A 461,373-nucleotide genomic window follows, 5' to 3' on the forward strand; every position below is an offset into this window, starting at 1 on the left:
CGAAGGTGGAAACGAAAACCAAGGTGGAAACAATAACGAAGGTGGAAACGAAAACCAAGGTGGAAACAATAACGAAGGTGGAAACGAAAACCAAGGTGGAAACAATAACGAAGGCGGAAACGGAAACCAAGGTGGAAACGGAAACCAAGGTGGAAACGGAAACCAAGGTGGAAACAATAACGAAGGCGGAAACAATAACCAAGGTAATAACACAGCCATTGATCCAAAAGCTCTTAAAGATGGTGAATACAGCATTGGCTTTAAAGTTTTAAAAGATAAAACAGAAGAAATTTCAATCATGAACACATATACAAAGAGTCCAGCTGTACTAAAAGTGAAAGATGGCAAGAAGTATGTATCGTTTACATTAACGAATAGTGCATGGATTACAAAATTTGAGTTTGAGAAGAATGGTTCTTTTGTTAACGCAAAAGTGTTAAGTGAGAATAAAGAGCAAAATACAAAAGTAGTCGAGTTAGAAGTAGATGATTTATCGAAAAAATTAAATGCAAAAGTAAAAGTAGATATTGATGCAATGAATTATCACCATTTCTACGATGTTCAATTTGTATTTGATGAAAATAGTATTAAAGCTTTAGGTAACCAAGGCGGAACTGATAACGAAGGCGGAAACGAAAACCAAGGTGGGAACAATAATCAAGGTGGAAACAACAACGAAGGCGGAAACAATAACCAAGGTGGAAATGACAATCAAGGCGGAAATAATCAACCAAAAGTAATAGTTGATCCGAAAAATTTAGTAGATGGTCAATATGATATTCCATTTAAAGTGTTAAAAGATAAAACAAATGAGCTTTCAAAGATGCATGATTATACTGTACATCCAGCAAAATTAATCGTTAAAGATGGTAAAAAGTATATTGAGATGACACTGAAAAATAGTGCGTGGATTACGAAATTCCAAACAGAAATAGATGGTTTATTTGCTGATGCAAAGCTAGTGAGTGAAGATAAAAATGCAAATACGAGAGTAGTGCAATTTGAAGTAAGTGATTTATTTGCAAAATTAAATGCAAAAGTAAAAGTTGATATTAACGAAATGAACTACCATCATTTCTACGATGTCCAAATTCAATTTGATACAAATAATATTGGCGCGTTAGGAACGATTAAAGAGGATCCCAAAAAAGATCCGAAAAATGATCCGAACAATCCAGTGATTACACCAAAAGTAGATAATGTAAAAAAAGTAGATAATCCTGATTTTAACCGAAATGCAGATGATAAGAAGAAAAAAGAAGGTCAAAAAAATGATCTGAAAAAAGAGAAAAACTCAAAAACGGCAGATACAGCACAACTAGGTTTATACATGGTGCTACTGCTTGGATCACTTGCTTTACTAGTTCGTAAATATAGAGCAGGTAGATTGTAATTTTTGGAGTCTTGATGCATGTTTGCATGCATCAAGACTTGTTTCATATTGTTTGGAAAGGAGTGGTGATTGAGAGTGAAGAAAATTGCTAGTGTACTAATGGCTATCATTTTATTAGTGAGTATAGCTGGATGCTCGGCGCCCAAAAAAGAAGCAGCAAAACAGGTAAAGAGTGAGAGTAAAGAGAGAGTTGTTGCCACGACAGTCGCTATTACTGAAATTATGGATGCGTTAGAAGTAGATTTAATTGGTGTTCCAACAAGTACGAAAGATTTACCAAAGAGATATAAAGGTTTACCTGAAGTTGGGAATCCGATGAGTCCTGATATGGAAAAGGTAAAATCATTAAAGCCGTCAGAAGTATTATCCGTGACAACACTTGAATATGAATTAAAGCCAGTTTTTGATGGTGTGGGCATGAAAGCAAACTTTGTAGACTTAACTAGTTTAAAAAACATGCAAAATACCATTAGTAATTTAGGTAAGCAATATGGACGTGAAAAGCAGGCGGAAGCAGTTGTAATGAAGTTAGATAACAAAGTTACAGAGATTCAAAAAGCAGTAAAGGGAAAGAAAGAACCGACAGTACTTATTTTATTAGGTGTACCGGGGAGTTATTTAGTAGCAACAGAGCATTCTTACATTGGGGATTTAGTGAAACAACTAGGTGGTAAAAATATTGTGCAAGGTGAACAAGTAGAATATTTAGCTTCTAATACAGAGTATTTAAAGAAAGCTGATCCAGATATTATTTTACGAGCAGCTCATGGTATGCCTGATGAAGTTGTAAAAATGTTTGATAAAGAATTTAAAACAAATGACATTTGGAAGCACTTCGCTGCAGTTAAAAATAACCGTGTTTACGATTTAGAAGAGCGTTTATTTGGGACGACAGGCAATTTAGCAGCAATTGAAGCGTTAGATGAATTGAAAAAAATGATGTATCCGTGATGCATTTTAATATAAAGGAAGAGTGGAATGAATAAAAAAACTTGGAGTTTCCTCATTGTTACTGCATTACTTATTGTTATGACGTCATTGTCAGCGACGAAAGGAAGTTTAGAAATAGGGATAGTGGACCTTGTACAAGGGATATTTACAGGGGCCAATGAAGATGTGGAAGTAATTAAAGATTTACGTTTTCCGCGTATTATTATTGCGCTGTTCACCGGGGCGGCTCTTGCTGTTTCAGGTGTGCTTTTTCAAGCTGTTATGAAAAATCCACTCGCTGATGCTGGAGTGATCGGTATATCTTCAGGAGCAAGTTTTATGACACTTGTTATTATTACGCTATTCCCGCAATTCTTTTTCTGGACACCAGTATTCGCCTTTTTAGGTGGTGCGTTTGCATGTTATCTCGTTTATGCATTTTCATGGAAGTCAGGGTTAAGTCCACTTCGCATTATTTTAGTTGGTATAGCGATTAATGCGATGTTCACTGGATTAAATGAATCGTTCATTACGATTTGTGGATATTTCATTAAGAGTATTAAGCAAACGACGACTTCTAACATAACGATGAAGACGTGGGGCGATGTAGAAATCATGGTTACGTATGGAACAATTGGTCTTATTCTTGCTCTGTTTGTAGGAGCTTGGTGTAACTTATTATCGCTACAAGATAAGACTGCGAAAAACTTAGGTTTGCACGTGACGAGAGTTCGTCTTATTATTTCTGCTATTGCAGTACTTTTAGCAGCAGTATCAACAGCGATTGCAGGGGTTATTGCTTTCGTAGGATTACTTGTTCCGCACATTTCAAGACAACTAGTCGGTTCAGATCATAAAGTATTAATTCCATTTTCTGCTCTTGCAGGAGCGTTATTAATTTTGACGGCGGATACGATTGGAAGGTTAATCGTGCCACCTAATGAAATTCCAGCGGCGACGATCATGGCAGTTATTGGTGGCCCATTCTTAATATTCTTGCTTAGAAAGAGTGATAAAGTTCATGGAAATTAAAAACGTAACCTTTTCTTATGATAATATAACGGATCGATTAAAGTCGGTTAGTAGTGAAATAGAAATTGGTAAGATTACAACAATTATTGGTCCAAACGGTTGCGGGAAATCGACATTACTTGGCGTAATGTCAAGAAATCACGATCCTCGTAGCGGAGAGGTAATACTGGATGGAAAGGCGATTAGCCAATATAAACCGAAAGAGTTTGCTAGAAAGTTAGCCGTTGTTCATCAACAAAATGAAGCACCGGCAGATATGACGGTAGAGAAATTAACAAGTTTTGGTCGTATGCCTCATAAAAATATTTTTTCTTCGCAAACTGATGAAGATAGAGAAGCAATCGAAAGAGCTTTAGCATGTACAAATTTGCTAAGTAAACGTGATAAAGAAATTCACGCTTTATCTGGTGGAGAAAGACAACGTGTTTGGATTGCCATGACGCTAGCTCAGAAAACACCAATGCTCTTTTTAGATGAACCGACAACCTATTTAGATATTTATTATCAACTTGAAATATTAGAGCTAGTAAAAGAGTTAAATGAAGTACATGGATTGACGATTGTTATGGTATTACACGATATTAATCAGGCGATTCGCTATAGTGATCATATCATCGTTATGAAAGATGGCGAGATTGTTACGAAAGGTAAGCCAAATGATGTTGTGACAGAAAGTATGATAAAGACGATATACGGTGTAGATGTCGTTGTAAAGCAAGATGAAGATACAGGGTTGTATATGGTCCCAATGGGTATTTAAATATGTGAACAATCCGTTTTGAGGTGATAATTTGAGTAGTAAAAAAGAACGGAAGAAGAATTCTTTTTTTCAACGAATACTTACAGTTGTTTTTTTAGGTACCTTTTTCTATTCAGTATATGAATTAGGTGATATTTTCATGGATTACTATGAAAATCGTAAAGTAATGGCCGAAGCACAAAACATTTATGAAAAAAGTCCGATGGAAGAGCAATCACAAGACGGGGAAGTGCGTAAACAGTTCAAAGCTCTGCAACAAATTAACCAAGAAATAGTTGGATGGATTACGATGGATGATACACAAATTAATTATCCAATCGTTCAAGCGAAAGACAATGATTACTATTTATTTCGTAATTATAAAGGTGAAGATATGAGAGCAGGAAGCATCTTTATGGACTATCGTAATGATGTGAAATCTCAAAATCGAAATACTATTTTATATGGTCACCGTATGAAAGATGGTTCTATGTTTGGAAGTTTAAAGAAAATGTTAGATGAAGAGTTCTTCATGTCACATCGTAAATTATATTACGATACATTATTTGAAGGATATGATCTTGAAGTGTTCTCGGTGTATACAACAACAACTGAATTTTATTACATTGAAACGGATTTTAGCAGTGATACGGAATACACATCATTTTTGGAGAAAATTCAAGAAAAATCGCTGTACAAAACAGATACAAAATTGATAGTAAGCGATCAAATCGTAACACTTTCGACGTGTGACTATGCACTTGATCCGGAAGCAGGAAGGTTAGTTGTGCATGCGAAACTAGTAAAAAGACAGTAAATAAAAAAGTATAGAATATGAGAAGTGGTAACTCTTCTCATATTCTATACTTTAAAAAGAGATATGTTTACTGTGCTGCAGCCAGTGGCATACGTACAACTTTCACATCATAGTAAGAGATTTTATTATCAAGAATATAATCTGGCATTCCACCTTGATGTGAGTGAGCAGCTTTAAATGCTGGGCTCTTCGTCCAACCTTGGAAATCTTCTTTTGCATTCCAGCGTGTGCTAATTGTTACTTCATCGTAATCAACTGTATTTTGCGTTAGAAGAACTTCTAATCCTAAAAAGCCTGGCATTGTTTCGACTTGACCTATCTTATTAAAACGATCAATTAATTTATGTCCATTTCCCTTTGTAATTTTAGCTGTATTTGTAACAATAATCATGTTTTATTCCTCCTATAAATGTACCCTGTATTTTCGAGAACTCATATACATTAAATGATAATGAAAATCATTATCATTGTCAATGGTTATCTTACATTATGATAATATTTTTTTATTGCAATTGGTGTAGGCTAATAATTAGTTGAGATGACAAAAAAACCTACGGATTAAAGTTTCAATTTATGTAAGTGCAGTATCCCTCTGTTGAAGGTGTTGACTATATATTTAACTTGCTTATATATTATGTAAATAGAATTAATTGAACATATGTAGAAGCAAAGTATGGTTTATACTTTGCTGTCGCAATACTATGAACAAGGAGGGCACTATGGTCGAATCACTTTTACTTAGTATCGTTATTATTATTACGTTAGGTATTGCTTCGCAATGGACTGCATGGCGCTTCCAGCTTCCAGCTATTGTTGTTATGGCAGTTGCTGGATTATTAATTGGTCCAGTTTTCGGTATTATTAATCCGAAAGAGGTGCTTGGAGAGGTTTTTAGTCCACTCGTATCACTTTCTGTTGCGATTATATTGTTTGAGGGTAGTTTAAGTTTGGATATACGTGAACTGAGGGGGCTATCAAAACCAGTATTTCGTATCGTTACGTTTGGTGCGTTTATTGCTTGGATTGCTGGCTCGCTTGCAGCTCACTACGTCGCTGGATTAGATTGGGCAGTTGCATTTATTATCGGAGGACTTTTTATTGTGACAGGTCCAACGGTAATTATTCCGTTGTTACGTCAAGCACGATTAAAACCAAGGACAGCTGCAATTTTAAAATGGGAAGGAATTATCGTTGATCCATTTGGAGCTTTGCTTGCTGTATTTGCTTTTCAAATTGTAAATTTCTTAACGAAAGAAAATGTACAATTACATACGTTGCTATATTTCTTTGCAGGTTCGTTATTTGCAATGGTGCTTGGGTATGTGTTTAGTATTTTTATGAGTTATATGATTTTAAAGGGAAAAGTACCAGAATATTTAAAGGCACCGATTTTGCTTGTTACGGTACTATTATGCTTCGGTATTGCAGATGAAGTGATGCATGAAACAGGTATGCTAGCTGTAACAGTAATGGGGATTACGCTTGCGAGGATGAAGAAATATATTTCCTCTATCGGTGATATTCGTCATTTTAACGAAAATATTTCAGTGCTATTAACGTCAACAGTTTTTATTATATTAACAGCATCGCTTCCAAGGACAACTATTATGGAGATTTTTAGCTGGCCTATTATAAGCTTTGTACTTATGATGCTATTTGTTGTACGTCCTTTATCAATCTGGATATCGACAATCGGAACAGAATTAACAAAATCAGAACGAGCGCTAGTTGGCTGGATTGCGCCGCGAGGTATTGTTGCATTAACTGTCTCTAGTTATTTTGCGACGGAGTTATTACAAGAAGGTTATAAAGATGCTTCTATATTAACAGCACTTACATTTGCACTCGTTATTACGACCGTTTGCGCTCACGGATTTTCAATTGGATTTTTAGCGAAGAAATTAGGATTGGCGAATACGGAGCCACCGGGAATTTTAATTTCAGGTGCAAGTACATTCTCATCTGCTTTTGCATTGCATTGTAAAGAGATGGGTGTTCCGAGCTTAATTGTAGATGTATCTGAAGAACATTTACAATATGCAAAGGTAAAAGGGCTTAATACATATAATGGCCAAGTACTATCAGAACAGTTGCAATTTGAAGTGGATATGAACCAGTATGAATACTTGATCGCTGTAACAGATACGGATTCATATAATGTCTTAGTTGCAAATACGTATGTTCCGCAGTTCGGACATCATAATACATTTTTACTTCCAATCCATGATGTGGGGAAAATTGAGCAAGAGCGTATTTCTCTTTCGAAAAAAGCGCATTTACTGTTTGGTCAAAATGAAATTTATGAAGAGTTAAATAGAAAGATTGAAGAAGGTTATACTTTTAAAACGATACAAGTTGTGGAAGAACAAAAAATTAATAAAGAAGAGAGCAATTCTGAGGAAGTAATATTATTTGTTCGTCATAGTGACGGTAGTCTTACCTTTTCCACATTGTATAAATATATAGCAGTTGTGCCAGGCGATGAGCTAGTTGTACTAGCAAAGCAATAATATGGTATAGTGAAACGAGGCTGTGTTTTCAGTCTCGTTTTTTAAATGCTTCCTAAAGAGAAAGCATGCAAATGGAAAGGAAGTTATTATATGCGATCAGAAGTAACTGTAAAAATAAAACCGAAATTTATAAAAGAAATTAAAAGTGGATATCCGCTTATTTTAAAAGATGCGATTCAAAATTTAAATGATGTTCAGGAAGAAGGAACAATCATTAAAGTAGTAGATGAGAAGAACCAATTCATCGGAAAAGGCTATTATGGAAAACAAAATAAAGGATACGGCTGGATTTTGACGAGAAAAGAGAGTGAACAAATTAATCAAACTTTCTTTGAAAGTAAAATAAAATCTGCCTTACATAAACGAAAGCAATTTTACAAATCAAGTGATACAACAGCATTCCGCGTCCTGAACGGTGAAGGTGATGGTCTTGGAGGCTTAATCATTGATTATTATGATGGCTATTATGTAGTAAGTTGGTATAGTGAAGGGATTTATACTTTCAGAGATGAGGTTATCGCAGCTCTTCAAAAAGTAGCAAATTTTAAAGGGATTTATGAGAAAAAGCGTTTTGATACAAAAGGGAAATACATTGAAGGCGATGATTTTGTAGCAGGAGAGCGTGGCGAGTTCCCGCTTATCGTAAAAGAAAATGGTGTGAACTTTGCGGTGTATTTAAACGACGGAGCGATGGTTGGTGTATTTTTAGATCAGCGTAACGTCCGAAAACAAATTCGTGATACATATGCAAAGGGAAGAACCGTATTAAATATGTTCTCTTATACAGGTGCTTTTTCTGTATTTGCAGCGCTTGGCGGAGCGAGCAAAACGACGAGTGTTGACCTTGCAAATCGTAGTTTAAGTAAAACGATTGAGCAGTTTAGTGTAAATGAAGTTGATTATGAAGCGCAAGATATTATTGTAGAAGATGTCTTTCTGTACTTCAAATATGCAGCGAAGAAAAAGATGAAATTTGATATGGTAGTACTTGATCCTCCAAGCTTTGCACGCTCAAAGAAATATACATTTAGTGCAGCGAAAGATTATAAAAACTTATTAAAAGAAACAATTGCGATTACAGAAAATAACGGGATTATCGTTGCTTCTACAAATTGTAGTGCGTTCGATATGAAAAAGTTTAAAGGCTTTATCGATACGGCATTTAAAGAAATGAATGGCAAATATAAAATATTAGAAGAACATTCATTACCAGAAGATTTCCGTACCATTGATCAATTTAAAGAAGGAGACTATTTAAAAGTAGTTTTCATCGAGAAAATTAAAGGTTAATAAAGAAAAAGGAGCTCGAGTTTACTTGAGCTCCTTTTCTTATTGAACGATATTTTGTACTCTACCGACTTGCCCGTCCTGCAATCGCACTTTAATGCCATGCGGATGGGATGGGGAGTTTGTTAAAATATCTTTTACAATTCCACGTGTTAATTTGCCTGTTCGTTGATCTTGTTTTAATACAATATCAACTTCAAGACCGGGTGCGATATTAGAACGTTTTTGTCCGTTCATTTATACACCTGTACGTCTACGTTGGTTGTTTGTTTTCTTCGTTTGTTGGTTTTGTAATTTTTTTGTTTCTTGGCTTTGGTTTTTTGCATTTTGACCATTACCGTTGCCTTGCTTTTTCTTTGCAAGTTGTTCACGCATTAAATCAGCTAAGCTTACTTTTTTATTTTCTGACATGATAAGTCTCCTTTATATAAAGTTAATTATGAACTATCGTAGTAAATTTCATCATATCATTGTTAGGGAAGGAAGGGAAGTTGGTTTGAAAATTCATATAATTCTTCACAGTATTCATTCGTTACGATACAATTAAAATGCTAATGTTTGTAAAAAAGGGGATAGACATATGTCACATCATATTTTATTAGTTGAAGATGATATTTCAATTCAAGAGATGGTGGAAAAGTATTTAATAAAAGAAGGTTTTCAAGTAACAATTGCGTCTGATGGAGAAGAAGGCGTGAACACATATTTAAAAGGTTCATTTGATTTGATTATTCTCGATATTATGATGCCAAAGTTAGATGGCTTAGAGGTTGTGCGAATCATTCGAGAAAAAAGTGCTGTCCCGATTTTAATGATGTCGGCAAAAGATACAGATGTTGATAAAGCTGTTGGATTAGGACTTGGAGCAGATGATTACATTTGTAAGCCGTTTTCTATGATTGAATTAGCTGCACGTGTAAAGGCAGGTATTCGGAGATCTACGAAATACTCGGCTACAGAATCAACAAAAGAAAAGCTGATTCAAATTGGCGATTTAACAATCGATCCAATTAATTTTACCGTAGAAAAAAACGGGAAATCTCTCAAACTTACTTTAAAAGAATTTGAGATTTTAAAGCTATTCGTAAAGAATCAAAATCGTGTATTTACAAAAGCACAAATATACACGTTAGTTTGGAATGAAGAGTATTACGGTGATGATAATGTTATTAATGTTCATATGAGAAGATTGCGTGAGAAAATTGAAAGTGATCCATCTAATCCAGAATATATTAAAACGTTATGGGGCATTGGCTATAAGTTGGAAGTGATGTAATATGGTCAATTTGTTAATAGGTATTATTTTTATATTGTTATGTATCATTTACATACAATATAAAATGAGAAAAAATAGTAGTAAAAATTTACGATACACATATGAAAAGTTAGAAAGTATTGTAAATGAACAAACAGGCGAGAAGTTACTTGTTATGACAGATGATCTAGAATTGCAAAAATTATTAGTGGCAATTAATCAATTATTAGATGCAAAACAGAAAACGAATGCAGATCATGCAAAAGTAGAAATTTCGATGAGAAAAATGCTTTCAAATATTTCACATGATTTAAAGACGCCACTAACAGTTATTCTTGGATATACAGAAATGTTAAATAAGGATAAAACGATAAATAAAGAAGAACAACAAATATTACTTGAAAAAGTACATACGAAAACACTAGAAGTAATGGAACTGATTCATAAGTTTTTTGATTTAGCAAAATTGGAATCTGGTGACAAAGCAATCGAGATGACAAAAGTAAATATGAATGAGGTTTGCCGTGAGAAAGTTTTATCTTTTTATGATTTAGTGACGACGAAAGGGTTTCAAGTTCATATTAATATACCAGAAAGAAATATATATGCACTTGGAAATGTAGAAGTATTAGGTAGAGTATTGAATAATTTAATATCAAATGCAATTACATATGGAGAAGATGGAAAGACACTTGGTATGACGTTAAGAGATGATGAAACGAGTGTGTATATAGATGTATGGGATACAGGAAAAGGAATTGATGAATCTCATGTTGATAAAGTGTTTGAGCGTATGTACACACTTGAAGATTCCAGAAATAGATTGTACCAAGGAAGCGGTCTAGGGTTAACGATTACGAAAAGGCTTGTGGAAGCGATGGATGGAAAAATACATCTTTCTAGTAAGCCATATGAAAAAACGATTTTTATAGTTGTATTAAAAAAGATGCTGTTTTAGCTTGTAGAGAAGTAAATTCTACAAGCTTTTTTTCAGCGTAAGGAATTTGTAAGGAACGGGTAAGAAAAAAGAGATTTCCATTGTCTATTATAGAAATATAAAGTATTGCGAAAGGGGAAAATGACATGACATATATATTAAAAACGAATCAGTTAACGAAAGTGTTTAAAGGAAAAGAAGTTATTTCTAGCGTTAACATGCATGTGAAAAAAGGAGAGATATACGGTTTCTTAGGACCAAATGGTGCAGGTAAAACAACGATTATGAAAATGATCACAAATTTAATAAAACCGACGAGCGGTGATATTGAAATTTTTGGTGAGAAGTTAACGGATACATCTTATGAATTGTTAAAGCGTATGGGGACCATTATCGAATATCCAATCTTTTATGATAAATTAACGGCGAAGGAAAACTTAGAATTACATTGTGAATATATGGGGTATTACGACAAGAACGCAATTGATCATGCTTTACATTTAGTAAAACTGCACGGTATAGATGATAAAAAAGTAAAAGATTTTTCATTAGGGATGAAGCAACGACTTGGTATTGCAAGGGCGATCATGACAAAGCCAGAACTACTCATTTTAGATGAGCCAATTAACGGTTTAGATCCAATAGGTATTAAAGAATTACGAGACTTATTTAAAATGCTCTGCAAAGAGTATGGTATTACATTATTAGTTTCTAGTCATATTTTAGGTGAGATGGAACTAATGGCAGATACAATCGGTGTAATTCAAAATGGAAAACTAATAAAAGAAGTTTCGATGAAGAGTATTAACGGAAAACAAACAGAGTACATTGAAATTACTGTTCCTGATGTGAAGCGTGCAGCTTATATTTTAGAAGATAAACTCGGTATAAAAAATTACAAAATAATGAGTGGAAACATGATTCGTGTGTATGAATTGAAGGCGACGCAGCAAGCTATTTCAAAAGCGCTTATTATGAACGATGTAGAAATTGAAAGTATTAATAAGAAACATAGTTCCTTAGAAGAATATTTCTTAAATGTAATGGATGGAGAGGGCATTCATGCTTAATGGATTGTTAGTGAATCTACTAAGTGGATTGATCGTAATGTTCATAAGTGGGATTTTATATTATAGAAAACCTGAGCGGAAATGGCCGTTAATTTTACTAGTGGTAGGAATAGTAAGCGTAGTTACGGCTGGAATTAGAATGTTAGCAGCGTAGAGATAGTTATATAAAGAATGGAGGAGTGGTTTGTATGCTTAGATTAATGAAGCTTGAGTGGAAAAAGCATCGATTATCTAGTTACTTTAAAAGTGTAGCAATTTGTATTATAGCAATTTTCGCTGTAGTAAGCCTTATGGCATTAGGAATTAAAGCCGAGGGAGACGTGCTCTTCTCTGACTTCACACAGAACATGGCTTTAGCAAATGTTTTTATTAGGATAACATTCATTATTTTTAGTTCAGTCATTTTATCACGTTTAGTAATTGATGAGTATAAGAACAAAACAATACAACTATCATTTATGTACCCACTGCAAAGGAAAATGTTAATGAGAGCGAAATTAACAATTGTTTTTTGTTTTTGTTTTGTGAGCACGATTATCGCTACTTTTATTATTAGTTTGCTCGTATATTTTGTGAGTCCAATGATGGGACTGATTGAAACACCAGCTACGATAGGTGAAATAATAGCTATCGTTCCAACTACTATTATAAGTGCATTTATGATATCTGGTATAAGTTTAATTCCTTTATTTTTTGGGATGAGAAAGAAATCAACACCGACAACGATTACTTCGGCAGTAATAATTGGTATGCTGATTAGTGGTAACGTTGGGGCTGGAAGCGATCAAGTAAGTATGTTTGATTTTATAGCTATCCCAATAGTGCTCTGTTTATTAGGGATTTTCATTAGTTATCTATCCTATCGTAAAATCGACAAGATTGATGTGGCGTGAAGCAAGCCTAAAACAACAACGAACTGGGGTATGAATGGTGAAAAAAATAATAGTAATTGCAATTTTATTTTTGACAATTGCTAGTGCGGTTTTTGGTTTTAAGGTATTTCAGGGGAAAGATTTTAAGAAAGAACAGTCTTTTGAGATAAATCATATAAAAGAAATAGAAGTAGATAATGGAAACTGGGATGTTGAATTTAAAGGTACAGACGCTAAAAAAATAGTCATTTTGGCTCAAGGTAAACGAGTAGATAAAGAGATAGATCCCGTCGAAATAGAACAGGCAGGGAATAAAGTTATAGTTAAGCAAAAACAAAAGGAGACCAGATTTTTTAATGGTTTTTCGTTTCGGAAGAAAAGTAGTATATCTATAGCTGTTCCGAAGAAAGAAATAGATAAAATTATATTAAATAATAAATCGGGTGACGTGAAAATAAGGGATATAGAAGTGAAAAATATCGTGACAAAAAGTGAGTCTGGAGATGAAATGGTTGTAGGACTATCAGCGGAGAAAGGTGAATTCATATCGCAAAGTGGAGAGTTAGCTGTAAAAGATAGTGCGGTACAAGAGCTAAACATAAAGTCTACGACTGGTGATAACTATATAACAAATGTAAAGAACTTAAATATGAACATCACTTCAACATCCGGTGAAGTATTACTGAAAGATATGAAAGAAGGAAAATCATTATTTGTAGAAACAAAATCAGGAGATATTGGCGTACGGTATAAAGGTATTCCGACATCTTTAAAACTTACGGCTAAAAGTAATTCGTCTGACGTAATGGTGAATGTAAAAGGACTTAAGAAAGATAAAAATACAGAAAAGATAAAAGAAGGAACGATTGGTGATGCAAAAAACGAAGTGAAGATTTTAAGTAAAACAGGAGCGATTTATATCGATTAAAATATAAAGGAAAGGAGGACTATTATGCTACGTCTTATGAAGCTAGAAATGAAGAAGTTTAAGCTTGGATGGTATGTAAGGGGAGCGATTATTGCAAATATCGCTATACTGGCATTATTGATCTCTATGAGCATCATTTCTCAAATAGAAGGAGATCCAGAAATAAGAGATCCGCAGATGATTTTGTTAGCGGCTAGTACGTTAGTAAGAGCAACATTTATTATTTTTGGTAGTGTATTAATCGCAAGGTTAATAATTAGTGAATATAAAAATAAAACAATACTACTTATGTTTTCTTATCCAATTAACCGAAAGAAAATGATGGTAAGTAAGTTGGCTATTACAGCAATATTAACATTTATAACAGTCATTTTATCTAACATTTTAGTAGTAGGAGTGTTCTTTGGGATAGATACCTATTTTTCAATTCTTCCTAATTCATTCACAGTAGATCAATTGACGCGAGAAGGGATAAACCTTGTTCCGTTAGCTATTGCCACTGCTGGAATAAGCTTAATACCTCTATACTTCGGAATGCGTAAACGTTCAGTGCCAACTACAATTGTTTCATCTCTTATCGTTGTATCAATTGCAATTAATAATAATCCAATGTTTTCTACAGCAACTTTTCTTCCCCTTCAACTAGCACTTGCAGCAATTGGAGTTGTGATTGCATATTACGGAATTAAAAATATAGAGAAGGAAGATATAACTGTATGACAAGAATAAGAAAAAAGAGTTGGCGTTACACCAACTCTTTTTTGTATATGTATGCTTCGTTACTACTCTGCAAATTTGGAGTGTTTGCTTAAATACTCTTGCACTCCTGGAGAAATATTAAAGTTATTGGGACTTTTATATTCGATAGTAAATTCTCCATCTTTACTTGTTTCAAAGGAGATTGCATAGCTATTCATTTTAGCATCATAAGAAGTATTTTTGACTTCCGCATCTAGATTAAAGTATTTTGTAATATATTCTTTTGATTCCGTAACTGCTGTTTGTTTTCCCCAAGGGGTACCATAATTTGTGAAATAAAGAGTTGCGCTAATAACTCCAATAATAGAAGTTAGTAAAATAGTTCCCATAACTATTTTTTTATTTTTTGTATTCAATTTGGTTACTCCTCTTCATAATATGTATTCATTTTAACGTATTTTTTCCATAAAACAACCATTTAGCAAAAAATAGTTTCACATGAAACAAGTTACAGAAAAAGACAAGATGTGTAAACACCTTGTCTTTTTCTGTAGTTACATTTTAGGAGCTTCCATTCCAGCCGCAGCCCATTCTTCTTTTGCTGGGCCATATACGCCAGGGACTGTTAAGCCGGATTGGCGCATTAAAACCGTCATTTGTCCGCGATGGTGATTTTGATGATTAATAAGTGTCATTAAAAATATAGAATTCGGCATAGGACGACCAAAGAAGTCATTAATAGTAGTTAAATCCTTATCAGTCCATTCGCTTTGAAGTGCTGCAACAAAAGCTGCATTCACTTTACGATACCCATCTGCAATTGTTGTTGCAGAAGTTGGAACAGGATAATCTTTCGTTTCTCCTTCAAACTTAAGCCCTGTGCCAGATAGTATAACTGGAATTGCCGTAACGATATGCCAAGCAACTCTGCCTAACGTCCAGTGCCCCGGTGCAATTTCTTGTGATAAAGACTCATCTGTTAATACATCGAGCATCTTTTGCGTAGACTCAGCCTCGTATGTCCATGATTGCAAGAAACCTTCAATTGTTTGGTACATATTTATCCCTCCTAGTTATGTTCATAGGTTACATTCGTGAAAAAAAGATAGTTTCCTTTTGAACTATAAGAACGAATAAAAAATAAAAAAAGAGACTTCTAACAAGAAGCCTCTTTTTTAACTTACCTTCTTCCCACTCTTCCTCATCAACCATAAGAAATAAGGTGCTCCAAGTACAGCAACGACAAGACCAGAAGGAATTTCTTTCGGGTATGCAATTGTTCGTCCGAGTAAGTCAGCAATGGAAAGAAGGATTGCTCCAAACAGGGCGGAGCAAACGAATAATCTTTTATGATTCATACCAACGACGATTCGTGCTAAATGAGGTGCAACAAGACCTAGAAAGGCAATCGTACCGACAGCTGCGATATTTACAGATGCAAGTAGTGTTGCTAACACAATGAGAGCTAGGCGTGTTTTATTTACTGGTTGCCCGAGTCCTGTTGCTAAATCGTCTCCAAGTACGAGAACATCAAGTTGTTTTATTAAGAAAAAGATAATAAGCACGAGAATAAGTGATGGATATAGAATAATATTTTCTAAGTGATTCCATCCTCTTGCATACGTACTACCTGATAGCCAAGTTAAAGCAGCGGCAACGTTCAAATTTGCTCTAACGATAAAGATTTGAATAATCGCTGAGCCGAGAGCTGAAATACCGATCCCTATTAAAGCAAGGGCTGTTGGGCTAAATCCCGATTTCCATGAGAAGAAGAGGACAATGCCAACTGCAAGTAGTCCGCCGATAAATGCACCAATGGGTAGGAAGAAACCAGGAAGTGCAGGGAAGACGTACATAACGGTTAAGGCACCAACACCTGCTCCCGATGAAATACCAATAATAGAAGGATCAGCAAGTGGATTTCTTAATATACCTTGGAAAACAAGCCCGCTTATTGCAAGGCATGCGCCAGCAATAGCGGCAACGAGCATTCTTGGTAAACGAAGGTTCATCATCATGTTTTTATCAAATTGTGTTAATTGTCCTGTTATAGCATTTGTAATGCTTTCGATATAAGCGTTACTACCGATTGTAACACCTAGAGCAATCGTCACAATACAAAGTACGATAGAGATAATGATTACCTTTTTATAAGAGTAATAGCGGGAACTAGCTCCAGCAGCATTCGCTCCGTTATCATTCATATATTGTTTCGATTTCATCATTCGATACACTAAATAAATAAGCCAAGGTGATCCAATCATTGCCGTGACTGCTCCGACAGGAAGTTCTGCACCGGTTGGATCTATTAATCTACCAACAACATCTGCTCCAAGTAATAATACTGCTCCCCATAAGAAAGAAGAGAGAAGAAGAGTAAAGTGTTGACGGTAGCCAATAAGGCGCATTAAATGTGGTGCAACTAAGCCGACAAATCCAATTGGTCCAACGACAGTAACAATTACTGCTGTTAAAAAGATTGCGGCAATGAAGGCGATAAGACGTGTTACTGCTGTTTTTTCACCAAGAGAAACAGCAACATCATCACCAAGTAAGAGAATGTTGAGTTTACGAGATATAACTAGTAAAACTAGGAAAGAAATAATGATAAATGGAAAAGCAAATTGAACGCCATCCCAGTTATTTTGAATAAGAGATCCAGCTCCCCATAAAAATAAACCAGCTGTTTCATTTTCATAGAAAAGCTGCATCGTTCCAGTAAAGGCAGAAAGCATTAATGTAACGACCATACCAGCTAGTGCCATTCTAAGTGGAGTTCCCTTTTTCCCGCCAGAAATACGGTATACAAATAAAGCAGTAATAGCACCGCCGATAAATGTGAAAAGAAGTGAATTAATTTGCAGACCTTTCGGTAAGAAAATTGTAGCCGCTACTAGAAAGAAATATGCACCAGAGTGAATACCCATTGTACTGGATTCAGCAAGTGGATTTTTCGTTAATGTTTGTAAAATGACCCCAGATGCAGCAAGAGCACCGCCAGCTAAAATGGCAATTACAGCTCTAGGTAATCGAAGCATAATTAAAGTTTGATGCTCTAGTGATTGGTTCGGTGAGATAAGAGCATCAATAATCATACTATAGGAAATGTTTGCTTGACCTTGTCCGATATGAATAAAGAAAAGGAGGAGCAAGAGAGATGCTCCTCCTCCGAATACAAGACTTGCTCGAAGTGTATGTTGTAAGCTATTCATCGTGTAATCACTTCTTCGCTGTCATTACATCTGCTACTTGTGTTGCTAAAGATTTTGCAGATTCAGGACCACCGAAAATCCAAGTGTCGCCTTTTAACTTATACATTTTGTCTTCTTTTTTGAAATTCAATCCTTCCCAAGCAGGGTTCCCTTTTAGTTGCGTGTCAAAAATGTTATCATCATCCGCTACAATGTAAATGAAGTTAGAATCTTGTACACTTTGTAATGATTCTACAGTTGTTTGTTTGAAACCATCTGGCTCAGATTTTCCAGCTTCAAATGTATTTGTTAAACCTAATTTTTTTGTAACTTGTAAAGCTGTAGAATTGTCAGTTAAGATACGGAATGTTGGTACGTTTTTAGCTGTAAATGCTTGTACCATCGCGATATTTTTATCTTTTAAGTTTGCTTTTTCAATTTTTGCTTTTGCATCAGCGAATGCTTTATCCATATCAGCTAATACTTTTTTACCTTCTTCTTCTTTTCCAACTGCTTTTGCGATTTGTTTAAATGTTTCTGTCATCTCAGCAAAGTGATCGTTATTGCTTGTTGATGGATCAAACATAACTGTTGGTGCAATTTGCTCTAATTCGTTTTTTATAGCTTTACTACGGAATGAAGCTGTGATAATTAAATCTGGTTTTAGACGGCTAATTTCTTCTAAGTTTGGTTGTTGACGTGTCCCTACATCTACAACATCTTTACCTGGTTTTGTTGCTGTATTTACCCATTTATTATAATTCTTAATGTCTGCCATCCCTACTGGCTGAACACCAAGCGCTAATAAGTCTTCTGAATATACCCACTCAAGTACAACAACTTTTTTCGCTGGTTTATCTAACTTTGTTTCCCCTTCAGCGTGTTTAATTGTTATAGCTTGTTTCTTATCGTCTGTCTTTGTTTCTTTTTTCTCCTCTTTTTGCTGTCCGCATCCAACAGCGAATAGAAGAATTACTATGAAAATACTGAGAATTTTCTTCATCTTCTGCCCCCAAATAAAGTATTTTTTGTAATTAGTACCATAAGTGAAAATCGTTATCAATTACAACAACCAAATCATACTATGAGGATATTTTAAGTGTCAATATTTTTTTAAAATTTTGACGAAAAACAACAAATTATACAGATTTTTATATAATGTAGTCGTTATTTATCCTGCTATTCGCCGGGCGGTAAGACTCCCACCTAAAAATTCGGCTGTAGAAAAGAAGTTTGGTGAAAGTCGGGTTGCTCGTAAACGCCCGATTGATTCAACTAATAATCAGTGGAGATGGGGCGAAAGTACAAGCGAAAAGAGAGCAAATCGCATGTAATAATTACTAGAATGTATGGAATAAATCTGTGTTTACCCCCACTAGGTAAAGTGTTTCTCTGTTATTCAGATAGGTGTTTTCTAACTCGGTGATTGTACTTACAAGATTGAACGTAAAGGAAGTGATCAACATGTCTTTATGGAGCAATAATATAAATGGATATTGTGGGTGTAATAATCAAAATGGTGTACATGTTGATTCATGCTGTTTTAGTTGTGATGGGACAGTTCCTAAGCTGGGCCCAACAGGTCCGACGGGAGCAACAGGAATAACAGGAGCAACGGGGGCAACAGGTGACACAGGCCCAACGGGAGCGACGGGAATAACAGGAGCAACAGGTCCAACGGGAGCGACGGGAATAACAGGAGCAACAGGTCCAACGGGAGCGACGGGAATAACAGGGGCAACAGGTCCGACGGGAGCAACAGGAATAACAGGTTCAACGGGACCAACGGGAGCAACAGGAGCAACAGGAATAACAGGTTCAACGGGTCCAACAGGTGAAACCGGAGCAACGGGAGCAACTGGCACAAGTATAACGGCAACCTACGCGTTTGCAAATAATACGTCTGGTTCAGCAATATCGGTACTTCTTGGTGGAACGAATGTCCCGCTTCCAAACAATCAGAATATCGGTCCAGGAATTACTGTATCTGGGGGAAACACGGTATTTACGGTTGCAAATGCAGGGAATTATTATATTTCATATACGATTAATATAACGGCTTCGTTATTAGTCAGTTCGAGAATTACAATTAATGGTGCACCGCTTGCTGGAACGATCAATTCTCCCGCATTAGCAACTACATCATTTAGTGCAACAATTATTACGACTCTTGCGGCTGGAAGTGCCATTAGTTTGCAACTATTTGGTTTGTTAGCTGTTGCAACATTATCAACGACTACACCAGGAGCTGTGTTAACGATAATAAGGTTAAGTTAAATAATAACTCTCTCATTCTTTTAAGATTAGGAGAGTTTGTACATATAATAAGAAGTTAATGGAGTGAAGCATAGTTATATAAAAGTCAGAATATTATGATTGTAACGTTATGGAGACTATAATATAATGAAAACAACCATCATGAATGAACATTCATTTATTTTTTATGTATTTGAAGGGGGAATGAAGGTGGAAAAACCATGGTTGAAAAGTTATCCAGAGGAAATTCCAGGTACGATTTCTTATGATATTCAGCCGCTTCATGGATATGTAGAACAGATGGCTTCTCGCTATCCACAAAAGAAAGCGCTTCACTTTTTAGGGAAGGATATTACATTTTCAGACTTCCATGATAAGGTGAAGAGGTTTGCAAATTATCTTCAAAAGCTAGGTGTGGAAAAGGGTGATCGAGTTGCTATTATGTTGCCGAACTGTCCGCAATCTGTAATTGGTTATTACGGTACATTACTTGCAGGAGGTATCGTAGTACAAACAAATCCACTATATACAGAAAGAGAATTAGAATACCAGCTTCATGATTCGGGAGCAAAAGTAATTCTTTGCCTCGATTTAGTGTTTCCAAGAGTAACGAATGTTCAATCCGCTACAAAAATTGAACATATTATCGTAACTCGTATTGCGGACTTTTTACCCTTCCCTAAAAATCTATTGTATCCATTTGTGCAGAAAAAACAGTCGAATTTAGTTGTGAAAGTATCAGAAAGTGAAACGATTCACCTTTGGAATTCAGTAGAAAAAGAAGTGAATACGGATGTTGAAGTGCCTTGTGATCCTGAAAATGATCTAGCTCTTTTACAATACACAGGCGGAACAACAGGATTTCCGAAAGGAGTTATGTTAACGCATAAAAACCTCGTTTCTAACACGTTGATGGGGGTTCATTGGTTATATAATTGCAACGAAGGTGAAGAAGTCGTTCTTGGGGTTCTTCCATTTTTCCATGTTTATGGTATGACAGCTGTTATGAATTTAAGTATTATGCAAGGATACAAAATGGTGCTCATTCCAAAGTTTGATATGAAAATGGTTTTTGAAGCGATTAAGAAGCATAAAGTGACATTGTTTCCAGGGGCACCAACTATTTATATCGCTCTTTTAAATAGCCCCCTATTAAAAGGATACGATATTTCTTCTATTCGTGCTTGTATTAGTGGTTCAGCGCCGCTCCCAGTCGAAGTACAGGAAAAATTTGAAACAGTTACAGGTGGTAAACTAGTAGAGGGATACGGTTTAACGGAATCATCCCCGGTTACACATAGTAACTTTTTATGGGAAAAGCGAGTACCAGGTAGCATTGGAGTTCCATGGCCAGATACAGAAGCAATAATTATGTCGCTTGAAACTGGTGAGGCATTACCACCGGGAGAAATCGGTGAAATTGTAGTAAAAGGTCCTCAAATTATGAAAGGGTATTGGAATAAGCCTGAAGAAACAGCAGCTGTATTACAAGACGGATGGCTCCATACAGGGGATGTTGGTTACATGGATGAAGATGGATTTTTCTATGTGAAAGATCGTAAGAAAGATATGATTGTTGCGAGTGGATTTAATGTGTATCCTCGTGAAGTAGAAGAAGTATTATATGAGCATGAAAAAGTGCAAGAAGTAGTGACGATTGGAGTTCCCGATCCGTACCGGGGAGAGACAGTTAAAGCATTTGTTGTGTTAAAAGAAGGTATGGAGTGTTCTGAGGAAGAATTAAACCAGTTTGCGCGTAAATATTTAGCAGCTTATAAAGTGCCGAAAGTATATGAGTTTAGAGATGAACTGCCGAAAACGACAGTCGGAAAAATTTTACGCCGTGTCCTAATAGATGAAGAGAAAAGAAAGAATGAGGATGAGCAAACGGGCTAAGGCCCTTTCTTTTTGAAAAAATAGGATTGACACTTTTCTAAATAGTCAGTATTATAAGAATATGAATGACTATTCATTCATTCAGTCATCTTCTTGAAGGGGACAGTAAAGTGAAGAAAAATAGACCGAAATACAATCAAATTATTGATGCGGCAGTCATTGTGATTGCGGAGAATGGGTACCACCAAGCGCAAGTTTCTAAAATAGCAAAGCAAGCTGGGGTAGCTGATGGCACGATTTACTTATATTTTAAAAATAAAGAAGATATATTAATATCCTTATTCCAAGAGAAGATGGGAGAATTTGTCGAAACAATTCGTCAAAAAACAGCAGGAATTGAAAGCGCTGTATCGAAATTGTTCATGTTGGTAGAAACGCACTTCTTGCTGTTGTCACAAAATGATCCTCTTGCTATCGTTACGCAATTAGAGCTAAGACAGTCCAATCAAGACTTACGCCTGAAAATAAACGAAGTATTAAAAGGCTACTTACAAGTTATGGATGAGATTTTAGAGACAGGTATAAAGCAAGGTGAATTCCAAGCGGATTTAAATGTCCGCGTGGCAAGACAAATGATCTTTGGAACAGTAGATGAAGTTGTGACCAATTGGGTAATGAGCGATCATAAGTATGATCTGGTCGCACTTTCAAAAACGGTACATGGGCTACTTATTGCAGCTTGTGGTTATCGTCAATAATGGGAGGGATCATGTTGAAATTCCTATCTGTAAGAGTTGAAGATCATATCGCGGTGGCGACGTTAAATCATGCGCCGGCTAACGCGATGTCTTCACAAGTTATGCATGACGTTACTGAATTAATTGATCAAGTGGAGAAAGATGATAACATTCGTGTTGTTGTAATTCACGGTGAAGGGCGCTTCTTCTCAGCAGGAGCAGATATTAAAGAATTTACATCTGTTACTGAAGCGAAGCAAGCGACTGAATTAGCGCAGCTTGGACAAGTTACGTTTGAGCGTGTTGAAAAATGTTCAAAACCAGTTATCGCGGCAATTCATGGAGCGGCACTTGGCGGCGGCCTTGAGTTTGCTATGTCTTGCCACATGCGCTTTGCAACTGAAAGTGCAAAACTTGGTTTACCTGAATTAACACTTGGATTAATTCCTGGATTTGCAGGTACACAGCGATTACCACGTTATGTTGGGAAAGCGAAAGCTTGTGAAATGATGTTAACAAGTACACCGATTACTGGTGCAGAAGCATTAAAATGGGGACTTGTTAACGGAGTTTTTGCTGAAGAAACATTGTTAGATGATACGCTTAAAGTTGCAAAACAGATTGCTGGAAAAAGCCCAGCGACGACTCGTGCTGTACTAGAGTTATTGCAAACGACGAAATCGTCTCATTATTATGAAGGTGTACAACGCGAAGCTCAAATCTTTGGTGAAGTATTTACGGGTGAAGATGGAAGAGAAGGTGTAGCAGCGTTTTTAGAAAAGCGTAAACCTTCATTTAGTGGCAGGTAGTTCAATTATTTTTTTAATATAAATTAACAGAAAATTAAAATTGATAGAATCTTTCTGAAAAACAAGGGGGTAAATGGAATGAACATCTACGTACTCATGAAACGAACATTTGATACAGAAGAAAAAATCGTAATTAAAAACGGTGCAATTTACGATGGCGAAGCGGAATTCATCATCAACCCTTACGACGAATATGCGATTGAAGAAGCAATTCAAGTAAGAGACGCACAAGGTGGAGAAGTTACTGTTGTAACAGTCGGTGGCGAAGATAGTGAGAAAGAACTTCGTACAGCATTAGCGATGGGCTGCGATAAAGCGGTATTAATTAATATTGAAGATGATGTGGAAAATGGTGACCAGTTCACGACAGCAAAAGTACTTGCTGAATATTTAAAAGATAAAGATGCAGATTTAATTTTAGGCGGGAACGTTGCAATTGATGGTGCATCTGGACAAGTTGGTCCGCGTGTAGCAGAAGCGTTAAATATTCCATACGTAACGACAATTACAAAACTTGAAATTGACGGTACAAACGTGAAGATTGAGCGTGATGTTGAAGGTGATACGGAAGTGATTGAAACTTCATTACCAGTTTTAGTAACAGCACAACAAGGTTTAAATGAACCTCGTTATCCATCGCTTCCAGGTATTATGAAAGCGAAGAAAAAGCCACTAGAAGAAGTAGAATTAGATGATTTAGATTTAGAAGAAGATGATGTGGAAGCAAAGACAAAAACAATTGAAATCTATTTGCCTCCTAAGAAAGATGCAGGAAAAGTGTTACAAGGCGAGCTGCAAGATCAAGTAAAAGAACTTGTATCGTTGCTCCATACAGAAGCGAAAGTAATCTAATAAAATACGAAATTATATATGCAGGAGGGAAAATCTATGGCTCGTAAAGTATTGGTAATGGGTGAAGTTCGTGATGGATCGCTACGTAACGTTTCGTTTGAAGCGGTAGCAGCAGCAAAAACAATTGCAGAAGGCGGTGAAGTAGTAGGTCTTCTAGTTGGAGACAGCGTTGCCTCTTTTGCAAATGAATTGATTCATTACGGTGCAGATCGCGTTGTGACAGTTGAAAATGATAAATTAAAGTCATATACATCTGACGGTTATGCACAAGCGTTTTTAGCTGTATATGCTGAAGAAAATCCAGAAGGTATTGTATTTGGACATACAGCACTTGGTAAAGATTTATCACCAAAATTAGCAGCGAAGCTTGAAGCTGGTCTAGTTTCTGACGTAACTGCTTTAGAAGTTGAAGGTGGAAATGTTATCTTCACTCGTCCAATTTACTCTGGTAAAGCGTTTGAGAAGAAGATTGTAACAGACGGCATCTTATTTGCGACAGTGCGTCCAAATAACATTGCAACGCTTGAAAAAGATGAATCTCGCAGTGGTGACGTGTCTTCTATTACAGTAGATGTAAAAGACCTACGTACAATCATTCAAGATGTCGTCCGTAAAACTGCAGAAGGTGTTGATCTTTCTGAAGCAAAAGTTATTATCGCTGGCGGACGCGGTGTGAAGAGTGAAGAAGGATTCAAGCCATTAAAAGAGTTAGCGGACGTATTAGGCGGCGCTGTTGGAGCATCTCGTGGTGCTTGTGACGCTGAGTATTGCGATTACTCATTACAAATTGGTCAAACTGGTAAAGTTGTTACGCCAGACTTATACATTGCATGCGGTATTTCGGGTGCGATTCAGCATTTAGCTGGTATGTCTAACTCAAAAATAATCGTTGCGATTAATAAAGACCCAGAAGCAAGTATCTTCAAAGTAGCTGATTATGGTATTGTTGGCGATTTATTTGAAGTCTTACCTCTTTTAACAGAAGAGTTTAAAAAGTTAAAAGTACATTCATGATTTGAGTACCCTTGAGTTCCAAGTGAAGTACCCCTATATATAGAAAAAGGTGAGAGATCCCCTGTCTCTCATCTTTTTAGTATTTAATCCGTATTTTTATATAGTATAAAGGAACACTTTTTTGTTACAATACATAACGATACATATTATTCGCCACGTATATAAGTTAATGATATACTCTTGGTAGAATATACTTGAAGGAGGAAATAAAATGGCAATTGTAAACGCAAATGACCAAAGCTTCGCAGCTGAAACTAGCGAAGGTGTTGTATTATTAGATTTCTGGGCACCTTGGTGTGGACCTTGTAAAATGATCGCTCCTGTATTAGAGGAAATTGATGCAGAACTAGGCGAAAAAGTAAAAGTAGTAAAAGTAGACGTGGATGAAAACCAAGAAACTGCTCGTCAATTCGAAGTAATGAGCATTCCAGCTCTTTTCGTATTAAAAGATGGTAAAGTAGTTGATCAAGCGTTAGGTTACAAACCGAAAGAAGCGTTAGTAGAATTAGTTTCTAAACACTTCTAAAATAAAGGGGCTACCATTTGGTAGCTTTTTTTATTTTCCTTTTTTACACCTTTCCGTTACAATAAAGGAACGTATGTTAGGTGTTTTGGCATAGTATGTTTTCATGTGAAAATAAAAATGCTAAGCATGTAGAAATGGAGGGTAACGAGTGCACGAACATTTAAAAGAAAAATTGGCTATTTTACCGGATCAACCTGGTTGTTATTTAATGAAAGATAAGCAAGGAACGGTTATATATGTCGGAAAAGCAAAAGTGCTTAAAAATCGTGTGCGCTCGTACTTTACTGGTTCACATGATGGAAAAACACTGCGGCTTGTAGGGGAAATTGTAGATTTTGAATATATTGTAACCTCCTCGAATCTAGAGGCTCTCATTTTAGAGTTAAACTTAATAAAAAAACATGATCCAAAATATAATATTCAATTAAAAGATGATAAAACATATCCTTTTATTAAAATTACAGCTGAGAAACAGCCACGATTACTCATTACGCGAAACGTAAAAAAGGATAGAGGAAAGTATTTTGGCCCTTATCCGAATGCGCAATCAGCTCATGAAACGAAAAAATTGCTAGATCGTATGTATCCGCTTCGTAAGTGCTCAAATATGCCTGATAAAGTTTGTTTATATTATCATATGGGTCAATGTTTAGCACCTTGTGTGAAAGAAGTGACGGAAGAACAAAACAAAGAAATTGTAGATGAAATTATTAAATTTTTAAATGGTGGACATAAAGAAGTTCGTTCAGAATTAGAAACAAAGATGTATGAAGCTTCAGAGAAACTAGAATTTGAACGTGCAAAAGAGTTACGTGATCAAATTGCTCATATCGATGCGATTATGGAAAAACAAAAGATGATCATGAGTGACTTAGTGGATCGTGATGTGTTTGGGTATGCAGTTGATAAAGGATGGATGTGTGTTCAAGTTTTCTTCGTTCGAAAAGGAAAGCTAATTGAACGTGATGTTTCTATGTTTCCAATTTACGATGAACCAGAAGAGGGATTTTTAACGTTTATCGGTCAATTTTATGAGAACAGCAGTCATTTTAAGCCGAAGGAAATTGTCGTTCCAGGAAGTATAGACTCAGAGTTAGTAGAGCGCTTTTTAGAAGTGGAAGCGACCCAGCCGAAACGTGGTAAGAAAAAAGATCTTGTAGAATTAGCAAATAAAAATGCGAAGATTGCTCTTGAAGAGAAATTCTACTTAATTGAGCGTGATGAAGAGCGAACGATTAAAGCTGTAGAGAATTTAGGGAAGCAGCTCGGAATTGAAACGCCATATCGTATTGAAGCGTTTGATAACTCAAATATTCAAGGGACAAATCCTGTTTCTGCAATGATTGCTTTTATTGATGGGAAACCAGCTAAGAAAGAATACAGGAAATATAAAATTAAAACGGTTCAAGGACCAGATGATTATGAGTCTATGAGAGAAGTTGTGAGACGTCGGTATACAAGGGCACTGAAAGAGAGTTTGCCTTTACCAGATTTAATCATTATTGATGGTGGAAAAGGTCATCTGGCAGCTGTAAGTGATGTTCTAGAAAATGAACTTGGTTTATATATTCCGATGGCAGGTCTTGTAAAAGATGACAAACATAAAACCTCCCATTTAATTATTGGGGATCCACCTGAACCTGTGATGCTTGAGAGAAATAGCCAAGAATTTTATTTATTGCAGCGCATTCAAGATGAAGTGCATCGATTTGCGATTACATTTCATCGTCAATTACACGGGAAATCTGTTATTCAATCAGCACTGGATGATATTCCAGGAATCGGTGATAAACGGAAAAAGGTATTGTTAAAACATTTTGGTTCATTAAAGAAGATGAAGGAAGCTTCTGTAGCTGAATTTGTCGAAGCTGGTATGCCGAAAAATGTCGCAGAGACGATTTATACTTATTTAGCGGATAAGAAGACGTTGTAGTTTACAACGTCTTCTATTTCCTGGTATAATTTCTGAAGATTTAAAATAAACCTAACTGAATGAAAATACAAAAAAGTCAACTAAACTTATAGGTCTAGTTGACTGCAGGTAATGCTACACTTCAATGAGATCTTTTATATCCCATTTCACAAGAAATGTAATAGAGTCTGAACGTTTTTTCTTTTCTTCGTAGGACTCTGCAACGACGTTTCGTTGCTTTTGAATTTGTTCAGCGATGAATCCAGCTTCTAATTGATAAGAAGAATGTCTGTTTTGTTTTTGACGTTCAGCAATGAGTGTGCCTTTAAGTTGGAACTGCATTTCACGACGCTTATGTTCAATAATGCTTAAAGTGCCCCAGCCAGCTTTTTCGAAGAACTGAATGACTTCTTCAATTGTTTCTAGTGGATATTTTCTTGCAAGGTTTCTACCGGACCAGTATAAAATACCATCTAAATCGTTCCCAATTAAATCAGGTAGTAATTCTTCACGTAGCAATTCATAAGCGAAGGCGTTCAATGAAACATCGTCTAAAGATGTTGTATCGATTGTATTTTTACTCACAATATTCCCCTCTTTCTATAGGGATTATTATATAACATTTCTCATTTATAAAAACAGATTTTTCTTAGGGAAAATCTGAATATATAAGAAGAAAAAAAGAATTGGCAAATTATATGCAAATTATGTATACGTTTTCTTGACGCTTCGACAAAAATAGGAGTAAAATGAACTTGGTATCAAATTATGCTGAAATATTTCGAATAATTTTTTCAGTTTTTCTTATGCCAATAGTGAAAAAACATTATTGTTGTAAACTAATCTGAAAACAGCAGTCAAACATTCAAGGGGGGTAATGGGGACATGAAAGGCCGCGAGTATACGTTTCGTAAGTGGCACTCATTAATGGGGGTCATCCCGGTTGGTGTCTTTTTGACGCAACATTTAATTGTAAACAACTTTGCAACACGAGGAGCAGAGGCTTTTAACAAAGCTGCAGGCTTTATGGAGCTCCTTCCATTCCGGTACGCGCTAGAGATTTTCATCATCTTTTTACCGATACTGTACCATGCTATATATGGCTTATATATTGCATTTACAGCTAAGAACAATGCGGTTTCTTACGGCTATTTCCGTAACTGGATGTTCGTCTTCCAAAGAATTTCAGGTATCGTTACGCTGATCTTCATTTCTTGGCACGTCTGGGAAACTCGTATTCAAGCAATGTTAGGTAAAGAGGTAAACTATGATATGATGGCAGATATTTTAAACAATCCAGCTATGTTTGCATTCTACTTAGTCGGTGTTGTTTCAACAATTTTCCACTTTGCAAATGGACTATGGACATTCTGCATCAGCTGGGGAATTACAGTATCTCCACGTTCACAAAGAATCTCTACTTATGTAACATTAGCTATTTTCTTAGGTCTATCTTATGTAGGTGTGAGTGCATTATTAGCGTTCATCGATCCACAGCTAGCAAACCAGTAAGGAGTGGGAGAGCATGAAAGGGAAACTTATAGTAGTCGGCGGTGGCTTGGCTGGCTTAATGGCAACGATTAAAGCGGCGGAAGCAGGAGTAAATGTTGAACTGTTCTCTTTAGTACCAGTAAAACGTTCGCATTCTGTATGTGCCCAAGGTGGAATTAACGGTGCCGTAAATACGAAAGGTGAAGGGGATTCTCCATGGATCCACTTTGACGATACAATTTATGGTGGGGACTTCTTAGCGAACCAACCACCAGTTAAAGCAATGTGTGAAGCAGCACCTGGTATCATTCATTTAATGGACCGTATGGGTGTTATGTTTAACCGTACGGAAGAAGGACTTCTTGATTTCCGTCGTTTTGGTGGAACGCAACATCACCGTACAGCATTTGCTGGTGCAACAACTGGACAGCAATTACTATATGCATTAGATGAGCAAGTACGTCGTCACGAAGTAGCGGGACTTGTAACGAAATATGAGGGTTGGGATTTCTTACGAGCTGTTGTGGATGACGAAGGTGTGTGCCGAGGAATCGTTGCACAAGACTTACAAACTATGGAGATTAAAAGTTTCCAAGCTGATGCCGTGATTATGGCAACAGGGGGCCCTGGTATCATCTTTGGAAAATCAACTAACTCTATTATTAATACAGGTACAGCAGCTTCTGCTGTATATCAACAAGGCGCATATTATGCAAACGGTGAGTTCATTCAAATTCATCCAACGGCAATTCCTGGAGACGATAAATTACGTCTTATGAGTGAATCAGCACGTGGTGAAGGTGGACGTGTTTGGACATATAAAGATGGTAAACCATGGTACTTCTTAGAAGAAAAATATCCGGCTTACGGAAACCTTGTACCTCGTGATATTGCAACGCGTGAAATCTTTGATGTTTGCGTAGAGCAAAAACTAGGTATTAACGGTGAAAACATGGTGTACTTAGATCTTTCGCATAAAGATCCGAAAGAACTAGATATTAAACTTGGTGGAATTATTGAAATCTATGAGAAGTTTACAGGTGATGATCCTCGTAAACTACCAATGAAAATCTTCCCAGCTGTTCACTATTCAATGGGCGGACTATGGGTTGATTATAAGCAGATGACAAGCATTCCAGGTTTATTTGCAGCAGGTGAGTGTGATTATTCTATGCACGGTGGTAACCGCCTTGGTGCGAACTCACTATTATCAGCAATTTATGGTGGTATGGTAGCAGGACCAAATGCAATTGAATATATGAAAGGTCTTACTAAATCATCAGATGCTGTTTCATCTACTGTGTATGAACAAAATGAATTGATCGAAACAGAGAAATTTAACAATATTTTAACGCTCGATGGTAACGAAAATGCGTATGTTCTTCATAAAGAGCTTGGAGAATGGATGACAGATAACGTTACAGTAGTTCGTGAAAATAAAAAGTTATTAGAAACAGATGCAAAAATTGAAGAGTTAATGGCTCGTTACAAACGTATTAACATTAACGATACAGCAAGATGGAGTAACCAAGGTGCTTCATTTACACGCCAACTTGCAAATATGTTTGAGTTAGCACGTGTTATTACAATTGGAGCATATAACCGTAATGAGAGCCGTGGGGCACATTACAAACCTGAATTCCCAAATCGTGATGATGCAAACTTCTTAAAAACTACGATGGCAAAATTTGAAGGAGAAGGAAATGCACCAGCATTCCATTACGAAGACGTGGATGTTTCATTAATTAAACCACGTAAACGTGACTATTCTTCAAAACATGATGTAGCTGCTAAGGGTGAAGAGAAGGGGGATAAACAACATGTCTGAGAAAACAATCCGCCTCATCATTACGAGACAAGATGGACCAGATGCACAAGAATTTGACCAAGAGTTTGAAATTCCGTATCGTCCAAATATGAATATTATTTCGGCGCTTATGGAAATTCGTCGTAATCCTGTTGATTCAAAAGGAAACCAAACGACTCCGATTGCGTGGGATATGAACTGCTTAGAGGAAGTATGTGGTGCATGTTCGATGGTAATTAACGGAAAACCACGTCAATCATGTACAGCTCTTATTGATCAGTTAGAACAACCAATCCGCTTAAAGCCGATGAAGACATTCCCAGTTGTACGTGACTTACAAGTTGACCGTAGTCGCATGTTTAATGCTTTAAAACGCGTTAAAGCTTGGATTCCGATTGATGGTACGTATGACTTAGGACCAGGACCAAGAATGCCTGAGAAGAAACGTCAGTGGGCTTATGAGCTTTCAAAATGTATGACATGTGGTGTTTGCTTAGAATCATGTCCAAACGTAAATAGTAAATCTGACTTTATTGGACCAGCACCGTTATCACAAGCTCGTTTATTTAACTCACATCCAACGGGTGAAATGCATAAAGCAGATCGCCTACGTGCAATTATGGGAGATGGCGGACTTGCAAACTGTGGTAACTCTCAAAACTGTGTGCAATCATGTCCAAAGGGTATTCCATTAACAACTTCAATTGCGGCATTAAACCGTGATACAACAATTCAATCGTTCAAAGATTTCTTTGGTAGCGACAATAACTATTAATAAATATTGCCTCTTCATGTTGAAGAGGCAATATTTATAACTTTATTTTTCTGTTTATTCTGTTTATTTTGAAGGTGAAAAGGAGAGAGAACAATGAAGAGGATTTCTTATATTGAAGACTTTGAGCAATGGGAAAGTGGTTTTTCATTTTACAATCCTGTAAAAGTTCGTTTTGGTGAAGTAGATATGTTTGGGCATGTAAATAATGTTGTTGCCTTTACCTATTTTGAAGAGGCGCGTATCGCATTGTTTAAAGAACTTGGATTTATGCAAGAATGGACGCATGAATCTTCAGAAACGATGATCGTTGTTGCAGATTTACAATGTAATTTTATTAAACAAATATATTTTGATGAACAGTTGAAGGTGTATGTAAAAGCGGGATCGGTTGGGAATTCTTCTTTAGATTTGCATTATATGGTGAAGAACGCAGAAGGGGAGGTTTGCTTAGTTGGTCGTGGAATGATGGTTCAAGCATCGAAAAAAACGGGAAGAGGCGAACCGTGGCCTGAAGAGTGGAAGAAAAAATTACTACAATGATAGAGTGAAAGAAAAATAAGAGAGCAAATGGCTCTCTTATTTTTTGTCTTTCATTGCTTCTTCTAATGTTAAATGATGTTTATATATGTATGTAGCGTATGGGTTACCAACGTAGCGTAAATGCCACGGTTCATATGCATATTCTGTTGTTTCTGTTTTATCTTCTAAATAACGAATGACAAAGCCAAATTCATGAGCATGTTCTGCAACCCATTTTCCTTCGGCTGTCTCTCCGAAAATAGGCTCTAATTGGAATTTAGCAGATTTTGAACTAATATCCATTGCTAAACCAGTTTGATGTTCACTTGTACCAGGAATGGCACTTACTGAATCAGCTTCAGCTTTTCCTTGACGTCTAACGTATGTATCATGTAATGATTTTTGGCGTTTGTAGGAACGATAACCAGATACAGCTGTAAGTTCAAGCCCTTCCTTCTTTGCCGCTTCAAACATATTTTCAAGCGCATCTGCAGCATCTTTGCGCAGTAATGTTTTTTCTTTATCTTTTGGACTAGTAAATGGTACGTTTGGTCTTGTTAAGTCTTCAGGTGTGTATCCGTCTGGTAGTTTTCGATGTTTATTAACTAAGACAAGATTAGACTCTGGATTTGTTACAACGGAAAAATCATTGTCTAGTTTCTTTGCATTATGATCAGCTTTTGGAAAAGCAGGAATCTCTTCTTTTTGGTGGTTACTATGCTGTTGACTTTCGACAGCTTTCGCCTCATTTTGCAGTAGTGATTTAGAACCAAAGTAAGCGAAAGAAGCGATACCGATTACAATAGTAGTGGCAGAAATAATGATTATTTTTTTCATGATGCCTTGTAATCACAGTCCTTTCTTAATAAAATATGTATCGTTTTTTATTATAAGTCTAGTTTACTGAAAAAGAAATATAAGAGTCGTAACGTAATAGAAATGCAAAGAAAATGTCAGAAAATGTGTGAAATTGTAGTATTTTTTCATATAATTCATTTCTTATCTTTCATGAAATTCATTTTTTATGTAATATATATACATAAGAAGATGTAGCGATTATCGAGAATGAAGAACTTCTTGTATAGACTAGGAGTGAATGGGAATGGATTTTGCAACAATTATTGGACTCATTTTAGGATTTGTAGCAGTGGTAGTAGGGATGGTCGTCAAGGGCGCTGACGTAACAGCCTTATTGAATCCTGCCGCAGCATTAATTATTTTTATCGGTACATTAGCTGCAGTATGTATAGCATTTCCGATGAATCAACTAAAAAGGGTTCCGAAATTATTTAAAGTTCTTTTTGGTTCAAATAAAAAGGATTTAAGTTATGAACAGTTGCTAGAATTGTTTGTTCATTGGACATCAGAAAGTAGAAAATACGGTATTTTGTCTTTAGAGCAACAATTAGACAAAATTCAAGATGAATTTCTTTTGCGTGGTATGAAATTTGTGATTGATGGCGTATCCGCAGAAGATTTAGAGCAGATTTTAGAAGCAGAATTAGAAGCAATTGAAGAAAGGCATGCAAAAGGAGCGGCAATTTTTTCACAAGCTGGTACATATGCACCGACATTAGGGGTTTTAGGTGCTGTTATCGGTCTTGTAGCTGCACTTGGTAATTTAACTGATATTGAAAAGTTAGGACATGCTATTTCAGGTGCATTTATTGCAACGATTTTTGGTATTTTTTCAGGTTATGTATTATGGCATCCATTTGCAAATAAGTTAAAACAAAAATCTGCAGCTGAAATCGAGAAAAAACGTTTAATTATTGATTGTTTATTAATGTTACAAGAGGGTACATATCCGTTTATTATGAAGAACCGCATTTTAGGTGCACTTTCTGCAACTGAGCGTAAAAAGCTTGAAAAAGGGGCAGAAAAAAATGCGGAGTAAAAAAAATAGAAGAAGTAAGAAGAAAAAGCATGATGAACATATCGATGAAACTTGGTTAATCCCTTATTCTGATATGTTAACGTTGTTATTTGCATTGTTCATCGTTTTATTTGCGATGAGTAGTATAGATGCTGCAAAGTTCAAACAGATGGCAGTAGCGTTTCGAAGTGAACTAGCAGGTGGAACAGGAAATAAAGAGTTTTTAAGTGATCAAAAGCCGAATGAAGAGAAAGAGTTATCAGCAAGTAGTTTAGAGTCTGAGAAGATTAAAAAGAGTGCGGAAGCTGAAGTAAAGCAGCAAGAAATGAACGAATTAAAAGCGGTACAAAAAGGTATCGATAAGTATATTGAGGAAAATAGATTATCTTCTTCTTTTAAAACTGATTTAACAGAAAAAGGATTAAAGGTAACGATATTAGAAAATGTACTATTTGATTCTGGGAAAGCGGACGTGAAATTAGAGTCGCTAAGTATTGCGAAAGAAATGTCTAATTTACTTGTTTCAGCATCACCTCGGGAAATTACGGTATCTGGACATACAGATAATGTTCCTATTGCAAATGCGCAATTTGCATCGAATTGGGAATTAAGTACGCAGCGGGCAGTTAATTTTATGCAAGTATTACTGCAAAATAAAGAATTACAGCCAGGGAAATTTAGTGCAGTAGGTTACGGAGAATACCGTTCAATTGCCCAAAATGATACGCAAGAAGGAAAGGCGAAAAATAGACGTGTAGAAGTGTTTATTTTGCCTTTAACGAGAAATATGCAATAAAGAGGATGGCGCATGCCATCCTCTTTATTTTGTATCAAATGATTTTAAGTTGTCATGGCGGATTTTATCTTTTTCTGCATCTGATTTTTTGAAATCATAATCATATAAAGCGCCTTCCCAATCGCCATACATTGGATTCGGGAAAATAATAAATTTCTCACCAAATTGTGCTTTTGAATCTGCGACTGCTTGATTGCGATCTTTTACAGATTTTCCATCAAAACCAGTGAAATCAGATAAGTTATCGCCGAAGAATAAGACAATATCATGTGTTTGAGAAACGAGCTCACGGCGTTTTTCTTTTCCTTTTTCTTTCGGATCTTGTAGTAATATATGTTCTTTCGTTGCTTGAGGAGCACCTACACGCTCAAGATTTTTAATTGTTGCATCTAGTTGGTTCGTTTTACGATTTGAGATGTAGTAAATATCTACACCTTTAGACTCCGTATATTTTAAGAAATCAATTGAGCCTGGAAGGGCTTCAGCTTCAGCCTTATTAATCCAGTCATCCCATTTATACGGATAGCCTTTTCCTGTTTTTACGCTCATTGCTTGATGAGGACTGTTGTCTAAAACCGTTTCATCTAAATCAAGTACGATAGCAGGTTTTTTTTCTGTCCCTTTTGCAAGAGCTGCATCAAGCTTCAATTGACCCATATTGTACCCTTGGTAATAAAGTGCTTTCGTTTCGCCAGCTGTTTGATACCATAAATCAGCCATTAGTTGCTGTTCTGTTAATTTTACTTTCTCTTCCTTCGCCACTGTTTTCTCTTGTGTTCCTGAACATGCTACAAGTGATGTAGATAGAACCGCTACAGATAATAAAGTGGTAATGCCCCTCTTCATCTTCATATGTATCCTCCTTGGTGTTAGAAAATCAGTTAATATTATATATCGAAAAATAATAATTTTTGTATGAACATTTGCATATTGTCTTTTGTATATATAGTAGTATGTCCTATATTAGAAAGATGAGAAAAAATGATGGGAATTATTTTGACAAGTTTAATTGTCGAAATGACAATTATAATTGACAAATAATGAGATGTTATTTACAATTTTAACTAAATAGAACAAATGATGGATTGAGGCGATGTTACATATTAAGAGGATGAAGCGTAGTGCTATATTTTATCCTGCATAAACATAGTCTTTGAAAGAGAGTATGAATGATACTAAAGGGGAGGCTTTATACTTTGAGTTTACAAATTCAAAACTTAACGAAACTATTTGGGGAATCAAAAGCGGTTAACGGCTTGCAAATTTCGTTACCAAAAGGTGAAGTGCTAGGATTACTTGGACGAAATGGTGCAGGGAAAACAACGACAATCAAAATGCTTCTCGGATTATTAACGCCTAATGAAGGCTCTATTACATGGGATGGAAAATCATTTGGGACTAGTGGGGTAACAATTGGTTATTTACCAGAAGAAAGAGGTTTATATACAAAAAGTAGAGTAGTAGACCAGCTGCGATATTTTGGTAGATTAGAAGGAATGACGAAAAAAGAGGTAGATCTTGCTATTGATCACTGGTTAGAGCGATTAGCAATACCAGAATATAAATTTAAAACGGCAGGAGAGCTTTCGAAAGGGAACCAGCAAAAAATCCAATTAATTGCTGCCCTTCTTCATAATCCTGAACTTCTCATTTTAGATGAACCGTTTAGCGGACTAGACCCAGTTAATGCTGGAATGTTAGCTAGCATTATTGAAGAACAAGTACAGAGCGGAAAGACGATTATTTTATCTAGTCATCGTATGGAACAAGTAGAGGCTTTTTGCCAACATGTATGTATTTTGAAAAAAGGCGAAGCGGTCGTAAAAGGCCAGTTAAGTGATATTAAAAAAGAATATGGTTTCCGTAATTTAACGATTGAAGATACAGAAGAGAATGAGAAGGGATTAGAAGCTATTCATGTATCATATGAAAAACAACAAGGCCTTCTTTATATGCAAGTGCAAGATGATGCAGAAGCTCTAAAGATTTTACAACAGTTGCAAGAACAAGGTGTTACTTTACGACAATTTAAAATGTTAGAGCCGACGTTAAACGAAATCTTTGTAGAGAGGGCGAAATAACGATGCGTAAATTTTCTCACGTATTTTCATTTTATTTTAGAGAAGCATTTTTATCTAAAAAATCATTAATTACGAGTGCGATTTTATTTTTAGTTGTGTTTGGGATTTTTGCATTTAATCATTTTACTTCAGATGATGATAAAAATAAGGATAAAGATAAAATTGCAGTTGTAGTAGAGAGTGCCACATATAAAGTACAAAAAGAAGAGCTAAATAAGCTATTGCCATCAGCAAAAATAACAGTTGGTTCAAAGGATAATTTTGATAAACTGCATAAGCAAGTAGAAGAAGGTGATTTAGATGGTCTATTCCATGTGACGGAAAAGAATGGGGCTCCATCGATTACATATGTGTATAATGGATTTCCAAGCCAAGCAACTTCTGCAATTATGGCAGGCTATTTAAAGCAACAATATACGATGGTGACGATTGCCCAAAATAATGTTTCAACAGAAATTGCACAGCAATTGCAAACCGAAATTTCTGTGAAACAAGAAGCAATAAAAGATCGTTCTGCTTCCGCAGGAATTGCATATTTCTTTATATTTGCTTTGTATATGTTTATTGTCATGTTCGGAAGTACAATTGCGATGAATATTGCTTCTGAGAAAGCTTCTCGCGTTATGGAAGTTATGATTCCGAAAGTAAAACCACTTACGATGATGTATGCCAAAATTTTAGCGGTTGTTTCAACGGCGTTATTACAACTTGCTATATTGGCATGTGGTTACTTGGTTCCTTGTTTACTAGGATGGGTAGATTTAGAAAATGGTTCATTATTTGGAGCGCCAATTGATTTTACAAAGATAGATGCACAAGTTATCGGTATGTTCCTTATTTATTTTGTTACAGGATATTTCCTTTATGCGATGATGTATGCAGCTGCTGGAGCGGTTGTTTCTAGGACTGAGGATTTACAAGGTGTTATATTGCCAGTATCGATTTTAATAATGGCAGCGTTCTTTATAAGTATTAAATCGCTAGGTGATCCAAACAGTACTGTTGTTGTGGTAAGTTCTTATGTTCCATTCTTCAGCCCGATGATCACATTCTCACGTTTTGTAGCTGGTGAAGCTGGTATGTTAGAAATTACGATAACAATGGTGATTCTTTTAGTGACAATCGGCATATTAAGTGCTGTTACAAGCCGCATTTATGTAAACGGCGTAATGAATTACTCAGACAAAGTGAAATTTAAAGACTTAGCGAAATTTATAAAGCGTCAATAATGAGAGAAAAGTATGATTTCCTATTGAAATCATGCTTTTTCTTTATGTATAAATTAAAAATAGTATATAATAATAAGAGTCGTCTTTTAATAGAATGAATACAAAGGAGGGTGTGCAGATGGGGATTAGTAGTCGTTTTACAGTAGGTGTTCATATGTTGACGTTACTTGCGATAGATCGAAACTCTCGCTGTACCTCTGAATGGATTGCTGGTAGTGTGAATACAAATCCAGTTGTGATTCGTCGCATTACAGGAATGTTGAAGAGAGCAGGACTTGTTGATGTACAAGCTGGTAAAGGTGGTACGACACTTGCTCGTGATTTAGAAGAAATTACATTACTTGATGTATATAAAGCAGTGGAAGTCGTAGAAGAAGGACAGCTATTTTCCTTCCATGAAAATCCCAACATTGAATGTCCAGTAGGAGCTAATATTCAATCAGTATTAGAAATTATTTTAATGCAAGCGCAAGAAGCGATGGAAAACGTACTTGCAAATGTAACGGTAGATCAATTAGTTACAAATTTAAAGTCTAAAATGAAAGAGTAAAAAAGCGAGCATCCTCATAATGAGGGCTCGCCTTTTTTTATTCAGAAATATTGAAAATTCTATTTTTCAGTATTTAAAATGAATTTACCTACGATAGCTGCTACGATACCACCAAGAATTGGTGCAACGATGAATACCCATAGTTGAGAAAGTGCTTCTCCGCCAGCGAATAAAGCTGGTGCGATACTACGAGCTGGGTTAACAGAAGTTCCAGTTAACGGAATACCTAATAAGTGAACTAAAACTAATGTGAAACCAATTACTAATCCTGCTAGAGAAGAACTTCCTTTTTTACCTGTTACAGCAACGATAACTAATACGAATACGAAAGTTAAAATAAATTCAAATAGAAATGCTCCAGATAAACCAAGAGTTCCAAAACCATTTTGACCTAAATTATCTAAAGGTGTTTTAGCAGATTGTAAAATTGTCACCAATGTTGCAGTTCCTAATAAACCACCTAAAACTTGAGCTAATACATAATAACAAAGTTCCATAGCGTTCATTCTTTTGTTGATGAACATAGCTACTGATACTGCTGGGTTGATGTGACATCCAGAAATTGTTCCGATGCTATATGCCATAGCCACAATAGATAGACCGAAAGCCATAGCGATTCCTAATGTTCCAATTCCTTCAATTCCGCCGCCAATGACAGCTACTCCAGTTCCGAATAATACAAGTACAAATGTACCAATAAATTCAGCGATTGCTTTTTTTAACATAATTTACCTCCTAATATTGCACATGAAACGTATTATAACATAGGTTTTAGTATAAACAGCTAATGAAATACTATTCTGATAAGGCGAAATAGGGGGACAATAAAAAAAGAGTATGGTTCTTTATTATAGAACCATACTCTTTTTTACGCTGTTTTTTTCTGTTTAACTACTGGAACAGAACGGTTTAAGATGCTATTTGCAACCATTCCTAACATAATAATAATCATTCCAAGTAGGGAAAGACCACCAGGGAATGAACCATTTAAGAAAACAATTTCGCCAAGCACGGTAAAGACCATCGTTCCAGCTTGCGTTGCTTCAACAGCTCCCAGTAGAGCGAGGTTATCTTTTGCTAAGTCAGTAGCAAAGAAAAATGTCATCGTTGCAATTACGCCAGAACATAATGCTAACAAAAAACCTTGCAACATTTGACTTGATGTTGGAATACCAGTAGTAGAAAATCCGTATATACCAAGTAAAATTGTTATAGGAAGACTTCCGATTGCCATTCCTAATACACGTTGAAACGTATCGAGACGCCCGCCAACAAGTTCCATCATTTTTCTGTTGCCGAATGGATATAAGAAGGCTGCTACTACGACAGGTAAAAATCCTGAAATAAACTGAGTCATTGTAATATGACCTGCAGCAGTTGCTTGCATGCAAATTACACCAAGTAAAATAAATAATGCAACATATAAACTGCGAAGTGGAATTTTTCCACGTACAAGTTTTGTGCCTGATTTCGTTTCTATTTTAATGAAGAATAATGGGGATAAAAGTAACCCTGCTAATATAGTAACTTGCCAAGTTCCAGCGACGAGCCAAGCTGGAGAAAAGACAGCTGCAAAACTTAATAAAGAATAGAAACCAATACCAGCAACAGACCCCCATCCAATCCACGCTAATGGATGTTTCTTTAATTCTTCCCATAACCCCCTTAAGTTTTTGCGAAATAAAACGATAAGGAATAAAATAGGGAGAGCAAATAAAAAACGGAAGGAAGCTGTCCAAGCCCAGCTTGTTCCAGATACATTCATCGCTCGATTAATAATAAAGGTTGCGGAAAAAAAGGCTGATGATAAAAGGCCTAATAAAATTGCGCGCATAAAGTATAGCACTCCTTTCGGAATTTGATGATTATGTATAGTATAATATACTTTAAAAAGATAAAAGTAAACTATTTTATACTTTAAGGTGGTTTTATAGATGAAAGAACATGAAGATATGCAGACGAAAGAAGTCATTCAGCAAGTAGGTCAGCTATTAAGACAAATTCGAAATGAACAAAAATTAAGTTTAGAAGAATTAGCCCAAAAAACAGGGGTTAGTAAATTAACATTAGGAAAGATTGAAAGAGGCGAAACGAATCCGACATTAGCTGTTATTTGGAAAATAACGAAAGGGTTATCGATTCCTTTATCGAGATTGATGGTTGTTGGAGAACCTGTAGCTGTTGCGCGCTGCGGAGAAGGATTTGCAGTAGATGCAGGACAAGCGTGGCACTTAGAAACGATGTTCCGTTATACGAAAGAAACGGGAATGGAAATGCACCGTGCTTGTTTAAGATCGAATAGTATATATGAACCAGAAGCTCATCATGAAGGTGCGATTGAGCTTGTAACAGTAATGAAAGGGAAAGTATCGATTCAAGTAGAAAGCGATGTATACGAATTAAATGAGTTTGACTCTATTCAATTTGAAGCGAATAAGAAACATAGTTATAGAAATGAAGAAGATGAAGTAGCAGTATTACATTTAACGATGAAATATTCTTCATGAAAAAATCCCCTATAGAAAAACCTATAGGGGGATTTTTATACGCTGTGCTCAAACAGATGAAAGAATGTTATTAGTAAGAGCGTGGCATAAGTAATAAACAAATAAAATAAACTAAAAACCCCGTCCCAAAACATAAAATAGCAATGACCCAAAGTATGCGAATAAGGGTAGAGCTAATATCAAAATATTCTCCTAAACCACCGCATATACCAAATAGCATTTTATCAGTTTCAGATTTATATAATCTTTTTGACATCTTCCAATCCACTCCTTTTTATAGCAAACTATATACTTCTATTCTATATAGAAATTTATGAGAAGACTATGAGGTTGTATTACATTTTTTTAGGGAACAGTCGTATTAATTGTCTTAATTTTCAGTTGATATTAAACTTATAGTTATGAGGTGATTTCTAATAAAGGGTGGGAAATAGAGATGACAGTATATTGGTTAACTAATGTAATGCTTGAATCAGGATATACATATGAAGAGGGGAGAATTTCCCAAACAGAAACAGAGTTATGTAGTTTACTCATTGAAGATGGACGAATTAAAAAAATGATAGCGGGGGCTGTTCAAGAGGAGGGGGTATTAATTTTTGATGCCAAGCGCTTATTAATGTTGCCAGCTTTCGAAGAGATGCATATTCATATTGATAAGACGTATTATAGTGGTCCTTGGAAAGCCTGTATGCCAGCAGAGAGTATTTTCACACGTTTTAATGAAGAAGAAAAAATTTTGCCGAAGCAATTAGCAACTGCTCAAGATAGGGCGGAAAATATGCTAGCGTTATTGCTTCGAAATGGTGCAACGAATATAAGAACGCATTGTAATGTTGATCCGATTATTGGACTTGGTAATTTGGAGGCGACGTTAGCGGCGCTGGAAACATATAAAAATCAGGTTTCTGGTAGAATCGTTGCTTTTCCGCAACATGGATTATTGCGCAGTAATTCTGTACAACTTGTGAAAGATGCGATGCGTATGGGTGCGCATCTAGTAGGTGGTGTGGACCCGGCTACAGTGGATAACGATATTGAAAAATCATTACATACCATTATGGATATTGCAGTAGAGTTTAATGCGGATGTTGATATTCACCTGCATGATGCGAATAATCTTGGAACTTTTACGATGAAGAGATTGGCAAGTCTAACAGAAGAAGCGGGATGGCAAGGTCGCGTAACAATTAGTCATGCACTTGGACTTGGTGGTGTTACGGATAAAGAAGCGGAAGAAGTGGCAGAAAGATTAGCTGCTTTAAACATTGATATTACTTCAACCGTTCCCATTGGGAAACAAGTAATCCCGATTCCGTTATTAGATAAAAAAGGTGTGAAAGTCTCGTTAGGAAATGATAGTATTACGGATCATTGGTCACCGTTTGGAACTGGCGATATGCTACAAAAGGCAAATCGATTAGCGGAACGTTTTGGGTGGAGTGATGAACGGTCTTTAGGGAAAGCCCTTCGCTTTATTACGGGAGGAAAAGAAACGTTAAATAATGAAGGAAAGCGAGCATGGCCGAATGTAGGAGATGAAGCGAGTTTTGTTTTGACGAATGCATCATGTACTGCCGAAGCGGTAGCGCGCCAAACAGAGAAGTGTTTAGTCGTACATAAAGGGAATATTGTTGTTGGAAGTTTAAATGAGGTGGAATTAAATAATCTTGTATAAAAGAATCGTTTAAATGTTTTGAGGAGGGTTCTAATTGTGAGTGTAGAATCCTTCTTTTTTATGCTTACTATATATTTCTTATAGGGAAGCTAGAAAGGATGAAAAATTTGGACAATCAACATAATCAAAATCATATTATGGGAACTTTGCAATGGTTTATATTTTTATTAGCGAATTCAATCGCATTACCAATTGTCGTTGGCGGATTATTTCATCTTACGACGGAAGAAATATTTTATTTAATGCAGCGTACATTTTTTGTAGTTGGTATATCTTCTTTTTTACAAGGATGGCTTGGACATAGACTACCAATTGCGGATGGGCCAGCGGGATCTTGGGTTGGAGTATTTACCGTGCTTGCTTACGCAACGGTCGGACAAGATCAATTACATAGTACGTTGCAAATTTTAGAATTAGGAATGATAATTTCCGGTGTTATTTTAATTGGATTAGGGGTAACTGGTTTTATCGGACGCATTTTATTTTTATTTACGCCGCTTGTGACAGGGACGTTTTTACTTTTATTATGTTTACAATTGAGTGGCGTATTTTTAAAAGGAATGCTAGGAATTACCGCTACTGCTTCTCAAATCGATGGATTTACAGCGATAATTGCGTTTAGCATATTTCTTTTCGTTATTATACTATCTAATTTTGGAAAAGGTTTTGTCAAAAGTTATGCGGTTTTAATAGGATTAATTAGTGGGTGGATTCTTTTTCTAATTGCAGGAAAAGTGACGATTCCATCTCAAGTAACTCATTTTGTGCAACTTCCACAAATATTTGCTTGGGGACTTCCGAAATGGAATACAGGTATGGCTGTATCAAGTTTCGTTATGGTATGTATTTTAGTTTCTAATACAGTGGCAGCTATTATAGCAATTAATCAAGCTACCATTCAAAAAGGGACTATTGAACAGAAACAGTTGAAGGATGGTACATGGGTTGGAGGCATTTCGCATATCATTTCTTCTGTATTTTCAACTGTAGGTGTCGTGCCGCTACCCGCGACAGCAGGATTTATACGTTTAACGAAACAAAAGTATATACGATCGTTCTTACTAGCATGTATGTTACTAGTCGTAATGTCGCTGTTTCCGAGTGTTATTCGTTACTTAGCATCGTTGCCATCCGCTGTCGCATCTGCAGTTTTAATGGCTTCGTTCGTACAGCTAATTGGAATTGGATTTCATAATATAAAACAAGTGCCAATGAGTGAAAGGAATGTAACGATTTTAGGAGTTGCTGTATTATTTGGAAGCGGTGTTATGTTTTTGCCATCTGGAGCACTCCAATCCTTACCGTCTGTTATGCAATATATATTCGGAAATGGGTTGTTCGTAGGTACCGTTGTCAGCATATTACTAGAACAAATATGGCGTACTGAAAAGTGAGTGGATACAAAGATTGAACGCACTGTATAAAAGTCTAAAATAACATGTGAAATAAAGCCCATTTTCATTCACCACCCGCACATTTCGTTCATACAATATCTTGACTAAATAAACACCCAACTTACACATACACGGCTCTGGCTTAAGCAAGGAGGGTTATACCAGTTGAAGGAAAAAGCGTATCAATCTAAACCGTTACTCACAAAGAGAGAGAGAGAAGTATTTGAATTGCTGGTTCAAGATAAAACAACGAAGGAAATTGCAGGTGAACTTTTTATCAGCGAAAAAACAGTACGCAACCACATCTCAAATGTAATGTGTAGTCATTGCAAACAAAGACAAAATGTTTTTATATAAGTTAGAGGGCAGTCCCTCAATGTTAGCTGCATATAGTGACATTGAGGTGATACATCATGAGTAAATTGGACTCCCCGTTAAAATTAGGAAAAGAGACATATGGAGCGATGAAAATAGAGGAAGCTTTTCTGAAAGTTTTGGAGTTGTATTTTAAAAAGTAAAAAGCATTGAATAGTGTAATAATCCAGAGTTACTTCTTTCACATTTGATGGGAAAGGAGTTTTTATTTTGTGGAATTCTAGAATAATTATGTTTGTTAGAATTAAAAAAGACATGGTGAATATTCTGGTTTTGCTGATTTGTAATTTTGTCGACAAAATTATCCAAAAGTCCCTCTGTTTCATCTTAAATTTTGATAAAATTAAATAAAATAGAAGAAGAAGGAGAAGGAGAAGGATAATGATACTGAAAAGGGCTATTATTAAAAAATTTAGAAATCTAACTGATGTAGAAATTTCATTTAGTAAAAAAAGTTTAGTTATTGGAGCAAACGATGTAGGAAAAACCAATTTAATGGACGCTTTGCGCATTTTATTGGACAAAAATTTATCAGAAGCAGATTTAGTTCCAAAAGATGAAGATTTTTGTGCATTTAATGAATGTAATTCTTTTGAGATTACCCTTGAGTTCACTGATATCATAGAAGATTGTATCTACTCTAAATTAGCTGAGTATATTAATGAAGAAAGTCAAACAATGTTTCTGTCTTATGAAGCAATAAGAGATGGGATTGGTGGTAAGAAAGATTATAAATTTAAAGCTGGATATACTCTGGACTCTTTAGAAGAGATACCTGGAAGGCATTATCTTAAAGTATTGAATTTAAAATATGTAAGTGCTACAAGACAAGTAGATGCTTTTTTAAGAAATCAAAAAACAAAATTATTAGAGATGCTTATGAGTAATAGAAGCCCTGAAGAAGAAAGTGGCGATGATTCACAATGGTTACGTGTAAATTCATTAAGAGACGAAATCCAAGGTGAATTAGACAGCCTTTCTTACATACAAAGTGCTGGTAATAAGATTAATGAGGAACTAAAGCAACTAGCAGAGCATCATAATTTTCAGGAAATGAAGCTAGGCGTTGACGTGCCGAATGAGAGTGAACTATTTAGACGATTAAAACTTTTATCGTTTGTAAATGAAATCCCTATTCAAGTCGGAGGAGATGGTAGAAAGAATCAAGCCTTTATTGCCTTGTGGGCAGCAATGAATAAGATTCAAAAACAAGATGGACAGCCAGATGAGGTTTCTATTCTTTGTATAGAAGAGCCCGAATCTAATCTTCATCCTCATCAACAAAGAAAGCTGTCGGAATATCTAGTTCATAAATTTGATTCTCAGGTTATACTCACATCGCACTCTCCTTTTATTGCAACAGATTTTATGTCAGATTCTATTATTCGTTTGTATTCTCAAACTGATAAATCAACTGTTGTTGCAAGTAAAGGGGCTTCACGTGAGATTGCAGAGAGAGTAGATGAATTAGAGTTTCGTCTTAATGTCTTTTCCACAGAAGTATACTTTAGTGACTGTGTATTATTGGTAGAAGGTTCTTCGGAGGTTATATTTTATAAAGCGCTCGCAGGACAGATAGGTGTAGATTTAGATAAATTGAATATTAGTATCTTATCTGTTGAAGGTGTTGGTTTTGAACGCTATATTCGTTTATTTCAGGAGCTTGGAATTCCGTGTGTAATTCGTACAGATAATGATTATTTTAAAATCCCTCGAAATCCAACATATAGACTTGCTGGTGTGCAGCGATGTATAAAGGCGATTAAGGTTATTAATGAAATAAATAATTTTAGTAGAAATGAGATTGTAGAAAGATTGTGTTTAGCCTTGGAAGATAAACTAACAGCACTTCCTAATCCATGTGATGACCATAGAAAAACAGTATATGAATTAGTACATGATGATTTTCAGGAATTTAAGGTGTTTATAGCTCAGATAGGTTTGGAAGAAGATTTATTGTATCAATCTCATGGCGTTAAGCAATGTATTTATGAATACTTTAGTCTAACTGAAGAACATACATATCAAGATGCCCTCGAAGAAATGAAGGATAAAAAATCAACCTTTATGTATCATTTTGTAAAACAACATAGAGAATGTTTGAGTACACTTAGGGATTGTCCGATTGCTGAACCTTTATTAGAGTGTGAAAAAATTATAGGGGGACTACGGAGTGGTGAACCAGTTTAATATAGAGGAAGACAGCTCAATAAATGGTAATTTTAATCCTACAGACGAGCAAAGTGCAATCCTAAGACATGAAGGGAATTGTGTAATTGCAGCAGGACCTGGTAGTGGAAAAACAACCATACTGTCACATAAAATTAAACAGATTCTTGAGAGAGGTAAAATATATCAAGGTATTGCAGCTATATCTTTTACTAATAAAGCAAGTAGTGAACTAGCGAGTAAAACATATAAGCTTTGTAAAAATACTAAGCATTCTTTCTTTGGAACAATAGATTCTTTTTATATATCCAATATTATCATTCCATTTGGAAAGCGATACTTTGGATTTCCTAGTGAACATCTAGTCGTTACGAAAACTCCTTTGACAGATGAAACAAGACATGAAGTTGAAAATATTTCTCAAGCCGTTACATCACTTATTCAAAGATATGAGCACGTATCTTTGGAAGAGTTAAGTCAACAAACAATAAGTCCCATCTTAGAGTTAGAGGAAGAGCACATGATTTTCTTGAAAGAGAGGTATCAAGCTGGATTTCTTGATTTACGGCTTGTTCCTGGTATAGCGAATCTTATATTTCTTAGCTCTTCTGTATGTCGAAGATACATAAGTTCTCGTTATACACATTTATTAATTGATGAATTTCAAGATTCTGGATATGAGCAATATCAATTATTTAAACGTATAGCTGACGCGGGTGTGATAAGTTGGGCTGTGGGAGACCAGAATCAATTTTTATATAGATTCTTAGAAAGGAGTCCAATGTACTTAAGAGAGTTGTTCAATCATCCTAATTTTACGACCCTTCCGATGAGTGAGAATCATCGCTCTCACCCATCAATTAATTGCTATGCACAAAGATTATTAGGATATGAGATTGAAATCCCAGAAGAAAATAAGGTTTTTTATCATTTTGTGGAAGGTAATGAGGTTGATATTGGGAGATGGTTTAATGAGAATATTGATTTGATAAAGCAAACCTTTGGTATAGAAAATAATGTCGAGATAGGAATACTTGCCAGAAAAGACATTACTTTGGGCTTGTTTATGCAAGGGTTAGAGGTTCCATATAAATTTTATAGAAAGACACCCTTGGATGAGGACCACACACCAACTGGAAAGACACTATACCATTTGCTTTGTATGTCCTTCGACCAAAAACAATCTGTCACTTCTTTTGTAGAAAACCAGTTTGGAGCGGATTCTCTGAGAAACTTTGGTTTTATAAGGCAGTTAAAGAAAATGATTCAGGAGTTTAAAAGATTGGTGCAGGCATATCAAGAAGGTGAACATCAAGATATAGAAGGAATTGAGGGGACTTTTAGACAAATTTCAGAGTATCTACATCCTAATGCAGAAAGTTTAGAACAAACGATACAAAATATACAAGAGATTTTTTCTAATCCTCGTAATCTAGAAGGGTTTATCCCTGCAAAAAAAGATGAAATTCAGTTGATGAATATTCATAAATCAAAGGGGTTAGAATTCGATTTTGTACTACATTTGGATTTATACCAAACTATAATTCCTTCTGGCGGGTGGGTAATACAAGGAAACGATGAAGAACTTATGGATTCTTTGAATTTACACTATGTTGCAGTTACCCGTGCAAAAAAAGGAATTATTCTTGTTAGTAGCTCTCGTAGATTTCAAACAAGTTCTGGTGAATTTATTAGAGCACATGTCTCCGAGTTTATTACGGAAGAACATTTAGAAATATGGGAATCGTAATTTTTAGGAATAAGGAAAGTAGCAACAAAATAATACAGCATTTGCTGTATTATTTTATAAGAGATTTTATTTAAAATAGTTTTATTAACCACTATATGTTTTTTATTATATTAAAATGTATAATTAATTTAATACTATTAAAGTGGTGATAAATATGACTAGCAACTTTTCATTTTTTTGCGGGAAATGGGATGTACTTGCTAACTTGGGAGAGACAGCGGAGAGAAACGTATATCATGACCCACATACAACATTAATGAAGCTTCGTTTGTTTGGAGAGACACTGACGAAGTTTATTTTAGCATCTGAAAATATTCGAGAAGTATTTGGTACAACGCAAGTAGACCGTATTAATACTTTGCGTAGAGAAGGTTTATTAGAGCCTGAGTTAATTGATATGTTTGAGACGCTTCGTCGTAAAGGGAATCATGCTGTACATGAAGCGGGTTATGGTAAGACGGAAGAAGCAAAGCTATTGGTGCGTTTAGCATTTCGTTTGTCTGTTTGGTTTATGGAAGTGTATGGTGATTGGGATTTTCAAGAACCAGAGTATATAGAGCCAGAACAGGAAGAAGCGATTGATTCTATAAAACTCCAACAAGAATATGAAGAGAAATTCAAAAAGCTTGAAGAAGAGCTAGAAAAAGCTCGTAAACAAGCTGAAGATGAATCAACAGATGTAAAAGTCGAGCGTAAAAAGATATCTAAAAACTTTATTCGTCGTCATCAATTAACAGAAGCAGAAACGCGTACAATCATTGATGAAAAACTACGCTCTGCAGGGTGGGAAGCGGATACGACAACGCTTAACCATCATAAAAATGGTACGCTTCCAGAAAAAAATCGTAACAGGGCAATAGCTGAATGGAAGGTTGATGGTGGCAGAGTTGATTATGCACTGTTTATTGGATTAAAGCTTGTTGGCTTTATCGAAGCAAAAGCGGAGAAAAAAACCATTCCTGGCGCGCTAGAAAGTCAAACGAAAACATATGCAAAACATGTGATTCAGCATGAGGATGAGGTTATTATACCAACAACTGGTGAATACAAGGTTCCGTTTTTATATGCAACAAATGGACGTCCATATTTAAGACAGCTTCAAGAAGAATCAGGGATATGGTTTTGGGATTCACGAAAACCATTACAACATGCTCGTCCACTAGAAGGTTGGCATTCACCTGATGATTTACTACTTCTTCTTAGCCAGGATGACCAAGATGCAAACAAACGACTAGCGGAAGAGAAAATTACAAAGTTTGGTTTGCGTCACTATCAACAAAGTGCAGTTCTTGCGGCTGAAGCTGGATTGAAGGAAGGACAACGGCGAATGTTAATTGCAATGGCAACAGGTACTGGGAAAACTCGTACAGCTATTGCACTCATGTATCGCTTAATTAAATCGAAGAAGTGTCGTCGTATTCTGTTTTTAGTAGACCGTAGTTCTTTGGGGAGACAAACAGAAGATGCTTTAAAGGATACAAAAATTGAAGGGTATTCATTTGCTGATATATATGATGTAAAGTCATTGGAAGATATGGCACCAGAAATTGAAACAAAAGTACATATTGCAACCGTGCAAGGAATGGTTAGAAGGTTGTTCTATAATGATAACGAACAGCTTCCGTCTGTTGGGCAATATGACTTTATTATCGTGGATGAAGCTCACCGTGGATATACGAGTGACCGTGAAATGTCAGAAGACGAGTTGCAGTTCCGTGACCAAAACGATTATATTAGCCAATATCGTCGTGTTATCGATTATTTTGATGCAGCATGTTTAGGGCTTACAGCAACACCAGCACTTCATACAACTGAAATCTTTGGGATGCCGATTTTTAAGTATTCCTATAGTGAAGCTGTTTTAGATGGATATTTAGTGGACCATGAACCGCCGTATTTATTTCAAACAGAGCTTTCAAAAGCAGGGATTACTTTTGAAAAAGATACGGAAGTAGAAGTGTATGACGTTGATAATGGTGAAGTTCAATTAGAAAAAATGGAAGATACCGTTCATTTTGAAGTTGAGCAATTTAATAGACGAGTGATTACAGAACCGTTTAACCGAGCTGTATTAACAAAGCTTGCAGAATACATTGACCCAACTGGGAAAGAAAAGACGCTTATCTTTGCAGCAACAGACCAACACGCGGATTTAATAGTACGTTTATTAAAAGAAGCATTCCAAGAGTTTGGGGATGAAGTAGAAGATGATGCGATTGTTAAAATTACAGGCTCTATTTACAAACCATTGGATGCAATTAAACGTTTTAAAAATGAACGATTGCCAAATGTAGTGGTAACAGTAGATTTATTAACAACAGGTATTGATGTTCCATCCATTACAAACTTAGTATTTTTACGACGTGTACAATCTCGTATTTTATATGACCAAATGCTTGGTCGTGCAACACGTCTTTGTCCTGATATTGGAAAAACACATTTTAACATTTATGATGTGGTTGGTATTTATGACAAGCTTCAAAGTTATACAGAAATGAAGCCCGTTGTAAAAAAACAAAATTACAGTATCGGAGAACTGCAGAATGCGTTGATAAACTCTGAGACAGAAGAAGAAGCAACTTTTTATCGAGACCAATTAGTTGCCAAAATTCAGCGTCGTAAGCAACGTCTAGATGAAGAAGGAAAACAAAAGTTTGAAGAACTTTCAAATGGAAAAAGTGTCGATGAGTGGGCAAAAGATATGCAATCTTACACACCGCAAGATGCAAAACAACAAACAATGTTGTTTGAATATATGGAAATGTATCGAACAAAGGGAGAAAAGCGATATATTTCTAGTGAAGAAGATGCGGTAACAGATGTTATTCGGGGCTACGGAGAAGGAAATAGTCGTCCTGAAGATTATTTAGATGGATTCGTGCGGTTTATCCAAGAAAACATAAATGAAATTCCTGCACTCCATCTTGTGTGTACAAGACCAAAAGATTTAACAAGACAAGATTTACGAGAGTTAATAACAATTTTAGAAACAAAAGGCTTTAAGCAATCTCACTTACAAACAGCGTGGAAACAAACAAAAAACGAAGAGATTGCAGCGGATATTATTAGCTTCATTCGTCAAGCAGCTTTAGGTGAGGCGCTTGTTGACCATGAATCTCGAATTAAGCAAGCTATGCAGAAAGTATATTCACTTCATAATTGGACGCCAAGGCAGAAGAAATGGCTAGAGCGTATTGAAAAACAGCTACTTCAGGTACCCGTTCTTGCACCGACACCAGAAGATGCATTTTCAGAAGAACCATTTCGCAGTCATGGTGGATACAATTTGTTGAAAAGGGAGTTTGGAGAGCTTATTGACAACATTGTCTATACAATAAACGAGAATTTGTATGTTAGTTGAGGAGAATATTTTAAGCCAATTACGTAAAATTAATTGATTAAAATGTTTGAATCCACACAAGAAGTGGTACAGTGAGGAAAGGGAGGTTTAGTAATTTGATAAAATGGGAAGAAGTAACAGGGAAGAACTTTGAACTTTTTATGTACTATACAATGGGGAGATATAATTTTAAGAACAGAGAATGGCATGGAGAAGGTGGAAGTGATAAGGGGAGAGATATAGTAGCATTTACTTATGAGGAACTTCCATTTAAATTAGGTTATGAACGGAAATGGATTGTTCAATGTAAAAAGAGAAAAAGCGCTCCTAACATAACAGAAATATCGAACGACTTAATCACTGCCTCCCAACATAAACCTGATTTTTGGGTTCTGGCGATTACTCTTAATCCAACATCAAATTTTATTGACAATATACATAATATTGCTAAGCAGTATTTACAGGGGGCTAAGCATCGTATCATTACATTAGCTGAAATTGAAGAGATGTGCCATGAAAACCCTGATTTAGTTAATGTGCTATATTACGGAACTCTTAAGAAAGAGGGGGATGAATAATGTTTAATATCAGATTTGATTCTAAAACTGAAACAGTACAATTAGTGTACCCAAACGAGAAAATAGAAATTTTAGCAGATAACGCACCTACCGAGCCAGTTTTATCACCTGACAATACAAAAGCCGTTTACATTTCTCCGCTGGAATGGGAAGTGTTTGGAAGTGTATATTTAGTAAATTTAGAGGATGGTACACAAGAAGTAATAGTTGAACCTGAAAATTCCTATATTCCTAAGAATGTAATTTGGTATGATAATGACCATATATTGGTTATTATTGGATATGGTCAAGGGACGGTTTCCGTAGGAGGTAATATATTTGCTGTAAATGTTAAGACGAAAGTAAAGACACAAATTACAAAATATGAAAACGATGTTCAAGTTACAGACTTATTTATTGAAGGTGAACACTTAAAATACATTGGTATTAAGTATATTGATGAAATGCTAAATGAATCTAGAATTTATGAAAATACTATGTCTTTAAAGAGTATAAAATTTAAAATGCTGTTTTAGTTAATTTTTTACTATTTATTATTTTCTTATTGAAGTAGTGTCTAAAAAATAGCACGTGAAACAGCGTGCTATTTTTTGATATGATGGGATAGCTACATTTTATAATTTGGTCGGAAGGTGAAAATAAAATGAACAACCAAGAAATCGTTCAAAAGTTATGGAATTTATGTAATGTACTACGTGATGACGGGATTACATATCAACAATACGTAACAGAGTTAACATATTTGCTGTTCTTAAAAATGATGAAGGAACAAGGAACTGAAGGGGTTATCCCAGAAGAATATCGCTGGGATGATTTATTAGAGCAAGAAGGTACAGATTTGAAAAAATTTTATCAGCGTTTATTACTTGACCTAGGAAATAGCTCCAATGAAAAACTTAGTCAAATTTATAGTGATGCTACAACGAGTATTGCGGAACCAAAAAATCTAGAAAAAATTATCAAATCTATTGATGCACTTGATTGGTACAATGCTAAAGAAGAAGGTTTAGGAAATCTATATGAGGGCTTATTAGAGAAAAACTCAAGTGAACAAAAATCAGGAGCAGGACAATACTTCACCCCTCGTGTACTAATTGATGTTATGGTTCAATTAATAGAACCGAGGCCTGGCGAGCGTTGTAGTGACCCTGCTGCAGGAACATTTGGTTTTATGATTGCAGCAGACCGATATTTAAAGAATAAAACAGATGATTATTTTGATTTAGACCCACAAGAGGTAGAGTTCCAGAAGAAAGAGGCTTTTACAGGAATGGAGCTCGTAAAAGAGACACATCGTCTTGCATTAATGAACGCTTTATTACATGATATGGAAGGGCGCCTAGAGCAAGGAGATAGTTTATCGAGCAACGGAAAATGGATGAAGAATTTTGATGTTATTTTAACAAATCCTCCGTTTGGTACAAAAAGAGGTGGAGAACGCGCAACTCGTGACGATTTAACATTTGAAACGTCAAACAAACAGTTAAACTTCTTACAGTTAATTTATAATGCATTGAAAGATAATGGAGAAGCACGTGCGGCGGCTGTTTTACCCGATAATGTTTTATCTGATGATGGTGTTGGTGTACAAATTCGTCGTGATTTGATGAATAAGTGTAATTTGCATACTATTTTACGTCTGCCGACGGGTATTTTCTATGCACCAGGTGTTAAAACGAATGTTTTATTCTTTACAAGAGAAAAAACAGACCAAGATAACACGAAGAAAGTATGGGTATATGACCTACGTACAAATATGCCTTCATTCGGTAAAAGGAATCCTTTAACAGAGGCACATTTTGAAGGTTTTATTAAAGCATATCAGGCAGAGGACCGTTCAAAAGTAGAAGATGAGCGTTGGAACGTATTTGCACGAGAAGAAATTGCAAAAAAAGATGACCGTTTAGATATAGGATTAATTGCAGATGAATCGTTATCTGTATATGAAAATTTACCAGACCCAATTGACTCCGCAGAAGAAGTGATTTCAAAACTTCAACAAGCGATGGACTTATTGAATGAAGTTGTGGAAGAGTTGCGAGCAGTGGAAGAGGATGAGGTGGTCACGCAATGAGTAAGAAAAAACAGACCATCGAGGAATTGGTAGAAGAAGCATTAATATCAGAAGAAGAACAACCGTATGTGGTGCCAGTGAATTGGATTTGGACGAAATTGGGTTCTGTATTTGAACCAGGAAAGGAACAGATACAACCTACGGGGAATGAAAAATACATTGGTTTAGAGCATTTAAATAAAGGAGGAGGGATTTTAGAGGTAGGTAATACAGAGGGTGTGAAAAGTAAAAAAGTCGTTTTTAAAACAAATGATGTATTGTACGGAAAATTACGTCCGTATCTAAATAAGCATGCTCACGTAGATTTTGAAGGTGTAGCATCAACTGATATACTTGTATATCGTAATAAAAATATACTGACTAATAAGTTGTTGAATATGTATCTTGATTTACCTCATGTTTTGCAGTATGCCAATGAAAATAGTAATGGAATAAATCTACCTAGGGTTTCACCAAAGAGTATGGATGTTTTGTCATTTCCTCTACCACCATTAAATGAACAAAAACGTATTGTTGAGAAGGCGGAGCGTCTTTTAAATAAAATTGAAGAAGCAAAGCAGTTAATTGAGGAAGCGAAGGAAACGTTTGAGCTTCGTCGAGCAGCTATTTTGGATAAGGCGTTTCGTGGGGAATTGACGAGGAAATGGAGAAGAGAGAACAGTAAAACAGATGGTGTATTTGATTATCTTTCATCTTTAAAAAATATTACCAACTTTAAGGGAGATGGTGACGTTTTAGAACCTTATAGTTTACCATTTGGATGGAAGTGGTCAAGAATAGGTGACTTGTTTCATGTTCAAGTTGGAACTACACCGAGTAGAAAGAATGAAGCATATTGGGAAGGTCAATATCCTTGGTTAAGTTCAGGAGAAGTACAATTCAACAATATAAATGAATCTAGGGAATGCGTTACGGATTTAGCAGTTAAAGAACGTAAATTAAAATTAGCCCCGAAAGGGTCAATATTATTTGGAATGATTGGGGAAGGGAAAACAAGAGGACAAGTTGCATTACTAAATATAGATGCTTTTCATAACCAAAACATTGCCTCTATTTGGGTTTCGGAAACGAAAATCAATAGTTTTTACGTGTATCATTGGCTAATGTCGCAATATATGAAGAATCGCCAAAATAGTGCTGGTAGTAATCAACCTGCCTATAATAAGTCTAGAGTACAAAATCTGTTAATTCCAATTCCTCCATTAGATGAAGTCGATGTTATTGTAAATGAACTAGAGAAATTATTGGGACTGGAAAAAGAAATTAATATTTTGTTATCTTTAGAAGGAAAAATTAGTGATATAAAACAATCCATTTTCTCCAAAGCCTTCCGAGGTGAACTTGGAACAAATGACCCAAGCGAAGAAAATGCAATTGAACTGTTAAAAGAAATTCTACAAGAACAAGTGAAATGATTTTATGAAGACATCCAATTCAATTTGGGTGTCTTTTCTTTTTCTTTTGTTTTCAAGCAAACGGTTTGCCGTTTTAATAATGTGGACTTCCAGTGTTGTCCTACAAGTGTAGCCTCATACATTGTATATATAGGAATTTCTTAATATTTGTTTTTATTTGTGAACGAAATATTTTTATTTAAGAATAAAATCCCTTTTTATGGTAAATAATGCTAATGGAGATGAAAGGGTGATTTTATTGAAAGAGCAAGAAGAGTTGCAGATTGAATCAATTCAATATGTGTACGATAAGGAATTTGAGGAGCAATGGAAAGCGTACTATTTTAGCTTGGTTAAGAAAGAGCTACATCAATTGATGGAGGATGTCGCGCAGCATGAAAAAAACGGTGATATATGTTCGTAGGTCACTAAGTGAAAAGAAGCAAAAGACTTCCATTTCTTATCAAATTAATACGTGTAAAGAATATGCAAGGAAGCAAGGATGGATGATTCATGAGGTATTTAATGAAGGAGAGGTGTCTGCGCGAAGTTCCGAGCTAGAGGAACGAAAAGAGATGTGGCGTTTAATGAACGAAATTAGAAGTGGTTTTATCGAACGAGTTATTGTTTTTAAGCGTGACCGTATTTCTAGGCGGGCAGACCAATATATAGAGTTTGTGGAGCTGTTAAGAATCCATGATGTTTCTATGTATTTTTCAAGTGATAATGAACCGCAAATGTTTGATGGGGTTGTTGGTGATTTTATTGAATTATTATTTGGAGCTATATCAGAACATGAAGGTAATAATATCACTCAAAGGCTTATTCAAGCTCGGATTGCAAAAGTTCACGTAGGGGAATGGTCAGGTGGACGTAAGCCTAAATTTTATCACTTTGAAGAAGTGCAAGTTGAGGTGGAGATAGGTCAAGAGAAAGAAAAGACAGAAAAGAAATTAGCAATTACGGAAAAAAGCAGAAAGGTAATCCATGACATATATGAGTATTTTGTGGAGGGAGATTTCGAAACGATTAAAGTGGCAAATCAAAGGCTTAGACAAAGAGGAGAAATATTTGAAGGTATCGATTTAGCTGAATTTATTCCGAAAGAGCTACACAAAGGTTGGGTGACAGCGAACTATGAAGGCGTGTTAATAAGAAGCAAAAAAGTGAACGAGCGATTAATAGCAGTAGATGATGCTCTTTGGAGCAAAGCGAATGAGAAGTTGAAACAAATGAAAGATGTATTCATTCAAAAAGAAGTAGTGACGGTGAAACCAAAATTAGAAGGTCTATTGTTTTGTAAAATATGTAGCAAACCAGTTCTGGTTAAGAATGGATATTATCATTGTTCTAAGCACAACCAATGTTTACGGATAAAAGTAGAATTGTTGGATAACGAGATTATAAAAACAGTTCATTCTCGAATGGTGACGCATGTAGCAGAGCGTAAGGATGAAATTACTGCTTATGTAACAAAAGAACTTATTATGCCGTTAACAGAGAGGGTCAGGCAGTATGAAATTGATTTAGAAAATTCTCAGAAGAAGTTGCAGCAAGTCACGAGTTTGCGAATAGAAAAACCTTCACAACATAGAACAAAAGAAGAAGAAATTCTTAAAACATATGTCGACGAATATAAGAAATGTTATGGTCAGTTAAAGGCAACAAGGGTGAAGTTAGAGATAAACTGTGAAAAAATTAAAATAGCATTAAATAAAATGTTACCAATTCCAACGCTACAATCATTGTCCAATTACAAACAGAAAGAATTGATACGTTTTTTTGTCAAACGAATCTTACTAAATAAGGATTACAAAATAGGAATTGAGTTTAAAAGTATGATAAAAAAATAAAGAGGAGGAAATTGAGTGTCTCAAAAAGAGATGAACATCGAGGAACGGCTACTTAATGCAAAAAAAATTGGGATATATCAGCGTGTCTCAAAAGAGCATCAAGAACACACACGTCAAAACGAAGTCATTTCACAGTATTTAAAAAATGTTGAGAACGTTGAGATACAGGATTTTAAAGATACTATGTCTGCCACAAAAAAGTCTTTTTCAAAACGCCCCCAGCTAAAGGAGTTACTACAAGCCGTAAAAGAAGAGGATATTGATGCTATTGTTGTATCGGATTATGACAGACTCTCTCGTCAACCTAAAGAACATGATGTTCTCCGTAAATTATTTCAACAATTAAATATTCCTGTTATTATTGCTTCAAAAAATCAACTGTATACTGCTGATGATATTATTCGAAATATTATTGAAGTAGGGTTAAGTAAACTTGAAACTGATAATATGTCGGCTCGTATTCGCCACTCGTTAAAAGAAAAAATGAAAAATGGGAGATGGCGAGGAGGTGTAGTTCCGTATGGTTTTGTTGTAGAAGAGTCAGGGGATGAGAAAATTTTGGTTGCTGTAGAACCAGAAATGAAAATTGTACAGGAAATTTTTGATTGGTACAGCACAAGTGGAACGTTTAATAGTGTCGCAAAGAAACTAAATAAAGTATATGGCGGATATGAATCTAAACATAAAGAAAAAAAGAAATGGACAGCGAACAAGGTAAAGTATATTGTGACGAACCCGATTTATATGGGGGTGTATGCTTACCATCGCTTTAATTCAGTAGGAGGGTATGCATTTAAGGAGAGAAAGGAATGGAAGGAAGTCGAGGAGACAAGTATTATCATGAATTCTCCCATTCCCAAAGAGCAATGGGAACGATGCTGGCATAAATACAATAAATTAAAGTCGAGTGCTCCAAAGTTTGTGAATACATCATTTTATTTTAAAGGGATTTTGAGATGTATGTGTTCTATATGCAATGGAGCATATTTTCGTACAAAAGACCAACGTAGCAAAGGAAGAGGCGATAGATGGTATATTAGTCAGTGTAAAAGAAAAGTGCGTGCTACTAAAGTGGATGAAGAATTTGATAAATATTGGGAATGGTTATGTGATAAAAGTCATAGGTTGTTTCAGGAGGAAATGAAGCAACTTTTGCTGAAGGAACTAGATACAATGCAGGTCGCAAAGAACGATAAAGATATTATGTATACTCAAAAACTGGAGTTGTTAAAAAAATTGAAGTTGGAACTTCAGAAAATCAATAAGGATATGGACATTGGAGAGAAAGAATTTATTGAATGTGAAAATGACCTATGGATAGCGTTGATTGTGACAAAACAGCAAATCGAAGAACAAATTTCACAATTAAAGGGAGAAATAAAACGGTTAACTTTTACGATTGAAAAGCTTGAAAATATTATGAATGAAGAAAATGGGAAAACATTTGATTCTACTTTGCTTTCAAAAAAGTTTGAAGACCATGCGGATAAACGTTCAATCGTATTAATGGTTGTGAAAGAATGTAAATATGTCATTGATGAGAACGATACGGCTAAATTTGAGTTTGTTTTTAACTTACCGTTTAATAATTATCTACAAATGTAACACACTACGTAAATGAAAAAAATGAAATGTTGAAATTAATATTGTTAAAATGATAATGTGCAATTAAAAACACACACATTCTTTATGGAGGTTGCAGAAAGAGTGTCTGCTTTGAGGAAGTAATGTAGAATTTTATCTACATACGGAAGTAAAAGGAAGTTAACCATCTATATATATAGTAGGTGATTAGCTTCCTTTTCTCTTTTAAATATTTACTTACAACTACCATCCACGACTTATATCGTGATGACCAATGTCGACTCTTATAGCTTCACTGCGACTTCCTTTTTTCCATACCACACAATAAATATCGAATTGGCTGCTTGGAGGAAAGCCTTGGAAGAAGCTACTTTCAACCACTAAAAATTTACTATCCAGTTCTTTATTAAAACCTCTGTTTTCTAAATCATGCATTTTTAATTTGCTACCTGATTCAGGAGATAGGGTATACATACCTGAATCCACAGTTTTACCATTTTTCGAATAGCGACCAACACGGTAACAGATTTCATCCGTATTCTCTTTTTCCCATTCTTTTTGTTTCTCCATTTGTTCCCATTCTGCTTTGCGTTTTTGTGCTTCCTCTTCTTCTTTCTTTTTTTCTAATTCTTCTGCTTCTCTTTCTTCTTGTGATAGTCTGTAAGAACTGTCATCGCTGCAACCAGTTAGAACAGTAAATAGACTCATAAAACCAATCAAAAGTAGTAACTTTTTCAATAGAATCGCCCCTTTTGTTTATCATTTGGAATGTGTTTATTGAAAAGCTTGAAAATATTATGAATGAAAAAATGGGAAAACGTTTGCTTCCACTTTGCTTCCAAATGAGTTTGTTTTTAACTTACCGTTTAATAATTATCTACGAATGTAACAAACTATGTAAATGAAAAAAGTAAAATGTTGAAATTAATATTGTTAAAATGATAATGTGAAATTTAAAGAAGAAAGATTCTGAAGGGGGGGAGAATCTTTCTTCTTTTTTGGCTGGATTTGCATAACATAAATAATGATTTTTCCTTTTTAATCAAAAATTTAAAGGGGAAAAAAGAAATAAAGTTAAATTAAATGAAATTAAAATTGGAAATGGTTTGTACATATAGAAAACAATTAATTTGAATATAGTTCGGTTGGGATTTTTTTATTATACGTAAATATTCTATTCGACAAAACGAAATAAATAGTAGTTTATTTCACTAGGGAAAATGGTATTTTATTTTTTAGATATCCTTATTGTGTCGGTGATTTGTACAAGTTCCTGTTTAGTGTCGGTTATTTGCTACAATCTCTATAGAGATTGTAGCAAATAACCGACTGATAAAGTCCTTGATACAGCTGAGACCTTACGTGGCATAAGGTCTCAGCTTATTGGTGTTAATTATGAATATTTAGACAATACGTGCACTTGCTTTTGTCGGTTTTTCGTTCCACTGTCGATAGTTTGTCGGTTATTTGTTCGTTAATTAATCAATATTGCTTCGTCAATGTTATATAAGGAATGTTGATTAATTAATGTTGTTATAGGATTTTTTTGAATTCAATGGCAGTCCAAAGTAATTTATCAAGGTTTGTTTCATATAATCACAGCAGGACTAACTTTCTAGGGAGGATAATGATGGGGCGAACATTTAATACGGAAGAAGCTTTGAAAATTCTTAAAGACTGCTATATTACGGATTCTGTTCAAACTTTGCGAAAATGGATACGAGAGGGGAAAATTATTGCAACAGGTTCCCCGTTTAAACAAGAGGGATACACTATTAAGGAAGAAGATTTAAAGTCGTTTATTGAAGAAGAGCGGCCAGGATTTTTAGATATTTTAAAGGTTTATCATCAAGTTAATGATAAGATTCCGCTGGGGATTACGTTAATAATCAACCGAAGTGAACCAGAGTTGGTTACTTTAATTGAGGCTCCTGAGGAAGAAATGGAAGAGAAAGCTTTATGGGAAACTAACTCTAATGAATTAGGGACAATCCTTGAGATGCTTTCGGAACTTGAGCTGCAGATGCAAGAATTAAAGGGGATTGTAGAGAAAGGGAAAAACGAAGTTAGTGAAGATAAGGAACTTAAAAAGTTGGTAGATATAAAAATCGAGCAGATAAAAAATGAAATAACTAATGATGTTATGGAGGAGTTAAACAGCCAAGTGAGTGTAGTGAGTTCTACAATAAATAAAGAGGGGAATTTAGGAAGGCATGGTAAGAAATCAGAAGAAGAGTTTATTGCGTTTTTAAGGAAAGATTGTTGGAATCCTCGTCCAGAACTTGGGAAGTTGAAAGGAAATATGAACAAAAGATTTAAAGAAGAAGCTAAAAAGTGTTATTCGCTCTTTTATAATGAGGCTGGTCTGTTCCGTGATGGAGAGTTGTTTAATGAAACTGAAAAGAAATTAGAGCATAAAATAGTAGTAAACAACCAAGAGATAGTGATTAAGGCGGAGAATAGGAAGGGATTAATGGAGCAATATTTTGAACTTGCTTTTTTACCTATGATGCAAAATGGAGAAGTGAAACTAGAGAATGATTTATTTCCGATATGGGATGATGAAGAAAATGATGGGGATATAGAAATTTTAGATTTAGCTGATAAAATCAAATTGGATGTAGACAAAAAAGCGGATGTTTCTTAATCCGCTTTTTTATCGTAGTTTTTTGTGCATAAACCAATCTATAGATGTTTCTAAATTATGTATAAGGAACTCGGCAGCTTCTGCATCGATTTCTTGGAGGAGTTTTATTTGTTGTATCGCTCGATTGAGGCGAGAAGAGGTTTCATCATTTGTCTCAAAGTTAAGTGGGAGTAAAGCAAGTTCTTCTTGTAACCTTTGAAGTAATGTAAAGTTAATATTCTCCGTTTTTCCTGTTTCTAATTGGCTTAAGTAGCTTGGTGATATATCTAAAACCTTAGCGAATTCGTTTAAACCAAATCCTTTTTGAATACGAAGCTCCCTTATTTTTTCACCTATGTTTCTTAATATATTATTTCCCTCCTTTTTGTTTGTGCTTAAAGCAGATATTTCGCTATGGGGTTGATAAATCCCTTCGGATTATTGATGAAATATTAGGAGTCATTCGTAGTTTATTCTAATAATTTGGTATTTAAAAATTATTCTATGTTATGATTATGGTAATAAATTACCAAGGGTGACTGGCTATGAATGATATTGTTAGTGAGAAATTAATTGAAGTTGTAGAACCGCAGTATAATAAAAAAGTTTCGAATCATCAATTATTAACGGGGGCCTATATTCCTCCGATTGATAGGTTGAAAATTATTTCTCCAAGTGAATTTGAAGAACTAGTAGAAGAATGGTTGTGGGGTTATCTCAATAAAAAGCATGAAAAAGTAGTACGTGTAGCAGGGGCTGGTGATAAGGGAAGAGATGTTATTGCTTATGAGAAGTATTCTAAAGATAAAGATGCAGTTTGGGATAATTATCAATGTAAGCATTATAATGCTCCTCTCACTCCTGCAGAAATGTGGGTTGAATTTGGAAAGCTTTGTTACTACACATATAAAGGAGTATATACCATTCCGAGAAGGTATTACTTCGTTTCCCCTCATGGAGTAGGAGGTAAATTGTTTGATTTTATAAGTAAGCCAGATACTTTGAGGACTGAACTAATTAAAGAATGGGATGACAAATGTTTAAAAAAAATTACAAAAGTAGAAGAGGTACCCTTAACAGGAGATTTCAAAATATATGTTGAAAACTTTGATTTTTCAATTGTTGATACCATTAATCCTGGCGAATTAATTTCCCAGTATCAGCAGACTATTTATTTCCCATTTAGATTTGGTGGAGGGCTTAAAAAATTGCCTAGCCGTCCAAGTAAAGCACCTGATGAAATTAAACAAGAAGAATTACTTTATGTTAAAAAATTATTTAATGCTTATGCGCATCATAAAAAAAAGAAAATAGATAGTATTGATGATTTAAAGCAATATAGGACTTTAATGGGTCATTTTAATAGACAAAGAATTTGTTTTTATCAGGCAGAAGCATTGAAAGTTTTTGAAAGAGATACCATTCCAGAAGGAATAAATGCGTTTGATGAGGTGAAAGACCAGGTTTATCATGGAATTATTGATACTGTGTATTCTAATCATGAAGATGGTTTTTCAAGGGTTAAAGCAGTAACGGATAAAGCAATGAGCATTGTTATTAGTTCAGATAATATTTTTAGCGATATTATTAATGTGAAGGATAAGAGTGGTATATGTCATCATTTAGCAAATGAAGAAAAATATTTAGAGGAAGAAATAACATGGGTGATAGATGATGAATAAATTTTATTCTAATAGAAATATAAAAATTTTTAACACTTCTATGGAAATGGGATTAAGGGCTTTAATAATACTAGATGAATTATCACAAGAACCGATTGATTTGAATAGATTAATTATTTATGACTATCTTATAACACATGGTAATGATTTTGATGAAAGGATTGAAAGTCTACATCCATCTGTCCCCCACCGTTCTGGTGAACTTGTTATTAAAAGGAAAGTTATGCAAGAGGGGATAGATTTAATGTATTCAAGAGAGCTCTTAGATGTAGAGTATACAAGTTGTGGTATCTTTTATAAATCTAATCCGTTGAGCTCGTTTTTTATTAATTATTTGGAATCTGAATATGCATTGGATTTGATTGAACTTACTAAAGTGGTGGTTCAAAGATTTAAACATCTTTCAGATGAGGAATTAAATTTATATATAAAAAGAAATATACCTAAATGGGGTAGTGAATTTACTAAAGAATCACTAGTAAGGGGGATTTTCAGTGAGTGAAATAGGCTTTTATATACGTAAGCTTATTGTGATTGGCAATGGTGTGGAAAGCGCTTCTGTAGATTTTAAGAAGGGATTAAATGTCATATCTGGACCATCTGATATAGGGAAATCCTATATTTTTGAATGTATCAATTACATGTTGGGTTCAACAGCTAAGCCTAAAAAAATAGCTGTAGGATATTCTTCTATTTTAATGGAGCTCATATTGTATACTGGAGAAATCTATACTCTTAAAAGAGATTTTGGAAAAGAAGAGGTTGAGGTTTACCAAGGCTCTAGTGAGTCAATACAAGAGAGTTCTGTAAGTATCTTGAGCTGTAAACATGATAAGGATAAGAAAGATAATTTATCTGCTTTTTTACTTGATAAATCCAGTTATAAGCATCCTAGTTATGTTAGAAAAAATCAAAAAGGTGAAACTCGTACTTTGAGCTTTAGAGATTTATCGATGTACATAGCTATAAGTGAAGATAAAATAATAAAAAAGCAATCCCCTATTTTATCTGGTCAATATACTTCGGCAACTGTAGAGAAATCTATATTCAAATTGCTTATATCTGAATTTGATGATAGTAAGGACAAGGATGCTTCAAATACCAGCGGCTTATCGATAAAGAAATTAGAGGGGCAAATAGAGCTGTTAGAACGATTGATAAATAAAGAAGAAATTGAACTGTTAGAGTTGGAGTTAACAAGAGAAGGGGGGGGCAATGAGTTTATAGTAGCTAATAAAATGGCAGATATTGAATTGGAGATTGAAAGGGTAAATGAGGAAATTAAAAATCAAACTAGTATTAGAAGAGAATTATGGAATGAAATAGAAAAAGATAAGTCGAAAAGTATTGCTGTTTTAGAATTAGTGAAGAGATTCAAGCTTTTAAAAGAACATTATGATGTTGATTTAAAAAGATTGAATTTTATTATTGAGGGAAATCATTACCTTTCTCAATTGAATGTTTCTTTATGTCCATATTGCGGTAGGAATTTGGACAGTGGCAAATGTCTTGACAGTCATTGTACATTCGATAATCCTGTAGAAGAGGTATTTGTTTCGATAGAAGCTGAAATAAATAAAATAAAACGACAATTATTAGATTTGAATTCAACAATTGAACAATCAAAAATTGAATACAGTGAATTACTTAGCACAATCGAAGAAAATCAAGTAGAGTATAATAAAATAAATAGTAGGATAAAAGAATTCTTAGAGCCTCAGGAAACAAATTTAAAGGAATTGTTGAATGTTTATATTCAAGAAAAAGAATTATTAACAAGGTATAATTTGATTCAGTTGAAAATAGAGGGATTAAATAATGAAAAATCATTAATAGAAACTAAACTTCACACAAAAACTACGCCTAAAGTAAAAGAAAAAGAAGAGAATGAAGGCACGATATTAAGTTTGTATAATGATTTTTGTGAATTTGTGTCAACTACTTTGAAGGATTGGAAATTTTCTGTGAATACCGATGTGACCTTTAAGGACGGTATTTTTTATGTTGATTCTAAAGCAACTGAGGACTATGGAAAAGGATATCGAGCTATTATTTACAGTGCTTTTGCAATTTCTTTAATGCGGTTCTGTAAAAGTAATGCTAAACCTCATCCAGGATTTGTTGTTCTTGATTCGCCGTTAACTACATATAAAGGTAAAAAGTCTGTAGAAGATGTCAAGGGAGATATTCAAAATGCGTTTTTCGAAGATTTAGTGTCTTTATCCGATAATATGCAAGTTATCGTTCTTGAAAATAAAGAACCTAGTGACGAAGTGAAAGAAAAAATTCATTATATAGAATTTACGAAAGATATTAATTATGGTAGATATGGCTTTTTTCCTGAAATTACGAGTGAATAAGCGGTCGTAAAAATAAAAAAGGCATCAGTATGATGTCCTTTTTATTTTTATGCTCAACTTTTTAAAAATAGGATTAAGAAGTATTAAATTCCTTGCATATAATTACAGAACAAAATTGCTTTTAAACTATGACGCAGTCTTGTACCATGAAGTTTCTTTCTTGATAGCAATATGGTGTATAAAGCATATCAATAGAAGTGCTATGGTTCCAATTGGAAAAGTAAGCGGATTTTGAAAAGCCATATGCCACATGTTGTTTTATATGCATCTGTACGTGCTCTTTTTCTTTACCAAATACCGAGTATGAACATAAATTTGTATTCTTACTACAAAATACAGGTTTTGGCATGCCCATTCCAAAGGGTTCTAGAGTGTGTAAATCATGAAACATGGTTATAGGAAAAGACTCAATAGGTATGGCTCCAACATACCAGTTAACGGGTATAGATACTTTTTGTTTCATGGCGGCTAATTGAATAGCATAACGAAATAGTTCAATTTGGTTGTCGTCTGGAGTGATGGAAAATCCAGCAGCCATTGTGTGTCCGCCGAATTTCTTTAAATACTCTCCGCATGCTGTAATACATTCAATAATAGAAAAACCACTACTTTGTAAACTCCTAGCCGAACCTGTTCCATCATTTGCGATAACGATTGCTGGCTTTTTGTAATGATTCACAATACGTGAAGCGAGAATTCCGATAATACCTTTATGAAAATCACCTTTTACAACAATAACAGGGGATAAATAAAGGCGTTCATTTTGAATAATTTCTATTGCGGACTTAAAGTGTTCGATTGTAATTGTTTTTCGTTTTTCATTTAAAGAGATAAGTTCTTTAATTTGCTGTGTGGTTGCTTCAGTACATTGAAGAATCGATGCGGCAAGGTTTGGGTCACCAATACGACCGCATGCATTAAAAATGGGCCCAATCAAAAATCCAATCGTCGAACTATCGATATTTTTTGTTTTTAGTGTATCCAGTAATATTCGAAAAGCTTTCCGCGGTTGTTGTTGTAGTTTTCGAAGTCCATAATAGCAAAAAACTCGATTTTCATCTTTTAATGGCATCATATCTGCGATAGTTCCTAGCGTAACAATATCTAAAAACTGTTCTGTTTCTTTAATCCAATCTCTATTCAAGGTGATATAGATTGCTTGTACTAGTTTTAAAGCAACCCCTGCTCCGCAAAGATTAGGAAACGGATAGGTGTTGTCCTTGCGTTTTGGATTTAGAAATGCTAAACAATCGGGTCGGTCATTTAATACTTCATGATGGTCAGTGACAATGACATCAACTCCTTTTTCTTTTGCAGCTCGTAATGCATCGTGAGCGCTTGAACCATTATCTACAGTGATGATTAAAGAGACGTTTTTAGGTAATTGCTCAACAGTATTCACTGATAGTCCGTAACCTTCCGAGCGAAGGGGAAGCTGAGTGGTAACATTTGCGCCGAGTTCTTGCAATGCCAAATAGAGAATAGTTGCAGCTGTAATGCCATCGCAATCATAGTCTCCAAAAATATGAATGCTTTCTTTTCGATAGATAGCTTGTAAGGTACGTGTCACAGCAGGCTTCATTTCATCCATAAGAAAAGGATTATACATGTTTGTTAGTTTTGGATAAATTAAAGCATCTAGTTTCTCAAAGTTAGAAAATCCTTGATTGTATAGGTGTTGTGTTAATAAAGGGTGTAATTGAAATTGAGCTGAAAGGTATCTAATATCAGCGTACTTTGGATGATGTTGTAATGGAATTCTTGAAACCCAGTGCATAAAAGAGCCTCCTTTGTTTGGTCATTATCTTTATTGTTGGTTATTTTTGTGATTTTATTCATGAATAAGAACAAAATGTTTTTATTTGAGAATAAAAGGTTAAATATTCCACATACTACACTCAAATGAAGAGAGTGAAAGGATGATGGATACGTAGAAAATGTTGCATGTAGCTAGCTTCATAGAAATACAGTTCAACAAAGAAGGTGATAGCATTGCAACTTTATGCAGTATATGTTCGGGTATCTACAGACCGAGATGAGCAAGTGTCTTCTGTTGAGAACCAAGTGGATATATGTAGAAATTGGTTAGAAAGAAACGGATTTATTTGGGATGAAAGTTGTGTATATAAAGACGAAGGGATTAGTGGAACGTTGTTTATTGACCGTCCTGCCATACAATTGATATTAGAAAAAGCAAAGCAAAAGAAAATTGATACGGTTATCTTTAAATCCATTTCTCGATTAGCTCGTGATTTAAAAGATTCACTTGAAATACGAGAAGTTTTTTTGGCGCATGGTGTTCGGATTATTTCAGTTGAAGAAGGATATGATTCGAATAAAGCAGGGAAAAATGACATGGCATTTGAGTTATGGTCATTGTTTTCCGCTCAATATAGTCGAACATTATCTTCTAGTATCAGTGCTGCCTTAGCAGCGAAGGTAAGGCGCGGAGAGCATATTGGAAAAGTACCGTATGGGTATGACCGTGTTGAGCAAAAATTGGTAATTAAAGATGAAGAAGCTCAGGTTGTTCGTCAAATTTATAAATGGTACAACGATGGATGGGGATTTAAGAAGATTTCAAATGAGCTAAATAATCTAGGTATTAAGCCGAAAAATAATAATGTGTGGCAGCTTACGTCCGTACAGAGGTTAATTCGTAATACGATTTATAAAGGGATGTTTATTTTAAATCAATATACGAATGTGAAAGTTGGAGGGAAAAAGAAGCAAATTAGAAATCCGCCAGAGAAGTGGTTAATTTTTGAGGACCATCATCCTGCTATTGTTGATAAAGAAATATGGGATGAAGCTAACAGGGAACAAGCTCAATCGAGAAAAGTACGCATTACACCTTGGAATGAATTTCGCTATTTGGCAAAATGTTCAGAATGTGGTTCGAATATGGTTATTGTTCAATCGCACCGAAAGAAGAAAAATGGAGAACGGACAGAGTGGAAATATTTGAAGTGTTCTCAATATCGACGTGCAGGACGGCATGGTTGTGTGAACCATATACCTATTCAGTATGGAGATTTTCGAGAGTTTATCCTTAACTTGCTAATGAAGAAGGGAGAATCTGTTTTGCTGAACCTTAGACCGAATGTGGAGAATGAACAAGTTAGGAAAGAGAAGAAGTTAAAGCAGATATTAAAGCAAAATGAACAACGTACAAAGAATCTATTGGAATTGTATTTAGATGGCTTAATTAAAAAGAACGAATTTGAAAAGAAACGAAAAGAGATTGAGGAAGTCGTGGTGAAAACAACAAACGAATTGTTTCTTATAAATAAAGCTGAAACCGTACAAACAAATATAAAAACGATTAAAGAAGCGTTTGAAGAATTGAAGAATCAAAATCAAGATTTGTTGGATGTTTTTCAAACGTTAATTGAAGAAATTGTAATTCATCCTGATGGAACAGTTGATATTGCATATACGTTTGAAGAACCTAGATGAAATATCTCACCTAGGCGCTATGGAATTATTTGATTAATTGTAATGGTTGAAAGCTAGTTGTAAACCCAATGAGGCTAGTGTTACAGTCTGTTATTAAAGAACTTTATAAGTTCTTCTTGAGAGTCCTTCTTCTTTAGCAATTTTAGCTATTGTAGATGGCGAAGTGTTAAATATTTGAGCAATTTCTTCGTATGTATATCTATACTTAGAGCTTCCTGAGAAATTTTTCTCTTTTAAATAATTAATAATATCTCTTCTTTCTACGTTTCCTAATCTTTCTTTTGTATTGCTTAATTCTGCTTTGAGGTCATTTACTGTCTGTTCTAATCTTGCTAATTTTTTGCTTAGTTGTTGGTCATTCGTTTGTAGTTGTTTCATTGTTGGTCTCTTTGCCATATTAATCCCTCCATATTTAAGTTTCTAAAAAATGTTTCCCTATTTTTAATTTGGTTATGCAATGAAAGTTGAAGGGGGGCGAGTGAAGCGACTAATAGTGTTTGCAAAAACTACGCATCTCAAACGCAATGCAAAAGCTAGGAGTTAAAGGACGTTCACAAGCAGTTGTTGAGCTTCTTCGCATGGGAGAGCTCGAACTATAAAAAGAAAGCCGACTTTTAAATAAAGAGTCGGCTATTTTTCTGTTTATATTTTGAACTTAAAAAAGGTATCTCAGACTTTGAGAGGGAAGATATGTTTAAGAAACGTTAAGAATAACTACTTTAGAACATGATGAGGTATTTAGGATAGGTATCTTTGTCATTCACAAATAAGAAGGTGCAAGTATGAAGTTGTATTTTAAGGATATGGAGATAGGTGAAATTAAAGATGTTTTTGGAGACATGCCATGGATGTATGGAACAATTCGTCTATTCGAGAATAGTAAACCGTTCCAAAAATATTTTCGTGAGATGGTAGACGAAGATAGTGTATTTGATTTTGAAAGCATAGACTCTGAATTTTCATATGAAGAAAATTGGTCTATTTTTGATGAAGATGATCAGCGGTATTTAGGGATTAATATACCTGCTATTCATATGGAGGAAAACACGATCGCGTGGCGCTGGAGATAAAGTTATCAGGTCGTGAACATCTTTGTATGAAAGAATTCAAACGAGAACAATAAGCAGACTTTTATAAAAAAGGTCAGCTAGTTGTTCTCGTTTTTTCGCTTGCTATATGAATGATAAGAACACTCCATACATAAATAGGTAGTAAGGAGGAGATATGTTGAAAAGGATATTGTTAGTTTCAACAAGCGCTCATGATATGAATGGACACCCGACTGGTTTGTGGCTGGAAGAGCTCGCAGCTCCTTATAATGTATTTAAAAAGGCTAAGTTTGATGTTGATATTGTGTCGATAAAGGGCGGTAAAGTACCTATTGATAGAGTGTCTATTCCGAACGGGATACCTCGTGAATTTAAGCATGTCACTTCTTTATTACAAAATACGAAGCCGATCTCAAAGGTTCATTTTTCGGATTATGATGCGGTTTTATTTGGTGGTGGGCACGGGGCAATTGTAGATTTTCCGGGTAATCCATATGTTGCAAATTTAATTGAGAATATGTACAACAATAACCGGGTTGTCGCGGCTGTTTGTCACGGAGTAAGTTCTTTAGTCGGTGTGAAAAATAAGGACGGATCGTTTTTTGTTGCCGGCAAGCGTATAACAGGTTATACAAATGATGAGGAAAAAGCTGTACATTTAGAAAAGCGAGTGCCGTTTTTATTAGAAAGTAAATTGAAAGAAGAAGGGGCTTTGTTTTATGTTGCTCCAAATTTCACGCCGCATGTTGTGGTAGATGGGCATTTAATTACAGGGCAAAACCCGCAGTCTAGTATGGAAATAGGAAAAGCTATAAGAAGAGCTGTTAATACATTATAGAAAAAGTGCTCGCTACTCATAAAGATAGCGGGCATTTTTTCTGTAGTGTAAATGCCCCTTAAACTAAAAAGATATATTGAGTATAGTGACTTCATTTATAATTAATCGTGAATTTGCTATACTATTTTGTATGGACAAAAGGGGAGGCTCTTTTTATGAGAAAAGTTGCGTGTGCAAATACTTATATTAATAAAATAAAGCCCGTTATTAGAAAAACGAGTTTTAGCCAATTGAAAATAGATGAAATTGCGAAATATATGGATATTAGTAAAGCTACTTTATATAAACGTTTTTCTTCAAAAGATGAGATTATTGAAGCAGTGGTAGAAGATTTTATGAACTACCTTCTTGAAGGAGATGCGGATAATCAAGATGAAAGTATGTCTTTTGCAGAACGTTTCCAAAAGACGTTTATCCACTCTTTGAAATGTGTGACATATATTTCTGATGTCTTTTTACAAGATTTAAAAGAGGCATATCCGCATTTATCTGATCAGCTAGTCGCTGCACAACAAAATCGTAATCATAATTTGCAAATGTTTTTTGAATCCGGTATGGAACAAGGCTACTTTAATAAAATGAACGCACAATTATTTATGGTGCAAGATGATGTGATGTTAAGACGTATTATAGACCATTCTTTTTGTATTCAGTATGATATTACATTAAAGAAAGCGATACTTGATTTTTATCAATTAAAGAAGTATCAACTTTTTAAACCAGAGTATATAGAAGCAATTGATGATTCGGAAATTGAAAAAGAAGTTATTGCTATTTTGCAAATGATTTCGTAAAAAAGCAGGTTTTCCTATGGTAATGGAAAACCTGCTTTTTTTATTACATGTTATTTTTTACGTGTTGTAAGACTAATTCAGCTACTGGACCACCTGAAGCTGGGTTTTGACCAGTGATAACACGATTATCTTCTACAGCGTAAGCTTCCCAAGGTTGCGCAGCTTTTTCATAAAGTCCTCCATTTTTAATGAGTTCATCTTCAGTTAAAAATGGAACAAATTGATCTAATTCCGCTAGTTTTTCTTCCTCGTTTGAGAATCCCGTTACTTTTTTACCGCTAATTAAACGTTCTCCATTACTTAATGTGATATGAAATAAACCAGCAGCTCCGTGACAAACAGAGGAAACAATTCCGCCATTTTCATAAATGTTGCGGCTAATCATTTGAAGTTCTTTATTTTCTGGGAAGTCCCAAATAACGCCGTGACCACCAGCATAATAAATCGCAGCGTAGTTTTCCGGATTCACTTCACTCGGTTTCATTGTAGAACCGAGACGATTCATAAATTCTTTCTTTTGATACCATTCCCAATCAATACTCTCCGCCATTGTTAAACTATGCGGATCAATCGGTGTATAGCCGCCTTGTGGGCTGACATAATCTACTTCGTAACCAGCCTCTTCTACTTTTTTAACGAAATGGACAGCTTCGCCAAGCCAAAGTCCAGTCGCTCTATTTAAATTTGGATATTTTTCTATGCTCGTTAATACAACTAACATTTTTTTCTTCATCATAATCCTCCTGTAATGTTTCTTCTATATAAAAGTTCTTTACTTACTTGATTTTATTAAGTTAGATATTGCAAATTTGAATAACCATGTCACAGTCCTCCTTATATCGGATTCGAAATTAGTGTATAATAATTTTTGAACAAAGTAAACTAAAAACACTAAATTAGTTTACTTTGTATATTTTTCATTGACAAACTGTAATGCTGAAACTATGATAGTTCCATGAATGTCGAACAACGTACATGTTTCGTTTTGAATTCAGTTTGTCGCGCGATAAATGTATACATTTGATGAAGTTGTTTAATAGTGATAGCAGGGCTAAACAACTTTTTTTTCATTTACAGTTACTACAATCAGGAGAGGTGTTACACATGGGGAAAGATATAAGTAACCATTCAAAATGGTTTGTTTTCACATTATGTTTTATCGTTTTATTAGGACCGATGAATGCGGTTTTATTTAACGTAGCGTTAGAGGATATGGCTCATGATTTATCTATTAGCCAATCGAAGGTAAGCTGGGTTGTAGTAGGTTATTCCTTAGTTGTCGGTATCGGTTCGATGATCTATGGGAAGTTGGCTGATCGTTATAGTGTAAAAAAACTATTAATTATTTCAATTATCATATTTGTAGCAGGTTCTATTATTGGATTTATGAATCAATCTTATGCGATTACCATTCTCGCAAGATTAGTGCAGGCGAGTGGGGGCGCGGCGTTTATTGCGCTTAGTATGATTGCAGTGGCAAAATTAGTTGCTCCTGCTAAGAAGCCTGGTGCGTTAGCAATGATTAGTTCTTCTATTGCATTAGCGATAGGTATTGGTCCTTTAGTTGGCGGAGCTATTACAAATACATTGGGGTGGCCATATTTATTTTTATTTATGGTTATTTCAGTAGTGGGGATTTTCTTACTTATAAAATTTATGCCAGAAGAAGCGCAGCATACGGATGAAGCTTTTCATTTTGATTACACCGGCGTGGTATTATTATTTGCATTCATTACGACGGTTTTATTAGGTGTAAATATTAATAGTTGGCTATTTGTGTTATCGGTTGTTTTCTTATTTTTATTCACAGTTCGTATGAAGAACGCGGAGCATCCACTTATTGATATTGAGTTGTTTACAAATAAACCATTTCTTCGTTTAATAGCGGTTGGATTTATAATGAATGTGGCGTTATGTGCTAGTTTATTATTATTACCATTACTGTTAGGAAGAGAACACGGATTGTCTCCATTCGTTATTGGAATTGCATTGTTTGTTGCGTCAATCTTTGGTATTGTATCTAGTTTTATTACTGGGAGGATTGTTCCTTCGTTTGGAAATGTGAACATGATTTATGTAGCGTCTGTCATTATGATCGTTGGCTTTTTAATTTTAGGGCTTATTCCCAATGGGAACTTAATGGTTATTTTAGTGGCGATTATTTTAACATTTATGAGTTATTCAGCTATTCAAGTATCAGTAAACACATTTATACCAAAAACATTACATCCAGCTAAAGTTGGGGTAGGTCTTGGCTTATATAATTTAATTAACTTTTTCGGTATGGCATTTGGACCAGCTGTTGCGAGCAAAATTATGGAATCTACAAATAGTTATCGTTTGAATTTTATTTTTAATCGTCATGTTAATTTCTGCTCATTTCTTCTTATTAATAGGAATGTCTTCTTTTCAAAAAAAGATGGAGCGATAAATACGCGCTTTATATAGAAGAAACCGACTTTCGTATAGAAGGTCGGTTATTTTTCTGTCTTGCAAATTATGAAAAAAAGGAGCAAAATAAAAAAGGTCCTAGTCTATACAGGTACAAATGAAAATTTTCATACAGAAGCAGTTTAAGTTAGCGAACTTAAAGTGTGTAAAATATAATGATAAAAAAAGATGATGAATGAGAAAACGGGTGATGAAGTTGAATAGAGCAATCGGTGTTATCGATTCAGGAGTTGGCGGTTTAACAGTAGCGAAGGAATTAATTCGTCAGTTGCCGAAAGAGCGTATTATATATTTAGGGGATACAGCACGTTGCCCTTATGGTCCGCGTTCTCGAGAAGAAGTGCGTCAATTTACGTGGGAAATGACGGAGCATTTACTAGATTTAAATATCAAAATGTTAGTTATTGCTTGTAATACAGCAACTGCGGTTGTATTAGAAGAGATGCAGAAACAATTACCAATTCCAGTGGTAGGAGTTATTCACCCAGGATCACGTACAGCTTTAAAAGTGACAAATACGTATCATGTTGGGATTATTGGAACAATTGGAACGGTGAAAAGTGGTGCATATGAAGAAGCGTTAAAGTCTATTAATAACCGTGTTATGGTAGAAAGCTTAGCTTGCCCGCCTTTCGTTGAGCTTGTAGAGAGTGGCAATTTTGAAAGTGAAATGGCGTATGAAGTTGTAAGAGAAACATTGCAACCGCTGAAAAATACTGATATTGATACACTTATTTTAGGCTGTACACATTATCCGATTTTAGGTCCTGTTATAAAAAAAGTAATGGGAGATAAAGTGCAACTCATTAGTTCAGGTGATGAAACAGCGCGCGAAGTAAGTACAATTTTATACCATAGTAAAATGTTGAATGAGGGAGAGGAACAAAGTGATCACCTCTTCTTAACAACAGGGAAAATAGGTCTATTTAAAGAAATTGCATCGAAATGGTTCGGTCAACCGATTGAAAATGTGAAACATATTTATTTAGAAAAAGAATAATAGTAGAATTTATATAAGTGAGCTCCTGAGAAATCAGGAGTTTTTTGTTTATCCCGCTATTTGCCGGACAGCTAGTTCTAAAACATGAAACAGCTCGTATACATAATAGTACAAACTTAGATTTTAGGGGGGAATGGCATGCCTAAATCCACTTTTAAATGGGTTGTTGGTGCTACTGTGAGCGCTGTTTTACTAACAGGGTGTGGCTTTATAAATCAGGAGAAAGCAACGGAACAAATTGATCCGCCAAAGCAAGTTACGTATACAGAGGGTGGAAAGAAAGAAGTGGCTAAGAAAGATAAGCAAGGACAAATGGTGAATAGAGAACTATACCTTGTTGATAAAAATGGCTATGTTGTACCGCAAACGTTAGCTGTACCTACTCCGAAAGCAAATGAGGTTATTCAGCAAACGTTAGAGTACCTTGTGAAAGATGGGCCGGTAACGAATTTATTACCGAATGGGTTCCGTGCAGTCATTCCAGCGAATACGTCGATGACCCTAAATTTGAAAAAAGATGGGACGGCAGTCGTTGATTTCTCACAAGAAATGAAAAACTATGCAAAAGAAGAAGAGCGTCAAATCGTTGAGTCCATAGCGTGGACGTTGACGCAATTTAAAGAAATAAAACAAGTGCAGTTCCAAATAAATGGTGAGAAGTTGGCGAAGATGCCTGTTGGTGGTACACCGCTTGGAGAAGGGGTGAGCCGTGCTAACGGTATTAACTTCGATGATGAGCAAGTAGCGGATGTAACAAATACAAAACCAGTAACGCTGTATTTTATGGCACAAAATAATAATAAACAGCAATACTACGTACCAGTAACACGCCGCGTTGTAGAAGGAAAAGAAAATGATTATGCAGCAATTGTAGATGAGCTCGTAAAAGGACCGATCCATCAATCGCTCCTGAATGATTTTAATCCAGGAGTTAAGCTTATTACGAATCCGAAATTACAAGATGGAAATCTTACATTAAACTTTAACGAAAATATATTTATAAACCCAGATAAAAATATGGTTTCAAATTACGTATTGAAGTCGTTAGTTTTATCTTTAACGGAAAAGAAAGGCGTGAAAAGTGTTTCTATTGAAGTAAATGGTAAAGCAAATCTTATAGATGAAAAAGGCGGAAAGTTAATAAAACCAGTAGATCGTCCAGAAAACGTGAATACAGGTAGTTTTTAATCGTCAATAATTTGATATACTTAAGTAAGAAAGGGGAATTGCTTTTTGGGTTCCTCTTCTTTTATTGTATACATATCATACATTTAAATTTGGCTATACTAACAAGTAGTTATGAGGAGGTTATTTTTATGCGAGTAGATGGTAGAGAGAAAACAGAATTACGCCATATACATATTCATACGAATTATTTAAAACATCCAGAGGGATCAGTATTAATTGAGGTTGGGGATACAAAGGTAATTTGCTCAGCGACAATTGAAGAGCGTGTCCCGCCGTTTATGCGTGGAGAAGGAAAGGGCTGGGTAACAGCTGAATACGCGATGATTCCACGTGCAACAGAACAACGTACAATTAGGGAGTCAAGTAAAGGGAAAGTAACAGGACGTACAATGGAAATCCAGCGCTTAATTGGACGAGCTTTACGTGCGGTAGTTGACCTAGAAGCACTTGGTGAAAGAACGGTTTGGATTGATTGTGATGTTATTCAAGCGGATGGTGGAACGAGAACTGCTTCTATTACAGGTGCATATGTAGCAATGGTATTAGCGTTTGAAAAGCTATTACAAGCAGAAAAAGTATCTAAAATTCCAGTAAAAGATTATTTAGCAGCAACGTCAGTAGGGATTGTTGAAGAACAAGGTGTTGTTTTAGATTTAAACTACGCAGAAGATTCTAAAGCAGACGTTGATATGAACGTAATTATGACTGGAAAAGGTCAATTTGTTGAAGTGCAAGGAACTGGAGAAGAAGCGACGTTTAGCAGAGCACAGTTAAATGAATTACTTGATGCTGCGGAACAAGGCATTTTCCAACTGATTGATATGCAAAAAGAAGCGTTAGGCGACATCGTATCTCATATAGAGTAGAGGTGGAAAGTATGAAACAAGTTGTTGTAGCGACAAAAAATATGGGGAAAGTACGTGAATTTGCTGAGTTATTTGAGCGATTTGATTTAGAAGTAAAATCATTACACGATTTTCCTCATATTGAAGAAGTTGAAGAAACTGGTGAAACATTTGAAGAAAATGCGATTTTAAAAGCGGATAGTTTGAGCAAACAGTTGAATGCAATCGTAATTGCAGATGATTCAGGTCTTATTGTAGATGCTTTAAATGGAAAACCAGGCGTGTATTCAGCTCGTTTTGCTGGAGAGCCGAAAGATGATCAAGCGAATATGGATAAAGTGTTACAAGAATTAAATGACGTAGCGTTTGATAAGCGTAAAGCTCGCTTCTACTGTGCATTAGCAGTAGCTTTCCCTGAAGGTGATAAAAAGCCTGTCATTGTAAACGGAACGTGCGAAGGATATATTTTAGAACAGCGCCGCGGGGAAAACGGTTTTGGATATGATCCGATTTTTTATGTGGAAGAATATAAAAAGGCGATGGCGGAATTAAGTTCAGATGAGAAAAATGCCATTAGTCACCGTGGGCGTGCTCTTCGTAAGCTAGAAGAAAAAATCCCTGAATGGTTTTTAGGAGAATAAGGGAGAGGGATTGATGAAAGCTTTAATCGTAAGCGATAGTCATAGCTCTGTGAAGGAATTACAGCAGTTAAAAGAGAAATATGAAGGGAAAGTAGATATCATGATTCATTGCGGTGATTCAGAGCTAACGCCTGCTCATGAAGAGCTGCAAGGTTTCCATGTTGTAAAAGGGAATTGTGATTATGCTAACTTTCAAGACGAAATTGTAACTGATGTAGATGGCATTCGTTTCGTAGTTGTGCACGGACATCGTCATAACGTAAAAATGACATTGCAAACATTAGCGTATCATGCAGAAGAGGTAGGAGCGCAAGTTGCATGCTTCGGACACTCTCACGTATTAGGTGCAGAATTAATCGATGGCGTTTTATTTATTAATCCAGGTAGTATTCTATTACCACGTCAACGTGTAGAAAAGACATTTGCTTTATTAGAAATGGATGAAAATCAAATGGAAGTTCGTTTTGAAACAGTAGACGGGCAGCTAGTTGAACAAGCAGTTTTTAAAAGAGGATAAGAAAAATTATCCTCTTTTAAAAAAGGTGTTGACTTTATGTATGGTTATACATATAATAAATATTGTCGATAGGGCAACAGCGCTAACGAATAAAAATAAAATAACATATGCGGGTGTAGTTTAGTGGTAAAACAAGAGCCTTCCAAGCTCTGGTCGAGAGTTCGATTCTCTTCACCCGCTCCATGTCCCAGTAGCTCAGCCGGATAGAGCATACGCCTTCTAAGCGTACGGTCGGGAGTTCGAATCTCTCCTGGGACGCTAAAAAAACCTTGTTATCTTTTGGTAACAAGGTTTTTTGTTTGTCTACAAATTGATGTATGTGCAAGAGGTGTAAAAATATTATAACGGGATATATGATAATGAGTATATGTAACAGATTAAAGTGCATTAAAAAGAGCGCATAAAAACGCTCTTTGCTAGTCAATTATATTATTTGTTTGTTCAGTCTCATCAAATGGTTTATGCACGTACTGAAACCCGTATCCCGCTTCTACAAGGACTTCGTCAACCTTTTCTAAAAACTCTTTGCCCCATTTAGTGCAACGATATTTACCGTAGATTTTAATAACAAAATTATACCCTTTTACTTCGGGATATCTTTCGTAAACTTCTTCACTTTCTATAAAGCCTAAATACAAATTAATCTTTTCTTCTAGTAAATCAATGTGTTTTTCTTCATCTTTCCAGTCTTCTTCGTCAACAATAATAAGATACGCTACTTTTTTATCTTCATCATACCCCATAAAGTCGACTGTATCTAAATCTCGTAAACTCATGCATACACCTACCTTTACTTGTTGTTTGGGGTCCTGTGATTAAATTGTAATCCATAACCTGCACCGTGTAATTGATCTCTTACTAAATCGTAAAATTGTGTACCATATTCATTGAGTTCATGTTTAGCAATTACTCTTACTACAAATTTGTTTTTTTTAGTTAATTCGGGAACGGTGTCATATATTTCACCATTCTCAATAAACGTTAAATAAGTATTAATTTTGTCTTGTAAAAGTAGGGCGTGTTCTTCTTCATCTTCCCAATCTAATGCGTCAAAAATAGTTAGATATACAATATCTTCATTGTTGTTATCCATTGAAACTAAATCGATTTTATCTGTATCATGTAAAGCCACGTAAACAGCCCCCTATTCTTTTCTTATTACTTTGACCTTTGTTGGTGGTATTACTTCTAAATAATCAAACGGCGGTTTGTTTCTACTCTTAATTATTGCACCGTGCTTTTCAATTTCAGGGAATGCAAGTTTTTGATTCTTTGTTAATGGTGCGGTTAAAGATGATTTCAACTCCGTTAGATGAACTTCACTTGTTTCTAAATTCTTAGAAGCTATATCTACGCGGGTACGAACACCAGAAGGAGTTTGTAATGTTACCTGTTTAGTGTAGACCTTTTCTGTACTGCCTTCATTTTTGAAAGTCTGTAACATTTCTCTTTCAAAGTCATCCCCTACTTTTTTATTAATCTCAATTTGTTTTTGTCTTTTAGCTTTTAATAATGCTTTTGCTTCTTTTACCTTATCGATATTTTTTACGGCATCAGCTACCTTTTTGGCACCTTTAACTACTTTTATTCCTTTACCTAGCGGAGTAAGTCCCGCAAAAACCATGACACCAGCACCAGTGCGTTCCCACCACGAAAGTTTTTCGCCAGTATCGGGATCAACACCTTCTATAACACGTCGTACATCGTATTCTCCCGATAACTCGCCCACTAGGTCTCTAGTAACTTTCTCTAAACTTTCACCATCTTTTTTCGAAGAAGATGCACTAGGTGATGTGTTGTTATTTTCTGAAGAAGGGGTATTAGCTATAATCTCACTTTCAACTAGATTGCCGTCGTACTCAGCATCTGCCGTGCGGAATTTTTCCGCAACTCTTTCTAATTCGTCAGCTATTTTATCGAATTCCGTTAAAACTGTGGACATTTTCGGTTTAGCTTCGTTAAACATTTGATAGAAATGTTGGCTAGTTGCTCCTGCCCAGTTTGCGGCAATATGTTCTGTTTGATTGTATAAACCATTATGTATTTGTTCTAAGGTGTACCGTACGTTCTTTACCGTCTTGGCTACTTGCTCTAGACGTTCAGGTGTTACTTTTATTTGTACCATACGATCCCTGCTTCTCCTATAATATTTTCACAAGAAAATTATACCATATCTATACATTAGCCAGTGTATGTTAAACAAGCGATGAAAGAATCGCTTATATATTGTAGATAATAGGTGGGCCGGAAGTTCGGATCTCTCCTGGGACGCTAAAAATTGATGTTTTGGTGTAAGAGATGGGGGTAGGAATGAAATAGCATAATTAATACGAGTGAAAGATTATCACAAGAAGTGATTACTTATAAGTTTCGCGTCTAGTTTGGGTTATAATTGTAGCTCATTCTTAATATCTGTAACCTTTCCTTCGATATTAAGCAGTTGTATATGTAATTCTTTTTTTAAATAAAAAGAGCGCCATTTATGCGCCCTATTCCTCTTATTCAATTTAAAGAATCAATAGGTTTATGATGGAACTCAAATCCATATCCAGATTCTCCTAATTGTTCACTTACAATATTATAAAACTTTTTCCCGTGAAAACTAGGTTCATTCTGCGAATACACTTGTATAATGAATTGTGTTCTTCCTATTGTACTTGGGACTTTTTCATAGATTTCATCACTTTCAATGAATCCTAAATATGTATTGATTTTGTCTTTTAAAAGTAAAATGTGTTCATCGTCAAGTTCTTCGCTTTTATTCCACTCTAAAGCATCAAAGATTGTTAAGTATACATTATCTTTATTATCCTCATCTATTAAAACTAAATCGACTTGATCCGTATCATGTAATGCCATATAAAAGCCTCCTTATTCTTCTTTTCTTATTACATTTATTTTCGTTGGTGGAATCTCTTCTAAATGTTCAAATGGTGGTTTGTTCCTACTTTTAACTATTGCACCTGATTGCGTAATTTCAGGGAAGGCTTTTTTCTGATTTTTAGTAAGAGGTGCAGTAGGTGAAGATTTTAACTCTACTAAGTCAATCTTACCATTTGCGTCCTTGCCTCCTATATCTATACGATTGAGCAGCCGTTATCGGAACTTATCCCCGGCAGTGTGTTACAATTAATAGATGCGGAAAACAAGAATCTCCAATTGACTGGACCTGTGATTGGTTAGACGGTTTAATAAGGTTTTAAAAAAAAGGGAGATGGCGCAAAGATGGCGAGATCAAATGAGAATGATTTAACGGAGAAATTGGCAGAAGGTCACCGAAAATATGGTGATGGCAACTTTACAGTACAGAACATCGGTGATGAAACTAACCCGAATTGGACTGTCGTAAAAAATGTGAGGAAGGGATCGGCAGGCATTCGCGAAGGAGAAGATATATTAAGACTGCGATCAAAATATATAAAATAGTACGGAAATGAGCGGGCCAAGAGTTCGAACCTCTCCTAGGACGCTAAAAAAACCTTGTTATCTTTTGATAACAAGGTTTTTTGTTTGTTTTAAATTAGTTATTAATAAACTTCTCGAAGACAAAACCATAATCTTTCACATTATATTGTTTCTTCGTATCAACGAGCCAGTTAAAGGCGATTTCGTTCATTTCTTTAAATTGTTCTGCTAAATTTACTTGTGCGTTTGAAATACGGCTGAAAGCGTTAGATGCCATATCTAGACTTTTATGTGCATACTGCAATGTAATATCGTTGTCGTATGAAATTTCTTCAATTTTAAGTAAAGCCTTATATAAATCTTTTAATTCTTCAATATGTTTTTTATGAACATCAATTGAGTAATGCTCATCGCCCATTTGGAACTTAATTTCTACATCTAAATCAATTGTTCCCGCAGTTTCAAGTGCTACGTTTTTAATTTGATATTTACTATAGCTAAAGCGGCGTAGTGTACGTTTTTTACTTGTTGCGCTTGTGCCATCTAGGTGGATTAATCCTTTGTTTGTGAAACAATATTCATCTGATTTTGATTTAATGAGAAAATAAATTTTCTCCCCATCTTCATGCATTACATAATCATCAGCATCTACTTTATCGTAATCCTTCGGCGTAATGACAGATCCTACATCACTTAGTCCTAATACATCTGCAGCCATTTTTTTAAACATACATATCCCCCTTTAAATTAAATTCTTAATTGTATAAAAATATATTAACATGATTTTCATCGGTTGTTTTCTTGTAATACGAAAATATATGGAGGTAAGTTAAGAAAAGTAACGAATAATTATTTCAACCCTAAGTTATTTTGTAAATCTATTAGTTTAAGAGTGGATTCTCCGAAAAATAATCAAGAGAAAAAAGTTAATTTTGCAAGTGATTATAGAGAAATTCCGTGAAAGCTCCTCAAGTGATATGAGGTGTTTTTCTATACACTTTGCAAATCTTACAATTCTGTAAGGTAACTGTAAGGAAGTTCGATGGTAACAAATTGCTAATCCTCTATAATGAAGGTAACAACGATAAAACGAGGAGGAAGAAATGATGAAGGGATTAATCGTAACGGGTTTAACAGTTGCTTTTGGATTTGTAGCGTATGAGAAATTAACGTATGTAGTTGATGTTGTAAAACATTTAATCGCTTAGTAAAAAACTGCCATGAGAGGGAAAGGGAATGAGTGAATGAATGGAATGGTTATTTGGAATTATAGGTACTTGTAGTGTAGCATTATTGTTTTTTGTCCCGAGTGGTATACTTAGTTCGACAACGAGTTTGTTCTTTTTAAGTTTGTTTGCTTGTACAATGCTTATTATTATGTTTTTAATGAAGCGAAGTAAACCAATCTTCTATTTTAGCATGATTGTTATGGCAATTATTGTTCTCCAAATTATTACCCTTGTTATATACCCCACTATTATAAAAGCTTTCCATTAATGATGAATCCTCTGCTTTAATTGCTGAGGATTTTTGTTTGCACATTTTTAATTTTTAGTAAGGATTTGTTTATATTGAAATGTAAAAATTGAATATTTCTATATTTCAAACAAAGCGTTTTGGGATGTTGTGTTCTCATTACTCATTTGATATATTTACTTTAAAGATAATTAAAATCTAGAAAAAGAGGCGAACGTATGGATAAAAAAGAAAATACGGTCGTATTGTTTCCGCAACTATCAGAGCGATATATTGATGAAGGTTTTTTAGCGCTGAAAGAGCGGAAATTCGAAGATGCATTGCGCTGCTTTGAAATATTACGTCAGTATAATGCAGAAACGGAACAAACGGAACTCGCTTCGGTTATTTGTTTGTTAGAGTTAAAGCATATGGAAGAAGCGAAAGACAAATGTGAACAGTTACTTGAAACGGGAGCTGTATTATTTGGTGATATTCTGGAAACATATGTGACGATTTTAGTTCAAACAAATGATTATGAAGGTGTTATTGAAACCGTTGAAAAAGTTTTGCAAACGAAAGATGTAATGCCTGAGCAAAAGGAAAAATTAGCGCAGCTCGCTTTATTTGCAGAAGGTATGTTAAATGAAGAAGATCCGTCACTAGTCGATTCAAATTTTGAAGTGGATGAGTTTACGAATGAAATGTTTGGAGAAAACTTTGGACAAAAGCTAAGAGCAATTCAGCAACTTTCGTTAAAAGATTTGGATCTTGCATTACCTATTTTAAAGAAATTTTTAATAGACGAAAAACAGCACCCTTATTTGAAAACTTCTATTTTGTATAAAATGATAGAAAATCAAATAGAAGAAGAGATAGAGGTAGAAAAGTTTGGGAATACGATCAAGGTGATTCCAGCATTTACGGGTCATAATGAGGAGCAATCCAATAACATTATACATACATTATCAAGTCGATTAGAGCAAAATTATCCCGATATATTTGATGCGATGGTTACATATTGGAAAGAATTGCAAATTAGCGTTTTCCCATTCGCTCTATTAATGGATAAAGTGGAGATTTGGGCTGCTGTTTTAGAGAGAATTGGAAGAAAGCGTTTTGGGTTGACTATTGATGAAGAAGAGCTTATGACAGCGTATAATATTGAATTAGAAGAGTTTCATATTGCCTATCAATGGTTATTACGTGTTGAAAGAGAAGGATATTTGCCCGTATAATTATGAAAAAGAATCGTTCGGTTCTTGAAACGAGCATATTCTATGTTATAATGTAAGGGTTGCAAAAGGCAGAAATCTGCCTGTTTGTAAGAGAAGAGAAGTGTAATTCTCTTACTTAATATGTTTCATATTATTCTCGAACAAAATATACCGTAGTTGTCTTTTAGGCAATTAGTAGATTGGAACATTATATCTGAAAGCTTTTGCTAGAGGATTATTTGTACTTTTGTTATTTCAAAAAAGAGATAATGAAGATTTTAATCTATAGAGGTATGTGCATACATTATTATAGTTGGAGGGAAAGAATAAATGGCTGCAAAATGGGAAAAATTAGAAGGTAACGTAGGCGTTTTAACAATCGAAGTTGATGCTAAAGAAGTAAACAACTCTATCGACGCTGCGTTCAAAAAAGTAGTAAAAACAATCAACGTACCAGGTTTCCGTAAAGGGAAAATGCCTCGTCCGTTATTCGAACAACGCTTTGGTATCGAATCTTTATACCAAGATGCTTTAGATATCATCTTACCAAAAGCATACGGTGAAGCAATCGATGAAGCTGGTATCTTCCCAGTTGATCATCCTGAAATCGACATCGAAAAGTTCGAAAAAAATGCTAACCTTATCTTCACTGCAAAAGTTACAGTGAAACCTGAAGTTAAATTAGGTGAGTACAAAGGTTTAGCAGTAGAAAAAGTTGAAACAACTGTAACTGACGAAGATGTAGAGAACGAATTAAAATCTTTACAAGAGCGTCAAGCTGAACTAGTTGTTAAAGAAGAAGGAACTGTTGAAAACGGTGATACAGCTGTAATCGACTTCGAAGGTTTCGTTGATGGCGAAGCATTTGAAGGCGGAAAAGGCGAAAACTACTCTCTAGCAATCGGTTCTGGTACATTCATCCCAGGTTTCGAAGAGCAAGTAATTGGTCTTAAATCTGGTGACTCTAAAGACGTTGAAGTATCATTCCCAGAAGAGTACCACGCTGCTGAATTAGCTGGCAAACCAGCAACATTCAAAGTAACAATTCACGAAATCAAAACAAAAGAACTTCCTGAGTTAAACGACGAGTTCGCTAAAGAAGCAGACGAAGCTGTTGCAACTCTTGATGAATTAAAAACAAAACTTCGTACAAACTTAGAAGAAGGCAAAAAGCACGAAGCTGAGCACAAAGTACGTGACGAAGTAGTAGAATTAGCTGCTGCTAACGCTGAAATCGAGATTCCAGAAGCTATGATCGACACTGAGTTAGATCGTATGGTTCGTGAATTCGAGCAACGTTTAAGCCAACAAGGTATGAACCTTGAGCTTTACTACCAATTCACAGGTACTGACGCTGACAAGTTAAAAGAGCAAATGAAAGAAGACGCTCAAAAACGCGTAAGAATCAACCTTGTTCTTGAAGCTATCATTGAAGCTGAAAACATCGAAGTTACTGAAGAAGAAGTAACTGCAGAAGTTGAAAAAATGGCTGAAATGTACGGTATGCCAGTAGACGCTATCAAGCAAGCTCTTGGAAGCGTAGACGCTTTAGCTGAAGATCTTAAAGTGCGTAAAGCTGTAGATTTCTTAGTAGAAAACGCTGCATAATAAAATAACAAGGCACGATTTTAATCGTGCCTTGTTTTATAAATATAGAAATATATTTATAAAACTTTTCGATGAAGAAGGAAAACTTCCTTTACAAGTCGAATATACATATTTCAAAAGTTTTAAAAACTTTTTATTTGTACATAACTAGTCATATTATTTGTATTTCTCGCCACGTAGTGACATAATATGTATTTACATACGATACATTTATCGTGTACATACGAAGGCAAGAGGTTAGCACTTTGTAAGGGGTGTGAAAATATGTTTAAATTTAATGATGAAAAAGGGCAATTAAAATGTTCTTTCTGTGGTAAAACACAAACGCAAGTTCGAAAATTAGTTGCAGGTCCAGGTGTTTACATTTGTGACGAGTGTATCGAACTTTGTACTGAAATTGTACAAGAGGAGCTTGCGAAGGACGAAGAAGTAGAATTCAAAGATGTACCGAAACCGGTAGAAATTCGTGAAATCTTAGATGAGTATGTCATCGGACAAGATAACGCGAAAAAAGCACTAGCGGTAGCGGTATATAACCATTACAAACGCATTAATTCTAACAGCAAAATTGATGATGTAGAATTAGCGAAGAGTAATATCGCACTTATCGGGCCAACAGGTAGTGGTAAAACATTACTGGCACAAACGTTAGCGCGTATTTTAAATGTTCCATTTGCAATCGCGGACGCAACATCTTTAACTGAAGCTGGATACGTTGGGGAAGATGTAGAAAACATCTTACTAAAATTAATCCAAGCAGCTGATTATGATGTGGAGAAAGCGGAAAAAGGAATCATTTATATTGATGAGATTGATAAAGTGGCACGTAAGTCCGAAAATCCATCAATTACACGTGATGTATCTGGTGAAGGTGTGCAACAGGCACTTCTGAAAATTTTAGAAGGTACTGTAGCAAGCGTTCCACCTCAAGGTGGTCGTAAGCATCCGCACCAAGAGTTTATTCAAATTGATACAACGAATATCTTATTCATCTGTGGTGGAGCGTTTGATGGCATCGAGCCAATTATTAAACGTCGTCTTGGTGAAAAAGTAATTGGATTTGGTTCTGAGAAGAAAAATGCTGATGTAAATGAGAAGCATGTTTTATCTCACGTATTACCAGAGGACCTTTTAAGATTTGGTTTAATTCCAGAGTTTATCGGTCGTCTTCCAGTTATTGCGAACCTAGAGCCGCTTGATGAAGATGCTCTTGTTGATATTTTAACGAAACCGAAAAATGCACTTGTTAAGCAATTCCAAAAACTATTGGAGCTTGACGATGTTGAGTTAGAGTTTGAAGAAGGCGCACTAATTGAAATTGCGAAAAAAGCAATTGAACGTAAAACAGGTGCTCGTGGACTTCGTTCTATTATTGAAGGCTTAATGCTGGATGTAATGTTCGAACTTCCATCTCGTAAAGATATCGAGAAGTGTGTTCTTACAAAAGAAACAGTAGCTGATAATGCCGCGCCAAAATTGGTGTTACAAGACGGTACTGTACTTGATACAAAAACATCTGCATAATGCGAAGGAGAAACAGCAATTTTTATAATTGCTGTTTTTCTTTATGTTTAGCTATGTTCCTCCGCGGAAATACTAAGAGATAAAACATTGCGGGAGGAAATAAATGATGAGCTGGACAAATATATTTTTACTTGTTCAACTTGTTTTTGGTGTAATTGTCGGATTGTATTTTTGGCATTTACTTCGAAATCAGCGAACACAAAAAGTTTCAATTGATCGAGAATCGAAAAAAGAATTAGAGCAGCTTCGTAAAATGCGCGAGATTTCTTTAACAGAGCCGCTTGCGGAAAAGGTGCGTCCTACATCCTTTTTAGATATTGTAGGGCAAGAGGACGGGATTAAGTCGTTAAAAGCGGCTCTTTGTGGCCCTAACCCGCAACATGTGATTATATATGGTCCACCAGGTGTCGGAAAGACAGCGGCAGCACGTCTTGTATTAGAAGAAGCGAAACGAAATCCAAAATCGCCATTTCGCACAAATGCAACATTTATTGAACTGGATGCGACAACAGCAAGGTTTGATGAACGTGGTATTGCAGACCCTTTAATCGGTTCGGTGCATGATCCGATTTATCAAGGGGCAGGTGCAATGGGGCAAGCGGGTATCCCCCAGCCGAAAAAAGGTGCGGTAACAGACGCACATGGTGGTATTTTGTTTATTGATGAGATTGGAGAACTACATCCGATTCAAATGAACAAAATGTTAAAGGTGCTAGAAGATCGGAAAGTGTTTTTGGAAAGTGCATACTATAGTGAAGAAAATACGATGATTCCAACATATATTCATGACATTTTTCAAAAAGGTTTACCAGCCGATTTTCGCTTAGTTGGGGCGACGACACGTTCGCCAGAGGAGATTCCTCCTGCTATTCGGTCACGCTGCTTAGAAGTGTTTTTCCGTGAGTTAGATACAGAAGAGATTCAAAAAGTAGCGAAGAATGCAGCCGACAAAGTGGAAATGCAAATAGGTGAAAATGGTATTGAAATGATCGGGATGTATGCAAGAAATGGACGAGAAGCGATTAATCTTGTACAAATTTCTGCTGGTATGGCAATAAATGAAGAACGTTCTTTCATTAAAGATGAAGATATAGAGTGGGTTGTTCACTCTAGTCAACTTACACCGAAATATGAAAAGCGTATTTATCCTATTCCAAGAATCGGTCTTGTAAATGGACTGGCTGTATACGGGCCAAATACAGGCGCGTTATTAGAAATTGAAGTAACAGCAATCAAGGCGAAAGACAAAGGATCGGTAAATGTTACTGGAATTGTTGAAGAGGAAAGTATTGGTAGTCAAACGAAATCAATTCGCCGTAAAAGTATGGCGAAAGGTTCTGTAGATAATGTATTAACAGTACTTCGTTCTCTAGATGTGTTGCCAGAAGGATACGATATACATATTAACTTTCCGGGTGGTATTCCAATTGATGGGCCTTCGGCAGGTATTGCTATGGCAACAGGTGTATATTCAGCAGTGCATCGTACGTATGTGAATAATGAAGTAGCGATGACTGGTGAGATAAGTATACACGGGGAAGTGAAGCCTATTGGTGGTGTGTACGCAAAAATAAAAGCCGCGAAAAAAGCAGGTGCTAAGAAAGTCATCATTCCTGCTGAAAATATGCAACCGTTTTTGTACACAATAAAAGGAATTGAAATCATCCCTGTTCGTAAGTTAAATGAGGTATTTGAGCTAACATTTATGCAGGAAAATATGCATCGAGAGCTTGATATACATACTGCTGTGGACGAGACAGATGCACAATCAATGTGAGAATGAACGATAATAAAATTTGCCAGACTTCGTTTAAGTTTGTATGCTTAATCGGAGTCTTTTTTCCTTTTTATAAGGGAGAAAAACGAGGGATTTACAATTGCGGAAAATCTCTGCAATTGCATCTAGATGTATTGTAATATAAAATAGTTGAACAGGAGTTTAATTTATTATGGAGGTGCTATGTCTAGTATGAATACGAATGAAAGAATCGTACCCCTCCTACCATTAAGAGGCGTTCTCGTATATCCAACGATGGTTCTGCATCTTGATGTAGGACGTGATAAATCGATACAAGCACTAGAGCAGGCGGCAATGGATGAAAATATCATCTTTTTAGCGATGCAAAAAGAAATGAATATCGATGATCCGAAAGAAGATGACATATATAGTGTAGGTACAGTGGCGAAAGTGAAGCAAATGTTAAAATTGCCGAACGGCACGCTTCGTGTCCTTGTAGAAGGTTTACATAGAGCTGAAGTAGTAGAGTTTATCGAAGAAGAAAATGTAGTGCAAGTTTCTATCAAAACGGTAACGGAAGAAGTGGAAGATGATCTAGAAGAGAAAGCTCTTATGCGTACATTACTCGAGCATTTCGAACAATATATTAAAGTTTCGAAAAAAGTTTCAAATGAAACATTTGCAACGGTAGCTGATGTAGAAGAGCCAGGAAGATTAGCTGATTTAATTGCTTCTCACTTGCCGATTAAAACGAAGCAGAAACAAGAAATCTTAGAGATTGTATCTGTGAAGGAACGATTACATACACTTATTTCAATTATTCAAGATGAACAAGAGTTACTTAGTTTAGAAAAGAAAATTGGACAAAAAGTGAAACGTTCAATGGAGCGCACGCAAAAAGAATATTTCTTACGTGAGCAAATGAAGGCGATTCAAACTGAACTTGGCGATAAAGAAGGTAAGGGCGGGGAAGTTGAAGAACTTCGTGAGAAAATTGAACAGTCAGGAATGCCTGAAGAAACAATGAAGGCTGCACTGAAAGAATTAGACCGTTATGAAAAGTTACCAGCAAGTTCTGCGGAGAGCGGTGTTATTCGCAATTATATGGACTGGTTATTAGCACTTCCGTGGACAGAAGCAACAGAAGATATGATTGATCTTGCTCATTCGGAAGAGATTTTAAACAAAGATCATTACGGTCTTGAGAAAGTGAAAGAGCGCGTACTTGAATATTTAGCTGTACAGAAGTTAACGAATTCATTAAAAGGACCTATCCTTTGCTTAGTAGGACCTCCTGGAGTCGGGAAAACTTCGTTAGCGCGTTCGATTGCAACATCATTAAATCGTAATTTTGTCCGTGTATCCCTTGGTGGTGTACGTGATGAATCTGAAATCCGTGGTCACCGTCGTACGTACGTTGGAGCAATGCCAGGACGCATTATTCAAGGTATGAAAAAGGCGAAAACTGTTAATCCAGTCTTTTTATTAGATGAGATTGATAAAATGTCTAACGATTTCCGTGGAGATCCATCAGCAGCATTACTTGAAGTGTTAGACCCAGAACAAAACCATAACTTCAGTGATCATTACATTGAAGAACCGTATGATCTATCGAAAGTTATGTTTGTAGCAACTGCGAATACACTTTCAAGTATTCCAGGTCCGTTGCTTGACCGTATGGAAATTATTTCGATTGCTGGCTATACAGAACTTGAAAAAGTTCACATTGCCCGTGAACATTTATTGCCGAAACAATTAAAAGAGCATGGCTTACGAAAAGGTAATTTACAAGTACGTGATGAAGCACTTCTTGAAATTATTCGTTATTATACACGTGAGGCTGGTGTTCGTACATTAGAGCGTCAAATTGCAAAAGTTTGTCGTAAAGCAGCAAAAATTATCGTTACAGCAGAACGCAAGCGTATTGTAGTAACAGAGAAAAACATTGTTGATTTACTTGGTAAGCACATATTCCGTTATGGGCAAGCCGAAAAAACAGACCAAGTTGGTATGGCGACAGGGTTAGCATATACAGCAGCAGGCGGCGATACACTTGCGATTGAAGTGTCTGTAGCGCCAGGTAAAGGGAAATTAATTTTAACAGGGAAACTTGGGGATGTTATGAAAGAATCCGCACAAGCAGCGTTTAGCTATATTCGTTCTCGTGCAGAAGAGCTTCAGATCGACCCGAATTTCCATGAGAAAAATGATATTCATATTCATGTTCCAGAAGGAGCAGTTCCAAAAGATGGACCGTCAGCAGGTATTACGATGGCAACGGCACTTATTTCTGCACTAACAGGTATTCCTGTAAGTAAAGAAGTGGGGATGACAGGTGAAATTACACTTCGTGGTCGTGTATTACCAATTGGTGGTTTAAAAGAAAAAACATTAAGTGCTCACCGCGCAGGCTTAACAAAAATTATTTTGCCAGCAGAAAACGAGAAAGATTTAGATGATATTCCAGAAAGCGTAAAAGAAAACCTTACGTTTGTGCTTGCATCTCATTTAGATGAAGTATTGGAGCACGCATTAGTAGGAGTGAAACAATGAAAGTAACAAAAGCAGATATTGTAATTAGTGCAGTTAAACCAGAACAATATCCAGACAGTGATTTACCAGAAATTGCATTAGCAGGTCGTTCAAATGTCGGGAAGTCTTCCTTTATTAATAAAATTTTAAATCGTAAAAAGTTAGTGCGTATTTCTTCTAAACCAGGAAAAACGCAAACGCTGAACTTTTTCTTAATCAATGAGATGATGCATTTTGTTGACGTTCCAGGTTATGGATATGCGAAAGTATCTAAATCAGAGCGCGCAGCATGGGGCAAGATGATTGAAACATACTTTACAACGCGTGAGCAATTAGACGCAGCTGTATTAGTAGTTGATTTACGTCACAAACCAACAAGCGATGACGTGATGATGTATGATTTCTTAAAGCATTATGAAATCCCAACAATTATTATTGCGACGAAAGCCGATAAAATTCCGAAAGGGAAATGGCAAAAGCATCTAAAAGTTGTAAAAGAAACGCTTGCTGTTGAAATTGGCGATGAAATTGTTCTATTCTCTTCTGAAACAGGACTTGGAAAAGAAGAAGCGTGGAAGGCGATTCATAGAATGACAAAAACAAAAAACGCGTGACGAATGTCGCGCGTTTTTTATTTACTAAATTTTTTATCTTACGTTTAATGTAACCTCAATATTACCTCTTGTTGCTTTCGAATAAGGACATACACCGTGAGCAGCTTCTACAAGTTCTTGTGCTTCAGCATGAGAAACGCCAGCAACGTGTACATCAAGTACAGCAGATAGACCAAAACCACCATCTGTATCTTTTCCGATAGAAACGTGAGCAGTTACTTCTGTACTTTCTACTTTCACACGTTTTGTACGAATGACAAGTTGTAATGCACTATCAAAACAAGCGGCATAACCAGCAGCAAATAGTTGTTCTGGATTTGTTGCCTCTCCGCCTGCACCACCTAGTGCTTTTGGCATTTTTACATCAAGATTTAATATGCCATCATCTGAAACGACTTTTCCGTTTCTTCCACCTGTAGCAGTTACTGAAGCAGTATATAATTTATCCATGTTTATTCCTCTTTTCTATCATTTATTGTTTTCATTGTTTCAATTAGTTTATTTAATTGAATTAATAAAGAACGATATTCTTGTTCTGTAATTCCTAAATTTGTTGCCATTGTTGTCGGTAATGAACAAGCCTTTTCTTTTAAATTTTTACCTTGTTCTGTTAATTCAATACAAACTTTGCGCTCATCTTCTTTGGAACGAACGCGTTTTACAAGATTTAATGATTCCATGCGTTTTAACATAGGTGTTAACGTACCGGAATCTAAAAATAGACGTTCTCCAATTTCTTTTACTGTTAGTCCATCTTGCTCCCATAGTACGAGTAAAGTAATGTACTGGGGATACGTAATACCCATTTCTTCTAAATATGGTCGATAAAAGCGGGTCACTTCTTTAGAACAGGCGTAAATAGAAAAACAAAGTTGGTTATCTAGATGTAAAGAATTCTCTGTCATACATAACTCCCTTCCAATTAAGTTGTGCACAATTTAATTTTGTAAAATCAATATAACGAAAAAGAAATACAATGTCAAATACATTGTATTGAGAAAGTTTGTGCTACAATTTGGAACAATCATACATATTTTCCTTCATGATGAAAGAAGATAGGAAAGATGATGTTATAATTCATATGGAATAGTTTCCATCACTTGATTATGAGGGCTTTTTTTGGTAACGTACAAATAGAGTTATTAATTTATAATCATTATAAAGTAGGAAGCCTTTATTAGTTTTACTGAATCTCCTTTATTACATACGGAGAATAAATAAAAAATAATCGGTTGTTCACACGATTGTCAGATTCATAAGAGGAAAGTTGTATTATGATAGTAGATAAAGTGATAAAACGGGTGAAGGGGGACATGCTGCGTGCATATTCTTGTTGTTAGTGTAAATTATCGAACAGCCCCTGTAGAATTTCGTGAGAAACTCACATTTCAGGCAGCAGAGCTAGAGCAAGCAATGACTACATTACAAAATCAAAAGAGCGTGTTAGAGAATGTCATTGTATCAACTTGTAATCGTACTGAGATTTACGCTGTTGTCGATCAATTACACACGGGACGGTATTATATTAAGAAGTTTTTAGCTGATTGGTTTCAGCTTGAAATAGAAGAAGTCGCACCATATTTAACTATTTTTGAACAAGATGGTGCAATAGATCATTTATTCCGCGTAACGTGCGGTTTAGATTCTATGGTAGTCGGAGAAACTCAGATTTTAGGTCAAATAAAAGATAGCTTTTTAGAAGCACAACAAGTAAAAGCAACAGGCACAATTTTTAATGAATTGTTTAAGCAAGTGGTTACGTTAGCGAAACGTGCGCACTCAGAAACGACAATTGGTGAAAGTGCGATGTCGGTTAGTTATGCTGCTGTCGAGCTTGGGAAGAAAATATTCGGCGAGCTAACAGATTGTCATGTACTTATTCTAGGTGCTGGCAAAATGGGTGAACTGGCACTGCAAAACTTATATGGAAGCGGTGCTCGTAAAGTAACAGTTATGAATAGGACGCTTACGAAAGCGGAAGTAATGGCTGAGAAATATATGGGACACGCAAAGCCTTTAAGTGAATTGCAATGTGCATTATTAGAAGCAGATATTTTAATTAGTTCAACTGGTGCATCGGAGTATGTCATTACGAAAGAGATGATGACAAAGGTAGAGAAAATGCGCTCTGGTCGTCCTTTATTTATGGTTGATATTGCAGTGCCACGTGATATTGATCCAGCGATTGATGAGCTAGAAGGTTCTTTCTTATATGACATTGATGATTTGCAAGGAGTAGTGGAAGCAAATCGTACTGAGCGTTTGAAAGAAGCAGAGAAAATTCAATTTATGATTGAAGAGGAAATTGTTTTATTTAAAACGTGGTTAAGTACACTTGGTGTTGTTCCGTTAATATCAGCTCTTCGTGATAAGGCACTTGCTATCCAAAGTGAAACGATGGAAAGTTTGGAACGAAAAATACCGCATCTTAGTGATCGTGAGAGAAAAGTAATTAGTAAGCATACGAAAAGTATTATTAATCAACTATTAAAAGACCCAATTTTAGTAGCAAAAGAAATAGCTGCTGAAGAGGGAGCAGACGAGAAATTAGCGTTATTTGCAAAGATTTTCGATTTAGAAATGGAAGACGTAGAGAGTAGTGCGGAAGAAGTAGAACATAAAAGAGCGTGGACACCATCCGTTCCATCTTTATAATTTGGAAGGATGATCGGATGAGTTTTTTAAATAACAGTATTATTTATCATATTGCAATTATTTTATATGCTTGTAGCATTAGTTTATATTTTATAGATTATTTCCAAAGTAACCGAAAGGCGAACCGATTTGCTTTTTGGTTACTTTCGATTGTGTGGGTTCTGCAGTCTATCTTCATGTTACTTCGGGCTACAGATTCAGAAACGAACCCTATATTAACTTTATTATCAGGGATTTATTTTTATGTTTGGTTATTGATTACGATGTCGTTAGTCATAAATCGATTTATGCGCGTTGATTTTTTAGTCTTCTTTACAAATGTTGTTGCATTTGGCGTAAGCGCTTTTTCTATTTTTACACCGCTCGGAAAGATGTCACCAGTACTTGCAGAGCAATTAGTTTCAGAACTTGTATATGTGCATGTTGGAATGGCGATTATTTCTTATGCAACGTTTACGGTATCGTTTATTTTTTCTATTATGTATTTACTGCAATATCGCCTATTAAAAAAGAAAAAGTGGAATGCGAGATTAAGAAGGTTAGGGAATTTGCCGAAGCTTGAATCCACGTCTTACGGATTAAATTTATTTTCTGTTCCATTTTTCTTACTAGCAATTTTATTAGGATGCATATGGGGATATACAAAATTAGACAATTTTCATTGGTATGATACGAAAGTAATCGGTTCGTTTGTCGTTCTATTTGTATATTGTACGGGATTGTATTTACGAGCGGCAGATGTGTTGCAAGGGAAGAAAATTGTACTGTGGAATGTAGGGGCCTTTCTCGTAATGCTAGTTAACATTTTTCTATTAAGTAGTTTATCTAATTTCCACTTTTGGTATTTATAATGAGGAGAGAGAATTATGCGCAAAATTATTGTAGGTTCACGAAAGAGTAAGCTAGCATTAACGCAAACAAACTGGTTTATTGATCAGTTAAAAGCGCTAGATTTACCATATGAATTTGAAGTGAAAGAAATTGTCACAAAAGGTGATGTGATTTTAGATGTTACTCTTTCAAAAGTAGGCGGAAAAGGTTTGTTCGTTAAAGAAATTGAACATGCGTTACTTACGAAAGAAATCGATATGGCTGTACATAGTATGAAAGATATGCCGGCCGTACTTCCAGAAGGATTAATGATTGGTTGTACACCAAAGCGTGTTGACCCTCGTGATGCTTTTATCTCAAAAAGCGGAGCGTCGTTTAAAGAGTTGGCAGAAGGTGCCATTTTAGGTACGAGTAGTTTAAGACGTAGTGCACAATTGTTAGCTGCGAGACCAGATTTACAAGTGAAGTGGATTCGCGGAAATATCGATACGCGTTTACGTAAATTAAAAGAAGAAGATTACGACGCTATCATTTTAGCTACAGCTGGATTACAAAGAATGGGCTGGGATAATGAAGTTATTACAGAACATTTAGATGAGACGTTATGTGTACCTGCTGTAGGACAAGGTGCATTAGCGATTGAGTGTCGTGAAGATGATAAGGATTTACTACAGTTGTTAGCGCATATGAATGATGCAGTAACAGAAAGAACAGTGTCGGCAGAACGAGTATTTCTTCATAAACTTGAAGGTGGATGCCAAGTTCCAATCGCTGGATATGCAACTCTTACAGAAAACGATGCAATCGAATTAACAGCTCTTGTCGGTTCTATGGACGGTTCTGTTTTATTGAAAGAGACAGTAGTAGGAACTAATCCAGAACAAGTAGGATTAGAGGCTGCGGACCGTTTAATTAAACAAGGCGCAAAAGAACTCATTCTTGCTGCAAATAAGGGGCAACAATAAATATGAACGCTCTCGCTGGCAAAACGGTATTGATTACACGTGCCCAGCATCAAGCAAAGCAAATGAGTGTAGCGGTGAAAGAAAAGAGCGGAATTCCATTGGAAATTCCGCTTTTGCGTATGGAAGGTATGTCTCATAGGCAAATTCGACATATAGCAGGGCAGCTGCATTCATATGACTGGGTTATTTTTACGAGTAAAAATGGGGTAGCTTTTTTTCTAGATTGTTTGAGAAAGAAGCTACCTGTAACGACTAAAATTGCTGCAGTAGGCGTGAAAACAAAGTTAGAATTAGAAAAGCGAGGCTATGAAGTGGACTTTGTTCCAACTTCATTTGTTGCAGAAGTATTTGCAGAAGAGTTTGTAAAAAAATTAAGTGGAAATGAATGCATTTTATTTCCGAAAGGGAATTTAGCAAGAGATGTAATTCCGGTTGCACTTCGCGAAATCGGTGTTTCTCTAGATGAGCTCGTCGTATATGGTACGAAAGAAAATGTAGAGAAAAAGCAAGAGCTTATAGAAGCATTAGAAGTAGGGAAAGTAGATGTTATTACATTTACGAGCCCTTCAACTGTTACTAGTTTTGTTCGTTTACTTGAGGGTGCAAACTGGAGAGAATGGACAAAAAAATGTACAATTGCTTGTATAGGGCCTATTACGGAAAAAGAAGCGAGCCTTTATTTTCCGCATATTATTATGCCGAAAGAGTACACTGTAGAAGCATTACTACAATGCATTTGCGAATCTATAAAGTGAAACTTTAATTAGTGGGGTCTTACTGCCCGTAAATAGCGGGATAAAATAAAAGAATGGGGATAGAAATCTATGAACTCTTTACAATTTAATCGTCATCGTCGCTTAAGACAAAGTGGTAATATGCGTGCGCTTGTGCGTGAAACGTTTTTACATACGGAAGATTTTATTTACCCTATTTTTGTATTAGAAGGAGAAAATGTTCGTAATGAAGTGCCTTCTATGCCAGGCGTATATCAAATGTCTTTAGATTTATTGCAAGCTGAAATGCAAGAAGTTGTTGATTTAGGTATTCGTTCTGTTATTGTATTCGGTTTACCTGCTGAAAAAGATGAAGTTGGATCATCAGCATATTGTGATCATGGAATTGTGCAACGTGCGATTCAGCAAATTAAAGGTGAATTCCCTGATCTAGTAGTAGTTGCGGATACATGTTTATGTCAATTCACAAGCCATGGTCATTGTGGTGTAATTGAAGATGGTATTATTTTAAATGACGAGTCTCTTGCAGTTCTGGCAAAAACAGCTGTAAGCCAAGCGCAAGCAGGAGCAGATATTATTGCACCATCAAACATGATGGACGGATTCGTAACAGCAATTCGCCATGCATTAGATGAAAATGGTTTTGGGCATGTACCGGTTATGTCATACGCTGTGAAATATTCATCAGCATTTTACGGGCCATTCCGTGATGCGGCACACGGTGCACCACAATTTGGTGATCGTAAAACATATCAAATGGACCCAGCGAACCGTATGGAAGCATTCCGTGAAGCAGAATCAGATGTAATGGAAGGGGCAGATTTCTTAATTGTAAAGCCAGCTCTTTCTTACTTAGATATCGTTCGTGATGTGAAAAATAACTTTAATTTACCAGTCGTTGCTTATAACGTAAGCGGTGAATATTCAATGATTAAAGCTGCAGCGCAAAATGGTTGGATTAATGAAAAAGAAGTTGTACTTGAAAAATTAATTAGTATGAAACGTGCAGGAGCAGATTTAATTATTACGTATCATGCAAAAGATGCAGCAAGATGGTTACAAGAAGGAGGCGCTAAATAATGAAAAAGTTTGATAAGTCAATTGCGGCGTTCGAAGAGGCACAAAATTTAATGCCTGGTGGCGTAAATAGCCCTGTTCGTGCCTTTAAGTCTGTCGGTATGAATCCGTTGTTTATGGAGCGTGGAAAAGGCTCTAAAGTATATGATATCGATGGAAATGAATACATCGATTACGTATTATCATGGGGTCCTTTAATTCATGGTCATGCGAATGATCGTGTTGTGGAAGCTTTAAAAACTGTTGCTGAAAGAGGGACAAGCTTCGGTGCTCCAACGGAAATTGAGAATGAATTAGCGAAACTTGTTATTGAGCGTGTACCATCAATTGAGATTGTACGTATGGTTAACTCAGGAACAGAAGCGACAATGAGTGCGCTACGTTTAGCTCGTGGTTATACAGGTCGTAACAAAATTTTGAAATTCATCGGTTGTTACCACGGTCATGGTGATTCGTTATTAATTAAAGCGGGTTCTGGTGTGGCGACGCTAGGTTTACCAGATAGCCCCGGTGTACCAGAAGGTGTAGCGAAAAATACAATTACAGTAGCGTATAACGATTTAGAAAGTGTGAAATACGCTTTCGAACAATTCGGTGATGATATTGCTTGTGTAATTGTAGAACCAGTAGCAGGGAATATGGGTGTTGTTCCTCCGCAACCAGGATTTTTAGAAGGTCTTCGCGAAGTAACAGAGCAAAACGGTGCATTGCTTATTTTTGATGAAGTCATGACAGGATTCCGAGTTGCTTATAATTGTGGACAAGGTTATTACGGTGTAACACCTGATTTAACTTGTTTAGGTAAAGTAATCGGAGGTGGCTTACCGGTAGGAGCATACGGTGGTAAAGCAGAAATTATGCGCCAAGTTGCACCGAGCGGACCGATTTACCAAGCAGGTACTTTATCAGGTAACCCACTTGCAATGGCAGCAGGTTATGAAACGTTAGTACAGTTAACGCCAGAATCATATGTAGAATTTGAGCGTAAAGCTGAGATGTTAGAAGCTGGCTTACGTAAAGCGGCTGAAAAACATGGCATTCCGCATCATATTAACCGTGCGGGTTCTATGATAGGTATCTTCTTTACAGATGAACCAGTTATTAATTACGATGCGGCAAAATCTTCAAACTTAGAATTCTTTGCGGCTTACTATCGTGAAATGGTAGAACAAGGTGTATTCTTACCGCCATCTCAATTCGAAGGTTTATTCTTATCGACAGCACATAGTGATGCAGATATTGAAGCGACAATTGCAGCGGCTGAAATTGCAATGTCAAAATTAAAAGCTTAATTGTTGAAAGAAAATCGCTCTCCATAAGGGGAGCGATTTTTTTTATTCATAAAGTCAGCTTTCCATACATAAATCTGTAATGACATATAGTTTGGGAGGGGGAAAAGAAGTGGCAACAGATCATTCATTACGTTTTTCATTAAAAGAATCTGTTTGGTTCCAAAAAGGACAGGAAGTCGAAGAACTTTTGTCAATTTCGTTAGATCCAGACGTTGAGATAGAAGAGCTTGATCATGAAGTTATCGTGAGAGGGCAATTAGATTTAACGGGAGAGTATGTCGCGCGGCAAGATGATTCGGCGTATTCATTAAGAGATCTATCGCCAGCGAAGTCAATTGATTATGTAGAAACAAGGGAAGATGGGGTTAATGAACTTGTTCATTCCTTTCCGCTTGAAATATCAATTCCGAGAAACCGTGTGAAAGTAATTGAAGAACTATATGTATCTATTGAGGAATTTGATTATGAATTAAAGGAAAATGGTTGCTTACAATTATTAGCGGATATATCTATTACAGGTTTATGTGATGAAGAAAGAATTGAGGATGAAGAGGAAGAAACGGCGTATGTTGAGTTAGAGGATGATTCAGCGCAAGAGTATGAAACTAGACCGACGCCACAAGTAGAAGAACCAGCTTATAAGGAATCAGATGAGTGGGAAGATTACGCATTTGAACCGTTCCAACTAGAAGAAAGAAAAGAGCAGGAAGTAGAGGAAGAGGAAATAGAAGAACATGAATTTGTAGAGCGTGAAGAAGAGAAAGAAACAACGCCCCAATTTGAATTGTTTGGACGAAAAGATTTCAAGAAAGAGAAAGCGAAAAAACAAGAAGAGCAAGAAGAAGAAACGTATTCACAGCGAGATGAAAATGCGCTGTATTTAACGAAATTATTTACGAAAGAACCGGAAGAAGAATTTACAAAGTTAAGAATGTATTTCGTGCAAGAAGGAGATACGATCGAATCTGTTGCAGATCGTTATGAAACGTCTGTACAAAACTTGTATCGTGTCAATCAAACAGAAGATATATATTTAACAGCAGGGCAAATTATTTATATTCCCGTTTCAAGGGCAAAAGCGAAATAAGTGAGTGTTTTTCACTCACTTATTTTCCTAAAGGCTATGTTTTGAATAGAAAGGGTTATTCGTATGGATATGGAATTACGAAATCGCTATGAACCCATTGTAAGGCAATATAAATTGGATACACAGCATATGGAAGAGCACGGAAGTGTAACGAAAATTTACACGAATCAAGGTCCATATGCGCTCAAGAAAATAGAAGGAAGAAAGTTAGAGCGGAATAACTTTCTGCACCATATTCAATATTTGAAAGAGAAAGGTTTCTCAAATTATGTACCTATATACCATGCGACGGATGGAAATTATATTTTAAATGATGGTACGTATAATTATTATTTAATGCCGTGGTTAGAACGTGCGGAAGGGAACGGCGAGGATAATGATCAATACCATAAAATGTTTCAGACTCTCGGAACGTTGCATCAAAAAACGGTAAAAGAAGAAACGTATACAGAAGAAGATTTAGAGAAACATTATACGAATATATCCGATCGCTGGGAAAATGATGGTGAGATGTTAGAAGAGTTTCTTGTAGAATCGGAAGCGAAGTGGTATATGTCACCATTTGAATTGCAATATTGTACGTACTACCATCATGTAATGAGGGCGCGTGAGTTTGCAACGAAGCAATTAAATGAGTGGAACGATGCGATGAAAGAAAAAGAAAAAACACGTATTACTTTTGTGCATGGTAACGTATCACTTAATCATTTTTTATTTGATTATGAACGGAACGGCTATTTTATTAGTTTAGAAAAATCAAAGTTTGCGACACCTGTGCAAGATATAGTAGGTTTTTATTCACGGTCTTTAAACACGTATCCAATTGCGCGAAGTGATCGGTTTGAATGGTATCAAATGTACCAAAAAAATTTCCCTTTTACGAAAGAAGAGCAACTACTCATGTTTGCGTATATGACGTATCCATCGCAATTTATTCGGCAAATCCAGTCTTATAAGAAAAGAAGAGAGAGTCGTAATGAGGAAAATGAACTTCTCGGAGTAAAGAGCTTGCAACAATCGCATTGGCTCGTTAGCAATATAGAATATTTCCTTTCGCAATTACAAGCTGCCCAGCAAGGGAACGGGTAAAGTGAAACTTTAATTAGTACGGGTCTGACTGCCTGCAAATAGCGGGATAGAAAAGATAAGTAGAGGATGCTACTTATCTTTTTTTGTGTGCCTGAAAATTCATAGACTTAAATTTATCTTGACGAATAAGGTTTCGTTTTTTACACTATTGTATATAATAATTAACAATCATATAAATGCCTTGAAGGGGAAGAGTATAACAAGAAACGTCTTCAGAGAGGAGAATCATTAGCTGGGAGATTCTCTAGATAGTTATGTTAGAAGGTAGCCCTGGAGCATCTTTTCTGAACGGAATAGTTCTCATTAGGAAAAGACGGATTTGTCCGTTATCAAATTAAGAGTATAAGCAAATCTTGAATTTGTTTGTAAATAAAGGTGGTACCGCGATGTCCCTCGTCCTTTTTTGGATGAGGGGCATTTTTTATTTTAAGGAGGGAAAATAATGTCAAACACGGAAAAGAATTTACCAACTAAATATGATCATATGTCCGTTGAAGAAGGCCGTTATCAATGGTGGCTTGAAGGCAAATATTTCGAAGCAACAGGAGACGAGAAGAAACAACCGTATACAATTGTAATTCCACCTCCGAACGTAACTGGTAAGTTACACTTAGGTCATGCTTGGGATACAACTCTTCAAGATATTTTAACTCGTACGAAGCGTATGCAAGGTTACGATGTATTATGGCTTCCAGGAATGGACCATGCGGGTATCGCAACACAAGCGAAAGTAGAAGGGAAACTTCGTGAAGAAGGTATTTCACGTTACGATCTTGGCCGTGAGAAGTTCCTTGAAAAAGCTTGGGAATGGAAAGAAGAATATGCGTCTCACATTCGTCAACAATGGGGGAAAGTTGGTTTAGGACTAGACTATTCTCGTGAACGTTTCACATTAGACGAAGGTTTATCTGATGCAGTTAATAAAGTATTCGTTCAATTATATGAAAAAGGCTTAATTTACCGTGGTGAATATATCATTAACTGGGACCCAGCAACACGCACAGCTCTTTCTGATATTGAAGTAATTCATAAAGAAGTTCAAGGTGCATTCTACCATATGAACTATCCGTTAACAGATGGTTCTGGTCATATTCGTCTTGCGACTACTCGTCCAGAAACGATGCTTGGTGATACAGCGGTAGCGGTTCATCCAGAAGACGACCGTTACAAGCATTTAATCGGAAAAACAGTTACACTTCCAATCGTAGGCCGTGAGATTCCAATTATTGCTGATGAGTACGTAGAAAAAGATTTCGGAACAGGCGTTGTAAAAATTACACCAGCTCATGACCCGAATGACTTTGAAGTAGGTAACCGTCATGACTTACCACGTATCTTAGTAATGAACGAAGATGGATCGATGAACGAAAAAGCTGGTAAGTATAACGGCATGGATCGTTTCGAATGCCGTAAAGCGTTAGTAAAAGATTTACAAGAAGCGGGCGTATTAGTAGAAATCGAGCCTCATATGCATTCAGTAGGTCACAGTGAGCGTAGTGGTGCAGTTGTTGAGCCTTACTTATCAACGCAATGGTTCGTAAAAATGGCTCCACTTGCTGAGAAGGCAGTAGAGCTTCAACAAAAAGAAGAAGAGAAAGTAACGTTCGTACCAGAGCGTTTCGAAAACACATATTTACGTTGGATGGAAAACATTCACGACTGGTGTATTTCTCGTCAATTATGGTGGGGACACCGCATTCCAGCTTGGTATCATAAAGAAACTGGTGAAGTATACGTAGGTACAGAAGCACCTGCAGATATTGAAAACTGGAATCAAGATAACGACGTACTTGATACATGGTTCAGTTCAGCACTATGGCCATTCTCAACACTTGGTTGGCCAAATGAAGATTCAGCAGACTTCAAGCGTTACTATTCAACAGATGCACTAGTAACGGGTTATGACATTATCTTCTTCTGGGTATCTCGTATGATTTTCCAAGGTTTAGAGTTTACAGGCGAGCGTCCATTTAAAGATGTATTAATTCACGGTTTAGTTCGTGATGAGCAAGGGCGTAAAATGAGTAAATCTCTTGGTAACGGTATTGATCCAATGGATGTTATCGAGAAGTATGGTGCAGATGCAATGCGCTATTTCTTATCAACAGGAAGCGCACCAGGTCAAGATTTACGTTTTAGCATGGAGAAAGTAGAATCTACTTGGAACTTCATTAATAAAATTTGGAATGCATCACGTTTCGTATTAATGAACATGGATGACATGAAGTATGAAGAAATCGATTTAACTGGTGAAAAATCAGTTGCAGATAAGTGGATTTTAACTCGCTTAAATGAAACAATCGAAAGCGTAACACGTAACATGGATAAATATGAGTTCGGTGAAGCTGGTCGTTCATTATACAACTTCATTTGGGACGATTTCTGTGACTGGTACATTGAGATGGCGAAACTTCCACTATACGGTGAAGATGAAGCAGCTAAGAAAACAACTCGTTCTATTTTAGCTTACGTATTAGACCAAACAATGCGTCTATTACACCCATTCATGCCATTCGTAACAGAGAAAATTTGGCAACATTTACCGCATGAAGGCGAGTCAATTACAGTAGCAGCTTGGCCAACAGTTCGCGAAGATTTACAAGATAAAGAAGCGGCAGCAGAAATGCACCTTCTAGTTGATATCATTCGCTCTGTTCGTAACATCCGTGCAGAAGTAAATACGCCAATGAGCAAAAAAGTTCAAATGCAAATCAAGGCAAAAGATGAGGCTGTACTTGCTCAACTTACGAAGAACAGCTCTTACATTGAGCGTTTCTGTAACCCAAGTGAATTAACAATTCAAACGGATTTACAAGCGCCAGAAAAAGCAATGACTGCAATCGTATCAGGTGCAGAGCTATTCTTACCGTTAGCTGATCTTATCAATCTTGATGAAGAGAGAGCGCGTCTTGAGAAAGAACTTGAGAAGTTCGACAAAGAAGTAGAACGTGTACAGAAGAAACTTTCAAACCAAGGTTTCGTAGCGAAAGCTCCTGCAGCAGTTATTGATGGAGAGCGTGCGAAAGAGCAAGATTACCTAGAAAAACGCGAAGCAGTTCGCCAACGTCTAGCAGATCTTGAAAAGTAAAATATTTTTTAGAGGCTCACTATATTGGTGAGTCTCTTTTCTTTGCGTATAATAGGAGTATGAAGGTTGTCTTTTGAAAGGGGAAAGCATACGTGATACATACATACGAAGAAGCGATAGGGTGGATTCATAGTCGATTGAAGTTTGGTATTAAACCAGGATTAGAAAGAATGAGATGGATGCTAGAAGAGCTAGGAAATCCAGAGCGTCACATAAAATGTGTTCATCTTGCTGGTACAAATGGAAAAGGTTCAACGTTAACATATATGCGCTACATGTTAGAAGATGCAAAATATAAGATAGGAACATTTACCTCTCCTTATATTGAAACGTTTAATGAACGTATTAGTGTGAACGGAACGCCAATTGCAGATGAAGAGATTGCGGAACTTGTAAAGATGGTAAAGCCAGTCGTTGAAAAACTAGATGAGACAGATTTAGGGGAAGCGACTGAGTTTGAAATTATTACTGTTATGGCAATTTGTTATTTCGGCAAAGTCAATTTCTGTGATGTTGTTTTATTTGAAACAGGGCTTGGAGGACGCTTTGATTCTACGAATGTTATTCATCCTGTTCTCACGATTATTACAAATATCGGCCATGATCATATGCATATTTTAGGTGATACACTAGGAGAAATTGCATATGAAAAGGCGGGGATTATTAAGTCTGGTGTTCCGGTTATTACTGGTGTACAAGATGAGGAAGCGTTGCAAGTCATTCAAAAGGTTGCAAAAGAAAAACATGCAAACTTATACGAGATAGGTAACCATTTTACAGCGTTACATAAACAGTCTAGCGAAGATGGAGAACAGTTTGATTTCACTTGTCCTTTCGCCATTTTTGAAGATGTGCGAATCTCAATGAAAGGTAGTCATCAAGTAGGAAACGCAGCACTTGCACTTATGGCAGTCATGTATGTCAAAACATACTTATCATTTTTAATTGAGGAAGAAGAAATAAGAACTGGATTACAGGAGGCGTATTGGATTGGGCGATTTGAAAAACTGCAAAGTAATCCAGATATTATTATAGATGGTGCCCATAACCCAGAAGGTATCGAAAGTCTTGTGAAAACAGTAGAATCACATTACAAAGATAAAAATGTAATAGTTTTATTTACTGCCCTTGGTGATAAACAGTTGCATAATATGGTAGGTCAATTAGAAACAATTGCAGATGAAATTATTTTTACAACATTCGCCTTTGATCGTGCTATTTCAGCAGGCGAGCTTGCATCGTATGCAAAGAAAGAATCAAAATTAGTTTTTGAAAATTGGAAAGAGGCAATTGATACGAAGGTTGAAGTGATTGGGGAAAATGATATTTTTATCATAACAGGTTCTCTTTATTTCATTTCGGAAGTTCGAAAATATATTCGCGAGAAAAACTAGATAGTCTTTGCTATCTAGTTTTTTTGTTCTACAAATGAAGTCAAATGCATACATATAAGATAAATATATAGGGTTATTTGGCGAATTCCTCTGACAAATATCTCGTTTTTTTGTGAAATGAATATGATATGATGCGGACAACGATAAGAGGTGAGGTGTGAGTGTATGGACAAGCAATCACGAACGATCTCAGTGAAAGTGAATGGAACAGAAGCGAAATATGAGGAGAAGAAGAAAGATGAATTTGAATGGATGGTAGTAGAAAGTGAAAGGCCAAAAAACGTTGTTCCGTTTCAAAAAGCGAAAGTAGCGTCTACGGAAAAAAAACGAAAGAAGTGGAGCAATACGTTAATTGCAATCGTTGCAACTGCGATTGTTATTGGTACGGCGTTTGGGATGGGAATGCTACAGTTACTTAAAGGGCAAGGTGCGACAGGGGGAAGTGGAGTAACAGCTTCGAAGCAGATGCAAAATGAAGAATCAAAGGTGGGCGGAACGTCAGAACAAACACCAGCACCAAAAGAGGAAAAACAAAAAGCGCAGACAGGAACATCATTGGATTCAATGAAATTATTTTTTGTTCAAGGGGGGATTTATTCTTCCGAAGAAAAGGGACAGGCCGCTCTTGAAGAGTGGAAAGGTAATGGGGGCGTAGCAGCTTTAAAACCGAGCGGTGATAAGTATGCATTAGTTGTTGGTATTGCAAGCGATGAACAAGGCATAAATCAATTAATGACGCAGTATAAAAATGATAATGTCTCTGTATTGAAAAAGAACTGGGATATAACAGATAAAGCGTTACTTAAAGATGATAAAGAAGTGGGTGCATTTTTAACAAAAGTACAGCCATTATATACTCATTTAGCAAAATATGCTTCTAGCGTACAAGCTAGTGGAAAAAGTAATGCAAAAGATTTAGGTGCGATTGAAAAAGAGTGGAAAGCAATTGAAAAAGAAGGGAAAAGTATGAAGCAGGAAGAAGCAAAGAAATTGTATATGTATACGTCAGTAGCTGTGCAAACAGTGAAGGATGGAAAAGGTGATAAGGAATCTTTGGCGAAATTAAATCAAGTTATTATTGATGGTATACTTTCATATGAAAAAATTGTTTCACAAAAGGTGAATTAATAGGATAATGAAATGACGAAGGAAGAAGTATAGGTACTTCTTTCTTTTCTTTTGAATTTAGAGTAAAGTGCTTTCTCAATGGCAGCAATATAATCGTATTTTAGTAAAAAAGTATTATTTTGTTTAGAGAAAATAATATTTCTTTCATTTGTGGACAAACTATTCCTTTGATACGATTGATGTAAATAATTCTGCTTCATATGAGAAAGGAAGGAGAAAATATGAGAAAAATTATTTTAGCATCAGGATCACCTCGCAGGAAGGAACTGCTTGAGTTAGCGGATGTACCATTTGAAATCATTGTAAGTGAAGTAGAAGAAACGATTGGTGCCTACTCATCACCTTCTGATATTGTTATGTCCCTTGCCCTGCAAAAAGCATCTGCAGTAGCAGAAAATAACAGTGATCATATTGTGTTAGGTGCAGACACAATTGTTACATATGAATCGCGTATTCTTGGAAAGCCTTCTAATGAGGCTGAGGCGAAAGAAATGTTGCAATTATTATCAGGGAAAACACATGAAGTGTATACTGGTGTTGCAATTATAGAAAAAGACAAAACAGTCACTTTTTACGAGCGTACAGAAGTTACGTTTTGGGAATTAACAGAAGAGGAAATTGACGTATACGTTGCATCGAAAGAGCCTCTTGATAAAGCAGGAAGTTATGGAATTCAAGGTAAAGGATCTATTTTTGTTCAACATATTCAAGGGGATTACTATAGTGTAGTCGGTTTACCAATTTCACGTCTTGTTCGGGAATTAAAACAATTCAATATTGATATAACCCATGCGTAAAATTGCATGGGATTTTCTTTGAGAGAACAAATAAAGGGGTGGAGAAATGAACGGTATTCGTGATGTTGTCAAAGAAGAACAGCCACGGGAGCGTTTATTGTTAGAAGGAGCTGGAAGTTTATCGAATCGGGAGCTTCTTGCAGTGTTACTCAGAACAGGTTCTAAAGAAGAAACAGTTTTAAAGTTATCAGATAAAATTTTACATCACTTTGATGGTTTACGCATGTTGAAAGATGCAACGTTAGAAGAGCTTGTTTGTATACATGGTGTTGGGATTGCAAAGGCAGCCCAGCTTATAGCTGCTTTTGAACTCGGTAGAAGAATGGTACGTTTAGAATATCAAAATAGATACAGTATTCGAAGTCCAGAAGATTGTGCGAGATATATGATGGAAGAAATGCGCTTCTTGCAGCAGGAGCATTTTGTATGTTTATATTTGAACACAAAAAATCAAGTTATACATAGGCAAACGATTTTCATTGGCAGTTTAAACACATCAATTGTACATCCCAGGGAAGTTTTTAAAGAAGCGTTCCGCCGTGCAGCAGCCTCTATCATATGTCTTCATAACCATCCTTCAGGAGACCCCACGCCGAGCCGAGAAGATATTGAAGTAACAAAACGGTTAGTAGAATGCGGCCAGATTATCGGAATTGAAGTGCTTGACCATATTATAATAGGCGACCATAAATTCGTGAGTTTAAAGGAAAAAGGTCATATTTAAGACTATGCTTTTTACTTATTTTGTTTTATAATGTGATTTATGAGTTTTTTGTAGAAATTTATCTACAAAAAGGATAAAGATATAAAAAACGTACTGTTTTTATAATATAAAGTAAGAAAAAATGAGTCCGTGAAAACAAGAAAGGAAGATAAATAATATGTTTGGATTTGGTGGCTTTACTCGCGATCTTGGAATAGATTTAGGAACTGCGAACACGCTTGTATATGTAAAAGGAAAAGGTGTAGTTTTACGTGAACCTTCAGTAGTAGCGTTACAAACTGATACGAAACAAATCGTTGCTGTAGGTAGCGATGCAAAACAAATGATTGGTCGTACACCAGGAAACGTTGTGGCACTTCGCCCGATGAAAGACGGTGTAATTGCTGATTACGAAACGACAGCAACAATGATGAAATACTACATTCAACAAGCTCAAAAATCAAATGGATTCTTCTCACGTAAACCATACGTAATGGTATGTGTACCGTCTGGTATTACAGCTGTAGAACGACGTGCAGTAATCGATGCGACTCGTCAAGCGGGTGCTCGTGATGCTTATCCAATCGAAGAACCATTTGCAGCAGCAATTGGTGCAAACTTACCTGTTTGGGAACCAACTGGTAGCATGGTTGTTGATATCGGTGGTGGTACAACAGAAGTTGCAATCATTTCTTTAGGTGGTATTGTAACAAGTCAATCAGTTCGTGTTGCTGGTGATGATATGGACGATTCAATCATTCAGTACATTAAGAAAAGCTACAACTTAATGATTGGTGAAAGAACAGCTGAAGCATTAAAATTAGAAATCGGTTCTGCAGGCGAGCCAGAAGGTATCGAGCCTATGGAAATTCGCGGTCGTGATTTAGTAAGTGGTTTACCAAAAACAGTACTAATTCAGCCAGAAGAAATTGCAGATGCATTAAAAGATACAGTAGATGCAATTGTAGAATCTGTTAAAAATACGTTAGAGAAAACTCCACCTGAATTAGCGGCAGATATTATGGACCGTGGTATCGTATTAACAGGCGGCGGAGCATTACTACGTAATTTAGATAAAGTGATTAGTGAAGAAACAAATATGCCAGTTCTTGTTGCGGAAGATCCATTAGATTGCGTAGCAATTGGAACAGGTAAAGCATTAGACAATATCGATCTTTTCAAAACTGCTGCTCGATAATATTGCAAAATAAAAATCAATGAAATTAAGAGGGTGTGAACGTGCCACAGTTTTTCTTAAACAAAAGATTAATTGTTTTGTTAGTTAGTATTATTCTTCTCGTGGCATTGATTGGAATCTCATTGAAAGAACGGAACAGTTTAACATGGCCAGAGCAGTTTGTTAAAGACACTGTCGGTGTTGTAGAACGTGTATTCCAAAAGCCAGCGAAATACGTAGCTGGATTCTTCGAAAATGTAGAGGATGTAAAGCGCACGTATGAAGAGAATAAAGAATTAAAAGCAAAATTAGATAATTATGCAGGGCTATCAGGGAAAGTAAAACAATTAGAAGATGATAACAAGAAGCTACAAGAGTTAACGGGTAAAAAAGAGTTGAATAGCCAATATACTGAAATTCCAGCTACTGTTGTTTCTCGTAATCCAGATAAATGGTACGATTTAATCGGAATCGATAAAGGAGCACAGCAAGGAATTAAAAAGGATATGGCTGTAATGACTTCACAAGGTCTAGTTGGACGAGTGAAAAGTGTATCTCAGTTTACATCATCAGTAGAATTGCTAAGCTCTATGAGCCGAACAAATCGTGTTTCTGCTATCGTACAAGGTGATGAGAAAATCTTTGGATTGATTGAAGGTTACGATAAAGAAAAACACTTACTTCTTTTCACAAAGATTGGCTCTGATGCAAAAGTAGAACCAAACCAACTAGTTGTAACATCTGGACTTGGTGATATTTTCCCGAAAGGTCTTGTAATTGGAACAATCGTTGATGTTCAGCCGGATCCATACGGCTTAACAAAAACAGCATATGTAAAACCGGCCGCTGATTTGAATGACGTAGAGCATATTATGGTTGCTAAACGTGCAACGCCTTCAGCGCCATTAGAATAGGAGGGGGAGAAGAGATGATGAAGATTTTAAAAAGAGCAGCTCTTCCTCTTTTGCTCCTTTTTGTTTTTCTATTTGAAAATATGTTTGCTACTATTGTGCCAACAGAGGTTTTTTGGAAAGACAGTATAGCAGCACCTCATTTCTTTATAATTGTGTTATGTTTTATTACTGTGTACTATAGTCCGGTCCAAGGGATTTATTACGGACTCTTATTTGGTTTCTTATTTGATACCGTATACACAGAACTTGTCGGTATATATATTTTTGCGTATCCGATTTTAGCTTATTTAGTTTATAGTGTGATGAAGATACTACAATTGAATTTATTTATTGTTGCTTCTATTGTACTAGCTAGCATTGTAGCACTAGAGTATTATGTGTATGGATTTTTAACTTTGTTAGGACGTACTCATATGTCAGCGTATGTCTTTTTCACAGATCGTCTCCTGTCTACTTTATTGCTAAATGCAATTTTCTTATTGATAGTTTGTTTCCCACTGAGACGATATTTAGTGCGTCTTTCAAAAGCGATGGAAGAAAAAGAAAAAAGGATTTTCTAATTTTATGTCGAATTGAATCGGTGGGGTGAACTTTAGTGGAAGAAAAAAAGCAACAAAATGTAACAATAAAAGGGACAAAAGACGGAATAACGCTTCATTTAGATGATTGTTGTTCATTCTCTGAATTACTGGAGGAATTGGATGAAAAGCTTTCTACACATTACTATGATGGTGATGGGCGCTCTTTAATTGAAGTGCATGTGAAAGTGGGAAATCGTTATTTAACAGAAGTCCAACAAGAAGAGATTCGTACGTTAATTCGTAATAAAAAGAATCTTGTTGTGGATTCAATTGAAAGTGATGTTATAACTAAAGCAGAAGCAATAGCTTGGAAAGAAGAAACAGAAATTGTCCCTATTTCCAAAATTGTTCGCTCTGGACAAGTTTTACATGTAAAAGGAAATTTATTGTTAATTGGAGATGTTAATCCAGGCGGAACGGTTATCGCTGGGGGGAATATTTTTGTCGTAGGATCATTAAGAGGAATTGCACATGCTGGGTATTATGGGGATTCGGATGCTGTAATCGCTGCATCTGTTATGAACCCGATGCAACTTCGAATTAGTGATGTGGCAATGCGGGCTCCGGAAGAGAAAGAAGACGGAGCGGAGGCGGCAGAATGTGCGTATATTAATGAGAACAATCACATTGTTGTCGATCGACTGCAACTTCTCACTCATCTTAGACCTAATTTAACAAAGTTAGAAAGGGGAATTGTATAGCTGTGGGAGAGGCAATAGTAATTACATCTGGAAAAGGCGGAGTAGGTAAAACTACAACGTCTGCGAACATTGGTACAGCCCTAGCGTTATCTGGAAAGAAAGTGTGCTTAATTGATACAGATATCGGTCTTCGAAACTTAGACGTAGTAATGGGGCTAGAAAATCGTATTGTATTTGATCTTGTTGATGTCGTTGAAGGGCGTTGCCGTTTACCTCAGGCGCTTATTAAAGATAAGCGTTTTGATGATCTTTATTTATTACCTGCAGCACAAACGAGTGATAAATCAGCGGTAACACCTGAACAAATGGATGAATTAATACAAGTATTACGTCAAGATTATGATTACATATTAATTGATTGTCCTGCGGGGATTGAGCAGGGATTTAAAAATGCGGTAGCTGGTGCGGATAAAGCAATCGTTGTTACGACGCCAGAAGTATCCTCAATGCGCGATGCGGATCGTATTATCGGGCTTTTAGAAAAAGAGGATATTGAACCACCAAAACTTGTTATTAATCGTGTGCGTAGTCATATGCTTCATGAGCAGGATATGTTAGATGTTGATGAAATCGTACGTACATTGTCAATCGAGCTTCTTGGTGTTGTCGAAGATGATGATGAAGTTATTCGTGCTACAAATACAGGTGAACCTGTAGCGTTGCAACCGAGCGGAAAAGCAGCGTTAGCTTATCGTAATATTGCAAGACGCTTGTTGGGTGAGAATGTACCATTGCAAGCATTTGAACAAGAAAAAGTATCGGTATTTACAAAGGTGAAAAACTTCTTTGGAATCCGTTAAAAGCACTTCGCATATATGCGAAGTGCTTTCTTTTTTCTTCACACGAATATCTTCCTTTCTTAGCTCATACATATGTACAAACTGTATACAACTGTTTCTATTTAAATTAGCTTAACGAAAGAAAGGAGACAGTATGAAGAATAGACGTGTAGAAGAAATTAAAAAACGGATTGCGAAAAGGAAGGCAGAGCAAGAAAGGATGGAGGAAGAGCAGTATTTTGCTGGAGGGAATTTTGATAGTGAAACAGTATTTATTGAAGATGGAGAAAAGGAAATTCATCCTTTATTTCGAAAAGAAGTATTTTTCTTCAAAGTTTTGTTATCAGCAATATTAGTTCTTTCTGTCGCTATTTTATATAAGAATGCACCTTCTTCTTTCGACGGTGCTAAAGCTGTTACAGAAAAAGTGATGAAAGAAGAATTTCAGTTTGCTACTGTAGCGAAATGGTACGAAAAGCAGTTTGGAAAACCGCTTGTATTTTATTCACCTACTGAGAAAAAAGAAGGAACCATTCAACAAAAAGATTATGCAATTCCTGCTTCCGGAAAGGTGATGCAAGGGTTTCAAAAAAATGGCCAAGGTGTATTTGTTCAAACCGCTACAAATGCAACTGTGGAGTCAGTGAATGAAGGGCTAGTTGTTTTTGCAGGCAAGAAAGAGGAACTTGGTAATACAGTTCAAATTCAGCATGCAGATGGAACGGAGTCATGGTATGCAAATTTAAATGACATGTCAGTGAAATTATATGATTACGTTTCAAAGAAACAAAAAATTGGAACGGTGAATAATGATGCAAATAATAAAAATGGTAAGTTTTATTTCGCGATAAAAAAGAATGAAAAATTTATTGATCCGATTCAGGTGATTTCATTTGATTAAATATAGAGAAGTTTTAACGAAGATTTCAGTGCATCCGTTGTTTTGGGTTATTATTGTCATTGGTATTTTTACGGCACGTTTTAAAGAGTTACTACTGTTATTTTGTATCGTTCTCATCCATGAACTTGGGCATGCGTTTGCGGCGGCACACTACAATTGGCGCATTAAAAAGATTCAACTTTTACCGTTTGGTGGTGTGGCTGAGCTTGAGGAACATGGGAATAAGTCATTAAAAGAGGAACTTGTTGTTGTAATTGCAGGACCTATTCAACATATTTGGATGATGGCGGTAGGCTATATATTGTTTGAAACTGGTTGGCTTCATGCGGATTTATATTATTTCTTTATGTGGAATAATATAATTATTTTAGCATTTAATTTATTACCTATTTGGCCACTTGATGGCGGGAAAGTATTGTTTAACGTATTATCATATCGTTTTCCTTATTTACAAGCACATGAAAAGATGATGAAATTATCATGTGTTTTTTTTAGTGTAATACTGGCGTGGCAGTTACTTTGGAATAGTAACAATATTATGATGTGGGTACTACTCCTATTTTTAGCGGTGTCGTTATATCAAGAATGGAAACAAAGACGGTATGCCTTTATGCGTTTTTTATTAGAACGTTATTATGGGAACAAAAGAGGAATTGAAAAGATTGCACCTATTGAAGTGCAATCAGAAGATCATTTATATAAGATATTCACAAAATTTCGTAGAGGGTATAAGCACTCTATTATTGTCCATGGAAAATATAAAGAACATTACACATTGGATGAAAATGAATTGCTTTATGCGTATTTTACTGAAAAACGAACAACTTCATCTGTTGAAGAATTAATCGGTTAGTGTTGACGATAGCACTAACCTTTTATTATTGTAAAAGCAAAGAAGATTATAAAGTGAGGAAAGAATTTTGAAAACGTTATATATGAACTACTCGGGATCGGAAAAACGCGTTGCAATTGAAGAGAAGAAAAAAATTGTTGAGTTTTTATGGAAACGAAATGAAGAACAAGAGATTGTTGGGCATATTTATGTTGGACGTATCGTAAGAACAATCGCTGGAATGAACGCTGCATTTGTAAACATCGGTTTAGAAAAGCATGCGTATCTTTCATATGATGATGTACCATCTTCATATCGTATACATGAAGGGCAAGCAGTACTCGTACAAGTTGTGAAAGAGGCAATTGATACGAAAGGGCCGAAATTGACAGCGAACATAGAATTTACCGGGAAATATGTCGTTTATATGCCATATGATGAAATGCGTGCCGTTTCTCGGAAAATAAAAAACAATAAAAGAAGGCAACAGCTACTCCAAATTGAGGTAGAAGGGACAGGAGGTTATATTTTCCGTTCTGCTTCTGAAAAAGGAGAAGTTGAAGAAATACAAGCTGAAATGCAAAGGTTACAGCAGTTATATGAAGAGTTAAAAAGAAAAGAGGAACAAGGAAAGGCACCGTTACTGCTTCATCGACCGGCCAGCTTTTTAGATCGTGTATTTCAAGAGAATCCAATTGAAACGATTGAAAAAGTAGTTGTAGATACAAGAAGTATAGTAAAAGAATTAGAAGAAAAAGTCGGAAAAGAAAAAGTATCTTTTTATAATGAAAAGTCTTCAATGTTTAACCATTTTGGAATAGAGCGTGAGATCGAGAAAGCACTTCAAAAAATAGTGTGGCTCCCAAATGGTGCGTATTTAATTGTGGAACAAATGGAGACGATGACTGTAATTGATGTGAATACGGGCAAGTTTACTGGAAAGCAGAATTTACAAGACACAGTCCTTCGTACAAATGAAGTGGCAGCTGAAGAGATTGCACGTCAATTAAGACTGCGTGACATTGGTGGTATGATATTAATTGACTTTATTAATATGAAAAGAAGAGAAGATAAAGAAAAGGTAAGAGAATGTCTCATGGCTGCCATGCAAAATGATCGCACATATGCAAGAGTGCTTGGGTTTACAGAGTTAGGGATTTTAGAGATGACACGTAAACGTAAGAAACATTCTTTACGCGACGTATTACTAGAAGAATGTGTACCCTGCAAAGCGACGGGGTACGTGATGTCATATGAGACAATTGCGTATGAGTTAGAGAGAGAGCTAATCACATATGGCAATATAGAGGATGAGGCGGTATTAATCGCTGCACCTAAAGAATTGCAAAAACAATTTTTGCAAAAAGAATTACAAAAAAATATTCCATTTGAAATTTATTTCAAAGATGATATGATCGAAAAGTATGCAATTGTCCGTTTTGGAAGTAAAACAGAAATTGTAGAACGGAAAAAATAGTTAGCAGAACATTTATTGACAACCGTCTATGATTCATGATAACATCTTTATGTTATAGTTTATAGCACCTAAACGGCTATATGCTACAACCGCACAAGACAGGTTCCCTAAAGGCATTTATGTCTACCTCGTTTTTGGCGAGTCTTAGTAATTAAGAGGAGGTGCAAGTATGTACGCAATTATCGAAACAGGTGGAAAACAAATTAAAGTTGAAGCTGGTCAAGCAATCTACATTGAAAAATTAGATGTTGAAGCTGGTGAAACTGTTACTTTTGACAAAGTTCTTTTCGTTGGTGGCGAAAACGTTAAAGTTGGTAGCCCAGTTGTAGAAGGTGCAACAGTTACTGCGAAAGTTGAAAAACAAGGTCGCGCTAAGAAAATTATCGTTTTCAAATACAAAGCGAAAAAGAACAATCGTAAGAAACAAGGTCATCGTCAACCTTACACTAAGCTAGTTGTTGAAGCTATCAACGCTTAATCCAGGTTAACATGATTAAAATTACGATAAGTCGCACGAAATTAGGAAGTATCCAATCATTTAAAATGACTGGACATGCCGATTATGCGCCACATGGACAAGATCTTGTCTGTGCTGGAACTACAGCGGTTGTGTTTGGTTCTATAAATGCAGTGGAAGAACTTTGTAATGTGCAGGCAACTATTGAACTCGGAAGTGATGGCGGATTCTTAACGTATGAATTGCCTAATGATTTAGACGTTCATGCAGCAGAAAAAGCACAAACGCTTTTAGAAGGATTGGTTGTTTCGCTTAAGACGATCGAACTTGATTACGGAAAGTATATCCGTTTAATAGAAAAAGTGCAGGAGGTGTAACGTATGTTAAGATTAGATCTTCAGTTTTTCGCATCTAAGAAAGGTGTAGGTAGTACAAAGAACGGTCGTGACTCTCAGTCAAAACGTCTTGGTGCTAAACGCGCAGATGGTCAAACGGTTTCAGGTGGTTCAATTCTTTACCGTCAACGCGGTACAAAAATTTATCCAGGTGTTAACGTTGGTCGTGGTGGCGATGACACTTTATACGCGAAAGTTGACGGCGTAGTACGCTTTGAGCGTCTTGGCCGTGACCGCAAACAAGTGAGCGTATATCCTGTTGCTCAAGAAGCATAAGAACTCACGGAAAACTCTAACCTGAGTGCAGGTTAGAGTTTTTCTATATTAAGGGGTATCTAAATGAATGAAAAATGGACAATTATAGATGCATTGCGCCATTCAAGACATGATTGGCTCAATCGTATGCAGATGGTGAAAGGAAACCTTTCCCTTGGAAAAGTGGAAGAGATTCATAGTCTCATCGATCGTTTTGTCCAAGAAGCGAGACAAGAATCCAATCTGATAGGGCTATCAATGCCTTTATTTTCAGAGTGGATTTTAACATATAATTGGAAACAGCAGCCGTGCTTATTGGAGTACGAAGTATTAGGGAAATTACATAACTTATCTCACTTAGATGAGACTTTATGTACATGGACGAATCAATTTTTCTCAATGCTTCAGCATAGTTTAGACGTATATGTTGAAAATTATGTTTGTATCACAATTGAATGTGACGCGGAGAATGCTCGTTTCTTTTTTGATTTTCGTGGTAAGCTAACGAGTGTAGAAGAACTACAGAATTGGCTTGCGAACCAAAACAATAAATGGTACTCCATTTCTTATACAGTACGAGACGAAGAAGTCTCAGTTATATTACAACCAATCGAAAAAAGTGTGGTGAAATAATGTTTGTAGATCAGGTCAAGATATATGTAAAAGGCGGCGACGGTGGTAACGGAATGGTTGCGTATCGTCGTGAGAAGTATGTACCTAAAGGTGGCCCAGCAGGTGGCGACGGGGGTAAAGGTGCAGATGTTGTTTTTGTTGTTGAGGAAGGCTTACGTACATTAATGGACTTCCGCTACCAACGTCATTTCAAAGCTGATCGTGGTCAGCACGGAATGAGTAAAGGACAGCACGGACGTAAATCTGAAGATTTAATCGTAAAGGTTCCACCAGGAACAGTAGTAAAAGATGAAAAAACAGGTCAAATCCTTGCTGATTTAGTAACGCATGAACAAACAGCTGTAATTGCAAGAGGTGGCCGCGGTGGCCGTGGTAACTCACGTTTCGCAACAGCTACGAACCCAGCGCCAGAAATCGCTGAAAACGGGGAACCAGGTCAAGAACGTGATGTTATTCTAGAACTTAAAGTACTAGCAGACGTTGGACTTGTTGGATTCCCAAGTGTAGGTAAATCTACATTATTATCTGTTGTATCATCAGCACGTCCGAAAATTGCAGAGTATCACTTCACAACAATCGTTCCAAATCTTGGTGTTGTTGAAACGGGTGATAACCGCAGCTTCGTTATGGCTGACCTTCCTGGACTAATTGAAGGCGCACATGCCGGCGTCGGACTTGGACACCAATTCTTACGTCATATTGAGCGTACACGTGTAATCGTACACGTTATTGATATGTCTGGTTTAGAAGGCCGTGAACCATATGAAGATTACGTAACAATCAATAATGAATTAAAAGAATACAATCTTCGCTTAACGGAGCGTCCACAAGTTGTTGTTGCAAACAAAATGGATATGCCAGATGCAGAAGAAAACTTACAAGCATTTAAAGAGAAAGTGGGAGACGAAGTAAAAATCTTCCCAATCTCAGCTGTAACGAAACAAGGTGTTCGTGACTTACTGTTTGAAGTAGCGAACTTAATCGAGACAACACCAGAATTCCCAATACATCAAGTTGCGGATGAGTCTGACACAAGTGTAATGTACAAATTTGAGACTGAAGGTGTTAAATTTGAAATTACACGTGAAAGTGATGGCACGTTTGTTATCTCTGGTTACGATATCGAGAAAACATTCAAAATGACAGACTTCTCACGTGATGAATCTATACGTCGTTTCGCTCGCCAAATGCGCGGAATGGGTATTGATGAAGCACTTCGTGCACGTGGTGCAAAAGATGGAGATATTGTAAAAATTCTTGAATATGAATTTGAATTTATCGACTAAGACTGCCGGAATATGGCAGTCTTTTTTTTATGTAAATGTCTGATTCGTATAGGAAAAAATACCCACTAATTAAATTTTCAATTTATAATAGAACAAGGAGTGGTTTTGGAAGAATTTTTTATAGGGAGAAAACGAACATGTATAAAATATTAATTGTAGAAGACGATGAAAAAATCGCGGGGATATTAGAAGAGCATTTAGAAAGGTATGGCTATCAGTCATTTAGAGCAAGTGATTTACGTCATATAAAAGATGAGTTCGTGAAAATAAATCCTCATCTCGTACTACTGGATATTAATTTACCATATTTTGATGGGTTTTATTGGTGTCGTCAAATACGTACTGTATCGAATGCACCAATTATTTTTGTTTCTGCAAGAACAGGGGAAATGGATCAAGTAATGGCAATTGAAAATGGCGGAGATGATTACATTACGAAGCCGTTCCATTTAGATATCGTAATGGCAAAGGTGAAAAGTGCACTTCGCCGTGGCTATGGTGAGTATGCCTCTGTTGCTGAGAGTGATTGTTTAGGTGTAAATGGATTGTTGTTATTTCCATCCCAGCACATTGTTGAGTGGCAGGGACAACAAACGGAGCTGACAAAAAATGAATTTTACTTATTAGAGTGTTTAATGAAACAAGCAAATCAATATGTAACGCGCGAAGAACTGTTAGAAGCCCTGTGGGATGAGGTAGCTTTTGTTGATGATAATACATTAACCGTTAATGTAAAACGCGTAAGGAAGAAACTAGAGGAGCTAGGCATTCAAAATGCAATTGTAACGAAACGTGGATATGGTTATGCGCTTCTTACAGAGTGGGGCGAAGGGCATGAAGGTTAAAAATTACCTCATGGACCGCTTTTCTTTACTTCTTTCTTATATTGTTAGCCTTTGTTTATTTGGGCTTGTAATGCAGTTGCAAAGCCTTTTAGAAAAGCGATCCATTGATTGGAGTACGTGGTTATATGGGCTTTTATTAGGAACAGTTGTATTTACTGTATACCTCATTTACGATTATCGAAAACGAAGTATATTTTTAAAAAGAATCGAAAAATATGTTGCTAGCGGAAATACATTGCATGACTCTTTACTTATCGATACTTCTTATACGTCAGAGCAAGAGATGGTCGTTGAATCGTTTACGCTATTAAGACAGCAATATATGAATGAAATTCATAAACAACATGCGAAAGAACAACAGCAAATGATATTTATGAACCAGTGGATTCATCAAATGAAAACCCCAGTATCGGTTATAGAATTACTATTACAGAAGTTTGGTAAAGAGCATCGTGAGGCAAGAGCGATAGTTGAAAGTATTCGTGAAGAAAATAATCGTATACTAAATGGTTTAGATTTAGCGTTACATATGGCAAGGTTAGAGCAGTTTGCGAAAGATTATAAAGTAGAAGTAGTAAATGTGATAGATATTATTAGAGGTATCATTAATGAAAATCGAAAATCCTTCATTCAATCTTCTGTATTTCCGAAAGTAATGTTTGAAGAAGATAGTTGTATGGTTGCATCTGATAGAAAATGGCTCAGCATTGCTTTAGGGCAAATTGTTGTGAATGCAATTAAGTATACGAAAATTTCAGAAGCAGAGAAAAAGGAAATTCAATTTCAAATTGAAGAGAAAGACCAAAAGGTGTTATTACATATTAAGGACAATGGAATCGGTATTCCAGAGCAAGATGTAAAGCGTATATTTGACCCATTCTTTACTGGAATAAATGGCCGGAAAACGAGAGAAGCAACTGGAATGGGCTTATATATTACGAAGGAAATTTGCGATAATTTACATCACGGTATTTATGTGCAATCGGCTGAGGGGGAAGGGACAACATTCACGTTCCAATTTGCAAAAGATGAAGAATATCATACATTAATGAGAAAAATGACAAAACTGTAAGATAACAAAACGTTTTGTAAGGGAAATCACTCGTTTCTTTTTCTTATTTTTCTTATAGTAAATGTAAGAAGAAAACACATAGGGGGATTAGAAATGAGTGTTCTTGAAGTAAAAGGATTAACGAAGGTATACCAATCAAAAGGTTCAGTAGCGACGACTGCTTTAAATGATATAAATTTTAAAATAGAAGAAGGCGAATTTGTAGGGATTATGGGTCCTTCAGGAAGCGGGAAAACAACGCTTTTAAATTTATTAGCAACAATCGATAAGCAAACTTCAGGTCATGTGCTTGTAAATGGCGAAGAAATTAATCAAATGCGTGCTGCAAAATTAGCGGAGTTTCGCCGTACACATTTAGGGTTCATTTTCCAAGATTTTAACTTACTGGATACGTTATCGATTAAAGAAAATATTATTTTACCACTTGTAATGGCGAAAAAATCTGTAAATGAAATCGATGCGAAAGTGCTTGAGATTGCAAAGTTCTTAAATATTGAAGAAATATTAAATAAAAAAGTATATGAAGTATCAGGCGGACAGCAACAACGTGCAGCAGCTGCGAGAGCGATCATTCATGAACCGACGTTAATTTTAGCGGATGAGCCAACTGGAAACTTAGATTCAAAGTCAGCAAAATCATTAATGAGTGCGTTGCAAGATTTGCATGAACAAAAGAAAGTGACGATTGCAATGGTAACGCATGATCCAGTAGCGGCGAGTTATTGCGAACGTATTCTTTTCATTCGTGATGGAGAAATTTTCTCAGAAATACATAAAGGAAGAACAAAGCAAGCCTTTTTCCAAGAAATTCTGGACGTACTTGCGATGCTAGGAGGAGAATATCATGAACTTTCGCCAGCTCGCGCTTAGTAATGTAAAAGGAAATTGGCGTAATTATAAAGCTTTTCTTATTAGTAGTTGTTTATCGATAGTCGTATTTTTCATGTATGCTTCTTTCATTTATCATCCAGATGTCGTAAGCGGTAATATTAGTATGAAGACGATGATTACAAAAGGATTAGAATCGATGAATTATATCGTAGTCATCTTCTCAGCACTCTTTATTTTATATGCAAATTCAACGTTTTTACGAGCAAGAAAAAAAGAGTTTGGCTTATTAACATTAATAGGCGGAACGAAGTCTCAACTTGGCAGAATGATTATATTAGAACAATTGATGTTAGGTAGCATTGCCATTGTAGCAGGTATTGGAATTGGAATGCTTTGTTCAAAATTGTTTTTCCAAGCACTGAGTGTATTACTAAAAATTGATAAAACACTTCCACTCGTATGGAATAGTAAAGCAGTTCTTATTACAGCTGGTGTGTACTTTATTCTATTTTTACTCCTATCATTGTTTAGCGTTTGGACAGTAGGACGCTTGCAAATTATTGATTTATTAAGAGAAGCAAGAAAACAAAAAGTAGAGCCCTTTGCATTTACATGGTTATGTGTAGCCGGTATAGGATGTATCATTGGTGCATATGTCCTTTGCTTCCAAGTAACAATTATGAATTTTATTATGTATTTCTTACCGATTGTAGGATTGACCATTGGTGGAACGTATTTACTATTTACACAAGGTAGTACAGTCGTATTAAAGGCGTTACAAAAACGAAAAACATCTTTTTATACATATCCAAATATGTTTGTACTTAGCAATCTTATTTATAAAATGAAAGATAATGCTCGTTTTCTATTTGTAATTTCTATCATTACGGCGGTTGTTTCTTCAGCAGTAGGTACGCTTTATGTATATTTTGAAGATATGAGCTATAAGACAGTAACTAGTACCCCGCATGCTATTTCGTATGAGGAAAAAGGAATACATACGCATAATGTCATCAAAGAAGGAAAAACAAAAGAATTAATAAAAAAACACGGATTTGAAGAAGCGCGAGAAGTAACGTACGTAAAACTTCCTGGAACTCAAAAAATCACGATGTTTAACAGTGAACATGAAGTACCGATGGCGATTGTTTCAGAAAAAGAATATAATGCTGAAGTACGTAAACAAAAAAGAGAGCAAGTTAGAGAGGTTCATAATGCACCAGGTAGTGCAACGATGGTCATAATGGATATGGCGAACGATATGATGAAGCTAGATCTTGCCAAACCGTATGAAATTAAAATTAACGGACAAACGCAGTCTGTTCAATTAAATGAGCCAACTACATTTTCTGTTTTTAATGATAGTGAATATCTCATTGTAAATGATCAAGATTTTGAGAAATATGCAAAGCTCGTACCAGATGAAGAAAAGACGAAATATTACGGTTATTATATAGAAGACTGGAAAAGTACGGAAGATCTTGTATTAGATTTGAAAAAGGAAGTTGCACCAGATAAGCAAGGGGAATTAAATAACTCGGTGCTCGCTTATAAAAATATAAGGGAATCAGGAGCAATTACGATGTTTATCGGTTTCTTTGTAGCTGTACTGTTCTTCTTCTTCGCTTGTAGTATGACATACTTTAAATGGTTTAACGATAAAGAACAAGATCGTATTCAATTTAAATCGTTAAAGAGAATCGGTATGACAGATAAAGAAATTCGTAAAATTGCAATTCGACAAATGGGCGTTATCTTCTTTATCCCAATTTTGATCGGTGCAATTCATAGTGGATTTGCTCTTCATACGTTAGGGAAAATGCTATATATTGATTTATGGAAATCAGGTGCGATTGTAATTGGAACATACGTTGTAGCTTCTGCGATTTACTTTATGATTGCACAAAGGGGATATTTGAAACACGTGCAAAGCTAGAGAAACCTCTAGCTTTTTGCCTATGTAGTAAGTTATAGGGGGACGATAGATGAACATTCGGCAACTAGCGCTGCAAAATATAAAAGGGAATTGGCGTAATTATAAAGTGTTTTTCTTAAGTAGTTGCTTTGCAATATTCGCGTCTTTTGCATACATGTCTGTCATTGTGCATCCGTATATGCAGGAGACGATGTGGTATCAAAACGTACGCTGGGGACTTATTATATGTAATGTTATAATCATTTCTTTTTTCGTCATATTTATTTTGTACTCTACTTCTATTTTCATAGAAGCGCGTAAGAAAGAATTAGGGTTATATATGTTAATGGGAGCAACGAAATCTAACGTAATAGGAGTGATTATGACCGAGCAAATATTGATTGGGATTTTTGCTAATATTTTCGGTATTGGGCTTGGTATGGTCTTTTTAAAGCTCTTCTTCATGGTGTTTAGTATGTTACTGGGGCTTCCGAAAGAACTGCCTGTCATATTTGACGTGAGAGCAATCGGGGAAACGTTTATTGCTTATATGGTCGTATTTTTTGTCTTATCATTTATAAGTGCTTTACGTATATGGAATATAAAAATCATTCGGTTATTGAAAGAATTTCGAGCAGATAAAAAAGAGAAGAAAACATCAATGTGGCTTTGTATATTCGGATTTATTTGTTTAGGTATAGGATATGTGTTAGCGTTACAAGCGACCATACGAACGATAGCGTTCTATTTTTTCCCTGTGTCTATACTTGTCTCTTTCGGAACGTATTTTTCTTTTACGCACGGCACTGCTCAAATATTAGAAATAATAAAACGAAATAAAAAGATTATGTATACATATCCGTATTTATTTATAGTGAATCAATTGTCACATCGAATGAAGGAAAATGGTCGCTTTTTCTTTATGCTTTCTATGGCAACGACGTTTGTAGTTACGGCAACAGGTACGGTGTTTTTATACTTTTCTAGTATGCAAGATATGTGGCGGGGCGGGGGCGTGCACTCATTTTCTTACATAGAAAAAGGTACTTCTTCTCATGAAGTCTTTGCAGAAGGCACGGTTGAACAATTATTGCACCAATATGGGTATGATGACTTTCAATCTATGAGTTTTACTGGAGTGTATGCATCTTTTCAGTCCAATAATGGAGAAACAGAAGTAGCGCCACTCATTAAACAAAGTGAATACAATCAAGAGGCAAGAAAACAAAAACAGAAAACGTATCATCCTAAAAAAGGTACAGTGACACTCGTTTATTATAATGAATACAATAATTCGAATGTATATAATCAAAAAGAGATTCAATTGCAAGTAATGAATCAACCATATCAATTCGTATTTAACGGCCAGAAAGAAGGGGTTCAATTTAACTATCATCCTTCGTACATTAATGGTCTGTTCTTCGTTATGAATGATGAAGATTTTGATAGTATAGCAAATCAGGTTCCGGATTCTGAAAAAATGATATATAGAGGCTACACATTACCAAATATCGAAAAGACGAAAAAATTAAATGAAGATTTACGGAAACATATGAAACAAGATAATAATGCATTTCGAAGCAATATGGAGTTATATGTAAATATGAAAGAAGGCGGCGATATTACTCTATTTGTAGGCTCATTTATTAGTATATTATTCTTTCTTACTTCATGTAGTATCGTGTATTTTAAATGGTTCCATAATATTGCATCGGATAGAAAGCAGTACGGGGCACTCTCTAAACTGGGAATGACGAAGGAAGAAGTTTGGAAGGTTTCTCGCTGGCAACTGTGTATGCTCTTTTTTGCGCCAATTATAGTAGGGAGTATGCATAGTGCAGTTGCGTTATATACGTTTCATAATACGATCTTTATGGATGGTTCATTACGAAAAGTAGCTTTGTTTATTCTGTTTTATATCGCTGCATGCATCGTTTATTTCTTTTTCGCTCAAAGAGAATATAGGAAACATTTAGACTAGCGAACGCTAGTCTTTTTTTAATATTCGAAATTTACATAGAAGAATATAAAAAAGTATGGTATAACAGTAAGAAAACGAAAAAGAGGGGAAAAGACGATGATTCGAGTAGGATATTTAGGACCAGAAGCAACATTTACAAATATGGCGGTGAGTCGTTTTTTTCCGGAAGCAGAGCATGTACCGTATCGAACGATTCCGGATTGTATAGATGCAGCTGCAAATGAAAATGTAGACTTCGCAGTTGTACCGTTAGAAAATGCAATAGAAGGTTCCGTGAATATAACAGTTGATTACCTCGTACATGAGCAACCGCTTTCTATTGTAGGAGAAATTACAGTACCCATTCAGCAGCACCTACTTGTACATCCGCAGTATGCAGAAATGTGGGAAGAGGTATATGCAGTGCATTCTCATCCGCACGCTATTGCGCAATGTCATAAGTTTTTAAATGAAGAATTAAAAGGGGTCACTGTCCGAGATATGACATCAACAAGTGCAGCTGCGCAATATGTGAAAGAACATCCTGAAGAAAAAATCGCCGCTATTGCAAATGAAGCAGCCGCAGAAAAATATGGATTAACGATCGTAAGACGTAGCATTCATACGCATAAAAATAATCATACACGCTTTCTCGTGCTTCATAAGAAAAAGAAAGCGATACTCCCAAATAACGGAGAAAACCGAGGAGAGAAAACGACGCTTATGATAACGTTACCTGCTGATTATGCAGGGGCACTATATCAAGTATTATCAGCTTTCGCATGGAGAAAATTAAACTTATCAAAAATCGAATCGCGTCCGATGAAAACAGGCCTTGGAAATTACTTTTTCTTAATCGATGTCGATAAAGCATACGATGATGTATTATTGCCAGGTGTAACGATGGAACTTGAAGCACTTGGTTTTTCTGTTACTGTGCTTGGGAGTTATTCTTCTTATTGGTTGTAAGGGGAGTTAGGTTATACCGCGTGATAGATAAATAAAATCCCACCTATAAATGGTGGGATTCTTTATTTTAACTTTGCAAGACGCTCTTCTAACTGACCACGCCAAATTTCGGCTAGTTCTGGAACAGCAAGAATTTTTTCAATGCCATCTTTATCTTTTCTATTATGAAAATAAATTTTGTTAGAGAACAAAACAGAAACATTGCTCGGTTGACGTTCTAGTAATGTAATTTTTGAATCTTTACGTACAGTACCTTCTTGAAGAACGCGGCATAGGTAGCCAGTAAATCCGGTTGCTACAATGCGCGGCAGTATGCCAGGAATACCGAGGCGTTTTGAAATCGTGCTACAAGGTACGCGCGCTTGTGTCACTTGAATAATCGCTTCACCTAATTTGTATGTATCTCCAATGCAAACATCATGCTCTAGCATATTTGTTACGGTAATGTTTTCGCCAAATGCGGAAGCTGGAAGTGTTGTTTGGAATTCTTTTTCCCATAGTGCGTAATGCTCGTGTGAGTACACACAAACTGCGCGATCAGGTCCACCGTGGTGTTTTAAATCTGCTACATCATCACCAAGGAAGCCATCTTTTGATAGGAAAGCTTCTTCGGTAAGTTCTTTACATATACCAGTAATCATTTCTTTATCTTCGCTATATTTCATTTGTTTCGGCTTGCCAATGCTAAAGTGAACGAGTTCAATTCCCATATTTGATCTCCTTTACGATTGATTACAATATTATAGCATTAAAAAAGCACAGAGAATGATAAAAACTCTGTGCTTTACATTAATAAACGAGAAATCCTGCTTTATCGAGCGCCTCACAAGCAGCGTCTAATTTTTCTTTTGAATCTGCCTCAATTGTATGTAAGTGAATACCATCTGTTAGTTGCGAGAGGTAGGAAGCGTTTGTATTTTCGATTTTTTGTAAATATTGCTCTACATCAAAGCGATTACTTACCATGATGGATGCTGTTAAGTCACCGTATACAGGATGCTCAACTTTTACATCTTTAATTGTAACGCCGTGGTCAACAAGCATTGTAAGTTCTTGACGTACTTCTGCTGGTTTATGTTGGCATACAATTACGCGTTCGAAAGCTTGTTGTTTCTCTTGTGGTTTTAAATATAGATACCCTTGAGCAGTTGCAATAATCGGTTCGTTTCGTGCTTTAAGTAAGGAAATATCTTGCACGATCACTTGTCGACTTACGTTTGTCTTTTTCGATAGTTCATTCCCAGATAACGGTTCACTTGCAGCAAGAAGCCACTGAAGGATAAGCTGTCGTCTTTCTTCGCCTAAAATCTTTTTTTGGTCATTTTGTTTCATTATGATTTAACACCTCTATAAAATTGATTTCCAATTGTGTGTAGTGCATGAATAGTAGTATCAATTTGATCTTTCGTTGTTTGTTGCCCGAAAGAGAAGCGGACATATTGTTTTGCCTCTTCATACGTTTTTCCAATTGCAAGCATTGTTTTCGAAGGTTCTTGTTTACCGACTTGGCAAGCACTTCCGGTGGAAATGGCAATACCATAGCGATTACATTCTAGCATTGTATATTGACCTTCTATTCCTTTTATTGTAACCCCAATAATATGTGGTAAACAAGAAGTAGAATGACCTTCTACTTCAATTTCTAGAGGAAGTGCTTGTAATCGCTCTAAAAAATAGGATCGTAACTCTTTAAAACGTAAGCTTTCTTCTTGTTGATTTTTTAATATATTCTCAGCAGCTGTTAAAAAAGATGCGATGCCAGGAACGTTTACTGTACCTGGGCGAAACCCTTTTTCGTGAGAAGTTCCCGGAAATATTTGTGCCCAGCGAACTTGCGGATTTATATAGCAAGCGCCAACACCCTTTGGTCCGTATATTTTATGTGCTGAAACAGAAAGACTATCAATCCCCATCTCAAAAACATTGATAGGAAGTTTACCAAATGTTTGCACACAATCTGAATGAAATAAAACGTTATATTTTTTTAAAAGTGCCCCGATGTCTGCGATGTTTTGAACGGTTCCAATTTCAGAGTTTCCGTGCTGTATGCTTGCTAGAACAGTATTTTCTGTAATAGCTGTTTCTAAATCATCTAAATGAATTATCCCGCCTTCATCAACAGGAATTTCAGTAATTGTATACCCTTCTGATTGTAAGAATTGAAAATAACTTCGAATGGATGCATGCTCCATAGGTGTTGTAATAATATGTTTCCCGCTTCTAGCCTTTAAAAGGGATTGAATCGCAAGGTAGTTGGATTCCGAGCCGCCGCTCGTGAAGAATACCCCTTGTTCCTTTCCACCAATCATTTTAGCAAATGTTTTTCGGCAAACTTGTAATAAAGAAGAGGCTGTCCCTCCAATGTCATGTAAACTTTGCTCGTTTCCGAAGTATTGCGATGCTGCTTTCATATATGTTTGTAATGCTTCCGCGCTCATAGGTGTAGTAGCTGCATAGTCAAGATATATCATCATGTAAGTTCCTCTCTCTAGTAAGAGTTACATTTCTCGTATTTTTTAAATGGTGATGAAAATAAGAATTATAAAAAAACTCTTGTCATTATTTTAAAACTATGTAAATATAGGTGTCAAGACAGTTGAAAAGTGTAAAGTAGGAGGCAACAATTATGCCAAGTGCAGATGTCTTAATTATTGGAAGTGGCGTTGCGGCACTTCGTGTTGCGAAAGAGATTTGCCACGAAAAGAATGTGATTATTATCACAAAGGAAACAAATCGTAATAATAATACATATTTAGCGCAAGGTGGAATTGCAGCAGCGGTTGCTACATATGACAATCCAAACGATCACTTTGAAGATACGTTAGTAGCAGGATGTCATTATAACAATGAAGATGTGGTCCGTTATTTAGTCGAGGAAGGGCCGAAAGAAATGAATACTCTCATTAAAAATGGAATGAAATTTGATGGAGATGAAACGGGTCCTCATCTTGGAAAAGAAGGCGCACATCGAAAGCGTCGTATTTTACATGCAGGTGGCGATGCAACAGGAAAGAATGTATTAGAGCATTTCATTCAAGACGTAGCTCCGCACGTTACGGTAGTGGAACAGGAAATGGTGCTCGATTTTATTATAGAAAATGAGAAATGTGTTGGAGTTTTAACAAGAACTAGTGAAGGGAAGTTAAAGCGTTACGTTGCAGATTGTACGGTGTTAGCAACAGGTGGGATTGGCGGTTTATACGCCTTTACTTCTAACGATAAGACAATTACGGGTGATGGACTCGCGATGGTGTACCGCGCAGGCGGGGAGCTCGTAGATTTAGAGTTTGTACAATTTCATCCAACAATGTTATACGCGAACGGGCGGTGCTGCGGCCTCGTCTCTGAAGCTGTCCGTGGTGAAGGAGCTGTCCTTATAAATGGAAAAGGGCAGCGTTTTATGATGGATATACACCCAAATCACGATCTCGCGCCGCGCGATGTAGTAGCAAGAGCGATTCATGAACAGCTTTTGTCGGGTGAACAAGTGTATGTAAATATCGAGTCTATCCGAAATTTCGAAGAACGTTTTCCGACTGTATCATCATTGTGTAAAAAGAATGGTGTCAATATAAATGAAAAACGTATTCCGGTCGTACCCGGTGCTCATTTTCATATGGGTGGCGTGAAAACGAACTGTGATGGAGAGACGTCCATTCCAAATTTATATGCGGTCGGTGAAGTAGCTTGTAACGGTGTTCATGGAGCAAATAGGCTAGCAAGTAATTCGTTATTAGAAGGTCTTGTGTTTGGAAAAAGAATAGGACAACATATTTTAACGAAAGCAGTAAAAGACAGATTGAACACACTAGCTGAGAAGGAAAAGAAGTTTATCGTTTTGAATCATTTGCCGGCGAAAGAAGAAATACAAGAATGCATGATGAAATATGTTGGGATTGTGCGAACAGAGCAAAGTTTATCTTATGCAAAGAGATGGCTTAGTAAGTACGGTGTTCGAAATATGATATTACAACATGACGCTCTTACAAATGAAGAGATAACGCTTATTAATATGTTAACAGTCTGTGAGCTTATAGTCGTATCAGCTTTGCAAAGAGAAGAAAGCATTGGTGGTCATTATCGAAGTGATTATCCAGATAGAAATAGCGAAAAAAAAGAGATCGTTCGGGTGAAAAGAAAACTACAACTTGTGTGATGAAGGGAAGAGGGGCTTTATGAACACGATAAAAGTTAAAGAAGCATTAAATCGATTTTTTCTAGAAGATATAGGAGAAAGAGATGTAACATCTCAGCTTATTTTTCCAGACAATTTACTTTCAAAAGGAACGTTTCTTGCGAAGGATACAGGTGTCTTTGCGGGGCGTTTAGTAATTGAAGAAGGCTTTAAATTAATTGATGAGAGAATTGAAGTGGAGCTTCATAAAAAAGATGGAGATCTTGTAGAAAAGGGCGAAATAATAGCAACTGCGCAAGGGCCAATTGCTTCGTTATTAATGGCAGAGCGCGTTATATTAAACGTTATTCAGCGTATGAGTGGGATAGCTACAATGACACATGAAGCTGTTCGTGCTTTAGATAGTAGCCATACACGTATTTGCGATACGCGAAAAACGATGCCAGGGCTACGTATGTTTGATAAGTATGCAGTCGTATGCGGAGGCGGGTTTAATCACCGTTTCGGTTTATATGACGGTGTCATGATTAAAGACAATCATATTGCTTTTGCTGGTTCTATTACGAAAGCTGTTACATCGGTGAAAGAAAAATTAGGACATATGGTGAAAGTAGAAGTGGAAACAGAAACAGAGGAACAAGTGAGAGAAGCAGTAGCTGCTGGTGCGGATATTATTATGTTTGATAACCGTAAGCCAGATGAGATTCGGGAGTTTTCAAAGATTGTACCAAGTGCCATCGTGACGGAAGCATCAGGAGGCATTACAATTGAAGATTTATCGAAATACGGAAACACAGGGGTAGATTATATTTCACTTGGAGCGTTAACACATTCAGTGAAAGCACTTGATATTAGTTTCAATATTGAGGCGTAAGGAAAGTGGCTTAGAGGGGGAGAAAGGAATATGAGTATTTTAGAAAACGTACAACCGATTGAAACAATGTTACCAGAGCGTTATTACACGATGACAACAGAAGATATGGAAAAGCGTGTTCGTGAGATTAAAGAAAAAATGGGGGAATCACTATTTATTCCAGGACATCATTACCAAAAAGATGAAGTGGTACAATTTTCTGATGCAGCAGGAGATTCACTTCAGCTTGCGCAAGTTGCAGCGAGCAATAAAGAAGCAAAATACATTGTATTTTGTGGTGTGCACTTTATGGCAGAAACAGCAGATATGTTAACGACAGACGATCAAATCGTTATTTTGCCAGATATGCGTGCAGGTTGTTCGATGGCAGATATGGCAGATATCGAACAAACAGAAAGAGCGTGGAAAGAGCTCACAAAATTATTTGGAGATACGATGATTCCGTTAACTTATGTTAACTCTACAGCTGCAATTAAAGCGTTTTGCGGTCGTAATGGGGGAGCAACAGTAACTTCTTCTAATGCAAAACAAATGGTATCTTGGGCGTTTAAACAAAAAGAGCGTCTTGTCTTTTTACCGGATCAACATTTAGGAAGAAATACAGCGTACGATTTAGGTATCCCGTTAGATAAAATGGCAGTATGGGACCCGCATACAGATTCATTAGAGTACGATGGAGATATAGAAGAAATTCAAGTGATTTTATGGAAAGGGCATTGTTCGGTTCATCAAAACTTTACAGTGAAAAATATTGAGAATGTACGGAAAAATCATCCTGATATGAATATTATTGTACATCCGGAATGTTGCTATGAAGTTGTGGCCGCTTCGGACTATGCAGGTTCAACGAAATATATTATTGATATGATCGAATCAGCTCCACCTGCCAGTAAATGGGCGATTGGTACAGAAATGAATTTAGTGAATCGGATTATTCAACAGCATCCAGATAAAGAAATTGTTTCACTTAATCCTTTTATGTGTCCGTGTTTAACGATGAACCGAATTGATCTGCCGCACTTATTATGGGTGCTTGAAACGGTAGAAAGAGGGGAAGAAATTAACGTTATTAGCGTAGATAAACAAGTGACCGAAGAAGCGGTTCTTGCATTAAATCGTATGTTAGAGCGTGTGTAAAGCAGCGGGATTTCCGTTGCTTTTTTTCGTACATATAATCATAACGAGAATGAAATGGGCATACATTGTTGTGAAGAAATCATTGCGATTTTTTTATACTTATTCCACTTCGAACTATATTGAAGATAGAAGAAGTGTTAAAAGTGAAAGGAAGTTAACGTTATTTAGAAGATGTTACTTCATGAGATTTGTTACTTATAGATAAGTTATACAGGAGGGGGAAAATTTGAAAATTCATATCGTGCAAAAAGGGGATACCCTTTGGAAAATTGCGAAAAAGTACGGAGTGGATTTTGATACGTTGAAACAAACAAATACACAACTTAGTAATCCAGATTTAATCATGCCAGGTATGAAAATTAAAGTGCCATCAAACAGCGTTCACGTAAAGCAACATGCTGGAGCAGGTTCAGCACCTCCAAAACAATACGTAAAAGAAGTGCAACAAAAAGAATTTGCAGCAACGCCAACTCCGCTTGGAATAGAAGATGAGGAAGAAGTTACGTATCAATCAGCGCCAATTACACAGCAACCTGCGATGCAACAAACACAAAAAGAAGTGCAAGTAAAACCACAGAAGGAAATGCAAGTGCAGCCGCAAAAAGAAGTACAGGTAAAACCACAGAAGGAAATGCAAGTGACACCGCAAAAGGAAATACAGGTAAAGCCACAAAAAGAAGTGCAAAAAGAAAAGCCAATTCAAATAGAAAAACCAGTTGAAAAACCGTCTGTTATTCAAAAACCACCGGTTATAGAAAAACAAAAACCAGCAGAAAAAGAAAACACAAAGTTCTCGGTAAATGTATTACCACAGCCACCGCAACCGCCAATAAAAGCGAAAAAAGAATATAAAATTTCAGATGTAATTAAAAAAGGAAGCGAGTTAATTGCTCCTCAAATTACTAAAATGAAACCTAATAATATCATTTCTCCGCAAACGAAAAAAGATAATATCGTGTCACCGCAAGTAAAGAAAGAAAATGTAGGAAATATCGTGTCACCGCAAGTGAAGAAAGAAAACGTAGGAAATATCGTGTCACCGCAAGTAAAGAAAGAAAATGTAGGGAATATCGTGTCACCGCAAGTGAAGAAAGAAAACGTAGGAAATATCGTGTCACCGCAAGTGAAGAAAGAAAACGTAGGAAATATCGTGTCACCGCAAGTGAAGAAAGAAAATGTAGGAAATATCGTATCGCCGCAAGTAAAGAAAGAAAATGTAGGGAATATCGTGTCACCGCAAGTAAAGAAAGAAAATGTAGGGAATATCGTATCACCGAATGTATCGAAAGAGAATGTAGTGATTCCACAAGTTATACCGCCAAATATTCAAGTACCAAATATCATGCCGATCATGGACAATATCCAACCACCAAATATGATGCCAATCATGGATAACAATCAACCACCAAATATGATGCCAATCATGGATAACAATCAACCACCGAATATGATGCCAATCATGGATAACAACCAAATGCCAAATATGATGCCAATTATGGATAACAACCAAATGCCAAATATGATGCCAATCATGGATAACAACCAAATGCCAAATATGATGCCGATAATGGATAACAATCAAATGCCAAATATGATGCCAATCATGGATAACAATCAAATGCCAAATATGATGCCAATCATGGATAACAACCAAATGCCAAATATGATGCCGATAATGGATAACAACCAAATGCCAAATATGATGCCGATAATGGATAACAATCAAATGCCAAATATGATGCCAATCATGGATAACAATCAAATGCCAAATATGATGCCGATAATGGATAACAATCAAATGCCAAATATGATGCCAATCATGGATAACAATCAAATGCCAAACATGATGCCGATAATGGATAATAATCAACCACCGAATATGATGCCATACCAACAGCCTATGATGCCACCGAATCCGTATTATCAACAACCCAATCCATATCAGATGCCGTATCAGCAAGGAGCACCGTTAGGACCGCAATATACGTTTATGCCAAATCCAAATATGATGCCAATGGATAATAATATGCCACCGCTCGTGCAAGGAGAAGAAGATTGTGGATGCGGAGGAGAGAGTAGGCTATATAGTCCACAACCTGGAGGACCACAATACGCGAATCCTTTATATTATCAACCAACTCAATCGGCATATGCACCACAGCCAGGAACGATGTATTATCAACCAGATCCACCAAATGTATTTGGGGAGCCAGTTTCAGAAGAAGAGGATGAAGAAGAAGTTTAAAAAAGGTGGGATTATTCCCACCTTTTTTGTATGTAGAGTCGTTCTGGAAATGGAAGATTTACATCAAATGTTAGAAAATCCCCAGTGAAATATTAACAGTGTAAAAACCGTCTCTGTTACTCATCATAAGAGGGAGCTTTTCAGAAGAGAAGCTCATTCTAACAGAGGGGGTTTTTGTATTGAATACGAAAGTAAAAGTGATTGCTGCTTCTTTGTTAGTTACCAGTGCATTAGCTGCATGTGGTACACCAAAAGATAACAATGCAATGGATGGACGTAACTACAATTACGAGCGTACATCGTATAATGATACACACCAGTATCGTGATAATGTAACGCGTAATGATCGTTATACAGATTATGTAACATATAGAAATGGTCGTAATGATACAGGATATAACAATTATTACCGCGATGTAAATTACAACGGTCAAATTGCTAATCCACATCCAACACGTAATATTACAATGAACAATTCATATATTAACAATGATGGTAAAACAGCAGAAAAAATAACAAATCGTGTGAAACGTATGAATAACGTAGACCGTGTGTCTACAGTTGTATATGGAAACGATGTGGCGATTGCGGTGAAACCACGTAATCCAGTATCGAATGAAACGGCACTTGCAAATGAAGTTCGTCAAGCTGTTGTAAATGAAGTTGGAAATAGAAACGTATATGTTTCTGTAAGAAACGACATGTTTACTCGTGTTGATGCAATGAGTACGCGTCTACGTAATGGTACAGTTACAAACGATTTTAATCGCGACATAACAAATATGTTCCGAGACATTCGTTACGGTTTAACAGGTACTATGCGATAGCAAAACAAAAGAGGAAGGGATAGCCCTTCCTCTTTATTCATCGTCGTCTTGTAAACGACGTTTTTTTATAAAATAACTAACGGAATAAGAACCTAAAAAGCATATGAAGAGAATACCACCTGTTAAAATAGCTTCAAAGATAGGTCTTTCTGGACTGAAAATAATATAAATAATAGCCATAACGATTCCTACAATAAGAGAACGTAAAACAATTTTGTAATAAGGAGTTAATTTTATTTCCTTTTCGCTTTCTTCTACATCGATAGAAACGCTTAACTGTAAATAAGAAAGCACAATACTCGTAAGTATAAATAATAGCCATAATGGAGATTTCGTAATTTGATCCATTCCTTCAGTTAATCCAATATAGCCTAAAATGCCAATTATACCGAGTGATTGAAAAAGAAAAGCGATGCGTATGTTTTTTAATGTTTGTAGAATGAGACGTTCATCCTTTATTTTTTTCACAATAGCCATCTCCTGTTTATTATGATTTCGCTGTCACATCAATTGTAACATATATATTACATTTATCAATTTATAATTTACATATAATTTGTTTGGATGAAAGAGGAAATAAAATATTTTTATAAACATGTTGCACTTATACGTTATTAATGTTATATTAGCAAAGCGATGAGCTAATTTACGTAAGACGAGAGATATGCTTAAATGCTAAACACGCGAATGTGGTCGCCTGGTCTCTCGCCGTAAACGCATCAAGACGCCTGCTTTGCAGGCGTCTTTCATTTTATATGAATGTAATGGGAAGAATGGAGAAATCCAAGCTTCCCTTTTTTGTTGGAATAAAAGTCGAGAAATAAAGTTATTTACAAGTGTATATGAAAGAGTTACTATTTAATGGTAATATATTACATGTTTTTTAGATATAAAAGGTTGGGATGAATAGGATATGGAGAACTTTGAATGTAGAAATACAGAAGTTGTATTAGAGAAATTTCAGGTCGTAACCCCTATATTTCAGGCGTTGGGAGATGAGAATCGTCAGCAAATTATTATGCTGTTGTTAGAAAACAAACAGATGAATGTAACGCAAATAACAGATAGAATGGGGATTTCTAGACCAGCTGTTTCGCATCATTTGAAAATTTTAAGACAAGCAGAACTAATTGTAGCGAATCGAAATGGAAAAGAAATTTTTTATTCTATAATAGCTGGAGAATTTTTAAAACAGGTGAAGGATTTACTTCAAGCAATAGAGTCAAATTATTAATTTTTTTTAACTAACATGTAAACAAGTTTAAACTTTTAAACTTGTTTTCGTGAAAGGGGTAATAAAAATGAACAGAATAAATCGTATGTATGTCATTATGTTATTTGTTCCTTTGTTTTGGGGTGGGTCTTTTGCAACAGCAGAGCATGTTATTACTGAAATTCCACCGATTACTGCGGCAACAATTCGTTTTGGTTTAGCGGGTTGTATTTTAATGGGCATCGTGTTTATGAAATCTGAGTGGAATACAAGTTTGTTATTAAAGAATTGGAAAGGACTGTTATTTGTATCGTTAACAGGTATTTTTGGCTACAATGTTTTTTTCTTTATGGGACTTAACTATACTTCCACTCTGAATGGCTCGCTTCTTATTGCTACAATGCCCGTTTTTGTAACATTGGGAGCAATAATGTTTTTTAAAGAGTCTTGGAGTATAAAAGTCGGAATAAGTTTAAGTTTGTCCCTTGTCGGTGTAATAGTGGTTATTACGGGTGGTTCAATGAATATGCTTATGTCTTTGTCATTTAATAAGGGAGATCTTTTATTTATAGCTGCTTTAACCTGTGGGGTTTTATATAGCTTAACAGGAAAAAAGGTTATGAATGGTATCTCCCCTTTGTTAACAACAATGAGTATGACGGTATTGGGTACTGTGTTTTTAGCAGGCCTTTCTCTATATGAAGATGGGTGGGGAAAGGTTGTAACGCTCTCTTTACAGGGATGGATAGAAATGTTGTATATGGTCGTATGCGGGACGTTAGTTGGATATATCGTGTTTAATAAAGGGGTTGAAGAACTAGGTGCAAGCAAAGCTAGTATGTATTTAAATCTAACCCCTATTGTGGCTACTGGTATATCAGTTATATTGTATGGAGCATCTGTTACGTGGCAACAAATAGTTGGAATGATAATCGTATTAATTGGGGTTTATATAGCAACGGTACAATCAAATAAAGGTATAAAAAAGTTTTCACGTAATCAATATGTTTCGAAATAGGTAGAAATCATTGGGCTCTATAAGTCTTAATGAGAGTAATCTATGAATTAGGGATAAAACCCCCATTTCCGGAAAAGCTACTAATGAAAGTTTGATCTTGCCTAAAAGAGGTGAACGGAAATGAGATGGATACTGATTGCGATGCAAGCTTTCGTTATGACGTTTTGTTTCGTTTATGAAACGAACGTGAAGGCGGAAGGGCCAGTACCAGAAGTAACAGAAAAAGAGCCGAAAGTTACAATTTTATTAGAGCGAATGTATGTTGATGGAGAAGTAAGTGAGGAAATATTTACAGAAAAAGTGGCAGACTTAGAAAAGTTTTTACAGCAATATAAAGAATGGCAGCTTGTTGATCGTGATGATGTACAAATTGTATTACAAAAGAAAGTTGATGATATTTCTCCGTTATTAAAGACGAGCGGTTATTTTGGTGTGTCAGAGGAAGGGATATTACAAATTTTCAAGGGTGTACCGAAAAGTGATAATGCGATTCACTCCTTCTTCCAAATTGATATGAAAAAGCTTGAGAGTTATGAGCGTGCGAAATTGAAGCGGGGTATTCGGATTAAATCAAAAGAAGGTTTTGTGAAGACGATTGAAAAAATGAAGCAATACGCAGTGCAAAATAAGAAAAAAAGCAGCTCATGGTGAGCTGCTTTTTTCTTACTTATTTTTATCCAAAATTTGTTTTGCGATTTCATCAATTAGCATGTCTTTTCCGATTGGATTGAATGCTTTCGTATTGAAGACTTCATTCGATACTTCATATACATGATTGTTTTTAACTGCTTTATTGTCTTTCCAAACGGCACTGTTTTTGTAGTCTTCGTAAACTTTATCAGCTTCGCCGCCAAAGTTTACAATAAACATTTGATCAGGTTGGAATGCAACAAGACCTTCTAGCGATACTTGTGCCATCGTTTGTTTTAAATCTGTACCTTTTGTTGCTGGAAGTTTTAAGTCGTTAAAGATGATATCACCATATCCGAAGCTACCGTATACACGGAAGTTTTGTGGTGTAACTGCGACGAACATAAAGTTCTCATCTTTTGTTTTTTCTTTAATTTTTTTAGATAAAGAGTCTGCTTTTTTATCGTAGTCTGCAATCCATTTGTCTGCTTTCTTTTCTTCGTCAAATAGTTTACCTACTTCTTTAAACTTACCGCGCCAGTCTTCTAAGTTTGTTTCTAAAACAACTGTCGGTGCAACCTTTTCTAATTGATCATAGATCTTTAATTGACGATTATTTAAAATAATTAAGTCTGGTTTTAAAGCAGTAACAGCTTCTAAATCAACTTTAGGTGCCCAGTACCAACCTACTGCTTTTACACCATCTAATTTTTCTGTTAAGTGATTTTGGATTTTATCTTTATATGTGTTTGCTGTACCGACAGGTTTGTGTCCAAGAAGTAATAATTCTTCTGTTGATCCAGATAAATCAACAATTCTCTTTGGATTTACTGGAATTGTCGCTTCCCCTTTAGCGTGTTTTACAACTTTTGTTTTCGGTTGTTCTATCGCTTTTGATTCTTCTTTTTGAGAAGAACAGCCAACGATAGAAAAAACAACTAGCATAATAGTACATAAAATAAATAGCTTCTGTTTCATCCTGATGTAACCCCTTTAATTAGTATTGATAATCATTATCGACCTCTGTATATTAAGGTGGTTCATGCTTTCTGTCAATGGAAAATAACAGAAGTTTCAAATGGAGAACGTTTGTTGGGGTAGTCTCGCTTTTCTATCATTAAATATGTTAAAATGGAATACATGATTTAAGAGGGAGAGATCGTATTTTGTTTGAATATGTTACAGGTTACGTGGAGTATGTAGGACCGGAATATGTCGTAATTGATCATAATGGAATTGGTTATCAAATTTTCACACCGAATCCGTATGTATTTCAAAGAAGTAAGCAAGAAATCCGTGTCTATACATATCATTATGTGAGAGAAGATATTATGGCACTTTACGGGTTTAAAACACGTGAAGAGCGTTTATTATTTACAAAGTTGTTAGGTGTGTCTGGTATTGGGCCAAAAGGCGCTCTTGCAATTTTAGCGTCTGGTCAAACAGGACAGGTCGTTCAAGCGATTGAACATGAAGATGAGAAGTTTTTAGTGAAGTTCCCGGGCGTCGGAAAGAAAACAGCGCGCCAAATGATTTTAGATTTAAAAGGAAAACTAGCAGATGTCGTACCAGATGCATTTGTTGATTTATTCTCAGATACAGAACGTTTTGATGAGAAGAAAGGTTCATCAGCTGAGCTTGATGAGGCGCTGGAAGCTCTGCGCGCACTTGGATACGCAGAACGAGAAGTTTCTCGCGTTGTACCAGAGTTATTAAAAGAATCATTAACGACGGATCAGTATATTAAAAAGGCACTTAGTCTTTTACTAAATGGTAAGAGGTGAGTATAATGGACGAACGTCTCCTTTCAGGGGAATCTGCATATGAAGATGCGGATTTAGAATATTCATTACGGCCACAGACGCTCCGTCAGTATATTGGCCAAGATAAAGCGAAACATAATTTAGAAGTGTTTATTGAAGCAGCGAAAATGCGTGAAGAAACGTTAGATCACGTGCTTCTATATGGACCGCCAGGGCTTGGTAAAACGACGCTTGCGAATATTATTGCTAATGAAATGGGCGTTAATGTTAGAACAACTTCAGGTCCAGCAATTGAAAGACCAGGAGATTTAGCAGCTGTATTAACAGCGCTTCAGCCGGGGGATGTATTATTTATAGATGAAATTCATCGTTTGCATAGATCGATTGAAGAAGTGCTATATCCTGCGATGGAAGACTTTTGCCTTGATATTGTAATTGGGAAAGGACCGTCAGCACGATCTGTACGTTTAGATTTACCGCCATTTACATTAGTTGGAGCAACGACACGTGCAGGAGCATTATCAGCACCACTTCGTGACCGTTTCGGTGTACTTTCAAGATTAGAGTACTATACAGTAGATCAGTTGTCTGAGATTGTAGAACGTACAGCAGAAGTATTTGAAGTTGAAATTGATTCGTTAGCTGCACTAGAAATTGCAAGACGTGCTCGTGGTACACCTCGTATTGCGAATCGTTTATTACGACGTGTACGAGATTTCGCACAAGTTCGTGGTAACGGAACAGTTACAATGGAAATTACACAAATGGCGTTAGAACTACTGCAAGTAGATAAATTAGGTCTAGATCATATCGATCATAAATTATTGCTTGGTATTATTGAGAAATTCCGTGGTGGCCCAGTTGGGTTAGAAACCGTTTCGGCAACGATTGGAGAAGAATCTCATACGATTGAAGATGTGTATGAGCCATATTTATTACAAATTGGCTTTTTACAACGAACGCCAAGAGGCCGAATCGTAACGCCGCTTGCATATGAGCATTTCGGAATGGAGATGCCAAAAGTATGACGGAGATGCCAAAATTGCTTATTACAGCGGGTATCTTACTTATCATTGTTGGATTAGCTTGGAAGTTCATTGGAAGGCTTCCAGGCGATATTTTTGTGAAAAAAGGAAACGTTACCTTTTATTTTCCTATCATTACATGTATTGTGTTAAGTATTGTATTATCTTTTATTATGTATATAATAAATCGATTTAAATAAGAAATAGGTGGATATAGTTATGGATATAAATCTGTTTGATTTTCATTTACCAGAAGAACTGATTGCACAAGTCCCATTAGAAGATCGTGAAACATCAAGATTAATGGTGTTAGACCGTGAAACAGGTGACATTGAGCATAAACATTTTACAGACATTCTTTCTTACTTACATAAGGGAGATTGCTTAGTTTTAAATGAAACGAAAGTAATGCCTGCTCGTTTACACGGTGTGAAAGAAGATACAGGCGCACACATTGAAGTACTTCTTTTAAAACAAGAAGAAGGCGATAAGTGGGAAACGCTTGTTAAGCCAGCAAAACGTGTAAAAGAAGGAACTGTTATCTCTTTTGGTGAAGGGAAATTAAAAGCAACTTGTACAGGAACTGCAGATCAAGGTGGACGTCAGCTTGAATTTTCATATGACGGCATCTTCTATGAAATTTTAGATGAACTTGGAGAAATGCCACTTCCTCCATATATTAAAGAGACGCTAGAAGATCGCGATCGCTATCAAACAGTATATGCGAAAGAAATCGGTTCAGCAGCAGCGCCGACTGCAGGACTTCACTTTACAGAAGAGTTACTGGAGAAGTTAAAACAAAAAGGCGTTGAATTAGCTTTCATTACACTTCACGTAGGGCTTGGAACATTTAGACCAGTTTCTGCCGATACGATTGAAGAACACCATATGCACGCAGAATATTACCATATGTCTGAAGAGACAGCGGCATTATTAAATCGTGTGAAAGAGAGTGGTGGCCGTATTATTACGGTAGGTACGACTTCAACTCGTACGTTAGAAACAATTGCGACAGATCACGATAGCAAGCTTTGTGCTGCTTCTGGCTGGACAGATATTTTCATGTACCCAGGTTATGAATTTAAAGCAATTGATGGTTTGATCACAAACTTCCATTTACCGAAATCAACATTAATTATGCTTGTAAGTGCATTTGCAAACAGAGATAATGTACTTCATGCTTATAATGAAGCAGTAAAAGAAAAATATCGTTTCTTTAGCTTCGGTGATGCAATGTTCGTTGCATCTCACGCTAAAATGGGAAACAAATAAAAGGAGTAAATTATGACAGCAATTCGTTATGAATTTATAAAAACTTGTAAACAAACAGGTGCCCGTTTAGGACGCGTACATACGCCGCACGGTTCATTTGATACACCGACATTTATGCCAGTTGGTACACTTGCAACAGTTAAAACAATGTCACCAGAAGAATTAAAAGCAATGGATTCTGGCATTATTTTAAGTAATACGTATCATTTATGGCTACGCCCAGGTCACGAAATTATTCGTGAAGCAGGCGGTTTGCATAAATTTATGAACTGGGATCGTGCAATTTTAACGGATTCTGGTGGTTTCCAAGTATTCAGTTTAAGTGACTTCCGTCGTATTGAAGAGGAAGGCGTTCACTTCCGTAACCACTTAAATGGAGATAAATTATTCTTATCACCAGAAAAAGCGATGGAAATTCAAAATGCATTAGGGTCAGATATTATGATGGCATTTGATGAGTGTCCACCATTCCCAGCTACTTTTGAATATATGAAGAAGTCTGTAGAGCGTACAAGCCGCTGGGCAGAGCGTTGTTTAAAAGCGCATGAACGTCCACAAGATCAAGGTTTATTCGGTATTGTACAAGGTGGAGAGTTCGAAGAGCTTCGTCGCCAAAGTGCAAAAGATCTTGTTTCAATGGACTTCCCTGGTTACGCTGTAGGTGGTTTATCTGTAGGTGAGCCGAAAGATATTATGAACCGTGTACTTGAGTTTACAACGCCGCTTCTTCCAGATAATAAGCCACGTTACTTAATGGGAGTAGGTTCTCCTGACTCATTAATCGATGGTGCAATTCGTGGTATTGATATGTTTGACTGCGTACTTCCAACTCGTATCGCTCGAAATGGTACATGTATGACAAGTGAAGGCCGTCTAGTTGTGAAAAATGCGAAATTCGCAAGAGACTTCGGTCCGCTTGATCCAAATTGTGATTGCTATACATGTAAAAATTACTCTCGTGCGTACATTCGTCATTTAATGAAATGTGATGAAACGTTCGGAATTCGTTTAACGTCTTATCACAACCTTCATTTTCTGTTAAACTTAATGGAGCAGGTGAGACAAGCTATTCGTGAAGACCGTCTTGGCGATTTCCGCGAAGAGTTCTTTGAACAGTATGGCTTTAATAAACCGAATGCTAAAAACTTCTAATACATAAATTAAAAGGAGGAACAAAAGATGAATCCAGGTATGATGAATATCGTTATGATCGTTGCGATGTTTGCGATTTTCTATTTCTTATTAATTCGCCCGCAACAAAAGCGTCAAAAAGCAGTTGCTCAAATGCAAAGTGAGTTATCAAAAGGTGATGCTATCGTAACAATCGGTGGTTTACACGGTACAATCGAATCAGTAGATGATACGAAAATCGTTATTAAATCTGGTGGTTCACACTTAACTTTCGATCGCAATGCGATTCGTGAAGTTGTGAAAAACTAATGAGGAAGGCCCTGCATGAAATGTGCAGGGCCTTTTTTTAGTTGTTTTGTTTTGACATATTTACACCGAAAATACCACCGAGTGTACTCGCACCCATTAATGCTAATTGATAAAGTAACTGTGAGTTCGATAAAGTTTGAGAGAAGCCTAAATAGTTAACTAGAAAAACAAGTATAGCGAATGTAAGACCTGTTGTGAAACCTACTAGCCAACCTTTCCCTTGTGCTTTTTTGCCGGCAGTAAATCCGGATATCAGCATAGATAAAAGAGCTAGTATAAAAATAGTAACAGCTAATGTCCCTTCAGTCATATCTGTAAACTTTAATAAAAGAGCCATAACCATGCTAATAATTGATGCAAGAATTAATAAGGTAATGATACCAAAGCCGATTGCAGTTGATAATTTTTTCGTTCCATCCATGTATACATTCCCCCTTTTTAATACAAGCATATTTCCCTTTTTCCTAAGTTAGACTAGTTTCTTTTTTATAGGGGAGTCTATACGTAAAAAAGGAGATGTAGAAATGGAATGGATATCGGTAATTGGCCGGACGATGCTTTTGTATATTATCATCTTAATTATTTTTCGTCTTATGGGTAAACGTGAGATAGGAGAATTAAGCGTATTAGATTTAGTCGTATTTATTATGCTTGGCGAAATGGCTGTAGTCGCAATTGAAAATACGGATAAATCACTCTGGCATCAGTTAGTTCCAATGACTTTTCTTATGTGTATACAAATCATTTTGTCAGTCATTTCACTAAAGTTTCAGCGATTTCGGCATTTGATAGAAGGAGAACCAGCGATCATTATTAATGCCGGGAAAATTGATGAAAAAAAGATGAGAAACCAGCGATATAATATAGATGATTTAATGATGCAATTAAGGGAGCAGGGAGTCGGAGATATAAGAGATGTAGAATATGCTATTTTAGAACCATCTGGGAAGTTATCTGTCTTTCAAAAGCAAAAAGATAAACAGGATGCATTACAGTTTACTCTTCCTCTTATTATCGATGGAGAAATTCAATCGAGTCATTTACAAATGATTGAACATACAGATGAATGGCTTATTGGGAAATTAAAAAACTTAGGTTATAACGATATCGCGCAAATTTTATATTGCAGTTTTCAAAATGGACAATTCTTTGTTGATTTGAAAGAAAACTAGAAGCTTACTATATGAAATAGTAAGCCTGTTTACTTCAAAAATGAAAGTTTTCGAATGATAGGGAGCCGACTTAACTCTTCTTTTCGAATGAGCTTGAAAGTGAAGAGGAGCACAATATAAACGAGTGTTGTTAAAGTGATTTCCCATAATGTTTGTATACCAAGTGAATGAGAAAAAATCATATACTTATGAAGGTAAAAACCGAAGGAGCCTGCAATACCGATGGCAAGTCCGCCGAAAATGTAGTCTTTTGCGTAAATGGTAAATGTAATTTTCTTTAAAACAGTAGCGTAATGAAGAAATGTTACCGTTACTATATTTGCAGCGATAGCGAGTGCAACTCCCATCATTTGAAACTCTGGTCTTGAAGCTAGTACAAAAATAACGATTAATTTTACGATTGCGCCAATAAATGTATTCATCATCGCCGCACGTGCTAAGTTTAAAGCTTGTAAAACAGAGGTAAGTGGACTTTGAAAGTAATGAAATAAAAAGCAAGGTGCAAGAAGTTGGATGAATGCTGTTGCACTGTCCGATCCATACATAAGAGTTAAAACAGGAGAAGCAAATACGTATAATATAACAACTGACCAGCCACCAGTAATTAATGAGATGCGCAGAGCTTGTTGCAAGCGGTGTTCTACTAATTTATGTTGTCTTTTGGCCATTGCTTCACTAATAGATGGAACGAGTGCTGTAGAAAGAGCGTATGTAATAAAGGCTGGCAGTGAAAGAAGTGGGAAGGCATACCCGTTTAATATACCGTATTGCTGGGTTGCGACGGAGGCAGCAACGCCGGCAATCGCTAAGCTTTGCATAACGACGATAGGTTCAAAAAAATAGGAAACGGAACCGATTAAGCGACTTCCTGTAGTTGGAAGTGCAATATCCATAAGAGAATAAAATGTCCCCTTGCTTTCCTTTACAGTAGTGAAAAATCCAGAGCGTATAGATAAATGCTTTTCGCGCTGGAATAAAGTGAGTAAAAATAATAACGATGCAACTTCACCGAGAACGGCTGATAACATAGCGCCAGCTGCAGCATATTCTACGCCATATGGTAAAAATAATTGAATGCATATAGCGATAATGGTAATGCGGACAACTTGTTCTATAACTTGAGCATAAGCGCTAGGTTTCATATTTTGTTTCCCTTGGAAATAACCGCGTAAAACAGAAGAAACAGCAATAACAGGAACGACAGGTAAAATGGCCATTAATGGATAGTACGTTCGTTCATCAGTTAATAATGTTTTTGCTAAAATAGGTGTGAGGAGCATAATTCCAATTGTTAAAATGATACTAATAACGGATGTAACTGCTAATGATACTGTTAATATTTTTTTAACTCTTTGTTTATCATTCACAGCTTCTGCTTCTGCTACAAATTTTGCGATTGCGACAGGAAGGCCAATTTGTGTTAATGTAATTGCTAGAATGAATGTAGGAACGGCCATCATATAAAGGCCAACGCCTTCTTCACCTAAAATACGTGCCATTACAATCCGGTTAATAAATCCAAGGATTTTGGTAATAAAGCCGGCTATCATTAAAATAAATGCGCCTTTTAAAAAGCTTTGTCTCGTCATGGTCTTCTCCTACCTTCTCAAAATCAGTGGAATGATTTACAATAATTTATATGCACGTACGAGACAAGAATGACAAGCATTTGAGAGAGTGAAGTATGATCGTGCTCTTGAAAGTGGTTATTGCTGTCCATTAGAGCGGGATTAAAAGCGACTTTTCGTGCTGAAATCAGAAGGAGATGTTATGTATGTTAGAAAAAGAGGCTTTGGTAGAATCATACCGCGGACAGTTACAAGTCGTTTTAGAAAGTAAAGTAGAAGAGTTCCACATGTTCGGTTATGACCGAGTAACAGATGATGACATTTGGAAGTTTCTTAAAGTGAAAAAGTGGAAGAAGATAGACGGCGATGTGAGGTTATATGAATTAGTAAATGATGTATTAAGAGTAAGTGCTAATGAATATATGACTTATTTAACTGTTGAAGCATATCAAGCGCCACTTTGGTCATTTGATGAATATGAAAATAAATAACCGACTGCAATTGGTTTGTTCTTCCTTTTGCAGTATAATGATAGGTATTGATAATGAGGAAATAATTATGTCTAAGATCATATATAAAGGGGGTAGTGAAGAGAGAAAATAAATAATGAAAGTGTAGGTATTGTGAAAAACATACCGACGCAGCTAGTGGTGAACTAGCAAAATTATAGAAAGGAAGTCTACTAACTAGGCGTATGCACACGTATAAAGTGAATCGTAAGAGATTTATTTAAAGTGTTAGTAGCAGAAAGAGGGTACATATGGCAAAGCGTGGTACGAGAATTGCCGCCTTTTTCCTCATCGTTTTATTAATCGGTGGAGTAATTGGTGCGGCAGGAAAAGACATAGCAAAAGGAATTAGTCTAGGACTAGACCTTCGCGGTGGTTTTGAAATTCTGTATGAAGTAAAACCAGCCAAAAAAGGTGATAAAATTGACCGAGAGGCACTTGTCAGTACAGTAGGTGCTCTTGAAAATCGTGTCAATGTACTCGGTGTAAGTGAGCCGAACATTCAAATTGAAGGGCAGGACCGAATTCGCGTACAGCTTGCTGGTGTACAAGATCAGCAAAAAGCACGTGAAATGTTATCAACACAAGCGAAATTAACATTCCGTGATGTAGATGACAACCTTCTTATGGACGGAACGGATTTAAAAGGCGGCGGAGCAAAGCAAACATTTGATGAGCAAGGCCGTGCGAGCGTAGGTCTTACACTAAAAAGCGCTGAAAAATTCCGTGAAGTAACTGAAAAAATTTCAAAAATGCCGCCACCAACGAATTTAATGGTAATTTGGCTTGATTTTGAAGAAGGAAAAGATTCGTATAAAGCAGAATCTGCAAAACCGAATCCGAAGTTCTTATCAGCAGCAACAGTAAGCCAAGTGTTTAACCAAGCTGAAGTATCTATCGTAGGTGGAAACTTCACAGTTGAAAGTGCAAAACAACTTTCATCTTTATTAAATGCAGGTGCACTTCCTGTTGATTTAAAAGAAATGTATTCAACATCAGTTGGAGCGAAATTTGGTCAACAAGCGTTAGAGCAAACGATTTTCGCTAGTGCGATTGGTATCGCTCTTATTTTCTTATTTATGCTTGTATTCTACCGTTTACCAGGACTTGTAGCGGTTATTATGTTAGGTCTATACATTTTCGTTACATTACTTGTCTTTAACTGGATGCATGCAGTTCTTACGTTGCCAGGTATTGCGGCGTTAGTGCTCGGGGTAGGTATCGCAGTTGATGCGAATATTATTACGTACGAGAGACTGAAAGAAGAGCTGAAAATTGGTAAGTCAATGATGTCAGCATTCCGTGCTGGTAACCATCGTTCATTAGCAACCATTTTAGATGCGAACATTACAACACTTGCAGCAGCTGGTGTATTATTCGTTTATGGTAATAGCTCTGTAAAAGGGTTCGCAACAAGTTTAATCGTAAGTATTTTAGTCGGTTTCATTACAAACGTATTCGGTACTCGTTTCTTACTAGGATTACTTGTAAAGAGCCGTTACTTCGATAAAAAACCAGGATACTTTGGTGTAAAACAAAAGGATATTATTCCATTAACAAAAGGTGTAGTACATCCACCGACAAGATTTGATCGTATTAACTTCGTAAATATCGGTCATAAATTCCTTGTTTTCTCGATTGTAGTTGTAATTGCAGGTGCAATTATTTTACCAATTTTCAAATTGAATCTTGGTATTGACTTTGCGAGTGGTACACGTATCGACTTGCAATCAAAACAAGCCCTTACTGTATCTGATGTTCATAAAGATTTTAAAGAATTGAACATTGATGTAAAAGAAGAAAACATTGTACCGACTGGAGATGACAATAAAGGATTCGCAGTTCGTACATTAGGTGTTCTATCAAAAGATGAAATTGCGAAAACAAAAACATTCTTCCACGACAAATATGGTACAGATCCAAACGTAAGTACAGTTTCACCAACAATCGGTAAAGAAATTGCACGAAATGCGTTTATCGCTGTATTAATCGCCTCTGCGGTTATCATTTTATACGTAAGTATTCGATTCCGATTTACGTACGCATTATCTGCAGTACTTGCATTATTACATGATGCATTTGTTATGATTGTTATATTTAGTATTTTCCAATTAGAGGTAGACTTAACGTTTATCGCTGCGGTATTAACAATCATCGGTTATTCTATTAATGACTCTATTGTTACATTTGATAGAAACCGTGAATTATACAAACAGAAAAAACGAGTTCGCGATATAAAAGACTTAGAAGAAATCGTAAATGCAAGTATTCGTCAAACGCTTGGTCGTTCAATTAACACCGTATTAACAGTGTTGTTCCCGGTAATTGCGTTACTTATCTTCGGTAGTGAGTCATTACGTAACTTCTCGTTTGCTTTACTTGTCGGATTAGTTGTAGGTACGTACTCTTCTGTTTTCGTCGCTTCTCAAATTTGGTTAATGCTTGAAAACCGTCGTTTGAAAAAGGGCAAAAACAAGAAAAAGGTTGAGAAAGTAGAATCTGAACCGCAAGTATAAAAAAGATGATGTCTCTTTATGAGGCATCTCTTTTTTCGTTTGTGGATACAATAAGATAGCAACTTTGAAATAGGAAAATGGAAGAAAGTGGTGATGTTATCGCTGTTTTTGTTACAATAAAAAGATAGGTTAAGAAAAGAAGGGATTTTAATTATGGAAAAAGATGAACGTTTTAAACAGGCCGAGTTTGGTGCTATTGTCGGGATCGTTGGTAATATTATATTAGCGATTGTAAAGGCGGTAATTGGTTATATTGGGAACAGTAAAGCGCTATTAGCGGATGCGGTGCATTCTGCGTCAGATGTAATTGGTTCACTAGCTGTACTGTTTGGATTGCGAGCAGCAAAGCAGCCGCCCGATGAAGATCATCCGTATGGTCATGGTAAAGCGGAATCGATTTCAGCGATTATTGTTGCAGTATTGTTATTTATTGTGGGGATCGAGATAGCGATTTCGTCTATAAAAGCTTTTTCGCAAGAATTAGAACCACCGAAAGGAATTACGATTTTTGCTGTTGTTCTTTCGATTATCGTGAAAGAAGGAATGTTTCAATATAAATTCCGATTAGGGAAAAGGGTAAATAGTGATGCAATTATTGCAAATGCATATGAGCACCGTTCGGATGTATTTTCTTCAATTGCAGCTTTAATCGGTATTTGTGCAGCGATTATCGGTGGTAAGTTCGGGTTAGATTGGCTTGTATATGCCGATCCAATTGCAGGATTATTTGTTTCACTTCTTGTTGCAAAAATGGCGTGGAGTATTGGGGCGGAAGCAATACATGCAACGCTGGATCATGTTCTTCATGAGGAAGATGTAATTCCACTTAGAGAAGCAGTACTTCAAATAGATGGTGTGAAAAAAATCGGTTCTTTATATGCAAGGGAGCATGGTCATTATGTTATTGTTGATATTAAAGTTTCGGTAGATCCATACATTACTGTCGAGGAAGGTCACCGTATTGGAAAGCATGTAAAAGAAACGCTTATGGAACAAGATAACGTACAAAATGTGTTCGTACATATAAATCCGTATTCTCCAAATTAAAGATCATTAACATTTTTGTATGCAGATATTGCATCGTAGTTTGCATTATATTGTCACCCCTTAATCTGTCTTGTATAATGAACAGGTTAAGGGGTGATTTCGTGTTACAACCGAAGACGCGTTGGAAAGAAAAAGAATATAATAATGAGCGAGTGAGTGAATTAGCAAGTAAATTACAATTATCACCACTTGTCGTTTCGTTATTCCTCGGTAGAGGACTAGATACAGAAGATAAGATTTTAGATTTTTTAAATACAGAAAATCAAGAATTTCATGATCCATTTTTATTAGAAGGAATGGATAGAACGGTAGAACGTGTAAATAAGGCGATTCAAAATGGAGAGCAAATATTAATATTTGGTGACTACGATGCGGACGGAGTAAGTAGTACGACTGTGTTATATCTTGCTTTGCAAGAATTAGGTGCAGACGTAGAATTTTATATCCCAAACCGTTTTACTGAAGGGTATGGACCAAACGAAGAAGCATTTCGTTGGGCACATAGCGCAGGTTTCTCGCTAATTATTACTGTGGATACTGGTATCGCAGCAGTTCATGAAGCGAAGGTAGCGAAGGAGCTTGGAGTAGATCTTATTATTACGGATCACCATGAGCCACCACCAGAATTGCCAGAAGCACTTGCGATTATTCATCCGAAATTAGATGGCGGTGTATATCCGTTTCACTATTTAGCTGGTGTAGGTGTTGCTTTTAAAGTTGCACATGCATTGTTAGGCCGTGTACCAGAACATTTATTAGAAATTGCAGTAATTGGTACAGTTGCCGATTTAGTATCACTTCATGGTGAAAATAGATTGCTAGTGAAGCGCGGTTTAAAACATATGCGCATGACAAAAAATATCGGACTAAAGGCGCTATTTAAAGTTGCTAACGTTTCTCAAAGTGAAATTACAGAAGAGAGTATTGGCTTCTCAATCGCACCTCGTATTAACGCTGTTGGACGTTTAGAAGATGCTACGCCGGCTGTACATCTTTTATTATCAGAGGATCCAGAAGAAGCGAAAGAGCTTGCTGAAGAAATTGATGAGTTGAATAAACTGCGAAAAGATATTGTAAAGCAAATTACAGAAGAAGCTATCGCTGAAGTTGAAAATAATTTCCCGCCAGAAGACAATAAAGTACTAGTGCTTGCAAAAGAAGGTTGGAATCCAGGTGTAATTGGAATTGTCGCTTCTAAATTAGTTGAACGTTTTTATCGTCCAACAATTGTATTGAGCATTGATCCTGTAAAAGAAACAGCAAAAGGTTCAGCACGTAGTATTGCAGGATTTGATTTATTCGCAAACTTGTCAGATTGTAGAGAGTTATTGCCACACTTCGGAGGTCATCCGATGGCAGCAGGAATGACGCTACATATGAATGATGTAGCTGAATTGCGCCGCCGCTTAAATGAACAAGCAGATACAATTTTAACAGAAGAAGATTTTATTCCAATTACAGCCGTTGATGTCTTTTGTAAAGTGGAGGATGTAACACTTGCAGCAATTGAAGATATGCAAAAGTTAGCGCCATTTGGTGTTGGAAATCCAAAACCACGTATTGCAGTGAAGGATGCAGAGCTAGAAAGTATTCGGGCAATCGGATCAGATGGTTCTCATTTGAAAATGGCTCTTCGCGATGGACAAGCAACACTGGACACAATCGGATTCGGTTTTGGTGCGTATGCGAAAGAAATTTCTCCAGTTGCAAAGGTATCTGTAATAGGGGAAGCATCTATCAATGAGTGGAATAATTTTAAGAAGCCACAATTAATGGTACAAGATATTGCGGTAGAGGCGTGGCAATTATTTGATTGGCGTAGTATGCGTAACGTAGAGGCAAATTTAGCAGAACTTCCGAAAGAAAAAATTACGATGGTGTATTTTTCTGAAGAGGTGTTGAATAAATTTTCTTTAGAAGACTATAAAGAGCATATGATGCATGCATCAGAAGTAACGGAGTTAGATGATCAATACATCGTGTTACTTGATTTGCCAAAAGGAACAGATGAATTACGAGATTTATTTAAAGGTGGGTTCCCGTCGCGAATTTATACGCTGTTTTATCAAGAAAATAATCATTTATTTAGTACCGTTCCAACGAGGGAACACTTTAAATGGTACTACTCATTCTTAAGCCAAAAATCACCATTTTCTTTAAGACAATACGGGGAACAACTTTGTCGTCATAAAGGTTGGTCAAAAGATACAGTAAATTTCATGACACAGGTGTTTTTTGAGTTAGAATTTGTTACAATAAAAGATGGCGTCATTTTTATGGCAGACAAAAAACAAAAGCGTGATTTAATTGAATCGAACACATATCGTGAGAAAATGAACCACTTACAATTAGAAAAAGAATTGGTTTATAGCACATATCAGCAACTATATACATGGTTTGAAACGATTCGTAATCATAAAGAAGTAGAACAGTTAGGGTAAAGGATTTGTATTTACAAACCTTTTAGATCTGAGGAGGATTCAGAAATATGGATTTCAAGCAACATATCGCAATTGTACCGGATTATCCAAAAGAAGGTATTGTGTTTAAAGACATTACACCGTTAATGAACGACGGTAAAGCATACAAAGCAGCAACAGATGCAATCGTTGAGTATGCAAAGAAAAGAGACATTGACCTTGTAGTAGGACCAGAAGCACGTGGCTTTATTATCGGTTGTCCAGTTTCTTATGCATTAGAAGTAGGGTTTGCACCAGTTCGTAAATTAGGAAAATTACCACGTGAAGTAATTACAGTTGACTATGGTAAAGAATATGGTAAAGATGTTTTAACAATCCATAAAGATGCAATTAAGCCAGGTCAACGCGTATTAATTACAGATGACTTATTAGCTACAGGTGGAACAATTGAAGCGACAATTAAGCTAGTTGAAGAACTTGGTGGAGTTGTAGCAGGAATTGCATTCTTAGTAGAGCTTACTTACTTAGATGGTCGTAAAATGTTAGATGGTTACGATGTATTAGTATTAGAAAAATACTAATCACTATATAGTAAAACTACGGTGATAAAAAGTACCCGTGAATCTCTTGGAGAGGAGCGGGTACTTTTGTATAATTGCACAAAAAAACAAGGTGAAATATCAGTAAAATCTTTTCCTTTTCACAATTCACAATCATTGGGTTATAATGATAGAATATAATTTATTCTATTTAATAAAGATAAAGTCAATTTTCAATAAAAGGTGATTCGATGGCAAATGAGCAGGTACTAACAGCTGAACAGGTACTCGAGAAAGCAAGTCAATATTTAGCGGATGAAGATATTGAGCTAGTGGCACGTGCCTATGAATATGCACGTGATGCGCATAGCGAACAATACAGAAAATCGGGTGAACCGTACATTATTCATCCAATTCAAGTTGCAGGTATTTTAGTTGATTTACACATGGATCCAGCTACAGTATCAGCAGGTTTCTTACATGATGTAGTGGAAGATACAGAGATTACATTAGAAGATATTGAACGGGAATTTAATAAAGAAATTGCTATGCTTGTCGATGGTGTGACAAAGCTCGGAAAGATTAAATATAAATCTCATGAGCAGCAACAAGCAGAAAACCATCGCAAAATGTTTATTGCAATGGCTCAAGATATTCGAGTTATTTTAATTAAACTAGCTGATCGTCTTCATAACATGCGTACATTGAAACATTTGCCTCAGGAGAAGCAGCGTCGCATTGCGAATGAAACGTTAGAAATCTTTGCGCCTTTAGCACATAGACTCGGAATTAGTACTATTAAATGGGAGCTAGAGGATACGTCACTTCGCTATTTAAATCCACAGCAATATTATCGTATTGTAAATTTAATGAAGCGTAAACGTGCAGAACGTGAAGAATATTTAGACGAAGTAATGACTGGTATTCGTGAGAAGTTAAAAGAAGTTGCAATTCAACCTGAAATTTCTGGAAGACCAAAACATATTTACAGTATTTATCGTAAAATGGCACTGCAAAATAAACAGTTCAATGAGATTTACGATTTATTAGCTGTACGTGTCGTTGTAAATAGTATTAAAGATTGTTATGCGGTACTTGGAATTATTCATACGTGCTGGAAGCCGATGCCAGGTCGATTTAAAGATTATATTGCCATGCCGAAAGCAAATCTATATCAATCCCTTCATACGACTGTAATTGGGCCGAAAGGTGATCCGCTTGAAGTGCAAATTCGTACGAAAGAAATGCATGAGATTGCAGAATTCGGGATCGCGGCACACTGGGCGTATAAAGAAGGAAAGACAGCAGAAACCACGGGTACATTAGAGAAGAAACTTACATGGTTCCGTCAAATATTAGAATGGCAAAATGAAGCTTCTAACGCAGAAGAGTTTATGGAGTCATTAAAAATTGATTTATTTTCTGACATGGTATTCGTCTTTACACCGAAAGGCGATGTAATGGAATTGCCACTTGGATCTGTTCCGATTGATTTTGCATATCGTGTGCATTCAGAGATTGGAAATAAAACAATTGGTGCAAAAGTAAACGGTAAAATGGTGACGCTTGATTATAAATTAAAAACAGGCGATATCATTGAAATTTTAACATCGAAACATTCGTATGGACCAAGTCAAGATTGGGTGAAACTTGCTCAAACATCTCATGCAAAAAACAAAATACGTCAATTCTTTAAGAAGCAACGTAGAGATGAAAATATTGAAAAAGGCCGTGAACTTGTTGAGAAAGAAGTGCGTAGCCTAGAGTATGAGATGAAAGAAGTGTTAGCACCTGACAATTTAAAACGTGTTGCTGAAAAATTCAACTTTGCAAATGAAGAAGATATGTTTGCGGCAGTTGGGTATAACGGCATCACTGCCTCACAAATTGTTACGCGACTAACGGACAAGTTCCGTAAGCAACGTGAAGAAGAAGAGATTGTTGAAGTAAAAGAAGTTCGTAAACCGATGAAAATTCGAAAATGGGATTCTGGTGTTAAGGTAAGTGGTGCGGATAATTTATTAATTCGCTTATCAAAATGCTGTAACCCAGTACCCGGTGATGATATCGTTGGATATATTACGAAAGGCCGAGGCGTATCAATCCACCGTCGTGATTGCGTAAATGTTCATACAGAAGAAGCTATAGAACGTTTATTAGAAGTAGAGTGGGAAGGTAGTCCTGAAAAAGAAATTGAATATAACGTTGATATTGAAATTTCAGGTTATGATCGCCGTGGTTTATTAAATGAAGTATTGCAAGCTGTTACAGAGACGAAAACGTACATTTCGGCGGTTTCTGGTAGAAGTGACCGTAATAAGATGGCGACAATTAATATGTCAATCTCTATTCGTAACTTACAGCATTTGAAAAAAGTAGTAGAACGCATTAAACGTGTTCCAGAAATTTATGCAGTACGACGCATGATGCATTAATAGGGAGTGTAGAAAAGATGAGAGTTGTTTTACAACGATCAAAAGAAGCGTCTGTCACAGTAGACGGTGAGATCGTAGGACAAATTCCGTTCGGTTTAACATTACTAGTTGGCATTACGCATGAAGATACAGAAAAAGATGCAACTTACATTGCAGAGAAAATTGCGAACTTACGTATTTTTGAAGATGAGAGCGGAAAGATGAACCATTCTGTACTTGATGTAGAAGGACAAGTTCTATCAATTTCGCAATTCACATTATACGGAGATTGCCGTAAGGGAAGACGTCCAAACTTTATGGATGCTGCCAAACCTGATTATGCAGAGCGTTTATATGATTTCTTTAATGAGGAAGTTCGTAAGCAAGGATTGCATGTAGAAACAGGGAAATTCGGAGCAATGATGGATGTTTCTTTAATCAATGATGGTCCGGTGACCTTAATTGTGGAAAGTAAATAGTGTTGCTTAAAAAGAGAGGATGATATAATCCTCTCTTTTTTATACATTATTGTATGTTTTGTTCATTTATCCCTCTATTTGTGGGCAGTACCCCCCGCGGATGAAAGATTCACTTTCTTTGGAACCAATAGCTTTTTCGTTTATGTATAACTCTCTAATCAATATGGAACAATAAAAAGTAAAACATCCATATTGAATGTGAGGGATATACGTATGCGTATGAATGAAAAAGGGCACTCTGTTACAAATGGTGCAAATCAACTGTTTAACGTGAATTTTCATGATTTTATTTCAAAAGAGCAAAACAATACTTCAATGGAGCTTGCTTCTGAGTTTGGGATTTCTCTTCAAGATGTAAAGCGTCTAAAGAAGCAGATTGAACGCTCTTAGAGTACTTGACAATCCTACTCAACAAACGTATAGTAATTTTATATTTACATATGAATATAACCGTTGATAGAGAAGAGTAAATGAGACACACATGGAAAGAGAAGAAATGTCTTGGGCTGAAAACATTTCTGCATGATGACTGATTGAATGACACTCTAGAGGTTTCAACTTGAACAGCACATATATGCTTAGTAGGGATGAACGCACATTTAAGCGTTATTAAAAAAGTGGAAGCATACGTGCTTCAATTAGGGTGGCACCACGGGTATAATACTCTCGTCCCTACTGTTCAAACAGTAGAGGCGGGAGTTTTTTTATTTTTATTAAGATTAAAACAATTTGAGGAGGAACTGAATATGTCTATTCAAATCCCACGCGGAACGCAAGATATTCTTCCAGGCACTGTTGAGTTATGGCAGTATATCGAAGGGCAAGCACGCGAAATTTGCCGTCGTTACAATTATAAAGAAATTCGTACACCAATTTTTGAACACACTGAGCTATTTTTACGTGGTGTTGGTGATACGACAGATATCGTACAAAAAGAAATGTACTCATTCCAAGATCGTGGAGAGCGTAGTTTAACATTACGTCCAGAAGGTACTGCACCAGTTGTACGCTCTTACGTTGAGAACAAAATGTTCGGTGACGCGACACAACCAACGAAATTATACTATATCGGTCAAATGTTCCGTTACGAAAGACCACAAGCAGGTCGCTATCGTCAATTCGTCCAATTCGGTATTGAAGCAATCGGCAGTAACGATCCTGCAATTGATGCAGAAGTAATTGCACTTGCTGTAGAGTTTTACCGCGGCATGGGCTTAAAAAATATTAAAGTTGTATTAAACAGCTTAGGTGATGCAGCGAGCCGTCAAGCGCACCGTGATGCGTTAATCGCACACTTCGAGCCACGTATCGGCGAGTTCTGTTCTGACTGTCAATCTCGTTTAGAAAAGAATCCTCTTCGTATTTTAGATTGTAAGAAGGACCGTAACCACGAATTAATGGGAACAGCACCATCTATTACAGAATACTTAAACGAAGATTCAGCAGTATACTACGAAAAAGTTCAAGAACTATTAACGATGATGGATGTTCCATTTGAAAAAGATCCGAACTTAGTACGTGGTTTAGACTACTACCAACATACTGTTTTTGAAATTATGAGTGAGGCAGAAGGTTTCGGTGCTATTACTACATTAAGTGGTGGTGGCCGTTACAACGGACTTGTACAAGAAATCGGTGGACCAGAAATGCCAGGTATCGGTTTTGCGATGAGTATTGAACGTTTAATTATGGCGCTAAAAGCTGAAAACATCGAATTACCAATTGAACATAGTATCGATTGTTACGTTGTAGCACTTGGTGAAAAAGCGAAAGACCATGCTGCGAAAGTTGCGTTTGATCTTCGTAAAGCTGGATTATCAGTGGAAAAAGATTATTTAGACCGCAAAATGAAAGCACAATTTAAATCAGCAGATCGTCTAAAAGCAAAATTTGTAGCTGTATTAGGGGAAGATGAGCTAGATAAAGGCATCATTAACTTAAAAAATATGGCAACAGGCGAACAAGAAGAAGTAGTATTAGATGTATTTGCTTCATACGTAGCAGAGAAATTAATATAGGGGGAACTTACAGTGGCTGAAAGAACACATGCATGTGGAAAAGTAACAGTAGAAGCAGTTGGACAAACAGTTCAATTAAAAGGTTGGGTACAAAAACGCCGTGATTTAGGCGGATTAATCTTTATTGACTTACGTGACCGTACAGGTATCGTGCAAGTTGTATTTAACCCAGAAACATCAAAAGAAGCGTTAGAAATAGCAGAAACAATTCGTAGCGAATACGTATTACACGTAGAAGGTACAGTTGTTGAGCGTGGTGAAGGCGCAATTAATGACAATATGGCAACTGGTCGTATTGAAGTACAAGCAACGAAAGTAAACGTATTAAATGCAGCGAAAACAACGCCAATCATTATTGCTGATGATACAGATGCATCCGAAGATGTGCGTTTAAAATATCGTTATTTAGACTTACGTCGTCCTGTAATGTTCAACACATTCAAAATGCGTCACGACGTAACGAAAACAATTCGTAACTTCTTGGACACAGAAGATTTCTTAGAAGTGGAAACACCAATTTTAACGAAGAGCACACCAGAAGGAGCTCGTGACTATTTAGTACCAAGTCGTGTACATGATGGTGAATTCTATGCATTACCACAGTCTCCACAGCTATTTAAACAGCTTCTTATGGTCGGCGGATTTGAGCGTTACTATCAAGTAGCACGTTGTTTCCGTGACGAAGATTTACGTGCAGACCGTCAACCTGAATTCACGCAAATCGATATCGAAGCTTCATTCTTAACACAAGATGAAATTTTAGATATGATGGAGCGCATGATGACGAAAGTTATGAAGGATGCAAAAGGTGTAGAAGTAAGTGCACCATTCCCTCGTATGAAATATGCTGATGCAATGGCTCGCTACGGTTCTGATAAGCCAGATACACGCTTTGAAATGGAACTAACAGACTTATCTGAGTTTGCAGCAGGTTGTGGTTTTAAAGTATTTACAAGTGCTGTAGAAAGCGGCGGACAAGTAAAAGCGATTAATGCAAAAGGTGCTGCGAGCAAATACTCTCGTAAAGATATCGATGCATTAACTGAATTCGTAAAAGTATACGGTGCAAAAGGTCTAGCTTGGCTTAAAGTTGAAGAAGACGGCTTAAAAGGACCAATCGCGAAATTCTTCGGTGAAGAAGAAGCAAATGCGTTAATGACTACATTAGAAGCAAATGCTGGTGACTTATTACTATTCGTAGCAGATAAGAAGAGCGTTGTTGCAGATAGCTTAGGTGCACTTCGTTTACGTCTAGGTAAAGAGCTTGAGTTAATTGACGAAAGTAAATTTAACTTCCTATGGGTAACGGATTGGCCACTTCTTGAGTACGATGAAGATGCAGATCGTTACTTTGCAGCTCACCACCCATTCACAATGCCATTCCGTGAAGATGTTGAGTTATTAGAAACAGCACCAGAAAAAGCACGTGCACAAGCATATGACCTTGTATTAAACGGTTATGAGCTTGGTGGTGGATCACTTCGTATTTACGAGCGTGACGTACAAGAAAAAATGTTCAAAGCACTTGGATTCTCACAAGAAGAAGCACAAGAGCAATTCGGATTCTTATTAGAAGCATTTGAATACGGTACTCCACCACACGGTGGTATCGCATTAGGTTTAGACCGTCTTGTTATGTTACTTGCAGGCCGTACGAATCTTCGTGATACAATTGCATTCCCGAAAACAGCAAGCGCAAGCTGCTTATTAACAGAAGCGCCAAGCCCAGTTGCAGAAGCACAGCTTGAAGAGCTGAACTTAAAATTAAGCTTAAAAGAAGAGAAGTAAGAAAAAAGTCTAGATGGTTATACTATAGCCGTCTAGACTTTTTTTGAGAGGTTGTTTATAAAGTCCGGTTCAGAGGGCAGGCGCATCTCGTCGTTGCTTCGCCAGTCCGGTGCTCGAGTAGTAACGCTACACTGTGCTCCTCCTAGCATACGTGCCTCGATCTGCTCGGTTCTCTAAATCCTCCTTTTTAAACGTATATTTAGGAAGAAATAAAAGTCGGTTTACAATATGTTTTTATGCTCGAAATATGTATTTTTAGGAATTCTATAACTTTTTCTATACAAATAGTCGGAAAAACGCTAGAATACATGGTAGACCATTTTTGTAATAGGAGTGTAGAGCTGAATGTTACATCAATTTTCACGTAATGAATTAGCCTTCGGTAAAGAAGGACTTGAAATATTAAAAAATAGTACAGTCGGTATTTTAGGAATTGGCGGTGTAGGTTCATTTTCGGCAGAGGCGTTAGCACGTTCTGGCGTAGGGCGTCTCGTATTAGTTGATAAAGACGTTGTAGATATTACAAACGTAAACCGTCAAATTCACGCGTTAGTATCTACTGTAGGACGTTCAAAAGTAGAATTAATGAAAGAGCGTATTGCAGACATTAATCCAGAGTGTGAAGTAATTGGACTAGAAATGTTTTATACTGATGAAACATATGAAGAGTTCTTCAAACATGGCTTGGATTTCGTAGTAGATGCATCTGATACGATTACGTTCAAAATTCATTTAATTAAACAATGCTTACGTCGCAAAATTAAAATTATCTCATGTATGGGTGCAGCAAATAAAATGGACCCAACTCGTTTCCGTATTGCGGACATCTCTAAAACACATACAGATCCAATTGCGAAAGTAATTCGTACGAAGCTTCGTAAAGAGGGTATTAAAAAAGGTGTAAAAGTTGTCTTCTCTGACGAAAACCCAATCGTAATTCGTGAAGAAGTACGTAAAGAAATCGTACCAGACGAAAATGCAAAAATTCGTAAAGCGAAATTACCACCTTCATCAAACGCATTCGTACCATCTGTGGCAGGCTTAATTATGGCAAGTCACGTTGTACGTGAACGCATTAAAAACGTAGAAGTGAAACGTGTAGGACAAGAATAAAGTGAAAGCATATATCCATTTCGGATATATGCTTTTTGTATGTATTAAAGAAATAGGGATGTTTGCATTACTACTAGTTCAAATGTAAGCAAGGCTAGTAAGTAATGATCATATTTATCTGATTCATAGGCGGATGTCTTTTTTAAACTGTTAATGGTGAAAAGAGCTAAAGTTAGGACGAGAACACCGAGTGTTATTTTGAAGACTATTAATGAGATAGTAACCATCTCCTTTAAAAAATATATGTTTATAATAACATTTTAGTAAAAAATATCCAATATATATTGAGAGTTTTCTTGTATGATAGGGAGGGATATTTCGTCAATTTGTGTCGGTAAATCGATATTCCTTGTCGAATCATTGATATATTTTGAGATACGATAGATATATTTGAAAAATCGTCAATATAATTTCATTTACCGACACATACATATTATACTCTCCACTAAAGAAACAAAAAGGGATGTCACTCAGTCAAAAAAGTGACAGCCCTGTTTTTAATTCTCTGCAGAATATATAATATCTAAATTTCCATTTTGATCTGTTTTGAAAATTGGAGCAATCTGTTCTTCTTGTTCTTCAACTGAAACGAGTTTTCGGGCACGGTCCATAATTCTAACAAGCATTGCATAATCTTCTTCGATTGCTTGTTGTTTTTTTGAGAGTACCGCTAATTTTGCTTCCAGTTCATGATTCGTCTTTTTTAAGGATGTGAGCTGAGCTTGTAATACTTCATTTTCAGTTTGTAACTTTGCGAGTGAAGGGTTGGTATGCTCTAAGTTTTGCAAAAATGAAATGACATTTTGCATAGTAAGTTCTTGTTTACTTGGCACAGTATCTTCTGAAAACTCGGCATCAATTATGATTTGTTTCGTTTTCGTGAAATGCTCTTTTTCTATTTTAGCTTCAGAGCGTTTTAATTCTTTACGTTGTTTTTTTGCAAGTTGCACCGCATCTTCATAATTCGGTCTTACTTCAGCGTTCCATCTAAATCCGCAAGCTGCTGAAGTGCGGTTTAATGTATCGCCGACTTCATCGAATGCTTTTATTTGTGTACTGCCGCTACGAATATGTCGTAAAACAGTTTCTGCTAAAAGGAGATCGTCTTCTTTTGTCCATGCATCTTGACGTGTTTTCATAAGCGAAGCCTCCATAATGGTGACGTTTTCGCTTATATTTCCCGAATTATAAGTTGTTATACAGTGAAATAGGATAATTGTAATAGAAAAATTATTGGTCCAATGTAAAAAAATCTACTTTTATGTATAATGTAAATAATAATAATAATATTTAGAATTTATTGTGTAAAGGTATAATTTTGTAGTACCTAAAAAGGAGAAGTGCATATGGGGATTTATGAAACGAGGCAAATGTTAGATAGTACAATTTCTATTTTAGAAAGTTATCGTGATTTATTGAATTCTTATTTCGAAAATGGTGAATTTACAGGATTCACAGATATTTTAAGTGTGTTAGATGATGGTGGGAAAGAAATCTTTAAATATTATTGGCTCCATTTGCAGAGCATGGAGTTTGTTACGGAAGAGCATGTAGATCATTTTAATTATTTGTTTGATGAAGACTATACAGAGAGTATGTTACACGATATGGCTATGGCAATTACGGAAACAGCAGATATACCAGATTTGATACAAGGGTACTTAGTGCAAATTACTAACATAGATTTTTTAACCTTTAGAAGAACTGGAATTGAGGTAGGGGAGGTATCGAAGGCATTTATTAGAGCTGTGGAATATATAGGGACGGAGTTTTATTGGATTGCTATGAATGACAACATTAAAATGATTCACGACGGTCGTGTTGAAATTTTAGAAGCCTCTATGATAGCTATTTTAGAGGAGTTTGTAGTTAGTGGTGAAAGCGTAGAGGAAACCACTGTCACAATTGGACAGGTGGAAAGTACAGTACAAGATTACACATTTGAGGAATTAATGGAGCAATTAAATAGATTAATAGGGATGCCGCAATTGAAGCAAGATATACAAAACATAGTAAATTTAATTAAAATCCAGCAGATGAGAAGTAGTAAGGGAATGAAAACAGTTGCTATGTCTAGGCATCTTGTTTTTACTGGTAATCCAGGAACAGGAAAGACAACGGTTGCAAGACTTTTATCGCAGATTTATCGGAAATTAGGGATATTAACTTCTGGACACTTAGTAGAGGTGGATCGAGCTGGTTTGGTTGCGGGATATGTAGGACAGACCGCGATTAAAACAGATGAGGTAATAAAGAAAGCGATTGGTGGTGTTTTATTTATTGATGAGGCCTATACGTTATCTAATGATGATTTTGGAAAAGAAGCAATTGACACTATTTTAAAAAGAATGGAAGACTATAGAGAAGAGTTGATTGTAATTGTAGCAGGATATCCCGATAAAATGTTATCGTTTATTCAAAGTAATCCAGGATTGGAATCTCGTTTTAATAAGTATATTCAGTTTGATGATTATCTCCCGCAAGAGCTGGTTCAAATATTTGAAATGATGTGTGTGGAGCAGAATTATTGTGTAGACCAAGAGGCTTTAGATAAAGTATACACATATGCGAAAAAACAATTTACAAATCGAAATGATAACTTTTCAAATGCACGTTTAATGAGGAATGTTTTTGAGCAGACAATTACAAATCAGGCGAATAGATTAGTAATTGCTCCGATAGAGAATATAACTGAAGATGAGCTATCTTTAATTACTGTTGAAGATGTGTTGGTTTAATATATTAGTTAAGGACCTTCAATTTTAGAGTGAAGGTCCTTTTTTAGTTGTATGCTTCGAACTTTGTAATCTTTCATATACAGTAGAAAGTGCTTGCTCAAATTTCCCTGTCGTTTTCGGTTTATAATATTGTTTGTTTTTAATTTTATCAGGTAAGTATTGTTGTTGTACCCAGCCATTTGGATGGTCGTGTGGATATAAGTATCCAATGCCTCTTCCAAGTGATTCTGCACCTTTGTAATGACTATCTTTTAAATGACTTGGGATGTCGCCTGTTTGACCGTTACGTAAATCGTGTAATGCAGCATCAAGTGCTTTATAAGCTGAGTTTGATTTTGGTGATAGGCAAAGTTCGATAACAGCATTTGCAAGTGGTATGCGTGCCTCTGGGAATCCAACTCGTTCAGCTGATTCTATAGCTGCTAGTGTACGTGGTCCAGCTTGCGGGCTGGCAAGTCCGATATCTTCATATGCCATAATAAGAAGACGTCTACCAATACTTTGTAAATCACCAGCTTCAATAAGACGTGCTAAATAGTGAAGTGCTGCATTTACATCACTTCCGCGTACTGATTTTTGAAATGCTGATAATACGTCATAATGAGCATCTCCACCTTTGTCGTGAACGAAGCTCTTTTTTTGTAAGCATTCTTCTGCAATTTCTAGCGTGATTTCCGCAGTTTTGTCATCTGTTGTAAAGCTAGATAAAACAGCTAGTTCAAGTGCGTTATAAGCGGAACGCATATCTCCGCCTGAAGCATTTGCGAAGTGATGTAATGCTTCAGGCGTAACAGTTACATCATATTCCCCAAGGCCTTTTTCTTTATCTTCAAGTGCTCGTTTTAAACCAATTAAAAGGTCATCTTCTGTTAATGCGTGTAATTCGAAGATTTGACAACGACTTCGAATAGCAGAATTAATAGCATGGAACGGATTACTCGTTGTTGCACCAATTAAGGTAAGGAGTCCGCTTTCTAAATGAGGTAATAGAAAATCTTGTTTTGCTTTATCTAGACGGTGTACTTCATCTAAAATTAAAACGAGGTGTCGATGCATCTTTGCCTCTTGTACGACAACTTCCATATCTTTTTTATTATGAGTAACAGCATTTAATAGGCGAAAAGGGGTTCCGGTACTTCCTGCAATTGCGCTCGCAATGGATGTTTTTCCAGTGCCTGGAGGGCCGTATAAAATCATAGATTGAAAATGATTTGCTTGGACCATTCGCCATAAAATCTTTCCTTCACCAACTAAATGTTGTTGTCCGATAATTTCTTGAATATTTGTAGGGCGCATTCGATGTGCGAGTGGTTGTTTCATTTTTTACCGTCTCCCTTAAAGTATAATCTCTTTCTATCGTATCATTTTTTTTAGTGGAATTTGAAATAGGATGCTGTTTTATGGGAAAAATGAATATAAATATTTTCATTTTTCTTTCAATTGTAATAATTTCCGAGTTTTTCAATGTGATTTTATGTTATCATTTTGATACACAAGTTGAAATTTCTTATAATACTATATTATGCTATAATTTCATAGGATTTTAAATTGTGTTCTTTTATAAATAAGATATAACCAATAGAAGTGAAAATTTGAAAAGAGGTGCAAAATAGATGAAGATTTCAACAAAAGGCCGTTATGGCTTAACAATTATGATCGATCTTGCAAAAAAGTTTGGTGAAGGTCCAATTTCCTTAAAATCAATTGCGCAGGCACATGACTTATCGGAACATTACTTAGAGCAATTAATTTCACCACTTCGTAACGCTCGTCTAGTAAAGAGTACGCGCGGGGCATATGGCGGATATGTATTATCAGATCAGCCAGCTAACATTACAGCTGGGGATGTAATCCGTGTATTAGAGGGTCCAATTAGTGTTGTAGAAATGATAGAAGAAGAAGAACCAGCACAACGCCAATTATGGATGCGTGTTCGTGATGCGGTGCAAGAAGTTTTAGATAGTACAACGTTAGAAGATTTAGTACGTTATGAGGAAGAAAATCATGGGGGCTATATGTTTTACATTTAATTCCTTGTGAAACGATTTGGAAAGAAGGAGATTTAATGGAACGCATTTACTTAGATCATGCTGCGACATCTCCGACTCACCCAGAAGTGGTCGAAAAGATGATTCCATATATGACAGAAACATTCGGAAACCCGTCTAGTATTCATTTTTATGGACGTCAAACGCGCCATGCGGTAGATGAGGCGAGACGCGCTTGTGCGCGTAGCATTCATGCGAATCCGAATGAAATTATATTTACGAGCGGTGGTACAGAAGCTGATAATTTAGCACTTATCGGTGTAGCGCGTGCGAACCGTCATAAAGGTAACCATATTATAACGACGCAAATTGAACATCATGCAATTTTGCATACGTGTGAACTGTTAGAACGTGAAGGATTTGAAGTGACATATTTACCTGTCGATGAAACAGGGCGCGTTCAAGTTTCTGACATACAAAATGCATTAACAGAAGAGACAATTCTCGTATCTGTTATGTTTGGGAATAATGAAGTTGGGACGATGCAACCAATTGTGGAAATAGGGAAGTTGCTAAAAGAGCATCAAGCTTATTTCCATACAGATGCAGTACAAGCTTATGGTTTAGTAGAAATTGATGTGAAAGAGTTCGGTATTGATTTATTATCGATTTCAGCTCATAAAATTAATGGGCCAAAAGGTGTCGGGTTCCTATACGCTGGTGCAAATGTGAAATTTGAACCGTTATTAATAGGCGGGGAGCAAGAAAGAAAACGCCGTGCTGGTACTGAAAATGTACCGAGTATCGTTGGTTTACAGCAAGCAATTTTGTTAGCTGAAAAAACTCGTGAGCAAAAAAATGCCCAATATGAAGAGTTTAAAGATATAATGGTATCTGTCTTCAAAAATGAAGACATTACTTTCGAGGTAAACGGAAACTTAGAATATCGCTTACCACATGTGCTTAATATCAGTTTTACAGGAATGAACATTGAACCGTTTCTTGTGAACTTAGACATAGCTGGCATTGCAGTGTCAAGTGGTTCGGCATGTACAGCTGGTTCGATTGATCCATCACATGTATTAGTAGCGATGTTCGGAAAAGACTCCGATCAAATACGTTCATCCGTACGCTTTAGTTTCGGACTTGGAAATACGAAAGAGCAAATTGAGAAAGCGGCGTACGAAACAGTGAAAATCGTGAAGCGATTAACACAAAATTAGCATGGGAGGTGACATGATGAACAAACTACCTCAAGAAACACGCGTTGTCATCGGGATGTCCGGTGGCGTCGATTCATCTGTAGCAGCTCTTTTATTAAAAGAGCAAGGTTATGATGTAATCGGAATTTTTATGAAAAACTGGGATGATACAGATGAGAATGGTGTCTGCACAGCAACAGAAGATTACAATGATGTAATTGAAGTGTGTAACCAAATTGGTATTCCGTATTATGCAGTAAACTTTGAAAAACAATACTGGGATAAAGTATTTACGTACTTCTTAGATGAGTACCGAGCTGGTCGTACACCAAACCCAGATGTAATGTGTAATAAAGAAATTAAATTTAAAGCATTTTTAGAGCATGCAATTGCGCTTGGTGCTGATTATGTAGCGACAGGTCATTATGCACGCGTTGCTTATATGGACGGCGAATATAAAATGCTTCGCGGCGTTGATGACAATAAAGACCAAACGTATTTCTTAAATCAATTAAGCCAAGAGCAATTGTCAAAAACAATGTTCCCGTTAGGTGAATTAAAGAAACCACAAATTCGTGAGATGGCGAAAGCAGCTGGTTTAGCGACAGCTGCGAAGAAAGATAGTACAGGTATTTGCTTCATTGGTGAGCGTAATTTTAAAGATTTCTTAAGTAACTATTTACCAGCACAACCAGGTGTGATGCAAACATTATCTGGTGAAGTGAAAGGGAAGCATGACGGTTTAATGTACTATACGATTGGACAACGTCATGGCCTTGGTATTGGTGGTAACGGTGATCCGTGGTTTGCTGTTGGGAAAAACTTGAAAGAAAACATTTTATATGTTGATCAAGGATTCCATAACGAGCTTCTATATGGTGATGAAGTTATTGCTACGAATATTGGCTGGGTAAGTAATGAAGCGAAAGAAAAAGAATTTAAGTGCACAGCGAAATTCCGTTATCGTCAAGAAGACAATAAAGTAACGGTTCAAATCGTTGATGAAAATACAGTTCGTATTCTTTGTGACGAGCCAATTCGTGCTATTACACCAGGACAAGCAGTTGTTTTCTATGATGGAGATGAGTGCTTAGGTGGTGCTACAATTGATGAAGTGTACCGTAACGGTAAGAAATTGGATTATTTAGGATAAAACGAGAAGCCTCTGCCGATTCGCGGTTAGAGGTTTCTTTTACATAAAGCGAATTTTCGTTCGCTTGGAAAATACATTCTTTGTTATAATTTATTGTAGAGGTGAAGGACATGTCAAACAAACTTGAAACAGGTATTCAATATATGCAAGAAGGAAACTGGGAAGAAGCTGCTAGAAATTTCACAGAGGCAATCGAAGAAAATCCGAAAGATGCGCTTGGATACATTAATTTTGCGAACTTATTAGATGTACTAGGTGATAGTGAAAGAGCAATTTTATTTTATAAACGTGCATTAGAGTTAGATGATAAATCTGCGGCTGCTTATTATGGATTAGGAAATGTGTATTACGGTCAAGAGCAATTTGCAGAGGCTAAAGCTGTATTTGAACAAGCGATGCAGGCAGGATTACAATCAGCTGATGTAACATTTATGTTAGGGATTACACATGTGCAACTTGGAAATGATCGTCTTGCACTGCCATTTTTACAAAGAGCAACAGAATTAGATGAAAACGATGTAGAAGCTGTGTTCCAGTGCGGACTTTGCTTTGCACGATTAGAACATATTCAAGAGGCGAAACCTTATTTTGAAAAGGTATTAGTAATGGATGAAGAGCATGCAGATGCGTATTATAATTTAGGTGTTGCTTACGTATTTGAAGAAGATAACGAGAAAGCTCTTGCTTTATTTAAGAAAGCAACTGAAATTCAACCAGATCACTTTTTAGCTGGTAATGGTGTTCGTTTATTAGAGCAAGAAGCTGAATAAGATGAAAATATAGTTAATGGGTAGTTATCCCTCATCTAAATAGGTGGGGGATGTACTGCTCATTAAAGTGAAACGAAACCGGAAAGGAGAGGAAAGATGGGAAATCAACATGCAATGGATTTGTTTGAGGAAGAGAAAAAGTTTATAAAAGCGCAAGTTCTTCATACCATTTTCCACAACGAAGAAAACCTCTATTCCGTTGTCAGTATGAAAGTCATTGAAACGAATGAAACGTACGACGAAAAAAAAGTGATGATAAACGGTCATTTTCCCCGCATGCATGAAGATGAAGTGTTTACATTGACAGGGCATTTTAAAGACCATCCGAAGTATGGGAAACAATATTTAGTTGAAACATTCAAGAAAGAATTACCGCAAACAAAAGCTGGTATGGTGCAATATTTAGCGAGTGATTTATTTAAAGGGATAGGAAAGCGTACAGCTGAAAAAATTGTGGACCATCTCGGGGAACATGCCATTTCTAAAATTATGGATGATCCTGATGCTTTAAATGGTGTTGTCAACAAACAAAAAGCTCAGGAAATATATGAGACGATTGTTGAACATCAAGGGCTAGAGAAAGTAATGAGCTTTTTAAATGGCTACGGTTTTGGAACGAAGCTTTCTATTAAGATTTATCAACAATATAAAGAGATGACATTAGAAGTGATTCGTAATAATCCATATCAGCTTATTGAAGAAGTGGACGGGATTGGATTTGGAAGAGCGGATGATATAGGACGTGCGTTAGGGATATCGGGTAATCATGATGATCGTGTACGTGCGGGGTGTTTTTATACGTTAGAAAATGTATCATTACAACTTGGTCACGTTTATATGGGGAAAGATCAACTCGTAAGAGAAACGATGTCACTTTTAAATAATCAAGAAGGAAGAGTGACAGAGGAAGATATTGTAGGTTGCGTTGAAATGATGCAAAGTGAAGGGAAAGTTATCATAGAAGAAGAACGAGTGTATTTAGCATCGTTATTCTACTCTGAAAAAGGTGTTGTAAAGTCTATTCGCAGACTCATGAATCAAGAAGAAACACCTTCATTTCCTGAAGCAGAAGTGTTAAAAACGTTAGGTCAAATTGAAGAACAACTGAACGTACAATATGCACCGCTTCAGCAAGAAGCGATTCAAACGGCACTTCATAAGCCGATAATGTTATTGACAGGTGGACCAGGAACAGGGAAAACCACAGTTATTAAAGGAATTGTTGAAATGTATGCATCACTGCACGGATTATCGTTAAATCCGAATGAATACAGTGATGATAATCCCTTTCCGATATTATTAACTGCCCCAACAGGAAGAGCAGCGAAGCGAATGAGTGAATCAACAGGGCTTCCAGCTTGTACAATTCACCGTTTACTTGGCTGGACGCCAGAAGGGTCTTTCCAGCGTAATGAAACGGATCCGGTACAAGGGAAATTACTCATTATTGATGAATTTTCAATGGTTGATATTTGGCTTGCAAATCAGCTGTTTAAGTCATTGCCGACTAATATTCAAGTTATCGTTGTAGGCGATGAAGATCAATTACCATCTGTAGGCCCTGGACAAGTGTTGAAAGACTTATTAAATGCAGGTGCAGTTCCGACAGTAAAGCTTACTGAAATTTATCGTCAAGCGGAAGGGTCATCCGTTATTCAACTCGCCCATGCAATAAAAAATGGGACGCTCCCGCCAGATTTAGCGCAAAATCAAAAAGATCGTTCATTTATTGGCTGTACAGGAGCTCAAATTGTTGAGGTTGTTAAGAAGGTTTGTGAAAATGCTAAGACAAAAGGGTTTAGCGCAAGAGATGTACAAGTACTGGCCCCGATGTACCGTGGACCTGCCGGTATTAACGTACTAAACGAAGCGTTGCAAGAAGTGTTTAATCCGAAAAGGGAAAAGAGTAAAGAAATTGCTTACGGTGATGTTGTATACCGACGAGGAGATAAAGTATTGCAACTCGTTAATCAGCCGGAGAGCCAAGTGTTTAATGGTGATATCGGAGAGATTGTTTCGGTGTTTTATGCGAAAGAGAACGTTGAACAACAAGATATGATTATCGTTTCATTTGATGGAATTGAAGTAACGTATACAAAGCCAGATTTAAATCAAATTACACATGCCTATTGCTGTTCGATTCATAAATCGCAAGGTAGTGAGTTTCCGATTGTAATTATGCCAATAGTAAAAAGTTACAATCGTATGTTACGTCGTAATTTAATTTACACTGGTATTACAAGAAGTAAGAAGTTCCTTATTATTTGCGGGGAGGAAGGAGCTTTCCAGTCTGGTGTAAATCGTCTTGATGATGCAATGCGTCAAACGACTTTAGCGAGTCGCTTGCAAGAATCACAAGGAGAAGTACAGATGGTAACAGTTAATGGCGAGGAAATGGACGTGGAAAACATTTCACCGTATGATTTCATGTAACAAGGTGAAATTATATAGTGAAACTTTCAAACGTATAACGTTGAAAGGCTCCAGCAATGTATAAATGAATGCGGTTTGGACATAATGGCGAATAGAATCTGGGAGACTGTAAGGAGATGAAAGCCATATGTTCATTTGTCCAAATTGCAAAGGGAAAGACATTGGAAAAATAGGTGTCAACCAATTTTATTGCTGGAATTGTTATATCGAATTATCGGTTTCAAAGGGGAAAATCCATACGCATCAAGTAGAGGAAGATGGTTCATTAAGCTCTCTTGATGATTTATTTGATGAGAACGAAAGAACGATCGGATAACGAAAAGGGGGATTTACTTTGAATCTACGCAATTCATTAATCGCATTAGGTGTTGGAGCGGCAGCATACCAATATGCTCGCAAGCAAGATGTATTTTCAAAACGCAATATGAAAAAAGCACGTAAGATGATTAAATCTTATCTATAAGCGCAAAAAACTCCCTTCATGATAAGGGAGTTTTTTTATGCGCTTGTATGCAAATATAAAAGTCCAATTTCAGAGAAGAGATAAGATAGGCCGTAACATCCAACGCCAAGCATTCCGTAATGAAATAATTGCTTCGCTCTTTCTTTTCGTGAGGAACGAATAAAGAAACCTTTCCAAATACCAAACCCGATACAAACCCATTCAAGAATCATAAAAAGTGCTGATAATACGAGCATAAATAAAACCATTATGAGCCCTCCTGATCATATTGTTCCATGTTGCATTCTTAGGGGTGGTTGTCCTTATTATGTTATGTATATGTACGTCTTTACAAAACAGTATGGTCTGCACGAAAAGATTTTAAAACTTTTGCACATAACCTACCCTATTTATTTTCAAAATAAAGGTGGAGGAGGTTTTTCGTGTGAAGAATCTTAAAATCATTTGGATATATCGTTTAGGGTTATTGTTACTCGTATTTCTTTGTTTGCTCGTCTTTTTAAAAATTAAACCGCTATGGGCACCGATTATTTTTGTGTTTAAAGTGGCAATTACGCCGTTTCTTATTGCGTGCTTTATTGCGTATTTATTGCATCCTTTAATTGAAAAAATTCATAAAGAAGGGATGCCACGCACACTCGCTATTTTGCTCATTTACATCCTTTTCTTTGGCGGAATCGGTTATGGCATTTATAAAGGAACGCCAGTTGTGATTAAGCAATTACAAGAAATCAATGAACAATTCCCGCAGTTTACAAAAATGTATGATTCTTGGATGGATGGCGTTACAGAACAGACGGCGAATTTCCCGTCATTTATTCATGAAAAGGTGAAACAAATTTTTGTTGGGGTAGAAACGAAGATACAATCACTTTTAAATAAAGTAATGAGTACAGCTCGGGGGGTACTGGATTCGCTGCTTATTATTTTCTTAATACCGTTCATTGTATTTTACATATTAAAAGATTACGGTGAGTTTTATCATATCTTTTGGAAGCTAGTTCCGAGTAAGTGGCGGAGTACTGGGCAAATGCTGGCGAAAGAAATTGACAAGTCACTCGGAAGTTATATTCGAGGACAGTTATTCGTTTGCTTAGTATTAGGAGGCGTATCTGTTCTTTCTTTTTGGTTTATCGGTATGAAATATCCATTATTACTCGGCATTATTATTGGGGTAACGGATATAATCCCGTACTTCGGTCCTATTTTAGGAGCAATCCCGACATTAATGATTGCGGCAACGGTATCAACGAGTTTACTTATTAAGGCGGGAATTACGATTGTTATTTTGCAATTTTTGGAAAGTAACATTTTATCACCTTACATCGTTGGTAAGTCGCTTCGTATGCATCCTGTAATTATTATGCTTGCATTACTAGTTGGAGGAGAAGTGGCAGGAATTGTAGGATTATTAATATCAGTTCCAATTTTAGCAGTCATTCGTACAGTGATCGTTCATGTAAGACCTCTTTGGAAAAAAGAAAATGTGTAATAGGAAAGCCCTCTACCTATAAAGGTAGAGGGCTTTCCTTATCTTAAGAGTTGCCCGTGTATTTGTTGAACGAGAGTGCCTACATCATTTGTTTGAATATGTTTTATTTTTTTCCATTCATTATCATACATAAATATAATTTGATTGCTGAAAGGGCGTTTTTGCTCCTTTATTATTGATAATTTAATTATAACGAAAATGAAATGTTCAGAAAAGTCCGTAGAGGTAGTACCATTTATTCATACATGCATAATATATGAAAAGGCTGTTAAGAATGAATAGTAGAATAGCTATGCTTAATAAGCAATTGATATAATATAAATGATTATCTACATTGACAAACTTAAGAGAATTCTATTATATTTAGTCATATAATACATTAAATCAATGACGGAACAAGTACGTTACAGTCCATTTATAGAGAGAAGCTTCCATATGGCTGAAAGAAGCTTTAAATGAAGGGTAACAGAAAGCTAATCCTGAGAGCAGCTAATCACTGCCGTCTTGCCACGTTACGGCACCATGAGGTGATGAATTGATTTGTATAATAATCAATTCATAATTAGGGTGGTATCGCGAGTTAACTCTCGTCCCTTTTATAGGGGCGGGAGTTTTTTATATTTAAGGAGGAAAATACAATGAAACAACTAACAGGCGCACAAATTCGTCAAATGTTTTTAGACTTTTTCCAAGAAAAAGGACATGCAGTAGAACCTAGTGCATCACTAGTTCCACATGAGGATCCATCTCTTTTATGGATTAACAGTGGTGTAGCAACATTAAAAAAATATTTTGATGGACGTGTAATCCCGCAAAATCCACGTATTACAAATGCTCAAAAATCAATTCGTACAAACGATATTGAAAATGTAGGGAAAACAGCTCGTCACCATACATTCTTTGAAATGTTAGGAAACTTCTCAATCGGTGATTACTTTAAAGAAGAAGCGATTACTTGGGCTTGGGAATTCTTAACGAGCGACAAATGGATCGGATTCGATAAAGAATTACTATCAGTTACAATCCATCCAGAAGATGAAGAAGCATTCACAATTTGGAATGAAAAAATGGGTGTTCCAAAAGAGCGTATCATCCGTTTAGAAGAAAACTTCTGGGATATCGGTGAAGGACCAAGTGGACCGAATACAGAGATTTTCTATGACCGCGGAGAAGCTTATGGTAATGACTTTAGTGACCCAGAATTATATCCAGGCGGAGAAAACGAGCGTTACTTAGAAGTATGGAACCTTGTATTCTCTCAATTTAACCATAATCCAGACGGTTCATATACACCGCTTCCTAAGAAAAACATCGATACAGGGATGGGTCTAGAGCGTATGACATCTATCGTTCAAGATGTACCTACAAACTTTGACACAGACTTATTCATGCCGATGATTGGCGCAACAGAATCAATTTCTGGTGAGAAGTATCGTAATGGTGACTTAGAAAAAGATATGGCGTTTAAAGTAATTGCTGACCATATCCGTACAGTAACATTCGCTGTGGGTGACGGTGCTCTTCCATCTAACGAAGGCCGTGGTTATGTATTACGTCGTTTATTACGTCGCGCGGTTCGTTATTCGAAGAAATTAAACATCAACCGTCCATTCATGTTTGAATTAGTGCCGGTTGTTGGAGAAGTAATGAAAGACTTCTACCCAGAAGTACTTGAGAAGAAAGATTTCATCGCAAAAGTTGTGAAAAACGAAGAAGAGCGTTTCCATGAAACACTTCATGATGGTGAAGCAATTTTAGCTGAAGTTATCACAAAAGCAAAAGAAGAAAAAACAACTGTTATTTCTGGAGTAGATGCGTTCCGTCTATATGACACATACGGTTTCCCAATTGAATTAACGGAAGAATATGCAGAAGAAGCTGGTATGACAGTTGATCAGGAAGGCTTTGAAAGTGAAATGGAAAAACAACGTGAGCGCGCACGTGCTGCTCGTCAAGACGTTGATTCTATGCAAGTTCAAGGCGGTGTCCTTGGAGAAGTGAAAGTAGCGAGCGAGTTCGTTGGTTACGGTACAGTTGCAACAGAAAGTAACGTTGTTGCACTTGTGAAAAACGGCGAATACACAGACAGCTTACAAGCTGGCGAAGAAGGACAATTAATGCTTGATGTAACACCATTCTATGCTGAGAGCGGCGGACAAATTGCAGACCGTGGTTACCTACTTGCTGACGGTGTGAAAGTTCTTGTAAAAGACGTACAAAAAGCACCAAATGGTCAAAACTTACACAAAGTTGTTGTGGAAGAAGGTACATTAACGAAAGATGCGGCTGTGAAAGCTATTATCGATACGAAAAACCGTAGTAGCGTTGTGAAAAATCATACAGCAACTCATTTACTACACCAAGCATTAAAAGATGTACTTGGAACGCATGTTAACCAAGCAGGTTCTCTTGTAACTTCTGAACGTTTACGCTTTGACTTCTCTCACTTCGGTCAAGTACAAGCTGACGAATTAGAAAAAATTGAGCGTATGGTAAACGAGAAAATTTGGGAAAGTATTGATGTTGAGATTTCTCAAAAAGCAATCGAAGAAGCGAAAGAAATGGGCGCAATGGCATTATTCGGTGAAAAATACGGTGATGTTGTACGCGTTGTACAAGTAGGCGATTATAGCTTAGAGCTTTGCGGTGGTTGTCACGTTGATAACACAGCTTCTATCGGTATTTTCAAAATCGTTGCTGAGTCTGGTATCGGTGCAGGAACTCGTCGTATTGAGGCGGTAACTGGCAAATCTGCTTACGAATTAATGAACGATCAAGTAGGTTTATTAAAAGAAGCAGCAGGGAAAATGAAAACAAACCCGAAAGATATTTTAACAAGAGTTGACGGTTTATTTGCTGAAGTAAAACAACTTCAAAAAGAAAACGAATCTCTTGCTGCGAAATTAAGTAATATTGAAGCTGGAAACTTAACTGATTCAGTAATGACAGTTGATGGCGTGAACGTATTAGCGGCAAAAGTAAATGTTGCAGATATGAACAACTTACGTACGATGATGGATGACCTGAAAAATAAATTAGAGTCTGCAGTTGTCGTATTAGCGTCTGTAAATGATGATAAAGTAAACATCTTAGCTGGCGTAACGAAAGATTTAATTAACCAAGGATACCATGCTGGTAAACTTGTGAAAGAAGTGGCTTCTCGTTGTGGCGGCGGCGGTGGTGGCCGTCCTGATATGGCACAAGCGGGCGGTAAAAACCCAGCGCAAGTTGAGGAAGCTTTAGCATTTGTACAAGAGTACGTTAAATCTGTTTCAAAATAAAGAGATAGTAGTGTACAATGGTAGGGAGAGGAGAAGTTCTTCTCCCTATACTTACTATATAAGTGAGGTGCTTGAAATGGACGGTTTTGATAAAACAATGAAGTTTAGCATTCAAGATGAAAAACAGAGTGTCCATGTAAATGATGTACTTTTAACTGTGTATGATGCACTTCAAGAAAAAGGTTATAATCCGATTAACCAAATCGTCGGTTATTTATTAAGTGGAGACCCAGCATACATACCTCGCCATAAAGATGCACGAAGCATCATTCGCAAGCTTGAACGTGATGAGTTAATTGAAGAGCTTGTGAAGTCTTACTTGAAACATCATCGTGAGGAGTAGTTTATGCGGATATTAGGTTTAGATGTAGGTACAAAAACAGTCGGAGTTGCAATTAGCGACGAAATGGGCTGGACAGCACAAGGATTAGAAACAATTAAAATTAATGAAGAACGAGGTCACTTCGGTTTTGACCGTATTTCTGAATTAGTAAAGCAGTACAATGTGGACAAAATAGTAGTAGGTTTACCTAAAAATATGAATGGTACAATTGGCCCGCGTGGTGAAGCGTGCCAACAATTTGCAGAAAACCTACGAGAGCTGTTACAATTAGACGTTGTAATGTGGGACGAGCGTTTGTCAACGATGGCAGCGGAACGTCTGCTCATTTCAGCTGATGTAAGCCGTAAGAAGCGAAAGCAAGTAATCGATAAGATGGCTGCAGTCGTAATCTTACAAGGATTTTTAGATAGTAAATAAGAGGTGACCAAAATGGAAGAAAATCAAATTACAATTGTAGACGAAAAAGGTAACGAACATTTATGTGAAATTATTTTCACTTTTGATGCTGAAAAATTTGGCAAAAAATCATACGTAGTCTTCTCTCCAATCGGTGAAGTAGACGAAGATGGAGACCCAATTTATGATGCAATGGCTTATGAGCAAAATGAAGAAGAGGGCGGAAGTTTACTTCCAATCGAATCTGAAGAAGAGTGGGAAATGGTACAAGAAATGTTCAACACTCTAGCTGATGAGCAAGAAGCTGAATAATAAGTACTGAAAAGATGGACGATATATAGTCCATCTTTTTTTATATGCAAAATGAAAGATTTTTTGTCGAAACTGTGTAATCCTTTGTAGTATAATGAGACGGATTGTAGAAAAATAAAATGTCTATCTCAAAAAGATAAATAAATTTATTGTGTTTTTATATCGTGTTGTATAGAAAGATGTACATACGGTCTACAATTGAATAAGGAGGAAGAGTGTTGATAGAGAATCAAGTGAAAAAAAAGCGTAGACGTCTTTTTTTATTTTCGATTATTGCACTGCTTTTAGTTTGTGGTTCAGTCTATGCGTATATTTCATCTGCATTAGGACCAGTTGATAGCGGAAATAAAAAAGAGATTGAAGTAGAAATTCCAAAAGGATCATCTACTAGTAAAATTGGTGAGATTTTAGAAGAAAAAGGTGCTGTGAAAAACGGTACAGTTTTTAGTTTTTATACAAAGGCTAAATCGAAAAATTTACAAGCGGGTACATATTTATTAAATCCTTCAATGAGTGCCTCAGATGTTATCGAACAAATGTCATCTGGTAACGTTCATCGTCCAGCTCTTTATAAAGTAACGATAAAAGAAGGTGCACAAGTAACTGAAATTGCAGAAACGGTTGCAAACGAATTAAAGTGGAATAAAGATGATGTTGTACGTCAATTGAACGATAAAGCATTTATTCAAAAAATGCAGCAAAAGTATCCGAAGTTATTAACGGATAAAATCTTTGATAGCAATATTAAATATCCATTAGAAGGTTATTTATATCCTGCGACGTACTCTTTCTATAAAAAAGATACGACGTTAGAAGAAATTGTAATTCCGATGCTTGAGAAAACGAATGCAATCATTGTTCAAAACGAGGCAAAGATGAAAGCGAAAAACTGGGATGTTCATCAGCTTTTAACATTGTCTTCACTTATTGAAGAAGAGGCAACAGGCTTTACAGATCGTCAAAAAATCTCTAGTGTCTTTTACAATCGTTTAGCGAAAGGTATGCCACTGCAAACTGATCCAACGGTATTATATGCACTTGGAAAGCATAAACAACGTGTATTATACGAAGATTTAAAGATAAACTCACCGTACAATACGTATGTTGTGAAAGGATTGCCGGTTGGTCCAATCGCAAACTCTGGTAAACATTCAGTGGAAGCGGCGTTGGAGCCTGCGCAAACAGATTATTATTATTTCTTAGCTGCACCAACTGGTGAAGTCTACTATGCGAAAACATTGGAAGAGCATAATGCACTAAAGCAAAAATATATTACGAAAAAACAGTGAAATGGGGAGGGATAGCGAAAAATGTCGCACATCCCTCTTTTTTGTGGTAAAATATATCGGGTTAAAAACTGGCAGAAGAATCGTTTTTAATATCAAAACGGGACGTACAAGCTAAGGGTAAAGCTGGCTTGTATTTTTATTGCATTCTATGTGTGAAAAGACGTCATAGAGGCACTTCTCCATGTAAATAAGGAGGACCATTATGGAGGATGCAGTTAACGAGTACCTATTATCATTTATTGATCCGAAAGATAAATTAATTCTTGAAATGGAAGACTATGCGAAAGAAAATCATGTGCCGATTATGGATCGACTTGGAATGGAATTTATGTTGCAATTTTTACGTTTAATTGGACCAAAAAGCATTTTAGAGCTTGGTACAGCAATTGGCTATTCTAGTATTCGTATGATGCAAGCTATTCCAAATTCTCGCATTGTGACAGTTGAACGCAATCGTGAGCGATATGAAAAAGCACTTGAATATATAGAACGTTCACCAGTTAAAGAGCGTATTTCCGTTATTTACGGTGATGCGTTAGAAACAGGCGAGCAAGTAGAAGAACATGGAACATTTGATGTTATTTTTATTGATGCAGCAAAAGGACAATATCGTCGCTTTTTTGACTTATATGAACCGTTATTAAATCCTGGTGGCGTAATTATTTCAGATAATGTTATGTACCATGGCCTTGTAACGACTAAAGAGAAAATTGAAAACAGACGTACACGTGGTTTAATCCGTCGTATTAAGACTTACAATGAATGGCTTATGAATCATGAAGGATATGATACAACGATTTTCCCAATTGGTGATGGAGTAGCTGTTAGTAAAAAGAGAGGGTGACCAAGGTATGAAGAAACCTGAATTGTTAGTAACGCCAAAAGTAGTGGCGGATATCGAACCTCTTGCGAAAGCAGGAGCAGATGCGGTAATGATCGGTGAGCAAAAGTTTGGTTTACGTTTAGCAGGGGAATTTTCACGTGAAGATGTGAAACAAGCTGTGAAGATTGCACATGAAAATGGTGTAAAAGTATACGTAGCAATGAACGCTATGTTCCACAATGATAAAGTAGAAGAATTAACAGACTATGTTGCATTTTTAAACGAAGTCCATGTAGATGCAATTGTTTTCGGAGATCCAGCAGTATTAATGGCGGTTCGTGAAGTAGCGCCAAATATGCAATTGCACTGGAATACAGAAACAACAGCAACAAACTGGTTTACTTGTAACTACTGGGGACAAAGAGGAGCCAAACGTGCTGTATTAGCTCGTGAGCTTAGCTTAGATGAAATTGTTGAATTAAAAGAAAATGCTGAAGTGGAACTTGAAGTACAAATTCACGGTATGACTTGTATGTTCCAATCGAAGCGTTCATTAGTAGGAAACTACTTTGAATATCAAGGACGTAATCTTGACATTGAAAAGAAAAAATATGAAGAGAATATGTTCTTATATGACCCAGAGCGTAACAATAAATATCCAATTTATGAAGATGAAAATGGTACTCACATTATGAGTCCAAACGATATTTGTTTCATTGATGAGTTAGAAGAGCTAATTGATGCTGAAGTCGATAGCTTAAAAGTTGATGGTGTACTAAAAAGCTCTGCATACATTATTGAGGTAACGAAGAAATATCGTAAAGCAATTGATTTATGTGTAGAAGATCGTGATGCGTATTATGACGTGAAAGACGATTTATATAAAGAGATAGAAGCAATGCAACCAGTAAATCGTCCGTTAGATACGGGATTCTTCTTTAAAGAGACGGTTTACTAAACGAGGAGGGTGTAGGAAATGACTGTACAAGAAATTTCACGAGTAATCGATGGCAAACGCGTTATTGTGAAGAAACCTGAACTGTTAATCCCTGCGGGTAACTTAGAAAAATTAAAAGTAGCTATCCATTACGGGGCAGATGCTGTATATTTAGGTGGACAAGAATTTGGTCTTCGTTCGAATGCAGGTAACTTTACACTGGAAGAAATGGCGGAAGGTGTGGAATTTGCAAAGAAATATGGAGCAAAAATATATGTAACAACAAATATCTTTGCACATAATGAAAATATGGACGGGCTAGAGGAATATTTAAAAGGGATTGAAAAAGCTGGCGTAACGGGAATTATCGTTGCTGATCCGCTTATTATTGAGACTTGTAAACGTGTGGCGCCTTCTGTTGAGGTGCATTTAAGTACACAACAATCACTATCCAACTGGAAAGCAGCACAGTATTGGAAAGAAGAAGGTTTACATCGTCTTGTATTAGCTCGTGAAGCAAGCTATGAAGAAATGAAAGAAATTAAAGAAAAAGTGGATATTGAAATTGAAGCATTCGTCCATGGTGCAATGTGCATCGCCTATTCAGGAAGATGTACGTTAAGTAACCATATGACAGCGCGTGACTCTAATCGTGGTGGTTGTTGTCAATCTTGTCGCTGGGACTATGATTTAGTTCAAACAGTATCACAACATAAAGATGCAAAAGAGCTTCCTCTATTCCAAGAAGAAGATGCTCACTTTGCAATGAGTCCAAAAGACTTAAATTTAATCTTATCAATTCCGAAAATGATTGAAATTGGAATAGATAGCTTAAAAGTTGAAGGACGTATGAAATCAATTCATTACGTAGCGACTGTAGCAACGGTATACCGTAAAGTAATTGATGCGTATTGTGCGGATCCTGATAACTTTGAGTTTAAACAAGAATGGTTAGATGAGCTTGATAAATGTGCAAATCGTGATACAGCTCCTGCATTCTTTGAAGGGGTTCCAGGACATCAAGAGCAAATGTTTGGAAATCATAGTAAGAAAACAACGTATGATTTCGCTGGTTTAGTGTTAGATTATAATGAAGAAACGGGCATCGTAACGATTGAGCAACGTAATCATTTCAAACCAGGACATGAAGTGGAGTTCTTTGGACCAGAAATAGAAAACTTTACGCAAACGGTGGAGAAAATTTGGGATGAGGATGGAAACGAATTAGATGCAGCGAGACATCCGTTGCAAATCGTGAAATTCAAAGTGGATCAACGAGTGTATGTGAATAATATGATGCGCAAAAGCATACTTCAATAAGAAAGAGTGGTAGTCGAATGGGGACGAATAAGCCTGTTGTAATTGGAATTGCTGGTGGTTCGGGATCAGGTAAAACGAGTGTAACGAAAGCGATTTTTGACCATTTTAAAGGTCATTCTATTTTAATCTTGGAGCAAGATTATTATTACAAAGATCAAAGCCATTTACCAATGGAAGAGCGTTTAAAAACAAATTATGATCATCCGCTTGCGTTTGATAATGATCTGTTAATTGAACATTTGCAGCAGTTGCTTGCATATGAGCAAATTGATAAGCCTGTATATGACTATACATTGCATACGCGTTCAGAAGAAATTATTCCAGTTGAGCCGAAAGATGTAATCATTTTAGAAGGAATTCTTATTTTAGAAGACCCACGTCTTTGTGAGTTAATGGACATTAAACTATTCGTTGATACAGATGCAGATCTTCGTATTTTACGCCGCATGCAGCGTGATATTAAAGAACGCGGTCGTACGATGGATTCAGTTATTGATCAATACGTAAGTGTTGTACGTCCAATGCACAATCAATTTATTGAGCCTTCTAAGAAATTTGCGGATATTATTATCCCAGAAGGTGGACAAAACCATGTTGCAATTGATATTATGGTCACAAAAATTGCAACAATTCTTGAACAAAAAGTAAATTTGTAATAGCATAGTAAAAGATATACGGTAGGAAGGGATTTTTTCCCTTCCTATCGAATACAATGAAACATGCAACCTCATCTATATATAGGTGAGGGCATATTTATATCAACTTTCCATACATATCTTCTTTATATAAAGAAGAATTGGGAATACGGGGTTGTATGTGACAACTCCGCTAGTACAGGCGTGCTAGAAACCTCCGCTCTACATATAAGCGGGGGAGTTTTCATATGGAACTCCTCTTTTTTCGGGGGATTGGTATATAAAAGGAGTGGAAAATATGGCAACAGAAAAAACATACCCTATGACACAAGAGGGTAAGCAAAAGCTAGAGAACGAACTTGAGGATTTAAAAACGGTAAAACGTAAAGAGGTTGTAGAGCGCATTAAGATTGCACGTAGCTTCGGAGATCTTTCTGAGAACTCTGAGTACGATGCAGCAAAAGATGAGCAAGCATTCGTAGAAGGACGTATTACACAATTAGAAAACATGATTCGTAACGCAGTTATCATCACAGATAACGGTGAAGAATCTACAGTTGTTACATTAGGTAAAACAGTAACATTTAAAGAGTTACCAGGTGGAGATGAAGAATCTTACACAATCGTAGGTAGCGCAGAAGCAGACCCATTTGAAGGAAGAATTTCTAACGATTCTCCAATTGCAAAAAGCTTATTAGGTAAGCAAATTGGTGAGAAGGTAGCAATCCAAACTCCAGGTGGAGAAATGCAAGTAGAAATTATCTCTGTAAAATAATAAAAAATCACTCGTGTAAAAGCGAGTGATTTTTTTATTTGTATAAAAGATGAAACACTCCGTCCAAACTATAATAGACGAGGTGTTTTTTTATGAAAATAAAACGGAGAATTACAATTGTTTTAATTTGTTTTATAGGTGTCATGTTTATTTTACTTTGTCGTTTAATTCAAATACAAATTATAGATACAGAATCATTTACAAAACGTAAGATAAATTTAATTGAAAAAAGTGTTACACAACGGACGCAATCCATTACCGTGGATGATGGACGAGGCCATTTTATAGATCGGAACGGTAAGGAAATAGGTGAGAAAAAGTATCCTGTTTTAATTGTTTTTCCATTTCTACAAATAAAAAATGACATGTTAGAGAAAATAGCGCATATCATTGGTGTGTCGAGACAAGAGATTGAAAGTCAAATGAAAGACAAAAAAAGTGCATTTATCATGCAAAGGGGAAATAGTCCCTTTCGATTGACACGAGAGCAGATGGAGAAGGTGAATCGATTAAATGTATTAGGTATTGTAGCAGCTGAAGTTCGTTTACGACAAACTGGCGTGATGAATCATTTAATTGGCGATGTGGGGGAGAATGAACGAGAATTTCAAAAACGATACGGAGAAGTAAGCAAGATTTCAAGGCAAACGCCAATTGGTATTTCAGGATTGCAGCAATCATTTGATGAATTTCTTTTGACCGATGGAGAGGCAAAAGTATTGTATCAAGTGGACCGACAAGGAGAACCGATCTTTGGAAAACAAGCGAAATATACGTCGCCTGGAAATCCGTTTTATCCAGTGACGATTCAAACTACTTTACATAACGGATTACAGCAAAAAGCAGAAGAAGTGGTTGAAGCAAGCGGAATGAAGAAGGGGGGATTAGTGTTACTTGATGTAAAGAAAAATGAAATTTTAGCGATGGTCAGCAAACCATCTGTACAGGTGCAGGATGAGCGTTTATATACAAGTACACTTGAAAATCAAATGTTAACACCACATTTTCCCGGTTCTGTTTTTAAAACAATAGTTGCAGCAGCAGTGATTGATCAAAATGAAAATGTGTTTAATCGTACATTTAATTGTAATCAAGATTTATATGGTGAAGACCACCCACAAGTGATGATGGGTACACTTAGTTTTAAAGAGAGCTTTGCTAGAAGCTGTAACAGGACATTTTCAGAGTTAGGTAATGAGCTAATACAAAAGGATAAGATGGTGTTAGAAACGTACGTAGCAGCTTTAGGAGCCGCTGATAAGGTTGGATGGAGAGGTTCTGTATTTCATACAACTCATTTTGAACAAATGCCAGAGGAGAAGGAGGTTACGATTTGGGATAGTGAAGGAAATAAGAATAGTAAAAAGGCGGTAGCGCAAACAGCAATTGGACAAAAAGATGTACGTATGTCACCTCTAGCGATTGCAAATATGATGGCGACGATTGCTAGAGGTGGAGAAAAGATGGAAGTGAAAGCTGTGGAAAAAATAATGTATAAAAATGGAACGGAATTTTATACATTTGAAAACCATACATTAGGTGGAAAACAGCTTTCGTATGAAGCGGTGAAAACATTACAAGAGTTATTAAGGGGAGTTGTAACAACGGAGAAAGGAACAGGAGCAGAATTCAGGTCGTTACCACTAAGTGTCGCCGGAAAATCTGGAACAGCGCAAACAGGAAAAGGGACGAAAGTGAATCGTTGGTTTGCAGGTTATTTTCCATATGAAAATCCAAGATATGCTTTAGTTGTCGTGGATATAGAAACGAATAGCAATGTAAATAAAGTTACACCTATTTTCAAAGCTATCGTAGAATCAATCTATCGATTAGAGAATGAAAAGTAATCTTGCAATTTATAGTGAAATGTTTTCATTTCGTGAAAATATTATCGTAAATGTTCAACCTTTCTAGATTTAATGTTACAATAGCAAGTATGAAAAACTGCATGGAGGTTTGAAGAATGGCAGGAGGATCTAGATTCCAACAGAAACAACAAAAACGTCGTCAAAACGGTGTTTTAAATATTGCAATTGCAATTGTATTAATATTAGTAGCTATTGTATCATATCAATTGTTTGTTCCTGAAAGAAAAGAACAAGCGTCTTCTAGTGATAAAAAAGTAGCTCAGCAAACAACGAAAGAGAATAAGTCTGAGAAAGCTAAAGGCAAAGAAGAGACGAAGAAGAACGAACAAGATAAGGCAGAAGCTAAGAAGAAAGAAGAAGAAGAGAAGCTAAAGGCTGAAGAAGAACAGAAAAAAGCTGAAGAAGAAGCGAAAGCTAACGAGAAAGTACCAGCTGAAAAAACACAGCCAAAGGCAACTGACGCTTATACGAAGTCTTCTTGGAAGCCAGTAGGTACAGAGCAAGGTGCAACACCTGCGATGACGTTTAAAAAAGGTACAGCAGATTGGAATGAGATGAACCAAGCAATTTCAGCTGCAATTGACGTTCCAGTAGAGCAATTAGTTATTCATCGAATCGGAAATAACGGTAAAAATAAAGCTTACGGTAACGTACAAGATAAACAATCAGGTAAAAGATATTACGTAAATATTGATTGGGTAGAAAATGAGGGCTGGAAACCAGTACTTGTTCAAACTCTAAACTAAAAAAAGAGAAGCTCCTTAGGAGCTTCTCTTTTTTATTAGCGTAATTTCTTTAATTTAAAATGAACAACCGCGCTATAATATGGTCTTTTGCTTTCTGGATCCATAATCATTTGATGCGAGATGTGATGAACTTCAAGCATAAGTGCTTTATTATTATCGATTTGTTCGCTAATTTTTCGTTCCAAAGAAGCTAAGTCTCCTGCTTCGAAAAACTCTACTTTATCTTCTAACATTTCAAAGGTAAATGACACGAAGACGACCCCTCTCCTATGTAATCAACTATAGTGTAACAAAGAAAAGAAGGAAATACCATGTACATTTCAATTGACATTTTTAGAAAGAGGGAATATCATACTGATAAAACCGATAAGAAAAAGGGGAATTTTTATGGGTACAGAATTTAATGGTTTATTTGATGAGTGGGCTCATACGTACGACTCATTTGTACAAGGCGAAGATATACAATATAAAGAAGTTTTCGCCCATTATGAGGACATTCTAGAGGATGTAGTTAACAAGTCATTTGGTAATGTATTAGAATTTGGTGTTGGTACTGGTAATTTAACAAATAAATTATTACTTGCTGGCCGCACAGTTTACGGTATAGAACCGTCACGTGAAATGCGCATGATTGCAAAAGAGAAATTGCCAAAAGAATTTTCCATTACAGAAGGTGATTTTCTTTCGTTTGAAGTCCCAAATTCAATTGATACCATAGTAAGCACCTACGCATTTCATCATTTAACAGATGATGAAAAAAATGTAGCGATTGCGAAGTATAGTCAATTGCTAAACAAAGGTGGTAAAATAGTGTTTGCTGATACGATATTTGCAGATCAAGATGCATATGATAAAACTGTTGAAACAGCAAAACAAAGAGGTTTTCATCAGTTAGCAAATGATTTGCAAACGGAATACTATACACGTATTCCGGTCATGCAGTCTATTTTTGAAAACAATGGCTTCCATGTAACGTTTACGAGATTAAATCATTTCGTTTGGGTAATGGAAGCAACTAAGCAATAGAAAGAGGGATTAGATTGAGAATTGCTGTAATTGGAGCAATGGAAGAAGAAGTACGTATTTTACGTGACAAATTAGAACAAGCAGAAACAGAAACGGTTGCGGGTTGTGAATTTACGAAAGGACAATTAGCAGGACATGAAGTAATCTTGTTAAAGTCTGGTATTGGTAAAGTAAATGCAGCGATGTCAACGACAATTTTATTAGAAAGATATAAACCTGAAAAAGTAATTAATACTGGTTCAGCTGGTGGCTTCCATCATTCTCTAAATGTTGGAGATGTAGTTATTTCAACAGAAGTTCGTCATCATGACGTAGATGTAACAGCATTTAACTATGAGTATGGTCAAGTACCAGGAATGCCTCCTGGATTCAAAGCTGATGAATCATTAGTTGCATTAGCTGAGAAATGTATGCAGGCAGAAGAGAATATTCAAGTTGTAAAAGGTATGATTGCAACAGGTGATTCATTTATGAGTGATCCGAACCGCGTTGCAGCAATTCGTGATAAATTTGAAGATCTTTATGCAGTAGAAATGGAAGCAGCAGCTGTTGCACAAGTATGCCACCAATATGAAGTTCCGTTTGTTATTATTCGTGCACTTTCTGATATTGCTGGTAAAGAATCAAATGTTTCATTTGATCAATTTTTAGATCAAGCAGCTCTTCATTCTACAAACTTTATTGTAAAAGTACTAGAAGAGTTAAAGTAATGTAACAAAAAGGCAACTGTCTCATATAAAGAAAATACATACAGTTGCCTTTTCTTTATTGGCAAATAAGGGGGAGAACACGATGAATGTATATCGTGGAGTTCATGAGTTGATTGGTCATACACCAATTGTAGAAATTACTCGTTTTTCACTTCCAGAAGGGGTCCGTTTATTTGCAAAGCTTGAATTTTATAACCCAGGTGGAAGCGTTAAGGACCGTTTAGGAAGAGAATTAATCGAAGATGCGCTAGAAAAAGGGCTTGTTACCCAGGGTGGAACAATTATTGAACCGACTGCTGGAAATACTGGTATTGGACTGGCACTTGCAGCGTTACAACATGATTTACGCGTTATTGTTTGTGTACCAGAGAAATTTAGTATTGAAAAGCAAGAACTAATGAAAGCACTGGGCGCAACGGTTGTGCATACACCAACTGAACAAGGAATGACCGGCGCAATTACAAAAGCAAAAGAATTAGTAAATGAAATACCGAATTCATACTCTCCAAGTCAGTTTGCGAATGAAGCAAACCCGCGTGCTTATTTCAAAACACTAGGTCCTGAACTTTGGGACGCATTGAATGGAGAGATTAACATATTCGTTGCAGGAGCAGGAACTGGTGGTACATTCATGGGGACTGCATCTTATTTGAAAGAAAAAAATATAGATATAAAAACGGTTATTGTAGAACCAGAAGGATCCATTTTGAATGGTGGTAAAGCTGGATCGCATGAAACAGAAGGGATTGGCCTGGAATTTATCCCGACATTTTTGAAAACATCTTATTTTGATGACATTCATACAATTTCTGATCGAAATGCTTTTTTAAGAGTGAAGGAATTAGCGCAAAAAGAAGGACTGCTTGTTGGAAGCTCTTCAGGAGCAGCATTTCATGCAAGTTTACTTGAAGCAGAGAAAGCGGCGCCAGGTACAAATATTGTAACGATTTTTCCTGATAGTAGTGAGCGCTATTTAAGTAAAGACATATACAAAGGATGGGAATAAAAAATGAGAGCAAAGACAAAGTTAATTCATGGTATTCGCATAGGAGAACCTTCAACTGGATCTGTAAATGTACCGATTTATCAAACAAGTACGTACAAACAAGAAGCAGTTGGTAAACATCAAGGATATGAATATTCACGTACAGGCAACCCAACACGTGCAGCTTTAGAAGAAATGATTGCTGTATTAGAAAACGGCCATGCTGGATTTGCATTTGGCTCAGGGATGGCTGCTATTACAGCTACAATTATGTTGTTCTCTAAAGGTGACCACGTTATTTTAACAGATGATGTGTATGGTGGAACGTACCGCGTTATCACGAAAGTATTAAATCGCTTCGGTATTGAGCATACATTTGTAGATACAACAAACCTAGACGAAGTTGTAGAAGCGATTCGTCCAAATACGAAAGCGATTTATGTGGAAACACCAACGAACCCATTACTGAAAATTACTGATATTAAGAAAATATCTACTCTTGCTAAAGAAAAAGATTTATTAACAATTATTGATAACACATTCATGACGCCATATTGGCAGTCGCCGATTACTTTAGGAGCAGACATTGTACTTCATAGTGCAACGAAATATTTAGGAGGTCATAGTGACGTAGTTGCAGGTCTAGTAGTTGTAAATAGCCCGCAATTAGCAGAAGACCTTCACTTTGTACAAAACTCAACAGGAGGCATTCTCGGCCCACAAGATAGTTTCTTACTACTTCGTGGTTTAAAAACATTAGGAATTCGAATGGAAGAGCATGAAACGAATTCACGTGCAATTGCCGAGTTTTTAAATAACCATCCAAAAGTAAATAAAGTATATTATCCAGGTCTTGCATCACATCAAAACCATGAATTAGCAGCAGAACAAGCAAATGGATTTGGTGCTATTATCTCATTTGATGTAGATAGTGAAGAAACATTAAATAAAGTACTAGAGAAATTACAATACTTTACACTTGCTGAAAGTTTAGGAGCAGTAGAAAGTTTAATTTCTATCCCATCTCAAATGACACATGCATCAATCCCAGTAGATCGCCGCAAAGAATTAGGAATTACAGATACATTAATTCGTATTTCTGTCGGTATTGAAGATGGTGAAGATTTAATTGAAGATCTAGCACAAGCGCTATCGTAATAAAAATGCACTGCTAATATAGAGCAGTGCATTTTTATTACATCATTTTGTGAAACATTTCACAAAATAGACATACACAAATGAAATAATTTCATGTATATTAAGTTCATGAAATGTTACTCACGAACAAACTTGTGAAATATTTCACAAACAATGAGGTTCATGTAGGAAAGCAACTCTATTTTTTTTGTGATAATCGGGACTTATTATGACCTATAGGGTCTTATTTAGTCCATGATAGCAGAATAGGAGGAATTTACATGGTAGTCAAAGAGAAAGTTGTAAATGAAATGCAGGAAGTAAAAGAGATGATTGATACGTTAGTGAATAACGGTCAAAAGGCTTTACAAGCATTAGAAAGTTTTACACAAGAGCAAATTGACAACATTGTTCATGAAATGGCATTAGCAGGTGTTGATCAGCATATGCCGCTTGCGAAGTTGGCTGTTGAAGAAACGGGTCGTGGTGTATATGAAGATAAATGTATTAAAAATATTTTTGCTACTGAATATATTTGGCATAGCATAAAGAAAGATAAAACAGTAGGGATTATCCACGAAGATCCTCATGAAGAAATAATAGAAATTGCGGAACCTGTCGGTGTAGTAGCTGGGGTAACGCCAGTAACGAATCCAACATCGACAACGATGTTTAAAGCGTTGATCGCGATAAAAACGAGAAATCCAATTATTTTTGCATTTCATCCTTCAGCGCAAAACTGTTCTATTGCAGCGGCGAAAACAGTATATGACGCTGCGGTGAAGGCGGGGGCACCAAAATATTGTATTCAGTGGATTGAAAAACCTTCTGTCGAAGCAACAAAACAATTAATGAACCATGAAGGTGTTGCACTTGTTTTGGCAACTGGAGGAGCAGCTATGGTGAAATCAGCTTATTCTACTGGAAAACCAGCGCTAGGTGTAGGTCCTGGTAATGTACCATGTTATATAGAGAAATCAGCGCATATAAAACGAGCAGTTAATGATTTAATTTTATCAAAAACATTTGATAACGGTATGATTTGTGCATCAGAACAAGCAATCATTGTGGACGAGGAAATTTATGATGATGTGAAAACAGAAATGATTGCAAACAATTGTTACTTTGTAACAGAGGAAGAGAGAAGAAAATTAGAAAAGCTTGTTATTAATGAAAATACATGTGCAGTAAATAGTGATATTGTAGGGAAATCCGCACAGTATATTGCCGAATTAGTTGGAATTACTGTGCCTGAAAATACAAAAATGCTTGTAGCTGAAATACAAGGTATCGGAGCAGCATATCCACTATCTCGTGAGAAATTGAGTCCAGTATTAGCTTGTGTAAAAGCAAATTCATTAGAAGAAGGATTTACATATTGCGAAGACATGTTAAACCTCGGTGGTTTAGGACATTCAGCAGTCATCCATTCTGTAAATAAAGAAGTGCAAAAGCAATTTGGATTACGTATGAAAGCTTGCCGTCTCATTGTAAATGCTCCTTCATCACAAGGTGGAATCGGTGACATATATAATGGATTTATTCCGTCACTTACGCTTGGTTGCGGTTCGTACGGAAAAAACTCAGTTTCTCAAAACGTAACAGCGACGCATTTATTAAATGTAAAAAGGTTGGCAAATAGAAAAAAGAATATGCAGTGGTTTAAATTGCCACCAAAAATTTATTTTGAAAAACATGCGACAGCATATTTGGCAAATATGCCTAACATTTCACGAGCATTTATTGTAACGGATCCAGGTATGGTTGAGCACGGATATGTAGATACGGTCTCGCATTATTTACGTAAACATGCAAATGATGTAAAAGTTGAAGTTTTCTTTGAGGTCGAGCCAGATCCATCAGATGAAACTGTGTTTAAAGGTGCGGAAATGATGAGAAGTTTTAAGCCAGATGTAATTATCGCACTTGGTGGCGGTTCAGCTATGGATGCAGCGAAAGGAATGTGGCTTTTCTATGAGCATCCAGAAACAACATTCTATGGAATTAAACAGAAGTTTTTAGATATAAGAAAACGCACATGTAAATATCCGAAATTAGGAAGTAAGGCGCAGTTTGTTGCCATTCCAACAACATCAGGAACAGGTTCAGAAGTGACACCGTTTGCGGTTATTACAGATAAGAAAAATAATATAAAGTATCCGCTCGCGGATTATGAATTAACACCAGATGTAGCAATTGTTGATCCACAGTTTGTAATGACAGTACCACCACATGTAACAGCGGACACTGGTATGGATGTATTAACGCATGCAATCGAGGCGTATGTGTCTGTTCTAGCAAATGACTATACAGATGGATTAGCATTAAAAGCGATTGATCTCGTATTTAAATATTTACCAAGAGCATTTAAAGATGGAAATGATGAAGAAGCACGAGAAAAAATGCACAATGCTTCTGCAATCGCAGGAATGGCATTTGCAAATGCTTTCTTAGGTATTAATCACAGTTTAGCACATAAAATTGGACCAGAATTCCATATTCCGCATGGGCGTGCGAATGCAATTCTTATGCCGCACGTAGTTCGCTATAATGCTATTAAGCCAAGAAAACACGCATTGTTCCCAAAATATGAGCACTTTGTAGCTGATGAACGCTATGCACATATTGCGAGAATGCTCGGTCTTCCAGCAGGCTCAACAGCAGAAGGTGTGGAATCACTCGTCCAAGCGATTATTGAGCTTGGAAAAAGTTTAAATATAAATATGAGTATTGCAGGACAAGGAGTTGCTAAAGAACAATTTGAAGAGGTTGTTGGATTATTAGCAGAAAGAGCGTTTGAAGATCAATGTACAACAGCTAATCCAAAATTACCTCTTATTTCAGAGTTGAAAGAAATTTATTTGGAAGCATATAAAGGTGAGTAATGGTTATGAAAGAGTCGCAATAAAGCGGCTCTTTTTCATTTGGAAAACATCTCCCAGAATGGCTGTATTTACTGGTCTTTAAGTTTAATAGAATATGATACAGTGAAATGGAGGAGTGAGAATATAATGAAAGAATTACAAGAAAAAATAGAAGATTATACTCGATTCGGACAAATTCTTCTCGCTGTAAGTACATTGTTAATGGTTGGCTTATTAATTCCGAATGAAGCAAAAGAAACAATACAATCTTTTGTTATGATGGGGAGCACCGTTATATTTTTAAGTTTATCATTCTTTTTCTTTCAGCGTGTGAAAGTGATGCGAGATCAGTTAGAGGGAAATGAATGTGAGTAATATTATGAAATAGAGCACTACGAAAAGAACGAATCTTTTTGTAGTGCTTTTTGTGTTTTTTGTAAAAAATGTATGCGGTTTATATTGACAATGATAATCCTTATCAATTAAAGTAGAATAGTAGTTAATGATTATCATTATCAGTTAGAGGTGGAAGAATGAAAAAATCTATTACGCTATTCACAGCGATTTTATCTATTTTTTTCTTATTAATAGGTTGCAGTGCAAAAGGAGACGAAAAAGCATCTGTAACAAAAACAGAAAAAGGAAAAGAGAAAATCGAAGTTATCGACCTGTCAGGAAGAAAGATAACATTCGATAAAGTGCCAGAGAGTTTTGCAACATTAAGTATGGGAGACATGAATATTATTCATGCGTTAGGCGGAAAAATAGTAGGTCGTCCGGATGCAAAAATAACTCTTCCAGAGGATATAAAGAAAATTCAAGTAATCGGGAATGCGCATCAGCCAAATTTTGAGCAAATTGCTAGCTTAAAGCCAGATGTACTTATTGCTAACAATGGATTCCAAAAGAACATTCCAACGGTTGAAGGACAAGGAACGAAAGTAATGATTTCTTCTGCGAATTCTGTACAAGATATTCAAAAGAATATTGAACTGTATGGAACGATTATGAAGAAAGAAGATAAAGCAAAAGAACTTAACCAAAAAATTAATGATCAAATGAAGACATATGAGAAAAAAAGCGATGTGAAAGCATTGCTAGTGTATGGAGCACCGGGTACTTATTTAGCAGCATTACCAACATCTTTATCAGGTAATATTTTAGAAAAAACAGGCGGGAAAAATATTGCAGCTGATTTTCCAGAAATGAAGGAATATCCGCAATATGCGCAGCTAAGCGTAGAACGCATTATTGAGGCGAATCCAGATGTGATTTATTTAATTACACATGGAGATCCAAATAGCGTTAAAAAAGCATTTGAAGGCGAAATGATGAAAAATGAAGCGTGGAAAAATTTGGATGCAGTAAAGCAAAATCGTGTAGTTATTTTGCCACCAGACTTATTTGGATCAAATCCTGGAACAAAAGTTACAGAAGCGATGGACTTTATGTATAAAAGTATACAAGATGTAAGGAAATGATAAGTATGGATAGTAGTGAAGTAGTAAGGGAAAAGGAACATCCTTTTGCGAAAAAAAGGTGGGTAATAGCAGTTACTTTAGTTGTATTAACGATTCTAGGTCTTTTTTACGGTCTTTTCGCAGGAAGCCTATCCTTTTCTTTACGAGATATTCTAACAGGGATACAAGATGAAGGTTCGACGGTTCATCGAATTGTATGGGATCTTCGTATACCGAGAGTGCTCGTTGGATTTATAGTAGGAACATGTTTAGCAGCATCTGGTGCACTGCTGCAAGGGGTTATGAGAAATCCTCTTGCAGACCCTGGTATTATCGGGGTTTCATCTGGAGCGGGCCTTGTAGCAATTGTAATTATGATTTTATTCCCTCAGCATATGGCATTTTTACCGCTCGGGGCGTTTTTAGGAGCTTTCATAACTGCGATGGTTATTTATGCTTTATCATGGCAAAAAGGGGCACCGCCTTCAAGGATTGTCTTAGTAGGTGTATCAATCAATGCATTAATTGGTGCAGCGACGTCAGCGTTAATGTTATTACATAGTGACAAAGTACAATCCGTGTTACCTTGGTTAGCAGGTGGCATTGGTGGTGTAAGTTGGACACATTTAAACATGATTATTTATTATGCAATATTCGCTATTATATTAGCCTTCTTCGGAATAAAGCATATTCGAGTATTAATGCTTGGAGATGAAATGGCGAAATTATTAGGTCATAACGTGGAGAGAAGCCGGTTTTATTTAATAGTAGTAAGTACATTATTAGCTGGGATTGCAGTTAGTGTTTCTGGTCTTATTGGATTTGTCGGTCTTGTCGTACCACATATGTTACGTTTATTAGTTGGAAATGACTATAAATATTTACTACCATTATCATGCCTTGGCGGGGGGATATTACTTGTTTTCGCGGATGCGATAGCTCGAAGTTGGTTCGATCCAATTGAATTGCCTGTTGGTATTTTATTATCCTTCTTAGGCGGTCCGTTCTTCTTATATTTAATTCATAGAGGAGGAAGACAAAGTGATTTCCGTTAATAAAGTGTTTTACGCACATTCTGAAAGATTTCAAATGCAAAATATGAATGTACATATTAAAGCTGGAGAGGTCGTTAGTTTAATTGGACCGAATGGATCAGGGAAATCTACTTTGCTTCGTTTAATGGCAAGACTGCTTAAACAAAGCGAAGGGGATATCATTTTAGATGGAAAAAGTATTCATACGATGAAAAGTGCCGATGTAGCGAAGCAATTAGCGATGTTACCACAAATGCATGATCATCAATTAGATTTAACAGTGAAAGAATTAATCGAATTTGGAAGAGGCCCCCATAAATCCTGGGGCGGTCGCTTAAATCAAGAAGATGAAAACATTGTTGATTGGGCATTGTCTGTTACAAATCTTGGAGGGTATGAATATCGTCTTTTACAATCTTTATCAGGAGGAGAAAGACAACGAGCCTGGATTGCAATGACACTAGCACAACGTACAAATGTCTTATTATTAGATGAGCCAACAACTTTTTTGGATATCGTTCACCAATTGGAAGTAATGGAACTTGTGAAACGATTAAACGAGGAGTTTGGCATGACAATTGTAATGGTTTTACATGATATTAACCAAGCGGCTCAATATAGTGATCGTTTACTCGTATTAAAGCGAGGGCAGCTTCAGTATGACGGTATACCAGAAGAAGTGTTATGTCATGAAATGTTTCAACGTGTGTTCGGCATAGAGGTAGATATTTTTCAAGGAAGTGACAAGCCATTTTTTACACCAAAACGAATTTCTAAAAAAGGAGGAGCAAGATGCGAACAGAAGAACGTATTACCACTGAGTTAGTAAGAGAATTTGTTATGGCAGCTCACGGAGATTTAGAAAAAGTACAAGAACTGTTGGTTGAATCGCCAAGCTTACTTCATGCCTCTTACAATTGGGGCGGATCAGATTGGGAAAGTGCGTTAGGGGCAGCAGCACATGTAGGTCGTAAAGATATTGCTCTCTATTTACTAGAAAAGGGTGCTCGAATGGATATTTTCGCGGCCGCGATGCTTGGAGAATTAGAAGTTGTACAATCTATTTTAGTAGCACAACCAGAGGCATTGCGTGCATCGGGTCCACATGGTATTTCCCTTCTTCAACATGCACGAATGGGTGGAGAAAAAGCACAGTGTGTATTTGAATACTTAACGGTGCTCTCTTAATGACCGCAAAGGTTCTTATGTGCGGTAAACTTTTCACTTTCATATAATTGAAAAGTTTACCGCCCGTTAGAACGGGATAAGTATCTAGTATATTTGAAAATCCTACACCCCCCTCAATTGTAGTTTTCTTTATGCTAGTTATGATATGGATACAGTAGACAATATTTGTCTACTGTCTTTTTTAATTCTCCTCAGATTGAATATTCTGTATTTTACCGTTCGTTCATTCATTTATCCCACTATTTGTGGGCAGTAAGACTCCCGCCTCAAAATTCAGCTAGAGAAAAGAAGTTAGGCGGGAGGTCCACTGTCCGTAAATATCCGATTGGTGAAGGCTAATAATCAGTGGGGATGAACAAAACCCCCCACTGATTAAAGTTTCACTTTATAATAGATAGTAACATTTAGTATACATACAAAACATGATCGTGTAGTTAAGTACAAATTCGAGGGAAGGAGTGCAGAGATGTTTCATACAGATCGTTTACAAATTCGCAAATATACAATGGATGATTTGCAGTTCTATGCTTCGCTATGGGGAAATGAGAAGGTAATGCGCTATATTGGAAATGGGACGTTAAAAACATATATGCAATGTAAAAAAAGTTTGGAAGAGTGGGTGATTCCTAGCTATAAAAACGGTCTCGGTTTATTTGTATTGATTGAAAAGGAAACGGGAATAAGAATTGGTCATGCAGGATTAGTAAAGCAGCAAATAGATGGAAAAGGGGAAATTGAAATTGGTTATTGGTTATTACCTCAGCATTGGGGAAAAGGGTATGCGAAAGAAGCAGCGGCAGCATTTCGAGACTATGGCTTCCAAGCGTTACGAATGAATAAATTAATTTCTCTTATTAATCCAGACCACCCCGCCTCAATCTTTGTTGCTAGAAAAACAGGGCTTAGTTATGAGAAAACAACTTCATTTCATGGGATGGATGTTCTCGTTTATTCCATTAAACGCGTTGGATGAAAAAGGGTAAATTGCATCTTTTGAAGAATGGTATATAAAAATAAAGGGGGGATTACATGTATATTTACCATAATGGACTTATTATTCGTGAGGGAACGAATGGTGTACCTGCATATGCAATTAAGACTTTATTCGAAGATGCCGGTTGGAGCAATGATAATATCCCTTCTTGGCAAATTGAAAAATTTACGATAGCATTTGAAAATTCAACATGGGCATTCACAATTTGGGATGAAGAAGAGATGATTGCGATGGTTAGAGTCATTTCTGATGGAATCATGGTCGCAAACATTGTAAATTTAGTTGTGAAGTGTGAATATAGAGGGAAGGGATTAGGTAAGAAACTTGTGGCCCTTTGTTTGCAGAAGCTGCCACATGGCGACTGGTTTGCACATACATCTGCGAGTAATTTTGATTTTTATAGAAGCTGTGGTTTTGAGGTGAGAGAGTTATCGAGAAATGGAACGTGTGCGTATTATGGGTATCAAATAGCCAAAAAAGATGGGCACCGATAAAGAAAAAAGTAGTATAGAAAAATGCTCGCTATTTTAATAATATAAACTGAACTAAGACTCATTTTATGATAAAATAAAAGAAAATTCTGTTTATTATTAGGGGGATAAAAATGAGTATAAAAGTTGGGGATGTATTTAAATACGAAAGAAGATTTACTGAAGAAGAGGTTTTTGAATTTGCAAATATTACAGGAGATAAAGGTAGGCATCATATGGAATATGATGAAAATGGACGTTTAATGGTTCATGGTTTATTGACTGCTAGTATTGGAACGAAAGTAGGCGAAGAATTACATTACATAGCCAGAGAATTAGTAAGTGAATTTATTAGACCAGTTTTTACAGGCGATACGATCACTTGTGAATTAACTTTAACAAATATTGAGCAGATGGAAGGATACAAAAAGGTTTCAATTGAGTCAGTTTATCGCAATCAACACGAAAAGACTGTACTAGTTGGGACAAGCTATGGAGTTATAAGGGGATAAAAAAGAAGCCTGATTTACAGGCTTCTTTTTTATTTAATACACACGCTTTCGATTTTCTGCATGGCTAGAGATGAGTAATAATGCCGTTTCTTCTCCTATATTACGAACGATATGAGGAACACATGCATTCCAGGAGAAAGAATCACCTTCTTCTACAATTGCAATATCTTCTCCATGTTGAACTTCTAGTTTTCCGCGTAATACAAGGTGGCATTCTTCTCCTTCATGTGCATTTGGTGAGTTTTCTTTCGGAAATCCAGCAGGAATTTCTACGAGATTTAGGCGAAGACCACCTTGCTCTGCAACATGTTCAATTCTTTGTTCATCTTTTCCATATACACTGTATTTACGCTCTACCTTTTTGACAACTTTCAACCGATCTTTTTGTTCTAATAATAAATAGGGCAGGGGAACATTTAAAAAATTGGAGATCGTTTCTAAAGTAGAGATAGATGGTGATGTTTTATTATTTTCAACCTGACTCATAAATCCTTTAGAAAGACCTGTTCCCTCACAAATTTGTGCAATTGTTATGCCTCTACGTTGACGAATCTCACGTATTGCAGAACCAATATTCATAAAATCAAGCTCCTTTTTGTAAACAACTATTTGTATCATAGCAAAAAAAATATATTTTTTCCCAGTGAAAATGAATTGACGAATAAAAAAAATTAGTGTATGTTTTGTAATGTAAATAAAAGTTTTGTATAAGAAAACTATAAAGGAGAGAAAGAAATGAATCAACATATCGGTAACTTAATTATTCGTATCGTGTTAGGGGTAACGTTCTTTATGCACGGTTTAACAAAATTCCAATCGGGGATTGACAATATTGCAGGGTGGTTCACAAGCATTGGCTTACCAGGAGGACTCGCATACGGTGTAGCAACAGCGGAATTAGTTGGTGGCATATTGTTAATTCTAGGTTTAGGTGTAAGATATATTGGATTATTATTTGCACTTGTTATGGTTGGAGCAATTGTAAAAGTAAAATGGTCAGCTGGCTTATTGGGAGATGGAAAAAATCCTGGCTTCGAATTAGAACTTGCATTGTTAGCAATGGGTGCGTACTTATTTGTTGCGAAAGCAGACGGTTTTGTAGATAATTTCTTAAAAGAGAAAATGTCAAAAAAGAACTAATTTAAATGGGGGTATAACAAGATGAGCTTTCAACTTCATCCCGAAACAACACTAGGTGTTGTTCATTTATATGTATCAAATATAAAGAAATCACTAGAGTTTTATACAGAAGTATTAAGCATGAAAGTGCTAAAAGCAGATGAAATGGTCGTTACATTTGGGAATGAAAATGACGAACCACTCCTTATCATTGAAGAAAAGAAAGAAGCTTTACCAAAACAAAGAGGGAGAACGGGGTTATATCATTATGCAATTTTATTACCAAGCAGACAGGATTTAGCGAATATTCTTCGTCATCTTGTAGAAATGGTATATCCACTGCACGGCGGAGCCGACCATTACTTTAGTGAAGCCCTTTATTTAGCTGATCCAGATGGAAACGGGATTGAAATTTATCATGACCGCCAAAAAGAAGTTTGGCGCGATGAGAATGGAGAGCTACCATTTGTTAGTAACCCATTAGCTGGTGAAGAATTATTACAGCAAGGAAGTGCGTGGAATGGTTTTCCAACTGGTACTGTGATGGGGCATGTTCATTTCCATGTAGCTGATCTAGAAGAAGCGAAACGTTTCTATGTGGATGGTCTTGGTTTTGAAGTAACAATCCCAGCTCGTAATGGTGCATTGTTCGTATCCGCAGGTGGCTATCATCACCATATCGGTTTAAATACGTGGCAAGGTGAAGGAATACCACCGCAAATGCCAAATTCCGTCGGCTTAAAATATTTCACAATTGTACTAGCGGATGAAAAACAAAAAGAGCAAGTATGTGAAAGTTTAAAAAATATTGGCAAGGTCGCTACGTACAAAGATGGAATATTACAAGCCCAGGATCCGTTTGGACATTGTATCCATTTCAAAATGAAAGGAGAAGCCTAAAAAGGCTTCTCTTTTTTACTTTCTTATAATCGCTTTTTCATTTTGGACAAATAGTTCATCAAATTGTTTAGCAAGCTCAAAATCGAGTTTCGTTAAACCTTTTGCATTCCATGATGACAAAGTAATAATGACTGCTTTATATTGGATAAGGATAAAGGGATGGTGATTATGTTCTTCTGATAGTTTGGCGGCTTCAGAGACAAATTCGACTCCTTTTAAGTAGTCGGAAAACATATATTTTCGTTCAATCCATTTCTCATCTTTTATCATCCATTTATTTACCTTCAATAATTCCTCTTGAACTTCTTCCTCAGTTAATCGTAGCATCATTTTTCACATCCTTTATATGTAGTAGTGCAAGACCATTGTTAATAAGACGTGCTACAGATTCATCAGTTGTGAAAGTGGAAAGTTGTTGTAATAATGCTGCGGATGTTTCATGCCCTTTGTTATGCTCTAAAAGCAATTCTAATATTTCAAGGCGAAGGAGCCATTCTTTTGCATAAAATTTATTTAATACTTCTTGAATTGCTACTAACTGTTCGATATGCGCGTCGTGTAAAGTGCCCTCATTTCGAATATCACGAACTGTTTGATACATACGATCTAGCTCAGTTAATGTAAGAGATGCTGGAGTTGTTTCTATTTCTTCATCAGTTGGGAAAAACGATGCTGCATCTGCAGCTCCTGGGAATACAGAAGTGATTTTTGAGCCAACAGCCATATCAAAAGCACCCCATGAAGCATCAAATAATAAACGGTCTTTATAAGTAACTGTACAATCGATAAAGGAGATAAGAGTGATCTTGTTATCGTTCTTTTTAATTGCTGTTACCGTTCCTTTTACATGGATACCACTTGTGAAAGTAAATGCTGCTGTATTCCCAATTGTAATTCCTAATGATTGTAATTGTTCATCTGTACAATTTTCTAATGCAATATTGTCAGTAAGTAATCCAATTGGCGTTCCAAAGCCATCACTGTGTACAGCGGTAGAATGATTCGCTAGTTGTTTATTATGAATTGCTAATGCAGTTGGCGAATTTGTACGCATGTAAATCACTTCACCTGCATCGTTTTCAATTGTTTCATTGAATGTACCTGTAATTTGTAGTCCACTATTTAGCTCAACAGTTGCATAGTTTTCAGAGCGAATCGCTTTTTCTAAACCTTCTTTACCACCTGTTTTAAAGGCCATCGTTTCAGAGAATTTCTCAAGTGCTTCAGTCAACTCTTCAAATGATTCACAAACAAATAATTGTGGTTGCATTTTTGTTACGTCATAAGTTGTTCCTGTACAAGCTTCAATGGAAAAAGGAACTTTTTCTACAGCGCCTGTTAAGCAATGTTTACTTTCACCAACAGAAGAAAGGAGGCCAGCACCGTAGATTTTTGGAGCATCTATATTTCCAATTAACCCGTATTCTACTGTCCACCAGAAAAGACGTGAAATTTGTTCCGCTTCTGATAAACCAGAAACTAAGTTTTGTTTTTCAATTACAGCATTTTCAGCAGCTGTAATTTCTTCGGGTGTAGAAGTAGGACTTTCTTTTACAATCGTTAATGTACGAACAGCTTCAAACGCCTCATGTTCTTCCTTTGTAGAGAAAGCTTTCGCACCAATTTGTCCAAAGCGTTTTACATATTGTGCATATGTAGGATCAAGCAAAATTGGTGCGTGGCCTGCAGCTTCATGAACGATATCAGGAGCCGGTGTATACTCGATATTTTCTACTTTACGAATATCTGTTGCAATTGGTAATAATCCGTGCCCCTGAAAATCAAAGAACGCGACACCCGGAATAAGTCCATCAATCGTTACAGCTCCCCAGCCACTTGGTGCTAAACATTCATTCATTTCTTCTACCTTAGGAATTGCATCTATATTTATACCAGATGATTGTAATCCGTTCACGTAGGCTGGATGGGCAACGTCTTTTAAGAAACTATGATTTTGTCTCATAATGTAACGCCATACAGCGTGATTCACCGGTGTGTATTGATCATAATGCTGTGTGGATACGAATGGTTTTAAATGCGATGGAATTTCTGTTTTCTTTGTCATTTAAACATCCTCCTTTTTTCTATAAAACTGCCTATTGATTTCGTATAGCTTGTATCACCTCTCCTCAAAGTTGAAAGCGCTTATAAAAATTCTATCATAACATTCAGAATTATTTAACAACTGTTTGTGTGAGAAATAGAAAAAGCCCCTATCGGAACATTTGATAGGGGCGAAAGAATAGTGGTACGAACTTATTTTACTTCTAAATCAACATTTAAATTAGTTGTATTTCCAGCTGCATCTGTTGCTACAATATGAATTGCATTCTTTCCTTGTTGTAATTGATTACGATCAAAATAAATTTCATAGTTTTTCTCCCAAGTGTTTAGGAAGGCACTTTCCCATACGCCATTTCTGTTAATTTCATATTGCATTCTCACTGGAATACCAGGTGCTATCCAACCAGATTCTGTCATCCAATCTAGCAGGATATCATCAACGTTTCCTCTAATAACAAGATTTTCTTGATCAATTTCGTGCGTTAACTTAGGTGCTGTTCGGTCAATAAACACCGCTCCTGTTTGCTTTGTTTCTCCGCCAGAGTTAGAAGCAACAGCTTCGATTTGGTACAAGCCATCAGGTAACGGGGACCCATCTGTTTTTGTACCATTCCATTTGAAAGATTTATAACCAGGTGTTTCGTTTTTACCTTGATATACCATGCCTTGATATGTCACGCGGTCTTTCGTAATTAAATTAGCATGAAAGGCTATGTCTTCAACTGGTGTAACTAAATAGTAATTGATTAAGTTGTCATCTAATATTTTGTCATTATTTGGGCTGAAAGTAGAATTAACGATTTCAAGTCCATCAATACGCTTGTATTCTTTCGGATCGATGCTAAATGTAAATGGAATACGCATTTCTTCTTTTGTTCCTTGGTCTTTTACATACAGATTTCCTGTATATACGCCTTGTGGTAAGGAGCTATCTACAGTAATAGTAAAAGGCTTTTCGATGTTACTATTTGGTTTCAAACTAATCGAAGAAGGGAAAGAAGTCTGGATTTTTGTTTTTGTATCTAGTAATTCAATACGAGTTGAAAAGTTTTTCTTTTTGCTAGAAAGATTTTGTAACGTAATATTTTGTGTTAGTTTCACTTTGCCGCTATTTGGTTTAATAAGACCGAAACTTACGTTATTTGGTTTCACTAACGCATCCGTTTGGGCTGCTTTTGGAATGTTAATTAAACCAGATCCTTGTGCCATGACAGGATATGTATTTTCATTGACGTCCTTTAATGTTTTTGCAGTGTTGGCAAGAGCAGATTTCAATTGTTCTGTCGTCCAATCAGGATGCATCTGGCGCAGTAAGGCAACGGCTCCGGCTACTTGTGGCGCAGCCATACTTGTTCCGTTGTGAGATTCATAGCCACCTCGTGGCACTGTGCTTGTAATCTTTACTCCAGGTGCAATAACATCAGGCTTTATAAGCCAACTTCCTTGTGATGGTCCTCTTGAGCTGAAGTTACCAATCAGTTCGGTTTGGTTCGGTTGTCCAATTTTTATATTTTTCTTTCGTTTTGTAATTACATTTTTCAACTCTTCGCCATTTGTATTTGATAGTTGCATAACCGGAAGAGCTATAGCTGCACGTTCGAAATATTCTGGCATAAGATCAATTTCTTTTTCATTGGAAATTAGTAGAACGCCGATAGCGCCAGCTTGTTTCGCTTGTTCAGCTTTTACTAATGTGCTCGAAGTTCCTTGTAGAACAAGAGCAAACTTACCTTTCACATCTTGTTTAGCGTAATCGCTTGAATTACCGTAGCCAACATAGACAAGCTGAGCATCGTTTCCTACTTGGAAATCTGCTTTTGATAGCGGTAATCCTTGGTAAGATTTATTAGAACCAGCTACTTGGAATGTTGGGAATGGGATAGAAACAGTAGATGCACCAACAGAGATGACACTACTTGCGTTACCAGGAGCATCAACAGACCAAGGCTTTGGTCCATCATTTCCATTTGAAACGACTGCCGTAACACCAAGTTTTGCTGCGCGTTCTAACGTCATTGTTACAGGTTGATCAGGGACATTCAAATCCTGACCGAGAGATAGATTTAAAACATCTGCACCATCTTGGATAGCGCGCTCAATACCTTGAATAATATCATCGGTCGTACCAGTGCCACCATCATTCATTACACGATAAGCTAGAATAGATGCATTTGGAGCAACGCCTTTAATTTTTCCGTTACCAGCAATAATGCCAGCTACATGAGTACCGTGTACGTTGCCATCCATAGGATCGTTATCTTCATCGACTGTATCATATCCACCGATATAATTTGCTTGTAAGTCAGGGTGTGTATAGTCTACGCCAGAATCAATAATAGCGACTTTCATACCTTTTCCATCAAGCGGTTTGCCAGATGGATCTTTTAAATTCCATGCTTCAGGTGCACCGATTGTCGGTCCGCCGACATTTGGCGCTTCTTCGTTAGTAGCACTTTTTGATGTTTCATGTAACTTATATGTTAAGTTCGGATAAATTGCCTTTACTTCAGGTAAAGAAGCTAAAGCAGCAACTTGATCTCCTGGGATAGAAATAGAGAATCCAGAAAATAACGTACTATACGTTTCTTTTATTTTTGCTTTCGGTGCTTTTTCTTTAATTTTCTTTGTTGTATCCTCTTGTGCCTTTTTTAGTTGTGCATGGTACGATTGCGCATTTCCATTTTTTAAATCCGGAGCATGCTGAATGTTACTTTGTGAAGCGAGCGGAGCATGTTGCAATTCTACAATGACTGAAATTTCTTTTGCTGTTTTTATTTCAACATTTTGCGCGATTTTGTTTTCTCCCCATTGTTCAATATTCGTTTTTAACTGTGGACTAAATTGCTTCTCCTTTTGCAGCGATTCAGCATGTGCGCTTAAAGCTCCAAAACTAGAAAAGACGAGCGCCATACTTAATAGTGCAGATGTAGTTTTTTTCATTGAAACTCCCCCTAATAAAAAGTGCTAATATTCTGAAAAGTTATCTTACATTTTTGTTATGAAATACAAAATTGAATGTTGGCTAAACTATATTTTCGACATAATTCATACCAATCCTCTTTGAATTAAAAATTTCTTGGGAAATTTTTTGGGATTATGTCGAATGGCTAATATTCAGCGAGGGAAGCTCATTCTTATTGGGGATAAATCCACAACAATTGTGCAATCAATAGGGAGCGAAATTCGCATATAGTAAGCGGAATATGAGGAATGCTATAAGAAAAATGGAGGAACGTATGAAAAAAATTATTGTGAGTAGTAGTGTGGCTTTATTCATTTTTTTATCTTCAATTTTTAGTACTAGTGCAGAACATAATGCGGTGAAAGTTGCTTTTATCCGTCACCATGACCTATGGGTAAAAATTGATGGGAAGGAAAAACAAATAACAAAAGGTGAGTACATAATAGGGCCGAAATGGTCTCATGATGGAGAATGGATTGCCTATGCTAAAGGAAAGAAGCAAAGCACCTTGGAATTGTATCGACTGGAAGATGGAAAGAAAGTTAGACCATTGCAATCTGAAGTATCAAATTATCAATGGTCACCGAAAGAGAATATAATTGCATTTGTATTTGCGAATACGTTAAATACGTTTGACGTTCAAAAAAAGAATGCGGATTTTGAAAATGTATCAGCTGGTGTAGGTGACTATGGATGGTACCCTGATGGAAAGAAGTTTCTTGTATCTTCTGAGGCACACTTGCTTCCAACGGGATGGACAGGAGCACAGCTATATGAAGTGCAAGAAGATGCCCATATGAACCCTCATAAAATGAAACATTTGTATGCATTGCCAAATGAACATGATGATTTTCTAGCGCTAGTTGCAAGTGGATTTGAGTGGTCATCAGATCGAAAGTGGATTTCATTTTTAGCAGTACCGACAGCTTCATGGTCAGCTGATAGTAATACGCTTTGCTTAGTTCGAGCAGATGGTAGCCGGTTTGAAAAGATAGATCAAATGTTATTAAACACACAATGGTTCAAATGGGCGCCAGGCAAGAATATATTAGCTTATATTGAAGGAAGCGGGAGAGTTGCATTAGAAAATAAACATTTAAAAGTAAAAGAACTGCCGGCACTTCAGCAGAACACTTTTACGCCGAAAGGATATGTCGATTGGGATTTTGCGTGGAAAAATGATAAAGTAATTATCGTTTCACGCGCGAAAGAGGCAGGGATAGAAACACCGATAGAAAAAAGGCCCCTCCCATCTTTATACGAAATCGATAGTACAAGCGATAAACAATATCAAATCACAAAGCCACCTCATAAGCAAGGCGACTATCATCCGATCTTTATGAAGAAGAACAATCAATTGATATGGATACGTTCAGACCGTAAGAAAGCCAATGTATGGCTTGCCAATAATGATGGAAAACAGGAAAAGAAGTGGATTGAAAATATAGATGTACCAGAATGGTATTATGAGAAATGGAATTGGGGAAATGTCATCTCGGTAAAAGAAGAATAAAAAACCTGCCTAAAAGATAATTTTAGGCAGGTTTTTTATTGTTATTTATGCGTTTTATTTGGCTTTTTTTTCGCTGGGTTTCCGTTCCCTTGGCGCTTTCTATTTTGTTCATCTTTTGCTTGTTTTTCATGCAGTGTATCTAAAAAATCATTCGAGTTACTCATTTTTATATCGCTCCTTTCATTTCGTCCTAATTACTATAACCATTTAGGAGGATAATCATGAGATAAAAGTTAAACACTTAGTTTTCTTCGATAGTATACGTAAAATATGCCATACGTAATAAATTGCATAAATAAAATTTGTAGCTCTACATTTTCTTTTAAAATAGTCGCGACAGAAGGTGGTAAGTAAGGTGACGCATTGCTCGTTTCTACACCTAACCATTTGTTTAAGAGGTTAATGATACAAAACATAAAAACACCAGACCAGCTTGCAATAATTGCTTTCTGTTTAATTTTTGTTTCCCGTTCATCATCTGTGATCCAAGGATTAGCAGTTTTATCACTACTAAAAAATCCGTTTATATATACCCATATGATCATTCCGATTAAGATGGTTATCCATTTCATATTTGTGATTCCCCTCTCTCTTGTAAAAAGTATTTTACACATATTATTGTAATATTTCCTAATTATTTGTGTCAAATCTTTTTTACATATCGGTTTTTCATATAGCAGGAATAATGGATGAGATAGGGAAGAAATTATGTTGAAGGATTTCATAGAGAGAGGAGGATGGGTATGAAACTCGTCTTTGTTCGGCACGGTAAAGGAGAACATACAAAGGACTTGCCATCCAGTTTACAAGTGTTGCATCCCCCATTAACGGATGAGGGATGGAATCAGGCTAAATTACTTCAATGGAATGTGCCATTGCAAGAAACGGATATATTAATTGTTAGTCCTACACTTAGAACTTTACAAACGGCGACAATATGGAGTGAGAAGGTAGCTTGTCAAAAAATCGTCCATCCATACGTATCCCCGCGTATTTTTCCTTATCGAGAAGGAGCGAAAACATTACCATGTGATCACATAGTAGATCAGGAAATGATAGCAAATTTATTGCCACATTTTTTGATAGAGAAAAGCACAAATAAGCAGTTATGGACGGAGGGTATAAATACTATTTCAGAGAATTGCTTTCAGCAAATAGTAGATGAATTTCTTCTTTGGTGTTATGGGCTAGGTGCGGAAAGAATTTGCATTGTATCTCACGACGGGACAATTACAGCATATAGGCAATATTTACAGAAAGTCGCTTTAACTAGAACTGATTTTTTGAAAGAAACGGGTATATATGAAATGGATGTATCGCTTGAAAGTTTGATGGATGAGATCTAATAATAGGATGGAGGGTGTATGTTGAATGTTGCACTAGTAGTTGGTTTTAATTCTGATTTAGAGGCGCAATCAATCCGAGCATCGCTTGAATATTTTGGGGCAAAAGTTGTCACATATTGGATTGGTAGACCGAAAGAGTTCATCGATATTCTTTCTGGAAAGGGTTTATATAATGATATCGATTATGTTGTCTTTTGCTTTCATGGTGAGGAAGGAAAGTTTGTCATGGAAGAGTTAGGTGAAGATGATATATATGAACAAGATGAACCGAGGGGATACTTTGGTACAGCAGAAATTTATAAATATGCAAAATTGCATAATACATATATTGTAAATAGCGGGTGTACGTTAGGGGAGCGAAAACTAGCAGAATCTTTCTTACGTAGTGGCGCGAAATCGTATATTGGATCGATAGATTATGTAGATGGGAATGCAGCACTTATGTTTACAATACGCTTATTTTACGGGCTTATTAACCATGAAAAAACGTTAGGAGAGGCTTTTGAAGAAGCACGCTTAGTTGATAAAGAGACATATACATTTCGATTATATAAGTAGTGTGAAACACGTTTATTCTATATTCGAATAAACGTGTTTCACATTTAACTCACATTTTTTTTACATTTTCTTCAATGAAAACCATTATCACTTATGGTATGATATGTTCAAGTTTTTACAGGTAATAAAAGTTACTATATAAACGTTAGTTTTTGATGTTTCATACACATGTCACGAATTATTCATAATTAACGTTTGAAAAATAAGTAACTAATGTTATTATATTAACTGTAACTAACTTAATTACAACTTTAGGAGGAAGATATGGTTATTCAATTTTTAAGAGAAAACAAAGCAGTTTCTTTTGTGTTAGCAGTAATTCGAGTGTATCTTGGTTACACATGGTTAATGGCTGGAATCGGTAAACTACAAGGAAAAGGATTCGATGCAACTGGTTATTTACAAGGTGCAATTGAAAAATCTAAAGGAGCACAACCGGCTGTTCAAACTTGGTGGGCATCATTTTTACAAGATTTCGCAATTCCAAACGTTGATCTATTTAATACACTTGTAACATGGGGAGAGATTTTAGTCGGAATTGGTTTAATTGTAGGCTGTTTAACAAAAACAGCGGTCTTTTTCGGTCTTGTAATGAACTTTTCCTATATGTTTAGTGGGTCAATTGGTGTAAACCCTGAAATGGTTATCCTATCGATGTTTGTTTTAGTCTCTGGTATGAACGCTGGTAAATTTGGAATAGATGGTTTCGTTATTCCGAAAGTATTAGGATCAAAAACTCAAAAACGCCAAAAGCAAGCTGCTTAATATATGAAAGCGGGTATCTCAAACTGAGATACCCGCTTATTTTATTTTTCAACTTTTACTGGATTGTTCTTAAAGAATTCTTTTACATAACCTACAAATTCTTGTGGCTCTTGACGAAATGGTGCATGATAACCTTTTTCGATAATATGGAAAGTACTATTTTTTAAGAATTGATGATACGTTTCTCCTTCTTTCCAAGAAACGCTACTATCATTTCTTCCCCATATAATTAAGGTTGGTTGTTTCAGTTCGTTTGCATTGATTTGAAGACGTCTAGGCCATAATTTCATTTTATTATAATGCTCTTCATCATTACGTTTAAATTTCACTTTACTTTCATCGTAATCTGCAACAGCAGAAACGGTATTTAAATCAGTCGATAACTGTGGTTTTGGTGACCCTTGTTTATTTACGAATGTATGAGGACCACCTGTAGCATCAGTTAAAATGAGGTGGGTAACGGCTTCAGGATATAAATACGTTAAATTAAGGGAAATTTCTCCCCCCATTGAGTGTCCCAATATTGCAAACGAATCGTAACCTAGTTTTTTCATTAATTTATAATACAAGTTTGCATGGGTTGGGAAAGAATAATAAAAATCCATCGGTTTAGATGAGCGCCCGAATCCTAAAGCGTCTACGGAAATAATTGTATGATCTTTTGCTAAGTCTGAGTAAATCTTTTGAAAACCATCGGATGATCCTCCAAATCCATGGATCATAAGTAAAGGTGGCTTTTCGTTACCAATCTGTTTAAAGTAAATGGTTTGACCATCTATTTCCACCATCTTTTCTTCGGTAGCTAGTTTTGCTGTAAGTGTATTTTTAACTTGTTTTACTTGTTCTACTGGCTTTTCTGCTGCACTACATCCTACTAATAGTGTAAGAGTAAGACAACCTACCATAAAATAGCTAAATCGCTTCAATGAGGTGTCTCCTTTCTAACATAACGCTGTATCTATCATAGCAAATAGCATATTACGATTTCCAGGAAGTTGGCTACCATTTTTTATCATAAGAGGTGAAAGGAGCGTTTCTTGGAAATTTTCTGTTTGAAGAAATTTACGAAATAAAAATTGTGAATGGGGGACATCAATCCTTACTGTGCCATTCCAACATTCACTTATGTTTTGTAGTAATTGAATAGCATCTTCTTCTCGTTTGGCGATAAGTGGATTGATACATAATATATTACCTTTTTGTATGCATAAGGAAAAAGCTTCTATACAGTTATGTCTCTCAATTTTAAAAGAGTGGCTCGTTCTTGGTAATAGTAATGAATAAAGTAAAGAACGATCGGCACCAGTTGTAATTTGATCGAGGGAAATAAGCGATATAAGGTCTTTTTCTTTTATTTGTTTTGTATGAGTGATATGTGTCTTAGTAGTTTGTTTTTCAAAACGATGAATCGTCGTTATTGTTTGAAATCCGCATGATGTATAAAGAGGCTCGCCAGCTTTTGTTGCAATAAGTGCAATTGGTTGTTTTGTATGAGTGTGTTCTAAGCAGTGATTAAGCAAAATACGCCCGATGCCTCGGCCTTGAAAATGAGGATGGACGATTAACATACCAATAGTAGAAAACCTATCTTTAAAAGGAAATACGCCTCCAGCTGCAATCAGTTTATTTTCATGCATATAACCGACAAGTGTACCGAGAGAAAGGTACATTTCGAATTGTTTTTTCATAAATGCTTTATTTTGTAACCATCCAATAGATTTGCAAAGGTCGAGTAAATCAAAAATAAAAGTTTCATCTAGCTTTATTATTTTCATACATGTTCACCACGTTTCTATTAATTTTCATAAAAGTAGATTGAAAATGTTAAATAAGAGATTTACGTTACATGAAATCCAACTTGTTTATATTTTGATTGTAAAGGAGAAGATGGTTGATATGAAAAGACAAAGTTATACAAATTATAACTGATATTTACATAAGTTAACAAAAAATTTACATATAACTAATTTTCTCTTAACAGTCTTCTATTAAATTTGATAGTGGGAAATGAATAACCTAATTAGGGGGACAAGACAGTGAAAAAGTTTGTGAAAAAAGCATGGCCATTTGCAGTTGTGGCGTCGTTAGCAGTTACTTCGGTGGCAACATGGAATTTTACACGTTCTAGTGAAGTGAGTGCAGATGAGAGCGGAAGCAATGCAAAGATTAAAAATGTCATTGTATTAATTGGGGATGGTATGGGCCCTTCATATATGACGGCTCACCGTTATATGAAAGATAATCCAAAAACTTTTGAGATGGAATCTACAGAGTTTGATAAACATCTTGTAGGAACACAAAAAACATATCCGGAAGATGAACATGAAAATATCACAGACTCTGCATCTGCAGCAACAGCTATGTCAGCAGGAATTAAAACATATAATGCGGCAATTGCAGTTGATAACGATAAAGCAGAAGTGAAAACTGTTCTTGAACAAGCGAAGGAAAAAGGGAAATCAACAGGATTAGTTGCTACTTCTGAAATTACACATGCAACACCAGCTGCTTTCGGTGCGCATGACATTAGTCGTAAAAATATGGACGCAATTGCAAATGATTATTTTGATGAGAAAATTAAAGGGAAGCATAAAGTAGATGTTATGCTTGGCGGCGGCGTAAAAAACTTTGTTAGAAAAGATCGCAATCTTACAGAAGAGTTTAAGAAATCTGGTTATAGCTACGTAACAGATCGAGATCAATTGTTAAATGATAAAAATGATCAAATCCTTGGTTTATTTGCACCAGGCGGTTTAGATAAAATGATTGACCGCAATGAGAAGACGCCTTCATTAGAAGAAATGACAAATGCAGCAATTGAGCGTTTGAACAAAAATAAAAATGGTTTCTTCTTAATGGTTGAAGGAAGTCAAATTGACTGGGCTGGACACGATAATGATGTCGTTGGCGCAATGAGTGAAATGGAAGACTTTGAAAAAGCATTTAAAGCAGCGATTGAGTTTGCGAAAAAAGATAAAAATACGTTAGTTGTTGCAACGGCAGACCACGCTACTGGCGGATTATCTTTAGGTGCAAATGGTGAGTATAACTTTAAAGTAGATCCAATTAAAGCTGCAAAACGCACACCAGACTTCATGGCAAATGAGATTGCAAAAGGTGCAAATGTAGAAGAAACATTGAAAAAATATATTGATTTACAATTAACACCTGAAGAAATTAAAGCGGTAAATGATATTGCTCCTTCAAAAGATGTAACAAAGATTGATAATGCGATTGAAGATATTTTCAATAAGCGTTCGGTTACAGGATGGACAACAGGTGGACATACAGGAGAAGATGTAAACGTATATGCATTTGGCCCTGGTAAATACTTATTCTCGGGCGTTCAAGAGAATACAAATATCGCGAAACGTGTCTTTGATATTGTTGGCGGTGGCGATCCGAATAAAGGAAGACGCTAATTATAAATGAAAGTGAGGCGAAATGCCTCACTTTTCTTTTTAGGAGATGGGAAGATGAGAGCTATTTTCAGAGGGATAGGAGCCCTTCTAATAGGTGTATTATTGCTAGTTGGATGTCAATCCAAAGAGAATCAGATAGAACAAAAAACTACTACTACAAAAGCTGAGGAAAAGGTACAAATAACGAAAGAAGAAGAGAAATCGATTCAAGATGTTATGGAGAAATTTGTACGGACGACAAATGAAAAAAATCTTGCTGAGCATATGGAGTTATTTTCAAAGAAGATGCCTAGTGCTGAAGACTTAAAAACGCAAAAAGAAGCAGTTTTTCAAAAAGGGAATAAGAAAATTGAATTGGAACATATAGACATAAAAGCTAGTAAAGCAGGGTATGTTGTTGTTGAAACAAAAGAAAAGGAAACAGATGGAGAGGTCACTCTTCAGAAGAAAGTACAGTATGCACTTGGAAAAGAAGAGGATGGCTGGAAAATTGAAGAGGTTCGCACGATAGAGAAGAAATAAAGTGAAACTTTAATTAGGAAGTTTTACTGTTTATAAATAGCGAAATAAAAAAGGTTCTCATTGGCGAGAACCTTTTTTATAGTGGTAACATAATTTGATTTGAACATGCTTCGATATCATCAATATCTTGGCGAATGGTTGCCATTTTATTATCAAGATCTTCAGCCTTCATTGCCGCATCATGAAGTTCATCTTTTAAATACTCAGGTATTTTCCCTTCATACTTATAGTAAAGTTTATGTTCTAAACTTGCCCAGAAGTCCATTGCGAGCGTACGTAACTGAATTTCTGCAAAGACTTCTTTTGTACCAGAATTAAGTGATAAAGGATATTTAATAATCATGTGTAAACTTTTATAGCCGTTTCCCTTTGGATTAGCTATATAATCTTTTACCTCTATGATTTCCATATCTTCACGCTTTTGAATGACTTCTTTCAAATGATAGATATCTTCTACGAAGCAACATGTAATACGAATGCCGATGATGTCTTGTAAATGCGTTTGGGCATTTTCAACTGTCGGTAATAAATTTTTACGTTCAAGCTTTTTAATAATACTTTCAGGTTGTTTTAATCTTGTTTTTATATGTTCAAACGGGTTGTAATCCTCTAAAAATTGGGCTTCCCGGTTCATAATTTCAAATTTAGTTTTTAACTCTTCTAAAGCAAATGTATATGGTAGTACAAAAGCTTTCCAGTAGTTAACTGTTGATTGATTATATTCCATTTATATACACACCTTTTCCTATTTACAAGTGAGGTTGTTATTATACTAAACACCAAATCATGTAGGCGCAAGCAGCAAATGATGAGATCATAAAACGATATTTAGTTTTCATATTTTCAACTCCTTTCAAGTAAAATTCTATATAAATAAACGTGATTGTTAATAAGTTCACTATGTACAATTTCTATAGTAATAGATTCGTGTGAATTTCGTATGAACTAATTGTTTCAGCTTTTTGTCTTTTTTTTGTAAATCATCATTATTATCCATAATGTAAAGTGTTTTCATTTGATTTATTCGTTTGTATAAATTAATGTATATTTAAATTTATGGTTATTAGGGAGGTTATACGGTGAATTTTGAAGAATTAGCAATTGCTAGACGTTCTGCAATGAAATTTGTACAAGGAATAGAAATCCCAGATGAGGATTTTAAAAAAATATTTGAGCTAACAAAGCTTTCTCCATCTTGTTACAATTTGCAACATACACATTATGTTGTAATTCGTGATCAAGAGCGCAAAGAAAGATTAAAAGAGTTAGCTTTTAGGCAATATAAAGTATCGAGTGCATCTGCGGTAATACTTGTTTGTGGTGACAAGAGAGCATACCAAAATGTCGAAAATATTTATTTCGGTATGAAGGTTTTAAAGATGATTGATGAATGTGAGTATGAAGATACAATTAGGCAAACGAAAGGGTTATATGAAGGAAAAGGAGAACGCTTCATGGAAGAGGAAGCGATTAGAAATGCTTCGTTAAGTGCGATGACTTTTATGTACGCAGCTAAATATTATGGATATGATACGTGTCCAATGATCGGTTTTGATGAAAAAGCAGTACAAAGTGAATTGAATATGCCAGAGCATGTAGTACCTGTTTTAATGATTACGATAGGAAAAAGTGATACTACTAAAACGCGCCCACGAGGATATCGAAAACCGATTAGTGAGTTTGTTACATATGAGACATTTTAATACAAGGTATAGATTACTTAAATAAAAGGGTTCTATTTAGATCCCTTTTATTTTGCAATTGACAAATAGAATGAAGTTATATAATATATAAATCGTAATCATTACGATTTAGTTTGCGATCTTTAAAAGAAAGGAGAATTACATATGCGTGTAAATATTACATTAGCTTGTACGGAGTGTGGTGATCGTAATTATATTTCTAAAAAGAATAAACGAAACAATCCAGAGCGTATCGAACTAAAAAAATATTGTCCACGATTAAAACGGGTAACGTTACATCGTGAAACGAAATAAAAGAGGTTGTCCCAAAAGATCGTTTTTAATAATCTTTTGGGATAACCTTTTGTTTATAGAATAACGTATCTCGCATAAAGGGGCAGTAAAAGTTTAACTTTATTAATTACCGTTAAGTGGTTGAAGAATACCATCTTGAGCTTTAAACCAATCGTATAAAATTCCATTTGAGCCTACTGCGAAATTTATAGCCCGCTGGTGTTCGCCTTCACCACGTACGTATAAAACGTCATATAGTTTAATACCATTTATTGTGCCAATTAGTTGATCTTGCGAAGAATTGTAATGAATTTGATCTGATAGAGGGCCCATTCTTTTTTCTACAATTTTTATAGCATCTTCACTTGTAAATTTAATAATATCTGCTGGTTTATTCAGTTTCTTCTCCTGTTGTTTATTAACTTGTAGAGTTTCCTGCGTATTTTTAAATTCAGATTCAGTTAACGTGCTACCATCACTCAAATTAAGAATAACTTCTCCTGTTTGTTTATGAACAGAAAAGGTGAAATCCGCACGATGATTATCAAATTGAGGTGTGAAAGTATAGTAATCAGTGTCCGGCTTATTATTAATTTTATTTTTTGAAGAGCCTTCATTTGGCAAGAGGTTGTATGTAACTTTATTTTCGTCTAATGTTCCAAATTTTTCAGTAAGAATTTCTTTAGCTTTGTTTGCTGTTATACTTACATTTGTAGTTTGGTTTTGCTTTTTTGTAATCTTTGTTTGTTCTGCAGGTTTTGTTTGTTCTTCGGATTTTGCTTGTTCTTCAGTTTGTGTATTTGTATTCTGTTGTTCACAAGCTGAAAGTATAAAGAATGATAAAATGAGTACGATAGAGTTTCTTATTTTTGTGATTGAGAATTGCATAAAAACACCTCTTTCAGATTTATATAACTTTATAAATTATAATATAAAGTTAATGTAATTCAAGTGTTGGAATTTATTTAGTCGTCTAATAAGTCAAGGATTCCATATTTATATCGTACAGACACAAACAACCTCACGCCCACATACACATAGTAAAGACCACTATTTTGGCGGAGGTGAAAGGTTTGAGTCTATTCGCCGCAATTGGATATATGGTTCGAGAAGTGTTTGTCTTTGTTTCTTATGTGAAGAATAATGCGTTCCCGCAGCCGTTATCGTCAGACGATGAGAGGAAGTACTTAGAGTTAATGGAGCAAGGTGATGCTCAAGCGAGAAATCTGTTAATTGAACATAATTTACGGCTTGTAGCTCATATCGTTAAGAAGTTTGAAAACACAGGGGAAGATGCAGAAGATTTAATTTCAATTGGTACAATCGGGCTTATTAAAGCGATCGAGAGCTATTCGGCAGGAAAAGGCACAAAACTTGCGACGTATGCAGCGCGCTGTATTGAAAATGAAATTTTGATGCATTTACGTGTACTAAAAAAAACGAAAAAGGACGTTTCACTTCATGACCCGATCGGGCAAGATAAAGAGGGGAATGAAATATCGCTTATTGATATATTAAAATCAGAGTCTGAAGATGTAATTGATATGATTCAACTTAGTATGGAGTTAGAAAAGATTAAAGAGTATATCGATATTTTAGACGAACGGGAGAAAGAAGTAATCGTGAAGCGTTTTGGACTGGGACTTGATAAGGAGAAAACGCAACGAGAGATCGCAAAGGCACTCGGTATTTCCAGAAGCTACGTATCAAGAATTGAAAAGCGTGCTTTAATGAAAATGTTCCATGAATTTGTAAGAGCTGAGAAAGAGAAAAAAGCGAAAGAATAATGTATATTGCAAGCAGCCATATTTTAAAATGGGCTGCTTTTCTTTTTGTAAATAAGGAAAGAAAAAGAGTTGTGTTTAGAAGAAATCCATGTTCACTGTTGAAAATGACGGATTCTATCTGTAATATTAGAGGGTGCTAAACAATTTAAGAATAATACCATACTTAGTTTTCCGCATGTATAATATGGTGGTTCTATATGATATGTGGGAATAAGAACCAATTTTACATATGATATAGAAGGAAAAGAAGGGGAAGCTAAAGTTATAGACTGATTAGGAGGTTTCGCAATTTGCGACGTACATTATATCGACTTATGATCGAACTTACAAATGGTCGTTTTACTTCTTATATATTACGTAAATTTGCACAATCTCGTTTGAGCTCTATCATTATTCCATCGTATGCGAAAGTTTTTCAAATTAATCAAGATGAGATGGAAAAGGGTTTGAAGGAATATAGAACATTGCATGAATTATTTACGCGTAAGCTAAAAGAAGGAAAGCGTAGTATTGATACAGATGCATCGAGTATCGTTAGTCCTGTTGATGGTGTTTTTGCTGATCACGGTCCTATTGAGGACACAAAAACATTTGATATTAAAGGCAAGCGTTATTCGATTGTGGATATGCTAGGTAATGAAGAACGTGCACAGCGATATGCAGGTGGTACATACATGGTTATTTATTTAAGCCCAAGTCATTATCATCGTATTCATAGTCCGCTTTCTGGTTCTGTGACTGAAAGATTTGTACTCGGTAGAAAATCATATCCGGTAAATGCAGCTGGTATGGAATACGGGAAAGAACCGTTGTCAAAAAATTATCGCTCTGTTACAGAAGTCAATAGTGACGGTGAACATATGGCGCTTGTAAAAGTAGGAGCAATGTTTGTAAATAGTATTGAGCTGCTGCATGAAAGAGACGTTGTTCAAAAAGGTGAAGAAATGGCATACTTTACATTCGGTTCAACAGTTGTGTTATTGTTTGAAAAAGATATGATAAGAGTAGTGCAGGAATTGAAGAGTGGACAAGAGCTTCGCCTTGGTGAAAGAATTGCTACTCGATTGGCTCATAAGTAAAGAAAAGATTTTATAACTGTAAGCAAGAGTTATGGACAAAGATGCTTAATGATGAAATTCCCTAGATGGGAGTACTTGTTTATTCGAGAGCCATCGCAGGATGGCTCTTTTTACAAGTTAGCTCATTAAAATTTCACTTTATATGTAATCAAGACGATTTGACAAGCTTGTCCTCTAATGAGCGTCTAATCATTTCTTGTTTTATAAGTAAAATGAAGTCGGGATTTAATTTTAGTTCTTTTGCTTTATAATAAGACTCAGTGAGTAACTCAGTAGATAACTGTTCCATATATTTTGTTTTCAAGGTGAGTCACCTCCTAATAATTTAAGGATTGATTCGTTGTTGCATTTAATGTACCAAAAAAATATGACAGTCACAAACGAGTGGTTATCCACATACCTAGGTGGATAAAATGTGTATAGATTGTTAGTAAATTCCGAATTGACTGAAAAATTAATGTGGAAAATGTGTACAATTTTATCCACAGGTCATATATCGAAATATGTTGTCGAAAAATTTTTATGAAAACTCCTCAAAGAGGTGAAAGAAATTGAAGCTATTTTTACCAAATGAATATGTGAAAAATGTATATCATGTTCAACCAGAAGATTTGAAAAAACGTGGAATTAAAGGTGTTATTACTGATTTAGATAACACGTTAATTGAATGGGATCGTCCAAATGCAACGCCACAACTTGAAGAATGGTTTTTGAAAATGAAAGAGCAAGGCATTCAAGTAACGGTCGTTTCAAATAATAATGAGCAACGTGTGAAAGACTTTGCTGATCCATTAGGTATTCCATTTATTCATAGTGCGCGTAAACCATTTGTCCGCGCGTTTAAGCGTGCGATACAAGAGATGCATCTGCAACCAGATGAAGTTGTAGTAATTGGAGATCAGTTACTAACTGATGTGCTAGGTGGAAACCGAGTGGGACTTCATACGATTTTAGTTGTACCGGTAGCACAAACAGACGGATTAGTAACGCGCTTTAATCGAAAAATTGAACGAAGAATTATGAGAAATATGAAGAAAAAAGGTTTAATTAACTGGGAGGAATAAAGTTTGACTGAAACAATTAAATGTATTGGTTGCGGTGTAGAAATTCAAACAGAAGATAAAAATGAAGTGGGATATGCTCCTACTTCATCTTTAGAGAAAGAACAAGTAATTTGTCAACGCTGTTTTCGCTTGAAACATTACAACGAAATTCAAGATGTATCATTAACAGATGATGACTTCCTACGTATTCTAAACGGAATTGGAAAATCGGATGCGTTAGTAGTTAAGATTGTAGATATTTTTGATTTTAATGGTAGCTGGTTACCTGGATTACATCGTTTCGTGGGAAATAATAAAGTATTACTTGTTGGAAATAAAGCTGATTTAATTCCTAAGTCAGTAAAACATGATAAAGTAAAGCATTGGATGCGCTATAGTGCAAAGCAGCTAGGATTAAAGCCAGAAGATGTCTTTTTAATTAGTGCAGCGAAAGGGCAAGGGATTGCTGAGCTAGCAGATGCTATTGAGTATTACCGCGACGGAAAAGATGTTTACGTTGTAGGATGTACGAATGTAGGAAAATCAACATTTATTAATCGTATGATTAAAGAATTTAGTGATGAGACTGAAAATGTAATTACAACATCTCATTTCCCAGGAACAACACTTGATTTAATTGATATTCCGTTAGACGAAGAATCTTCTTTATATGATACGCCAGGTATTATTAACCACCATCAAATGGCTCATTATGTTGGAAAACAAAGCTTAAAGCTTATTACACCAACAAAAGAAATTAAGCCGATGGTGTTCCAGTTAAATGAGGAACAAACATTATTCTTCAGTGGATTGGCGCGTTTTGATTATGTAAGTGGTGGTCGTCGTGCATTTACTTGTCACTTCTCGAATCGTTTAACAATCCATCGTACAAAGCTTGAGAAAGCAGATGAATTGTATAAAAATCATGCTGGGGATTTACTAAGCCCGCCAACACCGGAAGAATTAGAAAATATGCCAGAGCTAGTGAAGTACGAATTTAATATTCGTGAACCAAAAACGGATGTTGTATTCTCTGGATTAGGATGGGTTACTGTAAACGAACCGGGAGCAAAAATTGTTGCACACGTACCAAAAGGAGTAAGTGTTTCGCTACGTAAATCTTTAATTTAATATGGAGAGGGATTTATGAAACAATTATATGGTGTAATCGGAAATCCAATTGGACATTCATTATCGCCCGTTATGCATAACGATGCATTTGAACACTTGGATATGGATGCCCATTATCATGCATTTCTTGTTAAAGAGGAAGTGCTAGGGGAAGCAGTAAGAGGTTTAAAAGCATTAGGTATTTCAGGATTTAATGTAACAACTCCGCACAAAGTTGCTATTATGGATTATTTGGATGAGATTGACCCGCTAGCAAAACAAATCGGTGCAGTAAATACAGTGGTTCATAAGGATGGAAAATTGATTGGCTACAATACAGATGGAATTGGTTTTGTCAGAGCACTGCAGTCAATTAGTAGTGAACCGCTTCAAGAGAAACGTATTTTATTGCTTGGCGCAGGTGGTGCTAGTCGAGCTATTTATTTTTCTCTTGCTGATGTAGGTGTGAAAGAGATTGATGTAGCTAATCGTACAGTAGATAAGGCGAAAGAACTTATTGCTGCATGTACTGCTACTGTTCATTCTGTTGCTTTATCGCTAGAAAAGGCAACAGAAGAACAAGGGAATTATGATATTATCATTCAGACGACAACGATAGGTATGCATCCACGCGTTGAACATACGCCATTGCAAATTTCTTCGTTAAAAAAAAGGACGATTGTATCAGATATAATTTATAATCCATTTGAAACGAAAATTTTATGTGAGGCAAAAGAGCAAAGTGCAATCATTCAAAATGGTATTGATATGTTTGTTTATCAAGGTGCACTTGCGTTTGAAATGTGGACAGGGCGCACGCCAAATATCGAACGAATGAAACAATTAGTTATAAGAAAGCTTGGAGGCTAACATACATGTTAACAGGAAAACAAAAAAGATTTTTACGTGCACAGGCACATCATTTAACACCAATTTTTCAAGTAGGAAAAGGCGGAGTAAATGAAAATATGATTAAACAAATCGCAGATACTTTAGAAGCTCGTGAGCTATTTAAAGTAAGTGTGCTACAAAACTGTGAATTCGATCGCCGTGAAGTTGCAGAAGAACTTGCAAAAGGTGCACGTGCTGAAATCGTTCAAGTAATTGGAAGCACAATCGTTTTATACAAAGAATCAAGAGAAAATAAACAAATTAAGCTTCCTCGATAAAAAGATTAGCACGAGCTATTTTTATCGCAGATGCGTAATGATGTAGAGAGCGAAACCAATTGAACTTTTATTAATAGCAACTCTCTTCATTCCTAACCGAAGAGAGTTGCTGTACGTAAAAGGAAGGGGCGTTTCTTTTGAGGAAAATTGGCATCATTGGCGGTACATTTGATCCGCCACATTATGGACATTTGCTCATTGCAAATGAAGTATATCATGCTTTGAATTTAGAAGAAGTATGGTTCTTACCGAACCAAATTCCGCCGCATAAACAAGGGCGGAATATTACAAGTGTAGAAAGTCGTTTACAAATGTTAGAGCTTGCGACTGAGGTAGAGGAACATTTTTCTATTTGTTTAGAAGAGCTAAGCAGGAAGGGCCCATCTTATACGTATGACACTATGCTACAATTGACGAAGAAGCATCCGGATGTGCAGTTTCACTTTATTATTGGTGGAGATATGGTTGAGTATTTACCGAAGTGGTATAACATTGAGGCGTTGCTTGATCTTGTAACGTTTGTTGGGGTTGCAAGACCTGGTTATACATTGCATACACCTTATCCTATCACCACTGTGGAAATTCCGGAGTTTGCAGTTTCTTCATCTTTATTACGCGAGAGATATAAAGAGAAGAAAACATGCAAATATTTACTTCCTGAAAAAGTACAGGTATATATTGAGAGGAATGGGTTGTATGAATCGTGAGAAAGCACTTCATATTGTCAAACAACAAATGCATGAAAAACGTTATGTACACACAATTGGTGTAATGGAAACAGCAATTGAACTTGCTAAGTTATACGGTGTGGATGAAAAAAAGGCTGAAGTTGCAGCTATATTCCATGATTATGCGAAGTGTAGAGCGATTCCAGAGATGGAAGAGATTATTAAACGTGAAGATTTGCCGAAAGATTTACTTTGTTATAACAAAGAGTTATGGCATGCACCTGTTGGGGCATACTTAGTAGAAAAAGAAGTAGGCATTACGGATCCTGAAATCCTGCAAGCTATTACATATCATACAAGTGGTCATGAGAAAATGACGATGTTAGATAAAGTAATTTATGTAGCTGATTACATTGAGCCTGGTCGAAAGTTTCCAGGAGTGGAGGAAGCTCGTAAACTCGCATATACAGATATAAATCAAGCTTTATTATTTGCATTAAAGAGAACAATTCAATTTTTAATGGAAAAAAATCAAACGATTTATCCATTAACATTCCAAACATACAACGCAGTTATCAAGGAGGAAATTAGTAAATGAACGATAAAGATTTGTTAGTATTAGCGGCAAAAGCAGCTGATGATAAGAGAGCAGAAGATATGGTTGTCCTAAACATGCAAGGTATTTCACCAATTGCAGATTATTTCATTATTTGTCACGGTAACTCAGATAAACAAGTGCAAGCAATTGCACGTGAAATTAAAGCAAAAGCACATGAGTTCCAAATCGACGTACAACGTATGGAAGGTTTTGACGAAGCACGCTGGGTATTAGTTGACCTTGGAGATGTAGTTGCTCATGTATTCCATAAAGATGAGCGTAATCACTATAATTTAGAGCGTCTATGGGGCGATGTGCCACGTGAAGATATTACAGAAGAGCTAGGCCAATGAATTACGAACAATTTGCATTGCTGTACGACGAACTAATGAATGATGTCCCTTATGATAAATGGGTAGAATTCACAGAGGAAAGCTTACAGCAAGCGGATATGAAAGAGGCGAAAATTCTTGATGTAGCATGCGGTACTGGTAATGTAACACTTCCGCTTGTACAAAAGGGTTACGATGTAATCGGAGTCGATCTTTCAGAAGAAATGTTAGCAGTTGCTCAGCAAAAACTAGGCGGGGAAGGATATTTTATTCCTTTTTATCAACAAGATATGCGAGAGCTTGATGTTCCGGGTGAGTTTGACTGTGTAACGATCTTTTGTGATTCATTAAATTATGTATTGCAAGAAGATGGAGTGCAAGAAACATTTCGAAGAGTGTTTCACCATTTACGTCAAGATGGTTTGTTTTTATTTGATGTACATTCTTTATATAAAATACATCATGTATTTCAAAATGAAACATACACAGTAAATGGAGAAGAAATATCTCTTATTTGGAATTGCTTCCCTGGTGAAGAATCAAATAGTGTAGAACATGATTTAACGTTCTTTGTTCAAGATCCAGAAGAAGATGTGTACCATCGCTTTGACGAATGTCACGTGCAACGTGCATATCCGGTTGAAGAGTTAACGAAATGGCTTGAAGCAGCTGGTTTTACAGTGCTTCGCGTAACTGGTGACTTTGAGAGACTTGAAGTTACAGAACAAACAGAGCGTATTTTCTTCATGGCGAAGAAAAACGGATAAAACAAAAGCAACCGAGAAGGTTGCTTTTGTTTTGTAAAGAAGATGTGCTTTTAGTTCTATCATAATAAGAAGATGATATACGTGAAGTGTGAAAATGCTAGTTTAATTGAAAATGTAATGTGAAAAACTAAGTATTTATAAAAAGGATTTGGAATGACGATGACGTATTTATTATGTGTGTTTATTGAATTGCTGATCAACGCATTTTAGATCTTCATCAAATTTCTCGTGTGTCCGCTCAATTAATTTATGAAACATATCCCCAACATGTTCTTCTAAAACAAGAATACCTTCTCCTGTAACGCCGCCTTTCACACATACTTTTTCTTGTAAAGTAGGCAATGTGAAAATCCCTTTTTCAAGTAATTTCCCCATTCCAACGACCATTTCACTTACTAAAGTAGTGGCCTCTTCATGTGTAATATTTGTTTTATCTACAGCAGCGTTAATGAAACATTGTAATAAATAACTAAAGAATGCAGGACCGCAGCTTGCTATATCAGATGAAACGCGCGTTATATCTTCTTCTATTACAAGGGGAGTAGAAATGTTTTTGAATAGGCGAAATAGCTTTTGTTGCCACTCTTCAGAGCATTTACTTCCGAATGTAAATAGTGATGCGCCAGACAGGGCACGGTTTGTAATACTCGGAATGATACGGGCAACGTGGCAAGGTACAAGTGTCTCTAATTGTGATGGAGATATTGGACTTGTGATAGAAACTAAGCACTTTTCATCAGAGAAACGTTCAGCGTATTTTTGTAGGATCGGGTATATATCTATCGGCTTTACGCAAATAAAAATAAGATGTGATCGTTCGATTACCTCATCAATAGTTTTGGCTATATGAACAGAAGGGTATTTTTCCTTTATATGATATGCTTTGGCGGGCGTTCGATTAATGATTGTAAGGCACGAAGGTTTGACAACACGGGTTTCTAAAAATGCATCGATTAGTATATTCCCCATGTTTCCTGTCCCTATAATTCCTATGTTCAATGTTTCATCCCTCCTTCGTAACAGCTTTCTCCTAAACAATATGAATGATGTTATAAATTTATGATTAGAGGTGAAAAATGATGTGGGATTTTCCAAAGAAATGGTTGGGATTAGTAGCTATTATTGGAACTGTACTTTTTCTTCTTTTTTGGAAAACGAACCAGCATACAAAGCGAGCGGTCATTGCAACGGATGTTCAAGCGAATGAGATCGAGAAAAAAAGTAAACCGAAAATATCGGATACAAAGCAGCAGAAAAAAATAATTGTAATTGATATAAAAGGGGCTGTTGTTAAAGAAGGGGTGTATGAAATGAAAGAAGGGGACCGGGTCAAGGATGCCATTGAAAAGGCAGGTGGTTTTTTACCTGAGGCAGATAGGAAGAAGGTAAATTTAGCACAAATGGTACAAGACCAAATGATCCTTTATGTACCGAATACAAACGAACAAGTACAAGAAGTAGCTGCTATTTCAAAGGGGGAGGGGAAAGTTCAAATAAATGCAGCTACTAAAGAACAACTTGAAAAAATTACGGGCATTGGTTCTCGGAAAGCAGAAAGTATTTTGAAATATCGAGAAGAACATGGTCCTTTTCAGAAAATAGAAGATTTGTTAGAGATTGATGGGATCGGTGTGAAGTCATTGGAAAAAATAAAAGATCAAATTATTATTCCGTAAAAGATTGACGAAGTTTTTCTTCATTCGCTACACTACAAGTAGACAAAAAAGTAGGTGAAAAATATGGAACGAATTTCATGGGATCAATATTTTATGACGCAAAGCCATTTGCTATCTTTACGTAGTACATGTACAAGGCTTGCGGTAGGAGCGACAATCGTTCGTGATAAACGAATTATTGCTGGTGGATATAATGGTTCAATTAAAGGTGGCGTGCATTGTATAGATGACGGATGCTACGTTATTGATAATCATTGTGTTCGTACAATTCACGCAGAAATGAATGCTTTATTACAATGTGCAAAGTTTGGTGTGAAAACGGAGGAAGCGGAAATCTATGTTACGCATTTTCCTTGTTTACAATGCTGTAAGGCAATTATTCAAAGTGGTATTACAGCAGTTTATTATGCGCAGGATTATAAAAATCATCCATATGCCGTAGAGTTATTTGAAAAAGCGAATGTAACAGTGAAACACGTTCCGCTAGAATATAATATTGCAGCATTAGAGGATCAAAAGCGTCATATGGAGTTAAAAGAACTATTTGCATCTTTAGAAAAAGAGAACTTATCAATGGAAGAATTACAGCATGTATTCACGAAAGCAAAAATGATGCTATAAGGAGTGAGTATAAGTTGCAGGGACAATGGGGCTATGTTGCAATCTCATATATCATAGGGATTGCAATTGCCTTTTCCACTTCCACTTCAGTTTTATTGCTGACTTGTTGTCTCGTTCTGTATGTTTTCTTTTATTTATATCGTACTTCGCGTAAAACCTTCTTTTATTGTATAATAGCTTGTTTTAGTGGAGCTATGTACACTGCGTATGTTCAAGGGCAAAACAAGCCTCTAGGAGAGTCCTACGAAGCTACAAGAGGGGTGATACATAATACACCTCTTATTAACGGGGATCGCCTATCATTTCAAGTTGAAGATCAGAATAAAAATATAGTGCAGTTAAGTTACAAAATTAAATCAGCTTCGGAAAAGAAACAACTGCGACAATTACATGCAGGAGTATCATGTCTATTCGAAGGTGAGAGGAAAGAACCACCGATAGCTCGGAATTTTCATGGTTTTAATTATCGTGATTATTTGTATAAGCAAAATATTCATTTCATATTGGAAGCTACATATATTTCTGAATGCTATAAAACATCATTGTCACCTGTGCAATGGATCCTTCTTTTAAGGCAGCAAGCAATCTCGGGAGTTACAGAAATGTTTCCGGAGCAATCAGGTGCTTTTATGAATGCATTAGTATTTGGTGATAGACAACAAATGATATATGAAGTTGAAGAGCAATATCAACAATTTGGTCTTGTACATTTGTTGGCGATTTCAGGATCGCATATCGTATTGTTAATGGTGATCGTGTATTTTATTTTGCTAAGAATTGGTGTGACGAGGGAGGTAGCGACAGTATGTCTTATCTTTTGCATTCCTCTATATATGATTTTAGCAGGAGCATCACCATCTGTTATAAGAGCTTCTATAACAGGAGTTTTAATGTTGATTGCTTTTATGTGTTCTATTCGTTTATCTAGCTTAGATGCTTTAAGTGTAACAGCTATATGTATGCTTATATTTGATCCATATCTCGTGTTTAATATTGGTTTTCAGTTTTCTTTCGTTGGTAGTTTTGCTCTACTTTTATCAGCCCCGCTTTTACTAGAGAGTAGTAATGGAGTAATCCGAAATTCTATTTATATTTCTTTTATTTCACAGCTTGTTAGTACCCCATTTTTGTTATATCACTTCGGTTATTTTTCTCCATATAGTATTTTTCTAAATATCCTATATGTTCCGTTTTTATCTCTTATTGTATTGCCCTGTAGCATTGTTATTTTGATATGTATACCGATCATCCCGTTTCTTGCAAAAGGACTTGCGAATGTACTATCAATAGGTTTGAATCTTTCTAATGATTTTTTAAGTTATTGTGAAAACTTGCCATTTACCCGTCTTAATTTCGGGCAAACACCTATACTTCTTGTAACTCTATATTGCGTGAGTATTATTAGTGTATTGATGGTTTGGGAAAGGCGAATGTCGAAAGCGATTATGTGTATAGCTTTGGGTATATTTCTACTTATTAGTACATGTCATTATGTATATCCGTATTTTCGGGAAAGTGGAAGTGTTACATTTCTTGATGTTGGACAGGGGGACGCGATATTAATTCGCCTCCCGTACGATAAAGAGATTTATCTTATTGATACTGGTGGAACAATTCGTGTAAACAAGGAAGAATGGCAGCGGAAAAAGCATGAATTTTCTGTTGGAAATGATATTTTGATTCCGTATTTACAAAAGGAAGGTATTAAAAAAATCGATAAGTTAATCGTAACGCATGGCGATGCGGATCATATAGGTGCTGCGCAAGAGTTATTATCAAATATAATCGTAAAAGAAGTCGTATTTGGCCGAAAGGAACAAGATGCGGAATTAGAAAAAGTAGTAAAGAAACAGGCGTTAGAAAAGGAAGTGAAAATAAGCGAAGTGGGGGAAGGGGAGAGTTGGAGTGTAAATGAGGCGGAATTTTTTGTGTTAGCTCCAACAGGAAAAGCAAGAAGTGAAAATAACGCTTCAATTGTAATATGGGCAAAATTAGGAGGGTTAACGTGGCTGTTTACAGGTGATTTAGAAGAAGAAGGAGAGAAGTCCTTAATAGCTATGTATCCAGATTTAAGGGCCGATGTTTTAAAGGTTGCTCATCATGGGAGTAACACGTCGTCTATAGCGCCTTTTTTGAGCGCTGTACAGCCTAATATAGCGGTTATTTCTGCCGGTGAGCGTAATAGGTATGGACACCCTAATAAGGAAGTTATAGAGCGTTTGGAGAATATGGGGATTGGAATATGGCGCACGGATAAGCAAGGTGCTATTTCCTATGTTTTTAAAGGGGAACACGGAACCTTTCGTAGTAAAATCACATATGATGAAACACATAATAGATAAAAAGAAGACTGCCAGTAAGCAGCAGTCTTTAAGAACCGATAAATTTAATAACAGTTGCAATGATGAAAAGTGTTGCGAAAAAACCAAATGAGACGATAAATCCTACCCCTGAATCAATAGCGTCATTGCGTTTACTTTGAACGTTTTGTTCAAAATCATTCATTTAGAATCCCTCCCCAACATTCCACTTTAGTATAAAATATTGTCAGAAAAAAATCTACAATTTCCATATGAAGAGAAATATAGCATTTTTACTACTTTTAAATCATGAAGTAACGTGAGTTTTTTGTTTCCAAGCATGTTAACAGTTGGCACTTATACTCGAATTTTTATTGTGAATAATAAAGGGAAGGTGATTACCGCACACCAATAAGAAACCCGGGGCTTATTGCGTGGCGTTTAATATAAATAAAGGGACGGGTTATACAGCCTGTTCCTTTGTACTTGTAAAACAAAAGCTAGGGCATTAGTATAAATATATATTGCCAAGTTAGGGAGTAGGAAAAAGTATGAGTGATATACATAAAAAGATTAAAAAGAAGCAGTTTTCGCCGTTGTATTTACTGTATGGAACGGAAGCGTTTTTTATAAATGAAACGATAAAGCTTATTACAACAGAAGCGCTTGAAGAGGAAGATCGCGAGTTTAATGTTGTGACATATGATTTAGAAGAAGCATATTTAGAAGATGTGGTTGAGGATGCACGTACACTTCCTTTTTTTGGAGAACGTAAAGTGCTATTAATAAAATCACCACTATTTTTAACTTCACAAAAAGAAAAGTTAGAGCAGAATATAAAAATTTTAGAAGAATACATTGGGGAGCCTTCTCCATTTTCTATTCTTGTTTTTGTTGCGCCTTACGAAAAACTGGATGAACGAAAAAAAATTACAAAACTATTAAAGAAAACAGCGGATGTAGTAGAAGCGAATGCGATGCAAGTGCAGGATGTTCAGAAGTGGATTGTTGCTCGCGCGGATGAAGTACATGTACATATTGATAATGGTGCTGTTAGTTTGTTGTTAGAGCTTGTGGGAAGTAATGTAACGATGTTGGCAAAGGAAATGGACAAGTTAACGTTATACGTCGGTATGGGCGGAGAGATTACTCCAAAACTTGTTGCAGAGCTTGTGCCAAAATCAGTTGAACAAAATGTGTTTGCTTTAACAGAAAAAGTGGTGAAAAAAGATATAGCGGGTGCGATGCAAATTTTGGATGGATTATTTACGCAGCAGGAGGAACCAATTAAACTGCTTGCGTTATTAGTGAGTCAATTCCGCTTGCTCCATCAAGTGAAAGAGTTACAGCAACGTGGTTATGGGCAAAATCAAATTGCGTCTCATATTGGTGTGCATCCATATCGTGTAAAGTTGGCGATGAATCAAACGAAGTTTTTCTCTTTTGAAGAATTAAAAAAAGTGATTATAGAATTAGCGGAAGCTGATTATAGTATGAAAACAGGAAAAATGGATAAGAAACTTGTGCTTGAGTTTTTCTTAATGCGGTTAAATCATATGTGATGAAACAAAAAAGTTCACGTGCTAAGCACGTGAACTTTTTTGTATATAAAAAAACGATCCAAATGGATCGTTTTTTAAACGCCTTACGCGTTTACTTGTTTCGCTAAGCGAGATTTTTGACGAGCTGCAGCGTTTTGGTGGATAAGACCTTTACGAGCTGCTTTGTCAAGTTTTTTAGAAGCAGTTTTGAAAGCTTCTTTAGCATTTTCAAGATCGTTATTAGTAACTAAAGCTTCTACAGTTTTAACAGCAGAACGCATGTCAGACTTGATAGAAGCGTTATGTGCACGACGCTCTTCGCTAAGTTTAGCGCGTTTGATAGCAGATTTGATGTTTGCCATACTTTTCACCTCCCTGGTGCAATCGAATGACTCGATTCATAACATAGAACAAGTGATATTCTATCAAACGGTGAAGAGAATTGCAATAGTATATCAATGAAATTTCACGTAAAGGAAAGAATGACCTTATATAACTTTGGGAAATCTAACGATATTTACTATGAATTACGGAGGAGATACGATGAAAGAACCATTAGATTTAAGTAAATATAGCGTTAGAACTGACCTTGCTGTAGAGGCACATCAAATGCTGCAAGAGCGTCAAGAAGAGCAAAAAGAGATACAAGGAGTTATTGTAAAAGAGAGGGAAGAAGAAGGTGTTACTATTACGAAAGTAACGATTGATGAAGTTGCCTCTGAATCGATGGGGAAAAAACCTGGGAGTTATTTAACGCTTGAAGTACAAGGTATACGTCAACAAGATACGGAATTGCAACAAAAAGTAGAGCGCATTTTTGCAAAAGAATTTTCTTATTTCTTAGAAGAGGTTGGTGTTACGAAAGAAGCGAGTTGTTTAATTGTTGGTCTTGGGAATTGGAATGTAACGCCAGATGCGCTTGGACCGATAGTTGTAGAAAATGTATTGGTAACGAGACATTTGTTTCAATTGCAGCCTGAAAGTGTAGAAGAAGGGTTTAGGCCTGTTAGTGCAATTCGGCCGGGGGTAATGGGAATTACAGGAATCGAAACGAGCGATGTCATTTATGGAATCATTGAGAAGACGAAGCCAGACTTCGTCATTGCAATTGATGCATTAGCTGCCCGTTCTATTGAACGAGTAAATAGCACGATACAAATTTCTGATACGGGAATTCATCCTGGATCAGGTGTTGGGAATAAACGTAAGGAACTAAGTAAAGAAACATTGGGTATTCCTGTTATCGCGATTGGTGTTCCGACTGTGGTTGATGCCGTTTCGATTACAAGCGATACAATTGATTTTATTTTGAAGCATTTTGGCAGGGAGATGAAGGAAGGGAACAAACCTTCCCGATCTTTGTTACCAGCTGGCTTTACATTTGGAGAAAAGAAAAAATTAACAGAAGAAGATATGCCGGATGAAAAGAGCCGGAATATGTTTTTAGGTGCTGTAGGTACACTGGAAGATGAAGAGAAGAGAAAATTAATTTATGAAGTGTTATCTCCTCTTGGCCATAATTTAATGGTGACTCCGAAAGAAGTGGATGCTTTCATAGAGGATATGGCAAATGTAATAGCGAGTGGTTTAAATGCAGCCTTGCATCATCAAATTGACCAAGATAATACAGGAGCATATACACATTGATGGGAAGAGACGATAATTGTTTAAGTCGCTTTTCGCTTTTATGCATATGTAGTGCGGCCATATGTTTATTTATGGTAATAACAGGGGTGGCACTTGCTAATCATGGTTTGAAGAGTATGAAAGGTTATCAGCAAATGTCATATGAACAAATCGCTCATATGACAGGAACAGAGGGCGCGGGTGCAGAATCAGAAATTTTGGGAAGTTCGTTTTCCGTTACCGAAAAACAAAAACAATTAGAAAGCTTAAAAAGTTTTAATGTTGTAGAAGGAATTGGTATGGCAATAGCAAGTGCTACTTATGAAGTAACAAAGTTTGGAACGGATATAGTTGTTGGGAAAGTGAAAGAGATTTTTAGTTAAGGGTAGCAAGAAGAACGGTTGTCTTATCATTTTGTACGACAGCCGTTTTTTAATTTGAAAAAGGTTTGTCTCTTATGGTTTGTTCGCATAAGATATAGATAGAATGATTTGTATTGTAAGCAGCACGAGTTTTCATTGAATCTTTGCTGCTCTATTGATATAATCAGTGCTAGTGTATATTGGCGAGACTATTAGGAGTTGAGAACATAGATGAACAAAGAAGAAAGAGCAAAAAGACAGTCCAAAATTCGTAATTTCTCTATCATTGCTCATATTGACCACGGAAAATCAACGTTAGCAGACCGTATTTTAGAGAAAACAAACGCGTTAACACAACGTGAAATGAAAGCTCAATTGCTTGACTCTATGGATTTAGAGCGTGAGCGTGGTATTACAATTAAATTAAACGCAGTACAGTTAACGTATAAAGCAAAAGACGGTGAAGAATATATTCTTCACTTAATTGATACACCAGGACACGTCGACTTTACGTATGAAGTATCTCGTAGTTTAGCGGCTTGTGAAGGTGCAATTCTTGTAGTAGATGCAGCGCAAGGTATTGAAGCGCAAACGTTAGCAAACGTATACTTAGCGCTTGATAACAATTTAGAAATTTTACCGGTTATTAATAAAATCGACTTACCAAGTGCAGACCCAGAACGTGTACGTCAAGAGGTAGAAGATGTAATCGGTTTAGATGCATCAGAAGCTGTACTTGCTTCTGCAAAAGCTGGGATTGGTATTGAAGAAATTTTAGAACAAATCGTTGAAAAAGTACCAGCACCAACAGGTGATTCTGAAGAGCCGTTACAATGTATGATTTTTGACTCTTTATATGATCCGTACCGCGGTGTAATTGCTTATATCCGTGTTGTAAATGGAACGGTAAAAGTTGGCGATAAAGTACGTATGATGGCAACTGGTAAAGAATTTGAAGTAACAGAAGTAGGTGTATTTACACCGAAGACTACGCAACGTGATGAGTTAACTGTAGGTGATGTAGGATTCTTAGCGGCATCGATTAAAAATGTTGGTGACACACGTGTTGGTGATACGATTACACATGCGAAACGTCCAGCTGCAGAGCCGTTAGCAGGTTATCGTAAATTAAACCCAATGGTATTCTGTGGTTTATATCCAATTGATTCTGCACGTTACAACGACTTACGTGATGCGTTAGAAAAATTAGAGTTAAACGATTCTGCACTTGAGTTTGAACCAGAAACGTCTCAAGCGCTAGGATTTGGTTTCCGTTGTGGTTTCTTAGGACTTCTTCACATGGAAATTATTCAAGAACGTATTGAACGTGAATTTAAAATTGACTTAATTACGACAGCGCCAAGTGTTATTTATAAAGTTTATTTAACAAATGGTGAAGATGTTATTGTTGATAATCCATCTAATATGCCAGATCCACAGTCTATTGATCGTGTAGAAGAGCCGTTTGTAAAGGCTTCAATTATGGTTCCGAATGACTATGTTGGAGCTGTAATGGAAATTTGCCAAGGGAAACGTGGAACGTTTATTGATATGCAATATTTAGATGAAACACGTGTTACACTAACATATGAAATTCCGTTATCAGAAATCGTATATGACTTCTTCGATCAGTTGAAATCAAATACGAAAGGATATGCATCGTTTGACTACGAGTTAATTGGTTATAAACCATCTAAACTTGTGAAAATGGATATTCTTTTAAATAATGAACAAGTCGATGCTTTATCATTTATCGTGCATCGTGATTCAGCGTATGACCGTGGTAAAGTAATCGTAGAGAAATTAAAAGACTTAATTCCAAGACAACAGTTCGAAGTACCAATTCAGGCGACTATCGGAAACAAAGTTGTAGCGCGTTCTACAATTAAGGCGATGCGTAAAAACGTACTTGCGAAATGTTACGGTGGTGATATTTCTCGTAAGCGTAAACTTCTTGATAAGCAAAAAGAAGGTAAAAAACGTATGAAGTCTGTTGGTTCTGTAGAAGTACCGCAAGAAGCATTCATGGCTGTACTGAAAATGGATGACAACTAATAATTGATTGTTATTTCATGCGAATTGATATAAAAAAGAAGTCGTTTATACGGCTTCTTTTTTATATCATTACTTTTTAGACAACGTAGCTGCTCTCATTTACAATAGTGAGAGAGCTTTTTAGTTCATATAGAGTTAGGAGTTTGTTAATGTCCGAAAATATTCGAAAAGATATTCACGAGAAAATACAAAATGGCAATTTTAATTGTGAAAAGGAATTGACGCTTTCTATTATTAGTGGGAAGTGGAAAGTTGTGATACTGTGGCATCTTGGTGTGGAAGGGCCGCATCGTTTTAGTGAGTTACAACGATTATTCCCGAGTATTTCTCATAAAGTTTTGTCGAACCAATTAAAAGAGTTAATGGAGGATGGGATTGTTGACCGAACAGTATACCCAGAAATTCCTCCGCGAGTGGAGTATTATATGACGGAATTAGGCATGTCGCTTTTACCGATCGTTGAAATGATGTATGATTGGGGAAAAATGCGGATGGAACAAATTCGTAATACGTTAGAGAAGTAAAGATTCCTCCCAAGCGCGGAGGTTTTCTTTTTAGAAAGGTAGGAGTTATATTTGGTGCAAGCTGCATATATTCATATTCCGTTTTGTCAGCATATTTGTCACTATTGTGATTTTAATAAAGTGTTTATTGAACGCCAGCCGGTCGATCAATATTTAGAGTATTTAGAGAAAGAGATAATAAATACAGTCCAAAAGGTACCGTTTGATAGTATGAAAACGATTTTTGTTGGTGGAGGAACTCCGACAGCGTTAAATATGGAGCAAACAAAAAAGTTACTAGATATTATAAACCGTCGTTTACGTCCATTTGCCCCCAATTGTGAATTAACATTTGAAGCGAATCCGGGTGATTTACCGAAAGAAAAGTTAAATGTATTGCTAGAAGGTGGAGTGAACCGAATTAGTTTTGGTGTGCAAACATTTCGAGATGAATTGCTTGAGAAAATTGGACGCAAGCATACGAGGGAAGATGCGTTTGTAGCAATTAGAGAAGCGCAGGAAGTAGGCTTTAAAAATATAAATGTAGACATTATTTATGCTCTACCAGGGCAGACGATAGAAGATGTAAAAGAAACGTTAGATATTGCTTTTACGCTCGGTGTACAACATTTCTCGGCCTATTCATTAATTGTGGAACCGAAAACTGTGTTTTATAACTTAATGAATAAAGGTAAATTAAGACTTCCAGGTGAAGACCATGAAGCGAAAATGTATGAAATGGTAATGGATGAAATGGAGAAACACGGCTATACCCAGTATGAAATTAGTAATTTCTCAAAAGGTGATAATGAAAGTAGACATAATCTCACATACTGGAATAATGAAGAGTATTATGGATTTGGAGCTGGAGCGCATAGTTATGTAAATGGAGAACGTATCCAAAATGTAGGGCCGCTCAAGCAATATTTTAATAAAATTGATGAAACTGGATTTCCGTATTTAGATGTTCACGCGGTGACGGAGAAAGAAAGAATGGAAGAAGAGTTGTTCTTAGGGCTTCGAAAAACAAAAGGTGTATCTAAAATAGCGTTTCAAAAGAAATTTAATATGGAAATGAATCAGGTTTTTGCGAAGCAGTTACAAAGTAACCAAGAACAAGGGTTGCTTGAAGAGAGTGATGGGTATGTTCGTTTAACGCGAAAAGGAAAGTTATTAGGGAATGAAGTATTCCAATCATTTTTGATTGACTAATTAAATGTTCCATTAACGTGAAAAAGTTTCATTATTTCGTGACGTTTCCGTTGACAATTGAATGTCAATTTTGGTAAGTTATTAATAGATTTAGCACTCAAAGACAAAGAGTGCTAACAGAGGTGATGATGAGATGCTTACGGAACGTCAGCTCTTAATTTTACAAACAATTATTGATGACTTTATTGGATCAGCGCAACCTGTTGGGTCGAGGACGTTGGCTAAGAAAGATGAAATTACGTATAGTTCAGCTACTATTCGAAATGAAATGGCTGATTTAGAGGAACTGGGATTTATTGAGAAAACGCATAGTTCTTCAGGGCGTGTTCCTTCTGAAAAAGGATATCGTTTTTATGTAGACCATCTTTTAGCGCCGCAAAACTTACCGAACGATGAAATTGTACAAATAAAAGATTTATTTGCTGAAAGAATTTTTGAAGCGGAAAAGATTGCACAGCAATCGGCTCAAATTTTATCAGAGCTTACGAATTATACGGCCATTGTTCTTGGACCGAAGTTAAGCACAAATAAACTTAAAAACGTACAAATTGTACCGCTTGATCGTCAAACTGCAGTCGCTATTATTGTAACGGATACAGGGCATGTACAAAGCAAAACGATTACCGTTCCGGAATCTGTTGATTTATCAGATTTAGAAAAAATGGTTAATATTTTAAATGAAAAGCTGTCGGGCGTACCAATGGCAGAACTGCATAACAAAATCTTTAAAGAGATTGTTACAGTTTTACGTGGGTATGTTCATAATTACGATAGTGCAATAAAAATGTTAGATGGTACATTTCAAGTTCCTTTATCGGAAAAGATATACTTTGGAGGAAAAGCAAATATGCTTTCGCAACCAGAGTTCCATGACATTCACAAAGTAAGATCCTTGCTGACGATGATCGATAATGAAGCCGAGTTTTATGACATTTTGCGTCATAAACAAGTAGGTATTCAAGTGAAAATCGGTAGGGAAAACTCTGCGACGGCCATGGAAGATTGTAGTTTAATTTCTGCAACATATTCGATTGGAGAAGAGCAGCTTGGAACAATTGCTATTTTAGGTCCGACAAGAATGCAATACTCTCGGGTAATTAGTTTGTTACAGTTATTTACGAGACAATTTACTGATGGACTTAAAAAGTAAATGAGAGTAATACATTCGCTCAAGTAATGAAATTTTCATTGCTGTGTGTAATATATAATGCTTAGGTAATTGTGTTCAGCATAATACCTAATACCTTTTAAGGAGGTGAATATTGTGGAAGAGCGTAACGAACAAGTGGTAGAAGAAGTAAAAGAAGCGCAAGTTGAAGAAGCTGTCACGACAGAAAACAGTGAAAAAACTGTAGAAGAAAAAAGTGAGGCTGCTCTTTTACAAGAAAAAGTAGATGAGTTACAAGCGAAACTAACGGAAACGGAAGGTCGCACATTACGTCTACAAGCTGATTTTGAAAATTATAAGCGTCGTGTCCAAATGGATAAACAGGCTGCTGAAAAATATAGAGCACAAAGTCTAGTTTCAGATATTTTGCCAGCTCTTGATAATTTTGAAAGAGCGATGCAAGTGGAAGCAACTGATGAGCAAACGAAATCCTTGTTACAAGGTATGGAAATGGTGCATCGTCAATTGTTAGAAGCGCTGACTAAAGAAGGTGTTGAAGTGATTGAAGCTGTTGGTAAACAGTTTGATCCTAATGAACACCAAGCTATTATGCAAGTGGAAGATAGTGAATTTGAATCAAACGCGGTAGTTGAAGAATTCCAAAAAGGCTATAAACTAAAAGACCGTGTGATTCGCCCATCAATGGTAAAAGTAAATCAATAATTTACATAAAAGTAGGAGGATTCGCCATGAGTAAAATTATCGGTATTGACTTAGGTACAACAAACTCTTGTGTAGCTGTTATGGAAGGTGGAGAACCAAAGGTTATCCCAAATCCAGAAGGAAACCGTACAACACCTTCTGTTGTAGCTTTCAAAAATGAAGAGCGTCAAGTTGGGGAAGTTGCAAAGCGTCAAGCAATTACAAACCCAAATACAATCATGTCTGTTAAACGTCATATGGGTACAGACTACAAAGTAGAAGTTGAAGGTAAAGATTATACACCTCAAGAAATTTCTGCAATCATTTTACAAAACCTAAAAGCTTCTGCTGAAGCATACTTAGGTGAAACAGTTACGAAAGCTGTTATTACAGTACCTGCATACTTCAACGATGCAGAACGTCAAGCAACAAAAGATGCTGGTCGTATCGCTGGTTTAGAAGTTGAGCGTATCATTAACGAACCAACAGCAGCAGCGCTTGCTTACGGTTTAGAAAAACAAGATGAAGAGCAAAAAATCTTAGTATATGACTTAGGTGGCGGTACATTTGACGTATCTATCCTTGAGTTAGCAGACGGAACATTCGAAGTTATTTCAACTGCTGGTGACAATCGTCTTGGTGGAGATGACTTTGACCAAGTTATTATTGACCACTTAGTAGCTGAGTTCAAAAAAGAAAATAACATTGATTTAAGCCAAGATAAAATGGCACTTCAACGTTTGAAAGATGCAGCTGAAAAAGCGAAAAAAGATCTTTCAGGTGTAACACAAACACAAATTTCATTACCATTCATTAGTGCTGGAGCTGCTGGTCCATTACACTTAGAATTAACATTAACAAGAGCGAAATTCGAAGAGCTTTCAGCAGGGCTTGTTGAAAGAACGTTAGAGCCAACTCGTCGTGCATTAAAAGACGCTGGTTTTGCTCCAAGCGAATTAGATAAAGTTATCCTTGTTGGTGGATCTACTCGTATCCCAGCTGTACAAGAAGCTATTAAACGTGAAACTGGTAAAGAACCATATAAAGGTGTAAACCCTGATGAAGTTGTAGCATTAGGTGCTGCAGTTCAAGGTGGCGTACTTACTGGTGATGTAGAAGGCGTACTATTATTAGACGTAACTCCACTTTCTTTAGGTATTGAAACTATGGGTGGTGTGTTCACGAAATTAATCGAGCGTAACACTACAATTCCAACAAGTAAGTCACAAGTATTCTCAACAGCTGCTGATAACCAACCGGCAGTAGACATTCACGTATTACAAGGTGAGCGTCCAATGTCAGCTGACAACAAAACATTAGGTCGTTTCCAATTAACAGACCTTCCACCAGCACCACGTGGTATTCCACAAATCGAAGTAACATTCGATATTGATGCGAACGGTATTGTTAACGTACGTGCAAAAGACTTAGGAACAAGCAAAGAGCAAGCTATTACAATCCAATCTTCTTCAGGTCTTTCTGATGAAGAAGTAGATCGTATGGTACAAGAAGCAGAAGCAAATGCTGACGCTGACCAAAAACGTAAGGAAGAAGTTGAACTTCGTAACGAAGCTGACCAACTTGTATTCCAAACGGATAAAGTTGTAAAAGATTTAGAAGGTAAAGTGGATGCAGCTGAAGTTGCAAAAGCAACAGAAGCGAAAGAAGCATTACAAGCTGCGATCGAGAAGAACGAGCTTGAGGACATCCGTGCGAAAAAAGATGCTTTACAAGAAATCGTACAACAATTAAGTGTTAAATTATACGAGCAAGCTCAAGCAGCTGCAGGGCAAGCAGAAGGTGCACAAGGAGCACAAGATGCTGGCGCGAAGAAAGACAATGTAGTAGACGCTGAGTTTGAAGAAGTAAAAGAAGATAAGTAATATAAATAAGTAAGATGACAAAAAGTCAAAGTCAAGCGTGCCTTGGCTTTGGCTTTTTTCATGAATGAGAAGGAAAGTGTGAGGTTCTTAAGTTTTTAACTTTGCATACTGTAAGTGAGGAAACTTTGTTGCAAAGCACTTTCTTTCGGTGTTAAAATTACGTTTATGTGAAAGATTCGGGGGTTGTAAATTTATGAGTAAACGAGACTATTACGAGGTCCTTGGACTTAGCCAGGGTGCTTCAAAAGATGAAATAAAAAAAGCGTATCGTCGTTTGGCTAAAAAATACCATCCAGACGTAAGTAAAGAAGAAAATGCAATTGAAAAGTTTAAAGAAGTACAAGAAGCATACGAAGTATTAAGCGACGATCAAAAGCGCGCACAATATGATCAATTTGGTCATGCTGGTGCAAATCAAGGTTTCGGTGGCTTTGGCGGCGGAGGAGACTTCGGCGGTGGCTTCGGTTTCGAAGATATCTTTAGTTCGTTCTTTGGCGGCGGTGGCGGTAGACGTCGTGATCCAAATGCTCCGCGTCAAGGTGCTGACTTACAATATCAAGTTACTTTAGAGTTTGAAGAAGCTATTTTTGGTAAAGAATTAAATGTCGAGATTCCAGTAGAAGATCCATGTGATACTTGTAAAGGTAGTGGAGCGAAACCAGGAACTTCAAAAGAAACATGTAAACATTGTTCAGGTTCAGGGCAAGTAAGTGTAGAACAAAATACACCATTTGGTCGTATCGTAAACCGTCAAGCTTGTGGTCATTGTTCAGGAACTGGTCAAATGATTAAAGAAAAATGTACGACATGTCACGGTTCTGGTAAAGTACGTAAACGTAAAAAAATCAACGTTAAAATTCCAGCAGGTATCGATAATGGTCAACAAATCCGTGTATCTGGAAAAGGTGAAGCGGGTGTAAATGGCGGACCGGCAGGAGATTTATATGTTGTTGTTCATGTAAGAAATCATGAATTCTTTGAGCGTGAAGGAGATCACATTATTTGCGAAATGCCATTAACATTTGCGCAAATGGCACTTGGTGCTGAAGTGGAAGTTCCTACTGTTCATGGGAAAGTGAAGCTGAAAATTCCAGCAGGAACACAAACAGGAACAGAATTCCGCTTAAAAGGAAAAGGTGCTCCGAACGTACGTGGATACGGTCAAGGAGATCAATATGTAGTCGTTCGTGTTGTTGTACCGACGAAATTAACTTCACATCAAAAAGATTTATTACGTGAATTTGCGGGACAAGAAGAGCAGGATGATAGTTTATTTGGAAAGCTTAAACGTGCTTTCAAAGGGGAATAATGGAAATAAAAAATGGAGTTGGTAAATTGTGAAATGGTCAGAAATTAGTATTCATACAACAGAAGAAGCAGTAGAAGCTGTCTCTCATATTTTACATGAAGCTGGTGCTAGTGGAGTTGCGATTGAGGATCCAGCGGAATTGACGAAAGAGCGCGAGCAACAATATGGTGAAATTTATGCATTGAACCCAGATGAATATCCGGCGGAAGGTGTATTAATAAAAGCATATTTCCCGCAAACGGATTCTTTACATGAAACGATTGCAGGTGTAAAATCATCTATTGATATGCTTCCATCTTACGACATCGAAATTGGTACTGGAAATATTACAGTTAACGAAGTCAATGAAGAAGATTGGGCTACCGCTTGGAAAAAATATTACCATCCAGTACAAATTTCTGATACATTCACAATTGTGCCGACGTGGGAAGAATATACACCATCTTCTCCGGAAGAAAAAATTATTGAATTAGATCCAGGTATGGCGTTTGGGACAGGAACTCATCCGACAACAACGATGTGTATTCGTGCTTTAGAAAAAACAGTTCAGCCAGGTGACACTATCATTGATGTAGGAACAGGTTCTGGTGTACTTAGTATTGCAGCGGCAAAATTAGGTGCGTCTTCTGTTCAAGCGTATGATTTAGATCCGGTTGCAGTTGAAAGTGCAGAAATGAATGTACGTTTAAATAAAACAGATGATATCGTGTCTGTTGGGCAAAATAGTCTTTTAGAAGGCATTGAAGGTCCTGTTGATTTAATCGTAGCTAACTTATTAGCAGAAATTATTCTATTATTCCCTGAAGATGCAGCAAGAGTTGTGAAATCGGGTGGATTATTTATTACATCCGGCATTATTGCAGCGAAGGAAAAGGTAATTTCTGAAGCGTTAGAAAAAGCTGGATTTACAATTGAAGAAGTGTTACGAATGGAAGATTGGGTAGCAATTATTGCACGAAATGCGTAATATAGATTTTAGTCTATAATGAAAAGGGGAGTCTCTCACTATAAGGTGAGGGACTTGCCGTTTGTTATATGAAAAATGATAACGTTTCGTTCTTTTCGTAAGTGTTGACTTACGAAAGGAACGAAACTCTACTAAGGTGATTATATGCAACGTTATTTTGTAGAAGAAAAATATGTAAATGAGACAAGTATTCGCATTGTAGGTGATGACGTACATCATATCGCAAGAGTGATGCGTATGTCAGCTGGTGATCACATTTACTGCTGTGTAAACGGAAAAACAGCAGTATGTTCAATTGATGAAATTACCAGTGAATTTATTAATACGGCTATTGTAGAATGGGTAGAGGCGTCAAGTGAACTTCCTGTTTTCGTGACGATTGCAAGTGGACTGCCGAAAGGAGACAAGCTAGAGTTAATTTTCCAAAAAGGAACTGAGCTTGGGGCAGCTGCATTCTTACCATTTCAAGCATCTCGATCTATCGTAAAATGGGATGCGAAAAAAGCTGATAAAAAAGTTGAGCGTTTAAGAAAAATTGTGAAAGAAGCTGCGGAACAATCGCATAGAAGCGAAATTCCAGAAGTACATGCTCCGGCATCGTTTAAGCAATTGCTTTCAATGAGTAATGAGTATGATGTATGTCTCGTTGCGTACGAAGAGGAAGCAAAACAAGGTGAGAAGTCCAATTTTGCTAAAGCTTTAACGACGATGAAACCAGGTCAAAAACTATTGATTGTATTTGGACCAGAAGGTGGTTTAGCGGAGGAAGAGATTACTACGCTTAGTGAACATAAATTTGTACCATGTAGTTTAGGACCAAGAATTTTAAGAACAGAAACGGCGCCGTTATACGCGTTAAGTGCTGCTTCGTATCATTTTGAATTGATGGGGTGATGATCAATGTCAACTGTTGCGTTCCATACGTTAGGTTGTAAAGTAAACCACTATGAAACAGAAGCCATTTGGCAATTGTTTAAGCAAGGTGGATATGAAAGAACTGAATATGAAAAGAAAGCTGATGTATATGTTATTAATACATGTACAGTAACGAATACGGGAGATAAGAAAAGTCGTCAAGTTATTAGACGTGCTGTTCGTCAAAACCCGGATGCGGTTATTTGTGTAACGGGATGTTACGCACAAACATCTCCAGCGGAAATTATGGCGATTCCAGGTGTAGATATTGTAGTTGGTACACAGGATCGTGAAAAGATGTTAGGATACATCGAAGAATTCCGCAAAGAGCGTCAACCAATTAATGCTGTCCGCAACATTATGAAAACACGTGTATACGAAGAACTGGATGTACCTTATTTCACGGATCGTACACGTGCATCTTTAAAAATACAAGAAGGCTGTAATAACTTCTGTACATTCTGTATTATTCCTTGGGCACGCGGTTTAATGCGTTCTCGTGATGGAAAAGAAGTTATTAAACAAGCACAGCAATTAGTAGATGCAGGCTATAAAGAAATCGTCTTAACAGGTATTCATACAGGTGGGTACGGCGAAGATATTAAAGATTATAATTTAGCTGGATTACTTCGTGATATGGAAGCGGAAGTAGGCGGATTAAAACGTCTTCGTATTTCTTCTATTGAAGCGAGTCAGATTTCAGATGAAGTAATTGAAGTGTTAGATAAGTCAGAAGTAGTTGTGCGTCACTTACACATTCCGTTGCAATCTGGATCTAATACTGTATTAAAGCGTATGCGTCGTAAGTATACGATGGAATTTTTCCAAGAGCGTTTAGATCGTTTGAAAGAAGCGTTACCAGGCCTTGCGATTACATCGGACGTAATCGTTGGTTTCCCAGGTGAAACGGAAGAAGAATTCATGGAAACATACAATTTCATTAAAGAGAACCGCTTCTCTGAGTTACACGTGTTCCCTTACTCAAAACGTACAGGAACACCTGCAGCGCGTATGGAAGATCAAGTTCCTGAAGATGTGAAGAACGATCGTGTTCACCGCTTAATTGAACTATCTAATCAATTAGCGAAAGAGTATGCGTCACAGTTTGAAGGAGAAGTACTTGAAATTATTCCAGAAGAACAATTTAAAGAGGGCGACCGTGAAGGGTTATATGTAGGTTATACAGATAACTACTTGAAAATTGTATTTGAGGGTTCAGAAGAATTAATTGGTAAACTAGTGAAAGTGAAAATCACGAAAGCTGGTTATCCATATAACGAAGCGCAATTTGTTCGTGTTCTTGAAGATGATGTAAAAAAAGAATCAGCAAGCGCATAAAGTGAAATTTTAATCAGCGGGGGATGAATCCCCCGCTGATTATTAGCCTTCACCAATCGGGCTTTTACGGGCGGCACGATCCCCACCTAACTTCTTTGTTTTGGCTGAATTTTGAGGTGGGGGTCTTACTGCCTGGTAAATAGTGGGTAAAAAAGCATGCAAACGGAAACGATTTGCATGCTTTCTTTTTTAGTGGAGAAGTTAAGTACTGAAAATGTACGAAATGCGTAGTTGTGTCGTATATTGCTATATGAAAAAAGGTGTCATGACAAAAATATAGTTGTCTTCAGGAGAAAGGATAACAGCTATCTGCATAGTTTTTGAAAAAGGAAGAGCATCTATTCTTCTTTTATTCTGCCAAATAGTTGACCTGAAGTGATAAAATGTATTATAATCGTAAAAGACATGCTGAAGAAGTGTTTCTTTTTGCATGCTGAAGTTAGTATGTAAGTGTGATGTTTCGGAGGGAGGGAAAGAGAATGTCAAAAACAGTCGTTCGTAAAAACGAGTCTTTGGAGGATGCACTTCGCCGTTTTAAAAGATCGGTTTCTAAAACTGGTACACTTGCTGAAGCAAGAAAGCGCGAGTTTTATGAAAAACCAAGTGTAAAACGTAAGAAGAAATCTGAAGCGGCAAGAAAGCGTAAATTCTAAGAGAGGGTGTAAGTTATGAGTCTTCTCGGTCGTTTAAACGATGATATGAAACAAGCGATGAAGAATAAACAAAAAGAAAAATTAACCGTCATTCGTATGGTTAAGGCTGCTTTACAAAATGAAGGTATTAAACTGCAACATACTCTTACTGAAGAAGAGGAATTAACAGTTTTAGCTCGTGAAGTAAAACAGTATAAGGACTCCCTCCTTGAATTTAAAAAAGCTGGTCGTGAAGACCTTGTTGATAAACTGCAAAGTGAAATTCAGATTTTAAGCGCATATTTGCCGGAGCAATTAACTGAAGAAGACCTGGTTGAGGTAATCAAGCAAGTTATTTCTGAAGTTGGTGCGACTTCTAAAGCAGATATGGGTAAGGTGATGACTGCTGTTATGCCGAAAGTAAAAGGTAAAACAGACGGATCACTTGTGAATAAGCTGGTTATCCAGCTATTAGCATAAAAAAACGTCTCATTTCGTATGAGACGTTTTTTTATGCTTTTTTTCAGTTTGGACGTGATATTACAAGCTCTTTTTTCATACATATGGGATGAGAGGGGGTCTTTTGAGATGAAAAAATTAGAACAAATGAAGAATTGGTTAACGAAGCAAATAGACCTGCCAGTGGATGTGCTAATGGATCTACCTCGGATCACGCTTGTTGGGCAAGTGCATATCTATATAGAAAATCATCGAGGTTTATTAGTATTTTCAGATAAAGAAGTAAGATTGTTGTTAAAGCATGGTCAATTATTAATTAAGGGGCAATCCTTTGTTATTAAGACAATCCTTCCAGAAGAACTTTTGCTTGAAGGGATAATTGAGCAAGTGACGTTTTTGGAAAACGAACAGAAAGAGAAGTGAGGGAAACTTCCGTATGTGAAGTTTTTCTTCTTTATTCTAACAATTTGACCCTACTATTTAGTTTATTCTCGCTATTTATGGAAAATAAAACTCTTTATTTCATTTTCGTACGAGCTATTTTACTAATTAAAGTGAAAAGTAGTGTGTCTACTTTGGGAAAGGTAGTGAAGGTAGTAGATGAAAAATAAATGGTTTATAAAGTGGCTTGGGTATGTAAAAGTACGAATTGAAGGTAGAGGAGCAGAGCGGTTCGTTAACGAATGTGTACGTAGGAAATTATTAGTTTGGGACGTTAAGAAAATTGCTGATGAAACGTTAGTTTTTTGTATGCTATTACGAGATGTGAAAAAAATTAAGCCGATTTATAGAAAAAATGAATGTAAACTATATTTTATTGGGCGTTACGGTTTTCCTTTTTTGAATAAGCGTTTAATTAAAAATAGTGGATTTTTAATTGGTTTTTTAATTTTCTTTTTTGGTATGATTGCATTATCGAATATGGTTTGGAAAATTGAAATTACAGGAGCAAAACCTGAAACAGAATATATATTGTTGAAAGAATTGGACAAAATGGGTATTAAAAAAGGGAAATTACAATTCCAAATGCCTAGTGTAGAAGATGTACAACGTCATTTGACAGATAATATTAATGCGATTACTTGGGCGGGACTAGAAATAAGAGGAACGACGTACCATTTTAAAATTGTTGAAAAAAACGAACCGAAAAAAGAAAAGGAACAAAGGCCGCAAAATTTAGTGGCTAAAAAAGAAGCAATTGTTACAAAAACATTTGTTGAAGTAGGAAAACCAGTCGTTTTAAAAAATGACCATGTAGAAAAAGGACAACTTCTCGTATCAGGGATATATGGTAATGAGGAGAGTCCGACGATTGTTTCGGCGAAAGGTATTGTATATGGAGAAACGTGGTACACATCTCAGGTGAATGTGCCGCTAAAGACACAATTTCAAGTATATACTGGCAATACGTATAATGAGCATTACCTTACATTTGGAAGTGTGAAAATAAAAATATGGGGATTTCAACATGATAAGTATAAACGCTCTCGTACGGAAAGTGTAAAACATGATGTGAAACTATTTGGTTTTACACTGCCGATCGCGTACGAAAAAGATATCGTGCGAGAAGAGGAAGAAGCAAATCGAGAATATACAGAAAAACAGGCAATGAAAGTAGCGAAAGAGATGGCTGAAAAAGAACTAAAGAAAAAATTGGATGAACATGCTATGATTGTAAGTGATAAGATTTTGAGTAAAGAGGTTGAGGCGGATCAACTAAAAGTCACATTGCATTATACTGTGATCGAAAATATTGCAGAGTCACAACCAATATCCGAATCCGATATTCAAGGAGACTGAGTAATGGCAGAACAATTAGTAGAAATGAACCAACAATTGGAAAATACTAACGAAGCAATCGCTCTTTTTGGAGTCAATGATGCTCATTTGAAAGTAATTGAACGGGAACTGAATGTATCGATTGTAACAAGAGGTGAAACTGTTCATGCATCTGGAGCAGTTGAAACTGTGACACTCGTAGAAAAAATCTTACAGCAATTACTTGTTGTTATTCGAAAAGGTGTATCGATTGCAGAAAGAGATGTTGCGTATGCAATTCAGCTCGCACAACAAGGGAAAATTGCTCAATTTGAAGAGTTATATGAAGAAGAAATCTTTAAAACGGCAAAAGGTAAATCCATTCGTGTAAAAACAATGGGGCAAAGAAGATATATTCATGCAATGAAGAAGAATGATATTGTATTTGGAATAGGACCTGCTGGGACTGGGAAAACATACTTAGCTGTAGTAATGGCTGTGAGAGCTTTAAAGCAAGGGTATGTAAAGAAAATTATTTTAACGAGACCGGCTGTAGAAGCTGGAGAAAGTTTAGGTTTTTTACCAGGAGATTTGAAAGAGAAGGTAGATCCGTATTTACGTCCATTGTATGATGCATTGCACGATATTCTTGGACAAGAATATACGCAGCGTATGATGGAACGAGGTGTAATTGAAATCGCGCCTCTTGCTTATATGAGAGGGCGTACGCTTGATGATTCATTTGTTATTTTAGATGAAGCGCAAAATACAACGGGTGCACAAATAAAAATGTTTTTAACAAGATTGGGTTTTAGTTCTAAAATGGTTATTACAGGGGACCCTTCACAAGTAGACTTACCAAAAGGGGTAAAATCAGGGCTTTCGCTAGCTTCTAACATTTTATCTGGTGTATCAGGTCTTTCGTTCATTACGTTAGAACAAACGGACGTTGTGAGGCATCCACTGGTGCAACGTATTATTGAGGCATATGATAAAATGGAATGATCCTATTTGTCAGGATCATTTCTTTTTGTATTAAGGTTGGCGAACGACATATTTTTTACTATCATAAAAGATAAGAGAAATAAACTATAGGTACTGGTGTATCAAAATATTACCTAAAGGTATCGTTGACTAGAAGAAATGAAAGCTATAAATAGTTTCACTTTATTTCTGGAGAGGAGAAGGTATTGAAATCATGTTAAGATCTCAAGAAATTTCTAAGTGGTTTCGTAATTTACAACATTCGAAAAAACTAAGTTGGATTTCTTACGTTTTATTAGGGGCAGTGCTGTTTTTTGCACTTATGAATAATGTAAAACCAGAGCAATTAGATGTTGATATGTATTCTATTGCAAAAAAAACAATTCATTCTCCTATTAAAATTGAAGATAAGGTTATAACGGACAGAAAAAAACAAGAGGCCGCTCAAAAAGTTGGGGATCAATATACATATAGAAGTGAATATAAACAAAATAGAGTAGATATTGTAAATGATGTTTTTGCCAAGGTAAATGAAGTAATTCAAGAAATGAAAGCTGCTGGACCTGAAGAGCAAAAAAAGATGACCGATGCAAATAAATTAGAAAAGCTGAAGAAGAAGTTGCCGTCTAATTTAACAAAGGAATTATCTGATGAGAATTTATTATACTTTATTAATGCAGAACCGGATCAATTAGAATTAGCAAAGAACGCGGCTTTAACGTCTGTTAGTGTTATTATGGGTGGAAATATTAAAATGTCCGAAGAAATAGCAGCAAAAGAGCGGTTTGTTAATGAAATGAAAAGCCTCAATGTGAATAGCGGATTGAAGGAAGCTGTGAATGCGCTAGGATCATATGCGATTACAGCAAATTATTTTTATGATCCGGCTGTAACGAAAGAGAAGAAGAAAGCGGAAGAAGATTTAGTTCCACCGGTTTATATTCTTCAAGGACAAGTTATTGTTAGAGAAGGTGAAACAATTTCAAGTGATATGTATAATCAGTTGAAATTAGTTGGTTTATTAGAGAAAGGTAATAGTTTTCAGCCTTATGTTGGATTAGCAGTGCTCATCGGTGTGTTACTGTACTTTATGCATAAGCAGTTTGAAGTATTTTTACAGCGTAAAAGAGAAGATAGACCGTATATTTTAGCGTATATTACAATTTTGTCTATCACGATTGTTTTAATGAAAACGATTAGTTTGTTTCAAAAGCTTGAATATGCAGGGATTGCGTATGTTGTCCCAGTTGCGATGGGAACAATACTTGTAAAACTAATGATTGGCGATCGATTTGTATTTTTAACAAGTATGATTTTTTCTGTGTGCGGAAGTATTATGTTCAATGAAGGGGTAACAAGCACACTGAATTATAGTGTAGGTATTTATGTGTTATTAAGTTCATTATCAGTAAGCATTTTCTTAAGAGAAAAAAATCGTCGTACGATGATTTTGCAAGCTGGTATACTCGTTTCTATCTTAAATGTAGTCGTCTTAGCGGCGCTATTATTATTACGTAATGGGAATTTTTCACCTCTTGAAATTGGAACGCAATTATTGATGGCTTCCGTTTCAGGAATTATCTCATCCGTTTTAGCTATGGGGATATTACCATATTTAGAGAGTGGACTTGGAATTGTATCAAGCATGAAGCTTATGGAACTATCAAGTCCGAATCATCCGCTTTTGCGTAGAATTTTGTTAGAAGCGCCAGGAACATATCACCACAGTGTAATGGTAGCGAATCTTTCTGAGGCAGCTTGTGAAGCGGTTGGAGCAAATGGTGTATTAGCACGTGTAGGGGCGTATTATCATGATGTAGGGAAAACAGTACAACCGCAATTCTTTATTGAAAACCAGATGGGAATTGAAAATCCACATGATAAATTAGATCCTGTGACAAGTAAAGATATTATCATTGCCCATGTAACAGATGGAGTAAAAATGCTCGAAGAATACCATATTCCGCAAGAAATTATCGATATTGCTGGACAACACCATGGTACAACACTGCTTAAATATTTTTATTATAAGGCGATTAAAGAAGATAAAGAAAAATATACAGAAGAGATGTTCCGTTACCCGGGCTCAAAAGCAACTTCTAAAGAATCGGCAATCGTTGGTATTGCTGATAGCGTTGAGGCGGCGGTACGTTCTATGAATCACCCAACGCCAGATCAAATTAATAATTTAGTACAAAGTATTATTAAAGATCGCTTGCAAGATGGGCAATTTAGTGAATGTGATTTGACGTTTAAGGAACTACAAATCGTTGGAAAAACGTTATGTGAAACGTTAAATGGTATTTTCCATTCGCGTATTACATATCCGGAACCACCGGAAGAGAAGGAGAAAGAATGAGTTTATTAATTGATTTCATTGATGAAACAGAAGAAGTGAAAGAAGAATATGTGAATTTAATTCGTGAGATATTAGGAACAGCGGCTCAAATTGAAAAAATAGAGGCTGGTGCGGAGTTATCAGTGACATTTGTAGATAACGAACGCATTCGCGAGATTAATCGTGATTATCGAGATAAGGATCAGCCTACTGATGTCATTTCATTTGCTATGGAAGAAATGGGAGAAGGAGAAATGGAAATTGTAGGTGCAGAGATGCCACGTATGTTAGGCGACCTTATTATTTCTATTCCGAGAGCGAAAGAACAAGCTGAAGAGTATGGGCATTCTTTTGATCGTGAACTTGGCTTTTTAGCGTTACATGGCTTTTTACATTTACTTGGTTATGACCACATGACAGAAGAGGATGAAAAAGAAATGTTTGGAAGACAAAAAGAAATTTTAGAGGCATTTGGCTTAGGTCGATGAAAAAAGGAAAACTTATAAATAGTTTTGGATATGCTATAGCAGGTATATTCTTTTGTCTTCGTCATGAACGAAATATGAAAATTCATTATTTAGCCGCAGTCATTGTTATATGCTGCGGCTTTTATTTCCATATTACGAAAGTAGAGTGGATGATATTACTTATTGTAATAGGAATTGTAATGAGTTTAGAAATGGTAAATACGGCTGTGGAAAAAACAGTAGATTTAGCGACTACCGATATACATCCGTTTGCGAAAATTGCAAAGGATGTCGCAGCGGGAGCAGTTTTATTGTTTGCGATAATAGCCGTTATAATTGGTGCTATTATCTTTTTACCGTATGTGGTATAGTTGCATTCCAAAGCTTTTATTAAGCTTTGAAAGTGCCGTAAAGGCCTTTAATAAGAGAGTGTATCTATTCACAGCTGTGAACAGGAAGGATGCGGGAATATGAATAGTGAACAATTAATTCAAGAAGCAATCGAAGCGCGTAAAAAAGCGTACGTACCATATTCTAAATTTCAAGTAGGTGCAGCATTATTAACACAAGATGGAAAAGTATATCGTGGATGTAATGTTGAGAATGCATCATATGGCTTATGTAATTGTGCAGAAAGAACAGCTTTATTTAAGGCGGTTTCTGAAGGAGATAAAGAGTTTGTAGCTATCGCGATTGTGGCGGACACAAAGCGTCCAGTACCTCCTTGTGGAGCATGTCGACAAGTTATGGTAGAATTATGTAAACAGGATACGAAAGTATACCTATCAAATCTACATGGTGACGTTCAAGAGACGACAGTCGGAGAGTTGTTACCAGGAGCATTTTTAGCGGAGGATTTACATGAATAGAAAAGGTTATAAATCAGGTTTTGTCTCTATTATTGGCAGACCGAATGTTGGGAAATCTACATTTTTAAATCGTATTATCGGCCAGAAAATTGCCATTATGAGTGACAAACCACAAACAACTCGTAATAAAATTCAAGGCGTATATACAGAAAATGATTCACAAGTAATTTTCATTGATACACCAGGAATACATAAACCTAAACATAAATTAGGCGACTTCATGGTGAAGATGGCTCAAACGACATTAAAAGAAGTTGATATTGTTCTGTTTATGGTCAATGCGGTTGAAGGATTTGGTCGTGGTGAGGAATTTATCATTGAGAAATTAAAAGAAACGAAACAACCAGTATTTTTAGTAATTAATAAAATCGACCAACTTCATCCAGAGCAATTATTAGAGTTAATTGATCAATACCGCAAACTACATGAGTTTGCAGAGATTGTACCAATTTCTGCATTAGACGGTAATAATGTGGACGCTTTAATTGGAACAATTAAAAAGTATTTACCAGAAGGACCACAATACTATCCAGATAATCAAGTAACGGATCACCCAGAGAGATTTATTATTGCAGAGCTTATTCGTGAGAAAGTACTACATTTAACACGTGAAGAAGTGCCGCATTCTGTGGCTGTTGTTATCGATGCAATTCAAAAACGCGAAGGCGGGGCAGTTTATATCAATGCAACGATTGTTGTGGAACGTCCATCGCAAAAAGGGATTATTATCGGAAAACAAGGGAAGATGTTAAAAGAAGTTGGTAAGCGAGCTCGTTTTGATATTGAAGCATTACTTGGTTCTAAAGTATTTTTAGAAGTATGGGTAAAAGTGCAAAAAGATTGGCGTAATAAAATGTCTCAGCTTCGTGACCTTGGTTTCCGCGAAGACGAGTACTAAAATAGAGTAAAGCTGTAATCAGCGGATGTTTTGTTCATCCGCTGATTATTGGTTTTTATGAGTTTTGATAAATTAGGAAAAATTTTTCTCACATGAAAATGGACAAAATGGGTCAATTTAATAACAACAAAGGAAATTGGTTTATAGGCTACGCTTATTGAGAAAGGTGGATTCTTATGCTAGATTTTACCTGGAAGTTTTTCTCCAAAACAGGAAGCATTGAAACGTACTTGCTTTTGAAAGAAATGGAAAAAGACGTAAACGATGAGATGGATCAACATGAAGAGGAGCTAGCGCATCTAGACTCTCCAATTTCTTGACCCGTTTTGTTCAAACCTTGGATGGTGACGAACATGTTTCAAAAAGTTGAGGGCATCATTATCCGTACGACAGATTACGGAGAAACGAACAAGATTGTTACAATATTCTCAAGAGAATTGGGTAAGGTAAGTGCAATGGCAAGAGGAGCGAAAAAACCGAAAAGCCGGTTAGCATCTGTTTCGCAACTTATGACACATGGTAATTTTCTTATTCAAATGGGATCTGGACTTGGAACTTTGCAACAAGGCGAGATTATTTCAACTATGAAAGAAATTCGCGAGGATATATTTTTAACTGCTTATGCATCATTTATTATTGAGTTAACTGATAAAGCAACAGAAGATAAAAAACATAATCCATATTTATTTGAAATGTTATATCAAACGTTGCATTATATGTGTGAGGGTGTTGATCCAGAAGTATTATCATTAATTTATCAAACGAAAATGCTTCCGGTATTAGGGATGCGCCCGTACTTTGATACATGTGCGATTTGTCATCAAGAAACAGATTTTGTCGCCTTCTCTGTTCGGGAAGGCGGTTTTCTGTGCTCGCGTCATGCTGAGCAAGACCAGTATCGCATACCAGTGGGGGAAGCTGTTCATAAATTGTTACGTCTTTTCTACCACTTCGATTTACATAGACTTGGCAATGTATCAGTGAAGGATAGCACAAAAAAACAAATGCGTTTAGTATTGAATACATATTATGATGAATATTGCGGGATTTATTTGAAATCAAGACGTTTCTTAGAACAACTTGATAAGTTTCAAATATAATTTTGGGCCGTATACGGTCCTTTTTACATCCTATCTTTTTCGAATAGCATATTTAGTATATAATATTTAAGAGATAGTATAACTTTTTTCGTTGTGCATTAAAGGTGGTGATTATCATAGAGCTGAATAAACGGCAAGAACATATCATTCAGATTGTAAAAGATCACGGTCCTATTACAGGGGAGTCAATTGCTGCGCAATTGGGATTAACACGTGCAACGCTAAGACCAGACTTAGCAATTTTAACGATGGCTGGTTATTTAGAAGCGCGTCCACGCGTAGGTTATTTTTATACGGGTAAAACTGGGGGGCAGCTATTATCTGAAGCTGTTAAGAAAATTAAAGTACAAGATTATCAATCTAGACCAGTTGTAATTGATAAAAATGTATCAGTATACGATGCGATTTGTACTATGTTTTTAGAGGACGTAGGTACATTATTCGTTGTAGATCAATCGACTCTATTAGTTGGCGTTGTATCTCGTAAAGATTTATTACGAGCTAGCCTAGGAAAGCAGGATTTAACCTCTCTTCCGGTTAATATTATCATGACAAGGATGCCAAATATTGCGATGTGTCGTAGAGAAGATTCTTTATATGATATTGCGATGGAATTAATAGAAAGACAGATTGACGCGATGCCAGTTGTAAAAGATACGAAACAAGGTTTAGAAGTGATTGGACGAATTACAAAAACAAATATTACACGTGCGTTTGTAAACTTAGTAAATAACGAATAAGTGTAATTTGTTTAAAGTGAGGTAATGTAATGGATAATAAAATCGTATATGTCGTATCTGACTCTGTTGGAGAAACGGCTGATTTGGTTGTTCGAGCGGCAATGGGGCAATTCCCATTTGCTCCTGATATTAGACGTGTACCGTATGTAGAAGATACAGGGACATTAAAAGAAGTGATTTCGATTGCTAAGAGCAATCAAGCGCTTATTTGTTTTACGTTAGTAAAGCCTGACATGCGTCAGTATTTAGTGACAGAGGCTGCAAAAGAGGGCGTAGAAGCATATGATATTATCGGGCCTCTAATTGATCAAATTGAAGAAATTACAGGGCAAGTGCCGAGATATGAGCCGGGTGTTGTTCGTAGATTAGATGAAGAATACTTTAAAAAGATTGAAGCGATTGAGTTTGCTGTAAAGTATGATGATGGTAGAGACGCACGTGGTATTTTAAAAGCAGATATCGTATTGATTGGTATTTCACGCACATCAAAAACACCACTTTCTCAATATTTAGCTCATAACAAACGCTTGAAAGTTGCTAATGTACCACTCGTACCAGAAGTAGATCCGCCTGAAGAATTATATCAAGTGGCTAAAGAAAAATGCTTCGGTTTGAAAATTACGCCAGATAAGTTGAATCATATTCGAAAAGAGCGATTGAAATCACTTGGACTAAGTGACGGTGCAACATATGCCAATATTAATCGTATTAAAGAAGAAATTGATCACTTTGAGAATGTAGTTAGTAAAATAAATTGTCAAGTAATTGATGTATCGAATAAAGCGATTGAAGAAACAGCCAACATTATTGTGAATGCAGTGCAAAACCAAAAAATGTTTTAGCACATTTACCAAAGGTGAATGTGCTTTTTTCGCTCGTGAGAAACACAATGCCTGTTGATTTCGTAATAGATTATAGCGGAGTGGTTATACTTATATTCTTCTGTCTTTTTATTATGCTAAAGGCACGGTTTCTTTATCCTGAAATAGAAGATGAAAAAATAAAGGGATATGTAGCGTAGTTGAAGAAAATATATTATAATAAAAAATTGTGATAAAAACCTATATTTTACGTTTAGACTTTAATTTTTCAGAATAAACTAGGGATAGGATTTACGAAAAGACATGTAATTACGTTAAATCGACAAAATCTATACAAGAAAACGCACATTATGGAAGGATTCGCAGAAGGGATGTAGAATACAGAAATATGCAAAACATCAATATCGTATTAGTTGATGTAGGTGCATATCCTGTGAATGCTGAAAATTGTGCAAGTTGGAACGAAAGTTCATGTCGAAATTTTGTTTGTCACATCGTATGCTCATCGTTTAAGGAAGCAGCAAGGAAAATTGGATCTATGTAGATACTGAATAAGTTAAAGTTGATTTTTTATATGTATCAACATGCAAAAGAAACAGATCTCGTGATCACATAGGATATGGTACTTGCTAGTCTTCTTGTAAAAAAATGTATATGTATTGTCTCTAGGAGGTACATTTGTAACAGATGAGCAAATGGATACAATTTTATATAGTAGGTACGTATCTGCGAAATTACGCAGAAAAAGGCCTACAAAATCGTTTGATAACGTGATCGACAACACTTTCTAATAAGTTTAGAAAAAATATTGTCGAATTATAAAGGAATTTTTTAATTTATATCGAATACAAAATACGACACGGAGATGGATTTATGGGGAACAGAATTCCCGAAGAAGTTGTTGAACAGATTCGGACGTCATCGGATATTGTAGAAGTAATTGGTGAATACGTTCAACTTAGAAAACAGGGGCGTAACTATTTCGGCCTTTGTCCATTTCATGGTGAGAATTCTCCTTCATTCTCTGTTTCATCTGATAAGCAAATTTTTCATTGCTTCGGATGTGGAGAAGGTGGAAATGTATTTTCCTTTCTAATGAAAATGGAAGGACTGGCTTTTACCGAGGCTGTTCAAAAGCTAGGTGAAAGAAATGGAATTGCGGTTGCAGAGTATACATCAGGACAAGGACAACAAGAAGACATATCTGATGACACTGTCATCATGCAACAGGCTCATGAACTTTTGAAAAAGTATTATCATCATTTATTAGTAAATACAGAAGAAGGAAATGAAGCACTTTCGTATTTGTTAAAACGTGGTATTACGAAAGAAATGATTGAGAAGTTTGAAATTGGTTATGCGTCACCTGCTTGGGATGCAGCAACGAAAATTTTACAAAAAAGAGGTTTATCGCTGTCTAGTATGGAACAAGCTGGTCTTCTCATAAGAAGCGAGAAGGATGGTAGCCATTATGATCGCTTCCGTGGAAGAGTTATGTTTCCGATCTATACGTTACAAGGTAAAGTGATAGCGTTTAGTGGAAGGGCGTTAGGAGATGACACTCCCAAGTATTTAAATAGCCCTGAAACACCGATTTTTCATAAAAGTAAATTGTTGTATAACTTCCATCAAGCGAGGCCGTTTATTAGAAAACGTGGGCAAGTGGTCCTTTTTGAGGGGTATGCCGACGTACTAGCTGCGGTAAAAAGTGGTGTGGAGGAAGCTGTTGCGACAATGGGAACAGCTTTAACTGAAGAACAAGCAAAACTTCTGCGACGTAACGTTGAAACTGTTGTTCTTTGCTATGATGGTGATAAAGCAGGGCGGGAAGCAACGATGAAAGCAGGGCAATTATTGTTGCAAGTTGGTTGCCAAGTGAAAGTCACATCCTTGCCAGATAAGCTTGATCCTGATGAATATGTGCAGCAATATGGGACAACTGCTTTTGAAAATCTTGTGAAATCAAGTATAAGTTTTGTTGGTTTTAAAATAAATTATTTGCGTTTAGGGAAAAATTTGCAAGATGAGTCTGGCAAAGAAGAATATGTGAAAAGTGTTTTAAAAGAGTTATCGTTGCTACAGGATGCGATGCAGGCAGAATCATATTTGAAGTCGTTATCGCAAGAATTTTCGTATTCAATGGAAACACTTTTGAATCAATTGCACCAATATCGCAAAGAACAAAAGGTACAGCAAAAACAAGTAAAGCAGGTTTCTAAGCCATCTCAAATTGTTCAAACAAAACCGAAGTTAACAGGTTTTGAAAGGGCAGAAAGAGAAATTATTTACCATATGTTGCAAAGTCCAGAAGTGGCTGTTCGTATGGAATCCCACATAGAAGATTTTCACACAGAAGAACATAAAGGGATTTTATATGAACTATACGCATATTATGAAAAGGGAAATGAACCTTCAGTCGGAACATTTTTAAGTTGGCTCTCTGATGAAAAGTTGAAAAATATTATCACTGATATTTCGACGGATGAATTTATTAATCCAGAATACACAGAAGAAGTGTTACAAGGCCATTTGGAGACACTTAGACGTCATCAAGAAAAACTTGAAAAGACGGAAATCATCTTTAAGATAAAACAAATGGAAAAAACAGATCCTGTAGAGGCTGCTAAATATTATGTAGCATATTTACAAAATCAAAAAGCGAGAAAATAGCTTTTTTGATAAATTTTTAGTATAATGAATGTTTGTATCTCGCGTAAGGAGGGGAACAGATGGCTGACAAACCAGCTCGTTCTAAACAAATTGAAACTGAAATGACCCTTGAGCAAGTGAAAGAGCAACTCACTGAGCTCGGAAAAAAACGTGGCGTTCTTACATATGAAGAGATTGCAGAACGCATGAATGGGTTTGAAATTGAATCCGATCATATGGATGAATACTATGAATATTTAGGTGAACAAGGGATTGACTTAGTTGGCGACAATGACAACGACGAAGGCCCGAATAATCGCCAAATAGCAAAATCGGAAGAAGAATTCGACCTCAATGATTTAAGTGTACCACCAGGAGTTAAAATCAACGATCCTGTTCGTATGTATTTAAAAGAAATTGGTCGTGTAGATTTACTATCTGCAGAAGAAGAAATTCGACTTGCAACGCGTATTGAAGAAGGCGATGAAGAAGCGAAACGTCGTCTTGCAGAAGCAAACTTACGTCTTGTAGTAAGTATTGCAAAGCGCTACGTGGGCCGTGGTATGCTTTTCTTAGACTTAATCCAAGAAGGGAATATGGGTCTAATTAAAGCGGTTGAAAAGTTCGATTATCGTAAAGGTTTCAAATTTAGTACGTATGCAACTTGGTGGATTCGCCAAGCAATTACACGTGCGATTGCAGACCAAGCAAGAACAATTCGTATCCCAGTTCATATGGTTGAAACGATTAATAAGTTAATTCGTGTACAACGTCAATTATTACAAGATTTAGGACGCGAACCATCTCCAGAAGAGATTGGTGAAGAAATGGATCTTGCTCCAGAAAAAGTACGCGAAATCTTAAAAATTGCACAGGAGCCAGTTTCTCTTGAAACACCAATTGGTGAAGAAGATGACTCCCATTTAGGTGATTTTATTGAAGACCAAGAAGCAACATCGCCTGCGGACCATGCAGCGTATGAATTGCTAAAAGAACAATTAGAAGATGTGTTAGATACACTAACAGATCGTGAAGAAAATGTTCTGCGTCTTCGTTTTGGTTTAGATGATGGACGAACTCGTACGCTTGAAGAAGTTGGGAAAGTATTCGGCGTAACGAGAGAACGTATCCGTCAAATTGAAGCAAAAGCACTTCGTAAATTAAGACATCCAAGCCGTAGTAAGCGTCTTAAGGATTTCTTAGAATAGGTTCTTTTTAAGTTTACTTCACCTTTGTGAAGTAAACTTTTTTATTTTGTTAACTTTTGTTAAACTTTAGCTATCGGCAACGATTACAATTTCTTGTAATTTATTTTACAGAATTGTCTTTTGATTTGCAAATGCTCATTTTTCGATTTTTCGATTAATTTTGTTTATTCTATACAAAAATATATGTAGAAAAGTGAAAAATATGATGAGAAACGTTAATAATTATCGAAATAATAAGCGATATAACAATAAAAAACAATAAACTGAATTTATGGAATATTTTTAACGATTAGTAGTTTACTCTTTTCTGATAGAGCGTTTTCAAGTACAATGGAAATGACTGAATCATCTAACTATTTAGGGGTATAGAGGGGGGAGGAGAGATATGAAACGTAATCCGCTGATTCCGTTCGCTCTTATTGCAGCATTAGGTATTATCGTTATGTTTGTATTTTCATTTCAGGGGCTAAATAAATCTAAAGAGTTAGCTGATGCAAAAAATGGCGGGAAGCCAGCGCAAACAGCATCAAAGCCAGAGGATATTGTGAAGCAAAGCTGTACGAGCTGCCACGGTGATCAATTACAAGGGGCAGTAGGACCTAATTTACAAAAAATTGGTGGAAAACTTTCGAAAGAAGAGATTCAAGAAGTTATTTCGAAAGGTAAAGGAAACATGCCACCTAATTTAGTTCCAGCTGATCAAGCCGCTAAAGTAGCTGATTGGTTATCGAAGAAAAAATAAAGTTTCGTATGACAAGTCTTTTGCTTATGCAAAGGGCTTGTTTTTCTATATTTTCTAAAATACGATGAGTGATAGAGAACTGAATTGTTGTTATGGGCTTGCAACAACTACTATAAATTCATTATCATGGAGACAGACTGACAAGAGAAGGAGTAATGGAAATACATGAATGAAGTAAAGCTTTCAAAACGATTAGAAGAAGTTGTACGTGAGATACCAGTAGGATCTACAGTTGCTGATATTGGATCAGATCATGCGTATTTACCGTGTTATACAATAATAAATAATATTGCTACTAAGGCAGTTGCTGGAGAGGTTGTGGATGGACCATTTCGATCTGCTCAAGCAACCGTAGCTGAAAGTGGCTTACAAGATAAAGTGGATGTGCGTAAAGGGAATGGATTAGCTGTTATAGCGCCAGGAGAAGTAGATGTAATTACGGTTGCTGGAATGGGCGGAGCGTTAATTCGTGACATTTTAGAAAGTGGTAAAGACAAATTAGAAGGGGTAACGCGTTTAATTCTACAGCCGAATATTGCAGCGCACCACATTCGTGAATGGTTTATTGAGAATGGATGGGAGCTTATCCATGAAAAAATCGTAAAAGAAGATGGGAAAATTTACGAGATTATAGTAGGAGAGCGTGGAGACATCACGGTGCCTTATTCTGAAAATAAACAAGCGGAATTGTTTATGGGGCCATTTTTAATAAAAGAAAAAAGTGAAGCTTTCGTTGAAAAATGGGAAGGAGAATTGAAAAACTTCCAAAATATTTTAAAGCAGTTAGAACGTGCGGCTGATTCTGAAGAAACAAAAGCGAAGCGTGCGGAAGTAGAAGCGAAAATGAAAATGATAGAGGAGGTTTTATCATGAGTAAAATTCCAAACGGCCATGAAATTATTTCTTTATTTGAAAGTATGTATCCGAAGCATTTGGCGATGGAAGGAGATAAGATTGGCCTGCAGATTGGAGCGCTTAATAAACCTGTACAGCACGTATTGATTGCGTTAGATGTAACGGAAGAAGTTGTGGAGGAAGCAATTCAATTAGGAGCGAATGTCATTATTGCGCATCACCCTTTAATTTTTAATCCGTTAAAAGCGATTCATACAGATAAAGCGTACGGAAGAATTATTGAAACATGTATTAAAAATGATATTGCAATCTATGCAGCGCATACAAATGTGGATGTTGCTAAGGGCGGGGTAAATGATTTACTTGCTGATGCGTTAGGATTGCAAGATACAGAAGTTTTGGCACCGACATATGCAGAAGAAATGAAAAAGGTTGTTGTGTTTGTGCCAGTAACTCATGCAGAAGAAGTACGAAAGGTATTGGGAGACGCAGGTGCTGGTCATATCGGCAATTATAGCCACTGTACGTTTAGTAGTGAGGGTACAGGCACGTTTGTACCTCAAGAGGGGACAAATCCTTATATCGGGGAAACTGGACGGTTAGAACGTGTAGAAGAAGTGCGAATCGAAACGATTATTCCAGCTTCACTACAGCGAAAAGTGATTAAAGCAATGGTAACGGCACATCCATATGAAGAAGTAGCATATGATGTGTATCCACTTGATAACAAAGGTGAAACGTTAGGGCTTGGAAAAATAGGATATTTACAAGAAGAAATGACACTTGGACAGTTTGCGGAACATGTAAAGCAATCATTAGATGTAAAGGGTGCGCGAGTTGTTGGGAAATTAGATGATAAAGTGCGCAAAGTAGCTGTACTTGGTGGCGATGGTAACAAATACATGAGCCAAGCTAAGTTTAAAGGAGCGGATGTATATGTAACAGGTGACATGTATTACCATGTTGCTCATGATGCGATGATGCTCGGTTTAAATATAGTCGACCCAGGACATAACGTTGAAAAAGTAATGAAGAAGGGTGTACAAAAGCAATTACAAGAAAAAGTGGATGCAAAGAAACTCAATGTACACATTCATGCTTCGCAGTTACATACAGATCCATTTACATTTGTATAAGAAAAATAAAAACCGTTGCTCATATAGGCAACGGTTTTTATTATTGTTCTTTTTTCACTTTTACACGAGGTAATATTTTTTGTAACGGTACTTTTCGAACTCTCTCCCATGTAGCGGGATTCATTGGGTCATATTGATCTAAGAAAGCGATAACTTCTTTCGTAATTGGCGTTGGAGTAGAAGCACCTGCTGTAACAGCTACGTTTTCTACACCTTGTAGCCATTCTAATTTGATTTCACTTACATCTGCAACGCGATATGCTTTCGTACCAGCGATTTCTTGTGATACTTGTGCTAAACGGTTTGAGTTGTTACTTTTCGGATCACCGACAACAATTGTTAAGTCTGCAACATCAGCTTGTTTAGCAACAGCTTCTTGGCGCACTTGAGTTGCTAAACAAATTTCCTTATGAAATTCTGCTGTTGGGAATTTCTTCTGAATGTCCTCCATTAAATGTTGAACATCCCATTGGCTCATCGTTGTTTGATTTGTAACTAAAATTTTATCCGTTGGAATTTCTAATGTTTTTAAATCATCAGCTCTTTCGATAAGATGAACGATGTCAGGTGCAATACCAACTGCGCCTTCAGGTTCTGGATGATTTTTTTTGCCGATATAAATGACATGGTAACCTTCAGCTTTCTTTGCTTCAATAAGGTCATGTGTTTTTGTAACATCTGGGCAAGTGGCATCGATTGTTGTTAAACCTTTTTCTTTTGCACGTTGTTTAACTTCTGGAGAAACACCGTGTGCAGTGAAAATAACAGTACCAGAATCGATTTTATCTAAAATGTCTAATCGACTTGGTCCGTCTAATGTGATGATGCCATCTTCTTCGAATGCATCTGTTACATGTTTGTTGTGAACAATCATACCTAAAATATAAATAGGTCTTGGTAATGATGTATCTAATGCGGCGTTACGTGCAATAACCATCGCGTCCACAACACCGTAGCAATAACCACGAGGGGAAATTTTAACAATTTTCATATGAGTAATCCTCTCCTTCTAAACAAGGGATACTTTTGTGCATAGTCTTTTACATTATAAAGGAGGAGTGGATAGAAAACAAAGGATTGTTACACATATAGTTTTGGTTTTGTTGCTATTTTTTGAACAGGCTCCTCTCTTAATTCTTTTTCTATGACTGGCTCAATCACTATTTTTTTTCTTTTTCTTTTTTTTTGCGGAGGAGGCGGAGTTGCTGCCTCAACCTTTTCTGTTATGTCTTCAGCCTGATTTTCAGTTGAATCTTCTTCCGTACTTTTGCCAGCGGTGAGGATTTTAACAATGCTTGGTAGGTTACGCATAATAGGACCGTACTGTTCGACGACAGGACTTACAGATTGAACGACTTGGGATACTTTTTCGATATTGTTAATCATATTAGTTGGATTCGAAATTAAATTTGCAAAAAAACTGCCGATGCCGCTACTTGATGCTGCTGTAGTTGCTGCACCGCCGCGCGTTTCGTTTGATTCGTACATTTGAGGGGGAATCATTTGCTCTGGATGCTGCTGCATGTATGGTTGATATTGCTGGGAGTAGTGCGGCGGGTATTGCTGTTGGTAGTGCTGTTGATATTGAGGCGGCGGTTGCTGGTGCTGATGCATCATTGGCGGTGGTCCTTCCATTTGTCGATAAGGTGGAACCATTTGCATGAAAGGCTCGGTTGGATCGTGTTTTTTAAAGAGTTTAGCAAGGAACCCTTTCTTTTTTTGTGCCATCGGTGGTAGCTGTGGAATTGGATATGGCGTATAAGGTTGCCGCCCTTGATTCGGATACATTTGCCTTGTGGGGGATTTTGGAAACATGTGAGAAATCCTCCTTTCTTCAGTTAGGTATATACACATACAATATGCAATAAGGGGGAAGAAGGTTAGTTTTTGAAGGAAAAACCTAAACTAAAGATGGATTTTACTTGTAGATTTCGATATAATGTAGACTTGACTGATTTGTGCGCGCAGTAGAAATTTAGAAAGAAGGTGTAACTTATGACACAACAAACTTTTACACAGTATGATTTTAAACCATTTTTAATAGATGCAGTTCGTGAACTACGCTTTACAGAGCCGACAGGAATTCAACAGAAAATTTTCCCAGTCGTGAAAAAAGGTGTAAGTGTAATTGGACAATCCCAAACAGGTTCTGGGAAAACACATGCATACTTACTTCCTACATTGAACAGAATTAATGCAAGTCGTGAAGAAGTACAACTTGTTATTACAGCGCCTACTCGTGAGTTAGCACAACAAATTTACGAAGAAATCGTGAAATTAACAAAGTTTTGTGCGGAAGATCAAATGATTACAGCACGTTGTTTAATTGGTGGAACTGATAAACAACGATCAATTGAAAAGTTGAAAAAACAACCTCATATTGTAGTTGGAACACCAGGACGTATTAAAGACTTAGTAGAAGAACAAGCACTATTTGTTCATAAAGCAAATACTATTATTGTCGATGAAGCAGACTTAATGCTTGATATGGGATTCATTCATGATGTAGACAAAATTGCAGCACGCATGCCTAAAAACTTGCAAATGCTAGTTTTCTCAGCAACAATTCCTCAAAAACTAAAACCGTTTCTGAAGAAATATATGGAGAATCCAGAGCATATTCATATCAATCCAAAACAAGTTGCGGCTGGAAATATTGAGCATTATTTAGTACCTTCTAAACATCGTAACAAAATCGATTTAGTAAACAAAATGTTGCTACAATTTAAACCATATTTAGCAGTTGTTTTCACGAATACGAAGAAGATGGCGGATCAGGTTGCTGACGGATTAATGGAACGTGGCTTAAAAGTTGGGCGAATTCACGGAGATTTATCACCGCGTGATCGTAAAAAAATGATGAAACAAATTCGTGATCTTGAATTCCAATATATTGTTGCAACTGATTTAGCAGCACGTGGTATCGATATTGAAGGAATTAGTCATGTTATTAACTACGAACTTCCATCAGATTTAGATTTCTTCGTTCACCGCGTTGGAAGAACAGCGCGTGCAGGGCATTCAGGTATTGCAGTGACGATTTATGATCCAGCAAACGAAGAAGCGTTAGATAGTTTAGAAAAACAACGTCATATTGAGTTCAAGCATGTAGATTTACGCGGAGATGAGTGGGCGGATTTAGGTGAACGTCGTCGTCGTAAGAGCCGTAAAAAACCAAATGATGAACTTGACGTTATGGCAACGAAAGTTATTAAAAAGCCGAAAAAAGTAAAACCAAACTATAAACGTAAACTTGCAACAGAACGTGACAAAGTGAAGAAAAAATATAGCAATAAAAAAAGATAAGGGGAGCCCCCTTATCTTTTTTTATCCGGCTATTTGCGGGATAATAATCAGTGGGAATGGAAAAACACTGATTAAAGTTGCGCTGTAGCTAGTTACAATTTGCGTAGTGTTTTAGGAACAAACAATTCACTACATATTTCTACAAATTATGCTATCATTATATCTATTGTATATTGAAGAGGTGATTGTATGTTAAAGATTGGATCTCATGTTTCCATGAGTGGTAAGAAAATGTTATTAGCAGCAAGTGAAGAGGCTGTTTCATACGGTGCAACGACGTTTATGATTTATACAGGTGCACCGCAAAACACACGAAGAAAACCAATTGAAGAATTGAACATAGAAGCAGGAAGAAAACATATGGAACTAAACGGTATTGAGGAAATTATCGTACATGCTCCATATATTATTAATGTTGGGAATACGACGAAGCCAGAAACCTTCCAATTAGGTGTAGACTTCCTTCGTATGGAAATTGAAAGAACATCGGCATTAGGTGTGGCGAAACAAATCGTTCTTCACCCAGGTGCGCACGTTGGTGCAGGAGCAGATGCTGGTATTCAACAAATTATTAAAGGGCTTAATGAAGTATTAACGCCAGATCAGACGGTTAACATTGCGTTAGAAACGATGGCAGGAAAAGGAACAGAATGCGGTCGTAGCTTTGAAGAAATTGCAAAGATTATTGATGGTGTAAAATATAATGAAAAATTATCAGTATGCTTTGATACGTGTCATACGCACGATGCAGGATATGATATTGTAAATGATTTTGACGGCGTATTAAATGAATTTGATAAGATTGTTGGTATTGATCGTTTGCAAGTACTTCATATTAATGATAGTAAAAATGTACGCGGCGCAGGAAAGGACCGTCATGAAAATATCGGTTTCGGTCATATCGGTTATAAAGCGTTGCATCATATTGTGCATCACCCGCAGTTAATGCACGTACCAAAAATTCTTGAAACGCCATATGTAGGTGAAGATAAAAAAGATAAGAAGCCGCCATATAAATTAGAAATCGAAATGCTGAAAAATGGTGCATTTGATGAAGGGATTCTTGAGAAAATTAAAGCGCAATAAGCAATAAGGAGGGGATTTTCCCCTCCTTATTTTAGTAGTTGTTGAAATAAAGTATTTACTTGTTGGGCAGTAGCAGGGGAGGTTACTTTTGCTATTTGTTTTAAGAGCTCTAGTCGTTCGTTATTATCGTAAATGTTAATATTCTTTCCTTTCATAAGTAAAACAATTTGATCAGCTTGTGCAGTCGTAATAGAAACTTCATATTCTTTGCTATATTTCAATAACTCTTTTGTGGAAATATGATTTAATTTTTTATTTACAAGTTGTTTAATGAGGTTCATCGAGTTATCCTCCTTCACACGTTCTTCTATCGAAATATATGAGTACGTAGCTTGTACATATTCGTATAGAGTTTCTTTTTTCATGAGAAAAAGAAGCGTATGTTATAATATAAGGACAAAACTATAGAAAAAGAGTATAGGGAGGACTTATGGAGCAAAAGCAACATCGAAAAGAAAGTGTTATCCATCTTATTTATCGTTTAGTTATGATTATTTTTGGGGCAGCGTGCGCAGCGGTAGCGATTGAACTATTTTTAATGCCAAATAAAATTATTGATGGTGGAATTATTGGTATTTCTCTTATATTAGATTATCTTACTCCTAATATTTGGTGGTTAAGTTTCTCTACTTTAGTCGTTGTTCTCAATATCCCATTTATGTATTCAGGTTATAAGCAAATCGGAAAAACGTTCATGCTATCTTCAGCGTTCGGTATTGTAGCTTTAGCGTTTATTGAATCAACGTTACATGCTGTTCCGCCATTTACAACAGAGCCCATTTTAGCGACAGTGTTTGGTGGTCTTATTTTAGGTCTTGGTGTAGGGCTCGTTATTCGTCATGGTGGATCAATGGACGGAACAGAAATTATGGGTATTTTATTAACGAAAAAATTACCTTTCTCTGTTGGCGAATTTGTAATGTTTGTGAACTTATTTATTTTTGCATGGGCAGCATTTGTATTTGGTGTTGAACAAGCTATGTATTCTGTTATGACGTACTATATTGCATTTAAAACAATTGATACAGTCATTCAAGGTCTAGATGAAACGAAAGCAGTTTTAATTGTATCAGATCAATATGAGGAAGTATCAAATGCGATTTTGCATCGTCTTGGCCGTGGAACTACAAAGCTTGTAGCAAAAGGCGGTTACACGGATAAAGAAAAAGAGGTTATTTATGCCGTTGTAACGCGTCTGGAAGTGACAAAGCTGAAATCAATTGTGTATGAAATTGATGAAAATGCATTTGTTACGATTATGAGTACACAAGAGACAAATGGTGGTAAGTTTAAATCAGCTATTCACTAAAACATGTATCCTGCTATTTGAGGGTAAATAATCGATAAGGGATGACCTCATCTAATTAAGATTTCATTTTATAGGAATATTTTGCGAAAGCAGAGAATTTTTCTCTGCTTTTTGTTATAATAGTAAGGTTTCTTGAAAAAATAGATATATTTTAGGCAGATTGGTTTACAACTATAATAAGCTGTACTATAATTCAAATAGATATAAATCGGAATCATTCTGAATTAAAATAGGTGAGATGCTATGAATAATATATTAGAAATAGAAGGACTGTCATTTCGATATGAAGATCGAAATGTGTTAGAAGATATTAATTTGCAAGTTCCGAAGGGAGCTTTTTTAGGTTTAGTTGGGCCAAATGGTTCTGGGAAATCAACTTTGCTAAAATGTTTATTAGGCGTTTTAAAGCCAAAACAGGGAAGTATTCGTTTGTTTGGTGTTGATAGTAAGAAGTTTAAAGAATGGAACAAAGTTGGTTATGTGTCGCAAAAGGCAAATAGCTTTAATTCTGGTTTTCCGGCAACTGTTTTTGAAGTTGTATCAATGGGACTCGTTTCGAAAAAAGGGCTGTTTCGCTTTTTTACGAAAAACGATAAGGAAAAAGTAGAAAAAGCGATTGCTGATGTAGGGATGAGTGAGTTTCAAGGGCGCAATATCGGAGAACTTTCTGGTGGACAACAACAGCGTGTATTTATTGCTCGTGCGCTCGTTAGTGATCCTGAATTACTTATTTTGGATGAGCCCACTGTTGGAATCGATGTGAAGAATGTAGAAAGTTTTTATGAGATATTAGAGGATTTAAACAAAAGGTTAGGAATCACATTAATTCTCGTTACGCATGATATGGGAGCTGTTACTGAGAAAGTAACACATGTTGCATGCTTAAACCAACATTTACATTTCCATGGAAATGTTGAGAAGTTCCGAGAGTTAGAAGATGCGGAAATGTCCGTCTTATATGGACATCATGTTCATCGTTTAGAACACGAGCATGGGCATCACGGGAGGATATAATGATACAAGATTTTTTACAATATGACTTTTTACGTAACTCTTTATATGCAGGGATTTTAATAGGACTTGTTGCGCCGCTTATCGGTGTATTTGTTGTCATTCGCCGTATGTCGCTTATTGCGGATGCATTAAGTCACGTGACATTATCGGGTATTGCTGCAAGTTTGCTACTAGAAAAAACAATTTTCACAGGGGGGTTTTTAAATCCGTTATATATGGGAATGGTTTTTTCTATTGGTGGGGCGTTACTAATCGAAAAATTACGTACTGTATATAAACATTATCAAGAATTAGCAATTCCGATTATTCTTTCAGCAGGAATGGGGATTGGTGTTATTTTTATATCACTTGCAAATGGATTTAACACAGATTTATTTAGTTACTTATTTGGGAGTGTAAGTGCTGTAACAAGTACGGATTTAATAATCATCGGCATTGTAGCAATTGTTGTTATTGTAACGATTACTTTATTATACAAAGAGTTATTTTTACTATCGTTTGATGAGGAATATGCTGTATCAACTGGTTTGAGTGCAAAGTGGATTCACTTTATTTTCATTATATTGGTTGCTCTTGTCATTGCAGTATCAATGCGTGTAGTAGGGGTTCTTCTCGTATCATCATTAATGACGTTACCAGTTGCAGCAAGTATTCGTATTGCAAATGGATTTAAACAAACAATTTTCTTTTCCATTTTATTTGGTGAAATTGCAGTAATTGGTGGAATGTTTGCTTCATATCAACTTAATCTAGCGCCAGGTGGTACAATTGTTATGATAGCAGTTCTTATTTTAATTGGTGCGATTTTATGGAAAAAGAAAAAAACTGCATAAAGTAGGGATAGATATGAATCTAACAGAAGCTTTACGCCTAATGAAAGATAAAGGATACAAACATACTGGGAAAAGGGAAGAAATGCTCAGGTTATTTGCAGCTCACAATCGTTATTTAACGGCGAAAGACGTTTTAGAGCATATGAAGGATGATTATCCAGGTCTTAGCTTTGATACGATTTATCGTAACTTAACGGTGTTTGCTGAAATCGGTGTTTTAGAACAAACGGAATTAAACGGTGAAAAACATTTTCGTTTTACATGTTCAATTATGGAACATCATCATCATTTTATTTGTTTAGATTGCGGAGGGACGAAAGAGATTACTTCCTGCCCGATGGATTTTATGAATAAAGATTTTAACGGTTATGAAGTAACAGGTCATAAGTTTGAAATATACGGCCGTTGTCCAAAATGTGCAAAGTAAAAGCTCGTCAGTTATATAACTGATGAGCTTTTTTACGTAGAAAAGAAGGTTGCTCACAAATGTTGTGGGCAACCTTCTTTTTATTGTTCTTGTGTTTCTTTTTCTTTTTCTCGTTCAGCAGCCATTTCAGCAGCGATTACGTCGATTTCTTTTTTCAGTTCTTCTACCATTATTTCTTCTGGTACTTTACGAACAACTTGCCCTTTACGGAATAATAATCCTTCTCCACGTGCGCCGGCAATGCCAATATCAGCTTCACGAGCTTCACCAGGACCATTTACAGCGCAGCCAAGTACTGCAACTTTAATTGGTACTTGTAGTGTAGAGATATATTCTTCCACCTCGTTAGCAATGCTAATTAAATCAATTTCAATACGACCGCAAGTTGGGCAAGAAATAAGTGTTGCTGCATTAGATGCAAGGCCGAATGACTTTAATAGTTCACGCGCAACTTTTACTTCTTCAACTGGGTCAGCACTTAATGAAATACGTAGTGTATTTCCGATGCCTTTATTTAAGATTGCTCCAAGACCAGCGGCACTTTTTACAGTTCCAGCAAATAATGTTCCAGATTCTGTAATACCTAAATGTAATGGATAATCAAAAGCACGTGCAGCTTTTTCGTATGCTTCAATTGCTAAATTAACATCAGAGGCTTTCATAGATACGATAATATCGTGGAAATCTAAGTCCTCTAAAATTTTAATGTGATGTAGGGCGCTCTCGACCATACCATCTGCAGTTGGGTATCCGTACTTTTCTAAAATGTGACGCTCTAATGAACCTGCGTTTACACCGATACGGATTGGAATACCGCGTTCTTTTGCTGCATTTACAACAGCTTCTACTTTATGGCGACGACCAATGTTACCTGGATTGATACGTACTTTATCAATGCCACCTTCAATTGCTTTTAAAGCAAGGCGATAATCAAAATGAATATCAGCAACAAGTGGAATGTTGATTTGTTTTTTAATATCAGCAATAGCATTTGCCGCGCGTTCGTCTGGAACAGCAACACGCACGACTTGACAGCCAGCTTCTTCTAAACGTTTAATTTCAGCAACTGTTGCTTCAACATCATGTGTTTTTGTTGTTGTCATACTTTGTATAATTAATTCATTATTACCGCCAATTGTTAAATTACCGACTTTAACTGGACGTGTTTTTGTACGATGAGTCATTTCATTCACGAATAGATCGCTCTCCTTATAAAAGAAGTTTCTTATTTAGTCCCTTATATCAATGATAGTATACGTGACATAGGGCTATAGAAACCGAAGTGCTCGGTTTCACTTTTACTATTGTATCAGCGCCTTTATGTAATTGACAAGGATTAAGTGATTGCTTATTGATATAACGGGAATTTATAAGACTTTCCAATTTGTATTTTTGTAGCAGATGTACTTTTGTTCAGCTGTTTAAAGTCATCAATTACCTTTTCAATAGAAGGGATTTTTTTCTTGTTAATTTGTTCAGTAATAGAAAGAACTGTCTCACCTGTTTTGACTTCAATTGTTTTATAAGAGACATCTGTTTCTTTTTCTGCTTTGTTCTCTTTCTGTTGTTTTGTATCTGTACTTTCTTGTTTTATCGTTTGGGCTGCAGTTGTTTTTTTATATGAACTTAACATCGGTAAAGTGCCGATTTTTATATCGTAATAAAATATATAACCAAGAACAAGCACGAATAAGAATACACCTAATCTTTTCATATTCTTCACTCCTTTGCTAGGAATATATGCTTGTCCAAAAAAAAAATGCCTATTTAGGCATTTTTTTCGTTATTATTTTTCTTTCGGTTTGGGAACTTCTTTAATCGTTAAGTATAGAACAATTAAAACAACCGCGATATAAATGAATGTTGAACCAGGTACAACAATTTTGAATGAATCCATAATCATAAAGAAGATGGTTGGAATTGTGTAGCTGTAAGCAGTTAACGTCCATACTTGCTTATAAGATAATTTACGTTGACCACTCATAGCAGAACCTATAAACGCAAGTAAAGTAATTCCTAAGAAAGTAATAAACAGTTGGAATAGGTATACTAACACGCCGATAACAGCTAATAAAATTGGATAAATACTATCGAATACAGAAATGAAATCTTGCAAATCTTTCTTCTCAAGAGATGTTCCTAATAAATCATTGTAGGAGTATGTTTGTGTTTGACCATTTCCTATAGAAACTACTTTATCTTTTAAAATAAATAAACCAGTTTTATTTTGGTATTGTTCTATATCTGTTGTATTTGGATCAAATACGAAAAGAGCATCTCCCTCTTCTTTTTGAATAGGTTGTTCAATATCAGCTTTTAGTTCACCATTTTCAATTTTAAAATCAGGTAAATCTTTTTCAATTGCTTGATTTACCATAGTAACACTATCTTGGATAAAGCTACCGTAAAAGAACGTTCTTGGAATAGTAGTGATTAGACAAAGTAGCATAATATACAAAATGGTTTTTCCGATTTTTTGAAAACGGAATAGCGCCATATCTTTAGGCGAATATACGCTTTTTGCTAATTGGGTAAATATGGACATAGGTTCACTTCCTTTATGTATGTATAAAATCATTGTAACGTAGGGATCTAGAGAATCTCAAGATATATTATATTTACATATAGTGGAGATAACTAAATTTCTTTTTATTAATTTTCTTCTTTTAAATGAGAAAAATACAATTGACACTTTTCTTTTCCATATGGTAAATTTATCTTACATTTCTTAAAGGATATATCCGATAGGAATTCCTTTATTTGATATATTGTTACATACATAATTGTGGACCCTTAGCTCAGCTGGTTAGAGCAGACGGCTCATAACCGTCCGGTCGTAGGTTCGAGTCCTACAGGGTCCATATCCATTTCGCATGTTTATTACGTCAGCAGGAAGCTTCCTTGTAGAAGGGAGCTTTTTTTATGAAATATATGAGCATTTTAATTGAAAAGAAGTGGGAATTTTGCTACTTTAATGATAGCAAGACAATGTGATTTATTTGTTTGCACCCTATGGCAATTAGGGTAGAATGAAGTTGTATGTCACTTAAGTGGCAATACATAAACTGGGAGGAATATAACAATGGCAAAACACGAATTACCAAATTTACCTTATGCGTATGATGCTTTAGAGCCTCACTTTGACAAAGAAACAATGAACATCCATCATACAAAACACCATAACACGTACATTACAAACTTAAACGCTGCTTTAGAAGGTCATGCAGAATTAGCTGACAAAAGCGTAGAAGAATTAGTTACAAACTTAAACGAAGTACCAGAAGCAATCCGTACAGCAGTACGTAACAATGGTGGCGGACATGCTAACCATACATTCTTCTGGACAATCTTATCTCCAAACGGCGGCGGACAACCAGTAGGCGAACTTGCAACTGCAATTGAAGCGAAATTCGGTAGCTTCGATGCATTCAAAGAAGAATTCGCAAAAGCTGGCGCAACTCGCTTTGGTTCTGGTTGGGCTTGGTTAGTAGTAAACAATGGTGAGTTAGAAGTAACAAGCACACCAAACCAAGATTCTCCTCTAACTGAAGGTAAAACTCCAGTTGTTGGTTTAGATGTTTGGGAACATGCTTACTACCTAAATTACCAAAACCGTCGTCCGGACTACATCGGTGCATTCTGGAACGTTGTAGATTGGAACGCTGCTGAAAAACGTTACCAAGAAGCAAAATAATTGTAATAACGATAGAAAAAAAGCTAGGAGAATGCTCCTAGCTTTTTTTCTATGCTTTCCTTTTACATAATTGGGCTTGTCTTTGGAAGACTAGAACATGAAGTAAAGGAGAGTTGTGTATGAAGTGGAAACATATAATTGGTGACGTTGAAGTGAATCGGGATTTAGTGTTATTGCTCCTTATTGGAGGCTTATACACGCTCGCAATTTCTTTATCGAATACGTTTGTTAATATTTATTTATGGAAACAAACACAAAATTATGTGAATCTTGGCTTGTATAATTTGGCCAGCGTTGTATTACAGCCTCTCACATTTCTTATAGGTGGGAAATTAGCGAAACGTATTGATCGCTCAATCTTGTTACGAATAGGCGTAGGCACGTTAGCAATTTTTTTTATCGTTGTTTTAGTAGCGGGAAAAAGCGCTTCTCACTATATTTTATTAATGGGGGCTCTTTTAGGAGTCGGATATGGTTTTTACTGGCTCGCGTTTAACTTATTAACATTTGAGATTACAGAACCAGAAACAAGAGATTTCTTTAATGGGTTTCTTGGACTTCTTACATCCTTCTCTGGCATGATTGGACCGATAGCAGCTGGATACACAATTTCACGTATGGAAAAATGGAGTGGCTATACAGTCATATTCTTTCTTTCGTTACTGTTATTTGCAATTGCTGTCATTTTAAGCTTTTTTGTATCTAAGAGAGAATGTGAAGGACGGTATGAAATTGTACAAGTATTGAAAGAGCGGCAGATTGATAAAAATTGGGGGAGAATTACACGTGCTCATTTTTTTCAAGGGCTGAGAGAGGGAACATTTATTTTTGTGATTTCCGTGTACGTGTATTTAGCAACTGATAGTGAGCTCGCATTAGGGAAGTATAGCTTAGTAAATTCGGCTGTATCATTTGTGTGTTACTATTTAGTTACCCGTATGTTAAAGAAAGAGTGGCGGAAAAAAGCAATTTTGCTTGGAGGCATTATTTTATATGCTGTCGTATTTTTAGTTATATTCAACGTTACATACACAAAATTACTTATTTATGCAGCGTGTATTGCAATTGCATACCCTATTTTGCTCGTTCCGTATGGCTCCATGACATATGATGTAATTGGCAGAGCGAAAAATGCGAGAGAGTGGCGTGTAGAGTATGTAGTTGTCCGGGAATTATGGTTAAATGCAGGAAGAATTTGCTCGATTTTAAGTTTTTTATGTGCTGTACTATTCTTTCCGCCTGAAAAAAGTTTACCTTACTTATTATGTATTTTAGGTGCAGGACATTTCCTTATTTATTTTGCAGTTAAAAATGTCAAATATGATGAGGGAAATGCGAGTAAAACAAGTGTTGTAACGCAAGCGACTGCGCAGAATCAAACAGAACCAGAAGGTTAACTTCTCGGTTGTTTTATGCTAGAATAGAAAAAGATGTAAGACAGCAGTGAGGACACCTGTATGAAGGTGTCCCTTTCACATTACATAGCTGTTGGTAGAGGGGGTTTGTATGAGCAAGAAGCAGAAACAACAAAAGAAAAAGACTCACGTTCCTTTTCGGTTAAACGTGCTGTTTTTCTGCGTGTTTTTATTGTTCTCCGCGGTTATTGTAAGGCTTGGATATGTACAAATTGTTCGCGGTGAGGAATATAAGAATGAAGTGGAGAGGAAAGAGAACTCGACGATAAGTAATCCTGTACCACGTGGGAAAATATTTGACCGTTATGGACGAGCTGTAGTAGATAATGCAGCTGTACGTACGATTACATTTACAAAAATGAAAGGGTCAACTGCAGAGGCTCGCTTAGAAACAGCGGAAAAGCTAGCAGATTTGATTGAAGTACCGACAGATAAATTAACAGATCGCGATAAAAAAGATTATTGGCTTGCTATGCATAAAGAGGAAGCTAAAGAAAAAATTACAAATAAAGATCTTCAAGAGTTAAAAGATAAAAAAATTGACGATAAAGAATTAGATGAGCGTCAACGAAATCGCGTGACAGAAGAAGAAGTGAATCAATTATCCGCAAAAGATTTAGAAGTGCTAGCAATTAAAAGCAAAATGGACGGCGGATATGCGATGACGCCACAAGTCATTAAAAAGGATGCTACAGAACAAGAATACGCGATTATTAGTGAAAATCTAGCAGCATTACCGGGCGTAGATACGAATGTTGATTGGGATCGAAAGTATATTTATGATGATTTATTCCGAAGTGTACTTGGCGGGGTGTCAACGTCTGATGAAGGTTTACCTAGAGAAAGACTAGATTACTATCTTGTTCGTGATTATAATCGAAATGACCGCGTAGGAAAAAGTTATCTTGAGCAGCAATATGAAGATAGTTTGCACGGTAATAAAGCAGAAGTGAAAAATATTACAGATAAAAACGGTAATATTTTAGAAACGATTAATGTATCAAAAGGACAAAGTGGTAATAATCTGAATTTAACAATTGATATGGAATTACAAAAGCGTGTAGAAGAAATTATCACTAAAAATTTATTGAGATATAAAGGGGGACAACCTCTTTTAGATCGTGCATTCGTTGTAATGATGAATCCAAAAAATGGTGAAGTTTTATCTATGGCAGGGAAACAGTTAGTGGAAGAAAATGGCGAAACGAAAGTGCAAGATTTCGCATTAGGAACGATGACAAGCTCTTATCCGATGGGATCAACTGTAAAAGGTGCGACAGTACTTACAGGATATCAAACAAATGCGATTCAACCAGGTTCAGTTCAACTCGATGAGCCAATCGTATTGAAAGGAACGCCGAAAAAATCTTCTTGGAAGACGATGGGATATATTAATGATCTGACAGCATTAAAAATGTCTTCTAACGTATATATGTTTAAAACAGCGATGAATATCGCAGGTGTTCCATATGTGAGAGGTGGTACGTTAGATATACCACAAAAAGCATTTGATACGATGCGTTATTATTTCGGACAGTTTGGACTTGGCGTAAAAACCGGTATTGATTTACCGAATGAATCTGCGGGTCAAACAGGTAAAGGAACTCAGCCAGGTTTCCTATTAGATTTATCAATTGGACAATATGATACGTATACACCACTTCAATTAGCACAATATGTTTCGACAATTGCAAATGGTGGTTATCGTATGCAGCCGCAAGTTGTAAAAGAAATTCGTGAACCGGCAGTGAAACCAGACGAAGTTGGAAAAGTGGTTCATTCAATGGAACCGAAAGTACTAAATCGTATTGATATGCCTGAATCACAAATTAAACGCGTTCAGGAAGGATTTAGACAAGTATTTAATGAGTCTGGTGGTACAGCTGCGAAATACTTTGCAGGTGCACCATATAAAGCTGCTGGTAAAACAGGTACAGCCCAAACTGTGTATGGCGGAGATAAAGAGATTGGTAGAAATGCAAAAAATGAACGTAAAGAGACATATAACTTAACGTTAGTAGGTTATGCGCCACTTGAAGACCCTGAAGTAGCATTTTCTGTTGTTGTACCTTGGGTAGATGATAAATCAGGTATTAACGGTTATATTAGCCGTGACATTATGGATGCGTACTTTGATTTGAAAAAAGTAGAAAATGGCGAAGCTACACAAGAGGAAATAGATAAGAAAAATAAAAATAAAAAGCAAGATGATGAATAAAGAAGTTGTAAAAAAGCACACTATCTGAAAAGATAGTGTGCTTTTTTTTATGGTTCACGCATACGTTTTAATAAAGTGGACAAGCATATCATATCGGAAAATCAAGGGCCTCATAAATGATACTTGTGCATCTTTCTGGAGGATAACGGTTTTATGGACCAATCATCAGTGAAGATGAACAATGGCTACGGATTAAATTTTTACTTAATGTTGATTCTTGTGGAACTTTACAAAACTTTTACAAACAATTAAAACCGAATTAATAGTTTAGCAGTATTCTTATATCTGTAATCCTGTTATTTCCGGTTACTTCTAGGAGGAAGAACACGTGAAATGGATAAGTGCATCGATTAAAGTTTTCATACTGTCGACATGTTTCCTTTATGTTGGCACGTCTACTGCATTTGCTGTGAATGAAATGGGGGAAGTGAGAGTTGATGGATCCTCAACAGTTTTTCCTATTATAGAAGCGGTAGCGGAGGAATATACAAAGGTGCATCCAAACGTGAAAATTTCCATCAGTGTTTCTGGAACAGGAGGAGGATTTAATCGTTTCAGTAAAGGAGAAGTAGATATAAATAATGCTTCGAGAGCAATGAAACAAGTGGAAGAAAATGAAATGAAGAAAAACTCCATTCAGTTTACACCGTTTGAAGTCGCTTACGATGGCCTTACGATTGTTGTGAATCGCCAAAATACTTGGGTAGACGATATGACGGTAGACGAGTTACGTCTATTATGGAGTGAAGATGGAAGCGAAAAGCGATGGTCACAAATTCATTCATCATGGCCACGTGAACAGGTGAAGTTTTATGCGCCAGGTGTAGACTCTGGTACGTATGATTATTTTCAAAATGTCATCTTACAAAATAGTCGCATTGTAAAAAGAGTCTCTTTGTCTGAAGATGATCAAGTTATTATGCAAGGGGTAATGAATGATAAAAATGCCATTGCTTTTGTAGGATATGCTTATTATATGGCCAATCGAGATAAGGTGAGAGCAATAAAAGTGAATGGTGTACTTCCGACGAAAGATACTATTCAATCAGGTAAGTATAAGCCATTATCTAGGCCGCTATTCGCTTATGTGAATGATGCATCTATCCGAAATAAAATGAATGTAGCAAATTATATTGAGTTTATGATTCAGCATGTGGGTGATCTCGCTGAAGAGGTTGGATATGTAAAATTACCAAAAGAAAAATACAATGAACAGCTGCGGATGTTAACAGAAATAAAAAGGTAATGTCAGGGTGGAAAGGGGTTTTCATCTTTGGCTCATAATGACAAAAGTCAAATTACATTTTCTGTGCAACATTTGATTGAAAGAAATACAAAACAAAGAAAAAAAACGCAGCGAATCAATCGAATCGTTCCATTATTACTAAAAATAATTGCTAGCGTGTCTATTGTAACGACACTTGGAATTATTTTCACATTGGCAAATGAAACATTGATGTTTTTTCAAAAAATACCATTACTCTCCTTTTTGACGGGAAAAGAATGGTTACCTTTTTTTGAAGATCCTAAATTCGGTATATTACCACTTATATGTGGAACGTTCCTTGTAACAGGAATTGCCATGCTCGTCGCAATTCCTATCGGTTTAGCCTGTGCCGTATTTTTAAGCGAATATGCTTCAAACGGTGCAAGGAAAGTATTAAAACCGATGTTAGAACTATTAGCAGGTATCCCGACAATTGTATATGGTTTTTTTGCATTAACAGTTGTCACACCGCTTTTACAACGGATTATATCAGATTTACAGTTTTTTAATGCGATTAGTCCAGGTATTGTTATTGGCTTTATGATGATACCTACAATTGCATCTCTATCTGAAGACGCGATGAGAGCTGTAGCGAAAGGAACGAAAGAAGCTTCGTTAGCACTTGGAGCAACTCGGTTTGAGATGGTAAAACAAGTCGTGTTTCCTTCGGCTTTTACAGGGATTATGGCAGCGATCATATTAGCTGCTTCCAGAGCAATTGGTGAAACGATGATCGTTGTAATTGCAGCGGGATCTACGCCGAACGTATCGCTCGATCCGACACAATCTATTCAAACGCTAACAGCTTATATTGTGCAAGTGAGTTTAGGTGATGCTCCGCATGGAACAATTACTTATTACAGCATGTACGCTGTAGGCGCAACGTTATTCTTATTTACTTTTATTATGAACATCATTTCGCAGTTTATTATGCGCCGCTTTAGGAGGGTGACATAATATGCGAATGTTGAATCATAAAAAGATACAAGAAAATATGGCGTCACGTTTTTTTAAAGATCGAGTTTACAAAGTGTTATTTTATATAGCTATTTTGTTTTCAATAGTAATACTGCTTATTTTGCTTTTTCAAATTTTTGAAAAAGGCATAAGTTATCTTTCGTTAGATTTCTTTACAAACTTCGCTTCGCGTAATCCGAAAGAGGCTGGGATTGCTGCAGCTTTGTCAGGAACAATATTATTTATGAGTATTGTTATACCAGTCTCCTTTATATTTGGAGTCGGAACTGCTCTTTATTTAGAGCAGTATGCAAAGGAATCTATATTTAAAAAGGTAATAGAAATTAATAATCAAACGTTAGCAGGAGTACCTTCCGTTGTATTTGGATTACTCGGCTTAACTATTTTTGTATACGCTCTTCATTTAGGTGAGAGTATTATTGCGGCGGCACTGACGATGAGTTTACTCGTTTTACCGACAGTTGTTGTAGCGAGTCAAGAAGCGATACGATCTGTACCAAGTTCAGTATTAGAAGCTTCTTACGGATTAGGTGCTACGAAGTGGCAAACGATGTATCAAATTGTATTGCCCTATGCTTTCCCAGGGATTATAACGGGTTGTACGTTAGCGATATCAAGGGCGATTGGAGAAGCGGCACCGTTATTAGTTATCGGGGCACTTGCATTTGCAAATTATGTTCCATTTAGTATGTTTGATAGATTTACAGTTTTACCAATTCAAATTTTTAATTGGATGAGTAGGCCGCAAGAAGAATTTCAGTATGTAGCAGCTGCTGGGATGATTGTTTTGTTAGGTTTATTGCTCTTAATCAATATATTTGTCTTATGGTTACGAAATCGAAAATAAGTTGGAAATGGATGAAAGGGGAATTCAAATGGTAGCAACAGTAGTAAATGTACAGGTGAAAAACGAGGAGAAAATCGAGACTGCACCAAAGAAAGTAGTATTTGATACGAAAAACTTAAATTTATGGTACGGAGAAGACCATGCTTTAAAAGATATTAACTTAAGCATTCATGAGAATGAAGTTACAGCAATTATCGGGCCAAGTGGTTGTGGTAAATCAACGTACTTAAAAACATTAAATCGTATGGTAGAGTTAGTGCCAATTGTGCGAACTACAGGTGTAATTGAATATAGAGAGCGCAATATATTTGATAAATCATACCCAGTTGAAGAATTAAGAACTCATGTGGGAATGGTGTTCCAAAAGCCAAATCCATTTCCAAAATCTATTTATGAAAATGTAGCATATGGCCCGAAAATTCATGGTATTCGTGATAAGAAAACATTGGATGAAATTGTTGAAAAAAGTTTACGTGGAGCAGCGATTTGGGATGAGTTAAAAGATCGTTTGCATGATAATGCATACGGTTTATCTGGTGGGCAGCAACAGCGTTTATGTATCGCACGTTGTTTAGCAATTGAACCAGACGTTATTTTAATGGATGAGCCAACATCAGCACTAGATCCAATTTCAACATTAAAAGTAGAAGAATTAATTCAAGAGTTAAAGAAAGACTTTAGTATTGTTATCGTAACGCATAACATGCAACAAGCAGCACGTATTTCAGACAAAACTGCTTTCTTCTTAAGTGGAGAAGTTGTGGAATATACAGATACAAATAAATTATTTACAACACCTTCAGATAAGCGTACAGAAGATTATATTACAGGCCGATTCGGTTGATATCTTTGCAAGGATAAGAGTAAATACCCTCTTAACAGAGGGTATTTCTTATTTTTACCTCATTTAATTAGAGAAGTAATACTTCTCCTATCTTAACACTTATTACAAGTAGGATAGGTAGGAGATCTATATATAATGGCACATAATATTGAGGGGGAAGAAACAATGGTAAGAGAACAATTCCAATGTGATTTAAAAATGTTACAGCAAAAGGTGATTGAGCTTGGAGAGCTTGCGAGGGAAGCTTTATTGCTTGCTATGGAAGGTCTTCATAAAAGGGATGTAGAGAAAGCGTTAGAGGTAATAGATGGTGATTATCGTATGGATAATTTAGAAGAGGAAATAAATGATCTTGCGCTTATGCTTATTACGAAGCAGCAACCTGTAGCGAGTGATTTAAGAAGGATTTTCATTTCAATTAAAACAGCGACAGATTTAGAGCGTATTGCAGATCATGCAGTTAATATTGCGAAATCAACAATTCGTCTTGGGGAAAAAGAAGTGGCTATTAGTTTGCACAATCTTGATGAAATGTTTGCAATTGCAAATAAGATGTTACAGTTAGCGTTAGAAGCGTATGAGCAAGAAAATTTAACTTTTGCAAAACAAATTGCTGAAATGGATGATTCAGTTGATGAAATATATGGGAAAGCGATTCGTGAATTTATATCTTCAGTTCCAGAGCAACCAGAAGCAATCACACAAATTACACAATTATCGTTTGTAGCGAGATATATTGAGCGTGTAGCAGACCATATTACAAATATTGCAGAAAATGTTTTTTATTTAGTAAAAGGAAAGCATTACTTATTAAATGAATAAAGAAAAAAAGCAGGTGAAACATCACCTGCTTTTTTTAGTCAAAACATGACAAAAAAAGCTCGTTGTTTCCTTTAGTTTATGATGATAAGATGTATCATAATGTAATGGAAAAAATAGGACATATATATTATTCATTTAATAAGTAATACTTTATCGAGTTAATCGTAAGCGCTTTCTTTTATGGGGGTTTAAAGGTACATGTATATAGGGAGTTTTACCTCCTGTCAAAGCCCGATTGGTCAGGGGTAATAATCAGTGGGAGATGAAGCAAAATTCCTACTAATTAAAGTTTCATTTTATACTGCTAGTTAATGCGGGGTAGATAATATACATATCGTATATGAAGTTACTGAACATTATATAAGTGGAGGCTGAAGTATATGAAGGGGGTTATTTTAGCTGGAGGAAAAGGACGACGCCTTAGACCATTAACATGTAATACTCCAAAGCCGATGTTGCCATTATTAGAAAAGCCAGTTTTGGAATACAATATTGAATTATTACGTCAGCATGGTATTCGTGAGATTGCAATTACTGTTCAGTATATGAGTACAGCCATTAAGCAATATTTTGGTGACGGTAGCAAATGGGGCGTTAACTTGTACTACTTTGAAGACTCTCCACCGCTTGGAACCGCAGGGAGTATTAAACAAGCGGAAAAATTTTTAGATGAAACGTTTGTTGTCATAAGCGGGGATGCGTTAACTGATTTTCAATTATCAGAAGGAATTATGTTTCATGAACAAAAGAAAAGAATGGTAACTATGTTTGCAAAGGAAGTAGAAAACCCACTCTCATTCGGTTTAGTTGTAATGAACAAAGAACAAGAGGTTACACGATATATAGAAAAACCGAGCTGGAATGAAGTAGTCTCTAATATTGTGAATACAGGTATATATATTATGGAGCCAGAAATTTTTTCTTACATACCGCCCCGAGAATTTTTTGATTTCAGTCAAGATGTGTTTCCATTATTGGCAAATAAGAACGCGTTATTTGCATATTTATCAGAAGGTTATTGGTTAGATATCGGTACATTTGATCAATATCGACAAGCACAATTTGATTTGTTAACGAAAAAATTGCAAGTACCTATTCCTTATACGGAAGTATTGCCGATGGTATGGATGGGAGAAGGTGTGACGATTGGAAAAGGAACGAAAATTCACGGCCCTTCTTTTATTGGAGAAGGAGCAAAGATTGGTGCTGGAGCTGTAATTGAGCCGTACTCTATTATCGGGAAAAATAGTATTGTTTCAAGTTATTCTCATCTTCAAAAAAGTATTGTTTTTGCAAATGCGCACATTGGGCAGTATTGCGAGCTATTAGAAACGACAATAGGAGAGCATACAATGGTGGAAGATGACGTTACACTGTTTCAAAAAAGCATTGTAGCGGATCATTGTCATATAGGGAAAAGTACTGTAATTAAGCAAAAGGGAAAACTATGGCCATATAAGGCGATTGACAGCTATTCGGTAGTAGGATCGGCTGGTGTTCAAGAAAGTGAAAAGAGCGCAGGGTGGTTGCAAAAAAGCCGCATTGTAGGAAGAGGTAATGTTGAGATCACTCCTCAATTTATTGTAAAGGTTGCGATGGCGTATGGATCTCTTTTTGCCAAAGGAGAAAGTATATTAATCGGGAGTCAAGAACATATAGAAACGACTTCTTATAAAAATCTCTTTCTGCATGCGATTCATGGTATCGGGGTTCATACGATGGAATGCAAAGAGATGAATGAGTCGCTTTTTCAGTATAGTATTCAGGATTTGCAATGTGCAGGTGGGGTTTTCATTCAAGTGGAAAATGAAAAAGAGGTTGTTATAAAGTTGTATGGTAAGGATGGGGTACAATTAACGTATAAGCAGCAAAAAGCGATAGAACAAGTATATATGTCTGAGTCGTTTTATTATGTATGTGAGAAGGAAATGGGACGGAATAAGCTAGTCCACGTTTCTTTACATGATTATATAGATGCTGTACTAGAACGCATTGATATTGAGAAAATACAAAAACAGAAATTTCACCTTCTTATTAATAAAAGAAATGATATGTTACAACATTTACTTATGCTCTTTTTGCAAAGGCTTGGATGCACAGTTACGTGGATTTATGCGGGTGAACAAAAGGATCATGTGAAAGCCTTGATGAAATCAAGTAAAGCAAATATGGCACTTATGTTTTCGGAGCAAGGAAATTATTTCGAGTTATATGATAATCATAGTAATATTTACCAGGGGACAGATTTTGAAGAGGTAGATATTCCAGATTTATTACTTGAATCGACAGGAAATATTTATCCAATGTCTTTGAAATTAGGAGAATGTTACCTTCTATTTTATACGCAGGATGAAAAGAAGTCGTTTCAAGCGAGGTGGAAGAGAGATATTTTATATCGAATAGGAAAATTATTTGAGCTCATAGCAATGCAAGGAAAAACATTTCTCAGCATAGTAGAGCAATCGCCTCCGCTTTATTTACTTTGCGATGAAGTTGTATGTTCATGGAATGAAAAAGGGAAAGTGATGAGGAAATTATTGGCTGATATGGAAAGAAAGGAAGAAGGTATATTTGAAGGAGTACAGTTCAAATATACCGAAAAAGAGTGGTCTTATATCGTTTCTGACACAAAACAACCGAAATTTTTAGTGTATTCGCATGCTAGAAACCCAGTGATAGCAAGGGAAAACATGAAAAATCTTATAGAAAAAATTAGACAATATCAAAAGGTGTAGAATTTTTATTTTAAAAGTGGTATTATAGTATAGTCTGATTTAAGTTATTAGTACTGGAGGGAAATAAGAATGCGTGTGAATATTACTCTAGCATGTACAGAATGCGGAGATCGTAACTATATCTCAAAGAAAAACAAACGTAACAACGCTGAGCGTATCGAGCTTAAAAAGTATTGCAAGCGTGACAAGAAGTCTACGTTACACCGTGAAACAAAGTAAGCAGTAGGAATATTTTCCTACTGTTTCTTTTTTTATTCGATTCCTCTGTTAAAAATGATACACTATCATCGTAGAGAAAAGTATCACTGTGAGGGGGAAAATGTGTGAGAGAAGAGAAACTACGTTTGCGTAAACAAATAATAGAGCACATGAATTCTTTATCAGAAGAACGGTATACAACTTTATCAGAACAAATTGCATTTTCGTTGTATGCGCAAAAAGAGTGGGCTGAAGCTAAAATAATCGGAATCACTCTCTCAATGGAAAATGAAGTGAATACATATCCTATTATCGAAAAAGCTTGGGAAGAGGGAAAGAAAGTTGTTGTTCCGAAATGTAATAAAGGAACACGAACAATGTCTTTCCGACAAATTAGTAATTTTGATCAACTAGAAACAGTGTATATGAATTTACGTGAACCAATTCCAGCGCTTACGGAAGAAGTAAATGCAGATGAAATCGATCTTCAAATCGTGCCCGGCGTAGCTTATACAGAGCGAGGAGAACGGATTGGATATGGCGGTGGCTATTATGACCGTTATCTCGTGCATTATAAAGGGAAAACGCTATCATTAGCTTATAGTTTTCAAATGGTAGAACATATTCCAGTAGAGCCGTTTGATAAAAATGTAGAAAGAATTATTACAGAAAAAGGAACAATGGTTAAAAATGGGCTTGTATAGACAAATAAAAATTGACGAGACTTTTTCTTCTTGATTATAATAAAATATGTGAACGTTTTCTTATTATAATTTTTTATAGTAAGTGAGCATAGAGGGTGATGAAATGGTATCTATTTATGATATTCAGCAATTGCTAAAGAAATTTGGTACGATTATTTATACCGGTGATCGAATTGCAGATTTACAATTAATGCAAGATGAATTGCGTGAATTAAATCAATCACAGCTAATCGATCCACAAGACTATCAAACAGCTTTATTTTTATTGAAGCAAGAAATTCAAAAAGAGCTAAATAAGAATTAGATAAAGGTAGGTAAGCAACATGGAAGAGAAATGGTTAGTTGGTGTTGACCTTGGTGGTACAACGATTAAATTAGCATTTATTAATGTGTACGGTGAAATTTTACATAAGTGGGAAATCCCTACGAATACAAATGAGCAAGGAAAACATATTACGCTTGATGTAGCAAAAGCTATTGATAAAAAGTTAGAAGAGTTAGGTGAATTAAAAAGTAAGTTGATCGGTATTGGTATGGGAGCTCCTGGTCCCGTACACGTGGCGTCTGGAATGATCTATGAAGCGGTTAATTTAGGATGGAAAAACTATCCGTTAAAAGATTTATTAGAAGTAGAAACAGGATTACCTGTTGTTATTGATAATGATGCAAACTTAGCAGCGCTTGGTGAAATGTGGAAAGGTGCTGGTGAAGGAGCAAAAGATTTAATTTGTATGACACTTGGCACTGGTGTTGGTGGTGGTGTAATCGCCAATGGTGAGATTGTGCACGGCGTAAGCGGAGCTGCTGGTGAGATTGGACATATTACAGTTGTTACAGAGAATGCTTTTCCATGTAATTGCGGGAAGTCAGGTTGCTTAGAAACTGTAGCATCTGCAACGGGTATTGTGCGTGTTGCAATGCAAAAAATACAAGAGACTGATAAAGAAAGTATGCTACGTTCTATGTTAGCAGAAGAAGGACGTATTACATCAAAAGACGTATTTGAAGCACATGGACAAGGTGATGAACTAGCAGGCGAAGTAGTAGAAAAAGTAGCTTCTTATTTAGGATTAGCTGTAGCGAACCTTTCTAGCACGTTGAACCCAGAGAAAATCGTTATTGGCGGAGGCGTTTCTAAAGCTGGGGATGCACTATTAGAGCCAATTCAACGTTATTTCGAGCAATATGCTTTCTCACGTGCTGTAAAAAGCACGAAGTTAGCTATCGCAACACTTGGTAATGATGCAGGTGTTATCGGAGGAGCTTGGCTTGTAAAAAAGCACAAATACGAAGCGAAGATGATATAAGTTGTGAACTATGAAAAGAGGAAGGGGAAACCCTTCCTCTTTTTGTGTGAAATCTTGATGAAGAATAACATGTAAATGAATTAAGCTGCTGGTGGGTACCCGTTATATAGAACAGTCATGATCGTAAACCATCCGAAAACGAGTACAGTTGCAATTGCAAAGCCGCCTGCGAAAAAGTTTTTTTCACGAAGTGTTCTAAGCGTAGCAAATACAGCTAACAGAGTGACTAGCGCAAAAATAATAACAAGGCCCATACAATATCCTCCTCTGTCTACCCATTCCTTAATATGAGTTTTTGGAATATTTACTCTTTTATATTGTACATGTTTTAAAAATGATTGTCGAGATAGCATCCTTTCTTTTCCTAAGAGAAAAAAATGTTGTATCATTGAAAGTAAGTTTAATAATTGGAGGAGATTTTCATATGAAATGGATACAAATGCCGTTAGGCCCATTACAAACGAATGCTTATATTTTAACGAATGATCAAAAAGAGTGTATTATCTTTGATCCTGGTCACGAAGGAGAGAAGCTCGTTACATATTTACAAGAAGAACAATTAAAGCCACTGGCTGTTTTATTAACACATGCTCACTTTGATCATATTGGTGCTGTTGATGCGGTAAGAGATGCTTTCCATATTCCTGTGTATGTACATAAAGAAGAAGCTGATTGGTTAGGTGATGCAACTGTAAATGGCTCTCAAATTTTTATGATGAATCGCAGCATTACAGCAAAACCAGCAGATCATATTATTGATGCAGAAGGTGCATTAGTAATCGGTGCATTTAATTTTGAGATTTTTGAGACGCCAGGACATTCTCCAGGTAGTATTTCTTATTATTGTAAAGAGGCGAATGCTGTATTTTCTGGAGATGTATTGTTCCAGATGAGTATCGGAAGAACAGATTTACCTGGTGGGAGTTTTGCTGAATTGATTGGAAGTATTGAAGAAAAATTATTTGTATTACCAGATGAAACAGCGGTGCTATGTGGACATGGCCCAGAAACAAGCATTGGTTTTGAAAAAGAAAATAATCCATTTTTACAGTAAGGAGCTAGTATGGAGATGGAGCTCATTTTAAAAGAATGGATGGGGAAAGAGAAGGATTATTCAATTTCATACAGCACATATATGAACCTCGCATTATACGCAGAGGAACATGGATATTATATGAAAGAACGTGAAAAAATCGGAAGGCAAGGGGATTTTTTTACAAGTAGCAACGTATCCTCTGTTTTTGCAAAAACTTTTGCTAAGTTTTTTATTCGTCTTGTTGAAAATGGTGAAGTCGCTCCGAATATTTGTGAGATTGGTGGGGGAACAGGAAGGTTTGCCTATGATGTTTTACAAGAGTGGAAGCAATTATCTCCAGAAACCTTTATGGATTTAAACTATTCAATGATTGAAATGAGCCCTTTTCATAGGAACTTACAGCAGAAAAATCTTTGTTCGTTTTCTAATGTGTCGTATTATACGTCGCATAGTGAAATGGGAGAATCGTTCGAAGGGATTCTTTTTTCGAATGAGTTATTTGATGCGTTTCCTGTTGAAGTAATTGAGAAGAGAAATGGAATATTGTATGAAGTACGTGTTACGTACACAGAGGAAGGCAACCTTACAGAAGTATGTAGACCGTTACAGAAAAGCATTGGTCGATACTTATTGAAATATAATATTCATCTTGCTGAAGGTCAGCGTTTTGAAGTGCCAATTGCGATGGAAGAATATATAAAAGAAATTGCGAAATGGTTTCAACGAGGTGTATGTATTACAGTTGATTATGGATATACAAAAGAAGAATGGATGCACCCTGCACATCAAGAAGGAAGTTTACGAGGGTACTACGAGCATAAGTTAATCCGCAATCCTTTAGTGCATCCAGGTGAAATGGATCTTACTACTCATATTCATTGGGACGAACTGAAAGAGATGTTTAGCCTGCAAGGTATGCATACAGTATGGCATAAGAAACAATCTGAATTTTTGTTAGCAGCAGGAATATTAGATCAGCTTACGGGTCACCAAGATAGAAATCCTTTTTCTGAAACTCAAAAACAAAATCGTGCAGTTCGTTCTATGATTTTGAGCGGAGGATTAGGGAGTGCATTTGATGTTGTTATACATACGAAACATATGCAACAGTTACAATTGAATCGGTATTTGAAAATATAAAAAAACAAGACACAGCATATTTCTGTGTCTTGTTTTTTAATACGACTTATGTAGCATTATATATTTCCTCTCATGATATATATTTATATTAAAGATATGAGATGAAAAATATAGAATACGTCCTTTTTCTCTGTTTATGAGTCCCTAACCCAATAGTACGCGAACGAGTTGAATAATTGTCTCGTTTTCTACTTTGTAATAAATTTCTAATCCTTTTCTTTCACTTGAAACGATTTTAGCACTTTTTAACTTTGCTAAATGCTGTGAAATTGTAGATTGTGGCATGTTTAAGCCAGTGTACATTGTAGAAACGTTGCTTGGACCACGTTCAATTAATCCTTTTACAATACATAAGCGAACAGGATGAGCAAGTACTTTCAATAATTCTGCATTGCTTTCATATAGTTCAATTTCTTTTTGAAAGGTTTCTAACATGTTCTTTTCCACCTCCGTGTGAGCTGTTATACCATACTATACATACCAAAAAATTAAAGAAAAGAAAACAGTTGTTGCAGAAAAAAAGTCCTAAAGTAAAGAAATTGTAAGAAAAGAGACCCTGATGTAAATAAAGTAGATAATTTAGCACGGTTTTGTAAAATGACAATTTTGGGTGAAAATTTAGATGCATTTTAAAAATTGAAAGATATAGATATATTTGTAACACAATCTTACCATGATTTTCTTATTCTTTCAAATGAATATACAAAATTTTTAAAATAATATGACAAAGGAATTATAATGATATATATAGAATATAAAACAGGTTAAAAGAAAAGAAAATGTTTGAGTTTAGCTGATAAATTTTAGAATGATTAAGCTGTTGGTTATTTATTCTAGAGTTCATCGTTTATCAACTTTAAAAATCTGTGGTTCCATATATTCTCATAAAAATCAATTGTCTCTTTTGCGGACATAAAGGGATTATGTAACGTAGAGGTCGCTTTCTGTACCATGAAGTTTTCGTACCCTAGTCCATGTGAAAATTTAATCGTAGCATCCATACAGTACTCTGTGTGGGCACCACAAAATTCAATACGATGTACAGATAATTGTTCTAAAATCTTTTTTAAGTTTGTTTTATAAAATGAATTGGCATGTGTTTTTCTTACAAAAAAATCTTGTTCCTGAACATCTAGATCAGTATGAATAGCCCAAAGATCTTTTTCAGGTACTAAATCATCATCACAATGTTGAACGAAAAGAATCGGTTTATTTGATTTTCTGTATGGAGAAATTCTTTTATTTACTTTTGTAAGTAGATTTTGTAAGTCGATAACGATTAAAACATCTGCACAAGTATCCATTATTTTTGCCCCTTTATTTACTTTTTAATATATCAATTAATTCATTACTTGGAAATAGATGGTGCTCTCTCGTTTTTTATGAACTATACGAAAAGTAAAAAATATACTAAACAGCATAAAAAAGAAGATATGAAAACTTAATTTCATATCTTCTTTTCGCTCTATGCATTTACAGGTTCTTCTACATAAGAAAGGGCGTTTTCAAAATCGGATATTAAATCGTCAACATTTTCAAGGCCGACGGATAACCGAAGTAAGGAATTAGAAATCCCTCTTTCATCACGAGCTTCTTGCGACAGTGCTGCATGTGACATTTTAGCCGGATAGGAGAGAATTGATTCGACGGCTCCTAAACTAACCGCAAAGACAGGTAATTTTACTTTTGATAAAAATTGGCGGAGTGCGTCTTCTGATTGTAAAGTGAAAGATAGGACAGCTCCGGCTGATGTAGCTTGAGATTGTTGAATATCAAATCCAAGGTGTGTTTGTAAGCCAGGATAATAGACATTTTGAACTTTAGCGTGCTCTTGTAAATAGTGTGCAATTTTATTGGCGTTAGTAGCTGAATGCTCAAGACGTACATGCAATGTTTTTAGACCGCGAAGTACGAGAGAACAATCTTGAGGACCTAAAATAGCGCCGAATGCATTTTGTAAAAATCCAAGTTTTTGAGCGAGTTCGGCATCTTTTACAACCGCTAATCCGGCAGTAACATCACTATGACCAGCAATGAATTTTGTGGCACTATGAAGAACGACATCGGCGCCAAGATCAAGTGGCTTCTGGAATAGTGGTGTCAAAAATGTATTATCAACAAAAGTAAGGGCGTCAATAGATTTTGCAAGTGTAGAAACAGCACGAATATCTGTCACTTTTAAAAGTGGATTAGAGGGTGTTTCCACATAAAAGAGTTTTGTATTTGACTTAATGTTTTGCTTTATTTCTTCTAAATTGGTCATATCAACAAATGTATGTGAAACACCGTAACGGGAGAGAACTTCAGTTATAATTCGATAAGTGCCTCCGTATACGTCTTCTGAAATGAGTACGTGATCGCCTTGTGAAAGGAGGAGGAATGCAGTAGAAATCGCTGCAATTCCTGATGCGAAGGCAAATCCTTTTGTTCCGCCTTCTAATAAAGTAATGATATCTTCAAGAGCCTCACGAGTTGGATTACCAGATCGGCTATAATCATATTTCCCGAACGTATCTACATCAAACTGGTGGAATGTTGATGTGTTATAAATGGGAACGTTAACAGCTCCTGTTTGTGAGTCATGTTTATATTGGTTGTGCAATAAGAGTGTGTCTATAGAATAACTCATATTCTTACACCTTCTTTTACAAGTGTAATGGCTTGCTTTAAGTCTTGAATTAAATCGTTACTATTTTCAATGCCAACGGAAAATCGAAGAAGACGATTGCATACACCGTTTGCTGTTCTGATTTCTTCAGGAATATCAGCGTGTGTTTGCGTTGCTGGATATGTCATTAAACTTTCAACACCACCAAGACTCTCGGCGAATGTAATTAAGGATAAAGATTGTAAGAATGGATTGATCCATGTTTCATCTTTCAGACGAAATGAGATCATGCCGCCTCTTCCAGGATAAAATACATCTGTGACCCCGTCTTCATCATTTAAATAAGCGACAACAGCTTTTGCATTTTCTTCATGTTGTCTCATACGAAGCGCTAACGTTTTCATACCACGAATTAATAGCCATGAGTCAAATGGGCTTAAGACCGCACCAGAGGCATTATGGTAATGAGCGATTTCCTCACAAAGTTCCTTTCCTTTTGCAACAACAAGTCCGCTTAGGACATCGTTATGTCCTCCTAAATATTTCGTTGCGCTGTGAAGTACAATGTCAGCACCTTCTGTTAATGGTTGCTGTATATAAGGCGTGTAGAATGTGTTGTCTACAATAAGAAGTAGTCCGTGTCTTTTCGCTACAGTTGCGACAGCGGCAATATCAGTAACTTGCATTAATGGATTAGTTGGAGTTTCTATGAAAATAGCTTTCGTTTCAGTTGTGATAGCTTGCTCAATTTGTTTAATAGATTGTGTATTTACGTATCTACATCGAACGTCCCACTTTTTTTCATGCTCAGAAAATAATCGATAAGTCCCGCCGTATAAATCTTCAGATACAATAAGTTCGTCTCCAGAACGGAATAGCGAAAGGACGAGGAGAACAGCTGCCATCCCTGAACTACAGGCATAACCTTGTTCACCGTATTCTAAGTCTGCAATTGCCTGCTCTAAAAGACCACGAGTTGGATTTCCAGTTCGCGAATAATCAAAGCCAGTAGATTTACCAATTCCTTCGTGACGATAAGCAGTTGAGAAATAAACAGGTGGGTTAACAGTTCCTGTTGTAGTTTCGCTCCGGTTTCCGATTTGTGCTAGTCTTGTTTCAATAGTTGACATGTAAAAACTCCTCCTTTTTAAATTAACAATTAAGTGAATGTAAAATAAAAAAAGCCTTCTAAGAAGAAGGCTTTCGGTTTGAATAGAGTCTTCTTCTCATCTGTCAAATCTTTCACAATTTGCTGGAATTAGCACCTTATTAACAAATGTTAATGGTTGCTGAGGCGTCATAGGGCCAGTCCCTCTACCTCTCTAGATAAGAATGTTCGTATGAAATTTTATTATGTTTTTAACTTTACAACAAAAGATAATTGAATTGCAACTTTATTTTAAATAATTTTTATTTTTCCGCAAGTGTCATTGACTTTTGTATTTGTGCGTGCTAAATTTATTAAAAAATTAACAAACATTGTTAAAAGGGGAACGCATTTCCTTTTAGCTACATAAATAAAATAATAAAGACAAACTCTTATTGAGAGCGGTGGAGGGAAAGGCCCTGTGAAACCCGGCAACCTTCAAACGAAATGTTTGAAACGGTGCTAATACCTGCAAAACGATTGTTTTGCATAATAAGAGGAGGAACGATTATGTCCCCCTCTTCAAAGTGAAGAGGGGGTTTTTATATTGATAGAAATGAGGGAGATTTGTGAAATTACTAGATTTATTATCAAAAGGAATTGTAATAGGTGATGGTGCGGTTGGGACGTTATTACATTCACATGGTTTGCAAAGTAGTTTTGAAGAATTGAACATATCTGATCCAGATTTAATTATATCGATTCATAAGCAATATGTAGCTGCTGGGGCAGATGTAATTCAAACAAATACGTACGGAGCAAATGAAGCAAAATTACGTATGTATGGTTTAGAAAATCAAGTTACTGAAATTAATAGAGCGGCAGTAAAATTGGCGAAAGCATCTGTGACAGATAGAAATGCAATTTTAGGAACAATTGGCGGTATGAAACATATCGGAGCTGTTACAACGACTGATATGGAGCGAGAATTTATGTTACTGGAACAGGCAAGTGCATTACTAGAAGAACAGGTTGATGGACTGCTATTAGAGACTTTCTATGATGAGTTTGAATTACTTCATGCTGTTCAGGTGCTACGAAAACAAACGAATATTCCAATTGTAGCTCAATTAGCGTTACATGAGGCAGGTACGACTCAAAATGGAAATGATGTAAATGAAATTTTAAAACAGCTTTTAGATTACGGTGCAAATGTTGTTGGATTGAACTGCCAACTAGGGCCACTTCATATGACGGAAGCTTTTAAAATGATATCGATTCCGCAAAATGGCTACTTGTCAGCATATCCAAATGCAGGCCTTCCCAATTATGTGGAGGGACGTTACGTATATGAGGGAAGTCCAGCTTATTTCGAAGCGATGACGCCGAAGTTTATTGAGCAAGGTATTCGGTTATTGGGTGGTTGTTGTGGCACGACTCCAGAACATATTGAAAGTATGAAACGTGCAATTGCAAATGTTACGCCTGTAATAGAAAAGGATACGATTCAAAGACCGAAAGTAGTTCATACACACGAGAAACGTTCGAAAGCTCATGTCACTTTAGCAGAGAAAGCTAAGAAACAAACGACAGTAGTAGTGGAATTAGATCCACCGAAAACGTTAGATACGCAGCGTTTTTTTGAAGGAGCAAGGGCATTGAAAAGATCTGGGGCAGATGCTATTACTCTAGCAGATAATTCATTAGCATCTCCTCGCATTTCGAATATGGCAATGGGGGCACTATTAACGAAGCACGATATTCCGGTATTGACTCATTTAACGTGTAGAGACCATAACGTCATCGGACTACAATCTCATTTACTAGGCTTATCAGCGTTAGGTATGGAAGAAGTGTTAGCTTTAACTGGTGATCCAGCACGCGTCGGTGATTTTCCAGGTGCCACTTCTGTATATGATTTGTCCTCTATTGAGCTCATTAAAATGATTAAAGAAATGAATGATGGGCGCTCGATTTTAGGGAAATCAATAGGTCCTGCAACACGGTTTTCAGTGGGAGGGGCGTTTAATCCACATGTAAGACATTTAAAAGCAGCGGTTAAGCGAATGGAACGGAAAATAGAAGCGGGAGCGGAATATTTTTTAACTCAGCCAATTTACGATATCGCGTTAATTGAAGAAGTGTATGAAGCGACAAAGCATTTGGAACAACCTATTTTTATTGGGATTATGCCATTAATAAGTAAAAGGAATGCAGATTTCCTTCATTTTGAGGTGCCGGGTATTACTCTACCTGAAGAAATAAGGGAAAGAATGGATGGACATGAAACGAAAGAGGCAGCAATTGAGGAAGGGATTCGCATTTCACAAGAATTGATCGATGCGGCGATGAAATATTTTAACGGCATTTATCTTATTACACCATTTCTAAAATATGAAATTACAGAACACCTTGTTAAATATGTGAGAGAAAAGCAAGAAGTGAAAGAAGGTATTAACTGATGAAATGTATAGAAGAAAAATTACAAAATAACATCTTAATATTAGATGGTGCAATGGGAACAATGATCCAGCAAGAGGACTTAACTGCGGAAGATTTCGGAGGAGAAGAGTACGAAGGTTGTAATGAATATTTAGTAGAAACAAGGCCTGATGTTATTTTAAAGATTCATAAAGCTTATATTGAAGCTGGAGCGGATATTATTGAAACAAATACATTTGGGGCGACAAATATTGTATTAAGTGATTATGAGTTGTCTCATTTAGACGAGAAACTAAATGAGAAGGCAGCACGTTTAGCGAAGCAAGCGGTCAACGAAAGTGGGAAGGAAGTATATGTTGCGGGAGCAATGGGGCCGACAACGAAAGCGATTAGTGTTACTGGTGGTGTGACGTTTGAAGAATTAATTGAAGCCTATACACGGCAGGCAAGAGGATTATTGAAGGGAGAAGTTGATGTATTACTAGTTGAGACGAGTCAAGATATGCGTAACGTGAAGGCTGCTTATATTGGAATTCAAGCAGCTTTTGACGAACTAAATAAAATTGTACCTATCATGATTTCAGGAACAATTGAACCGATGGGAACGACTCTGGCTGGGCAAACAATTGAGGCTTTTTACTTATCAATAGAACATATGAAGCCATTATCTGTTGGGTTAAACTGTGCGACTGGTCCGGAGTTTATGAGAGACCATATTCGTTCACTATCTGATTTGTCGGAGTGTTACATTTCTTGTTATCCAAATGCAGGTCTTCCTGATGAAGATGGACATTATCATGAATCGCCATCTTCTCTCGCTGAAAAAGTGAAGCGATTTGCTGAAGAAGGATGGGTTAATATTATCGGTGGTTGTTGTGGTACAACACCAGAACATATAAAAGCAATGAAATCCGCGTTAGCTTCTCTTAAGCCGCGTGAACACCATGAAAGAGCTGGACACGGGGTTAGTGGATTAGAGGCACTTCAATATGATGACTCTATGAGACCGTTATTTGTTGGTGAAAGAACAAACGTTATTGGATCACGTAAATTTAAACGATTAGTAGCAGAAGGGAAATTTGAAGAGGCTGCTGAAGTCGCAAGAGCGCAAGTGAAGAAAAATGCTCATATTATCGATATTTGTATGGCAGATCCTGATCGCGATGAAATAGAAGATATGGAAAACTTCTTGGCAGAAGTTACGAAAGTATTAAAAGTACCGATTATGATTGATTCAACAGATGAAAAGGTGATGGAGCGAGCTCTTACTTATATTCAAGGAAAAGCTGTTATTAATTCAATTAATTTAGAAGATGGAGAAGAACGGTTTAAAAAAGTGACACCGCTTCTTCGTAAATATGGTGCTGCAATTGTAGTTGGAACAATCGATGAAGACGGTATGGCAGTAAGTGCGGAAAGAAAACTCGAAATTGCGAAAAGAAGTTATGAGTTATTAACGACGAAATATGGTATACGCCCGTCAGATATTATTTTTGATGCACTTGTATTTCCAGTAGGTACAGGCGATGAAGAATATATTGGCTCTGCGGCAGCGACGATAGAAGGAATTCGCCTTATTAAAGAAGCATTACCAGAGTGTTTAACGATTTTAGGTGTAAGTAACATATCATTTGGTTTACCACCAGCTGGACGCGAAGTATTAAATTCCGTCTTTTTATATCATGCAACGAAAGCAGGATTAGATTACGCGATTGTGAATACGGAAAAATTAGAACGGTATGCGTCAATTCCAGAGGAAGAAAAACGTCTTGCAGATGCATTGCTTTTTGAAACGACGCAAGGGACGTTGGAAGAATTCACAAACTTCTATCGCGTGGCAAAAAAGAAAGATATTGTTATCCAAGAAACATTGACTCTTGATGAGCGACTAGCAAATTACATTGTAGAAGGTACGAAACAAGGCTTACAAGAAGATTTGAGTCTCGCACTTACAGAAGGAAGAAAACCTTTGGATATTATTAATGGCCCACTTATGACAGGAATGGATGAGGTGGGACGATTATTTAATAATAATGAGCTTATCGTTGCTGAAGTATTGCAAAGTGCTGAAAGTATGAAAGCTGCCGTAAGCTATTTAGAGCCACATATGGAATCTAGCGATAGTGCGAAAAAAGGGAAAGTATTATTAGCGACTGTTAAAGGTGACGTCCATGATATTGGGAAAAACCTCGTTGAAATTATTTTATCGAATAACGGATATGAGATTATTAATTTAGGAATCAATGTTCGCTCAGATCGAATTGTGCAAGAAGTACAAGAAAAGAATCCTGACATTATTGGTCTTTCTGGTTTATTAGTAAAATCAGCGCAACAAATGGTAACGACTGCTGAAGATTTAAAAGCGGCAAATATTGATATTCCAATTGTTGTAGGCGGGGCAGCGTTAACGAGAAAATTTACAGATAATCGTATTTCACCATCATATAAAGGACTCGTATGTTATGCGAGTGATGCGATGACTGGTCTTGATATTATTAATAAGCTTCAAAAAGAAGAAGAGCGTGAGAAGATGAAACAAGATAAAAAAGAACGTCATCTTCATATCGTAAAAAAAGAGGAGAAAAAAGTAGAAATTCCAGAAGTAATTGAGCCATTAGCGAAGGCAGAGGTTATGATACCTGATTCAACAAAACGAATTGTATTACGTGATATTCCAGCCCTTCATCTCGCTCCATTTTTAAATAGACAAATGCTACTTGGGCATCACCTTGGATTAAAAGGAAATGTGAAGAAGCTTCTGCGAGAGGGAGATAAAAGAGCGCATGAATTAAACGACTTAATAGACGAGTTATTGCAGGAAGGACAAACTTGGTTAAAACCGAAAGCGGTGTATCAATTTTTCCCAGCACAAAGCGACGGACAAAATATTGTAATATATGATCCAGAAGATCATACGCGTGTTATAGAGCGTTTCACATTCCCAAGACAAGGAAAAGCGCCATATCGTACTTTAGGTGATTATTTGCGGCCGGTTGGAGATGAGATGGACTATGTTGCTTTCCTATCTGTTACGGTTGGGGAAGGCGTTCGGGATATTGCTGAAGAGTGGAAAGCGAAGGGTGATTATTTACGCAGTCATGCTATTCAATCGTTAGCGCTTGAGCTAGCAGAAGGACTTGCTGAAAAAACACATATGCTCATTCGTGATCGCTGGGGCATTCCAGATTCACCAGAACTGACGATGGAAGAACGCTTCCGTACGAAATATAGAGGGATACGCGTGTCCTTCGGTTATCCAGCATGTCCAGAACTTGCGGATCAAGAAAAGTTATTTCGCCTTATTCATCCAGAAGAAATAGGTATTTCATTAACGGAAGGATTTATGATGGAGCCAGAAGCATCTGTAACGGCTATGGTATTTTCTCACCCTGAGGCAAGATATTTTAGTGTATTATAGTGTAGAAGGGGGAGACGTATGAAAAAAATAGTCTTTACAGGTGGCGGTTCGGCAGGGCATGTAACACCTAATTTAGCCATCATTCCACATTTACAAGAACAAAATTGGGATATTTCTTATATTGGTTCTCATCAAGGAATTGAGAAAACGATTATAGAAAAGGAAGGCATTCCGTACTATAGTATTGCAAGCGGAAAGCTACGTCGTTATTTTGATTTAAAAAATATAAAAGATCCTTTTCTTGTAATGAAGGGTGTTATGGATGCGTATGTAAGGATTCGAAAACTAAAACCGGATGTGATTTTTTCAAAAGGTGGTTTCGTATCTGTACCAGTCGTAATTGGAGGATGGCTAAATAGAGTCCCTGTTTTATTACATGAATCTGATATGACGCCAGGACTAGCAAACAAAATTGCGCTCCGTTTTGCTTCGAAAATATTTGTTACATTTGAAGAAGCTGCGAAACATTTACCGAAAGAAAAAGTAATCTATACAGGATCTCCTGTACGTGAAGACGTGCTAAAGGGAAATCGTGAAAAAGGTTTAGCGTTTTTAGGTTTTTCACGTAAAAAGCCAGTTATTACAATTATGGGAGGAAGTTTGGGCGCAAAGAAAATTAATGAAACTGTTCGAGAAGCGTTACCAGAACTTCTGAAAAAGTATCAAATTGTTCATCTTTGCGGAAAAGGTAATCTTGATGAAAGCTTACAAAATCAAGAAGGATATAGACAATTTGAATATATACATGGAGAGCTGCCAGACATATTAGCGATAACAGATTTTGTTATTTCACGTGCGGGCTCTAATGCTATTTTTGAGTTTTTAACATTGCAAAAGCCGATGGTTTTAATTCCACTATCGAAATTTGCAAGTCGTGGAGATCAAATACTAAATGCAGAGTCTTTTGAAAGACAAGGATATGCTTCCGTATTGTATGAAGAAGATGTGACTGTGAAATCTCTTATAAAGCATGTCGAAGAATTAAATCAAAATAATGAGATGTATAAAACAGCTCTAAAAAAATATAATGGAAAAGAAGCAATTCAAACAATCATTCAACATATTTCAGAGGCATGATGAAACAATCATGTCTTTTTTTATAGGTTGAAAGATTCCAAGGATTGATATTTTTATGTTACAATAAAGTGAAACTTTAATCAGTGGGGGGTGTTCATCCCCCACTGATTATTAGCCTTCACCAATCGGGCTTTTACGGGCAGTTAATCCCCCACCTAACTTCTTTATTTTCGCTAGATTTTGAGGTAGGGGGGGGTACTGCCCGTTAATGCGGGGTAACAAATGGATTAGTAGGGAAATTCCAATTAATGAAGCGTGAAAATACGAATGGATTAGGAGTGACTGTGTTGGAGCTAAGTCTCTATGAAAATACTGCACTTATTATATGCTTTGTGTTGTACGTTGGTAGTGTTATTGTTTATATTTCAAGGAAATTTTCGCAAGAAAGAGAGCTTGAAAAATCAGAAATAACAGCTGAACTAGAAATGTTAGCTGATGAAAGTTATAAAAAGAAGAAAATAAAAGAAGAGCATGAAGAATCCCATCATTTAAACGCAAATAAGTTTTAAAGATGGGGATTTTTTTTGAAGTCATTCTTTATTATGTGTATAGCAAGTAACGCTAAAAGGAGTTTCCCGTACATAATGAAGGAGTGTATATAAATGAATTTTTATGTCGCCTCAGGATTCCAAAATAAACATCTTGTACGTTCTATAGCAAATGAACTGAAACATGCAGGATGGCACCATACATATGATTGGACAAGAAACGAAAGAGCAGTGAATAAAGATCAATTAAGAGAAATTGGTCAGGCAGAAAAGAATGCGATTAAAGAAGCGGACGTATTTTTACTTATATTAGATGGCGGAAACGGGAGCCATACAGAGTTTGGAATGGCGATTGCGCTAGAGAAAAAGATATATGTATATCATGAAGGAAACCCGCTTCAAACAACGTTCTATCATTTGCCAGAAATAAATATTTTTGAAGGAGATGTAGCTGAGTTTGCATCTCATGTGATGAATCATGTGAAATAATAGTAACTGCTTAAAAGGTTATAAAAGTGATCTTTTGGGTACAGTGATGATAAGAAAAGTGTATAAAGGAGTTATATAATATGAAATTAGAAAATGGATGGGAAACGAGCTTTTTAGAAGTCGTACAAAATAGTGAATTTAAGAAAGATGCACTTCTTAGTCAATTGCTTTGTGAGGATAGTGAAGAGGTAGAAGAGCTTGTTGATGATTACGGATATGAAGAGATTATTGAACGCGAACATGATGATGAATTAGCAGAAGTTTTAGGTGAAGAACTTTTCGATGAGATGGAACGAAACGTATTCTTATCTTCACAGCCAGAAAAAAAACTTATTTCATTCGTAAATGGATTAGGTTTTCATGTGTTAGATTGGATCGTTCTTCTTGAAACAGAATTTGGCATTGATAGTGCAAACTTTACGTCGGACGCAGTGAAAACGTTAGAAAAGCGTTTTAGACAGTTTCCACACATAGAGGATAAGACAATTTTTGATATGACATTTGGAGAAGCAATGGATGTATTACAATCCATTACAGGATTACAACTGAAGGAAAAGATGAACGTATAATGTAAAAAAAGAACGTGATATCCTCACGTTCTTTTTTTACATTATAATAATTTTGTCATCTAGTTTTGTTTGTCCGCTAAGAAGTGCGTTTAAATATTCTACTTTTCTTATACAGGCCTGTATATGTCTTTCAACCTCTTGTAACTCTGCTTGGTGATGTGTTTCAATCGGATGAATTTGTACGTTGAATTTCTCAAATTGACTACTATATGTTATTTCTGCATAGCCGCTCATAATATCCATGTCGTTATGAAATAAAAATTGCTTCGTTTTGTCACAGAATGATACATCCTGAAAGCCATATACTTTTAATGCTTCAATTACTTTTTTAATCATTTTTGTATTCATTTTTTAACCCTCTTTACGAAGTTCTACTTATATAGTATAACATAAAAAATTACATAGAAAGCGCTTCCAAGTGTATTTTATTATAAACTTTACGTTTCAATCACAAAAATGAAACAAAGAAAAAATAATTGTAAAGAAGGGAGGACTCTTTTATTGTTTCGTCATATATATAGAGAAATAGTGCAAGGAAAGGAAATTTTCCGAATTTGAGTTCGTATTTCAAATTTAAGCGCAATAAAAGAGGTGAGAGTCTTGAACTTTGATATTGTAGGACAAAAAGCATATATAAAAGATGGACCGCATCGGAACCGAATTGGAATTGTAAAGAAATGCGAGACAAAATTAGAATCGCAGTTTGCCATTGTGATTGGAGAACAAATCATTGATGTAGAGCTAAAGGATATCGTGTTAGTGGGAGTAGACGTAGGACAATTTCATACATGGTGCGAACAAAATGGTTATTTGTGAGAAGGACGGGCTGTGAGATAATGAAATATATTTGAGAAAAGAGAATATGTTAGTGTATTCTCTTTTTCTATGTGTAAGGAGACAGAAATGAAGTATAAAGCTCGTTTTTTGTAAAACCTTACAAAAATGTAATTTTTATAAAAAAACGAAAGGATATATAATTTATTTATAATTATCTATTCTAATATACAGGTGGTGTTTTACCATGATTGAAGTAATGGGTAGAGCTTTATACATAGTTTTTGAAACAATATGTTATGCCTTATGTATAAAAGATAAAGAGGAAGATGGAAAGAACTAAAAAAGGACGCTAACAGTTTTGTTAGCGCCCTTTTTATTATGAAGCTATTTCGCCAGTCTTTGTATCATCTTGATTGTACGTATCTTGATCTAATTCACCAAGCCATTTACTAGAAATAAGACCTGCTGTCATAGAACCACTTACGTTAAGAGCTGTACGACCCATATCGATTAATGGTTCAACTGAGATAACAAGAGCGACAATACCGATTGGTAAGTTCATTGTAGATAGTACGATTAACGCTGCAAATGTTGCACCGCCACCAACACCGGCAACACCGAATGAGCTAATAGCAACGACAGCGATTAAAGTTAAAATAAATTGTGGCTGTAATGGATCGATTCCTACAGTTGGAGCGACCATCATTGCAAGCATTGCTGGATAAATACCTGCGCAACCGTTTTGCCCGATAGATACTCCAAATGATGCTGCGAAGTTGGCAATTCCTTCGGAAATACCAAGTTTTTCTTTTTGCGCTTCAATATTTAATGGCATTGCACCAGCACTAGAGCGAGATGTGAATGCAAATGTTAATACAGGGAATACCTTTTTTAAATATTGAATTGGATTTAAACCAGATAGAGCAATTAATAATAAGTGGATAACGAACATTACGATAAGTGCTACGTAAGACGCTAACACGAAGTTACCAAGTTTTAAAATAGCATTTATATCGCTACCAGCAACTGTTTTTGCCATAAGAGCTAATACGCCGTATGGAGTAAGACGTAAAATTAATGTTACCATACGCATTACGATTGCATATACAGCATCAAGCATTTTCTTAAATAGCTCTGCTTGTTCTGGATATTTTCGTTTTACACCTATAAAGGCGATACCGATAAAGGCTGCAAATATTACAACAGAAATTGTTGATGTTGGACGAGCGCCTGTCAAATCAAGAAACGGATTTGTAGGCAATAGCTCTAATAATTTATCTGGAATTGTTGTCTTTTCAATAGAAGTAAATCTTTCTTCAACTAGCTTCAGACGAGCAGATTCTGCATCACCTTGTTGCAGGCCTGTTGCTGATACATCAAATCCTGCACTTGCAGCGATACCGACAGCAGCAGCGATTCCTGTAGTAAGAATTAAAATTCCGATAATAAGACCACTAATTTTACCAAGGTTTTTCGTTAACTGTAATTTTGTAAATGCTGAAATAATAGATACTAAAATAAGTGGCATAACGATCATTTGAAGTAATTTCACATAACCGTTACCGATTAAGCTAAACCAAGTATTTGATTCAATAATTACTTTAGAAGTTGGCTCATAAATAAATTGTAATATAAGACCGAATATAATTCCGACTCCTAAAGCGGTAAATACACGTTTATTAAAAGATACATGCTTACGTTGCATATAATATAATACGCCAACTAAGATGAGCATGACCGCAACGTTAATTCCGACAAGCAGTGTATTCATGTTGATTCCCCCTAATTCCAATCTGTTATATAGAATATAAGGTAATAAAACCTATAAGTCAACTAGGAAATTGCGGAATTAAAAAAAAGATGGCAAAATGCCATCTTTTAATGCCCAGCCCCAGGGACAAGTAAAAACGTCGTGTAGTATGTAAATCCTATGAAGAAAACAGTTAAATATGCCCCAAATACGTATATATACATACGCTCTGTTAAATTTAAATAGCTTAAAAGTACGAAGAATCCTGTTTGTCCTAAAAATAGTAGTGCGGTCGAATGCATATCCCCTACGTAAAACATAACCGAGAAAATTCCAGTCCAAAAGCCGAGAACGCGAAACATGCGCTCCATGCCATCTCCCTCCTTTTCTAAAAAAAGTAAACCTCACTTCATTATAGTTTATTTTTCTTACTATTGTAAATATTCGTTCATATAAAAAGAAGCCAATTATAATTAGCTTCTTTTTATATAAGAAATTAAATTGTTAGTTTATAATTACAAGATTTACATCCATCAAGTAGACTATCGTTTCGTGTTAATTCCGTGTTAGGGAATAGGATTTCAAAAATCCCTTTCATCATATCTCCGTGCATATTACAAATTTCAGTTGGGTGATGAACAGCAACTTCTTTAAATGGACAATTGTGTACATCATAGAAAATTTTCGTTCCATCTGCACTTAATTCAAATGCAGGTGATAAACCAGCTGTTGAGAAAGCTTCTTTTGCAATTTGAACTTTTTGCTCGACTGTTAAAGCATCTTCACTCACATTTAAACGCAGCATATGTTGTTGCATTAATTCGGCTCCGAATTGTTTTCCAGTTTCGTATAGCGCTTTTTCACCAGCAGCGCCAAGGCTAAGTAAAGAATTAAATGCGATTCTTGCTAACAATTGATAATCACGGAATGGAAATTGTAATTGAATCACATCATCAGATAATACATATAATCTGCTTGGTCGTCCGCCTTTTCCAGTTTTCTTCGTTTCCGATTTCAGCATATGAACATCTTCTAATTTAGATAAATGTAAACGCGCTACGTTTGGATGAATGTCAAACTCATCTGCAATTTCTTGTACTGTTACGTAACTATGTTTTTGAGAAATATATTTATAAATGTAATAACGAGTTGGGTCAGATAATACACCTGTAATTTTTAAAGCTTGTTCCATGAGGATCTCCACCTTTATCACTTTATCCAAGATAATAACATTATAATACAGATAAACTTCCATATAGGTAATTTCAGACAATAATTCGGAAATTGTTCATAATTTCACAAACATATTTTTCCTTTTCACTCTAGTGAAAATAGAAAAATGCCGATTTTTCTTATGGATTTTTTCATGCTATATACATAGTAGGGAGGGAAAAATGATGAATGGAATTGAAAGTTTTGCGAATAGGATTTTGAAAGAGGCGTGTAGGGTACAAGCTTCGGATTTACATATTGTGCCTCGGAAGAAGGATGTAGTGGTTCAACTGCGTATAGGAAAAGATTTAATGATGAAACACTGTATCGAAAAGGAATTTGGAGAAAAACTTGTTTCACATTTTAAATTTTTAGCATCCATGGATATAGGAGAGAGGCGGAAGCCACAAAATGGTTCACTGTATTTACAAATGGATGGACAAGAAGTGTATTTACGCCTTTCCACACTTCCAACCGTATATCAAGAAAGTCTTGTTATTCGTCTTCATTTACAAGCATCTATTCAGCCGTTATCTCATCTTTCGTTATTTCCAAGTACAGCGAAAAAACTACTCTCTTTTTTACATTATTCCCATGGGTTACTCGTATTTACTGGACCGACAGGTTCTGGAAAGACAACAACAATGTATGCATTATTAGAGGTAATTAGAAAAAAGAAAACACGTCGCATCGTTACACTAGAGGACCCAGTTGAAAAAAGAAATGACGATGTATTACAAATTCAAATAAATGAAAAAGCAGGTATCACATATGAGGCGGGATTAAAGGCTATTTTACGTCATGATCCAGATATTATTTTAGTCGGTGAAATTCGTGATGAAGAAACAGCGAAAATCGCTATAAGAGCAAGTTTGACTGGACATTTAGTAATGACGACACTGCATACGAATGATGCGAAAGGGACGATACTCCGGTTCATGGATTTTGGCATAACGAGGCAAGAGATTGAACAATCGTTATTGGCTATAGCTGCACAGCGACTTGTCGAATTGAAGTGTCCGTTTTGCAAAAGAAAGTGCTCAACTTTATGCAAATCAATGAGGCAAGTAAGGCAAGCGAGCATTTATGAATTGTTATATGGATATGAGCTAAAACAAGCGATTAAAGAAGCAAACGGGGAATGTGTCACATACAAGCACGAAACATTAGAATCTTCGATACGAAAAGGATACGCTTTAGGATTTTTAGAAGAGGATGTGTATGTTTAAGAAAATATGGAGTTTAAGTGATCAAGTAATATTGCTGAAAAGATTAGGAGAACTATTAGAAAAAGGCTACTCCCTTTTGCAGGCATTAGAATTTTTACGGTTTCAATTACCTTTAGAAAAGAAAGTACAATTGCAGAGCATGATTGATGGATTAAAAGATGGAAAAAGTCTACACGATTCTTTTCATCAATTAATGTTCCATCAGGAGATGTTAAGCTATTTATTTTATGCCGAGCAACATGGTGATATTTCTTTTGCGTTGCAACAAGGGAGTGCACTTCTTTATAAAAAGGATAAGTATAGGAAAGATATGATGAAAATAATGCAGTATCCTATGTTTTTGGCGTTCTTTTTAATAATCATGATTTTTGTTTTTAACCGTATTTTATTACCGCAGGTTGACATGGTATATAGTTCATTCGGTTCTACAGCACCGTTATTTACAGAACAAATATTAAGTGTAATTAAGCTACTACCCTATCTTGTTTTTAGCACTATTTTTATTGTTATGATTGGCTCTAGTGTGTATATATTTTACTTTCAGAAACTCCCGCATATGAAGCAGGTAAAAATTAAGCTGCGTATTCCCCTCGTAAAAACATTCCTTATTTTAAAGCATTCGCATTATTTCGCCATGCAATTGAGCGGCTTATTACACGGAGGATTATCAGTACTTGAGGCTCTAACAATAATGATGGAGCAAAAATATCATCCATTCTTTCAGCATGAAGCGGGCCGAATTAAACACCAATTAATTGCGGGAGAACCGTTGCAATCTATTATTGCTAAAAGTGGATATTACGAGGAGGAACTTTCTTATATTATTACGCATGGACAAGCAAACGGTAATTTGGCAATTGAATTAGGTGACTATAGCGATCTTATTGTGGAAAAGATGGAACAAAAAATTAAGCGTATGTTAGTGATCATTCAACCAATTTTATTTACGTGTATTGGAGGAATAGTCGTTCTTATGTATTTAGCGATGATTATGCCAATGTTTCAAATGATGAATTCTATTTAGGAGGTGTTTACATGCAGCATGAGGAGGGATTTACCCTTTTGGAAATGTTATTAGTTATGGTCGTCATAACTGTATTATTACTATTAATTATTCCGAATGTAGTTACACAGCGCTCATCCGTCGAAGGAACAGGATGTAAAGCCTATGTGAAATCTATAGAAGCTCAAATACAGGTATACCAATTACAACATAATAAAATCCCCTCGCTAAAAGAGTTAAGGGATGGAAAATATATTACAGCTGATGAGTGTCCGAATGGTGAATCCATTCATATTTCAAATGATGGCACAGTAACAACTGGGAAACTGTGAAACAAAAAGGTTTTACTCTTTTAGAAATGCTACTCGTTCTATTTGCGATTTCTGTACTAAGTATGATCACGTATTTTAACGTACATTCATTACATGAAAAACAAAAAGTCGAACAATTTTTAAGACAGTTTTCAAATGATATTTTGTATATGCAACAATTAGCGATAAATCGTCAAAAACACTATACATTACGATGGCATAAAGATAGACATACGTATTATATTGGGGAGCTAAGTACGAATCTTACTATCATTAAAAGAGAATACGATAGCGATATACAAATTGATTTGAATACTTTTCCAAATCCGATGACATATAATCCGAGTGGAAATATTAATAGAGGTGGCACGATTTTACTTTCGTATCGTAGTTATAGATATGAGATTGTATTTCAGCTTGGAAGAGGGAGATTTACCTATCGTGAAATGTCAAAAAGGGTCAGTGATGGCTGAGATGCTCGTAGCATTAAGTATAGTAATGATGGCAGTATCTTTACTACTTCCGCAAACAGTATTGATTATGCAAGAACGAAAAAACATACAGATTCGTTATAAAGCATTTGTATTATTAAAAAGGGAAGCAGCTTTATATATGTATGAAAATGGGACGAAACAACCGCAAGAAAAAGTCGTAAACGGAAATGTATATTACACATATTGGGGAGGAAATGAAGTTTGTGCTATGTGGAAAGATGTGAAAGGAAGAATGATGGAACAATGCTTTTATGCAGGAGAAAAAATAAATTAGAAGTTGGTTTTACATTACTAGAAATGATCGTATGTTTTTTTCTGTTATCACTGTTCTTTTTACTCTTGCCACGTTTAAATTTTATTGGAATAGAAAACAACCAATCAAAAGGATTAAATAATTGGGAATGGGATGTATTTTTAGGGCAAGTACAGTTAGAGTTTCGTGAAGTATCTTTTGTAGAAAAAGTAGTCCCTGAAAATAAAGATAGTCTTTTGCGCTTCCGTCTTCGCACTGGGGATGAAGTGACGTATGAAAAGTTGAATAATCATCTGATAAGAAAAGTGAATATGCGCGGAAGAGAAGTTATATTACAAAATGTTGAAATGGTTTCGTATGAAGTAACACCTCATTTGCTCTTCATAAATATGAAAGATATGAGTGGGAAAATATATGAAGGTGTAGCGGTCAGGTATAGTGAAATGGAAATAAATAAATGAGAAAACAAGATGGATTTACAATGCCAGGAACAATCATTTTTCTTGTATTATTAACTTCGTTCTTTGTATACGAAACGAATATGCTGCTTATAGATAAAAAATTTTATATTGAAATAGAGCAAAAGTTTGTACTGGAGGAACTACTAAATCGATCTATTACAAATATAAAACAGGATTTACAGCAAAAAGAAAAGGAAGATACATTTTTCTTTCAATATGAAAAGGGCGAAGCAAGTGGAAATTACGTCTTTGAAAACGATGATATTCTCGTTTCGTTGCAGTGCAAAATAAAGCAGGAGGTTTTTTATAAGGTGAGTTTTCGGTATAGAAAAAAGGATGAAAAAATATTCGATTGGATAGAAGGATAGTATTTTGAATGTGTGAACAAAAACCATAATGTCTCATTTTAAAACAGTTGAAAGTTTAAATTTTCTCAAAAAAGAGAAAGGTAGAAAGAATATGATATATTCAAGCTATCCAAACATATTTTTTTAGGGAGAATAGGGAAATGACAAATAACAATCAAATAGGTGAAAATAAGGAACAAACTATTTTTGATCATAAAGGAAATGCAATTATGACGGAGGATAGGGAAATACACATTATTTCAAAGTTCGAAGAACCTCTTATTGTCGTGTTAGGAAATGTATTAAGCGATGAAGAATGTGATGAATTGATTGAATTGTCTAAAAGTAAGTTAGCACGTTCAAAAGTTGGTTCATCACGTGATGTAAATGATATTCGAACGAGTAAGGGTGCATTTTTAGACAATAATGAACTTACTGCGAAGATTGAAAAACGAATTTCATCTATCATGAATGTTCCTGCGTCGCATGGAGAAGGATTACACATTTTAAATTATGAAGTGGATCAACAATATAAAGCGCATTATGATTATTTTGCAGAGCATAGTAGATCAGCTGCTAATAATCGTATTAGTACGCTTGTTATGTACTTAAATGATGTAGAAGAGGGCGGAGAAACGTTCTTCCCGAAATTAAATCTTTCTGTGCACCCTAGAAAGGGAATGGCAGTATACTTTGAGTATTTTTATCAAGACCAATCATTAAATGAGCTTACGTTACATGGAGGGGCACCTGTAACGAAAGGTGAGAAATGGATTGCAACGCAGTGGGTGAGAAGAGGCGCTTATAAGTAAAAGCGTGTATGAAACGTTTTGTTCTTCATTTTATAAGGAGAACAAAACGTTTTTTTATTAAATAATGAAATCATTCGTTATAATAACAAATAATAACGAATGATTGAGAGGAAAGAATATGAAATCTATATACATAACCGGTTATATGGGAGCTGGGAAAACAACAATTGGAAAAGCGTTAAGTAAAGAACTTCATATGGATGTTGTAGATACCGATAAAAAAATTGAAGAGAAGCAGGGGAAGGTAATTCGTGCTATTTTTGCCGAAGAAGGCGAAATGGCTTTTCGGGAATATGAAAGTGAAATGTTACGTTCACTACCGAGTTGTAATGTAATTATTACAACTGGCGGTGGAATCATTGAACGAGAGGAAAACCGAAAGTGGATGAAGGAAAATGGAACTGTCGTGTATTTATATTGTGATCCACATGTAATTGCAGAAAGACTTCGTGAAGATACGACACGTCCACTATTTCAGAAGAAAGATATAGAGGCGTTTGTGGCAAAATTTGAATCGCGCCGAGCTTACTATGAAGAGGCTCATATTCATATTGATACGACGAATAAGTCTGTAAAGCAAATTATGAATGAATTAAAAGAAAAGATTAATGCATAAAAAAGTGGACATACTAATCAAGTAGAGGTGATGATAATATGTCTACTAATGATTATGTTCGCTTTGTAACGCAACAGTTTGTGTCGTATATGGATGCTCCAAAAGAAGATCGTAAACAAAAGAAAGAACAACGCCGTGCTGAAAAAGAGCCATTTATGAATAAGTGGTTTGGTGTTATGCCGCTAAGTGCTGCTTTGTTTTATCGAAACGTGAAAGATAAAAGAAAAAAATCAAGTTAACGATTTCGTAATATGTGCAGCAAAATAAAAATCCCCTAGTAGTATGATGCTACTAGGGGATTTTCATTTACTGTACGGATTCTTTTTCTTCTGTAACGGCATGTATTTTGTTGTTTACCCAAACAAATCCAATTCCGATACAAATGGAAATGCCCCATCCAACAGCGGTCATAATCGCTCTCATTTCACCATAGCCATCTACACCGAAAACAGAGATGAAATAAATTTTTAAGAAGCTTTTTAATATAAATTGTAGCCCGAAAAATAGCGTTAAATATTGTAGTGCTGGATAGATACGACTATCACGATACAGTTCACGACTTTTATCACGGTCATGGCCTTGTAGTGCTGCAATATCTGCTGCGAAATATAACATAAGTGGTTTTTTTATAAAAATGGTACATATAACGATAATACCTAGTACGATGTGATAATACGCATCGTTCCATAACATGCGTTCAGCTGATCCGGATAATAGGTCTACCGTTGTATTAGAAATGAGTGTAATTAAAATAAAGAACCCTGTTACGTTAAACTGTTTTTCTTTTTTAAAGGTATACAGTGTATAAATAATCCCCGGAACAGAGGAAAGTAACATCGCGTAATAAGGATCGATATAAGGTTTTGCAAATTTCCAAATGAGGAATGGGATTACGAGATAAAAGACAAGATCTAATATAGCTTTTTTATTTTGATTCATATAGGGCCTCCTTAAGTCATACATATATTTTATAATATAATTTCTGAAAATTGTATAAGGTTTAATGGGAAAAGAAAAATATATCGTTTTTTGAGGGGTTAGTAGATTGAAAAAATTGCCCCTAGCGTAGTAAGTTTTTTTAGTATATAATAAAGGAAACGCTTTCATTTTTAGTTTGTTCACAAAATGGACGGAAAATCACATATTTACTATCGATATGTTGCTTTATAATGAAACTAATTAAATATACATGCATACAATATTGTGAAATAAATAACATAAATAATCTATATAAATGTAAACGTTATCAAAAGAGAGAGGTGGAGACAATGAGTAAATTTTTCTTCAATCATAATCCAGCAACGGTAGAGGATGGAAGGCTTGTTAAATATGCTGAAATTATTTATGGAGAAGGTGGCCGTTCTGTATTAGAAAATTTAATGGTGAAGGCATCTATCAGATTGCGTGATCGTTATCCGAATAAATCTGACGAGCAGATCTCGAACCTAGTAAATAAAGGCATCCATGATATGTTTCAAAAATATGTGAGCGAGTAAGAGTAGCCAATGGCTGCTCTTATTTTTTGGTATAAGGATTGTATTTCTAGCTGAAAATAAGGGTGTATTTTGAAAGACATAAGAAGGAGTGGAACAAATGAGTAATGGAATTGGCCGTTCAAAAGAAAACCTTCCAACTGATGCAAATCATGTGAGTGCAAAGGATCGTGCGCATCAAAAACGTATGGCAAAGCAAAAACAACAAGGGCGTAATAGCGATAGAGGATAATTCAAAAAAGCTCCTTCTAAAACAGAAGGGGCTTTTTAAGATAGAAAATGATTTGCGGTAACATAAAAAAGTCCGCCGTTAATAATTTGCACTGTAATGCGTGGCTCGTATTGTTCTTGCAGTGCTTGTTTTTCAATTTCATAGCTTTCGGGAAGTTCATCACTTTCTTCATAAAAACGATTTAAAAGGTCTAAATCGTGATTCCAGCGCACTCTTGCTTCTTTCGCCCACGTATGGTCATCTTCTGCAATTATATTCTTTAAAGCGTCCTCTATACGTTGTAAACCACTTTGCGGTTTAATAATAGGCGAGAGCGTAAAACAAAAGTCAGGTATTTTCGGTGTAAGTTTAATTTTAGCTAATGTTTCATGAAAGTTTGCAATCATTGTGCCAGAAATGAGATGAATCCCAATCGAGTGAAGGATGTCTTTTTTTCGATCACATTGATAGGAAACTTTAATATTTACACCGAGCCACGGATGGAGCGGTGTATGTGTTGCCCCGCTATGCCGTACTTCCTCATATAAACGTATGTAAGAGCCTAATTCTTTTGTTGTTTGGAAAATTTGATGAAGGCGTGGGGAACCGTAGTGAATAAGCTCACCATCGTTTTCTTCACTTTCTGGATTTGTAAGAAGAGTAAGGCGCATCGGATTCGGTACGCCTCCTGTTTTCTCAAGGTAGTGCCAATAAAAAGGGCGATTCATTAATAATTTATCCATCTCAATTGTTAACTGCACATCTAATAGATGAGGGGAATGCTTTAAAATTTCACAGTTATTCGCCTCGAAAAAATTGTATAAGTAATTATGAATTTCATGTTGCTGCATAGCCTTGCACCTCAGCTTCATTTCGTTTTGCGAAGTCGATAATAGATGTTAAGTTTTCCATCTTAATTCGGATTTCTCCTTCGCTTTTTGATTGCGCAAATATTTCTTGAATGTGCGCGTCGATGTTTTTCATATTAATTCTCGTTAAAATTTCATCAAGTTCACCGATAACACGCTCAAATAAATTGATTTTTTCATATAACAGTTTCAAAATATGTTCTTCAACAGTATGTTTTGTAGCTAAGTTATAAATATGAACATCATTCTTTTGACCAAGACGGTGAATACGTCCTATTCTTTGTTCAAGACGCATTGGATTCCATGGCAAATCATAATTAATCATATGGCTACAAAACTGTAAGTTAATCCCTTCACCACCAGCTTCAGTTGCAATTAATACTTGTGCGTGGTTTTGGAAAAGTTCCTTCATCCAATCTTTCTTTCCTCTTTTAAACCCGCCGCGGAATGGAACGGAAGAAATACCGTGTTGTTGTAAAAACCATTGTAAGTACATTTGTGACGCTCGATATTCTGTAAAGATGACGACTTTATCATCAATTTCTTTTATAAGCTCAAGAGCTTTAGTCGCTTTTGAATTGAAAGGAATATGATTAATTTTGTCCATTAGCACATCAATATGCGGGTCTTTTATGTAATGATCATTTTCTTTCTGCCTTTTTTCTACATGTTTTTTTAGTGAATAGTACACAGCTTCACGACTACTACACGCTTCCCGTTTTAAAGTTAACGATGAGAAAGCAGATGTGAAGGCGTCTTGTCCTCGCCAATTTTCAATCCCATTATACAAAGCTTGTTCCTCTTCATTAAACTCAACAAAAATTGTACGTACATGTCTCTTGGGCCAATCAATTCCGGTATTATGACGTCGATTTCGGACCATCACTTTGTTAATAAGAGCTTTTAAATCTTCATCAGATTCGGCTGAACGATTTTTTGAAGCGTAATATTCTTCAAAATTGGATTGATTGCCTAAATGTCCTGGCTTTAATAAAGAAACAAGGTTGAAAATTTCATCAATCTTATTTTGAACAGGGGTAGCAGTTAATAATAAACAAAATTTCTTTTTTAATCGCTGTGCAAATTCATAGTTTTTTGTTTTATTATTTTTAAGTTTATGTGCTTCATCGATAATAATAAGGTCATATTCTAAGTTCAAAACGATATCACGATGCGGTGAACGTTTTGCAGTATCAATTGAGGATACAATCACATCGGCTTGTTCCCATGAATAGCTTTTCTTTTGGGCTACAGCTGGAATGAAAAACTTTGTATTTAGTTCGTATGCCCATTGTGATACGAGAGAGGCAGGGACGAGTATAAGTACTTTTTTCACAAGGCCGCGGACCATATATTCTTTTAAAATAAGTCCAGCTTCAATAGTTTTCCCAAGTCCCACTTCATCTGCTAGTATCGCTTTGCCATTCATTTGTTCAATAACATTTTGAGCGACTTCTAATTGATGAGGAAGTGGTGTGAAATGAGATAAGTGCTTCGGTGCTTGTAATCCATCGAAAGTAGGAACAAGTAACGATTTTTCAGTTTTATAAGCTAAATGATATAAATCCCAGTTTGTCCAGGGACCATCTTCGTCAATTCTATTTAAAAAATTGTTTTGCCACGTTCGATCTACGGAAATATCGACATTCATTACGACTCTCCCACCTTTTATAAATTAAAGTAATTATTAAAAAAATCTTTATTATATAAACCTTGTAATAAGGCGCTATTACACATACTAAAAGTTAAAGAATTGGCAAAGATAAAGGGCTAAATTTTGAAAGTTGTATTTAATAAGATTAAGAATAAAAAATTCTAAATTATTTTTTATGCTAGAATATTGATGAAATATAGCGAATGATGTTAGGATAATGGTGTGAAATGTGTGGAATCTTTCGTATTTTATCCAAGAAAGTGATTTTTTATTTACGCTTTCATAAAAAAATATAATGAGATTCCGTATATCCTATCTTTTCAGAGTGAAAATGTTTAGATATGGCGAGCAACTTTTATTGATTTGTCAAAGCATAAGGGGGAGAGAGCATGATTACATTACAACGTACACCGTTATTTGATGTATACGCGAAGTATGGTGGGAAAACAATCGACTTCGGTGGTTGGGAATTACCAGTTCAATTTTCAAGCATTAAAGAAGAACATGAAGCTGTACGTACAGCGGCAGGTTTGTTCGATGTGTCTCATATGGGAGAAGTTGAGGTAAAAGGTGTAGATAGTTTAGCATTTTTACAACGTGTTGTTACAAATGACGTTTCTACCTTAAAGGTAGGAGGCGCACAATATACAGCTATGTGCTACGAAAATGGTGGTACAGTAGATGATTTATTAATCTACAAACGTGGTGAAGAAGACTATTTATTAGTAATCAATGCATCAAATATCGAGAAGGATTACGAATGGTTAGCTAGCCATGTAATTGGCGATGCGAAAGTAGTCAATGTTTCTAGTGAAGTTGCACAGCTTGCAATTCAAGGACCAAAAGCAGAAGGCATTTTACAAAAAGTTGTGTCAGAAGATTTGAAAGAAATTAAGTTCTTTAAATTTAAAAACGATATTCTTGTAGATGGAATTCCAGCACTTGTATCTCGTACAGGTTACACAGGTGAAGATGGATTTGAAATTTACTGTAAGAGTGAAGATGCTGCAAAACTTTGGGAGAAACTTCTTGAAGTTGGAGCAGAAGAAGGCTTAAAAGCATGTGGTTTAGGTGCTCGTGATACACTTCGCTTCGAAGCAACATTACCACTTTACGGTCAAGAATTATCAAAAGATATTACACCGATTGAAGCTGGAATTGGCTTTGCGGTAAAACCAAATAAAGAAGCAGATTTCTTTGGAAAAGCGACTTTAAAAGAGCAAAAAGAAAACGGTGCGCCTCGTAAGTTAGTTGGCATCGAAGTGATCGAACGTGGAATTCCTCGTACGCATTACCCTGTATTTATTGGAGAAGAAAAAATCGGGGAAGTAACGAGTGGTACACAATCTCCAACGTTAAAGAAAAGCATTGGTTTAGCACTAATTGATGTAAAATACGCAGCAGTTGATACAGAAGTAGAAATTGAAATTCGTAATAAACGCGTCAAAGCAGTAGTTGTTCCAACACCATTTTATAAACGTTCAAAGTAACGGGGAGAGGGGTAGATTTCATGTTGCATCGTTATCTTCCAATGACAGAAGAAGACAAAAAAGAAATGTTACAAACGATCGGCGTTCAAACGATCGATGAGTTATTCTCTGATATTCCAGAGAGTGTTCGTTTTAAAGGGGATTTAAAAATTAAAGAAGCAAAATCAGAGCCAGAGCTGTTAAAAGAGTTAACTCAAATGGCTAGCAAAAATGCTAACTTAAAAGAATACGCTTCTTTCTTAGGAGCAGGCGTATACGATCATTACGCTCCAGTAATTGTAGATCACGTTATCTCTCGCTCAGAATTTTATACAGCTTACACGCCATACCAACCAGAAATTTCACAAGGGGAATTACAAGCAATCTTTGAATTCCAAACAATGATTTGTGAATTAACAGGAATGGATGTAGCAAACTCTTCTATGTACGACGGAGGTACAGCTTTAGCTGAAGCGGCAATGCTAGCAGCTGGCCATACTCGTAAAAAGAAAATTCTTGTATCTAGCGCGGTTCATCCAGAATCAAGAGCAGTACTTGAAACGTATGCAAAAGGTCAACATCTTGAAGTTGTTGAAATTAATCATAAAGATGGTGTAACAGATTTAGACGTATTACAAAGTGAAGTAGATGATACAGTTGCTTGTGTAATCGTTCAATATCCAAACTTCTTCGGACAAGTTGAAAAATTAGCTGATATTGAAAAAATCGTTCATCAACAGAAATCATTATTTATCGTTTCTTCAAATCCATTATCATTAGGCGCATTAACACCACCAGGGAAATTTGGTGCTGATATTGTAATCGGTGATGCACAACCATTTGGTATCCCAACGCAGTTTGGTGGACCACACTGTGGTTACTTTGCAACAACGAAAGCATTTATGCGTAAAATTCCAGGACGTCTTGTCGGACAAACTGTAGATTCAGATGGTAAACGTGGATTCGTATTAACGTTACAAGCGCGTGAACAGCATATTCGCCGTGACAAAGCGACGTCTAACATTTGTTCAAACCAAGCGTTAAATGCATTAGCAGCATCAGTTGCAATGACGGCACTTGGTAAACAAGGTGTGAAAGAAATGGCACGCCAAAACATTTCTAAAGCACAATATGCAAAACGTCAATTTGAAGCGAAAGGATTCACTGTAACATTTGCTGGACCATTCTTCAATGAGTTCGTTGTAGATTGCAAGCGTCCAGTGAAAGAAGTAAACGATGTATTATTACAAAAGAATATTATCGGCGGTTACGACCTAGGCCGTGATTATAAAGAGCATGAGAACCATATGCTTGTAGCAGTAACTGAGCTTCGTACAAAAGAGGAAATTGACACACTTGTAAACGAAATGGGGGCTATCCAATGAAGAACCAAGACCAAGCACTTATCTTTGAAGTGAGTAAAGAAGGACGCATAGGATATAGCCTACCAAAATTAGATGTAGAAGAAGTGAAACTAGAAGATGTGTTTGAGAGCGATTATATTCGAGTAGAAGATGCAGAGCTACCAGAAGTATCTGAACTTGACATTATGCGCCATTATACAGCACTTTCAAACCGTAACCACGGTGTGGATTCTGGATTCTATCCACTTGGATCTTGTACGATGAAATATAATCCGAAAATTAATGAGAGTGTAGCTCGTTTCGCAGGATTTGCCAATATTCATCCGTTGCAAGATGAAAAGACAGTACAAGGTGCAATGGAATTAATGTACGACTTACAAGAGCATTTAATTGAAATTACAGGTATGGATACTGTTACATTACAACCTGCAGCTGGTGCACACGGAGAATGGACAGGCTTAATGTTAATTCGTGCATACCATGAAGCAAATGGTGACTTTAACCGTACGAAAGTAATTGTTCCTGACTCTGCTCACGGAACGAATCCAGCATCTGCAACTGTAGCTGGTTTTGAAACAATTACAGTAAAATCAAATGAAAATGGTCTTGTTGACTTAGAAGACTTAAAACGTGTTGTAAACGAAGAAACAGCAGCACTTATGTTAACGAATCCTAATACATTAGGGTTATTCGAAGAAAATATTTTAGAAATGGCAGAAATCGTCCATAACGCAGGCGGTAAATTATACTATGATGGTGCAAACTTAAATGCGGTATTAAGCCAAGCGCGCCCAGGAGATATGGGATTTGACGTTGTGCATTTAAACCTTCATAAAACATTTACAGGTCCTCACGGCGGCGGCGGCCCAGGTTCTGGTCCAGTAGGTGTGAAAGCTGATTTAATTCCGTACTTACCAAAACCAATTTTAGAGAAAACGGAAAATGGCTATCACTTTAACTATGATCGTCCAGAAGCAATTGGGCGCGTAAAACCATTCTATGGTAACTTCGGAATTAACGTTCGTGCATACACATACATTCGTTCTATGGGTCCAGATGGACTACGTGCAGTAACGGAGTATGCGGTATTAAATGCGAACTATATGATGAGAAGATTAGCACCATTCTATGATCTTCCATTTGATAGACATTGTAAGCATGAGTTTGTATTATCAGGTCGTCGTCAAAAGAAACTTGGTGTACGTACATTAGATATCGCAAAACGCCTGCTTGATTTCGGTTACCATCCACCAACAATTTACTTCCCATTAAATGTGGAAGAATGTATTATGATTGAGCCAACAGAAACAGAATCAAAAGAAACATTAGATGGCTTCATTGATAAGATGATTCAAATTGCTAAAGAAGTAGAAGAAAATCCAGAAGTTGTACAAGAAGCGCCACATACAACGGTAATTAAACGTTTGGATGAAACATTGGCTGCACGTAAACCAGTTTTACGTTATGAAAAGCTAGCTCCTGTACAAGTTTGATTTGATTAACAAAGGAAGAACTCGCTATATGCGGGTTCTTTTTTTGTATGGAGAGTTATGCAGAAGTGGTGAAGAAAATGTTAAAATTTTATATTTTTTGTTCCATAATGGTGTAAAGAAGCAGTTTCATAGGTGATTTTGTTGAAAAAGTCAGTTTGATAAAAGTATTTATTTTTGTTAGAATTTTATTGAAATTAAGAAGATGTAATGAGATAGGAATGACTCATTTTTATGTATATGTGAAAAAACGAGCAAGCAGGGGGTGAAAATGTGGGATATCGGTGTTATAGAATGATATACCATTTAGAAAACGGAAAAACGATTAAAGATGTAAAAGAATTTTGTTATCGAGATCAAGGAAAAGTACTAGAAAGAGTAGCACATCGTGTAATGGATAATAGGGAAGTGACGGCAATTGATAAGCAAGGAACAATCATTTCAATAGCGTGTGAGGACATTGTAAAGGTGGAACTTGATTACATAACAGAAAGTTAACCTTGAGTCATATCGAATTATTCGATACAATATACTGTTGAATGGTGACGAGAGAAGAGAGGAGTTTATCATGGGTAGTACAAGACACTTTTATATGTTTATCTTAGCGTTTGTTCTAGTTGTGGCATTAACGATCTATTTAATTGTTGATAGCACTTGGTACAACACAGTTCATCCGGCGTTCCTTCTGTTTATGTATGTAGGAATTGCGGTAGTGAGTTTCGGAATGAGAGATGAGATGTTAGATCGCTTTGAAAAGTGATACATATACGAAAGACCAACAGGAAAATGTTGGTCTTTTTTTCTTGCCAAAAATAGGATGGTGTGTATATACTGTATATATAAGGTATACACAGTATATACACACACTGGAGGAAAACATGAATATTATTATTTCGAATTCTTCCCAAGACCCTATTTATGTGCAAATAAGAAAACAATTAAGCCAGCTTATTTTAAATGGTGGTTTAAAGGGTGGAGACCAATTACCGTCTATTCGTAGCTTAGCAAAGGAATTACAAATTAGTGTAATTACAACGAAGCGTGCGTATGAGGAGCTTGAAAAAGAAGGATATATAGAGACTGTTGCTGGGAAGGGGACTTATGTTTCACGTAAAAATAATGAACTACTAAAAGAACAGCGAATTCGTCTATTGGAAAGTAAAGCGGAAGAGATTGTAAATGAAAGTAAAGCGTTGCAGCTTTCACTTGAAGATTTACAGCAGATGATTGCGTGTTTATATGAGGGGGAATAAAGGGTGTTAGAGCTAAACAACGTTTGTAAAAGTTATCAAGATTTTGCAGTGAAAAATATAAGTTTTACATTACCACGCGGATATATTATGGGATTTGTCGGGCCAAATGGGGCAGGGAAAAGTACGACGATCAAAATGATTATGAATTTAATTCGAAAAGATAGCGGCGATATAAAAATTTTTGACAAGGACAATAAGAAAACCGAAAAGGAAATAAAACAAAATATTGGTTTTGTATATGATGAAAATCATTACTACGAAGATTTAACGTGTGAACAAATGAAACGTATTATTGCACCGTTATATAAAAAGTGGGACGAAGAGCAATATCAATCGTATATGCATAGATTGCAAGTTCCGAAGTATAAAAAAATTAAAGAATTATCAAAAGGGATGAAAATGAAATTTGCGATTGCTATCGCGCTTTCACATCACGCAGAGTTTATTATTATGGATGAACCGACAGCAGGATTAGATCCAGTTGTCCGAAGTGAATTACTTGATATGTTGCAAGAAATTGTAATGGAAGATGAAGTATCTGTATTATTCTCAACTCATATTACAACAGACTTAGAGCGTATCGCAGATTATATTACGTTCATCAACGATGGAGAAATTATATTTACTGGTGAGAAAGATGAACTAATGGAGAACTATGTAATCGTAAAGGGAAGTAATGATTTATTAGATCGAGAAGGAAAAGAATTATTTGTTGGATTACGAAAAAATAAATTTGGTTTCGAAGGTTTAGCTAAGGATAAACAAGCAATTGTCGATTGGTTTGGAAATGAGGTTGTAATAGAACAGCCTACATTAGATGATATCATCGTTTACACCGCGAAAGGGAGAGGTGCCTATGCGTCAGCTCGTATATAAAGATTTGTTCTTTTTTAGGGTAACGTGGTTAGTGAATCTAATTGTGCCTCTTGTATTATTTATGTTAGATCCAAGTGGTGAATTGTTATTTTCGATGAGTTGTCTATTTATAACTCTTTCTTCCGTTATGACGTTAACTTTTATGGATGAAAGGAATAACAGTGACATTATTATAAATAGTTTACCGGTAAGCCGAAAGGATATCATAATTGCTAGATATGTTTCCAGTGCAATATTTATTGTTGGTGGCATACTCTCTACGATGTTAGTTGTTTTTCTTGTAAGAGGCATTGTGGTCATTGGTGATATCGGTACCTATCATCCGAATCTATACATTGAAATTCCATGGTATGAAGTAATAAATGGAGCTGTTTATGCCGTGTTTTTTGTTGTAACATTCTTTCCTAGTTATTATGTTACAAGGTCAAAGATAGCACGAAGTATAGTGTCAGGAGCATCAATGGTAGTTGGTGGAATTGCTTGGATATTCATAGGAGATGGATTGGATGAAACAACACCTTCATTCATTGAGTGGATTATGAATCCAGTGCATATCGGTGTATTTATAGTTGGAGGAATTATATTAGCTATTGTCTATATCGCTTCTATGTTTCTTACAATTAAAATTTATGAAACGCGTGATTTATAGAGAGGGGAATTCATATGCAACAGTTGATTTTGAAGGAGTTTTTCTTACAGAAGAAGATGTTTCCTTTCTATTTTTTAATCCCTATGTTATCTATTTTTAGGGATTCCGTTCAACCAATGGGGATTGCAATAGGATTATTTATAACATGTAGTACAATTATTTATATTTCTTTTTATCATGAGGAGAAAAGTAAAACAGAAAAAGTATTAGTGAGTTTGCCTATAACGAGAAAAGAGATAGTTATAGCTAAATATATTTCAAGCTCATTATTTATTATAGCTGGTTTGAGTATAACTTTTATAGTCATAATATTAGGAAATGTTTTATTAGACAGAGATATAGTTATTCCTGGATATGCGATATTTTCAGCAATAGTAGCAACTTTGATTTATTGTGTAGTAATGATACCTACTAATTACATTGGAGGATATAAAGCTATTACTGTCTTGAATGTGATTATGATTTTTCCTTTAATGGGTATGATTGGCTTTATGTGCAATATTTTTGGTGATGAAATAATCATGTTAAAAGTACTTCACTCTGAAGATGCTACATTATCAATGAGTGTTCTTGGTATCGGAGTGTTAGTAAGTATAGTCATATCAATGTTGCTCTCAATGAAAATGTTTCAGGAGGCAGAGTTATAGAAGGGTATTTTCATATTAGGAGGGTAAAACATGATCAAGCAATTAGTCTTAAAAGATATGATGTTGCAAAGAAAGTTAGGATTTGTTTATCTTATATGTTTGTTTTTCCTTGCTATTGTTGATTTTCGTAGTGATAGTTTTCTGATGACATTTATTATGTTTATACCTGTTCTTGGCACGATGCTGTCAATGATTTATGAGGATAGGAATAAAAGTGAAATGGTAATAAATAGTTTACCGTTTCAGCGTAAGGAAATTGTCATAGCAAAATACATATTTGTAAGTATTTTAGTTACTTTAGGTGGTTTTTTCTCACTTGTGATTAGTTTAATCCAGTTGCAAAATGAAAATACAACTGCGTTTATGTTATGGGGAGAGATTCTTGGCGGAATAACGGGAGGATTGGTTTATAGCATAATTGTACTCCCAATTGAATTTTCAGTAGGATATAGCAGTGCAAAACAAATTGCTCCCTTCATCGGAATTGCATTTGGGTATTTAAGTGGACTGATTGTAAGTAACGTATGGTTAGATGTAGAGAATGTTTGGAACACGAGTCTAGTTGTAAATAGTTGTTTTATAGCAGGATTGCTTCTTTTATATGTTATGTCTATGTTTATCTCAATTCATTTGTACAATGAGCGTGATTTATAAGGAGGGAGCGATTGTGAAGCAACTTATAATAAAAGACTTTATCGTGCAATGGAAGTATTTAATATGGCACTTAATGTACCCTCTTTTCTTGTATATGACATTAATAGATATTAAAAGTTTTTACATAATTATGTCAGCGATAATTCCAGTCATAGCAATTTTAAAAACATTTAATGACGATAAAAAATATAATAGTGAAGTAATAGTAAATAGTTTACCGCTAGGGAAAAAGCAAATTGTGTTAGCTAAATACATAATGGCACTTATTATTTTTATTATAAGTATGATAGTGTCTAGTCCTGTAGTGATCGATCGATTTGAAGATGGAACTTTTGAATTTATAACGACAACAGTAATTACGATTTCTGGCTTTGTTTTTATATATTTAAGCATTGTATTACCGATATTGTTTTGGTTTGGGTATAAAAAAGCTTCTTTTATTACGCTTTTCATACTAATAGCACCGACAGCAATTGGTACCATGTTCTTTGAAATCAGCATGGAACAAATTCAATTATATAACAGCATGTTATTCGTTAGTTCAATATGCATGTTCATAGTATCTATCTTCGTTTCAGTGAAATTGTATGAGAAGAGAGAATTTTAAAAGGTGCCTTGTATAAGGCACCTTATTTAATAACGACAATATGAAAGTAAGAGTTTATAAACAGAGAGGCTATTCGGTACAACATCTTTTGGAGTATGTAATATAAAGCTGAAAACGATAACTAGAATGAGAAAGAGGAAAAATAAAAATAAAATCTGCTTATGTATAGAATTTTGCATAGTATTCACTCCTTTTTTAGGTAGTATGTCCAAAAGAAAGGAGTGTATGAAAAATGTTAGGGGGAGAATGATGAACAAAAGAAAATGGTTATATAGAATAGGGATATTTTTATTTTCAATTGGTCTCGTATTAGCAAATGTTTACTCGGATATACCACCGCTATTTCCAAGTTTACATAAAGAGATTGGTATAAGTATTGCCATAGTTGGTCTTCTTTGTCTTATCGCATCAAATTTCTACAGAAAATCTGAATGAATAGAAAAAAGGACAGTTACTCTTTTTCAGAAGAACTGTCCTTTTTAAATAATTTATTCCATAGTTTGGCGATACTCCATATAATGACGATTGCAATGGAGGCAATAACTGACCAAACAATAGATGCAATTTCAAGTGTCATGTTAGGAAGAAATGTAAGTATGGATACGACTCTATGAAACAACCATTCTATTATATGAAAACCGATTTGCAGTAGAATGACGATCCCGAGTGTAATCCATGCTAACATTTGTTTTCCTTTTTCTTTCCACATGACATTCACCTCACGTTAGCTTAATAGCTTTAAGCCAACAGCACCGCATAGAATGCAGCTTAAGAAGGCAAGGCGACGCCAATCCGCTGATTCGCGGAAAATTAGAATGCCTAGAAGTGCACTACCGGCAGTGCCGATTCCAGTCCAAATCGCGTAAGCAGTTCCCATCGGTAATGTGTTCATCGCAAGAGATAAGAAGAAGAAGCTTACGCCGAAGTTAGCGATTAAAATAACTTTTGGTGCCCAGCCTTTCTTTTCAGTGGCTACTTTCATAAAGAGTACACCAATAATTTCACAAATACCAGCTAGAATTAAAAATACCCAAGCCATTTTATGCGGCCTCCTTCGCTTCTTTTTCTTCTGTTACTCGTTTTAAACCAATTACACCAAAGAAGATTAAGCCGATTAATAAAACCTTTACAATAGAGAAAGGTTCTCCGAAGATGAAAATCTCTGTCAGAACAATCCCACCAGCTCCGATTCCTGTAAAGACGGCGTATACAGTGCCGACAGGTAAATCTTTATAAGCTCTAAATAATAAAACGAAACTAATTGTAATTAATAGCGCAACACCAGCCCATTCAAGTGGTGCCTCCGCTTTTTTTAGTCCAATGACCCAAAAGATTTCAATAATACCAGCTATGATTACATAAATCCATGCCATATGTCATTTCTCCTTCCTACCAGTCGTTAGGTAAAGGGCTTAAAAACGACGCATTGCAAAGGAGCAATCCGTCAGTTTGAAAGGCCTCGCCAAAATACTTGCCAAGAGGCGTTTAAACGAGTCTCAAAGCGATTTAAACCTGCGTATAGTAGCTCAACCATAAGACCGTCCAGTAAGCATAGAAAAGCCTCCAAGGCGTCTTTTACTTCAATATTATGCAGCTCATCTTGTTCGCTTGCTCTTTTAAATACAGGGAATAATAGTTTTCCGACGTTTTCAATGTGCACATTTGCTTTATTAATAATTTGTTCGCGAAATGCATCGGGCGGAAAATAAGAAGTTCGTAACCAAAACATTGATTCTTCACTTTCACCAAATCGTTTTGCATAGCCCTTTAGTAATTGTAAGAGCAATTCTTCAGTAGACGAATTTGAAAATTTTTCGATATCGCCCGTGAAGCTTTGCAAATCTTTTTGAAGAGCGGATTCTAAGCATATAAAATATAGCTCTTCTTTTCCTTTAAAGTGTGCGTAAATTGATGGTTTTTTAATCCCAACTTCTTGAGCAATATTTGCTAATGAAGTTCCTTCGTAGCCGTAGCGTGCGAAATGAGAAAGTGCTACAGCTTTAATGCGGTTTGCTGTCATTTTCATCCCCTACCTAACGTTCGTTAGGTTTATTATATGAGATGGAAAATATAAAGTCAATAGGTGAAGAGTTGAAAAAAGAGCGCTATAGGTAACGCTCTTTTTAGACAGTATCTCGTTCAATTAAATGGAATGAAAGCTCTTTTGCGTTCCCGACAATTTGCTCGTTCTGGATCTGCTTATGGAATAAAGAAAAAGCATGTGAGCCCATTGCGAGACCGGGATGCTCAATTGTGGAAATTTCTAACGCTTTTGAAATTTCATGATTATCAAATCCAAGGATAGCAAGGTCTTCAGGAACGCGAATGCCATGTTTTCGCGCCTCTGTTAATAAACCAGCTGCAACTTGATCGTTCGCTGTAAAAATAGCGGTTGGACGATTTTTCATGTTTAAAATACGATGGAGTATTTGTGCACCGTCCTGCATTGTATAGCATTGATGAAAAATCCATTCGGGATGTAACGTTTTGCTTTCATTACGAAGTGTATCAGCAAACGCTTTTTCACGTTCCACAGAATTTACACTTGTTTTTCTTGCTAAACAAATCCCGATTTTTTCATGGCCTTTACTAAGTAAATAGGCGGTGCCGAGACGGAAGCCTTCATAATGATCTACGTAGACAGATGAAATGAGGGGGTGGTTCATTTTTTCGCATGAAATAATAGGAGCAAATTTTGCGAAAGGTTCAATTTGTTCCCATGAACTCGTTCGAGAGCAAATAATCATCCCGTCGAATTGTTTCATTTTCATCATTTCAAGAACACGAATTTCTTCAATGCTATCGTAATTTGTTTGACATAAATTAATGTGATATCCAGCTGTTAACGCTTCGTTTCCGATTCCTTCAATAATGGTACTGAAGTATGGAAGGTTAATGAAAGGGAGCATAACGCCGATCGTATATGTTTTTCCCTTTATTAAATGAATAGCATTTATATTTTTTGCGTAGTTCAATTCTTCAACAGCATCTAGAACACGCTTACGCTTTTCTTCTTTTACGTAAGGGTGATTATTAAGAACGCGGGAAACAGTTGATATGGATACACCAGCGGTTTTTGCGATTTGTTTTATATTGGCCATATGTATCACCTCTTCCCCTTATTATAAAGGGAAAATAATAAGAATGAAAAAATCTTGACCTGAAAAGCTTTTCACAAACTATGCTATAACCATGACTTCCGTTATTCGCGTAACCTTTTTATTTGGGCGTGAGAATGATAGGGGTCTTTTTTGCGTTTATAAAAGAGGTTTTGTCAAAATGTGTGAGAATAACGTGGAAAGTCTTCAAAGGGAGAGTTTGTTAATGAAGCGAATATGAATAGCATATAAACACTTCATTCATAAAAGCGGTATGAAGGGCGGAAACAAATTGAAAAAAGGAATTATTTGTTTCGTGTTTTCTAGTTTCGTGCTTAGTTCGTGTTCGTTTCAGCAAACGATGCAAGAAGAAAAACACTTTGTGGGAACAACAGGAGGAACTATGGATCGTGTTACGGATCCAATTCCGCTGAAGGAGCTTCCAAAATATTTTCCAGTGAAATTTAAAGTTCCGGCGTTTTTACCGTATGACACTACGAGTGATGTAAAGGGAGAAGTCAGAACGATTGAAAAAAAGAACGCTGTCTTAATGATTAAATATAAACAGCGGGAGCCGGGGAGAAATGAGTATATTGAGTTAAATGTTGCAAACTTTCCTTATAGTTTTCCAAATATCGTGGAAGAGAAGAGATTTCAAGAACAAATGAAATTGAATAATGGAGCATTCGCTTATTTTAAAAATAAGGATGACTCTGGGCAAGGAGATGAATTTGCTACGCTTATATGGAAAGAGAAAGGACTTGAATATCAGCTCTTGTATCGTAATGCACAAGAGAACGATAAAGATGTGATTAAGAAAAATTTATTATACATTGCGAATAATATGGAATGAAAAAACTAGCTGAATGATTCAGCTAGTTTTTGTATGTTATTATTTCTTTTTAATTTTTCCAGTCCACGTTTTGAATCCACCTTGTAATTGGTAGAAATCTTTGTAGCCTTGTTTCTTTAAGTATTGAGCCGCACGACCAGTACGGAATCCGCTTTGGCAGTATAAGTAAACTGGTTGATCTTTGCGAAGTTCTTTATGACGAAGGCGAATTTGTGATAATGGAATGTTACGTGCGCCTAAAATATGCCCTGCAGTATATTCGTCTGCTTCGCGAATATCGATAAGCTGTGCTTTACGGTAGCCAGCGCGAAACTCTTCTTCTGAAAGTGTTTTAATTAATTTTCTCTGATAGAAATACATCCATACAGTGTAACCGATGAACGCTACGATTACGGCTAATAAAATAATCCAAGTTGTTGACACGGTTCTATCGCTCCCTTTTTTCTTATCCTACTTTCAATATTATAATGCCCGTATGTATTTATGCAACAGATTCATTTGCATATAAGAAGAAATTTCGTATTCTTTCACAAATTTTGTCGAATTTGGTAGACTAGAGAATGTGAAAAATAATTGGTTATATGAGGTGCAGGATGGGAAAAGAAAAATGGTGTTATATTAACTCTGGTCAATGTTCACCGGCATTTAATATGGCGTTAGATGAATGTTTATTAAATTGGCAAAGTGAAAAGAAAATGCCACCAACTATTCGTTTTTACGAGTGGGAAGTCCCAACATTAACAGTTGGGTATTTCCAGCGTGTTGAAAAAGATATTAATATGGATGTAGTTAACGAAAAGAAATACGGATTCGTTCGTCGTCAAACAGGCGGCAGGGGTGTGCTACATGATAAAGAATTAACGTACAGTGTTATTGTGTCTGAAGATCATCCAAATATGCCAAAAACAGTTACAGAAGCGTATCGTATTATTTCGCAAGGTTTACTAGACGGTTTTAAAGCATTAGGATTAGAAGCTTATTATGCAGTTCCAAAAACAGAAGCAGACCGTGAAAATTTAAAAAATCCACGTTCAGGCGTATGTTTTGATGCACCATCTTGGTATGAAATTGTAGTAGAAGGAAGAAAAATCGCAGGTAGTGCTCAAACACGTCAAAAAGGTGTAATTTTACAGCACGGATCGATTCCATTAGAAATAGATTTAGATGAGTTATACGACCTATTTTTATTCCCGAATGAACGTGTAAAAGAGCGTATGAAGAGTATGTTCTCTTCTAAAGCGGTAGCAATTAATGAATTAACAGACCGTACGTTTACAATCGATCAGTTAATTAAAGCGTTTGAGGTTGGGTTTGAAAAAGGATTAGATGTAGAGCTTGTTCCGTATGAATTAACAGAAGAACAATTACATGAAGTGCAAACATTAGCAAAAGAGAAGTATGAAAGTAAGGAATGGAACTATAAAAAATAAGAGGCGGCAATTGCCACCTCTTATTTTTATAGTAAATTAAGTACTTTTTCTACTTTGATTCCTTTATCTTGTAAAGAACGAAGGCGATTTACAACGTCCATAATTTCTTTGTCAAATGTAACGCTAATACCTTGGCTTTGTAGTTCTTTTTTTAATCCTTCAATAGAATCATCTATGTCGATGCCAAGCTCGTAATCTTGACAAACTTCAATTGTCTTTTTCACGAGTTTCACATAATTTTCTTGTAGTTTTGTATTTGTTTCAGTCAAAGCAGGTTGCTTCGGTTTTGCAGGCGCGACCGGTGCTGTCTCTTGCTTTGTAACTGGAGTTGGTACTGCTTTTTTCACAGGTGCTGGAGTAGATAATTCCACAGCAGCTTCTACACTTACTGGCTTCGGCGTTGATACCGGAGTAGGTTTAGGTGCTGCAGGTGTTTCTACTCGCGTAACAGGTTTTGGAGCCGGTGTAACTGCTTTTGGAGCTTCTACAACTACTTCTTTTTTCGGAGTAGCTTCTACAACAGTTTCTTCTTGCTCAGTAGCTTCTTTATTCTCTTTGCTCCACATTACGCGTTCAACTTCTAGAGAAACATTGTTTTTGTTCATCGCTGTTAATGTAACTTTACCAACTTCAGCGTTCCCAGTGAAATCAACAATTTTATAAATAACACTCTTGTTCCAATCCACGTTTCCGCTCAAAAATAATTCTTCGTTACATTTCGGCGTTAAGCCCTCGATTTTAATTTCTGCGTTTACACCGTTTTCACTATATACCATAATTAGCGAAGCATTTACATCTTCGTCTGCTAACATTAGTTCACGTACCATTTTGCCGGTGCGTACTTGCGTTTTCTTCTTAACTGACATCTAATTTCTCCTCTCAAAAATTCAGTAATAATAAAAAAATCGTATAACGAAAAATAATTGCTCACGAAGATTTATGATACCGATAATAAAAGCATCACGTCAACAATTAACTTTAATTATTTTGCATTTTTCTTATTTTCTTTATGAAATTTTTCAATTTGTAAAATTAGACAGAAGAAAAACAGCCTTTTGAAAGGCTGTTAAAAATTTGATTTTTTGTATAGTAATTTATATAAAACAAAAAATAAGATAGCGATTAAAGCATTTTGCCAAAAGGTCAGATGGTAAATGAAATAAGGTTGCTTTTGAAAATAAATATTTAAGAATACAGCTGAGCAAAATGGAGTAGCAAAAGCGAAACCAAAGAGAATTCTTCTTTTCCAATTCATCTTCTGATCAAAGGAGTAACGCTTTAATAAATATAAAATAAATAGTATGCCTAGTATAATTATTGAAACAGACAAGGTAGTTCCAGGGATACTAAAAACTGGAGTTAATTGATCAGCGTTATTTCCAAAGGTTAAAATGAAAAATGAGACAATTGCATCGATTCCAAACTGTATAGCAAGAAGTAAACTAATAGCAAAACCGATTAGAGAAGTTTTTTCTAACTTTGTTTGGGTTGGTAAAGCTGATATAAGCTCATCGCAATAAGACTGTAAATCATCTCCAAAGATGTCATAAGCACGTTTATTTTCGGCTTGTGCTTCGATGAGATGATCTAATATTTCTAGTAACAGTTCCTCCATTTGTTGCTCGGGTACGTTTGATATTCGAAGATATACTAACATATCACCATAAGCAGCTTCGTTTTCAGGTGTTAATAACTTTCTTTTTTCATTGTTCAACTTAACCATTTCTTTTTCAGTCATCATATCGTCACTCCTTTTGAAAGGCTAAATATTCTTTTTTGAAGAAGATTTTGTATAGTGTATAGCAAGAGATAGCTAGTAAAGCGCCGATCCAAGGTGAGATTTGTAATGTAGTATAGGGCTGTTTAATAAATAAAAAGGAAATGCCAATTAATAGTATCCATAGGCTATGGCGTATTAAGAACCATCCAATATGCCTCCAAATAGTTGTTTTATTTTTAAATAAATCAGTGTTTATAAAATCGAAAACAAAACGTATCATAAGATGTACGGACAAGATAAATGCAAGCAGATAGATGAAATCAATGTGTACAAATTTAAAATGTGCTTCATTTGAAAATAAGGGAAATACCAATGCAATTACGGAAGAAACAGCAAAATATATTGCTAACAGGTAACTAGTTATAAATAAAGGAATCGATAATTGTTCCCATAAACTTTGTTTCGGTAGGGCAGCAATTAGTTCGTCACAGTATGCCTGTAAGTCGTCGCCAAAAATATCATAAGTACTTTTTTCTTCTTGTTGTGCTTCAATAAGGTGATCAAGAATTTCGATTAGCAGTTCTTCCGCGTGGTATTCTGGTACTTTAGCTAAGCGAATGTATATTAACATGTCACTATAGGCGGTTTCATTCTCTGTAGTTAATAATTTACGCTTTTCGTTATTTAGTTCGATTAAATCTTTCGCCTTCATCCCTATCACTCCCCTTGTAATAAATTGTTCACCGTAGTTGAAACCATTCCCCAGCTTTGTTTAAATTCCTCAAGTTGTTCTAATCCTTTATCGGTTACGTGATAATATTTACGTTTTGGGCCGAGTGAGGAGGCTTTTAATGTTCCTTCAATCAATTTTTCTTTTTGCATGCGTAACAATAACGGATATATGCTTCCTTCGCTTACGAATGTAAATCCGTGTTTATTTAATTTTGTGCTCAGTTCATATCCGTACACTTCTTCTTGTGAAATGATGTATAGGATGCAACCTTCAAGCACACCTTTTAACATTTGGCTGTGCATGATTTCACCACCTTTTACTCGGGTAACTTGCGTTGCAAGGTAGCCGTTATCCAAATTATAACATCCAGTAACTTGCATCGCAAGTTACTGAGGTGGAAAACTTTAATGCGTGTTAATTTTTCAACGTTTCCCATACTAACGAGAGGAGGGAAGCGTATGAAACCATTTATGCCAAAAATAGTGTACTTTGAACCGAAGGCACTTGAATATCCGCTTGGAAAAGAGTTGTATGAGAAGTTTACGAAGATGGGATTAGAAATTCGTGAAACGACATCTCATAATCAAATTAGAAATTTGCCAGGTGAAAATGATTTGCAAAAGTATCGTAATGCAAAGGCAACGCTTGTCGTTGGGGTGAGGAAGACATTAAAGTTTGATACGTCAAAACCGTCAGCTGAATATGCAATCCCGCTCGCAACAGGGTGTATGGGACATTGCCATTATTGTTATTTGCAAACGACACTTGGGAGTAAGCCATACGTTCGCGTGTATGTTAATCTCGATGAAATATTTGAGAAGGCAAAGCAATATATGGATGAAAGAGCACCTGAAATAACGAGGTTTGAAGCAGCTTGTACATCAGATATCGTTGGGATTGATCATTTAACACATGCATTAAAGCGGGCAATTGAATTTATTGGAGAAAGTGAGTATGGGCGTTTACGTTTCGTTACGAAATATTCGCACGTTGATCATTTGTTAGATGCAAAACATAATGGGAAAACTCGTTTCAGGTTTAGTATTAATTCACGGTATGTGATTAAAAATTTTGAGCCAGGGACGTCACCGTTTGAAGAACGAATTGAAGCGGCTCGTAAAGTAGCAGGCGCGGGTTATCCACTTGGCTTTATAGTTGCGCCACTTTATATGCATGAAGGATGGGAAGAAGGATACCGAGAACTATTTGAGCGACTGTACAATGCGCTAAAAGATTTGTCGATACCGAATTTAACATTTGAATTAATTCAACATCGCTTTACAAAACCAGCAAAAAAGGTCATTCAAGAGCGTTATCCGAATACGAAGCTTGAGATGGATGAAGAGAAGCGTAAATATAAATGGGGACGATACGGCATCGGGAAATACGTATATAAAAAAGATGATGCAGAAATATTGGAAGAAACAATAAGAGGTTATATACATGAGTTTTTTCCTGATGCAGAAATACAATACTTTACTTAAGAGGAGTCTGTATACAAATACAGATTCTTTTTTGTTTTATATATTTAGGCTTGTTTTCAACTTGTCACGTTATTCTTTCTGGTGTATCATTTTATTGATTGCTTCGTACGGAATGAGCAAAATGAAATTGGATGGAGGAAACCGATGCCTACCCCTAGTATGGAAGATTATATTGAACAAATTTATTTGTTGATTGATGAAAAGGGTTATGCCCGCGTATCTGATATTGCTGAAGCGCTGAGTGTACATCCATCCTCTGTAACAAAAATGGTGCAAAAATTAGACAAAGATGAATATCTAATTTATGAAAAATATAGAGGGCTTGTATTAACATCAAAAGGTAAAAAAATCGGTGAACGTCTCGTATACCGTCATGACTTGCTAGAGCAATTTATGCGTATTATCGGTTTGGATGAAAGTAAAATTTACAATGATGTAGAAGGAATTGAACATCATTTAAGCTGGGAAGCAATTGACCGCATTGGTGATTTAGTGCAATACTTCGAACAAGATGAGGTTCGAGTGGAAACACTTCGTGGCGTTCAAAAAGCAAATGAAGAGAAAAGTAATTAAGGGGAACGTATGTCGTTTCCTTTTTTATTTCAATCGAAAAGGATGGGAGAATTATGAAAGCAATTATTTTTGATTTTGATGGATTAATTGTGGACACAGAAACAATATGGTTTCACTCTTTCAGAGAAGCCGTTCGTGAGTATGGCGGGGAGTTACCTTTAGAGGAATTTGCAAAATGTATTGGAACGACAGATGATGTACTATATGCATATTTAAATGAGCAATTAAAAGAGAAGTTTAACAAACATGTATTAAAAGAAAAAGTGAAAACTTTACATAAAGAGAAAATGAAAGTAACAGAATCTCGTGATGGTGTAAAAGAATATTTAGAGGAAGCGAAAGAAATGGGATTGAAAATCGCATTAGCCTCTAGTTCATCTAGAGAATGGGTTATTCCTTTTTTGGAAGAGCTACACATTCGAGATTATTTTGAAGTCATTAAAACGAGAGAAGATGTTGAAAAGGTAAAACCAGATCCAGCACTTTATCAAATTGCGATAAAAGATTTGGGGATTGATCCATCTGAAGCGGTTGTATTTGAAGACTCGTTAAACGGATTGAAAGCAGCGATTGCAGCAGGATTAAAGTGTGTCGTTGTACCTAATGATGTGACACGGAACTTACCCTTTGAAAATCATCACCTTCGAATTGAAAGTATGAAAGATAAAAGTCTGAAAGAAGTGCTCCAAAGTATAAAAAAAGACCGTATTTCCTAAAAGGAAGCACGGTCTTTCTTTTTTGTTTTTTTACCTTCAATGACAGTTAAATGAGATTGTTTTCTTTTTCGCTTCAAAGTGGAAGGAGTGCCTTTTTTCCCTTTGTCATTAGAAGCGTTTGATTTAAAGAAAGAATTGCTTAGGGGTGCTACATTTTGTTTCCCATGTTTGCGGTTCGATTGTTTTGCAGCACGCTTATAAGAGCTTTGCGAATTTGCAGAACCACTAGAGTTTGTAAACATTTTGTAGAGTAAATAAAAGATACCAACGACAGCCAACATGATACCAATATTTCTTAACACTCCCATTGGGTCTGTAATGACAGATGAAACAAGGCCGAATATTGCTAATCCGATAATAAGCACAAATATAGCGAAAGTAAACGAACGACCGTTCATAAGGAACACCTCCTAAAAACATATATTAAAAATAGTATATTAACGATGAGGAAAGGAGTTGAACACCATTTTTAAATAATTATTGTTTGTTTTCTAAACGTAATAATTCTTCAAACGATGCAATGGCTACTTCTACTTGATCATCTGTTGGTTCTTTCGTTGTTAACAGTTGCAGCCATAATCCGGGATATCCAAGTATGCGTAATACTGGGATATCCCGTAATCGATTTGTAAATTGTAACACTTCAAAAGAAATGCCGAGAACGACTGGAATTAATAAAATTCGGTTTACGACTCTGGCCCAAAGTGGATCTGTAGGGACAAGGAAATAAACAAACATTCCAATAATGACTGTAAATATAATAAAGCTACTGCCACAGCGATAATGAAGGCGAGTTTGTTTTTGTACATTTTCTACAGTCATCGGAAGATTATTCTCATAGGCATTAATTACTTTATGCTCCGCACCATGGTACTGAAATACCCGCTTAATAAGTGGGGTTAAAGAAATAAAGTATATATAGCTCAATAATAGCATGAGCTTAATGACACTTTCGACAATGATTTGCCCTGTATGAGATGGGAAAATCGGTCTCGTTAATTCAGCTAGTAGTGCAGGGACTGCTGTGAAAATGACTTTACCGAATATGAAAGATAAAACGCCAACTGCTGCAACTCCTAATACCATCGTTAATTTCGATTGTTCTTCTTTTTTATTTGCAATTTGTTCGTCGTCTTCTGGGTGGACATCAAATCGTTCTGAAGCAAAGTTTAAATGTTTTGCTCCGTTCGCACTTGCATCCACAATAGCGGCAATTCCTCGTAAAAATGGAATTTTTTTCAGGATAGATAATGCTTTATTACGAACGCGTGGTAATCGATAAAATTCAATCGATTTGTCTTTACGACGAACTGCTGTAACAGTATATTCTCTACCGCCAAACATAACTCCTTCTATGACTGCTTGCCCGCCATATATTTGTTTTGACTCTTCTGCCATGTTAACACCAACCTGTATTTGTTTCTCTCTTATGTAGAAAAAGAGGCAATTGTCATACTGGGTTCTGTCATTTTGAAATAAGACAATCACCGAGTTTCCTTTATTTTATCGACAAATACAAGTATATGACAAGGGAAAATGTTACGAGAGTCGGACATTTCTTATTCTTTTTATAGACAAATTTCGCAGTATTTAAACATGGTTCAAAATAGTTTCGGGCATACTATTGAGCGGAGGTGTCGATGTGAGTCAAGAACAATTAGGAACAAGGAATTTTGTGCAAATTGGTTTATTTGGTGGAATCTTTTGGGGGGGGATATGGTATTTCCTTCATATATTTTCATTTACGGAAGCGGGACCGAACTATTTACTTTTACCTTTTGCCTTTGGAAGCTGGAAAGAAGGGGTATGGGGCAATGTGTCAGGAATTGTTTGTATGGGACTACTTTCGATTTTAATTGCCTTTTTGTATAAAGCGCTTTTGGCAAAGTTTGAAGGAATTCTTCCAGGGGTGATTTACGGTTTATTTTGGTGGGCGTTACTATTTTTCGGAATGGGGTTAATAGCGCCTGCTATTAAAAGTGCACTCCATTTACCAAAAGAAACACTTGTGACGACGATATGCATTTTTATATTATATGGTGTGTTTATAGCATACTCTGTTTCCTACGCCGTAAATACCAATAAGGTCGAGCGAGAAGGAGAAGAGAAGACAAACTATTCAAATAAGTAACTCCTATGTTAAAATGTTGTATAGACATTTAATATTAAGGAGTTTTAAGCATATGAAAAAGGTACTCCTCGTAAACGGTCCTAACCTAAATCGCCTCGGTGTCAGAGAGGTAAATGTATATGGAAAGGGCACGCTAGCGACACTTGAAGCAGATATGAAGCAAGAAGCAGAAACAATGGGAGTGGAGTTAGAATGTTTCCAATCGAATCATGAAGGTGCGATTATTGATCGTATTCATGAGGCGGAAGATATATATGAAGGGATCATTTTAAATCCTGGAGCATTTACGCATTATAGCTATGCGATTCGAGATGCAATTGCGAGCATTTCGATTCCTGTTATTGAAGTACATATTTCTAACATTCACCAACGTGAGTCGTTCCGTCACGAATCTGTGACAGCAGCTGTTTGTGCGGGACAAATTGTTGGATTTGGTTTTTATGGCTATAAGTTAGCGTTATTTGCATTAATGGAGAAATTGAGGGAGGCATAAAGTAATGGAGAAAATCGAAAGATTAAGAAGTGCATTTGATGAGGCTGGTATTGATGGTATTTTGTTAACAAATGAACATAGTCGTAGATATATGGCTAACTTTACAGGAACAGCTGGTGTTGTACTGATTTCGAAAAATCGTGCTCAATTTATTACAGACTTCCGTTACGTAGAGCAGGCTACTAAACAAGCTGTTGGATATGAAATCGTACAGCATGCAGGATTAATTATCGAGGAAGTTGCAAAGCAAGTGAAGGAACTAGGAATTCAAAAGCTTGGCTTTGAGCAAGATACTCTTACATATAGTTCTTATTCAGCGCATAAAGAAGCGGTTGATGCTGAATTTATCCCAACTTCTGGGCTTGTAGAAAAGTTACGCTTGATAAAGACTGATTCAGAGATTAAGATATTAAAGGAAGCTGCACAGATTGCAGATGCTGCCTTTGAACATATTCTATCATTCATTCGCCCGGGAGTATCTGAAATTGAAGTGTCAAATGAACTTGAATTTTTCATGAGAAAACAAGGAGCAACATCTTCTTCGTTTGATATTATCGTTGCTTCAGGTCTTCGTTCGGCATTACCGCACGGCGTGGCATCTGAAAAAGTGATAGAAACAGGAGATTTCGTTACATTAGACTTCGGCGCTTATTACAAAGGGTATTGCTCTGATATTACTCGTACGATCGCAGTTGGTGAACCATCTGATAAATTGAAAGAAATTTATAATATCGTTTTAGAAGCACAATTATGTGGTGTGAACGGTATTAAAGCTGGTTTAACAGGCCGTGAAGCGGATGCGTTAACGCGCGATTACATAACGGAAAAAGGATATGGTGAATACTTCGGACACTCTACTGGTCATGGAATCGGTCTTGAAATCCATGAAGCACCAGGTTTAGCGTTCCGTTCTGATACAGTTCTTGAACCAGGTATGGCTGTAACAGTAGAACCAGGTATTTATATTCCAGGTATTGGCGGCGTACGTATTGAAGATGATATCATTGTAACAAGTGAAGGTAATGAAGTAATTACGAAATCACCAAAAGAACTTATTATTTTGTAATATACAGGAGGATTTTTTTACATGATTTCAGTAAACGATTTTCGTACAGGTTTAACAATTTCAGTGGATAATAGCCTTTGGCAAGTAATGGATTTCCAACACGTAAAGCCAGGTAAAGGTGCTGCATTCGTTCGCTCTAAACTACGTAACCTTCGCACAGGATCTGTTCAAGAGAAAACATTCCGTGCAGGTGAAAAAGTAGAAAAAGCACACATCGAAAACCGTCGTATGCAATACTTATACGCGAGCGGTGAGTCTCACGTATTTATGGATAACGGAACTTACGAGCAAATCGAACTTGGTGAAAAACAAATCGAGCGCGAACTTAAATTCCTAAAAGAAAACATGGAAGTATCTATTATGACATACCAAGAGGAAGTACTTGGTGTTGAACTTCCAAACACAGTTGAATTAAAAGTATCAGAAACAGAGCCTGGTATTAAAGGAGATACAGCTTCTAACGTAACAAAACCAGCTACATTAGAAACTGGTCTTGTTGTACAAGTACCAATCTTCATTAACGAAGGCGAAATGCTTATCATCAATACTGGTGAAGGTAAATACGTTTCTCGTGCATAGTAGAAGAGCACTCGTGATTATCACGAGTGCTTTTTTTATAGGAAATAGGGCAGATAATAAATAGCCGTTATAACAAAACTAACTAAAACAAGTGAAAGGGTACCCATAATGTACGGAGTCAAAACAATTTGAAATGGTTTTATCTCGCCAGTCTCAACACCAGTCAGTGTTTTACTGATTGCATGATCTGTAATGTTGTTTCTATGATTACTCATAATAATTAGCCAAGTAATTGCAAATATCGCTAAACTACCAAGGAAAAAAGTCTCCATAAATGACCAACTGACCAATAATGAAAAAAGATAAATAAGAGCTAATTCTACTACGACTGTTAAACTAATTTTTAATATCTTCATATTTTTCCTTCTCCTTTTTTAGGTCTAGCCAATTTAGAAATTTTTCACGTGACACGACATGTAGTACACAAGAAGATTGTACTTCATTCTCTAAGGCAGAATGTTCATCAGGGAATCTATCTTCCACATGCAATGAAATATAAGGCAGTTTTTCTTGTGCTTTTAATGAGCGGACATTATTCGTTTTAGCGCCAGCAAATACGTAGGAAAGTTGTAAGTCCAAAAAAGCAATTTTAAAGATTTCTATTTTAGCGGCCTCATTATATCCTTTCCCCCAGTATGGATAACCAAGCCAACTGCCAATGTGAGATTGTTTCTTTTCATAATTAATGTGTTTAAGCGTGGTGAGGCCAATTATTTCATTCTCTTCATTTACGATCATTCTCGATAAAGCCTTCTCTTTGCGTTCTTCTTCTATTGCGAAAAGAAGAAATGCTTTCGTGTCTTCAATCTTTTCTACTTTTATTCCTAATGCATTTTTTATGTGTGGATCACTTGATAGCTTAAAAATCACATTTGCATAGCGTAAATCGAGTGGTACTAAAGTAACTTGCTGCATCGTCTATACCCCTTTTAAATTAAATATACCATAATATAACATTAAATAATAAGAATGTTCAGAGTATTTAAAGACGTTAGATAAAAATTATGTTTTTACTTCTGAAATAGACAACCTCTGCATATGGTTGTACAAATATACTCTTTTGTAGCAGACAGCACTAGTAACCGTTATGGGAGAAGGTGGGAGAATGAAACAGTGGCTAGCGGCAATGGAAACATCCGTGCTTGTAATGGGGTTACTTCGGTTGTTTTCAGGTAGCGCGGAAATATTCGCCGCTTTGCTTATGCTTTATGTGAATGATGCGAAGAAAGCATTGTTTATAAATGGTATGTTGGCGTTTGTTGGACCGACCGTATTAATTTTAACAATGACAATAGGTATAGCGAGTGTGGCAAGTGAGATTTCTTTCTTGAAACTCTTTTTTCTAGCGCTTGGAATTGGCTGCATTTTTATCGCGTTGTTGAAATAGTAAGCCAGGTATAGTGGGGAGAAGCTGATGAAAGAAGTATTAGAAGTTTTACCGAAAACGATGAAGCAGTTAGTGGAAAGCTGTAAGCAGTACGATGCTCTAGAGGAAATCCGTGTTCGAATTGGAAGACCGCTAGAGTGTATTGCTCATGGCGAAGTGTTTTTTTATGACTATGTTGTTACAGCAGAGGATGCGATTTACTTATTGAATAAGTTAAGTCAATTCTCAATTTATACGATGGAAGAGGAATTAAAACGTGGGTATGTGACACTTCGAGGAGGACATAGAATCGGCTTAGCTGGAAAAGTCATTACAGAAAAAAGCGCAGTGAAAATGATTCGAGATGTCTCTTCCTTTAATATTCGTATCGCTCGCCAAAAAATAGGAATTGCTGAACCGCTCTTGCCGTATTTGTATGAGTCGCGATGGTTAAACACAATGGTAATTGGCCCGCCGCAAACGGGGAAAACAACACTTTTAAGAGATGTAGCACGTTGCATGAGTCAAGGTGTAAGTACTTCGAAAATTTCTTCTTGTAAAGTGGGGATTGTTGATGAGCGGTCAGAAATTGCAGGCTGCGTGAAAGGCATCCCGCAATATGACTTTGGCACAAGAGTAGATGTGTTAGACGCATGTCCAAAAGCTGAAGGAATGATGATGATGATTCGTTCTATGAGTCCAGATATTTTGATTGTAGACGAAATCGGACGTAAAGAAGATAGTGAAGCAATTATGGAGGCGGTGCATGCAGGGGTTCAGCTTTTTATAAGTGCACATGGATTTTCGTATGATGATGTTGTGAAACGTCCATCACTAAAGGCGGTGCTGGAGCTCGGCATATTTGATAGGTTTGTGGAGCTATCAAAAGCAAGAGGACCAGGAACAGTTATGCAAGTGAAAGATAAAAATGGAAAATCGGTATTACCTCATAGAAAGGTGCAAGGCGTATGGTGAAAATATTTGGTGCAGTGTTAATCGTTGCGGTCAGCACCTTTTTCGGATTTTCATACGCAAAAAAATATAGCGAGAGGCCGCGGCAACTTAGATTATTAAAAGCGGCACTTCAATCATTAGAGGCAGAAATTATGTATGGGCATACACCTTTGTCTGAAGCTGCCGAGCGATTAGTGAAACAAATGCCGAAGCCGTTAAATTGGATATTTCAAAGTTTCGCTAGAAGGCTAGAAAGCGGAGAACAAACGGTAAGAGAAGCTTGGATAGATAGTTTGAAAGAAAATTGGAAGCTAACAGCATTTCAACAAACTGAGTACGAGATTTTGCAGCAATTTGGTGAAACGCTCGGACAGCATGATCGTGAATCACAACAAAAACATATTCGCTTATGTATTACACATTTGGAGAGAGAAGAAGGCGAAGCGAAAGCGTTACAAATGCAATATGAAAAAATGATTAAGAGCTTAGGGGTACTAGCGGGGCTACTTATCGTAATTTTACTGCTATAGGAGGGAGAAAGGCGATGTCCATTGATGTTGGATTAATATTTCAAATCGCCGGAATCGGCATTGTTTTAGCTTTCATTCATACCGTACTAAAAGAATTAAAGCGTGAGGATATTGCAAATTGGGTTATCCTTGTCGGTTTTGTCGTTATTTTATTTCATGTCGCATTTTTAATTAATACGCTATTCGACAAGATTAAAAGTGTCTTTCTCTTCCAGTAAAGGAGGCGGTTCGAATCGAGATTATACAAATTGTCGGATTAGGCCTCGTTGCTACGTTTTTAGCAGCTGTATTAAACCAACATAAATCTAGCATTACGTCGTTATTTATTGTGTTTGTAGGTAGTGTGATGTTCCTTCTTTTAATCGATCAAATTCACTCTATTTTACAAATGATTGAGAGAGTAGCGAGTGAAGCGAAAGTTAGCAACGTGTATGTAGAAACGTTGCTGAAAATTATTGGGATTGCTTATATTGCTGAGTTTGGAGCGCAAATTACAAAAGATGCAGGGCAAGGTGCAATTGCTTCGAAAATTGAATTAGCTGGAAAAATCTTAATTCTAGTAATGGCGATTCCTATTTTGACGGTTGTAATTGAAACTATTCTCGGATTTTTACCGACGGGATAAGGGGGAGTGAATGTTGAGGGGGTTTGGAGCTAAGCTGCTATTTGCTTGCTTCCTTTTCTTTTCTTTACCGGTTGTTGTACAAGCTTCTCCTGTGGAAACAAACGTCGTTGATCAACAATTGGATAAGCTCGGAATTGAAGATGTGAAGCAATTTTGGGACGGGCTTGTTACAAAATATGGAGGTTATTTACCAGAGAGTCAAAAAGGTAGCTTTATGGAGTTTGTAAAGGGAGAAAAAGAAATTTCTATAAAAGAGTGGATGCTAGGTTTATTAAAGTATTTATTTCACGAACTTGTTGCAAATGGGAAACTACTTGGAACGCTCATTATGCTCACAATTTTTAGTGCATTGTTGCAATCGTTGCAATCTTCCTTTTCAAAAAGTAGCGTAAGTAAAATTGCGGATGCAGTTGTATATATGGTACTTATTATTTTCGCTTTAAACAGCTTTTATGTCGTCATGACATACGCAAGAGAAACGATACAAACAATGGTAGATTTCATATTAGCACTATTGCCCATCTTGCTTGCACTCATAGCAACTGGAGGTGGTGTTGTATCTGTATCATTTTTTCATCCGATTATCATCTTCTTAATGAACACGAGTGGGCTTTTGATGAATTATATCGTTCTACCACTTTTATTACTTGCAACGATATTAAGTATTGTAAGTACGATGAGTGATCAATATAAAGTTACGAAATTGTCCAAGCTTCTGCAAAACGTTAGCGTTGGGATTATTGGTATCTTTTTAACAATTTTTTTAGGGGTATTATCTGTACAAGGAACAGCGACAGCTGTTGCTGATGGAATCGCTGTGAAAACTGCTAAATTTGTAACAGGGAACTTTATTCCTGTAGTAGGAAGAATGTTTACAGAGGCGGCGGATACTGTTATTAGTGCGTCGGGATTATTAAAAAACACAGTCGGAATTATCGGGCTCGTCATTCTATGCTTAATTGTCGCTTTTCCAGCGATTCAAATTTTTTGTATCGCGTTTATTTATAAATTCGCAGCAGCAGTATTACAGCCAGTTGGCGGCGGAGCAATTATTCAATGTTTAGATATTATCGGGCGGAGCATCATTTACGTATTTGCTTGCTTAGCTATCGTATCATTTATGTTCTTTTTAAGTATCACAATTATTATTGCTGCGGGGAACATTACACTTATGATGCGGTAGGAGGTGAAGGGTATGCAATTTGTTACAGAGTGGATTAGAAATATTATCGTTTTTTTACTCTTAGCGACAATGCTTCATCTTATTCTTCCAAATTCTAATTTGCAAAAGTACGTTAAATTCGTTGTAAGTCTATTATTAGTTGTTTTAATTTTAACGCCTCTTTTTAAACTATTGCAAACAGATGTAAATGAAGTAATCGCAAATTTTAATGAAGAGAAGTACGTAGCAGAAGGATCTGTAAAAAATTCAATAGATTCGAAGAAAAAAGAAATACAAGCTCTAACACGTGCATATAGTTTAGAAGAGATGGCTACCAAAATGAAAAAAGAAGTAGGAAAAGAGTTCGAAAAAAAATATGGTATGACAGTCTCTGAAATACAAATAGTCGCAGCGGAAAGTACAGCGGAAGTAAAGTCAGCGAAAGATATTCAATCTGTTGTTGTGACGTTGAAAGAAAAAGAACGTAGTAAAAATGATGCAATTGAAACAGTAAAGCCAGTTGAAATTAACACGAAGGAACCTCCGAAAAAGGTAGAGGAAACGAATGTAGAAATGAAAGACTTCTTTTCAAGCAGGTGGCAACTAGAGAATAAACAAATCCAAGTTCAAATGGAAGGGAGGACAGGTAGAGTAAATGGACAATAAAGATAAAAATTCGAAGTTCTCATTTTTTCGAAACTTATTGAATGGGGATGAAAAAGAAAGCAATGAGAAGGGAAAAAAGGTGACACCTAAGTTTTTACTTGTCCTACTCATACTTGGAATTTTGCTTATGTTTTCTAGTAGTCTCTTTTCAAGTAAAAAGGAAGAAGTACCTGTATTTAAAGAACAAAAAACGCAAAATCAAGAAAAAGATGTACCAACTTTCGGACAAAAAAATAACGATAGTATGTCAAATGTAGAAAAGTATGAAAAAGCGTATGAACAAGAATTAAAAGCAGCTTTAGAAGAAATTGCAGGAGTAAAAGATGTAACGATTAAAGTGAACTTAGATTCATCAGAGGAAAAAATATTAGAAAAAAATACAGTGAAACGTTCACAAACAACAGGTGAAACAGATAAAACAGGCGGTAAAAGGGAAGTAGAAGATGAGTCTCTTGATGAAAAGACAGTCATTATACGTGAAGGGGATAAAGAAACTCCCGTTGTTTTACGAACAGAGAAACCGAAAGTGCGAGGTGTCCTTGTCGTAGCAAAGGGAGTGGATAATATACAAGTTAAAGCGATGGTAAAAGAAGCAGTCATACGACTACTAGATGTACCAGCTCATCGCGTTTCAGTATCACCGAAAAATTGATAGGGAGGAAATACAGTGTTAAAAAAACAAACGGTTTGGTTATTAACGATGTTAAGTTTAGTTGTTGTACTATCTGTTTATTACGTAACAACTCCTGACAAAATGAATACAGCATCGCCGGCAACAGGTGAAAAGATTGGACAAGAAAAACAAGGTACTGATAAAGCAGTAACAAATGAAGCGACTAAAGAAACGCCTAAAAAAGAAAATACAAGTAAGGAAACAACAAATAAAGAAACAACAAATAAAGAAACAGACAAAAAAGAGAATGCAAACAAGGAAACATCAAACAAAGAAACAAGTAAAAAAGATGCTAACGTAACAGTTCAATCAAGTGATGAAAATTTCACAGCGTTACGTATGCAAATGGAAGATCAGCGTAGTGAACAAAAAGCAAGATTACAAGAAGTAATGAATTCAGCAAAATCTTCAGCAACAGAAAAGAGTAAAGCGAAAGATAATTTTGATGCAATCACTACAATGGAAACGAAGCAAGAATTACTTGAGACAGTGATTAAGTCTCAAGGAGGATATAAAGATGCCCTTGTAAGAGCTGATGGAACTGACATTAGAGTAACTGTGAAAGCAGCAAAGCATTCACAAAAAGAAGCGAATAAAATTATCCAACTTGTAAGAAGTGAAGGCGGATCAAAAGATGTAGGTGTAAAATTTGATCCACCAACAAAATAAAAGCTAATAATCCGCGGGGACATCCCCCGCGGATTATTAGCTTTTACGAATCGGATTGCTTGAAAATAGTTAGATAAAAATAATAATAGAAAAAAGCTATCATTTTCGATAGCTTTTTTCTGTTTCGTCTTTGTAGTTGTTTTTACTATGTTCAACTCGGAACGGAGAAATACGTTGTGAGTAAAAGATTAGCGGTTCATGGTAACGGTGATTACTTTTTCCGGATTTGACATGGATGAAGAGAACGAATGCCCAGACCATTACGGCAGGTAAGAAGAGAATGAGCCATATCATATGTCCACACCTCGATACGATATATTTTCTACACTTTGAACATACTATTCTTATATGAAGGAATGATGAACGACGTGTAAACAAAAAAATAATATTTGGTAAAAATATGTTATTGACTATAGATGAGTTGAAGAGTGGAGCGGTAATGATACGTTTACTGTGTAGCATTTTGAAAAAGTAAAGAATGTTTTTTAGGAAGTGGTCTTGCCAATTTTGTGTGAAACTTGGTATTATTACTAGGTAATAAATTTTTATTGGAATAATATTTTTACAGGAATTTCGATTTATTATAAAGAAATATAAATTGGAATGTTTAAAAAATTTATCGTAAGATGGAAATAGTAACTATTTCTATTAGTGAATGAAATACATTTTCTAATAGAGTACATCGTATTTTTACAGTCAATCTAGTTTTAGTGATGAGAATCTGTAAAAACGGGACAAACAAGAGTATGGGAGTGGATTTTACATGTTTAAAATTCAAGAAGTTCGTGAATTAATTAAATTAATTGATAGCTCTAATATTGATGAATTCGAATACAAAAAAGATGGTACGACAATCAAAATGAAAAAGCGTGGTAATGAAGTTGTTGCGGTGCAAGCACCTGTAGCAAAACAAGCGGTGCAACCAGTAGCACCTGTTGAAGTTGAAACAACAGTAGCGGCAGCACAAGTGGAAGTACCAAAACAAGAAGAGAAAAAAGCTGTTCAAAATGAAAACCTACATAAAATTACATCACCGATGGTAGGTACATTCTATTCTTCTTCTTCGCCTGATACACCTGCATATGTAAGTGTAGGGGATAGAGTATCGAAAGATTCTATCGTATGCATTGTCGAGGCTATGAAATTATTTAACGAAATCGATGCTGATGTAGATGGCGAAATTGTTGAGATTCTTGTTAATAATGGACAGCTTGTTGAGTATGGACAACCGCTATTTCTTGTAAAAGCGTAATAAGGGAGTCTTTGTGATGATAAAAAAAGTATTAATAGCCAATCGTGGGGAAATTGCTGTACGAATTATTCGTGCTTGTAAAGAAATGGATATTGAAACAGTCGCAATTTATTCAGAAGCAGATAAAGAGTCACTTCACGTACAAATTGCTGATGAGGCGTATTGTGTAGGGCCAACGATTTCGAAAGAAAGCTATTTAAATTTGACGAACATTATTAGTGTTGCGAAGTTAACAGGCTGCGATGCTATTCACCCAGGGTACGGATTTTTAGCAGAGAATGCAGATTTTGCAGAGCTATGCCGTGAATGTAACTTGATTTTTATCGGTCCAAGTCCAGAAGCTATTTCAAAGATGGGCACAAAAGACGTTGCTCGTGATACAATGAAAGAAGCAGGGGTTCCGATTGTACCAGGTTCACAAGGGATTATTAAAAATACCGAAGAAGCGATCGAGCTTGCTAATCAAATTGGATATCCCGTTATTATTAAAGCGACTGCAGGTGGCGGCGGAAAAGGTATTCGTGTTGCACGCCATGAAGAAGAGCTTGTAAAAGGAATTCAAATTACACAGCAAGAAGCTAGTACCGCTTTTGGGAACCCTGGTGTATACTTAGAAAAGTACGTTGAAGATTTCCGCCATGTTGAGATTCAAATAATGGCAGATACACACGGAAATGCCATTCATTTAGGAGAGCGTGATTGTACAATTCAGCGCCGTTTGCAAAAACTACTAGAAGAAAGTCCATCACCTGCACTTGATGAAAATGTTCGCAAGCAGATGGGTGAGGCGGCAGTTAAAGCGGCGGTAGCGGTTGATTATACAGGTGCTGGTACGGTTGAGTTTATTTATGAATATAGAACGAAAAGCTTTTATTTCATGGAGATGAATACGAGAATTCAAGTTGAGCATCCAGTTACTGAAATGGTAACAGGGATGGATTTAATTAAAGAACAAATTCGTGTTGCTTCTGGAGAAAAGTTATCGTTACAGCAAGAAGAAGTACAATTTAATGGTTGGGCAATTGAATGCCGAATTAATGCGGAAAACCCTGCCAAAAAATTTATGCCATCTCCAGGTAAAGTAGAAATGTACTTGCCACCAGGCGGATTTGGCATTCGCGTCGATTCAGCTGTATATCCGGGATATTCAATCCCACCTTTCTATGATTCGATGGTTGCTAAATTAATTGTTCACGGAAAAACACGTGAAGAGGCAATTGCAAAAATGAAGCGTGCACTCAGTGAGTTTGTCATTGAAGGCGTACATACAACAATCCCGTTCCATTTGCAATTGCTAGATCATCCTGACTTTGTAAAAGGTGAGTTTAATACGAAATTTTTGGAAGAGCATGAACTTGTGACGCAGTGATACATTAAAGGAGGTTTTTTTCATGGCTGAACATATGTTAGATATGGGTCAAGATACAACTCTTGGTAAAGTAGAAATTGCACCAGAAGTAATTGAAGTAATCGCAGGTATTGCAGCTGCTGAGGTAGAAGGTGTAGCGGCAATGCGTGGTAATTTTGCTACAGATGTTGTTGAGAAGTTAGGTAAGAAAAATCATGGTAAAGGTGTAAAGGTTGAATTAGCAAACGAAGATATTATCGTTGACCTTTATGTTGTGATGTACTTTGGCGTAGCAATTCCAGTTGTTGCACAAAAGATTCAAGACAACATTCGCCAGGCGCTCTTTACAATGACAGGGCTTGAGCCAAAAGAAGTGAATGTTCACATCGTTGGCGTAACATTCGAAACACAAAAAACAGAAATCGAACCAGTGTAAGAATGAAGAAGATGCCTAGTAACATAGGCATCTTTTTTATCGTTTCATTTCTTCACAAATTAAAACCCTCTAATTATTATACTATTTCAAAAAAAAAGAAATTAAAAAGAAAATGTTTCGTTTTTCCAAAAAACGTACATTGTGATAAGATATGGAACTTGAAGTTAATCTTTTTATTATTTTTCAGCCTTGTAACCCGTGTGTGAAATGATAAATTGTGTTATTATCATTGTATTATAAGGTTGGAAAATCAATGAAAACTGTAAGAGTAAGTGAATTGACGGCTTATAAATTATAATAATATAACAAAGCATAAGGAAAGACTTGAAGCATAAAGGAGAGTTACAATGAAACGTAGGACGGCTAGAGAAAGAGCGATGCAAGCATTATACCAAATGGATATTACAGGTGAATTAGAACCGAAAGTAGCGGTGGAAAACACGCTAGATGAAGGTGAAGAAACAAATGAGTTTCTAGAATCACTTGTAGTAGGTTTTGTAGAAAATAAAGAAGTGATTGATGAAGCGATTCGTCAAAACTTAAAAAAATGGAAGCTAGAGCGTATTAGTATTGTTGATCGCAGTATTTTACGTGTAGCTGTATATGAAATGAAATACATGGAAGAAATTCCACACAACGTAACAATTAACGAGGCAATTGAAATTGCTAAAACATTTGGGGATGAGGAATCTCGTCGTTTCATTAACGGCGTTTTATCTAATATAAAAGATACACTGTAATTTCTTTAAGGGGGAATCTTAAAATGGTAGCAGTAATCATCAAAGGAAATGAAGTTGCGGAGAAAAAACGAGCACAATTAACAGAAGAAGTTGTGAAGTTGAAAGAGCAAGGGATTGTACCAGGATTAGCAGTTATTCTAGTTGGAGAAGATCCAGCATCTCGTTCTTATGTAAAAGGAAAAGAAAAGGGCTGTGAACAAGTAGGCATCTATTCAGAGTTAATTGAACTTCCTGAAACAATTACGGAGGAGCGTTTGCTTGCTGAAATCGATCGCTTAAATGGCGATGACCGTATTAATGGCATATTAGTGCAATTACCTTTACCAAAACATATTGAAGAAAAAGCTATCATTGAAAGAATTTCACCAGAAAAAGATGTAGATGGATTTCACCCAATTAGTGTGGGACGTATGATGACGGGACAAGATACATTCCTTCCATGTACACCGCACGGTATTGTAGAATTAGTAAAAGAAACAAACCTTGATATCTCAGGAAAACATGTTGTAGTAATTGGAAGAAGTAATATTGTCGGCAAGCCAGTGGGACAATTGTTCTTAAATGAAAATGCAACTGTCACATACTGTCATTCTAAGACGCAAAATATGAAAGAGTTAACGAAGTTAGCTGATATTTTAATCGTAGCAGTTGGACGACCTAAGATGGTAACAGCTGATTATATGAAAGAAGGAGCGGTTGTAATCGACGTTGGTGTAAACCGTTTAGAAACAGGAAAACTTTGTGGTGATGTTGATTTTGACAACGTGTTAGATGTTGCTGGTTACATTACACCTGTGCCAAAGGGTGTTGGTCCAATGACGATCACAATGCTTCTTCATAATACTGTTGAATCAGCTAAACGTGCAGGTGTCGTTTGTAAATAATTTGAGTCGGCTATGAGGAGAGAGAAATGGAGAAACAATATTTAACCGTTACAGCGTTAACACGCTATATAAAAACAAAAATAGAATATGATCCGCACTTGCAGTCTGTTTGGTTAAAAGGTGAAATTTCCAATTTTAAAAATCATAGTCGTGGTCATATGTATTTTACATTGAAAGATGAAAATGCAAGAATCGCAGCGGTTATGTTTGCGGGTCATAATCGTAATATTAAATTCAGACCTGAAAATGGGATGAAGGTACTTGTGAAAGGGAAAATTTCCGTTTACGAGGCGAGCGGTTCTTATCAAATTTATATTCAAGACATGCAGCCGGACGGAATCGGAAACCTACATTTAGCTTACGAACAATTAAAGGTTCGTTTAGAGGAAGAAGGTTTGTTTTCTCAAGTTTATAAAAAAACAATTCCTCCTTATGCTAAAACAATAGGTGTGATTACGTCGCCAACAGGAGCAGCGATTCGTGATATTATAACAACGATTAAACGTCGTTATCCAATTGGAAATATTATTGTGTTTCCGGTACTTGTACAGGGGGAGTCAGCAGCTCCCTCAATTGTACAAGCGATTCGTACAGCGAATGAAATGGGAGAGATAGATGTACTAATCGTTGGGCGAGGCGGAGGCTCTATTGAGGAACTATGGGCGTTTAATGAAGAAATGGTTGCAAGGGCCATTTTCAAGAGTGAGATTCCTATTATTTCGGCAGTAGGTCATGAAACGGACTTTACAATTGCGGATTTTGTTGCCGATTTACGTGCACCAACACCGACTGCAGCAGCTGAGCTGGCAGCGCCTAACATTATAGAGTTACAAGAAAAGGTATTACAAAGAACTCTAAGATTGCAAAGAGCAATGAGAGAGTTAGTACATAAAAAAGAAGAAAAACTACAAGTATTGCAAAAATCTTATGCGTTTCGTTATCCAAGACAAGTATATGAGCAAAAAGAAGAGCAATTAGATAGAGCGTTAGAGCAGCTTGTTTTAGCGAAAGAGCGCTATATTGATAAAAAGGTAAATCAGTTAAAACAGCTTTCATTTTATTTAGAGAAGCACCACCCATCTCAGAAGATTATGCAAACGAAGGTAGCGGTTGAAACATTGCAAAAGCAATTACAACGTGAAATGCAAACATTACTTCAAACGAAAGAATTTGCCTTTGTAAGAGCTGCTCAAAAACTTGAAGCGTTAAGTCCGCTTAAAGTAATGATGAGAGGGTACGGGCTTGTATATGATGAAGAGAAGCAAGTGTTAAAAAGTGTGAAAGATGTCAGCCTTGGAGATGCTGTTTCAGTTCAATTACAAGATGGAATACTAGATTGTAGCGTATCAGGTATAGAGGAGCGTGAATTGAATAATGGAAAATAAATTAAGCTTTGAAGAGGCAATTTCGCAACTTGAGCATCTCGTTTCTAAGCTAGAGCAAGGTGACGTACCTTTAGAAGAAGCAATCTCTTATTTTAAAGAAGGTATGGAATTATCTAAGCTTTGTGATGAGAAGTTGAAGAACGTACAAGAACAAATGGCAGTTATTCTTGGGGAAGATGGAGAGCTTGAACCGTTTACTGCTTTAGGAGATGAAGCATAGTGACTGTTGCTTTTGATACTTTTTTGAAAGAAAGTAAAACTTTCGTAGAAGAGAAGCTTGTAAGCTATGCAAATGAATTACAATGTCCAAATGTACTTCGTGAAGCGATGGCATATTCTTTGGAAGCGGGTGGAAAGCGTCTCCGCCCGTTACTTTTATTTGCAACATTACAAGCGTTTGGTAAAGAAAGAAATCTTGGAGTAGGTGCAGCTTGTGCTCTTGAAATGATACATACATACTCGTTAGTTCATGATGATTTACCTTGTATGGATGATGATGATTTAAGAAGAGGGAAGCCCACAAATCATAAAGTATTTGGTGAAGCGATGGCAGTTTTAGCAGGCGATGGTTTGTTGACGTATGCTTTTCAAGTAATTATGGCATATGAACAAAAGGAAATCTCTGCTGAAAAAAAAGTAAGACTTGTACTGGAGCTTGCAAAAGCGGCAGGACCAGAAGGAATGGTTGGCGGACAAGTAGCAGATATGGAAGCTGAAGGGAAAAAGCTTACGATTGAAGAGCTGGAGTATATTCATAAGCATAAGACTGGGAAACTACTTGAATTCGCTGTACTTGCCGGATCGATACTTTCTGATGCCACAGCAGAACAAGAAGAAAAATTACTTGCGTTTGCGAAATATATCGGCCTAGCGTTCCAAATTCGAGATGATATTCTAGACGTGGAAGGAACCGAAGAAGAGATTGGAAAACCGATTGGTAGTGATGTTTCCAACGAAAAGAGCACATATACGACGTTATTTACTGTAGATAGAGCAAAGGGTATTTTAGAAGAAACAATTGCAAAAGCAAAAGATGCTATTGGTTCCTTGCAATTACAAGATGAATATTTACTATCTATTTGCGATTTGATTGCAAAACGTAATAACTAATATAACAGCGTTTCCATTTGTTGAGTCATTCATCATTTTATGATATAAATGTAGGAAAAGGTTTTTCTTTTCTTGTTATTGGCAAAAATATATGTAGATTACATTGCCGTTATCACTTCGTGTTAGCGGCTATTTTTTTCATCGCCTAAAGAAATATGGTTTATAATAGGATTAGGGCGCAATAGACTGGTTAATAGCAGGACAAGGTGAAAAATAAAAAAAGAGAATTTCTTGTTTTGTGTAAATGTTTTTTATAATATTTGACATGTTGACAGATTATGAAATGAAAGTGAGTGATCCATGTGGATCTAACGCAAATTCAAAACCCTAGTTTTTTGAAAGATATGTCTATCGGTGAACTAGAGGGATTGAGTGAGGATATTCGTAAGTTTTTAATTGAAGAGCTCTCTCAAACAGGTGGACATATTGCACCTAATTTAGGTGTAGTAGAACTCACAATTGCTCTGCATAAATTATTTGATAGTCCGAAAGATAAATTTTTATGGGACGTAGGACATCAATCCTATGTACATAAAATTTTAACAGGACGTGCAAAAGAATTCGGCACATTAAGGCAATATCAAGGTCTATGTGGTTTCCCGAAACGTTGCGAGAGTGAGCATGACGTATGGGAAACGGGCCATAGCTCGACATCTTTATCTGCTGCAATGGGAATGGCTCTAGCACGTGATTTAAAGAAAACGAAAGAATATGTTATACCAATCATTGGGGATGGTGCTTTAACAGGCGGAATGGCTTTAGAAGCATTGAACCATATTGGACATGAAAAAACAGACATGATTGTTATTTTGAATGATAATGAAATGTCAATTGCACCAAACGTTGGCGCACTTCATAATGTGCTTGGACGTCTACGTACCGCAGGAAAATACCATTGGGTAAAAGATGAACTAGAGTATATATTGAAGAAAATCCCAGCAGTTGGTGGGAAAGTTGCTGCGACAGCAGAGAAAATAAAAGATAGTCTTAAATATTTACTAGTATCTGGTGTCTTTTTCGAAGAGTTAGGCTTTACGTATTTAGGTCCAGTTGATGGACATGATTATGAAAAGTTATTCGAAACGTTGCAATATGCAAAGAAAACAAAAGGCCCAGTGCTTGTTCATGTTATTACGAAAAAAGGAAAAGGTTATAAACCAGCTGAGAGTGACGTTATTGGAACTTGGCATGGAACAGGACCTTATAAAATTGAATCAGGTGACTTCGTTAAACCGAAAGAAGTTGCACCAGCATGGAGTGCTGTTGTTAGTGATACAGTACTTAAGCTAGCGAGAACGGATGAGCGTATCGTTGCAATTACACCTGCAATGCCTGTTGGATCGAAACTTGAGAAATTCCAAAAAGAATTCCCGGATCGTATGATTGATGTAGGTATTGCAGAGCAGCATGCTACAACAATGGCAGCGGGTATGGCAACGCAAGGGATGAAGCCATTCTTAGCGATTTATTCAACATTTTTACAAAGAGCATATGATCAAGTTGTTCATGATATATGCCGCCAAAATTTAAATGTCTTCATCGGAATCGATCGCTCTGGTTTAGTAGGAGCAGATGGTGAAACGCATCAAGGTGTATTTGACATCTCATTCTTACGTCATTTGCCGAATATGGTACTTATGATGCCAAAAGATGAAAATGAAGGGCAACATTTAGTATATACGGCGATGCAATATGAAGATGGACCAATCGCATTACGTTATGCACGTGGTAATGGACTTGGTGTTCATATGGATGAAGAATTAAAGGCGATTCCAATCGGTACTTGGGAAACGTTAAAAGAAGGTACACAAGCGGCTATTTTAACATTTGGTACGACAATACCAATGGCAATGGAAGCAGCTGAGCGTCTTGAAAAGGCTGGAGTTTCAGTGAAAGTAGTGAACGCTCGCTTTATTAAACCGATGGATGAAGCATATTTACATGATCTCTTAGGGAAAAATATACCGATTTTAACGATTGAAGAAGCTTGTTTAATCGGTGGTTTTGGAACGGGAGTAGTTGAATTTGCGTCTGAGAACGGGTACCATAGTGCGTTAATTGAACGAATGGGTATTCCAGACCGTTTCATAGAGCACGGTAGTGTAACAAAATTATTAGAAGAAATTGGTTTGACGACAGATGCTGTTGAAGACCGTATTCATACAATGATTCCATCAAAACAAAAAAGGGCGTAACAAATGAGTGCAAAAAAAGAAAGAGTAGATGTACTATTAGTAGAACGAGGACTTATAGAAACACGCGAGAAAGCAAAACGCGCCATTATGGCCGGACTTGTATATGCGAATGAGATGAGACTTGATAAGCCAGGAGAGAAAATCCCACAAGATACAGAGATTACGGTGAAGGGACAAGTTATGCCGTATGTAAGCCGTGGTGGTTATAAACTTGAAAAGGCATTAGAGACATTTCATCTTGATTTACAAGATAAAGTTATGATAGATATTGGTTCATCAACTGGTGGCTTTACAGATTGTGCGCTTCAAAATGGTGCGAAATTATCATATGCATTAGATGTAGGATACAATCAACTTGCGTGGAAATTGCGTCAAGATGAGCGTGTTGTCGTAATGGAACGAACAAACTTCCGTTATGTAACACCTGCAGACTTAGAACGTGGTTTACCGCAATTTGCTAGTATCGATGTTTCATTTATATCATTAAAGCTTATACTGCCGGTTTTAAAAACAATGCTTATGCCTAATGGGGATGTAGCAGCGTTAATTAAACCACAGTTTGAAGCTGGAAGAGAACAAGTTGGGAAAAAAGGTATCGTTCGTGATCGAAAAGTACATGAGGCTGTCGTGGAAATGATTGTCGACTTTGCTGTAAAAGAAGGATACGACGTAGAAGGTTTAACATTCTCACCAATTACGGGCGGGGATGGTAATATTGAATTTTTAATTCATCTGAAATGGCATGGTGAACGTGAGAATGGCGAAAATCATTCTCCAGTTTCTGTTGAGCAAGTAGTTACAGAGGCGCATGATGTCCTAAAACAAAAAGGAAAAGGGGAATAACATATGTTGTTCCTCTTTTTGTTGTAATTGTATAATGATTGTAAAAACAATTGTGTACAAGTAACGAATTATAAGTTAACATAAATAAGTGAAGTATACCAATGTTTAAACTATGGTAAGAGATAGTGTGAGGTGCAAATGTATGAATAAAGGTCAGCGCCATATTAAAATCAGGGAAATTATTGCGAACAAAGAAATTGAAACACAAGATGAATTAGTTGATATTTTACGTAATGAGGGATTTAATGTAACGCAAGCAACAGTATCGCGCGATATTAAAGAACTGCACTTAGTGAAAGTGCCATTACATGATGGTCGCTATAAATATAGCTTGCCAGCAGATCAACGATTTAACCCGTTACAAAAATTAAAACGAAATCTAGTGGATTCATTTGTAAAATTAGACACGGCAGGACATATGCTTGTGCTAAAAACATTGCCTGGTAACGCTCATTCACTTGGGGCACTTATTGATCATTTAGAGTGGGATGAGATCATCGGAACCATTTGTGGTGATGATACTTGCTTAATTATTTGCCGTACACCTGAAGATACAGGTGTTGTCTCTGATCGTTTCTTAAATATGCTGTAACAAAAAAATCTTGTTTGCTTTCCTCTGTAAAGTGGAAAGTGAACAGGATATTTTTATTGGTTAAAAACGTGAATTTTTAATTGTAATATAATATTTTTGGTGAACAAAATTAGAAAATAGGTGGATTGACCCGTAAAACAAATGTTTGGTACAATGGAGCGGTTAGAAAAGTAATTTTTACATACAAACATATAGTATGACTATTTGAATAAAGAACTGAAAAAAGCCCTTAATAGGGGATTAGTTTATAACGAGGTGAATGGGGCATTGTTATCGGAATTATCGATTAGAAACTTTGCTATTATTGAGGCATTAAATATTTCTTTTCAAAAAGGGTTAACGGTTTTAAGTGGTGAAACAGGAGCCGGAAAATCGATTATTATTGATGCGATTAGTTTACTTGTAGGTGGCCGTGGTTCAGCGGAATTTGTTCGATACGGAACAGAAAAAGCTGAGATAGAAGGGCTATTTTATGTAGAAGATGATAAGCATCCATGTATTGAAAAGGCAGAAGAGTTGGATATAGAAATAGAAGACGGCATGATTATTTTGAAGCGTGATATCGCTGCAAACGGAAAGAGTGTATGTCGTGTAAATGGGAAACTGGTTACCCTTAGTATATTAAAGGAAATTGGAAAAACACTTGTTGATATTCATGGGCAGCACGAAACGCAAGATCTAATGAATGAAGAGCGTCATTTATTTATGCTTGATCATTTTGATGGAGAGCGTATTGTTAAACAATTGGGTATATACCAAAACGTATACGCTGACTATGAGAAGTTAAAGAAACAGTTAAAATCGTTAAGTGAAAATGAACAACAAATGGCGCATCGCTTAGATTTAATTCAATTCCAGCATGAAGAAATCCGTAAGGCGGATTTAAAGATGGATGAAGAAAATGAATTAACTGAAGAACGATTGCAAATTTCTAATTTCGAAAAAATTTACAAAGCATTAGGCGATGCATATCGCTCGTTAAGCGCTGATGGACAAGGATTAGATAATATACGAAGCGCAATGGGACAAATGGAGAGTATTACACATTTAGATGAAATGTATCAAGAAAATCATGATTCAATTGCAAATAGCTATTACTTATTAGAAGAAGTTGCGTATCAGCTAAGAGAAAAGCTCGATATGATGGAATATGATCCGAATCGTTTAGATGAAATTGAAACGCGTTTAAATGAAATTCGTATGCTAAAGAGAAAATATGGAAATACTGTAGAAGAGATTTTAGCGTATGCTGATAAAATTGAACAAGAAATTTTTACGATTGAAAATAAAGACGTTCATATTGAAACGACGAAGAAGCAGTTAAAGGAATTAGAAAGTGTTATTCTGAAAGAAGCAACGTCGTTAAGTACTATGCGTCATGAGCTTGCAGAGCATCTTACAAATGCCATTCATCAGGAATTAAAAGAATTATATATGGAAAAAACAAAATTTGAAGTGAGAATCATGAAGCGAGAAGGAAATGCTGAAGAGCCTCTTGTGGAGGGAGCACCGGTAAGGCTGACGGCGGATGGATACGATCATGTGGAATTTTATATTTCAACAAATCCAGGTGAGCCGCTAAAACCACTTTCAAAGGTCGCTTCTGGCGGAGAGTTATCTCGTATTATTTTAGCTTTAAAAAGCATTTTTTCTAAGCATCAAGGTGTTGCATCAGTTATTTTTGATGAGGTGGATACTGGTGTAAGTGGTCGAGTTGCACAGGCTATTGCGGAAAAAATTTATCGCGTATCAGTAAACTCACAAGTACTTTGTATTACGCACTTACCTCAAGTCGCTTCAATGGCAGATTCGCATTTATTTATTCGAAAACAAGTAGCGAATGATCGAACAATTACATCAGTTACCGTTTTAACTATGGAGGATAAAGTAACAGAAATAGCTCGAATGATTTCTGGTGTGGAAATTACAGATTTAACGACAGAACATGCGAAAGAATTACTTACACAAGCGCATCATTTTAAACAGACAGCAGAGGCTATCCAGTAATGGATAGCTTTTTTTCTCAAATGAGGATTTCTTAATTCTTCCGGTTATAAATAAAGCACTGCAAGGAGAGATTAAAAAGTGAAGCCAAGAGGCTGAATGTGGGGTAGGAGCGAGGAGAGTGAACAAATTGAAATTAGAAAGATTTCGCAAAATAATAGGTATTTGTCTCCTTGTTTCTTTAGTTTTTATAGGGTGTTTTAAACCGCTTCGGACGTTTATTTCATCCCCGAAGCAACTTGTTGTCTTTGAAGGGCAACAATCAGAAATAGCTTCATTACCAGTGTTTCAAGCTTCATCTACAGATCGTCATGTGTTTACAGTAAGTTCAAATGAACAAAAACAAGGACTTATGGTAAATTCTCATCAAAATGGTGAAGCAGATATGGTGTTTCAACTTGCTGGTTTTCCAGTGAAAAAAGTAAATGTGAAAGTATTGAAAGATTTCAAAGTTATTCCAGGTGGGCAATCAATTGGTGTAAAGTTAAACACAAAAGGGGTACTTGTTGTAGGCCATCATTTAATTCAAACTGAAAAAGGGAAAGTATCTCCTGGTGAAACAGCTGGTGTGCAAATTGGAGATATGATTACTGAAATTAATGGTAAAACAATTGAAAGAATGAGTGATGTAGCACCATTTATTCATAATAGTGGTGAAACAGGTGAACCGCTTAATCTTGTTTTGTTAAGAGATGGAAAGCATATCCGCACGAAGTTAACACCACAAAAAGACAGTGGAGAATCGTCTTATCGCATTGGTTTATATATTCGTGATTCGGCAGCTGGAATCGGAACAATGACATTTGTTCATCCTGATTCTATGAAATATGGGGCACTTGGTCATGTCATTTCTGATAACGATACGAAAAAGCCGATTCAAGTCGAAGATGGACAAATTATGCGTTCGACAGTTACATCAATTGAAAGAGGTAGTCATGGGAATCCAGGAGAGAAATTAGCGAGGTTCTCACCAGATCGTGAAGTGATTGGTAATATTACAATAAATAGTCCGTTTGGAATATTTGGGAAATTAAATACAAATATACCAAATGGCGTAATGGATAAAGCGATGCCGATTGCACTATCTCATCAAGTCAAAGAGGGACCGGCAAAAATATTAACAGTTATTGATAAAGATAAAGTGGAAGCGTTTGATATTGAAGTTGTTAGTACAGTACCGCAAAAATTTCCGGCTACAAAAGGTATGGTAATAAAAGTAACAGACAAACGTTTATTAGCGAAAACGGGTGGTATCGTACAAGGTATGAGCGGAAGTCCAATTGTACAAAATGGGAAAGTAATTGGTGCTGTTACACATGTATTTGTAAATGATCCAACATCAGGATATGGTGTTCATATTGAATGGATGTTACATGAGGCTGGAATTAACATTTATGAACAAGAAAGAAAAGCGAGCTAATTATTAATTAGCTCGCTTTTCTATTGAAAAATTCGTTGAAATTTAGTAAAAGCTCCGCAAGAGGTGTTTTTTGTTGTAAAATAAAAGAAAAGGGTTGAACGTTTCGTTGTATTTCTATGATGGAATGTGTTGCGAAAGGGAATAAATGAACGATAAACATATTTTTTTGTGATTTTATCGGAAAGTAACAAACTTTAAAAGGGAATTTTCACACAATTGTCGAACAATTCATGTAGCCTAGAAGGATACACATGTCGGAGAATCGATTCGGTAAGGGAGGAAAAGCTGTGGAGAAAATTAAAGTATGTCTTGTGGATGATAATAAAGAATTAGTATCAATGCTAGAGAGTTATGTAGCTGCTCAAGATGATATGGAAATAATTGGTACTGCTTATAATGGTCAAGAGTGTTTAAATTTATTAAAAGATAAGCAGCCTGATGTACTCGTATTAGATATTATTATGCCACATTTAGATGGTTTAGCTGTACTAGAGAAAATGCGACATATTGAAAGGCTAAGACAGCCTAGCGTAATTATGTTGACAGCATTTGGACAAGAAGATGTGACGAAAAAAGCAGTTGACTTAGGTGCTTCATATTTCATATTAAAACCATTTGATATGGAGAATTTAACGAGCCATATTCGTCAAGTAAGCGGTAAAGCGAACGCTACCATTAAACGTCCACTTCCATCTTTCCGTTCAGCAACGACAATAGATGGAAAGCCGAAAAACTTAGATGCAAGCATTACGAGCATCATTCATGAAATTGGTGTACCTGCTCATATTAAAGGATATATGTACTTAAGGGAAGCAATCTCTATGGTGTACAATGATATTGAATTACTTGGATCTATTACGAAAGTATTGTATCCAGATATTGCAAAGAAATATAATACAACAGCAAGCCGCGTTGAGCGTGCAATCCGTCACGCAATTGAAGTAGCATGGAGTCGTGGGAATATCGATTCTATTTCGTCTTTATTCGGTTATACAGTATCCATGTCAAAAGCAAAACCTACGAACTCTGAGTTCATCGCAATGGTTGCAGATAAGCTAAGACTTGAACATAAGGCTAGCTGAGAGTAAGAGATTTAAGTTGTAGTAAAGCTTAATCATATACTTGATATTAAATCTAAAACCAATGAACTTTTTATTTAATGACCAATGAATGTTAGAATTCGTTGGTCTTTTTATTTACTTTAGTTTAAGGATTTTGAAGGAATAACATATTTTTATTGAAAAATGCAGTGAAAATAAGGATATGTACAGAAAATACGTGGGTTTGACATCATAATCTCTATAACGTATCATTGATTGGGAAAAGTTAAGAGATATAGGAGAATGGATGAATGACTTTTAAAAAAATAGTGAATCGAGCTTACCCAATCATTGTTATGACGGTGTTTTTATCTATATTTTCAATGATAGTATGTAAATTTTTTATCCCGAAAACAATTTTGATGAGTGGTGAATTTCCTTATCCGACTGAGGAGTATACTCCCAAAAAGGTCGGTGCTGTTATAGCGGCGACGTTGCTTTTATTTGCTCTCTTCTTTATGTATTATAAATGGGTTATTAATAAAATGAGAAGAACGTACACAAATATTATGATTGCTTTAGGTATCGTAATCATTTTGACGATGGAAATAATGATTACTTCCATAGCATTTAACCCTATCGTAGGAGATTATGCCATCCTTAAAGAAGGAATTGTCTCTGTATTTAAGGGAGATAATCATTTTTTAGAAATGGGACAGCTTCTATTTTATCCATATAATACACATATTGTATTATTGGGAGGATATTTTGCTAAATTAGTAGGAAGCGTAGATGTAGCGATAAAAATATTACCAATAGTATGTATAACAGGTAGTATCATTTTAAATGTATTGATTGTAAAGAAAATTACAAACTTTAAAGTTGCTCACATATCGATTGTGTTATCTGTGTTAAACATTTTTATATATTGGCAGGCACCAGTTTTTTATACGCATACGTTAGTAATATTTTTTATTTCAGCAACGATGTATACATATTTATGTTTGAAAACGGCGAAAACAAAAAGAATGAAGATTATTTTATGGATTTTATTAGGAGTTTTTGCAGCTTGTACTTATATTATAAGACCGACAGCATTGGCGGTAGCTTTAGCGATTTTAATTGAAAATATTTTAAAGTTTCGTAAGGAGTATTCTGTAAAAGTATTAAGTAGTGTTTTATTTTGTTTAATCCTTATTGTAAGTTTTAAAGGTATAACGACAAAGTTAAATCTCAGCACCGATAATGAAATTGAAAAAATTCCATATACCCATTGGGTACAAATGGGTCTGAATAAAGATACGTATGGTGTTTGGAATCAGGCGGATACAGATTATATTAATGATGAAAACATAAAAAATACAAAGGATTTGGATGAACATAATAAAAAAGTTATAGTCCAGCGTTTTAATGAACTTGGCGTAATGGGTTATGTACGGCATTTAAATGAAAAAATAACTAGAGAATGGGTATCGAGCCAGTTCTCCATGTACCGTATTGGAGAATGGTTTGAGCAGAAGAACGACACGATAACTAATTATGTATCGAACTATAGTACAACGAAATATAAAATCGTTACTGTATATTCGTATGTTATCAAATTATTTGTTTATGTAGCTGTTCTGGCGGCTGTTATACTTTATAAAAAGAAAGATGAAAATGAATCGGAAGTTATACGTATTGCGATGATTAGTACGGTAGGGGTGTTTACTTTCTTATTACTATGGGAAACAGCTCCTCATTATACTTATGAGGCATTTGCATTTATGAATATTCCAGCTTCTTTAGGATTATATAAATTGTTTATGATTTTTAACAAAGAAAAGAAAAATGCATAATTTGAGTAATTGACTATAAATGAACCCCCCTCTTTTATTAAAAGAGGGGGGTTCATTTATAGTCAATTAAATATTTGAAAAAAATTAAATGGAATCATAGTATATCGGTTAAGGGATTTTAGCAGGGAAGTTATCCGTGATATAATAGAAAATAATAAAAAGCCCTGCAAAACAGGACTGTATTATTCTTCATCTTTATTTTGTTTTTCTAATTCAACTAACTTTTGAATTAAAATGTGCTGCGGCATATGCATAAGCTGTTCGAGCGGAACACCTAATGCTTTTGATAGGCGGACTGCAGTATCTGGAGAAATTTGTAATGGTCTCATAGAAGTACCTCCTTTTTCGTATAGTATAGCATAAGATTGGGGGAGTGAGGATGACTCTTATATTTGCACATCGTGGTGCAGCGGGAACGTATCCAGAAAATACAATGATTTCATTTGAAGCAGCTGAATCTTTTAGAGCGGATGGAATTGAACTTGATGTTCAATTAACGAAGGACGGAAAGGTTGTCGTCATTCATGATGAAACAGTGAACCGGACAACAAATGGAAAAGGTGCGGTTCGAAATTATGTATATGAGGATTTATGTAAATTAGATGCGAGCTATATATTTGGTGGTAAAGTAGGATTTTGTAAAATACCTCTTTTAGAAGAGGTGTTAGAATGGATTGAAAAAACAGAGTTGCTACTTAATGTTGAACTTAAAAATAACAAAATTCCATACAGAGGTTTAGAGGAAGAAGTTATAACGCTTGTACGAAAATTTAATCTAGAAGATCGTGTTATATTTTCTTCATTTAATCACTATAGTATGAAAAGGTGTCATATGATGGCTCCTGATATTCAAACGGCGATTTTATATCGCGAAGGTTTGCATAGTCCGTGGGCATATGCAAAAAAAATGGGCGCTACAGCAGTACACCCTAATTATCGTTATCTGCAAGATGCCGTTGCCGAACTAACGATGGAAAGTGATGTAGAGGTTCGGCCCTATACAATTAATGAAGAAACACTTATGCGTAAATATTTTGATATGAATATTTCGGCGATTATTACTGATTACCCTGAAACGGCAAGAACGTTATTGCCAATAAAAAAATGAGACCGCTTGTAACGGTCTCATTTTTTATTTATAAATAGTGGGGTTTTCCTATCTTCTAAAGCGAGCTTGTACTTTATTTCGTTTACGGTCCCGGTGTAAGACGAAGCCACCGAAAATATAAAATCCGAGCCCGAAGCAGAGAGCGCCGATTAAAAATTGTAACCATAGTATAGAGAGGGGAGGAAATAAAATCCCGAATACAGTATCTCTCATTAACTTAATGCCAAATACAGCTAATGAAATAGGGATGAGTGCTAATGATAGAGCAAGATAACGCTGCATATAAATGCTCCTTTTCAGATTATTTTGTTTATTTTAATGATGTTATATGAAAAGGGGGTTTGTCAAGAGGAGGCTGAACGAGTAAGATAAGGGTGTGAAAAATTTTGCAGAGATACTTCGAGAGGAAGTGTAAGATATGAAACAAAAAGTTTTAATTGTTGGTGCAGGTGAAGGTGGCAGCGCACTGCTGAATCTGTTGCAAAGTTCGAATATATTTCAAATTATAGGGATTATTGATATAAATCCGATAGCAAAAGGATTACAAATGGCTAAGGAATACGGGGTTATGATTGGAGAGAGTGTAACGCCGTTTCTTTCTATGCATATTGATGTAATGTTTGATATGACAGGTGATGATGACCTACATAAAGTTTTATTAAAGAAAAAGCATAAAAATACTCTTCTTATACCAGGTGATATTGCGAAAATTGTAACGAGATTAGCGCATGAGAAGGAAGATTTAATTGGAAAGTTAGAAGAACAGACGCAGCAAGGTGATTTAATTTTAAATTCTACACATGACGGTATGATTGTGATTGATCGAGAGGGACAAGTCCGCCTATTTAATAAAAGTGCAGAGCGTATTATCGGATATAAAAAAGAAGATGCGGTAGGGAAATATATTTTAGAAGTTATTCCGACTAGTAAGTTGCTTCGTATTATACGTACGAAACAAATAGAAGTAAATTATGAACTGACATTAGAGAATGAAAAGAAAATTATTACAACACGTATTCCGATATTAAAAGAGGGAGGAGAGGTACAAGGGGCATTTGCGATTTTTAAAGATATAACAGAAGTTGTAGATCTTGCGGAAGAAGTTACAGATTTAAAGGAGATTCAAACGTTACTTGAGGCGATTATCAACTCGTCTGAGGAAGCAATTTCGGTCGTGGATGAAAAAGGAAGAGGGTTAGTAATTAACCCTGCGTATACGAAATTAACAGGTTTAACAGAAGAGGACATTATTGGAAAGCCAGCTACAACTGATATTGTAGAAGGTGAAAGTATGCATATGAAAGTACTTCGAACGCGTAGGGCGGTACGAGGGATACATATGAAGATTGGGCAAAAAAAGCGAGATGTAATTGTAAACGTAGCGCCAGTCATTGTGGATGGGATATTGAAAGGGAGCGTTGGTGTAATTCGTGACGTATCAGAAATTCAAAAGTTAACAAATGAATTGAATAGAGCAAGGCAAATTATTCGAACGTTAGAAGCGAAATATTCATTTGATGACATTGTCGGACATTCTGATGAAACAACGGCGGCTATCGAGCAAGCAAAACTTGGGGCGAATACACCAGCAACAGTATTACTACGCGGAGAATCTGGAACGGGTAAAGAATTATTTGCGCATGCCATCCATAATGGAAGTAATCGAAAATATAATAAGTTTGTTCGTGTAAACTGTGCAGCTATTTCGGAGACGTTGCTAGAAAGTGAATTATTCGGTTATGAGGAAGGGGCATTTTCTGGCGCGAAAAGAGGCGGAAAACGTGGATTCTTTGAGGAAGCGAATAACGGTAGTATCTTTTTAGATGAAATAGGAGAATTGTCTGCAAATACACAAGCAAAACTTCTTCGCGTGTTGCAAGAAAAAGAGATTGTAAAAGTTGGTGGGACGAAAGCGATTCCTATCAATGTCCGAGTAATTGCAGCGACACATGTGAATTTAGAAAAGGCCATTCTAGCAGGAGAGTTTAGGGAGGATTTATATTATCGATTAAATAAAATTCCAATTCAAATCCCATCTCTTCGTCAGCGTAAAGAGGACATACCGTCGATTGCAGAAAGATTAATTCAAAAAATTAATCAAGATTATGGCCGAAATATTGAGGGACTCACTGATCCGGCTATTTTATATTTACAATCATATGAATGGCCAGGGAATGTGAGAGAACTTGAAAATATTTTAGGGAGAGCTATTATCTTTATGAATTATAACGAGACCTATATTGATGTACACCATTTACCGCCATTGCATAACGAAGAGCAGGTGGAATCGAAGCAAACTCATTTATTACCTGAGTTGGAAGAAAAGCCACTTGAGCATTTAGTGACGGAGTTTGAAGGAAATATCATTCATGAATATTTAGAGAGGTTTGGTGGAAATAAGACACAAACTGCAAGAGCGTTAGGAATTTCAGTTCGAAATTTATATTACAAGCTAGAAAAGTATGAGTGTGCAAAAAATAGCATGCAATAAATTGCGTACCGTGCAATTTATTGCATGGTATACAAAATGCGACAAAACAAGACAGAATATTTTGTTATTTTCCAAAGTATTGATTTTACTGCATTTTGAATGCGTTTTCATTATTGGTAAGACCACTTTTAAAAGTTGGCACGGTATTTGCTTTATAAATAGGCGAGGGACGACGGAAAGGGTTGATTACAAAATATGAAGTTAGAACACTTAATTGATCAAGCAGCAGGACAGCCGAAAAAAACTGTGGCTGTAGCAGTAGCTGAGGATCATGAAGTAATTGAAGCTGTAGCGAAAGCAATTACATTACAGCTAGCTCAATTTCGTCTATATGGAAATCAAGAAAAAATAATGGGGATGCTACAAGAACATGGTTTACAAACTTCAGAACATATTGAAGTGATTGCAGCACAGTCAAGTGCTGAGGCTGCAGAACTTTCTGTTAAAGCTGTCAGAAATGGCGAAGCAGATGTGCTTATGAAGGGGAACATCCCAACAGCAAATATTTTGAAAGCTGTATTAAATAAAGAGTGGGGACTTCGTAAAGGTAGCGTACTTTCACACGTAGCAGCATTTGAAGTTCCAAATTACGATCGTCTAATTTTTGTTACAGATGCAGCGATGAACATTGCACCTGATGTAACACAAAAAGCTGCTATTATACAGAATACTGTAGAAGTTGCCCAGGCAATAGGAATGGATTTGCCAAAGGTAGCACCAATTGCAGCAGTAGAGGTTGTGAATCCTGCGATGCAAGCGACAATTGATGCAGCGATGTTAACTCAAATGAATCGCCGCGGACAAATTAAAAATTGTGTCGTTGATGGACCGCTTGCTTTAGATAATGCAGTATCACAAATTGCAGCAGAACATAAAGGCATAGTAAGTGATGTAGCAGGTAAGGCAGACATTTTACTCGTCCCAACGATTGAAGCTGGAAATGTGCTATACAAATCACTCGTATACTTTGCGAATGCAAAAGTAGGAGCAATGATTGCTGGCGCAAAAGCACCGATTGTTTTAACGTCTCGTGCTGATTCAGCAGAAACAAAAGTATATTCATTAGCATTGGCAGTTGCGACTGCTTCAAAATAAACCAAATAGGGTAAAACATTAGGGGGAAACGACAATGACATTAGAAATCTTCGAATACTTAGAAAAATATGATTATGAGCAAGTGGTATTTTGTCAAGATAAAGAATCTGGTTTAAAAGCAATTATTGCAATTCATGATACAACACTTGGACCAGCTCTTGGTGGAACAAGAATGTGGACATATGATTCTGAAGAAGCGGCGATTGAAGATGCATTGCGTCTTGCAAAAGGGATGACATACAAAAACGCAGCAGCTGGCTTAAACTTAGGTGGTGCGAAAACAGTAATCATCGGCGATCCACGTAAAGATAAGAGCGAAGCGATGTTCCGTGCATTAGGACGTTACATTCAAGGACTAAACGGACGTTACATTACAGCTGAAGATGTTGGTACAACAGTAGATGATATGGATATTATCCATGAAGAAACTGACTTCGTAACAGGTATTTCACCATCATTCGGTTCTTCTGGTAACCCATCTCCAGTAACTGCATACGGTGTGTATCGTGGTATGAAAGCTGCTGCGAAAGAAGCTTTCGGTACTGATAATTTAGAAGGAAAAGTAATTGCTGTTCAAGGCGTTGGTAACGTAGCATATCACCTATGCAAACATTTACACGCTGAAGGAGCAAAATTAATCGTAACAGATATTAATAAAGAAGCTGTACAACGCGCGGTAGAAGAATTCGGTGCATCAGCAGTTGAGCCAAATGAAATTTATGGTGTTGAATGTGATATTTACGCACCATGTGCATTAGGCGCAACAGTTAATGACGAAACTATTCCACAACTTAAAGCAAAAGTAATCGCAGGTTCTGCAAATAACCAATTAAAAGAAGACCGTCACGGCGACGTGATTCATGAAATGGGTATTGTATACGCACCAGACTATGTTATTAATGCTGGTGGTGTAATTAACGTAGCAGACGAGTTATATGGATACAATAGAGAACGTGCACTAAAACGTGTTGAGTCAATTTATGACACAATTGCAAAAGTAATCGAAATTTCAAAACGTGATGGCATTGCAACTTATGTAGCAGCAGATCGTTTAGCTGAAGAGCGCATTGCAAGCTTGAAAAACTCTCGTAGCACATACTTACGCAACGGTCACGACATTATTAGCCGTCGCTAATCATTCATATATTACTTTTACAAAAGGTGTGGTTACCTCTTATGAGGTTTCCACTTCCTTTTGAATTTATTAGTGGAGGTAGCAACAGTGTCCTTAAATCGAATTCTTGTTATTAATCCGGGTAGTACATCCACAAAAATTGGTGTTTTTGATAATGAAAGACCCGTTTTAGAAGAAACTATTCGTCATGACGAAGAACAGATTGGAAAATATAAGCGAATTATCGACCAATATGAGTTTCGTAAAGAAACGATCTTAGAAGTTCTACATTCTCACGGTATTAACATTTCAAAGTTAAACGCAGTTTGTGGACGCGGGGGATTACTTCGTCCAATCGAAGGCGGAACATACACAGTAAACGATTCGATGTTAGAAGATTTAAAAAATGGGTTTAGCGGTCATCATGCTTCAAATCTTGGAGGCATTTTAGCATATGAAATCGCTTCTGGATTAAATATTCCGGCATTTATAGTAGATCCTGTCGTTGTAGATGAAATGGAGCCGATTGCTCGTATAAGCGGTATTGCTGGTATGGAACGTAAAAGCATTTTCCATGCATTAAACCAAAAAGCGGTTGCTCGTAAAGTGGCTGAAGAATTAAATCACAAATACGAGGATTTAAATTTATTAGTTACACATATGGGCGGCGGTATTACAGTTGGTGCTCATAAAAAAGGAAAAGTTATCGATGTGAATAATGGCTTAAACGGAGAAGGACCATTTAGTCCAGAGCGTGCGGGTACAGTACCAGTAGGACAATTAGTTGAAATGTGCTTCTCTGGTGAGTATTACCGAGACGAAATGGTTAAAAAACTTGTCGGACAAGGTGGACTTGTAAGCCTTATCGGTACAAATGATGCGATTAAAGTAGAACAAATGGTTGAAAAAGGTGATCCTGAAGCAACTCTTATTTATAAAGCAATGGCATATCAAGTTGCAAAAGAAATTGGCGGAGCTAGCGCTGTACTTCACGGGAAAATCGATGCAATCGTATTAACTGGTGGACTTGCTTACAGTAAAATTCTTGTTGATGAAATAAAAGAACGAGTAGACTGGATTGCTGATGTTATCGTACATCCAGGGGAAGACGAATTACAAGCATTAGCAGAAGGAGCACTTCGTGTATTACGTGAAGAAGAAGCGCCGAAAGAATATGTTGTACGAGAAAAACAAACAGTAGCTAGGGGTTGAGATAATGGCAAGAGAATATGATTTAGTCATCGTTGGCGGCGGTACTGGTGGATATGTTGCTGCTATTCGAGCATCACAACTAGGTTTAAAAACTGCACTTGTTGAAAAAGAAAATCTTGGTGGTACTTGTTTGCACAAAGGATGTATTCCTAGTAAAGCTCTTTTACGTAGTGCAGAAGTATACGCAACTGCTAAAAAAAGCGAAGAATTCGGGGTTATTGCGAGTAATGTAGAACTAAATTTTGCGAAAGTGCAAGAGCGTAAAGAGAAGATTGTAACGCAACTTCATAAAGGCGTTCAACACTTAATGAAACAAGGTAAAATTGATGTGTTTGAAGGTATTGGCCGTATTCTTGGCCCATCTATTTTCTCTCCAATGCCAGGGACAATTTCAGTGGAACTTGCAAGTGGAGAAGAGAATGAAATGTTAATTCCAAAAAATGTACTTGTTGCAACAGGTTCTCGTCCGAATTCACTACCAGGTTTAGAGTTAGACGGAGAGTATGTAATGTCTTCCGATCATGCCCTAAAAATGGAAACGCTTCCTAGCTCGATTATTATCGTTGGTGGCGGTGTAATCGGTATTGAGTGGGCATCTATGCTTGCTGACTTCGGTGTAGAAGTTACAGTATTAGAGTATGCGAAAACGATACTACCACTAGAAGATCAGGACGTTTCAAAAGAAATGCAACGTCTATTCAAGAAAAAAGGTATTAAAGTGGTAACTGGTGCAAAAGTATTACCAGAAACATTGGTAAAAGATAATGGAGTAACAATTCAAGCTGAACATAACGGTGAGAATAAAGAATTTAAAGCAGAAAAAATGCTTGTATCTGTAGGAAGACAAGCCAATACGCAAAATATTGGTTTAGAGAATACGGATATCGTTGTGGAAAAAGGATACATTCAAACAAATGAGTTTTATCAAACGAAAGAATCTCATATTTACGCAATTGGAGATGTAATCGGTGGTTTACAACTTGCTCACGTTGCTTCTCATGAAGGAATTGTTGCAGTAGAACATATTGCGGGAAAAGAAGTTACACCAATTGATTATTCTATGGTATCAAAATGCGTATATAGCAGTCCGGAAGTTGCTTCTGTCGGTTTAACAGAACAAGAAGCGAAAGAAAAAGGCTATAAGTTAAAAGTAGGTAAGTTCTCATTCCGTGCCATCGGAAAAGCACTTGTATACGGTGAATCGGATGGTTTCGTAAAACTTGTAGTTGATGAAGAAACAAATGACATTCTTGGTGTTCATATGATTGGACCACATGTAACAGATATGATTTCTGAAGCTGGTCTTGCAAGAGTACTTGATGCAACACCGTGGGAAGTAGCACATACAATTCATCCGCATCCATCATTATCTGAGGCGATTGGTGAAGCAGCATTAGCTGTAGATGGAAAAGCGTTACACGCATAAAAATGTGGATTTAGGAGGTTATGAAAAATGGCAGAAGTAAAAGAAAAGCGCCATGAAGAGCTTGGCTTAAGTGATGAGCAAGTATTAGAAATGTTCCGTACGATGTTACTTGCACGTAAAATCGACGAACGTATGTGGTTATTAAACCGCGCTGGTAAAATTCCATTCGTAATTTCTTGTCAAGGACAAGAGGCGGCACAAGTTGGAGCAGCATTCGCTCTTGATAGAGAGAAAGATTATGCATTACCGTACTACCGTGATATGGGTGTTGTACTAGCGTTTGGTATGACAGCTAAAGAACTTATGTTGTCTGCTTTCGCGAAAGCTGGAGATCCAAACTCTGGTGGTCGTCAAATGCCTGGTCACTTCGGTCAAAAGAAAAATCGTATTGTGACAGGGTCATCTCCAGTAACAACGCAAGTACCACACGCAGTTGGTATTGCATTAGCTGGAAAAATGGAAAAGAAAGATTTAGTAACGTTTGTTACATTCGGGGAAGGTTCTTCTAACCAAGGTGATTTCCATGAAGGTGCAAACTTTGCTGGCGTACACAAGTTACCTGTTATTTTCATGTGTGAAAATAATAAATACGCAATCTCAATTCCAGTTGAAAAACAATTAGCATGTAAAAATGTATCAGATCGTGCAATTGGTTACGGTATGCCTGGATATACAATAGACGGAAACGATCCGCTTGCAGTATATAAAGCTGTAAAAGAAGCTGCAGACCGCGGCCGTCGTGGTGAAGGCCCAACTTTAATTGAAACAGTATCCTATCGTTTAACAGCACATTCTAGTGACGACGATGATCGTGTTTATCGTGATAAAGAAGAAGTAGAAGAAGCAAAGAAAAAAGATTCAATTATAACATTTGCTGCTTATTTAAAAGAAGCTGGCGTGTTAACTGAGGAATCTGAAAAACAAATGTTAGACGAAATTATGCATATCGTAAATGAAGCAACAGAATATGCAGAAAATGCTCCGTATGCAGCACCTGAAGATGCATTGAAGCACGTATACGCAGAATAGGGGGGAACGTTTCATGGCTGTAATGTCTTATATTGATGCTATTACATTAGCAATGCGCGAAGAAATGGAACGCGATGAGAAAGTATTCGTTTTAGGTGAAGATGTTGGTAAAAAAGGTGGCGTATTTAAAGCGACACACGGTTTGTATGATCAGTTTGGTGAAGATCGTGCGCTTGATGCACCGCTTGCAGAATCTGCAATTGCTGGGGTAGCAATTGGTGCGGCAATGTATGGTATGCGTCCAATCGCTGAAATGCAGTTTGCTGATTTCATCATGCCAGCAGTAAACCAAATTGTTTCTGAGGCAGCAAAAATTCGTTATCGTTCTAATAACGATTGGACTTGTCCAGTTACAATTCGTGCGCCATTTGGCGGAGGGGTTCACGGTGCATTGTATCATTCACAATCTGTGGAAGCGATGTTTGCAAACCAACCAGGTTTAAAAATAGTTATCCCTTCTACACCATATGATGCAAAAGGCTTATTAAAAGCAGCAATTCGTGATGAAGATCCAGTATTATTCTTTGAACATAAACGTGCATATCGCTTAATTAAAGGTGAAGTGCCAGAAGATGATTACGTATTACCAATCGGAAAAGCAGATGTAAAACGCGAAGGTGATGATATTACTGTTATCACATACGGATTATGTGTTCACTTTGCACTTCAAGCAGCTGAAAAGTTAGCGCAAGATGGTATCTCTGCACACGTTCTTGATTTACGTACTGTATATCCATTAGATAAAGAAGCAATCATTGAAGCGGCTTCTAAAACAGGTAAAGTTCTTCTTGTAACAGAAGACAATAAAGAAGGAAGTATTATGAGTGAAGTGGCAGCAATTATTGCTGAAAATTGTCTGTTTGATTTAGATGCGCCAATCGCACGTCTTGCAGGTCCAGACGTTCCAGCAATGCCATATGCACCAACAATGGAAAAATTCTTTATGGTAAATCCAGATAAAGTTGAAAAAGCAATGCGTGAACTTGCGGAATTTTAATCGGGGGGACTATACATGGCTGTAGAAAATATCACAATGCCTCAGCTCGGGGAGAGCGTTACAGAGGGTACAATTAGTAAATGGCTCGTTAATGTTGGCGATCACGTAAATAAGTATGATCCGCTTGCAGAAGTAATGACTGATAAAGTAAATGCTGAAGTACCATCTTCTTTCACTGGTATTGTGAAGGAATTAATCGCTGGTGAAGGTGATACGTTAGCTGTAGGTGAAGTAGTTTGTGTGATTCAAGTAGAAGGCGCAGATGAAGTAGCAGCGACAGCTGTTGAGGAAAAAACAAAAGAAGAACCAAAGGCAGAAGTAGCTACGCCTGAAAAAGCACCGAAAGCAAAACAACCAACTGATGGAAAACCACGTTTTTCACCAGCTGTTTTAAAACTTGCGGGTGAGCATAACGTTGATTTAGATTTAGTAGAAGGTACGGGAGCAAATGGCCGTATCACTCGTAAAGATATTTTAAAGCTAGTGGAATCTGGGAATATTCCGCAAGCAGGTGCGAAGAAAGAGGAAGCGGTAGCAGCAGTAGTAGAAGCGCGTCCAGAAGCACCAAAAGCAGCGCCGGTAGCACAAAAAGTAGAAGCTACAAAACCAGTTTCTGTACCAACAATGCCTGGCGATATCGAAATTCCAGTAACAGGTGTGCGTAAAGCAATTGCAGCGAACATGTTACGTAGTAAACACGAAGCGCCACACGCTTGGATGATGATTGAAGTAGATGTGACAAACCTTGTGTCATACCGTAATTCAATTAAAGGTGATTTCAAAAAGCGCGAAGGCTTTAACTTAACGTTCTTTGCTTTCTTCGTAAAAGCAGTAGCACAAGCGTTAAAAGAGTATCCTCAAATCAATTCAATGTGGGCTGGCGATAAGATCGTTCAGAAGAAAGATATTAACCTTTCTATCGCTGTTGCAACAGAGGATGAACTATTTGTACCAGTAATTAAACACGCGGACGAGAAGACGATTAAAGGTATCGCTCGTGAAATTACAGAACTTGCAGGAAAAGTACGTACGAAATCGTTAAAAGCGGACGAAATGCAAGGCGGAACATTTACAATTAATAACACAGGGTCATTCGGTTCTGTTCAATCTATGGGTATTATTAATTACCCACAAGCGGCTATTTTACAAGTTGAATCAATTGTAAAACGCCCAGTAATTATGGATAATGGTATGTTCGGTGCTCGCGATATGGTTAACTTATGTTTATCACTTGATCACCGTGTACTAGATGGCCTAATTTGTGGTAAGTTCTTAGGACGTGTAAAAGAAATTCTAGAAAATACGTCAGAAAATAATACATCTGTATATTAATGAAAAGCTCGCTTATGCGAGCTTTTTATCATCTTATTTCTTCATTTCCATCCTACTATATGTACAACACTTTTCCCGGCAATCTTACAATGAATGAGTATGTATTAGAAATTTACGAAAATACATTGCTGATATATGGTATATAGATATAAAATAAGAAAAGAATAATTTTTTTGGCAAATCTTACTGACGAAACTGTAGTATAATATATTGTATTGTATGAAAAAGAGAGTTATTCTATATAAGTGTTTTATAGATAATGTGTAATCAGTCGTCAAAACATGAAGAATGTTGACTCCTGGTTTTTTATTTTGCTGTAACAATGTTTCAGGAGGATGTCATGAAAAGAAGTACCGAGTTTTTAAAAAGTTTAGATGTAAAATTAATATTAATTTTGTTTGCACTATGTGTTACGAGTATAGCTGCTATATATAGCAGTCAGCAAACGGGCCAATATGGAGCTGAGAATTTTGCTTTGAAACAAGGTATTAATTACATAATTGGAATTGTAATGTTGCTTCTTGTTGCAAGTGTTGATTCAGATCAGCTACAAAAACTATCTTGGCCATTGTATATTGCTACATTTGCTTCGATTATTTTATTGAAGATATTACCAGTTTCGAACTTTACACCTGAAATACTTGGGGCAAAAAGATGGTTTAGGTTTCCTGCAATTGGAGCTATTCAGCCATCGGAGTTTTTCAAAATTGCACTGGTTATGCTAGTAGCAAATTTAGCAGTAAAACATAATACACAGTATATGGTTCGAACATTTAAAACAGACCTAATACTAATAGGGAAGGTAATGTTAGTAGCTATTCCTCCTACGGCTGTTGTATATAGCCAACCGGATACAGGGATGGTGTTCTTATATGCTGCTGCTATTGCATGTATTTTATTTATGTCAGGTATTCAGAAGAAATTGATAGCGTTATGTACAGTTATTCCGGTGACCGTATTATCTACGTTAATATTTATTTACGTAAGGTATGAGGATTTCTTCTTTAATAATTTAGTTACGTTACTAAAACCTCATCAACAATCACGTATTGTAGGTTGGTTAAATCCATTTGAAAATGCCGATCAAGGTTATCAAACACAGCAATCGATTTTAGCTGTAGGTAGTGGCGGTATGGAAGGGAAAGGCTTTGGTGAAGGGAATGTCTATATCCCTGAGAAGCATACTGACTTTATTTTCGCTACAATTGCTGAAGAAGGTGGATTTATTGTAGCAGCGTTAGTTGTCTTCTTGTTCCTATTATTACTATATCGAACAATTATTATCGGTTATTCTGCTGATAATTTATTCGGTACATTATTATGTGCTGGAGCAATTGGGATATTAACGGTTCAAATATTCCAAAACATCGGTATGATCGTTGGATTAATGCCTGTAAAAGGGATTGCATTACCTTTCTTATCGTATGGGGGAAGTTCCTTGTTCTCAAATATGATTATGATGGGTCTTATATTATCGGTACGAAAAACGTATAAAAAGTATATGTTTTCTGTTAAGTAAAAAAGCTGATTCGTTTTTAAACGAATCAGCTTTTTTACTTATATGCTCTTAAACGTTGCAAACTAAAACAGAATAGCAGTTTGAGACGGGTAAGGAGTGCAAAATGATGCATCTGCATATTTTTGACGGGGCACGGCATCTTTCTAATAGTGAATGGGTTATTCGGGCTATTATAGCATACATATTTTTAATATTAGTTGCGAAAGCGATGGGGCAAAGGTCCATCGCACAACTTCGTTTTTTAGATGTTGTATTAGTGTTATTGCTTGGCGGGAATATTTCTAACGCATTATCTGATGAAAAAGTAGGATTACTTGGCTCAATGATTACAACGTTCATACTCGTTGTACTTCACATTATAAGCTCAGTCTTAATGTTGAAATGAGATAGATGGAGACGTTTTTTAGAGCCAGCACCTATTATTCTTATACACAATGGTTCCATTGATTTTAGCAATTTGAAAAAAGCGAGAATTACGGTAGAATATTTATTTTCAGAACTTCGCATGCGAAATGTGAGCGACATTCAAACGATTAAATTTGCATTATGGGAAGCGAGCGGTGTTGTTTCTATATTTCAATATCCAGAATATGAAGCAGTTTCGCGAATGGATCTGAAAGTGGCGGGGAAAAATCTCCAGTTTCTTTTGTATTAGTAAAGGATGGGGGCATTCAGAAAGATGTTCTTGCTTTATTAGGGAAAACAGAAGAGTGGGCGAGAGAATTTCTAGAGAAAAACGCAGAAGTTGAATCCATTCTATTAGCTACAGTAGATGAAGCACATAAAATAAATATTTTGTTAAAAAAATGATAAATATACGCATTTTGTCGTTTCATACATATGATACAATAGTGTGGACAACGAAAAAGGAGGGATACGATGGGATATGTAGAAGAATTAAGAAAAATAGTTGGTCATCGCCCTTTAATTTTAGTTGGTGCTGTTGTACTCGTTATAAATGAAAATGGATATGTATTATTACAACAAAGAACAGAGCCTTATGGAAAATGGGGGCTGCCTGGCGGATTAATGGAGCTTAGCGAATCACCAGAAGAAACAGCTTGCCGTGAAGTATACGAAGAAACAGGAATAAAAGTGAAGAACCTACAATTAATCAACGTATTTTCTGGAGCGAATTATTTTACAAAATTAGCAAACGGCGATGAATTTCAATCTGTAACGACAGCCTATTATACCGAGGAATACGAAGGCGAGTTTGTTGTGAATAAAGAAGAAGCGGTTCAGCTTACATTCTTCCCACTAACAGAACTACCTGATTATATTGTAGGATCGCATAAAAAAATGATTGGTGAATATATGAAGATTATGGAAAAAAAGATATAATAATAGTGAAAGAAATACAAAAACACAGTTCTGGTTGGTAGTCCAGACGCATGATTTCATGTCAGTAACCTTCCCCTCCGGGATGTCCAGTATTTCTAATTTTTTTAAAGGAGGGGCTGTCAATGGATTTGACAGTATATCACGATGGTCAATTTTTCGTAGGAATTATTACGCATAAAGAAAAAGGGAACTTGTATGGAGCACGGTATATTTTTGGAATGGAACCTTCAGATGAAGAAGTACTTCTATTTGTGAATGGTCCAATGTTAGCATATTTCCAGCACGTTGCAAAATGCGGTGTGGAAGTAAAAGAAAAACAACGTCCAAAAAATATAAAACGTATCATACGACAAGCGGCAAAAGAAGTAAATGTAAAACATTTTACTAAGGCACAAGAGGCAATTGGCTTATCTTATGAACTGCATAAACAAGAAAAGAAAGTGCGGTCTAAAGAGAAGCGAGAGGTTGAAAAACAAAGAAGACGTTTAATCAAAGTACAAAAAGCAAAGCAAAAACATCGTGGTCATTAAGAAAAGGTGTTAGAGCCCTGCTCTAACACCTTTTCCATGCCCAAATACAAGTAAACTTACTTGTATTTCATAAACATTAACTGGTAAGATACAAATAGGTAGTTTTAGAGGAGGGAAAAGATTGATTAATTTTAACTTTTTTATGAATGATGTTGTCCGCCAAGCGCGTGAAGAGATTGTCTCTGCTGGATATACAGAACTGACGACGCCAGAAGCAGTAGAAGAAGCGTTTAAAAGAAATGGAACAACACTTGTAATGGTAAACTCTGTATGTGGTTGTGCAGGTGGTATTGCTCGTCCTGCTGCTGCGCATTCTGTACATTATGATAAACGTCCTAACCATCTTGTAACGGTGTTTGCAGGTCAAGATAAAGAAGCAACAGCAAGAGCTCGTGAATATTTCGAAGGGTATCCACCTTCTTCTCCATCATTTGCTTTATTAAAAGATGGGAAAATTGTAACGATGGTAGAGCGTCATGAAATTGAAGGTCATGAACCGATGCAAGTTATTGCAAAACTACAATCTTATTTCGAAGAGAATTGTGAAGAACTATAAGTATAAGCGAAAAGGCGGTACGTCCACAATGAAGTGGATGTACCGCCTTTTTTATTTAGTATTAAAATTTATAGGACATGCATAGTTTTGTTTTTTTATGCATTATTTTATACATAAAAAACATTATTAATGTTGTTATTTTATTTATTTTTATTTTATATATTGCATAAAAATGAAAGTGCTGATACAATACAAACATCGAATAAATATTATATTAAACTTTTAAATATACATTATTAGGGGGAAGAAAGATGAAGAAGTTATTATCAATATCGTTTGCACTTATTTTAATTGTAAGTATGTTCAGTGCTTGTAGTAATGGGGAAGAAAAGGCTACTGAAAAAAATAAAAAAGTACTGGTTATGGGGACTTCAGCAGATTATAAACCGTATGAATACGTAGAAGCTTCAAAAAGTGATGAAATTATCGGCTTTGATGTTGATGTTGCTAAATATATCGGAAAAGAACTTGGTTATGAAGTGAAAGTGAAAGATATGGATTTTGGTGGTTTATTAGCATCTCTTAGCTCAGGAAAAGTTGATTTCGTAATGGCAGGTATGACGCCAACTGCAGAGCGTAAAAATAATGTTGATTTCACAGATATTTATTTTGTTGCGAAAAACATGGTCGTTTCTAAAAAGGATTCTAACATTCAATCTGTAGAGGATTTAAAAGGAAAAAAAGTAGGGGTACAAACAGGATCAATTCAAGAAGAGAAAGCAGCAGAATTTAAAAAACAAGTAGATTTCAAAGTTGAGGGACGTGACCGTATACCAGAAATCGTACAAGAAATTAAAGCTGGTCGTTTTGACGCTGCAATTATAGAAGACACGGTTGCTAAAAATTATTTAGAAAAAATGAAAGAATTACAAGGAATTGAAATTAAAGAAGCACCAGAAGAAGTAGGAGCAGCAATTGCCCTTCCGAAAAACAGTGATAAAACAGCTGAATTTAATAAAGTAATTAAAAAAATGCAAGAAAATGGAGAAATGGATAAATTAGTGAAGAAATGGTTTGGCAGCGAAAAATAAGCTGCCTTTCACTTTTCTGTGAGGGGAATGAAAAGAATGAACTTAGATTTTTCAGCGATTACGCCTTCGATACCATATATACTAAAAGGCCTAGAAGTTACTTTGAAAATTGTAGCAGTATCAGCGCTAGTAGGATTTATTTTAGGAACGTTATTAGCGCTTTGCAAAATTGCTAGAATACGAGTATTAAATATAGCGGCAGATTTTTATACATCAATTTTCCGTGGTACACCACTTGTATTGCAATTAATGATTATTTATTTCGGTGTCCCGCAAATAATTGGTTATGAAATACCAGCATTCGTAGCAGCTGTATTAGCATTTAGCTTAAATTCAGGGGCATATATGTCAGAGGTAATCCGCGCGGGCATTCAAGCGGTTGATAAAGGACAAACAGAAGCAGCGATGGCTTTAGGGATTCCTTACGGGAAAATGATGCGAAATATCATTTTCCCTCAAGCATTAAAAAATATATTACCAGCGCTTGTGAACGAGTTTGCGACACTTACGAAAGAATCGGCTGTAGTAACAGTAATAGGAGCGACGGATTTAATGCGCCGTGCTTACATTGTAGGCGGTGAGACGTTTAAATATCTTGAACCATTACTTTTTGTTGGACTCATTTATTATATGTTAGTCATTATTCTTACATTAGTCGGGAAGGCAATTGAAGGGAGAATGAAGAAAAGTGATTAAAATTGAAAACCTTCATAAATCATTTGGAAAAAACGAAGTATTAAAAGGAATTACAACAACGATTGAAAAAGGGGAAGTAGTAGCAATTATTGGACCGTCTGGATCAGGGAAATCAACATTTTTACGTTGTATGAATGTGCTAGAAGCACCGACAAATGGTCACATTTGGATTGGAACGGAAGAAGTAACGAATCCGAAAACGAATGTTATGCACGTTCGTGAAAATGTCGGAATGGTATTTCAGCATTTTCACCTATTTCCTCATATGACTGTATTAGAAAATATTACGTATGCTCCTATCAATGTAAAAGGAGTAACGAAACAAGAAGCTGAAAAGAAATCCGAAAAACTTTTAGAAAAGGTCGGTTTATTAGATAAAAAAGATACGTACCCGAATCGTCTTTCGGGAGGACAAAAGCAACGTGTAGCAATTGCGAGAGCGTTAGCGATGGAACCAGAAGTGATGTTATTTGATGAACCAACATCAGCACTAGATCCAGAGATGGTGAAAGAAGTGTTAGAAGTTATGAAATCATTAGTTACGACAGGAATGACAATGGCGATTGTTACACATGAAATGGGATTCGCAAAAGAAGTAGCAGATCGTGTTCTCTTTTTAGATGGTGGAAAACTTGTAGAAGATAGTGAGCCAGCACAATTTTTTGCAGCACCGAAAAGTGAGCGTGCGCAACAATTTTTACAAAAAATATTGTAATATGTAATGGTTACGTGAATAATAAGTAGAAAAGGATGACATTGTGTCATCCTTTTTTTATACTAACTGTAAATACGTTTATACATATAGGAGCAATGCTATGTTCAAAATTGGATACCGTACAGTAAAAACAGCAATAGGGACAGGCGCAGCAGTTTTTATTGCTCAGTTATTAGGATTAGAATTTTATAGTTCAGCAGGTATTTTAGTTATATTATGTGTACAAAATACGAAACGTAAATCACTTCAGGTATCGTTACATCGTTTTTTAGCTTGTGTATTATCAATGGTATTCGCGTTTTGTATTTTTGAAACAATTGGCTATACACCACTTGCAATTAGTATATTATTGCTTACATTTATTCCGACTGCAGTTATGCTTAAAATTCAAGAAGGTATTGTCACGAGTTCAGTTATTGTGATGCATCTATATTCATTGAAACAAATTACATGGCTTATTGTTGGAAATGAAATTGCGATATTAACGATAGGGATTAGTGTGGCTTTATTAGTGAATATGTATATGCCAAGTAGTGAAAATAAGCTAAAAGAGTATCAGGATACAATAGAAAGTAATTTTAAAACAATTTTGTTTGAAATGGTCGTTTATTTACGAAACAGAGAAAGTAGTTGGAGCGGGGCAGAACTTATTGAAACTGAAAATATGCTAAATGAAGCAAGGGATTTATCGTTTAAGAAACTTGAGAATGCATTTATGCGAGAAGATGGCTATTACTATCGTTATTTTAATATGCGTATGCAACAATTCGAAATTTTAGAGCGGATGATACCATTAGCAGCTTCTTTATCATGGACATATGAACAAGCTGACATGATTGCGGATGTGGTTGAAAACATTGGGAATGCTATTAGCCCTGAGAGTACTGGGGTTATTTCCTTAAGGCAGCTGCAAGAAATGAGAGAATTATTTAGAGACATGCCATTGCCCGTTACACGTGAAGAATTTGAGATACGTGCGAAGCTTGTTCAACTTGTGTATGAAATGGAACAATATTTACTCATTAAAAGCCGTTTTAAGGGAAAGGATAATATAAAAGAACTTATATAGAAGGTAGGAATTATTTATGCCGTATCTTCTCTCTCTCATATTATTTCTTTCTTTATCACCTATTTGGCCTCTTGGTGATAATCCACGTGCCGGAGATCCTTTCATTATTGTAAATAAAGCGACGAATAAATTAGCTTATATTGACGATGGAAAGATTCAAAAGGTTTTTCCAGTAGCGACAGGGAAAACAAATGAATTAACTCCAGAGGGAACTTTTGATGTTGTAATGAAAGCGAAGGATCCGTATTATATTGCGAAGGATATTCCAGGTGGATCACCGAAAAATCCACTTGGGTCAAGGTGGATTGGATTTAATGCAAGAGGAACTGATGGGAGTAAATATGGAATACATGGAACAAACCAACCTAGTTCAATCGGAAAGTATATTTCACAAGGATGTATAAGAATGAAGAAAAACGATGTGGAGTATTTATTTGATCGCATTCCAATTGGAACGAAAGTATGGATTGTGAAGTCGAAAAAATCATTTCAGCAATTGGCGAAACAAAAAGGAGCCATTGCATATGAAAAAGCCAACGAAAAGGTTGGCTTTTTCTATTGTAATAAGTTGTCTTGACATGTGTACATAACCATGAGTTAATGAAGGTATAGAAAGATAAAAATAGGTAAAGGGGTTGCTCATATGTACTTGAATCCAAAAATTTCGTATATGCAATTTTTTATGGGATTTCTATTTGTTATTACATTCATATTGGCAACTTTTAATATATGTTCATATCTTGTAGCAATTGTATGTATGGCATTACTCAATCTTACTTTTGTTATTGGAGCATTTCAGCAAAAACAATATACAAGTTTTATAATAGCACTTGTAATGTCATTTTCCTTTAGTATTGTAGCGATTGTGCTTTATATAAAATAAACCATCTCGATATCGAGATGGTTTATTTTGTTATGTTATGTGTAAAAAGTAAAAAAAGGACGAACAGATCGTCCTTTTTACCAAAACATACTCGCGCCAGCAAGTAATGTTGTTACAAGCATAGAAATTAGCATTACATAAATCATAACTTTTTGAGCTTTTTTATGCATCGTTATACCTCCTTGCAAATCAGTACAATATTATTGTAACGAGAAATGATATTGTGGACAAGGGGAGAGAAATGACAAAATTCGAGAAGTGCGTGTAAAGTATAACAGGAAATTTGTATGTATGTAGAGAATATATAAAATGTTGGAGTATAAGTTTTTTGTTATGCAAGCTGAAGAATGGAGATACGATGATGAAAATATATGAAACAAATCGTTTGCATTTAAGGGAAATTGATGAGTCGTATGCTGAAAAAGTTCTTCAATATTACGACAGAAATCGTGAATTTTTAAAAGCTTGGGAAGAGTATAGACCGGATGATTTTTTTACGTTAGATTATCAAAAGAAAAAGTTACAAAAGGATAGAAAAGAGTTTGCAGAAGGTAAAATCATCAGGCTTTGGATTTTTAAAAAGGGTGATGATACAAAAATTATTGGGTGTATCTCATTTAATCTAATTGTTCGCGGCATTTATCAATCTTGTGTGCTCAGCTATAAATTAGATAAGGCAGAATTGAATAAAGGTTATACGACAGAGGCGCTTAGGAAAGCTATTCAAGTTACTTTCGAAGAATTTCATTTACATCGTATAGAGGCACCGATTATGCCGCGAAATTTAGCATCTATACAAGTAGTGACGAAGATAGGCTTTCAATATGAGGGCGTGTCTAGGAAGATGTTAATGGTAAATGGAGTATGGGAAGATCATATGCGCTGGGTATTGTTAAATGAGTAATAGAAAGCAGATGGTTATCTAGACATATAAACCGTCTGTTTTTTGTCTTGTATTTCGAAACTTTTGCGAAATTCTGTTATAATTAATAGTGTTACATACATAATGGTAGTGCAGGAGGCGCAGTCTTATGATTAATCAAGAACGTTTAGTAAATGAATTTATGGAATTAGTACAAGTAGATTCTGAAACGAAATTTGAAGCAGAAATTTGCAAAGTATTAACAAAGAAATTTACAGATTTAGGTGTAGAAGTATTTGAAGATGACACAATGGCTGTTACTGGGCATGGTGCAGGTAATTTAATTTGTACATTACCAGCGACAAAAGATGGTGTTGATACAATTTACTTTACTTCTCATATGGATACAGTAGTTCCTGGTAATGGAATTAAGCCTTCTATTAAAGATGGATATATCGTATCAGATGGTACTACGATTTTAGGTGCGGATGATAAAGCAGGATTAGCATCAATGTTCGAAGCAATTCGTATTTTAAAAGAGAAAAATATCCCTCATGGTAAAATTGAATTTATTATTACAGTTGGAGAAGAATCTGGTCTTGTTGGTGCAAAAGCATTAGATCGTGAGCGCATTACAGCGAAATACGGTTACGCATTAGATAGCGATGGAAAAGTTGGTGAAATCGTTGTTGCAGCTCCAACACAAGCGAAAGTGAATGCAATTATTCGCGGGAAAACAGCTCACGCTGGTGTAGCACCAGAAAAAGGTGTATCTGCAATTACTATCGCAGCGAAAGCAATTGCGAAGATGCCACTTGGTCGTATTGATTCTGAAACAACTGCAAATATTGGACGTTTTGAAGGTGGTACACAAACGAATATCGTTTGCGATCATGTACAAATCTTTGCAGAAGCACGTTCTTTAATCAATGAAAAAATGGAAGTACAAGTTGCGAAAATGAAAGAAGCATTTGAAACAACTGCAAAAGAAATGGGCGGTCAAGCAGACGTGGAAGTAAACGTTATGTACCCAGGATTTAAATTTGCTGATGGCGATCACGTTGTAGAAGTTGCAAAACGTGCAGCTGAAAAAATTGGTCGTACACCTTCTCTTCATCAAAGTGGTGGCGGAAGTGATGCAAACGTAATTGCAGGACATGGTATTCCAACAGTTAACTTAGCGGTTGGTTATGAAGAAATTCATACAACAAACGAAAAGATTCCTGTTGAAGAATTAGCGAAAACAGCAGAATTAGTTGTTGCTATTATTGAAGAAGTAGCGAAGTAATATAGTAGAAAAGCGTGTAAATCACAATTGATTTACACGCTTTTTATTTTGATTCAATTGCTTTTACAAGGCGAATCAGCCAATACAAGAAAATCCATGGCAGTATATAAGTTGTTGCTATATGTACCAGGCGAGGGAAGAAGCCAAACGTATTAATATTGAAAATAGGGAGTAGTAAATAATTAATGGCTATGATTAATATAATCACAAGAAACGTATAGTTGAGTTTATTAGTTGATTTCATCATGATCATCTCTTTTTACAATTATATCTATTTTATGTGAATTATATCGAATGTATAAAAGGGAAAGAACAAGTAATTATTATAACTATTATGCAAAATTTGATATAATGAAGGAACGAACGTTCTGATTAGGGAGTGAGTACTATGCGAGAAATGTATCCGAAAAAGGGTCGTGTTATTTTACATGTAGATATGAATTGTTTCTTCGCATCAGTTGAAATTGTTCATGACCCATCATTAAAAGGAAAGCCATTAGCGGTTGCTGGAAATGAAAAAGAAAGAAAAGGAATTATCATAACATGTAGTTATGAGGCGAGGGAATATGGGATACGTACGACGATGCCTCTTTGGGAGGCAAAAAGGTTATGTCCGCAATTAGTTGTAAGGCGTCCTAATTTTACATTATATCGTGAAGCATCATTTCAAATGTTTCAAATCCTTTCTCGTTTTACGGAAAAAATACAACCAGTCTCTATAGATGAGGGATATTTAGATATTACAGATTGCTACGCACTTGGTTCGCCTCTTGAAATAGCAAAGATGATTCAACAAGCATTATTAACAGAGTTACAGCTTCCATGTAGCATCGGAATTGCTCCAAACCTTTTTCTAGCAAAAACAGCTTCTGATATGAAAAAGCCTCTCGGTATTACCGTACTTCGAAAACGAGATATTCCAGAAATGATTTGGCCACTTCCAGTTGGAGCGATGCATGGAATTGGAGAAAAAACAGCTGAAAAATTAAACGATATTCATATACAAACAATTGAGCAGTTAGCAAAAGGAAACGAACATATCATTCGCGCTAAAATTGGAAAGCACGGTGTCGATTTAAAGCGGCGGGCAAAAGGTATGGATGATAGGGAAGTTGATCCGAGTCAAATGGGACAACATAAAAGCGTTGGTAATTCGATGACTTTTTCAAAGGATATGGATGAAGAGAAAGAATTACTTGATATGTTAGAACGGCTATCAAAATCAGTGAGTAAAAGATTACAAAAACGAACTCTTGTCAGCTATAATATTCAAATTATGATTAAATATCATGATAGGCGGACAGTAACGCGGAGTAAGCAATTAAAAAATGCCATTTGGGAAGAACGAGATATTTTTCAGGCAGCATCTCGTTTATGGAAGCAACATTGGGATGGTGATTCCGTTCGTTTACTAGGTGTTACAGCTACTGAAATAGAGTGGAAGGCAGAATCGGTGAAACAATTAGATTTATTTTCATTTGAAGAAGATGCGAAAGAAGAGCCGCTACTTGCTGTCATCGATCAAATTAATGATAAATATGGAATGCCGATTTTACAACGAGGTAGTCAATTATTACGTAAGCAAGAAAAAACGTTTCAACAAAAATTAGAAAATAAGTTTATGTAGAAGTGGCAAGATTTTTTTCGGCCTATGTTAAGTGAAAACAAAAAGATGGAATGAGTATGTATATAAATAAAAAAGCACTGTAATCAGTGCTTTTTTATTATAGATTATGAGATTGTAGCATTTTCAAAAATAACAATTTCTGAACTGTTTGTTGTTGAAACGCGTTGTGCGTAATATGTTAAAGCTGAAGAAATATATGTTGGTAACGAATCATTTGTATGTGTTGTTGTATATTCATGGATTAATTCTTTCAAAGTCGTCCATTCTAATTGTGCTGGGTGATCAGACACGAAAGAACTTACCCAGCGATCAAATGAAGATGAAAAATCAGTTTGTAAACGAAATGCTTCTTTCATAATAAAACGCTCCCTTAAAATGTAGTATAATCATTTTAACATAAAACACGAACGATTGCTAAGTTTTTTAAGTATAACGTTCGTGTTATATAGTTGTCTAGATGATTGGTTATGTAAATTCGATTTGCCATTTGAAATAACATTCCGTAAGATGAAAGGTAGATTATATAAAGAGCTGGAGGAAAGAAAGTGGAATTTGTATTTTTAGGAACTGGTGCAGGTGTTCCTTCGAAAGGAAGGAACGTTTCGGCAATTGCTTTGCAATTGTTAGAAGAACGAGGACAGACTTGGTTATTTGATTGTGGCGAGGCGACGCAACATCAAATATTACATACATCAGTACGCCCACGCCGCATTGAAAAAATATTTATTACGCATTTACATGGTGATCATATTTTTGGCTTGCCTGGTTTATTAGGAAGCCGTTCATTTCAAGGAGGGAATACACCTTTAACAGTGTATGGACCAAAAGGAATTAAACAATTTATTGAAGTGGCATTATCAGTAAGTACGACACATGTGAAATACCCACTTGAAATTGTGGAGATAACAGAAGAAGGTACTGTGTTTGAAGATAATGAATTTCACGTGGAAACGAAAAGATTGTCACATGGTATTGAATGTTTCGGGTATCGTATCGTAGAGAAAGATATACAAGGCGCCCTTTTAGTCGATAAATTGCTGGAGATGGGTGTGAAACCTGGCCCGCTCTTTAAACGTTTAAAAGATGGGGAAGTAGTTGAATTAGAAAATGGTACGATACTAAATGGAAAAGACTTTATTGGTCCACCTCAAAAAGGAAGAATTATTACCATTTTAGGTGATACAAGATATTGTGAAGCGAGTAGAGAGCTAGCACAAGACGCTGACGTACTTGTTCATGAGGCAACTTTTGCGGCAGAAGATGAACAACAAGCGTATGATTATTTTCATTCTACATCTAAGCAAGCTGCGAGTATTGCACTTCAGGCAAATGCAAAACGTTTAATATTGACTCATATTAGTTCTCGTTATCAAGGGGATACATATAAGGAATTATTGAAAGAGGCAAGAGAGTTATTTTCTAATACAGAAATAGCTACAGATTTGAAATTATTCCCAGTAGAAAGATAATAATGGGATGAAAAAATGGCGACGGGAGGTTGCCATTTTTTTTATTTCTAAAAAAATTAAAAATAAAACTGTTATCATTTTATGCTTATATTGGATGAAACAGAACGTTTTAATGATGTGAAGATATAGGATAAAAATACATAGTACCGATTATTTAGAAAAACTGTTATATAAGTCAGACGACATACGATTAGTACAAATAGCAAAAATGGATTGTTATTCAGAACTTTTAAAATTCAATAAAAGTAAGCGTTTTATTAAAAACAAGCTATAATGAGGGCAGATTATAATTTATTGTAGGCTATATGCTTTTTAGCCATTTGTCGTAACAAGTGAAGTTGACTAAATCGTGAGAGAGCAACATGGAAATAATAATTAGGAAATATATTACTATCATTTGTATGAAGTCTTTTTTCACTTTTTAGCTTTAAAGCACTAAAAGGTATGAAAGCAATGGGAGTTTCACTTGTTTATGCTATCCTTGTAAGGGGTTCTGTGTTAAACTTTGGATTGCTACCAGATAGCTTATATTATTTTTTAAATGAAGGTAATGCTAAGTTTCTTATTTATTATGATAACTAGTATTATTTCAGGATATATTGTTTCACTGTTATTCAAAAACGATCCAATTCGTACAGCGGAACAAATTCGTAGTACAACTGGAAAAGCAACCGCTTCGGTAGCTTAATAGAATAGTAAAAATTTTTTTCATAGAGGTTTAGGGGGAGTTATGATGAAGTATCGCTCAGTATTTGATATTATTGGTCCAGTTATGATTGGTCCATCAAGTTCACATACAGCAGGTGCAGCAAGAATGGGGCAAGTTGCTCGCCAGCTGTTTCGTCATGAACCAGAAAGAGTAAGCATTTCATTATATGGATCATTTGCGAAGACGTATCGTGGGCATGGTACAGATGTAGCACTGATCGGTGGGATATTAGGGTTTGAAACAGATGACTTACGTATTCCAGAGGCGCTAGACATAGCAAAAGAGCGCGAAATTGAAGTGGAATTCATTGAAGAGGATGCAAATGCACCTCATCCAAATACAGCGAGAATTCGTTTGTATAAAGGTGAAGAAGAAATTGAAGTTGTTGCTTGCTCAATTGGTGGCGGTAAAATTGAAGTTGTAGAATTAAACGGATTCGATCTTCAATTAACAGGCACGAGCCCAGCACTACTTATTGTAAATAACGATCGCTTCGGTGCTATTGCAGCAGTAGCTTCAATCCTTGCGAAACATGAAATTAACATTAGTACAATGAGTGTTTCTCGTAAAGAAAAAGGAAGAAGAGCGCTGATGGTTATTGAAACAGATGAATTATTAGCAGATGAAGTGATTGAAGAAATAAACGCGCAACAAAATATTTGTCAAGTAACTATTATGGAATAATTGCAGGGGGGACACACCATGTTTCGGAACGCAGCGGAACTAGTGGCGCAAGCTAAAGAACAAAATGTAAAAATCGCAGAAATTATGATTCAATGTGAAATGGAAACAAGAAGTATTTCACGTGAAGAAGTAATTGCTGGTATGGAAAAGAACTTAGTCGTTATGGAGCAAGCAGTAGAGCGCGGTATTCGCGGTGTGAAATCACCGACCGGTTTAACTGGCGGAGATGCTGTGAAAGTTCAGGCGTATATGAAGAGCGGAAAAGGCTTATCTGGAGATACGATTTTGGACGCAGTGAGCAAAGCTGTTGCAACAAATGAAGTAAATGCAGCGATGGGAATTATTTGTGCAACACCAACAGCAGGGTCTGCTGGAACAGTGCCAGGTGTACTGTTTGCACTGCAAGAAAAATTGCAGCCTACACGAGAAGAAATGATTGAATTCTTATTTACAGCAGGAGCTTTCGGTATGGTTGTTGCGAACAATGCTTGTATTTCCGGCGCGGCAGGAGGTTGCCAAGCTGAAGTAGGTTCAGCAAGTGGAATGGCGGCAGCAGCAGCAGTTGAGATGGCTGGTGGAACACAAGATCAAGCAGCTACAGCTATGGCAATTTCATTAAAGAATATGCTTGGTTTAGTATGTGATCCTGTTGCAGGGCTTGTAGAAGTACCTTGTGTAAAACGTAATGCAGCAGGAGCTGCGAATGCGATGATTTCAGCTGATTTAGCATTAGCTGGCGTAACAAGTACAATTCCATGTGATGAAGTAATTGAGGCGATGTTTAGAATCGGACAAACGATGCCAGTAGCACTTCGTGAAACAGCTGAAGGTGGACTTGCAGCAACACCAACTGGTCGCCGTCTGCAAGAAGAGATTTTCGGGAAGACTAATAACTAAACGATATATGTTTATAAAAAATGGAGCTCAAGTAAGATTGAGCTCCATTTTTTATCCCACTTTAATGGGCAGTAAGACCCCCAACTCAAAATTCAGCGAAAGCAAAGAATTTAGGTGGGGGATCAACTGCCCATAAAAGTCCGATTGGTTCAACTAATAATCAGTGGGGGATGAAGAAAACCCCACTGATTAAAGTTTCACTTTATTTTTCTTTTGTTAGTTCTTCTAATGTTTTCCCAAGATTATGTGATCGTTGTGTAGCTTGTGTAATACAAGATATAAGTACTTGTTGAAATTTATGTTCCTGTAATACTTCAATGCCTGCTTCGGTCGTTCCACCAGGAGAAGTAATTTCCTTTCGCAAAATAGAAGGGTGTTTTTCACTTGCTTTTAGCATTTCAGCAGCACCAATCATCGTCTGAAGAATAAGTGACTTTGCAACATCTTCTTTTAAACCAATTGTTTTTGCGGCTTCTTCCATCGCTTCCACTACGTAATAAATATAAGCAGGTCCACTTCCGGATAATGCAGTGACAGCATGCATATCTTCTTCCTCTACAACAGAGACGAGACCGATCGTTTCAAATAAAGCTATTGCAGTCTGAATATGTTCCGCTGTTGCATGTTTTGAAGGCGAGATAGCAGTAGCTGATTTTAAAATCGCTGCAGATGTATTTGGCATCGCGCGAATAATCGGAACATCTTTTTGAAGTAGGTTTCTAATCGAGTGGGTAGAAACACCTGCTAATAGCGAAATAATAAGCAGGTTATTATGTATATCTTCTTTAAAAGGAGTAAGCGCTTCTGCAACATCCTTTGGTTTCATTGCTAGAAAAAGAATAGTTGTATCAGTAAGTAGCTCTTTTTTATTATGCGTACCTTTGACTCCATATTTTTTATGTAGCTCCTGTAACCTTGTCTCGTTAGAACGATTACTTACGGTAATTTGTTCGCCTTTCACAACATTTGCATGTAACAAGCCACCAATAATAGCTTCAGCAATAGAGCCTGCACCGAGAAAGGAAATGTTTTGAATAGACATGATGTTCCTCCTTTAAATTTGGTTAGAAATTCTTATAAATGTACATACATTCGTTTTTTTATAGGAAACACCTCTTTTTATCTGAAAATAATGACAAATATATGAGGAAGTTGTAAACTGAAGAAGTATTCATTTTTGAACCGGAAAGAGACAGGGGGGCTAAGCATGACGGCGATTCACCGAATGGAGATTCCTGTACCATTTGCAGTTGAAACTGTGAATGTGCTTTTAGTTGAGGGGGAGACATTAACATTAATTGATACAGGAACGAATACAGAAGAGGCAAGAAGTGCGTTAGAAAGGCAATTAGGTGCGTTAGGATATGCGATAGAAGATATTGAAACAGTAGTCATTACGCATCATCATGCGGATCATTGTGGGCTTTTAAATATATTTTCTGAGAAAACGAACATTATTGGACACCCTTGGAATGAGCCTTGGATCACGCAAAATCCAGAATTTTTAAAGCGGTATCATGAGTTTTTTAGAGAGACAGCTTTGCAATTTGGTGTTCCAGCAGCATTTTTAAAAGACGAGGCGTTATTGACGACAAGGACACTGAAATATTCTTGTAATAGATCGTTAACGCATACTGTGAGAGAGGGAGATCGTATTGATTCAATGCCTGGATTTACAGTAATTGAAACACCAGGTCATGCTTCCACTCATATTTCATTATATAGAGAATCTGATGGAATATTAATTGGTGGGGATGCTCTCATTAGTCATATTTCTTCGAACCCAATATTAGAACCACCATATGAAGGACAAACAGAAAGAGCACGCCCATTATTACAATATAATCAAACGTTAAAGCGTTTAAGTGAAATGAATATTTCGCGCATTTTATCAGGACATGGAGAAGATGTTCTAAATGTGAAACAACTTATTGAAACGAGATTACAAAAGCAAGAAACACGTGCGTTTAAAGTGCTTGAGTTATTAAAGGAAAAACCAATGACAGCATTTGAAGTATGTGTAAAACTATTTCCAGTATTATATAAAGAACAATTGCCACTTACTATTTCAGAAACTGTTGGACAATTAGACTTTTTAGCATATAATCAACAAGTGATGATTGATGAATCTTCACAACAATTGATTTATTATGCAAAGTAGGTGACAGCAATGACGGGACGTTTACAAAATAAAGTAATCGTCATTACAGGTGCTTCTAGTGGAATTGGAGAGCAAGTTGCAATGCAAGTTGCAGAGCTAGGGGCGACTCCAGTATTAATGGCTAGAACAGAAGAGAAATTAAAAGCGTTAGCACACAAAATTAAAGAAACTTATAATACGCCTTGCTATTACTATGTATTAGATGTAAGCGAAGAGACGGAAGTACAATCTGTTTTTTCAAAGGTATTACAAGAAGTAGGACGTATTGATATATTAGTAAACAATGCGGGATTTGGTATTTTTAAAACGTTTGAAGATGCGTCAATGGATGAAGTGAAAGATATGTTCCAAGTAAATGTATTTGGATTAGTAGCTTGTACGAAAGCTGTACTACCTTATATGGTGAAAAGAAACGAAGGGCATATTATTAATATTGCTTCACTTGCTGGGAAAATTGCAACTCCGAAATCGAGTGCGTATGCTGCAACGAAACATGCAGTATTAGGATTTACGAATAGTTTACGCATGGAGTTGTCTAATGCAAATGTTTTCGTAACAGCGATTAATCCAGGTCCGATAGATACGAACTTTTTTGAAATAGCTGATCAATCTGGTACATATGTGAAAAATATGGGACGGTACATGTTAAAACCAACATATGTAGCAGAGCAAATCGTAAAATCGATGCAAACGAAAAAGCGTGAAGTAAACTTACCGAAGTGGATGGGCATTGGTCCGAAGCTGTATGCGCTATTCCCAGGTTTATTTGAGCGTGTTGCAGGCAAATCATTAAGTAAAAAATAGGAGATTTCCATATGGAAATCTCCTATTTTTTATTTTCCAGTCACATAATCGTAAACGATATCCTCAACTGCCTCGTATACATCAATTTCAGTATTTGAATGAATTATCGTTTGAATATGTTTAACAAGCATTTCCTGATCCTCATTTGACATAGGATTACATTGATATTGCTGAAAACTTTTTATAATCATTTTCTTAATTAATTTCTCATTCATGTTTTTCCCCGCCTGTATGTATACATGTATTGTTTTATTGTACTTGAAGTGAAATGAAAAAACTACTATACACTATTTGTGTATAAAAATTCTGTTGTGTATATTATTTTTCTAGTAAAATTAAGTTTTTGGAGTTTGTAAAATTAATAAATATTTAATTGACTCTATAAATATACAGTATTATAATCATACTTAATTTAAAGAATTGATATGAGGAGGAGCATATGAAAGTCGCAATTATTGGAGCAACTGGGTATGGAGGTATTGAATTAATTCGGTTATTAGAGCAACATCCATATTTTTCGATAGCATCTCTTCATTCTTTTTCGCAAGTTGGCGAGTGTATAACAAATGTATATCCGCATTTTCAAAATGTTCTTGTTCATACGTTACAAGAAATTGATGCGGAGGAAATAAAGAAGAAAGCAGAAATTGTATTTTTAGCAACCCCAGCAGGAGTATCAACAGAGTTAACTCCGAAATTATTAGCAGTAGGCTTAAAAGTAATTGACCTATCTGGAGATTTTCGTATGAAAGATCCTTCGATATATGAACAGTGGTATAAAAGGACAGCTGCAAAAGAAGAAGTTCTTAGTGAAGCTGTATATGGGTTAAGTGAATGGAAAAGGTCCGAGATTCAAAATACAAATTTAATTGCAAACCCAGGATGTTTTGCTACAGCAGCATTATTAGCGATATTGCCGTTAGTACGTAGCGGCATAATTGAAGAAGACTCCATTATTATTGATGCGAAATCAGGAGTCTCTGGAGCGGGCAAAATGCCAACAACAATGACTCACTTTCCTGAGTTATATGATAACTTGCACATTTATAAAGTAAATGAGCATCAACACGTTCCTGAGATTGAGCAAATGCTTGCAGAGTGGAATAGGGAAACGAAACCAATCACGTTTAGTACGCATTTAATACCGATATCACGGGGGATTATGGTTACACTTTATGCGAAAGTAAAACGAGAAATGGAAATAGAACAACTTCAAAAATTATATGAAGAAACGTATGAACAATCGGCTTTTATTCGAATTCGTACGCAAGGAGAATTTCCAAGTCCGAAAGAAGTAAGGGGCTCAAATTATTGTGATATAGGGATAGCTTACGATGAAAGAACAGGAAGGGTAACAGTCGTTTCTGTTATAGACAATATGATGAAAGGTGCGGCTGGGCAAGCGGTTCAAAATGCAAATATTGTAGCGGGACTAGAAGAAACAACAGGTTTACAACATATGCCGCTTTATCTATAAGGGGAGACATGATGATTAAAGTAGAGTCTATTACAAAATTAGAAAATGGTTCCATTGTAACGCCAAAAGGATTTTCGGCAATCGGTACTGCAAATGGTTTGAAAAAAGAAAAAAAGGATTTAGGTGTAATTATTTGTGAAGTGCCAGCATCATGTGCCGCTGTTTATACAACGAATCAAATACAAGCAGCCCCGTTGCAAGTAACGAAAGAAAGTATAGCGGCTGAAGGGAAATTACAAGCTATTATCGTCAATAGTGGAAATGCAAATGCTTGTACAGGAATGAAAGGCTTACAAGATGCTTACGAGATGCGTACATTAGGGGCGGAACATTTTGGAGTGAAAGAACATTACGTTGCAATAGCTTCAACAGGTGTAATTGGTGTTCCGTTACCGATGGATTTAATTCGAAAGGGAATTGCAACTCTTATCCCTACGAAGGAAGTAAGTGAAGCTCATTCTTTTTCTGAAGCGATTTTAACGACAGATCTTATAACGAAAGAAACGTGCTATGAGATGATGATTGATGAGAAGAAAGTGACGATTGCGGGTGTTGCGAAAGGTTCAGGGATGATTCATCCAAATATGGCAACGATGCTAAGTTTTATTACGACAGATGCTCATATAGAGCATGACGTATTGCAAATAGCATTATCCCAAATAACGAATCATACATTTAATCAAATTACGGTGGATGGAGATACTTCTACGAATGATATGGTCATCGCTATGGCAAGTGGATTATCAGAAACGAAACCAATCAATATGGAACATACAGATTGGGAAACTTTCGTATTTGCTTTACAGAAGGTATGTGAAGATTTAGCAAAAAAAATAGCACAAGACGGTGAAGGCGCTACGAAGTTAATAGAAGTAAATGTGTTAGGGGCCCGAACGAATGAAGAGGCAAAGAAAATTGCAAAGCAAATAGTCGGTTCGAGTCTTGTGAAAACAGCAATATATGGTGAAGACCCAAATTGGGGGCGAATTATTAGCAGTATGGGACAAAGTGAAGTAGCGATTCATCCAGATACAATTGACATTACTCTTCAATCTATCGCTGTGTTAAAAAATAGTGAACCTCAAATGTTTTCTGAAGAGGAAATGAAAAAGAAATTAAAAGAACATGAAATTATGATTGATGTGTATTTACATTTAGGAGAAGAGAACGGATCAGCTTGGGGCTGTGACTTAAGTTATGAATATGTGAAAATAAACGCTTGTTATCGTACATAAGGAGAGAGAAGATGAGCGATTATATTGTAGTGAAATGCGGCGGTAGTATGTTGGATCAATTAAATGATGTGTTTTTTGATTGTATAAAGAAATTGCAACAGAAGTATAAAGTAGTGATTGTCCATGGTGGTGGCCCAGAAATTGATGCGCAATTAAAAGGTTGTAACATCAAAGTAGAAAAAAGAGATGGGTTACGAGTAACACCAAAAGAAGTTATGGATATTGTTCAAATGGTGCTATGCGGAAGTACGAATAAAAAATTTGTAATGAAGTTGCAAAGGCATAATTTACTTGCGGTAGGTTGTTCAGGGTGTGACGGCAATTTACTTCAAGTTCAACCTGTCAGCGAAGAAATAGGATATGTGGGAGAGGTAAGTTATGTCGAAACAGCCTTACTAAAAGGATTGATAAATTTGAATTATATTCCTGTTATTGCTCCGATCGGGATACATGATAATGAGATTTATAACATAAATGCGGATACAGCTGCAGCTGGAATTGCAGCCGCATTATCCGCAAAAGAACTCATTTTTATTACGGATGTAGATGGGATATTACATGAAGGGAAGTTAGTAAAGAGAACGGATGAATTGGAAATTATTAATTTAATAGAAAAAGGAGTTATTACAGGCGGAATGATTCCGAAAGTACAAGCGGCACTAGCGTCATTAAAAATGGGAGTGCAAAAGATAAGTATTGTAAACGGTACAAAAGATTTTACTGAAGTTACGGGAGACTGTATCGGAACGACGGTAACGAAAGGAGTAAGTATCGTATGACAAGTCATCTTTTTCAAACGTATGGGAGAAGAAATGTTGAGTTTGTAAAGGGAAGTGGAACGAAAGTCATTGATGAAAATGGTAAGGGATATTTAGATTTTACATCAGGAATTGGCGTATGTAATTTAGGACATTGTCACCCTGAGGTTATGAAAGCTGTCCAAGAGCAACTTCATGATATATGGCATATATCTAACCTGTTTACAAACAGCTTACAAGAAGAAGTAGCGTCATTATTAACAGAAAATACAGCGTTAGATTCTGTTTTTTTCTGTAATAGCGGGTCAGAGGCGAATGAGGCTGCGTTGAAGCTAGCTCGTAAGTATACTGGAAAATCTCTCGTCGTAACATGCCAGCAGTCTTTTCACGGTAGAACATTCGCAACGATGAGTGCGACGGGGCAAAATAAGGTGAAAGAAGGGTTTGGTCCGCTCCTACCGTCTTTTTTACATACCCCATTTAACGATATAAAGGCATTAGAGGGAGTAATGAATGAAGAAGTAGCGGCAGTAATGGTAGAAGTTATTCAAGGAGAGGGAGGAGTCATCCCTGCTGATCTATCTTTTTTGAAAGCAATTGAAACATTATGTCATAAATTCGGTTCTTTATTTATTATTGACGAAGTACAAACAGGGATTGGAAGAACAGGGACATTATTTGCTTACGAGCAAATGGGAATATCTCCTCATATCGTTACTACCGCTAAGGCACTTGGAAATGGCATTCCTGTTGGAGCGATGATTGGCAGGAAAGAACTTGGAACATCGTTTACTGCAGGATCACACGGTTCAACGTTTGGTGGAAATTATATTGCAATGGCTGCAGCGAAAGAAGTATTGCAAGTAAGTAAGAAACCATCTTTTTTAAAAGAGGTAAAGGAAAAGGGCGAATACGTATTAGAGAAGTTACGAGAGGAATTACGACATGTTGAATGTATTCAAAATATACGTGGTAAGGGGCTTATGATTGGGATTGAGTGTAAGCATGAAGTTGCAAGTTTGATAGAACAACTAGAGAAAGAAGGACTTCTCGTATTACAAGCAGGATCTAATGTGATAAGACTATTACCACCACTTATTGTAACGAATGAAGAGTTAGAACAGGCAGTATATATGATAAAAAAAGTAGTTTGTACAAAAAACGTATCAATCATATAAGGGGGAAATTTTATGTCAACTGTACAAGTACCGAAATTAAATACGAAAGATCTTTTAACATTAGAAGAACTGACGCAAGAAGAAATCATTTCTTTAATTAAGTTCGCTATCTATTTAAAAAAGAATAAGCAAGAGCCTTTATTACAAGGAAAAATATTGGGGCTTATCTTTGATAAACATTCAACTCGTACTCGCGTATCTTTTGAAGCAGGAATGGTACAGCTCGGAGGACATGGTATGTTTTTAAGTGGGAAAGAGATGCAAATTGGAAGAGGGGAAACTGTTTCAGATACTGCGAAAGTATTATCTCATTATATTGACGGGATCATGATACGTACATTCTCACATGCCGATGTAGAAGAGCTTGCAAAAGAATCGAGTATACCTGTTATTAATGGATTAACGGATGATCACCATCCTTGTCAAGCGTTGGCAGATTTAATGACGATTTATGAAGAAGTGAAGACATTTAAAGGAATTAAATTAGCTTATGTAGGTGATGGGAATAACGTATGTCATTCATTGTTGTTAGCGAGTGCGAAAGTCGGAATGCATATGACTGTTGCGACGCCTGTAGGATATGAACCGAATGAGGAAATTGTAAAAAAAGCATTAATGATTGCTGAAGAAACAGGAGCTGAAATTGAAATTTTGTATAATCCTGAATTAGCAGTGAGTGAAGCAGATTTCATTTATACTGACGTTTGGATGAGCATGGGGCAAGAGGGAGAAGAAGAGAAATATACTTTATTTCAACCTTACCAAATTAATAAAGAACTTGTTATGCATGCGAAGCAAACATATCGTTTCTTACACTGTTTACCCGCCCATCGTGAAGAAGAAGTAACAGGAGAAATTATAGATGGACCACAGTCTATCGTCTTTGAGCAAGCTGGTAATCGATTGCACGCGCAAAAAGCATTATTAGTAAGTTTATTTAAAAATGTAGAAGAGCTTTCTTAAATGATGTGCACCTCAAATTGTTAGACACGAATAACAATTTGAGGTGCACTTTTTTACATTGAAATGTCATATGTATATTTAGTTAACCATTTTGATATCATCTATAATAAAAGAGAAACTGAAATTTGTTTTTCGGAGTGTGTAAGGGCATACTAGGTATAAAAATATAGTTAAAGAGATGATGAGAGTGAAAACAACTAAGAAAACATATTCGTTTTTTCAGCGGATGTGGAGAATATTAAAGTTTCAATATTATAAGTTACTTCGATCGCCAGAAGGAGCAAAGAAAGTATCATTAGGTTTTGCGATTGGTTTTGGTTTAGAGATGTTGGTCCTATATACGGCATCGCTCGTATATGTAATATTTTATCCGATCGTTCGATTAGTAAAGGGATCTTTTCCTGCTGCGGTTATTGGCAATATTATCGGGAAAATATCGTTTCTACCAGTATTTTTATTCCCGTTTGCTTATGCGTTAGGAAAAATGATATATCCATTTCAGGTACAAAAAATACATCATGAACCATTTACGATATCTGATTTGTTTTCAAGTCATATTTTTACGATATTGAAGGGTTTATTACAGAGTGAAGTGTATGTATTAATCGGAATGACGATTTTAGGATTTGTGTTTGGTGTAGTTTCATATTTCGTGGTGCATTATTTATATGAAAAGAACCGTAAGTTACGTTTGAAGAACAGAAAGAAACGAGTGAGAGAACCACTCGTGCAAATATAAAGAGTGTCACACTCATTTTCTCCTTTGAATATGTTTAAGAAAAAGGGGGAGAGAATGAATGTATTATTATTACGTACCGCAAGTATATCCATATGTAAATTATTATCCGGTTTATGATATGAATAGACAATACGAATTATATCGACAACAACAATTACAGCAAATACCACAAATACCACCACAACAATCTACGCAAGAACAAAAACCATATTTAACGACATGGCCATATTCAAATGTATACTATGGTAATTATTACGAATCATAAAGCTGCTTCTATTTAGAAGCAGCTTTATGCGTTTGTTTTCAAAATTAAATTTTGAATGGTTTGAAGAGAGTGAATGAGTTTTTCACGTTCTTCCTCAGATAATGTTTGGAAATTTTCTTTTAATTTGTCTAAAATGAATTGTTGATACTGATTTACTAACAATTTCCCTTCAGCTGTTAGGGAAATTAAAATGACCCGTCGATCTTTTTCGCTATAATGACGCTCTATTAGTTCTTCTTGAATCAATTTGTTTAATAGAGGTGTCATGTTAGGCCTTGAAATCGCTAGCCGCTTGCCGATTTCGGAAACTGCTAATGTGCCATTTTCATGCAGAAGTAGCAATACTTGTGTATGTGATGGCGGCATATGTCTTTGAGAAGAAAATTCTCCAGGAAGCATAAATTTGCGATAAAAAAGAGGCACTAGCGAAAGAAGATGATCAACAATACGTTCCCACTCGCGTGATTCCATATAAAGGCCCCCTTCCACTCTCATTGTAACAAAAAAGACATGTTATAAAAATAGAATTGTTTCATGGAAATTTTAATATTTGTAGGCCAACACTTTTTTTGTAAATGAATCGGCAATAATCGTATAGCCTTTGTCATTAGGGTGTACTTGGTCAAAGAGTAATTCTTTCTTATCATTAGATATTAATTTGCGAATTGGTAAAACGATAGATGGTTGATTTGCTTTTGCAATGGAATAAACGGATTCATTCCAGCCGTCTAAAAACATATCTGCATAACTTGTGATGGAGTCATCGAGTTGTAACGGGTTATAGAGTTCAGAAAGAATGAGTAAAGCATCCGGATTTTCATCTCGAACTGTCTTTACAATACTTTTTACATCCGCTTCAAAATGAGCCTTTTCTTTATTTAACATTTTAATACCATCTATAACACCGACATCTCGATTTAAACGAAATAAATTATTTCCTCCAATATTAATTGTAATGATATTTGCCGCTCTAATTTTTTGTTTTACATCTTCTGATTGAACTTTTTTAACGAGACGATCTGTTGTAAGACCATTGATACCAAGGTTTTCTACTGTAATTGGTTTATGAATTTGTGATTCTATTTGTCTCGAGGCTAATTCAGCAAATCCCCCTTGTGTCGATCCATATCCTTTGGCAAGTGAATCACCTAGTACGAGATGATAAAAGGACTCGTTTGTTTGTTTATCAATCCAACTTGGAGTAGATGTTTTTTCAGTTTTTTCTTCAGGTTCATTTTGCTTTGTCTCATCGTTCTTTTCAAAATAAGAATAAGAAATGATTAGAAGGAGGAGACAAACAATTGTTAAGATGACTTTTTTCATAATTCATCCTCCTTGTAATTGGTAATTGTATCATATTCAGCAGTATTAGCAATGTAAGGGCATATTATATGTTTATGAAAAGTTTACAATAACTTTACAGAAAATTTGTAGAAGTATGTCAAAAAATATTGACGATATGAAAGGACATTATATATGATAATGTCAGATAAGGTAAAATTCTACATAGTGGGAGCTTTATCTCCCGTTAATTGCTAGTCTTCATCAATTGATCGTTTAAGGGGACTAATCGTTAGCGCAGGATGAAATGAAAATCGTGTATCTAATAGAAGAAAAAAGGTATGTGGTTAGAGACTAATAGAAATTCATTTCATTATTCTTTGGTAATTGTATAAGGGGGATTTTTTGTGAAAAAGTCAAAAAAAATGCTAGCTGGAGCAACTCTTGCTATAGGTGTAATAGCGCCACAAGTATTGCCAACAACAGCTCATGCGGATGAGAACAATGGGGAGAGTACGGTTAACTTACGAATTCTAGAAACATCAGATATTCACGTTAACTTAATGAATTACGATTATTATCAAACAAAAACCGATAATAAAGTAGGTCTCGTGCAAACAGCAACACTTGTTAATAAAGCACGTGAAGAAGCGAAGAACTCTGTCCTATTTGATGATGGGGATGCATTACAAGGGACACCACTTGGAGATTATGTAGCGAATAAAATAAATGATCCGAAGAAGCCTGTGGATCCTAGTTATACACATCCATTATATCGTTTAATGAATTTAATGAAGTATGACGTCATCTCTCTTGGGAATCATGAATTTAACTACGGTTTAGACTATTTAAACAAAGTAATTAGTAAAACAGAGTTCCCGGTTATTAACTCGAACGTCTATAAAGATGATAAAGATAATAATGAAGAGAACGACCAAAATTACTTTAAACCATATCATGTTTTTGAAAAAGAAGTAGAAGATGAATCAGGGCAAAAACAAAAAGTGAAAATTGGTGTAATGGGATTTGTTCCACCTCAAGTTATGAACTGGGATAAAGCAAATTTAGAAGGAAAAGTGAAAGCGAAAGATATAGTTGAAACAGCGAAGAAAATGGTGCCAAAAATGAAAGCAGAAGGTGCAGATGTTATCGTTGCGCTAGCACATTCCGGTGTTGATAAGAATGGATACAACGTTGGCATGGAAAATGCGTCGTATTATTTAACAGAAGTTCCTGGTGTAGATGCAGTATTAATGGGGCATTCACATACTGAAATGAAGGATGTATTTAATGGTGTTCCAGTTGTAATGCCTGGTGTCTTTGGAAGTAACTTAGGTATTATTGATATGCAATTGAAAAAGGTAAACGGAAAATGGGAAGTACAAAAAGAACAATCGAAGCCGCAACTTCGTCCGATTGCTGATAGTAAAGGGAACCCGTTAGTAAAATCTGATCAAACATTAGTTAATGAAATTAAAGATGATCATCAAGCGACAATTGATTATGTGAATACAGCTGTAGGAAAAACGACAGCGCCAATTAATAGTTATTTCTCATTAGTACAAGATGATCCTTCTGTACAACTTGTAACAAATGCACAAAAATGGTATGTAGAAAAGTTATTTGCTGAAAATGGGCAGTACAGCAAATATAAAGGAATTCCAGTTTTATCTGCAGGAGCACCATTTAAAGCAGGTGGCCGAAACGGTGCTACATATTATACGGATATTCCAGCTGGAACGTTAGCAATTAAAAACGTGGCAGATTTATATGTATATCCAAATACGTTATATGCTGTAAAAGTAAATGGGGCACAAGTGAAAGAATGGCTTGAAATGTCTGCAGGTCAGTTTAATCAAATCGATCCAAAGAAAACAGAAGAACAACCATTAGTAAATATAGGCTATCCTACATATAACTTCGATATTTTAGATGGATTAAAATACGAAATTGATGTAACACAACCAGCGAAATACGATAAAGATGGAAAAGTTGTAAATGCAAATACGAATCGTATTATAAATATGACATATGCAGGTAAGCCAGTAGCTGACAATCAAGAGTTCATCGTCGCTACAAATAACTATCGCGGAAGTAGCCAAACGTTCCCTGGTGTAAGTAAAGGGGAAGTTGTATACCAATCACAAGATGAAACACGTCAAATCATTGTCAAGTATATGCAAGAAACACCAGTTATTGATCCAGCAGCAGATAAAAATTGGACGTTTAAACCGATTGTTGCAGATAAATTACATACAACATTCGATTCTTCACCAAATGCACAAAAGTATATAAAGAAAGATGGGAAAATATCATATGTTGGACCATCTGAAAATGAATTTGCTAAATATGCAATTGATATAACGAAGAAGAACGATGATGATAAGGAAACTGGTGGAGAGAATCCAACAACACCGCCAACAGGTGAAGGAAATAATGGAGAGAATCCAACGACACCACCAACAGGTGAAGGAAATAATGGAGGAAATCCAACGACACCACCAACAGGTGAAGGAAATAATGGAGGAAATCCAACGACACCGCCAACAGATGAAGGTAATAATACAGGATCTGGACAAACTACAACGGATAATCAAAACGCAAAAGAAACAACAACTGTAAGTGAAAATAAAGAAGAACGTGATTTACCGAAAACAGGTACAAGTGTTGCTTCTACAATTGGAGCAGGCTTGGCTTTTGTTGGAGCGGGATTACTTCTGTTATTTAGAAGAAAGAAAGCAAATAGATAGTCGAGAAATAAAAAAGGATTACCGATTCAGGTAATCCTTTTTTTATTATGACATTGTAATTGCTTTTTCTTTCTTCCATGAAAGGCCAAATCCAGTAAAGCCGACGATAATCGTTACGACTGGGCAAGCTAAACAGAAAATTGCGTATGGAAGGTAATCGAATGTTGGAACGCTAAGGACGTTTGTTAAGAATACGCCACTTACACCCCATGGTACGAGCGGGTTAATAACTGTACCTGCATCTTCAAGTACACGTGATAAATTACGACGCTCTAAACCAACTTCATCGTATTTATTAGCAAATGCTTGTCCTGTTAAAACGATGGATAAGTACTGCTCACCAAGTAAGAAGTTTACACCAATTGCAGTTGAAGCAGTAGAAATAATTAAGCGTGTGCTATTTTTTACGAAGCTAGAGATGATATTCATTAGCTGCGTGATAATACCCATTCCTTGTAGTAATCCTCCCATACAAAGAGCTAGGAAAATAAGGGCAATCGACATCATCATACTTTGTAGACCACCGCGAGATAGTAAGCTATCAATGTCTTTAATACCAGTTTTAGAAACGTAGCCGTCTTGCATAATTTTCATTAAATCAGCTAAAGAAGTGCTAGGTTTAAAAATAAAGAGAATAATAATTCCTACCATAATTCCTGCAAGCAATGTTGGAACTGCTGGGACTTTTTTAAATGCGAATAAGAACAGTAATACAATTGGAATAAGTGTAACGATAGAAATCGTTGCGTTTTTTTCTAATGTGCTAATAAAGTTTGTAAAGTCAACGTCTCCACTCGTACCGCTTCCTAAAATGAAAAATGCGATAAAAGCAATAATGAAAGCTGGAACTGTTGTCCAAAGCATGTTACGAATATGCTCAAATAAATCTACACCCGTTACAGCAGGAGCTAAGTTTGTTGTATCAGATAAAGGAGACATTTTATCTCCAAAGAATGCGCCAGAAATAATTGCACCAGCGATTAGAGCCGGATCGTATCCGAGAGCACTACCCATACCCATAAAGGCAAGTCCTACAGTTGCGGCAGTTGTAAAGGCACTACCGATACTTGTTCCAACAATTGCACAAACAACAAAAACAGTTGGAACGAAAATCTTTGGAGATACAAGCTGGAAGCCGTATACCATTAAAGTTGGAATTGTTCCAGCAGCGATCCAAACACTAATTAATACGCCTACAAGTAAGAAAATAAAAATAGATGGAATACCAGCTGAAATACTACTAATCATCCCTTTCTCCATCGTAGACCAAGAGATTTTTTTCATAAATCCAAATGCTAATAAAAGCACGATACCAAATAAAATTGGGATGTGTGGTGAAACTTCTAATTGAATAACACTAAAGCCAATACAGAAAAAGATAAATAATGTTAAAAGAACAGATTCAATTTTTGAAACCATTGTTTTTCCCTCCTAAGTAATCTAAAATAGCTCTTTTTTATATAAAATTCGCCAATATTGTTTATTTCCTTCTAAAATTTAGAATTTTGTGACAAATTACCGGTAATTGTTGATCCTTCAATATGATACGGAAATGATTGGATAAAAAAACGTCCCTGCATATAAATATGCAGGGACGAAGAAATCGCGGTACCACCCTAGCTTGTGAAATGAATGTATCACAAAATAAAGGGTCGTATGATATGCGCTAATAAAATAAAAACGCCCCTGCAATATATGCAGGGACGAAAAATTCGCGGTACCACCCTAAATTGTGAAACAGTTTCGTTTCACCACTCTTTAGATATAACGGTCTATAACCGTCTTTCACTACTCCTTACGTTTCGCAAAAGAAGCTCCAGGGGGTAATTCATAATTCGCTCTGTACTGGTTCGCACCGACCACCAGCTCTCTGAAATCAGAAATCGAAATACTACTAAATCCTATCAATGCCGATTCATATGATGTTAGTTAAATTTTTATCATATATTCATCATACATGTCAATAAAAATGTGTAATATTTTTTTAGGGAAATAAAGGAGATAGGTTTTAACACTGAAAAATGTGCGTTATAATGAATTTGAAAGGGGAGGAAAGAGTGAAGAAAAAAATAATTCTTTTTACCACCTTACTAGTCATTGGCGGAAGTGCTGGAATTTACACGGCTTTTGCAGCTGAATCAGAGCAGGCGAAGCAAAAGCAAATGCAGCAGTCAGAAGTGAAGAAAGTGAAAGAAACTGAAGAGAAGAAGTCGATGGAAAAAGCAGCTGAGAAACTAGGGGTTTCTACGGAAGGAAAAACAAAAGAAGAGGTTACGAAAGAAGTAAATACCGCGAGATTTGAGAAGCGCCATGATTTATTGATTGAACATGCAAAACAACTTGGAATTGATACAGAAGGAAAAAAAGATGAAGAGATTATTTTAGAAATTGGAAAGATACAACATGGAAAGTAGAACAACTTATCGTATGATAGGTTGTTCTTTTTTAAGAACTACTTGATTTAAAAATAATTGACAGTCATTTATTTTTAATGTTAACTATATTTATAAACTAGTTAACATTAGGGGTGACAATTGTGACTTTTAGTAAGAGTACGACTGACAAACCATCTTATACATATGAAGAGTTATCGGAGAAAAACAAAGCCTATGTATGGCACCCATTTACACAAATGAAGGATTATTTAGAAGAAGATCCTGTCATTATTGAACGTGGAGAGGGAAGAAAGCTATACGATGTAAATGGAAATGAATATTGGGACGGTGTTTCATCTATTTGGTTAAATGTTCACGGACATCAAGTACCAGAATTAGATGAAGCAATTCGTGAGCAATTAAATAAAATCGCCCATTCTACTATGCTAGGACTTGCTAACGTTCCATCTATTTTATTAGCAGAAAAAATAATTGAAGTTGTACCAAAAGGTTTGAAGAAAGTATTTTATTCAGACTCTGGTTCTAGCGCTGTTGAAATTGCAATTAAGATGGCCTTTCAATATTGGCAGCATAAAGGAAAACCGAAGAAACAAAGATTTGTTACATTAAAAGAAGCGTATCACGGTGATACAATTGGAGCTGTTTCAGTAGGAGCAATAGACTTGTTTCACCAAGTGTATAGTTCACTTTTATTTGAAGCGATTAAAATGCCTTATCCATATACATATCGTTCTCCTTATGGAAATAATAAGGAGGAAATTGTAAAAAAACATTTAGAAGAAATGGAAGAGTTGCTGAAAGACAAACATGAAGAAATTGCGGCGATTATTGTAGAACCTTTAATGCAAGGTGCTGGCGGTATGATTACAATGCCAAAAGGATACTTAAAAGGGCTACGTAATTTATGTACAAAATATAACGTTTTATTTATTACAGATGAGGTAGCGACTGGATTTGGGCGTACCGGGAAAATGTTTGCATGTGAACATGAAAATGTAACGCCGGACATTTTAACAGCCGGAAAAGGTTTAACGGGCGGATATTTACCAGTTGCAATCACCGTAACGACAGATGAAATTTATAATGCCTTTTTAGGAGGCTATGAAGAACAAAAAACATTTTTCCACGGTCATAGTTATACAGGGAATCCGTTAGGGTGTGCGGTAGCAATTGCGAATCTAGAACTATATGAGAAAACAAATTTAATAGAAGAAGTGGCACGTAAAACAAAATATGTGGCGATGCAATTAGAATCGCTCTTTGCATATAAACATGTAGGGGATATTCGTCAGTGCGGGTTAATGGTTGGAATTGAACTTGTGAAGAATAAGGAAACGAAAGAAGCGTTTGAATGGACAGAGAGAGTCGGTGTTCAAGTATGTAAACGATCAAGAGAGCTAGGCATGATCTTGCGACCGCTCGGTAATACGATTGTATTTATGCCTCCTCTTGCTTCTACAATTGATGAGATTGATGATATGTTACGTATTTTGTATAAAGCAATCTCGGATGTTACGGAGGGAGAATAATGAGTGGTTTTTTTGTAACAGCAACGGATACTGAAGTGGGGAAAACTGTCGTTGCCGGTGCATTAGCAGGTGTATTTAGAGAATTGGGATATAACATCGGGGTATATAAACCGTTGCAAAGTGGACATGTTGCATCAAATCCAGAGGGAGATGCAGCAAGGTTAAAGGCATTATCAGGTGTACCGACAAAAGAAGATGAAATTTGCCCGTATTCTATTGAAGAACCTCTTGCTCCGAGACTTGCCATGAAAAAAGCTGGAAGGACAGTAACGTTAAAAGACATTATTCATCACTATAATGAACGATTGAAAGAGTTTAATAGTCTGCTTGTAGAAGGGGCCGGTGGATTAGCTGTTCCGTATACAGAGGACGCTTTAGTAATTGATTTCGCAAAAGAATTACAGCTTCCTCTTATTGTAGTAGCACGTCCTACATTAGGAACAGTAAATCATACAGTTTTAACGATTGCTTATGCAAAGGCACATGGTTTAACGGTAGCGGGTGTCATTTTATCTGGCTGCAAAGAATGCGAAATGGAAAGAGTACAAGAAAATAAAGAAATGATTGAAGAGTTAAGTGGGGTACCGGTTTTAGGTTTATTACCATTCTTTGAAGGTGAGTTTACAAAAGAAGAAGCCTTGGAATCTGCTAAAGAATATATAATGATTTCAAAATTAGAGGAGCTTATCCGAAATGAATCAAACGTGGCACACACATCTTCAATCTAAATTGCAACAATTAAATAAGCAAGGGCAGTATCGCAATTTACATGTAACCGAACAAGCAGAAGAGACATGGCTTGTTCGAGATGGGAAAAGGATGCTAAATTTAGCATCAAATAATTATTTAGGGTTAGCTGGGGATGAAAGGTTAAAAGAAGCTGCTATTGCATGCACAAGAAAATATGGAACTGGGGCGACAGCATCAAGGCTTGTTGTAGGAAATTATTCACTGTATGAAGAGGCTGAGAGAAGTATATGCGATTGGAAAGGCACTAACAAAGCCTTAGTTGTAAATAGTGGATATACCGCAAATGTTGGAGTGATTTCTTCATTAGCCAGTCGTCACGACGTTGTTTTTAGTGACAAATTAAATCATGCAAGCATCGTTGATGGAATTATATTAAGCGGGGCAGAGCATAAAAGATATCGTCATAATGATTTAGATCATTTAGAGAAGCTGTTGCAAGTAGCGCCGCCCAAAAAGAAGAAATTAATCGTAACTGATACTGTTTTTAGTATGGATGGTGATACTGCATATTTAAGAGAGCTAGTGCAAATGAAAGAGAAATACGGAGCAATGATTATAGTTGATGAAGCACATGCGAGTGGAATATATGGAATGGATGGAGCAGGATTATCGCATATAGAAAAAGATATTGCTCAAAAAATTGATATACACATGGGGACGTTTAGCAAGGCTTTAGGGTGTTATGGTGCGTATTTGACAGGCGATGCAATGTATATAGAGTATTTACAAAATACGATGAGAAGCTTTATTTTTACTACTGCATTACCGCCAGGAACATTAGGAGCGGTACAAAAAGCAATTGAAATTGTAAAGGAAGATAATGAAAGAAGAGAGAGACTTGTAGAGAATGGAGCATATTTCAGAAACCATTTACGAGAAGCTGGTTTTGATATTGGGAATAGCTCAACTCATATTGTACCGATTGTAGTCGGTTCAAATGAAACAGCTTTACGGTTTAGTAAAAGGTTACAAGAGGTAGGTATTGCAGCAATTGCAATTCGTCCACCAACGGTTCCAGTTAATAGTTCAAGGATCCGTTTTGCAGTTACGTCCCAACATACAATAGCTGATTTGAACTGGGCTATTCAGCATATTATACGCATTGGTAAAGAAGAGGGGTTTTTAGTATGAAAGAGCTAAAGATTATTTTTATTCCTGGGTGGGGAATGGAAGAAGATGTTTGGACTTTAGTTCTGCCGTATTTTAAAGGGTATTCTGTTCAATGTATCAATTGGCGTAATGTGAAAGAACAAAGTGAATTCGCGGGGCGAATAATAGAGGTAGCAAAGGATGAAAATGTAATTTTAGTTGGTTGGTCACTAGGTGCATTAGCGGCAGTTCAAGCTCATAAAAAGGTTAAGGCAAAGGGTATCGTATTAATTGGTGGTACTGCTAAATTTACAAATACGAGCGACTATACGAGTGGATGGAATACTTTACATGTAGAACGGCTGAAAAAGAATTTGGTGAGAAAGAAAGAAGAAACGCTCAAGCGGTTTTATGAAAATATGTTTACGAAAGATGAGCTGAAAGAGAATAAAAGGTTTGAAGATATGATAAAACACTTTAAAGGTGATTCTATTCAGTCTTTACAATTAGGTTTAGATTATTTAATAGAAACAGATATGAGGGAAGAACTGAAAGAAATTAAAGTTCCTATACTACTTATTCATGGAGAGCAGGATGTAATATGCCCATTGTCTGCAGCACGTAGTATGGCTGAGAATGAAACTGCCATGCTCAAGGTAGTAAATGAGGCTGGACACGCATTATGCGTAACGAATTTTGAAAATTGCGGAAATGAGATAATTCAATTTGTAGAGGGGATACGACATGATCAACAAAACGTTACTGCAAAAACGGTTTAATGTGGCAGCTGTATCCTACGATCAATATGCAAATGTACAAAAAAAGATGGCACATTCATTACTTTCTACATTGAATCGGCGATATAGTGCAAATGCATCGATACGTATTTTAGAACTTGGATGTGGGACAGGATACGTTACAGAGCAATTATCAAACTTATTTCCGAAAGCGCATATTACAGCCATTGATTTTGCTGAAAGTATGATTGAGGTTGCGAAAACTAGACAAAATGTGAAAAATGTAACGTTTTACTGTGAGGATATCGAAAGATTACGACTAGAGGAAACGTATGATGTCATTATTTCAAATGCCACATTTCAATGGCTAAATGATTTAAAACAAGTGATAAAAAATTTATTTCATCATTTGTCTATAGATGGGATATTACTCTTTTCAACGTTTGGACAGGAAACATTTCAAGAATTGCATGCTTCGTTTCAGCAGGCGAAAGAAGAAAAAAATATACAAAAAGAAACATCGATTGGGCAACGTTTTTATTCGAAAAATGAGTTGCGCCATATTTGTGAAATAGAAGCAGGGGATGTACATGTTTCTGAAACATGTTACATAGAAAGATTTACAGAAGTTAGGGAGTTTCTACATTCTATTCGAAAAGTAGGAGCAACCAATAGTAATGCAGAATCGTATTGTCAAAGTCCCTCACTCTTTCGTACGATGCTTCGCATATACGAAAGAGACTTCACGGAAAATGAAGGGATAATGGCAACGTATCATGCTTTATTTATGCATATAACAAAAGAGGGGAAGAGATGAAATGAAACAAGTACAAACAAAAAGGGATTGGAAAAAACTTGCATATGACGTAGTAGAAGAGAAAATGATTACGAAAGAGGATGCAATAGCGATATTAGAAGCTGATGATACAGAAGTTTTAGAAATTATGAATGCTGCTTACATCATTCGCCATCATCACTTTGGTAAGAAAGTAAAATTGAATATGATTATTAATACGAAATCGGGATTATGTCCTGAGGATTGCGGATATTGTTCACAGTCTATTATTTCAGAGGCACCAATTGATAAATATGCATGGCTAACGCAGGAAAAGATTGTAGAAGGAGCACACGAAGCAATTCGCCGTAAAGCGGGTACATATTGTATTGTAGCATCTGGTCGTCGTCCGACAGATAAAGAGGTGAATCACGTAATTGGAGCAGTTAAAGAGATTCGTGAAACGACAGATTTGAAGATTTGTTGTTGTTTAGGTTTTTTAAACGAAGATCAAGCAGGACGTTTAGCGGAAGCGGGTGTACATCGTTATAACCACAACTTAAATACACATGCGAATAATTACGAAAGCATTTGCTCCACTCATACGTATGATGATCGTGTTGATACAGTTCAAAAAGCGAAACAAGCGGGTATTTCACCATGCTCTGGAGCGATTTTTGGAATGGGAGAGACAATAGAAGAGCGTGCTGAAATTGCATTTGAATTACAACGTATAGATGCAGATTCAATTCCATGTAATTTCCTTGTTGCTGTAAAGGGTACGCCGCTTGAAGGACAAAAAGAATTAACGCCGGTAGAATGTTTAAAAGTGCTGGCGATGATGCGTTTTGTAAACCCAACGAAAGAAATTCGCATTTCAGGGGGACGTGAAATCAATTTACGTTCTGTACAGCCAATCGGTTTATTTGCAGCGAACTCTATTTTTGTTGGAGACTACTTAACTACAGCTGGACAAGAACCGACTGCAGACTGGGGTATGATTGAAGATTTAGGGTTTGAGATTGAGGAATGTGCATTATAAGATAGAAAAAAGCAAACTTGTAAAAGAGTTTGCTTTTTTTGTAAATAAAATGTAATAAATAGTTGTGAACACTTGATATTACTGGTTTTTGAGCGAAAAAAAGAATTTTGGTGGACGAATTTTCCAAGCCCCAATTGTACATAGTAAATATGTAATTTATATTGGGTTGGAGGATTTTACATGCACAAATATATATTAGCGATTATGACTTTCCTAATTTTACTAAAAGCAATAAGTGCTGATCCAGTTAAGGTCGCCGAAAATCCTGAACAAAAAGAGATGCAACAACGAATTGAACAACATTTTCGAACGAAAGCTGAACATTTTGGATTGAAAACAGAAGGGAAAGATTTAAAGGAAGTACGAAAAGAAATTACTATTATAGAAGAAGCAAAGAAAAGAGAGAATGTATGGAGAACAGCACAAACGCTTCGTATACAAACAGAAGGAAAAACAATGGATGAATTAATAAAAGATGTACGGAAAAAAGTAAAAAAATAAAAAGAGGCCGCAGCCTCTTTTTTATTTTTTTATGCCCATTGTTTTGATAAGTGAGCCATTTCAATCGCAGCAACGGCGGATTCATAGCCTTTATTACCAGCTTTCGTGCCTGCGCGTTCAATTGCTTGCTCAATCGTTTCAGTTGTTAATACACCGAAAATAACTGGGATGTCTGTTTGTAGTGATAAAGATGCCACTCCTTTTGCCACTTCATTACAAACGTAATCGTAATGTGTTGTAGCACCGCGAATTACAGTGCCTAACGTAATAACAGCATCATACTTCCCGCTATTAGCCATCTTTTTAGCGATTAAAGGAATTTCGAATGCGCCAGGAACCCAAGCGACATCGATATCAGTTTCTTCTACACCGTGACGCTTTAATCCGTCTAAAGCTCCGCCAAGTAACTTACTTGTAATAAATTCATTAAAACGTCCAACAACAACCCCAACCTTTAATCCTGTACCAACTAAATGACCTTCGAATACCATAATGAATCTCTCCCTTTATTATAAGTTTAGTAAATGTCCTAATTTGTTTACTTTCGTTTGTAAATACGTTTTATTCTCTTCTTTTGTTGGCATTTGCAATGGAACACGCTCGATTACTTCTAAATCGTAACCTTGTAAGCCAGCAATTTTTCGCGGATTATTCGTTAATAATCGTAAATGTTGTAAACCTAAATTTTTTAAAATTTGAGCGCCAATACCGTAATCACGCAAATCAGCTGGGAACCCAAGTTTTTCGTTTGCTTCTACAGTATCGAAGCCTTCTTCTTGTAACTTATAAGCGCGAAGCTTATTAAGAAGGCCAATACCTCGTCCTTCTTGTCTCATATAGAGAAGAACGCCTTTTCCTTCACGCTCAATTTGAGCAAGTGCAGCATGGAGTTGTGGTCCGCAATCACAGCGGCACGAGCCAAATACATCTCCTGTTAAGCACTCTGAATGAACGCGTACAAGTACAGGTTCTCCTGTTGAAATATCACCTTTTACGAGTGCGATATGTTCTTTCGTATCTAATGAATTAGAATAGCCAATTGCATGGAAAGTACCGAAATCTGTAGGTAATGTAATTTCCACTTCTCGCGTAACTAGTGTTTCATGGTGGCGGCGATAAGCAATTAAATCTTCTATTGTAATCATTTTTATATCAAATTGTTTTGCACACTGTAGTAAATCAGGTACGCGTGCCATCGTACCGTCCTCATTGATAATCTCGCAAATGACTCCAGCTGGTTCTGCTCCGCAAAGTCTGGCTAAATCGACAGCAGCTTCTGTATGACCAGCGCGGCGCAGGACACCGCCTTCTTTCGCGATTAATGGAAAGATATGTCCAGGACGATTGAAATCAGCACCTTTTGATGCAGGGTTTAACAATTCTTGTATCGTAGTTGCCCGTTCGTGAGCGCTAATTCCTGTTGTTGTAGAAACATGATCAATACTCACTGTAAATGCAGTATGATGCGAATCCGTATTATGAGCTACCATTGGTTCTAATTGTAGGCGTTCTGCGTACTCTTCCGTAATCGGTACACAAACGAGGCCGCGCCCATGTGTAATCATAAAGTTAATCGTTTCTGGCGTAATATACTCTGCTAAAGCGATAAAGTCGCCTTCATTTTCACGGTTTTCATCATCGCATACGATAACGACTTTTCCTTGTTTTAAATCTTCTAGAGCTTCTTCAATACGATGAAACATCATACTTCCCCCTTATAGAAATCCGTTTTCTTGTAAAAAGCTTTCGGTCATTGAACCTGTTCGTTTTACCGGTTTAGAAAGAAAGCGTTCGATATATTTACCAATCATGTCACACTCAATGTTTACGATGTCACCGGCATTCTTTTCTCCAATAACAGATTCACTTACTGTGTGCGGGATGAGTGAGATTGTGATGGAAGATTCGTCTATATCAAATATTGTTAAACTCGTTCCATCAACAGCAACGGATCCTTTATGCAAACAATAGCGCAGCAATTCATCAGCAATAGCTATTTTGTAATAGACGGCATTATAGTGTTGTTTTTTGTTTAATATCGTTCCGATGCCATCAATATGTCCTGAAACGAAATGTCCACCGAATCGTCCGTTTGCAGCCATTGCTCGTTCTAAATTTACTTTAGAGTGTGGTTTAAGCATGCGAAGTGATGTTGATTGCATCGTTTCAGGCATTGCGTCCACTGTGAATGAAGTTGTTGTGAAACTCGTTACAGTTAAGCAAATACCGTTAACCGCGATACTATCACCTAAGTGAGCATCTGATAAAATTTTATTTGCGTGGATCATTAACTTCATCGCTTCTCCGCTTTGTTGCATGTTTGTAATCGTTCCTAACTCTTCTACAATTCCTGTAAACATTCCGTCACCTCGCTTCGGGCATTCGCAACGATTTTTATATCATCGCCAATTTGTTTCATCTCTTGAATTTCCAAGGAAAGTGCATCTTGTAATGCTGCGAAACCATTTCCGCCAAATAAAGTAGGGGCATCTTTCCCACCAATTAATATCGGGCTTATATAAGTTACAATTTCATTGAAATGCTTTGTTTGTAAGAAGCTTGCATGAATCGATTGGCCTCCTTCAACGAATAAAGAAAGAATTTGCTTTTCTCCAAGAAAGAAAAGGAGGTCCTCAATTTCAATTTGCTTCGTTTTCATTTGGAATATCACTATATTTTCAGATTCATAAGAAGCTATTTTCTCTTTATTTACATCCTTACCGACAAAAATCCATGTCGGTGCTAAACCATCTGTTATGACATGAGAAGATGGTGGTGTTCGTAAATGGGTATCTAAAATAACGCGAATAGGATTTTTACCCCCGTTAGGAATTCTAGTTGTTAAATGCGGATTATCAGCTATAACTGTATTCACTCCAACAAGAATTGCATCATGTGTATGGCGATATTGGTGAACATCAGCTCGTGCTTCTTCACCTGTAATCCACTTACTTTCACCAGTGATAGTTGCTGTTTTCCCATCTAAGCTCATCGCTGTTTTTATTGTTACAAATGGACGTTTCGTTTTCATGTAGTGAAAAAAGAAACGATTTAATAAAGTGGCTTCTGCTTTAAGAACGCCGGTAGTTACTTCAATGCCAGCTTCTTCTAATCTCCTTTTTCCATTACCAGAAACGAGAGGATTGCAATCAAGAGTAGCAATTACAACCCGTTTGACTCCTTTTTTGATGAGCAATTCACAGCAAGGTGGTGTTTTTCCAAAATGGCTACACGGTTCAAGTGTTACATAAACGGTAGATCCTTTTGCTTTTTCACCAGCCATATGAAGAGCATAAACTTCTGCGTGTTCTTCACCAGCACGTAAATGAGCTCCCATACCGACGATGTTTCCGTCTTTTACAATAACAGCACCAACCATAGGATTGGGACTTGTTTGTCCGGATGTTCCTTCTGCTAACTGTAGAGCAATCCTCATATATTCTTGATCTGTCATTCTCTTCACCTCTCCTGAAAAAAATCAAAAAACCCCAAGGATTTATATCCTTGGGGTTTGGGAGACGTGATTTCTAGAAATATAGTTCGAATACGAAAGTATAGGAAAGAAACCTAACGATGATTGATATTTTGGCATAAGGAAAAGACCTAGCAAAATATCGAATTTTCAAACGCTAGTTGTATCTTTTTATTTCAGTATAGAAAGAAAAGTATACAAAATAAAACATATATATAGATTTGAATTGAATCTATAAAAATATGCATACTGAAATAAAAGTGTATTCGCTATATAAAATTACTAGAAAACATATCCTTCTCCCATCCAGACTATACTGTCGGCCCTAGAGTTTCACTAGATCCACCGTTTTCGAGTTGAAAACGGGTCACGGACTTAGAAGTTTGCACTTCATCACCGCCGGTTGGGAATTTCACCCGACCCCGAAGGATGTTGTTTGCTCAAATTATAGCACAAAAAAAATAAAAGGCTAGTAAAAAATATTCGAATGTGAAGAATTGTGTGAAAATATATGCAGGCTGGCATGGAGACAAAAGTATGAGAAATGTTGTAAGGAGAAGGGATATAACGGAGTTGTAAAAAAGAAAAAACATGCACAAAAAAATGTGCATGTCACATGTGGAATTATTCTGCTTCTGGTGCTCTAACAACAGATTCGAATTTCCCTTTATGCGAAGCATCGCAATAAGGCATATTTTTTGATAAACCACAACGGCATAAAGAAAATGCCGGTTTTGCTGGGAATACATTCCCTTGTGAATCGACTAATTCCACGTCCCCTGTAACGCGAAAAGAGCCATTATCATTTACTTTAATTTGTACTTTTGCCAACGCTATCCCTCCTTCCCAAACGCTTAATTTCATCATATAATCAAGAGAAGCACTTGACAATATTAAAAGAGCACTTTCTTTGGGAGAGAAGAGAGTGTTATAATGTTTTTTATAACTGACTAGAGTAAGGTGACGAAAGATGGATAAACAATTACGTACATTACGAAATATTGCAAATGAGCGCACGTGGGCATCATTTTTGAATGATAATCATCCATATAGTTTGTTACATTGGTCCATTGCAGGTGTAGGACAAGAGTCAAAGGATGTTTGGTTACTTCAAGATGAGGTAACATTTCAAACGACAGAATTTCCAACGTTAGATGATGCAATGCAATGGATTTCTGAAAATATGGAACAAGTTACAGACGTTTTAGCGCAATAAAAAAAACAGGCTTATGCAAGCCTGTTTTTTGTTTCTTTTACATATGAGTTTAAAAATTGATCAACGGCTTCTTCATACTCTTCTTTATTTTCGTTATAAGAGCAAGCGTGTGCGCCGCGTTCTGCAATATAAAGTTGTTTATTGTTTTCTTTTGCTTCATATAGTGCTTTCGTCATATCAGCTAAAATATAATCATCATCTTTACTATGAATAAAGAGGACGGGATTGTTAATGTTTTTTATACAATCGATTGGTGAAACTTCGCGAATGGTATAACCGTCACGCACTTTTAAAAAAGCATTTGCTAAAGGTAATAAAGGCCATTTAGGCAAATGGAATTCAACCTTTAAACGGTGTTGTAATTGCCCGTAGAAATCAGAAAAAGGACAATCTGCAATATAGAAATCAGCACCATCTTCTACAAGTCCTGCGTATTGAAGAAGCGTTGCAGCCCCCATAGATTCACCATGAATACCGAGTGTTATATTTGTTCCAAAACGATTTTTTAGCCAGTCAACTACTGATTTTAAATCATGTTTTTCATAGTATCCATAGCTTGTTGTTTTTCCGCCAGTTTTACCATGACGACGATGATCATAAATAACGACATTATACCCTCTGTTTAAAAATAACCTTGCATATTTTACAGAGTTCATTTTATTTACAGTTACGCCGTGACAAAAAATCATAAACTTATTGGAATGACTAGCAGGAATGTAATATCCGTGAAGATCATATCCGAATTGCGAAGGAATATGAATTTCTTCTTTATGAAGAGCATCAAAATCCTCTATACGAAAATGTTTTTTCGTTTCTCTTTCGAGTACTTCTTCCTCTGTTTTTTTCTTTAAGTACATCACTTTATTTGTAAAGAAAATCCCAAGGGCAGTTATCGCACCTAGTATAGTAAACAATGCTGCAAAAAAACGTTTCATACTTTACCTCATCCTCCAAATACCGTTACATGTGATACACTTATATTGTATCACAATCATAGAAAAGGGGAGAAATAGGAAATGGTGTACATACAAAAAATTACGCCAATGATGAAAGAAATAATCCGAATGTTCATGTGTGAGAACTGGGGGAGTTCATTGATGGTTTCACGTGGTAAGGGGCATCAGTTAGAAGAGTTGCCAGGATTTGTTGCGCTCTCAGGTGACAGAATAATCGGAATTATAACGTATGAAGTGACTGGAAATATGTGTGAAATTGTATCGTTAGATAGCTTTGAAGAAAGAAAAGGAATAGGGACAAAACTTGTGGATTGTGTATTACAAGTTGCAGAAGAAGAGCAGTGCGGGCGGGTTTGGCTCATAACAACAAATGATAATATGAATGCGTTACGTTTTTACCAAAAACGTAATTTTGTGATGACTAATTTATATGTGAATGCAGTGGAAGAGGCACGAGAAATAAAGAAAGAAATTCCACGTATTGGGTATGATAATATCCCGATTTTACATGAAATACAGTTAGAGTTTCGTTTAATGTAATGATGTAACAATTTTCAGAAATATAAGTTATTAACCTTGACGAATATTGTAATTTAGGTTACCGTAAAATTGTAATCTATTACCATATTAAGGGGTGACGATGTGGCAACTATACGTGATGTTGCAAAATTAGCAGGTGTTTCAGTCGCAACCGTTTCACGCGTTATTAATGAAAAAGGATACGTTCATGAGGACACAGTAAAACAAGTAAAGGAAGCAATTGAGGAATTACATTATAGGCCAAATAGTACAGCAAAGCCATTGTTTAAAGAGAATTCAACGATAATTGCATTACTTGTAGATAATTTATATAACCCATCAAACATCACTTTGCTACATTGTATTGAGGAAAAAGCATATAAAGAAGGATATCAAATCATTGTTTGTAATGTAGAGAATAAAGATAGATACATACATATGTTGAAGGAAAATAACGTTGCAGGTGTTATTTTGACAAGATCCGTTTTTAAAAGTATAGGAGAAATTCCACTTCCGTTTGTTGTGATAGATGAAAAAAAATCCCATGCAAATTATTATGAAAATGGACACAGAGCGGTTTCTTTATTAAAAGAAAAAGGCTGTCACTTTCTTGCTTATTTCGAGGAGGGAGAAGATAGTGAAGAAATGGAAGAGCACATATCAGGATTTTTAGACGCTGTTTGGGAGGAAGAAATCTCTTATCGAGAAGTATGTGTACAAGGGTATACGAATAAACAGTTTATTACATTCTTGCAAACTTACCCGTATATAGATGGAATTGTAACTTCAAGTGAAAAGGTTACTTTTGAGTTAATTCAAGCAGCAAAAAATTTAAATATCCGTATACCGGATAGGTTGAAAGTTATTGGACTAAACGGGCGTGTAGACAGTGAATGGATAGGCCCGTCACTCATGAAAATTGAAAGTTGTGTCGAAGAAAATGGGGAAATAGCTTTACAACAATTAAAAGGAAAAATAAAAAAGTAAAAGGTGCGTATAAAACGCACCTTTTATAATGTAATTGCGGCGATAAAGCCGAATATAAGTAACGGTATATTATAATGCAGAAAAGTTGGTACACATGTATCCCATATATGATGGTGTTGACCATCAGCATTTAAACCGGATGTTGGTCCAAGTGTACTATCTGATGCTGGTGACCCTGCGTCGCCTAGCGCTCCGGCTGTACCGATAATTGCAATTGTAGCCATTGGACTAAATCCAAGCTGCATGCAAAGAGGTACAAAAATTGTTGTTAAGATAGGGATGGTTGAAAAGGATGAACCAATTCCCATCGTAACGAGAAGTCCAATCACAAGCATAAGAAATGCAGCGAGTGGTTTATTATTTCCAATTATATGTGCACTCGTTTGCACAAGCGATTCAACATGTCCTGTTTTTCGAAGAACAGCGCCAAATCCAGCGGCTGCGATCATAACAAAACCAATAAAGGACATCATGCGCATTCCGCTTGTTAATATCGCATCTGCCTCTTTAAGAGGTAGACTACCACTTACTGATAAGACGATAATCCCTGCTAAAGCACCGAAAATCATTGATTCTGTGGCTAATTGAACAGTTAATGTAGCTATGATAGATAATAATCCGAAAGTAATGCTACGTTTTGTATAGGGAACGATTTCATTTGCGGTTGTATGAACTTGTTCTGTTTCATACGTACGAGGTTTCCGGTACGTAATGAATACTGCTACACATAATCCAATAATCATACCGATTGCTGGGATAGTCATTGCTTTTGGAATAAGTGCGACATCAAATGTAAGACCGCTTTGCGCAGCATTTGTTTGCAATACGTCATGATAAATTTTTCCGAACCCTGCTGGAATCCACATATAAGGCGTAATCAATCCGAATGTAATAATACATGTAACAAGTCTGCGATCCACTTTCAGCTCATTTAATATTTTTAAAAGTGCTGGAATTAAGATGGGGATGAAAGCAATATGAACAGGAATCACATTTTGTGAGAAACAAGCCATCGTTAAAATGATGAATAAAATAAGTATTTTAGAATAAACTTGTTTTTTCGTGTCTTGTTCATTGCCAATCCATTTTAATGCAGTTTGAATCATGGCATCTGGAAGTCCTGTTTTGGAAAGGGAAATAGCGAAACCGCCAAGCATTGCATAACTTAAAGCGATTGGAGCACTGTTTCCAAGACCAGTTGTAAAAGTGTTAATAGTTTCTGAAATACCGAGTCCGCCGATAATTCCACCTGTTAAAGCTCCAACAATGATGGCGACAATGACCTGGACACGTAACAAACTAAGCAATAGCATAACTGCTACTGCGACGAGTACAGCATTCATAATAAATGTAATCTCCCCAAAATTTTATTGTGTTAAGGCAAGTAAATATGAAGCACCTTGCTATATTTATACATAGTTGCGACATATTATTATAAATTGTTTTCTATGAAATGTAAAAGAGCCTTTTATTACTAATGCTGAAAAGCTAGCTCTTGTTTAATTGATTGTAAAGATTGAGCGAATAATTCTGGTTCTTCTAAATCGGGAGAATGTGCTGAATTTGGGAACCAAATCATCTTTTTTATGGGCGCTTCTATCACATCACAATATTCCTGAACGAGTGCATAAGGAGTTTGATAATCATAGCGACCAGAACAAAAATAAACCGGAATAGATAAACTTGAAATAGAAGAAAAGAAATCGATTGTTAGCATTTCTTCCCATAAAACACCAGATTTTAAATTTCCCGCGAGAAACTTGAACCAATCTAATAGCGTATATTCGGGAGAAAAGAAGCCTTTTCGTATGAAAGAAAAGGAAGATCCGTTTTGTATTGCTCCTCCGAATGTGCCAAGCCACTTTCTTTGAATAATGAGACGTCTCGTATCTAAAAATGGTGGTTTTCCTAATTTTAAAAGAGACGCTAACGCTTTTTTATGATCATGTTTTTTGGCAGAACGAATTAAATGCTGATATAGCAATTCTTCGTTTTGTTTCATATGTACAATCTGCCCAATACCGATGTAAGCCTCGATATATTGTGGGTATTGATGTGCTATGTTAAGCCCAATAATGCTTCCCCAAGAATGACCAGCGAGAAATAGTTTCTGTTTATTGAACTTTTTAAGTACATATTGAATCACTTCTTTTGCATCGGACACGAATTGTTCGATTGTAAAATTTGCTCCGAAATCTTTCATTGAAAAGGATTTACCTGCCCCACGCTGATCCCAATTAATTACGATGAAGTGTTTCTCCACTTCTTTTTGAAAATGACGAATAAATCCAATTTGTGCCATGCCCGGTCCGCCGTGACAGCATAATAAAATAGGTTGCTCTACGTTTTGCCCGCGAATAAGGAGAGTTTGTTTTCGATTATGAATCATAATGCTTTCCATCGTAGCAATACTATTAGGAATGATTTGTTTCTTTTCATTATAAAACTGTGGGGTATAGCTACGAAAAAGCATATTGAAAACCTCCTTTTCTGAAATCGTATGAATCGCACAGGCTATTCGTTTTGCATATACTGTTAGAAAATCATTGTAACATACCATACTAGTGTCATTTCAACACGGGAGGAGGGAAATTGTGACGATTGGAGAAATTATAGATTGTTTAAATAGACGTGAATCCATCGCTATTATAGCAAAACGTCTTGAAATAAGCCCGTATACATTATCGAAGAAACTAAGATTGATTGGGTACGAATATGATGGAGAACAAAAGAAACGTATTTTTGTAGGAGATGGAGAAGAACCACGTCACTTACAACTCCAAGAAGCGACAGCCCTTCAATATGCGACAACAGATTATCAATTATTAATTTATGAGCAATTACAAAGTATTTATGAGTTATTAAGAAAGAGAGAAGAAGTAATTGCGCCTATTATGAGTATAAGTACAGAAAAAAAGAAACGTACCTTTTCTATTAATAAAGAAATATTAGCAAAACTAGACGTTATATCAGAATCGAAAGGAATTCAAAAATCTAAACTTGTAGAAGAGGCGTTACAACAATTTTTACAACAATATGATTTTAATAGCACGTCCCATTTTGATAACTAAAGAAAAGGATACTATGTTCATTGTAAGAACGAGTATCCTTTTTAGGTTGTACTAATATTGTGAATTAAGTATAAGTGCGTATCCTTTATAATAAAAATCTGGATCGCATATTAGAGAAATACTTAATTTACCTTTTGAATTCTTCCATCAATAATTGGCTGAATTGGTTCCTTTAATTGTTTTACGTAATCGACTAGCGCTTCAAAGTCGTTTGGACCAGTTTCTGCATTTTTACCATTTTTAAATGATACGAATCCATCACCGCCAGAAGCTAAGAAGGCATTTGCAACTACGCTATACGTTTTAGATGGAGATAATTCTTCTCCGTTTGTTAAACGTATATTTGTAACTTTTTCACCGTTTGGTTTATTCGCATCCCACGTATATTGAATACCTGAAATTTGAAGCATTCTCGTCGTTCCTTTTTGCCATTGTTGATTTAAAATGTCGCGAATATCTTGACCTGTTAAATCTACTTTAATCAATTGGTTTCCAAAAGGCTGAATGCCATATAATTCGCCCCATGTAATATCGCCAGCATCTAAGTCATTACGAATGCCACCAGGATTCATAAGTGCGATTTGAGCTTGCATCGTTTGACGTTGTGCATCGGCAATTACATTCCCAAGAGTAGATTCACCAGCATCATTTTGTTTACGGTCGATAGGTGCTGTAGATTTTCCTACCACTTCATTTACAAGTGGTGCGATTTTTTCTTTATATTGATCTATTTTTTGTTTTACTTGTTTATCAGGTTCTGCACCTTCATGATATGTTGTAATCACTTCAGCTTTTTTCTTTACAATATCTTTTGTTTTACGATCAATTGTTACATCTACGTCTGAGAATGCTGTTCCGTAAGAGTTCGCTTGGACGATTAGTTTATTATTTACAGTACCATTTACATACGTGTGACTATGCCCACCGAAAATAACATCAACTTCTGGATCTGTTTCATTTGCAATGCGAGTAAGATCTCCATTTGTCACACCAGACTCATCAGTTGTTCCGCCGACATGGGCAAGGACGACGATGGATTTAACACCGAGACGCTTTAATTGTTGCGCTGATTTATTAATTGCTTCTACTTCGTCAGTGATTTGTACATTTTTAAGCATAGTAGGCATAACGACGTTTGGTGTATCAGTTGTAACAACGCCAATGAATCCTACAGGCACACCAGCTACCATTTTCACAGTAAATGGTGGTAAAAATAAGCGGCCAGTTGATTTGTTATAGAAGTTAGCAGCGACATAAGGGAAGTTAGCACCTTTGAAATTGCCAGTTTTCTCGTGATATCCACCGTAAATGAGGCGTTTCATTTCATCGATACCTTCATCAAATTCATGGTTACCGATTGTACCAACATCAAACTTTAAGTCATTTAAAAATTCAATCGTTGGTTCGTCTTGTAATAATGCTGAAACTGGTGGACTAGCTCCGACAATATCGCCAGCATGTACGAGAAGTGTATTCGGGTTTTGCTTTTTACGTTCTTTTAAATAAGTAGCTAAGTAATCAGCGCCACCAGCTTCTTTGTTGTTAATTTTTTTAACAGTATCTAGTTGTCCATGGAAATCATTAATACCAAGCATTTGTACGTCTACGTAGCGGTTTTGTTCAGCTGGAGTCTGAGATGGGGGAGCGGCAAATACGGTTGAAAAAGTAATGGTGCTTAAAACGGCAACAGCAGGAATGATTTTTTTCCACATAATCTAATTCTCCTTTTTTTATAATCTGACATCATACGACATAATTTTAATAGATTCATAGGATTATATCTATATAAAAATTTAGTTTTTTCGAAAAATTAACATATTTACAAAAGGTGAATAATAGAGTAAAGAACCTTTTTTATTGTCGAGTTCATTGTGTATCTACTATAATGGAGAAAAAAGTAAAAGGTGAGTAGCATGAAGAAAAAGAAACAAAGACAAATGCAAAGACAATCGCAAGTGAATAAACCAGAGAAAGAGTCGCTTACATTAGGAGATCAATTAAATGATTCACTCATGCAGCAATTAAAGAATAAGAAGAAAGAATTGCAAGTGAGAGAAGAAGAAAAAGAGGCAGCTGAACTGGAAAGAAAGCGCCAAGAACAAAAAGAACGTGAAAAGAATAAATCATTTGAAGAACTGTTAAGTGAAAGTAGCCTTACTTGGAAAGACTTTAAATAATATAAAAAATGATCAGTGTATACCGCTGATCATTTTTTTGACGAGCTTGTAAGAGAAGGGGAGTTTACATGAGAAAAATTGTAGTCGTTCCGCATGAAAATCATTGGAACGAAAAATTTCAAATGGAGGCCGAACGATTAAAATCGGCGATGCCAGAAATGGTGAAAGTCCATCATATTGGAAGTACGTCAGTGCCAGGGTTGGCAGCTAAACCAATTATAGATATGATTATGGAAGTAGAGAGTATCGACAGAGTAGATCATTGGAATGAACGTTTTGAAGAGCTTGGTTATATCGTAAAAGGGGAAAATGGTATTTCAAGACGTCGTTATTTTATTCATGGAACTGAGGAAAAACGCTCGTATCACTTACACGTTTTTGAAAAAGGAAATCCTGAGATAGTGAGGCATTTAGCGTTTCGTGATTATATGATGGCTCATTGTGAAGAAGCAGAGGCATATGCAACTTTAAAGAAAGAATTAGCCGAAAAGTATACAGATGATGGGACGTTATATACGGAAGGAAAAAATGAGTTTGTGCGAAATGTTGATGAAAAAGCGAAGAAATGGTTAGAAAATAACGTAAATGAATGAGTTTGCATTATTTTTGAAGGTGTATAAAATTATTATGTAAACTGTACATATGTTTTGACTTTTTGGTTGAATCTTGTTGAAATAAAGTGGTGGCTTATAAAAAATGTAAGAATGAAAGGGAGACGACTGTGCACATTCCAACAACTACACTTCATAATGGCGTAAAAATGCCGATGATTGGTCTAGGCGTTTATAAAGCGAAAGAAGGCGACGAAGTAAAACAAGCAGTAAAAACAGCGTTAGAAGTTGGATACCGTTCGATTGATACAGCAACTGTATATGAAAATGAAAGCGGTGTCGGAGAAGCGGTTCGTGAATCAGGGATTCCAAGAGAAGACATATTTATTACAACAAAAGTTTGGAACGACGATCAAGGATACGAGGAAACACTTGAGGCGTTTGAAAAAAGCTTAAAGAAATTACAAATGGACTATGTAGATTTATATTTAATACATTGGCCAATAAGAGGAAAGTATGTCGATACGTACCGAGCGTTAGAAAAACTGTATGAAGAAGGTAAAGTGCGTGCAATTGGTGTTTCTAATTTTCATAAACATCATTTAGAACTGTTATTACCAAATTGTAAAGTGAAGCCTATGGTAAACCAAGTGGAACTTCATCCGATGTTAGCGCAATTTGAATTGCGTAATTACTGTCAAGGTGAGCAAATTCAAATGGAAGCATGGAGCCCGTTAATGAGAGGCGGGGAAGTATTTCAGCACCCGATTATTCAGGCCATTGCTATTAAATATGAAAAAACACCTGCGCAAGTTATATTAAGATGGGATATTCAAAGCGGAGTAGTGACAATTCCTAAATCTGTTACACCATCTCGTATTAAGGAGAATTTTACTATCTTTGATTTTTCACTAACAGAAGAAGAGATGACTCAAATTAATACGTTAAATCGTAATTTACATGTAGGAACGAATCCTGATAAATATGATACGATATAAAAAGACGCTACCAGTATGGTAGCGTCTTTTTAACGATGTAAAGCGTAGGTATCACATTTAGCAATTTGCTGAAGTTGTATATATTCTGCTGTTGTTAACTGTGTTTGTTTACTAGCCTGTACATTTTCTTGCAATTGCCCAATAGAGCTTGCACCAGGTATAACAGCTGCAACAGTTTCGTTATGTAAGCAATATTGAATAGCTGTTCCTGTTAAAGAGCTTTCCCCGATTATTTCTTTTACACTCGCGAGTGTCGCACATAATTCATCGTAAGAATAAGAAAGGTAATCTTTTTCTTTTACTCTTTCTATCTTTCTTGCATTATTGTCAGTTAAAATTCCTTTTGCAAGTGGTCCGCGAGCAATAATGCTAATTTGATGTTCCCTGAAAAGTGGGAACCATTCTTCAGGGCGACGATTTAAAAGGCTATATTCCATTAGCACACTAACGATATTTGAACGTTTTGCATACTCACGGATGACATTTGGACGTATAGAAGAAATACCGTAATGGCGAATGATACCTTCTTTTTTTAATTCTTCAAAGGCTTCAATTGTTTCATCTATTGGATCTTCAATCGTCCCGCCGTGAAGTTGATAAAGATCAATATAATCCGTTTGAAGTCTACGTAAACTTTCTTTCACTTCAGCCTTTATGTAATCTTTAGAAGGATCCCAAGACCAGCCGTTTTTTTCTTCTGTCCATCGATTTCCAACCTTCGTTGTAAGAACAATTTGATCTCGTTTCCCTTTTAATGCTTTTCCAACAAATTCTTCGTTTAATCCGTAATCATATAAATCCGCTGTATCAAAAAAATTGATGCCTAAATCGATTGCTTCATCGATAATACGCATAGCTTCTGTTTCAGATGTACCGAGAGACATACAGCCAAGTCCCATTTCTGTAACAAACAAATCTGAGTTTCCTAATTGACGTTTTTTCATAGGTCAACCTCCTTACCTTTATTGTACGAAAGGGAAAAGAGGTTGACAAACGTTTACTTTTTATTTGCTGTAATCCACTCCTGCACAGTTGTATACTCTTTGCCATATTGTTTTAGCTTATGACGAATTTGCCATGCTTTTCCGACTAAAGTGACGCGATTTGGTAAAATATAAACTTTCATTTCTATCACGCTCCTTTCAATGTGGTAAAATGTATGAGGAAAGAATAGGAAATAGAACAGGGAGATGAAGTAGTATGAGTAATCTTGCAGAGAGAACAGTAAAAACTGAACCAATTTTTGATGGTAGAGTTATAAAAGTTCGTGTTGATGATGTAGTATTACCAAATGGAGCAATGAGTAAACGTGAAATTGTAAATCACCCTGGTGCAGTTGCTATTATTGCTATTACTGATGAGGGGAAAATTGTGCTTGTTGAGCAGTATCGCAAAGCGCTTGAAAAGGCGATTATAGAAATTCCGGCCGGCAAGTTAGAACCAGGTGAAAAACCAGAGGTGACAGCAGTTCGTGAATTAGAAGAGGAAACAGGATATGTATGTGAAAATATGGAGCTTATTACTTCTTTCTATACATCTCCAGGATTTGCAGATGAAATTTTATATGTATATAAAGCGACAGGTTTGACGAAAAAAGAAAATAAAGCTGAGTTAGATGAAGATGAGTTTGTGGAATTGATGGAAGTATCGCTAGAAGAAGCGATGACTCTTATGAAAGATCTTCGTATTCATGATGCGAAGACGATGTTTGCAGTACAATATTTACAACTACAAAAATAAACACTCGCCAAAGGCGAGTGTTTTTTAATTGATTTTTGCGTATACGCGTGCATCACGTAAGCTACCATCTGGTGCTATGAAATCATTTTCCATTGTACCTTCTAGAATAAATTCTAAGCGTTCTGCTAGGTTACATGCATTTGTATTTGTTGCATCAATACGAATTTCAACTCTTCTAGCACTTAGCTTATCAAAGGCAAATTGAATGGCCCCTTTAATGGCTTCAGTCATATAGCCTTGTTTTGTATAAGTGCTATGCAGCCAGAAGTGAAGTGAAAACTTTGGAATATCCCAGTTTTCAGGTTTGAGCGTTATAGCTCCGATGAATGTACCCGATACTTTATCGTATAAGTGAAAATCAAGTGTTTCACGAAGTAAAAACTGTCCGTGAGCATTACGAACGATTTCTTCAGCACTTTCTTCTGTTTCAGCGTTAATTGGCATCCACGGTACTAAGTCTTCTAGAGAAGCTTGGATTGCTTCATACACTTCTGCACCATCACCTGGAAATGGCTTACGAACTTGTAAGCGTTCAGTTTGAAATAATGTTGGAAAATCTAATAATAATGGTTTCAAGAGAAATCCCTCCTATTCTCTACTTTTAGTTTAGCAAAGTAGAGCGGAATTTCAATGTTAATTCGTCATACTTTTTTCTTTCTTTCATACATTTTTAGTAAGAGTGTGAACGGAGGGAAGAAAAATGTGGAGAAAAACTTGGCAAGACCGTGTAATGTCTCACATACAGGAGAACTCTTCATTATATATATTTAACGCTGTTTTATTATTGATGGGAGTAATATTTGGGGCCATTCTTGTAAATAGTCTACAATTAAATCAAAAACAAGATTTATCATTTTATTTACAACGTTTTTTTGGACAAGTTTCTAAAGGAGAATTTGCTATTGCAAGCGAAATGTTTCGAGAAAGTTACTTTTCGCAATTAAAATACATTGGATTTATTTGGATTTTGGGGATTTCAATTATTGGATTGCCACTTATTTTTATTTTATTGTTCGTAAAAGGAGTAGTTGTCGGATTTACAGTAGGTTTTTTAGTCAGTCAGCATGGATGGAATGGATTATTATTAGCATTCGTTTCTGTATTGCCACAAAACCTCATTATTATTCCAGTATTTCTCGTGATGACAACAATTGCAGCAAGCTTTTCCTTACGCATGATTAGGCATCAATTTATTCGGAAAATAACCGAGCCGCTATTACCGTTATTAATTCGTTATACATGCTTCTTTCTCGTAATTGGAGCGGTGTTAGCTCTTGCTTCTAGTGTAGAAGCTTATGCATCACCAGTTTTAATGAAAGAAGTCGTTGAGGCTATTAATAAACAATAAATATTTTATGAGAATAATTATCAATTTGTTTTTATTGTTTTTCTTTTGACAGAAGCCCTTCTTCTGATATAATGGTGTAAGAGTGGCGAGGAGGGAGTAGTACCGAATGGAAGAAAGAATTGAACGAATTAAGAAGCAATTACATGCAGCGAGCTACAAATTAACACCGCAACGTGAAGCAACAGTTCGTGTGCTGCTAGAAAATGAAGAAGATCATTTAAGCGCAGAAGATGTTTACCTCCTTGTAAAAGAAAAGTCGCCAGAGATCGGATTAGCAACCGTCTATCGAACTTTAGAACTATTATCTGAGTTAAAAGTTGTCGATAAGATTAACTTCGGAGACGGTGTTTCACGCTATGACTTACGCCAAGAAGGTGCGCAGCGTTTCCACCATCATTTGATTTGTACACAATGTGGTGCTGTACAAGAAATACAAGAAGATTTACTTGGTGAAGTGGAAAGGAAAGTAGAACGTGACTGGAGCTTTAAGGTGAAAGATCATCGTTTAACATTCCATGGGATTTGTAAAAATTGTCAAGAAAATGAAACGGATGAAAAATAACCTTTTCCTATTTATCTAGGAAGAGGTTTTTTTATTTGAATAAGGTATAAATTGGTGAAAGCTTGGCATATGTTGTAATAACTTATATTTTGGAGGAATTTATAATGCGCCGAGCTTTAAAATTAACTTTTGATGGAATAAAAGTATTTTTATTATTTACAAGTTGTACGATTTTGTTTTATTTCGCTATACTATGGATAAATGAAGAATATGAAAGCTATCATCGTTATGAAAAACCAAAAGAAGAGACTGTAGAAAAAGTATCAGGGAATGAAGAGCCGGCAAAAGATGCTTTCGTAAATAGAATGATGTTTTTCTATGAAAATGGGGAGTAGTGTAGATTGGAAGATCAATTAAAAGATTTTATTCATTATATGGTTGTCGAAAAAGGGCTTGCGAAAAATACAGTTGTATCATATGAACGTGATTTAAAAAGTTATGTAAAGTATTTGCAAAATGTAGAACAAGCGAAAAGTTTTCATGAAGTGACACGCTTGCATATTGTTAATTTTCTGCAGCACTTAAAAGAAAACGGGAAATCTTCGAAAACATTAGCACGTCATATTGCATCGATTCGTTCGTTTCACCAGTTCTTACTTCGTGAACGAGCGGTAGAACACGATCCATCCGTACATATTGAAACGCCGCAAGGAGAACGGAAATTACCGAAAGTATTATCAATCGATGAAGTAGAGGCGTTACTTCAGACACCGAAAATGACGAGTGCTTTTGGAGTTCGTGATAAAGCGATGCTAGAGTTATTGTATGCGACAGGGCTTCGTGTTTCGGAATTAATTGCCTTAAACTTAGAAGATATACATTTAACGATGGGATTTGTTCGTTGCATAGGGAAAGGGAATAAAGAGAGAATTATTCCATTAGGAAGTTTAGCGACGGAAGCGATTCAAAAGTATATTGAAAAGGGAAGAAGAGAATTGATGGGTAAAAAAGTAGTAGATGCACTCTTTTTAAACCATCACGGGAATCGATTATCAAGACAAGGTTTTTGGAAGATTTTAAAACGATTGGCGAAAGAAGCAAATATTGAAAAAGAGCTTACACCTCATACGTTGCGCCATTCTTTTGCTACGCATTTATTAGAAAATGGAGCAGACTTGCGTGCGGTGCAAGAAATGCTAGGACATGCAGATATTTCAACGACGCAAATTTATACGCATGTTTCAAAAGCTAGATTAAAAGATGTATATAAACAGTTTCATCCAAGAGCATAGTTACTATGCTCTTTTTTCATAGATTCAAAAGGCTATAGTACTTCACAAAAACTTCACAAACATTTCGTACATTGTTTTCAGCAGAAGACTAGAATGTTACAATGTATTTCCTCTATACTAAATAAAGTATGAAGGAGGAAATGATGATGAAAAAACTTATTATGACTTTATTTATCGCGATGCTAGCATTGGCTGGCTGTAATACAAACAAAGAAGAACCGAAAAAAGAACAGAAATTAGAGGCTGTAAAAGTAGCAGTTCAAACAAATCCGAAAGAAATTAAACCTGGTGAAAAAACAGAAGTACAAGCACTTGTTACACAAGGAAAAGAAAAAGTAACAGATGCTGATGATGTAAAGTTTGAAATTTGGAAAGCTGGCGACGAAAAGCATGAGATGTTAGATGGTAAGCATAAAGGAAAAGGTGTTTATGCAGTAGAAAAAACGTTCGAGACGGATGGAGTATATCATATTATCGCTCACACAAATGCACGTGAAATGCATGTTATGCCAGAAGTAAAAGTGGCTGTAGGAAATGCGAAAGTAGAAGATGCGAAAAAAGAAAATAGTGATCACGGTGCAGGACATGGCGATCATAAAAGCGATACAATGATCCACCTTATGGCTAGTGATATAAAAGCAAATGCAGAATCAACAATGAAAGTTCATTTAAAACAAAAAGAAGAAGCGTTAACTGGTGCTGAAGTACAACTTGAGATTTGGAAAGATGGTGTTGAAAAGCACGAATTTATTCCAGCGAAAGAAGGAAATAAAGGAGAGTATGAAACGAAACATACTTTCAAAGAAAATGGTTCTTACAAAGTGAAAGTTCATGTTAAAAAAGGTGAACTGCATGAACATAAAGAAGAAACAGTAGAAGTAAAATAAAAAGTAGCTCTTTAGAGCTACTTTTTATTTTTATCCCACAAACGCCCAATTGATGAGGGCTAATAATCAGTGGGGAAGAAGAAAACTCCTACTGATTGAAGTTTCATTTTATATGAAGAAATAAATCATAAAATAATTAGCACTTCTTTGCATAATGGATTACAATAGAAGTGTGAAGAAAATGAGAAATTCTACGAAAATGTATTAAAAAGAAAGCGTAAACATGTTATGATATCAGTATCAGATGTCTGACATCTGACTTAGAAAAAACTAGAAATGTTTTTGAATCGTTTCAAAGTAAACGAAATAGGTTAGAAAATTATTTAAAGAAGTACTGTTTGACAATGAGAACCAAAGATAATTCTTATGGAGAACAGTTTCACTTTATAGCGTTTTGAACATACTACAAGAAGTAGAACTGAACTTATAGGAGGTCGCAGTTATGAATAAATATAAACGTATATTCCTAGTCGTAATGGACTCTGTTGGAATCGGTGAAGCACCAGATGCTGAACAATTTGGTGATTTAGGATCTGATACAATTGGTCACATTGCTGAACATATGAATGGGTTACAAATGCCTAACATGGTGAAATTAGGTCTTGGTAACATTCGTGAAATGAAAGGTATCTCTAAAGTAGAAAAACCACTTGGATATTATACAAAAATGCAAGAAAAATCTACTGGTAAAGATACAATGACAGGACACTGGGAAATCATGGGTCTTTACATTGATACACCATTCCAAGTGTTCCCTGAAGGATTCCCGAAAGAATTACTTGATGAATTAGAAGAAAAAACAGGTCGTAAAATCATCGGTAATAAACCAGCTTCTGGAACTGAGATTCTTGATGAGCTTGGTCAAGAACAAATGGAAACAGGCTCTTTAATCGTTTACACTTCTGCTGATAGCGTATTACAAATCGCAGCACACGAAGAAGTAGTGCCGCTTGATGAATTATATAAAATTTGTAAAATTGCACGTGAATTAACGTTAGATGAGAAGTACATGGTAGGTCGCGTTATTGCTCGTCCATTCGTTGGTGAGCCTGGAAACTTTACACGTACACCAAACCGTCATGATTATGCATTAAAACCATTCGGCCGTACGGTAATGAATGAATTAAAAGATAGTGACTACGATGTTATTGCTATCGGTAAAATCTCTGACATCTATGATGGTGAAGGGGTAACTGAATCACTTCGTACGAAGTCTAATATGGATGGAATGGATAAGCTTGTAGATACATTAAATATGGACTTTACAGGTCTTAGCTTCTTGAACTTAGTTGACTTTGATGCATTATTTGGACACCGTCGTGATCCACAAGGATACGGAGAAGCTCTACAAGAGTACGATGCTCGTCTTCCAGAAGTATTCGAAAAACTAAAAGAAGATGATTTATTATTAATTACAGCAGACCATGGTAATGATCCAGTTCACCACGGTACTGATCATACACGTGAATATGTACCGTTATTAGCATATAGCCCAAGCATGAAAGATGGCGGACAAGAATTATCACTTCGCCAAACATTTGCTGATATTGGTGCAACGGTAGCAGAAAACTTCGGTGTGAAAATGCCAGAATACGGAACAAGCTTCTTAAACGAGCTAAAGAAATAGGGGGATAAACAAATGAATCGTGAACTTATTACAAAATCAGCTTCATACTTAAAAGAGAAATTTCAAGAAACACCACAAGTAGGACTAATCCTTGGATCTGGACTAGGTGTACTAGCAGAAGAAATCGAGAACGCAGTAACAGTACCTTACAGTGAAATCCCTGAATTCCCAGTATCAACTGTAGAAGGTCATGCAGGTCAACTAGTATTCGGTACACTTCAAGGTGTAACAGTAGTAGCAATGCAAGGGCGTTTCCACTTCTATGAAGGATACGACATGCAAAAAGTAACATTCCCAGTTCGTGTTATGAAAGAACTAGGTGTAGAAACGGTTGTTGTAACAAATGCAGCTGGTGGTGTAAATACATCATTCGAACCAGGCGACCTTATGTTAATTTCAGACCACATTAACTTCATGGGTACAAATCCATTAATCGGACCAAATGATTCTGAAATGGGTGTACGTTTCCCTGATATGTCTACATCATACACAGTAGAGCTTCGCGAAATGGCGAAACAAGTTGCAGCAGACTTAAATATTAAAGTACAAGAAGGTGTATACGTTGGAATGACAGGTCCTGTATATGAAACACCTGCTGAAATTCGTATGCTTCGTACACTTGGCGGAGATGCAGTTGGTATGTCAACAGTACCTGAAGTAATTGTAGCGCGTCATGCTGGTATGAAAGTACTTGGTATTTCTTGTATTTCAAATATGGCAGCTGGTATTTTAGATCAGCCACTTCACCATGATGAAGTAATTGAAACGACAGAACGTGTTAAAGCTAACTTCTTAGCATTAGTAAAAGCAATCGTAAAACAAATGAAGGGGTGACCTCACAATGAGAATGGTGGACCTAATTGCAAAAAAACGTGACGGACATGCATTAACGACAGAAGAAATTAACTTTATTGTTGAAGGATATACGAATGGTGATATTCCTGATTATCAAGTAAGTTCACTTGCAATGGCAATTTTCTTCCAAGATATGAACGATCAAGAACGTGCTGATTTAACGATGGCAATGGTAAACAGCGGTGATACAATCGACTTATCAGCTATTGAAGGAGTAAAAGTAGATAAGCACTCAACAGGTGGCGTTGGTGATACAACAACACTTGTATTAGGTCCATTAGTAGCCGCTTTAGGTGTACCTGTTGCAAAAATGTCTGGACGTGGTCTAGGACATACTGGTGGTACAATCGATAAATTAGAAGCAGTTCCAGGATTCCATGTTGAAATCGAAAATGATGAATTTATGCGTCTTGTGAATGAAAACAAAATCGCAGTTATTGGTCAAAGTGGAAACTTAACACCTGCGGATAAAAAATTGTATGCACTTCGTGATGTAACAGCAACAGTAAACTCAATTCCGCTTATTGCAAGCTCGATTATGAGTAAAAAAATTGCTGCTGGTGCAGATGCAATTGTTCTTGATGTAAAAACTGGAGCAGGTGCATTTATGAAAACAGATGAGGATGCAAAACGTTTAGCAGAAGCAATGGTGCGCATTGGTAATAACGTTGGTCGTAATACGATGGCTGTTATTTCTGATATGAGTCAACCACTTGGTGAGGCTATTGGTAACGCACTTGAAGTGCAAGAAGCAATTGATACGTTACAAGGTAAAGGACCAAAAGATTTAGAAGAGTTATGTTTAACACTTGGAAGTCAAATGGTATACCTTGCTGGACAAGCTTCATCTTTAGAAGATGCACGTGAAAAATTAATTGAAGTCATGAACAACGGTAAAGCGCTAGAATCATTTAAAACGTTCTTATCAGCGCAAGGCGGCGATGCATCTGTTGTTGATGATCCTTCTAAATTACCACAAGCACAGTTTAAAATTGAAGTAGAAGCGAAGGAAGACGGTTATGTATCAGAAATCGTTGCAGATGAAATCGGAACAGCAGCAATGCTTTTAGGAGCAGGACGTGCGACGAAGGAATCTGAAATTGATTTAGCTGTTGGCTTAATGCTTCGCAAAAAAGTAGGGGACAGCGTGAAAAAAGGTGAATCCCTTGTTACCATTTACGCAAACCGTGAAAATGTGGAAGATGTAAAAGCAAAAATTTATGAGAACATGAAGATTGCTAACGAACATGTAGATGCACCAACATTAGTGCACGGCATCGTTACTGAATAATAAAGAAAGGCCAGGGAGTATTTCTCCTTGGCTTTTTTTACTATTTTTTGTTTATAATAATAATGGGTGAAATTATGATTAGAATTTGTGCAATAACAAAAACAGATGAAGTATTATATGATGTTTCGCTAGAAGAAACAACGAAAGACCATATTGTATGGTATTGGCTAGATTTATATAAGCCAACGAAAGAAGAGTATACATACATTTTGCAAGATCATTTTAAGTTCCATCCCCTTGCAATTGAAGACTGTATAGAATATGTACAGAGGCCAAAAGTTGATTTTTATGATGGATATAACTTTTTAGTTCTTCATGCATTTGGTGAGGATGGATTAGAACCGCACGAGATTGATTTATTTATTAGTGATCGTTTCATTGTCTCTTTCCACTTTTCTCATAACAATGCAATCGAAAGAGTATGGAAAACACTTGGAGAAAAGAAGCGTATTAAAAATAGTCCTTTACACGTAGCGCATACAATTATCGACCAAATTGTAGATGACTATTTTGCGCCTGTATATTACATTGAGGATCATTTAAATGCAATTGATGATAATTTAACGGGTGAGACAGCAGGAAGTGTGCTAGAAGAAGTATTTGATATACGTGCAGATTTATCGAAGCTAAGGCGCACAATCATTCCGATGCGTGATTTATTGTATCGTATTTTAAATTCGACTCGTTTTTACGGTATAAGTGATCATGAGATTTACTTTAAAGATATACATGACCATTTGCTGAAACTAACAGAAATGATTGAGGCAAGCCGGGAGTTAACGGCAGATATTCGAGATAGCTATTTTTCATTAAACTCACATCATATGAATAACATTATGAAAACATTAACTGTATTCTCGACTATTTTCATGCCATTAACATTTATAGCGGGAGTATACGGAATGAACTTTACGCATATGCCAGAGCTTGGTGGACAATATAGTTATTTTATTTGTCTACTTCTAATGGCGCTAATTGGCGGTGGCATGATGGCTTGGTTTTATAAAAAAGGATGGTTTAAGTAAAAAAACACCGAGGAAAATTCCTCGGTGTTTTTTACTTAACCAATAGCATGTAATACGAACATGGCTAAGAATAAGCATGTAACGATATACATAGACGGTGCGACTTCTTTACGCTTTCCAAGAGCAATTTTTAAGATAGGATAAGCAATAAATCCGAACGCAATGCCATCAGCGATACTATATGTGAGCGGAATCATGACGATAATTAAGAACGCTGGAAATCCTTCTGAAAAATCGTTCAGAGGAATTTGTTGAATGCTTGTAATCATCAGGCCGCCAATAATAATTAAGATTGGTGCAATGGCACTATCAGGAATTAGTTTGACAAACGGAAGTGCAAACAGTGACGCGAAGAATAACAACCCTGTAACGATAGACGTCAGACCTGTCTTTCCGCCTGCAGTAATACCTGCGGCACTCTCTACTGTTGATACGGTAGGGCTTGTGCCAAATAGACCACATGTCATTGCTGAAATTGCATTGGCTTGGTAAGCACGTGGGAATTTACGGTCATCTTCTAATAAACCGTGCAGAAGTCCCATGTTCTCAAAAATAAGCACCATGCTTAAGGAGAATGTTGCAATCCAAAACGGTAAGGAAGAAAGTTTGCCAAATGACATAGCACCAAACACATCGCCGTAATTAGCAAATGAGAATGAACTATTTCCGATTTGACTTGTATCAACAAGACCAAATAGCCATGCAATACCAGTTCCTATTGCAATCGTCCATAAAAAGTTTCCACGTACGTTACGAATAAATAATACAAGTGCAACGATAAGAGTAAGTAGTGTCGCAAGAACGACAGGGTTACTTAATTTTCCCATTGCAACAGCAGTATTTGGATTCGAAACGACTAAACCACCTTTTTGCAATCCGATAAATGCTAAAAATAATCCGATGCCGACAGTAATAGCTTCCTTTAATGACTTTGGAATCGATACTGAAAGCACGCGAGCGATTGGTGTAAACGCAGCAATTGCAAAAATAATACCAGAGATGAAGACAGCTGCTAATGCTTCCTGCCAAGTTAATCCAAGCGTATGCACAGCAGTGTACGTGAAGAATGCATTTACACCCATACCAGGGACAAGAATAGCAGGTGCATTTGCCCAAAATGCCATGAGCAGACATCCGACAAATGAACTGAAAACAGTTGCTAAAATTCCAGCCTCAAGAGGAATGCCAGCATCGGATAAAATGGATGCATTTACAATCATAATATATACGATCGTGAAAAATGACGTAACTCCAGCTAAAACTTCTTGTTTTGGTGATGTTTCGTGTAAACCTAATTTAAATGTTCTTTCAAGTATTCCTTTCATGTTAAACCTTCTTTTTCATATCCCTCTCCCACCCGTGATATCTCTTTCGTAAGAGCTCACCGTCCTTTATTATATCAGAACATCATGTTTTTACAACAAGGAAAATGATAACGTTTACTTATAAATAAGATTATTTATAAATACGTAAAAATCGCTCGTATTGTTGAAATGATTTCTAATTCTCCCGATTGAATGGGAGGAGCTGCTTGTGCATGTAAAGTAGCAAAGGACGCAACTTCTCGTGGTAATTGAGCAGATTCTTCAACGAATGAGAGTGGAACAGGATTAATGTTTAAATTGTATGTACTCGCAATAGCACGAGCTTTTTCTACCGCTTGTTGCAGAGCTTGAATGAGAGCTTGCTCATAATATTTATTTGGGTGAGATATCCGAAACCGTAAGCCTTTTGCTAAATTTGCTCCATTTGAAACGGCTATATCATATACTTCCCCTGCTTTTTGTACATTTAAAACGGTAATTTCATACAAATGTTCCACACGATATCCTTGTAGTAATGCTTTATCATTTACATATTCGTACTGGGGCGTAATCGTATAAGAAATGGTTTCTATATTTTTTTCGGCAATCCCTAGCTGTTTCAGTGCATCTAATAATTGTTTAGACTGCACTGCATTCTCTTCTTGTGCCTGTTTTACATTTTTATGATCTGTACGAATACCGATCGTTAATATAACAACATTTGGTTTTGCTTTTACAATGCCTTCACCTTGCACCGTAATGGTAGCTTCTTTACCAGTATTAGTTGTACGTACGTTGTGTAAATAAGGATTCATTCCACCTTGCATGTTCCATCACCATCCTTATTTATATGTATATGTGTGAACAAAAAAGAAATTTATATGAAAAAAGTTACATAAATGAGAATGTTGAGGGAAGAAAGCATATACAACATAGGTATTTATAGATTATAATATGTGTAAATATGATAAAAAAGGGACGAGGCTAGTGAACGAAAAAAGAGAAACACTGATTTTAGAGTTATCCGGATCATTTCGAAAGATGATACGTTTATTACAAAATGATATTAATACACGTTTTGCAGAACATATGCCATATAATGAATTTTCTGTATTACGCGCTTTATTTTTAAACAGTCCACAGATGGCTTCGCAAATTGCGAGTGAAGTAAACGTAACCTCCAGTCATATTACAGCTGTTACTGATCGTCTCGTACGAAAAGGGTTTGTAGAAAGAAAGCGTTCAAATTCAGACCGTCGTATCGTGTACTTAGAAATTACAGAACACGGAAGAGAAGTAACTGAAAAACTTGAAGCTGTGCGTAAAGAATATTATAAAGAGAGATTTAAAGGTTGGAGCGACCAAGAAATCGAAATGGTATTAGAGCTATTTGGCCGCGTATTATAATAAATGAGGATAGGAAGCGAAAGCTTTCCTATCCTTTTTCTTTTGAATAAAAACATTTTGAAACTCCAATACTTTAATTAAAAAGAATCGGAGTGAAAATTTATGAAACGTATTTGTACGCTTTTCATTATGATTGGGAGTTTTTTCTGCTTTAATCAATTCGCGGATGCCGCTACGCCCCTTCAAGTCGTTCAAAAAGAATTACAACATATTTCAAATAAGCAACCTGTTTTATATTCAAAACTATGGATTCGCTCAATGCAGAATGCTATTTTATTTCATCATAGTGATAACATTCGGCATGAAGATACGATTAGTAATGTAACAAAGTCTTCTCTTGTAAAAGTAAAACAACTGCCACTTCAAAAAGCATCGCAGTACATCCCGAGATTATCACAATATATTTCTAAATTTGAGGCTGAGAATGTGCAAGTGTATTATGTTGCAGCGCGTTATGAAGTGAAAAAAGAAAATCCGTATCAGTTAAATGGCATGAATTATTTTATGCAAGTGTTTATTCAACAAGGGGGAGAATGGAGAATTGCTGAGAGCATTGTTGCTCCAACAGATCAAATCGTTGCAAATGGAGACGGGTTTGGAACAAAGCAAGAAAAAGAGTATGGGAAAAGAAGAGAGAATGTGAAATAACCTCCTCATGAGGAGGAGGTTATTTTATTTGAAATTCCAAGAGACTTTCCATTTTAATATTTTAGGTAGGAAGAAATACGTAATGAAACAAGTCACCAAAAATCCGATGTAAAAGCTAGGCAATGACTGCGCACGACTCAGCATTAAACCTCCAACCATTCCACCAAAGAAAATTGCACAACCCATAACTATTTTTTGTAGCTTTGGATATAATAAGTAGTTACCATTTCGCTCATTGACTGAACGAGCATATAAATATATACCGAGTGGTAATAAAACAATGATATGTGCGATAGGTGCAATCAATGTTTTTGCCGGCGGAATCTTTGTAAAGTTTGGTTCGTTATGACGTACTCCATTTTGATCGGTATAAGCGCTTTGTGGATCATAATTAAAGTTAATAGTAAAATCTTCTGCTGGACCAGAAATACGTATGTTTTCCATAACATCATGTATACGGCCATTCTTCTCATGAAAGTCGACATTCGAGTGAACAGCGATGACTCCTGATATAAGTGGTGGAAGTAATAACGGGAAGATGAATATAACGGCAGTGAGAAATCCTTGCGAGATAATATTCCCAGTTATTGTTCCTACGCATAATGCGAGTGTATAAATAGCGATTAATACAATTAACATATATATATAGTAACTATGAAACGGGGAAAATACTTGATATTTATTATGAAAAGTCAACCTTTTCATAATAGCAAATAGCCCCCAGTTTAAAATGACAACAGCGGCAATATTACAGATTCCAAACAACCACTTTGTTATATAAAGGTGTGAACGCTTAAAGGGCATAGACCATAACAAATCGCTAGAGTTGTTTTGTCTTTCCCATCCAATTAATGTACAAGCTAGAATGATCAGTACGCTACCTAACAGCATGACAGGATCTAGAAGTGTTAAATCAAAGTGATAATGATATACATAGTTCCATTTTTTATTGTCACTTAGAAAGTGTTGCTGTTGAATAGAAGTCATATAGTATTTATATGACAAAGTATAGAAGCTGACGAGCCAAAATAACCATACAACATATTTACTTTGTTGATATGTTCTTAGCCACAGTGCTTTTTGAAACATAGGATCTCTCCTTTAAAAAACTTTATAATTTGTTAGGCGTGATAATACAACATAAGTAATGATTCCAGCGAGAAACAAACTGATATAGTAGTTAGGTAAGAAATAAAATTGATTTATTTTATAGCCACCTAGTAATGCAAAGTAAATGGTTGTCCCCCATATCCATATTTTTAAATGTTTTTGGAAAATAAATATCTTTTGACTATTTTCATTTGGTGACCGCATATATAAATATGTCCCAAGTAGTAAATAAAATATTGTATAGAAAATAGGGACTAACATTGATTTGGTTGAATAATATTTATGAGATACTGGATTTCTTAAAGTAGTTGGATCGTTGTCCTGCTTTCGGTATTCTGGATCATAGTTATAATCAATAGAAAAGCGATATATTGGTGCAACTATATTTGTTTTTTGATTGATTTCATAAAGTTGTTCATATAGCTTATAATTTTTAGGATCGGTAGCTTCTAAATGATTTATCGTAAAAGTGTAAACTAGTGGAATAAATGTAAGTCCCATTAGTAGCCACGGAATACAAAAAACAACCTGGGAAACAATGCTTCCAGTAAAAGTACCGATGCATAGTGCAGCTGTATATACTGCAACATAAGAAACAATTGCATAAAGAAAGTATCGATGAAACGGACTAAATGATTGATAATCAAAATGAATAGTTGTTCTATAAATAACATACATAAGAATCCAATTTACAAGTAATGAGCTCACAATACAAAAGGAACCGAAAGCCCATTTCGATAAGAAAACATCTTTTCTTTTAAACGGCATCGTCATAAGTAGTGTATTAGATTGGTTGCTACGTTCCCACCCTATCAATAAGCAGGCTAAAGCAATGATAAGAAGAGTTAACCAAAAACTATTACCTTCTCCTGAAGAAAAGGTATAAAAATAATAATACTGTTTCCCTTTTTCTTGTAATTCGTAATATTTATCGAGTTCCATCTGAGCACTTCTATAGTATCCTAAAGATAAAAGATAAAGCGAACTAAAGAAGAATAGTAACACAGCATATTTCCCGCGTTTCCAATTCCACATCCACAACGCCTTATGAAACATACCCATCCTCCTCCAGTGTCGTAACGAAGACATCTTCAAGTGACATTGTTAATTCTTCAATGAGTATAGGCTGTTCTTTATAAAACTTCTCCAGTGTTGTAGCCACATTTCCCTCAATTAAGATTGTAAATACTTTTCCTGTTTGATTTAATATTTTAATATTGCTTAAGTTTTCTAGTTTTTGAGGTAATGACCGTTCATAAGCTACTTGTATTTTTGCAAATCGTGATTTTGCATCGTCTAGTGATGTAATAGACGAGATATTATGGCCTTTTAATATAATGATTGTATCTGCGATTTGTTCCACCTCATCTAAATGGTGAGTTGAGATGAAAATGGTAATCTCTTTATCTGCAACTTCTCCAACGAGAAATTGGAGGATTTGCCGTTTCACGATAGGATCAAGTCCGTTTGTCGGTTCATCTAAAATGATATATTCTGCTTTTGTAGAAACGGCTAAAATGATGGCAAGTAGTGCTTTCATTCCTTTTGAATAGCTACGAATCCGTTTGTTTGGTAAGTTAAAACGTTCTAACAGTTCATAGAAATATGCTTCATCAAATGCGGTATAAACTTCTTTATAAAACTTTACAATTTCTTTTATCGTATATCCGTTCAATATGTTAGTAGAATCCGGAACATATACGATTTTTTGTTTTATTTCAGGACACTGATGAATGTTTGTATCTTCATATGTAATAGTCCCTGCATCAGGGTCTAAAATGCCGACCATCGTTCGTAATAAAGTTGTTTTCCCCGCACCGTTTCTTCCGAGTAATCCGATAATACTTCCTCTTTGTAATGTGAAAGAAACATCATCTAAAATCGTTTGATTATCAATTGTTTTCTTCAAGTTCGTCACTTTCAGCATCCGCATTTCCTCCAATCTCTTTGTAGTATGAATCTATCCAATCATGAATTTTATCTTTCGTAACACCAAGATAAGAGGCTTCTAATAGTAATTGATGAAATTGCTTTTCAACCATAGCGATTTTCCTTTCGTCTAATGATGGGGTAATCGATTGGGATACAAATGTTCCTTTTCCTCGTAATGTTTCAATAATCCCTTGTCGCTCTAATTCTTGATACGCTTTACTCACTGTATTTGGATTTATAACGAGTAAAGAAGCGAGTTCGCGTACAGAAGGAAGTTTATCACTTGGAGCTAACATGTTTTTCAATACGAGTTCTTTTATATTTTGAACAATTTGTTCCCATATCGGAGTGTTGCTTCTTGGATCAAGTTGAATATGCAAGAGCAATGTCTCCTTTCTGATATGTATTAAGTGTACTACTGTGTATAATACACTTAATACAATATAGGCGATGAATATATTTGTCAACTGAAACTTTTAGAAAAATATGGTATTAAAAAATAATAAATTGGAAAAAATAGGTTTGATATAGAATGGAGGGTTAGTCATGAAGCGAGTTTTTGGAATACTTGTTTGTTTCATGTTATTGCTTTCTGGTACTTCAGTTAGTTTCGCACAATCTGAGAAGACGAAGCAGGAGAAAACAGAAGAAACAGCGCCGAAGTTAGCGGAACAAGCGTCGTCAGCAATTGTAATTGAACAAGATACAGGTAAAGTTTTGTTTGATAAAAATCCAAATGAGAAGTTACCACCTGCTAGTATGACGAAGATTATGACAATGCTATTAATTATGGAACAAGTTGAAAAAGGAAAACTAAAACTGACCGATAAAGTTAGAGCAAGTGAGCATGCAGCTTCAATGGGTGGATCACAAATCTTTTTAGAGCCTGGAGAAGAGATGACGGTAAATGAAATGCTAAAGGGTATTGCAATTGCATCTGGAAATGATGCGTCTGTTGCAGTAGCAGAGCATATCGCTGGTTCAGAAGAAGGTTTTGTAAATATGATGAACAAAAAAGCGAAAGACTTAGGACTGAAAAATACGCATTTTCAAAACCCAACAGGTCTTCCGGCTAAAGACCATTATTCTACAGCGAATGATATGGCTATAATGGCGAAAGAATTAATGAAGTACCCACTTATTCGCAAATACACAGGTAAATACGAAGATTATTTACGTGAAGATACGGATAAAAAGTTTTGGCTCGTTAATACGAATAAGTTAGTCCGTTTTTATCCTGGAGTAGATGGTGTGAAAACAGGGTTTACGACTGAAGCGAAATATTGTTTAACAGCATCGGCTGAAAAAAATGGGATGCGTGTTATTTCAGTTGTTATGGGAGCACCTACATCGAAAGAACGGAACAATCAAGTGACGAAGCTTCTTGACTACGCATTTGGTCAATATATGACAAAGAAATTGTATACACGAGGCGAAAAAATTAAGACTGTACAAGTAGGAAAAGGGAAAAAAGAAAAAGTAGATTTAGTTGCGTCAGACAATGTGTCTCTTCTTATGAAGAAAGGCGAAAATATGGACAAAGTAAAGCAAGAAGTAATTGCTGAAAAGAAAGTGAAAGCGCCGATTAAAAAAGGTGACGCACTTGGTACACTTGTTATTAAAAAAGATAAAGATGTTTTATTAAAACAAACAATTGTAGCAAAAGAAGATGTTGCTGCAGCGAGCTGGTGGGAGTTATTTAAAAGAAGTTTTGGGATGTTTTCAACATCAAAATAGCGGCAAATATTTTGCCGCTTTTCTATTCGTATGAAAGTAAATAATTGCTGAATGGTTTCACTTTATGACGAAATAGTTCTTCTTTTGTCAGTAGGAAGGATTCTTATGTTGTATCACGAAAATCTTTATGTATGTAAATGAGTACAGTTTGAGCATAAGGAGGAAATCGTGTGAGTCTTTCCATGCAATTAGAAGTAAAACGTGACGTCCTATGTGTGAGACTAGCGGGTGAATTAGATCATCATACTGCTGAAGAGTTGCGAACGAAAGTAACAGATATGATTGAGACACATGGTGTTCATCATATTGTTTTGAGCCTAGAGAACTTATCGTTTATGGATAGTTCTGGTTTAGGTGTTATATTAGGCCGATATAAGCATGTAAAGGGATTAGGGGGAGAAATGGTTGTTTGTGCAATTTCACCGCCTGTTAAACGTTTATTTGAAATGTCGGGCTTATTTAAAATTGTTCGCTTAGAAGAAAGTGAAGCGCATGCGCTCGCGACGTTGGGGGTGGCATAAATGAGAAATGAAATGAACCTTCAATTTTCGGCATTAAGTCAAAATGAATCGTTTGCTCGCGTTACAGTAGCTGCTTTCATTGCGCAACTAGACCCAACAATGGAGGAACTTACGGAGATTAAAACAGTTGTGTCAGAAGCAGTTACGAATGCAATTATTCATGGGTACGAAGGAAATGCAGAAGGTGTTGTTTATATTTCTGTAATTTTGGAAGAAGCAATGGTGAAACTCACGATTCGAGATGAAGGGATTGGCATCTTTGATTTAGATGAAGCAAGACAACCCCTTTTTACAACTAAACCTGAATTAGAGCGTTCCGGAATGGGATTTACTATCATGGAAAATTTTATGGATGAAGTAGAAGTTATTTCAAACGAATCTTTCGGGACAACAATCCATTTGACAAAATACTTATCAAATAGTAACGCTCTATGCAATTAAGGAGAATAGCCTATGGACATAGAGGTCAAAAATGAGAAGAAGAAACCTCAGTTAAAGGACCACGAGCTAAAAGCGTTAATTCAACAAAGTCAAGATGGAGATCAACAAGCGAGAGATACAATCGTTCAAAGTAATATGCGTCTCGTATGGTCGGTTGTGCAGCGTTTTCTTAATCGAGGATACGAACCAGACGATTTATTTCAAATTGGATGTATTGGACTCTTAAAATCGGTAGATAAATTTGATTTATCTTTCGACGTGAAATTTTCAACATATGCAGTTCCAATGATTATTGGCGAAATACAGCGATTTTTACGTGATGATGGATCAGTGAAAGTAAGTAGATCTTTAAAAGAAACAGGAAATAAAATACGAAAGATGAGAGACGAACTTTCGAAAGAATTTGGAAGAGCCCCAACGATTAATGAAGTAGCCGAAGCGTTAGAACTGACGCCAGAAGAAGTGGTTCTGGCGCAAGAAGCGAGTCGTGCTCCTTCATCCATACATGAAACGGTGTATGAAAACGACGGGGATCCAATCACTATTTTAGATCAAATTGCTGATCAATCTGAAACGAAATGGTTTGATAAAATTGCTTTAAAAGAAGCAATTAGAGAATTAGATGATCGAGAACGTTTAATTGTGTATTTACGCTACTATAAAGACCAAACTCAATCAGAAGTAGCGGAACGAATAGGCATTTCGCAAGTACAAGTTTCAAGACTTGAAAAGAAAATATTAAAGCAGATGAAAGATCGAATAGATGAATAGCTATCTATTCGATCTTTTTTATGAATTTAATAGGAAGGGACTATAAACTTTCTTAAAAATTAACAGAATTTATTGATAATTTAGTAAATTTAAAATATAATCCAAGTATGAACTTGTCACAAAGGGGGAAGGAAATATGGAAACGAGGCAACAATGGGGAACGAGGGCTGGATTTATTTTCGCAGCGGTCGGATCTGCCGTTGGATTAGGAAACATATGGCGTTTTCCTTATACAGCGTATGAAAATGGGGGAGGCGCATTCTTTTTACCGTACTTATTCGCATTATTAACGACTGGTATTTCATTATTAGCGTTTGAATTTGCTCTTGGGCATCGTCACCGTGGTTCCGCGCCACTTACGTTCTTCCGTATTAGTCCACGTGCTGAATTTATCGGATGGTGGCAAATGTGCGTAACGTTTATCGTTTCAACATATTATGCAGTAATTATTGCTTGGTCTATTTCTTATACGTACTTTGCGATTACTGGAGCATGGGGGAAAGATACGCAATCATTTTTATTTAAAGAGTATTTACATGTTGCAGATAAGCCTGGACAGTTTGGAGGGCTCGTACCGGAAGTATTAATTCCATTAGCTCTCGTTTGGATTATTGTGCTTGGTGTAGCATTTAAAGGAGTAAAAAAAGGAATCGAGGTTGTTAACCGTATTTTTATTCCTTTACTAGTTGTTATGTTCTTTATTATCGTAGTTCGTGCAGTGACGATGGAAGGTGCGATGCAAGGATTAGATGCATTCTTTAAACCAGATTGGAGTCGTATTTTTGATGGAAAGGTATGGCTTGCTGCTTATGGTCAAATTTTCTTTAGCTTATCTTTAGCATTTGGAATTATGATTACGTATTCTAGTTATTTACCGAAAAACTCAGATACAACAAATAATGCCTTTATTACTGGGTTTGCAAACTCAGGATTTGAATTATTAGCAGGGATTGGGGTCTTTGCAGCTCTTGGATTTATGGCAAACAATATGGGAGTACCGGTTGATAAAGTAGCAAGTGCTGGTGTAGGGCTTGCGTTCGTAGTATTCCCGCAAATTATTAATGAATTACCGATGTCACCGTTATTTGGCGTATTATTTTTCTTATCATTAACGGTTGCTGGAATTACATCCCTCATTTCGCTTGCGGAAGTATGTTTCGCTGCCGTATCTGAAAAGTTCAGCTTAAGCCGCCAAAAAACAATTGGAATTATGGGGACGCTTCTTGTACTAGTTTCTCTTGTTTTTGCAACACGTGGCGGGCTTATGTTCCTAGATGTTGTGGATTATTTCGCTAACAACTTCGGATTAATTTCAATTGCATTAGTAGAAGTAGTTACGATAGGGCTCATTTTACGCCGTTTACCAGTTTATCAAAATCACGCAAACTTCGTATCTGATATCAAGTTAGGAACGTTTTGGAGAGTGAGTTTACTGGTTATTACTCCGCTTATGTTAGGTTACATGTTAATTGATGGTACAATCCAAAATATTAAAAAGAACTATGGAGATTATCCAACGGAGTTCGTCGTAACATATGGTTGGTCAATTGCAGCGGCATTCCTTATCGTTGCACTAATCATTAGTCTAAAGAAATGGAATGCACAAATACATTCAGATTCTGCTAAGCTTGAAAAAGAATGGAAAGATCGGGGTGTTTCATAATGAGCGGATCAGCGATTATGATGATGGTTATTGGTATGGTAGTCATTTGGGGAGGACTCGCATTAAGTATTGCAAATTTATTTAAGAAAAAGGCATAAACTAAAAAACATCTGTACCGAAACGGTACAGATGTTTTTTTTATGAAAAAATTGTATTAGAAAAAAATTCAATAACCATACTACAACTACGAGGAAGAGTGAAGAGGTGAATGGAAATTGGACCAAACAATTTATATTAAAATGCGTAATCGATTAAAAGTTTCTCCTACGTATGAAGTGAAACTGAGTGATGTTGCTCAACTTGCCGGAGATACTGTGGTAGTTGAGTCGCTACAGGATGAGGTAGTTTACAAAATAACAGCGCATGATAAGACGCATGTTGTAATTGATGTTATGAAAATAATTGAGATTATAAGGCAAAAAGCGGCTCATATACAAATTAATTTACTCGGTTCTGGACAAACTCTTGTTGAAATTATATATGAAAAAAAGAAAGTACATCCGATTTTCTTCGGGCTTGTATGGTTGTTACTTTTCATTGGAGCCGCCCTTGCAATCATTTATTTCCATGAAGATGTAAGTATGCAACAAGTACACCAGCGGTTATATTACATGATTACGGGAGAGTTTAAGGCACAACCACTTCTATTTCAAATTCCTTATTCAGTAGGTCTTGGATTAGGAATGGTCTTATTTTTTAATCATGTATTTCAAAAGCGAATTAATGAAGAGCCAAGTCCGTTAGAAGTGGAGATGTTCCAATACCAGCAGTCACTTGACCAATATGTAATTGTTCATGAAAACAAGGATAATATGAAACAACTTGCCGATGATTGAGTCTGGGCTTGTTATTTTAATTGGTTTGGCGGGAGGTATTGCAGTAGGTAGCGGATATGTCGCATTTTTAGCTGTACTAGGTATAATCCCCCGTCTAGCCCAATTAACGAGAAGTGGAAAGCACATTCAATATTTTGAGTGGGCAGTTATTGCAGGTACGTTAACAGGAGCTTGGTGTAGTTTGAAAAACATTACATTTCAAACGTCGCAATATTGGCTTGTTATATTAGGAATATTTTGTGGTACATTCATTGGAATGCTTGCAGCCGCATTAACAGAAGTGTTAAACGTTTTACCTATTTTAGCGAAACGAGTAGGGGTAGAAGGGAAAATCGTTGTTTTACTCGTTGCTCTTGTACTTGGCAAGGTAATAGGCTCATTGTTTCACTGGATTTATTTCGTAAAGTAGGAGGCAATATATAAATGACAGGGAGAAAACTAAAGGATGATTACGTAAATAAAGTGAAGGAGTACCATCCAAAACCAAACTATTTCATAAATTGTGTCAAGGCATTTCTTGTAGGTGGACTCATTTGTACAATCGGAGAAGTATTGATGAAATTTTATATACATTATTTTCATTTCAGTGAACAAGAGTCAGGAAATCCGACAGTTGCAACGCTTGTATTATTATCGGCGATTTTAACAGGTTGTGGTGTATATGATAAAATCGGTCAATTTGCTGGAGCTGGATCGGCCGTACCTGTTACTGGATTTGCGAATTCTATGGCGAGTGCTGCGCTAGAACATAAGAGTGAAGGGATTGTGCTTGGTATTGCTACAAATATGTTTAAGTTGGCGGGAAGTGTTATCGTTTTTGGGGTCGTTGGTGCATACGTTATTGGGTTAATAAGATATACTTTTAACATTTTTATGTCTTAAAGGAGGGGCTAGTATGAGGTTGACCGGAAAACAAACGTGGGTATTTCAAAATGATATTTATGTGAATGCAACCGGTACTGCTGTCGGTCCAAAAGAAGCTGAAGGCCCTCTCGGAAAGGATTTTGATATTTCATACGATGATTTACATTGCGGAGAGGAAAACTGGGAACTTGCTGAACGAAGATTAATGTCAGATTCAATTCAACAAGTCGTGCAAAAAGGAAACGTAAAAACATCACAAATTGATTTCTTTTTAGCGGGTGATTTATTAAATCAAACAGTGACAGCAAATTATGTTGCGCGTAAGTGGGGGATTCCCTTTTTAGGGATGTTTAGCGCTTGTGCAACTTCGATGGAGACTTTAGCTGTTGGATCAGCCTTTATAGATGGTGGATTCGCAAATCGTGTTTTAGCGACGGTAAGTAGTCATAATGCAACGGCTGAAAGACAGTTTCGTTATCCAACAGAGTATGGGGGACAAAAACCAGGAACAGCAAATTCCACTGTTACAGGTGCGGGATCCATATTAATTAGTAAAGAAAAAAGTGCCATTAAAATTACGGCGGCTACGATTGGAAAAGTGCAAGATTTAGGGATTGCGAATCCTTTAGATATGGGATCGGCGATGGCACCGGCTGCTGCTCATACAATTCAACAACATTTTGAAGATTTGAAGAGAAGTGCAGCAGATTATGATTTGATTGTTACCGGTGATTTATCAGCTATTGGGACACCAATCGCAAAACAACTGTTACTGGAAGAGGGGTATGATATTGGGCATATATATAATGATTGCGGATTAATGATCTATGATTCTGGTCAAGAAGAAGTATTTGCAGGTGGTAGTGGCTGTGCTTGTTCGGCTGTTGTCACATATGGTCATTTATTAAGCGAGATGCAAAAAGGGAATTTACAACGAATTTTTGTCGTTGCTACTGGTGCGTTATTAAGTCCGATGATGATGCAGCAGAAAGAAACCATTCCAACAATTGCACATGGTGTCGTATTTGAGAGAGTGAAGGGAGAGTGAATTGTGGATTTTATATATGCATTTCTTGTAGGAGGCGCTATTTGTGTAATTGGACAGGTATTGTTAGATTTCGCAAAGTTAACACCAGCCCATTTAATGGCTACCTTTGTAGTCCTAGGAGCAGTTTTAGATGGCTTCGGATTATACGATAAGCTTATAAAGTTTGCTGGCGCTGGGGCGACAGTTCCTATTACAAGTTTTGGACATTCTCTATTACATGGGGCAATGCATGCGGCAGAAAAACACGGATATATAGGGATTGGTATGGGTATGTTTAGTTTAACGTCTGCAGGCATTTCCGCAGCGATATTATTTTCATTTTTTGTAGCACTTATATGTAAACCGAAAGGATAAATCAAATGAGACGAAGGGTTGTTTTGGTCACAGATGGAGATGAATATGCAAAGCGAACAATTGAGCTTTTAACGAAGGAATTTGGGGGAAGGTGTATTTCAGCATCACAAAGTAATCCAACCAAATTGACAGGGAAGAAAGTTGTTGAGCTTATTATGCAAACGCCATATGACCCTGTATTTGTCATGTTTGATGACAGTGGATTTATTGGAGAAGGATCTGGTGAAAAGGCTTTAAAATATGTAGCCACACATAAACAAATTGATGTACTGGGGATTTTGGCAGTAGCGTCTAATACACATCATTGGGAATGGGCCCGTGTAGATGTAAGTGTAGATCGGAATGGGAATTTAACCGAATACGGTGTTGATAAATTTGGACTTCCAGATGGTGAAATTGGCAGAATTAGCGGAGATACAATTTATTGTTTAGATGATTTGAATGTGCCTGTCATTGTGGGAGTTGGTGATATTGGTAAGATGTGTGGAAACGATGAATGGGAGAGAGGATCACCAATTACTAAAAAAGCAATTCAGTTAATTTTGGAAAGGAGTGGATTTTATGACGAAACCTAAAAAAGTGGATATCCCTATTTCATCTTTTTTAAGTGATAATGAAAATTATTTAAAGCAAACAGTTGGATTAGGGGTTACATACGATGTTGGCATACGTAAATTTCAAATTTTAAATAAAGAAATTGGTGTGTTGTTTGTAAATGGACTTTGTGATACGAATTATATTATCCCTATTTTAGAAGAAGCGGTGGATACAAATGAAATAAGGGATGTAGAAGAAGATACAGTGAAGCTTTTAGAGAATCGTTTAATTCATCAGCAAGTAAGTAAAGTGAAAACGATGGATGAGGTAATGCTTCAAGTATTATCAGGACTCATCGTTATATTTGTTGAAGGGGAAACGGAAGCGTTTGCGATAGATGTTCGTAGTTATCCGGGCCGGACGCCGACAGAACCAGATACAGAAAAGGTAGTACGTGGCGCAAGGGATGGATTTGTTGAAAATATCGTTGTAAATACAGCGTTAATTCGTAGAAGAATACGTGATCCACGTCTTCGAAATGAAATGATTCGAGTAGGAGATAGATCACAAACGGATATTTGTATTACATATGTACAAGATGTTGCAAACCCGGATTTAGTTAAGATTATAAAACAAGAATTAAATAACATTGAAATAGATGGGATTACGATGGCAGATAAAACAGTAGAGGAATTTGTAGTGAAACAAGGTTATAATCCTTTCCCGCTTATTCGATACACAGAAAGACCCGATGTAGCAGCAAATCATCTACTAGAAGGACATGTGTTAGTACTCGTGGACACATCACCAAGTGCTATGATTACACCGACAACATATTTTCATCATTTACAACATGCAGAAGAGTTTAGACAAAATCCAGCTGTAGGTACATTTTTACGCTGGGTACGTTTTTTAGGTGTTATATTTTCGTTGTTCTTATTGCCATTTTGGTTAGTGTTTGTTTTTGATCCGACTCTTTTACCGGAAAGTCTTGCTTTCATTGGACCAAACAAGATGACGCATTTACCAATTTTATTACAAATTTTGATGGCCGAAATCGGACTCGAATTTTTAAGGATGGCTGCCATTCATACACCGACATCATTGTCGTCTGCAGCAGGATTAATTTCTGCCATATTAATTGGTCAAATTGCCATTGATGTAGGTTTGTTTGTGCCAGAAGTAATTTTATACGTAGCAGTCTCTATGATTGGAGCATATGCAACACCGAGTTATGAACTAGGGCTTGGGAATAAAATCGGGAAGCTATTTGTCATTATTTTGACAGGTATATTTCATGAAATGGGATTTGTAGTTGGAATGACGATATTAATTTTATTTTTAACGTCTATAAAAAGTTTACAAACACCGTATTTATGGCCGTTTTTACCATTTGATTGGGGAGCATTAACAAAAATTATACTCCGTCCAACGATGTCTAGTTTAAAAGTACGCCCAAGTATTGTAAAACCTCAAAATGCAAGAAGACAAAAATAAACGGGATTATACACCCGTTTATTTTTTTAGCAAAAATTTAATGTTTTTTAACAAAAATCAAACATTTTTTGTGTACACTTAGAGTAGATATTGTGTATGGAAGGGGAAGAGGACATGATTAAATTATTTGTAAGTGATTTAGATGATACGCTCGTTTACAATGTGAATCATATGCAAAAAGAAGATGAACGTGCACTTTGTTGGTTAGCTGAAAAAGGGACAAATATTTGTTTTGCCTCTGGCCGCTTTACTCATCGAATTGATGAAGTCGTAAATAGGTTTGCATTCCCGTATTACACAACTAGTTTAAATGGAGCAACGATGTTACTACCAGATGGAAAAATATTTCATGAATCAAGTTTTGAAGATGGGATTGCCCAGGAAATATATCGATATATCCATAAAAAGGGACTAGCAGATATTGTTTGTGCAAATGAGCAACGGTATACAAAAAGAAAGAATGAACATCATCATAATTTTGAAACATATATGGGCGTGCATATTGCTGAGATAGAAGCATTAGAAGAGGAATTTGGTAAGACTGTACATCCTGCGAAATTGTTTGTTTTTGGGGAAGAAGAGACAATTACAGCATTAGATCAAGAATTACGAGATACATTTCAGAGCGAAGCGGAAGTTTTTATGTCTGGTAAACGCTATGTTGACATTATGCCAAGGGGAGTAAGTAAGGGGAGTGCTTTAAGGCGACTAATGGAACATTTGCAAATTGAGGCAAATGAAGTTGCATGCATTGGAGATTCTTTCAATGATATTTCTATGTTTGAAGTAACCCCGCATTCATTTACTCTACATCATGCTCATCCATATGTGAAGGATAAGGCAAATCATATTGTTCGTTCGGTTGAAGAAGCTGTTATGAAATTGCCGTTACTTGTATAAAAAAGAAGCTCGTCAGTGACGAGCTTCTTTTTACTTGAATAAAGATTTAACAAAATCAATGATACTTGAGAAGAAATCTTTAACTTTATCTAGGAAACCTTGCCCTTCTTCAGATCCTAAAAAGGCAGAAACGTGTTCTTTTGCTTTATTTAACTGACTGCCAACTTGATTCCAATCGATATTAAGATTTTTCATTTTATCAAATAGCACAACTAAGTTATCTAACTGTTCATCCGTTAATGTAATACCAAGTTGATCCGCAATTTTTTTAATTAATGAACGTAAATCTTCAGTCGTTTTTGGCTGTTCTTTGGCAATTTCTTCTTTAATTTTTGCAACAAGTTGAACTGCTTTTTCTTCACCAATTTTATCGCCGAGCTGGGCTGTTTGCACCATTTCTTCATTGGCTACTTTTTTTACTTCCTCAGGAATTGCTTTGTTAGATGTTGTTTCATAGGCTTTCATTAAACCAGTTAAAGCAGCGGTTCCTGAAACTTTAAATGGTGCAGTAATTTGAATTTCTGCATCTTTCACACCTGCTGTAATAAGTGCGTTTGTGTACATTGCATCTGTTATCGAATTAATATTTTTTGAGCGTACAATAAGGCCAGATCCTGGCTTTGTGTATGTGATCATAGAAGAGGAAATTGCTCTCGTACCAATTTGCGCTTTTGGAACAATTCCTTCTAGAAATTTATGTTCTTCCGCATTAGACACAGTTATGATTGTAGCATCTTTTGGTGCTTTCATTTCTTTTAACAGATCTTGTTTTTGTTGTTCAGACAAGTTTTCTCCTAGTGTAACAATTGATTCTCCTTCGATGATGTCTGCAAACGAAGCTGTTGGCATCATAAATACCGTTACAGCTAATAGCAGAGCTAGTAATTTCGTTTTCACGAAAAATCGCTCCCTTTCTCTTTCTAAAATTTTCGGGCAACACAGTTATTATAGTATATATTTCTTATTTGTCACCTAGCTTTTTCCACATTTCAAAAAAGAAGTATGTAGATTGTCGGATTCTTTTTGTTTCTAGTCATGAATGTGGTAATATAGTGCTGAGATAGTTGAAAGGAGACATATACATATGAAAACTTTAGGATACATATTAATGGAAAATGGTGAAAAAATCGATTTAGAATTTTTCCCAGAAGAGGCACCAAAAACAGTAGAAAACTTTAAAAAACTAGCAGAGCAAGGATTTTATGATGGTGTGACATTCCACCGCGTTATTCCTGGCTTCGTAAGCCAAGGGGGAGACCCAACAGGAACAGGTGCAGGTGGCCCAGGTTACTCTATCCCATGTGAAACTGATGGAAATCCTCATAGACACCTTGTAGGATCACTTTCTATGGCTCATGCTGGCCGTAACACAGGCGGTAGCCAATTCTTTGTTGTTCATGAGCCACAACCGCATTTAGATGGTGTACATACTGTATTCGGTAAAGCAACAAGCGGTATTGAAACTGTATTAAACATGCGTCAAGGCGATGTAATGAAAGAAGTTAAAGTTTGGGAAGAATAAGTTAATGGGAAAAGAGAGCGATTGCTCTCTTTTTTATTTTTTAATAGGAAATAGGAATGGGTATTTCGTTTACAGTACATGATACAAGTAGTACTGTTATTGTAGTGAAAATATGTCGCTTATGAGAACAAAGTTTTAACAAATTACATAGAATACATTAGATTACATGTTTCAATAAATATTTTTATTAAATTAAATTTGCTAGAATTCATTTGCTCTAAGGTGATGAATATTGAAGTGATAGTGAGCAGTGGATGTTTCTTTTCACTTTTATATAACAGCGTTTCTTTTTTTAATCTACTTAAAAAAATAGCACTCAAACATATATTTGACTTTCTTCTTTTCGCTTTGTATGATTATCAAGTTGTTTTAGGCCCTTCTCACTCTGTTGAAAATATTGTAAAATGAATGTGATATGAAAAGAGTGATTGAGGGGATTAATAGTTTGTAACTTTTGTAAGAAGGGATAAGGGTTATGTTAATTCGTTTTAAAAAAAGTTATGAAAAGATTGCAATGGGGCTACTTTCATTTATGCCAACTGAAAAAGATGTGAAAACATTACAATTGACTATGAAAGACTATGAAGCAAAGGATGATTGGCAATTGTATTTGTGGAAACAAAACGAAGATTTTGTTGGGATAATGGGGATTGTAAAAAAAGAGAATCAAGTGTTGGAAATTCAGCATTTGAGTGTGAACCCGTCTCACCGTCATATGGGTGTTGGGACGAAGATGGTTCAAGAGTTAAAGAGTAAATTTCTTGATTTTACAATTTGCGGAAATGAGCAGACAGCAAGTTTTTGCAAAAAGTGTAAAGGGCTAGAACAAAATATACATTCGTGAAAGCAGAGATAAGTAGTTTATTATCTCTGCTTTCTTTTTTGTAATTGTTCGTTTCGTTCAGCGATGACTTCTGTTCGATCACGTAATGTGTGCTTATGTATGATATATTCATTAGAAGTAGCATTTACATCTTTCCACGGGAGGCTTTGCTTCTGACATAATTCTATGCAGTGCTTTTCTAATGATGTATCCGATAATGGTAAAAATAACGGTGCAAAATCTTCTTCTTTCTCTATAGATTGCAATCTATCCTTGAGTAAGAATAGAAGTTGTGTCTGATTTATTCCTAAGCCTAGTAAAGGTGTACTGTTTTTTTCTAAAATCGTTATGGCACTTTTCATCATCTTCTCTGCGCCATTCCAGTTAGAGCGTCTTTGATGGTATAAAGAAACTGCAATTTGAATAAGACCGACCAAATAATCATCACGATTTCCTCTTGGTTTCGTTTTCCAATATTCTTCCAGTATTTCGTGGCATTCAAAATAATCATAATCCCCATGAAAATGAATTAAAAATTGTATGTATTCAGTAGGATACATGTTCTTCCCCCCCTGTTTAACGGTTATAAATACAAGTGTATCATAGAAATATGAACAATAAACGACTAGGGAATTTTCCCTAGTCGTTATTGTTCATATTAGCAGAAGCAAGCTGCCCCTACAATAATTAGTAAAATAAACAATACAACAAGTAATGCGAACCCACCGCTAAAACCGCAATCAACGTGACCCATAGTTTTTTGACCTCCTACATTGTTCTTACTACACTGTTATCATATGAAGCGGTGGGCATGATGACATAGGCATCGGTCTATTTTTAATTAAATTTCTTAAAAAGGTTGGATAGAACATGAGTATGCTCTATACTTATGTTGTTATAGAAAAAATGTGGTGGGATGCTTTGTGCAGTATAATTTTAAAGTAGAGGCTTTTGAAGGGCCTTTAGATTTATTGTTACATTTAATACATCGCTATGAAATTGACATATATAATATTCCTGTAGCGGAAATTACAGAGCAATATTTATCTTATGTTCATACGATGAAAGAACTACAATTAGATGTTGCAAGTGAGTATTTAGTAATGGCTGCGACTTTATTACAAATTAAAAGTAAAATGTTGTTGCCGAAACATGAAGAAGATGTACTTGATAACGGTGATGACTTTATAGATGATCCTCGTCAAGAATTGATGGAGAGGTTAATTGAATATAAGAAATATAAGCAAGTTGCTACTGAGCTAAAAGAAAGAGAACAAGAAAGAGCACAGCTATATACACGTCCGCCAATTGATTTTACATCATTGCAACAAGAAGAGGAGACAAACTTGCCTCTTGATGTTACGTTATATGATATGCTAGCGGCATTTCAAAAATTAATGCGCCGTAAAAAAGCAAAGAAACCTGTAACAACACGTATTACTCGTCAAGAAATACCAATTGAACAGCGCATGACTGATATTTTAAAACAGTTAGAAATACAAGGTGGTCGTCAAAGTTTTTATGATTTGTTTGTTGATGATGAACGGGAAATAATGGTTGTAACATTTTTAGCGGTTCTTGAGCTTATGAAAAATCAACAAATCATAATTGAACAAGAACATAATTTTGATGAAATTTTCGTATCAAGCTCTACTAAATCTGCATAGAGTTAGTATGGAAAATGGGATGGAAATATGATATCTCATGCTAGGTTTGAATGTATCGTTTGGAACAAGAGAAAAAATATTGAACCGAACGCATTGATTGTGATTCGGTTTTTTGATGTGTATTTTTATGGAGAAAATAGAAGGAAGGAGCTCGTAAAATGGATAGAAAAGAACAAAAATCAATCATTGAAGGGCTATTATTTGTTTCTGGTGATGAAGGGATTTATCCAGAACAAATAGCGAAAGTTCTTGAAATTGAAGGAAACGAAGTAATCGATATTTTAGAAGAAATGCAAAAAGAATGTGAAGGTGCACACCGCGGTTTGCAAATTGTACAGTATGCAAAAGTATATCGTTTTGCCACAAAGAAAGAACATGCTTCGTACTATCAAAAATTAATAGATATCCCAACAGCTGCTTCACTCTCTCAGGCTGCTCTAGAAACGTTAGCGATTGTAGCATATCGTCAACCGATTACAAGGACTGAAATGGAAGAGATTAGAGGGGTAAAAACCGATAAGGCGTTACAAACGTTAGTTTCACATTTACTTATAAAAGAAATGGGAAGAGCAGAAGGACCAGGGCGTCCTATTTTATATGGAACAACGAAAGAATTTTTGGACACATTTGGACTAAAAACATTAGATGATTTACCGGCACTTTCTGAAGAGAATGAACAAATGAATGAAGCAGATTTATTCTTTGGTTCTTTACAGGAGATATCGAAATAAAAGCTTAGCATTTTGCTAAGCTTTTTTTGTATATCAATTATATACCGTGCCATACTAATTGAAAAAAAGGAGACGAGTTATGAGAAGTATGCGAAGTATTTTATTGTTAGTTTCTGTTTTGTTATGCTTTTCTTTAAATAGTGCATCGGCCAAAAGATATATGATGTCTATTCATACCGCGTCTCCTTTACATATACAGCG

General features: G+C 36.2%; 494 protein-coding genes, 3 tRNA genes, 5 pseudogenes, 3 riboswitches and 5 other annotated features (1 of these 510 cut by a window edge). Of the genes and pseudogenes, 386 read left to right on the forward strand and 116 right to left on the reverse strand.

Features of this window, described 5'->3' with window-relative positions; genetic code table 11:
• From FS742_RS10790 to srtB, 5 genes are all read left to right on the forward strand, one after another.
• On the forward strand, nucleotides 1-1,393 hold a 1,393-nt coding region (locus tag FS742_RS10790; RefSeq protein WP_144612915.1), incomplete at its 5' end, for an NEAT domain-containing protein.
• A 69-nt stretch (nucleotides 1,394-1,462) separates the two neighbouring features.
• A complete protein-coding gene (isdE, locus tag FS742_RS10795) occupies nucleotides 1,463-2,344 on the forward strand; it encodes a heme ABC transporter substrate-binding protein IsdE (protein WP_144612304.1) in 882 nt (293 codons plus the stop codon).
• A 27-nt stretch (nucleotides 2,345-2,371) separates the two neighbouring features.
• On the forward strand, nucleotides 2,372-3,355 hold the full coding sequence (locus FS742_RS10800) for a FecCD family ABC transporter permease (RefSeq protein WP_064474638.1): 984 nt from the start codon (nucleotides 2,372-2,374) through the stop codon (nucleotides 3,353-3,355).
• Complete coding sequence (locus tag FS742_RS10805) at nucleotides 3,345-4,115, forward strand: ABC transporter ATP-binding protein (RefSeq protein ID WP_097818328.1); 771 nt, start codon at nucleotides 3,345-3,347, stop codon at nucleotides 4,113-4,115. The genes FS742_RS10800 and FS742_RS10805 overlap by 11 nt, the downstream gene beginning before the upstream one ends.
• Before the next feature lie 31 nt (nucleotides 4,116-4,146).
• On the forward strand, nucleotides 4,147-4,911 hold the full coding sequence (gene srtB, locus FS742_RS10810; protein WP_144612305.1) for a class B sortase: 765 nt from the start codon (nucleotides 4,147-4,149) through the stop codon (nucleotides 4,909-4,911).
• Nucleotides 4,912-4,978: 67 nt separating this feature from the next.
• Here srtB and isdG read toward each other — a convergent pair whose 3' ends face one another.
• Nucleotides 4,979-5,302, reverse strand: a complete 324-nt coding sequence (gene isdG, locus FS742_RS10815) for a heme oxygenase (RefSeq protein WP_144612306.1) — start codon at nucleotides 5,300-5,302, stop codon at nucleotides 4,979-4,981.
• 328 nt (nucleotides 5,303-5,630) lie between these two features.
• Between isdG and FS742_RS10820 the strand changes: the two genes are divergently transcribed.
• Together FS742_RS10820 and FS742_RS10825 are read left to right on the forward strand one after the other, a co-directional pair.
• Nucleotides 5,631-7,421: a cation:proton antiporter gene (locus FS742_RS10820; RefSeq protein WP_144612307.1), complete on the forward strand. Its 1,791-nt coding sequence runs from the start codon at nucleotides 5,631-5,633 to the stop codon at nucleotides 7,419-7,421.
• A gap of 90 nt (nucleotides 7,422-7,511) precedes the next feature.
• Nucleotides 7,512-8,711, forward strand: coding sequence for a class I SAM-dependent rRNA methyltransferase (locus tag FS742_RS10825; RefSeq protein WP_144612308.1), 1,200 nt, complete (start codon nucleotides 7,512-7,514; stop codon nucleotides 8,709-8,711).
• A gap of 39 nt (nucleotides 8,712-8,750) precedes the next feature.
• Here the strand turns inward: FS742_RS10825 and FS742_RS10830 are convergent, their stop codons facing one another.
• Together FS742_RS10830 and FS742_RS27550 are read right to left on the reverse strand one after the other, a co-directional pair.
• A complete protein-coding gene (locus tag FS742_RS10830) occupies nucleotides 8,751-8,945 on the reverse strand; it encodes a YwbE family protein (protein ID WP_001014310.1) in 195 nt (64 codons plus the stop codon).
• The gene (locus FS742_RS27550; RefSeq protein WP_001293578.1) at nucleotides 8,946-9,119 is read right to left on the reverse strand and encodes a hypothetical protein; all 174 of its coding nucleotides are present in this window, start codon (nucleotides 9,117-9,119) and stop codon (nucleotides 8,946-8,948) included.
• A 169-nt stretch (nucleotides 9,120-9,288) separates the two neighbouring features.
• On the opposite strand from FS742_RS27550, the gene FS742_RS10835 reads away from it, so the two are divergent.
• The 7 genes from FS742_RS10835 to FS742_RS10860 all read left to right on the forward strand — a co-directional run bounded on the left by FS742_RS10835 (nucleotide 9,289) and on the right by FS742_RS10860 (nucleotide 14,490).
• Nucleotides 9,289-9,984, forward strand: coding sequence for a response regulator transcription factor (locus tag FS742_RS10835; protein ID WP_144612309.1), 696 nt, complete (start codon nucleotides 9,289-9,291; stop codon nucleotides 9,982-9,984).
• A gap of 1 nt (nucleotide 9,985) precedes the next feature.
• Complete coding sequence (locus FS742_RS10840; RefSeq protein ID WP_144612310.1) at nucleotides 9,986-10,921, forward strand: HAMP domain-containing histidine kinase; 936 nt, start codon at nucleotides 9,986-9,988, stop codon at nucleotides 10,919-10,921.
• 125 nt (nucleotides 10,922-11,046) lie between these two features.
• Entirely contained in the window at nucleotides 11,047-11,970 is a 924-nt protein-coding gene (locus tag FS742_RS10845) for an ABC transporter ATP-binding protein (RefSeq protein ID WP_016086047.1), read from the forward strand.
• Nucleotides 11,963-12,124 (forward strand): hypothetical protein, encoded by a 162-nt coding sequence (locus FS742_RS27555; RefSeq protein ID WP_179865930.1) that lies wholly within the window; start codon nucleotides 11,963-11,965, stop codon nucleotides 12,122-12,124. Before FS742_RS10845 ends, FS742_RS27555 begins: the two co-directional genes overlap by 8 nt.
• 34 nt (nucleotides 12,125-12,158) lie before the next feature.
• Nucleotides 12,159-12,863 (forward strand): ABC transporter permease, encoded by a 705-nt coding sequence (locus FS742_RS10850; protein WP_144612311.1) that lies wholly within the window; start codon nucleotides 12,159-12,161, stop codon nucleotides 12,861-12,863.
• A gap of 34 nt (nucleotides 12,864-12,897) precedes the next feature.
• On the forward strand, nucleotides 12,898-13,770 hold the full coding sequence (locus FS742_RS10855; RefSeq protein ID WP_144612312.1) for a DUF4097 family beta strand repeat-containing protein: 873 nt from the start codon (nucleotides 12,898-12,900) through the stop codon (nucleotides 13,768-13,770).
• Nucleotides 13,771-13,794: 24 nt separating this feature from the next.
• On the forward strand, nucleotides 13,795-14,490 hold the full coding sequence (locus FS742_RS10860) for an ABC transporter permease (protein WP_144612313.1): 696 nt from the start codon (nucleotides 13,795-13,797) through the stop codon (nucleotides 14,488-14,490).
• Nucleotides 14,491-14,552: 62 nt separating this feature from the next.
• On the opposite strand, the gene FS742_RS10865 is transcribed toward FS742_RS10860, so the two are convergent.
• From FS742_RS10865 to FS742_RS10880, 4 genes are all read right to left on the reverse strand, one after another.
• Nucleotides 14,553-14,885, reverse strand: coding sequence for a YfjL-like protein (locus FS742_RS10865; RefSeq protein WP_144612314.1), 333 nt, complete (start codon nucleotides 14,883-14,885; stop codon nucleotides 14,553-14,555).
• A gap of 138 nt (nucleotides 14,886-15,023) precedes the next feature.
• On the reverse strand, nucleotides 15,024-15,527 hold the full coding sequence (locus FS742_RS10870) for a DinB family protein (protein WP_144612315.1): 504 nt from the start codon (nucleotides 15,525-15,527) through the stop codon (nucleotides 15,024-15,026).
• A gap of 117 nt (nucleotides 15,528-15,644) precedes the next feature.
• Nucleotides 15,645-17,681: a Fe(3+)-hydroxamate ABC transporter permease FhuB gene (fhuB, locus tag FS742_RS10875; protein ID WP_144612316.1), complete on the reverse strand. Its 2,037-nt coding sequence runs from the start codon at nucleotides 17,679-17,681 to the stop codon at nucleotides 15,645-15,647.
• A gap of 7 nt (nucleotides 17,682-17,688) precedes the next feature.
• Complete coding sequence (locus tag FS742_RS10880) at nucleotides 17,689-18,663, reverse strand: ABC transporter substrate-binding protein (RefSeq protein WP_144612317.1); 975 nt, start codon at nucleotides 18,661-18,663, stop codon at nucleotides 17,689-17,691.
• 461 nt (nucleotides 18,664-19,124) lie between these two features.
• Here FS742_RS10880 and FS742_RS10890 point away from each other — a divergent pair, with 461 nt between their 5' ends.
• The 8 genes from FS742_RS10890 (at nucleotide 19,125) to uvrC (ending at nucleotide 27,623) form a co-directional block, all read left to right on the forward strand.
• A complete protein-coding gene (locus FS742_RS10890; RefSeq protein WP_144612319.1) occupies nucleotides 19,125-19,937 on the forward strand; it encodes a collagen-like protein in 813 nt (270 codons plus the stop codon).
• Between the two features lie 189 nt (nucleotides 19,938-20,126).
• The gene (locus FS742_RS10895; RefSeq protein WP_144612320.1) at nucleotides 20,127-21,812 is read left to right on the forward strand and encodes a long-chain-fatty-acid--CoA ligase; all 1,686 of its coding nucleotides are present in this window, start codon (nucleotides 20,127-20,129) and stop codon (nucleotides 21,810-21,812) included.
• Nucleotides 21,813-21,922: 110 nt separating this feature from the next.
• A complete protein-coding gene (locus tag FS742_RS10900) occupies nucleotides 21,923-22,510 on the forward strand; it encodes a TetR/AcrR family transcriptional regulator (protein WP_000742223.1) in 588 nt (195 codons plus the stop codon).
• An 11-nt stretch (nucleotides 22,511-22,521) separates the two neighbouring features.
• The gene (locus tag FS742_RS10905; protein WP_144612322.1) at nucleotides 22,522-23,298 is read left to right on the forward strand and encodes an enoyl-CoA hydratase; all 777 of its coding nucleotides are present in this window, start codon (nucleotides 22,522-22,524) and stop codon (nucleotides 23,296-23,298) included.
• 78 nt (nucleotides 23,299-23,376) lie between these two features.
• Nucleotides 23,377-24,150, forward strand: a complete 774-nt coding sequence (gene etfB, locus FS742_RS10910) for an electron transfer flavoprotein subunit beta (protein ID WP_001029031.1) — start codon at nucleotides 23,377-23,379, stop codon at nucleotides 24,148-24,150.
• A gap of 36 nt (nucleotides 24,151-24,186) precedes the next feature.
• Entirely contained in the window at nucleotides 24,187-25,164 is a 978-nt protein-coding gene (etfA, locus tag FS742_RS10915) for an electron transfer flavoprotein subunit alpha (protein ID WP_016086063.1), read from the forward strand.
• Nucleotides 25,165-25,375: 211 nt separating this feature from the next.
• On the forward strand, nucleotides 25,376-25,690 hold the full coding sequence (trxA, locus tag FS742_RS10920; RefSeq protein ID WP_001018943.1) for a thioredoxin: 315 nt from the start codon (nucleotides 25,376-25,378) through the stop codon (nucleotides 25,688-25,690).
• A gap of 148 nt (nucleotides 25,691-25,838) precedes the next feature.
• Nucleotides 25,839-27,623 (forward strand): excinuclease ABC subunit C, encoded by a 1,785-nt coding sequence (uvrC, locus tag FS742_RS10925; protein WP_144612323.1) that lies wholly within the window; start codon nucleotides 25,839-25,841, stop codon nucleotides 27,621-27,623.
• A 114-nt stretch (nucleotides 27,624-27,737) separates the two neighbouring features.
• Here uvrC and FS742_RS10930 read toward each other — a convergent pair whose 3' ends face one another.
• Nucleotides 27,738-28,187: a YslB family protein gene (locus FS742_RS10930; RefSeq protein ID WP_144612324.1), complete on the reverse strand. Its 450-nt coding sequence runs from the start codon at nucleotides 28,185-28,187 to the stop codon at nucleotides 27,738-27,740.
• 300 nt (nucleotides 28,188-28,487) lie between these two features.
• On the opposite strand from FS742_RS10930, the gene sdhC reads away from it, so the two are divergent.
• The 4 genes from sdhC to FS742_RS10950 all read left to right on the forward strand — a co-directional run bounded on the left by sdhC (nucleotide 28,488) and on the right by FS742_RS10950 (nucleotide 32,215).
• Entirely contained in the window at nucleotides 28,488-29,114 is a 627-nt protein-coding gene (gene sdhC, locus FS742_RS10935) for a succinate dehydrogenase cytochrome B558 (protein WP_000678354.1), read from the forward strand.
• 13 nt (nucleotides 29,115-29,127) lie between these two features.
• Nucleotides 29,128-30,921, forward strand: a complete 1,794-nt coding sequence (gene sdhA, locus FS742_RS10940) for a succinate dehydrogenase flavoprotein subunit (protein WP_048531519.1) — start codon at nucleotides 29,128-29,130, stop codon at nucleotides 30,919-30,921.
• A complete protein-coding gene (gene sdhB, locus FS742_RS10945) occupies nucleotides 30,914-31,675 on the forward strand; it encodes a succinate dehydrogenase iron-sulfur subunit (protein WP_001291830.1) in 762 nt (253 codons plus the stop codon). Before sdhA ends, sdhB begins: the two co-directional genes overlap by 8 nt.
• Before the next feature lie 93 nt (nucleotides 31,676-31,768).
• Complete coding sequence (locus FS742_RS10950) at nucleotides 31,769-32,215, forward strand: acyl-CoA thioesterase (protein WP_000822740.1); 447 nt, start codon at nucleotides 31,769-31,771, stop codon at nucleotides 32,213-32,215.
• A gap of 36 nt (nucleotides 32,216-32,251) precedes the next feature.
• Here FS742_RS10950 and FS742_RS10955 read toward each other — a convergent pair whose 3' ends face one another.
• On the reverse strand, nucleotides 32,252-33,031 hold the full coding sequence (locus FS742_RS10955; RefSeq protein ID WP_144612325.1) for a M15 family metallopeptidase: 780 nt from the start codon (nucleotides 33,029-33,031) through the stop codon (nucleotides 32,252-32,254).
• Nucleotides 33,032-33,296: 265 nt separating this feature from the next.
• Between FS742_RS10955 and motA the strand changes: the two genes are divergently transcribed.
• Both motA and motB read left to right on the forward strand, forming a co-directional pair.
• Entirely contained in the window at nucleotides 33,297-34,091 is a 795-nt protein-coding gene (motA, locus tag FS742_RS10960) for a flagellar motor stator protein MotA (protein ID WP_087957104.1), read from the forward strand.
• Nucleotides 34,081-34,866, forward strand: coding sequence for a flagellar motor protein MotB (motB, locus tag FS742_RS10965; protein WP_144612326.1), 786 nt, complete (start codon nucleotides 34,081-34,083; stop codon nucleotides 34,864-34,866). Before motA ends, motB begins: the two co-directional genes overlap by 11 nt.
• 24 nt (nucleotides 34,867-34,890) lie before the next feature.
• On the opposite strand, the gene FS742_RS10970 is transcribed toward motB, so the two are convergent.
• A complete protein-coding gene (locus FS742_RS10970) occupies nucleotides 34,891-35,718 on the reverse strand; it encodes a 5'-nucleotidase, lipoprotein e(P4) family (protein ID WP_144612327.1) in 828 nt (275 codons plus the stop codon).
• 344 nt (nucleotides 35,719-36,062) lie between these two features.
• Here FS742_RS10970 and FS742_RS10975 point away from each other — a divergent pair, with 344 nt between their 5' ends.
• The 3 genes from FS742_RS10975 (at nucleotide 36,063) to FS742_RS10985 (ending at nucleotide 38,726) form a co-directional block, all read left to right on the forward strand.
• On the forward strand, nucleotides 36,063-36,947 hold the full coding sequence (locus tag FS742_RS10975; protein WP_144612328.1) for an ABC transporter ATP-binding protein: 885 nt from the start codon (nucleotides 36,063-36,065) through the stop codon (nucleotides 36,945-36,947).
• A 2-nt stretch (nucleotides 36,948-36,949) separates the two neighbouring features.
• The gene (locus tag FS742_RS10980; RefSeq protein WP_144612329.1) at nucleotides 36,950-38,176 is read left to right on the forward strand and encodes an ABC transporter permease; all 1,227 of its coding nucleotides are present in this window, start codon (nucleotides 36,950-36,952) and stop codon (nucleotides 38,174-38,176) included.
• A 118-nt stretch (nucleotides 38,177-38,294) separates the two neighbouring features.
• Nucleotides 38,295-38,726 (forward strand): Rrf2 family transcriptional regulator, encoded by a 432-nt coding sequence (locus tag FS742_RS10985; protein ID WP_000512998.1) that lies wholly within the window; start codon nucleotides 38,295-38,297, stop codon nucleotides 38,724-38,726.
• Nucleotides 38,727-38,785: 59 nt separating this feature from the next.
• Here FS742_RS10985 and FS742_RS10990 read toward each other — a convergent pair whose 3' ends face one another.
• Nucleotides 38,786-39,451: an aquaporin gene (locus FS742_RS10990; protein ID WP_144612330.1), complete on the reverse strand. Its 666-nt coding sequence runs from the start codon at nucleotides 39,449-39,451 to the stop codon at nucleotides 38,786-38,788.
• Between the two features lie 143 nt (nucleotides 39,452-39,594).
• Nucleotides 39,595-40,560 (reverse strand): DMT family transporter, encoded by a 966-nt coding sequence (locus FS742_RS10995; RefSeq protein ID WP_144612331.1) that lies wholly within the window; start codon nucleotides 40,558-40,560, stop codon nucleotides 39,595-39,597.
• Nucleotides 40,561-40,660: 100 nt separating this feature from the next.
• On the opposite strand from FS742_RS10995, the gene FS742_RS11000 reads away from it, so the two are divergent.
• Entirely contained in the window at nucleotides 40,661-41,233 is a 573-nt protein-coding gene (locus tag FS742_RS11000; protein WP_000658045.1) for a helix-turn-helix domain-containing protein, read from the forward strand.
• 70 nt (nucleotides 41,234-41,303) lie between these two features.
• Here FS742_RS11000 and FS742_RS11005 read toward each other — a convergent pair whose 3' ends face one another.
• Entirely contained in the window at nucleotides 41,304-41,489 is a 186-nt protein-coding gene (locus tag FS742_RS11005) for a PspC domain-containing protein (RefSeq protein WP_002129290.1), read from the reverse strand.
• 180 nt (nucleotides 41,490-41,669) lie between these two features.
• On the opposite strand from FS742_RS11005, the gene FS742_RS11010 reads away from it, so the two are divergent.
• The 13 genes from FS742_RS11010 to FS742_RS11065 all read left to right on the forward strand — a co-directional run bounded on the left by FS742_RS11010 (nucleotide 41,670) and on the right by FS742_RS11065 (nucleotide 59,443).
• On the forward strand, nucleotides 41,670-42,911 hold the full coding sequence (locus FS742_RS11010) for an amidohydrolase family protein (RefSeq protein WP_144612332.1): 1,242 nt from the start codon (nucleotides 41,670-41,672) through the stop codon (nucleotides 42,909-42,911).
• A gap of 98 nt (nucleotides 42,912-43,009) precedes the next feature.
• On the forward strand, nucleotides 43,010-44,305 hold the full coding sequence (locus FS742_RS11015) for a purine/pyrimidine permease (protein ID WP_144612333.1): 1,296 nt from the start codon (nucleotides 43,010-43,012) through the stop codon (nucleotides 44,303-44,305).
• 165 nt (nucleotides 44,306-44,470) lie between these two features.
• Nucleotides 44,471-44,662 carry a helix-turn-helix domain-containing protein gene (locus FS742_RS11020; RefSeq protein ID WP_144612334.1) on the forward strand — a complete coding sequence of 64 codons (192 nt, stop codon included), beginning with the start codon at nucleotides 44,471-44,473 and terminating at the stop codon, nucleotides 44,660-44,662.
• Between the two features lie 399 nt (nucleotides 44,663-45,061).
• A complete protein-coding gene (locus FS742_RS11025) occupies nucleotides 45,062-46,870 on the forward strand; it encodes an ATP-dependent nuclease (RefSeq protein ID WP_144612335.1) in 1,809 nt (602 codons plus the stop codon).
• Nucleotides 46,854-48,599 carry a UvrD-helicase domain-containing protein gene (locus tag FS742_RS11030; RefSeq protein ID WP_144612336.1) on the forward strand — a complete coding sequence of 582 codons (1,746 nt, stop codon included), beginning with the start codon at nucleotides 46,854-46,856 and terminating at the stop codon, nucleotides 48,597-48,599. The genes FS742_RS11025 and FS742_RS11030 overlap by 17 nt, the downstream gene beginning before the upstream one ends.
• 154 nt (nucleotides 48,600-48,753) lie before the next feature.
• Nucleotides 48,754-51,960 (forward strand): type I restriction-modification system endonuclease, encoded by a 3,207-nt coding sequence (gene hsdR, locus FS742_RS11035; protein WP_144612337.1) that lies wholly within the window; start codon nucleotides 48,754-48,756, stop codon nucleotides 51,958-51,960.
• Nucleotides 51,961-52,055: 95 nt separating this feature from the next.
• Nucleotides 52,056-52,517: a restriction endonuclease gene (locus FS742_RS11040; RefSeq protein WP_260869653.1), complete on the forward strand. Its 462-nt coding sequence runs from the start codon at nucleotides 52,056-52,058 to the stop codon at nucleotides 52,515-52,517.
• Nucleotides 52,517-53,032 carry a DUF4652 domain-containing protein gene (locus tag FS742_RS11045; protein ID WP_144612338.1) on the forward strand — a complete coding sequence of 172 codons (516 nt, stop codon included), beginning with the start codon at nucleotides 52,517-52,519 and terminating at the stop codon, nucleotides 53,030-53,032. Before FS742_RS11040 ends, FS742_RS11045 begins: the two co-directional genes overlap by 1 nt.
• A gap of 128 nt (nucleotides 53,033-53,160) precedes the next feature.
• Nucleotides 53,161-54,591 (forward strand): class I SAM-dependent DNA methyltransferase, encoded by a 1,431-nt coding sequence (locus tag FS742_RS11050; RefSeq protein ID WP_144612339.1) that lies wholly within the window; start codon nucleotides 53,161-53,163, stop codon nucleotides 54,589-54,591.
• Nucleotides 54,588-56,006 carry a restriction endonuclease subunit S gene (locus FS742_RS11055; protein WP_144612340.1) on the forward strand — a complete coding sequence of 473 codons (1,419 nt, stop codon included), beginning with the start codon at nucleotides 54,588-54,590 and terminating at the stop codon, nucleotides 56,004-56,006. The genes FS742_RS11050 and FS742_RS11055 overlap by 4 nt, the downstream gene beginning before the upstream one ends.
• A gap of 229 nt (nucleotides 56,007-56,235) precedes the next feature.
• The gene (locus FS742_RS27560) at nucleotides 56,236-56,409 is read left to right on the forward strand and encodes a hypothetical protein (protein ID WP_222124843.1); all 174 of its coding nucleotides are present in this window, start codon (nucleotides 56,236-56,238) and stop codon (nucleotides 56,407-56,409) included.
• On the forward strand, nucleotides 56,381-57,838 hold the full coding sequence (locus FS742_RS11060) for a recombinase family protein (protein WP_186327168.1): 1,458 nt from the start codon (nucleotides 56,381-56,383) through the stop codon (nucleotides 57,836-57,838). Before FS742_RS27560 ends, FS742_RS11060 begins: the two co-directional genes overlap by 29 nt.
• A 15-nt stretch (nucleotides 57,839-57,853) precedes the next feature.
• Entirely contained in the window at nucleotides 57,854-59,443 is a 1,590-nt protein-coding gene (locus tag FS742_RS11065) for a recombinase family protein (RefSeq protein WP_144612342.1), read from the forward strand.
• Between the two features lie 222 nt (nucleotides 59,444-59,665).
• Here FS742_RS11065 and FS742_RS11070 read toward each other — a convergent pair whose 3' ends face one another.
• Nucleotides 59,666-60,160, reverse strand: a complete 495-nt coding sequence (locus tag FS742_RS11070) for a hypothetical protein (protein ID WP_144612343.1) — start codon at nucleotides 60,158-60,160, stop codon at nucleotides 59,666-59,668.
• An 817-nt stretch (nucleotides 60,161-60,977) separates the two neighbouring features.
• On the opposite strand from FS742_RS11070, the gene FS742_RS11075 reads away from it, so the two are divergent.
• Nucleotides 60,978-62,069 (forward strand): helix-turn-helix domain-containing protein, encoded by a 1,092-nt coding sequence (locus FS742_RS11075; protein WP_144612344.1) that lies wholly within the window; start codon nucleotides 60,978-60,980, stop codon nucleotides 62,067-62,069.
• Nucleotides 62,070-62,078: 9 nt separating this feature from the next.
• Here FS742_RS11075 and FS742_RS28265 read toward each other — a convergent pair whose 3' ends face one another.
• Nucleotides 62,079-62,477 (reverse strand): helix-turn-helix domain-containing protein, encoded by a 399-nt coding sequence (locus FS742_RS28265; protein ID WP_144612920.1) that lies wholly within the window; start codon nucleotides 62,475-62,477, stop codon nucleotides 62,079-62,081.
• A 116-nt stretch (nucleotides 62,478-62,593) separates the two neighbouring features.
• On the opposite strand from FS742_RS28265, the gene FS742_RS11085 reads away from it, so the two are divergent.
• The 3 genes from FS742_RS11085 to FS742_RS11095 are packed head-to-tail and all read left to right on the forward strand — an operon-like array spanning nucleotide 62,594 to nucleotide 66,090.
• Nucleotides 62,594-63,730, forward strand: a complete 1,137-nt coding sequence (locus tag FS742_RS11085; protein ID WP_144612345.1) for an ABC-three component system protein — start codon at nucleotides 62,594-62,596, stop codon at nucleotides 63,728-63,730.
• Nucleotides 63,723-64,232: an ABC-three component system middle component 2 gene (locus FS742_RS11090; RefSeq protein WP_144612346.1), complete on the forward strand. Its 510-nt coding sequence runs from the start codon at nucleotides 63,723-63,725 to the stop codon at nucleotides 64,230-64,232. The genes FS742_RS11085 and FS742_RS11090 overlap by 8 nt, the downstream gene beginning before the upstream one ends.
• Nucleotides 64,225-66,090: an AAA family ATPase gene (locus FS742_RS11095; RefSeq protein ID WP_144612347.1), complete on the forward strand. Its 1,866-nt coding sequence runs from the start codon at nucleotides 64,225-64,227 to the stop codon at nucleotides 66,088-66,090. Before FS742_RS11090 ends, FS742_RS11095 begins: the two co-directional genes overlap by 8 nt.
• Before the next feature lie 121 nt (nucleotides 66,091-66,211).
• On the opposite strand, the gene recJ (FS742_RS11100) is transcribed toward FS742_RS11095, so the two are convergent.
• A complete protein-coding gene (gene recJ, locus FS742_RS11100; protein ID WP_144612348.1) occupies nucleotides 66,212-67,867 on the reverse strand; it encodes a single-stranded-DNA-specific exonuclease RecJ in 1,656 nt (551 codons plus the stop codon).
• A 215-nt stretch (nucleotides 67,868-68,082) separates the two neighbouring features.
• On the opposite strand from recJ (FS742_RS11100), the gene FS742_RS11105 reads away from it, so the two are divergent.
• Nucleotides 68,083-69,549: a recombinase family protein gene (locus FS742_RS11105; RefSeq protein WP_144612349.1), complete on the forward strand. Its 1,467-nt coding sequence runs from the start codon at nucleotides 68,083-68,085 to the stop codon at nucleotides 69,547-69,549.
• 93 nt (nucleotides 69,550-69,642) lie between these two features.
• Here FS742_RS11105 and FS742_RS11110 read toward each other — a convergent pair whose 3' ends face one another.
• Nucleotides 69,643-69,945 carry a cyclic nucleotide-binding domain-containing protein gene (locus FS742_RS11110; protein ID WP_144612350.1) on the reverse strand — a complete coding sequence of 101 codons (303 nt, stop codon included), beginning with the start codon at nucleotides 69,943-69,945 and terminating at the stop codon, nucleotides 69,643-69,645.
• A 116-nt stretch (nucleotides 69,946-70,061) separates the two neighbouring features.
• Between FS742_RS11110 and gerE the strand changes: the two are divergent.
• From gerE to FS742_RS11130, 4 genes and pseudogenes are all read left to right on the forward strand, one after another.
• A pseudogene (gerE, locus tag FS742_RS28270) lies at nucleotides 70,062-70,148 on the forward strand (spore germination transcription factor GerE); the annotation flags it as partial.
• Between the two features lie 183 nt (nucleotides 70,149-70,331).
• Nucleotides 70,332-70,619, forward strand: coding sequence for a hypothetical protein (locus tag FS742_RS11120; RefSeq protein WP_144612351.1), 288 nt, complete (start codon nucleotides 70,332-70,334; stop codon nucleotides 70,617-70,619).
• Nucleotides 70,620-70,773: 154 nt separating this feature from the next.
• Nucleotides 70,774-71,436, forward strand: coding sequence for a type 1 glutamine amidotransferase domain-containing protein (locus FS742_RS11125; protein ID WP_144612352.1), 663 nt, complete (start codon nucleotides 70,774-70,776; stop codon nucleotides 71,434-71,436).
• A gap of 155 nt (nucleotides 71,437-71,591) precedes the next feature.
• On the forward strand, nucleotides 71,592-72,230 hold the full coding sequence (locus tag FS742_RS11130) for a TetR/AcrR family transcriptional regulator (RefSeq protein ID WP_144612354.1): 639 nt from the start codon (nucleotides 71,592-71,594) through the stop codon (nucleotides 72,228-72,230).
• Nucleotides 72,231-72,273: 43 nt separating this feature from the next.
• On the opposite strand, the gene FS742_RS11135 is transcribed toward FS742_RS11130, so the two are convergent.
• The gene (locus FS742_RS11135; RefSeq protein WP_144612356.1) at nucleotides 72,274-72,963 is read right to left on the reverse strand and encodes a type 1 glutamine amidotransferase domain-containing protein; all 690 of its coding nucleotides are present in this window, start codon (nucleotides 72,961-72,963) and stop codon (nucleotides 72,274-72,276) included.
• 371 nt (nucleotides 72,964-73,334) lie between these two features.
• Between FS742_RS11135 and FS742_RS11140 the strand changes: the two are divergent.
• The 8 genes and pseudogenes from FS742_RS11140 to FS742_RS11175 all read left to right on the forward strand — a co-directional run bounded on the left by FS742_RS11140 (nucleotide 73,335) and on the right by FS742_RS11175 (nucleotide 79,130).
• Nucleotides 73,335-74,661 (forward strand): annotated as a pseudogene (locus FS742_RS11140) (MFS transporter).
• Nucleotides 74,662-74,871: 210 nt separating this feature from the next.
• On the forward strand, nucleotides 74,872-75,681 hold the full coding sequence (gene racE, locus FS742_RS11145) for a glutamate racemase (protein WP_000774001.1): 810 nt from the start codon (nucleotides 74,872-74,874) through the stop codon (nucleotides 75,679-75,681).
• 138 nt (nucleotides 75,682-75,819) lie between these two features.
• A complete protein-coding gene (gene gerM, locus FS742_RS11150) occupies nucleotides 75,820-76,869 on the forward strand; it encodes a spore germination protein GerM (RefSeq protein ID WP_144612358.1) in 1,050 nt (349 codons plus the stop codon).
• Nucleotides 76,870-76,997: 128 nt separating this feature from the next.
• Nucleotides 76,998-77,735, forward strand: coding sequence for a ribonuclease PH (gene rph, locus FS742_RS11155; protein ID WP_001261765.1), 738 nt, complete (start codon nucleotides 76,998-77,000; stop codon nucleotides 77,733-77,735).
• Nucleotides 77,736-77,746: 11 nt separating this feature from the next.
• Complete coding sequence (locus FS742_RS11160; RefSeq protein WP_144612360.1) at nucleotides 77,747-78,355, forward strand: XTP/dITP diphosphatase; 609 nt, start codon at nucleotides 77,747-77,749, stop codon at nucleotides 78,353-78,355.
• 13 nt (nucleotides 78,356-78,368) lie between these two features.
• Nucleotides 78,369-78,872 (forward strand): metallophosphoesterase, encoded by a 504-nt coding sequence (locus FS742_RS11165; protein WP_144612362.1) that lies wholly within the window; start codon nucleotides 78,369-78,371, stop codon nucleotides 78,870-78,872.
• 109 nt (nucleotides 78,873-78,981) lie between these two features.
• Nucleotides 78,982-79,055 (forward strand) — tRNA-Gly (locus FS742_RS11170).
• Between the two features lies 1 nt (nucleotide 79,056).
• Nucleotides 79,057-79,130, forward strand: a tRNA-Arg gene (locus FS742_RS11175).
• A gap of 158 nt (nucleotides 79,131-79,288) precedes the next feature.
• On the opposite strand, the gene FS742_RS11180 is transcribed toward FS742_RS11175, so the two are convergent.
• The 4 genes from FS742_RS11180 to FS742_RS11195 form a co-directional block, all read right to left on the reverse strand.
• Nucleotides 79,289-79,648 carry a DUF6572 domain-containing protein gene (locus FS742_RS11180; RefSeq protein ID WP_144612364.1) on the reverse strand — a complete coding sequence of 120 codons (360 nt, stop codon included), beginning with the start codon at nucleotides 79,646-79,648 and terminating at the stop codon, nucleotides 79,289-79,291.
• Nucleotides 79,649-79,662: 14 nt separating this feature from the next.
• Nucleotides 79,663-80,004, reverse strand: a complete 342-nt coding sequence (locus tag FS742_RS11185; protein ID WP_029440043.1) for a DUF6572 domain-containing protein — start codon at nucleotides 80,002-80,004, stop codon at nucleotides 79,663-79,665.
• Between the two features lie 12 nt (nucleotides 80,005-80,016).
• A complete protein-coding gene (locus FS742_RS11190; protein WP_144612366.1) occupies nucleotides 80,017-80,997 on the reverse strand; it encodes a WXG100 family type VII secretion target in 981 nt (326 codons plus the stop codon).
• Between the two features lie 377 nt (nucleotides 80,998-81,374).
• Complete coding sequence (locus tag FS742_RS11195; RefSeq protein WP_144612368.1) at nucleotides 81,375-81,731, reverse strand: DUF6572 domain-containing protein; 357 nt, start codon at nucleotides 81,729-81,731, stop codon at nucleotides 81,375-81,377.
• 366 nt (nucleotides 81,732-82,097) lie between these two features.
• Here FS742_RS11195 and FS742_RS11205 point away from each other — a divergent pair, with 366 nt between their 5' ends.
• Complete coding sequence (locus FS742_RS11205; RefSeq protein ID WP_000124460.1) at nucleotides 82,098-82,298, forward strand: hypothetical protein; 201 nt, start codon at nucleotides 82,098-82,100, stop codon at nucleotides 82,296-82,298.
• Between the two features lie 94 nt (nucleotides 82,299-82,392).
• On the opposite strand, the gene FS742_RS11210 is transcribed toward FS742_RS11205, so the two are convergent.
• Nucleotides 82,393-83,007 carry a PH domain-containing protein gene (locus FS742_RS11210; protein ID WP_000473869.1) on the reverse strand — a complete coding sequence of 205 codons (615 nt, stop codon included), beginning with the start codon at nucleotides 83,005-83,007 and terminating at the stop codon, nucleotides 82,393-82,395.
• Between the two features lie 518 nt (nucleotides 83,008-83,525).
• On the opposite strand from FS742_RS11210, the gene FS742_RS11215 reads away from it, so the two are divergent.
• From FS742_RS11215 to ysxC, 7 genes are all read left to right on the forward strand, one after another.
• On the forward strand, nucleotides 83,526-83,774 hold the full coding sequence (locus FS742_RS11215; protein ID WP_001993185.1) for a hypothetical protein: 249 nt from the start codon (nucleotides 83,526-83,528) through the stop codon (nucleotides 83,772-83,774).
• A gap of 197 nt (nucleotides 83,775-83,971) precedes the next feature.
• Complete coding sequence (locus FS742_RS11220) at nucleotides 83,972-84,970, forward strand: hypothetical protein (RefSeq protein ID WP_144612370.1); 999 nt, start codon at nucleotides 83,972-83,974, stop codon at nucleotides 84,968-84,970.
• A gap of 309 nt (nucleotides 84,971-85,279) precedes the next feature.
• Nucleotides 85,280-86,557 carry a trigger factor gene (gene tig, locus FS742_RS11225; protein ID WP_144612372.1) on the forward strand — a complete coding sequence of 426 codons (1,278 nt, stop codon included), beginning with the start codon at nucleotides 85,280-85,282 and terminating at the stop codon, nucleotides 86,555-86,557.
• 264 nt (nucleotides 86,558-86,821) lie between these two features.
• Nucleotides 86,822-88,081 carry an ATP-dependent protease ATP-binding subunit ClpX gene (gene clpX / locus FS742_RS11230; protein WP_000472280.1) on the forward strand — a complete coding sequence of 420 codons (1,260 nt, stop codon included), beginning with the start codon at nucleotides 86,822-86,824 and terminating at the stop codon, nucleotides 88,079-88,081.
• Nucleotides 88,082-88,187: 106 nt separating this feature from the next.
• Nucleotides 88,188-89,858: an ATP-dependent protease LonB gene (lonB, locus tag FS742_RS11235; protein WP_063224858.1), complete on the forward strand. Its 1,671-nt coding sequence runs from the start codon at nucleotides 88,188-88,190 to the stop codon at nucleotides 89,856-89,858.
• 183 nt (nucleotides 89,859-90,041) lie between these two features.
• A complete protein-coding gene (gene lon, locus FS742_RS11240) occupies nucleotides 90,042-92,372 on the forward strand; it encodes an endopeptidase La (RefSeq protein WP_000097311.1) in 2,331 nt (776 codons plus the stop codon).
• Nucleotides 92,369-92,965 (forward strand): ribosome biogenesis GTP-binding protein YsxC, encoded by a 597-nt coding sequence (gene ysxC / locus FS742_RS11245; RefSeq protein WP_144612374.1) that lies wholly within the window; start codon nucleotides 92,369-92,371, stop codon nucleotides 92,963-92,965. The genes lon and ysxC overlap by 4 nt, the downstream gene beginning before the upstream one ends.
• A gap of 33 nt (nucleotides 92,966-92,998) precedes the next feature.
• Here the strand turns inward: ysxC and FS742_RS11250 are convergent, their stop codons facing one another.
• Together FS742_RS11250 and FS742_RS11255 are read right to left on the reverse strand one after the other, a co-directional pair.
• Entirely contained in the window at nucleotides 92,999-93,415 is a 417-nt protein-coding gene (locus tag FS742_RS11250; protein ID WP_000359777.1) for an organic hydroperoxide resistance protein, read from the reverse strand.
• 2 nt (nucleotides 93,416-93,417) lie between these two features.
• Nucleotides 93,418-93,870 (reverse strand): MarR family winged helix-turn-helix transcriptional regulator, encoded by a 453-nt coding sequence (locus FS742_RS11255; protein WP_144612376.1) that lies wholly within the window; start codon nucleotides 93,868-93,870, stop codon nucleotides 93,418-93,420.
• A gap of 415 nt (nucleotides 93,871-94,285) precedes the next feature.
• Here FS742_RS11255 and hemA point away from each other — a divergent pair, with 415 nt between their 5' ends.
• From hemA to pheA, 32 genes are all read left to right on the forward strand, one after another.
• The gene (gene hemA, locus FS742_RS11260; protein WP_144612378.1) at nucleotides 94,286-95,620 is read left to right on the forward strand and encodes a glutamyl-tRNA reductase; all 1,335 of its coding nucleotides are present in this window, start codon (nucleotides 94,286-94,288) and stop codon (nucleotides 95,618-95,620) included.
• Nucleotides 95,621-95,637: 17 nt separating this feature from the next.
• On the forward strand, nucleotides 95,638-96,471 hold the full coding sequence (locus FS742_RS11265; protein ID WP_000009003.1) for a cytochrome c biogenesis protein: 834 nt from the start codon (nucleotides 95,638-95,640) through the stop codon (nucleotides 96,469-96,471).
• A 15-nt stretch (nucleotides 96,472-96,486) separates the two neighbouring features.
• Nucleotides 96,487-97,416, forward strand: a complete 930-nt coding sequence (gene hemC, locus FS742_RS11270) for a hydroxymethylbilane synthase (RefSeq protein WP_144612380.1) — start codon at nucleotides 96,487-96,489, stop codon at nucleotides 97,414-97,416.
• A gap of 2 nt (nucleotides 97,417-97,418) precedes the next feature.
• On the forward strand, nucleotides 97,419-98,171 hold the full coding sequence (gene hemD, locus FS742_RS11275; protein WP_144612382.1) for a uroporphyrinogen-III synthase: 753 nt from the start codon (nucleotides 97,419-97,421) through the stop codon (nucleotides 98,169-98,171).
• A 69-nt stretch (nucleotides 98,172-98,240) separates the two neighbouring features.
• Nucleotides 98,241-99,230: a porphobilinogen synthase gene (gene hemB / locus FS742_RS11280; protein ID WP_144612384.1), complete on the forward strand. Its 990-nt coding sequence runs from the start codon at nucleotides 98,241-98,243 to the stop codon at nucleotides 99,228-99,230.
• A complete protein-coding gene (gene hemL / locus FS742_RS11285; protein WP_144612386.1) occupies nucleotides 99,230-100,519 on the forward strand; it encodes a glutamate-1-semialdehyde 2,1-aminomutase in 1,290 nt (429 codons plus the stop codon). Before hemB ends, hemL begins: the two co-directional genes overlap by 1 nt.
• Before the next feature lie 109 nt (nucleotides 100,520-100,628).
• The gene (spoVID, locus tag FS742_RS11290; RefSeq protein ID WP_144612387.1) at nucleotides 100,629-101,606 is read left to right on the forward strand and encodes a stage VI sporulation protein D; all 978 of its coding nucleotides are present in this window, start codon (nucleotides 100,629-100,631) and stop codon (nucleotides 101,604-101,606) included.
• Between the two features lie 63 nt (nucleotides 101,607-101,669).
• Complete coding sequence (gene ysxE / locus FS742_RS11295; protein ID WP_144612389.1) at nucleotides 101,670-102,695, forward strand: spore coat protein YsxE; 1,026 nt, start codon at nucleotides 101,670-101,672, stop codon at nucleotides 102,693-102,695.
• 172 nt (nucleotides 102,696-102,867) lie between these two features.
• Nucleotides 102,868-103,099 (forward strand) — a binding site (T-box leader).
• Nucleotides 103,100-103,137: 38 nt separating this feature from the next.
• Nucleotides 103,138-105,783: a valine--tRNA ligase gene (locus FS742_RS11300; protein WP_144612391.1), complete on the forward strand. Its 2,646-nt coding sequence runs from the start codon at nucleotides 103,138-103,140 to the stop codon at nucleotides 105,781-105,783.
• A gap of 92 nt (nucleotides 105,784-105,875) precedes the next feature.
• The gene (locus tag FS742_RS11305; protein WP_144612393.1) at nucleotides 105,876-107,177 is read left to right on the forward strand and encodes a bifunctional folylpolyglutamate synthase/dihydrofolate synthase; all 1,302 of its coding nucleotides are present in this window, start codon (nucleotides 105,876-105,878) and stop codon (nucleotides 107,175-107,177) included.
• 165 nt (nucleotides 107,178-107,342) lie between these two features.
• Nucleotides 107,343-108,305, forward strand: a complete 963-nt coding sequence (locus FS742_RS11310) for a stage II sporulation protein B (RefSeq protein WP_144612395.1) — start codon at nucleotides 107,343-107,345, stop codon at nucleotides 108,303-108,305.
• 221 nt (nucleotides 108,306-108,526) lie between these two features.
• A complete protein-coding gene (locus tag FS742_RS11320; RefSeq protein ID WP_144612397.1) occupies nucleotides 108,527-109,102 on the forward strand; it encodes a Maf family protein in 576 nt (191 codons plus the stop codon).
• 46 nt (nucleotides 109,103-109,148) lie between these two features.
• Entirely contained in the window at nucleotides 109,149-109,826 is a 678-nt protein-coding gene (gene radC, locus FS742_RS11325) for a DNA repair protein RadC (protein ID WP_144612399.1), read from the forward strand.
• 157 nt (nucleotides 109,827-109,983) lie between these two features.
• Entirely contained in the window at nucleotides 109,984-111,003 is a 1,020-nt protein-coding gene (mreB, locus tag FS742_RS11330) for a cell shape-determining protein MreB (RefSeq protein WP_000466737.1), read from the forward strand.
• A gap of 41 nt (nucleotides 111,004-111,044) precedes the next feature.
• Nucleotides 111,045-111,896 (forward strand): rod shape-determining protein MreC, encoded by an 852-nt coding sequence (gene mreC / locus FS742_RS11335; RefSeq protein WP_144612401.1) that lies wholly within the window; start codon nucleotides 111,045-111,047, stop codon nucleotides 111,894-111,896.
• 14 nt (nucleotides 111,897-111,910) lie between these two features.
• Nucleotides 111,911-112,456: a rod shape-determining protein MreD gene (gene mreD / locus FS742_RS11340; protein WP_000975757.1), complete on the forward strand. Its 546-nt coding sequence runs from the start codon at nucleotides 111,911-111,913 to the stop codon at nucleotides 112,454-112,456.
• A gap of 35 nt (nucleotides 112,457-112,491) precedes the next feature.
• Entirely contained in the window at nucleotides 112,492-113,178 is a 687-nt protein-coding gene (minC, locus tag FS742_RS11345) for a septum site-determining protein MinC (protein ID WP_063224839.1), read from the forward strand.
• 2 nt (nucleotides 113,179-113,180) lie between these two features.
• Nucleotides 113,181-113,978, forward strand: coding sequence for a septum site-determining protein MinD (gene minD / locus FS742_RS11350; RefSeq protein ID WP_000503311.1), 798 nt, complete (start codon nucleotides 113,181-113,183; stop codon nucleotides 113,976-113,978).
• Between the two features lie 133 nt (nucleotides 113,979-114,111).
• A complete protein-coding gene (spoIVFA, locus tag FS742_RS11355) occupies nucleotides 114,112-114,858 on the forward strand; it encodes a stage IV sporulation protein SpoIVFA (RefSeq protein WP_144612403.1) in 747 nt (248 codons plus the stop codon).
• Entirely contained in the window at nucleotides 114,851-115,711 is an 861-nt protein-coding gene (spoIVFB, locus tag FS742_RS11360) for a stage IV sporulation intramembrane metalloprotease SpoIVFB (RefSeq protein ID WP_144612405.1), read from the forward strand. Before spoIVFA ends, spoIVFB begins: the two co-directional genes overlap by 8 nt.
• Nucleotides 115,712-115,778: 67 nt before the next feature.
• Nucleotides 115,779-117,167: an Rne/Rng family ribonuclease gene (locus FS742_RS11365; protein ID WP_144612407.1), complete on the forward strand. Its 1,389-nt coding sequence runs from the start codon at nucleotides 115,779-115,781 to the stop codon at nucleotides 117,165-117,167.
• Between the two features lie 77 nt (nucleotides 117,168-117,244).
• Nucleotides 117,245-117,322: a sequence feature (ribosomal protein L21 leader region), on the forward strand.
• 14 nt (nucleotides 117,323-117,336) lie between these two features.
• Nucleotides 117,337-117,645, forward strand: coding sequence for a 50S ribosomal protein L21 (gene rplU, locus FS742_RS11370; protein ID WP_000270907.1), 309 nt, complete (start codon nucleotides 117,337-117,339; stop codon nucleotides 117,643-117,645).
• A gap of 11 nt (nucleotides 117,646-117,656) precedes the next feature.
• On the forward strand, nucleotides 117,657-118,001 hold the full coding sequence (locus FS742_RS11375) for a ribosomal-processing cysteine protease Prp (protein ID WP_001973720.1): 345 nt from the start codon (nucleotides 117,657-117,659) through the stop codon (nucleotides 117,999-118,001).
• Between the two features lie 3 nt (nucleotides 118,002-118,004).
• Nucleotides 118,005-118,295 carry a 50S ribosomal protein L27 gene (rpmA, locus tag FS742_RS11380; RefSeq protein WP_000944957.1) on the forward strand — a complete coding sequence of 97 codons (291 nt, stop codon included), beginning with the start codon at nucleotides 118,005-118,007 and terminating at the stop codon, nucleotides 118,293-118,295.
• Between the two features lie 63 nt (nucleotides 118,296-118,358).
• Nucleotides 118,359-118,907 (forward strand): sporulation initiation phosphotransferase B, encoded by a 549-nt coding sequence (locus tag FS742_RS11385; RefSeq protein WP_144612409.1) that lies wholly within the window; start codon nucleotides 118,359-118,361, stop codon nucleotides 118,905-118,907.
• Entirely contained in the window at nucleotides 118,907-120,193 is a 1,287-nt protein-coding gene (gene obgE, locus FS742_RS11390; RefSeq protein WP_144612411.1) for a GTPase ObgE, read from the forward strand. Before FS742_RS11385 ends, obgE begins: the two co-directional genes overlap by 1 nt.
• Nucleotides 120,194-120,330: 137 nt before the next feature.
• Nucleotides 120,331-121,038, forward strand: coding sequence for a response regulator transcription factor (locus FS742_RS11395; RefSeq protein WP_000276710.1), 708 nt, complete (start codon nucleotides 120,331-120,333; stop codon nucleotides 121,036-121,038).
• A complete protein-coding gene (locus FS742_RS11400) occupies nucleotides 121,028-122,110 on the forward strand; it encodes a HAMP domain-containing histidine kinase (RefSeq protein ID WP_144612412.1) in 1,083 nt (360 codons plus the stop codon). The genes FS742_RS11395 and FS742_RS11400 overlap by 11 nt, the downstream gene beginning before the upstream one ends.
• 93 nt (nucleotides 122,111-122,203) lie before the next feature.
• Nucleotides 122,204-122,980, forward strand: coding sequence for an ABC transporter ATP-binding protein (locus FS742_RS11405; protein WP_000114530.1), 777 nt, complete (start codon nucleotides 122,204-122,206; stop codon nucleotides 122,978-122,980).
• Nucleotides 122,955-124,877 (forward strand): FtsX-like permease family protein, encoded by a 1,923-nt coding sequence (locus FS742_RS11410; protein WP_144612414.1) that lies wholly within the window; start codon nucleotides 122,955-122,957, stop codon nucleotides 124,875-124,877. The genes FS742_RS11405 and FS742_RS11410 overlap by 26 nt, the downstream gene beginning before the upstream one ends.
• A gap of 49 nt (nucleotides 124,878-124,926) precedes the next feature.
• Nucleotides 124,927-126,837, forward strand: coding sequence for an ABC transporter permease (locus FS742_RS11415; protein WP_144612416.1), 1,911 nt, complete (start codon nucleotides 124,927-124,929; stop codon nucleotides 126,835-126,837).
• A gap of 96 nt (nucleotides 126,838-126,933) precedes the next feature.
• The gene (gene pheA / locus FS742_RS11420) at nucleotides 126,934-127,785 is read left to right on the forward strand and encodes a prephenate dehydratase (RefSeq protein WP_144612418.1); all 852 of its coding nucleotides are present in this window, start codon (nucleotides 126,934-126,936) and stop codon (nucleotides 127,783-127,785) included.
• 62 nt (nucleotides 127,786-127,847) lie between these two features.
• Here the strand turns inward: pheA and FS742_RS11425 are convergent, their stop codons facing one another.
• The 3 genes from FS742_RS11425 to FS742_RS11435 form a co-directional block, all read right to left on the reverse strand.
• Complete coding sequence (locus FS742_RS11425; RefSeq protein ID WP_144612420.1) at nucleotides 127,848-128,495, reverse strand: MOSC domain-containing protein; 648 nt, start codon at nucleotides 128,493-128,495, stop codon at nucleotides 127,848-127,850.
• 79 nt (nucleotides 128,496-128,574) lie between these two features.
• On the reverse strand, nucleotides 128,575-129,117 hold the full coding sequence (locus tag FS742_RS11430) for a transcription repressor NadR (RefSeq protein ID WP_144612422.1): 543 nt from the start codon (nucleotides 129,115-129,117) through the stop codon (nucleotides 128,575-128,577).
• Nucleotides 129,117-130,259 carry an IscS subfamily cysteine desulfurase gene (locus FS742_RS11435; protein ID WP_144612424.1) on the reverse strand — a complete coding sequence of 381 codons (1,143 nt, stop codon included), beginning with the start codon at nucleotides 130,257-130,259 and terminating at the stop codon, nucleotides 129,117-129,119. Before FS742_RS11435 ends, FS742_RS11430 begins: the two co-directional genes overlap by 1 nt.
• A gap of 152 nt (nucleotides 130,260-130,411) precedes the next feature.
• Here FS742_RS11435 and nadB point away from each other — a divergent pair, with 152 nt between their 5' ends.
• The 5 genes and pseudogenes from nadB (at nucleotide 130,412) to FS742_RS11460 (ending at nucleotide 137,003) form a co-directional block, all read left to right on the forward strand.
• On the forward strand, nucleotides 130,412-131,941 hold the full coding sequence (gene nadB / locus FS742_RS11440) for an L-aspartate oxidase (protein ID WP_144612426.1): 1,530 nt from the start codon (nucleotides 130,412-130,414) through the stop codon (nucleotides 131,939-131,941).
• A 19-nt stretch (nucleotides 131,942-131,960) separates the two neighbouring features.
• Nucleotides 131,961-132,794: a carboxylating nicotinate-nucleotide diphosphorylase gene (gene nadC, locus FS742_RS11445; protein ID WP_144612428.1), complete on the forward strand. Its 834-nt coding sequence runs from the start codon at nucleotides 131,961-131,963 to the stop codon at nucleotides 132,792-132,794.
• A 30-nt stretch (nucleotides 132,795-132,824) separates the two neighbouring features.
• Nucleotides 132,825-133,931, forward strand: coding sequence for a quinolinate synthase NadA (nadA, locus tag FS742_RS11450; RefSeq protein WP_144612430.1), 1,107 nt, complete (start codon nucleotides 132,825-132,827; stop codon nucleotides 133,929-133,931).
• A 226-nt stretch (nucleotides 133,932-134,157) separates the two neighbouring features.
• Nucleotides 134,158-134,314: pseudogene (safA, locus tag FS742_RS28275) on the forward strand (SafA/ExsA family spore coat assembly protein); the annotation flags it as partial.
• Nucleotides 134,315-136,355: 2,041 nt separating this feature from the next.
• Nucleotides 136,356-137,003 carry a YhcN/YlaJ family sporulation lipoprotein gene (locus FS742_RS11460; RefSeq protein ID WP_144612434.1) on the forward strand — a complete coding sequence of 216 codons (648 nt, stop codon included), beginning with the start codon at nucleotides 136,356-136,358 and terminating at the stop codon, nucleotides 137,001-137,003.
• A 33-nt stretch (nucleotides 137,004-137,036) separates the two neighbouring features.
• On the opposite strand, the gene FS742_RS11465 is transcribed toward FS742_RS11460, so the two are convergent.
• A complete protein-coding gene (locus FS742_RS11465) occupies nucleotides 137,037-137,471 on the reverse strand; it encodes a branched-chain amino acid ABC transporter substrate-binding protein (protein WP_144612436.1) in 435 nt (144 codons plus the stop codon).
• A 445-nt stretch (nucleotides 137,472-137,916) separates the two neighbouring features.
• Here FS742_RS11465 and FS742_RS11470 point away from each other — a divergent pair, with 445 nt between their 5' ends.
• The 3 genes from FS742_RS11470 to FS742_RS11480 all read left to right on the forward strand — a co-directional run bounded on the left by FS742_RS11470 (nucleotide 137,917) and on the right by FS742_RS11480 (nucleotide 139,885).
• On the forward strand, nucleotides 137,917-138,237 hold the full coding sequence (locus FS742_RS11470) for an ArsR/SmtB family transcription factor (protein WP_097951217.1): 321 nt from the start codon (nucleotides 137,917-137,919) through the stop codon (nucleotides 138,235-138,237).
• Nucleotides 138,238-138,304: 67 nt separating this feature from the next.
• Nucleotides 138,305-139,234, forward strand: a complete 930-nt coding sequence (locus tag FS742_RS11475) for a DMT family transporter (RefSeq protein ID WP_144612437.1) — start codon at nucleotides 138,305-138,307, stop codon at nucleotides 139,232-139,234.
• 120 nt (nucleotides 139,235-139,354) lie between these two features.
• Nucleotides 139,355-139,885: a BofC C-terminal domain-containing protein gene (locus tag FS742_RS11480; protein ID WP_144612439.1), complete on the forward strand. Its 531-nt coding sequence runs from the start codon at nucleotides 139,355-139,357 to the stop codon at nucleotides 139,883-139,885.
• Nucleotides 139,886-139,897: 12 nt separating this feature from the next.
• On the opposite strand, the gene FS742_RS11485 is transcribed toward FS742_RS11480, so the two are convergent.
• Nucleotides 139,898-140,842 (reverse strand): iron-hydroxamate ABC transporter substrate-binding protein, encoded by a 945-nt coding sequence (locus FS742_RS11485; RefSeq protein ID WP_144612441.1) that lies wholly within the window; start codon nucleotides 140,840-140,842, stop codon nucleotides 139,898-139,900.
• Between the two features lie 188 nt (nucleotides 140,843-141,030).
• On the opposite strand from FS742_RS11485, the gene ruvA reads away from it, so the two are divergent.
• The 6 genes from ruvA to yajC are packed head-to-tail and all read left to right on the forward strand — an operon-like array spanning nucleotide 141,031 to nucleotide 145,364.
• A complete protein-coding gene (ruvA, locus tag FS742_RS11490; protein ID WP_000464511.1) occupies nucleotides 141,031-141,648 on the forward strand; it encodes a Holliday junction DNA helicase RuvA in 618 nt (205 codons plus the stop codon).
• 5 nt (nucleotides 141,649-141,653) lie between these two features.
• Nucleotides 141,654-142,655, forward strand: coding sequence for a Holliday junction branch migration DNA helicase RuvB (gene ruvB / locus FS742_RS11495; protein ID WP_046197784.1), 1,002 nt, complete (start codon nucleotides 141,654-141,656; stop codon nucleotides 142,653-142,655).
• The gene (locus FS742_RS11500; RefSeq protein ID WP_061672388.1) at nucleotides 142,652-142,852 is read left to right on the forward strand and encodes a DUF2905 domain-containing protein; all 201 of its coding nucleotides are present in this window, start codon (nucleotides 142,652-142,654) and stop codon (nucleotides 142,850-142,852) included. The genes ruvB and FS742_RS11500 overlap by 4 nt, the downstream gene beginning before the upstream one ends.
• A gap of 19 nt (nucleotides 142,853-142,871) precedes the next feature.
• On the forward strand, nucleotides 142,872-143,924 hold the full coding sequence (gene queA, locus FS742_RS11505) for a tRNA preQ1(34) S-adenosylmethionine ribosyltransferase-isomerase QueA (RefSeq protein WP_144612443.1): 1,053 nt from the start codon (nucleotides 142,872-142,874) through the stop codon (nucleotides 143,922-143,924).
• Nucleotides 143,925-143,936: 12 nt separating this feature from the next.
• Nucleotides 143,937-145,076, forward strand: a complete 1,140-nt coding sequence (gene tgt / locus FS742_RS11510; protein WP_000125362.1) for a tRNA guanosine(34) transglycosylase Tgt — start codon at nucleotides 143,937-143,939, stop codon at nucleotides 145,074-145,076.
• A 27-nt stretch (nucleotides 145,077-145,103) separates the two neighbouring features.
• A complete protein-coding gene (yajC, locus tag FS742_RS11515; RefSeq protein ID WP_001068068.1) occupies nucleotides 145,104-145,364 on the forward strand; it encodes a preprotein translocase subunit YajC in 261 nt (86 codons plus the stop codon).
• Nucleotides 145,365-145,401: 37 nt separating this feature from the next.
• On the opposite strand, the gene FS742_RS11520 is transcribed toward yajC, so the two are convergent.
• Nucleotides 145,402-145,785: a TIGR04086 family membrane protein gene (locus FS742_RS11520; protein ID WP_087982117.1), complete on the reverse strand. Its 384-nt coding sequence runs from the start codon at nucleotides 145,783-145,785 to the stop codon at nucleotides 145,402-145,404.
• Nucleotides 145,786-145,888: 103 nt separating this feature from the next.
• On the opposite strand from FS742_RS11520, the gene FS742_RS11525 reads away from it, so the two are divergent.
• Complete coding sequence (locus FS742_RS11525) at nucleotides 145,889-146,536, forward strand: DUF421 domain-containing protein (RefSeq protein WP_144612445.1); 648 nt, start codon at nucleotides 145,889-145,891, stop codon at nucleotides 146,534-146,536.
• 29 nt (nucleotides 146,537-146,565) lie between these two features.
• Here the strand turns inward: FS742_RS11525 and spoVB are convergent, their stop codons facing one another.
• The gene (gene spoVB / locus FS742_RS11530) at nucleotides 146,566-148,125 is read right to left on the reverse strand and encodes a stage V sporulation protein B (protein WP_048531383.1); all 1,560 of its coding nucleotides are present in this window, start codon (nucleotides 148,123-148,125) and stop codon (nucleotides 146,566-146,568) included.
• A 185-nt stretch (nucleotides 148,126-148,310) separates the two neighbouring features.
• Between spoVB and FS742_RS11535 the strand changes: the two genes are divergently transcribed.
• The 11 genes from FS742_RS11535 to FS742_RS11580 all read left to right on the forward strand — a co-directional run bounded on the left by FS742_RS11535 (nucleotide 148,311) and on the right by FS742_RS11580 (nucleotide 162,947).
• Complete coding sequence (locus tag FS742_RS11535; protein WP_144612447.1) at nucleotides 148,311-148,595, forward strand: post-transcriptional regulator; 285 nt, start codon at nucleotides 148,311-148,313, stop codon at nucleotides 148,593-148,595.
• A gap of 269 nt (nucleotides 148,596-148,864) precedes the next feature.
• The gene (secDF, locus tag FS742_RS11540; RefSeq protein ID WP_144612449.1) at nucleotides 148,865-151,129 is read left to right on the forward strand and encodes a protein translocase subunit SecDF; all 2,265 of its coding nucleotides are present in this window, start codon (nucleotides 148,865-148,867) and stop codon (nucleotides 151,127-151,129) included.
• A gap of 153 nt (nucleotides 151,130-151,282) precedes the next feature.
• Complete coding sequence (locus FS742_RS11545; protein WP_144612450.1) at nucleotides 151,283-152,176, forward strand: cation diffusion facilitator family transporter; 894 nt, start codon at nucleotides 151,283-151,285, stop codon at nucleotides 152,174-152,176.
• Nucleotides 152,177-152,277: 101 nt separating this feature from the next.
• The gene (gene recJ / locus FS742_RS11550; protein WP_144612452.1) at nucleotides 152,278-154,617 is read left to right on the forward strand and encodes a single-stranded-DNA-specific exonuclease RecJ; all 2,340 of its coding nucleotides are present in this window, start codon (nucleotides 152,278-152,280) and stop codon (nucleotides 154,615-154,617) included.
• 47 nt (nucleotides 154,618-154,664) lie between these two features.
• On the forward strand, nucleotides 154,665-155,177 hold the full coding sequence (locus FS742_RS11555; protein ID WP_000346220.1) for an adenine phosphoribosyltransferase: 513 nt from the start codon (nucleotides 154,665-154,667) through the stop codon (nucleotides 155,175-155,177).
• Nucleotides 155,178-155,386: 209 nt separating this feature from the next.
• Nucleotides 155,387-157,570 (forward strand): GTP diphosphokinase, encoded by a 2,184-nt coding sequence (gene relA / locus FS742_RS11560; RefSeq protein WP_144612454.1) that lies wholly within the window; start codon nucleotides 155,387-155,389, stop codon nucleotides 157,568-157,570.
• A gap of 17 nt (nucleotides 157,571-157,587) precedes the next feature.
• Nucleotides 157,588-158,028 carry a D-tyrosyl-tRNA(Tyr) deacylase gene (locus FS742_RS11565; RefSeq protein ID WP_001266956.1) on the forward strand — a complete coding sequence of 147 codons (441 nt, stop codon included), beginning with the start codon at nucleotides 157,588-157,590 and terminating at the stop codon, nucleotides 158,026-158,028.
• Nucleotides 158,029-158,241: 213 nt separating this feature from the next.
• Nucleotides 158,242-158,418: a hypothetical protein gene (locus FS742_RS27565; RefSeq protein ID WP_001242605.1), complete on the forward strand. Its 177-nt coding sequence runs from the start codon at nucleotides 158,242-158,244 to the stop codon at nucleotides 158,416-158,418.
• Between the two features lie 54 nt (nucleotides 158,419-158,472).
• Nucleotides 158,473-158,705, forward strand: a binding site (T-box leader).
• A gap of 69 nt (nucleotides 158,706-158,774) precedes the next feature.
• Nucleotides 158,775-160,046: a histidine--tRNA ligase gene (gene hisS, locus FS742_RS11570; RefSeq protein WP_144612456.1), complete on the forward strand. Its 1,272-nt coding sequence runs from the start codon at nucleotides 158,775-158,777 to the stop codon at nucleotides 160,044-160,046.
• A 12-nt stretch (nucleotides 160,047-160,058) separates the two neighbouring features.
• The gene (gene aspS / locus FS742_RS11575; protein WP_144612458.1) at nucleotides 160,059-161,834 is read left to right on the forward strand and encodes an aspartate--tRNA ligase; all 1,776 of its coding nucleotides are present in this window, start codon (nucleotides 160,059-160,061) and stop codon (nucleotides 161,832-161,834) included.
• Nucleotides 161,835-162,179: 345 nt separating this feature from the next.
• Nucleotides 162,180-162,947 carry a tRNA threonylcarbamoyladenosine dehydratase gene (locus tag FS742_RS11580; RefSeq protein WP_000903182.1) on the forward strand — a complete coding sequence of 256 codons (768 nt, stop codon included), beginning with the start codon at nucleotides 162,180-162,182 and terminating at the stop codon, nucleotides 162,945-162,947.
• Nucleotides 162,948-163,444: 497 nt separating this feature from the next.
• Here the strand turns inward: FS742_RS11580 and FS742_RS11595 are convergent, their stop codons facing one another.
• Complete coding sequence (locus FS742_RS11595) at nucleotides 163,445-164,086, reverse strand: RsfA family transcriptional regulator (protein ID WP_088084364.1); 642 nt, start codon at nucleotides 164,084-164,086, stop codon at nucleotides 163,445-163,447.
• Nucleotides 164,087-164,293: 207 nt separating this feature from the next.
• Here FS742_RS11595 and FS742_RS11600 point away from each other — a divergent pair, with 207 nt between their 5' ends.
• A complete protein-coding gene (locus FS742_RS11600) occupies nucleotides 164,294-165,685 on the forward strand; it encodes an AAA family ATPase (protein ID WP_144612460.1) in 1,392 nt (463 codons plus the stop codon).
• 24 nt (nucleotides 165,686-165,709) lie between these two features.
• Here the strand turns inward: FS742_RS11600 and FS742_RS11605 are convergent, their stop codons facing one another.
• Nucleotides 165,710-167,005, reverse strand: coding sequence for a replication-associated recombination protein A (locus FS742_RS11605; RefSeq protein WP_144612461.1), 1,296 nt, complete (start codon nucleotides 167,003-167,005; stop codon nucleotides 165,710-165,712).
• Nucleotides 167,006-167,298: 293 nt separating this feature from the next.
• Here FS742_RS11605 and cymR point away from each other — a divergent pair, with 293 nt between their 5' ends.
• From cymR to FS742_RS11640, 7 genes are all read left to right on the forward strand, one after another.
• The gene (gene cymR / locus FS742_RS11610) at nucleotides 167,299-167,715 is read left to right on the forward strand and encodes a cysteine metabolism transcriptional regulator CymR (RefSeq protein ID WP_000704116.1); all 417 of its coding nucleotides are present in this window, start codon (nucleotides 167,299-167,301) and stop codon (nucleotides 167,713-167,715) included.
• A gap of 35 nt (nucleotides 167,716-167,750) precedes the next feature.
• Nucleotides 167,751-168,896, forward strand: coding sequence for a cysteine desulfurase family protein (locus FS742_RS11615; RefSeq protein WP_144612463.1), 1,146 nt, complete (start codon nucleotides 167,751-167,753; stop codon nucleotides 168,894-168,896).
• A gap of 16 nt (nucleotides 168,897-168,912) precedes the next feature.
• Entirely contained in the window at nucleotides 168,913-170,028 is a 1,116-nt protein-coding gene (gene mnmA / locus FS742_RS11620) for a tRNA 2-thiouridine(34) synthase MnmA (protein WP_144612465.1), read from the forward strand.
• 110 nt (nucleotides 170,029-170,138) lie between these two features.
• Nucleotides 170,139-170,798, forward strand: coding sequence for a tetratricopeptide repeat protein (locus FS742_RS11625; protein WP_144612467.1), 660 nt, complete (start codon nucleotides 170,139-170,141; stop codon nucleotides 170,796-170,798).
• Nucleotides 170,799-170,894: 96 nt separating this feature from the next.
• Nucleotides 170,895-173,231 (forward strand): SF1B family DNA helicase RecD2, encoded by a 2,337-nt coding sequence (recD2, locus tag FS742_RS11630; protein WP_144612469.1) that lies wholly within the window; start codon nucleotides 170,895-170,897, stop codon nucleotides 173,229-173,231.
• 127 nt (nucleotides 173,232-173,358) lie between these two features.
• The gene (locus tag FS742_RS11635; protein WP_000469281.1) at nucleotides 173,359-173,547 is read left to right on the forward strand and encodes a hypothetical protein; all 189 of its coding nucleotides are present in this window, start codon (nucleotides 173,359-173,361) and stop codon (nucleotides 173,545-173,547) included.
• A gap of 18 nt (nucleotides 173,548-173,565) precedes the next feature.
• Nucleotides 173,566-173,694, forward strand: a complete 129-nt coding sequence (locus FS742_RS11640; RefSeq protein ID WP_001053553.1) for a YrzQ family protein — start codon at nucleotides 173,566-173,568, stop codon at nucleotides 173,692-173,694.
• 35 nt (nucleotides 173,695-173,729) lie between these two features.
• Here the strand turns inward: FS742_RS11640 and FS742_RS11645 are convergent, their stop codons facing one another.
• The gene (locus FS742_RS11645; protein ID WP_000242555.1) at nucleotides 173,730-173,942 is read right to left on the reverse strand and encodes a hypothetical protein; all 213 of its coding nucleotides are present in this window, start codon (nucleotides 173,940-173,942) and stop codon (nucleotides 173,730-173,732) included.
• 176 nt (nucleotides 173,943-174,118) lie between these two features.
• Between FS742_RS11645 and FS742_RS11650 the strand changes: the two genes are divergently transcribed.
• Nucleotides 174,119-175,186: an AI-2E family transporter gene (locus FS742_RS11650; protein ID WP_144612471.1), complete on the forward strand. Its 1,068-nt coding sequence runs from the start codon at nucleotides 174,119-174,121 to the stop codon at nucleotides 175,184-175,186.
• Nucleotides 175,187-175,224: 38 nt separating this feature from the next.
• Here FS742_RS11650 and FS742_RS28280 read toward each other — a convergent pair.
• Nucleotides 175,225-175,498: pseudogene (locus tag FS742_RS28280) on the reverse strand (PH domain-containing protein).
• A 66-nt stretch (nucleotides 175,499-175,564) separates the two neighbouring features.
• Nucleotides 175,565-175,784 (forward strand) — a binding site (T-box leader).
• Between the two features lie 40 nt (nucleotides 175,785-175,824).
• On the opposite strand from FS742_RS28280, the gene alaS reads away from it, so the two are divergent.
• From alaS to FS742_RS11710, 12 genes are all read left to right on the forward strand, one after another.
• A complete protein-coding gene (alaS, locus tag FS742_RS11655; RefSeq protein ID WP_144612473.1) occupies nucleotides 175,825-178,467 on the forward strand; it encodes an alanine--tRNA ligase in 2,643 nt (880 codons plus the stop codon).
• 76 nt (nucleotides 178,468-178,543) lie between these two features.
• Nucleotides 178,544-178,810, forward strand: a complete 267-nt coding sequence (locus FS742_RS11660; RefSeq protein WP_000348590.1) for an IreB family regulatory phosphoprotein — start codon at nucleotides 178,544-178,546, stop codon at nucleotides 178,808-178,810.
• Nucleotides 178,811-178,813: 3 nt separating this feature from the next.
• Nucleotides 178,814-179,227: a Holliday junction resolvase RuvX gene (ruvX, locus tag FS742_RS11665; protein WP_001221193.1), complete on the forward strand. Its 414-nt coding sequence runs from the start codon at nucleotides 178,814-178,816 to the stop codon at nucleotides 179,225-179,227.
• A 12-nt stretch (nucleotides 179,228-179,239) separates the two neighbouring features.
• Entirely contained in the window at nucleotides 179,240-179,518 is a 279-nt protein-coding gene (locus FS742_RS11670) for a DUF1292 domain-containing protein (protein WP_000392245.1), read from the forward strand.
• 218 nt (nucleotides 179,519-179,736) lie between these two features.
• Nucleotides 179,737-180,807: an endolytic transglycosylase MltG gene (gene mltG / locus FS742_RS11675; RefSeq protein ID WP_048562244.1), complete on the forward strand. Its 1,071-nt coding sequence runs from the start codon at nucleotides 179,737-179,739 to the stop codon at nucleotides 180,805-180,807.
• 202 nt (nucleotides 180,808-181,009) lie between these two features.
• Nucleotides 181,010-181,651 (forward strand): O-methyltransferase, encoded by a 642-nt coding sequence (locus FS742_RS11680; protein ID WP_000389094.1) that lies wholly within the window; start codon nucleotides 181,010-181,012, stop codon nucleotides 181,649-181,651.
• A 7-nt stretch (nucleotides 181,652-181,658) separates the two neighbouring features.
• Entirely contained in the window at nucleotides 181,659-182,588 is a 930-nt protein-coding gene (locus FS742_RS11685; RefSeq protein WP_144612475.1) for a peptidase U32 family protein, read from the forward strand.
• An 18-nt stretch (nucleotides 182,589-182,606) separates the two neighbouring features.
• Complete coding sequence (locus FS742_RS11690) at nucleotides 182,607-183,887, forward strand: peptidase U32 family protein (protein WP_000217970.1); 1,281 nt, start codon at nucleotides 182,607-182,609, stop codon at nucleotides 183,885-183,887.
• Nucleotides 183,888-183,904: 17 nt separating this feature from the next.
• Nucleotides 183,905-184,543 carry a uridine kinase gene (gene udk, locus FS742_RS11695; RefSeq protein WP_000537079.1) on the forward strand — a complete coding sequence of 213 codons (639 nt, stop codon included), beginning with the start codon at nucleotides 183,905-183,907 and terminating at the stop codon, nucleotides 184,541-184,543.
• 277 nt (nucleotides 184,544-184,820) lie between these two features.
• A complete protein-coding gene (gene greA / locus FS742_RS11700) occupies nucleotides 184,821-185,297 on the forward strand; it encodes a transcription elongation factor GreA (RefSeq protein ID WP_000179964.1) in 477 nt (158 codons plus the stop codon).
• 92 nt (nucleotides 185,298-185,389) lie between these two features.
• Nucleotides 185,390-187,144 (forward strand): peptidoglycan D,D-transpeptidase FtsI family protein, encoded by a 1,755-nt coding sequence (locus FS742_RS11705; protein WP_144612477.1) that lies wholly within the window; start codon nucleotides 185,390-185,392, stop codon nucleotides 187,142-187,144.
• A 116-nt stretch (nucleotides 187,145-187,260) separates the two neighbouring features.
• Nucleotides 187,261-187,911, forward strand: a complete 651-nt coding sequence (locus FS742_RS11710; RefSeq protein WP_144612478.1) for a YrrS family protein — start codon at nucleotides 187,261-187,263, stop codon at nucleotides 187,909-187,911.
• A gap of 35 nt (nucleotides 187,912-187,946) precedes the next feature.
• Here FS742_RS11710 and FS742_RS11715 read toward each other — a convergent pair whose 3' ends face one another.
• A complete protein-coding gene (locus FS742_RS11715) occupies nucleotides 187,947-188,162 on the reverse strand; it encodes a YrzA family protein (RefSeq protein ID WP_000010980.1) in 216 nt (71 codons plus the stop codon).
• 136 nt (nucleotides 188,163-188,298) lie between these two features.
• On the opposite strand from FS742_RS11715, the gene FS742_RS11720 reads away from it, so the two are divergent.
• From FS742_RS11720 to FS742_RS11785, 13 genes are all read left to right on the forward strand, one after another.
• Entirely contained in the window at nucleotides 188,299-188,937 is a 639-nt protein-coding gene (locus FS742_RS11720; RefSeq protein ID WP_099682943.1) for a class I SAM-dependent DNA methyltransferase, read from the forward strand.
• A gap of 14 nt (nucleotides 188,938-188,951) precedes the next feature.
• Entirely contained in the window at nucleotides 188,952-189,647 is a 696-nt protein-coding gene (gene mtnN / locus FS742_RS11725) for a 5'-methylthioadenosine/S-adenosylhomocysteine nucleosidase (RefSeq protein WP_144612480.1), read from the forward strand.
• An 82-nt stretch (nucleotides 189,648-189,729) separates the two neighbouring features.
• Nucleotides 189,730-190,653, forward strand: coding sequence for an O-acetylserine dependent cystathionine beta-synthase (locus tag FS742_RS11730; protein WP_144612482.1), 924 nt, complete (start codon nucleotides 189,730-189,732; stop codon nucleotides 190,651-190,653).
• A 3-nt stretch (nucleotides 190,654-190,656) separates the two neighbouring features.
• The gene (locus tag FS742_RS11735; protein WP_144612484.1) at nucleotides 190,657-191,790 is read left to right on the forward strand and encodes a bifunctional cystathionine gamma-lyase/homocysteine desulfhydrase; all 1,134 of its coding nucleotides are present in this window, start codon (nucleotides 190,657-190,659) and stop codon (nucleotides 191,788-191,790) included.
• Between the two features lie 260 nt (nucleotides 191,791-192,050).
• Nucleotides 192,051-194,654 carry a bifunctional acetaldehyde-CoA/alcohol dehydrogenase gene (gene adhE, locus FS742_RS11740; RefSeq protein ID WP_144612485.1) on the forward strand — a complete coding sequence of 868 codons (2,604 nt, stop codon included), beginning with the start codon at nucleotides 192,051-192,053 and terminating at the stop codon, nucleotides 194,652-194,654.
• Between the two features lie 126 nt (nucleotides 194,655-194,780).
• A complete protein-coding gene (locus FS742_RS11745) occupies nucleotides 194,781-195,008 on the forward strand; it encodes a YrhC family protein (RefSeq protein WP_144612487.1) in 228 nt (75 codons plus the stop codon).
• 158 nt (nucleotides 195,009-195,166) lie between these two features.
• Nucleotides 195,167-196,114, forward strand: a complete 948-nt coding sequence (locus tag FS742_RS11755) for an ABC transporter substrate-binding protein (protein ID WP_144612489.1) — start codon at nucleotides 195,167-195,169, stop codon at nucleotides 196,112-196,114.
• A gap of 5 nt (nucleotides 196,115-196,119) precedes the next feature.
• Complete coding sequence (locus tag FS742_RS11760) at nucleotides 196,120-197,148, forward strand: FecCD family ABC transporter permease (RefSeq protein ID WP_144612491.1); 1,029 nt, start codon at nucleotides 196,120-196,122, stop codon at nucleotides 197,146-197,148.
• A complete protein-coding gene (locus FS742_RS11765; protein ID WP_144612492.1) occupies nucleotides 197,135-197,953 on the forward strand; it encodes an ABC transporter ATP-binding protein in 819 nt (272 codons plus the stop codon). The genes FS742_RS11760 and FS742_RS11765 overlap by 14 nt, the downstream gene beginning before the upstream one ends.
• A complete protein-coding gene (locus FS742_RS11770) occupies nucleotides 197,920-198,315 on the forward strand; it encodes an ankyrin repeat domain-containing protein (RefSeq protein ID WP_144612494.1) in 396 nt (131 codons plus the stop codon). The genes FS742_RS11765 and FS742_RS11770 overlap by 34 nt, the downstream gene beginning before the upstream one ends.
• 394 nt (nucleotides 198,316-198,709) lie before the next feature.
• Entirely contained in the window at nucleotides 198,710-199,288 is a 579-nt protein-coding gene (locus tag FS742_RS11775) for a GNAT family N-acetyltransferase (RefSeq protein ID WP_260869659.1), read from the forward strand.
• Between the two features lie 56 nt (nucleotides 199,289-199,344).
• On the forward strand, nucleotides 199,345-199,803 hold the full coding sequence (locus FS742_RS11780) for a GNAT family N-acetyltransferase (protein WP_144612497.1): 459 nt from the start codon (nucleotides 199,345-199,347) through the stop codon (nucleotides 199,801-199,803).
• A 110-nt stretch (nucleotides 199,804-199,913) separates the two neighbouring features.
• Nucleotides 199,914-200,291, forward strand: a complete 378-nt coding sequence (locus FS742_RS11785) for a hotdog family protein (RefSeq protein ID WP_000025009.1) — start codon at nucleotides 199,914-199,916, stop codon at nucleotides 200,289-200,291.
• A gap of 33 nt (nucleotides 200,292-200,324) precedes the next feature.
• Here the strand turns inward: FS742_RS11785 and FS742_RS11790 are convergent, their stop codons facing one another.
• A complete protein-coding gene (locus FS742_RS11790; RefSeq protein WP_001020698.1) occupies nucleotides 200,325-200,870 on the reverse strand; it encodes a helix-turn-helix domain-containing protein in 546 nt (181 codons plus the stop codon).
• A gap of 156 nt (nucleotides 200,871-201,026) precedes the next feature.
• On the opposite strand from FS742_RS11790, the gene FS742_RS11795 reads away from it, so the two are divergent.
• Complete coding sequence (locus FS742_RS11795; RefSeq protein ID WP_016086200.1) at nucleotides 201,027-201,431, forward strand: DoxX family protein; 405 nt, start codon at nucleotides 201,027-201,029, stop codon at nucleotides 201,429-201,431.
• A 21-nt stretch (nucleotides 201,432-201,452) separates the two neighbouring features.
• Complete coding sequence (locus FS742_RS11800) at nucleotides 201,453-202,310, forward strand: VOC family protein (RefSeq protein WP_144612498.1); 858 nt, start codon at nucleotides 201,453-201,455, stop codon at nucleotides 202,308-202,310.
• 15 nt (nucleotides 202,311-202,325) lie between these two features.
• On the opposite strand, the gene FS742_RS11805 is transcribed toward FS742_RS11800, so the two are convergent.
• The 3 genes from FS742_RS11805 to FS742_RS11815 all read right to left on the reverse strand — a co-directional run bounded on the left by FS742_RS11805 (nucleotide 202,326) and on the right by FS742_RS11815 (nucleotide 207,314).
• Complete coding sequence (locus FS742_RS11805; RefSeq protein WP_144612500.1) at nucleotides 202,326-202,640, reverse strand: 4a-hydroxytetrahydrobiopterin dehydratase; 315 nt, start codon at nucleotides 202,638-202,640, stop codon at nucleotides 202,326-202,328.
• Nucleotides 202,621-204,375, reverse strand: a complete 1,755-nt coding sequence (locus FS742_RS11810; protein ID WP_144612502.1) for an aromatic amino acid hydroxylase — start codon at nucleotides 204,373-204,375, stop codon at nucleotides 202,621-202,623. Before FS742_RS11810 ends, FS742_RS11805 begins: the two co-directional genes overlap by 20 nt.
• Before the next feature lie 191 nt (nucleotides 204,376-204,566).
• The gene (locus FS742_RS11815; protein WP_144612504.1) at nucleotides 204,567-207,314 is read right to left on the reverse strand and encodes a S8 family serine peptidase; all 2,748 of its coding nucleotides are present in this window, start codon (nucleotides 207,312-207,314) and stop codon (nucleotides 204,567-204,569) included.
• Between the two features lie 296 nt (nucleotides 207,315-207,610).
• Here FS742_RS11815 and FS742_RS11820 point away from each other — a divergent pair, with 296 nt between their 5' ends.
• Nucleotides 207,611-208,849 carry a TolB family protein gene (locus FS742_RS11820; RefSeq protein ID WP_144612506.1) on the forward strand — a complete coding sequence of 413 codons (1,239 nt, stop codon included), beginning with the start codon at nucleotides 207,611-207,613 and terminating at the stop codon, nucleotides 208,847-208,849.
• A gap of 41 nt (nucleotides 208,850-208,890) precedes the next feature.
• Here FS742_RS11820 and FS742_RS11825 read toward each other — a convergent pair whose 3' ends face one another.
• Both FS742_RS11825 and FS742_RS11830 read right to left on the reverse strand, forming a co-directional pair.
• A complete protein-coding gene (locus FS742_RS11825) occupies nucleotides 208,891-209,013 on the reverse strand; it encodes a DUF4023 domain-containing protein (protein WP_000071861.1) in 123 nt (40 codons plus the stop codon).
• Nucleotides 209,014-209,082: 69 nt separating this feature from the next.
• Nucleotides 209,083-209,421 (reverse strand): phosphoglycerate mutase, encoded by a 339-nt coding sequence (locus tag FS742_RS11830; RefSeq protein ID WP_144612508.1) that lies wholly within the window; start codon nucleotides 209,419-209,421, stop codon nucleotides 209,083-209,085.
• Nucleotides 209,422-209,586: 165 nt separating this feature from the next.
• Here FS742_RS11830 and FS742_RS11835 point away from each other — a divergent pair, with 165 nt between their 5' ends.
• From FS742_RS11835 to FS742_RS11845, 3 genes are all read left to right on the forward strand, one after another.
• A complete protein-coding gene (locus FS742_RS11835) occupies nucleotides 209,587-210,195 on the forward strand; it encodes a histidine phosphatase family protein (RefSeq protein WP_144612509.1) in 609 nt (202 codons plus the stop codon).
• An 18-nt stretch (nucleotides 210,196-210,213) separates the two neighbouring features.
• Nucleotides 210,214-210,753 (forward strand): delta-aminolevulinic acid dehydratase, encoded by a 540-nt coding sequence (locus FS742_RS11840; RefSeq protein WP_144612511.1) that lies wholly within the window; start codon nucleotides 210,214-210,216, stop codon nucleotides 210,751-210,753.
• 264 nt (nucleotides 210,754-211,017) lie between these two features.
• On the forward strand, nucleotides 211,018-211,518 hold the full coding sequence (locus FS742_RS11845) for a DoxX family protein (RefSeq protein ID WP_144612513.1): 501 nt from the start codon (nucleotides 211,018-211,020) through the stop codon (nucleotides 211,516-211,518).
• A 41-nt stretch (nucleotides 211,519-211,559) separates the two neighbouring features.
• Here the strand turns inward: FS742_RS11845 and FS742_RS11850 are convergent, their stop codons facing one another.
• Both FS742_RS11850 and FS742_RS11855 read right to left on the reverse strand, forming a co-directional pair.
• Nucleotides 211,560-212,444 carry an alpha/beta fold hydrolase gene (locus FS742_RS11850; RefSeq protein ID WP_144612515.1) on the reverse strand — a complete coding sequence of 295 codons (885 nt, stop codon included), beginning with the start codon at nucleotides 212,442-212,444 and terminating at the stop codon, nucleotides 211,560-211,562.
• 15 nt (nucleotides 212,445-212,459) lie between these two features.
• On the reverse strand, nucleotides 212,460-213,293 hold the full coding sequence (locus FS742_RS11855; protein WP_144612517.1) for a GNAT family N-acetyltransferase: 834 nt from the start codon (nucleotides 213,291-213,293) through the stop codon (nucleotides 212,460-212,462).
• Nucleotides 213,294-213,554: 261 nt separating this feature from the next.
• Between FS742_RS11855 and FS742_RS11860 the strand changes: the two genes are divergently transcribed.
• Entirely contained in the window at nucleotides 213,555-214,940 is a 1,386-nt protein-coding gene (locus tag FS742_RS11860; RefSeq protein ID WP_144612519.1) for an alkaline phosphatase, read from the forward strand.
• Between the two features lie 54 nt (nucleotides 214,941-214,994).
• On the forward strand, nucleotides 214,995-215,462 hold the full coding sequence (locus FS742_RS11865) for a hypothetical protein (RefSeq protein ID WP_144612521.1): 468 nt from the start codon (nucleotides 214,995-214,997) through the stop codon (nucleotides 215,460-215,462).
• 76 nt (nucleotides 215,463-215,538) lie between these two features.
• Here the strand turns inward: FS742_RS11865 and FS742_RS11870 are convergent, their stop codons facing one another.
• A complete protein-coding gene (locus tag FS742_RS11870) occupies nucleotides 215,539-216,189 on the reverse strand; it encodes a GTP pyrophosphokinase (RefSeq protein WP_000456215.1) in 651 nt (216 codons plus the stop codon).
• A 391-nt stretch (nucleotides 216,190-216,580) separates the two neighbouring features.
• On the opposite strand from FS742_RS11870, the gene FS742_RS11875 reads away from it, so the two are divergent.
• Together FS742_RS11875 and rpmG (FS742_RS11880) are read left to right on the forward strand one after the other, a co-directional pair.
• On the forward strand, nucleotides 216,581-217,165 hold the full coding sequence (locus FS742_RS11875; protein WP_206766541.1) for a nitroreductase family protein: 585 nt from the start codon (nucleotides 216,581-216,583) through the stop codon (nucleotides 217,163-217,165).
• A 144-nt stretch (nucleotides 217,166-217,309) separates the two neighbouring features.
• On the forward strand, nucleotides 217,310-217,459 hold the full coding sequence (gene rpmG, locus FS742_RS11880; RefSeq protein WP_001265617.1) for a 50S ribosomal protein L33: 150 nt from the start codon (nucleotides 217,310-217,312) through the stop codon (nucleotides 217,457-217,459).
• 102 nt (nucleotides 217,460-217,561) lie between these two features.
• Here the strand turns inward: rpmG (FS742_RS11880) and FS742_RS11885 are convergent, their stop codons facing one another.
• Entirely contained in the window at nucleotides 217,562-218,326 is a 765-nt protein-coding gene (locus tag FS742_RS11885; protein WP_144612523.1) for a hypothetical protein, read from the reverse strand.
• Nucleotides 218,327-218,511: 185 nt separating this feature from the next.
• On the opposite strand from FS742_RS11885, the gene sigK reads away from it, so the two are divergent.
• The gene (sigK, locus tag FS742_RS11890) at nucleotides 218,512-219,225 is read left to right on the forward strand and encodes an RNA polymerase sporulation sigma factor SigK (protein WP_000051382.1); all 714 of its coding nucleotides are present in this window, start codon (nucleotides 218,512-218,514) and stop codon (nucleotides 219,223-219,225) included.
• A gap of 290 nt (nucleotides 219,226-219,515) precedes the next feature.
• A complete protein-coding gene (locus FS742_RS11895; RefSeq protein WP_144612525.1) occupies nucleotides 219,516-220,304 on the forward strand; it encodes a phosphatidylserine decarboxylase in 789 nt (262 codons plus the stop codon).
• 148 nt (nucleotides 220,305-220,452) lie between these two features.
• Here the strand turns inward: FS742_RS11895 and sda are convergent, their stop codons facing one another.
• Nucleotides 220,453-220,608: a sporulation histidine kinase inhibitor Sda gene (sda, locus tag FS742_RS11900; protein ID WP_000853283.1), complete on the reverse strand. Its 156-nt coding sequence runs from the start codon at nucleotides 220,606-220,608 to the stop codon at nucleotides 220,453-220,455.
• A gap of 247 nt (nucleotides 220,609-220,855) precedes the next feature.
• Between sda and FS742_RS11905 the strand changes: the two genes are divergently transcribed.
• The 8 genes from FS742_RS11905 to FS742_RS11940 all read left to right on the forward strand — a co-directional run bounded on the left by FS742_RS11905 (nucleotide 220,856) and on the right by FS742_RS11940 (nucleotide 225,991).
• On the forward strand, nucleotides 220,856-221,368 hold the full coding sequence (locus tag FS742_RS11905; protein ID WP_000765308.1) for a YqeG family HAD IIIA-type phosphatase: 513 nt from the start codon (nucleotides 220,856-220,858) through the stop codon (nucleotides 221,366-221,368).
• A 3-nt stretch (nucleotides 221,369-221,371) separates the two neighbouring features.
• Nucleotides 221,372-222,478, forward strand: a complete 1,107-nt coding sequence (gene yqeH, locus FS742_RS11910; RefSeq protein WP_144612527.1) for a ribosome biogenesis GTPase YqeH — start codon at nucleotides 221,372-221,374, stop codon at nucleotides 222,476-222,478.
• A gap of 15 nt (nucleotides 222,479-222,493) precedes the next feature.
• The gene (gene aroE / locus FS742_RS11915; protein WP_144612529.1) at nucleotides 222,494-223,327 is read left to right on the forward strand and encodes a shikimate dehydrogenase; all 834 of its coding nucleotides are present in this window, start codon (nucleotides 222,494-222,496) and stop codon (nucleotides 223,325-223,327) included.
• 5 nt (nucleotides 223,328-223,332) lie between these two features.
• Nucleotides 223,333-223,626: a ribosome assembly RNA-binding protein YhbY gene (gene yhbY / locus FS742_RS11920; protein ID WP_000955224.1), complete on the forward strand. Its 294-nt coding sequence runs from the start codon at nucleotides 223,333-223,335 to the stop codon at nucleotides 223,624-223,626.
• A 137-nt stretch (nucleotides 223,627-223,763) separates the two neighbouring features.
• Nucleotides 223,764-224,333: a nicotinate-nucleotide adenylyltransferase gene (gene nadD, locus FS742_RS11925; protein WP_144612531.1), complete on the forward strand. Its 570-nt coding sequence runs from the start codon at nucleotides 223,764-223,766 to the stop codon at nucleotides 224,331-224,333.
• Nucleotides 224,323-224,892 carry a bis(5'-nucleosyl)-tetraphosphatase (symmetrical) YqeK gene (gene yqeK / locus FS742_RS11930; protein ID WP_144612533.1) on the forward strand — a complete coding sequence of 190 codons (570 nt, stop codon included), beginning with the start codon at nucleotides 224,323-224,325 and terminating at the stop codon, nucleotides 224,890-224,892. Before nadD ends, yqeK begins: the two co-directional genes overlap by 11 nt.
• Nucleotides 224,889-225,245 carry a ribosome silencing factor gene (gene rsfS, locus FS742_RS11935; protein WP_048531266.1) on the forward strand — a complete coding sequence of 119 codons (357 nt, stop codon included), beginning with the start codon at nucleotides 224,889-224,891 and terminating at the stop codon, nucleotides 225,243-225,245. The genes yqeK and rsfS overlap by 4 nt, the downstream gene beginning before the upstream one ends.
• Entirely contained in the window at nucleotides 225,242-225,991 is a 750-nt protein-coding gene (locus FS742_RS11940; protein ID WP_048531264.1) for a class I SAM-dependent DNA methyltransferase, read from the forward strand. Before rsfS ends, FS742_RS11940 begins: the two co-directional genes overlap by 4 nt.
• Nucleotides 225,992-226,162: 171 nt before the next feature.
• Here FS742_RS11940 and comER read toward each other — a convergent pair whose 3' ends face one another.
• Entirely contained in the window at nucleotides 226,163-226,990 is an 828-nt protein-coding gene (gene comER, locus FS742_RS11945; RefSeq protein ID WP_144612535.1) for a late competence protein ComER, read from the reverse strand.
• Between the two features lie 77 nt (nucleotides 226,991-227,067).
• On the opposite strand from comER, the gene FS742_RS11950 reads away from it, so the two are divergent.
• From FS742_RS11950 to FS742_RS11960, 3 genes are all read left to right on the forward strand, one after another.
• Nucleotides 227,068-227,667, forward strand: coding sequence for a helix-hairpin-helix domain-containing protein (locus FS742_RS11950; protein WP_144612537.1), 600 nt, complete (start codon nucleotides 227,068-227,070; stop codon nucleotides 227,665-227,667).
• Between the two features lie 63 nt (nucleotides 227,668-227,730).
• Nucleotides 227,731-228,288 carry a ComE operon protein 2 gene (locus FS742_RS11955; RefSeq protein ID WP_000439786.1) on the forward strand — a complete coding sequence of 186 codons (558 nt, stop codon included), beginning with the start codon at nucleotides 227,731-227,733 and terminating at the stop codon, nucleotides 228,286-228,288.
• A 14-nt stretch (nucleotides 228,289-228,302) separates the two neighbouring features.
• Nucleotides 228,303-230,630: a DNA internalization-related competence protein ComEC/Rec2 gene (locus FS742_RS11960; RefSeq protein ID WP_144612539.1), complete on the forward strand. Its 2,328-nt coding sequence runs from the start codon at nucleotides 228,303-228,305 to the stop codon at nucleotides 230,628-230,630.
• 28 nt (nucleotides 230,631-230,658) lie between these two features.
• Here the strand turns inward: FS742_RS11960 and FS742_RS11965 are convergent, their stop codons facing one another.
• On the reverse strand, nucleotides 230,659-230,793 hold the full coding sequence (locus tag FS742_RS11965) for a YqzM family protein (RefSeq protein WP_000997609.1): 135 nt from the start codon (nucleotides 230,791-230,793) through the stop codon (nucleotides 230,659-230,661).
• 346 nt (nucleotides 230,794-231,139) lie between these two features.
• Here FS742_RS11965 and holA point away from each other — a divergent pair, with 346 nt between their 5' ends.
• Nucleotides 231,140-232,150 (forward strand): DNA polymerase III subunit delta, encoded by a 1,011-nt coding sequence (holA, locus tag FS742_RS11970; protein ID WP_144612540.1) that lies wholly within the window; start codon nucleotides 231,140-231,142, stop codon nucleotides 232,148-232,150.
• Nucleotides 232,151-232,233: 83 nt separating this feature from the next.
• Here the strand turns inward: holA and rpsT are convergent, their stop codons facing one another.
• Entirely contained in the window at nucleotides 232,234-232,491 is a 258-nt protein-coding gene (rpsT, locus tag FS742_RS11975) for a 30S ribosomal protein S20 (protein WP_001274011.1), read from the reverse strand.
• A gap of 181 nt (nucleotides 232,492-232,672) precedes the next feature.
• Between rpsT and gpr the strand changes: the two genes are divergently transcribed.
• The 31 genes from gpr (at nucleotide 232,673) to FS742_RS12135 (ending at nucleotide 263,765) form a co-directional block, all read left to right on the forward strand.
• Nucleotides 232,673-233,776 carry a GPR endopeptidase gene (gpr, locus tag FS742_RS11980; RefSeq protein ID WP_144612541.1) on the forward strand — a complete coding sequence of 368 codons (1,104 nt, stop codon included), beginning with the start codon at nucleotides 232,673-232,675 and terminating at the stop codon, nucleotides 233,774-233,776.
• On the forward strand, nucleotides 233,773-234,138 hold the full coding sequence (locus tag FS742_RS11985) for a YqxA family protein (protein WP_144612542.1): 366 nt from the start codon (nucleotides 233,773-233,775) through the stop codon (nucleotides 234,136-234,138). The genes gpr and FS742_RS11985 overlap by 4 nt, the downstream gene beginning before the upstream one ends.
• Nucleotides 234,139-234,348: 210 nt before the next feature.
• Nucleotides 234,349-236,172 (forward strand): elongation factor 4, encoded by a 1,824-nt coding sequence (gene lepA / locus FS742_RS11990; protein ID WP_144612543.1) that lies wholly within the window; start codon nucleotides 234,349-234,351, stop codon nucleotides 236,170-236,172.
• A gap of 149 nt (nucleotides 236,173-236,321) precedes the next feature.
• A complete protein-coding gene (locus FS742_RS11995) occupies nucleotides 236,322-236,696 on the forward strand; it encodes a winged helix-turn-helix transcriptional regulator (protein ID WP_001293536.1) in 375 nt (124 codons plus the stop codon).
• Between the two features lie 51 nt (nucleotides 236,697-236,747).
• Nucleotides 236,748-237,887: a radical SAM family heme chaperone HemW gene (hemW, locus tag FS742_RS12000; RefSeq protein ID WP_144612544.1), complete on the forward strand. Its 1,140-nt coding sequence runs from the start codon at nucleotides 236,748-236,750 to the stop codon at nucleotides 237,885-237,887.
• A 133-nt stretch (nucleotides 237,888-238,020) separates the two neighbouring features.
• Nucleotides 238,021-239,037, forward strand: coding sequence for a heat-inducible transcriptional repressor HrcA (hrcA, locus tag FS742_RS12005; RefSeq protein WP_000954956.1), 1,017 nt, complete (start codon nucleotides 238,021-238,023; stop codon nucleotides 239,035-239,037).
• Nucleotides 239,038-239,151: 114 nt separating this feature from the next.
• Nucleotides 239,152-239,718 carry a nucleotide exchange factor GrpE gene (gene grpE / locus FS742_RS12010; RefSeq protein WP_144612545.1) on the forward strand — a complete coding sequence of 189 codons (567 nt, stop codon included), beginning with the start codon at nucleotides 239,152-239,154 and terminating at the stop codon, nucleotides 239,716-239,718.
• Between the two features lie 26 nt (nucleotides 239,719-239,744).
• The gene (gene dnaK / locus FS742_RS12015; protein WP_073516545.1) at nucleotides 239,745-241,580 is read left to right on the forward strand and encodes a chaperone protein DnaK; all 1,836 of its coding nucleotides are present in this window, start codon (nucleotides 239,745-239,747) and stop codon (nucleotides 241,578-241,580) included.
• 193 nt (nucleotides 241,581-241,773) lie between these two features.
• Complete coding sequence (gene dnaJ / locus FS742_RS12020; RefSeq protein WP_000043953.1) at nucleotides 241,774-242,889, forward strand: chaperone protein DnaJ; 1,116 nt, start codon at nucleotides 241,774-241,776, stop codon at nucleotides 242,887-242,889.
• Nucleotides 242,890-242,917: 28 nt separating this feature from the next.
• Entirely contained in the window at nucleotides 242,918-243,856 is a 939-nt protein-coding gene (prmA, locus tag FS742_RS12025; protein WP_097819253.1) for a 50S ribosomal protein L11 methyltransferase, read from the forward strand.
• 144 nt (nucleotides 243,857-244,000) lie between these two features.
• Entirely contained in the window at nucleotides 244,001-244,750 is a 750-nt protein-coding gene (locus tag FS742_RS12030) for a 16S rRNA (uracil(1498)-N(3))-methyltransferase (protein WP_144612546.1), read from the forward strand.
• 6 nt (nucleotides 244,751-244,756) lie between these two features.
• Entirely contained in the window at nucleotides 244,757-246,109 is a 1,353-nt protein-coding gene (gene mtaB / locus FS742_RS12035; RefSeq protein ID WP_000108686.1) for a tRNA (N(6)-L-threonylcarbamoyladenosine(37)-C(2))-methylthiotransferase MtaB, read from the forward strand.
• Between the two features lie 479 nt (nucleotides 246,110-246,588).
• Nucleotides 246,589-246,762: a 30S ribosomal protein S21 gene (gene rpsU, locus FS742_RS12045; RefSeq protein WP_000048061.1), complete on the forward strand. Its 174-nt coding sequence runs from the start codon at nucleotides 246,589-246,591 to the stop codon at nucleotides 246,760-246,762.
• A gap of 15 nt (nucleotides 246,763-246,777) precedes the next feature.
• Complete coding sequence (locus FS742_RS12050) at nucleotides 246,778-247,221, forward strand: GatB/YqeY domain-containing protein (protein WP_144612548.1); 444 nt, start codon at nucleotides 246,778-246,780, stop codon at nucleotides 247,219-247,221.
• Between the two features lie 108 nt (nucleotides 247,222-247,329).
• On the forward strand, nucleotides 247,330-247,623 hold the full coding sequence (gene yqfC, locus FS742_RS12055) for a sporulation protein YqfC (RefSeq protein ID WP_144612549.1): 294 nt from the start codon (nucleotides 247,330-247,332) through the stop codon (nucleotides 247,621-247,623).
• 177 nt (nucleotides 247,624-247,800) lie between these two features.
• Complete coding sequence (yqfD, locus tag FS742_RS12060) at nucleotides 247,801-249,000, forward strand: sporulation protein YqfD (RefSeq protein ID WP_144612550.1); 1,200 nt, start codon at nucleotides 247,801-247,803, stop codon at nucleotides 248,998-249,000.
• A gap of 3 nt (nucleotides 249,001-249,003) precedes the next feature.
• On the forward strand, nucleotides 249,004-249,963 hold the full coding sequence (locus tag FS742_RS12065) for a PhoH family protein (RefSeq protein ID WP_144612551.1): 960 nt from the start codon (nucleotides 249,004-249,006) through the stop codon (nucleotides 249,961-249,963).
• 193 nt (nucleotides 249,964-250,156) lie between these two features.
• The gene (locus FS742_RS12070) at nucleotides 250,157-252,301 is read left to right on the forward strand and encodes an HD family phosphohydrolase (protein WP_144612555.1); all 2,145 of its coding nucleotides are present in this window, start codon (nucleotides 250,157-250,159) and stop codon (nucleotides 252,299-252,301) included.
• The gene (gene ybeY / locus FS742_RS12075; protein ID WP_144612556.1) at nucleotides 252,298-252,768 is read left to right on the forward strand and encodes an rRNA maturation RNase YbeY; all 471 of its coding nucleotides are present in this window, start codon (nucleotides 252,298-252,300) and stop codon (nucleotides 252,766-252,768) included. Before FS742_RS12070 ends, ybeY begins: the two co-directional genes overlap by 4 nt.
• A complete protein-coding gene (locus FS742_RS12080) occupies nucleotides 252,765-253,118 on the forward strand; it encodes a diacylglycerol kinase family protein (RefSeq protein ID WP_144612558.1) in 354 nt (117 codons plus the stop codon). The genes ybeY and FS742_RS12080 overlap by 4 nt, the downstream gene beginning before the upstream one ends.
• Before the next feature lie 99 nt (nucleotides 253,119-253,217).
• On the forward strand, nucleotides 253,218-253,616 hold the full coding sequence (locus FS742_RS12085) for a cytidine deaminase (protein ID WP_144612560.1): 399 nt from the start codon (nucleotides 253,218-253,220) through the stop codon (nucleotides 253,614-253,616).
• The gene (era, locus tag FS742_RS12090; protein ID WP_048531222.1) at nucleotides 253,609-254,514 is read left to right on the forward strand and encodes a GTPase Era; all 906 of its coding nucleotides are present in this window, start codon (nucleotides 253,609-253,611) and stop codon (nucleotides 254,512-254,514) included. The genes FS742_RS12085 and era overlap by 8 nt, the downstream gene beginning before the upstream one ends.
• 176 nt (nucleotides 254,515-254,690) lie before the next feature.
• Complete coding sequence (locus FS742_RS12095; protein ID WP_000883924.1) at nucleotides 254,691-254,834, forward strand: YqzL family protein; 144 nt, start codon at nucleotides 254,691-254,693, stop codon at nucleotides 254,832-254,834.
• Between the two features lie 33 nt (nucleotides 254,835-254,867).
• Entirely contained in the window at nucleotides 254,868-255,614 is a 747-nt protein-coding gene (gene recO, locus FS742_RS12100; RefSeq protein WP_144612562.1) for a DNA repair protein RecO, read from the forward strand.
• A gap of 107 nt (nucleotides 255,615-255,721) precedes the next feature.
• A complete protein-coding gene (locus FS742_RS12105) occupies nucleotides 255,722-256,354 on the forward strand; it encodes a transcriptional regulator CcpN (protein WP_000583758.1) in 633 nt (210 codons plus the stop codon).
• A gap of 29 nt (nucleotides 256,355-256,383) precedes the next feature.
• A complete protein-coding gene (locus FS742_RS12110; RefSeq protein ID WP_144612564.1) occupies nucleotides 256,384-257,196 on the forward strand; it encodes a pyruvate, water dikinase regulatory protein in 813 nt (270 codons plus the stop codon).
• Between the two features lie 852 nt (nucleotides 257,197-258,048).
• Complete coding sequence (dnaG, locus tag FS742_RS12115; RefSeq protein ID WP_144612566.1) at nucleotides 258,049-259,845, forward strand: DNA primase; 1,797 nt, start codon at nucleotides 258,049-258,051, stop codon at nucleotides 259,843-259,845.
• Between the two features lie 59 nt (nucleotides 259,846-259,904).
• A complete protein-coding gene (rpoD, locus tag FS742_RS12120; protein WP_144612568.1) occupies nucleotides 259,905-261,032 on the forward strand; it encodes an RNA polymerase sigma factor RpoD in 1,128 nt (375 codons plus the stop codon).
• 385 nt (nucleotides 261,033-261,417) lie between these two features.
• Nucleotides 261,418-261,774, forward strand: a complete 357-nt coding sequence (gene cccA, locus FS742_RS12125) for a cytochrome c550 (protein WP_000828148.1) — start codon at nucleotides 261,418-261,420, stop codon at nucleotides 261,772-261,774.
• Between the two features lie 165 nt (nucleotides 261,775-261,939).
• Nucleotides 261,940-262,647, forward strand: a complete 708-nt coding sequence (locus tag FS742_RS12130) for a tRNA (adenine(22)-N(1))-methyltransferase (protein ID WP_144612569.1) — start codon at nucleotides 261,940-261,942, stop codon at nucleotides 262,645-262,647.
• Nucleotides 262,644-263,765: a Nif3-like dinuclear metal center hexameric protein gene (locus FS742_RS12135; RefSeq protein ID WP_144612571.1), complete on the forward strand. Its 1,122-nt coding sequence runs from the start codon at nucleotides 262,644-262,646 to the stop codon at nucleotides 263,763-263,765. The genes FS742_RS12130 and FS742_RS12135 overlap by 4 nt, the downstream gene beginning before the upstream one ends.
• Nucleotides 263,766-263,805: 40 nt before the next feature.
• Here the strand turns inward: FS742_RS12135 and FS742_RS12140 are convergent, their stop codons facing one another.
• Nucleotides 263,806-264,756 (reverse strand): 4-hydroxy-3-methylbut-2-enyl diphosphate reductase, encoded by a 951-nt coding sequence (locus tag FS742_RS12140; protein ID WP_048531213.1) that lies wholly within the window; start codon nucleotides 264,754-264,756, stop codon nucleotides 263,806-263,808.
• An 89-nt stretch (nucleotides 264,757-264,845) separates the two neighbouring features.
• Nucleotides 264,846-265,580, reverse strand: a complete 735-nt coding sequence (gene vrrA, locus FS742_RS12145) for a VrrA/YqfQ family protein (protein ID WP_144612572.1) — start codon at nucleotides 265,578-265,580, stop codon at nucleotides 264,846-264,848.
• 180 nt (nucleotides 265,581-265,760) lie between these two features.
• Between vrrA and FS742_RS12150 the strand changes: the two genes are divergently transcribed.
• Complete coding sequence (locus FS742_RS12150) at nucleotides 265,761-267,071, forward strand: DEAD/DEAH box helicase (protein WP_048531209.1); 1,311 nt, start codon at nucleotides 265,761-265,763, stop codon at nucleotides 267,069-267,071.
• A 189-nt stretch (nucleotides 267,072-267,260) separates the two neighbouring features.
• Nucleotides 267,261-268,157: a deoxyribonuclease IV gene (locus FS742_RS12155; protein WP_144612574.1), complete on the forward strand. Its 897-nt coding sequence runs from the start codon at nucleotides 267,261-267,263 to the stop codon at nucleotides 268,155-268,157.
• 26 nt (nucleotides 268,158-268,183) lie between these two features.
• Here FS742_RS12155 and FS742_RS12160 read toward each other — a convergent pair whose 3' ends face one another.
• The gene (locus tag FS742_RS12160) at nucleotides 268,184-268,438 is read right to left on the reverse strand and encodes a DUF2624 domain-containing protein (RefSeq protein ID WP_097843966.1); all 255 of its coding nucleotides are present in this window, start codon (nucleotides 268,436-268,438) and stop codon (nucleotides 268,184-268,186) included.
• Nucleotides 268,439-268,587: 149 nt separating this feature from the next.
• Here FS742_RS12160 and FS742_RS12165 point away from each other — a divergent pair, with 149 nt between their 5' ends.
• From FS742_RS12165 to FS742_RS12180, 4 genes are all read left to right on the forward strand, one after another.
• Nucleotides 268,588-269,466, forward strand: coding sequence for a YitT family protein (locus tag FS742_RS12165; protein ID WP_144612575.1), 879 nt, complete (start codon nucleotides 268,588-268,590; stop codon nucleotides 269,464-269,466).
• Nucleotides 269,467-269,709: 243 nt separating this feature from the next.
• Nucleotides 269,710-270,480 carry a metal ABC transporter ATP-binding protein gene (locus tag FS742_RS12170; protein ID WP_098374008.1) on the forward strand — a complete coding sequence of 257 codons (771 nt, stop codon included), beginning with the start codon at nucleotides 269,710-269,712 and terminating at the stop codon, nucleotides 270,478-270,480.
• A complete protein-coding gene (locus tag FS742_RS12175) occupies nucleotides 270,480-271,313 on the forward strand; it encodes a metal ABC transporter permease (RefSeq protein WP_000613828.1) in 834 nt (277 codons plus the stop codon). The genes FS742_RS12170 and FS742_RS12175 overlap by 1 nt, the downstream gene beginning before the upstream one ends.
• 13 nt (nucleotides 271,314-271,326) lie before the next feature.
• On the forward strand, nucleotides 271,327-271,740 hold the full coding sequence (locus FS742_RS12180) for a Fur family transcriptional regulator (RefSeq protein ID WP_001054512.1): 414 nt from the start codon (nucleotides 271,327-271,329) through the stop codon (nucleotides 271,738-271,740).
• Between the two features lie 80 nt (nucleotides 271,741-271,820).
• Here FS742_RS12180 and ispG read toward each other — a convergent pair whose 3' ends face one another.
• From ispG to FS742_RS12195, 3 genes are all read right to left on the reverse strand, one after another.
• A complete protein-coding gene (gene ispG, locus FS742_RS12185; RefSeq protein ID WP_002194540.1) occupies nucleotides 271,821-272,924 on the reverse strand; it encodes a flavodoxin-dependent (E)-4-hydroxy-3-methylbut-2-enyl-diphosphate synthase in 1,104 nt (367 codons plus the stop codon).
• A 164-nt stretch (nucleotides 272,925-273,088) separates the two neighbouring features.
• The gene (locus FS742_RS12190) at nucleotides 273,089-273,454 is read right to left on the reverse strand and encodes a hypothetical protein (RefSeq protein ID WP_144612577.1); all 366 of its coding nucleotides are present in this window, start codon (nucleotides 273,452-273,454) and stop codon (nucleotides 273,089-273,091) included.
• A gap of 72 nt (nucleotides 273,455-273,526) precedes the next feature.
• Entirely contained in the window at nucleotides 273,527-274,285 is a 759-nt protein-coding gene (locus FS742_RS12195; protein WP_048531197.1) for a DUF1189 domain-containing protein, read from the reverse strand.
• A gap of 242 nt (nucleotides 274,286-274,527) precedes the next feature.
• On the opposite strand from FS742_RS12195, the gene FS742_RS12200 reads away from it, so the two are divergent.
• The 14 genes from FS742_RS12200 (at nucleotide 274,528) to glcK (ending at nucleotide 288,769) form a co-directional block, all read left to right on the forward strand.
• Nucleotides 274,528-274,601 (forward strand) — tRNA-Ile (locus FS742_RS12200).
• Between the two features lie 221 nt (nucleotides 274,602-274,822).
• Nucleotides 274,823-275,434 (forward strand): superoxide dismutase [Mn], encoded by a 612-nt coding sequence (gene sodA / locus FS742_RS12205; protein ID WP_144612579.1) that lies wholly within the window; start codon nucleotides 274,823-274,825, stop codon nucleotides 275,432-275,434.
• 119 nt (nucleotides 275,435-275,553) lie between these two features.
• Complete coding sequence (locus FS742_RS12210) at nucleotides 275,554-276,831, forward strand: MFS transporter (protein ID WP_144612581.1); 1,278 nt, start codon at nucleotides 275,554-275,556, stop codon at nucleotides 276,829-276,831.
• Nucleotides 276,832-276,940: 109 nt separating this feature from the next.
• Nucleotides 276,941-279,067 carry a peptidoglycan D,D-transpeptidase FtsI family protein gene (locus FS742_RS12215; protein WP_144612583.1) on the forward strand — a complete coding sequence of 709 codons (2,127 nt, stop codon included), beginning with the start codon at nucleotides 276,941-276,943 and terminating at the stop codon, nucleotides 279,065-279,067.
• Between the two features lie 328 nt (nucleotides 279,068-279,395).
• Nucleotides 279,396-280,313 (forward strand): phosphate ABC transporter substrate-binding protein PhoX, encoded by a 918-nt coding sequence (gene phoX, locus FS742_RS12220; RefSeq protein WP_144612585.1) that lies wholly within the window; start codon nucleotides 279,396-279,398, stop codon nucleotides 280,311-280,313.
• 27 nt (nucleotides 280,314-280,340) lie between these two features.
• Nucleotides 280,341-281,291 (forward strand): phosphate ABC transporter permease subunit PstC, encoded by a 951-nt coding sequence (pstC, locus tag FS742_RS12225; protein ID WP_144612587.1) that lies wholly within the window; start codon nucleotides 280,341-280,343, stop codon nucleotides 281,289-281,291.
• Nucleotide 281,292: 1 nt separating this feature from the next.
• A complete protein-coding gene (gene pstA / locus FS742_RS12230; RefSeq protein ID WP_144612589.1) occupies nucleotides 281,293-282,159 on the forward strand; it encodes a phosphate ABC transporter permease PstA in 867 nt (288 codons plus the stop codon).
• A 28-nt stretch (nucleotides 282,160-282,187) separates the two neighbouring features.
• Complete coding sequence (pstB, locus tag FS742_RS12235; RefSeq protein WP_000226681.1) at nucleotides 282,188-283,003, forward strand: phosphate ABC transporter ATP-binding protein; 816 nt, start codon at nucleotides 282,188-282,190, stop codon at nucleotides 283,001-283,003.
• A gap of 165 nt (nucleotides 283,004-283,168) precedes the next feature.
• Nucleotides 283,169-283,825 carry a phosphate signaling complex protein PhoU gene (gene phoU, locus FS742_RS12240; RefSeq protein WP_144612922.1) on the forward strand — a complete coding sequence of 219 codons (657 nt, stop codon included), beginning with the start codon at nucleotides 283,169-283,171 and terminating at the stop codon, nucleotides 283,823-283,825.
• A gap of 380 nt (nucleotides 283,826-284,205) precedes the next feature.
• The gene (locus tag FS742_RS12245) at nucleotides 284,206-286,560 is read left to right on the forward strand and encodes a sugar phosphate nucleotidyltransferase (RefSeq protein ID WP_144612591.1); all 2,355 of its coding nucleotides are present in this window, start codon (nucleotides 284,206-284,208) and stop codon (nucleotides 286,558-286,560) included.
• A 69-nt stretch (nucleotides 286,561-286,629) separates the two neighbouring features.
• Entirely contained in the window at nucleotides 286,630-286,779 is a 150-nt protein-coding gene (gene rpmG / locus FS742_RS12250) for a 50S ribosomal protein L33 (RefSeq protein WP_001265616.1), read from the forward strand.
• A gap of 104 nt (nucleotides 286,780-286,883) precedes the next feature.
• Entirely contained in the window at nucleotides 286,884-287,462 is a 579-nt protein-coding gene (locus FS742_RS12255) for a 5-formyltetrahydrofolate cyclo-ligase (RefSeq protein WP_144612593.1), read from the forward strand.
• Between the two features lie 103 nt (nucleotides 287,463-287,565).
• Complete coding sequence (locus FS742_RS12260) at nucleotides 287,566-287,766, forward strand: YqgQ family protein (RefSeq protein WP_000253699.1); 201 nt, start codon at nucleotides 287,566-287,568, stop codon at nucleotides 287,764-287,766.
• A 19-nt stretch (nucleotides 287,767-287,785) separates the two neighbouring features.
• Nucleotides 287,786-288,769: a glucokinase gene (gene glcK / locus FS742_RS12265; RefSeq protein WP_002173469.1), complete on the forward strand. Its 984-nt coding sequence runs from the start codon at nucleotides 287,786-287,788 to the stop codon at nucleotides 288,767-288,769.
• Between the two features lie 80 nt (nucleotides 288,770-288,849).
• On the opposite strand, the gene FS742_RS12270 is transcribed toward glcK, so the two are convergent.
• The gene (locus FS742_RS12270) at nucleotides 288,850-289,023 is read right to left on the reverse strand and encodes a DUF2759 domain-containing protein (RefSeq protein ID WP_000524846.1); all 174 of its coding nucleotides are present in this window, start codon (nucleotides 289,021-289,023) and stop codon (nucleotides 288,850-288,852) included.
• A 170-nt stretch (nucleotides 289,024-289,193) separates the two neighbouring features.
• Between FS742_RS12270 and FS742_RS12275 the strand changes: the two genes are divergently transcribed.
• Together FS742_RS12275 and FS742_RS12280 are read left to right on the forward strand one after the other, a co-directional pair.
• Nucleotides 289,194-289,823 (forward strand): MBL fold metallo-hydrolase, encoded by a 630-nt coding sequence (locus FS742_RS12275; protein WP_144612595.1) that lies wholly within the window; start codon nucleotides 289,194-289,196, stop codon nucleotides 289,821-289,823.
• A gap of 9 nt (nucleotides 289,824-289,832) precedes the next feature.
• Entirely contained in the window at nucleotides 289,833-290,945 is a 1,113-nt protein-coding gene (locus FS742_RS12280) for a class I SAM-dependent methyltransferase (protein ID WP_144612596.1), read from the forward strand.
• A 144-nt stretch (nucleotides 290,946-291,089) separates the two neighbouring features.
• On the opposite strand, the gene FS742_RS12285 is transcribed toward FS742_RS12280, so the two are convergent.
• The 4 genes from FS742_RS12285 to metI all read right to left on the reverse strand — a co-directional run bounded on the left by FS742_RS12285 (nucleotide 291,090) and on the right by metI (nucleotide 294,683).
• The gene (locus FS742_RS12285; RefSeq protein ID WP_000894375.1) at nucleotides 291,090-291,380 is read right to left on the reverse strand and encodes an ArsR/SmtB family transcription factor; all 291 of its coding nucleotides are present in this window, start codon (nucleotides 291,378-291,380) and stop codon (nucleotides 291,090-291,092) included.
• Nucleotides 291,381-291,778: 398 nt separating this feature from the next.
• On the reverse strand, nucleotides 291,779-292,249 hold the full coding sequence (locus tag FS742_RS12290) for a cysteine hydrolase family protein (RefSeq protein ID WP_144612598.1): 471 nt from the start codon (nucleotides 292,247-292,249) through the stop codon (nucleotides 291,779-291,781).
• Between the two features lie 161 nt (nucleotides 292,250-292,410).
• Nucleotides 292,411-293,574 carry a cystathionine beta-lyase gene (gene metC / locus FS742_RS12295; RefSeq protein WP_144612600.1) on the reverse strand — a complete coding sequence of 388 codons (1,164 nt, stop codon included), beginning with the start codon at nucleotides 293,572-293,574 and terminating at the stop codon, nucleotides 292,411-292,413.
• Nucleotides 293,571-294,683 carry a cystathionine gamma-synthase/O-acetylhomoserine thiolyase gene (gene metI, locus FS742_RS12300; RefSeq protein ID WP_144612602.1) on the reverse strand — a complete coding sequence of 371 codons (1,113 nt, stop codon included), beginning with the start codon at nucleotides 294,681-294,683 and terminating at the stop codon, nucleotides 293,571-293,573. The genes metC and metI overlap by 4 nt, the downstream gene beginning before the upstream one ends.
• Nucleotides 294,684-294,776: 93 nt before the next feature.
• Nucleotides 294,777-294,886: riboswitch (SAM riboswitch) on the reverse strand.
• Between the two features lie 203 nt (nucleotides 294,887-295,089).
• Nucleotides 295,090-295,199, forward strand: a riboswitch (SAM riboswitch).
• Nucleotides 295,200-295,269: 70 nt separating this feature from the next.
• On the opposite strand from metI, the gene FS742_RS12305 reads away from it, so the two are divergent.
• The 6 genes from FS742_RS12305 (at nucleotide 295,270) to FS742_RS12335 (ending at nucleotide 303,123) form a co-directional block, all read left to right on the forward strand.
• On the forward strand, nucleotides 295,270-297,102 hold the full coding sequence (locus FS742_RS12305; RefSeq protein WP_144612603.1) for a bifunctional homocysteine S-methyltransferase/methylenetetrahydrofolate reductase: 1,833 nt from the start codon (nucleotides 295,270-295,272) through the stop codon (nucleotides 297,100-297,102).
• Complete coding sequence (gene metH / locus FS742_RS12310) at nucleotides 297,102-300,500, forward strand: methionine synthase (RefSeq protein ID WP_144612605.1); 3,399 nt, start codon at nucleotides 297,102-297,104, stop codon at nucleotides 300,498-300,500. Before FS742_RS12305 ends, metH begins: the two co-directional genes overlap by 1 nt.
• Before the next feature lie 18 nt (nucleotides 300,501-300,518).
• Nucleotides 300,519-301,577 carry an undecaprenyldiphospho-muramoylpentapeptide beta-N-acetylglucosaminyltransferase gene (gene murG / locus FS742_RS12315; RefSeq protein WP_144612607.1) on the forward strand — a complete coding sequence of 353 codons (1,059 nt, stop codon included), beginning with the start codon at nucleotides 300,519-300,521 and terminating at the stop codon, nucleotides 301,575-301,577.
• Nucleotides 301,578-301,825: 248 nt separating this feature from the next.
• On the forward strand, nucleotides 301,826-302,086 hold the full coding sequence (locus FS742_RS12325; protein WP_000817963.1) for a DUF3966 domain-containing protein: 261 nt from the start codon (nucleotides 301,826-301,828) through the stop codon (nucleotides 302,084-302,086).
• A gap of 93 nt (nucleotides 302,087-302,179) precedes the next feature.
• A complete protein-coding gene (locus FS742_RS12330; protein ID WP_144612611.1) occupies nucleotides 302,180-302,554 on the forward strand; it encodes a nucleoside 2-deoxyribosyltransferase in 375 nt (124 codons plus the stop codon).
• An 80-nt stretch (nucleotides 302,555-302,634) separates the two neighbouring features.
• Nucleotides 302,635-303,123 (forward strand): hypothetical protein, encoded by a 489-nt coding sequence (locus tag FS742_RS12335; protein ID WP_000764255.1) that lies wholly within the window; start codon nucleotides 302,635-302,637, stop codon nucleotides 303,121-303,123.
• Between the two features lie 36 nt (nucleotides 303,124-303,159).
• On the opposite strand, the gene FS742_RS12340 is transcribed toward FS742_RS12335, so the two are convergent.
• Complete coding sequence (locus tag FS742_RS12340) at nucleotides 303,160-303,471, reverse strand: hypothetical protein (RefSeq protein ID WP_001093234.1); 312 nt, start codon at nucleotides 303,469-303,471, stop codon at nucleotides 303,160-303,162.
• A gap of 252 nt (nucleotides 303,472-303,723) precedes the next feature.
• Between FS742_RS12340 and FS742_RS12345 the strand changes: the two genes are divergently transcribed.
• Nucleotides 303,724-303,939, forward strand: coding sequence for a DUF3912 family protein (locus FS742_RS12345; protein ID WP_144612613.1), 216 nt, complete (start codon nucleotides 303,724-303,726; stop codon nucleotides 303,937-303,939).
• A gap of 337 nt (nucleotides 303,940-304,276) precedes the next feature.
• Here the strand turns inward: FS742_RS12345 and FS742_RS12350 are convergent, their stop codons facing one another.
• From FS742_RS12350 to FS742_RS12360, 3 genes are all read right to left on the reverse strand, one after another.
• Nucleotides 304,277-305,671 (reverse strand): L-cystine transporter, encoded by a 1,395-nt coding sequence (locus tag FS742_RS12350; protein ID WP_048562307.1) that lies wholly within the window; start codon nucleotides 305,669-305,671, stop codon nucleotides 304,277-304,279.
• A 107-nt stretch (nucleotides 305,672-305,778) separates the two neighbouring features.
• Complete coding sequence (locus FS742_RS12355) at nucleotides 305,779-306,021, reverse strand: DUF2626 domain-containing protein (RefSeq protein WP_000440714.1); 243 nt, start codon at nucleotides 306,019-306,021, stop codon at nucleotides 305,779-305,781.
• A gap of 125 nt (nucleotides 306,022-306,146) precedes the next feature.
• Nucleotides 306,147-306,842: a helix-turn-helix transcriptional regulator gene (locus FS742_RS12360; protein WP_098088693.1), complete on the reverse strand. Its 696-nt coding sequence runs from the start codon at nucleotides 306,840-306,842 to the stop codon at nucleotides 306,147-306,149.
• A gap of 205 nt (nucleotides 306,843-307,047) precedes the next feature.
• On the opposite strand from FS742_RS12360, the gene comGA reads away from it, so the two are divergent.
• From comGA to FS742_RS12410, 10 genes are all read left to right on the forward strand, one after another.
• On the forward strand, nucleotides 307,048-308,091 hold the full coding sequence (gene comGA / locus FS742_RS12365; RefSeq protein WP_144612615.1) for a competence protein ComGA: 1,044 nt from the start codon (nucleotides 307,048-307,050) through the stop codon (nucleotides 308,089-308,091).
• Entirely contained in the window at nucleotides 308,084-309,115 is a 1,032-nt protein-coding gene (gene comGB / locus FS742_RS12370) for a competence type IV pilus assembly protein ComGB (protein WP_144612617.1), read from the forward strand. Before comGA ends, comGB begins: the two co-directional genes overlap by 8 nt.
• Before the next feature lie 11 nt (nucleotides 309,116-309,126).
• A complete protein-coding gene (gene comGC / locus FS742_RS12375) occupies nucleotides 309,127-309,426 on the forward strand; it encodes a competence type IV pilus major pilin ComGC (RefSeq protein ID WP_144612619.1) in 300 nt (99 codons plus the stop codon).
• The gene (comGD, locus tag FS742_RS12380; protein ID WP_144612620.1) at nucleotides 309,423-309,878 is read left to right on the forward strand and encodes a comG operon protein ComGD; all 456 of its coding nucleotides are present in this window, start codon (nucleotides 309,423-309,425) and stop codon (nucleotides 309,876-309,878) included. The genes comGC and comGD overlap by 4 nt, the downstream gene beginning before the upstream one ends.
• A complete protein-coding gene (gene comGE / locus FS742_RS12385; protein ID WP_144612622.1) occupies nucleotides 309,871-310,173 on the forward strand; it encodes a competence type IV pilus minor pilin ComGE in 303 nt (100 codons plus the stop codon). Before comGD ends, comGE begins: the two co-directional genes overlap by 8 nt.
• Complete coding sequence (comGF, locus tag FS742_RS12390; RefSeq protein WP_144612624.1) at nucleotides 310,143-310,613, forward strand: competence type IV pilus minor pilin ComGF; 471 nt, start codon at nucleotides 310,143-310,145, stop codon at nucleotides 310,611-310,613. The genes comGE and comGF overlap by 31 nt, the downstream gene beginning before the upstream one ends.
• Nucleotides 310,610-310,981 carry a competence type IV pilus minor pilin ComGG gene (gene comGG, locus FS742_RS12395; RefSeq protein WP_144612626.1) on the forward strand — a complete coding sequence of 124 codons (372 nt, stop codon included), beginning with the start codon at nucleotides 310,610-310,612 and terminating at the stop codon, nucleotides 310,979-310,981. Before comGF ends, comGG begins: the two co-directional genes overlap by 4 nt.
• 140 nt (nucleotides 310,982-311,121) lie before the next feature.
• The gene (locus FS742_RS12400; RefSeq protein ID WP_144612628.1) at nucleotides 311,122-311,772 is read left to right on the forward strand and encodes a 2OG-Fe(II) oxygenase; all 651 of its coding nucleotides are present in this window, start codon (nucleotides 311,122-311,124) and stop codon (nucleotides 311,770-311,772) included.
• Between the two features lie 118 nt (nucleotides 311,773-311,890).
• Entirely contained in the window at nucleotides 311,891-312,388 is a 498-nt protein-coding gene (gene aroK, locus FS742_RS12405; protein WP_144612630.1) for a shikimate kinase AroK, read from the forward strand.
• A gap of 38 nt (nucleotides 312,389-312,426) precedes the next feature.
• Nucleotides 312,427-312,627, forward strand: coding sequence for a YqzE family protein (locus FS742_RS12410; RefSeq protein WP_000106080.1), 201 nt, complete (start codon nucleotides 312,427-312,429; stop codon nucleotides 312,625-312,627).
• A 67-nt stretch (nucleotides 312,628-312,694) separates the two neighbouring features.
• Here FS742_RS12410 and FS742_RS12415 read toward each other — a convergent pair whose 3' ends face one another.
• Nucleotides 312,695-313,327 carry a VC0807 family protein gene (locus FS742_RS12415; RefSeq protein WP_001073110.1) on the reverse strand — a complete coding sequence of 211 codons (633 nt, stop codon included), beginning with the start codon at nucleotides 313,325-313,327 and terminating at the stop codon, nucleotides 312,695-312,697.
• Between the two features lie 139 nt (nucleotides 313,328-313,466).
• Nucleotides 313,467-313,583: a hypothetical protein gene (locus tag FS742_RS12420; protein ID WP_003279814.1), complete on the reverse strand. Its 117-nt coding sequence runs from the start codon at nucleotides 313,581-313,583 to the stop codon at nucleotides 313,467-313,469.
• Nucleotides 313,584-313,656: 73 nt separating this feature from the next.
• Here FS742_RS12420 and FS742_RS12425 point away from each other — a divergent pair, with 73 nt between their 5' ends.
• Entirely contained in the window at nucleotides 313,657-313,884 is a 228-nt protein-coding gene (locus tag FS742_RS12425; protein ID WP_000032702.1) for a hypothetical protein, read from the forward strand.
• Nucleotides 313,885-313,981: 97 nt separating this feature from the next.
• On the forward strand, nucleotides 313,982-314,113 hold the full coding sequence (locus tag FS742_RS28030) for a hypothetical protein (RefSeq protein ID WP_260869656.1): 132 nt from the start codon (nucleotides 313,982-313,984) through the stop codon (nucleotides 314,111-314,113).
• Between the two features lie 35 nt (nucleotides 314,114-314,148).
• Here FS742_RS28030 and FS742_RS12430 read toward each other — a convergent pair whose 3' ends face one another.
• A complete protein-coding gene (locus FS742_RS12430) occupies nucleotides 314,149-314,943 on the reverse strand; it encodes a YqhG family protein (RefSeq protein ID WP_048562315.1) in 795 nt (264 codons plus the stop codon).
• Nucleotides 314,930-316,612, reverse strand: a complete 1,683-nt coding sequence (locus FS742_RS12435) for a DEAD/DEAH box helicase (protein WP_144612632.1) — start codon at nucleotides 316,610-316,612, stop codon at nucleotides 314,930-314,932. The genes FS742_RS12430 and FS742_RS12435 overlap by 14 nt, the downstream gene beginning before the upstream one ends.
• 392 nt (nucleotides 316,613-317,004) lie before the next feature.
• On the opposite strand from FS742_RS12435, the gene gcvT reads away from it, so the two are divergent.
• The 12 genes from gcvT to FS742_RS12500 all read left to right on the forward strand — a co-directional run bounded on the left by gcvT (nucleotide 317,005) and on the right by FS742_RS12500 (nucleotide 326,059).
• Nucleotides 317,005-318,105 (forward strand): glycine cleavage system aminomethyltransferase GcvT, encoded by a 1,101-nt coding sequence (gene gcvT, locus FS742_RS12440; protein ID WP_087956936.1) that lies wholly within the window; start codon nucleotides 317,005-317,007, stop codon nucleotides 318,103-318,105.
• Between the two features lie 20 nt (nucleotides 318,106-318,125).
• Complete coding sequence (gene gcvPA / locus FS742_RS12445) at nucleotides 318,126-319,469, forward strand: aminomethyl-transferring glycine dehydrogenase subunit 1 (RefSeq protein WP_144612634.1); 1,344 nt, start codon at nucleotides 318,126-318,128, stop codon at nucleotides 319,467-319,469.
• Complete coding sequence (gcvPB, locus tag FS742_RS12450; RefSeq protein ID WP_098124028.1) at nucleotides 319,466-320,941, forward strand: aminomethyl-transferring glycine dehydrogenase subunit 2; 1,476 nt, start codon at nucleotides 319,466-319,468, stop codon at nucleotides 320,939-320,941. The genes gcvPA and gcvPB overlap by 4 nt, the downstream gene beginning before the upstream one ends.
• A gap of 291 nt (nucleotides 320,942-321,232) precedes the next feature.
• Entirely contained in the window at nucleotides 321,233-321,436 is a 204-nt protein-coding gene (locus tag FS742_RS12460; RefSeq protein ID WP_000639160.1) for a DUF3929 family protein, read from the forward strand.
• A 70-nt stretch (nucleotides 321,437-321,506) separates the two neighbouring features.
• Entirely contained in the window at nucleotides 321,507-321,698 is a 192-nt protein-coding gene (locus tag FS742_RS12465; protein WP_000535935.1) for a hypothetical protein, read from the forward strand.
• Between the two features lie 118 nt (nucleotides 321,699-321,816).
• Nucleotides 321,817-322,191 (forward strand): GntR family transcriptional regulator, encoded by a 375-nt coding sequence (locus tag FS742_RS12470; protein ID WP_048531120.1) that lies wholly within the window; start codon nucleotides 321,817-321,819, stop codon nucleotides 322,189-322,191.
• 3 nt (nucleotides 322,192-322,194) lie between these two features.
• Complete coding sequence (locus FS742_RS12475) at nucleotides 322,195-323,067, forward strand: ABC transporter ATP-binding protein (RefSeq protein WP_144612637.1); 873 nt, start codon at nucleotides 322,195-322,197, stop codon at nucleotides 323,065-323,067.
• On the forward strand, nucleotides 323,048-323,716 hold the full coding sequence (locus tag FS742_RS12480; protein ID WP_144612639.1) for an ABC-2 transporter permease: 669 nt from the start codon (nucleotides 323,048-323,050) through the stop codon (nucleotides 323,714-323,716). Before FS742_RS12475 ends, FS742_RS12480 begins: the two co-directional genes overlap by 20 nt.
• A 14-nt stretch (nucleotides 323,717-323,730) precedes the next feature.
• Complete coding sequence (locus FS742_RS12485) at nucleotides 323,731-324,363, forward strand: ABC-2 transporter permease (RefSeq protein ID WP_144612641.1); 633 nt, start codon at nucleotides 323,731-323,733, stop codon at nucleotides 324,361-324,363.
• Between the two features lie 30 nt (nucleotides 324,364-324,393).
• Complete coding sequence (locus tag FS742_RS12490) at nucleotides 324,394-325,017, forward strand: ABC-2 transporter permease (protein ID WP_144612643.1); 624 nt, start codon at nucleotides 324,394-324,396, stop codon at nucleotides 325,015-325,017.
• A gap of 13 nt (nucleotides 325,018-325,030) precedes the next feature.
• Nucleotides 325,031-325,624, forward strand: coding sequence for an ABC-2 transporter permease (locus FS742_RS12495; protein ID WP_144612645.1), 594 nt, complete (start codon nucleotides 325,031-325,033; stop codon nucleotides 325,622-325,624).
• 246 nt (nucleotides 325,625-325,870) lie between these two features.
• A complete protein-coding gene (locus FS742_RS12500; RefSeq protein ID WP_144612646.1) occupies nucleotides 325,871-326,059 on the forward strand; it encodes a hypothetical protein in 189 nt (62 codons plus the stop codon).
• A 16-nt stretch (nucleotides 326,060-326,075) separates the two neighbouring features.
• Here the strand turns inward: FS742_RS12500 and FS742_RS12505 are convergent, their stop codons facing one another.
• The 5 genes from FS742_RS12505 to FS742_RS12525 form a co-directional block, all read right to left on the reverse strand.
• On the reverse strand, nucleotides 326,076-326,333 hold the full coding sequence (locus FS742_RS12505; protein ID WP_144612648.1) for a DUF3975 family protein: 258 nt from the start codon (nucleotides 326,331-326,333) through the stop codon (nucleotides 326,076-326,078).
• Nucleotides 326,334-326,348: 15 nt separating this feature from the next.
• On the reverse strand, nucleotides 326,349-326,663 hold the full coding sequence (locus FS742_RS12510) for a DMT family transporter (protein ID WP_000312623.1): 315 nt from the start codon (nucleotides 326,661-326,663) through the stop codon (nucleotides 326,349-326,351).
• A gap of 1 nt (nucleotide 326,664) precedes the next feature.
• Nucleotides 326,665-326,997: a DMT family transporter gene (locus FS742_RS12515; protein ID WP_000312339.1), complete on the reverse strand. Its 333-nt coding sequence runs from the start codon at nucleotides 326,995-326,997 to the stop codon at nucleotides 326,665-326,667.
• 71 nt (nucleotides 326,998-327,068) lie between these two features.
• Entirely contained in the window at nucleotides 327,069-327,650 is a 582-nt protein-coding gene (locus FS742_RS12520) for a TetR/AcrR family transcriptional regulator (RefSeq protein ID WP_144612650.1), read from the reverse strand.
• 97 nt (nucleotides 327,651-327,747) lie between these two features.
• Entirely contained in the window at nucleotides 327,748-328,725 is a 978-nt protein-coding gene (locus tag FS742_RS12525; protein WP_144612652.1) for a LacI family DNA-binding transcriptional regulator, read from the reverse strand.
• A 313-nt stretch (nucleotides 328,726-329,038) separates the two neighbouring features.
• Between FS742_RS12525 and FS742_RS12530 the strand changes: the two genes are divergently transcribed.
• Nucleotides 329,039-329,575: a DNA polymerase III subunit delta gene (locus FS742_RS12530; protein WP_144612923.1), complete on the forward strand. Its 537-nt coding sequence runs from the start codon at nucleotides 329,039-329,041 to the stop codon at nucleotides 329,573-329,575.
• A 39-nt stretch (nucleotides 329,576-329,614) separates the two neighbouring features.
• Here FS742_RS12530 and FS742_RS12535 read toward each other — a convergent pair whose 3' ends face one another.
• Entirely contained in the window at nucleotides 329,615-329,998 is a 384-nt protein-coding gene (locus tag FS742_RS12535; RefSeq protein WP_000108656.1) for a rhodanese-like domain-containing protein, read from the reverse strand.
• A gap of 170 nt (nucleotides 329,999-330,168) precedes the next feature.
• On the opposite strand from FS742_RS12535, the gene FS742_RS12540 reads away from it, so the two are divergent.
• Complete coding sequence (locus FS742_RS12540) at nucleotides 330,169-331,005, forward strand: lipoate--protein ligase family protein (protein ID WP_000514070.1); 837 nt, start codon at nucleotides 330,169-330,171, stop codon at nucleotides 331,003-331,005.
• A 26-nt stretch (nucleotides 331,006-331,031) separates the two neighbouring features.
• Here FS742_RS12540 and FS742_RS12545 read toward each other — a convergent pair whose 3' ends face one another.
• From FS742_RS12545 to FS742_RS12560, 4 genes are all read right to left on the reverse strand, one after another.
• Entirely contained in the window at nucleotides 331,032-331,871 is an 840-nt protein-coding gene (locus tag FS742_RS12545) for a hypothetical protein (RefSeq protein WP_144612654.1), read from the reverse strand.
• A gap of 200 nt (nucleotides 331,872-332,071) precedes the next feature.
• Nucleotides 332,072-332,743, reverse strand: a complete 672-nt coding sequence (locus FS742_RS12550) for a DUF1129 family protein (protein ID WP_144612656.1) — start codon at nucleotides 332,741-332,743, stop codon at nucleotides 332,072-332,074.
• Nucleotides 332,744-332,750: 7 nt separating this feature from the next.
• Nucleotides 332,751-333,437, reverse strand: a complete 687-nt coding sequence (locus tag FS742_RS12555; protein ID WP_144612658.1) for a DUF1129 domain-containing protein — start codon at nucleotides 333,435-333,437, stop codon at nucleotides 332,751-332,753.
• A 5-nt stretch (nucleotides 333,438-333,442) separates the two neighbouring features.
• Nucleotides 333,443-333,760, reverse strand: coding sequence for a PadR family transcriptional regulator (locus tag FS742_RS12560; RefSeq protein WP_000556083.1), 318 nt, complete (start codon nucleotides 333,758-333,760; stop codon nucleotides 333,443-333,445).
• Nucleotides 333,761-333,916: 156 nt separating this feature from the next.
• Between FS742_RS12560 and splB the strand changes: the two genes are divergently transcribed.
• From splB to FS742_RS12575, 3 genes are all read left to right on the forward strand, one after another.
• Entirely contained in the window at nucleotides 333,917-334,942 is a 1,026-nt protein-coding gene (splB, locus tag FS742_RS12565; RefSeq protein WP_144612660.1) for a spore photoproduct lyase, read from the forward strand.
• Nucleotides 334,943-335,086: 144 nt separating this feature from the next.
• Nucleotides 335,087-335,515, forward strand: a complete 429-nt coding sequence (gene mntR / locus FS742_RS12570; RefSeq protein WP_001143071.1) for a transcriptional regulator MntR — start codon at nucleotides 335,087-335,089, stop codon at nucleotides 335,513-335,515.
• Nucleotides 335,516-335,568: 53 nt separating this feature from the next.
• The gene (locus FS742_RS12575) at nucleotides 335,569-336,231 is read left to right on the forward strand and encodes an HAD-IA family hydrolase (RefSeq protein WP_144612662.1); all 663 of its coding nucleotides are present in this window, start codon (nucleotides 335,569-335,571) and stop codon (nucleotides 336,229-336,231) included.
• On the opposite strand, the gene FS742_RS12580 is transcribed toward FS742_RS12575, so the two are convergent.
• Nucleotides 336,228-336,629 (reverse strand): SA1362 family protein, encoded by a 402-nt coding sequence (locus tag FS742_RS12580; RefSeq protein ID WP_001014445.1) that lies wholly within the window; start codon nucleotides 336,627-336,629, stop codon nucleotides 336,228-336,230. The two genes, FS742_RS12575 and FS742_RS12580, sit on opposite strands and share 4 nt — an antisense overlap.
• Before the next feature lie 79 nt (nucleotides 336,630-336,708).
• Entirely contained in the window at nucleotides 336,709-337,629 is a 921-nt protein-coding gene (locus FS742_RS12585) for a DUF1385 domain-containing protein (protein ID WP_144612664.1), read from the reverse strand.
• Nucleotides 337,630-337,873: 244 nt separating this feature from the next.
• Here FS742_RS12585 and FS742_RS12590 point away from each other — a divergent pair, with 244 nt between their 5' ends.
• The 4 genes from FS742_RS12590 to efp are packed head-to-tail and all read left to right on the forward strand — an operon-like array spanning nucleotide 337,874 to nucleotide 340,500.
• On the forward strand, nucleotides 337,874-338,362 hold the full coding sequence (locus FS742_RS12590) for a YqhR family membrane protein (protein WP_144612665.1): 489 nt from the start codon (nucleotides 337,874-337,876) through the stop codon (nucleotides 338,360-338,362).
• A gap of 52 nt (nucleotides 338,363-338,414) precedes the next feature.
• Nucleotides 338,415-338,855 carry a type II 3-dehydroquinate dehydratase gene (aroQ, locus tag FS742_RS12595; protein ID WP_000757087.1) on the forward strand — a complete coding sequence of 147 codons (441 nt, stop codon included), beginning with the start codon at nucleotides 338,415-338,417 and terminating at the stop codon, nucleotides 338,853-338,855.
• Between the two features lie 4 nt (nucleotides 338,856-338,859).
• Entirely contained in the window at nucleotides 338,860-339,921 is a 1,062-nt protein-coding gene (gene pepQ, locus FS742_RS12600) for a Xaa-Pro dipeptidase (RefSeq protein WP_144612667.1), read from the forward strand.
• Between the two features lie 21 nt (nucleotides 339,922-339,942).
• A complete protein-coding gene (gene efp / locus FS742_RS12605; RefSeq protein ID WP_144612669.1) occupies nucleotides 339,943-340,500 on the forward strand; it encodes an elongation factor P in 558 nt (185 codons plus the stop codon).
• Nucleotides 340,501-340,535: 35 nt separating this feature from the next.
• Here the strand turns inward: efp and FS742_RS12610 are convergent, their stop codons facing one another.
• Nucleotides 340,536-340,856, reverse strand: coding sequence for a hypothetical protein (locus tag FS742_RS12610; RefSeq protein ID WP_144612670.1), 321 nt, complete (start codon nucleotides 340,854-340,856; stop codon nucleotides 340,536-340,538).
• Nucleotides 340,837-341,415: a GNAT family N-acetyltransferase gene (locus FS742_RS12615; protein ID WP_144612672.1), complete on the reverse strand. Its 579-nt coding sequence runs from the start codon at nucleotides 341,413-341,415 to the stop codon at nucleotides 340,837-340,839. Before FS742_RS12615 ends, FS742_RS12610 begins: the two co-directional genes overlap by 20 nt.
• Before the next feature lie 190 nt (nucleotides 341,416-341,605).
• Between FS742_RS12615 and FS742_RS12620 the strand changes: the two genes are divergently transcribed.
• The 9 genes from FS742_RS12620 to FS742_RS12660 are packed head-to-tail and all read left to right on the forward strand — an operon-like array spanning nucleotide 341,606 to nucleotide 347,145.
• Complete coding sequence (locus FS742_RS12620; protein ID WP_000816054.1) at nucleotides 341,606-341,887, forward strand: YqhV family protein; 282 nt, start codon at nucleotides 341,606-341,608, stop codon at nucleotides 341,885-341,887.
• A gap of 27 nt (nucleotides 341,888-341,914) precedes the next feature.
• Nucleotides 341,915-342,841: a stage III sporulation protein AA gene (gene spoIIIAA, locus FS742_RS12625; protein ID WP_144612674.1), complete on the forward strand. Its 927-nt coding sequence runs from the start codon at nucleotides 341,915-341,917 to the stop codon at nucleotides 342,839-342,841.
• The gene (spoIIIAB, locus tag FS742_RS12630; RefSeq protein WP_073516470.1) at nucleotides 342,835-343,350 is read left to right on the forward strand and encodes a stage III sporulation protein SpoIIIAB; all 516 of its coding nucleotides are present in this window, start codon (nucleotides 342,835-342,837) and stop codon (nucleotides 343,348-343,350) included. The genes spoIIIAA and spoIIIAB overlap by 7 nt, the downstream gene beginning before the upstream one ends.
• Before the next feature lie 14 nt (nucleotides 343,351-343,364).
• Nucleotides 343,365-343,568, forward strand: a complete 204-nt coding sequence (spoIIIAC, locus tag FS742_RS12635; protein WP_000020914.1) for a stage III sporulation protein AC — start codon at nucleotides 343,365-343,367, stop codon at nucleotides 343,566-343,568.
• A gap of 23 nt (nucleotides 343,569-343,591) precedes the next feature.
• Nucleotides 343,592-343,975: a stage III sporulation protein AD gene (gene spoIIIAD / locus FS742_RS12640; RefSeq protein WP_079998460.1), complete on the forward strand. Its 384-nt coding sequence runs from the start codon at nucleotides 343,592-343,594 to the stop codon at nucleotides 343,973-343,975.
• A 10-nt stretch (nucleotides 343,976-343,985) separates the two neighbouring features.
• Entirely contained in the window at nucleotides 343,986-345,158 is a 1,173-nt protein-coding gene (spoIIIAE, locus tag FS742_RS12645) for a stage III sporulation protein AE (RefSeq protein WP_140970405.1), read from the forward strand.
• A 12-nt stretch (nucleotides 345,159-345,170) separates the two neighbouring features.
• Entirely contained in the window at nucleotides 345,171-345,803 is a 633-nt protein-coding gene (gene spoIIIAF, locus FS742_RS12650; protein ID WP_098760808.1) for a stage III sporulation protein AF, read from the forward strand.
• A complete protein-coding gene (spoIIIAG, locus tag FS742_RS12655) occupies nucleotides 345,793-346,455 on the forward strand; it encodes a stage III sporulation protein AG (RefSeq protein WP_144612675.1) in 663 nt (220 codons plus the stop codon). The genes spoIIIAF and spoIIIAG overlap by 11 nt, the downstream gene beginning before the upstream one ends.
• Before the next feature lie 15 nt (nucleotides 346,456-346,470).
• Nucleotides 346,471-347,145 (forward strand): SpoIIIAH-like family protein, encoded by a 675-nt coding sequence (locus FS742_RS12660; protein ID WP_144612677.1) that lies wholly within the window; start codon nucleotides 346,471-346,473, stop codon nucleotides 347,143-347,145.
• A gap of 99 nt (nucleotides 347,146-347,244) precedes the next feature.
• On the opposite strand, the gene FS742_RS12665 is transcribed toward FS742_RS12660, so the two are convergent.
• Entirely contained in the window at nucleotides 347,245-347,439 is a 195-nt protein-coding gene (locus FS742_RS12665; protein WP_033678013.1) for a hypothetical protein, read from the reverse strand.
• Between the two features lie 469 nt (nucleotides 347,440-347,908).
• Here FS742_RS12665 and accB point away from each other — a divergent pair, with 469 nt between their 5' ends.
• The 15 genes from accB (at nucleotide 347,909) to FS742_RS12745 (ending at nucleotide 364,232) form a co-directional block, all read left to right on the forward strand.
• Nucleotides 347,909-348,397, forward strand: a complete 489-nt coding sequence (gene accB / locus FS742_RS12670; RefSeq protein ID WP_048531065.1) for an acetyl-CoA carboxylase biotin carboxyl carrier protein — start codon at nucleotides 347,909-347,911, stop codon at nucleotides 348,395-348,397.
• Between the two features lie 16 nt (nucleotides 348,398-348,413).
• On the forward strand, nucleotides 348,414-349,766 hold the full coding sequence (accC, locus tag FS742_RS12675; protein WP_061677463.1) for an acetyl-CoA carboxylase biotin carboxylase subunit: 1,353 nt from the start codon (nucleotides 348,414-348,416) through the stop codon (nucleotides 349,764-349,766).
• Between the two features lie 22 nt (nucleotides 349,767-349,788).
• Nucleotides 349,789-350,181 carry an Asp23/Gls24 family envelope stress response protein gene (locus tag FS742_RS12680; RefSeq protein WP_000807630.1) on the forward strand — a complete coding sequence of 131 codons (393 nt, stop codon included), beginning with the start codon at nucleotides 349,789-349,791 and terminating at the stop codon, nucleotides 350,179-350,181.
• A 347-nt stretch (nucleotides 350,182-350,528) separates the two neighbouring features.
• Nucleotides 350,529-350,921 (forward strand): N utilization substance protein NusB, encoded by a 393-nt coding sequence (gene nusB / locus FS742_RS12685; protein ID WP_000830249.1) that lies wholly within the window; start codon nucleotides 350,529-350,531, stop codon nucleotides 350,919-350,921.
• Nucleotides 350,922-350,944: 23 nt separating this feature from the next.
• The gene (folD, locus tag FS742_RS12690; protein WP_000226737.1) at nucleotides 350,945-351,805 is read left to right on the forward strand and encodes a bifunctional methylenetetrahydrofolate dehydrogenase/methenyltetrahydrofolate cyclohydrolase FolD; all 861 of its coding nucleotides are present in this window, start codon (nucleotides 350,945-350,947) and stop codon (nucleotides 351,803-351,805) included.
• 26 nt (nucleotides 351,806-351,831) lie between these two features.
• Nucleotides 351,832-353,190, forward strand: coding sequence for an exodeoxyribonuclease VII large subunit (gene xseA, locus FS742_RS12695; protein WP_144612678.1), 1,359 nt, complete (start codon nucleotides 351,832-351,834; stop codon nucleotides 353,188-353,190).
• A complete protein-coding gene (xseB, locus tag FS742_RS12700; protein WP_000428423.1) occupies nucleotides 353,180-353,410 on the forward strand; it encodes an exodeoxyribonuclease VII small subunit in 231 nt (76 codons plus the stop codon). Before xseA ends, xseB begins: the two co-directional genes overlap by 11 nt.
• The gene (ispA, locus tag FS742_RS12705) at nucleotides 353,410-354,300 is read left to right on the forward strand and encodes a (2E,6E)-farnesyl diphosphate synthase (protein ID WP_144612680.1); all 891 of its coding nucleotides are present in this window, start codon (nucleotides 353,410-353,412) and stop codon (nucleotides 354,298-354,300) included. Before xseB ends, ispA begins: the two co-directional genes overlap by 1 nt.
• Before the next feature lie 302 nt (nucleotides 354,301-354,602).
• On the forward strand, nucleotides 354,603-356,495 hold the full coding sequence (gene dxs / locus FS742_RS12710; RefSeq protein ID WP_144612682.1) for a 1-deoxy-D-xylulose-5-phosphate synthase: 1,893 nt from the start codon (nucleotides 354,603-354,605) through the stop codon (nucleotides 356,493-356,495).
• A gap of 3 nt (nucleotides 356,496-356,498) precedes the next feature.
• Nucleotides 356,499-357,338: a TlyA family RNA methyltransferase gene (locus FS742_RS12715; protein WP_101194863.1), complete on the forward strand. Its 840-nt coding sequence runs from the start codon at nucleotides 356,499-356,501 to the stop codon at nucleotides 357,336-357,338.
• Nucleotides 357,339-357,480: 142 nt separating this feature from the next.
• Complete coding sequence (gene argR, locus FS742_RS12720) at nucleotides 357,481-357,930, forward strand: arginine repressor ArgR (protein WP_001032581.1); 450 nt, start codon at nucleotides 357,481-357,483, stop codon at nucleotides 357,928-357,930.
• Between the two features lie 267 nt (nucleotides 357,931-358,197).
• Complete coding sequence (recN, locus tag FS742_RS12725; RefSeq protein WP_144612684.1) at nucleotides 358,198-359,937, forward strand: DNA repair protein RecN; 1,740 nt, start codon at nucleotides 358,198-358,200, stop codon at nucleotides 359,935-359,937.
• Nucleotides 359,938-360,055: 118 nt separating this feature from the next.
• A complete protein-coding gene (spoIVB, locus tag FS742_RS12730; protein ID WP_144612685.1) occupies nucleotides 360,056-361,354 on the forward strand; it encodes a SpoIVB peptidase in 1,299 nt (432 codons plus the stop codon).
• A gap of 287 nt (nucleotides 361,355-361,641) precedes the next feature.
• Complete coding sequence (gene spo0A, locus FS742_RS12740) at nucleotides 361,642-362,436, forward strand: sporulation transcription factor Spo0A (protein ID WP_144612689.1); 795 nt, start codon at nucleotides 361,642-361,644, stop codon at nucleotides 362,434-362,436.
• A gap of 269 nt (nucleotides 362,437-362,705) precedes the next feature.
• Nucleotides 362,706-364,232 carry a glycosyltransferase family protein gene (locus FS742_RS12745; RefSeq protein WP_144612691.1) on the forward strand — a complete coding sequence of 509 codons (1,527 nt, stop codon included), beginning with the start codon at nucleotides 362,706-362,708 and terminating at the stop codon, nucleotides 364,230-364,232.
• A 182-nt stretch (nucleotides 364,233-364,414) separates the two neighbouring features.
• Here FS742_RS12745 and FS742_RS12750 read toward each other — a convergent pair whose 3' ends face one another.
• Nucleotides 364,415-364,561, reverse strand: a complete 147-nt coding sequence (locus FS742_RS12750; RefSeq protein ID WP_001247671.1) for a YycC family protein — start codon at nucleotides 364,559-364,561, stop codon at nucleotides 364,415-364,417.
• 50 nt (nucleotides 364,562-364,611) lie between these two features.
• Here FS742_RS12750 and FS742_RS12755 point away from each other — a divergent pair, with 50 nt between their 5' ends.
• Nucleotides 364,612-365,340, forward strand: a complete 729-nt coding sequence (locus FS742_RS12755) for a glycerophosphodiester phosphodiesterase (protein WP_144612693.1) — start codon at nucleotides 364,612-364,614, stop codon at nucleotides 365,338-365,340.
• A gap of 48 nt (nucleotides 365,341-365,388) precedes the next feature.
• Here FS742_RS12755 and FS742_RS12760 read toward each other — a convergent pair whose 3' ends face one another.
• The gene (locus FS742_RS12760; RefSeq protein ID WP_001190198.1) at nucleotides 365,389-365,622 is read right to left on the reverse strand and encodes a DUF2627 domain-containing protein; all 234 of its coding nucleotides are present in this window, start codon (nucleotides 365,620-365,622) and stop codon (nucleotides 365,389-365,391) included.
• 136 nt (nucleotides 365,623-365,758) lie between these two features.
• Here FS742_RS12760 and FS742_RS12765 point away from each other — a divergent pair, with 136 nt between their 5' ends.
• The 19 genes and pseudogenes from FS742_RS12765 to FS742_RS12865 all read left to right on the forward strand — a co-directional run bounded on the left by FS742_RS12765 (nucleotide 365,759) and on the right by FS742_RS12865 (nucleotide 384,379).
• Nucleotides 365,759-367,831, forward strand: a complete 2,073-nt coding sequence (locus FS742_RS12765) for a sigma-54 interaction domain-containing protein (protein WP_144612695.1) — start codon at nucleotides 365,759-365,761, stop codon at nucleotides 367,829-367,831.
• 195 nt (nucleotides 367,832-368,026) lie between these two features.
• A complete protein-coding gene (gene yqiS, locus FS742_RS12775; protein ID WP_144612699.1) occupies nucleotides 368,027-368,926 on the forward strand; it encodes a phosphate butyryltransferase in 900 nt (299 codons plus the stop codon).
• 34 nt (nucleotides 368,927-368,960) lie between these two features.
• Complete coding sequence (locus FS742_RS12780) at nucleotides 368,961-370,061, forward strand: leucine dehydrogenase (RefSeq protein ID WP_000171356.1); 1,101 nt, start codon at nucleotides 368,961-368,963, stop codon at nucleotides 370,059-370,061.
• Between the two features lie 87 nt (nucleotides 370,062-370,148).
• The gene (gene buk, locus FS742_RS12785) at nucleotides 370,149-371,252 is read left to right on the forward strand and encodes a butyrate kinase (protein ID WP_000056195.1); all 1,104 of its coding nucleotides are present in this window, start codon (nucleotides 370,149-370,151) and stop codon (nucleotides 371,250-371,252) included.
• A gap of 4 nt (nucleotides 371,253-371,256) precedes the next feature.
• A complete protein-coding gene (lpdA, locus tag FS742_RS12790; protein WP_000090438.1) occupies nucleotides 371,257-372,678 on the forward strand; it encodes a dihydrolipoyl dehydrogenase in 1,422 nt (473 codons plus the stop codon).
• A 27-nt stretch (nucleotides 372,679-372,705) separates the two neighbouring features.
• Complete coding sequence (gene bfmBAA / locus FS742_RS12795) at nucleotides 372,706-373,707, forward strand: 3-methyl-2-oxobutanoate dehydrogenase subunit alpha (RefSeq protein ID WP_000852551.1); 1,002 nt, start codon at nucleotides 372,706-372,708, stop codon at nucleotides 373,705-373,707.
• Between the two features lie 13 nt (nucleotides 373,708-373,720).
• Nucleotides 373,721-374,704, forward strand: coding sequence for a 3-methyl-2-oxobutanoate dehydrogenase subunit beta (gene bfmBAB, locus FS742_RS12800; RefSeq protein WP_016086356.1), 984 nt, complete (start codon nucleotides 373,721-373,723; stop codon nucleotides 374,702-374,704).
• Nucleotides 374,705-374,719: 15 nt separating this feature from the next.
• Nucleotides 374,720-376,036 (forward strand): dihydrolipoamide acetyltransferase family protein, encoded by a 1,317-nt coding sequence (locus tag FS742_RS12805; RefSeq protein ID WP_144612701.1) that lies wholly within the window; start codon nucleotides 374,720-374,722, stop codon nucleotides 376,034-376,036.
• Nucleotides 376,037-376,376: 340 nt separating this feature from the next.
• On the forward strand, nucleotides 376,377-377,555 hold the full coding sequence (locus FS742_RS12815) for an FtsW/RodA/SpoVE family cell cycle protein (RefSeq protein ID WP_144612703.1): 1,179 nt from the start codon (nucleotides 376,377-376,379) through the stop codon (nucleotides 377,553-377,555).
• Nucleotides 377,556-377,661: 106 nt separating this feature from the next.
• Nucleotides 377,662-378,365: pseudogene (locus tag FS742_RS12820) on the forward strand (DUF421 domain-containing protein).
• A 69-nt stretch (nucleotides 378,366-378,434) separates the two neighbouring features.
• A complete protein-coding gene (locus tag FS742_RS12825; RefSeq protein ID WP_144612705.1) occupies nucleotides 378,435-378,899 on the forward strand; it encodes an NUDIX hydrolase in 465 nt (154 codons plus the stop codon).
• Between the two features lie 122 nt (nucleotides 378,900-379,021).
• Nucleotides 379,022-379,429, forward strand: a complete 408-nt coding sequence (locus FS742_RS12830) for a YjdF family protein (RefSeq protein WP_144612707.1) — start codon at nucleotides 379,022-379,024, stop codon at nucleotides 379,427-379,429.
• Nucleotides 379,430-379,571: 142 nt separating this feature from the next.
• The gene (locus FS742_RS12835) at nucleotides 379,572-379,985 is read left to right on the forward strand and encodes a BrxA/BrxB family bacilliredoxin (RefSeq protein ID WP_001979317.1); all 414 of its coding nucleotides are present in this window, start codon (nucleotides 379,572-379,574) and stop codon (nucleotides 379,983-379,985) included.
• A gap of 251 nt (nucleotides 379,986-380,236) precedes the next feature.
• Nucleotides 380,237-381,016, forward strand: a complete 780-nt coding sequence (locus FS742_RS12840) for a transporter substrate-binding domain-containing protein (protein ID WP_144612709.1) — start codon at nucleotides 380,237-380,239, stop codon at nucleotides 381,014-381,016.
• Between the two features lie 36 nt (nucleotides 381,017-381,052).
• Complete coding sequence (locus tag FS742_RS12845; protein ID WP_088608131.1) at nucleotides 381,053-381,712, forward strand: amino acid ABC transporter permease; 660 nt, start codon at nucleotides 381,053-381,055, stop codon at nucleotides 381,710-381,712.
• Nucleotides 381,705-382,427 carry an amino acid ABC transporter ATP-binding protein gene (locus FS742_RS12850; protein WP_144612711.1) on the forward strand — a complete coding sequence of 241 codons (723 nt, stop codon included), beginning with the start codon at nucleotides 381,705-381,707 and terminating at the stop codon, nucleotides 382,425-382,427. The genes FS742_RS12845 and FS742_RS12850 overlap by 8 nt, the downstream gene beginning before the upstream one ends.
• 100 nt (nucleotides 382,428-382,527) lie before the next feature.
• Nucleotides 382,528-383,496: an aromatic acid exporter family protein gene (locus tag FS742_RS12855; protein WP_000472675.1), complete on the forward strand. Its 969-nt coding sequence runs from the start codon at nucleotides 382,528-382,530 to the stop codon at nucleotides 383,494-383,496.
• A gap of 16 nt (nucleotides 383,497-383,512) precedes the next feature.
• Nucleotides 383,513-384,073, forward strand: coding sequence for a L,D-transpeptidase (locus FS742_RS12860; RefSeq protein WP_144612713.1), 561 nt, complete (start codon nucleotides 383,513-383,515; stop codon nucleotides 384,071-384,073).
• Nucleotides 384,074-384,139: 66 nt separating this feature from the next.
• Entirely contained in the window at nucleotides 384,140-384,379 is a 240-nt protein-coding gene (locus FS742_RS12865; protein ID WP_016135324.1) for a DUF3894 domain-containing protein, read from the forward strand.
• Between the two features lie 77 nt (nucleotides 384,380-384,456).
• Here FS742_RS12865 and prli42 read toward each other — a convergent pair whose 3' ends face one another.
• A complete protein-coding gene (gene prli42 / locus FS742_RS27575) occupies nucleotides 384,457-384,549 on the reverse strand; it encodes a stressosome-associated protein Prli42 (protein ID WP_000549038.1) in 93 nt (30 codons plus the stop codon).
• Nucleotides 384,550-384,737: 188 nt separating this feature from the next.
• Between prli42 and FS742_RS12870 the strand changes: the two genes are divergently transcribed.
• Nucleotides 384,738-385,283, forward strand: coding sequence for a GNAT family N-acetyltransferase (locus FS742_RS12870; protein ID WP_144612714.1), 546 nt, complete (start codon nucleotides 384,738-384,740; stop codon nucleotides 385,281-385,283).
• Nucleotides 385,284-385,410: 127 nt separating this feature from the next.
• Nucleotides 385,411-386,529: a tripeptidase T gene (locus FS742_RS12875; RefSeq protein ID WP_144612716.1), complete on the forward strand. Its 1,119-nt coding sequence runs from the start codon at nucleotides 385,411-385,413 to the stop codon at nucleotides 386,527-386,529.
• 43 nt (nucleotides 386,530-386,572) lie between these two features.
• Here FS742_RS12875 and FS742_RS12880 read toward each other — a convergent pair whose 3' ends face one another.
• Nucleotides 386,573-386,773 (reverse strand): hypothetical protein, encoded by a 201-nt coding sequence (locus tag FS742_RS12880; protein ID WP_046957503.1) that lies wholly within the window; start codon nucleotides 386,771-386,773, stop codon nucleotides 386,573-386,575.
• A gap of 144 nt (nucleotides 386,774-386,917) precedes the next feature.
• On the opposite strand from FS742_RS12880, the gene FS742_RS12885 reads away from it, so the two are divergent.
• Nucleotides 386,918-388,156, forward strand: coding sequence for a DNA polymerase IV (locus FS742_RS12885; protein WP_144612718.1), 1,239 nt, complete (start codon nucleotides 386,918-386,920; stop codon nucleotides 388,154-388,156).
• Nucleotides 388,157-388,260: 104 nt separating this feature from the next.
• Here FS742_RS12885 and FS742_RS12890 read toward each other — a convergent pair whose 3' ends face one another.
• Nucleotides 388,261-388,512 carry a DUF3932 family protein gene (locus FS742_RS12890; protein WP_000656495.1) on the reverse strand — a complete coding sequence of 84 codons (252 nt, stop codon included), beginning with the start codon at nucleotides 388,510-388,512 and terminating at the stop codon, nucleotides 388,261-388,263.
• A gap of 189 nt (nucleotides 388,513-388,701) precedes the next feature.
• Here FS742_RS12890 and rnz point away from each other — a divergent pair, with 189 nt between their 5' ends.
• The 3 genes from rnz to sdaAA all read left to right on the forward strand — a co-directional run bounded on the left by rnz (nucleotide 388,702) and on the right by sdaAA (nucleotide 391,915).
• Entirely contained in the window at nucleotides 388,702-389,625 is a 924-nt protein-coding gene (rnz, locus tag FS742_RS12895; protein ID WP_144612720.1) for a ribonuclease Z, read from the forward strand.
• Nucleotides 389,626-390,358: 733 nt separating this feature from the next.
• The gene (gene sdaAB / locus FS742_RS12905; RefSeq protein ID WP_048531003.1) at nucleotides 390,359-391,018 is read left to right on the forward strand and encodes an L-serine ammonia-lyase, iron-sulfur-dependent subunit beta; all 660 of its coding nucleotides are present in this window, start codon (nucleotides 390,359-390,361) and stop codon (nucleotides 391,016-391,018) included.
• Between the two features lie 18 nt (nucleotides 391,019-391,036).
• Nucleotides 391,037-391,915 carry an L-serine ammonia-lyase, iron-sulfur-dependent, subunit alpha gene (gene sdaAA / locus FS742_RS12910; RefSeq protein WP_144612722.1) on the forward strand — a complete coding sequence of 293 codons (879 nt, stop codon included), beginning with the start codon at nucleotides 391,037-391,039 and terminating at the stop codon, nucleotides 391,913-391,915.
• A gap of 202 nt (nucleotides 391,916-392,117) precedes the next feature.
• Here the strand turns inward: sdaAA and proI are convergent, their stop codons facing one another.
• Nucleotides 392,118-392,957, reverse strand: a complete 840-nt coding sequence (gene proI, locus FS742_RS12915) for a pyrroline-5-carboxylate reductase ProI (protein WP_144612723.1) — start codon at nucleotides 392,955-392,957, stop codon at nucleotides 392,118-392,120.
• Between the two features lie 165 nt (nucleotides 392,958-393,122).
• Here proI and FS742_RS12920 point away from each other — a divergent pair, with 165 nt between their 5' ends.
• A complete protein-coding gene (locus tag FS742_RS12920) occupies nucleotides 393,123-394,076 on the forward strand; it encodes an MBL fold metallo-hydrolase (RefSeq protein ID WP_144612725.1) in 954 nt (317 codons plus the stop codon).
• A 9-nt stretch (nucleotides 394,077-394,085) separates the two neighbouring features.
• Complete coding sequence (locus FS742_RS12925; protein WP_144612727.1) at nucleotides 394,086-394,880, forward strand: SDR family oxidoreductase; 795 nt, start codon at nucleotides 394,086-394,088, stop codon at nucleotides 394,878-394,880.
• Nucleotides 394,881-394,909: 29 nt separating this feature from the next.
• On the opposite strand, the gene FS742_RS12930 is transcribed toward FS742_RS12925, so the two are convergent.
• The gene (locus FS742_RS12930; RefSeq protein ID WP_144612729.1) at nucleotides 394,910-395,095 is read right to left on the reverse strand and encodes a YqzH family protein; all 186 of its coding nucleotides are present in this window, start codon (nucleotides 395,093-395,095) and stop codon (nucleotides 394,910-394,912) included.
• A 224-nt stretch (nucleotides 395,096-395,319) separates the two neighbouring features.
• Here FS742_RS12930 and argC point away from each other — a divergent pair, with 224 nt between their 5' ends.
• The 7 genes from argC to FS742_RS12965 all read left to right on the forward strand — a co-directional run bounded on the left by argC (nucleotide 395,320) and on the right by FS742_RS12965 (nucleotide 401,495).
• The gene (argC, locus tag FS742_RS12935) at nucleotides 395,320-396,357 is read left to right on the forward strand and encodes an N-acetyl-gamma-glutamyl-phosphate reductase (RefSeq protein ID WP_144612731.1); all 1,038 of its coding nucleotides are present in this window, start codon (nucleotides 395,320-395,322) and stop codon (nucleotides 396,355-396,357) included.
• Nucleotides 396,358-396,368: 11 nt separating this feature from the next.
• On the forward strand, nucleotides 396,369-397,592 hold the full coding sequence (gene argJ, locus FS742_RS12940; protein WP_144612733.1) for a bifunctional glutamate N-acetyltransferase/amino-acid acetyltransferase ArgJ: 1,224 nt from the start codon (nucleotides 396,369-396,371) through the stop codon (nucleotides 397,590-397,592).
• Between the two features lie 11 nt (nucleotides 397,593-397,603).
• On the forward strand, nucleotides 397,604-398,371 hold the full coding sequence (gene argB, locus FS742_RS12945) for an acetylglutamate kinase (protein WP_144612735.1): 768 nt from the start codon (nucleotides 397,604-397,606) through the stop codon (nucleotides 398,369-398,371).
• Complete coding sequence (locus tag FS742_RS12950) at nucleotides 398,368-399,528, forward strand: acetylornithine transaminase (RefSeq protein ID WP_144612737.1); 1,161 nt, start codon at nucleotides 398,368-398,370, stop codon at nucleotides 399,526-399,528. The genes argB and FS742_RS12950 overlap by 4 nt, the downstream gene beginning before the upstream one ends.
• A 12-nt stretch (nucleotides 399,529-399,540) precedes the next feature.
• The gene (argF, locus tag FS742_RS12955) at nucleotides 399,541-400,491 is read left to right on the forward strand and encodes an ornithine carbamoyltransferase (RefSeq protein WP_144612739.1); all 951 of its coding nucleotides are present in this window, start codon (nucleotides 399,541-399,543) and stop codon (nucleotides 400,489-400,491) included.
• Between the two features lie 178 nt (nucleotides 400,492-400,669).
• Nucleotides 400,670-401,230 carry a DUF2062 domain-containing protein gene (locus FS742_RS12960; protein ID WP_144612741.1) on the forward strand — a complete coding sequence of 187 codons (561 nt, stop codon included), beginning with the start codon at nucleotides 400,670-400,672 and terminating at the stop codon, nucleotides 401,228-401,230.
• 58 nt (nucleotides 401,231-401,288) lie between these two features.
• Nucleotides 401,289-401,495, forward strand: a complete 207-nt coding sequence (locus FS742_RS12965; protein WP_144612743.1) for a hypothetical protein — start codon at nucleotides 401,289-401,291, stop codon at nucleotides 401,493-401,495.
• Nucleotides 401,496-401,519: 24 nt separating this feature from the next.
• Here the strand turns inward: FS742_RS12965 and FS742_RS12970 are convergent, their stop codons facing one another.
• Together FS742_RS12970 and FS742_RS12975 are read right to left on the reverse strand one after the other, a co-directional pair.
• Nucleotides 401,520-401,966, reverse strand: coding sequence for a MarR family winged helix-turn-helix transcriptional regulator (locus FS742_RS12970; RefSeq protein ID WP_000445817.1), 447 nt, complete (start codon nucleotides 401,964-401,966; stop codon nucleotides 401,520-401,522).
• A 72-nt stretch (nucleotides 401,967-402,038) separates the two neighbouring features.
• Nucleotides 402,039-402,818, reverse strand: coding sequence for a GDSL-type esterase/lipase family protein (locus FS742_RS12975; protein ID WP_087956871.1), 780 nt, complete (start codon nucleotides 402,816-402,818; stop codon nucleotides 402,039-402,041).
• 365 nt (nucleotides 402,819-403,183) lie between these two features.
• Here FS742_RS12975 and cpdB point away from each other — a divergent pair, with 365 nt between their 5' ends.
• Nucleotides 403,184-405,526, forward strand: coding sequence for a bifunctional 2',3'-cyclic-nucleotide 2'-phosphodiesterase/3'-nucleotidase (gene cpdB / locus FS742_RS12980; protein ID WP_144612745.1), 2,343 nt, complete (start codon nucleotides 403,184-403,186; stop codon nucleotides 405,524-405,526).
• Nucleotides 405,527-405,571: 45 nt separating this feature from the next.
• Here the strand turns inward: cpdB and nhaC are convergent, their stop codons facing one another.
• The gene (nhaC, locus tag FS742_RS12985; protein ID WP_144612747.1) at nucleotides 405,572-406,945 is read right to left on the reverse strand and encodes a Na+/H+ antiporter NhaC; all 1,374 of its coding nucleotides are present in this window, start codon (nucleotides 406,943-406,945) and stop codon (nucleotides 405,572-405,574) included.
• Between the two features lie 277 nt (nucleotides 406,946-407,222).
• Nucleotides 407,223-407,443, reverse strand: a binding site (T-box leader).
• 140 nt (nucleotides 407,444-407,583) lie between these two features.
• Here nhaC and FS742_RS12990 point away from each other — a divergent pair.
• The 8 genes from FS742_RS12990 (at nucleotide 407,584) to FS742_RS13025 (ending at nucleotide 414,345) form a co-directional block, all read left to right on the forward strand.
• Entirely contained in the window at nucleotides 407,584-407,940 is a 357-nt protein-coding gene (locus tag FS742_RS12990; protein ID WP_144612748.1) for a hypothetical protein, read from the forward strand.
• Between the two features lie 122 nt (nucleotides 407,941-408,062).
• Complete coding sequence (bioA, locus tag FS742_RS12995) at nucleotides 408,063-409,451, forward strand: adenosylmethionine--8-amino-7-oxononanoate transaminase (RefSeq protein WP_144612750.1); 1,389 nt, start codon at nucleotides 408,063-408,065, stop codon at nucleotides 409,449-409,451.
• A complete protein-coding gene (gene bioD / locus FS742_RS13000; RefSeq protein ID WP_144612752.1) occupies nucleotides 409,451-410,179 on the forward strand; it encodes an ATP-dependent dethiobiotin synthetase BioD in 729 nt (242 codons plus the stop codon). Before bioA ends, bioD begins: the two co-directional genes overlap by 1 nt.
• The gene (gene bioF, locus FS742_RS13005) at nucleotides 410,145-411,332 is read left to right on the forward strand and encodes an 8-amino-7-oxononanoate synthase (RefSeq protein ID WP_144612754.1); all 1,188 of its coding nucleotides are present in this window, start codon (nucleotides 410,145-410,147) and stop codon (nucleotides 411,330-411,332) included. The genes bioD and bioF overlap by 35 nt, the downstream gene beginning before the upstream one ends.
• Nucleotides 411,329-412,069, forward strand: a complete 741-nt coding sequence (locus tag FS742_RS13010; protein ID WP_144612756.1) for an alpha/beta fold hydrolase — start codon at nucleotides 411,329-411,331, stop codon at nucleotides 412,067-412,069. The genes bioF and FS742_RS13010 overlap by 4 nt, the downstream gene beginning before the upstream one ends.
• Entirely contained in the window at nucleotides 412,035-412,844 is an 810-nt protein-coding gene (gene bioC / locus FS742_RS13015; protein ID WP_144612757.1) for a malonyl-ACP O-methyltransferase BioC, read from the forward strand. Before FS742_RS13010 ends, bioC begins: the two co-directional genes overlap by 35 nt.
• Before the next feature lies 1 nt (nucleotide 412,845).
• Nucleotides 412,846-413,844: a biotin synthase gene (bioB, locus tag FS742_RS13020; RefSeq protein WP_144612759.1), complete on the forward strand. Its 999-nt coding sequence runs from the start codon at nucleotides 412,846-412,848 to the stop codon at nucleotides 413,842-413,844.
• 180 nt (nucleotides 413,845-414,024) lie between these two features.
• The gene (locus FS742_RS13025) at nucleotides 414,025-414,345 is read left to right on the forward strand and encodes a hypothetical protein (protein ID WP_144612761.1); all 321 of its coding nucleotides are present in this window, start codon (nucleotides 414,025-414,027) and stop codon (nucleotides 414,343-414,345) included.
• 29 nt (nucleotides 414,346-414,374) lie between these two features.
• On the opposite strand, the gene ribH is transcribed toward FS742_RS13025, so the two are convergent.
• The 5 genes from ribH to FS742_RS13050 all read right to left on the reverse strand — a co-directional run bounded on the left by ribH (nucleotide 414,375) and on the right by FS742_RS13050 (nucleotide 418,648).
• Nucleotides 414,375-414,836 (reverse strand): 6,7-dimethyl-8-ribityllumazine synthase, encoded by a 462-nt coding sequence (gene ribH / locus FS742_RS13030; RefSeq protein ID WP_000230900.1) that lies wholly within the window; start codon nucleotides 414,834-414,836, stop codon nucleotides 414,375-414,377.
• Nucleotides 414,837-414,854: 18 nt separating this feature from the next.
• Nucleotides 414,855-416,048 (reverse strand): bifunctional 3,4-dihydroxy-2-butanone 4-phosphate synthase/GTP cyclohydrolase II, encoded by a 1,194-nt coding sequence (gene ribBA / locus FS742_RS13035; protein ID WP_144612763.1) that lies wholly within the window; start codon nucleotides 416,046-416,048, stop codon nucleotides 414,855-414,857.
• Between the two features lie 12 nt (nucleotides 416,049-416,060).
• Nucleotides 416,061-416,705: a riboflavin synthase subunit alpha gene (ribE, locus tag FS742_RS13040; RefSeq protein WP_144612765.1), complete on the reverse strand. Its 645-nt coding sequence runs from the start codon at nucleotides 416,703-416,705 to the stop codon at nucleotides 416,061-416,063.
• Entirely contained in the window at nucleotides 416,687-417,799 is a 1,113-nt protein-coding gene (ribD, locus tag FS742_RS13045) for a bifunctional diaminohydroxyphosphoribosylaminopyrimidine deaminase/5-amino-6-(5-phosphoribosylamino)uracil reductase RibD (protein WP_144612767.1), read from the reverse strand. Before ribD ends, ribE begins: the two co-directional genes overlap by 19 nt.
• A gap of 308 nt (nucleotides 417,800-418,107) precedes the next feature.
• A riboswitch (FMN riboswitch) is annotated at nucleotides 418,108-418,251 on the reverse strand.
• A gap of 190 nt (nucleotides 418,252-418,441) precedes the next feature.
• Nucleotides 418,442-418,648, reverse strand: a complete 207-nt coding sequence (locus tag FS742_RS13050; RefSeq protein WP_001151582.1) for a CDGSH iron-sulfur domain-containing protein — start codon at nucleotides 418,646-418,648, stop codon at nucleotides 418,442-418,444.
• Between the two features lie 139 nt (nucleotides 418,649-418,787).
• Between FS742_RS13050 and FS742_RS13055 the strand changes: the two genes are divergently transcribed.
• Nucleotides 418,788-419,033 carry a DUF2552 family protein gene (locus FS742_RS13055; protein WP_000360810.1) on the forward strand — a complete coding sequence of 82 codons (246 nt, stop codon included), beginning with the start codon at nucleotides 418,788-418,790 and terminating at the stop codon, nucleotides 419,031-419,033.
• An 11-nt stretch (nucleotides 419,034-419,044) separates the two neighbouring features.
• On the opposite strand, the gene FS742_RS13060 is transcribed toward FS742_RS13055, so the two are convergent.
• Entirely contained in the window at nucleotides 419,045-419,968 is a 924-nt protein-coding gene (locus tag FS742_RS13060) for an alpha/beta hydrolase (RefSeq protein WP_144612769.1), read from the reverse strand.
• An 81-nt stretch (nucleotides 419,969-420,049) separates the two neighbouring features.
• Between FS742_RS13060 and FS742_RS13065 the strand changes: the two genes are divergently transcribed.
• Both FS742_RS13065 and FS742_RS13070 read left to right on the forward strand, forming a co-directional pair.
• Complete coding sequence (locus FS742_RS13065) at nucleotides 420,050-420,529, forward strand: GNAT family N-acetyltransferase (RefSeq protein WP_144612770.1); 480 nt, start codon at nucleotides 420,050-420,052, stop codon at nucleotides 420,527-420,529.
• 102 nt (nucleotides 420,530-420,631) lie between these two features.
• Complete coding sequence (locus FS742_RS13070; RefSeq protein ID WP_144612772.1) at nucleotides 420,632-421,495, forward strand: LacI family DNA-binding transcriptional regulator; 864 nt, start codon at nucleotides 420,632-420,634, stop codon at nucleotides 421,493-421,495.
• A 23-nt stretch (nucleotides 421,496-421,518) separates the two neighbouring features.
• Here the strand turns inward: FS742_RS13070 and FS742_RS13075 are convergent, their stop codons facing one another.
• Together FS742_RS13075 and FS742_RS13080 are read right to left on the reverse strand one after the other, a co-directional pair.
• The gene (locus FS742_RS13075) at nucleotides 421,519-422,838 is read right to left on the reverse strand and encodes a Na+/H+ antiporter family protein (RefSeq protein ID WP_144612774.1); all 1,320 of its coding nucleotides are present in this window, start codon (nucleotides 422,836-422,838) and stop codon (nucleotides 421,519-421,521) included.
• Nucleotides 422,839-422,969: 131 nt separating this feature from the next.
• Nucleotides 422,970-423,968, reverse strand: a complete 999-nt coding sequence (locus FS742_RS13080) for an alpha/beta fold hydrolase (RefSeq protein ID WP_144612776.1) — start codon at nucleotides 423,966-423,968, stop codon at nucleotides 422,970-422,972.
• A gap of 121 nt (nucleotides 423,969-424,089) precedes the next feature.
• Here FS742_RS13080 and FS742_RS13085 point away from each other — a divergent pair, with 121 nt between their 5' ends.
• Entirely contained in the window at nucleotides 424,090-424,566 is a 477-nt protein-coding gene (locus tag FS742_RS13085) for a ribbon-helix-helix domain-containing protein (protein ID WP_144612778.1), read from the forward strand.
• 122 nt (nucleotides 424,567-424,688) lie between these two features.
• Here FS742_RS13085 and FS742_RS13090 read toward each other — a convergent pair whose 3' ends face one another.
• Entirely contained in the window at nucleotides 424,689-426,278 is a 1,590-nt protein-coding gene (locus FS742_RS13090; protein WP_144612780.1) for a bifunctional metallophosphatase/5'-nucleotidase, read from the reverse strand.
• 201 nt (nucleotides 426,279-426,479) lie between these two features.
• On the opposite strand from FS742_RS13090, the gene FS742_RS13095 reads away from it, so the two are divergent.
• The 3 genes from FS742_RS13095 to FS742_RS13105 all read left to right on the forward strand — a co-directional run bounded on the left by FS742_RS13095 (nucleotide 426,480) and on the right by FS742_RS13105 (nucleotide 428,292).
• A complete protein-coding gene (locus tag FS742_RS13095) occupies nucleotides 426,480-426,743 on the forward strand; it encodes a YqkE family protein (RefSeq protein ID WP_144612782.1) in 264 nt (87 codons plus the stop codon).
• A gap of 68 nt (nucleotides 426,744-426,811) precedes the next feature.
• A complete protein-coding gene (locus FS742_RS13100) occupies nucleotides 426,812-427,336 on the forward strand; it encodes a GrpB family protein (protein WP_144612784.1) in 525 nt (174 codons plus the stop codon).
• Between the two features lie 128 nt (nucleotides 427,337-427,464).
• A complete protein-coding gene (locus tag FS742_RS13105; RefSeq protein ID WP_144612786.1) occupies nucleotides 427,465-428,292 on the forward strand; it encodes an aldo/keto reductase in 828 nt (275 codons plus the stop codon).
• A gap of 29 nt (nucleotides 428,293-428,321) precedes the next feature.
• Here FS742_RS13105 and lolS read toward each other — a convergent pair whose 3' ends face one another.
• Together lolS and mciZ are read right to left on the reverse strand one after the other, a co-directional pair.
• On the reverse strand, nucleotides 428,322-429,236 hold the full coding sequence (lolS, locus tag FS742_RS13110) for an aldo/keto reductase (RefSeq protein WP_144612788.1): 915 nt from the start codon (nucleotides 429,234-429,236) through the stop codon (nucleotides 428,322-428,324).
• 53 nt (nucleotides 429,237-429,289) lie between these two features.
• Nucleotides 429,290-429,418 (reverse strand): Z-ring formation inhibitor MciZ, encoded by a 129-nt coding sequence (mciZ, locus tag FS742_RS13115; protein WP_000870295.1) that lies wholly within the window; start codon nucleotides 429,416-429,418, stop codon nucleotides 429,290-429,292.
• Nucleotides 429,419-429,492: 74 nt separating this feature from the next.
• Here mciZ and FS742_RS13120 point away from each other — a divergent pair, with 74 nt between their 5' ends.
• Nucleotides 429,493-430,032 carry an NUDIX domain-containing protein gene (locus FS742_RS13120; protein WP_144612790.1) on the forward strand — a complete coding sequence of 180 codons (540 nt, stop codon included), beginning with the start codon at nucleotides 429,493-429,495 and terminating at the stop codon, nucleotides 430,030-430,032.
• 24 nt (nucleotides 430,033-430,056) lie between these two features.
• On the opposite strand, the gene FS742_RS13125 is transcribed toward FS742_RS13120, so the two are convergent.
• Nucleotides 430,057-430,608, reverse strand: coding sequence for a GNAT family N-acetyltransferase (locus tag FS742_RS13125; protein ID WP_144612792.1), 552 nt, complete (start codon nucleotides 430,606-430,608; stop codon nucleotides 430,057-430,059).
• A gap of 154 nt (nucleotides 430,609-430,762) precedes the next feature.
• Here FS742_RS13125 and spoIIM point away from each other — a divergent pair, with 154 nt between their 5' ends.
• From spoIIM to corA, 9 genes are all read left to right on the forward strand, one after another.
• Nucleotides 430,763-431,380 carry a stage II sporulation protein M gene (gene spoIIM / locus FS742_RS13130; protein WP_226544967.1) on the forward strand — a complete coding sequence of 206 codons (618 nt, stop codon included), beginning with the start codon at nucleotides 430,763-430,765 and terminating at the stop codon, nucleotides 431,378-431,380.
• Between the two features lie 106 nt (nucleotides 431,381-431,486).
• A complete protein-coding gene (gene fur, locus FS742_RS13135; protein WP_000392657.1) occupies nucleotides 431,487-431,942 on the forward strand; it encodes a ferric iron uptake transcriptional regulator in 456 nt (151 codons plus the stop codon).
• Nucleotides 431,943-432,046: 104 nt separating this feature from the next.
• The gene (locus FS742_RS13140) at nucleotides 432,047-432,277 is read left to right on the forward strand and encodes a YqzK family protein (RefSeq protein ID WP_001250432.1); all 231 of its coding nucleotides are present in this window, start codon (nucleotides 432,047-432,049) and stop codon (nucleotides 432,275-432,277) included.
• Nucleotides 432,278-432,283: 6 nt separating this feature from the next.
• The gene (gene xerD, locus FS742_RS13145; RefSeq protein WP_144612794.1) at nucleotides 432,284-433,174 is read left to right on the forward strand and encodes a site-specific tyrosine recombinase XerD; all 891 of its coding nucleotides are present in this window, start codon (nucleotides 432,284-432,286) and stop codon (nucleotides 433,172-433,174) included.
• A 143-nt stretch (nucleotides 433,175-433,317) separates the two neighbouring features.
• Complete coding sequence (locus tag FS742_RS13150) at nucleotides 433,318-434,061, forward strand: FixH family protein (protein WP_144612795.1); 744 nt, start codon at nucleotides 433,318-433,320, stop codon at nucleotides 434,059-434,061.
• Nucleotides 434,062-434,503: 442 nt separating this feature from the next.
• Nucleotides 434,504-435,688 carry a phosphopentomutase gene (deoB, locus tag FS742_RS13155; protein WP_016086424.1) on the forward strand — a complete coding sequence of 395 codons (1,185 nt, stop codon included), beginning with the start codon at nucleotides 434,504-434,506 and terminating at the stop codon, nucleotides 435,686-435,688.
• Between the two features lie 12 nt (nucleotides 435,689-435,700).
• On the forward strand, nucleotides 435,701-436,522 hold the full coding sequence (locus FS742_RS13160; protein ID WP_016086425.1) for a purine-nucleoside phosphorylase: 822 nt from the start codon (nucleotides 435,701-435,703) through the stop codon (nucleotides 436,520-436,522).
• A gap of 7 nt (nucleotides 436,523-436,529) precedes the next feature.
• Nucleotides 436,530-437,834 (forward strand): pyrimidine-nucleoside phosphorylase, encoded by a 1,305-nt coding sequence (locus FS742_RS13165; RefSeq protein WP_001243077.1) that lies wholly within the window; start codon nucleotides 436,530-436,532, stop codon nucleotides 437,832-437,834.
• A 62-nt stretch (nucleotides 437,835-437,896) separates the two neighbouring features.
• On the forward strand, nucleotides 437,897-438,859 hold the full coding sequence (gene corA, locus FS742_RS13170) for a magnesium/cobalt transporter CorA (RefSeq protein WP_002008459.1): 963 nt from the start codon (nucleotides 437,897-437,899) through the stop codon (nucleotides 438,857-438,859).
• Nucleotides 438,860-438,894: 35 nt separating this feature from the next.
• On the opposite strand, the gene FS742_RS13175 is transcribed toward corA, so the two are convergent.
• Both FS742_RS13175 and FS742_RS13180 read right to left on the reverse strand, forming a co-directional pair.
• The gene (locus FS742_RS13175) at nucleotides 438,895-440,184 is read right to left on the reverse strand and encodes an NCS2 family permease (RefSeq protein ID WP_144612797.1); all 1,290 of its coding nucleotides are present in this window, start codon (nucleotides 440,182-440,184) and stop codon (nucleotides 438,895-438,897) included.
• A 134-nt stretch (nucleotides 440,185-440,318) separates the two neighbouring features.
• Nucleotides 440,319-440,990 (reverse strand): SIMPL domain-containing protein, encoded by a 672-nt coding sequence (locus tag FS742_RS13180; RefSeq protein ID WP_144612799.1) that lies wholly within the window; start codon nucleotides 440,988-440,990, stop codon nucleotides 440,319-440,321.
• 160 nt (nucleotides 440,991-441,150) lie between these two features.
• Between FS742_RS13180 and FS742_RS13185 the strand changes: the two genes are divergently transcribed.
• Nucleotides 441,151-441,570 carry a MarR family winged helix-turn-helix transcriptional regulator gene (locus FS742_RS13185; protein WP_001003313.1) on the forward strand — a complete coding sequence of 140 codons (420 nt, stop codon included), beginning with the start codon at nucleotides 441,151-441,153 and terminating at the stop codon, nucleotides 441,568-441,570.
• Between the two features lie 102 nt (nucleotides 441,571-441,672).
• Nucleotides 441,673-442,218 (forward strand): hypothetical protein, encoded by a 546-nt coding sequence (locus FS742_RS13190; protein ID WP_098091970.1) that lies wholly within the window; start codon nucleotides 441,673-441,675, stop codon nucleotides 442,216-442,218.
• Between the two features lie 24 nt (nucleotides 442,219-442,242).
• On the opposite strand, the gene FS742_RS13195 is transcribed toward FS742_RS13190, so the two are convergent.
• Genes FS742_RS13195 through FS742_RS13210 form a run of 4 tightly spaced genes read right to left on the reverse strand, consistent with a single transcriptional unit; the run spans nucleotide 442,243 to nucleotide 445,640 of the window.
• A complete protein-coding gene (locus tag FS742_RS13195; protein WP_144612800.1) occupies nucleotides 442,243-443,307 on the reverse strand; it encodes an ABC transporter permease in 1,065 nt (354 codons plus the stop codon).
• 12 nt (nucleotides 443,308-443,319) lie between these two features.
• Nucleotides 443,320-444,384, reverse strand: coding sequence for an ABC transporter permease subunit (locus tag FS742_RS13200; RefSeq protein WP_144612802.1), 1,065 nt, complete (start codon nucleotides 444,382-444,384; stop codon nucleotides 443,320-443,322).
• The gene (locus FS742_RS13205) at nucleotides 444,374-445,255 is read right to left on the reverse strand and encodes an ABC transporter ATP-binding protein (RefSeq protein ID WP_144612804.1); all 882 of its coding nucleotides are present in this window, start codon (nucleotides 445,253-445,255) and stop codon (nucleotides 444,374-444,376) included. The genes FS742_RS13200 and FS742_RS13205 overlap by 11 nt, the downstream gene beginning before the upstream one ends.
• Nucleotides 445,221-445,640, reverse strand: a complete 420-nt coding sequence (locus FS742_RS13210) for a GntR family transcriptional regulator (RefSeq protein WP_144612805.1) — start codon at nucleotides 445,638-445,640, stop codon at nucleotides 445,221-445,223. Before FS742_RS13210 ends, FS742_RS13205 begins: the two co-directional genes overlap by 35 nt.
• A 166-nt stretch (nucleotides 445,641-445,806) precedes the next feature.
• Here FS742_RS13210 and dacF point away from each other — a divergent pair, with 166 nt between their 5' ends.
• The 14 genes from dacF to FS742_RS13285 all read left to right on the forward strand — a co-directional run bounded on the left by dacF (nucleotide 445,807) and on the right by FS742_RS13285 (nucleotide 456,429).
• Nucleotides 445,807-446,997 carry a serine-type D-Ala-D-Ala carboxypeptidase DacF gene (gene dacF, locus FS742_RS13220; protein ID WP_048562388.1) on the forward strand — a complete coding sequence of 397 codons (1,191 nt, stop codon included), beginning with the start codon at nucleotides 445,807-445,809 and terminating at the stop codon, nucleotides 446,995-446,997.
• A gap of 170 nt (nucleotides 446,998-447,167) precedes the next feature.
• Nucleotides 447,168-447,518: an anti-sigma F factor antagonist gene (gene spoIIAA / locus FS742_RS13225; protein ID WP_000059133.1), complete on the forward strand. Its 351-nt coding sequence runs from the start codon at nucleotides 447,168-447,170 to the stop codon at nucleotides 447,516-447,518.
• Nucleotides 447,519-447,959: an anti-sigma F factor gene (gene spoIIAB, locus FS742_RS13230; protein WP_001243399.1), complete on the forward strand. Its 441-nt coding sequence runs from the start codon at nucleotides 447,519-447,521 to the stop codon at nucleotides 447,957-447,959.
• Nucleotides 447,960-447,971: 12 nt separating this feature from the next.
• Nucleotides 447,972-448,730, forward strand: coding sequence for an RNA polymerase sporulation sigma factor SigF (gene sigF / locus FS742_RS13235; protein WP_000350733.1), 759 nt, complete (start codon nucleotides 447,972-447,974; stop codon nucleotides 448,728-448,730).
• 136 nt (nucleotides 448,731-448,866) lie between these two features.
• Nucleotides 448,867-450,393, forward strand: coding sequence for a sodium-dependent transporter (locus FS742_RS13240; RefSeq protein WP_144612807.1), 1,527 nt, complete (start codon nucleotides 448,867-448,869; stop codon nucleotides 450,391-450,393).
• Nucleotides 450,393-450,491, forward strand: coding sequence for a methionine/alanine import family NSS transporter small subunit (locus tag FS742_RS13245; RefSeq protein WP_000016829.1), 99 nt, complete (start codon nucleotides 450,393-450,395; stop codon nucleotides 450,489-450,491). Before FS742_RS13240 ends, FS742_RS13245 begins: the two co-directional genes overlap by 1 nt.
• A gap of 117 nt (nucleotides 450,492-450,608) precedes the next feature.
• Nucleotides 450,609-451,229 carry a stage V sporulation protein SpoVAA gene (spoVAA, locus tag FS742_RS13250; protein ID WP_000372934.1) on the forward strand — a complete coding sequence of 207 codons (621 nt, stop codon included), beginning with the start codon at nucleotides 450,609-450,611 and terminating at the stop codon, nucleotides 451,227-451,229.
• Entirely contained in the window at nucleotides 451,222-451,638 is a 417-nt protein-coding gene (gene spoVAB / locus FS742_RS13255) for a stage V sporulation protein SpoVAB (protein ID WP_000572948.1), read from the forward strand. The genes spoVAA and spoVAB overlap by 8 nt, the downstream gene beginning before the upstream one ends.
• Before the next feature lie 14 nt (nucleotides 451,639-451,652).
• On the forward strand, nucleotides 451,653-452,111 hold the full coding sequence (gene spoVAC / locus FS742_RS13260) for a stage V sporulation protein AC (RefSeq protein WP_144612809.1): 459 nt from the start codon (nucleotides 451,653-451,655) through the stop codon (nucleotides 452,109-452,111).
• A gap of 13 nt (nucleotides 452,112-452,124) precedes the next feature.
• On the forward strand, nucleotides 452,125-453,141 hold the full coding sequence (spoVAD, locus tag FS742_RS13265) for a stage V sporulation protein AD (protein WP_144612811.1): 1,017 nt from the start codon (nucleotides 452,125-452,127) through the stop codon (nucleotides 453,139-453,141).
• A gap of 3 nt (nucleotides 453,142-453,144) precedes the next feature.
• On the forward strand, nucleotides 453,145-453,495 hold the full coding sequence (spoVAE, locus tag FS742_RS13270) for a stage V sporulation protein AE (protein ID WP_000345910.1): 351 nt from the start codon (nucleotides 453,145-453,147) through the stop codon (nucleotides 453,493-453,495).
• 5 nt (nucleotides 453,496-453,500) lie between these two features.
• Entirely contained in the window at nucleotides 453,501-454,070 is a 570-nt protein-coding gene (gene spoVAEA, locus FS742_RS13275; RefSeq protein ID WP_088361869.1) for a stage V sporulation protein SpoVABEA, read from the forward strand.
• Entirely contained in the window at nucleotides 454,057-455,529 is a 1,473-nt protein-coding gene (gene spoVAF / locus FS742_RS13280) for a spore germination protein SpoVAF (protein WP_144612812.1), read from the forward strand. Before spoVAEA ends, spoVAF begins: the two co-directional genes overlap by 14 nt.
• A 96-nt stretch (nucleotides 455,530-455,625) precedes the next feature.
• Entirely contained in the window at nucleotides 455,626-456,429 is an 804-nt protein-coding gene (locus FS742_RS13285; protein WP_144612814.1) for a Cof-type HAD-IIB family hydrolase, read from the forward strand.
• A gap of 30 nt (nucleotides 456,430-456,459) precedes the next feature.
• Here FS742_RS13285 and FS742_RS13290 read toward each other — a convergent pair whose 3' ends face one another.
• Nucleotides 456,460-457,326, reverse strand: coding sequence for a DUF1002 domain-containing protein (locus FS742_RS13290; protein WP_144612816.1), 867 nt, complete (start codon nucleotides 457,324-457,326; stop codon nucleotides 456,460-456,462).
• A 187-nt stretch (nucleotides 457,327-457,513) separates the two neighbouring features.
• On the opposite strand from FS742_RS13290, the gene FS742_RS13295 reads away from it, so the two are divergent.
• From FS742_RS13295 to ribT, 3 genes are all read left to right on the forward strand, one after another.
• Nucleotides 457,514-457,951, forward strand: coding sequence for a peptidylprolyl isomerase (locus tag FS742_RS13295; RefSeq protein WP_000853785.1), 438 nt, complete (start codon nucleotides 457,514-457,516; stop codon nucleotides 457,949-457,951).
• A gap of 225 nt (nucleotides 457,952-458,176) precedes the next feature.
• Nucleotides 458,177-458,359, forward strand: a complete 183-nt coding sequence (locus FS742_RS28035; RefSeq protein WP_144612818.1) for a hypothetical protein — start codon at nucleotides 458,177-458,179, stop codon at nucleotides 458,357-458,359.
• 67 nt (nucleotides 458,360-458,426) lie between these two features.
• Nucleotides 458,427-458,795 carry a GNAT family N-acetyltransferase RibT gene (gene ribT, locus FS742_RS13305; protein ID WP_144612820.1) on the forward strand — a complete coding sequence of 123 codons (369 nt, stop codon included), beginning with the start codon at nucleotides 458,427-458,429 and terminating at the stop codon, nucleotides 458,793-458,795.
• A 20-nt stretch (nucleotides 458,796-458,815) separates the two neighbouring features.
• Here ribT and FS742_RS13310 read toward each other — a convergent pair whose 3' ends face one another.
• Both FS742_RS13310 and FS742_RS13315 read right to left on the reverse strand, forming a co-directional pair.
• The gene (locus tag FS742_RS13310; RefSeq protein ID WP_144612822.1) at nucleotides 458,816-459,334 is read right to left on the reverse strand and encodes a DUF309 domain-containing protein; all 519 of its coding nucleotides are present in this window, start codon (nucleotides 459,332-459,334) and stop codon (nucleotides 458,816-458,818) included.
• 98 nt (nucleotides 459,335-459,432) lie between these two features.
• Nucleotides 459,433-459,528 carry a YjcZ family sporulation protein gene (locus FS742_RS13315; RefSeq protein WP_000510194.1) on the reverse strand — a complete coding sequence of 32 codons (96 nt, stop codon included), beginning with the start codon at nucleotides 459,526-459,528 and terminating at the stop codon, nucleotides 459,433-459,435.
• 169 nt (nucleotides 459,529-459,697) lie between these two features.
• Between FS742_RS13315 and scpA the strand changes: the two genes are divergently transcribed.
• The 3 genes from scpA to FS742_RS13335 form a co-directional block, all read left to right on the forward strand.
• Nucleotides 459,698-460,441 (forward strand): segregation/condensation protein A, encoded by a 744-nt coding sequence (gene scpA, locus FS742_RS13320; RefSeq protein ID WP_016086445.1) that lies wholly within the window; start codon nucleotides 459,698-459,700, stop codon nucleotides 460,439-460,441.
• A 158-nt stretch (nucleotides 460,442-460,599) separates the two neighbouring features.
• On the forward strand, nucleotides 460,600-461,172 hold the full coding sequence (gene scpB, locus FS742_RS13330) for a segregation/condensation protein ScpB (protein WP_000375162.1): 573 nt from the start codon (nucleotides 460,600-460,602) through the stop codon (nucleotides 461,170-461,172).
• Nucleotides 461,173-461,251: 79 nt separating this feature from the next.
• A protein-coding gene (locus tag FS742_RS13335; RefSeq protein ID WP_144612823.1) for a ComEC/Rec2 family competence protein crosses the window boundary here: on the forward strand, nucleotides 461,252-461,373 show its start. 781 nt of this gene lie beyond the right edge of the window; 122 of the gene's 903 nt are visible here — the first part of the coding sequence; it begins with the start codon at nucleotides 461,252-461,254; its stop codon lies beyond the right edge, outside the window.

The sequence above is a fragment of the Bacillus cereus genome (genome assembly GCF_007678085.1).
In the GTDB taxonomy this organism is placed as follows: Bacteria; Bacillota; Bacilli; order Bacillales; family Bacillaceae_G; genus Bacillus_A; species Bacillus_A cereus_BE.

Excerpts from the sequence above, each read along its gene's own strand:
- FS742_RS10800 (WP_064474638.1), top strand. The coding sequence starts at position 2,372 with ATGAATAAAAAAACTTGGAGTTTCCTCATTGTTACTGCATTACTTATT.
- FS742_RS10805 (WP_097818328.1), top strand. The coding sequence starts at position 3,345 with ATGGAAATTAAAAACGTAACCTTTTCTTATGATAATATAACGGATCGA.
- isdG (WP_144612306.1), bottom strand. The coding sequence starts at position 5,302 with ATGATTATTGTTACAAATACAGCTAAAATTACAAAGGGAAATGGACAT.
- FS742_RS10820 (WP_144612307.1), top strand. The coding sequence starts at position 5,631 with ATGGTCGAATCACTTTTACTTAGTATCGTTATTATTATTACGTTAGGT.
- FS742_RS10825 (WP_144612308.1), top strand. The coding sequence starts at position 7,512 with ATGCGATCAGAAGTAACTGTAAAAATAAAACCGAAATTTATAAAAGAA.
- FS742_RS10830 (WP_001014310.1), bottom strand. The coding sequence starts at position 8,945 with ATGAACGGACAAAAACGTTCTAATATCGCACCCGGTCTTGAAGTTGAT.
- FS742_RS27550 (WP_001293578.1), bottom strand. The coding sequence starts at position 9,119 with ATGTCAGAAAATAAAAAAGTAAGCTTAGCTGATTTAATGCGTGAACAA.
- FS742_RS10835 (WP_144612309.1), top strand. The coding sequence starts at position 9,289 with ATGTCACATCATATTTTATTAGTTGAAGATGATATTTCAATTCAAGAG.
- FS742_RS10840 (WP_144612310.1), top strand. The coding sequence starts at position 9,986 with ATGGTCAATTTGTTAATAGGTATTATTTTTATATTGTTATGTATCATT.
- FS742_RS10845 (WP_016086047.1), top strand. The coding sequence starts at position 11,047 with ATGACATATATATTAAAAACGAATCAGTTAACGAAAGTGTTTAAAGGA.
- FS742_RS27555 (WP_179865930.1), top strand. The coding sequence starts at position 11,963 with ATGCTTAATGGATTGTTAGTGAATCTACTAAGTGGATTGATCGTAATG.
- FS742_RS10850 (WP_144612311.1), top strand. The coding sequence starts at position 12,159 with ATGCTTAGATTAATGAAGCTTGAGTGGAAAAAGCATCGATTATCTAGT.
- FS742_RS10855 (WP_144612312.1), top strand. The coding sequence starts at position 12,898 with ATGGTGAAAAAAATAATAGTAATTGCAATTTTATTTTTGACAATTGCT.
- FS742_RS10860 (WP_144612313.1), top strand. The coding sequence starts at position 13,795 with ATGCTACGTCTTATGAAGCTAGAAATGAAGAAGTTTAAGCTTGGATGG.
- FS742_RS10870 (WP_144612315.1), bottom strand. The coding sequence starts at position 15,527 with ATGTACCAAACAATTGAAGGTTTCTTGCAATCATGGACATACGAGGCT.
- fhuB (WP_144612316.1), bottom strand. The coding sequence starts at position 17,681 with ATGAATAGCTTACAACATACACTTCGAGCAAGTCTTGTATTCGGAGGA.
- FS742_RS10880 (WP_144612317.1), bottom strand. The coding sequence starts at position 18,663 with ATGAAGAAAATTCTCAGTATTTTCATAGTAATTCTTCTATTCGCTGTT.
- FS742_RS10890 (WP_144612319.1), top strand. The coding sequence starts at position 19,125 with ATGTCTTTATGGAGCAATAATATAAATGGATATTGTGGGTGTAATAAT.
- FS742_RS10905 (WP_144612322.1), top strand. The coding sequence starts at position 22,522 with ATGTTGAAATTCCTATCTGTAAGAGTTGAAGATCATATCGCGGTGGCG.
- etfB (WP_001029031.1), top strand. The coding sequence starts at position 23,377 with ATGAACATCTACGTACTCATGAAACGAACATTTGATACAGAAGAAAAA.
- etfA (WP_016086063.1), top strand. The coding sequence starts at position 24,187 with ATGGCTCGTAAAGTATTGGTAATGGGTGAAGTTCGTGATGGATCGCTA.
- trxA (WP_001018943.1), top strand. The coding sequence starts at position 25,376 with ATGGCAATTGTAAACGCAAATGACCAAAGCTTCGCAGCTGAAACTAGC.
- sdhC (WP_000678354.1), top strand. The coding sequence starts at position 28,488 with ATGAAAGGCCGCGAGTATACGTTTCGTAAGTGGCACTCATTAATGGGG.
- sdhA (WP_048531519.1), top strand. The coding sequence starts at position 29,128 with ATGAAAGGGAAACTTATAGTAGTCGGCGGTGGCTTGGCTGGCTTAATG.
- sdhB (WP_001291830.1), top strand. The coding sequence starts at position 30,914 with ATGTCTGAGAAAACAATCCGCCTCATCATTACGAGACAAGATGGACCA.
- FS742_RS10950 (WP_000822740.1), top strand. The coding sequence starts at position 31,769 with ATGAAGAGGATTTCTTATATTGAAGACTTTGAGCAATGGGAAAGTGGT.
- FS742_RS10955 (WP_144612325.1), bottom strand. The coding sequence starts at position 33,031 with ATGAAAAAAATAATCATTATTTCTGCCACTACTATTGTAATCGGTATC.
- motA (WP_087957104.1), top strand. The coding sequence starts at position 33,297 with ATGGATTTTGCAACAATTATTGGACTCATTTTAGGATTTGTAGCAGTG.
- motB (WP_144612326.1), top strand. The coding sequence starts at position 34,081 with ATGCGGAGTAAAAAAAATAGAAGAAGTAAGAAGAAAAAGCATGATGAA.
- FS742_RS10970 (WP_144612327.1), bottom strand. The coding sequence starts at position 35,718 with ATGAAGATGAAGAGGGGCATTACCACTTTATTATCTGTAGCGGTTCTA.
- FS742_RS10980 (WP_144612329.1), top strand. The coding sequence starts at position 36,950 with ATGCGTAAATTTTCTCACGTATTTTCATTTTATTTTAGAGAAGCATTT.
- FS742_RS10985 (WP_000512998.1), top strand. The coding sequence starts at position 38,295 with ATGGGGATTAGTAGTCGTTTTACAGTAGGTGTTCATATGTTGACGTTA.
- FS742_RS10990 (WP_144612330.1), bottom strand. The coding sequence starts at position 39,451 with ATGTTAAAAAAAGCAATCGCTGAATTTATTGGTACATTTGTACTTGTA.
- FS742_RS10995 (WP_144612331.1), bottom strand. The coding sequence starts at position 40,560 with ATGCGCGCAATTTTATTAGGCCTTTTATCATCAGCCTTTTTTTCCGCA.
- FS742_RS11000 (WP_000658045.1), top strand. The coding sequence starts at position 40,661 with ATGAAAGAACATGAAGATATGCAGACGAAAGAAGTCATTCAGCAAGTA.
- FS742_RS11005 (WP_002129290.1), bottom strand. The coding sequence starts at position 41,489 with ATGTCAAAAAGATTATATAAATCTGAAACTGATAAAATGCTATTTGGT.
- FS742_RS11010 (WP_144612332.1), top strand. The coding sequence starts at position 41,670 with ATGACAGTATATTGGTTAACTAATGTAATGCTTGAATCAGGATATACA.
- FS742_RS11015 (WP_144612333.1), top strand. The coding sequence starts at position 43,010 with ATGAAAAATTTGGACAATCAACATAATCAAAATCATATTATGGGAACT.
- FS742_RS11025 (WP_144612335.1), top strand. The coding sequence starts at position 45,062 with ATGATACTGAAAAGGGCTATTATTAAAAAATTTAGAAATCTAACTGAT.
- hsdR (WP_144612337.1), top strand. The coding sequence starts at position 48,754 with ATGACTAGCAACTTTTCATTTTTTTGCGGGAAATGGGATGTACTTGCT.
- FS742_RS11045 (WP_144612338.1), top strand. The coding sequence starts at position 52,517 with ATGTTTAATATCAGATTTGATTCTAAAACTGAAACAGTACAATTAGTG.
- FS742_RS11050 (WP_144612339.1), top strand. The coding sequence starts at position 53,161 with ATGAACAACCAAGAAATCGTTCAAAAGTTATGGAATTTATGTAATGTA.
- FS742_RS11055 (WP_144612340.1), top strand. The coding sequence starts at position 54,588 with ATGAGTAAGAAAAAACAGACCATCGAGGAATTGGTAGAAGAAGCATTA.
- FS742_RS11060 (WP_186327168.1), top strand. The coding sequence starts at position 56,381 with ATGAAAAAAACGGTGATATATGTTCGTAGGTCACTAAGTGAAAAGAAG.
- FS742_RS11075 (WP_144612344.1), top strand. The coding sequence starts at position 60,978 with ATGGCAGTCCAAAGTAATTTATCAAGGTTTGTTTCATATAATCACAGC.
- FS742_RS11085 (WP_144612345.1), top strand. The coding sequence starts at position 62,594 with ATGAATGATATTGTTAGTGAGAAATTAATTGAAGTTGTAGAACCGCAG.
- FS742_RS11090 (WP_144612346.1), top strand. The coding sequence starts at position 63,723 with ATGAATAAATTTTATTCTAATAGAAATATAAAAATTTTTAACACTTCT.
- recJ (WP_144612348.1), bottom strand. The coding sequence starts at position 67,867 with ATGCACTGGGTTTCAAGAATTCCATTACAACATCATCCAAAGTACGCT.
- FS742_RS11110 (WP_144612350.1), bottom strand. The coding sequence starts at position 69,945 with ATGGCAAAGAGACCAACAATGAAACAACTACAAACGAATGACCAACAA.
- FS742_RS11120 (WP_144612351.1), top strand. The coding sequence starts at position 70,332 with ATGAAGTTGTATTTTAAGGATATGGAGATAGGTGAAATTAAAGATGTT.
- FS742_RS11125 (WP_144612352.1), top strand. The coding sequence starts at position 70,774 with ATGTTGAAAAGGATATTGTTAGTTTCAACAAGCGCTCATGATATGAAT.
- FS742_RS11130 (WP_144612354.1), top strand. The coding sequence starts at position 71,592 with ATGAGAAAAGTTGCGTGTGCAAATACTTATATTAATAAAATAAAGCCC.
- FS742_RS11135 (WP_144612356.1), bottom strand. The coding sequence starts at position 72,963 with ATGAAGAAAAAAATGTTAGTTGTATTAACGAGCATAGAAAAATATCCA.
- racE (WP_000774001.1), top strand. The coding sequence starts at position 74,872 with ATGAAGTTGAATAGAGCAATCGGTGTTATCGATTCAGGAGTTGGCGGT.
- gerM (WP_144612358.1), top strand. The coding sequence starts at position 75,820 with ATGCCTAAATCCACTTTTAAATGGGTTGTTGGTGCTACTGTGAGCGCT.
- rph (WP_001261765.1), top strand. The coding sequence starts at position 76,998 with ATGCGAGTAGATGGTAGAGAGAAAACAGAATTACGCCATATACATATT.
- FS742_RS11160 (WP_144612360.1), top strand. The coding sequence starts at position 77,747 with ATGAAACAAGTTGTTGTAGCGACAAAAAATATGGGGAAAGTACGTGAA.
- FS742_RS11165 (WP_144612362.1), top strand. The coding sequence starts at position 78,369 with ATGAAAGCTTTAATCGTAAGCGATAGTCATAGCTCTGTGAAGGAATTA.
- FS742_RS11180 (WP_144612364.1), bottom strand. The coding sequence starts at position 79,648 with ATGAGTTTACGAGATTTAGATACAGTCGACTTTATGGGGTATGATGAA.
- FS742_RS11190 (WP_144612366.1), bottom strand. The coding sequence starts at position 80,997 with ATGGTACAAATAAAAGTAACACCTGAACGTCTAGAGCAAGTAGCCAAG.
- FS742_RS11195 (WP_144612368.1), bottom strand. The coding sequence starts at position 81,731 with ATGGCATTACATGATACGGATCAAGTCGATTTAGTTTTAATAGATGAG.
- FS742_RS11205 (WP_000124460.1), top strand. The coding sequence starts at position 82,098 with ATGGCGAGATCAAATGAGAATGATTTAACGGAGAAATTGGCAGAAGGT.
- FS742_RS11210 (WP_000473869.1), bottom strand. The coding sequence starts at position 83,007 with ATGTTTAAAAAAATGGCTGCAGATGTATTAGGACTAAGTGATGTAGGA.
- FS742_RS11215 (WP_001993185.1), top strand. The coding sequence starts at position 83,526 with ATGGAATGGTTATTTGGAATTATAGGTACTTGTAGTGTAGCATTATTG.
- FS742_RS11220 (WP_144612370.1), top strand. The coding sequence starts at position 83,972 with ATGGATAAAAAAGAAAATACGGTCGTATTGTTTCCGCAACTATCAGAG.
- tig (WP_144612372.1), top strand. The coding sequence starts at position 85,280 with ATGGCTGCAAAATGGGAAAAATTAGAAGGTAACGTAGGCGTTTTAACA.
- clpX (WP_000472280.1), top strand. The coding sequence starts at position 86,822 with ATGTTTAAATTTAATGATGAAAAAGGGCAATTAAAATGTTCTTTCTGT.
- lonB (WP_063224858.1), top strand. The coding sequence starts at position 88,188 with ATGAGCTGGACAAATATATTTTTACTTGTTCAACTTGTTTTTGGTGTA.
- lon (WP_000097311.1), top strand. The coding sequence starts at position 90,042 with ATGTCTAGTATGAATACGAATGAAAGAATCGTACCCCTCCTACCATTA.
- ysxC (WP_144612374.1), top strand. The coding sequence starts at position 92,369 with ATGAAAGTAACAAAAGCAGATATTGTAATTAGTGCAGTTAAACCAGAA.
- FS742_RS11250 (WP_000359777.1), bottom strand. The coding sequence starts at position 93,415 with ATGGATAAATTATATACTGCTTCAGTAACTGCTACAGGTGGAAGAAAC.
- FS742_RS11255 (WP_144612376.1), bottom strand. The coding sequence starts at position 93,870 with ATGACAGAGAATTCTTTACATCTAGATAACCAACTTTGTTTTTCTATT.
- FS742_RS11265 (WP_000009003.1), top strand. The coding sequence starts at position 95,638 with ATGAGTTTTTTAAATAACAGTATTATTTATCATATTGCAATTATTTTA.
- hemC (WP_144612380.1), top strand. The coding sequence starts at position 96,487 with ATGCGCAAAATTATTGTAGGTTCACGAAAGAGTAAGCTAGCATTAACG.
- hemD (WP_144612382.1), top strand. The coding sequence starts at position 97,419 with ATGAACGCTCTCGCTGGCAAAACGGTATTGATTACACGTGCCCAGCAT.
- hemB (WP_144612384.1), top strand. The coding sequence starts at position 98,241 with ATGAACTCTTTACAATTTAATCGTCATCGTCGCTTAAGACAAAGTGGT.
- hemL (WP_144612386.1), top strand. The coding sequence starts at position 99,230 with ATGAAAAAGTTTGATAAGTCAATTGCGGCGTTCGAAGAGGCACAAAAT.
- ysxE (WP_144612389.1), top strand. The coding sequence starts at position 101,670 with ATGGATATGGAATTACGAAATCGCTATGAACCCATTGTAAGGCAATAT.
- FS742_RS11300 (WP_144612391.1), top strand. The coding sequence starts at position 103,138 with ATGTCAAACACGGAAAAGAATTTACCAACTAAATATGATCATATGTCC.
- FS742_RS11310 (WP_144612395.1), top strand. The coding sequence starts at position 107,343 with ATGGACAAGCAATCACGAACGATCTCAGTGAAAGTGAATGGAACAGAA.
- FS742_RS11320 (WP_144612397.1), top strand. The coding sequence starts at position 108,527 with ATGAGAAAAATTATTTTAGCATCAGGATCACCTCGCAGGAAGGAACTG.
- radC (WP_144612399.1), top strand. The coding sequence starts at position 109,149 with ATGAACGGTATTCGTGATGTTGTCAAAGAAGAACAGCCACGGGAGCGT.
- mreB (WP_000466737.1), top strand. The coding sequence starts at position 109,984 with ATGTTTGGATTTGGTGGCTTTACTCGCGATCTTGGAATAGATTTAGGA.
- mreD (WP_000975757.1), top strand. The coding sequence starts at position 111,911 with ATGATGAAGATTTTAAAAAGAGCAGCTCTTCCTCTTTTGCTCCTTTTT.
- spoIVFA (WP_144612403.1), top strand. The coding sequence starts at position 114,112 with ATGAAGAATAGACGTGTAGAAGAAATTAAAAAACGGATTGCGAAAAGG.
- rplU (WP_000270907.1), top strand. The coding sequence starts at position 117,337 with ATGTACGCAATTATCGAAACAGGTGGAAAACAAATTAAAGTTGAAGCT.
- FS742_RS11375 (WP_001973720.1), top strand. The coding sequence starts at position 117,657 with ATGATTAAAATTACGATAAGTCGCACGAAATTAGGAAGTATCCAATCA.
- rpmA (WP_000944957.1), top strand. The coding sequence starts at position 118,005 with ATGTTAAGATTAGATCTTCAGTTTTTCGCATCTAAGAAAGGTGTAGGT.
- FS742_RS11385 (WP_144612409.1), top strand. The coding sequence starts at position 118,359 with ATGAATGAAAAATGGACAATTATAGATGCATTGCGCCATTCAAGACAT.
- obgE (WP_144612411.1), top strand. The coding sequence starts at position 118,907 with ATGTTTGTAGATCAGGTCAAGATATATGTAAAAGGCGGCGACGGTGGT.
- FS742_RS11395 (WP_000276710.1), top strand. The coding sequence starts at position 120,331 with ATGTATAAAATATTAATTGTAGAAGACGATGAAAAAATCGCGGGGATA.
- FS742_RS11400 (WP_144612412.1), top strand. The coding sequence starts at position 121,028 with ATGAAGGTTAAAAATTACCTCATGGACCGCTTTTCTTTACTTCTTTCT.
- FS742_RS11405 (WP_000114530.1), top strand. The coding sequence starts at position 122,204 with ATGAGTGTTCTTGAAGTAAAAGGATTAACGAAGGTATACCAATCAAAA.
- FS742_RS11410 (WP_144612414.1), top strand. The coding sequence starts at position 122,955 with ATGAACTTTCGCCAGCTCGCGCTTAGTAATGTAAAAGGAAATTGGCGT.
- FS742_RS11415 (WP_144612416.1), top strand. The coding sequence starts at position 124,927 with ATGAACATTCGGCAACTAGCGCTGCAAAATATAAAAGGGAATTGGCGT.
- pheA (WP_144612418.1), top strand. The coding sequence starts at position 126,934 with ATGATTCGAGTAGGATATTTAGGACCAGAAGCAACATTTACAAATATG.
- FS742_RS11425 (WP_144612420.1), bottom strand. The coding sequence starts at position 128,495 with ATGGGAATTGAACTCGTTCACTTTAGCATTGGCAAGCCGAAACAAATG.
- FS742_RS11430 (WP_144612422.1), bottom strand. The coding sequence starts at position 129,117 with ATGAAACAAAATGACCAAAAAAAGATTTTAGGCGAAGAAAGACGACAG.
- FS742_RS11435 (WP_144612424.1), bottom strand. The coding sequence starts at position 130,259 with ATGATGATATATCTTGACTATGCAGCTACTACACCTATGAGCGCGGAA.
- nadB (WP_144612426.1), top strand. The coding sequence starts at position 130,412 with ATGCCAAGTGCAGATGTCTTAATTATTGGAAGTGGCGTTGCGGCACTT.
- nadC (WP_144612428.1), top strand. The coding sequence starts at position 131,961 with ATGAACACGATAAAAGTTAAAGAAGCATTAAATCGATTTTTTCTAGAA.
- nadA (WP_144612430.1), top strand. The coding sequence starts at position 132,825 with ATGAGTATTTTAGAAAACGTACAACCGATTGAAACAATGTTACCAGAG.
- FS742_RS11470 (WP_097951217.1), top strand. The coding sequence starts at position 137,917 with ATGGAGAACTTTGAATGTAGAAATACAGAAGTTGTATTAGAGAAATTT.
- FS742_RS11475 (WP_144612437.1), top strand. The coding sequence starts at position 138,305 with ATGAACAGAATAAATCGTATGTATGTCATTATGTTATTTGTTCCTTTG.
- FS742_RS11480 (WP_144612439.1), top strand. The coding sequence starts at position 139,355 with ATGAGATGGATACTGATTGCGATGCAAGCTTTCGTTATGACGTTTTGT.
- FS742_RS11485 (WP_144612441.1), bottom strand. The coding sequence starts at position 140,842 with ATGAAACAGAAGCTATTTATTTTATGTACTATTATGCTAGTTGTTTTT.
- ruvB (WP_046197784.1), top strand. The coding sequence starts at position 141,654 with ATGGACGAACGTCTCCTTTCAGGGGAATCTGCATATGAAGATGCGGAT.
- FS742_RS11500 (WP_061672388.1), top strand. The coding sequence starts at position 142,652 with ATGACGGAGATGCCAAAATTGCTTATTACAGCGGGTATCTTACTTATC.
- queA (WP_144612443.1), top strand. The coding sequence starts at position 142,872 with ATGGATATAAATCTGTTTGATTTTCATTTACCAGAAGAACTGATTGCA.
- tgt (WP_000125362.1), top strand. The coding sequence starts at position 143,937 with ATGACAGCAATTCGTTATGAATTTATAAAAACTTGTAAACAAACAGGT.
- yajC (WP_001068068.1), top strand. The coding sequence starts at position 145,104 with ATGAATCCAGGTATGATGAATATCGTTATGATCGTTGCGATGTTTGCG.
- FS742_RS11520 (WP_087982117.1), bottom strand. The coding sequence starts at position 145,785 with ATGGATGGAACGAAAAAATTATCAACTGCAATCGGCTTTGGTATCATT.
- FS742_RS11525 (WP_144612445.1), top strand. The coding sequence starts at position 145,889 with ATGGAATGGATATCGGTAATTGGCCGGACGATGCTTTTGTATATTATC.
- spoVB (WP_048531383.1), bottom strand. The coding sequence starts at position 148,125 with ATGACGAGACAAAGCTTTTTAAAAGGCGCATTTATTTTAATGATAGCC.
- FS742_RS11535 (WP_144612447.1), top strand. The coding sequence starts at position 148,311 with ATGTTAGAAAAAGAGGCTTTGGTAGAATCATACCGCGGACAGTTACAA.
- secDF (WP_144612449.1), top strand. The coding sequence starts at position 148,865 with ATGGCAAAGCGTGGTACGAGAATTGCCGCCTTTTTCCTCATCGTTTTA.
- FS742_RS11545 (WP_144612450.1), top strand. The coding sequence starts at position 151,283 with ATGGAAAAAGATGAACGTTTTAAACAGGCCGAGTTTGGTGCTATTGTC.
- FS742_RS11555 (WP_000346220.1), top strand. The coding sequence starts at position 154,665 with ATGGATTTCAAGCAACATATCGCAATTGTACCGGATTATCCAAAAGAA.
- relA (WP_144612454.1), top strand. The coding sequence starts at position 155,387 with ATGGCAAATGAGCAGGTACTAACAGCTGAACAGGTACTCGAGAAAGCA.
- FS742_RS11565 (WP_001266956.1), top strand. The coding sequence starts at position 157,588 with ATGAGAGTTGTTTTACAACGATCAAAAGAAGCGTCTGTCACAGTAGAC.
- FS742_RS27565 (WP_001242605.1), top strand. The coding sequence starts at position 158,242 with ATGCGTATGAATGAAAAAGGGCACTCTGTTACAAATGGTGCAAATCAA.
- hisS (WP_144612456.1), top strand. The coding sequence starts at position 158,775 with ATGTCTATTCAAATCCCACGCGGAACGCAAGATATTCTTCCAGGCACT.
- FS742_RS11580 (WP_000903182.1), top strand. The coding sequence starts at position 162,180 with ATGTTACATCAATTTTCACGTAATGAATTAGCCTTCGGTAAAGAAGGA.
- FS742_RS11595 (WP_088084364.1), bottom strand. The coding sequence starts at position 164,086 with ATGAAAACACGTCAAGATGCATGGACAAAAGAAGACGATCTCCTTTTA.
- FS742_RS11600 (WP_144612460.1), top strand. The coding sequence starts at position 164,294 with ATGGGGATTTATGAAACGAGGCAAATGTTAGATAGTACAATTTCTATT.
- FS742_RS11605 (WP_144612461.1), bottom strand. The coding sequence starts at position 167,005 with ATGAAACAACCACTCGCACATCGAATGCGCCCTACAAATATTCAAGAA.
- cymR (WP_000704116.1), top strand. The coding sequence starts at position 167,299 with ATGAAGATTTCAACAAAAGGCCGTTATGGCTTAACAATTATGATCGAT.
- FS742_RS11615 (WP_144612463.1), top strand. The coding sequence starts at position 167,751 with ATGGAACGCATTTACTTAGATCATGCTGCGACATCTCCGACTCACCCA.
- mnmA (WP_144612465.1), top strand. The coding sequence starts at position 168,913 with ATGAACAAACTACCTCAAGAAACACGCGTTGTCATCGGGATGTCCGGT.
- FS742_RS11625 (WP_144612467.1), top strand. The coding sequence starts at position 170,139 with ATGTCAAACAAACTTGAAACAGGTATTCAATATATGCAAGAAGGAAAC.
- recD2 (WP_144612469.1), top strand. The coding sequence starts at position 170,895 with ATGGGAAATCAACATGCAATGGATTTGTTTGAGGAAGAGAAAAAGTTT.
- FS742_RS11635 (WP_000469281.1), top strand. The coding sequence starts at position 173,359 with ATGTTCATTTGTCCAAATTGCAAAGGGAAAGACATTGGAAAAATAGGT.
- FS742_RS11645 (WP_000242555.1), bottom strand. The coding sequence starts at position 173,942 with ATGGTTTTATTTATGCTCGTATTATCAGCACTTTTTATGATTCTTGAA.
- alaS (WP_144612473.1), top strand. The coding sequence starts at position 175,825 with ATGAAACAACTAACAGGCGCACAAATTCGTCAAATGTTTTTAGACTTT.
- FS742_RS11660 (WP_000348590.1), top strand. The coding sequence starts at position 178,544 with ATGGACGGTTTTGATAAAACAATGAAGTTTAGCATTCAAGATGAAAAA.
- ruvX (WP_001221193.1), top strand. The coding sequence starts at position 178,814 with ATGCGGATATTAGGTTTAGATGTAGGTACAAAAACAGTCGGAGTTGCA.
- FS742_RS11670 (WP_000392245.1), top strand. The coding sequence starts at position 179,240 with ATGGAAGAAAATCAAATTACAATTGTAGACGAAAAAGGTAACGAACAT.
- FS742_RS11680 (WP_000389094.1), top strand. The coding sequence starts at position 181,010 with ATGGAGGATGCAGTTAACGAGTACCTATTATCATTTATTGATCCGAAA.
- FS742_RS11685 (WP_144612475.1), top strand. The coding sequence starts at position 181,659 with ATGAAGAAACCTGAATTGTTAGTAACGCCAAAAGTAGTGGCGGATATC.
- FS742_RS11690 (WP_000217970.1), top strand. The coding sequence starts at position 182,607 with ATGACTGTACAAGAAATTTCACGAGTAATCGATGGCAAACGCGTTATT.
- udk (WP_000537079.1), top strand. The coding sequence starts at position 183,905 with ATGGGGACGAATAAGCCTGTTGTAATTGGAATTGCTGGTGGTTCGGGA.
- greA (WP_000179964.1), top strand. The coding sequence starts at position 184,821 with ATGGCAACAGAAAAAACATACCCTATGACACAAGAGGGTAAGCAAAAG.
- FS742_RS11705 (WP_144612477.1), top strand. The coding sequence starts at position 185,390 with ATGAAAATAAAACGGAGAATTACAATTGTTTTAATTTGTTTTATAGGT.
- FS742_RS11710 (WP_144612478.1), top strand. The coding sequence starts at position 187,261 with ATGGCAGGAGGATCTAGATTCCAACAGAAACAACAAAAACGTCGTCAA.
- FS742_RS11720 (WP_099682943.1), top strand. The coding sequence starts at position 188,299 with ATGGGTACAGAATTTAATGGTTTATTTGATGAGTGGGCTCATACGTAC.
- FS742_RS11730 (WP_144612482.1), top strand. The coding sequence starts at position 189,730 with ATGAATGTATATCGTGGAGTTCATGAGTTGATTGGTCATACACCAATT.
- FS742_RS11735 (WP_144612484.1), top strand. The coding sequence starts at position 190,657 with ATGAGAGCAAAGACAAAGTTAATTCATGGTATTCGCATAGGAGAACCT.
- adhE (WP_144612485.1), top strand. The coding sequence starts at position 192,051 with ATGGTAGTCAAAGAGAAAGTTGTAAATGAAATGCAGGAAGTAAAAGAG.
- FS742_RS11745 (WP_144612487.1), top strand. The coding sequence starts at position 194,781 with ATGAAAGAATTACAAGAAAAAATAGAAGATTATACTCGATTCGGACAA.
- FS742_RS11755 (WP_144612489.1), top strand. The coding sequence starts at position 195,167 with ATGAAAAAATCTATTACGCTATTCACAGCGATTTTATCTATTTTTTTC.
- FS742_RS11760 (WP_144612491.1), top strand. The coding sequence starts at position 196,120 with ATGGATAGTAGTGAAGTAGTAAGGGAAAAGGAACATCCTTTTGCGAAA.
- FS742_RS11770 (WP_144612494.1), top strand. The coding sequence starts at position 197,920 with ATGCGAACAGAAGAACGTATTACCACTGAGTTAGTAAGAGAATTTGTT.
- FS742_RS11780 (WP_144612497.1), top strand. The coding sequence starts at position 199,345 with ATGTATATTTACCATAATGGACTTATTATTCGTGAGGGAACGAATGGT.
- FS742_RS11785 (WP_000025009.1), top strand. The coding sequence starts at position 199,914 with ATGAGTATAAAAGTTGGGGATGTATTTAAATACGAAAGAAGATTTACT.
- FS742_RS11790 (WP_001020698.1), bottom strand. The coding sequence starts at position 200,870 with ATGAATATTGGTTCTGCAATACGTGAGATTCGTCAACGTAGAGGCATA.
- FS742_RS11795 (WP_016086200.1), top strand. The coding sequence starts at position 201,027 with ATGAATCAACATATCGGTAACTTAATTATTCGTATCGTGTTAGGGGTA.
- FS742_RS11800 (WP_144612498.1), top strand. The coding sequence starts at position 201,453 with ATGAGCTTTCAACTTCATCCCGAAACAACACTAGGTGTTGTTCATTTA.
- FS742_RS11805 (WP_144612500.1), bottom strand. The coding sequence starts at position 202,640 with ATGATGCTACGATTAACTGAGGAAGAAGTTCAAGAGGAATTATTGAAG.
- FS742_RS11810 (WP_144612502.1), bottom strand. The coding sequence starts at position 204,375 with ATGACAAAGAAAACAGAAATTCCATCGCATTTAAAACCATTCGTATCC.
- FS742_RS11815 (WP_144612504.1), bottom strand. The coding sequence starts at position 207,314 with ATGAAAAAAACTACATCTGCACTATTAAGTATGGCGCTCGTCTTTTCT.
- FS742_RS11820 (WP_144612506.1), top strand. The coding sequence starts at position 207,611 with ATGAAAAAAATTATTGTGAGTAGTAGTGTGGCTTTATTCATTTTTTTA.
- FS742_RS11825 (WP_000071861.1), bottom strand. The coding sequence starts at position 209,013 with ATGAGTAACTCGAATGATTTTTTAGATACACTGCATGAAAAACAAGCA.
- FS742_RS11830 (WP_144612508.1), bottom strand. The coding sequence starts at position 209,421 with ATGAAATGGATAACCATCTTAATCGGAATGATCATATGGGTATATATA.
- FS742_RS11835 (WP_144612509.1), top strand. The coding sequence starts at position 209,587 with ATGGGTATGAAACTCGTCTTTGTTCGGCACGGTAAAGGAGAACATACA.
- FS742_RS11840 (WP_144612511.1), top strand. The coding sequence starts at position 210,214 with ATGTTGAATGTTGCACTAGTAGTTGGTTTTAATTCTGATTTAGAGGCG.
- FS742_RS11845 (WP_144612513.1), top strand. The coding sequence starts at position 211,018 with ATGGTTATTCAATTTTTAAGAGAAAACAAAGCAGTTTCTTTTGTGTTA.
- FS742_RS11855 (WP_144612517.1), bottom strand. The coding sequence starts at position 213,293 with ATGAAAATAATAAAGCTAGATGAAACTTTTATTTTTGATTTACTCGAC.
- FS742_RS11865 (WP_144612521.1), top strand. The coding sequence starts at position 214,995 with ATGAGAGCTATTTTCAGAGGGATAGGAGCCCTTCTAATAGGTGTATTA.
- FS742_RS11870 (WP_000456215.1), bottom strand. The coding sequence starts at position 216,189 with ATGGAATATAATCAATCAACAGTTAACTACTGGAAAGCTTTTGTACTA.
- FS742_RS11875 (WP_206766541.1), top strand. The coding sequence starts at position 216,581 with ATGAAATTTGTACAAGGAATAGAAATCCCAGATGAGGATTTTAAAAAA.
- rpmG (WP_001265617.1), top strand. The coding sequence starts at position 217,310 with ATGCGTGTAAATATTACATTAGCTTGTACGGAGTGTGGTGATCGTAAT.
- FS742_RS11885 (WP_144612523.1), bottom strand. The coding sequence starts at position 218,326 with ATGCAATTCTCAATCACAAAAATAAGAAACTCTATCGTACTCATTTTA.
- aroE (WP_144612529.1), top strand. The coding sequence starts at position 222,494 with ATGAAACAATTATATGGTGTAATCGGAAATCCAATTGGACATTCATTA.
- yhbY (WP_000955224.1), top strand. The coding sequence starts at position 223,333 with ATGTTAACAGGAAAACAAAAAAGATTTTTACGTGCACAGGCACATCAT.
- yqeK (WP_144612533.1), top strand. The coding sequence starts at position 224,323 with ATGAATCGTGAGAAAGCACTTCATATTGTCAAACAACAAATGCATGAA.
- rsfS (WP_048531266.1), top strand. The coding sequence starts at position 224,889 with ATGAACGATAAAGATTTGTTAGTATTAGCGGCAAAAGCAGCTGATGAT.
- FS742_RS11940 (WP_048531264.1), top strand. The coding sequence starts at position 225,242 with ATGAATTACGAACAATTTGCATTGCTGTACGACGAACTAATGAATGAT.
- FS742_RS11950 (WP_144612537.1), top strand. The coding sequence starts at position 227,068 with ATGATGTGGGATTTTCCAAAGAAATGGTTGGGATTAGTAGCTATTATT.
- FS742_RS11955 (WP_000439786.1), top strand. The coding sequence starts at position 227,731 with ATGGAACGAATTTCATGGGATCAATATTTTATGACGCAAAGCCATTTG.
- FS742_RS11965 (WP_000997609.1), bottom strand. The coding sequence starts at position 230,793 with ATGAATGATTTTGAACAAAACGTTCAAAGTAAACGCAATGACGCTATT.
- holA (WP_144612540.1), top strand. The coding sequence starts at position 231,140 with ATGAGTGATATACATAAAAAGATTAAAAAGAAGCAGTTTTCGCCGTTG.
- rpsT (WP_001274011.1), bottom strand. The coding sequence starts at position 232,491 with ATGGCAAACATCAAATCTGCTATCAAACGCGCTAAACTTAGCGAAGAG.
- gpr (WP_144612541.1), top strand. The coding sequence starts at position 232,673 with ATGAAAGAACCATTAGATTTAAGTAAATATAGCGTTAGAACTGACCTT.
- lepA (WP_144612543.1), top strand. The coding sequence starts at position 234,349 with ATGAACAAAGAAGAAAGAGCAAAAAGACAGTCCAAAATTCGTAATTTC.
- FS742_RS11995 (WP_001293536.1), top strand. The coding sequence starts at position 236,322 with ATGTCCGAAAATATTCGAAAAGATATTCACGAGAAAATACAAAATGGC.
- hrcA (WP_000954956.1), top strand. The coding sequence starts at position 238,021 with ATGCTTACGGAACGTCAGCTCTTAATTTTACAAACAATTATTGATGAC.
- dnaK (WP_073516545.1), top strand. The coding sequence starts at position 239,745 with ATGAGTAAAATTATCGGTATTGACTTAGGTACAACAAACTCTTGTGTA.
- dnaJ (WP_000043953.1), top strand. The coding sequence starts at position 241,774 with ATGAGTAAACGAGACTATTACGAGGTCCTTGGACTTAGCCAGGGTGCT.
- FS742_RS12030 (WP_144612546.1), top strand. The coding sequence starts at position 244,001 with ATGCAACGTTATTTTGTAGAAGAAAAATATGTAAATGAGACAAGTATT.
- mtaB (WP_000108686.1), top strand. The coding sequence starts at position 244,757 with ATGTCAACTGTTGCGTTCCATACGTTAGGTTGTAAAGTAAACCACTAT.
- rpsU (WP_000048061.1), top strand. The coding sequence starts at position 246,589 with ATGTCAAAAACAGTCGTTCGTAAAAACGAGTCTTTGGAGGATGCACTT.
- FS742_RS12050 (WP_144612548.1), top strand. The coding sequence starts at position 246,778 with ATGAGTCTTCTCGGTCGTTTAAACGATGATATGAAACAAGCGATGAAG.
- yqfC (WP_144612549.1), top strand. The coding sequence starts at position 247,330 with ATGAAAAAATTAGAACAAATGAAGAATTGGTTAACGAAGCAAATAGAC.
- yqfD (WP_144612550.1), top strand. The coding sequence starts at position 247,801 with ATGAAAAATAAATGGTTTATAAAGTGGCTTGGGTATGTAAAAGTACGA.
- FS742_RS12065 (WP_144612551.1), top strand. The coding sequence starts at position 249,004 with ATGGCAGAACAATTAGTAGAAATGAACCAACAATTGGAAAATACTAAC.
- FS742_RS12070 (WP_144612555.1), top strand. The coding sequence starts at position 250,157 with ATGTTAAGATCTCAAGAAATTTCTAAGTGGTTTCGTAATTTACAACAT.
- ybeY (WP_144612556.1), top strand. The coding sequence starts at position 252,298 with ATGAGTTTATTAATTGATTTCATTGATGAAACAGAAGAAGTGAAAGAA.
- FS742_RS12080 (WP_144612558.1), top strand. The coding sequence starts at position 252,765 with ATGAAAAAAGGAAAACTTATAAATAGTTTTGGATATGCTATAGCAGGT.
- FS742_RS12085 (WP_144612560.1), top strand. The coding sequence starts at position 253,218 with ATGAATAGTGAACAATTAATTCAAGAAGCAATCGAAGCGCGTAAAAAA.
- era (WP_048531222.1), top strand. The coding sequence starts at position 253,609 with ATGAATAGAAAAGGTTATAAATCAGGTTTTGTCTCTATTATTGGCAGA.
- FS742_RS12095 (WP_000883924.1), top strand. The coding sequence starts at position 254,691 with ATGCTAGATTTTACCTGGAAGTTTTTCTCCAAAACAGGAAGCATTGAA.
- recO (WP_144612562.1), top strand. The coding sequence starts at position 254,868 with ATGTTTCAAAAAGTTGAGGGCATCATTATCCGTACGACAGATTACGGA.
- FS742_RS12110 (WP_144612564.1), top strand. The coding sequence starts at position 256,384 with ATGGATAATAAAATCGTATATGTCGTATCTGACTCTGTTGGAGAAACG.
- dnaG (WP_144612566.1), top strand. The coding sequence starts at position 258,049 with ATGGGGAACAGAATTCCCGAAGAAGTTGTTGAACAGATTCGGACGTCA.
- rpoD (WP_144612568.1), top strand. The coding sequence starts at position 259,905 with ATGGCTGACAAACCAGCTCGTTCTAAACAAATTGAAACTGAAATGACC.
- cccA (WP_000828148.1), top strand. The coding sequence starts at position 261,418 with ATGAAACGTAATCCGCTGATTCCGTTCGCTCTTATTGCAGCATTAGGT.
- FS742_RS12130 (WP_144612569.1), top strand. The coding sequence starts at position 261,940 with ATGAATGAAGTAAAGCTTTCAAAACGATTAGAAGAAGTTGTACGTGAG.
- FS742_RS12135 (WP_144612571.1), top strand. The coding sequence starts at position 262,644 with ATGAGTAAAATTCCAAACGGCCATGAAATTATTTCTTTATTTGAAAGT.
- FS742_RS12140 (WP_048531213.1), bottom strand. The coding sequence starts at position 264,756 with ATGAAAATTGTTAAAATTTCCCCTCGTGGTTATTGCTACGGTGTTGTG.
- vrrA (WP_144612572.1), bottom strand. The coding sequence starts at position 265,580 with ATGTTTCCAAAATCCCCCACAAGGCAAATGTATCCGAATCAAGGGCGG.
- FS742_RS12150 (WP_048531209.1), top strand. The coding sequence starts at position 265,761 with ATGACACAACAAACTTTTACACAGTATGATTTTAAACCATTTTTAATA.
- FS742_RS12155 (WP_144612574.1), top strand. The coding sequence starts at position 267,261 with ATGTTAAAGATTGGATCTCATGTTTCCATGAGTGGTAAGAAAATGTTA.
- FS742_RS12160 (WP_097843966.1), bottom strand. The coding sequence starts at position 268,438 with ATGAACCTCATTAAACAACTTGTAAATAAAAAATTAAATCATATTTCC.
- FS742_RS12165 (WP_144612575.1), top strand. The coding sequence starts at position 268,588 with ATGGAGCAAAAGCAACATCGAAAAGAAAGTGTTATCCATCTTATTTAT.
- FS742_RS12170 (WP_098374008.1), top strand. The coding sequence starts at position 269,710 with ATGAATAATATATTAGAAATAGAAGGACTGTCATTTCGATATGAAGAT.
- FS742_RS12175 (WP_000613828.1), top strand. The coding sequence starts at position 270,480 with ATGATACAAGATTTTTTACAATATGACTTTTTACGTAACTCTTTATAT.
- FS742_RS12180 (WP_001054512.1), top strand. The coding sequence starts at position 271,327 with ATGAATCTAACAGAAGCTTTACGCCTAATGAAAGATAAAGGATACAAA.
- ispG (WP_002194540.1), bottom strand. The coding sequence starts at position 272,924 with ATGACTCATCGTACAAAAACACGTCCAGTTAAAGTCGGTAATTTAACA.
- FS742_RS12190 (WP_144612577.1), bottom strand. The coding sequence starts at position 273,454 with ATGAAAAGATTAGGTGTATTCTTATTCGTGCTTGTTCTTGGTTATATA.
- FS742_RS12195 (WP_048531197.1), bottom strand. The coding sequence starts at position 274,285 with ATGTCCATATTTACCCAATTAGCAAAAAGCGTATATTCGCCTAAAGAT.
- sodA (WP_144612579.1), top strand. The coding sequence starts at position 274,823 with ATGGCAAAACACGAATTACCAAATTTACCTTATGCGTATGATGCTTTA.
- FS742_RS12210 (WP_144612581.1), top strand. The coding sequence starts at position 275,554 with ATGAAGTGGAAACATATAATTGGTGACGTTGAAGTGAATCGGGATTTA.
- FS742_RS12215 (WP_144612583.1), top strand. The coding sequence starts at position 276,941 with ATGAGCAAGAAGCAGAAACAACAAAAGAAAAAGACTCACGTTCCTTTT.
- pstA (WP_144612589.1), top strand. The coding sequence starts at position 281,293 with ATGCGAATGTTGAATCATAAAAAGATACAAGAAAATATGGCGTCACGT.
- pstB (WP_000226681.1), top strand. The coding sequence starts at position 282,188 with ATGGTAGCAACAGTAGTAAATGTACAGGTGAAAAACGAGGAGAAAATC.
- phoU (WP_144612922.1), top strand. The coding sequence starts at position 283,169 with ATGGTAAGAGAACAATTCCAATGTGATTTAAAAATGTTACAGCAAAAG.
- FS742_RS12245 (WP_144612591.1), top strand. The coding sequence starts at position 284,206 with ATGAAGGGGGTTATTTTAGCTGGAGGAAAAGGACGACGCCTTAGACCA.
- rpmG (WP_001265616.1), top strand. The coding sequence starts at position 286,630 with ATGCGTGTGAATATTACTCTAGCATGTACAGAATGCGGAGATCGTAAC.
- FS742_RS12260 (WP_000253699.1), top strand. The coding sequence starts at position 287,566 with ATGGTATCTATTTATGATATTCAGCAATTGCTAAAGAAATTTGGTACG.
- glcK (WP_002173469.1), top strand. The coding sequence starts at position 287,786 with ATGGAAGAGAAATGGTTAGTTGGTGTTGACCTTGGTGGTACAACGATT.
- FS742_RS12270 (WP_000524846.1), bottom strand. The coding sequence starts at position 289,023 with ATGGGCCTTGTTATTATTTTTGCGCTAGTCACTCTGTTAGCTGTATTT.
- FS742_RS12275 (WP_144612595.1), top strand. The coding sequence starts at position 289,194 with ATGAAATGGATACAAATGCCGTTAGGCCCATTACAAACGAATGCTTAT.
- FS742_RS12280 (WP_144612596.1), top strand. The coding sequence starts at position 289,833 with ATGGAGATGGAGCTCATTTTAAAAGAATGGATGGGGAAAGAGAAGGAT.
- FS742_RS12285 (WP_000894375.1), bottom strand. The coding sequence starts at position 291,380 with ATGTTAGAAACCTTTCAAAAAGAAATTGAACTATATGAAAGCAATGCA.
- FS742_RS12290 (WP_144612598.1), bottom strand. The coding sequence starts at position 292,249 with ATGGATACTTGTGCAGATGTTTTAATCGTTATCGACTTACAAAATCTA.
- metC (WP_144612600.1), bottom strand. The coding sequence starts at position 293,574 with ATGAGTTATTCTATAGACACACTCTTATTGCACAACCAATATAAACAT.
- metI (WP_144612602.1), bottom strand. The coding sequence starts at position 294,683 with ATGTCAACTATTGAAACAAGACTAGCACAAATCGGAAACCGGAGCGAA.
- metH (WP_144612605.1), top strand. The coding sequence starts at position 297,102 with ATGAAATGTATAGAAGAAAAATTACAAAATAACATCTTAATATTAGAT.
- murG (WP_144612607.1), top strand. The coding sequence starts at position 300,519 with ATGAAAAAAATAGTCTTTACAGGTGGCGGTTCGGCAGGGCATGTAACA.
- FS742_RS12325 (WP_000817963.1), top strand. The coding sequence starts at position 301,826 with ATGAAGCGTGAAAATACGAATGGATTAGGAGTGACTGTGTTGGAGCTA.
- FS742_RS12330 (WP_144612611.1), top strand. The coding sequence starts at position 302,180 with ATGAATTTTTATGTCGCCTCAGGATTCCAAAATAAACATCTTGTACGT.
- FS742_RS12335 (WP_000764255.1), top strand. The coding sequence starts at position 302,635 with ATGAAATTAGAAAATGGATGGGAAACGAGCTTTTTAGAAGTCGTACAA.
- FS742_RS12340 (WP_001093234.1), bottom strand. The coding sequence starts at position 303,471 with ATGAATACAAAAATGATTAAAAAAGTAATTGAAGCATTAAAAGTATAT.
- FS742_RS12350 (WP_048562307.1), bottom strand. The coding sequence starts at position 305,671 with ATGAATACACTGCTTGTCGGAATTAACGTTGCGGTCATGCTCATCTTA.
- FS742_RS12355 (WP_000440714.1), bottom strand. The coding sequence starts at position 306,021 with ATGGAGCGCATGTTTCGCGTTCTCGGCTTTTGGACTGGAATTTTCTCG.
- FS742_RS12360 (WP_098088693.1), bottom strand. The coding sequence starts at position 306,842 with ATGGAACAAGCTTTAAAAATTACAGGTGTATTATCTGACCCAACTCGT.
- comGA (WP_144612615.1), top strand. The coding sequence starts at position 307,048 with ATGAATGGAATTGAAAGTTTTGCGAATAGGATTTTGAAAGAGGCGTGT.
- comGB (WP_144612617.1), top strand. The coding sequence starts at position 308,084 with ATGTTTAAGAAAATATGGAGTTTAAGTGATCAAGTAATATTGCTGAAA.
- comGC (WP_144612619.1), top strand. The coding sequence starts at position 309,127 with ATGCAGCATGAGGAGGGATTTACCCTTTTGGAAATGTTATTAGTTATG.
- comGE (WP_144612622.1), top strand. The coding sequence starts at position 309,871 with ATGGCTGAGATGCTCGTAGCATTAAGTATAGTAATGATGGCAGTATCT.
- comGF (WP_144612624.1), top strand. The coding sequence starts at position 310,143 with ATGCTTTTATGCAGGAGAAAAAATAAATTAGAAGTTGGTTTTACATTA.
- comGG (WP_144612626.1), top strand. The coding sequence starts at position 310,610 with ATGAGAAAACAAGATGGATTTACAATGCCAGGAACAATCATTTTTCTT.
- FS742_RS12400 (WP_144612628.1), top strand. The coding sequence starts at position 311,122 with ATGACAAATAACAATCAAATAGGTGAAAATAAGGAACAAACTATTTTT.
- aroK (WP_144612630.1), top strand. The coding sequence starts at position 311,891 with ATGAAATCTATATACATAACCGGTTATATGGGAGCTGGGAAAACAACA.
- FS742_RS12410 (WP_000106080.1), top strand. The coding sequence starts at position 312,427 with ATGTCTACTAATGATTATGTTCGCTTTGTAACGCAACAGTTTGTGTCG.
- FS742_RS12415 (WP_001073110.1), bottom strand. The coding sequence starts at position 313,327 with ATGAATCAAAATAAAAAAGCTATATTAGATCTTGTCTTTTATCTCGTA.
- FS742_RS12420 (WP_003279814.1), bottom strand. The coding sequence starts at position 313,583 with ATGCATGTATATTTAATTAGTTTCATTATAAAGCAACATATCGATAGT.
- FS742_RS12425 (WP_000032702.1), top strand. The coding sequence starts at position 313,657 with ATGAGTAAATTTTTCTTCAATCATAATCCAGCAACGGTAGAGGATGGA.
- FS742_RS28030 (WP_260869656.1), top strand. The coding sequence starts at position 313,982 with ATGAGTAATGGAATTGGCCGTTCAAAAGAAAACCTTCCAACTGATGCA.
- FS742_RS12430 (WP_048562315.1), bottom strand. The coding sequence starts at position 314,943 with ATGCAGCAACATGAAATTCATAATTACTTATACAATTTTTTCGAGGCG.
- FS742_RS12435 (WP_144612632.1), bottom strand. The coding sequence starts at position 316,612 with ATGAATGTCGATATTTCCGTAGATCGAACGTGGCAAAACAATTTTTTA.
- gcvT (WP_087956936.1), top strand. The coding sequence starts at position 317,005 with ATGATTACATTACAACGTACACCGTTATTTGATGTATACGCGAAGTAT.
- gcvPA (WP_144612634.1), top strand. The coding sequence starts at position 318,126 with ATGTTGCATCGTTATCTTCCAATGACAGAAGAAGACAAAAAAGAAATG.
- gcvPB (WP_098124028.1), top strand. The coding sequence starts at position 319,466 with ATGAAGAACCAAGACCAAGCACTTATCTTTGAAGTGAGTAAAGAAGGA.
- FS742_RS12460 (WP_000639160.1), top strand. The coding sequence starts at position 321,233 with ATGATATACCATTTAGAAAACGGAAAAACGATTAAAGATGTAAAAGAA.
- FS742_RS12465 (WP_000535935.1), top strand. The coding sequence starts at position 321,507 with ATGGGTAGTACAAGACACTTTTATATGTTTATCTTAGCGTTTGTTCTA.
- FS742_RS12470 (WP_048531120.1), top strand. The coding sequence starts at position 321,817 with ATGAATATTATTATTTCGAATTCTTCCCAAGACCCTATTTATGTGCAA.
- FS742_RS12480 (WP_144612639.1), top strand. The coding sequence starts at position 323,048 with ATGCGTCAGCTCGTATATAAAGATTTGTTCTTTTTTAGGGTAACGTGG.
- FS742_RS12485 (WP_144612641.1), top strand. The coding sequence starts at position 323,731 with ATGCAACAGTTGATTTTGAAGGAGTTTTTCTTACAGAAGAAGATGTTT.
- FS742_RS12490 (WP_144612643.1), top strand. The coding sequence starts at position 324,394 with ATGATCAAGCAATTAGTCTTAAAAGATATGATGTTGCAAAGAAAGTTA.
- FS742_RS12500 (WP_144612646.1), top strand. The coding sequence starts at position 325,871 with ATGATGAACAAAAGAAAATGGTTATATAGAATAGGGATATTTTTATTT.
- FS742_RS12505 (WP_144612648.1), bottom strand. The coding sequence starts at position 326,333 with ATGTGGAAAGAAAAAGGAAAACAAATGTTAGCATGGATTACACTCGGG.
- FS742_RS12510 (WP_000312623.1), bottom strand. The coding sequence starts at position 326,663 with ATGGCTTGGGTATTTTTAATTCTAGCTGGTATTTGTGAAATTATTGGT.
- FS742_RS12515 (WP_000312339.1), bottom strand. The coding sequence starts at position 326,997 with ATGGCATGGATTTATGTAATCATAGCTGGTATTATTGAAATCTTTTGG.
- FS742_RS12520 (WP_144612650.1), bottom strand. The coding sequence starts at position 327,650 with ATGAAAATGACAGCAAACCGCATTAAAGCTGTAGCACTTTCTCATTTC.
- FS742_RS12525 (WP_144612652.1), bottom strand. The coding sequence starts at position 328,725 with ATGGCCAATATAAAACAAATCGCAAAAACCGCTGGTGTATCCATATCA.
- FS742_RS12540 (WP_000514070.1), top strand. The coding sequence starts at position 330,169 with ATGGGAAAAGAAAAATGGTGTTATATTAACTCTGGTCAATGTTCACCG.
- FS742_RS12545 (WP_144612654.1), bottom strand. The coding sequence starts at position 331,871 with ATGTCAGTTAAGAAGAAAACGCAAGTACGCACCGGCAAAATGGTACGT.
- FS742_RS12550 (WP_144612656.1), bottom strand. The coding sequence starts at position 332,743 with ATGACTGAAAAAGAAATGGTTAAGTTGAACAATGAAAAAAGAAAGTTA.
- FS742_RS12555 (WP_144612658.1), bottom strand. The coding sequence starts at position 333,437 with ATGAAGGCGAAAGATTTAATCGAACTAAATAACGAAAAGCGTAAATTA.
- FS742_RS12560 (WP_000556083.1), bottom strand. The coding sequence starts at position 333,760 with ATGCACAGCCAAATGTTAAAAGGTGTGCTTGAAGGTTGCATCCTATAC.
- splB (WP_144612660.1), top strand. The coding sequence starts at position 333,917 with ATGAAACCATTTATGCCAAAAATAGTGTACTTTGAACCGAAGGCACTT.
- mntR (WP_001143071.1), top strand. The coding sequence starts at position 335,087 with ATGCCTACCCCTAGTATGGAAGATTATATTGAACAAATTTATTTGTTG.
- FS742_RS12575 (WP_144612662.1), top strand. The coding sequence starts at position 335,569 with ATGAAAGCAATTATTTTTGATTTTGATGGATTAATTGTGGACACAGAA.
- FS742_RS12580 (WP_001014445.1), bottom strand. The coding sequence starts at position 336,629 with ATGAACGGTCGTTCGTTTACTTTCGCTATATTTGTGCTTATTATCGGA.
- FS742_RS12585 (WP_144612664.1), bottom strand. The coding sequence starts at position 337,629 with ATGGCAGAAGAGTCAAAACAAATATATGGCGGGCAAGCAGTCATAGAA.
- aroQ (WP_000757087.1), top strand. The coding sequence starts at position 338,415 with ATGAAAAAGGTACTCCTCGTAAACGGTCCTAACCTAAATCGCCTCGGT.
- pepQ (WP_144612667.1), top strand. The coding sequence starts at position 338,860 with ATGGAGAAAATCGAAAGATTAAGAAGTGCATTTGATGAGGCTGGTATT.
- efp (WP_144612669.1), top strand. The coding sequence starts at position 339,943 with ATGATTTCAGTAAACGATTTTCGTACAGGTTTAACAATTTCAGTGGAT.
- FS742_RS12610 (WP_144612670.1), bottom strand. The coding sequence starts at position 340,856 with ATGAAGATATTAAAAATTAGTTTAACAGTCGTAGTAGAATTAGCTCTT.
- FS742_RS12615 (WP_144612672.1), bottom strand. The coding sequence starts at position 341,415 with ATGCAGCAAGTTACTTTAGTACCACTCGATTTACGCTATGCAAATGTG.
- FS742_RS12620 (WP_000816054.1), top strand. The coding sequence starts at position 341,606 with ATGAAACAGTGGCTAGCGGCAATGGAAACATCCGTGCTTGTAATGGGG.
- spoIIIAA (WP_144612674.1), top strand. The coding sequence starts at position 341,915 with ATGAAAGAAGTATTAGAAGTTTTACCGAAAACGATGAAGCAGTTAGTG.
- spoIIIAB (WP_073516470.1), top strand. The coding sequence starts at position 342,835 with ATGGTGAAAATATTTGGTGCAGTGTTAATCGTTGCGGTCAGCACCTTT.
- spoIIIAC (WP_000020914.1), top strand. The coding sequence starts at position 343,365 with ATGTCCATTGATGTTGGATTAATATTTCAAATCGCCGGAATCGGCATT.
- spoIIIAE (WP_140970405.1), top strand. The coding sequence starts at position 343,986 with ATGTTGAGGGGGTTTGGAGCTAAGCTGCTATTTGCTTGCTTCCTTTTC.
- spoIIIAF (WP_098760808.1), top strand. The coding sequence starts at position 345,171 with ATGCAATTTGTTACAGAGTGGATTAGAAATATTATCGTTTTTTTACTC.
- spoIIIAG (WP_144612675.1), top strand. The coding sequence starts at position 345,793 with ATGGACAATAAAGATAAAAATTCGAAGTTCTCATTTTTTCGAAACTTA.
- FS742_RS12665 (WP_033678013.1), bottom strand. The coding sequence starts at position 347,439 with ATGATATGGCTCATTCTCTTCTTACCTGCCGTAATGGTCTGGGCATTC.
- accB (WP_048531065.1), top strand. The coding sequence starts at position 347,909 with ATGTTTAAAATTCAAGAAGTTCGTGAATTAATTAAATTAATTGATAGC.
- accC (WP_061677463.1), top strand. The coding sequence starts at position 348,414 with ATGATAAAAAAAGTATTAATAGCCAATCGTGGGGAAATTGCTGTACGA.
- FS742_RS12680 (WP_000807630.1), top strand. The coding sequence starts at position 349,789 with ATGGCTGAACATATGTTAGATATGGGTCAAGATACAACTCTTGGTAAA.
- nusB (WP_000830249.1), top strand. The coding sequence starts at position 350,529 with ATGAAACGTAGGACGGCTAGAGAAAGAGCGATGCAAGCATTATACCAA.
- folD (WP_000226737.1), top strand. The coding sequence starts at position 350,945 with ATGGTAGCAGTAATCATCAAAGGAAATGAAGTTGCGGAGAAAAAACGA.
- xseA (WP_144612678.1), top strand. The coding sequence starts at position 351,832 with ATGGAGAAACAATATTTAACCGTTACAGCGTTAACACGCTATATAAAA.
- xseB (WP_000428423.1), top strand. The coding sequence starts at position 353,180 with ATGGAAAATAAATTAAGCTTTGAAGAGGCAATTTCGCAACTTGAGCAT.
- FS742_RS12715 (WP_101194863.1), top strand. The coding sequence starts at position 356,499 with ATGAGTGCAAAAAAAGAAAGAGTAGATGTACTATTAGTAGAACGAGGA.
- argR (WP_001032581.1), top strand. The coding sequence starts at position 357,481 with ATGAATAAAGGTCAGCGCCATATTAAAATCAGGGAAATTATTGCGAAC.
- FS742_RS12745 (WP_144612691.1), top strand. The coding sequence starts at position 362,706 with ATGACTTTTAAAAAAATAGTGAATCGAGCTTACCCAATCATTGTTATG.
- FS742_RS12750 (WP_001247671.1), bottom strand. The coding sequence starts at position 364,561 with ATGAGACCATTACAAATTTCTCCAGATACTGCAGTCCGCCTATCAAAA.
- FS742_RS12755 (WP_144612693.1), top strand. The coding sequence starts at position 364,612 with ATGACTCTTATATTTGCACATCGTGGTGCAGCGGGAACGTATCCAGAA.
- FS742_RS12760 (WP_001190198.1), bottom strand. The coding sequence starts at position 365,622 with ATGCAGCGTTATCTTGCTCTATCATTAGCACTCATCCCTATTTCATTA.
- FS742_RS12765 (WP_144612695.1), top strand. The coding sequence starts at position 365,759 with ATGAAACAAAAAGTTTTAATTGTTGGTGCAGGTGAAGGTGGCAGCGCA.
- yqiS (WP_144612699.1), top strand. The coding sequence starts at position 368,027 with ATGAAGTTAGAACACTTAATTGATCAAGCAGCAGGACAGCCGAAAAAA.
- FS742_RS12780 (WP_000171356.1), top strand. The coding sequence starts at position 368,961 with ATGACATTAGAAATCTTCGAATACTTAGAAAAATATGATTATGAGCAA.
- lpdA (WP_000090438.1), top strand. The coding sequence starts at position 371,257 with ATGGCAAGAGAATATGATTTAGTCATCGTTGGCGGCGGTACTGGTGGA.
- bfmBAA (WP_000852551.1), top strand. The coding sequence starts at position 372,706 with ATGGCAGAAGTAAAAGAAAAGCGCCATGAAGAGCTTGGCTTAAGTGAT.
- bfmBAB (WP_016086356.1), top strand. The coding sequence starts at position 373,721 with ATGGCTGTAATGTCTTATATTGATGCTATTACATTAGCAATGCGCGAA.
- FS742_RS12805 (WP_144612701.1), top strand. The coding sequence starts at position 374,720 with ATGGCTGTAGAAAATATCACAATGCCTCAGCTCGGGGAGAGCGTTACA.
- FS742_RS12815 (WP_144612703.1), top strand. The coding sequence starts at position 376,377 with ATGAAAAGAAGTACCGAGTTTTTAAAAAGTTTAGATGTAAAATTAATA.
- FS742_RS12825 (WP_144612705.1), top strand. The coding sequence starts at position 378,435 with ATGGGATATGTAGAAGAATTAAGAAAAATAGTTGGTCATCGCCCTTTA.
- FS742_RS12830 (WP_144612707.1), top strand. The coding sequence starts at position 379,022 with ATGGATTTGACAGTATATCACGATGGTCAATTTTTCGTAGGAATTATT.
- FS742_RS12835 (WP_001979317.1), top strand. The coding sequence starts at position 379,572 with ATGAATGATGTTGTCCGCCAAGCGCGTGAAGAGATTGTCTCTGCTGGA.
- FS742_RS12840 (WP_144612709.1), top strand. The coding sequence starts at position 380,237 with ATGAAGAAGTTATTATCAATATCGTTTGCACTTATTTTAATTGTAAGT.
- FS742_RS12845 (WP_088608131.1), top strand. The coding sequence starts at position 381,053 with ATGAACTTAGATTTTTCAGCGATTACGCCTTCGATACCATATATACTA.
- FS742_RS12855 (WP_000472675.1), top strand. The coding sequence starts at position 382,528 with ATGTTCAAAATTGGATACCGTACAGTAAAAACAGCAATAGGGACAGGC.
- FS742_RS12860 (WP_144612713.1), top strand. The coding sequence starts at position 383,513 with ATGCCGTATCTTCTCTCTCTCATATTATTTCTTTCTTTATCACCTATT.
- FS742_RS12865 (WP_016135324.1), top strand. The coding sequence starts at position 384,140 with ATGTACTTGAATCCAAAAATTTCGTATATGCAATTTTTTATGGGATTT.
- prli42 (WP_000549038.1), bottom strand. The coding sequence starts at position 384,549 with ATGCATAAAAAAGCTCAAAAAGTTATGATTTATGTAATGCTAATTTCT.
- FS742_RS12870 (WP_144612714.1), top strand. The coding sequence starts at position 384,738 with ATGATGAAAATATATGAAACAAATCGTTTGCATTTAAGGGAAATTGAT.
- FS742_RS12875 (WP_144612716.1), top strand. The coding sequence starts at position 385,411 with ATGATTAATCAAGAACGTTTAGTAAATGAATTTATGGAATTAGTACAA.
- FS742_RS12880 (WP_046957503.1), bottom strand. The coding sequence starts at position 386,773 with ATGAAATCAACTAATAAACTCAACTATACGTTTCTTGTGATTATATTA.
- FS742_RS12885 (WP_144612718.1), top strand. The coding sequence starts at position 386,918 with ATGCGAGAAATGTATCCGAAAAAGGGTCGTGTTATTTTACATGTAGAT.
- FS742_RS12890 (WP_000656495.1), bottom strand. The coding sequence starts at position 388,512 with ATGAAAGAAGCATTTCGTTTACAAACTGATTTTTCATCTTCATTTGAT.
- sdaAB (WP_048531003.1), top strand. The coding sequence starts at position 390,359 with ATGAAGTATCGCTCAGTATTTGATATTATTGGTCCAGTTATGATTGGT.
- sdaAA (WP_144612722.1), top strand. The coding sequence starts at position 391,037 with ATGTTTCGGAACGCAGCGGAACTAGTGGCGCAAGCTAAAGAACAAAAT.
- proI (WP_144612723.1), bottom strand. The coding sequence starts at position 392,957 with ATGTCTATTCAAAACATTTCCTTTCTCGGTGCAGGCTCTATTGCTGAA.
- FS742_RS12920 (WP_144612725.1), top strand. The coding sequence starts at position 393,123 with ATGACGGCGATTCACCGAATGGAGATTCCTGTACCATTTGCAGTTGAA.
- FS742_RS12925 (WP_144612727.1), top strand. The coding sequence starts at position 394,086 with ATGACGGGACGTTTACAAAATAAAGTAATCGTCATTACAGGTGCTTCT.
- FS742_RS12930 (WP_144612729.1), bottom strand. The coding sequence starts at position 395,095 with ATGAATGAGAAATTAATTAAGAAAATGATTATAAAAAGTTTTCAGCAA.
- argC (WP_144612731.1), top strand. The coding sequence starts at position 395,320 with ATGAAAGTCGCAATTATTGGAGCAACTGGGTATGGAGGTATTGAATTA.
- argJ (WP_144612733.1), top strand. The coding sequence starts at position 396,369 with ATGATTAAAGTAGAGTCTATTACAAAATTAGAAAATGGTTCCATTGTA.
- argB (WP_144612735.1), top strand. The coding sequence starts at position 397,604 with ATGAGCGATTATATTGTAGTGAAATGCGGCGGTAGTATGTTGGATCAA.
- FS742_RS12950 (WP_144612737.1), top strand. The coding sequence starts at position 398,368 with ATGACAAGTCATCTTTTTCAAACGTATGGGAGAAGAAATGTTGAGTTT.
- argF (WP_144612739.1), top strand. The coding sequence starts at position 399,541 with ATGTCAACTGTACAAGTACCGAAATTAAATACGAAAGATCTTTTAACA.
- FS742_RS12960 (WP_144612741.1), top strand. The coding sequence starts at position 400,670 with ATGATGAGAGTGAAAACAACTAAGAAAACATATTCGTTTTTTCAGCGG.
- FS742_RS12965 (WP_144612743.1), top strand. The coding sequence starts at position 401,289 with ATGTATTATTATTACGTACCGCAAGTATATCCATATGTAAATTATTAT.
- FS742_RS12970 (WP_000445817.1), bottom strand. The coding sequence starts at position 401,966 with ATGGAATCACGCGAGTGGGAACGTATTGTTGATCATCTTCTTTCGCTA.
- FS742_RS12975 (WP_087956871.1), bottom strand. The coding sequence starts at position 402,818 with ATGAAAAAAGTCATCTTAACAATTGTTTGTCTCCTCCTTCTAATCATT.
- nhaC (WP_144612747.1), bottom strand. The coding sequence starts at position 406,945 with ATGGTTTCAAAAATTGAATCTGTTCTTTTAACATTATTTATCTTTTTC.
- bioD (WP_144612752.1), top strand. The coding sequence starts at position 409,451 with ATGAGTGGTTTTTTTGTAACAGCAACGGATACTGAAGTGGGGAAAACT.
- bioF (WP_144612754.1), top strand. The coding sequence starts at position 410,145 with ATGAATCAAACGTGGCACACACATCTTCAATCTAAATTGCAACAATTA.
- FS742_RS13010 (WP_144612756.1), top strand. The coding sequence starts at position 411,329 with ATGAAAGAGCTAAAGATTATTTTTATTCCTGGGTGGGGAATGGAAGAA.
- bioC (WP_144612757.1), top strand. The coding sequence starts at position 412,035 with ATGATCAACAAAACGTTACTGCAAAAACGGTTTAATGTGGCAGCTGTA.
- bioB (WP_144612759.1), top strand. The coding sequence starts at position 412,846 with ATGAAACAAGTACAAACAAAAAGGGATTGGAAAAAACTTGCATATGAC.
- FS742_RS13025 (WP_144612761.1), top strand. The coding sequence starts at position 414,025 with ATGCACAAATATATATTAGCGATTATGACTTTCCTAATTTTACTAAAA.
- ribH (WP_000230900.1), bottom strand. The coding sequence starts at position 414,836 with ATGGTATTCGAAGGTCATTTAGTTGGTACAGGATTAAAGGTTGGGGTT.
- ribBA (WP_144612763.1), bottom strand. The coding sequence starts at position 416,048 with ATGTTTCATCGTATTGAAGAAGCTCTAGAAGATTTAAAACAAGGAAAA.
- ribE (WP_144612765.1), bottom strand. The coding sequence starts at position 416,705 with ATGTTTACAGGAATTGTAGAAGAGTTAGGAACGATTACAAACATGCAA.
- ribD (WP_144612767.1), bottom strand. The coding sequence starts at position 417,799 with ATGACAGATCAAGAATATATGAGGATTGCTCTACAGTTAGCAGAAGGA.
- FS742_RS13055 (WP_000360810.1), top strand. The coding sequence starts at position 418,788 with ATGGATAAACAATTACGTACATTACGAAATATTGCAAATGAGCGCACG.
- FS742_RS13060 (WP_144612769.1), bottom strand. The coding sequence starts at position 419,968 with ATGAAACGTTTTTTTGCAGCATTGTTTACTATACTAGGTGCGATAACT.
- FS742_RS13065 (WP_144612770.1), top strand. The coding sequence starts at position 420,050 with ATGGTGTACATACAAAAAATTACGCCAATGATGAAAGAAATAATCCGA.
- FS742_RS13075 (WP_144612774.1), bottom strand. The coding sequence starts at position 422,838 with ATGAATGCTGTACTCGTCGCAGTAGCAGTTATGCTATTGCTTAGTTTG.
- FS742_RS13080 (WP_144612776.1), bottom strand. The coding sequence starts at position 423,968 with ATGCTTTTTCGTAGCTATACCCCACAGTTTTATAATGAAAAGAAACAA.
- FS742_RS13090 (WP_144612780.1), bottom strand. The coding sequence starts at position 426,278 with ATGTGGAAAAAAATCATTCCTGCTGTTGCCGTTTTAAGCACCATTACT.
- FS742_RS13095 (WP_144612782.1), top strand. The coding sequence starts at position 426,480 with ATGAAGAAAAAGAAACAAAGACAAATGCAAAGACAATCGCAAGTGAAT.
- FS742_RS13100 (WP_144612784.1), top strand. The coding sequence starts at position 426,812 with ATGAGAAAAATTGTAGTCGTTCCGCATGAAAATCATTGGAACGAAAAA.
- lolS (WP_144612788.1), bottom strand. The coding sequence starts at position 429,236 with ATGAAAAAACGTCAATTAGGAAACTCAGATTTGTTTGTTACAGAAATG.
- mciZ (WP_000870295.1), bottom strand. The coding sequence starts at position 429,418 with ATGAAAGTTTATATTTTACCAAATCGCGTCACTTTAGTCGGAAAAGCA.
- FS742_RS13120 (WP_144612790.1), top strand. The coding sequence starts at position 429,493 with ATGAGTAATCTTGCAGAGAGAACAGTAAAAACTGAACCAATTTTTGAT.
- spoIIM (WP_226544967.1), top strand. The coding sequence starts at position 430,763 with ATGTCTCACATACAGGAGAACTCTTCATTATATATATTTAACGCTGTT.
- fur (WP_000392657.1), top strand. The coding sequence starts at position 431,487 with ATGGAAGAAAGAATTGAACGAATTAAGAAGCAATTACATGCAGCGAGC.
- FS742_RS13140 (WP_001250432.1), top strand. The coding sequence starts at position 432,047 with ATGCGCCGAGCTTTAAAATTAACTTTTGATGGAATAAAAGTATTTTTA.
- FS742_RS13150 (WP_144612795.1), top strand. The coding sequence starts at position 433,318 with ATGATGAAAAAACTTATTATGACTTTATTTATCGCGATGCTAGCATTG.
- deoB (WP_016086424.1), top strand. The coding sequence starts at position 434,504 with ATGAATAAATATAAACGTATATTCCTAGTCGTAATGGACTCTGTTGGA.
- FS742_RS13160 (WP_016086425.1), top strand. The coding sequence starts at position 435,701 with ATGAATCGTGAACTTATTACAAAATCAGCTTCATACTTAAAAGAGAAA.
- FS742_RS13165 (WP_001243077.1), top strand. The coding sequence starts at position 436,530 with ATGAGAATGGTGGACCTAATTGCAAAAAAACGTGACGGACATGCATTA.
- corA (WP_002008459.1), top strand. The coding sequence starts at position 437,897 with ATGGGTGAAATTATGATTAGAATTTGTGCAATAACAAAAACAGATGAA.
- FS742_RS13175 (WP_144612797.1), bottom strand. The coding sequence starts at position 440,184 with ATGAAAGGAATACTTGAAAGAACATTTAAATTAGGTTTACACGAAACA.
- FS742_RS13180 (WP_144612799.1), bottom strand. The coding sequence starts at position 440,990 with ATGCAAGGTGGAATGAATCCTTATTTACACAACGTACGTACAACTAAT.
- FS742_RS13190 (WP_098091970.1), top strand. The coding sequence starts at position 441,673 with ATGAAACGTATTTGTACGCTTTTCATTATGATTGGGAGTTTTTTCTGC.
- FS742_RS13195 (WP_144612800.1), bottom strand. The coding sequence starts at position 443,307 with ATGTTTCAAAAAGCACTGTGGCTAAGAACATATCAACAAAGTAAATAT.
- FS742_RS13200 (WP_144612802.1), bottom strand. The coding sequence starts at position 444,384 with ATGTTTCATAAGGCGTTGTGGATGTGGAATTGGAAACGCGGGAAATAT.
- FS742_RS13205 (WP_144612804.1), bottom strand. The coding sequence starts at position 445,255 with ATGCTGAAAGTGACGAACTTGAAGAAAACAATTGATAATCAAACGATT.
- dacF (WP_048562388.1), top strand. The coding sequence starts at position 445,807 with ATGAAGCGAGTTTTTGGAATACTTGTTTGTTTCATGTTATTGCTTTCT.
- spoIIAB (WP_001243399.1), top strand. The coding sequence starts at position 447,519 with ATGAGAAATGAAATGAACCTTCAATTTTCGGCATTAAGTCAAAATGAA.
- sigF (WP_000350733.1), top strand. The coding sequence starts at position 447,972 with ATGGACATAGAGGTCAAAAATGAGAAGAAGAAACCTCAGTTAAAGGAC.
- FS742_RS13240 (WP_144612807.1), top strand. The coding sequence starts at position 448,867 with ATGGAAACGAGGCAACAATGGGGAACGAGGGCTGGATTTATTTTCGCA.
- FS742_RS13245 (WP_000016829.1), top strand. The coding sequence starts at position 450,393 with ATGAGCGGATCAGCGATTATGATGATGGTTATTGGTATGGTAGTCATT.
- spoVAB (WP_000572948.1), top strand. The coding sequence starts at position 451,222 with ATGATTGAGTCTGGGCTTGTTATTTTAATTGGTTTGGCGGGAGGTATT.
- spoVAC (WP_144612809.1), top strand. The coding sequence starts at position 451,653 with ATGACAGGGAGAAAACTAAAGGATGATTACGTAAATAAAGTGAAGGAG.
- spoVAD (WP_144612811.1), top strand. The coding sequence starts at position 452,125 with ATGAGGTTGACCGGAAAACAAACGTGGGTATTTCAAAATGATATTTAT.
- spoVAEA (WP_088361869.1), top strand. The coding sequence starts at position 453,501 with ATGAGACGAAGGGTTGTTTTGGTCACAGATGGAGATGAATATGCAAAG.
- spoVAF (WP_144612812.1), top strand. The coding sequence starts at position 454,057 with ATGACGAAACCTAAAAAAGTGGATATCCCTATTTCATCTTTTTTAAGT.
- FS742_RS13285 (WP_144612814.1), top strand. The coding sequence starts at position 455,626 with ATGGAAGGGGAAGAGGACATGATTAAATTATTTGTAAGTGATTTAGAT.
- FS742_RS13295 (WP_000853785.1), top strand. The coding sequence starts at position 457,514 with ATGAAAACTTTAGGATACATATTAATGGAAAATGGTGAAAAAATCGAT.
- FS742_RS28035 (WP_144612818.1), top strand. The coding sequence starts at position 458,177 with ATGAATATTGAAGTGATAGTGAGCAGTGGATGTTTCTTTTCACTTTTA.
- ribT (WP_144612820.1), top strand. The coding sequence starts at position 458,427 with ATGTTAATTCGTTTTAAAAAAAGTTATGAAAAGATTGCAATGGGGCTA.
- FS742_RS13310 (WP_144612822.1), bottom strand. The coding sequence starts at position 459,334 with ATGTATCCTACTGAATACATACAATTTTTAATTCATTTTCATGGGGAT.
- FS742_RS13315 (WP_000510194.1), bottom strand. The coding sequence starts at position 459,528 with ATGGGTCACGTTGATTGCGGTTTTAGCGGTGGGTTCGCATTACTTGTT.
- scpB (WP_000375162.1), top strand. The coding sequence starts at position 460,600 with ATGGATAGAAAAGAACAAAAATCAATCATTGAAGGGCTATTATTTGTT.